Below are 461,373 nucleotides of genomic sequence, written 5' to 3' on the forward strand. Positions count from 1 at the left end.
TTGGAGGAACTAAAGTTGGGCGAGTTTTGGCAGGAATGTCTAACTAAACTTACAGAGATATTAGACGAAAATATTGTACATAAATGGATTAAACCACTTAAGCCATTAGGATTTTCAGAAGATGATACTGTCATTAAATTAGAGGCTCCCACAGAACTTAAGAAAAACTGGGTGCAATCTTATTACGCAAACACTATCAGAGATGTCATTTTAGAAATTCTTAATATCAATGTAAGGGTTGAAGTAGTACTAGCACCTAAACCTCAGACTTCTTCAGAAACTATTCCTAGTGCTGATTTTAACCCCAATGATCCAGTAGTTTCTGCAGAAAAACCAATTATTGATAGGAGCATTGCCACTCCAACTAAAGAATCTTATAGGGATAAAACTTTCGAGGATAATACTTTTGTAATGGAGTTTGAGCCCGAGAAAGGAGAATCTGAGGCGGTAGAGAGTATAGAGGCATTGCCAGAACCTATGGGTCGTTATGCTTATCGTGGCATGGCAGAGATTCCTAGGGATATGCAGCAGTTCTACAAAGCTACGAATTTAAATCAAAGGCTTACATTTCAGAATCTTGTAGTAGGAGATTCTAATGAGCTTGCATATGTAACAGCTCAAAATGTTGTTCGAAACATTGGTAAGCATGGCTATAACCCATTATTTATCTATGGGAAAACGGGATTGGGTAAAACGCATATTATGCATGCGATTGGTAATGAGCTATTTACCAAGCACAAAATGAGGAATGTGCTTTATATACATGCTGAGACTTACTATACAGAAATAACGCGCCGTATGATTGAAGGTAGGTGGGTTGAGTATAGGGCTCAGGATAATAAGTACATTAATTCCGATCTTTTGCTTATGGACGATGTACAGTTATTTGCACGTAAAGAACGTACGCAGCAGGAATTCTTTGTATTGTACGAAGCACTAGTGAATAATGACAAACAAGTGGTTATTAGTTGTGATACTTTCCCAGATAATTTAGATGCTATTGAGGATAGACTTAAATCAAGATTCCAAAATGGACTAATTATAGAAATAGAACCGCCTGATGTTGAACTTAGGGTCTCAATTCTTAAATCTAAAGCAAAAGATTTTCCTGATATGGAATTTACCGATGAGGTAGCGTTATATATTGCCAGCAATATTAAGAGTAATGTTCGAGAACTTGAAGGAGCATTGCAAAAAGTTATGGCTTATTCTCAGTTTAAGCAAATTGATAAACCTACGGTTGATACCTGCAAGGCAGCTTTAAGGGATGTTTTACGTCAAAGAAATGGTAGTTTGACAGTTGAAAATATTCAGAAAACTGTAGCGGATTACTATAAAATAAGGATTTCGGACATTTATTCAAAATCTAGAAGTGCTAATTTAGTGAAAGCTCGTCATGTTGCTATGTATTTAACTAAGGAGCTTACGCGTAATAGTCTTCCAGAGATAGGTCAGTCTTTTGGAGGTCGTGATCACTCAACTATCCATCACGCCGTCGAAAAGATTGCCTCTAGGCGAAGAGAAGATCGCCAGCTTAACCATGATATTAGAGTTCTTGAACAGATACTAGGAAGTTAACCTTAGAGGTGTATATGCAAATTTTTCAGTTAGGGACTGAAGCTATCAGAAAGCCACTTGATACTGTAGTCGGTATAGTGGAGAAAAAGGCTTCATTACCAATTCTTTCCCATGTACTTATTAAAAAAGGTCCGCAATCATTAGATTTAGTCACTAGTGATCTGTCCATTCAAATAACTACGAAATTAAGATTTGGAGAGGATGATAGCTCTTCAGCTCCAGTTGATGATGCTGAGATTATCAAAGTTGCAGTTCCAGCTTTGAAATTACAAAACATAATACGTGTCATGCCTACTGGAGCCATGATTGAGGCTAATCTTAACGAATCTAAAATTACACTTAGTGCAGATGATAGTAGATTCACACTACAGACATTGCCAGGTGCTGATTATCCAGATGCAAATTTTGATACTGAATGGAAGGTTCGATTCTCTATAGATGTCCAAGCTCTTAAGAAAATCCTTAATTTAGTATCGTGTGCTATGGCACAAAGTGATATTCGTTACTATCTAAACGGCATGTTGTTAGTGATTGAGCCTGGTATGCTTCATGGAGTTGCTACAGATGGTCATAGACTTTCTCATGCTGCCGAAACTATTGAGGGAGTAACTGATCAAACTAAGGTTATTATTCCTCGTAAGACAGTTGAACAGTTATTACGGCTTCTTGATGAATCTCATAATGAAGTACAAGTTAGTGTTTCAGGTAGGAGCATTCAATTTAAATTTGGGGATATTGAAGTTTTATCTAAACAAGTTGAAGGTAAATTCCCTGACTTCGAAAAAGTTATTCCTAAAGGCTATAACACCGAAATCATTATCAACCGCTCTGAATTTAGTGATAACTTACAAAGAGCAAATATTTTGGTTAACGAGGATAAGCTTCACAGTATTAAATTGCATTTTGCAAACAATCGATTAACGATATCTTCAAGCAATCTTGATCAGGAAGAATCTAAGATGGAGCTTGATATTGAGTACAACAATAACCCAATAGATATGGGATTTAATGCCCTATATCTTCTGGAAGTTTTAAGTGTCCTAAATTCATATGAAAACGTAACTCTATCTATGAGTGGAGAGTCTAATTCTTCCTTGTTGATCTCTATAAAAGAAGATGATCAATTTAAATATGTGGTTATGCCTCTTAGAATCTAACAATTAACAATAAGAACATTTATATGACTGATTCAAATCAAAAGCCATCTTATGACGCTAGTTCAATTAAGATGCTTAAGGGCTTGGAGGCTGTGCGTAAGCGTCCTGGCATGTATATCGGCGATACCTCAGATGGTACTGGTTTGCACCATATGGTGTTTGAGGTAGTTGATAACTCTATAGACGAAGCACTTGCGGGTTATTGTGACGACATTGTTGTGACTATCCATTCTGATAATTCTATTTCAGTAGCGGATAATGGTAGAGGAATTCCAGTAGAGGTTCATAAGGACGATGAGTACGGCAGAAGTGCTGCTGAAATCGTTATGACAGAACTTCATGCAGGCGGTAAATTTGATCAAAATTCATACAAAGTTTCTGGTGGCTTGCATGGGGTGGGCGTATCATGCGTTAATGCATTGTCAGAGTGGCTTCGTCTTACAATTAGACGTGATGGTCAAGTTCATGAGATGAGCTTTAATAGAGGCGTAAAAGTTGAACCTCTTAAAGTTGTAGGTCATACAGATAAGCGTGGCACAAAAGTGCATTATCTTGCGGACACTGAGATTTTTGGAACTATAGACTATAGTTACGAGGTTTTTTCTAAAAGATTACGCGAGCTATCTTTTTTGAATAATGGCGTAAAAATTCGTTTGGTTGATGAGTTACACGAAAAAGAGGAAAACTTTGAGTTTTCTGGGGGCGTAACTGGATTTGTTTCTTATATTAATAAAAGCAAACAAGTTATACATCCCAATATATTCCACGTATCTAAATCATCTTCTGCTGGTGGCGTAGAAGTTGAGGTTGACGTTGCCATGCAATGGACCGACAGTATTAATGAGCAAGTCCTATGCTACACAAATAATATCCCACAAAGCGATGGTGGTACACATTTAACAGGTTTAAGAGCTGCAATTACTCGGGTGTTCAACAAGTATATTGAGTCCACTGATTTAGCTAAAAAAGCTAAAGTCGAGCTAGTAGGCGAAGATATGCGTGAAGGGTTAAGTTGCGTATTGTCTGTCAAATTGCCTGAGCCAAAATTTAGTAGCCAAACTAAGGATAAGCTTGTTTCTAGTGAGGTTAGAGCTCCAGTTGAGGAAGTTGTTGCTGAAGGTCTTGAGACATGGCTTTTAGAAAATCCTAACGATGCCAGAGATATTTGCGTAAAAATTATTGAGGCTGCTAGGGCTAGGGAAGCTTCCAGAAAAGCTAGAGAATTAACTAAACGTAAGGGCATTTTGGAAGGTGCAGGATTACCAGGTAAGCTTGCAGATTGCCAAGAAAAAGATCCAGCAAAATGTGAACTTTACATAGTAGAGGGAGATTCTGCGGGGGGCTCAGCTAAGCAAGGGAGAAACCGTAAGTTTCAAGCAATTCTTCCACTTAGAGGTAAAGTTTTAAATGTTGAAAAATCACGTGCTGACCGCATTTTTGCTAGTGATGCTATCAAAACGCTTATAACTGCATTAGGCACAAGCATCGATAAAGATTTCAATCTAGAAAAGCTAAGATATCATCGCATTATTATCATGACCGATGCGGATGTGGATGGTGCTCATATCCGTACTCTTCTTTTAACTTTGTTTTATCGTCAAATGCCTAAACTTGTTGAAGAAGGTCATGTGTACATTGCCCAACCTCCTTTATATAAGGTCCGTATAAAAGGTAGTAAAGTTGAGCGTTACCTAAAGGATGATGCAGAAGAGACTGAGTTTATGCAAGAACTAGCTCTTAAGGATGCTGGTATCGATTTAGGTGATAGGATTATCGAAGGTGATGAACTTAAGTCATACCTTTCAACTTATATGTCAGCCGATAAAGTTATTCGTCGTTTAAGCCGAATTATGGATGAATCTACTTTACAGGCTATCTCACATGGGTTTGTCCTTAAGCTTGATACGGAGCAAAATGCACAGGAAAGTGCAACTAAGCTTAAGGATGTATTATTCGATCCAAGTAAACCTAAAGCGGTTGAAATCACGCCCCAATATGATGCTGAGCTTAATAGTCATTACCTAGTTGTTGATCGTTTGATTCACGGCAATAAGGACACTTCTATATTTAATAGAGATTTTATTGCTAGCAATGACTATAAGATACTTTTAAATGCGGGAGAATCTTTTAGAGGACTTATAAAAGATGGTGCAAAAGTATTTAGAGGCGAAGCTACAAAACGTATGGAGTATGCTGTAAGCGACTTTAAACAGGTGGTAGATTGGCTTTTTGAGCAGGCTTCTAAATCTGTAGACAAGCAAAGGTATAAAGGTTTGGGAGAGATGAATCCAGACCAACTGTGGGAAACTACAATGGATCCTTCTGTTAGAAGGCTTCTGCAAGTGCAGATAGAGGATGCCATAGCGGCAGATCAAATATTTGATATGCTTATGGGCGACCGCGTTGAGCCTAGACGAGAGTTTATTGAGGAAAATGCACTAACAGTTAGCGATTTAGACATTTAACATGATCTAAGTCATCTAACGTATCAAGCTCCAGCTTTTGATGGGATTCAAAGTATCTATGTTCTCCACTTATAGGATCTTTGAATTCAATACTCCTTGCTAGCAACTGTAATGGATTGCTGAAATCGTTTTTATCCCGTTGAGCTAATAATACGGGATAAAAATTATCATGCACAATCGGTAGACCTAAACCACTCATATGGACACGCAATTGGTGCTTTTTTCCTGTTGAAGGAAAGAGGCGATAAAGGGCATTGCCACCTTTTACAGTATGTACAAATTCAATCCTAGTTTCACTGTTTGGTATGAGCTCTGTGTTTTCGATCATAGTAAAGAAATTATTGCTCCTACAAATATAGGATTTGCGTACTTGTGGAAATATTGATAAATCAATAGGCTTGGGGGCAATGCATTCGTAAGATTTGTTTATCACTCGATCCTGAAACATTACTTGATAAGCATTTCTGTATTTTGATTGCTTACAAAAAACAAGCACCCCAGCAGTTTCACGATCAAGCCTGTGTATGGGATTTATATTTATGTTGTTTAGTAATCTGCGCAATTTAATAAGTGCAGATTCGTGCAGATGGTAGCCACCAGGCACACTAGCTAAAAGATGAGGTTTATCAATTGCTACAATTAAATCATCCTCATACAATATCGTTAATTCAAACGGATTTGTTGGCTCCTCATCGACCTCACGAAAATACCATAACCAACTATCAGGAACATATGGTGAATCTATATCTGCAGATATACCCTCAGAGTTAACGAAATCCCCTTTTTTTAAGCGCTTTTGTAGTATCGTAGGAGGAATATGAGGGAATCTAAATATAAGGAAGTCAATCAAGCTTGACCAATTCTCCCTCGGTAGATATAACCGACTAGCTGTGATTCCATCACGATCTGGGAGAGGGGATTGGAGCATGACCATAAGATAAAATATATAAACGAAAAATATTATAAATTATGCTTTCTACGACGAGTTGCTCGATCATTGCCATCCATAACTTATTCAAAACTTTTCAACTCAAATCGAAGTCTATTTGTGCAGTTTGTGACGTTACATTAGATGTTATTAGAGGTGAAACTCTTGGGATAGTTGGCGAATCTGGAAGTGGTAAATCAACACTTGCTAGGATTATGGTAGGGCTTTTGAAACCTGATAGTGGCTTGGTGGAGTTTGAAGGTATCGATGTACACAACCCTTCCAAGTCTGAGCGGATGTATCTAACTCAGAATATTCAAATGGTTTTTCAAAATCCGTACGCTAGTTTAAATCCAAGAATGAGCATTATGGACGTATTGGCGGAGCCATTTGTAATTCATAAGAAATTTAATTCTAAGCAAGCATTAAAATCACGTGTTTATGAGCTTCTTGAGGAGGTTGGCCTTAATCCACAATGGGCGAATCGATATCCTCACGAGTTTTCTGGGGGGCAGCGTCAAAGAATTGCCATAGCACGTGCTCTTGCACTTAAGCCTAAATTTTTAGTGTGCGATGAAGCTGTATCGGCCCTTGATGTATCTGTCCAAGCTCAAATTATCCTGCTCTTAAAGCGTATACAGAAGGAATATGGACTTACTATGGTTTTTATTTCTCATGATTTATCGGTTGTAAGATTGATTTCAGATAGAGTTGGAGTTTTATATAAGGGCGAGTTGCTTGAGCTAAATCGTAGTTCTGATATGTATTGCAATCCACAAAATCACTACACTAAGACACTATTAAACGCTGTACTGCCAGCAGATGTATCTATTGCAAAATCAAAATTAGAGGCGTCGGCATGAGCGGCATGAGTGGCATGAGCGGCATGAGTAATATGAGAGATTACATAATAAAACGATGTTTGCTTATGATACTGACTATCCTAGCTATAGCAAGCATTACGTTTGTTCTTATGCATCTTGTGCCAGGGTCTCCATTTGACAGCGATCGCTCGCTAAATAGTGCTCAAGAGCTAAACCTTAAAAAGTTTTATCACCTTGATGAACCGCTATATATGCAGTTTATGGCGTATTTGAAATCGATTTTTACATTTGATTTTGGCCCTTCTATAAATCAGCCCGATACAAGTGTTGTGGATTTAATTTTGCGTGCGTTTCCAGTTTCATTTGAGCTTGGAATCTGGTCGATTATGGTGGCAATGTTTACTGGCATAACTCTCGGCGTTATATCGGCTGTTCATCATCAAGGCTGGATAGATAATTTGGCTATGGGTTTGGCAGTACTTGGGATATCTATTCCTAATTTTGTTCTCGCAACATGGCTTATACAGGAGCTGGCTGTCAATTTAGGTTGGTTTCCTGTAGCAACTTGGAAAACCACTATGCATATGATACTGCCTATCATCGCACTAGCAACAGCTCCTATGGCTATAATCGCTAGGCTTACTAGAAGTAGCATGCTCGAAACTCTATCTCAAGATTACATCAAAACAGCATATGCAAAAGGAATTCCAAAAACGAGAATTATCTTAAGACATGCCTTAAGAAACGCACTCCTACCAGTGATCACGATTCTCGGTACGCTTCTAGCCTCTATACTAACAGGCACATTTGTTATTGAAAAGATTTTTGCAATTCCAGGCATGGGTAGATACTTTATAGACTCTATTGCAAACCGCGACTATCCTGTAATCATGGGCGTGACAGTATTCTATAGCTCAGTATTAGTAATAATGCTTTTTTTGGTTGATATCGCTTATGGATTTCTCGATCCTCGCATTCGTTTGGGACGCAAAGGAGGACGGCTTTGAACAGGACGGCTTTGAACAGGACGGCTTTGAACAACCAAAATCATATTGATTTGAGCGATTTTCAGCCCATTTTAGAAAAGCCTACCTATACCTTCGAAAATAAAAAATCAGTTTCTTTTTGGGGTGATGTGTGGAAAAGCTTAAGAGCAAATAGGCTTGCCATGTTGGGACTTTTCGTACTTGTGGTACTGATTTTATTCGCAATTTTTGCTCCTATTTTTTCCCCTTACGATGTAAGCATGCAATCCTTGAGTGAGCAAAATTTACCGCCTTCATCAAAACATTGGTTTGGCACTGATGATTTGGGACGCGACGTATTTGTTCGTACTTGGTATGGTGCTCGGATTTCGCTGTTTGTGGGCATTATGGCGGCGATTATTGATTTAGTGGTTGGTGTAAGTTATGGTGGATTTAGTGGTTTGAAAGGCGGATACACAGATACGATTATGATGCGTATTGTAGAAATTCTTTACGGTCTACCAAATTTATTAATCGTAATCTTGCTTATGGTTGTTATGGGATCTTCGCTTTTTACGATAATTGTTGCATTAACAGTTACAGGTTGGATAGGTATGGCCCGATTAGTTCGAGGTCAGGTATTACAACTTAAAAACTATGAGTATGTAGAAGCTTCTAAGCTCCTTGGGGGTGGCAATGTCCACATTATCCGCAATCATTTAATTCCAAATACCATAGGTCCGATAATAGTACAGATGACTTTAACTGTCCCAAGTGCCATATTTGCAGAGGCGGCATTAAGTTTTCTAGGTCTTGGAGTGCAAGCTCCCCATGCTTCTTGGGGCGTCATGACTAACGATGCATTAGGAGTTATCTTATCTGGTGAATGGTGGCAGTTGTTTTTTCCAGCACTATGCATCTCCCTAACAATGTTTGGATTTAATGTTTTAGGAGATGGACTTCAGGATGCTTTCGATCCTCGATTAAAAATAAGAGACATTAATGCTTAGGGTTGAAAATCTTCAGGTCACATTTAAATCTAAAAACTCTAAGGTAGAAGCTGTTAGGGGAGTTAGTTTCGAGATTTCAAAAGGTCAAACGCTTGCGATAGTAGGTGAATCTGGCTGTGGAAAGTCAGTAACCTGTAATGCCATTATGGGGCTATATTCTAGTAGAAATACTGAGATTTCTAAAAAAAGCTTATTTTTTAAAAGCGAGGACATTGCCACCCAAATTAAGAGCATAAGAGGGCAGAAAATTTCCATGATTTTCCAAGATCCACTTACCGCACTAAATCCTACAATGAGTATTGGTGATCAACTTGTTGAGGGCATTAAATATCATAGAAATTGTACTGTCAGGGTTGCTCTAGCGCGTGCACGGGAGCTTCTTGTTTTGGTGGGCATAGAGAATCCCGATGACAGGCTTAAACAGTATCCACACGAATTTTCAGGTGGTATGCTTCAAAGAATCGTTATTGCTATGGCCTTGATGTGCGAGCCAGAGTTGCTTATTGCAGATGAGCCGACTACTGCACTTGATGTAACGATTCAGCTAAAAATTTTACGACTTCTAAAGGATTTGCAAAATCGGCTTGGAATGGGTTTATTGGTAGTGACACACGATTTAGGGGTAGTAGCAGCGATAGCGGATAACATGCTTGTTATGTATGCAGGACAAGTGGTTGAATCTGGACTCGTTTCAGATGTTCTTAAAAACCCTGAACACCCCTACACTAAGGCTTTGCTTGAGTCTATGCCCTCCATCACAACTAGTATTGATGAGCTTCATGCAATTGATGGGCAACCGCCTAATCTATCAAATCCTCCGAGAGGCTGTGCTTTTTTTGATCGTTGTAGGATGGCAATGAAAGTCTGTCTCTCCAATGAACCTCCATGCTTCAGACTAGGGAATAACCTAGTCAAATGTTGGTTGAAAGATGAAAGAGTTAGGTGTAATGTTGTTTAGTTATTAGGAGTTTTTTATGAAATTTGGAATTGCAAAATTACTTTGTGCGAGCTTGGTTATTGCCACTTCTCCGCTTATTGCTAAAACAACTTTATATATGAATAATGTGGAGGAGCCTAGCTCTCTGCATCCAGCACAGGGATTTAATACAAATTCTTGGGAGCCGTTAAATAATATTATGGAAGGGCTTGTTAGATTAGATAATAATCATAATGCAGCTCCAGCCGTTGCCGAATCTTATAGCGTTTCAGAAGACGGGCTTGTTTATACTTTTAAGCTTCGAAAAGAAGCTAAATGGTCTAATGGGGATCCACTGACGGCACATGATTTTGTATATTCTTGGACCAGTATGCTTGATCCTAAAACTGCTTCGCCAGCAGCTTTTTTGGGATTGGATATAAAAGGTGCTCAAGCTTTCAACGAAGGCAAAGGCACAGAGTTAGGTATTAAAGCTATTGATGACTATACGTTTGAAGTGATATTAGAAAAACCTAATGTTGCTTTCTTGAACATAATTTCAAATCCCAATTTTTTCCCTGTAAATCGCAAGGTTGCTCAGGATAATCCTAAGTGGTTTACGGAAGCGAAGACATTTGTCGGTAACGGTCCTTTTTTACTTAAAGAGTGGAAGCATTCAGAGGGTTTAAAGCTCGAGAAAAACCCAAATTACTGGGACAAAGATGCCGTTAAAGTAGATGAAGTTGATATGGTTATGGTTAATGACGAAAACACATCATATCAAATGTATCGAAGTGATGAGTTGGATTTGACACCTTCTCCAATTCCAGCTGCTATGTACGATAAGCTTAAGGACAATAAGGAACTTCAAAATTTACCAACTGCAGGTACGTATTTTTTTAGATTTAATGTAGGCATGGAGCCTTTTAACAATAAAAATATACGTAAAGCTTTTGCTATGGCTATTAACCGAGACGATCTGGTTAAGTATGTCGTTAAGCAGGGACGCAAGACTGCAGACGGCTTCGTAGCTCCTGGATTTATTGGTCCTAATTCGAAGGATTTTAGGGAAGATGCTGGAGCATTAATTAAGTTTGATTCAACTGAAGCTAAAAAACTTTTGAAAGAGGGTATGAAGGAGCAGGGCTATTCTGAGCTTCCAGAGGTTACTCTTAGTTTTGTAAGTAATCCTAGCGATAAAAAAATAGCAGAAACCATTCAAAATATGCTTAAGCAAAATCTTGGTGTGGATATTAAGCTTCAAAGCATGGAGAGTAAGGTATTTTTTGCTAAACAAAGAGCAAGCGAATTGCAGTTTTCCCGTAGTTCGTTCTTAAACGATTATGCAGATCCTTATAATTCTCTAGAGAGTTTTATTACAGGCTCAACTATGAATAGGACCAACTGGTCAAATCAAAAATATGATGAACTTATAAAAGCTGCTAGAAATGAAGTAGATGCTGGGAAAAGATGGAATTTGTTAGTAGAAGCAGAAAAAATCCTTTTGGATGAAGCCCCAATATTTCCTCTTTACTACTACAATCAAATTTTTATGCAAAAGCCAAATGTTAAGGGGATACTAAGGCATCCTGTTGGATATATAGATCTAAAGGAAGCTAGCAAGGATTAATTAGGTGTTGAGTCTATGATACCTATGTGATTAGCAACTGAACGTTCTATAAAAAATTGACCTGATGGCAGGCGGTTTACTCGCACACCTTTTACAACCATAGTAGTGCTTCCGCCTCCGTCAAGATTAAGGGCTAGGGGTACATCTAGCTTTTTAAACTCTTGAGCTAATTCACTTAGAGTGTATCCTCGAAAATCTAATTGCCGTCCTTCAACTACTATCATATAGAGTATTTTGCCGTCTTTACTTAAGCCAAGTGCGGTTCGTGGATGATGATAGTTTCCATTACGCATACACTTAGAAGTCTGATCTTGAGTTTCGCAGTAAAATTTTCCGTTTTTTAAGGTTTGCCAGCCACTAATAACAAAGTCCCAATCCAAACTTATGGTTGAGATACTATTTGATGGTTCTATAAAGCATATTTTTTCTTTAGTGCAAGCAAAAAAACTATATCTAGCAGTATCCTTATATGGTTTTATATGTAGTCCTGAGGTTACATTCAGACCCATAGGTGATCGGTTTTCATCGAAGAAAGTGCCATTGATTGCGACGGTCACATTATTTTTTAAAGCGAATGAGGATGTTGTGTCTGCTTCTCCCTCAGGGGTTCCTATGATTTTGATATTAGGACAACTTAAGTCTATAGCTAAAATATGCACACGCTTTTCATTTTTTGTGCTGTAATCAATGCAGGGACTTACTGCTTTAGCATGGGGTAAGCTATATACAAAAAACAGAGTTAATAATATGACCATCCGATTAATCATGTTTAGAACCAAAGTAAAATCACCTAGCATATGAAAGCAATTTTAATCGAAGGTGTCGCAGGTAGCGGCAAAACAACGTATATAACTAAGCTTGCAAAGTCTTTGGTTTCCACAAAACCCGCACTACTTCTGACTTTCAGCAGAACTGGAAGAGATGTATTAAAAAGTTACCTAGAAAAGGAAGGTCTAAAACATCATCACGTGATGACCATTGACGGATTAGCAAATTCATTGCTAACTAGATTAGGGTCAAAGCAGTTTTTACTTAAGGAAGAATATGTTCTTAAAAATATTCTTCCATGCTTATATAAGTTAAGTGTAGATCAGCTTTATTATTCTGGCTATCTTAGCGAAAATAATATAGAAATTCATGCTTCAAATCTTACGAGCTTAAAAGCTCTTATGCATGATATGCGGTTTTATAGAGCGGCCGCAGTAGATAAGTACGACTCAAACCCAGACATTATTTACGATCTAATTGGAGGTAATCTAACACATAACGCAATGGTTGTAAGAAGGGTGCTTTCAAATTACGACGGTTTTAGGACTACATGGCTACCTGATGACCATGATTTACTAATCCAAGAAGACGGACTTTATGGCGAACTTGATGATTACTGGGATGTTGAGCATGGTTTCCGTCTACCTACGGATATAGTCCATGACCTAGTAGAGCTACTCAAGGACAACCCAATTGAAGAATTGATAGATACTTACCCCCTGATAGCTATAGATGAATATCACGACACAAACCCAAAACAGTTCGAATTTTTAAGACTTCTATCTACTAGAACAAATAATTTTGTGGCTGTAGGTGATAAATTTCAAAATATTTTTGAATGGCGCGGATCCAACACAGAGGTCCTATTTGAAAGCTTTTTAACAGAATTTAAGTCTGAATGCACATATCTAAACCACAGTTATAGATATGGTCAAAATTTATCAGCCAAAGCTGGCAATGTTATCTCACGCCCTATCGTGCCTATGGTTGAACATGAAACGGAAATCGAAAAATTTAATCCTAAAAAAACTAGCAAGGAAGTAACTACAGTTATCTCTAAGGATTATGTTCAAAGCATGATGGCTCAGTTTTATATGTTTACTGAGACTAAAAAGAAATCAAATACGCCTCTTTATTATTCTATGGGCGTAGCTTTGATTTCATTATTGTTTTTTATGCGTTATCCCTACAATGTGCCTAAAAGACATTTTTTAGAAAAATTGCTACCTAGCCATTTCAGGACTCTTATAGATCTGCCATTTTGTTTTTTGGATGAAGATACTAAAGAGGAAATATACAAAAGCATTGCCACTAAAAATAAACCATTTGTAGCCGTTTTAAATTTATTGCAGTCTCATGTAAATTGTTATTTTTATGATTCCGATGTTTATGATAAAAGATTTGTAGAAGGGTTTAAGAGGTTTTTCGATGAGGACCTTAAGGATAAGAAAATGTATGAGGTTATGTCGGAATTTGAAAATCTTACGCAACTGTTTAGAATGGCCTCTAATGCACTTCTTGGACATCAGATAGGATGGGCTTCTTGGGTAGGTTTAAAGGAGGATGCTTATTCTAGGGATTACACATTTGGTAGTTGGCCTGATCAGTTGGACGTTTTTAAGCGTAGATATAGTGAAGGTAAAGGGATGGATTTCTTAACTGTAACCGAGGCTAAAGGTAGAGAGTTCGAGCAAGCCATTTTGTTTGGTGTTGATTCTGAGTGCAATAAGTTTAGAGGAGAGGCATCTAATTTAGGGAGAAATCAGTTTTATATTGCCATAACTAGAGTTAAGAAAAATTTATTTTATATAGACTGTCCTGATGAATATATTTTTGATAAAAATGGATATCAGGACTTGCATAATCATATGAGAGTAGGAAGCTTAGATAGAATTTCTGAAGAAAATGGATCAACTAAGAATATTGCCCTAAGTGAGCTTAGGACAATATCTAAAAATATCAAGGATAAAAATATAAAATTTGATCTGAATCCTCTAGAACACTTAATTAAGTAGTTACAAATGCTCTTTCTATTACAAAGTGACCAGGTTTTGTGGTGTTACCTTCAATAAAATTGCGTTCCTCACACATTCTTTTAAGGTCTGCAAGCATGGCTTGAGAGCCACAAATCATAACTCTATCAGTTTCGGGGTTTAATGGAGGAACATCAAGGTCCTGAAATAATTTTCCGTTTTCGATTAATGTAGTTAGGCGCCCTGTGTTTCTAAATTCTTCACGAGTAACTGTAGGATAGTACTTAAGTTTTTCTCTCACCATCTCCCCTAGAAATTCATGCTCGAGGAGATCCTTGGTAAATAAATCGTAGTAAGCAAGCTCTTTTACTTCACGTACACCATGGCATAAAATTACTTCATCAAACTTTTCATAAGTTTCAGGATCACGCGTGATACTTAAAAATGGTGCCAAACCAGTGCCAGTTGAAAGAAGATAGAGCCTTTTAGCGGGAAGTAAGTAATCTAGTAAAAGTGTACCAGTTGGTTTTCTGCCAATAATGATAGTATCACCAGGCTGTATATGTTGTAGTTTTGAAGTTAGAGGTCCGTCCTGTACCTTAATGCTAAGGAATTCAAGTGTCTCCTCCCAATTTGGGCTGGCAATGCTGTATGCTCTAAGTAATGGCTTTCCGTCTACCCTAAGCCCTATCATAGTAAAGTGACCGCTTTTAAACCTAAATGATGGGTCTCTTGTAGTAGTAAAGCTAAACAATCTGTCCGTCCAGTGATGAACTGAAAGAACTTTACCTTCCATGAAGGCAGAAGATGACATAATTATCCTCTCATAAATCTAACATATAATTATGCTATTTTATAATGAAGTCGCGTTTCATGTTAGGAAAGCCGTATGAATACAAAGTTTCAAAATAGTGAGCAAGTGCCACCGGTAAAGAAATCTAGAAGTAATGGATGGATTAAATATTTAGTTATTCTTCTTTTGCTTATAGTTATTGGTATTTATCCAGTAGCCAGTTATTTACAAGGGCAAAAATCAACTGAGTCTATTGATAAGCAACTTCAAAATTTCAATAGCCTTATTAAATCTTATGGTGTAGAGGGCGTTTCATTTTCACAGAAAAAGGCTGATGATGGTATAAATGTTTTTTCAACTGATTCCATTATTGAAATACAAACTCCAAAAGGGACATTTCCTCTATTTGATGTGCATACGGAACATGGACCATTGCCATTTAGTGAAATTAAAAATGGTCACCTATCTCCAATCAAAACAAAACAAGTCATTACTTTAAATAAAACTTCGGATTTTTATAAAGCTATATCTTCAGCTTTCCCTAATAAGGATAAAGAGCCACTACTGATTAAGTACCTTCATAATTACGATAACTATATTGAAGGTGAAATGATAGTAGAAAAGATTTACGTAAATGTAAACCAACAAGGTTCTATTCAATCTGAGCCTGCATATATCAAATTTGAGTCTGATTATGATATGAATCACTTAAGCTCAGAATTTAATCAAGCCAAATTTTTATTTGATGTTGTCGATAAAAATGATCGCTTCTATTACGAGTTAACAAACCTAAAAGCAAATACTAAATTTGAACAACTTGACCTTGGAAAATGGAACTTGGAACAAGTTACCCAAATAGATTCACAAATTCAAAAATTTGGCAACGTAGAACTTAAGTTAAATAAAGGCGATGGTAGAGTGGTTATTACTCACGACCCAGTCAACTCTCGTTTTTATTCTTTACAAAACATATCTGATGTTCTCCTTCAAGATAGACCATTTGGTAGCTATAAGATTGAGATGGACCTTGATAATTTAAGTTCTAATGCCTTTAAGAAATTAGGAAATACATTAGGTACGATTTTCAAAGAAGTGGTTGATTTGCAAAAAACAAAGCCTAACATTTCTAATGATGAATTAAATGATTTAGTTGGTAAAAAGCATGGCGGCGAATTCTTGGATATTGTAATGAGCTTTTTAAGCTCATCTCCAAAATTAAATTATTCAATAAATCTACAAAATGCTTCTGGAAAATTTGATTTAAGTTATGGTCTAGAGACTAACCCTGCTCCTTCGCCTGAGGCTTTGAAGGGTTCATCATCTATGATTTTTTTAAGTATGCTTAAAAATGCCTATCTCAAGGCACAGTTTAATGGTTATTGGCTAGATGATATCCTAAAAGAAGCAGTTCAATTCTGGGCTATGAAAAATAAAAAACCAGGTGCTTCAGAGGAACATAAAAAAGAATTATCCGACTTAGTTCACAATCTTCAAAAATATTGGGTACAAAGTGGTCTTATGAAAGCTCCTGAAGATGCACCTAGCTTTAGTGTTACTTTTTTCCCTAACTCTTCTAATATAGAAAAATCGGAAGTTAACTATAATGGAGAACAGATTACTGTGCCAGAGTTTTTAGCTAGAATGCAGGGATCATTAGTAACTTTAAAAATGCTTCTTGACCAAGCTCACTTCGAGGAAAGAATTGGAACCATTTTTCAATCTTACGGAGAAGTAAAAAATCCAATTCCTCAAAATGAATTTAAACTGCCCTAATAATAAATAATGAGTAAAACTCTAGTAATAGCTGAGAAACCATCAGTTGCCACTGACTTATCCAAAGCCCTAGGTACCTTTAAAAAGGAGACGGGCTTTTACGAAAACGATCATTATGTCATATCATCTAGTGTAGGTCACCTTCTTACCCTATTTAATCCAGATGATGCTGTCAGAGGTAAGTGGTCATTTACAAACCTTCCTGCTATTCCATCAAAGAAATTTGAAATTCAGCCGATTGATAAAAAATCCAAAGAGCGTCTTACATTATTGGTTAAGCTTATAAAAAGAGCTGATATAGAGTTAATTATTAATGCATGTGATGCTGGACGCGAAGGTGAACTTATCTTCCGCTACATCATGCAGTACGCAAAGGTTAAAAAACCAATTAAGCGTCTTTGGCTTCAGTCTATGACTAAACAAGCCATACAAGAAGCTTTTGAAAATTTGCGATCAGATGAAAGCATGAAACCTCTCGAGGATTCTGCTAGATCTAGGGCAGAGGCTGACTGGCTTATAGGTATAAATGGCACTAGAGCCATGACTGCATTTAATAGCAAGGGTGGCGGATTTAATAAAACACCCATAGGACGAGTTCAAACTCCGACTTTGGCTATAGTATATGATAGAGACCAAAAGATTAGAGCCTACGAACCTAAGGATTATTGGGAGGTTGTAGCTACTTTTGTAGCTAGTGCAGGCGTATATGAAGGGAAATGGTTTGATCCTGAGTTTAAGAAGAACCCAAAAGATCCCGATGCTAGAGAGAGCCGACTTTGGGATGCAAATACTGCTAAAACCATAGTACTAGCTTGTAAGGGCAAAGAAGGAACCGTAACCGAAGAAACAAAAGAAAATACACAAAATTCGCCGATTCTTTTTGATTTAACTACACTTCAAAGAGAGGCTAACTCTAAATTTGGTTATTCTGCTAAGACTACCTTAGCTCTTGCTCAAGCATTATACGAAAAACACAAACTAATTACATATCCCCGTACTGACTCGAGATATTTGCCCGAGGACTACTTAAATACCGTAAAAGAAAACATAAAATCCATGTCTTCGGATTCTTCCAGTCTACATACTGGACATAAAGAATTTGCTCAAAAAATAATTTCTAACAAGTGGGTAAAATCAAATAAAAGAATTTTTAACAATAGTAAGGTTTCTGATCACTTTGCTATTATCCCGACATCAAATTCTACTGCAACTTTAAGCGAGGCAGAGTTTAAAGTCTATGATTTGATTTGTAAAAGATTCATGGCAGTTTTTTATCCACCTGCTATCTATAATGTAACGACACGTATAACCGAAGTAATTTCCTACAAATTTAAAACAGAAGGAAAAATTTTAGTGTCCCCTGGTTGGTTGGAAATATATGGTCGTGAGGAGATGGACGAGACATTGCCGCCAATTAAGGCAAATGAAACTGTACTGACAGAGTCAATTGAAAGCATCCAAAATAAAACTAAACCGCCTGCTCATTTTAATGAGGCTACGTTATTGTCAGCTATGGAGGGTGCAGGAAAGCTTGTGGATTCAGATGACTTGAGGGAGGCTATGTCTGAGAGGGGCTTAGGTACCCCTGCTACGCGTGCAAGCATAATTGAAGGGCTTATTAGTGAACAGTATCTTCGCCGTGAAGGGAAAGATTTAATTACAACTATCAAAACAAAACAATTGATGACGCTTTTGCATGGTCTGTCTATCAACGAGCTCACTTCTCCCGAACTTACAGGTGAATGGGAGTACAAGCTACGTCAAATTGAGGAAGGCAATTTAGATCGTGATAAGTTTATGCAAGAGATTGCTAAAAACACGCAAATTATCGTTAAAAGGGCTAAAGAGTATGAGCACGATACCGTACCTGGGGATTATGCGACGCTTGAAACTCCTTGCCCTGTTTGTGGTGGTGTGATCAAAGAGAATTATCGTCGATATGCCTGTACAGATTGCGATTTTTCTATAACTAAAAATCCTGGATCGAGACCATTTGAGACGGCAGAGGTAGAGGAGTTTCTTACGAATCGCTCTATCGGTCCGCTTTCAGGTTTTATAAGTAAAATGGGTCGCCCTTTTGCTGCCATATTAAAACTTACAGACGATAATAAGTTGGAGTTCGATTTTGGCAATGATAACGCACAAGAAAAAGAAGATATTGATCTCACCGCACTTGAACCTGTGGGCAAATGTCCTAAGTGCTCTTCAAACGTTTATGACACTGGTCTAAATTATGCCTGCGAAAAACAGATAAAAGACAAATCATGTGATTTCAAATCTGGTAAAGTGATTCTGCAACAAGAAATTCCTCTTGAGCAGATGCAGAAGTTATTGAGTAATGGTCGAACTGATTTGTTGGAAAAATTCATTTCCAATAGAACAAAAAGAGCATTCAAAGCCTACCTAGTTCTAGAAAAAAATGGTAATGTAGGATTTGAATTTGAGAAGAAATCTAGTACTGGTAGAAAGTCTAGTAAAAAATAATCCATGCAAAATCTTATACAAAAGTACAATATACCTGGTCCTAGATACACCAGCTATCCTACCGTTCCTTATTGGGACGAAAATACATTTTCAACTGATGCATACCTTGAATCGTTAAAAAAAAGTTTTAAGGAATCAAATTCAAAAGAAGGTATCAGCATATATATACACCTGCCATTTTGTGAGCAACTTTGTACATTTTGTGCCTGTCATAAGCGAATCACCAAAAAGCATACGGTAGAAGATACGTATATAGAGGCTGTTTTATGTGAGTGGGGGGGTTATTTAGATTTATTCGATGAAGTTGTAAATATAAAAGAGATTCATCTAGGCGGGGGAACTCCCACATTTTTTAGTCCTCAAAATTTGCGAAAACTTATAGAAGGGCTATTTGAAGGGGGGCGTGCAGTTGTGGCCCCTGGCCATAGTTTTAGTTTTGAAGGCCATCCAAACAACACTACAGTTGAACACCTTAAAACTCTTTATGACTTAGGGTTTAGAAGGGCAAGTTTTGGTGTTCAAGATTATGATCCAATCGTTCAAAAAGCAATCAACAGAAAACAGCTTTATGATGATGTTGTCCAAATTACAAATGCTGCTCGTGAGATAGGTTTTGAGAGCATAAGCCATGATTTAGTTTTTGGATTGCCATTTCAAAATTGGGAGCGCATGGAGCTTACTATACGTAAGACTATTGATTTAAAACCAGACAGGCTTGCATTTTATAGTTATGCACATGTACCTTGGATTAAGGGTGTAGGGCAACGCGGATTTGATGAAGGTGACTTGCCATCGGGTGAGGAAAAGCGTCAGTTATATGAAAAAGGTAAATTGCTACTTCAAGAGTTAGGTTATGTTGAAGTTGGTATGGACCACTTTTCATTGCCAACAGACGAACTTTATCAGTCTATGCTAAACAAAAAAATACACCGCAATTTTATGGGATATACATCTTCTAGCACACAAGTGATGGTAGGCTTGGGTGCGTCCTCTATAGGCGATTCATGGTATGGATTTGTACAGAACCTCAAAGAAGTCGAACAGTATTATGAAGGACTTAATAAGGGATTTCCTTTTTTAAGAGGGCATATTTTAAACAAAGAGGACTTAATAATAAGAAGACATATTCTCAATTTAATGTGCCTTCTCGAGACAAGTTGGGCAGCCCCTAGTTTGCAGTTCGATGAGCTACCATCGGTTTTAGAGAGGCTTGAGGAGATGAAGTCTGACGGACTTTTAGAAATTAATCCAGATGGTATTAGGGTTACTGATAAGGGTCGTGCTTATGTACGAAATATCTGCATGGCATTTGATCTACGGATGCTTAGAAATCAGCCTGAAACACGCATATTTTCTATGACGGTTTAGTATGCCTAAGGATATACGCGATCAACTTACAGAGCTTAAGCCAGAGCAAAGCATTGCACTTTTAAAAGAGCTTCATATCTTAACTCGTGAAGGAAAGATTAATCAGGACAGCAGGCGTAAGCTTAAGCAGGTGTATCATCTATATCAGTTTATATTGCCACTTATGAAGGATGTTGTCGATTCAAATGATGGGCAGCTTTTATTAGTGGATCATGGTGCTGGCAAATCTTATCTAGGTTTTATTTTGTACGATTTGTTTCTGAAGTCTTATCCCAAAGCCTTAGTTTTTGGCATAGAATCTAGGCCTGAATTAGTAAAAAAATCACAGGAACTTGCGGATAAATTAGGGTTCACTCAAGGGATGATGTTTTATGATATCCTAGTTGAGCAAGCTTTAGTAAGCGATAAAATCCCTGAGAAAGTGGATATAGTTACGGCACTTCATGCGTGCGACACAGCTACGTATGATGCCTTGAAATTTGGATTAAAAAAATCTGCAAAATACATAGTTTTAGTTCCTTGTTGTCAGGCCGAAGTGGCATCAGTACTACGTCGCGATAAGGGGTCTGTTCTAGGAAAAACCGCCCTTTCAGAGCTATGGAGACATCCAATTCATACGCGTGAATTTGGTTCCCACATTACGAATGTTCTTAGATGTCTACAGTTAGAGGCTATGGGCTATCAGGTCACGGTGACAGAGCTTGTAGGTTGGGAGCACTCTATGAAAAATGAGTTGATCATTGCCAAATATATAGGTCAAAAGCGCAAAAGTTCACGTGAACGTCAGCTCGATATATTGAATTCGTATCATCTTGGGGTTCTTAAGGAGCGGTTTGCTTATGATATTTAGAAGCCCAGATTTTTGTAGCTTCCTCCCAAAAATCGCTTGTCGTCATATTCTTTGTATCTAATTTTTTGAAACCGAGATGCTCTAAACAAAGATTTAAATTTATCAGAGGATTTGAACATTGAGCATCAATTGCTTCAGCATGGTTTTGCTTTGAAAGCTTACGACCAAATTCATCGAGAATAAGTGGAACATGCATGTATGCGGGTTCTGGGGCATTGATATAATTCTGAATTGCGATTTGCCTGCATGTAGAATCAAGCAAATCACTCCCTCGCACGATATCGGTCACACATTGATCCGCATCATCTATAACAACTACGAGTTGGTATGCAAACAAACCATCCGCACGCTTAACGATAATATCGCCTACATCTTTGTAAGGGTTTTGTTTTACAAGCCCCGCTATCCTGTCCTCAAAAGAAATAAGAAGGTCGGGCATAATTAGCCTCCATGATCTAGGTGGCAATGCTGACCCGTTTCTGCATCTTCCGTCATACCGCCTATCAGCCGTTTCTTTTCTAGTGCAGGAGCAACCATAAATCCGATTTTCAAGTTGCAAATATTGGAAAATTTCCTCATACCTATTTAATCTATTCGACTGATATAGGACCGCACCATCCCAATGCATGCCATAGTATTCGAGTTGTCGCATAATTGTAGAATCAGCCCCAACCACGACTCTAGGGGTGTCGATATCTTCAATTCGTAGAAGCCATCTACCGTTATGGGCTTTTGCATCTAGATAACTTGCTGTAGCTGCAAGTAAAGAGCCCAAGTGAAGTGGTCCACTTGGGCTTGGGGCAAAACGACCTATATATTTAGTTGTACTGGATGACACTTTCAGTTGCTAATAGCTCTTGAATTACGTGTTTATCTACTGGGAAATTCTGATTCCATAAAACTAGAAGCGTCAGAACTTTCATGCTTGATAGGTTTAGGAATTCCGAATTTATGGCCATACAGTAGTTAACAACAACTTCTCGAACGTATGGTGGCAATGCTCCCTGTAAATCAAGTGATTGCAAGTAATGGATACCCTCAACCCCGATATGCCTAAATTCTCTATCTGTAAATGCTCTAATACTTTGTGGGTGATTAAAATTTGTAGCTTGCTCACAGGTCTCTGTCAGAAGCATGAGCCAATCCATGGCATCATCAATTTCATCATCGCAAAACCCTGCGTCTGAGAGATGCTTATACAGGATATCTACCGTAGGGCAGTTATCTGGCGTTTGATAATTCTCCATGATGTGCAACAATACATTGAACATATCAACCTCCTAAGCTTGCTCAGATAAATATATTGTATCGTCCATTTGTAAAAGGTCAATAAGTTTAAGAATATATCTCAGCTATTTGGTTACTAAACCTTTCGTTAAGTAAAAATTATTTAGGCAAATACTCAGGTTTAAATAAATCTTTTAATTCTTCATATCCAATATAGACCGTTTGTTTTCCTAAAGCATAACCTAAGATTTCATACGGATTGTATGTAAAGATAATTCCATCAGTATTAAAAGTAAAATTATCCGATACAAAAAAATCAGCTTCTTTGGCAATGTTTTTATCAACTTTATTTGCCGTTGATTGTTTTATAAATTCAGCATGAGCTAATTTTTGAAATTTTTCAAACATGCCTTCTTTGACTAAATCCTTAGCTGTTAGAAGTTTATTGTTTTTAGTGTCGTAGACAAATTGTTTAATTCCAGTATATGGATGGGCGGCACCTAAAATAAAGGAATATTGAGAGCTTTCATACATAAATAAATCATTGAAAGTACCAGTGAAAGCAGGTTGAACCAATATGGTGCTATACATATTGATTCCAGGAACATCAAAATCTGCCTCTTGCTTTTTTAAAGATTGATAAATTTTGCTTAGAAAGTCATCAACCTTCACAGCATCTATTTCGACTTTAATATCCTCTATAGAGTCCTGATTATAAGAATTTATAAAATTTAAAGTATCACTGTTAATTGCCTTATCTAAAGCTGGATAATCAGTCTCAACAAAATAAGCATGTATTTCAGGACACCTGTACTTGCAAGTGTCCTTTTGAGCAATCTCTAATGGGGTAGTTTGAAGGGTAGTAATAAATTTGTACCCTTGAGCTTGTACTGCAGTAGTTTGTAAAGTTAGGGCACTTAATGCTAATAAATAAGAATTTAAATTCATAACAACCTCAAAATTGATTTATATGTATAAATCAATTCTAGGTGGGAATTAATTCATTTTTATTAACTCTTTTACTAATTTAATTGTGTCGTGATAAGTACCAGTCATCGCTGGAGAAGTAAGGTATTTACCAGCAACTACAAATGTTGGAGTAGAGTCAATTTTGTATTGCTCTTGTCTTTCCGATGCTTGCTTCACCTTCATATTCACGCCAAATGATTCAAAAGCTTTAATAAAGTCTTCTTTTTTAATACCTTTAGATTCAGCCCATTTAGCCATATCTTCTTCAGTAAATAATCTTTGTCTTTGCTTGTGTAATGCATTAAAGAATTCTGAATGCAAATCAAGTCGGTTTAATGATTCAAGAGTGTAGTAAAGCTTTTGAAATGGAACCATAGTCTCGTTAAAAGCAATAGGAACTAAAATTAGTTTCACATCTTCAGGCAAATCCTTTTTCATGCTCTCAACCATAGGCTCTATAGCGGCACAGTGCGTACATGTATACATAAAAAATTCGATAATTTCAGTTTTATTAGGAGTTTCAGATGGAAATGGCTTATCGAAAGTTTGATATTGTGCACTGCTTTGGGCAAATGCAAATGAGCTAAAAAATAAAACGATTAAAGCAAAAAGATTTTTTAAATAATTTCTAACATACATAGAAGATCTCACGGATTAATAACGGTTTATTTTAAGCACAAGATATAAAAATTGAGAGATTTCGAACGCAAATGAAAACTATTTAAAAACTTCAAGTGGTTACTAATATCTATCTTGAAATTCTCTGTTTCGCAGATTCATATTCTGACTTAGATTTAAATGGACCCACACGAACTTTATAGTAAGTTATACCCTTAACCTTAGTTGTGACTATTTTGGCACCTCTTAAACCGTTCATGATTAAATTTGCCCTAAAGCTTTCAGCATCAGCACGGTCTAAAAATTTGCCAGCAAACAAAAATTTATTAAATTTTGGTTCCTGAACTTCGCTTTCAGTAGTAGTTTCAATTGGTGCTACAGTACCTTCTGCTTTTGGCAATGCCTCCTTACTAACCTCATTTTTATTAGTATCAGCCGTTGAAGTTGCTGGTGCAGTCGCAACTGTAGGAATTGCTGTTGTGTCCGTAGGTGTAGCAGTAGAGGGAGTGTTAGAAGCATCCGTAACTACAGGAGCTACAGGTTTTGCATCCTCTTTAAGTGCAATCATCGCCCCCAATGCATCAGACTTGTCTTGAGTGTTTGATGGCTTCTGTTCTGCCTTTGGAGGGGGTGGGTTTTCAGTTTTAGTACTTTCTGTGGCAATGTTTTCTTTTACTTGATGAGAATTACTTTGAGTTTGTGGCTTAGGTTTAATTGTCTCAGTGGGCTTATTAGAACTTTCTTTATGTGATGCAACCTTTGGTGTGTTTGTATTAAGTGATTTAGAGCTAAAAAAATACATGGCTAAAGATGCAAATACTAGCCCTAATGCTAGCCCAAAAATCATCCATCCAAATCCAGAGCTGGATGATCGAGATTTTTTAACTCTTATCGTCTTTTTCCTAGCCATCACATATCAGTCGGAGCTGAAACCCCTAATAAATCCAACGCATTTGCAAGCACTTGCTTTGTGGCATCTGCCAAAGCAAGTCTAGCGAGTTTTAATGAGATATCATCAACAAAAACTTTTTCTGAGCTATACCATGAATGAAAATCTCTAGCTAAATCTGTAAGCCAAAACGCAACCAAATGAGGTGATAGTTCCTTAATCGCAATCTGAATCAAGTCTGGTAATTCAGAAAGACGCTTTAAGAGATTAATCTCTGAAGGAGCAGTCAGTAAACTAATATCTGCTTGATCAACCTGTCCAGCTAATTCCCCAGCATCTTTTAGTAGCTTGCATATACGTGCGTGTGCATACTGGATATAGAAAACTGGATTTTCCTCTTTTTTACTCAAAGCTAAATCGATATCAAAGGTGAATTCAGTGTCTGCTTTTCTTTGAATCAAGAAATATCGAGTAGCATCTTGGCCAACCCAATCAATCAAATCCCTCATGGTTACATAAGACCCTGCACGTTTGGAGATTTTGACCTCCTCACCATTTCTCATCACACGAACCATCTTGTGCAGAATATAACTAGGGTAATCTTTAGGAATCCCTAGGTTAAGTCCCTGAAGACCAGCACGCACACGAGCTACAGTCCCATGGTGGTCACTACCCTGAATATCGATAGCTTTTTGATAACCTCTATCCCATTTTGTTTTATGGTATGCTACGTCGGGTACAAAATAGGTATAGGTGCCGTCTGACTTACGCATAACACGATCCTTGTCATCTCCAGTTCCTAATTCAGTAGTGCGTAACCACAATGCACCGTCTTGTTCATAGGTATGACCGTTAGATGTAAGGGTGTTAACTGTCTCTTCAACCTTGCCATCAGTATATAGAGAGCTTTCAAGATAATACCTATCAAATTTAAGATTGAAAGCTAACAAATCCAAATCTTGCTCTCTACGCAAGTAAGCAACTGCAAATTTACGAATATCGTTTAGATTTTCCACGTCACCGCTAGCGGTGATTTCTATATCATCAGCCTTTACTGTTTCTTTTGTTATGAAATCCCTGGCAATATCATTAATATAATCTCCTCGATATCCATCAGCAGGAAAGTCTGGGTGATCGGGGTCAATGCCCTTGAGCCTAGCCTGAACACTTGAGGCTAGGTTATTAATTTGATTACCCGCATCGTTATAGTAGAACTCACGATATATATCGTAACCAGCAGCTTCTAGTAATCTACAAATACAATCACCTAAAGCTGCTTGCCTAGCATGTCCAACATGTAGGGGTCCCGTAGGATTAGCAGAAACAAACTCAACAATTACCTTTTTATAATTTTTGGGAGAATTACCGTAAATTTCTTTTTGCGATTGAATAAGGTGGATTATGTCCTGATGAACAGAAACATTGAATTTAAAATTTATAAATCCTGGACCTGCAATTTCAACGCTATCAAGCAAAAGATTATAAGAAGGGTTGGATTGCAAAGTATCCACTATATCTTGTGCAACTTCCCTAGGATTTTTTTTAAGTGGTTTAGCCAATTGCATGGCTATGTTTGTGGATAAATCTCCGTGTTCGGGATTTTTTGGGCGCTCTAATTGGATAGATACGTTATTAAGATCAAAAAGATGATTGACTGATTGTGCAATAATCTCAATTAAATCATTCTGATGAGATGGTAGCATTTAAAAAGATAAATTTTTGTAAACCTCTGAAATTTTATCATATTGCCACCCCCATAAAATAACTGTAATTTTAATCTTTAGGTGGTTTAATGTAGTATTAAATTAAGTAATTTAAGGAGATTTTATGTTGGTGACTTTTTCTTCGAAATCAAGCGGTGACGTGGTTATGCTTGAAAAGCATGCACTTCAAGTGCTTAATGCGATAGGTAGGAATTACGATACATTGCCACCAGAGGGGGTTATTACGCATGAGCAATTAGAGAATAGCATTTCTAATTTAGAGGCTTCTATTGCCTCTATCGAGGAAAAACCCGAGGAGGAGTTAGTTGTAAAAGAGGAAGAAGATTCAGAACAGACTGAGAAAAAGCCTATTCAAGAGCATGTGTCTATAGGTCAAAGAGCTTACCCTCTTTTGGAAATGATGCGTAAATCATTAGCTGGAAATGCAGATGATCAAATCGTTTGGAGGGCGGCTAATTCTTGGTAATTAGTTTTTAGAATTAAGATGGCGATTTATAGCACTCAGTACAGCCACAAAGGATGCAGTTACTATATCCTTATGTATACCCACACCGAAACCAGTCTGTGAATCGCCTAGTCGCAACTCAACATAACAAACGGCATTTGTAGATTCTCCCGAGCCCATTGCGTGTTCGTGATAGTCCATAAATTGAATTGGCAAATCAAGGGCATCTATAAAAGCGGAAAGGGCACCGTTACCTTCACCTGAAATAGTTACAGTTTGGCTGTCTTTTATCAGTTCTGCATTAATTTTGAATCTTTGATTATTCTGAGCGTCACTAAAGGTAGAAATTTGATGTTGACCTAATGAGTAGGGATGAGTTTGTTTTAAATATTCATTACTGAATATGTCGTAGACGGCATTGCCATTAACTTCTTTGCCAGTTTGGTCTGTAACTTTTTGAATGGCCCTGCTAAATTCTATCTGTAGTCTTCTTGGAAGGTTAAATCCATGTTCATTTTCAAGTAGATATGAGACACCACCTTTGCCAGATTGGCTATTTACGCGGATTACAGCATCATAGCTACGACCTAAATCAGCGGGGTCTATTGGTAAATATGGCACTTCCCACGGAGCATCGGGTTTTTGTTTGGCAAAACCTTTTTTGATTGCATCTTGGTGTGACCCTGAGAAAGCTGTGAATACTAGGTCGCCTACATAAGGGTGTCTGGGATGTACGGGAAGTTGATTGCAATATTCGGCAGTATTTCTAACAGCATCGATATCTGAGAAATCTAGTCCTGGATGTATGCCTTGGGTGTATAGGTTTAAAGCTAACGTTACTAAATCGACATTACCCGTGCGTTCTCCACTGCCAAAAATACAGCCTTCAACTCTGTCAGCTCCAGCCATTACGGCTAATTCGGCGGCTGCTACAGCGGTTCCTCTATCATTGTGAGGGTGTACCGAAACTATACAATTTTGACGATTATTTATTTTTGAACAGAAATACTCTATCTGATCAGCATATATGTTAGGAGTAGTTGACTCTATGGTAGCAGGAAGATTGAAGATAATTTTTTTATCAGAACTTGTACCCCATGCTTCAGAAACAGCATTACAAACTTCAATAGCAAAATCTGGTTCTGTAGTGCTGAATACCTCTGGAGAGTACTCAAGGAACCACTCTGTCTCTGGGTGCTTAGATATGGCTTCTTTTACCCATTTTACACCCTTGATCGCAAGCTCCTTCACTTGCGGTTTGTCCATATTGAATACAATTTTTCTAAATGAAGGGGCCGTTGCATTATAAAAGTGAACAATGGCTTGTTTAGCCCCGATACAAGCCTCAACAGTCCTCTCAATTAAGTCCTGTCTAGCTTGGGTTAGAACGATAATGCGAACATCTTCAGGTATTAAGTCCTCATCGATAAGCTTACGAACAAAATCAAAATCGGTTTGAGAAGCAGAAGGAAACCCAACTTCAATCTCTTTAAAACCGATTTGTACTAGATGTTTGAAGAATCTCAGTTTCCTTTCTGAATTCATAGGTTCAATCAGGGATTGATTTCCGTCTCTGAGGTCAGTACTCATCCAAATAGGAGGTTTAGTAATTGATTTACTTGGCCAAGTACGAGACGAAAAGTCAGATTCGAACGGTTTGAAAGGTATATATTTTTTTTCTGGATTTTCAATCATATTATTTTGTTTGTTTTACTTATTCTTCGGGTTATTAATAAAGTTTACTTTAGGAACACGCACTTCTGGATTAGCTAAAGGCACATCATCAGATTGCTGATTGATAGTATGTACTTGTTGTGGTTGTTGTGTGGGTTGCGGTTGTTGTACAGGCTGAGCTTGTACGTAAGGTTGCGGTTGTTGCTGTACAGTCTGAATAGTAGGCTCTACTCGAACTCCTGCAGAAGTTTGTGCTTGGTACTGAGTTTGAGCTTGCTGTTGACCCTGATATTGACCCTGAAACTGAGTCTGTTGTTGTGGTTGAGCTTGTTGTTGTGCATTTACTAAAGTAGCAGTATGCGGATGAGCTGCTACAAAACCTTCAGACACTGATGGAACCTGAGGCGGTACATGTGTAGTAGCTGGGTTTATAGTTCTAGTATTTGTTTGGTGTACAGGCTGAGCTACAGGTCTTTGTGCTTGCTGAGTTTTCGGTTGAGAAGTGGGTTTAGCAACATGTTGAGCTACAGTGCCTTGAACTGGTTGAGCTGTAGTTTGATTTACAGGTTGAACAGTCGGCTGAGAGGAGTACTGTCTAGGTGTCATATTATGCACAGGTTGTGGTTGCGTTTTAATTGCAGGTTGTGACACTGGAGTAGCAATAGATTTAGCTCTAGCAGAAGCATTTTGCTCCTCTAACTCTAGGTCAACACCTCCAAGTAAACGATCAACTTTTTGTCTCTCAGAAAGTAAATGGTTAGTTTGCATCATATGGTTTTTATCATTGCTCAAATGCTCAGGAACTATACCTAAAAGATTAGCTTCTTTCTCAATAATATTCAAAAGCTCAAGTCGATCATTTTTCAATTGTGTTTTCGTTTCCCTAATATCTTTAATAGTTATAGGTTCACGTTGAGTATTCCAAACCCAATTTAACACTCTACGACCATCTGTACTTAAATCGCATATAAGTTCATTAACCGCATCATATGGAGGAATAATTTCTCCTGCTCTGGCAATGCTTCCGCTTATCCAAGAACTAATTGCATAAAGAACAATAAGTGAAATCAAAGCAATAATGCCTATCCATATGTATTTTCCATATTGATCAAGAAATTTAACTACTTGTTCGCTGTACTGAGTTAGTGGTTTGTAATCTATAGTTTGGCTATATTTATATAATTCATAGGCACCCCATGCCCAAAGTCCTATGATTAATAAGCTAACAAGAAATCTTATTATGTTTCGACTACGTGAAAGTTTGGAAAGAGTCTTATTAATTACTTTAATATCGTGTTGTTTAGATGACATGTCAAGTCCCAGAAGTAAGCAGTTTTCATATTTTACTAGATAAATTTTCTATTCAAATTACAATGTAATAACCACATCCTTATGTAAAACTATGAAATTTAAACAATATTTATTAGTGGCATGCGTTTTTATTGCCACCCCAAGTTATGCTCAGGTGGACATTAAAACTTACGAAAATAATTGCTTAACAGGAGAAGTTAAGAGCTGTTTGGTTAGCGGATATGCAAATCTAAATGGGGTGGACACCAAGAAAAATGTTTCGAAAGCAAAAACTTTGTTCAATCGGGCTTGTTCATCTGGTAATCAGGAAGCTTGCCACGTGTTAGCAACTAGATTTGATGATCCTGATTCGCAAAAAAATTATCAGATTTATGTAAGTCTGGTCACGATTTGAGTTGTGCATCAAAGGCTCTTAGCGAGCTTGAGGGTATAGATAGAGAAGCAGACGTTAAAAAGGGTATAGCTACAGCTAAGGCTGCTTGTGAAAACTCGGGTGCTTTATCTTGTGCAATTCTTGCGGATATATATGTTGGTGGCTTGTATGAGCAAAAACGTGACATTGCCAAAGGGTTAAATTATCTGGAAAAATCATGCAATTTGAAGTTTTATGCTTCTTGCAATAGAGTGACCAAAATTTACTCTGAGGGGAAATTAACAAAAGCTAATACAGAGAAGGTTTTGCAAGCCCTAAGTAATAAGTGCGAACTGGGCGATACAAAAAGCTGCGAGTTGGTTAAAAACTTTAGAAACAACCTTCAATGAGAATGCGAATAATTCTTATTGCTTTTTGTATTTAATTAACTATAATAGCAAATAAGCTTATTTAAACAATTAATTAGAAGAATATGTTTGTTTGCATTTGTAATGGTATACGTGAGGTTGATGTACAAGAGGCTGTGTCTCAGGGTGCATCATCACTTGAAGATTTGCAAGCCACCCTTGGAGTTGCTACTTGCTGTGGTTGCTGTGCATCGTGTGCTGAGTCCTATATTCCTAAAACAGAGGACTCTCTTATCGTAGATGTGGCTCATTTATAAAATTCATATAACTTTTATTTAATTTCATTATCTCCAGACTTCGCCTCTTTATGAGGCGTTTTTTTTGTTAATGAGAATAATTGAGATTTATCACCTAGCCTAGAAATTTGAGTTTTTAAATATTCACTTTTAGAATTAAATTTAATCTAAAAAAGAAGGTGTTATATGAAAGCTCCTACTGACGCAAATAAAAAACTTAACTCCGTTTTAAAGCATCAATTAACAGCAATTAACCAATATTTTTTACATGCTCGCATGTTAAAAAACTGGGGTTATAAAAACCTTGGCAAAAAAGACTACCACGAATCCATAGATCATATGAAGATGGCTGATTCTGTTATTGAGAGGATTTTTTTACTTGAGGGCTTACCGAACCTTCAGGACTTAGGAAAACTTAGAATTGGTGAATCTATACCTGAAATCATTCAATGTAATCTGGATCTAGAATACGATTTAAGAGTAGCTCTAGTTGCGGGTGTAGAACATTTGGAATCTGTTGAGGATTATGTATCTAGAGCTTTGTTAGTAGATATACTTGAGGAAAATGAAGAGCAAATAGACTGGCTCGAAACTCAACTAGATCTTATTAAATCTACAGGTTTAGAAAACTACTTACAATCTTCAGTAGAAGAAGTTGAGTAGTACTATCTTTCACACTCACTAACAGTACCCCATGCATTGTTAGCCGTGCAGTAGTTATTTCTAACACGGCTGACACACTCACCCCTTTGACCAAATTTCAATTTTCTGCAAGCAGCTAACTCAGCTTGAAAACTATCCTCCCAATTGCCCGACTCTTGTGCAACAGGAGGAGTAAACGGTGCAGGGGCAGGAAAATTATCCCCTGCACCTTGTGAATATACACTTGAGGGTGAATTCGGATCTATTAAAGGAGCCAAAGGGTCGTTTTTAAGCTGATTTAACATCTGATCTGCAGAAGACTTTTTAATAGCCCAATCAGCTGTATAGCTTCGCTGAGGAACTCCTATAGAGCCGTTCATCAATGGCTGAGGAGGTTCCTTAAGAATAGGTGTACCATCTGGACCTAGAACAGGGGAAGGGTCTTCTTCAGCTAAGTTTTTAAGATTGGCTTGTGTAGGTGCATGGGCAACTAACCAGTCTCCAGCTTGTAAACCAGCTAGGGTAGCGACTCCAGCTAGCAGTACTAATGTAAAAAATAATAGACGCCAAGACATGTATTAATTTCCTTTATGGTAAATATTTGCCCCTTGCTCTCTCATTGTATGAAATTTTATGGCTGGATGTAATTCTTCCTGTACACGAAGTTGTGCCATTGAACTAAACAAGAAAGCAGGTCCCCCAACAACATCATAAGCTATATGTTGGGCATTTGATCGCATAAATTTCTGAATTGCTACTTCGTCGTCTGACGAAAACCATCGTGCCATTGTATACCTCGAGGGCATAAGTTGTGCATCTACACCATATTCAGTTTTAAGCCTATGTAAAACGACTTCAAATTGTAATTGACCTACTGCACCAAGTAATAAAGATCCTGCTTCTGGTCTGAAAACTTGAATCGCACCCTCTTCTCCTAATTGAGTCAACCCAATTCTTAATTGCTTCGATTTCAATGGATCTTTAACTTCAACTGCTTGAAATAGTTCAGGTGCAAAAAAAGGTAAGCCCGTAAACTGTAAATTTTCACCTTCGGTCAAAACATCTCCCAAGTGCAAAATTCCATGATTGGGAATCCCTATAACATCTCCAGCATAGGCTTCCTCCAATAATTCCCTTCGCTGAGAAAGGAAAGAAACAACATTATTAGGTCTTATTTCCTTATTAGATCGACAATTTTTTAGACGCATACCTCTTTCAAATCTACCTGAGCATACACGTACAAATGCTACTCGGTCTCGATGGGCTGGGTCCATATTAGCTTGAACTTTAAAAACGACCCCCGTAAATTTTGGCTCTTCAGGCTCTACTGTTCTTTGAATGGCCTCCCTAGAACCAGGTTTCGGAGCCCATTTTACTAGTGTGTCTAACACTTCTTGCACCCCAAAGTTATTTACCGCTGAACCAAAGAAAACAGGTGTTTGTTTTGCAGCCAAAAATTCTTTTTGGTCAAATGCTGGAGAAGCATCTTTTAAAAGTTCAATTTCTTCTAGTGCTTTTTCAAAGTAACTACCGTATTTTTCTTTTAAAACAGGATTGTATAAATCTTCGATTGTCTCTTCGGATTTATCAACTCTTTCAGTACCCGCTTTAAAAACTCTCATGCGATTGTTTTGCAAATCAAACACGCCTGCAAAGTGCCTGCCCATACCGATAGGCCATGAAAATGGAACGGCATCCATATTCAGGTGTGATTCAATCTCTGCTAACAAATCAAGAGGTTCTTTAACTTCTCTATCTAGTTTATTTATAAATGTAATTATGGGTGTATTTCTAGCTCTACAAACTTGTAGCAATCTAATGGTTTGAGGTTCAATACCATTAGCAGCATCAATAACCATAATTGCGGCATCTACAGCGGTAAGTACTCTATAGGTATCCTCAGAAAAATCTTGGTGTCCTGGAGTGTCTAGTAGATTAATAACACAGCCTTTATATTCCATCTGCATAACTGAAGATGCAACCGAAATACCCCTTTGCTTTTCAATCTCCATCCAATCAGATGCTGCGTGTCGACTGGCTTTACGTGCTTTTACGCTTCCAGCTATTTGAATAGCACCCGAAAATAACAACAGTTTTTCTGTAAGTGTAGTTTTACCCGCATCTGGGTGGGAAATGATAGCAAAAGTTCTACGACGTGAAACTTCCTGAGAAATATTTGACATTTTTTTATAGTTTTTTATAAACAGCCATATTGTATAATGATTTGGTTTAAATAGAGGGTGCCTTGGGGATCGATATGAGCCTATTTAGTAGGATTTATAAATATTTAGCAATTGTTTTATTGCCACTTATGCTTTCTGGATGTGGTTATAACGAACTTGTATCTTTAGAAGAGCAAGTAGATAAAAGGCTATCAGATCTTAATGCTCAATTTGAGCGTCGTTTAGGGTTGATCGATAATCTAGTTCAATCTAATTTACTTCAAACCGAAGAAACTAGAAAACTATACAAAGATGTTGCAGATGCTAGGGCTTCGGCTACTAAGCCTAATATTATTCTTGATAAAAATCTTACTCAAGAACAGATGGATTTAATCGCTCAAAATCAGACCTCGTTAGGTGCAAGTATTTCTAGATTATTAGTGAATATTGAAAAATATCCTAATATTAATTTTGATCCTGCATTTAAGGATTTAAGAACTGAGATTGCTGGCACCGAAAACAGAATCCAAGTTGCCAAAGAAAGATATAACGAAGCGGTTAAGATTTACAACGCTAAAATACGTAGCTTCCCGACTATTATCGTGGCTAAGATAGTAGGTTTTAAACGTAAACCATACTATAACGTACCAGATGCTGAGCAGATTAAACGACCAGGACGTATTAGTGACGCAGTTAGAGATTTAAGGTCTTCTGAATCAAATTCGACTACTCCAGCTCCAGCTCAACCATAAAACATGCTCACTTAAAGATGAAGTCGTTTATATTTAGGGTTTTATTAACTTTAACTGTACTTTTAGGATTAAACCTAGAAGCTCAATCACAGCCTGTTGAAAAACCAAACCCTGCATTATCGGTTGATAATTTTCAAAGATTAGAAATTCCCAAATCTACAAATTATCTTGTTGACTATGCTCAAGTAGTTCCACAAAATCAAGAAGATGCTATTAATTCAGATTTAAAAGCATTCCAAGATAAAACTGGCTCACAGATTTTCATTCTAACAGTACCTTCTACAGGACCAGAAGATATCGTTGAATATGGTGTTAGAGTTTTTGAAAATTGGAAAGCTGGACGAGCTGAGTATGATGATGGTGTTTTATATCTAGTTGCAGTTAATGACCGCAAGCATCGACTAGAAATAGGAAAAGGTTTAGAGGGTCGTATTCCAGATTTAGTTGCTATCAGAATATTAGATGATGTGGTGAAACCCTATTTTGTTAAAAATGATTATGCAGGCGGTATTACAGCTGCCGTAGATTCTATTAAAAAACTAATCCTCCAGGAAAACTTGCCACAAGAGCAAAAAACCACTTCTAAGCCTGGTACTTTGAAATCGTTTGGATTAGCAGTTGGTGCATTTATTGGAGGTCTAGTTGCAGGCATATTTTTCCACCCAATTGTTGGTTTAATTGTTGCTTATGCTGTTGCAAAAGGATTGGGTGTTTTTGGTCTTATTATTGCTATATTTATATTTTTAGTATGTATGAAACTTAGATCGTTCGGACGCCCTGTAACAGAAATTTCTAGAAGAGGTTCGAGGTCTCGTGGTTGGGGCGGTGGTGGTTTCGGCGGAGGCGGCGGCTTCGGCGGAGGTGGTGGCTTCGGTGGCGGAGGCGGCGGCATAAGTGGTGGCGGAGGTGCGACAAGTGGCTGGTGATAAATTTATAAACGCACTTGGCGTTACTCAACTATCTGGCATCTACATCAAGCGTCGTTATTTTAAAGACTCTGATATTGCCGAATTGGAAGCCTTAGTTAAAAATAGTGAAACAAAACACAAGGCTGAACTTGTTGTTGCCATAGAAACATATCCCCCTAGCGGTGAGACTACAAGTCATGAGAGGGCACTAGAAATTTTTGGTCGCCTACGTGTTTGGGATACCCCTAAGAACTCTGGTGTTTTGCTATACATAAATTTATCCGTACGCTCCATTGAAATAATTGCAGATAGAGGTATATCGGTACCTAATAACCTTTGGCAGTCGGTTTGTGCAGGTGTTTCATCCCATTTTGCACAGAAGCAGTATCTAGTTGGGCTTAAAAAGGGCATAGAAGAGATTACGGACTATCTCTCCGAATATCATCAGGAAGATGTCGAAAATCCTGAAATTAATCGTTTTCCAGATAAGCCTCACATTTTATAAAGACAAACCGTACATCTTATAAAGATAAGCCTTACTTCCTATAGAATTTCAATTTTTTGAAGCTCTTTGCTTAGACCTTTTGTTGCTTCTCTTTTGGCTTCTGATGTTTTATGACGACCCCCAATTGATGACCATTCTGGGTGGCCACGTGCATCAGATAGTTCTTCGGGCATCCCCTTGGTCCATAAGGTCTTATACTCCGATGGCAATGATACTGGACTAGTCGATGCGTGCCCTCTCCTATCTAGTGCCGCAATAAGCAATAGCCCACGAATAGCCACAAGCCTAACTACATTATCATCTACGCTTAGTTCCTGATATCCCTGATATTTTGCCTTTAGGCGGTTGCCCAATTTAGCAGCACCTCCAGCCATACTACCTATAATCCCACCAAATAGAGCAGCAGTACCTAACGATAACCCAGCAGTAAGCACATCTAATGCCATTCCTGTCATTGCACCTGCAGCAAATCCAGATCCCACATGTACAGATATCTCTTTTAGTGTACTTGGATTAAATAAATCGCTACCCCATCGTTCACCCTCTATTGGAATATGCTTATTAGGATAATCTTCTTCAGTAAATCGATAATGCTTCAACAAATCAGAGTTAAATTTATATTCTCGTTTCCGAACATTGTTTTGGACAATTTCCCAGTTTTCTCGCACACTTTCCTCGTCAGTTTTGCTAGGATATTTGTATGATGCAATATCCACAAGGGCTTCGGCTAGCAAGGACAATGCCGCTTTTTTTCTGCTGGTCCTTTGCTCAACAACCCTTTCAGCCAACTGTTTTAGAGGCTGATCATAACTAGATAAAACAATAGATAGCTTTTTGTAAAGCATCTCTGTTCCATCTATAGGCGGAGCTACGGTATCAAACTCTATGCTTAAATGTATATTGTTATCTGATAATGCCTCGTTCCATTCATCCTTAAAATTATCTTCGCTATGCATAAAATTTAGGATGGCAATAAGAGGTCTCCCACACATGCTCATAATATGTAATTCATCTCTGTGCTTGCTACGAACTGAATCACGAATATCAATAACATACAGTCCTGCAGTGCTATCTAATAGTTGATGTAATACTCTAGCTTCCTGTGCGTATCTTCGGGTGCTTTCAGGGGATTTAAGAAATTTTTTTATTAACTCCTGATTTGATAATCTGGAATCCTCATAAGATTGTAATTGTTCTAGATAATCACGTAACCCTTCAGAATCTTCAAATCCAGGTGTGTCTATTAGGGTAATTTCACAATCATCAAGTGGTATAACAGCAGCTTCAAGGGCTTTTGTCGTACCTGGAGAGTCTTCAACTTCTCCAAAAGACTTATCCTCCAAAAGCGTACGTAGAAGTGAAGTTTTACCAGTATTTGTATGCCCAACAACTGCAAGTTTTAGATTTGAATTCATGATGCCCTCCAAAAACCCAAATCACTCTCATCTGTATGAATATTATTTTCTTTAATTCCAATATCTCTTAATGTTTGAATCCAAATTTGAGCTCTATTAGTCAATAAACCCTCTTGGTATGAATTCAGTAAATAAACAGAAATATCACTAGCATATTGAGAAAAGCTTTTAACTAGATACTGAATACCCCTATCTGGAATAGGCTTAGAATCCAATACAACTAGCAGTCTATCAACATGATTATCACTTAATTTGCTGATAAATTTATTTTTCATACTGCGACTATTTAAATGCCCAGCATCGACCACACCTTCTTTAATCTTAAATGGTGGCCAAATCTGTCTGCTAGATAAGTCAACACCTGCAATTGTAATTTTTCCTAAATTTGGAAGTGCGGAACTATTAACTCTGATGCTTTCTAGGTCATACTTTTGGTTATGTGTATCAGATGGTCTGTAAGTTTGTATTGGTTTATATTGGAGCCTTTTTACAAGGGTGGCAATGCCTGTACTTTCTAAATCTATATCTGCTTTTTTTAATTTAGTCTTAAGCATCAAAGAACTGAACACAAAAGCAATAAACCTTAAAAGAATGCCCCACACTGTCAACTGTCCTAGAACCCACCAAGACCATTTTTTATGGTCTTCTGAAAATCCAGAAATAGTATTTGAGCTATTAATAATCAATTCTTTAGAAGGAAGTTCAAAACCCAATAATGAAGGCACGTACCCAACAAAATCTACAAAATCTGCAAAACTACTCGAGCTAAGAATCGTGGTTTCCCAGTTAAATGAATAACTTCTAGTGGCTAAAAGCAACATAATTAATATCGTTGCGGTAACCAAATTTAATAACCAAAACCCATGACTTAAAGTTGAAAAAAGCCATTTAGTTGCACCTGCTTTTCCAATAGTTGTAAGAAAAGCATGGAAACTTCTTACATAACTAGGAGTAGAAGAAATTTTTTCTGAAATCCAAATCCACACTCTACCTAATGGAGTAACCTTAAACTTAGTGAAAAAGAAGGTTAGAATCCAAAACGTAAATGCTATTAAATTGACTCCAAGCAAAGTTACGTATAGATTCAATATATTTATAGATGAATTGGAAGGTCCGAAGTTACCGTAAGCAAGTCCAGCTCCAGACAATATTGCAAATAAAACAAATAAGACTGTGGATAGTTTAGCGACAAGTGCCCATCTATCCATAGATTGAGCAATCGAATCACGTAAAGCTAATTTATGTGCACGTGCAATAATTTTTTGCTTAATAGGAAGTCGCTCTGTTCTAAGAGAATTTACGATTTGCTGATCTTCAAAAGGACCTATCTCAGCTTCTGTATTAGATATAGTCTCTACGGTCCATAAATCACGAAATCGCACAGGTCAGGTTAATCCTTATACTTAGGAAACCACTTAAACATGCTGTCGCGGGCTTTTTGTTTAATCTCGGGAGTAATGTAGGCAGCGATAGTAACTAAAGCACCTGCAACCACGCTTAGGTCATCGGTAAATCCTACGCCTGGAAGAAGGTCGGGGATAGCATCAATTGGAAGGAACAAATAAGCCAATGCCCCGTAAATAACTCTCTTAGCCCATTTAGGTGTCTTAGGGCTACGTAAAGCATAGTAAAGTGTAAGCCCTTTTTCTAGTAATGGCTTACCCAAACGAGAACCTATTTTTTTAAACGAATTTGCGTATTCTGTATCACTGGCTTCGTTATTTACTTTAGACTTATTTCTTGAGAACATATTTCCTCCAATTAAAAAGGCGTGCCTAGACACGCCTTAAGTAGACGTAAGTCTAGGATTAGGATCTTTTAGTTACTAAACCTAAAACAAATAGGATAAGTAAAGCACCGATAACTGAACCAATAAATCCAGCAGGCTCACCTACATGATATAGACCTAAAGCTTGACCAGCGTATACACCAACTACAGAACCTGCAATACCAAGTAAAGTAGTTAAGACGAAACCTAGGCCTTGGTTTCCTGGCATGATTGCTTTAGCAATAATACCTACAACAAAACCAATAAGAATGGTCCACAAAATGCTCATAATTAAAACTCCTATAAATAAATAGATAAGGATTGATTTGAAGATAACAAGGTCTTCAACGCCCTAAATTGTAACACCTAGCGAGATAAATCAAGCATTTAGTAAGAACTAAGTATTGCAGTAAGTAAAAAAGGTGTAATAAGTGTAAATGCAATGCCAATATACAAACCTTGTAAGGTATATTCAAATCCACAGGTCTTTCGAATGATTGGTAGTGTTGTGTCCATTGCCGTACCGCCAGCTGTAGCTATAGCAGAGTCAGGATACTTGTGTCCTATAAAAAATATAACAAAAATACTTAATAGCTCACGGAACAAATCGGTCAGTAACATAGTAGCACCATACACTTCACCTATCTGACCAGCAACCATAGTTCCAGACAACGAAAACCATCCAAACCCACAGGAAAATAGCAATCCGTCCTTCCAAGAAAGCCCTAAAATTTGAGCGGTTATTACGCCCGTAATTAGACTAATTGTGGTGATTACAATAGGCATAAGTAAAACTTTTTTCTTAAGTTGCCTAATCTTAAGCGGTGAAAATGTTATATCCACGCCGATTAAAAAAAGCATGATATACAAAAACACCATAGGAGCTGGCATCCAATTAGCAGATATGCCGTTAGAAACAAGAGAAATTGAGAATGTTAGGCCAGCTGATACAGAAGCTAATGCAAGAACCACTTCCAGAATGATATGTGAAAATTTAATATCCTCACGTGTATCCTTTTTATTTGTGGCAGGCTTTTGTTTATAAATTATTGCCATCAGGGTGGCAATGCCCAATGACACAGACAAACTGAATATTAATGCATTCTTAATTATCGCACTAGGATTAGATAATTGTTCATAAACCAATCCAAACTCCCAGCCTATTGCAAAAAGCAATATCCAAACGAGAACACCTAGTTTTAATACAGCAGGTTTTGTGAATTTACTAGGTACTGTTCTACCTACAAAAACACCCATTGCAATGGCTAGAAATAATGGAGAAATGGTTTGAATTAAGTGGGTCATAAATTGGCTTAGTTTAGGTATTTTTACTAATAAAAATAACTAGTATTTGTATTTTTTTTGTTAAATAATAATCGAATTAAAAGTATATAGTTTTTTTGTAGGAGACTCACTATGCGTTCACTTTTATTAACAGCAGGTTTGGTGTTAGGTCTTGCTTCAGTAGTACAAGCTAAGGATTTCACAGAACTCCGTATTGGTACTGAAACTGGTTATGTTCCTTTTGAATATAAAAACGAAAAAGGTGAGTTAATCGGTTTTGACATTGAAGTAGGTAATGCAATTTGCGAAAAACTTAAAGCTAAATGTACTTGGGTTGAGCAACCATTCGATGCCCTAATTCCAGGGTTGCAAGCACGCAAGTTCGATATCATTCACGCTTCTATTACACATAATGAAGCACGAGAAAAAGTGATCGACTTTACAGATGATGTATATGCTATTCCTACACAACTTATCGCTAAAAAAGGTTCAGGAATTGCAACTGAAGATGACCTTAAAGGTAAGCGCCTTGGAGCACTTCAAGGTTCTGCACAGGAAGCATACGCACGTCGTGTTATCTCTAAAAAGGACGTGAAAGTTGTCTCTTATAAAGAGCAACCACAAACTTTCATCGACTTAAAAGCAGGTCGTATCGATGCTGCTATCGTAGAAAAACCAAACGCTAATAGTGCGTTTATTGCCACTCCAGAAGGTGCAGACTACGAATTCGTAGGTCAACCTCTTGAACATGAACTTCTTAATAATCGTATCTCTATCGGTATCAGAAAAGGTGATAAAGACCTTAAAGAAGCTCTAGATAAAGCTATATCTGAACTTCGTGACGAAGGTAAAATTGCCGAAATTGCTAAAAAATACTTTAAAGAAGGCGAATTAGATCTTCTTAATAAAAAGTAGTTCCTTCCACTTAATAGGGTACCCACTTGTTAATTATAATGAGTGGGTGCTTTTTTTGATTTTCAAGTTGTATAGTTATGTTAGAAGGTTACGAAGGGCAGATCCTTCACGGAACAATTTCCACTATTGTTTTGGCCCTATCGTCTTTGGTCGTTGCCTTTTTGTTAGGCATGCTCACAGCGGTTGCTAAAGTATTCGGAAATCGTTTTTTTAAATTTATCGCCACTCTTTACACGACTCTTATCCGTAGTGTTCCAGATTTGGTTTTAATGCTTTTGATATTTTTTGGTATTCAGATTTTATTAAATTCAATTACTGATGCTATTGGGGTAGACCAAATTGATCTTAATCCGTTTGTCACGGGTGTATTAACAATTGGGTTTGTGTACGGAGCGTTTTTTGGTGAAACTTTTCGTGGTGCATTCTTAGCTGTTCCAAAGGGTCAGTATGAAGCTTCTATAGCATATGGTCTTTCCCAGCACCGCACCATGTGGCATATTATGTTTCCTCAGATGATGAGGTATGCATTGCCAGGAGTGGGAAATAATTGGCTTATCGTACTTAAAGCTACTGCTTTGGTTTCAATTTTGGGTTTGCAGGATTTGGTTCTTGTTACTCAAGAAGCGGGTAGAGCCACTCAGAAGATGTTCCTATTTATATTTGTAGCTGGTGTTATTTATTTATTGCTTACTACTATTTCGAATATTTTCTTGTATTGGCTTGAGCGGAGGTATTCAGCTGGAATTAAAGAGGTGGATATCTAATGAGCTTTTTTAATGATGTACTTACAGTAGCAAATGAATATTGGGAGCCTCTGATTTGGTGGGATGGAACCCAGTATTCTGGGTTGGCCATCACGCTTTGGACTTTATCCCTTTCTATATTTTTAGCTTTTATATTAGCATTGCCACTTTCACTTATGAGGGTTTCAAAAAACCCATTCATACGTGGTCCAATCTGGGTGTTTACATATGTATTTAGGGGCACGCCACTTTATATCCAGCTTTTATTGATATATAGCGGGTTTATAAGCCTTGAGTTTGTAAAAAATACTCCTGTATTACATAATTTTTTCTTTAGTGGATTTAATTGTGTAATTTTGGCTTTTACACTAAATACGCTTGCATACACTATAGAAATTTTTGCAGGATATATTAAGTCCACTCCTAGTGGTGAAATCGAGGCTGGACGTGCGTATGGTATGTCTAAGCCTCAAATTTATAAAAGGATAATTCTTCCATCGGCACTTAGGAGGGCATTGCCAGCATATAGTAACGAAGTTATTTTGATGCTTCATTCAACCACGATTGCATTTACTGCTACAGTGCCTGATATTCTTAAAGTGGCCCGTGATGCTATGAACGATACATATTTGACTATGGCTTCTTATACAGTTGCGGCCGTTATTTATATGGTTATGTCGTTTGTTATTGTTTGGATTTTTAGATTAATAGAACGTCGTGCTTTGGCCTTTTTGGCTTACGACAAAGAGTAGGGATTATGTATAAATTAGACGTACAGGATATTCATAAGTCATATGGACAAAATGAGGTTCTAAAAGGTGTATCACTTCAGGCTAAAGCAGGTGATGTTATAGCGATAATTGGATCTTCTGGATCAGGTAAAAGTACTTTTTTAAGATGTATTAATTTTTTGGAATATCCAGATTCAGGAACCATCACATTGATGGGAGAGTCTTTAGGTATGCAAAAAGATTCTAAAGGTAAAACTCGTGTGACCGATGCAGCTCAACTTCAGCGTTTTCGTACAAAACTTGCTATGGTTTTCCAGCATTTCAATCTTTGGGCTCATATGAATGTTTTGGATAATATAACGGAAGCACCTATTCATGTTTTAGGATTAAATAAAGCAGAGGCTGTAGAGAGAGCTAGAAAGTATTTGCAAAAAGTTGGACTACCAGAGGACGTTGAGAAAAAATACCCATCTCAGTTGTCTGGTGGTCAGCAGCAGCGTGTAGCTATAGCACGTGCTCTTGCTATGGAACCTGAGGTAATGTTGTTTGACGAACCTACATCAGCACTTGATCCTGAACTTGTGGGTGAGGTTCTAAAAGTTATGCAGCAACTTGCTGAAGAAGGTCGAACCATGATTGTGGTTACGCATGAGATGGGGTTTGCTAGAAATATTGCCACTCAAGTTATGTTTTTACATAAAGGTGTGGTTGAGGAATCTGGTACTCCTGAAGAAGTTTTCAACAATACGAAGAGCCCTAGACTTCAACAATTCTTATCGGGTAATCTCAAGTAGTTAATGTCATTATTTTCTATTGGTATTCTCTTACTTTTAGGATGTTTTGGTGGCCTTATGGCTGGACTCCTAGGGGTTGGTGGGGGGATGGTTCTCGTCCCCTTTTTAACGTCTCTTTTTTCTACTTTTCATAATCTTCCTCAGCAATATATCGTACACATATCCATAGCTACCGCTATGGCCACAATTATGTTTACATCTTTATCTAGTATGAGAGCACATCATCTTAGGGGTGGTGTTAGATGGGATATTTTCATAAAGTTTGTACCTGGGATTCTGATAGGTGGATTATTATCTGGTGGTGTAATTTTTAAGATGATTGATATTGGATGGCTTGCACTCGTTTTTGCGATATTTGTTAGTTATTCTGGTTTCAATATGTTTAGAAAAAAATCCGAAGAGGTTAGTACTAGAGCATTGCCACCTGCATATGTAATTGCACTAGTAGGTGTTGGGATAGGGTTGATATCAGGCATTGTTGGGGCAGGCGGTGGGTTCTTAACAGTTCCCTTTTTAGTGTGGTGTAGTGTTCCTATGCGTAATGCTGTTGGGACCTCTGCTGCTTGTGGGTTCCCTATTGCAGTGTCTAATGTTATCGGATATATATATGGGGGAATGAGTGAAATTGGAGTTCAAAATGGGTTGGTCGGGTTTGTTTATTGGCCAGCACTTTTGGCTTTGATTTCTATGAGTGTGATTTTTGCACCGATTGGGGCGAAGTTAGCTCACTCATTGCCAGTAAATACTTTGAGAAAAGTGTTTGCTGTTTTGTTATTTTTTCTCGCCCTTCTTATGCTTAAGCGATCGTTGCTTGAGTTTGGGCTTATATGATTTTTTTAAAGGAAGTTATATGAAAAAAGTAAATTTTGCTCTCGTTACTTTGGCTTTATGTGCTGGTTGTGCATCTCAAGCGAATACTAATTCTAATATGAGTGATAGCGGTATGATGGCTAAAGAGGAGCTACAAAAATACATTTACCTTTGTGAAAATAGTAAAACTATGCAAGTGGTATATGTAAATACTGAGAAAGAATCTTATGCACTTATTACAGACATGGACGAAATTATTCCTCTACAAAATACTCCTAGTGCTTCGGGAGCTGTTTATACTGCTATGGGTTCAAACTATGATTACTCATTAGTAACTAAGGGGGAGGAAGCTTCTTTAGAGTCTGGCGGCAAAGCGGTGCTTAAAGATTGTAAAATCTCTAACAAAGTAAAACTTTATAAGTAATTTAATATGAGAGTTAACCGACACGACCCTGTACAGCACGTACTTAATTTTATTTTTTTCTATTTGTTATTATGCGTGGTGGTTACTGCGGTCTTCGCGTTAACTCTTTTATTTAAAAATGATTTTAATATACAGCTCAATAATCTAATTAGGCTACTTCTCTATACCCTCGGATACATCGTACCAGTTATGTCTGTGCCAGCATTTTTGGTTGCTGTTGGATCTTATTTTTTATTGAACAAAGGCACCACAAAGAAAAACTTAATGCTCTGGAGTGCGGGCGGTGCGGTGATTATTGCTATATATGATTACTTTAGCAAATCATTTCCAGAATTATGGTGGCTTTCAGGCTTAATTATGGGGCTATTTTTCTACTTTACATTAATTAGATTGTCCGTAGATCAAACATTACCCCAAGACAAATAGCAACTAGCAAAAGCACATTTACAAACAAATTATCTTTAAATAATTGAAAGTTACCAGCTGGGTTATCTACTTCAAATCTTTTTAATTGACCATAGAGTGCAAAGGCTACTACAGTTAAAAATACAAAATATCCCCAACTCATATAAAGCAGATAACCAGCAATCAACCAGCACAACACAGATACAATATAGAACCCAGATATCCATTTCTTACCTTCAGATCCGAAATATCTTGCGGTTGATTTAAGCCCTAATTTTGTATCAAACTCTACATCACAATAAGCATAAAAAGTATCATAAGCTAGATGCCAAGATACAACACCAAGGTACATCAAAAACGCACCAAAAGGAATTTCATTAATCGTATCTGACCAAGCCATAAGCATGCCCCAATTAAATGTTATGCCTAGAATAATCTGTGGCCAGAAAGTAAATCTTTTGCCTAGTGGATAAATAATCACTAAAGGTACCAATGCAAGTGCAAGTAGTATCGAATACGTGTTTAGGAAAAAAAGCAACAAGCACGCAATAAGCATAAGGACTACAAAAAAGATTATCGCTTGCCTTAAGGTGATTTGACCTGATGTTAGTGGTCTAAGGCGTGTCCTCTCCACGTGCTTATCGAAATCTCGATCCCAAATATCATTTATTGCACATCCAGCACTTCTAAGTAAAACAGTACCTAACATAAAGACTATTGTTCTTTTTATGTTTGGCAATGTTCCAGCCGCCTGCACTAGTGCCATAAATGTAGTTATGAGTGCAAACCAAGTTCCTGCAGGCCTATCAAGACGAGCTAACCGTGCATATGGAACCCATGATTTAGGTAGGTATTGTGTAAGCCAATCATCTTGTGCTATATCGCTAAGGTCAGTATTTTCCTTGTGATTAATTGAAGTTTGGTCCATTTAATTTTGGTAAAATCTAAGATTACTTATTTTATGCGTATTCTAAACATAGGAGTATATTTTGGCTAGCACTATAGAAGTAATTGCCACCGTATTATTTGCTATAGCTATTATTCATACTTTCTCAGTACCTGTTTTCGCAAAACTCTCCCACAAAGGTGGACCGCATGCTGGAATCTGGCACTTATTTGCAGAAGTAGAAGCGGTTTTTGGTATTTGGGCTACGATTCTTTTAATTTTTATGATTCTTACAAACGGCTTTCATGAGTCGATTGCTTACTTAGAATCTAGAAATTTTACCGAACCATTATTTGTATTTGTAATTATGGTCGTTGCAGCCAGCCGACCGATAGTTGTTCTAGTTAGAAATATTGTTAAGTTTTTAGCTGAAAAACTTCCCTTTAGAACTGAGGTAGCTAGTTTTTTTATTACACTTAGCCTAGTTCCTTTGTCTGGGTCTTTAATCACAGAGCCTGCAGCTATGACACTTGCGGCCTTTATGCTTAAAGAGGGCTTCTTTGCACGTACCGGTAATACAAGATTTAAATATATGGTTATCGGTACTTTATTTGTAAATATTTCTATAGGTGGTGTGCTTACTGCTTATGCCGCACCTCCCGTTCTTATGGTTGCTGGATCATTTGGTTGGGATACTCAGTACATGCTTACACACTTTGGATGGAAGGCATTTTTAGCGATTATGATTAATACAAGCATAATTACTTTTATTGCCAAAAAGGATATCATCCTAAATTCATCATCCAGTATTAAAAACCACTACAGACATAGAATTTTAGATAGAGAAAAACCGCTACCAGAGATTCCTATCCCCGTTACTATTATTCATGTAGTTTTCTTGGTTGCTGTAGTTTTGACTTCACATCATATAGTTGTATTTATTGGCCTACTTCTGTTGTTTATTGGTTTCTGTGATGCATATAGCCGTTATCAAAGACCGTTGCTCATTCGTGAAGGGCTAATGGTGGGCTTTTTCTTGGCAGGACTTATTATTTTAGGTGGTCTTCAAAAATGGTGGCTACAGGAAGTTTTATCTGCATTATCTCCTAAGGAATTATTTTGGGGTACTACATTCTTAACTGCCTTGACAGATAATGCGGCTTTAACCTATTTTGGGTCTTTAGTTGACGGAACATCCCAAGTTTGGAAGTATATGCTTGTCGCAGGTGCAGTTACTGGTGGCGGTTTGACAGTTATCGCAAATGCACCTAACCCAGCAGGTTTCTCAATTCTAAGGCATCATTTCCCAAATAATGCTATTTCTCCACAATACTTAGTTTTAGCGGCTATTGTGCCTACGCTTATCGCTGCTGGACTATTCCTTCTTCCATCCTAATTGGAGCATTTTCTATGACTCGTACTTGCTATGTTGGCAAAGTAAATACTGAATATTTAAATAAGACCGTAACTTTATACGGCTGGTGTCATCGTCGTCGTGACCACGGCGGAGTAATTTTTTTAGACCTTCGTGATCGTGAAGGTTTGGCACAAATAGTGTTTGACCCAGATAATGAAGAAGCCTTCAAAATTGCAGAGACTATTCGCAATGAGTATTGTGTTAGGGTTACAGGACTAGTAAGAAATCGCCCTGAAGGGACTATAAATAAGGATTTATATTCTGGTGAGATTGAAGTTCTTTGTAAGGAAGTTGAAATTCTAAATCCTTCAGTGACACCTCCATTCCAACTTGATGATGAAAATCTTTCAGAGACTATTCGATTGACTCACAGAATCATAGATCTTCGTCGCCCAGTTATGCAAAACAATATGATGTTGCGCTACAGGGTTGCTATTGAATCTAGAAAATTTTTGGATGAGCTTGGGTTTATCGATATAGAGACACCAATGCTTACACGTTCAACTCCAGAAGGTGCACGCGATTATTTGGTTCCTTCTAGGGTGCATGATGGGCAGTTTTATGCATTGCCACAATCTCCTCAATTATTTAAGCAAATGCTTATGGTTGCGGGTTATGACAGATACTATCAAATCACTAAGTGCTTCCGCGATGAGGATTTGCGTGCCGATCGTCAGCCAGAATTTACACAGATAGACTGCGAAACTTCATTCCTTAATGAAAAAGAAATACGTGATATTTTTGAAGCTATGATGCGCCATGTATTCAAAGCGGTTAAGGGCATTGAGCTTGCAGATCCGTTCCCTGTTATGACTTGGGATGAGGCGATGGGTCGCTTTGGTTCTGATAAACCCGATATGCGTATTTCTTTAGAGTTTACTGAACTGACTGAACTTATGAAGTCTGTGGATTTTAAAGTATTCCAATCTGCGGCTAATATGGTTGGAGGTCGTGTTGTGGCATTGAGAGTTCCTGGTGGAGGAGCTCTATCAAGAAAAGAAATTGATGAATATACTCAATTTGTGGGTATTTATGGAGCAAAAGGTTTAGCTTATATCAAAGTGAATTCTGTTGCTCAAGGTCGTGAAGGGTTGCAATCTCCAATCGTTAAAAATATAGATGATGCTACGTTAAGTGAGATTATTACTCGCTCTGGAGCTCAGGATGGAGATTTGCTTTTCTTCGGAGCTGATAAAGCGAAAATTGTTAATGATGCGATGGGTGCTCTAAGGGTTAAATTAGGGCTTAGCGATTTTGCTAAAGAGCATGGATTTTTTGAAGCTGGTTGGAAGCCACTTTGGGTTGTTGACTTTCCTATGTTTGAGTACGATGAAGAGGAAGGTCGTTATACAGCTGCTCATCATCCGTTCACAAGTCCAAAAGATGGACATGAAGATTTACTTGAGTCTGATCCATCTAAAGCCTATGCTAAAGCATATGATATGGTTTTAAACGGTTGGGAAGTTGGTGGTGGATCCGTGCGTATCCACAAAGAAGAAGTTCAAAGCAAAGTTTTCAGGGCATTAAAAATTGGACCTGATGAAGCTAGAGAAAAATTTGGCTTCTTGTTAGATGCATTGCAATATGGAGCTCCGCCACATGGCGGGCTTGCGTTTGGATTGGATAGGTTGGTGACTTTAATGGCGGGTGCAGAATCTATCAGAGATGTAATTGCCTTTCCTAAAACTCAAAGGGCTCAAGACCTATTGGTTCAAGCTCCTTCAGAAGTTGATGAGAAACAACTTCGTGAGTTACATATAAGACTTCGTAATCCCGTAGTCGTACAGTAATTTAAAGCCCACAATAGTGGGCTTTTGCACATGTAGATTTTAGGTTAGTAGTGGTAGATTTGGTAGCCTTTTGAAGCTAGGCATTGATCAAGAATTGATCTACGAATTTGGTTATCTCGGTCCATAGACTGTAATGTACCAGCAATTAAACCAATTACTGCCCCTACGATAGTCCAGTGGTCTCCAGTATAGCCTCTAAAGCTATCAGCCATAAAGTCAGTAGTAACTCCAAGCATTACATAAGGGAAGGCTGTAGTTAAACCTCTAAGAATAGCTGGGTCTTTTTGTGCTTCTTTATAGTACATTTCACATTCTAATTTGTGTTGTCTTAAAAGGGCTTCGTCCACACCTGTTCTATCTACAACTGGTTGATACTGTGTGCAGGCAAATGCAAATAACAAGAAAATAAATGCTAATGTGTGTTTTAATTGAAGGGTCATGACTAAAATTCTATATGTTATTGATACCTTTGATAATGATAAACAAAATTATTGATTTATTTGTTTAAATCTTGCTTTGTCACAGAAATGTCATTTAACCTTTCTGATAACGATAATGAAATATTAAATTATGGATCAAATTCTCTACTATATAAGCATCTATGCGTTACCTATACTTTTTGCCATTACTTTGCACGAAGCAGCACACGGTTATGTCGCAAACTATTTTGGTGACAGTACAGCTTACTTGCTGGGTAGGGTAAGTTTAAATCCTGCAAAACACATTGATCCGATAGGGACGGTTTTATTGCCAGGTATGCTTGCAGTTATGGGTGCTCCAATTTTTGGTTGGGCAAAACCTGTACCTGTACATTTTGGAGCTTTGAATAATCCCAAAAGAGATATGGTATTTGTAGCGGCCGCTGGTCCATTAGCTAATTTAATTATGGCTTTGTTATGGACTATATGGTTGAAAGTTATATTTTCTTTTGGGCTTGAAAGCAAGGTCTTAACGGATATGGCACTAGTTGGCGTACAGATTAATTTGCTTTTGATGATTTTTAATTTACTTCCAATTCCTCCTCTAGATGGGGGTAGAGTTTTAGTAGGTTTACTACCAACTCGATTATCCATAAAATTAGCAAACATCGAACCTTATGGGATGTATATAGTATTATTATTGGTGATAGTAGGGGGATTTAAATATATATTGCCACCATTATTAAATCCTATAACGAGGTTTTTGTTTACCATTGTTGGTTTATAGAATATGACGAAAAAAATATTAATAGTCCGATCTTCTTCATTGGGAGATATTGTTCATCTATTGCCAGCGATATCTGACATTCAAAAACATGTTTCCGATTTTAAGATGGATTGGGTTGTTGAAGAGGCATTTAGCGAAATTCCGCTCTGGCACCCTGCCGTATCCGACATAATTGAAATTGCCCATAGGCGTTGGCGTAAGGATTGGTTTGGATCGCGTTCTCGATCGGAAAGAAAAAAATTTAAAAATAAGCTTCAAGCTACTGATTACGACTACATTTTAGATATGCAGTCCTTACTTAAATCTGCTTGGGTCGTTTGGTTGGCAAAGGGAACAAAACACGGTCTTAACTGGAAGTCAGCAAAGGAATCACCCGCTTCTTTGTTTTATGACATAAAGCACAATGTTGAATATTGGCAAACAGCCGTTACTCGCCAAAGAATTTTAGCTTCAAAAGTTTTCGGATACGAATTTGATGGAGATCCAGATTTTGGTCTTCAATCATTTACTAAGGATGTTGATATTCAAAATTTTGCAGCTATTATGCCATCGGCTTCTACTGATGAGAAATTATGGGATGAGTCGGCATGGTTCAGTGTTTTTAATCGATTACGTGATTATGATTTACCTATTCGTGTTTTTTCAGGAAGCATGAGGGAAACTGAACGAGCTAAGGAATTAGTAAAAAATTTTCCTGATGCGGAAGTATTGCCACGTATGAATTTAACTGAAGTTGCACATACTCTTGCTTCTTGTAAAGTTATGGTGGGGCTTGATAGCGGACTGACTCATTTGTCTGCAGCTTTAGGACGACCAACCATAGGTATTTATACATGTACATCGCCTATCAGAACTCCTGTAGTAGGTGCTGGGTACACTGCTAGCCTTGGAGACGTAGGTGTTCCCCCAACTCAAGCCATGGTCATCACCAAACTCGATGAAGCTTTAGGAAGATAGCCCATGAGTCGATTGGTTTATAACGGCTTACTTCGAATATTCAAACCCTTAATATTTTCTTACTTGAAAAACAAGAAAAAGCAGCGTGGTCGTGATTTCGATATGCATCACCCTGAGAGGTTTGGTTTATATCCAGCCGATAGACCAAGGATTTACGCTCCTGTATGGATACATGCTGTTAGTTTAGGCGAAACTAGGGCATGTCAGCCATTAGTGAGGCTTTTACTGGATAATGGTTTTCCAGTTTTGCTCACGCATATGACAGATACTGGAAGAGCACAGGGAGCAAAATTATTTTCAGAAGATATAGCAAAAGGTAGTTTGGTTCAGGCTTGGATTCCTTATGACTTTCCTGATGCTGTTAATGGATTTTTTGCACATTGGAAACCTAGATGTGGAGTTTTGATCGAGAGAGAAGTGTGGCCAAACCTAGTTTATACAGCTAAACAATTAAACATACCGATGGTTCTAGTTAGTGCTCGTTTCTCTGAAAAGTCGGCAAAATTTGTTAATTCTTTGGGTGGAGTATTAAAAGACAGTTATAAATCTCTCAATCTTATTTTGTCTCAGAGTTTTTTGGATAACAAACATTTTGAAAGTATAGGCATTAGCTCACAGGTTACCGGAAATCTAAAATTTGACCTAGATATACCCGAAGATCAAATTGAACTAGGAAAAGAAACTAAGAAACAACTTAATAGACAAGTTGTTGTAATAGCTAGCACCAGAGATGGTGAAGAGCAGATGTTCATAAAAGATATCATCCAAATTAAAAAGGAAAATCCTGTAGCTCAGAATCCTCTTTATGTAATTATTCCGAGACATCCAGAAAGGTTTGCTGAAGTTGAGCATCTTTTAAAAAAATCACCCCTAACGTTTGCTAGAAGAACGGATAACCCTCAAGCTGATAGCTTAAATTCCATTGATGTTTTATTTGGCGATACTATGGGAGAACTTTTCTTTTACTATGGTTTAGCAGATTGCTCTATAGTTGCTGGAAGTTTTGGAGACTTTGGAGGTCAAAATCATATCGAAGCTTGTGCTGCTGGAGTGCCAGTTATAGTTGGTCCGCATACACAAAACTTTGAAAAATCTGTTGACGATGCGATTATTGAGGGTGTGGCGAGACGTGCCGAAAACACCTATCAAGCTCTTACACTGGCTAATACTCTGCTTTCTCAGCCAGATCAACTTTCGGTTATGGCCAGAACTGCAAAACAGTGGCTTGCACTACATCAAGGTGTGAGCAAGCGAATTTTCGATTACTTACTACCTTTTATTTCGGACAAAAAGAGAATAGAGAGCTAAATGAGCGACTGCTTATTGCCAAGCCCAGAAATAATAGTCCCAGATTTGAAAGATAAATTAAAAGAATTCAAATCAATTGAATGGGTAGAGCAAATTGATTCTACAAATGATAGGCTTTTAGAATCGACAAAATTATCAAATCCTACGCCGAGACCAGCGATATTGGGCGCTCATTACCAAACTTCAGGTCGAGGACGACAGGGGAGAAAATGGTCGAATTTAAATGGCGATACATTGATGTTTTCCTGTGCGTATGACGTTTCATTGCCACCAGAAAAATTGGCTACCCTAGCACCTTTAGCGGGTATAGTGGCTTGTGATGCCCTTAAAAAATCTATAAAAGGATTTGGCAATAAGCTTCTGACCATGAAGTGGCCGAACGATATTTTTTATAAAGATGCAAAATTATCGGGTTTATTAGTAGAAGTTATCCGACCTAGCACTGGTAAAATAGATAAAAATCATCACGTCGTAGTTGTGGGTATGGGCATGAATCTTAACCATGCCAAAGAATTGAGTAAGCTTTTGGGTAGGCCAATTGCGGATTGGTTGTCGGTTATAAGAGATCATCAAATTGATGTTGCCCAAATTAGTCATTCTATATCTGATTTAGTTGCTTTAATTTCTCAATCCTGGATGGATGCTTTTTTAATATATCAGTCACAGGGTTTTGATATTTTTAGAAAGCTACACGAAAGCATGGATGCTTTAAAAGATCAGATTATCGATGTATATCAAGATGGAGAGTATGTGCTTACAGGTCAAAGTTTAGGCTTAGACCAGAATGCTAGGCTTTTAGTGAAACTTTCTAATGATCAGATTATCCCACTGCTAAATGTAGACGTATCTATAAGAAAATTAGGATCAAAATAGATGGATAAAATTTGCATACTAATTGATAGCGGTAATACTAGAATCAAGGCTAGAGCGTTTGTAGTTGGTCATCCCGATGCTTCAAGCGATTTGAATAAAGCGATTATCGATGAAATCACTATATATAACCAAGAGTATGCCCGTATTTTAGGCTTTGTAGAAAAAATACAAAGACAAGGGCAGATAGTTAAAGTTTATGGGATATCAGTAGCCACCGAAAATATCCGTTCAGATTTAGAAAATGTTTTTGTATCTCTAAACTTAAAAAAAGCTAAAGAGTTCAAACAATCTGAACCAATTATTTGGTTAGAATCCGAAGAGAAGGCCTTTTCACTGACTAATATGTATGAAAGTCCAAAACAGTTAGGCGTGGATCGTTGGTTTGGAATTATTGGTGCACATTATCATCTTACACAGCAACTTAAGGATGACTCTAATCGTGCATTGATACATGTAAGTTTTGGGACGGCCACTACTGTTGATTGTATGCATAACGAGCAACTTATCGGTGGCACTATTTTGCCTGGGTTACAGATGATGTTTGATAGTTTATTTAGAGGAACTGCACACCTCCCTAAGGTGGCAACGAGTGCTAGCGACATAGTTAACTTTCCTCTAAATACTCATGCTGCTATACAAACTGGTGTTGTATGTGCTCAAGCAGGAGCTGTTTTTAGACAGGTTCAAAAACTCTGGTTTCTAACAACCCAAGTCCCGTATGTATTTATAAGCGGAGGAGCTAAGGATACAATTGTCGATGAAATTAGGTCTATATGTTCGCATTGGTCTACTGCAGCTGGACTTCCGTCAGTTGAATGTATCGAACTTGAGACTACTGTTTTAGATGGTCTTCAGTATTTTGTATCCAAGGAAATGTAATGGGCAAAATATTTATACTTTTACTTCTTAATATTGCGATGTTTGCATTTGGTATGGGGTATTTTGGGGTGTCTCCTGAATCTTTAAGTTTTACGCACAAATCTACAAAGGTAGAATACAAGCCCCTTAAAATTGAGATCCTTAAAACCTCTAATCAACTAAATGAAAACACAAGCCCTAAAAATTCCTAGTCCCATAGGTGTAATCGAATGCGATATAGATTGGCCTTCAGATGAGGGTCAATCGGATATAACTGGTTGGGCACTATGTTTGCATCCTCATCCACTTTTTGATGGAACTAAAAATAATAAGGTAATTACTACTTTTTCACGTGCATGTGTATCAATGGGCTATGTGTGTTTTCGACCTAATTTCAGAGGGGTTGGAGGCTCGGAAGGGAAGTTTGATGATTCTGTGGGTGAAACTCAGGATATGAGATTTCTCATAGATTACATAAAACAAAATTTTCCTCAATTTCAAAATAAGCCTTGGGTACTTGGGGGTTTTTCTTTTGGGTCTGCTGTTGCCGCTCAACTTCACCAGACATTAAAAGATGAAAGTCTTGAGCTTCCAAGCGCATTGATACTCCTAGGAGTTGCAGTATGGAAGTATGCAAAAAAAGAAGTAGAGCTTCCTTCAAAAACTCTTTTAATTCATGGCTCTGATGATGAAATAATTCCACTTAAAGACGTTTTGGAATGGCTTAAAAATTATGAGTTACCCCTAGTTACTATTCCTAATTCAGGGCATTTTTTTCACGGTAAACTTATAATTATTAAAAAATTAATTGAAGAATTTTTGCGTTGATGAGGATGTATGACTAGAAGAAAATCTCCTGTAAAACTTATTTTAATTTTATTGTTATTGGTTCTTGGGATTTTTGTTGCAATCAAATTTTTTAATGCAAAACATTCTTCCACAAAGCATACTGAAAGTAATATTATTGCTTCGCCTGTTGTACCGCTTAAACCTTCTATCCGTGACCATTCCGAGCGATCAAGCATCATTCCAACCACAAAGGATACGCCTGCTTTGGCTGATGTAGCTGGCATTGCCATCCCACAACTTGATGTTAAGTCTTGGATTATTATTGATATGGAAAGCGGTCAGATAATTGCTCAATATAATCCCGATTTAAAAGTTGCACCTGCATCTTTAACTAAGCTTATGACTTCAAGCTTGGTATTTGAAGCTATTAAGGATAAGCGTATTTCACTAGATCAGGAGGTTATCGTTTCCGAGAGAGCTTGGAAAACTGGTGGCTCTCGCATGTTTATTAATGTAAATAAAAAGGTCACTATTGGCGAACTTCTTCAGGGCATGATTGTCCAATCGGGTAATGATGCTTCTATTCAGCTTGCGGAATCTGTATCTGGAACTATCGATGCCTTTGTAAAAGAGATGAATGATAGCCTTCAGGCATTTCATATGCTTAATTCGCATTTTGCTGATCCAACTGGATTACCATCTCCAAATACATATACGACAGCTCGAGATTTATCAGTTTTAGCTCAGCATATTATTGTAGATTTTCCACAGTTTTATCATTATTTTAGTCAGCCAGAATTTACCTACAACAAAATTCGTCAAACAAACACTAATGGATTGCTCGGAAAAATAGAGGGGCTTGATGGTTTAAAAACTGGTCATACAGATGAGGCTGGCTATTGTTTGGTTACATCAGTTAAAAGAAATAATCGTAGGATATTGACTATATTGATGGGGGCAGATTCAATCAAGCATCGTGAGCAACTGAGTAAGCAACTTATAGATTGGACATTCCAAAATTTCGTTAATATTGAGTGGGCAAAAGCAAATACACCATTTGTAGAGCATTCAATAAGAGATGCTAAAAATAAAAAAGCTGTATTCCAATCCACCAAACCTGTTGTTATAACTGTACCTAGAGGTCATGAGGCTAATATTCAGGTATTATCAAACACTAGTAATGATCTTAAAGCTCCATTAAAAGCTGGTCAGGCATTTGCGGAAGCACAATTCGCCCTAAACGGTAAGCTTCTTAAAAATGAACGTTTGGTTTTGGCTCATGATGTTGAAAGAGCTGGATTTTTCAAGCGTTTGCTGAACAGAATTACTAGCGTTTTCTGATTTTTTTATAAGGACAATTATTATGAATCCACTTATTCAAGGTGTTGATATAGACTATCCTGTTTACCTAAACGGCGAGATGGTTAATATTAGTGAGGCAAAGATTTCCGTTTTAGATAGAGGTTTTATATTTGGAGATGGTATTTACGAAGTTGTGCCTGCATATAATCGCAAGCCTTTTAGAATGGACCATCACGTAGCTAGACTTATGCGTAGTCTTAAGAAAATTGGCATCGAAGTTGGAAAAGACGAGCAATTCTTCAAGGATATTTTCACTAAGTTAATTAAAGAGTCTCCATGGGAAAACAATTTCGTTTACCTCCAAGTTACTCGTGGGGTTGCGGCTCGTACCCATGCATTTCCAAATCCTAAAGTAGAGCCTACTATATTTGCTATGAGTATGAAATTTAATCCTCCATCAGAAAAAGTTCGTACTGAAGGTATAGCCGTAGTAAGTTTCGAAGATATGCGTTGGTTGCACTGCGATATTAAATCTATTTCCCTTTTGGGCAATGTTCTCGCAAATCAACATGCTGTAGATAGTGGAGTTTATGAAGTAATCCAGTTCCGCGACGGATTTTTAACCGAGGGGTCATGCTCTAATTTTTGGATTGTTAAGGATGGAAAATTTATGGGTCCATTGAAAGATAATCTTAAGTTGGAGGGTATTAGATTCGGTTTATTTGAAGAGCTTGCTCAAAAGGCAGGCATTCCATTCGAGCTTAGAAAAATTACAAAAGAAGAAGTATACGAGGCTGATGAAATCATGATCTCGTCTGCCTCTAAGGAAGTTACAGCAGTGACGCAGTTAGATGGAAAACCTGTAGGTGACGGTAAACCTGGCCCTATATACGCTAAGATGCGTAAAGCTCACGATGAAGTTTTAGCTGCTCTATGAGTGAAAAATCAGAATTAACATTTCCAGACATATCACCTGAAGATTCATTAATCGAGTATCCATCTGATTTCCCGATAAAAGTTATGGCTTTGTCGGGAGACGCTGTGTTAGATGAGCTTTTAGGATTGGTACAAAGTCATGACGAAGGTTTTATACGGGAGACCGTAGAAATTAGACCAAGTTCTAAGGGAACTTACGTAGGTTATACCTTCACCATTAAAGCTACTTCCCGTGAGCAATTAGATAATCTTTATAGAGCTCTGCACTCACACGAAAAAGTCAAAATGGTACTTTGATGGCAGATCCCTTAGAGTCAAAAGTTCAGATCAAAGATTTTGAAGGTTTTAGTGATTATCAAAGCATATTCACTTTGATGAAATCATTTAGTGACTCTCGTGATTTTGATTCTGATGATGAGTTGTGGGTTTTGCAATTTAATCCTGTCTATACTCTAGGTGTGGCAGGCGATCCTAAGCATGTTTTAAACCCAAAGCAAATTCCAGTAATCAGGACAAATAGGGGTGGTCAGGTAACATATCATGGACCTGGTCAAATTGTCGTATATCCACTACTGAATTTACATAGAAAAAACCTTTTCGTAAAAGAATATGTGAATCTTATAGAAGAAAGTGTGATAGATACTTTAAAGCTCATAGGCATACCTAATGCCCAAAGGATGCCAGGTGCACCTGGAGTTTACGTTCCGAATTCAGATAATTCTCTATCAAAAATAGCTTCACTAGGTATAAAGGTAACCAAAGGTTTCAGTTATCATGGTTTTGCTTTAAACGTAGATATGGACCTATCGCCGTTTCTAGGAATAAATCCATGTGGCTACGAACATCTAAAAGTAATAGATATAAAAACAATTGCTTCAAATTGTAAAATTGATAAAATTAAATTTGTTTTAATTGAGCGGCTACTAAGTCGTTTAAAGCTATTAAAATAAGTTTTTTTTCTTTATATTTCCGTAATAATCTATCTATATAATTCCAAAAATCAATAGGATTTCATATGAAAAAATTTGCTTTACCATTAGTTCTTTCTTTAGGGCTAACAGCATGTGGGTCTTTAACTCAAGTTTCTCCTGAGGGACAACCTCAATCAGATATTAAATGGCCAGAAGTAAATTCGGGCATAACTGGAACTATGCCTCCAAAGCAAACGGTTCGTGAGCTTAAGACAGGCATGCACAAAAATGATTTCTATAATTTAATTGGTGTTCCTCATTTTTCTGAAGGTTGGGATGTGCGTGAATGGGATTACCTATTCCGTGTTGAAGACAAAGGTGTTATGAAACAATGCCAGTTTAAAATCCTTTTCGATAAGGACAATAGAGCTAAGAACTTCTACTGGAAACCTGTTGAGTGTGCTGGTCTTTATGCACAATAATATTTATTAATTTTCAATATCCCGTTTTAGTACGGGGTTTATATTTTTAGGAGTTTCTTATGTTTATGGGATTATCTGGTTGGTTGGCTGTTTATTTAGCACTTGATTTAGCTTGGGGTGCATTTATTGCAATCTTTTTAGTAAGAGAGGTTAGTAATTACTTAAACGTTTTACAAGTTTATTCTGGCACTCAAATCTATATATTTTTAGCTATAACCCTAATCCTATTAGCTTTCCAAATTTGGATTCTGTACAAACGAATTCCTGCTTTAATGGCTAAAAACAGAAGTCCAGAGACTCCTAATCTTGTTGTTAAAACAATGTGGTATGAAATTGTGCCACTCTTAGTTTATGCTTTAATAAATATTTATTTCGCTGTGTCATTTGGACTAAATAGCTCTAAAACAATTATTTCTTATGTGGTTCTGTTAGCAATAGTCTCTGTTATTAAGTTTGCATGGACTAAGTACTATCAACAATCTCCAAATGTTAGAAATACTTTTGGTTCAAACGCTAATGCAGATGTAGCAAATCTTTTAAAACCACAAAAATAATTATTAATATTCTCTTTCATAATAATTTTGTGTAAGAGAATCTCTAGTCCTCTACTACATATGGGGCTTTATCTATCTTTAAAAATTAAGCTAAATAGAGTCCCATTTCAAAAAGCTAATTAGCTTTTACCTATAATTGTCAACTTAGTTATAATTCAAGTTCACTAAGAAAAATGGATTGTATATTAAATCCAATAATTACTAATGACACTACAGAAAACAACTCCTGCAGATAAAGATTTAAGCTATGACGCAACGAAAAAGCAAAAATCTTTCGATAAAACTTCAAGAATTCCAATCAAAATCGTACCTGCTGAAAAATTAAAAAAACCTGAGTGGATTAGAGTAAAAGTAGCACCTACTAACTCAAAATTTTCTGAAATCAAGGGTATCTTGAGAGAAAATAAAATGGTCACAGTGTGCGAGGAAGCCTCATGCCCTAATATAGGAGAGTGCTTTGGTAGAGGCACTGCGACTTTTATGATTATGGGTGACAAGTGTACACGTCGTTGCCCTTTCTGCGATGTGGGTCACGGACGTCCAGATCCTTTGGATACTAGTGAGCCTCACAATCTTGCACAATCCATTGCTCGTATGGGGTTGAGCTATGTCGTTATAACCTCCGTTGATAGAGATGATTTGCGTGATGGCGGAGCACAGCATTATGTGGACTGCATAAATGAAATCCGCAATCAATCTCCAAAAACTAAGATTGAGGTATTGGTACCTGATTTTAGAGGTCGCCTTGAGAGGGCATTGGATATTTTCTCCAAAGGTCTGCCTGATGTTATGAATCATAATTTAGAAACAGTTCCACGATTATACAAACAAGCTAGACCTGGAGCCGACTATCTTCATTCCTTAAAACTACTTAAAAATTTTAAAACTTTGTATCCTGATGTCCCAACTAAATCTGGTCTTATGGTTGGTCTGGGTGAATCCGATGAAGAAATTTTGGATGTTATGATGGATATGAGAGAACACAACATAGATATGCTCACAATCGGACAGTACCTGCAACCTTCTGACCATCATCTCCCAGTTTTAAGATATGTCACCCCAAAAACATTTTCTATGTTTGAAGAAAAAGCTGAGCAAATGGGCTTTTCTCATGCAGCTGTAGGAGCACTTGTTAGATCTTCATATCATGCAGATCAGCAAGCACATCAAGCAGGATTAGAGACTGCATAGATGCGAGTTCTAGTAACTGGAGGATGTGGCTTTATAGGTCACCACTTTGTAGATTTCGCTACCAATCATTCATCCAAGATATACAAGAAAGTTTTAAATTTAGATAATCTTTCTTATGCTTCTATAAATTGTCCAAATGGGGATTTTATTCTAGGTGATATTTGTGATGAAGGACTTCTATACAAAGTTTTAAGGGAGCACAAAATCGATACCTTGGTGCATTTTGCTGCTCAAACTCATGTTGATAGATCTATACAAAATCCCACTCCATTCGTAACGGACAATATACAAGGCACTATTTCACTTCTAACTTGTTGCACTGAATATATAAAAGAGACTGGCGTTAATTTTAAATTTGTATATATATCGACTGACGAGGTGTACGGAAGCATTGCCCCCAATACAAGTCCTTTGAGCGAAACTCAACCTTTGCATCCTAGAAATCCATATGCAGTATCTAAAGCGAGTGCTGAACTATTTGTGCAAGCGTGGGTTAATACATTTGCATTTCCAGCTGTAATTACGCGTTCTTCCAACAATTATGGCACTGGTCAGCACACCGAAAAGTTTATCCCTAAAATAATTGACAGGGCTTTGAAGTGGTCCTCTATCCCTATCTATGGCAATGGACACGCCTCCCGCGAGTGGTTGCATGTTCTTGATAATTGCGAAGCTATTCATGGTTTATTAACTTCAGATATAAAGTTTAAGGGACAGGTTTTTAATATAACGAGTTCCGATTCCTACACTAACATTGATTTAGCAAATATGGTCTGCGAAAAACTAGATGAACTTAAACCTCATTCAAAAGGCTCTTATAAACAATTGATTGAATTTGTAGATGATAGACCTGGTCACGATATGCGTTATGCCATCGACTCGAGCAAAATCAAAAGCACCTTATCGTGGACCCCAACTCGCCTCATCGCAGACCACATCAATGAACTGGTAGAGGGTGCTTCACCAGAAGTATTGCCACATACAGAAAAGGCACACCTTCTCCACTTTCCCAAATATACAGACACTCGCGGAAGCGTCAGCCCACGTGAACTCCACGCACTTCATAACCAGACGGGCACTAATTTCGTACAAGAAAATTTTACGAAATCAGTGCTGGGTACTCTAAGGGGGCTACATTTTCAGCGCGAGAGACCTCAGGCCAAGTTAATTCAAGTTCTCGAGGGAAAGATTTTAGACGTTGTAGTTGATTTGAGACCGCATTCAGATGAGTTTGGCACTTGGAAGTCGTTCAAATTAAAACAAGGTGATTCATTGTTTGTGCCTGCGGGGTATGCTCATGGATACTTGACTTTGAGCGAGAGTTCTTATGTTTTGTATAAGTTATCGGACTTTTATGATCCCAAGGATCAGTATTCAATTCGTTATGATGACCAGTACCTTAATATTGATTGGGGTGGAGAAATTTCTGCTGATGATTATGTACTCTCACCGAAAGATCGCCAAGGTATGACTTGGTCGGAGTTTTTGAATTCCATATAGCGGTCGAAGAGTCCACAGCCGAGGTTCTCAGTTCAAAGCCACCAACAGCTGAAAACTCAACCTGAACCGTATACACGACCCCAGCCGTAGCCCCAGCTAGAAGCTCCTATCATCAACCTGCCCCAGCCGCGGTCTCCAACAGTGGTTCACAGATCGAAACCCTCAGCCCCCAGCAGTGACCCCAGCCGTGGTCCCAGCTAGAAGCTCCTCAAATCCCTACATGACCTGTCTATCTTGCTTTGAAAGAATTCGGTAAAGGTTTATTAAGACTGCTATAAAGGCAGTTATTATGCTAACTATAAGACCGTAGTGAGCACCCTGTTGAGAATTTATAGAAAATGAAGTTGCTACTAAGGCTCCCCCTAAACACTGACCTAGAATTCTAGAAGTAGCTTGCATACCTCCGGCAGCACTGGCACGATTGTGTGGGGCTGATAATAACAACGTTTTACCGTTAGGTGTTTGTAGAAGACCAAAACCGAGGCCACCTACAAACATTGCCAAAGCAAATACTAATTTAGAACTGTCGGTAGGTAAGTAAGTTAACGTGGTTATGCCACACATCAAAATAAGGCTACCAATTCCAGAAAGTAAACCAGCTGAAAACCTCTCGCTAAGCTTTGCTGAAACTGGACCCATAATGACACCTGCCACGGGCCATGAGCTATATATTAGCCCAACGGTTTCAGTGTTATAGTGCAATATATGCTCAAAGTAAAAGGGCACCGAAACCATGCTTGCCGTAGCTGAAAGAAAGGCAAAGGTAGAAACCAAAGCCGCATCCCTAAAGGGTACGATTTTAAGTAAATCGACTGGCACCATAGGATGTTCTTGAGAAAGGGCATGCCTATAAAGTGTGACTACACTTGTGATAGAGATAATAAGTAAAAGACTACCCCATAGTGGATTGCTATAAATAATATCTAGACCTGCTACAAGGGAACCAAATGTTACTGCATTAAGAATTGCACTTTTATAGTCAATAGAGTTATCGTGTCGCGGTAATCTAGGGAGAAATCTAGATAAAAATAAGCCTAATGCAATAATAGGAATTGAAAAACCATAAATCCAGTGCCAGTCTGCAATTTTGATGATAAATGCTCCAAGCGAAGGGGCAATTAGTGCACACGCCCCTATGACCATACCGTTAAATGCAATACCCATGGCTACACGCTCTTTAGGGTATATATTTCTAATAAGGCCTCCAGTTAAAGCCATAATTAACGCAGCCCCAAAACCTTGAACAATGCGACACATAATAAGCATTGATAAGCTTTGAGACATAAGACTTCCAAAAGCTCCTACTCCAAAAACTATAAGGCCTACACGTAAAAGTCGTTTAAAACCGTACCTATCCGCTAATGAACTAAAGGTAAACAAAGTAGAGATTAGAACGATGTTATAAGCATTTACAACCCAAATTGATTCTTGCTGTGAAACACCGAAATAAGATTGTATAGTTGGAAGGGCGATATTAGTAATAATGCCATCGATAACACAAACGGCAATGACTGCAAACACACACGTAGCAGCCCAATATATCTGAGGTTTTTTAAGACCCTCATGAGTAGTGGCCATTTAAGAGTCCTTCTTTTTTTGCGGACGTTGCCAACCAGAAATAACGTCTTGAGTTTTCTTATTTAATACTAATTGAGATGCTGGTACATCTTTCATCACTGTGGTACCAGCCGCTACAGTAGCACCTTTGCCTACAGTAACAGGAGCCACGAGTTGTGTATCGGAGCCTATAAATGCTTCGTCTTCGATGATCGTTTGAAATTTATTAACTCCATCGTAGTTGCATGTAATCGTGCCAGCACCTACATTAACCCGATCACCAATCGTAGCATCCCCCAAGTAGCTTAAATGATTTGCTTTGCTATAAGACCCCAAAGTGGTTTTCTTAAGTTCCATAAAATTACCTACATGGCTGTGGTCTTTTAGATTCGTACCAGGTCTTAGTCTAGCATATGGACCGACAACAACATCATTGCTTAATGTGGCACCATCAATATGAGAGAAAGCCTCGATGCGTGCATTACTTCCAATAATCGAGTCTTTAATTATGCAATATGGACCAATGTGTGCACCGCTTTTAATTTCGACATCGCCCTCAAATATGCAACCTATATCGATGGTCACATCGCTTTCACAACTAAGTTTGCCACGAAGCATAAACTTGCTTGGGTCCACAATACTTACTCCATCATCAAGCAATTCGTAGGCTTTGTTTTTTTGATATTGCTCTTCTAATCCAGCTAGTTGCAAACGACTATTTACCCCTGCGGTTTCAAATTGAGTGCAAGCTTGGGTGGCAATGATAGGAACACCATCTCGATTTGCAAATTTAATAATGTCTGTAAGGTAATATTCGCCTTGGGCATTATCGTTTTTGATTTCAGTAAGCCAAGTTAAAAGATTAGATGTAGGTGCACAAATAATTCCTGTGTTTATTTCCTTGATTTTAAGTTCATCCTCGCTCGCATCCTTCTGTTCTACAATGGATTCAACAAAACCAGATGAGTTTCTAATAATTCTTCCGTATCCAGTTGGGTCTTCTAAATACTCGGTTAATAGCCCGACTCCAGCACCTGATGATTCTAATAATTTTTTTAGTGTGTAAGCTTGAATTAAGGGTACATCACCATAAAGAATTAAGGTTTTGCTATTATCTGCATCTCCAACCTTTAAAAATGAAGACGCCTGCAAAACAGCATGTCCAGTACCTTGAGGAGGATCTTGTAGTGCAAAATTTAAATTTTCTATACCCTCACAAGCATTTTTAACTTTGTCCGCCCCATGACCGATAACAATGGTTGTAGTATCAGCTTGCAATTCAGAAGCAGTATCCAACACATGCATAAGCATAGGTTTAGAGGCGATTTTATGCAAAACTTTGGGCAGGTTGGATTTCATTCTTTTTCCCTTACCTGCGGCCAAAATCACAATATTCAGTATCATATTTTTCTCGCTTATACTTGTTTGGCAATGCGCTCGATACTATCCAGTAAAACTATACTAGCCTCGAGCGTAACCTCATCATTGTTTATTTTTTCTATAATTTCATCGATTGAAAATGCTTCGATTTTTGTAACCTCACCATCTTGATTCTCAAGATGCACATCATCAGGTATCAGGTAATCTGCATTAAATACTTCCTCTACCTGATAACCTTCAATAAGAGGTCTATTCATTGTAGTTATGTAATGTAAGGGAATTATTAAAGGTATCGGCTCCAAATGTAAACCCGCTTCTTCAACCGATTCACGCATTAGTGCATATTCCAGTGATTCATTTGCCGATACTAAACCTCCAACAAGTGTATCCCACTTATTAGGGTCCGTTGATTTAGTGGGTGCTCTTAGAGATAGATAAATTTTTTTCTCTCTAGTCCAAGCGTTTACGTGGACCGCTTTAGTCATAATTCCTAACTCACGTGACACAGCCCTTTCAACATGTGCAATTTCCGTCTCACCACTCCAGATGCTAAGTTGCTCGTTTCTCCAATGTTTAGCATGCCCCTTGTTTCGTAAATACTGTGCAAGTTGATTGAAATACTGACACTTATACGCAAAAAAAAGTTCTGGGTCAGCAAGACCTAAAAGCTCTTTATGCATATCAATTTTGAATTTACCCGATGAAAATTTTACGTAAGCGAAACCAATAAAATCTTCCATAATACTAGGGTGTACAAACCCTATATGGTGGTCATTAAATATTAAATCGTGCGAGCCTTCAATTGGTGGAAGACTTGCACGATCATTAAGAGATTTTTTTAGGTCTTTTAGGTCAGGAAGGTGCACAACAAGCGGACTAAGGTATATAAACCTTAAAATTATACATAATCCTCAAGGTACGAACGCATCTTTTTAATCGCAGCATTTTCAATTTGACGTATACGCTCAGCCGAAACATTATATTGAGCTGCCAGGTCATGAAGGGTGGGTTTATCCTCGCTTAACCAACGACTTTCAATAATGTGTCGTGATCTATCATCTAGCTGATCCAAAGCCGATTTTAGCCCTTGATTTTCAAGTTTATCGTGCTCCTGGGCTAACATAACGTTTTCTGGTTCATATGCCTCATCATCAGCCAAATACTGAATAGGTGCATAATCATCATCCTCATCCATCAAGGTATCAAGTGCGATATCATGCCCTGACATACGTTTTTCCATCTCAACTACGTCTTCGGGTCTTACATTTAGTTTTTTGGCAATACCAACAATATCATCGTTATCCAAAGACTTACCCTCTGGACGTAGACTATTAAGATTAAAAAATAATTTTCTTTGAGCTTTAGTAGTAGCTATCTTAACTAATCTCCAGTTACGAATAACGTACTCGTGTATCTCCGCTTTAATCCAATGCATAGCAAAGGTTACTAATCTAACACCACGAGAAACATCGAATCTTTTAACGGCTTTCATAAGACCGATATTACCCTCTTGAATAAGGTCTGCATGTGGAAGACCATAACCTAAATACTGACGGGCTACTGAAACTACTAATCGTAAGTGAGGAAGAATCAGAGCTTGAGCAGCTTTTAAATCCCCACTTTTTTGCAAACGCTCAGCATAATCTCTCTCTTGTTCTGCAGTAAGAATAGGGATTCGATTTACTTCTTGGATATACGCTTCAATCGTCCCTAAAGCACTTGGATTAATAAGATCCATCGATTTGTGCGTTTGTAAGGCAAATGATTGATTTGACATGTATTTTCCTAAAATATTTGTACTTCTGATAAACAAATTTTAGCACTCTTGATGTTAGAGTGCTAACTTTTTAAAACTAAATGTACCTAACAAGGAATGAAAATGTTTCACAGGGTTTTAAAATACTTCTAATAAAATCTAGCTAATCATTTATGCTCCTAAAAATCATTAAATTCTGGGGTTCACTGCCCTTAAGTTTCTTACAACGAATGGGTCGTTTTCTTGGTTTAGTTATATATTCAGTATCAAGAAAGAAATATGCCTTTAGAATAGATGATCATATTAATACAGCTGGTTATTACTCTAAGAGTTTTCATAAAGAGGCTACCAAGCAGATAGGAGCTATGTTTGGAGAGATCCATATATTTGGTTTAATTCTGTAAAAGCCCTTCAAAAGCTAGAACTTAAAACTCCCGAAGTACTAGAAAAACTCAAATCCAAAAAAAATCAAAGTTACTTATTTTTATCTTTGCATTTAGGTTGTTTTGAAATTGTTTCGCGGTTTTTAGCCCTGCATTTTCCTGTGGTTGTTATGTATAGACCAGCAAAAAAGGAATTTTTTGAGCCCGTACTATCTCAAGTAAGAACATCGGAAAATTTGACCTCAGTCCCTACAAATTTCACGGGTGTAAGAGAGTTTTTAAGAGCATTAAGAAGTGGTCGGTCTATAGGATTATTGCCCGATCAAGTGCCAGCAACTGCTGATGGAGTATGGGTTAAGTTTTTCGACAGAGATGCTTATACGATTACATTGCCAGGGAAATTAACAAATCAAACAGACGGACAAGTAGTCATAGTGTATGCAATTAGAAAGAAAGTGGGTGAAGGTTGGGAGATTTACTTTAAAGAAGGACCTGAATTAAAAGGATTACCCGAGACTGAGCAGGCACAATTGATAAATAATGAATTAGAAGAGGCTATAAGAAAGGCCCCTACACAATATCTTTGGAGTTATAACCGCTTTAGGGAGCCACCTTACGCACCTAATCCATCAAACGCATCATCCAAGAGCGATTCTTAATAGGGATTTCTTGCATTCTATTTAAAATATCTTCCGCATTTTCATGCTTTACTGCTATAAAGCTAACAAAGTCCGCCACATGAATTTTACCTATATCCTCAAATGGTATTTGAAGATGCTTAGTCATAGCCCCTATAAGATCAACTTTGCGTAGTTTGTCTTTTTTTCCGCCCTTAATACTAATGGTTCGCATAGGTGCGACCAGATTGCGTTTTCTTGTGTTAGAAGGAATTTTCTCCCATTTGGATTCAAGTGGAATCTGAGCGTCTATCCTATCAAACCGATACATTTCTTCAGGGGTTACTAAATTAAAAACTAAACCTCGATCACTGTGTCTACCAGTTCGTCCAATCCTATGTATGTGAGTAGGTACATTTGGTGAAAGTTCAATGTTCAAAACCGCATCTAATCCTTCAATATCAAGCCCTCGAGCAGCAACATCTGTAGCCACCAAAACGGATAAAGATTTATTGCTAAATTGAAGTAGCACATCTTCACGTTCACGTTTTTCCATTTCGCCATGCAAAAATTTTGATGATATATTTTGCTCATTAAGAAAAGAGCTGAGTTTTTCACATTGAGTACGAGTATTGCAGAAGGCTAAAGTTGATATGGGTTGGTAATGTTTAAGTATTTGAACGCTATGTGCAAACCTTTCAGAATCACTGGTTTTAAAAAATATGTGATCTAAATTTGTAGGAACTTTTTCTTCCTCAATAAGCTCGATATGTACAGGATTTCTTTGAAATCCCTCGCTTATTTTTTTTATATGCTCTGGAAATGTAGCCGAGAACAAAAGTGTCTGTTTTCTCAAAGGGGTAGCTTTAGATATCTCACCTATATCATCGAAAAACCCCATGTCTAGCATGCGATCACACTCATCTAGAACGAATACTTTAACCTTACTTAAATCTAAATCTCCTCTTTGAATAAGATCCAAAATCCTACCAGGAGTTCCAACTATGATATGAGCACCATGTTTTAGAGATTCTATCTGAGGTCTAAGAGCTACTCCTCCACATAATGTAAGAACTTTTATATTTGGAAGTGCTCGAGCTAGTTTTCTAATCTCTTGAGCAACTTGGTCGGCAAGTTCGTGCGTGGGTGTAAGAACTAATCCCTGACAGGCAAAAAATGATGGATTTATCTTTTGAATAATACCTAATCCGAATGCCAAAGTCTTACCGCTACCTGTTTTAGCTAGTGTCCGTACATCACTACCCTCAAGAATATGAGGTAGACTCCTAGCTTGAACAGGTCGCATTTGAATAAAGCCTAGAGAGCTTAAATTAGAAATTTGGCTTTCAGATAGAGGGAGTTCAGAGAAGTTTTGCATGTCATAATTATACAATAGGAACTTATTTGTAAATTCTAAAAATTATCTATGAAAATTGTGTTTGCTGGTACACCAGATTTCGCAAGAGTAGCTTATGAAGCCTTGCTTGAGTCAGGTCATGAAATTCCGTTGGTTATGACACAACCCGATCGACCTGCTGGTAGAGGTATGAAATTACAGTCTAGTCCAGTTAAAGTCTCAGCCTTAAATCACAATTCAAAAGTTATACAACCCGTATCATTAAGATTGACTGTAGGTAAGCTTGGTCCTCAAGCTGTAGAGCAGGCAACTGAAGCAAAACGTGAACTGGAAAATATTAAGCCAGATGTAATGGTTGTCGCAGCGTATGGTTTGATATTGCCACAATGGGTATTAGATTTGCCTCGTTATGGTTGTTTAAATATTCATGCTAGTTTGCTACCACGGTGGCGAGGTGCTGCCCCTATTCAACGTGCAATTGAGGCTGGTGACGCAGAGACAGGTATTTCTATTATGCAGATGGATGTTGGGTTGGACACAGGTGATGTGTTGCTGATGAAATCATTGGCTATTGATGGTATGAATTCCTCTCAGTTACACGATAAATTAGCAGTGCTTGGGGGTGATGCTATTACAGAAGTAATGAGTAATATTGAGTCATTTAGACGAACACCTAAAAAGCAACCTGAAGAAGGTATAACCTATGCAGAGAAAATTGCAAAATCAGAGGGACTTTTGGATTGGAATGAAGAGACCGAAATTCTTGAAAGAAAAATTCGTGCATTTAATCCATTTCCTGGGGTCACGTTGGCATTGCCAAATTTGGAAGTAAAGGTTTGGAAGTCTGCAGTTTCCGACTTAAAAAAACCTGCGGATGCGATTCCAGGACAAGTGCTTAAGATTAGCAGTGAAGGCATTGAGGTAGCTACTAAAGACGGCGTTTTGAGACTTTTGGAATTACAAAAGGCTGGGGCTAAAAAGCAAGATGTAGCTACATTTATTAATGGTTGGCATTTGGATGGCTGAGCAAATCGCATTATCCACTTTGCTGGTATCAAGCTCAAAACTTGTGCGTGATGTTATGGGTGGTCAGTCGACAAGTGATTTATTGCCCAAAGTAGATATCACGATTCGTGCGGGTGTGCATGCAATTAGTTTTCATGCATTGCGCCATTATGGGAAAGCATTGTCGATAGCTAATAAATTATTAACTAAATCTCCCCCTAACTCTCTTTTTCTAAATTTACTTTGTGTTAGCTTAAGTCTATTGATTGTAGATGACTCTGAACTGTTCGATGAACAGCCAGTTTACAAAGAATTTGTAGTGCTAGATGAATCAGTAAATGCTTGTTCTAAAATGCCAAAAACGGCCTCATTTAAGGGTTTACTTAATGCATGTCTAAGAAATTTTTTACGCAATAAGACAGAGCTAATTCGAGGACTCAATATATATGAAAATTTATCTTATCCTCAGTGGTGGTATGAAAAATTAAAAAATTCATATCCTAATACTTATTTAGAAGTTTTGAATGCGGACAAAAAATATGCTTCTATCAATTTAAGAATAAATACTAGAAAAATTTCTAGAGCTGACTATTTGAAGTTGCTTTCTACGCAAAATATAGAATTTGAAGAAATTGGTGAATCTGGTATTAAACTGAGTAAAAGCGTGAATATTGCCACCCTACCTGGATATGATGAGGGATTGTTTTCTGTGCAAGATATCGGAGCTCAGAGTGCAGCATTTCAACTGCCTATAAAAAATGGAGATTATGTGCTTGATGCGTGTAGTGCTCCTGGCGGAAAGGCGGCTCATTTGCTTGAGAGATTTGATATAGATTTATTGTGCATGGATGCAGATAAGGAACGTTTAGAGCGGGTTAAGGAGAATTTGAATCGTCTTGATTTGTTAGGTCAAAATGTACATTTGTTGGAGGGTGATGCAAGTTTGAAAGATTGGTGGGATGGACGTAAATTCGATGCGATTTTGGCTGATGTTCCATGCACAGGGTCGGGGGTTGTTCGTAGGCATCCTGATATCAAGTGGCTTAGAAAAGAGGTGGATGTCATTAAAACTGTTGAATTACAACGTAAAATAATCATTAATCTGTGGGATATGCTAAAGTTTGGCGGTTATTTGTTATATGTGACTTGCTCGGTTTTCAAAGAAGAAGGTGAATTACAAGCACAATATTTCACAACTAAACTTGAAGGTATTGAGAGATTGCCGTCATTAGGTCATATCTTTCCACCTAAACAAGATGGATTTTTCTATGCACTTTTTAAGAAAAATTAAATTTGCTATGTATGCTAGTAGCCTTGCAATTTGTTTAGTAATTGCAAGTTTTACTTTTTTTAATAAAAGTGTGTATGCTCAAACAGAAGCTATATCTACACCTGCAGAAACAGAGGCTCCGATTAAATCGAGTGCCGTATTTACGGAAATTAATCCCACCAAAATTGACAATTACAGTTTATCCCTAAGTACAAAAATAAACCTTCAGTTAGATTCAGAACTAAGACAGGCTTTAAGCAAGGGATTGCCACTTTATTTCACACTAGATGCTCGTTTCTATCAAAAACGTGGTTACTGGTTTGATAAGCTAATCGCACAACAATCACTAACTTGGATGATTCACTACAATGTTTTACTTAGAGAGTGGAGAATCGAAAGAGGACCTTATGTAGCAAAAGGGTATTCACTTGAGGATGCCATTGATTTAATCACAACAAATGATGACTGGAAGATTCTTTTAAATGAACCTATGGACTCCTCAAAAAAATATTATGGAAAAGTACGTTTGAGATTAGATACGTCGCTACTCTCAAGACCGTTTCAGATTAGTGCCTTTAGCGATTCTAGTGCTTGGTCATTTTCATCATCATGGGCAAAATTTCAAATTCATCACTAAGTCGGACCAAGAAATTTCTACGCAATTTACTACGCTTTAGCCTAATAGTTGCGGTTATTTTAAGTGCCGTTCTCCTTTATTTTTTATTTCAATCTAGTGGCAATGAAAGTCGATTCGAAAATCGTTTCGATTTACTTATGCTATTTAACGCAACTTTAGCCATTGCACTTTTTATTTGGCTTCTATCATTGATTATTGGGATTGTTAAGCAGGTTAAGCAAAAAAGGTTTGGTGCCAGACTCACATCTAAACTTATTTTCTTTTTTACTTTAATTGCCATCGTTCCTGGTGTTGTTGTTTATGTTTTATCAACTCAGTACGTATCTCGGTATATTGAATCTTGGTTTAATAATAAAGTTGATTCAGCACTTTCTTCTGGTATTTATTTAGGGCAGTCTTCTTTGGATGCCATGATAATTGATCAACTTAGTAATGCTAGAAATCTTTCAGACCGTTTATATAACGTCCCTGAGGATCAACTTTCAAATGCATTAAATTCATTACGAGAGAACTTTTCGAGTTTTGATTTGCTTGTTTTTTCTAGTGGCGGAAATAGAGTTATTGCTTTTTCCAGTTCTACTTTTGGTTCTTTACTTCCAAAAATGCCTCCTAATAATGTTATGAGTCAGTTAAGAATTAGTAGGCAATATGCATCGGCTGAGGAATCACTTGCTGTTGATGAGAGTGGTATGCAAGCTCCTCAATACATATTACGAGTTATCGTACCGATTTTCTCGTCAGATAACCGTTTGGATGGATCTATTGCATCTTTAAGAGAACCAAATTGGTTGCAACTTACACGTTTAGTTCCTGCAAGCATGTCAGAGAATTTGAAAGCTGTTCAGACTGGATATCAAAATTACCAAGAGCTTAATCTTTCAAGACAAGGGATTTTAAAAATTTTCTCCATTACTATGATTATGGCATTGCTACTTACGACTTTTGCATCGTTAGCCATAGTACTCTGGATGGCAAGGAGATTAGTGGAACCATTGCTAACCTTAGCAGAGGGTACGCAAGCTGTTGCTGCGGGAGATTATCGTTCAATACCAGATTCAAATCAGAGTGATGAATTAGGGCAACTTAGTAGATCTTTTAATCTTATGGTTGCACAATTAACTGAGGCTAGATATCAAGTTGATAGACATAGAAGAAGCATTGAACAATCAAATGATTTTTTGGAAGGTGTTTTAGCTGGTCTTACAAATGGTGTAATAGTTTTAGATTCTGAATTTAGAATTACTAGAGTTAATAAGGGGGCTCAAAATACTTTGCATGAAGATCTAGATCTGATGATTGGACAACCTATGCAAGATAATTTAAGTGAGTTCGGCAGATTAGTTAAATCAGCATTTGTTTCTCACGCTGCTGTTGGGTCATTGCGATCTTATTGGCAGGAACAGATCGAGTTAGATATCAACGATGAAGGTGAGGATAAGAAGATTACTTTACTACTACGAGGCACTAAGTTAATGACACCAAATGGAATAAATTACCTTCTTGTTTTCGATGACATCAGTGAAGTTATATCTTTAAATAGGTCTGTGGCTTGGGGTGAAGTGGCTAGAAGATTAGCTCATGAGATTAAAAATCCGCTTACACCAATTTCATTATCAGCTGAAAGAATAAAATATAAATTAATCGATAAGCTTGATGAAGACGATGCAAAATTCCTTGATAGACTTACAACCACTATTGTTAATCAAGTGGTTTCTCTTAAAACTATGGTAGATGACTTTAGAGAGTATGCACGCACTCCACCTGCTCAATTTCAAAGCGTAAATGTTGAAGATTTGCTCATGGACATTGCCCACCTTTATGGATGGTCGGCTGAAGGGTATAAGATTGAAGAGGAAAGTTTAGACATTGCACCAATCGATGTTTCGAGGCAGATAAAATTAGATATAGAACCTGATATGCCTTTAGTGTTAGCAGACCCAACACAACTTAGACAGGTTTTTAATAATCTATTATCTAACTCAAGGGATGCTATGGAGAATATGGAGTTGAGCGGATCAGAGCCAGGTGTTACTATCAGGGCTTGTGCTGTTCAATTAGAGGATGGAGAGCTTGGAGTAAAAGTAGAGTTTTTGGATAGAGGTCCAGGCTTTCCTGCACAGATTCTTCAAAAAGCATTTGAACCTTACGTGACTACTAAGGCACACGGAACAGGTTTAGGTTTGGCGATTGTTCGTAAAATTATAGATGAGCATCAAGGAAAAATAGATATCACAAATCGAACAGAAGGCGGGGCTAAGATTTCTATACTCCTTACAAGAATTGTAAAAAATTAATTTCACCTTGTTATAATCTTTCCGAATAATAAGAGTCTTGTTAATTCTTAAAGATTAAATACACTTATTCTAAGAGCAAGTTTTATGGCTAAAATCCTAGTTGTCGATGACGAGATCGGTATCCGCGAGTTATTACAAGAAATCCTTTATGAACAAGGTCATAGTGTCGACCTTGCGGCTAATGTTGCGGAGGCTAGAGCAGCACGTTTATCTGAAAGACCAGATCTAGTTCTGTTAGACATATGGATGCCTGATGCAGACGGTGTGAGCCTTTTAAAAGAGTGGAGTTCTCAGGGCTTGTTGGATATGCCAGTCATTATGATGAGCGGTCATGCCACACTTGACACTGCAATAGAAGCAACTCGTATTGGTGCTGCTGATTTTTTAGAAAAACCTATTACACTTAATAAGCTGATGACTACAGTTCGTCAGGTCCTTCAAAGACCAATCATTCGACCTGGGGCTGTGCCTGTACGTCCAACTCATTACACTACAATGCCATCTGCTCCACAAGTTCATCATCACACAACCTCATATCATCCCGATGTGATTCAGCCACGGCAGATAGCTCAACCTCAGATGGTTTCTTCACAAGCCGATGATCCCACTAAAACCGGTTATTTAGGCAGTCTTTCACTTAACAAACCACTACGCACCGTGCGCGATGAGTTTGAAAGAATTTATTTTGAATATCATCTTGAAAAAGAAAATCATAGTATGACTAGGGTTTCTGAACGTACTGGGTTAGAGCGTACTCACCTTTATCGTAAGCTACGTCAACTTGGTGTGGATTCTCGTAAGAATCGCAATAACTAGTACATTTACATGAAAATTTTAATTGTTGGAGCAGGTCGCGTTGGTTCTAGCGTAGCTGAAAATCTTGTCTCCGAAAATAATGACATAACCGTCATTGATACTGATTCTAAGCAGTTAAGTTATCTTCAAGAAAGATATGATTTAAGAAGTGTACTAGGCGATGCTTCAATTCCAGAAGTGCTAGAGAAAGCTAATATTGCCGATGCGGACTTAGTTGTAGCTTGTGCTTCATCCGACCCAGTAAATCTTGTAGTTTGTAAGCTAGCACGTGATATGTTTAATGTGCCACGTTGCATATCCAGAATCCGTGCACCATATTATGATGACCATAGAGAAGTACTGCGAGATCATTTTGGTATCGATACTATCATTAGCCCAGAAGCTAGTGTTACTCAGTTTCTTAAGGGTTTGGTTGTATTTCCTGATGCACTTCAAGTTGTAAATTTTGCACAGGATGATGTGAGCATTGCCATCATAAAATTAGGTAAAAGAAGCAGTCTTCTTGATTTTCAAATTGATAAAAATCACCTCAATCTTCCTAACGGTCAGGGACGGATATTAGAGCTAATTCGTGATGGTGAATCGCTTCCGTTGGATAGGTTATTTACGTTAAAAGCTGGAGATGAGCTTGCTGTTGCGGTTGATACCTCGGAATCAAGCAGAATTATAAACACGCTTTCGAGAGATAGAAAATTTTCTCAGTCAGTGATGATTGCAGGAGGTGGAAAAATAGGATCACGATTAGCTGAGTCGTTGGCTGTGTTGGGTTTTAATGTACGTGTAATTGAGAAAAACAAAGAGAGGTGTGAGTTCCTGGCTGCTACATTGCCAGAGGAAGTACTTGTTCTAAACGGAAATGCAACAGATGAAGCCCTTTTGGTCTCTGAAAACATTAAAGAGATGGGCACGTGGATTGCAATTACCGATGACGATGAGGAAAATATCATGTCCTCTTTGCTTGCAAAACGTCTCGGTGCTCAAAAAGTGATAGCCATTATTACTCGTCAGATGTACGGCGAACTGATGGAAGGAAGCATGATTGACGTTGCCGTATCTCCATCTGAGGCGATTATCGGGGCACTCATGCATGAAGTCCGTGTAGGAGCAATTGTACGTGGGCATAGATTGCGACGTGGAGAAGCTGAAGCTATTGAATTTAAAGTTATGGGTTCTAAGGACACTTCTTCTATTATCGGCAAGCGAATGGATCAGATTCACATTCCTAATTCAGTAAAAGTTGCAGCCATAATTCGCGATGGCGAAGTTATTATTCCAAAACAGGATACGACCATCGAATCAGGCGACCATGCAATTATCTATTCCAATAATCGTAAGGCGATGAAGCGCATCGAAAAAATATTCCAAGCGCCGCTTTTATTCGTCTAGGTTCCTAAGTGAAACGCTTTTTATATATTTCGCATTCTTTAGGAGTAACAATTGTTTGTTGGTCCTTAACATTTCTAATTCCATATGTAGCATCAATCTATTTCGAGGACGGTTGGGATAGAAATTTTCTGTACGCTTTTTTTATCGCATTCAGTATTGGTTCTTTTTTATTTGCTTTAGGGTACTACTTTAAAAGGGACCTGCAGCTTCGAGATGGGCTTATGCTGGTCGTTTTGGTATGGTTCTTGTTTCCTGCTTTAGGGACATTGCCATTTTTAATGCCTTTTCATACCGAGTCCGAGTTTTCTCTTAGTTTTTCTAAAGCGTACTTTGAGATAGTATCTGCCATTACAACTACTGGTGGTACGGCGATTAGTGATGTGGGATCATTGCCAAAATCCATAAATTTATGGCGACATACGATTATGTGGTTTGGTGGTATGGGAATTCTTCTTTTAGCTGTGGCTATACTTCCTCTTTTAGGCGTCAGTGGTCATCAGGTTTCTCGTACCGAAGCCTCTGGACCGATGAAGGAAGAAAAACTAACTCCTAGAATTGCGGGTACTGCTAAAGTTTTATATTCGATATATATCTCTGCATCTTTGATATGTTTTTTAGCCTACAGGTTGTGTGGGATGTCTTGGTTTGATGCATGGTGCCACGCAGGCTCTACCATGAGTACTGGCGGATTTTCTACTTATACCGGTGGGTTTACAGAAATGAATAATCCTGCAGCCGAAATCGTAGCATGTGTATTTATGCTTTTTGCGGGAGTAAACTTTGCAACCCATTATTCGGCTTTAAGGACCAGAAATTTTAAAGCTTATTTTAATTGTCCAGAAGCATTGCCATTTTTAGTTCTTACCCTTTTTAGTGGTTTGATTATCAGTATTTTTTTATACCTTGCAGGCTATTATTTAGATTTTGGTACCACTTTAAGAAAAGGTCTTTTTAATACCATCTCTCTTGCTACCACCACTGGATATGCAAGTGCAGATTATTCATTATGGCCTATTGGTTTATCGCTTTGGATGCTTGTTTTAGGGACATTTGCTACCTCTGCAGGTTCAACTGGAGGAGGTATGAAGATTATCCGCATGGTTATACTCATTAAACAAATAAAAAATGAGATACGCAAAATTTTGCACCCTCACGGAGTATTTCCAATAAGCATTAAGGGCAACAAAATATCCAACAAAATAGTTTTATCAATTTTGCTTTTCTTCATAATTTATGGAGCAATTCTGGTTTTAGGTTCTTCTTTGTTGGTAATAAGTGGTGTGGATTTTCATACTGCATTTACCTCAATCATAGCTAATATGAGTAATATCGGTCCTGGCCTCGGCGAGACCGGACCTATGGGAGATTACAGCGGATTTTCAAATTTTAGTCTTTGGGTTTGCTCTATAGCGATGCTTATAGGCAGGTTAGACATATTTACTGTTTTGGTATTTATGTCGCCACACTTTTGGAAAAAGTAGTTAAGCTTACAAACTATCTGTATATCCAATCTGACGCCATGCCTCATACACAGTGATGGCAACTGCATTAGAAATATTTAGACTTCTGGAATTAGCCTTCATTGGTATACGAACTGCTTGATCAATACCAATTATTGACCATTCATAGTCTTTAAGTCCCGCACTTTCTCTGCCAAAAATAAAAACATCTCCCTTTTGAAAATTAATGTCGGACAAATGTTTTTTTCCTTTTGTTGATATGGCAAAGCATCTATTTCTATCAGTACCTATCGTATTTAGAGCTTCTTCAAGCGTATTGTGAATCTTTATGTTTGCATACTCGTGATAATCTAATCCAGCTCTTTTTAGGTGTTTATCATCTAAATGGAAAAGAAAGGGCCTAACTAAATGTAAATTGCAACCTGTGTTTGCGGATAGTCGGATAATATTACCAACATTGGCTGGCATCTCGGGCGAAACTAATACGATATTAAACATATTCAAAATAAACCTGGAATAGCCGCTCTTGCAATCACTGCGGCCTGAATGGATTCAACTCCTGCAGCTTTAAGTGCACGAGAAGCTGCATGAATTGTACTTCCTGTGGTTAGTACATCGTCCACTATAATTACTTTTTTAAATTTTGCTCTGTATGCACAAAAATACTGGCTACTGCTTGAGGCAAACCTCTGGGCTTGGTCAAGTGCTTTTAAAACTTTGCTGTCATGATGTCTACAACGCAAAATTGAGGTTTCAATTTTACCTAAATAGTGTTTTTTTAGGGATTGTGCAAATAGAGAAGCTGGATTGTACCCTCTTTTTCTTAATGAAGGGTTTCTACTTGGAATGGGCACAAACACAGTATCTTCATCAAAATCCTCGAATTTAATATGTTGCTTAAATAACGCCCCAAAGTATGAAGCAAGGTAGGATTCGCCTGCATTTTTATATCTTAGTATTAAGCTTTGCAAGGGCGGGATGTAGTCAAATAATGCGTACACTTTATTCACGTCAATAAAATAATCTAGGCAATTTGGGCAATCCATCTCCTCGGGCAGGGCTAGTAAACAATGATCGCACCTGTACTTGTGATTATGCATGCTAAATAAAATATCTTCTGTGCACCCTTCACAAAATTTTCTATATTTTGCAGGACCTTCGCACATAGGGCAAACACTTGGAATTAGAGATAAGAAATTCATAGTCAAATGTATAATTTATTCACTTAATCATCAATACGAGGATGAAATTGTCCACCCCAATAAATCCATCAATAATCAATAAAAATCGGGTCAAAAAGCAATTTGATAGAAGAGCATATTCAAAAGATTCACTATTTTTGTACGATGAAATTTTCCACAGAATGTTTGAAAAATTGGATTATATAAAAGTAGATCCAAAAAGAATTATCGATTTGGGTTGTGGTGATGGACGGCATTTTTCAGATTTTCGTAATCGATTTAAAAATGCCCAATACATTGGTGTGGATTTTTCTGATAAGCGTCTTGCAATTTGTCAGTCCTTTCTAAATAAAAATCCTTTATTAAAAAAGCGATTTCTTGTTGGCTTTAAGCCTGCTGAAGCTAGTTGTTTGCTTGCAGATATGGCTAATACGGAAATTGATCCTGAAAGTGCCGAATTGGTATGGGCGAATTTATCAGTGCATTGCCACCCAAACCCATTGTCTGTTTTTAGCGAAATTCGGCGGTTACTTAAAACCGAAGGGCTTTTGATGTTTTCTACATTTGGTCCTGCAACTTTCAGAGAACTTCGAGATGCTATTGAACATGCAGGGTTAAAAAATGTACAGACGCATCCTTTTATCGATATGCACGATTATGGTGATATGCTGTTGGAGTGCGGATTTGCAGACCCCGTTATGGATCAAGAGCTACTAAAATTGACATACAAAAGTAGCAAAAAATTGATGGATGATATATATGCTTTTGGTGGTAATGCTTGTACATTGCCACGAAGTGAACTTTCTACGAAATCGGGATTGCAAAGGTTGCTCGAAGCATTAGAGGCCAAAAGAAACAGAGAAGGTTTACTTGAGCTTACTTTAGAAATTGCTTACGGGCATGCATGGAAAGCCTCTAGCTTCAGAAAGGGCGATGAAACTAGAGTGTCGCTTGAGGGGCTTCGCTCTCATCTGAATCGGAAACAAACATAGTGCTTATGAGTGCATCCTGATGGCGTTTATTTCTATCACGAGCTTCGTAGTCTATAAACAGTTCATCAAAGTCATCTGTTTTTTTAGTGTTTTTGCCTGAGAAACTAGACAATCCAAGAAGTGCATTTCTTCCTAAGCGTGTCTGCCCTCTGAATTCATCAAGTAATATCAGCTGAACATCCCATGCAAATTCATAACCTACATAAAGGCGAACCCACTCTATGAGTTGCTTAGCATTTTTTGTGCCAGGGAAAAAGGATTCGAATTTTGCACGATTAACAGGACCAATTTGTATTCTGAACTTATGCTGAACATCACGAACCTGAGTGCCGATAATGCAATTTACGCCCAGTTGAACAGTGCCGTTTAAAGTTGAGCGTTCATTTTTCTCGATAAAAATCCATTGAGGAATAAACTCTAAAATATTTACAGGTACTTCAAAATACTTTCTAAGCATTTGCGTAAGACCTTCAGGATTTCGTGTCTGTCTTAAAAGATGGCTTGAAAAATATAATTTCGCACTATCGGAAATGGAGTCGTTATTTAATGCCTTTGGTATGCCCAGTCCAATAAAACTTCCAATGTATTTTTTAAAAGGTGAATTAGGTAAATCCAGGCCGACAGTATTTTGTGCATCAGCCCAAGCACGATAAAAAAGCGTAATTAGGCGATGATGAAATATGTCCGTAAACGCCGATAAAGTTTTATCGCGATGATGATATATGCGCTCTTTTGCATACTCTGTGAGATGAAGAGGAAGTGGACCGTTAGGACCCCACAAGCCGAAGCCTAAAATTGAAATAGTGGGAGGTCTTCCGTTATCGTGAATATCTACCCGTGTTAGATTTGAAGGTGCAAATATCATTGACGGTTCCTGCCTCATGCGGAACGGCTCATGCGAAGGCGACGTATTGCGACCTATAGGTTTACGCAATTGATGCTTGGCATCTAAATAACGTAATACTTGGTAGAAGCTGTGATCGTATGGATACTCAGCTAGATTCACCCAATAATCTGGTGGAAGTTTAGAAACTTTCTTAGTCATAGTCATGCTCAATAATTTGGCAATGATATCAAAAAATTGCTACATTTTTTATTAAGCCTCAAAGTCGATTGTTACATTGTAATAAAACAATAAACTTCACATGTTAAATTTTCTCAAAATTTTTTCTCTTTCTATCAAAAACTACATATATGTCTGATATCAATCGTACCGACCTCTTTGGCAAACTTAATACTTTGCTTTACCGTTCTCTTGAGGGTGCTACTTCATTTTGCAAACTTCGCGGAAATTCATTTGTTGAACTTGTGCATTGGATTCATCAAATTCTTCATGAACATGACAGTGATTTGCAAAAAATTATTCGCCATTTTGACTTGCGAATCGAAACCGTTGAGCGTGATGTTGTAGCATCGCTTGATGAATTACCTCGTGGTGCAAGCTCTGTTTCAGATTTATCAGAGCATATTGATAGTGCTACTGAACGTGCGTGGGTTTATGGATCTCTAAAATATGGAGATGCTCGCATTCGCAGTGGGTACTTGATATTGGGTATATTGAAAACAAATTCTTTACGTTCAGTACTATACGGTATCAGTTCTGAATTTAAAAAAATTACACCAGATGTGCTTGCAGAAAATCTAATCGATATTGTTAAAAATTCGGCTGAAGAGAAAGATTCAGTTGGATTAGGTCAAGCATCGACTGGAGCTTCAGCCTCAGCATCGCCTCAAAATTCTGGAAAATCTGCATTAGCTCAATATGCTGTTGACCTTACAGCAAAAGCTCGCAATAAGGAAATCGACCCTGTTTCTGGTCGTGATGAGGAGATTCGTCAAATTGTAGATATTTTGATGAGACGTCGTCAAAATAACCCACTACTTACTGGTGAAGCGGGTGTAGGTAAAACAGCAGTCGTTGAGGGATTTGCACTACGCCTTGCTAAAGGTGATGTACCAGAAACTTTGCGTGATGTAACTTTATACCTACTTGATATTGGCTTGCTTCAAGCAGGGGCAAGCATGAAAGGTGAGTTCGAATCTCGTTTAAGATCTGTGATCGATGAGGTTCAATCAAGTGAAAAACCTATAGTTTTATTTATAGACGAAATCCATACACTTGTAGGGGCTGGTGGTGCTCAGGGAACTGGGGATGCAGCTAACCTTTTAAAACCAGCTCTAGCACGTGGTCAGCTAAGAACTATCGGTGCTACAACTTGGGCTGAATATAAAAAATATATCGAAAAAGACCCAGCATTGACACGACGCTTTCAAACAGTTCAAGTCCACGAGCCAAATGAAGAAAAAGCATTAATCATGTTGCGTGGTATCTCTGAACCATTAGAAAATCACCACAAAGTTCTTCTTCTAGATGAAGCAATCGAAGCTGCGGTGAGACTATCACATAGATATATTCCAGCTAGACAATTGCCAGACAAAGCCATTGCCCTCCTAGATACGGCATGTGCACGTGTGGCTGTTAGCCAATATGCTGAGCCTGCAGCTTTAGAAGATACACGTAGAACCATAGAGTATTTAAACACAGAGCGTGAAATTGCATTACGTGAACAAAAACTTGGTCACGATAAATCTGAACGCCTCGAAGAAATCGAGAAAGAGCTTGATACACTTGAAGAGCGTCAAAAAGAATTAGATGCAAAATGGAGCGAAGAGAAAGAGCTAATTAAGAAAATCTTTGAACTTCGCAAAATTATCCAAGAAAATACAGACCTTTCTCGTAAAAAATCGAAAAGTATCCCTACAGAACTTGCTAAAAATCCTGAACTTCAAGCGGACTCCTCATCTGAAGAAGCATCTCAACCTACAGAAGCAACACAAGCCGAAGAAGAACCTAAGGAACATGTTAGTGAGGATTTAAAAGAAGCACCTAAGTCTAAAAAACTTTCCGAGAAAGAGCTTGATGAAGTACGCAAAGAACTCCGTGATGTACAACAAAAACTACTAGAAAAACAAGGCGAATATCCATTGATTTTCCCTTCTGTGGATGGCAATGCAGTAGCCTCTGTAGTTGCTGACTGGACAGGCATCCCAGTTGGTCGCATGGTCAAAAACGAAGCTAATTCTATCCTTACATTAGCCGATACGCTTGAAAAACGTGTTATCGGACAACGTCACGGTTTAGAAACTATTGTTAAACGTATTCAAACTTCACGTGCAAAACTTACCGACCCTAACAAACCAGTGGGTGTATTCCTTCTAACTGGCCCATCAGGTGTTGGTAAAACTGAGACAGCTCTTGCTCTTGCAGAATCTTTATACGGTGGTGAGCAAAATCTTATCACTATCAACATGTCAGAGTTCCAAGAAGCTCACACTGTGTCTACATTAAAAGGTGCACCTCCAGGGTATGTAGGCTATGGTGAGGGCGGTGTGTTGACAGAGGCGGTTCGTCGTCGTCCATACAGTGTAGTGTTACTTGATGAAGTTGAGAAAGCCCACCCTGACGTTCATGAAATCTTCTTCCAAGTTTTTGATAAAGGTTTTATGGAAGACGGAGAAGGTCGATATATCGACTTCAAAAATACAGTAATTATCCTTACTTCGAACGTAGGCACAGACCGTATTGTGGATTTGTGTAAGGACCCTGAGCTAATGCCTGATGTTGATGGCTTAACAAATGCACTTCGTGAGCCATTACTTAAAACATTCCCAGCGGCATTGCTAGGACGTCTAGTTGTAGTTCCATATTTCCCTCTATCGGATGAAATGTTGGGCAATATTGTCAAACTACAATTGCGTCGTATTGAGAAACGTCTTAAAGAAAACCACAATATCGACTTTAAAGTTACCGATGAAGCTATCAAGCTTATCGTTAGCCGTTGTACACAGGTTGAGTCTGGCGGTCGTATGGTAGATGCAATTCTAACTAATACAGTATTGCCAAACGTATCACACAAAATACTTGAGGGTACGACTAGTGGTCAAACAATTACTTCACTTTCGCTTGATGCAAAAGATGGAGAATTTGTATACGACTATACAGAAGTGCCTAATAAATAGTCACGTTAAGTGAGCTATAAAACTCCGTCCATTATCCATTAGGGCGGAGTTGATTAAGTTTGCACATGAATTTGATGTGTATAGCTTAGCCAGTAAGCTCATGTACTTGACATAGCGGTGTTCACATAAATCTTAGAACACCGTTTTTTAATCCTCTTTTAAGCTATCCAAAAGTGCAAACAGCTCTTCTTCCTCTGAAATAGTAGGTTTTGCAGGGTTTTGTGACTCATTTAAAGTTGAAGGTGTGTCATTAGAAAAAATATGATGAGCATACTGCTCTGTACTATCAGATTGAACCTCACGTAAAGGATCTAGCTCCATCTCAATTACTGATGAAGCAACAATCCCATCCATAGGCTCATGAGATTTATTGTCCCCTTGAGTATGGTATGCAAATGGATGTTGATTATCATCATAGTTATACTGCTCAGGATTCTCTTCCTCTTTGAATAAATCATTAAAAAACTGACTGTCCATTTGATGAGTGCCCATGTTGGGCTGAGGAGCATTTCCTTGTGGATATCCACCGTAATTTGGATTTTGCATCTGTCCTTGATGCTCTGGGTAATATCCACCTTGTGGTGGGTAATTTGGATTTTGTGAGTACGGATTGGCTTTCTGAGCAGGTTTCGACGGAGTTTTGAACATACTAAATGGGTCGTCGCTAGAATCCCCATCATCAAACAAATCATCCAAACTTAAATCATCTAATGACAAACTATCAAGATTCCTAGAAGCTGAATCAAAATCACGCATTAGCTCTTTAGGGTCTATTTTTGCGGGCTCAGGAATAGGTTGACCCGTATTTACAATCATATTCTGTGGTTGTTGACCATGTGCCAACGCAAGATTAGGGTCTACATATTGTGCTTCCATAACAGGTTGTTGACCTTGTGCCATTGACAAATTAGGATCAATATACTGAGCTTCCATGCCAGGTTGAAAATTAATTTGTTCCTGTGGCAATGCCTCCGCCTGCCCCTCTGGTGTCAATAAATCGTCAAACCCAAGTGGGTCATCAGATCCCATTGTTTGTGAATTTTGCTCAATAGCTAAAGGAGAACCTTCTAAAGGTGTATCATGTGTGAATGCAGCAGTTTCTATAGGTGCAGATGATTCGGATTGGTTAATATCAGAAGAAGGTGCAATTTGTATAGGTGTCGAAACTTCAACAGGAACATTTGTTATTAAAGATGAAGGATTGGGTTGTTGTGAAATAGCATCGTTTCCGTGAGGTACATGACTAATATCAACAGGCACTTCAGTCTTCTGAGCCAGTATTGAAGCTATGCTATTTGCCTCTTGTGAAGCTTCCACTGGTATTTGTGTAGAAACTTGAGATGTATCTATGGATTTATTGGTAACCAATCCAGAAGTTGCAATTTGTTCCGTTGAATCTGTAGGAATAATATTTTGCTCTGCAACAGAATTAGGAATCACAGGCTGTATGTCTGAATGGTGAGTTGTTTCTGTTTGAGCAGGTGGTAAAGTTTGAGCAGGTGCTTCTGCATCCATATTAATAGAAGCTACAGCTTCAGCTTGTGATTCTTGGATAACTGTAGTTTGTGATTGAACTGGCAATACAGGTTTAGCTTGAACCTGTTCTATGGCTTGTGGAACATGCTGAGCTTGAACCTGCGGTACACTTGCAGAAGCCATAACAGGAGCCACAGTAGTGGAATGAGCAGGTTCAAACATAGGTGCATGGCTACTTATGGGTTGCATGTTCCCCATACCATAACTCATAGGTGTATTCATGCTCGCACCCATAAATGGATTCATCGGAACTCCCATATCAGAACCCAAACCAGTCCCCATCGGAGTTGCTTGATAATTTCCTTGAAATTGAGGGTTTGGAGGTGGCATGCCAGGCGTTGCACCCATAGGTAAAACAGTTGGAGCTGTAGCCCTATTTGAGGAATTTCTATCCCTTCTTCTACCTGTACCCCTTTGAGGTAATTCAGTACCAGGTTTAACAGGAGGTGCACCCATAGGAAGAACTGTCGGACCTAAACCGTGAGCCCTTTCTCTACGCCTAGATCCAGTATTCTGATTTTTCATAGGTGTAGAAGTTCTAGCAGGCTGAAATTGTGGATTAGGTTGTTCACCAAATCCAACTTGTGGTCTAACCTGATTTTGAAAATTTGGATTAGGGTTTGGGGCACGGTTTGGCATACCGTATCCGTAAGGTTGAGGATATCCAGATTGAGGTCTACTCATACCTTGCATAGGTGATGGTGAATTAGGGTATGGCATGCCCTGATTATTGTTTTGCGGGTATAAATTGGGCTGATAAGGATTTTGATTGTACATCCCTTGATTAGGGGGATAACCAGTACTGTTCGGGGTTTGGTTGTTATAACTGCCTGGATAAAAATTATTCCCCATACCAGACATATTATTAGGAGATCTTTGTCTAAGACCTGGATTTTGGTTTGGTATAGGCTGTGGTCTTTCTCTACGCCTTGGGTTTTGTAATTCAGGACCGCTTCCGGGCTGATTTTTAGACTCAGAACAGGTGCAGTTGTATTGGGCTATTTGGATTTGATCGCCCACATGAAGAGTTATCTCCTGACCTTTAACTACTGGCAGAAAATTGACCTCAATTTCAAGGTCGCCGATATTTTTTAGAATAACGCCCTTAGGCATGATTCTAATTGCAACTTGTACAAGAGCTATAGAATTGGAGTCATCTTGCAAAATCACGGCATTATGTGAAGCCGTACCTAAAGTAATTCCTGGAGGAACTATATCAACTTCAGCATAGGAGTTTCCTTCTAAGTAAATTGATAGTTTCATACCCAAAACGTTACCTCGCTTAAAAAATTAAATCCTCAAATGTGACTAAGATTAACCTAGTAACAGATGAGGATAATAAATTAATGTTAAAGAATTATTTTCTATTTCTAGTAATTATTTAATTTTAATTGCTTTACCAGTTTCAGGGTTAATAACTCTTAAACTTCCTTTAGGAGATCCGTCTGCTTTTGTGGCAATGTGAGCATTTGCTTTTTCTTTAGCAAACACAGGGCCCCAAGACGGATGACCTGCTTCAGCTGGTTCTAGATTGAAATTAGGATCTAAATCCAAAATGGTATCAAAAGTTTTTGTGCAATCTCTAACTTTGTTAGAAACACATTGTGAGAATGCTAGGAATTTTAAAGATTGAGTACGGAATGGTAAACCGCCAGCTTGATATTCTGGCATTTGAGAGACATCTTCGATAACTGCATCATATGAACCTGCAGTAAATTTTTTGCGTAGTTCTTCAAGTAGTACTTGCTCTTTTTCACTATAAGGTGATTTTGGTTCTTCTTTTTTTGGAGATGAACAAGCTGCCAACACTGCAGAAATAAGAAGGCAGTTTAAAAGATATAAATTTTTTTTCATAATAAACCCTAAAAATTATTACCGTAACGATAATATAACAATCCTTGTTAATAATAGTCAGTCAAACATTGATAATTAATCTAGCAAAACTGAGTAATTTATTGCAATTATTCAAGCACTTAGTGCTGTGTAAAAGCATAAAATGATATTTTATAACGTTTTTTTTACCGTTATTTTACGTTTTGTTTTGTTACGTGTTACTTTCAAAAATACAACATAGGAGTTAGTTATGAAGAATTTATTTAAACTGGTGCTTTTATCACTTGTTGCTACTATTGTGGTGGCATGTGCTTCTACAGAGAAAAAATTGGCTGTTCCATATATAGTTGAGATTTCAGCTTCTCCAGATTCTAATCAAAGCAACGGTCGTCCTTCACCAATTAAAGTTGTTGTTTATGAATTATCTAGTTCTGATGCATTTAATCAAGCAGACTTTTTTACTCTACAACAAGACTACAGAAAAGTACTTGGTGACCAAGTTCTTGGAGTTAAATCAGTAATACTTTCTCCAGGTGAAACTAAAGAACTTAAGTTCTCTGGTAGCTTAAACAGCAAACATATCGGTGTTATCGGCTACTATAAAGAATTTAACTCCTCTAAATGGAGATTATTAGTTGATCTTCCTGAAGCTAAATCTACAAACATTTATAAATTCTGGCAGCGTTCCCCTAAAAGTGCACGTATTAGAATTCAAGCCGGAGCGAAGGAACTTGTAGTATTGCCACCAGAAACAAAATAATAGGCTTAATTCATGAGCATAGAAAGTAAAGTTATATGGACTGAGGGCATGTTCTTGCGCCCTCAGCATTTTCAACAGCAAGATAGATATTTAGATTCAAAGCAGAAGGTGCTTCTTGAGGCATCTTCAACTTATTTTTGGGGTTTCTCTCAGTTAGAAATTGACCAAAACGCACTTAAGGAAAATAAACTTTCAATATTAAAGGCTTCAGGTATTTTTAAGGATGGGACAGCTTTTTCTTTGGGACCTAATGAGGTTCCTATGCTACCTTTAGATACTTTAACTAGAGAGGAAACTATTTATTTAGTTTTACCTTCAAGAGAGGCTTCACGTCAGGAAGTTTCTTATGACGAAGGTAGCGATTTATTAGCTAGATTTAGTGTTGTTGAGACTACTCTATCCGATGTTTCCGATATAACTTTAGGTGAAGCACCTGTTCAAATAGGTAAGCCAAAATTTAGGTTTATGCCTGATTCTGAAATCGATGGAAGTTGGATTAAGCTTCCACTTGTTCATTACAAAGGCAAAAATAAATTAAATATAGTTGAAGTTGATAGTGGATTTATCCAACCAACTTTAAATTGTACGTTTGTTGATAATCCTATTACCAATCATCTTTCAAAAGTAGTGGAATTATTAAATCTTAGGTCTACTGAGCTTTCTAAGCGCTTTAATCCTAACAATAGAACTTCGGCTAGTACTACTTACGAAACAATTATTCTTGGTATCGTTAATAGAAATTTAATTTTATTTAGACACTTATATACGCTTGAGTATCTGCACCCAGAGGTGTTCTTCAGATACTTATCTATGTTGGTAGCAGAACTTGCAATGTTCCATCCAGATAGCATTGCCATAAATAAAATCCCTTCTTATGACCACGACGCATTAAAAGTTCCACTTGAAAATCTTATGAGTCAGATAGGTGATGCACTTAATATCGTATTTGAAGATGCATACGTATCTATACCGCTTGAAGATAAAGGGCATGGTCTTAGTGTGGGTAAAGTACCAGACAAAAGCCTTTTTGCAAAATCGCAATTTGTACTTGCTGTCAAAGCGGATTTGCCAGGAGAGTCTGTACGCAAGACATTCCCTCAACAAGCAAAACTTGGACCTACAAATCGTATGCGCGATCTTGTACATTTACAACTTCCAGGTATTACGCTTGAGCATATGGATCAAGTTCCTGCAGCATTGCCATACCATGCGGGTTATATCTACTTTAACCTAGTAAAAGATGGAGATATGTGGAATCAATTTGAAAAATCTTCAACATTGGCACTGCATTTGGCGGGTGAATATCCTGGACTTGATATGTTATTCTGGGCTGTTAAAAACACTGACAAACGTAATTCGAAGTGAGTAATTAATGTCTTCTAGAGATTATGTAGATTCGAAGATGGGGCCTTGGGGGCAGATACACCAACAGCGCTACGATGATTCAAATAAAATTAGACCCGATAATTTTGTAATTAGTGGTTCCAACCCTTTGGTTGCGGCCGCTAATCCATTATTGACACTGCTACCACAAATTAGGTTCTCACAGCATCACGATAATGTGGATATGCTACGTGAATTGTTGGTTGAAGAAGTTAGACAATTTGAAGTTAGGGCTCAAGAAAAGGGAATTAGTAAGGAGACTATTCTAGGTGCTAGGTACTGTTTATGTACCGCAATAGATGAAGCTTGTGCCATGGCTCCTTGGGGGCAACAGGGATTGTGGTCTGGTAAAAGCTTGTTAGTTACCTATCATAACGAAACATGGGGTGGTGAGAAGTTTTTCCAACTACTTCGTAAGCTTTCTCAAAATCCAGAAAATCATATTGATCTTCTAGAACTTATGTATTTCTGTTTGATGCTTGGATTTGAAGGAAGATTCAGAGTTATTGAAAATGGACGTTCGCAATTAGAAACCCTGAAACAGCGCCTGTTGCTTATTATTAAAAAAGTTAGGGGTGCCTATCCTGACACTCTTTCTCCGCATTGGAAGGGAGATGAGATTATAAATAAGATTAAACGCCTTCCAATTCCACTATGGGTTGTTGCAGTGTTTGGATTTGCATTAGCGGTTTTAGCATATATATTATTTTCATGGCTACTCGGCGGAAAGTCAGATGATGTCGCATATGACATAGTTAAGATCAAACCACCTGCTATGCAGATTGCTGTACCCGTTCGTGTTGTTAGAACTGAAGGACCTAAACGACTAGCCCAATATCTTGAATCTGAAATCAGAGAAAACTTGCTTACTGTACGCGATGAGTCTGACCGAAGTGTCGTGGAACTAAGGGGAGATGAATTCTTCGAATCAGGTTCTGCAGATATTAAAAAACAATTTGAATCTGTAGTTAATCGTTTGGGCGATGCACTAGATGAAACAGAAGGTAATATTCTTATTACTGGACACACAGATAATAGACCTATCAAAACGATTCGATTCCCTTCAAACTGGGATCTATCACAAGCTAGGGCTGATGCCGTAGCTAAAATTATTGAATCTCGTTTGACACAACCTAATCGTATTAGGTCTGAAGGTAAAGCGGACACCATGCCTGTTACCTCTAACGATACACCAGAAAATAGAAAACGAAATCGTAGGGTTGAAATCACATTATTGATTCCTGCGCAATCTAAAAAATCCCGTCCGACCACTCCGTTTATAGTTCCAACACCTGAGGGTACAAAAACTATAAATCCAGATAATTAGTAAGGGTAAGCATGTTCAGCCTTATAAATTTGTTTATCACAAGAATTTTTAGTTTTTTGTTTAGTAGAGCTTTGTGGTCATTTCTTGGCCTTGTAATTCTTTCTTGTTTGATTTGGTTTTTAGGTCCTGCACTAAGGGTTGGAGAGTTTGCTCCACTTGAATCTCGTGATGTGAGGATGTACTTAATCATTGCCATCTTTGCACTTTATTTCTTAAGGTTGTTTTGGAGGAAATATCGAGAAGGACGGCTTAATGCAAAGCTCTTAGGACAACTTAAAAGCAAAAAACCTAAGGACAATGAAAAACTTACCGAGAAAGAGCGTGAAGAAGTCAGAGTATTATCAGAACGCTTCGATGAGGCGATTGCACTTTTAAAACAATCCCGATTTGAAAATGGTAAAGACAAATCGTTATCTGCTAGATTTTCTAAACAATATCTTTATCAATTGCCTTGGTATGTGTTTATTGGGGCTCCAGGTTCAGGTAAAACTACGGCTTTAGTAAATTCTGGGCTTAATTTTCCATTGGCAGAGAAATTTGGTCGTATGGCTCTTAAAGGCGTGGGAGGTACTCGTAATTGTGATTGGTGGTTTACTGATGAGGCTGTACTTCTGGATACCGCAGGTCGATACACTACACAAGATAGTAATACTGCGACTGACGAAGATGAGTGGAAGGGTTTCTTAAAACTTCTTACAAAATATCGAGCAAGGCAGCCGATTAATGGTGTTATGTTGACTGTCAGTGTGTACGACTTGCTTGCTTCAACTCAAGAGGAGCGTGCGAAACACGCAGTTGCACTTAAAAAACGTCTCCAAGAATTACGCGATGAATTGGGTACAGAGTTTCCTGTTTATATTCTCGTTACTAAGATGGACCAATTGCATGGTTTTGAGGATTACTTCGATAACCTTAGTGTTGAGGAGCATCAGCAGGTTTGGGGTTTCACGTTCCCGTATGAAGAGTCTCAAGAGGAGGGATTTAGTTTCTACGATTCGTACGAAAAAGAATTCCAAATTCTGCAAGAGCGTTTATTCGACGGGCTTCCAGATTTGTTAATGAAAAACAGGAATTTAGAAAGCAGTTCATTGGCGTATTTATTGCCACAGCAATTTGCAAATTTAAGAATTGTACTTGGCACTTTCCTAACCGAAGTTTTCTCATTTAGTCGCTTGGAATCTAAAATTGTTCCACGTGGCGTTTACTTCACTAGCGGAACTCAGGGTGGTGTTAGTTTCGATAAAGTTAGTGAGGACTTAAAAGATTATCTGCAAATCGACGGCATTTCTCAGCACAACAAAGCACCTGTGCTTGAGGGCGGAAAAAGCTATTTCCTAACCGACCTACTTCAAAATTTAATTTTCAAGGAATCAGGTTTGGCTGGTGTGAATCTGAAGTGGGAGAAGCGTTATCGTCAAATGCAGTGGATTGGGTATGGTTTAGTTGGGTTGCTTTTGCTAGGAGCCTTAACTCTTTGGTTTAATAGCTACCGCAATAACACTAGATATCTTGATTTTGTGGAAGAGAAATTACCAGTACTTCAAAATCATAGTAACAACATTAAAATTTCTGAAAGTGGTGATGTTTTCAGTATATTGCCTTACCTCAGTTTAGTTAAAAAGCTTCCAAACGGTGAGACTTTCAATGTTGAGGATGCTCCGTTTTCTTATGGCTTTGGTTTGTACCAGGGTGGCAAAATTAAATCAGCTTCGCGCTCTATATACGATGAGGCTATTCATCAGGTTTTTGCACCTCAGATAGCTAAAAGAATTGAAAAACGTTTAGCCACAATGAGCGATGCAAATATCGTTGTTTATTACGAGGCTTTACGTGCTTATTTAATGATGTATGAACCCGAACACTACGATAAAGACTACTTTATGCAGTGGGTGCTTCATGATGTAGTAGCCGATAAATCTGCTCAATTCAATAACGAACAGTTCCAGTTACTTCGTGAGCATATGGATTATTTATTTGGACAGGGTGCTTTTGTATCTCCATTCCCATTAAATGAGGAATTAGTGCAGTTGGCACGTGACCGTATAGATGCTCATGACTTAGCTGAACGTGCCTACAATCGAGCAAGAGAAATTCTAAAACAAGATTCAAAATACGATGTATCACTTATGAACCTTGCTGGGGTGCAGGCCTCCACAGTATTCCGTCGTAAAAGTGGTGATGCTTTGAATAAAGGTGTAAATAGAATTTTCTCTTATGAGGGATATTGGAATAACTTCAATAAAAATATTGAAAAGATTGCCATCCAACTTAGAGAAGATGATGAGTGGGTTCTCGGGATTAACAACACAAAATTTGCTGATGGCAGTGCAAACAAACTTGTTAATGATGTAAAAAAACTCTACTTTGTAGACTATATCAGGGAGTGGGATGCCTTCTTAGCGGATGTGGAAGTAATTCCACCTAAAAATTTAAGTCATGCAATTGAGCTTTCTCGCAGTATGTCATCATCTAATTCACCTCTTACAAAATTTGTTAAGGGTGTAGCTGCAGACACAACATTGCTTCGTGAGGATGTTGACTTCCAAAGAACATTGGTTGATAGGGCTACAGAAAGTGCCTCAAGTATGGCATCTTCGCTAACTTCCTTGATGGGACCTCTTGATACGGGTGACCTTATTAAGGGTAAAGAAGAGCCTGAAAAACTTGAGTCCATGGTTGATAACCACTTTATCGATTACCATGAGTTAGCTGTCAGTGCTGGCAATAACCAAGATGCACCTATTGAAGGCACTATTGACTTAATCGAGGAGTTATACAATTTCTTGACGGCTTCTGAGACCGCACTTAGGACCAAAGTAACATTGCCATCCCAAGATGTTATTTCTAAGCTTCAGGCTGAATCAGGTCGTTTACCACCTGTTGTGGGTAACATGCTTACTTCGATTACTGCAGAAGCTTCAAAAGCGATTAACTCTGGAGCACAAGCCAATATCGGTGCGGATATTAATGCACAGATAGGTATGTCTTGCAGGAACTCGATTACAAACAGATATCCATTTAGATCTACTACTAGGGATGTGGCTCCTAATGATTTTGCTAGATTCTTTGCACCAAATGGTTTGATGGATCAATTCTTTAATAAGCACTTAATCAATATGGTGGATATGTCCAAACATCCATGGCGTTTTAAACCAGGTGTAGACGGCTCAAAAGGGAATATTGCCAAATATCTTTCTTCTTTCGAAAAAGCATCTGTAATTCGTGATGTTTATTTTGCTGGTGGCAAACCTGAACCTTCTTTTAAAGTGTCTATTAGGCCAGTTGAGATGGATGCAAGTATAACTCAGATGGTTCTTAATATTGATGGTCAAACTCTGACTTATGAACACGGTCCACAAATTGGTAAGTCGTTTGATTGGCCAGGTCAGGGAAGCAATCAAGTTTCAATTACTCTTAGCCCGATTGATGGAACATCATCCTTGACGACAAATGGTCCATGGGCTTTAAACCGTCTTATCGATAATGCAAAAATTAAAAATGGTCGCTCGCCTGAAGTAATTTTCGCAACGTTTAATATTGGGGGACGTTCTGTGAAACTTGAAATCACAGCCAATTCCGCTAAGAGCCCGTTCAGACTTGGCGAGATGCGCAGTTTTACTTGCCCAGGAGTTAACTAAGATGCTTACAAAAGAAAATCTTAGTAGTGTGCTTGGCTGGTACGGCAAAATGCCAGCTGGTGGCGATTTTCTATATCGGAGAATTCCTACAGAGTTGATGGACTGGTGGCATAAGTGGCTTGAGCAGGGATTGATTTATAGCAAATCACGTTTTGGTGCAGAGGAATCGTATTTCCACGCACCTATTTGGAATTTTGCAATTCCTGCTTCGAATGGTTCAAACTACTTTCAGCTTGGATCGTTAGCTCCTTCAAGAGATAGAGTTGGTCGTATATTTCCACTTCTAATTACTTTGTATTTACCAGCTCAGTATTACAATACTCAATTAATTGATGGTGCTTCTAATTTTTATAGCAAAATTGGAGAGGCTTTAAGACAGGCTGTTTCATATGGTTGTCCTGCAAGCGACTTTGAATACGTTGTTTCCTTGGCAAATGAAACTTTTGGCAATATGTTGTCAGGACCCCAACAGACAGTTGCTCCTCAGATTAATTCTGAAGACATTCTATCAATCCTTAACGACGGGCACTCTGATGATGCCCTTATGGAGGATTACTCAGATGACAGTTATAATGTATGGGATGGGCTTAGTGAATTCTTTAACCCAGAGGGTCTTAATAGCTATTGGTGGACTAGTAATATAACTGGTGCTCCATATAAAACTTATATTCATGGCGGTGTTCCTAATAACACTTTGTTCAATGTATTATTTCTTCAGGCATAATAACTATGTACTTAAATATACAACTAACTAACGCTCTGAGATCTATCGGTTCTGACTGGGTGCCCCTTAGTCAAACAGACTTATGGCATGGACATATCCAAGCAGAAGATGCTCAGGATCTTGTTGAAGATTTAGCTATTGAGCTTAAGCCACTTCACGAGCAAAATAGATTTTATGGAGTGTGGACGCTTGATACTATTTTTGAGGATAGTAATGGACATTTCCACATACTTCCTAATTTCAGTCTTGATATTATTAAAAACCCAAGCTTACAGCAGCTAATTTCACCATTTTCTGCTTACGAATTAGTTACAGATAATTTTCTTTGGCCTTTGGGTCCGCATACTGATGTGTACGGTTTAGGACAGGTTATTCGTACATTGCTTATGAAGGTTATGCCTACTCCTGCTGTTAATAGGACGATGCAGGATCAGGAACCGTTAAGTAACTATCAAGTTCAGTTTTTTACTCAATCACAATTGCAAGCAATTGATAAGGCTTGTGCACTTGAAATTCCTGCACGTTTTGCAAACTTAGATGAGTTCAGTGTTGCTATTGGTACATCAGGGCAAAGTTACAACCTTCCAGTCTCTAGTACAGATGAAAGTGGAATTATTCTCCCTGATGATTTTGATTTTGAAAGTAAACCTGAAGAGCAAAATTTAACTGGTGCAGATACATCTGATCAAATAAAAGAAGATATTCAACAAAAAGATGAAGAGCAACAAAAAGATGTACCTCCTACATCATCAGATACTTCTAAACCTAAAGATGAAACTTCTAAAGGATTTATAGGCGGATTGTTTAAAGGAAAATCCAAAGAAAATAAATCATTAGACACAAACAAAGAACGCAAAGCCCGCGAAAAGCGTGAAGCCGAAGAAAAACGGTTGCGTGAAGAGGAAGAACGCAAGGCTCGCGAAGCACGTGAAGCAGAAGAAAAACGGTTGCGTGAAGAGGAAGAACGCAAGGCTCGCGAAGCACGTGAAGCAGAAGAAAAACGGTTGCGTGAAGAAGAAGAACGCAAGGCTCGCGAAGCGCGTGAGGCAGAAGAAAAACGGTTGCGTGAAGAGGAAGAACGCAAGGCTCGCGAAGCACGTGAAGCTGAAGAAAAACGGTTGCGTGAAGAGGAAGAACGCAAAGTCCGTGCAGAGCGTGAAGCAGAAGAAAAACGTCGCCACGAGGATGAAGAACGTAAACGTAAAGCTATCCTTGCTTCAGCAACAGTTGCTAAATCTAGCTCTGTTACATCATCTCCAAAAGCAAAAAATGATGACAACTTGTTATCTATTTTCGATAACGAAAATGCTAGACCTTTGGAACCTGTTAAACCAGCGTCTACCAACTCGAATGCCTCGACTTCAAAATCTCCAGATGAGGGCACATCAAATAAAACTGTTGCATCTGTAGCCACCACAACGATCGCAACTACTGGTTCCGTAAAAGCTGATACTTCTAAATCTTCCAAATCAGGAGATGAAAAATCGAAAAAAACTGAGGACAAATCTCCTGTTTCAGCTAGTAGTCTTGCTACTGACTCTGTGGCTTCAAAAGATAACACTAGTTCTGAATCTAGTACTCCTGAGCAGATCGATATGCTTAAATTGCAATCGGCAAATGCTAAAAATAACAAGAAAAAAGGTTCATTATTACCTATTATTTTCGTTGTTATTTTGCTGTTGTGTTTGGGTGGATTGACTTATTTCCTACTTTCTGGAGATGATAAAAAATCTCCTAATCAAGGTGGCTTTGCTCCTATTGCACCGATAGAAAAACCAAAAGAGCAACCTGCTCTTAACCCTCCTGTAGAACCTCCAAAAGAGGAACCTAAAAGTACTGCAGATTCTGGCAATAACAACCAATCGCCTGAAAGTGCTTTGTCTGCTTTATTTGATGATAAAGAAGATAAAGAAAACAAACAAAAAAATCCTGAACCAACTTCAAATGCAACTGATTCTGGTACAGCAACAGTTACTGATACTAATGCAACAAGTACTCAACAAGAACCAGCTCAGCCTTCACCAACTGACAATGCTACTGGTACAGCTCCAGTTGAAGACACAAATACAACAAATACAACAAATACAACAAATTCAACAAATTCAACTGATAGCTCTAACCAAGTTGCAAATTCGTCAACTACAGTAGCTCCGACTGAGTCAGCTAGTGAGACTTCACCTGCACAGTCAAACACTACTGTGGATCAAGGGCAAAGTGAAACAACAAATACTACTGTGGATCAAGGGCAAAGTGAAACAACAAATACCGCAAGTGCTACAACTGATTCTTCTAGTACAAACAATCAAGATGCAAATGGGCAAAGTGGTCAAAATTCAGATTTGTCAAACCTAGTTGCTAATCCTGATAAGCAGACCGAAGAACAAATAACTGAGGACACACTTAAAGAGGAAGAAAAACGTTTAGCTGATGAAGCTGCTAAACGCAAAGCTGAAGAAGATGAAGCTAAGCGTAAACAGGCAGAAGATGCTGAAGAGTTAAGAAGACAAACTAAAAAACTTGAAGAAGCTAATCGTCAGAAAATTGCCAAACGAGGTACTCTTCTATTCTCAGTTGTTCCTTGGGGTGATGTTAAAGTTAACGGACGTAAGTATGGTGCTAGCCCTCCGTTTAAACACCTAAACGTTTCTCCTGGTAAGTATAAAATTACAATTACAAACGGCGAATTCCCACCTGCTGTTTATAACGTGGAAGTTACTGAAGGAAAAACAACAACTGTACATCACGTGTTTCAGTAATTTAGTGAACCCTTTATTTCTGTTGTGAATAAAGGGTTTTTTATTTACTGTAATTATTCTTTAATCTTTCGTTGCTATTATTTGTTTCATGATGAATTTTGATGAGTTATTTCCCTCATTCGATAATGATGATTGTGGGGCCAATCTTGAGTATGATTCAGATTTTCTGAATCTAGTACAGGCTTCTGTCCCAAAACCTGAACAGCAGTTCGGGGATGCTGTTATCGAAGCCCAGCCGCCTGATTGGGCCAAAGTTGAAAAAATGGCATTGGAATTATGTAAGCGTTCATGTGATGTTCGCATACTACAGATATTGACTTATGCCTGGACATTTCAACGTGGTCTCGTTGGCTATGCTCAGGGTATTGATTTAGTTCATCAGGCATTAGAAAAGTGTTGGGATTCTATTAATCCTCCGCTTTTTGAAGAAGATGGTTATGAAGATCCTATGCCTCGCGTAAATGCGATTTCGGCATTGGGTGATTTGAGCACCTTAGGTAGAGGTATTCGTAGTTCAAAACTTTTATCGGATAACTACGGTAATTTAACTGTACGTGAAGGTGAAGCCATCATCGATGGAAGTAACGATGGGTTTCCAGGTGGAAAAAATCGATTGTCTGAGCTTTTATCTCAAGCTACTCAATCCGAAAATGAAATCGCTTTGGCTATTCCCGTTGCTTTTAATGCTTTACAAAGCATAGAGGATTTAGTAGTTGAAAAGTTGGGTCATGATTGGCGTCCAGATTTTCCAACTATTAAGTCTTTATTTGGTTCGTTTGTTCACTTAATTAACTCTAGACCTTCAACTAGTAGTTCGGAGGCGGTTGTTGAAAGCACTGAAATTTCAGAATCATCAACTCAATCAAGTGATACATCTTCTGATTCTTCAGCTAAGTTTGCTTCTTGGCGTGAGGTTCAGATTAAAACTAGGGCGGATGCGATATTGGCATTGGAGAAGGCTTGTGCTTATTTCGAAGTTTATGAGCCTAGTCATCCAGCACCTTTTATTATTCGCAGATTGCAGCAAGCGATTCCTCTTAATTTCTTTGAAATGCTTAAGAACCTGGCCCCATCTGGTTCTGAGCAGTTTGAACAGACTTGGGTTCCTAGAGAAGAAGAGGATTCAAGTAGTTCTTCTGATGATTATTAATCATCTTATTATTTTTTAGCTTATTTTCGGAGATACTATGGGCTCAAGAAGTAAAAGTGGTCAAAAGTTTATTGCACGTAACCGTGCACCACGTGTTCAAATTGAATATGATGTAGAGATCTACGGTGCAGAGCGTAAAATTCAGCTCCCATTTGTTATGGCAGTTATGTCAGATTTGACTGGTAAGTCTACTGTGGAACAACCTGAAGTAAGTGAACGTAAATTTAGCGAAATCGATGTAGATAACTTTGATGATCGCATGAAAGCAATTGCCCCTCGCGTGGATGTTTCTGTTCCAAATACTCTTACTGGTCAAGGTAGACTTTACGTTGACCTTACTTTTAACAGTATGGATGATTTTAGCCCAGCAAACATTGCCCGTAACGTTGAGCCTCTAGCAAAATTATTAGAAGCTAGGACTGAGCTTTCAAACTTATTAACTTATATGGATGGTAAATCTGGTGCTGAAGAATTGATTAACAAAGTTCTTGAAAATCCTGCTTTACTTAAATCCCTTGCTGCTGCTCCAAACAAATCATCTTCAGATGATGCTCAACAAGATCAAGAATAGGTGAATATATGGCTACTGAAGCTTTAAAACAAAGTCAAGAAAAAGGCACGATTGAAGTTGAGGGCTTATCTTCACTTCTTAAAAAAGAATTTAAACCTAAAACAGAAGAAGCACAAAGTGCTGTTGAAAGTGCAGTTAAAACTCTAGCTGAACAAGCACTTTCATCTGCTGTAACTATCTCCTCAGATTCATACATTACTATTCAAAATATTATTGCTGAGATTGATCGTAAATTATCTCAACAAATTAACGTAATTCTTCATAACGAAGAGTTCCAAAAACTAGAAGGTGCTTGGCGCGGTCTACATTACTTAGTTAATAACACTGAAACAGATGAGATGTTAAAAATCCGTTTCATGCCTATTTCTAAAAAAGAATTAGGTCGTACATTAAAACGTCACAAAGGTACAGCATGGGACCAAAGTCCTATATTCAAACGTATATACGAAGAAGAGTATGGTCAATTCGGTGGTGAACCTATCGGATGTATCGTTGGAGATTATCACTTCGATCACAGTCCTCCAGATGTAGAGCTTTTAGGTGAAATGGCTAAGATATCTGCTGCTGCTCACTGCCCATTTATCTCTGGTGCTGACCCTTCACTTATGCAGATGGATTCATGGCAGGAACTTTCAAATCCACGTGATTTAAGCAAAATCTTCACAAATACTGAGTATGCAGCATGGAGAAGCCTACGTGAAACTGATGACTCACGTTATTTAGGTTTGACATTGCCTCGCTTCCTGGCTCGTCTACCATACGGTGCTCGTACTAATCCAGTTGATGAGTTTGATTTCGAAGAAGATACAGAAGGTGCAAACCACAATAACTACACTTGGGCTAACTCTGCATATGCGATGGCTGCAAATATCAACCGTTCATTTAAAGAGTATGGTTGGTGTACATCAATTCGTGGTGTAGAGTCAGGTGGTGCGGTTGAAGGCTTACCTACTCACACATTCCCTACCGATGACGGTGGCGTGGATATGAAATGTCCAACTGAAATTGCTATTTCAGACCGTCGCGAAGCTGAACTAGCTAAAAATGGTTTCATGCCACTAGTTCACCGTAAAAATTCAGACTTTGCTGCGTTTATCGGAGCTCAGTCATTGCAAAAACCTGCAGAGTATGATGATCCTGATGCAACAGCAAATGCTCGTCTTTCTGCACGTTTACCTTATTTGTTTGCTTGCTGCCGTTTCGCACACTACTTAAAATGCATCGTGCGTGATAAAGTGGGTTCATTTACTAGTCGTATTGAGATGGAAGATTGGTTGAATACTTGGATTATGAACTATGTTGATGGAGATCCAGCTAACTCTTCTCAAGAAACTAAAGCTCGTAAACCACTTGCTGCTGCTGAAGTACAAGTTGCGGAGATTGAAGATAATCCAGGCTATTATGCTGCTAAATTCTTCTTGCGTCCGCATTATCAGTTAGAGGGTTTAACCGTTTCATTAAGGTTAGTCTCTAAACTGCCATCCCTTAAAAAGGCTGGCTAATCCGTAACTATAGACATTTCCGTTTATAGTATTTTTAACAATTGCCCATTTATATAGGAGAGAAAAAATGGCTGTTGATATGTTCTTAAAAATTTCAAGTGTTGAAGGTGAATCTAAAGACTCTAAACACGCTAAATGGACTGACATCGAATCATTCGCTTGGGGTGCTACTCAACCTGGTTCTATGGCTACTGGTGGTGGCGGCGGTACTGGCAAAGCTAGTTTCAACGACCTTCACGTTATTTGCCGCATCGACCGTGCTGCACCTACAGTAATGAAACATTGTGCTACTGGTAAACACTTAGACAAAGTTGAAATTTCTGTAAACAAAGCTGGTGGCGAACAAGTTGAATACTCTAAAATCACTTTAGAAGACGTTCTTGTTACTTCAGTTCAATACACTGGTGAAAAAGATGGCGACGCTATGATGGTTAGCTACTCTTTCCAAGGTGCTAAAGTTAAACAACAATACTGGGAGCAATCAGATAAAGGTACTAAAGGTGCTGAATCTGTTGTTGGTTACGACATCAAACAAAATAAAGCTACTGCTTAATTTTTGTAAATCTCATCAAGATTTATCGCATGTCAAAAGGGCTAATTCAGCACAGGTTGGGTTAGCCCCATTTTTTTAAGGATTAATATGAACACAGCTGGTATTTTTAAAACAAATTCTATTGATGAAGTTATTGAGCAAACCAAGGATAAAGTTCGTAAGAATCCAGACAGTGCGGATTTGCGTGCAAATTTATTTCAGCTTTTAGCACTTAAAGGGGATTGGACTAGAGCTGTTGATTCTCTGAAACTAAGTGCTGAGATGAATTCGCAAGCACAACCCGTTGCCATGCTTTATGTAGCCGCTGTTAATGCTGAGGTTGACAGGCAAAACGTCTTCCAGGGTAATGGCAGACCTGCTATTTTTGGTGATGCTGACGAGTGGATGGGGTATCTAATTGCCTCTATTGAGGAAAAGGATCCATCTAAATCTGAAGAATTGTTAGATAAAGCTATGGAACTTGCTCCTGAAGTATCAGGAACTATTAAGACTAGAAACGGTGAAGAAGTTAATTTTGAATGGCTAGCAGACGGAGATAGCCGCCTAGGTCCTATGTTGGAATTTCTAAATAATGGTCAATATGGTTGGGTACCATTTAATGAAATCGAATCGCTTCGTATCATTGAACCTTCAGGTATCTCTGATTTAATATGGTCTCAGGCTGAATTAGTTCTTACTAACGGAAGATCTATAGTAGGCATGGTGCCTAATCGTTATCCTGGTGATTATGCTTCACTAGATGATAAATTCAATCTAGGACATCGTACAGAGTGGGTACCACTTTTTGAATCAGAAGAATCAGAATACTATAAAGGTGTAGGTCAAAAGACATACATTTCTGATTTGGGCGATCACCCAATTTTAGAAATTGAATCTATTAAATTTAATCCAGTTTTAACTCAGGATGATGCGGAAAGCTGAAGTGTAATTTATGATTACAGCTCATCAAAAAAGAAAACTCGATAGCATCTCTAGAAAAAGCGATCAGGATTACAAAGATAAACTTCAGCCTGTATTGCTTGATAAACTTACTGACGAGCATCCAGAAAGACGAAAAGAACTCAGGGAAGCTGCTACAGTTATTAATTTTGAACAACTAAAAAAGTCCGTACTTAGAGATTTAGGTTGGTTGCTAAACACTGTTAATTTAGAATCTATTGAGTCTTTGGACGGATATAATCACGTTAAAAGTTCAACTATAAATTTTGGCGTTTTCCCTGTAGCTGGTCAGAAAATGTCAGAAATCAATCATATTGAAATTCAGAATCAAGTAAGAAACGCAATAATTAATTTTGAGCCTAGAATTTTACCTAATGATCTTGAAGTTATCTGTGAATTAGAAGAGTCAGATTTAGAACACTACAACGTGTTGTCTCTTATAATCAAGGGCAGATTATGGTGTAACCCTCATCCTATGGAGTTTTTTCTACGTACCTCAGTTGACTTAGAGTCAGGTCACATGGAGATTAAGGACGAAGGTAGAGGATCCTTATAATGGAAAACGATTTTATTGAGTACTACAATCGCGAGTTAGCTTATATTCGCGAAATGGGACGAGAATTTGCTGAGCAATATCCAAAAGTTGCTAGTCGTTTGGGTATGGAGGGCATACAAGTTCCCGACCCTTATGTTGAGCGTCTTATGGAGGGCTTTAGCTTTTTAACAGCCCGTATCCATAAAAAAATGGATGCCGAGTTTCCTCAATTTACACAGAATTTGCTAGAAGTTCTGTACCCACACTACGTATCACCTACACCTGCAATCGGAATAATCGACTTCGATGTTAATTCTAAAAAGGGGGACCTAGTAAAAGGGTATACATTGCCAAAAGGTACAGTTTTCAGAGCTAGGACTGGTGGCAAAGAGTGCCGATTTTCTACTGGAAGTGAGGTTACATTTCACCCATTAGTAATTGAAGAAGCTGAAGTTACATCCTCTATGAGCGACCTACCTCCTAAACTTTTAAAAAGTTTTAGAGGAAACAAGCAAATTAGAAGTGCACTTAGAGTTCAAATCAAAGTCGTAGGCGGAAGTAATATTGCAGATTTGAAAAACTTCAATAAGTTGAATTTTTTTCTTAATGGCGAAGAGGTTTATACTCACAAACTCCTTGAGATGCTTATGGCTCACACTATCGGCATAGTTGTGCACGATCATGAGAGACCAGTTAGATGGACAAAATTTCTTGATGTAAAAAATCTCAAGCATGAGGGGTTTGAGACGAATCAATCATTATTGCCAACTGATAGCAGGGTTTTTCAGGGATACAGACTACTTCATGAATATTTTGCATTTCCGTACAAGTATTTATATGTAAGTTTAAGTGGGATACAGCAAGCAATAACATTGCCAGAGGAACTGCAAAAGCAAAAGATCAAGTCTTTTGAGGTCACTTTCCTGTTCGATAAAATTGCACATGACCTTGAGGGTGTAATTACAGCTGAAAACTTGCGTCTACATAGTGTTCCAGTTATTAATTTGTTTCCTATGTTGGCTAATAGGATAAATATCCTCCCGAATGCTCATGAGTATCATGTAGTCGTGGATAAGGCTAAACCTCTTGATTATGAAATCTACTCGCTGACTAAGGTTACGGTAAATGCTCCTGGAGCTAAAGAGACTAAGGAATTTCGACCATTTTTTGATGTTTATGGAGCTGAAGGTCAAACTATCCATCAGTTTTATTCTGTTAGGCGTGAAGCACGTAAAGCATCTCTTAGTGCTAATCAAATTAGCAGAAGAACTGGTTATCGAGGAAGTGAAATCTTTATTTCAATCGTAGATGTCGATAATCCTCCTTACGACAATCATACAGTATTTGGACTTAATATTGAGACGATGTCCACGAATAGGGACTTGCCATATATTTTTAACAGTGGTGGAGATGTTGATTTTAGATTTAATGTTTCTGTTCCGGTAGATAGGATAAGTTTTATAAAAAAACCAACTCGTACAAGGGCTCCAATAGGCAGAGAAGCTTATTCGTGGCGGTTGATCAATCACTTAAATTTAAATTACCTTAATTTGTTAGACTCTAATGAGGAATCTGGTGCGGAGGCGGTTAGAGAATTATTGCATATTTACTCTGACCTTGGAGATCCGATGTTAGCTAGACAAATTCAGGGGATTAGAAGCATTAAACTTGAGCCTATTTATAGACGTATGCCTGTCAGAGGTTCTATAGTATTTGGTCGTGGAGTTAGTATTAAAGTATTGGTCGATGAAAATGAATTTGCAGGTATTAGTCCTTATTTATTTGGATCAATTTTAGACCAATTCTTTTCTCGTCACGTTTCTATTAATATGCTCACAGAGCTTGAATTGTCATCTTTGCAGTCAGGATTGATAGCTACTTGGAAACCTAGACTTGGTGGTAGGCCCACAGTGTAACTTATTGATTTAATATAAAATTTGTCCAATTGTCATAATTCTTGTACAATTAGGTAATTTATAAGAAAGAATTAGACTTGTGCCTCAATCTCTAGACCAACAAAAAGAAGTTTTTATAGATACGTTGCTCCAAAAAAGCGATGAACTTAATGCATTGCTTTCACGGCAGGCTAGGGGACAGGAGGATGGTTCTTCTAGCTTTACACGAGGCACTATTACTAACTTTCTAGGTGGTGGCCTATGCGAAGTTCAGCTTACAAACCAAGAGACTATCCAAGCACAAAAAGCAGCCTTTTGCCATCATACACTTGCTATCGGGGATAAGGTTCTAATCGATTTTGATCAAGAAGATGGGCATTTTATATTAGGCGTATTGAAAGCAGTTCAAAATCGTAAACTGACACTTGATTTTACAAACGTTGAGACCATTAAATCGCATGAATTGCAATTTACTGGTCAGCGATTACGCTTTGAAGCACACGATATGTGGCTTGCGGCTAATAATCATTTAAACCTAAATACAAATAATGTTGAAATCGTGTCTGTGACTTACGATTTAAAAGCTTCAGATATCAGAAGCACTTCAAAAAATTATGATATTAAGGCACAGTCCATAAGACAAAACTTCCAGCAGTCTCGAAAAGTTGTGCAGGGCGTGGACCGTGTGGATGCTAGAAGTATCCAGTATACAGCTGATATATCTGCAAATCTTCAGAGCAAGAAGAATGTCACGCTTGGAACAGGAACTATTACCCTAGACGGTAAACTGACTGTTGTAAGTTGATTGCACGTGTGAGAGGATTACTTAGTCCTCATATGAGACCAAGTAACCCCACTCTACAAAAATCTCCAACCACAATATTAAAAAGTCACCTTAAGTCCCGCCCTCACTGACCGTCCTGGCAATGGTGCTATAAATCTCAAGATTGAGTTGTGAGGCCTTGCTTCAGTATTAGTTAAATTGCGTGCATCCATAAACCATTCTGCAGAAAAATTTTTTGCTATCTTATGTGAATAACTTGCATAAGCATCAACCATCGTATAACCACCTAGAGATATCTCGGGACCAGTAGTATTGCGACCTAAGCGTGTCTGATTCTTATATCGAGTAACACTTGTAGCAAACTGCCATCCTCCGCGTTTCCAGTTTAGACTTGCACCGTAGCGAGAAGTAGGGAGGTTGGGCATAACATTGCCATCACGTGTGCTACGTAAATAGTCATGTCTTTGTTGTGGTGTTAATTTGCTTATATCCTTTACAGACCCTACAGCATACTGAGCCACAGGTTGATTTTTTACAATGTCCGCAAATAGCCTAGTTTCAAGCTCTCCAGCCGATCCAAGGTCCCACAGGTTCGTCCACTCAAGCTCAAGTCCTGAAATTTTAGTATCACCCTGACGCCATTCACGTCGTGCCATATCTCCATCCTGATTACCACCTGTGAAACCTGCATAGATATAATCTTTGTAGTAAGTTTTATATGCAGTAGCACGCACAGAGCCCCCTAGAATCGAAAGCTCCGCCCCAGCTTCATAAGTTTCTGCCGTCTCTTTTTTAAGTTCGGGGTCACCATTTTCATTTACGAGATTTGCAAAATTTCTATTGTGTGCAAATAATTCATTAACCTCAGGAGCTCTTTGTGAGCGACTATACTGAGCACGTAGTCGCAAAATATTGATAGGCTTAACTGTCAAAGCCACCGTCGTACTGTGCAAATCAAATGACCTACTGTTATTTTTTCTTATGAAAAAAGCCGTCGCACTATCAGTTTTACCGATTGTGTTGGGATTGGCTGTGTGTTTGACTTTCCCTAACCTATACCCGAGCTCTGCCTCAACGTATTTTGTCTGCAATTTCTCGACCAAAAATATTCCTAAATTATCGCTTTGAGTATCGGGCAGAAATTTATCGGCACCCCTAGAAGTGATATCTCGTCTGCGTGCATCGATACCAAACGAACCTTGCGACCAATCAGTTAAAGAATGATTAAGTTCAACCCTAATTTGCTTAGATCTTGAATTCAGACTACTTGCAAATATATGCCCTAGATATGAGTTGTTATCCGCATCCGTCAGGGCTGCTTGCACTTTGATATTATTTAGGATCTTGCTGTTTGGCCTGTACAAACCCTCTAGCTGCCAACGATTTTGAGATGAAATAATATTAACTGGCAATACATCCGCCCCCGCAACTTTCGATACTAGCGTCGCAAATCCAGGAACTCCGTATTCGTTTTGATATCTACTATAGGCGATGCCAATATATCCGTTTTTACCTACAAAACTCCCACCAACGGAGATATTTTGATTATCGAGATGACTATTAGAAAGTACTCCCTTTTTAGTCGGAACCTTATCTTTAACGCCTAGCAATCGCTTGCCCTTTTCTCCTGGTGGCAATGACGGGTCGTAATCAGGATTTTCTTCGAAATAGTACTTGTTATAGTCGGTAAGCTTGGTCGAGTACACATCACCTAAACCAATTCCATACCTATCGATATATGCTTGAGCCGCCTCAGGCCCCTTTTTAAGCTCGCTTAAATAATACTTGTTAATATACTTAAAAGACTTAGGTTCGAAATAATATTCAACTTCCAACACTGTCTGGCAACGCCTCAAAATCTCATCCTCACGTCCCCCATCTTTTTTGAGCAAAAAATTCCCGTCATAACAGATATCAGCTTTAGAATTTCCTGGAATCTTGTATTCATCGATGTTATTGTTCATTCCATCAATGTGCCACGCAAATTTACCAGCACGCCCATTAAGAGAAAACGCCTGCAATCGAGTAGCATTTGGTCCGCCACTAAATTCCACCTTCCCTTGAATTATCCTCTCTGGCAATGCATTCGGTATCAACGCCGTATTCACATCAACAGCCCCGCCAATAGCATTGCCCCCGAAAAGAACGGATGCAGAGGATTTACGCACGGTTATGCCCTCCGCAAGAAAAGGGTTGACTGCCAACGGCATCGTCCCCGCAAAGCCCGCTACATCTGAAACAGCAAGCCCATTTTCGGATACATATACGCGAGATCCAGTCAGACTGCGGATTTGGGGCTGACCATTGTTAGGACCCATACTGTTGTTTTGAACGCCACTCACCTTCTCGATAGTCTGTCCCAACGAAACCGCACGATAGCGTTTGATTTGATCGCTAGACACATCGTCACTGTTCAGAAGAAAGTCACTATTACCTATTAACTTTTCTGAGCTTGAGTCGGATGTGTAATCGACAACATCAACCGACTGGATTTGTGCTTCCTGTGCAAAAGAGTAACACGTAGAGGTAAACAACAAACAGCAAGAAATAACTTTTGGATAAATATCAAGGAATGTTTTCATATTGTAAAAAAGTTGTATAGAAATTTCGCTAGATTATATTCTCAACTCGTTACAGAGTGAATATTTGACTTGTAACATTTGGGATGGCAATGAGACCGAATAGTGTTACATATTACTAAATGGTTACTGTTGCAGGTTGCGTTCAGAAGGGCAATTTGAATTTTCAATTTTGTTTAAAAGGGGTTAAATTTGGATTGCAGTTGGTGCTGATGTACAGTCTTAATAATAACTCTGATTCCGTAGGTTTTTAATGGTCAAATACACATGAAATTTAGAGCATACATAACGAAAATTATATTATTGTTAATGACATTTGTTCATCCATCTTTAGCTAACAACGATAGAAATAAAATTAAAGATGAATTCATTAAAAGTGCCCTTGAGACAAGAGAAGCCTTTCCAAAAGATGAGATTGAAAGATTATTTGAAGAAGGTAAAAAAAAGAAATGGGATTCACGGAGTCAAATAGTTTATCGTCCAAGCCCACAAGGTAAAATTTTCTGTAGTGATGTTCTTTTTTACCCCACAGCAGAATCTGCTTATGAGTGTGCATTCAGTGATTTTATTCCTTATATGGCATATAGATCCGAATCGAGTCCAGAATCTAATGAAATGATGCATTTGTGGATAAGTATCTACTTAGAACTAGCTAGAATATTGTTAGAGAAATACGACCATCACTATGCTTATTATTATTCCAAATACGATAATAAGGACTTTTGGCAAGATAAAGTAAATCATCTGCAGAATTGTTTGGATAAATACACAGCAAATTTTTCAAATAAAGATATAGATATGTCATGCATTACACCTATAAGATCACCTTATTTAAATAAACCGAGGAGATTACCAAAAGAGGTGTTAAGGAGAATTTTAGAGAATTAATATCTTGGAAGTCTGCGACTCTTTTTTGGGGAAAAAAGTTTCGCATATTCAGACTTGCATATAAAAATTTATGAGCCTGTAATTTTCATGTATAACTCATCACCTAAACTTCCAAATAAGCAACCCATTTTGGCTCTGTTGAATGTGATCTATGAATAAAGTTTTAAGGTTGTTTTTCGCATTAATTTTATCTAGCTTTTCTGAGTGTGTACTTTCATCACCAGAAATAGATGCTGAAGCTATTGTTCAAAAAATATTCAAGAAAGAATGTTTCAGAGGCTGATAAGAACAAATTCGTTAAGGCTTTGCAGCAAGATATAATTAGAGAACATTACTATGGACCATATGGTCTATTTAAGTATTACTGTGCACCGAATTATCCTACTTTAGAAACTTTGTTTAAATGCGAACATGCACTTTATTTTATAGCATTAACAAAATTTAAAGATAAAGATAATGACCTATCTGTACTCAATGATATTGAATCGAGATTATTAGCGGTTAATAAGATATTAGCCAAATTAACTCCCAATGATGAAATATTCACACACCCAAGATTGAACAATAAAAAATATTGGGAAAAAAGGGCTGACATATTATTAAAGTGTGTGGAATTATTTAGAACTTCGGGAAAGCCAGTTACAACTAGTGAATGTAAAAAAGTAACTCCTTCTGCACTCACAGGAAAGCCCTGGAGGTTTGTGCCTGAGTTTAAAAAAACTCTCGACAAGGTTCCACTAGTTGAGTAGCTATTTTAAAAAACTGTCATTATATTTAAAACTTATAGTTAAATTTTTTTGTTTTACTGTATCTGAAATAGGCAATGTTACAGAGCACTCATTAATAAAAATTTTGTGCATTTATAAGTGATCTAAATCAGAGCTTATTCGAGAATTGCCGATTTAGTTAAAAAGGGGTTAAATTTGGATTGCCGTTGACATGCACAAAAATGTGAGCAGATAAATCTAAGATAATTTACTAATAGCTACAATTAACGTTTTTTTAATCGTAATTATTGTGTGCAAAGGATTTACAGGTAATTCGCAATTCTATTCTCAATCGTAACATTGCTACAATTCTCACTTTTAACTTTCACCTAATAAAAACAACTGATAAATTTTTAGGTCCGTTAAGAAGACTAGGATGAATTAACATAAAGTTATTTTAGTGACTAGGTACATAAAATTTTAACAATTTTATTTTAAATTGGTTTTTTTATATAAATATTTAAGATGAATAATTTAGACTGTTTTAAATTAACTGATGATGGATTTTGGAAAGTAAGATTGGATAATGAGTCTGAGGTATCCGTCCCTAGTTTCACTGGGGTTATACTAGGTGATGTCATTGAGGATAGACAAAAATTTACCATTATTGATGGGGTGCACAGGAGTAAGAATGCTTCTATTTCGTTAAAGTACGGCAACCCATTTGTTGGAAAGTGCATAACGTATTATGACAATATAGAACTTGTCTTAAAACTTTATGTTTCTAGAGATCAATCTATGTCCCAGATTCATGGAATTCTAGAAACACCAGTAGGACAATTGAAATGTATGTCATGGGGGCTTGCAAATGAAGAGGGTAAAAAAATAATATTGGACAATGTGTATAAGATAAAGATTCCAGATTTCCCACATAAAAGTATTAGTCGATACAATAATTACAGCAAGTTTTATAGGGTTTGGTTTGGGCTAGAATTGCTAGTTGGTTATGAGAACTTCTTTAACCGTTACCTTCATTTTGGTTCTCTTTCTTGGGGGTGTGTATCCTGCATTTCAGGTTCATTATGGACATCATTGGTTATACTTTTGCTTAGGAGTCGCTTAAAGAATAGTTTAGATAACGTTGGTTTGTTGAAAGTTAATTACATATGAATAAATTTAAACTTTTATTAACGCTAATTGGTCTTATTACTACTCTTTGTTCTCAGTCGTTTGCAACTGATACTAAACATGTAGTCGATATGGACTATATAAATAAAGCTTTGGATGCAAGAGAATCAATTTCAATATCTGAAAATGAGAGATTTTTTTTAGAAGGCAAACAAAAGAAAACAGACTACAGAGAAAACTTAATATATCAACCTAGTCCACAGGGAAAAATATTCTGTGCCTCTGTACTTATGTATCCAACAGCTGAATCGGCATATGAATGTGCATTTAATTACTTTATATTCTATTTGTCCAATACGTACAATAAAAATCCAAACCTTAAGGATATTGATATTGTTTGGATAAACACGAACTTAGAATTAGCACGAATTTTGATGGATAAATACAATTTTCATTACGCAGAATTCTATTCAAAATACGATAACAAGATTTTTTGGGAGAAAAAAGTATCGCATCTACAAACCTGCCTCGATAATTATACGAGAAACTTTATAAAAGCAAACGTAGATGCTTCTTGTATAATCCCTACCAAATCTCCTTTTTTAAATGAAACTAGAAAATTACCAGATGACGTTATTAAGCATATTTTTGGACGGTAACTAATTTTTTTCTTAATTTTATTATTTACAGTCTCTTTATAAATTCAGAAGAATTAATTCTCTAAAATTCTCCTTAACACCTCTTTTGGTAATCTCCTCGGTTTATTTAAATAAGGTGATCTTATAGGTGTAATGCATGACATATCTATATCTTTATTTGAAAAATTTGCTGTGTATTTATCCAAACAATTCTGCAGATGATTTACTTTATCTTGCCAAAAGTCCTTATTATCGTATTTGGAATAATAATAAGCATAGTGATGGTCATATTTCTCTAACAATATTCTAGCTAGTTCTAAGTATTTACTTATCAACAAATGCATCATTGCATTAGATTCTGGACTTACTTCGGATCTATATTCCAAATAAGGAATAAAATAACTGAATGCACACTCATAAGCAGATTCTGCTGTGGGGTAAAAAAGAACACCATCACAGAAAATTTTACCTTGTGGGCTTGGACGATAAACTATTTGACTCCGTGAATCCCATTTCTTTTTTTTACCTTCTTCAAATAATCTTTCAATCTCATCTTTTGGAAAGGCTTCTCTTGTCTCAAGGGCACTTTTAATGAATTCATCTTTAATTTTATTTCTATCGTTGTTAGCTAAAGATGGATTTATAACAGTCAGCACACACAAAATAATATAAATAAGGCTATTTTTTAAGTTCATATATAATTAACCTTTAAAAACCCTACAGTATTAAAATTATTTCTAACTCTGCTTAATAAAAGATACTCACATAAACTTGTCCATAATTTACCCCCCGAACATGACACACAACCATGAGAGGTTTGTCCAAAATGAAGATAGCGGTCTGTTATGTTTTCACTACCTATTAGTAATTCAAGACCAAACCACACTTTGTATAAATGTGTTTCAGTGTTATATGGAGCAAAACTTATATGAGGATAATCAGGAAACTTAATTCTATAAATAGAGTCTAAAATTATTTGAAACCCTGGGTGATAGGGTCTACCCCATGATTTACAATGCAAGTTACCTATAGGGGTTACAAGGATTCCATGAATTTGTTTCTCTTCTTTGCTACTAGCACTAACATTAAGATTTAAAACCAAATTAACATTCTCTCTATAATTAAGCATCCTACCCATGAAAGGGTCACCATTTTTTAAACTTATTGAAGCTTCCTGATTCTTATATAACCCTTCGTAAAATGAAAAAAATCGCCTCTCATTCTTAATCTCACCAAGAATAACTCTTGTATAAGAAGGAACAGAAACTTCCAGATTACTATTCAGTTTAACCCTCCAGAATCCATCATCAGAGTGCTTAAAACAATCTAGACCCTTATATACCATACTTAATGAAAGAAAAATTCTTAAAGCATTATAAATATAAATAAGTATTATGAACTTATAGTTACTTGAACAAAAATAAGGTTATGGCACTTTACTATTTTGTGTTTTGAATCTTAAAAAAGGATATCATTGCAGAATCTTAAGATTCAATTTTAGTCCGCATTATCAGGCATTTTGAATTAAATTAACTAATTAAGTGAATCACCAAATCAGGTGGGCAGTCTTTAGTTTAAAAATGAATTTTTTCTCTCAAAAATAAATTTAATAATCATCTATTTTTTTAATTCGGTCTTCTCACAACAAAATATCATCCATTTAGTTGGAAATAAACCATTTCTATGAATAGTAGAATCTTCAAAGATTGGCATTAAAGATGGTTTTTCTTTTATTTTCAACTTCCAAATCTTTCCATCATTGTAGAATTTATACTTCACTAAGTTTTCTTCATCGTAAATCAATAGTCGAAAAAATCCTGTTGAATAAGGGCCAATATAGAGACTTTCTTCAAAATAACAAGATTATTATTTAAAAAATAGATATAAAGAGTATCTTCAAATGGGTAATTGTTCGACAAAAACACCAAATAATTTTCTCCAAAATTAAGCTGGCATTCCAAAAAGGGTCCTTCAACTAATTGTTTATGACCATTTTCATCAAGTAATTAATGATTTAGTTCTAATGTCTTGAACACTTTCTAAACTTAATAAAGTTAATGAACTGCAGGGTTTTAAATTCATTAAAAAACTTGGTCCACCAAATAACAAAGACCTAAAGCCACGCATGCTGGGACACCAGAACCACATAGCATTGCAGCCACGCTCCCACCTGCTACACCTGTAACAATACCACCACTATAGTAGAGGATTTCTGTGCAATAGTTTATTATTTGTTATTAGAATTGTAATATTGTACACTGATACCGCTAAAGTCATAACAATTATAGCTCTTGATAATTTAGATAAAATGTTTAACTTTTAAGATACTCCTGTGTTAGGACTTGAATATTTTAAAAAATCTCAAAGTAAATTTAATTTATTTCATCTTTGTTTAATAGAGAAATTTTCTTGTTATATCTTTTTAAGCTAGAAGTTCTTCAAAACTCTTAACAACAGGCTTCAACCTTTATTATTTAGCTATACATAACACAGTAGTTCTTTTTCTAACAGCATTAATAATAGTATTTCTTAAATTACATTACTGGCTCTTGAATAGCCCAATGTGGTCACAAAGGCTTTTAGTGGATTGTTCTTAGCCACACCACTTCTAATAATGGTGAAATCCACTTGCGTCTGACGGCCTGGCTCTGTTTCAAACCTCACCAGTGGCTCTTCCTTAGCTTTGGGCTTAAAATTTCTAACATATTCGCTTAGTATTCGGATCTTACCCTCATAGCCAAGCTTTACTATTTCTCTAAAAATCACAGTGGTTGCTATCCACTCAGAGTGAGCCTGAGCTATCCTCTGTGATAAATAGGATTTGTATGGATCAAGTTTGATAACTATATTTTCTCTAGGAGAATAGGCAGAGGACTCCTTTTCTTCCCTAAGGTATTTACGTACAGTATTTCTAGAAACATCAAGCTCTTTTGTGAGCTTAATCGAATAACCCAGCTGATATAAGTTTTTAATGAACAAAATCGCCTCCTCATCTAACTTGAATTGCGACCTAAAAAATCGCTATTCTAACTAATTAGAGGGAGTCCATTTTAATTGCCGATTACACCACAAAATAGTAAAGTGCCATAACCTTATTTTTGTTCAAGTAACTATAAGTTCATAATACTTATTTATATTTATAATGCTTTAAGAATTTTTCTTTCATTAAGTATGGTTTATAAAGGTATAGATTGCTTTAAGCACTCAGATGATGGATTTTGGAGGGTTAAACTGAATAGTCATTTAGAAGTATCTGTTCCCTCTTATACAAGAGTTATTCTTGGTGAGATTAAGAATGAGAGGCGATTTTTTTCATTTTACGAAGGGTTATATAAGAATCAGGAAGCTTCAATAAGTTTAAAAAATGGTGACCCTTTCATGGGTAGGATGCTTAATTATAGAGAGAATGTTAATTTGGTTTTAAATCTTAATGTTAGTGCTAGTAGCAAAGAAGAGAAACAAATTCATGGAATCCTTGTAACCCCTATAGGTAACTTGCATTGTAAATCATGGGGTAGACCCTATCACCCAGGGTTTCAAATAATTTTAGACTCTATTTATAGAATTAAGTTTCCTGATTATCCTCATAAAGGATCTACTACATATAATACTGATACACATTTATATAAAGTATGGTTTGGTCTTGAATTACTAATAGGTAGTGAAAACATAACAGACCGCTATCTTCATTTTGGACAAACCTCTCATGGTTGTGTGTCATGCTCGGGTGGTGAATTATGGACAAGTTTATGTGAGTACCTATTAACAAGCAGAGTTAAAAATAATTTTGATACTGTAGGGTTTTTAAAGGTTAATTATATATGAACTTAAAAAATAGTTTTATTTATATTTTTGTGTGTGTATTGATTACTATAAATCCATCTTTAGCTAACAATGATAGAAATAAAACTAAAGATGAATTCATTAAAAGTGTCCTGGAAACAAGAGAAAGCTATCCAAAATATAAGATTAATAAATTATTTGAAGAAGGTAAAAAAAGAAATGGGATTCAAGGGATGAGTTAGTATATCGTCCAAGCCCACAAGGAAAAATTTTCTGTAGTGAAGTTCTTATTTACCCAACTGCAGAATCTGCTTATGAGTGTGCATTCAGTTATTTTATTCCTTATATGGCATATAGATCCGAAGTAAGTCCAGAATCTAATGAAATGATGCATTTGTGGATAAGTATCTACTTAGAACTAGCTAGAATATTGTTAGAGAAATACGACCATCACTATGCTTATTATTATTCCAAATACGATAATAAGGACTTTTGGCAAGATAAAGTAAATCATCTGCAGAATTGTTTGGATAAATACACAGCAAATTTTTCAAATAAAGATATAGATATGTCATGCATTACACCTATAAGATCACCTTATTTAAATAAACCGAGGAGATTACCAAAAGAGGTGTTAAGGAGAATTTTAGAGAATTAATTCTTCTGAATTTATAAAAACTCTTAATCTTAGGTGCTTATAAAGATTTAGTTCCTGCAAATAATAATTTTTGTGAAGTCTTAGTTAACCCCCCAGGTTTCCCTAATTATTAAAGTATTAAAGGTGTTGAAAGAAAAGTTAACGAGATCTTTTTCAATGGACTTATTTTATTTGGAGCTATTGTAAATTCCAAATTATTTAAAAATGTAATTTAGTTGTGTTAAATAAACACATGTTGAAAATATAAGGTATTGAATTTAAATAAACTTCCTGATTCTGTCACGAAATTGAAATACTAAATCCTTATTATTGTCTTAAAGAATTCCCTTCCCTTTAATTGAATTTTCATATTTCAGAAGTATTCTAGTTTTACTTCTCAGGAGTTAGTAGTTATGGCAGACCGTCACGCAATCGCACATGTAGCGATACCTAGTCTTCAGTTTTTAAGTCTTAACGGGCATGAATCCCTTTCAAATTTGTATGAATTTGAAGTTGAACTTGCTTCAATGGATCATTTTATTGACGTTAGAAAAATGCTTGGAACTCAGCTTACCGTTGAGATTGAGTCTTTTATGTCGGCTCCTAGGTATTTAACTGGTCGTGTACGTAAATTTGAACTAGTAGGTACTGATCAAGATGGTTCTGAATATTTAGTTTACAAAGCAAGTGTTGTGCCACCTCTATGGTACCTAACCCAAGGTAAAGATTATAAAATTTTCCAAGATAAAAAAATTGAAGACATAATCAAAGAAGTATTAGACAAATTTGAAATTAAATATGAATTTAAACTTTCAGGTTCGTATAGAAATTGGGAATACGTAGTTCAATATGATGAATCACCGTTCAATTTCGTTTCAAGGTTAATGGAACATGAAGGGATGTATTACTGGTTTAAGCATGATAAAAATGAATCGACTATGATTATCGCTGATGATGCTTCCGCTCACGAAGAATTCCCTTCTTATGAGGTTCTTAATTATTTGTCATCTGGATTTAAGATATTTGATTCTAGAGAGGTTATTACTTCATGGAGGCATAATGCTGTAGTAACACCTTCTAAATATACAGTTGTAGATTTTGATTTTAGAAAGCCAAGTTTTGCATTAGATACCGATAAAGAAAACCAATTAGATGGTGATGATAGTATTGAAGTTTATGAGTGGCAAGGGGGGTATCAGGAATTATCCGACGGAGACAATTATACTAAATTAAGACTCGAGGAATTGAAAGTTCCTCAGGAGATTGTAGAAGCGGATTCAAACATAAGAGGAATTTGTCCAGGATATAAATTCACTCTGGCAAATCATCCTAGAGTTGCTGAAAATCAAGGTTATGTTGTTGTCAGTGCTCACTATATGATTCAAGTAAATGGATATTCCTCCAATTCTGGCAGACAAGATTTCTTTAGTACTAGTTTCTATTCTTTACCAGCATCTATTCAATTTCGTGCTGCACGAAGATCTCCTGAGCCTAAAACTCATGGTCCGCAAACTGCTACAGTGGTAGGTCCATCTGGAGAAGTTATTTACACTGACAAATATGGTAGGGTTAAAGTGCAATTCCATTGGGATCGTGATGGTAAAAAAGATGAGAACTCTTCATGTTGGGTTCGTGTATCAAGTCCTTGGGCTAGTACTGGTTTTGGTGGTTTACAAATTCCTCGTATTGGAGATGAAGTTGTTATTGATTTTATTGGTGGTAACCCAGATAGACCATTAATTATCGGCAGGGTTTATAACGAGGATAACCAGCCTTTAGTTAATCTACCAGATGATTCTCATACCTCAGGCTTCCGCACAAGAACAATTCAAGGTGGTAGCGACAATCAAAATTTCCTTTTGTTTAGAGACAAACAAGGAGATGAATTGGTTGACATTCAAGCAGAAAAAGATATGAAGATATTTGTTAAGAATGACTTTTACTTAACAGTTGGTAATTGCGGTTAATAGAGGGGAGTTTAATGCCTAGTGCTTATAAGAAGATTCAGCATAATGTTGAATTTACTGTCCATAATGGTAATGAATCTCATATAGTTGAAAGTGGAAGTAGAACCACTAAGGTCAAACAGCTAGAAAAAGGTACTTTTAAAAATGGAAGAGATGAACATATTTTAGCCGGTGGTCAAAAAACCCATATTCATGGTAATGAGGAGCGTTCAATACTTTCAGATGATCAAGTAATCGAGGTTAAAGGTGATCAAGTTGTTACAATTAGTTCGGGTACTAGAAGTTTAGATGTAGGACTTTTTGGTGTTGATACAGTTGAAGGTAAATATGATTTAACAGTTGAAAAAATAACTGAGAGAACTTATGGAACCTCTGTTGAAGAAACATATGATAAAACTTACGATGTTATTAGCTCCTCAGTTACTAATACTTTTAAATTAGGTATTGAAGAGAATGTAACTAATAGCTTAACTGAATATAACAGAAATGGTGGGTTTGAGCACAATGTTACTTCAGGTGAATGGATAACTGATGTAGATGGTTATATTGATATTTGGTCTTCAGGAAATATTAAATTTGATTCTCCAAAAATTGAGATTTTAGGAAATGCTAAAATAACAATTGAGACTCCCTTACACTATATATATAAGCAAAATAAAGAAACAGAAAAGCCTTTCAAAGGTGACGTTTACTTAGCGTCTTTTACTACAAGAATATTTGATGAAAAAGCGGGTACTGTGTTAGGTGCAGTAAATTGGTTTTCCAAATCGGATTACGGTTTGATAAAGTTAGATAATTATATCAAAAAGTTCGGTACTAAACCTCTTCGTATACCTGAAAAGAAAGATGTTAATAATAAAGCTGGTTCTATTAAAAACGAAGTGGTTGGTGTAAAAAATGATAACTAACTGGGGGGTATGATGGCGGGAAACTATACAGAAAATATTCTAAATAATCTTGAAACTCAAGTTATAGAGGGTAATCTCACTCATTCTGTTAATACTGGTACAAGATATACCAAGGTCAAACTTCTAGAAAAAAATACTTTTTCTAACAGGCGTGAGTTATATATATTTAATGGACAAACTACAAGAATCAGTGGTGGTGAGGAACATAAGGTTTTTGATGGTAACCAGACTATAAACATTGAATCTGGATCACAAAAAATAACAGTAGTTGAAGGGAATCGGACTCTTGACGTTAAATCAGCTAATTCTGATTGTTTTAAAGATTATAGACAAACAATTTCTGGTGAAACTAACAGAACATTTAGAGGTCAAACTTCTGATAAGATAGGTGGAATTCATGTGGTAGATGTTTTAAAGAAAACTACTATAGAGATGGATTCATTAGATGAAACTGTTAAATCTTCTGCGGCTAAATATACTAGTGACTCTGGTTATACGGAAAAAACTAAAAATTTTTGGAAAACTTCTGTAAATAGTGGTGAAGCCAATATAAAATCCACATCTAGAATCAACATCTCCAGTAATAGCATTATAGATATTTTGGGTACTAGTGCTATTGACTATCAAACCAACCTTTATTTGTTATTAGCATTTTTAAATGTAGAAGCAGGGGAGATTAAAAAAGATAATGTGAAATTTTGTATCACAAGTAGAATTGGTTGTGAAGCTAAAGTTGCGGAAGTTCAATTAACACAGTATGCTTGGAAAATTGACAAGATGGTACACAAAAATGATTTTAAGATAGTTGAAAAGAAAGAGGAAGCACTAAAAAATACAAATAAAATTGCTGGAATTGAGTTAAGTATAGTAATGATTTCAATTTTTGGATTTAGTTTATTAAACTAATAGAGGGTTCTATGCCAAATGCATTTATAAATATCGAAAATAATTGTTCCGTAAAAGTTCATAATGGAAATGAGAAACTTTTTGTTGGCACTGGTTCTCGAACAACATTAATAAATGATAAGGACACTGCAGAGTTTTTTAATAGAAGAGAAGATTATATTGAGAGTTCAGGTCAGCTTGTTAACATTACTAAAGGTGAAATTCACAAGGTATTAGACGGTGGTCAAAACGTTACCTTAACTCAAGGTAACCAAATAATAAATGTCTCGAAGAATAGAATAATGAGAATTAACGGTGATTTAAAGGAAAGTTTAAATGATAATCACACTTTAAACGTCGAAAAATCCACAATTCTTAAATTTAAATCACCAGTTAAGGATACTTTCGAAAGCCCTTACGAAAACATTACTGACAAACTTGTGACAAATAATTTTAAATTAGGTCTCAAAGAAACTGTCAAAGGTTTAACTAAGTACACTCACGAATCTTCATTTAAAAATGAAGTTACAGGTTCTTATAATTTAAATGTAAATGGCTGTACAGAATTATCTTCTACCTCAAAAATTAAATTTGAAGCTCCTGAAATTAGATTTTGTGCCCCAATGATTAGACAGGATTCACCTCATAACAAAGTTAATGCTGATGCCAAATGGGATTGGATTGGAGGATTGAAGGTTGATTTTTATTTTGTTTCATTTTATCAAAGACTGGTTGAAGCTAAGCTTAATGGATCTGCTATAACTGGTTACGGTCTCAAATCTGATTTTGGTTTAGTTAAGACAGAATTTTGTGCAACTGAATCAAAAAATGATGTTGCTAATTCAGAAGTATCTCTCGGCCCATTAACACTCCTAGTAGGGGTATTTCAAGGAATACGTTCAGCAATTCGTATCCGTCTTTAAAATGAGAATAATTAAACCACTTTCAACTTCACTTTTTTATAGGGTGTACGAGTTTAATAGGCAAACATATCTATCACTGTCTGTTAATTTATATATTGACAAAAATGTTGATGAAGTTGAATTTCGCTTACTTAGTGAGCAACAGATGTGGCAGGATTTCACTTCTATTTCTGTTAAAGATTTTAACAGTGAATTGATTGATTTTGGTATGCCTAAAGATAAACCCGAAATTATTGTAAATGGCTACGCTTATGGTAAATATTCAGAAAACAATAGGTCAGCAGTCAATATTGAGGCAGGTAATATAAATAAAACTTTAACTGTATATGGTGATAGGTTTTGGATAAATGGTAAGCCTAGCTCCCCAGAGGGTTTTGACGAGTTACCAATTTCTCTTAGTAAAGCTTTTGGAGGAAAAAATGTACCTTCCAATACAATAGGCAAGGGATCTGAAAAAATATCTAAGCCTGATGGAACGGTTGTTACTCCTCTTCCAAACGTTGAGGATCCTAATCACCCTGTGATATATCCAGATAAAATATATCCAGTAGCAACTTTCAGCGCACTTCCTATTGAATCTCCTAATAGAAATAAATTACTTGGTACATACGATAGGAATTGGCAGGAAAAATTCTTTCCTGGATTTGCTAGTGATATTGATTGGTCTTATTTCAATCTCTCACCTGTAGACCAGAGATTAGCAACAATTAATGGTTTGAAAATGAAATTTACTAATATGAATCCTTACAAAAAAATAGTACATTTCAAAATTCCAGACTTAAAGCCCTTAATTTTTTTATTGCCTAGGGGGGATAAGTCATTAAAAACACCCTTAGAGTTGAAATTACAATCGTGTTTGGCTTATCCTCATAAAGAAACTTATATTCTTAGTTATCATGTTTCAACTCCAGTTGAATCTTCAGAAGTAACTGATATCTTTGATTTTTTAATGTTGGCTATCGAAAAAACACAAAGTAAAAGGTCTTTAGAACATTATCAAAATGTTTTAAACATTAGATCAAATCTGAGAAAAGCCAACCTTTATGCTACCTTTGATGAAATGTTGATAGATCAGGGTATTGATTTTAAGGGTTTGCCCCCTGTGCCTCTAAATAAACTTTTAAAAAGAAAATTATTTGAACTCAAACGAAAATTAAGCAACATTAAAGATATAAATAAAAAAGCCGAGAATTTAGATTTGGAACTTGTTGAAGATGCTAAGTTAAATTTTAGAAATTATTCTTATAAACCAGATTTCGAAAAAGATTTAAAGGATACTTTAGCTCAATTAACTTCAGATTCCTCTCCTGCATCACAGGAATTTAAAAAAATCCTTTCATCTATTGACTCCAATAATTTATATAAATTATTTGAATTAGTTGAATTAGATTATATAGAAATGGATTTCTTACTTAAGTTGCTAGTAGAATTAGATGATAGCAAAGATGAATCAGTGTTAGAAACTGCTAGAAAAATTCATTCAAAAAGAAAAGAATTAAATAAAAAAATTGAGTCGATTGATAATTTTGAAGTTGATCCTGATGAGAAATTAAAATATCTTAAAGATAAAATTAGCTTGACTAGAAACAAACTTATTGAAACTGTAGAAAATAGGAAATTTATTGATACGTCTAATCGTAACAAAACAGATTCGGATTTAGATTCATTTTTTAAAGATTGTGATGATAAATCTCTAATGTTTTTTGATAGCAATGCACCGACTATTGTTTACAACTCGAATTCAGTCAATAATGCTGTCGATTCTGTAGTTGAGCTGACGCATATAAATCAACTTTTTAAGTACTCTGTTAGTGGAATTAAAACTGAAATTATAGATAAGGATTTTCAGGAATTAGATTTAAGTGGAAAACCAATGCAACATTGTAGTTTTAAGAATGTTTCATTCTTAGACGTTGATTTCAGTGATAGCTTGTTAGGAGAATCAGCATTTGAAAACTGCGAATTCATTAATTGTATATTTTTAAATTGTAATTTAAACGAAGCAGAACTAAAAAGTTGTAAACTAATTTCTTGCGATTTAAACGGCATTAATAATGATAATTCTAAATTTCATAATGTAATTTTTTTAAAATGTAACATTACATTATGGAATCATACGAGATTTGTTTCATCAAACATTTTATTTAATGATTGCAATGTTTATTTTGTGACTTTCAATAGAGCAATCATAAAAGATATTGAATTTTACAATTGCAAGATTAATAAACTTACAATAATCAGCGGTAAATATAACTCTATTAAATTAATTAATTCTGAAGCCCTTAGTCTAAATTTTTCTACAGATAAAAAGTTTGTTATCGATTCTTTTACAATAGAAAACTCGAAATTAGACTCTTTTTTTATTAAAGATTTATCCAAAGTAAACCATTTCGTTATAAAGGATTCAAAATTAGTATTATCTACTATAAGGCAGTGTGAATTTGATTGTTTTGAAATTTCAAACTGTGATTTAAAAAACATTAATCTATCTAAATCAATTATAAGAAAATCTAAATTTTCAAAAGTTGATTTATCTAATTCTATTTTTACAGGATCTAAGATAGAAGATAGCCTTTGGTATGGTATTGATTTATCTTTCTCGCTTTTTAACAAACTAACTATTTTAAAAAGTACACTTAAAAAAATCAGTTTTTTCTCCTCAGACGTCTCAGAGATGAGTATTGATTCCAATACTGTTTTCGATGAGAACTATTTAAATAGAATGAATATTTTTCCAAAATTGAGGAATTAGTAAATGCAAAGCAATGATTCAATTAAGTTTGCTGAATTTTTGAATCTAGATCAAATCGAAAATTTTTCCTTTGAAAATTTAAATCTAGATGATAAAAATCTATTGCAAGGTTACGAATTTACAAGATGTATTTTTAAAAATATAAATTTTGAAAAATTGGATATTATCGATAATACTTTTCTTAATTGTGTTTTTTTAAATTGCAAGTTTAATAATTGTAAATTAAATAATAACGTATTTACTGGTTGTAAGCTCTCAAACTGTATTTTTTTGAATTGTTCTATTGATATATTTGCTTTTGCTTATACAGTTTTTGAAACCACTTTATTAAATTATTGTACGATAAAAAATTTTTTTATTACAGAATCTGATTCTATAGAATTAAGTATCTTAGATAGTTCACTTGAAGTGTTTAGTTTACTGAATCATCAAGTTAAGTTTGCTTGCCCTAAATTGAATTTTTCCAATTCAAATACTAAGTATTTTACAACGAATATGATTTCATTGGCAAATGCATCTTTTCATTTATCTGACATTGAGTCACTTATATATATAGACTCTTCATTGCCCGAAGAATATACTTTTAATAAAATTTCTTTGATTAAATCCCAGTTTACAAATAGCACCTTAGACAATATTGATTTTTCTGGATGCGATTTATCAAATTCATGTTTTAAATCTTGTAGTCTTAAAAATTGTAATTTTAAAAACGCTAAATTAGAAATGTGTTTGTTTCTTGACTGCAACCTAGAAAATTCTATTTTTAATAATTCTTTAATGAAAATTTGTAATTTTACTGGTTCAAATATTTCGGGTTCCAATTTTGAAAACTCTGATTTATCGATGTCTATATTTAAGAATGCACAAGCCGTTAAATGCAATTTTAAGGAAAGTAATTTGCAACTATCAGATTTTTCTCATTCAAATATTACTGGATCAAATTTTATGGAATCAAACTTGGATCGTACCAAGTTTCACTCTGTTATCGATTTAGATGTTGTTTGGGGTAATAGAATTAATTCTATAGGTGATGATAAAGATTTATTGGAGGCAGAACTATGGTTGACAAAAATATAAAAACTAATGAAAAAATTCCTATAGATTTCGACTTTCAAGATGGTATTGGTAATTCTCTGAAGGATCTTTTAGATAGAGATTTTAATAATCAGGAAAAATCCACTATTGGTCATAGAGCTAAAGTAATTTCAATTGATTCATCAAATCTATACACAGTAATTATTGATAATCAAATTGAAATAAAGTGTAAGAGGTCAGTTAGTTGCTTAATTAAACCAGTATTAGGTGATGTTGTATTAGTGAATTTGGACAAAAATAAATTTGAAGATAATTATATCTTGTACATCCTAGATAGAGATAATGTTGACTTGTCTTATGAAGTGGACTTAAATTTAACATTTACATCACCTTGTTTTAAAGTTTCATCCGCACTATTTTCAATTAGTTCTAAAAGAATGTCAGTGAAAACTCAAGACTATAAATTGCTAACCAGTGATTTTGAAGCTACCACTCAAAATTTTAATGTGTTCTCTAACAAATTAAATTTTTTAGCTAATTATTCTTATAAAACCGTTATTTATAAGGATGAATTAAGAGCCATGAATTTCGATCATACGGCTACAGGAATTGCTAAGCTGAGTGGGAACTTGACATACGTTCAAGGCAATGAAGTTCTAAAATATGATGGTAAATTAATGCTAGCAGGTTAAGGAGAAAAATTATGTTTGCAAATTGTCAGTTAGGTGGAATGGATTTAGGTTTTCCAGATGTATGTAAAACTCCAGTACCTCCTGTACCATACCCTAATATTGCACTAGGTCCAACAACTATACCAGTGTGTTTTAATACTTTACTTATGTGTACACCCCGTCATAATTTAATGTCTTTTCGACCCATCACTCAAGGTGATACACCAGGTGTAGGTTTAGGGTTGGTTTCACAAACAGTTATGGCACAACAAAGGCATGTAACAGGTTCTTTTACATTTGTAGTAAAAGGTGCACCACATACTAGAGTTACTAGTATGGGTCCTGCAAATTTAATTAATTGTCCACTTTCTTATAGGACAGTCCCGAGTCAATTTAAAGAAATTCTTTTGTGTCCATGAATTTATAAATCCTATCAAATATTAGAACTTATTCAAGTTATCCTCACTAATTTTATAATGTCATTTAAACATTGTTAGTGCATATTTATAATATTTAAAGTAGTTCTATTTTCAAAAGTGGAAAACATATTAATTTTTTTTCTGTTTTTGCGGTTTTTTGGGTATCCAATTATAGCTAGATTTTAATAAAATTAAATCTCTTTTATGATAAATTTGGGTTTCCCAAATTGGCAAACATAAACATGAGTATCGAGGCAAATTAACTGCCGTTGACGAAGGGTTGTTTTACACAAATAATTTACTATACTTATCTATTTTCGGTAGAATCCATCTATAAGTGCTTTATTTTTAATTTCCAAGTCAATCCTATGGATTATATAATTCAATCACTCTACGCTTGTTGGTATTATTTGGTACTAACAAAGTGGTGGTTTGTCTTAATTGTGACAGGGCTGTTTTTTTGCTTTTCAATTTATCTTGAGAATAAAAAGAAAGGTAAAAATAAGAAAAACAAGAAGTGGATTCTTCTGGACTCCCTTTTTTTACGGTATTGTTTGGCATATTCTCATATGGTCCTATAGGTTTATTGGGTAATGTTATCCAATCTCCCAATATTTATATTCTAAACAAATTAGGTCATGAGGTTGACGTCGAAGTTGTAGATTCATGGGAGTCTAATACTCTGATAAATTACCGGTACATCAATTGTTTTAAACTTCGCTACAAAACTTTAGACAATCAACAAATTGAAATTAATAGGTGTCAACCTTGGTATTTTGAAGGATATAAACTTGTTTACTTGCCCCATTATCCAAAAGTGATGTCAATTTCAAATCAAGATAAATAATTAGATCTTGTGACTTACGTTTTTTATCCTAATAATTTCGTGTTCAGTGATATGGAGGTAACTTTCAATTGCCACTGTCGTTTCACTCACGCCCGCTGAGCTTGAAGACTCTAGTCGTTGACTAAATTCGCTACCTGCCTCCAAACCGAAAAATCTAGTTACATTTACGTTTGCATATTTTTGTTAAAATTACCGATTTTTTCATTACAAGTTGTATATGCAATACATAATTCAAACATTTACGCCGCAATTTATTATTTCTTCGTATCGCCTTGGATTTATGTACCCGTAGTACTGGTAGTGGTCGGGGGCATTGCCACATTAATAAATCGAAAAAAATCAAACGAATCGGTATGGGTAGGCGAAGAAGATTCTCATAACACAAAAAAGACACCTTTGTTTTGGAGGCTTGTTTTCCTTGCTGGGGTGGCAATAACTTCGTATCTCACCATGCATTTAGTCCAACTCCTATTTATGCCAATCAACAATTTCGTTGTTAATGCGTTGGGCGTTGAGGCGGCTGTGGCCGAGGTTTCAAAGCACAATCGAAATGGCATTCATAATGATGATGCACTCAAATGCTACAAGCTGAGTTATGTGACTATGAACGGCACGGAACATCTAATTGATCGATGCGAGCCTATCTATTCACATTCGCATGAAATTTATTATTTGCCATATTATCCAGAGGTTATAGCAATACCTGAATAAACATCGAGCCCTAGCCATATATCCTCGAAATATGGCTTAGGGGCACACTAAAATATAAATAATATTTTTAGATTCTTTACTTAAACCAAATATCTTTTGGGCTAAGACTGACCTTACTATTGTCTTTAAATTTTTTTAGAAAAGATAATAATTTTTCTGGTAGTAAGTTATTTGAAATCCAAATACTCTTATTATCGAATCCTTTTCGTTCTAATTTTTTTAGGAGGTTTTGATCTTTAATAAAGTTTGACTTAAATTCTTTGGAGCCTTGAGAAGAAAATAATTTGTATAGGTCGTTTTTGTTTTTTAACAAAGAGCATGACTTTAACAATTCATTTTCCAAATTGTTAGCCTGACCTAATAAATAAACCTTACTTGCCTCTCTTATTATTAAATTGCAGTTTGATTCAAAATAATCCAAATTGGTTAGATCATCTGTATCGAATATTAGGTAAACTATATTATCTTGACTTCTAGAAAATAGCCTGGTTTGTGTTGAAATCTTATTTTTATTAAACCAGCAGCTAAGAATATTTATTCGTCCTGATTGTAAATAATCGTTTTTAATTAATGAATCAACCAAGTGTTTCTCAGTTTCACCCTCAACTAAATACCAATAGACATAGTTCTATCTAGACATCTAATAAATCTTCCAGCTTAGAAGTATCTGGAATGGTACCAAATACATTGTTACGTAAGTAACCAATTAAACTGCGGTCATTTTTCTTTATCTTGTCTTCAGCTTGAACAACACTTGTGTGTTCTTGAGGTTTGTTCATAAATAAATATGAATGTACTGGCAAGTTTAAATCGAGAACATCATAATTGAGAGTTGTATAAAATAACTGGGAGTGTCTAGGTAAATTTTGTATAACAAGGCTAATTATTTTTTGTTCTATTTCAGTGTGCACATAAGCCATAGCCTCATCCACATAAAATATAGAACTTATATCATTATCCCTAAATTGAACCATTACATCGAAGAGTCTGGCTATAGCTAACCCGTTAAAAGTGCCATTGGATAATCGATCTTTGTTTGTTATATCACCATAGGTATCAAGAACCAATTTATCTTTGTTTTTGAAATTGATGGTAAAGCTCTGTAAATTGTGTTCATCATCTTTATTTTCAGATATATTCTCTATCGATGGGTCAAAGGTTTTTAGTACCGCTTCTAGTATTAGATTATTTTTTAATTGAGGCAATTGAGCTAAATCCTTTTGTATATTGGATTCAATTTGATAGAACCATCCAAAACAAGGGTTAGTTAAACCTTGAGAGATTAAAGAGAAAAATTCAAAAGAAAAAATATTTTCCTTAAATTCATAATAATATTTGCTCTTCTTACTGTCTGAAATTAGATTAACCCGTTTCCTAGCTGAATAAACTGTATCTTCTAACCTTAGACGTGTGAAGTAGTAGGTGGCATTTATATGTGGAACATTTTCCAATTTAGACGGATGCCAAACTAGTTTCAGTCGATTGAGTTTCTTATCTTCATCGTTAGGGAAAACATATTCAATTTCTATTTCTGCTTCCGAGGACTTATCATAGATAAATTTTTCTATTGATGGAATACGAGAAAGGCAAACAAGAGCTTGTAAAGCATACAAAAGTTTACCTAGAGAACTTTTCCCGCTTGGATTAGAGCCCGAGATTATACAGACTTTTTTAAATCTGAAATTATTGAACCCTTCAAGAAATTCATCTGGAATAGTACTATGTTTAGATTTTCGCTTAATGCTTAAATCTATAAATATATCTTTAAAAGAAAAAAAATTCTTAATTTTTATCCCAGTAATTATCATGATAAGTTCCAAATTCTGGAAGTTAACTGATTATAAATATAACATGTCCAAAATTATTATTCAACAATTTTGGCTACAAATTTCACCCTAAATATTCCCGTAAAAGTACCCTAGCTACAATACCTTATTTTTCCCACACAAACTTCTTCTGATGAATACTCAAGCAGCCTCATTAAAACAAATTGGCCTTAGATTTGGAATTAAAGGTGGTTTACTTATCTTCTTTGTATATCAAATTATTGATTTAGTAGGTTGGATAATCTAATATGGATTGTTTAGTGTAATTATATTTAAATTGTGCACTTTAGTTATAAAAAATTTTCTAAGTCAATCTGTAATTCCTGATGACTATAATTTTGTACTTAATTTAATGATTGTTACTGCTAGTTTAAATATTCTTTTGGGCTTTTATTCAATATTCTTAAAATACAAAATACTGTGCTTCACAAGGGATAAAAGCAATCCAAAATTACCTAGAAAAATCTTTACAGGCTCAGTTATTTATTTTTAATCTTTTCCCTGAAATAGTCCAACGGAAATAATTTCTGATGATAATAATCAACTACAATATCGTCGCATTTACCATTAAAGGTAAATGTATATTTGCCCATCCCCCAATTTAATTCACTGACCTTAAGATCAACAAAAGAAAGCATATGTTGCTTTAAAAATATCTTAACTTGTTCAGGAAAAGATTCCTGATAAAAAGGTAAGTTTGACGTAACTAGACAAGTGTCTCCATTTTGTTCAAATTTGGTATCATCTTTAGATAATTCACTGTATACTTCATGAAATTCTCGAAAATATTCAGGTGAAAAAACTCATGCATTAAATTTTGGTAGAACACATTTGGACAAGATAAAGTGAAGCCAAAACCAAATCTTACACTATCTGCTTTTACAAGATCTGGTCTCACATTGATGAGTTTTAGATTATCAAAAAGCAATCTATAAAAAATGTATTCTGCATAGAATTTCCAATCTTCATTTTTAATTTCTAATGGCAATATAACTCTACATTGCTCAGATCCAATTAATGGCACTTTGTTATTGCTGAAGTCTTTGCTTATCCCATGTGAAATGAAACCTAAATTAAGAGACAAAACCAAAATTAAAAAGTTTATAAATTTGAAAATTGCTTTATTCATATGAAGTAAATTTTAGCTTTTGGTAAAGCGAGTTAAATTTGGTTGTCGTTGGCACTATCTGGATTTCAATATTTTCTTGTATATATTTCTTAAAAATTTTTCTGTAGAGGGTTTACTAATCAAATCATAACAAGTTGCAATTAATAAGGTTTTGGAGTGGTCTTCACTGTGCTCATAAAAAGTAATGTAATAAGCACTTGATTCTCTTAAAGATTTATTAATATATTCATTAATAGGCGTCATAACCGTTTTAACTTTTAATTCTGAATTACCCTCGTTAAGTGAGTTAGACCAAATTTTTCCCTCTTCAGAAATAGTTTCGTTATTTTGATTAGCCAAACAGCTGGCAAAAGCAAAACTTCTTAAATTATGTAATAGTTTATTGTTTACATGGGTTTTTGAATAAGAGAATGGGGAAGAAACAAATAGTAATAAAAACAAAAAAAACTTAGTTAATTTCATGATAGCTCCCAAAATTGTGTTTTTTTGGTTTTGATATTAGCATTAGAATTCATAATATATCTAGAATAGTTATCATGTTTAGGCTCTCTATATTCCAACCCGTTGAACAAAGCAATATGTCCTGTGGAATTAACCCAGTTTATGTCGAAAATAACAATTCCACTTTTTAGGGCAAATAAATCATCAAAAGGGCTTGTTATATCCAATATGCTTGGTGTTCCCAAAGTCTAAAGAATATATTTTTTTAATTCCCTTACCCTAAATAGTAGGTGATGTCCTTCTTTGGTTTTTAAAGTTTCGAGACCCAATTTTTTAGTTATTGTGGGATCAATTTGGAAATCTGATTTATTTAAAGCAACACTCATTCTACTAGCACATGCATTACCGCTTTCTCCAAAGCCACGTATATTTATATTTCTTTCAACCTGACCGCCTAGCCAAGTATAGAGATCTTTAAGTGTGGAAAATTGTGAGTGCAGAGGAAAATTATTCCATAAATTCAAAAAAATTGGCTTTTTCATAATATCGATGCAAAATTTGAATTTACAAAAATAGTAAAACTTATCTGTTTCTTAAAGATTACACACCTAAATAGTCAATATAAATCTACATTGGCTTTTTTGGCACTTTTCATAACAATAGCATATGTTATGGGATTATGTTTGTTGTCAATGCCGATTTAAGATGTCCACTACTGGATTACCGTTGACAGGGGCTACGATTGTGTATTGGTCAGGTTATAGACTACCTAAAAACTTATTACAAAATACAAATTTCTATACCTACCTAGATTTCAAAACTTTCTTATATATGTTTCTTAAAAATTTTTCTGTAGAGGGTTTGTTGATAAATTCAAAACAGGTAGCTACTTGCAATGTTTTAGTATGATCTTCACTATGTTCGTAAAAGCCAATGTAATATGCACCTGGCTCCTTAAGATATTTATCAACAAATTCATTTATAGGATATAAAACATTATCAAGATCAAATTCTACGTTGCCTTCATTAATATTATTTGCCCATATCCATCCTTCTTGAGACAGAAATTTGTTTTCTTGTGTAGCTAAACAACTTGCAAAAGCAAAACTTCTCAAATCGTCCCATAGTCTTTTATTTTCTTTAGTTGAAGAATATGAGCTTGTGCTTAAAAAAGAAAAAAGAAGCATAAGAAAAATTTTATTTAACTTCATGATATCTCCCAAAATAGACTTCTTTTAGTTTTAATCTTTGGATTCGACTCTTTAACGTATGTCGAATAATCATCATAAGTAGGTTCTCTATAATTTATCCCGTTGTAAAGAGCAACATGACCTGTAGCATTACCAAATGGGATATCAAAAAATACTATCCCACTTTTTAATACGAACAAATCGTCAAATGGGGTTTTAATGTCTTTTATGGTTGGTATTCCTATGGTATGTGTAAGGTATTTCTTTAGTTCATTGACTCTAAAGATAATGTGCGTTTCATCTTTAGCTTTTAGAGTCGTAACATTTAGTTTTTTAGCCAATTTAGGATCAATTAAAAATCCAGATTTGTTCAAAGCAACACTCATCCTGCTTGCACATGCATTACCGCTTTCTCCAAAGCCACGTATATTTATATTTCTTTCAACCTGACCGCCTAGCCAAGTATAGAGATCTTTAAGTGTGGAAAATTGTGAGTGCAGAGGAAAATTATTCCATAAATTCAAAAAAATTGGCTTTTTCATAATATCGATGCAAAATTTGAATTTACAAAAATAGTAAAACTTATCTGTTTCTTAAAGATTACACACCTAAATAGTCAATATAAATCTACATTGGCTTTTTTGGCACTTTTCATAACAATAGCATTTCTTGCCGTTTTAAATCATCGATGAAATACTTATGTAAATATGTTTTATTAGAATCGTCAGTGCTTAAAAATTCCCAAGTATTAATCCAATCTTATGTTAATTTGTCGATTTGAAATCAATAGCTCCAAAAAATCAGCTAAGTTAATTTGTCCTGGTATTGGTACATTTGAAGCTTTTACTGGAAAAGAAGCCTTTTTATACTACATCCCAAGGTTGGAAGTTGTGCTTTATTAGGTTGTATATCACTTACTTATAAAAGTGAATTTGATTTTTTAAGGGCTAAGCTTTTAAACCAAGAGCCGATGAACATTCCAAGCACAAGCATCAGAACATACGGAATCATTCTTGTTAGAGCTCTAGATTCTATTAAAAACGTATGTTAGCTAAAACATTTAAACTTTTACTGGTTATTTTTACTTTCATAGCCATTTATTATTTTGTATTTGAATTGAATGAAGAAGAATTGAAAATGTTCTTCGAACATGACCCTGAACCCTATAATGGCGAATTTGCACTAGATGTAATAATTAAGTTCTGTCTTATTTTTATTCCTATCTCCTCCTTAGCATCTTCAATACTAATCACTTCAATTGTTAATTTCATCAAATTCGATGCCATTAAAGTTATTTCAAATATATGCAAAATAGTTGATCAGATAATAATTTTTATTTTGCTTTTTATTGCACTCGTCTTAACGACATCCACTCTAAATTTAAATCTAGGTTTAAGTATCCTAAATGAAGAAGAAATGGAATATGCATTCACTATTTTTGATGTAATGATGAAATTTGATATGCAATCTGCTGAAGATATTTGGGCTTACGAATATTTTCATGCAGCATTTATTAATTCCCTGGCTGTAATAATTCTGTACGTGCTTTCAAAAATATACGACTTGATTTATTACAAATTTGTAAGCAAACATTTGAAAGCTAGTTAAAAAATATCCCATGTTATGTAAAATTTGTATGGATCAAGTTTGATAACTATATTTTCTCTAGGAGAATAGGCAGAGGACTCCTTTTCTTCCCTAAGGTATTTACGTACAGTATTTCTAGAAACATCAAGCTCTTTTGTGAGCTTAATCGAATAACCCAGCTGATATAAGTTTTTAATGAACAAAATCGCCTCCTCATCTAACTTGAATTGCGACCTAAAAAATCGCTATTCTAACTAATTAGAGGGAGTCCATTTTAATTGCCGATTACACCACAAAATAGTAAAGTGCCATAACCTTATTTTTGTTCAAGTAACTATAAGTTCATAATACTTATTTATATTTATAATGCTTTAAGAATTTTTCTTTCATTAAGTATGGTTTATAAAGGTATAGATTGCTTTAAGCACTCAGATGATGGATTTTGGAGGGTTAAACTGAATAGTCATTTAGAAGTATCTGTTCCCTCTTATACAAGAGTTATTCTTGGTGAGATTAAGAACGATAGGCGATTTTTTTATTTTATGAAGGGTTATATAAAAATCAGGAAGCTTCAATAAGTTTAAAAAATGGTGACCCTTTCATGGGTAGGATGCTTAATTATAGAGAGAATGTTAATTTGGTTTTGAATCTTAATGTTAGTGCTAGTAGCAACGAACAGGAACAAATTGATGGAATCCTTGTAACCCCTATAGGTAACTTGCATTGTAAATCATGGGGTAGACCCTATCACCCAGGGTTTCAAATAATTTTAGACTCTATTTATAGAATTAAGTTTCCTGATTATCCTCATAAAGGATCTACTACATATAATACTGATACACATTTATATAAAGTATGGTTTGGTCTTGAATTACTAATAGGTAGTGAAAACATAACAGACCGCTATCTTCATATTGGACAAACCTCTCATGGTTGTGTGTCATGCTCGGGTGGTGAATTATGGACAAGTTTATGTGAGTACCTATTAACAAGCAGAGTTAAAAATAATTTTGATACTGTAGGGTTTTTAAAGGTTAATTATATATGAACTTAAAAAATAGTTTTATTTATATTTTTGTGTGTGTATTGATTACTATAAATCCATCTTTAGCTAACAATGATAGAAATAAAACTAAAGATGAATTCATTAAAAGTGTCCTGGAAACAAGAGAAAGCTATCCAAAATATAAGATTAATAAATTATTTGAAGAAGGTAAAAAAAAGAAATGGGATTCAAGGGATGAGTTAGTATATCGTCCAAGCCCACAAGGAAAAATTTTCTGTAGTGAAGTTCTTATTTACCCAACTGCAGAATCTGCTTATGAGTGTGCATTCAGTTATTTTATTCCTTATATGGCATATAGATCCGAAGTAAGTCCAGAATCTAATGAAATGATGCATTTGTGGATAAGTATCTACTTAGAACTAGCTAGAATATTGTTAGAGAAATATGACCATCACTATGCGTATTATTACTCCAAATACGATAATAAGGACTTTTGGCAAGATAAAGTAAATCATCTGCAGAATTGTTTGGATAAATACACAGCAAATTTTTCAAATAAAGATATAGATATGTCATGCATTACACCTATAAGATCACCTTATTTAAATAAACCGAGGAGATTACCAAAAGAGGTGTTAAGGAGAATTTTAGAGAATTAATATCTTGGAAGTCTGCAACTCTTTTTTGGGGAAAAAAGTTTCGCATATTCAGACTTGCATATAAAAATTTATGAGCCTGTAATTTTCATGTATAACTCATCACCTAAACTTCCAAATAAGCAACCCATTTTGGCTCTGTTGAATGTGATTTATGAATAAAGTTTTAAGGTTGTTTTTCGCATTAATTTTATCTAGCTTTTCTGAGTGTGTACTTTCATCACCAGAAATAGATGCTGAAGCTATTGTTCAAAAAATATTCAAGAAAGAATGTTTCAGAGGCTGATAAGAACAAATTCGTTAAGGCTTTGCAGCAAGATATAATTAGAGAACATTACTATGGACCATATGGTCTATTTAAGTATTACTGTGCACCGAATTATCCTACTTTAGAAACTTTGTTTAAATGCGAACATGCACTTTATTTTATAGCATTAACAAAATTTAAAGATAAAGATAATGACCTATCTGTACTCAATGATATTGAATCGAGATTATTAGCGGTTAATAAGATATTAGCCAAATTAACTCCCAATGATGAAATATTCACACACCCAAGATTGAACAATAAAAAATATTGGGAAAAAAGGGCTGACATATTATTAAAGTGTGTGGAATTATTTAGAACTTCGGGAAAGCCAGTTACAACTAGTGAATGTAAAAAAGTAACTCCTTCTGCACTCACAGGAAAGCCCTGGAGGTTTGTGCCTGAGTTTAAAAAAACTCTCGACAAGGTTCCACTAGTTGAGTAGCTATTTTAAAAAACTGTCATTATGTATACAATTTTGTTGTCGGCAATCGTAAAATGACCCCAGTCGGCAATTAAAATGGACTCCCTCTAATTAGTTAGAATAGCGATTTTTTAGGTCGCAATTCAAGTTAGATGAGGAGGCGATTTTGTTCATTAAAAACTTATATCAGCTGGGTTATTCGATTAAGCTCACAAAAGAGCTTGATGTTTCTAGAAATACTGTACGTAAATACCTTAGGGAAGAAAAGGAGTCCTCTGCCTATTCTCCTAGAGAAAATATAGTTATCAAACTTGATCCATACAAATTTTACATAACATGGGATATTTTTTAACTAGCTTTCAAATGTTTGCTTACAAATTTGTAATAAATCAAGTCGTATATTTTTGAAAGCACGTACAGAATTATTACAGCCAGGGAATTAATAAATGCTGCATGAAAATATTCGTAAGCCCAAATATCTTCAGCAGATTGCATATCAAATTTCATCATTACATCAAAAATAGTGAATGCATATTCCATTTCTTCTTCATTTAGGATACTTAAACCTAGATTTAAATTTAGAGTGGATGTCGTTAAGACGAGTGCAATAAAAAGCAAAATAAAAATTATTATCTGATCAATTATTTTGTGTATATTTGAAAGAACATTAATGGCATCGAATTTGATGAAATTAACAATAGAAGTGATTAGTATTGAAGATGCTAAGGAGGAGATAGGAATAAAAATAAGACAGAACTTAATTATTACACCTAGTGCAAATTCGCCATCATAGGGGTCAGGGTCATGTTCGAAGAACATTTTCAATTCTTCTTCATTCAATTCAAATACAAAATAATAAATGGCTATGAAAGTAAAAATAACCAGTAAAAGTTTAAAGGTTTTAGCTAACATACGTTTTTAATAGAATCTAGAGCTCTAACAAGAATGATCCCGTATGTTCTGATGCTTGTGTTTGGAATGTTCATCGGCTCTTGGTTTAAAAGCTTAGCCCTTAAAAAATCAAATTCACTTTTATATGTAAGGGTTATACAACCTAATGAAGCACCTCTTCCAACCTTGGGATGGAGTCTAAAAAGGCTTCTTTCATTTGAATTATAAGTCGTAAAGTCGTCAATTTTATTATCGACTCTAAATAGAGCAAACCAGTCATCTTTCAGTGTTGGTTTGGGATTAATACCGAAATACTTAAGAGTTTCCTTGTAATGTCCCAAAGGTCTATCAACAATCCAGTAACTACCTGGAGGAATAGGAGCGTAGGTTATATGAGCACACTCCAATCTATTGGTATAGGGTTCTTTTCCAGTAAAAGCTTCAAATGTACCAATACCAGGACAAATCAACTTAGCTGATTTTTTGGAGCTATTGATTTCAAATCGACAAATAAGCATGAAATTAGTATGATTACTCTAAATATTTACTACTTACAATGATAATGAATCTTATTTTCATTATTGTTTCAATGGTAATTTCAGATTGACTATTGCAATTATATATTTGAAATTTTAAATCGTATAAGGCAGAAAACGTAGTCCAGGGGTGAATGATATCGCAAAGAAGCAAATGAGAAATGTCAAATGCAGTTCAGATATGTCTGCTAGCTAATGTTTTAAATCTTTATGAAACAGATAAATTTTAGTATTTCGGAAAATTAAAATAATTGAATTGTTAATATAAAAAATTTATTTTTTAAATTCATTAAATAAATTTTCGTAACACTCGCAATAACCCATTTGCTAATACCTTTATACGAGGCTTTGGATAAAGCGGTAATGCATGTGCTAGTAGGATTAGTGTTGCTTAGAATAAGTCGGGTTTATAAATTGATTCCATAATAATTAAGAAACTGAAAATAAAAACTTTAAAGGCTAAAGTTGGAACGCTCATTAACTTTAGAATGAGTGAACTTAAGAAATACCTTACACATATCATAGGAGCTCCAAGCTTAAAATACATTAAAACCCCATTTGATGATTAGTTAAAATTGAAAAGTGAGATATTTTTTTGATATCCCATTTGGTAAAGCTACAGCCCTATTCACTCTAAAGAATGGGACAAATTATAGATAACCTACCTTCGATGATTACTTTACATATGTCAAAGAGTCAAATCCAAAAAAATAAAACTCAAAGAAGTTTATTTTGGGGGATAGTATGAGATTTATTAAATTTAAGTATTTTTATTCTATCCGTTTTAGGTTCAATCTCTTAATCAGCATCTAAAGAAAACAAAGGAATATGGCATAATTTGAGAAGTTTTACTTTTTTCAAGTTGTTTTGCTGGACAAGACAACAAAATCTTGTCTCTAGAAGGGATTATATGGGCCAAAATATATATGAAGGCAACTTAGAATTTGACCTTGATAATGTTATATTTCCTATAAATGAATTAATTTATAAATCGCTAAAGGAGCCTATTACGTATTACATTGGTTTTTATAAACCTAGTGAAGATCATACTTAAACATTACTAGTAGCTACTTGTTTTGAATATGTGAATAACCCATCTAAGATGAATTTATAAGAAATAAATACAAAAGAATTTTGAAATCTCGATAGGATATATTAAGTTTTTATGAAATTCATTTGCTCCTTGAATTTATTTCAAACAAAATATTATTCTGAACAATAGGAAAATATGGCTAAATACAGGGTGTTATACACTTATTGTATAAGAGTGGGATATATTATATTGCGATTGACACATTGGTTTAACTTATTTGGTAGATAATAGAAATTAATCACCTTTTTTAAATTTAGAAACCGTTATGAGCCGACCACAATACATTGATCTAACAAAACAATATCCTCAAAGAAGTTTATATAAAGATTATATTACGTTGCATAAACATTTGGGGGGTACTGCAGCACTAAATTTAGGTAAAGAGTTCATTAATACTTGTGCTACACGTATAAGTGTCGCCCTTAATGGTGCAGGTCATACAATTGACTCCTATTATTTAAATAAAATTGGTTTCCAATATTTTTCAGACAAAAATAAAAAACCGATAATCTATAGATTAGATGTATTAGTTAAATATTTGACTTATAAGTGGGGTAAACCAGAAATTTCTAAAAAAATACTATTGAAGATTTTGGTAGAAATAAGGGAATAATGTATTTTAATATAGCTTTTAAAGATGCTTCAGGGCATATAACACTTTTTAATGGATCTGGAACTAATTTTGGAAAATTCCCTGATATGGTCCATGACGATTATTTTGGTCATAAGGCTTTGAATTACGTGAGTTTATGGATATTAAAAGATTAGTACCAAAATTAGTGATAATTTTTTACTTTGTTGCCTTTATGGTTCTAAAAGCCGATGCTAAGGCACCTGAAGCGGATTATCCTAAGGAAATTTTATTTGCGACTTGTCTAGCCTCACAAAATCTTAATGTTTATAAAGAGCAAGGAGAGATTTGGTTAAATGATTTGCGAAGCTCCTATCAAAAAAATCCTAAAAACTTTGATCAACTATTCAAGAATTCTGTAGAGTCAATATCTTCATTGCCAATTCCATATTTTTCCGTAACAAAAAACAGATATCAGGAACCCGATCGCTTTTATACAAACCCTCTTTTCGTCTGCCATAGATATGTGGATTTGATTGCGGATGAAAGGTCTAAGAATTTTTCTATGAATGAACTTTTGTTTAAGGGTATAGAAACGTTTTACGAAAAAAACATTATTTTTGTAAATTGTATGAGTGAATTAACTAATAATTCTTTTGGTGGTTTAGATTTTATAGAAGGTACAGAAGCCGAAATCAAGTTAAGTAGAGAGTTCAAGGATGCATTGCCACTTATACAAGATTTAATCAAAAAAGATAACTCTGATTTGAAATCGGTACCTGCGAAATACTGCTACCATTTTCAGCAAAGGCAAAGTAGACAAAGATGAAATTAATAAATTCTCTCTTGATTTACATAAGTATGATTAGTTGTACTTCAGTAAATGCAAAATACTTTATAGACAATATAGAGCAGGTTGAGGAGGAAATGGCCTTTGCAATTTGTCTTGAAAATCAACCCCATCCATATCTAGCAAACCAGGGCAATGAATGGCGTAAAAAACTAATTTCCAGAACGTCAGGACTGCTCGATTCTTCTGAGTTTTATGATTTTAAAATTCTTTATTTTCTATGGAATTTCCCTCAGCTTTTTGATGAGGATAGAATTAGTAAAAAATATTTTTCAAATGGACTTTTCTTTTGTAAGCGTGCTGTTGAGCAAAGAAAATATTTTGAAAAGTATGAAGACGATTCTCTAAAAAGTTTTTTACAAATTCAAAAAAAGGAAATGATTGAAGGTCTTTCATTCGAGTTTTGTTTGCAGTCATATTCAAACGAATATTTGTCAAACCTATCACACTCCTATCAAGACAGAAATATTCAATTTGACAGCGACTTTGTAAATAAAATTAAAAACATTTCAATCCTTCAAAATACTGACTCCGAATCGCCCATTATGACGTGCTATCAAAAAACTAAGGGTACTCAATTGCAGTCATTCATTAAGGAGTATTTCAGTGAATAAGTATTTCTTTTTATTGATTTACATGTTTTCTAACAGTGCTTTTGCAAATGATTTAAACGTAAAAGAAGCTGCATTGATTTCATGTTTTTCGTTACAGCAACACCCACTTTTAGTGCAAAACGCCCTAGAGTGGGAGCAGGAATATAAAACAAATGATTGGTTTGATGAAAGCCAATACACAAAAATTTATAAATCTGTTTTAGAAATTGAAAAATCTCATCCAATGCATTTTCGCGAAAATACACAGAGTAACTGTGTTTCATGTTCTCAGAGTAGTCATATTGCTGAACCCATATATCACTGTTCTCTTGTATCAAACATGTTATCTAGAAATCCTCCGCCTCAAGAATATAAAAATATTAAATTTTCACCACTCACAAAAAAAGAAGCTATTGAAAACTTAATTGTAGAAAAATGCATTTCCCAGTCAGGAGATATTTTTTTTATCAGTCAGTCAAATAGTACATCTACTCGTATGTCAAATGATTTATCTGTATTGGATGAACATTTAGATTTTATAAATAATACGTTATTGCCTAAAGTGAAAGACTTTGCCAGTGAAAATTTTAGAAATTATCATGATCTAAATGGTGTGCTTAAGTTTTGCTTCAAGTTGTCTGAAAAGCCTGAAATACATTCGATATTGAAAAATAATTTTGAGGATTGATATGAACTTACTCTATAGTCAGATAACACTTTTTATAAGTAGTTTAATATTAATATCTCTTCCATCATTCTCAAATGAAAATGTTGACAATCTAGAGGAAGAAATTGCATTTTTTTCTTGTCTTCAGATGCAGGATGACGATATTTACAAAACAATGGGGAATTCTTGGAAGAAGGATTTTCTAAAGGAAAATCCAGTACATGATATCAATAGACGGAATGTAGGTAAGGCTGTAAAGTCGCTTGTTTCATCATTGCCACTAAAAGAATATATGTACTTGAAGCCAGAGTCAGATGGCGTGCCTAAGATTAATCAAAATGTATTTTATCTATGTAAGCGAGTATCTTATAACTTAAATATAATGTCGCCCCCAATTTCTATGGATTATAAAAATTGGAAAATTGAGGAGTTTCCGATTATTAGCGATGAAGAAATGGGAGAAATTATAGCTTTCGAGGGATGTATGGCTAAACTGGGGCATGAGTCGTTTATTAAAATGTCCAAACCCAAAATTTACACTGAACAAATTAAAAAGCTAGGCGACGAATTAAGAAAATTTGACTTAAAAGATAGTGACTTGGCTGTTCGTGAATGTTTTAATTTCTCGAAAAAAGGACGCATAAAATCATTTACGGGAAAATAAGGCACTCATTAATTTTGCCTAAGATGTTGATGTTTATGCGTTTAAGTTGGGTACCCCATAAAAACCCAAGAAGACAGAAATTATACTGATATCAATTGTTACTTCGAAATTAACTGACTAATAATCAAGCAAAACTCACCATTTCGCTCGAAACTTAGTCGAATATTCTACCTACTTTTGAGTAATATTTGAATATCACATAGTGTTTTTTAAGTTTAGGCACTTCCGTGATTTGGAGAATTTGAGGAACGCTTCATAATCAAGTATCCTGAGTTGCTTGCGGATATAACTAAGGTTTTGAGTTCTCCTATCGGGTGATTGACCAATGCTTCTAATATATTGCGAACTCTTGATTCAAAGTTTGGCGTGAAAATATGAAACTAGTGCTTACAAGCGGAAAGTTTCAAAGTCTACTGAAATCGATTTCATTGCCCGTAAGGGAGTTCATCAGTTATATATTCAATCAGCCCTAAATATGGATGCGGATTCAAAGCAAGTGCAAGAGCTTAGACCTTTGAGAGCTGTAAGAGATAATTTTTCAAAAGTAGTAATATCTAAATCATTGAACGTAGAATGAGCAGGGGTAAAGGCTTGTCGCATACTGAACAAAGATACAAAAATTTGAGAGAGAAAACATTTCTCCTAAGCAAGAAAATCACGTCGCTCCAAAAATACTTGAGGACAATGATTTATGTAGGGAATAGGGTGCCTGCGTGCAAGTAATTTACGAATGGCTAATTTGGGCCGTCGATAAAGTATGGCCATTGCCAATAATTTTCTATATCCTCTACGCATTTGCTCATGTTGTTCGTGTGCTGATTTTTAGAGCTTTAGGTGTCCGTAGTGTTTATGGCTATGGACTATCTATGATTTTTCATCCGCTATGGTGGATTATTCCAACAGTTTTGAATTTTATTATTGTTTTAATTGCCATGCTCTCATTAGAGGAATTCGTTTCGAGTTATGTAGGAAAGCATGGTGTCCAAACAGAAGCGTTTATTGTAAATCGTGAGAGTTCATCGATACTAGTGAATTACGAAGATACTTTACGAATCACATTGAGCTACAAGACTCATGATAAAGAAGATGTGACGGTAAGCTATTTAACTTCCAGCAATCCCTATTATCCGCCTACGGACTTCTCTAGTGAACCCAACAAAGGTGAAGTGGTTAACATCAAATATCTAAGACATAGACCTACTACTTTTGTTATTTTGAAAGATGAGAATTCAAGTATAAGTGATTGATGAAAAAAAAAGGGGTCTCGAATAAGACCCCTATAATGCATTTAATAGTAGTATTAGTTTGGTGCTTGGCTACCTTGAGTTCCAGGAGTTGCTCCCGAAGCTCCAGCAGATTCACCTTGCTGTGCGGCTTGTTGTTTTTGAGCTTCTTGGATACGTGCTTGTAGATTTTGCTCGTATAAAGCTTGGAAGTTTATGTCAGCTAAATTAAGTTGTGGAAGACCTGTACGTGTAACCATATCAGCAAGATTTACGCGCAAGTAATTGAACAAGTTAGCAGGACATACGATACCAAGCAATTGATCGATTTCTTGAACTTCAAAACCAGTAATTTCAAATATACCAGCTTGAGTGCCTTCTAACATATAAAGCGTGTGTTGACCAATTTTTGCATGCACAGTAGCACGAACTAACGAATGGAAGAATCTGTCAGACAAAGGCTCTGCTCCGATATTTACTGAAATCTCGTATTGAGGATTTTCTTCTGCCATAAAAATATGTGGAGCGTTAGGCATCTCAAGAGAGCTTTCTTTCAAATATGTTCTTTGTAGAGTAAATGATTTTTGCTGTTCTTGTGGTTTATCTTCGCCAATTTTACGGATAGAAGGTTCGCCACGAGATTGATCTGCAGATTCTGTAGAACCATTAGATTGTGCGTTTTCTTGATTTAAGTTTTTGTTTTCTTCTGACATAATGTCCTCAAGTTGAATTCAGTTTAATTTTCCAATTGTATTGTATATATATTACAAATAATATTACTCAGATTTTGCGTCGCGAATCAATAATTTGCGTACCGCATCGAGTGGTTGAACACCACCAAATAAAACATCGCAAACTGCCTCTGTAATTGGCAATGCTACTCCTAACTCATTAGCCTTAGATAAAGTAATTTGAGCACAACGTACACCCTCTGCCGTAAGCCCAGAACTCAGGATATCCTCTAAACTTCGCCCCGATGCAATGGCTAGACCAACTTGCCGATTTCTTGATAAATCACCTGTAGCAGTTAGTACTAAATCGCCCATACCAGTGAGACCATAAAACGTCGAATGCAAAGCCCCCATGGCTACGCCTAATCGTGACATTTCAGTTAAACCACGTGTAATCAATGCCGCACGAGCATTAAGCCCAAGCCCAAGTCCATCACTTATACCACATGCAATAGCAATAATATTCTTAAGTGCCCCGCCGACCTCTACGCCAACAACATCAGAACTGCCATACACGCGACATGACCCGTTATGCAAAACATTTGTAGCGATTTCAATGACCATATCACTAGCAGTCGCAACAGTAAGAGCAACGGGTAACCCTTGAATTACTTCCTTTGCAAATGACGGTCCAGAAAGAACACCAACTTCAGTAAAACCGCTTTCCTTAGCAATAATCTCATGAGGCAACAATCCTGTATCCGATTCAAATCCCTTACATGTCCATACTATGGGGATATCTGCAGGCAACCACTTACTCCATTGGATTACACCATCTCTCATGCCCGCAACTGGCAATGCTAATATGACTAAAAATCCATCAGCATCACCAGTTAAAAAATCCTTAGCTTCTTCGAAAGAACAGGTACCTCGTACCCTATCCTGAATAGGAAATTCTGACAAATAACTAGGGTTGTGATGTGTGGAATTTATTGCTTCTACTTGCTTACAGTCACGTGACCATAGAAGAACTTCGCCCTTTAAGCTAGCTAATGTAGCCAAGGCTGTACCCCAACTACCAGCTCCTATGACCAAAGTCCTGTAAGTGAACATAAATCTAGTTAGAGTTGCTGTTTTCGGTTTCGTCTGAACCTTTACCGCCACAAGCACCACAACAACCGCCCTCACCAGTGCAGCCACCTTTTGTGCTTTCCGCTGATAACTTAGAATCTAGACCGCCCTCGGCGTTAAGTTTCACTAAATCGTCGCAACCTCCGATATGTTCGTCATTAATAAAAATTTGAGGTACGGTTGTACGACCGCCAGAACGAGAAACCATTTCAGCTTTAGCTGAGGGGTCAGATTCTACATTAATTTTTTCAATATCGGTAACGCCTTTCTCGCGTAACAACTTATCCGCCTTCATACAGTAAGGACAAGTTGGTTTGTAGTACATCGTGATATTAGCCATAGCTACTCCTTCGATTTTTTCTTTGATTTAAGTGGCAGACCCTCATTTTTCCATGCGGTCAATCCATCTTTTAAAGTATACACATTTTCAATATTAAGTTTTTTCAATATGCCTGCAGCTTCCTGAGCAGTACGACCTGTATCACATACTAGAATAAGTGGTTTTTTTGGCAATGTACTCGCTTTGGATTCGAGTGTTGATTTAGGGAAATTTTTAGATTGAGCAATATGACTTTCTTGAAAAGCCTCTGGTGCTCTAATGTCTATAAATTGTGCGTGCTCAGTGTTACTTAATCGAACTGCCTCTTGAGGTGTAAGTGAGCTTAGACCGCCCTTACGTGAACTTAGTAGGAGCAGTATGCCAGAACCTATTGCTGCTAAGAGAAACAAATAGTTATTGTTATGTAAAAGAAAATCCACTTAAAAATACCTTGAATTCATTGAATAATTTAGCCATAAATTATAACAAGTTAAAATAGTCAAACATTTGTGAAAACTTTATAGGCGACTTATGTATAAACTTGTTTTGATGCGTCATGGCGAGAGTCAATGGAATCTTGAAAATCGTTTTACCGGTTGGGCTGATGTAGACCTTACAGATACGGGTCGCAAACAAGCAAAGGAAGCGGGGGCATTATTAAAAGAGCAGGGATTTGACTTTGACATTGCCTACACTTCAGTATTAAAGCGTGCCATTAGAACACTTTGGATCGCATTAGATGAGATGGATCGTATGCATCTACCTGTTATGAAGTCATGGCGTTTAAATGAGCGTCATTACGGTAATCTTCAAGGATTAAATAAATCCGAGACAGCTCAAAAATTTGGAGATGAGCAGGTTTTGATATGGCGTCGTGCCTATGCTATTGCTCCAGATCCAATTTCTAATGATGATGAAAGACATCCTCGATTCGATGCTCGATATAAAGATTTAGATCAGAGTGAGCTTCCAAGCACCGAATGCCTAAAAGATACTGTTGCTCGTGTTATTCCTTTGTGGGAGGAGCAAATCTCAAAAGATATCAAAGAAGGTAAGCGAGTTCTTATTACCGCACATGGAAATAGCTTGCGTGCATTAATTAAGCATTTGGATCAAATTAGCGACGATGATATTGTGTCTTTAAACATACCAACTGGACAACCTCTTGTTTACGAGCTTGATGAGAATTTAAAACCAATTAAGCATTACTATATTGGCGATCAGGAAGCGATTGCTAAAGCGGTTGCTGCCGTAGCTGCTCAAGGAAAGGCTAAGTAATGAAGTGGGTTAGGGCTGTTGCATTTTGTTTGGGCGTATGTGTTACGTCGGCATTGCCAGCCCAAATTAATTTAACAAAACAGCAAAATCAGGTTGAAAAACAACGCATCGCCCTCCAAGAAAAAATAAAAAAACTCGAGCAGGAAATTGAGAAAAAAGAGACTCAAAAAGACGATATTCTGGATGAATTGCATAAATCTGAAAAGCTAATTTCCGAGCAAACCAAAAAACTCCAGGACCTTGAAAAAGAGGGTGCAGAACTTAAGAATAAGTTGGAGGCCTTGAAGCTCGAAGAGCATGAGCAGAAGACTGCATTAAACAATAGAAAGGCCGAGCTATCTTTACAAATTAGTACTCAATATAAAAGTCAAGTATCCCCATGGGCTACTCTTTTATCTGGTCATGATGCACAAAAAATCTCCAGAGAAATGGGATATTTAACTTATGTATCCCGTGCAAAGATTCGCATTATATCTGCAATTACACAGGATTTAGCACGTATATCCCAGACATTAGTTCAAATCAATCAAACTCAGAAACAATTAGCGACTGTTCAAGCCAACGAAAAAAAAGTCAAAGCTGATTTAATTAAAGAGCAGGAACAGTATAAAAAATCTCTTAAAAATGTAGAAAAGACATTGGCAAAGCGACGTAAGGAAGCACAGTCTCTTAAAAATGATGACCTTAGGTTGAGTCAAATTATTGAGGGTATCGAGACGAAGATACAATCTGAACGAGAAGAGCTTCGAAAGGCTGAGCTAGCACATCAACAGGAAGTTTTAAAGCAGGCCTTGCGAGCAGAAGAGCTACGTAAAAAAGCTCAAATTGAGGCACAAAAAGCAAAAGACATTGCCTCAAAAGCTCAGTCAACTGCGGATGAAGCGGCTGTTCAGGCAAATCAGGCTACAAAAAAATTAGAAGAAGCACGTAAGCGTATATCAGAAGAATCAGCTAAAAACATTGAAGAAAGCCATATAAATACAGAATTTTTTAATGCCTCCCCAGAGGAGCGAAAACGCATACTATCAGAGCAGTTACGCGAAATTGAAATTGCCGAGGCTGCGGCACGACAGTTAAAAGATAATGCTGAAATCGAAGAAGCGAAAGCTAAACTTGCTCGCAATAAAGCAATCAAAGCCGAGACACTTCTTAAAAAAGCTAAAGAGGATGAAAAGCGTATTAATTCAAAAAGAAACGCAACCCTTGGATCTGGTTTACAAAAAAATTCTCCTTGGCCTATACGAGGCGAACTGATGGCCAATTATGGTCAGAATAGAGTGGATACAGGCGATGTTTGGAGAGGGATACTAATTAAAGCCTCTGCAGGTGCACCTGTTAAAGCTATTGCTTCGGGACAGGTTGTGTTTTCAAACTGGGTGAGGGGATTTGGAAATTTGATTATTATCGACCATGGAAATCATTATTTAAGCGTTTATGCCTATAATCAGAGTTTGCTAAGTGCTGTTGGTCAAACCGTAAACGTAGGTGATGTGATTGCAAAAGTCGGGGCTACTGGTGGTCAAGTTGAGCCTGCACTGTACTTTGAAATTAGAAGTGGAACTCAACCAGTAGATCCACTTATTTGGTTAGCTCAATAATATGAAATTATTCAAAAAGTTTTTATTACCTATATTTCTAGGGATGCAGTTTAGTGTGTGGGCTCAATTGCCCGCACAAAAACCCCCATTGCAGACACAGCCTTCAGAGAATATTGAAGATATTGACTCTGAAACTTCTGAAAAATATAAAAACACTTTTGACTATCTTAACTATGATGCACTGGGTTCCAAGATTACGTCTAAAGCTGAAGATGAAGCAAATTTCAAATATGAGGAGTTGCGTAGATTTGCATTGGTATTTGCAAACATAAAAAACAGATATATTGAAAAAATGAGTGATAGAGAAATCGTAGATGCCGCGATTAGAGGGCTACTGGATGATCTAGATCCTCATACTGTTTATTTAGATGCAGATGATATGGCCGATTTACGTGAGGAAACGGATGGAGAGTTTGGCGGTCTTGGCATTGAGATGGGTATGTCTGGAGGAAAGGTAAAGATAATTACCCCCATTGAAGATGCACCTGCATCGAAAGCGGGGTTATTGCCAGGGGACCTAATCACTGAAATTAATGGCAAAGAAACCCAAAAGATGACCCTATCAGAGATAGTTAAAACTGTTAGGGGCGAGCCAGGTACAAAAGTTCACTTGGTTGTTGAGCGCAAAGGTTCGGATAAACCGCTTATCTTTGATATTACTCGTGAACTTGTGCATATCGACAGTATTAAAACTCAACTTATCGAAGATATACTCTACATAAGGATTTCGCAGTTTCAGCAAAATTCATATGCGGATTTAGTTAAGGCGGTTTCGAAGGTTGACACTCCGCCTAAAGCCTTAGTTCTTGATGTACGCAATAATCCTGGAGGGTTACTTAATTCTGCAGTACTTATATCCAAACTTTTTGTTCAGACGGATAAGCCAGTAGTAACTACTAAGGGCCGTGATGGCAATGTTGAGGATTACGCATCTATGTTGTCTGAAGCATATGCGAGCGAGGATGTAGATCAAGGGAAGTTGCCAGTTTGGCTGAAGACATTGCCAATGGCTGTTCTTATTAATGTGGGGTCCGCTTCAGCGTCAGAAATTGTTGCAGGAGCGATGCAAGATTTTCAACGGGCCAAAATAATTGGTAATCGCAGTTTTGGAAAAGGTTCTGTCCAAATCGTTATTAATATAGATGAAGAAACGGGCATGAAACTTACAACTTCACGTTATTACACACCCAGTGGCAGGTCAATTCAGGCTCTCGGCATAACTCCTGATATTCAAGTTACTGATACTGTGTATGGCGATTTGTTCCCACCAGCACGTGAGGCGGATTTAGATTCTCATTTAGAAAACGAAAAGTCTATTTCAAACAAAGCTAAAGACGAACTCAAATCCGAGTCTGCTAATGACGAGGTTAAAACTCAAAATAAAACAAAAGGGGTTGGGTTTATTCCTCCATTAGAGAAAGATAAAAAATCAAAAGCCTCAGAATTTAAACCCGCAAAAGGAGCTAAGTCGTTTAAATTTGGATCTCCAGAAGATTTCCAACTTCAACAAGCTATAAATTTTCTTAAAGGTAAGTCAGTAGTAAATGGTCCAGTCTCTAAATGATGAGCAAATGCTGAGATATTCTCGGCATATTATGCTTAATAATTTTGGATTTGAGGGGCAGGAAAAGCTATCAAATGCACGAATTGCCATAATTGGGCTAGGTGGTTTAGGTTCCGCTGCATCCATATACTTAGCGGCATCAGGAGTAGGCGAGCTTATTCTTGTGGATGATGACGTAGTAGATATTACGAATCTACAAAGGCAGATTGTGCATAATGAATGCGAAGTCGGCTTTAAAAAAGTCGTATCAGCAAAAGAATCATTAACTAAATTAAATTCAGAAATAAAGATTACTCAAATCGGCAAAAAGTTTACACCGAATTTGTTGCAAGGTGCTATTGATGCGGTTCTCGACTGCACAGATAATTTTGCTACGCGACATGATATCAATCGGTATTGTGTACAAAATAAGATTCCATTAGTGTCAGCAGCTGCTATCGAATGGTCAGGTCAGATAACTACATTTGATTTCAGAGATGCTACGTCACCTTGTTATGCTTGTCTATATGCTCCTGAAGATGAGGCTCCATGCGAGTCTTGTGCCACTCTTGGGGTGATATCTCCTTTGCTTGGCGTTATGGGGAGTATGCAAGCCTTGGAGGCTATAAAACTTATTTTAGATTGTGGTCATTCTGATGTAGTAGATCAAAACGGCAATCTCGCACTTGGTCCTGACCAAGCTCAAGATTGTGGTCAGTTCGACAGTCATGAGTGCTGTCAGGGCGATGAATTAGTAAAGAACGATGATGTAAATCATGATGTTTCACAAAATCAGGACCAAGCAATTAAAACTCTAAAAGGTAGATTGCTCAGATTCGATGCTTTAACAAGTACATGGTCTAAGTTTGATTTGAAGCGTAACACTGAATGTAGTATTTGTTCGAGATGAAATTACGTTTAATTTTGATTGGCGTTGTTATTGCCACCCTAATTATTTTTTACGAATTTGTACTTCCTAAAAATATTAAAACCGTTAAGATAGGCTTTGCCCTACAGGCTCAATCTCATTATGGTGTAAGTGCCTCTCGCATAAAGTCTGAATTAAATGAAAGTTTAGACTTAAAGTTATTTCCAAACAGTATTCTAGGAAGTGAACGCGAAATGATAGAAAGCCTAAAGCTCGGAACGCTTGATATGGCCATAGTTTCCACGGGTGCGTTGCAGAATTTTGTTCCGCAGGTTGGGGTGTTTGATATGCCCTATTTATTTCGAGATATTCAACATGCACGCTCAGTCCTCGATGACCAAATTGGCAATGATATGCTTAAAAAAATCAGTCGAGAGGGTGTCGTTGCTCTTGCGTGGGGAGAACAGGGTTTTAGGCATCTGACAAATAGCAAGCACCCAGTTCAATCATTTAAAGATGCCCGTGGATTAAAAATCAGAACAACACAAAATGCCATACATATTCGTGCTTTTAAAAGCATGGGATTTTCGCCAGCTCCCATGTCATGGACAGAGGTGCCCTCAGCTATGAGCCAAGGCGTTATCGATGGTCAAGAAAATTCTATAAGCGTTATGGTGTCAGAAAAAGTTTATCAGTACCAAAAACATTTATCTTTGACTGCACATTTCTATGCACCTGCGGTCATATTGGCTTCCGAACATTTTTACGATAGACTTAGCGAACAGCAAAAAGAGCAGGTAAGAAAAGCAGCTCACCTCGGTGCACAGCAAATGAGGGCGTTTGTAGACAATATGGAATCCAAAGGTTTGGAAAAGTTGCGTGCTGAAGGTATGCAAGTCGTCACTGATGTGGATAAGGATTCCTTTGCAGTTCCAGCACGCAATGACGACTTAGAGTACTACAAGCTATTCGGAAAGGATCTGATCGAAGAAATTCGGGCTCACCCCTGATAGCGAAATTTTTTTCTCATCGTCTTGCTGATTTAAGACTACATCATAAGTCTTAAGTACGTCACCTCTGAACACATCGATGGATACACGGTCTTGCACTTTGTATCCTTTTAAAAGCACTTCGAGTTTTTCGGTTTTTGCTTTGACTTTATCTATGGCAATAAGCTCATCTTTCGCCGAAATACCCGCATTAGCAGCAGCTCCACCTGAATAAACGTTAGAAAAAATTAATCGCCCATTTTCTTGTTTAAGTTTCGCATTAAGGGCCGCATTATTTTTCGACTCGCTTTGATTGCTTTCTAACTTCAAATTAACGCCCTCTAGCAGTTCTTCTAGTGGCAATGCCTCCTTGCCATAAGCCCATTGTTTTATCTCATCGTACATGCGAATTCCGACAGCCTCTTCGATTAAATCGATGATATTGATATCATTGCCAGAGCTTGCGTTATCTATGGCTAATATACCTCCACGTTCATCAGGTGCCTTAGAGTAGAAATTTTCACCAAGTTTTTTCCAGATGAACTGCAAAACCTCTGCCAACGAATGCCCACGAGCACGTAAAAACATATCAATGCAGAATGCAACCAAGGCACCTTTTGCGTAATAACTAGAGATGCTGTTAGGAGAATTTTCATCCTGTTTATAGTACTTGGTCCATGCTTCGTAGGAGCTTTGGGCTATGGATTGATGTTTATGCCCCTCAACACCAAAAACCGCATTATAAGTTTTCGAAATTAGTTCGAGATATTTTTCTGGGTCGATTAACTTGGACATTGCCAACGTTAAATCATCATAATATGAGGTAAAGCCTTCAAAAATCCACAAAGTATCTATAGGACGCATGCCATCGAGCTGTAAATACTTGTGTTCAGCTGGGACAATCCGCTTCACAAGCCACGTATGGAAATATTCATGGCTAACAAGCCCTAGAAATCTCACATATCCGTCATCCATCTCAAAACCGTGAACGGTGGGCAAATCAGCCCTTGAGCAAATCAATGCCGTACTCGATCTATGCTCCAACCCGCCATATGAATTTTCAGTAACAAGGACCAAAAAATGATACTTTTGTGCCGTATCTAAAAACGGTGCTCGCTTAGTTATCGGATCAAAAAACGCAATTTCGGTTTCGCATATTTTTTGAGCATCGTGGGCAATCCTGTCTAAATCTATATTTGGCAATGCCCCCGTAAACACCAACATATGCTCTGCCCCATGAGCCGTAAAAGAAACAGTTTGAGGTTTTCCTATTTCTACTGGACAATCTACTAGTTCAAAGTAGTCGGTTGCTATATATTCACCAAATGAATTTTCCTGTGAGTCGTTTGCTTTTCTAAGGGAAGTGTAAATTTTCCAATCGCTCGGAAAATCTGTAATATTTAAATTGTGTGGTACATATTCCGAGTTTTTAATCGCAAAAAATAGGCTTGTTCCATTAAAAAACGCATGTGTGTCATCTACATGTGCAGCTCTAACAGACAGGTCGTAAGCATATATCAAATATGTAATAGTAACGGTTTGTCCTCTGGGGGCAATAACCTCGTAACTATGTGGAGTTAAGGGTTTTCCATTGATTTGAAGATCGATTATGTTCTTAGAAAAATCTCTAATCATGTAAGAACCAGGAATCCATTGAGGAAAATAGAGTTCTAACTTTTCATCGTCCGAATTGTTTGTAAATGACATCTCAACCGACAGCAAATGTTCTGAAAGTTTGTGTGGTCGTACATTAAAAAAAACTTCTGAAATCATAAAAAATTTTTTGTATAAAAGGGTTTTTGTATTTTACATTTAACATAAAACTGTATATACTTATGACAGTTTTGAGTTCGCAAAACATTAGGGATTATATCTATTGGAAGCTTATAAACTCACAGCTGAGGAGCGTCTTAGATTAGACACTCAGGCTTCACGTGGATTAATTTGGGTTTTGATATCTCAGCTAATTTTCCTCCTTGCAGTATCAGCTTTATTTGCATTGTTCGGATCTTGGAATCATGCATACTGGTCTAGTCTTGGAGGATTAGCTTATCTAATACCCACGGCTTTTGTCGTATTGCGTATGATTTTACGCATCTACTCAGGCAGGATGGCTTCTTTTGCTGGATTGTTTATAGCAGAGGGTATAAAAGTTATCGGAGCTCTAGTGATTTTGTGGTTGATTGTAAGACACTATGGAGACTCAATTATGTGGCTCCCTTTATTGGTAGGGTTTATTGCCACCATGAAGTCTTACTTTTTACTCATATTATTTAACAAGTTTTAGTTTTAGCGATTAAGCAGGAGTTTTTTTGATGGCAGCAGGTGCATCACCACAGCAAGCTTATATACAGCACCATCTAGGACATTTAAATAATTTTGGTCACCCCCAAGATACAATCGCTAATTTCAGTTATATCAATTACGACTCTATTTTTTGGTCCGTTCTTATGGGCTTGATTGTTATAGGTCTACTATATATGGCTGCTAAGCGTGCAACCGCTGGTGTGCCAGGTCGCTTTCAAGCTGCAGTAGAGATGGTCGTTGAGATGGTATCAGATCAAGCGAAAAGTATCATTCCAAACGAAAACTCACGCAAATTCGTAGCTCCCCTAGCACTTACTGTGTTTTTGTGGATTACATTGATGAATGCACTGGATTTAGTGCCCGTAGATTTTGCTGGTCAACTTTATAACTGGCTAGGTCTTGCTGGTGATCACCACCATCCAGGTCCTCTTTACTATCACCGTATTCTGCCAACTGCCGATCTTAATATCCCATTAGCTATGTCTATGGGTGTGCTTCTTTTATCTTTATATTATGGAGCAAAAATTCATGGGATCGGGCATTTTATTGTTGGCTTATTTACTGCACCTTTCCACGCTAAAGGTATCGCAGCAATTTTACTTGCACCCGCTAACTTTGCACTTAATATAATTGAGTATGCAGCTAAAACAGTGTCTTTAGGTATGCGGTTATTCGGTAATATGTTTGCTGGTGAGCTTGTATTTATGCTGATTGCGCTATTAGGCGGTGCATGGACAGGATTCAATGCATTGAGTATTGGATTGGGTTTCGGTCATGTTTTGGCTGGTTCCGTTTGGGCAATATTCCATATTATGATTATCTTGCTCCAGGCATTTATTTTTATGATGTTGACCCTTGTGTATATCGGTCAAGCTCATGAGAGTCACTAAGTTTTTTAATTTTTGTTTTAAATTGGTTTATCACTAAAAGGAGTTGTTATGACCACTTCAGCTTTCGTAGCACTAGCGTGTGCTTTCATCATTGGTTTAGGTGCTATTGGTGCTTGCATCGGTATCGCAATCATGGGCGGTAAATACCTAGAAGCATCTGCTCGTCAACCAGAGCTTATGAATGCACTTCAAACTAAGATGTTCCTTTTAGCTGGTCTTATCGACGCTGCATTCCTAATCGGTGTTGGTATCGCTATGCTTTTCGCATTTGCAAGCCCATTCGGTGCTTAATTAAGTGTTTTATTTGCACTACAAAGAAGTCGCTGGCTATGAGTTGTCATGGTCAGTTATTCGATAGATGTACTATCTAATATAGTAAAAGGAAAACGACCGTGAATTTAAATGCGACGCTCTTTTTCCAGATGATCGTATTCTTTGTGTTGGCATGGTTCACCATGAAATTTGTGTGGCCACCGCTAATCAAAGCAATTGACGAACGTCGTAAAAAGATTGCAGAAGGCTTAGCAGCGGCTGATAAAGGTAAATCCGACCTAGCTCAAGCACAAGCTCGTATCACACAAATTGAGCAATCAGCAAAAGCGGATAATCAATCTCGTCTTGCTGAAGCAGAAAAACTTTCTGCTCAAATTATTAGTGATGCCAGAGAAGAGGCTGAGGCTGAGCGTGCACGTATTCTTGCTCAGGCTAAGCAGGATGCAGAGCTAGAGATTCAGCGCTTAAAAGATTCATTGCGACAGGATGTTGCCACTCTTGCTATTAAAGGGGCAGAGCAAATTCTTCGTAGAGAAGTGGATGCTAGTGCTCACGCTGATTTATTAAATCAACTTAAAGCTGAGCTTTAATTAGGGTAATTATGGCAGAACTTTCGACATTAGCTAGACCATATGCTGAAGCTTTATTTGGGGTTGCTCATAAAAATAACACCATCGCTCAGTGGTCTCCAATTCTTGAAGAGATGGCTCAACTTGCCTCTCATGAAGGTGTTTTGGCTATGCTTCATGATCCTAAACTTTCTAAAGATCAAAGAAAGAAGGTTTTTCTAGATTTGATTTCTAATCAGGACAAACCAAAAGAGCTTGAGGACTTAGTAGACTTGCTAGTAACTAATAGTCGAATTGAGGCACTTTCTGAGATAGCAGATCAGTATGAGATGCTTAAGAGTAAACAGGAAGGATCTGCAGTAGCAAAAATTATTAGTGCCTATGAGATTAGTGAATCTCAGCTTAATGAGATTATGAGCGGTCTTGAAAGAAAGTTCGGAACTAAGCTTAAGCCAGAAGTGGTTATCGATAATTCAATTATAGGTGGCATTCGCGTAATTGTGGGTGACCAAGTTTTAGATTCATCTGTGCAAGCAAAACTAGAACGCTTGCGCGAGTCCTTGGTAGCTCAGTAGCTACCAAGTAACAGGGGTTTCAGGAGTATAAAATGCAACTCAATCCATCAGAAATCAGTGATTTATTGCAAAGTCGCATTCAGGGACTTAATGCGTCCACTGATGTTCGCACTCAGGGTACAGTAGTATCCGTAACCGATGGTATTACTCGTATTCATGGGTTATCAGATGTAATGCAAGGGGAGATGTTAGAGTTCCCTAATAATACTTTCGGTCTTGCACTTAACCTAGAAAGAGATTCTGTTGGTGCAGTTATTTTGGGTAACTACACAGGTATTTCTGAAGGCGATCAAGTTAAAACTACAGGTCGCATTTTAGAAGTTCCAGTTGGTCCTGAACTTTTAGGTCGTGTGGTTAATACTTTAGGTATGCCTATAGATGGCAAAGGTCCTATTAACGCAAAATTAACTGATGTGATTGAAAAAGTTGCTCCTGGTGTTATTGATCGTCAATCAGTTTCACAACCTCTTCAAACTGGTATTAAATCTATTGATTCTATGGTGCCTATCGGACGTGGTCAGCGTGAATTAATTATTGGTGACCGCCAAACTGGTAAAACAGCAGTTGCTGTGGATGCCATTCTTAATCAAAAAGGCACAGGGGTTAAATGTATTTATGTTGCGGTTGGTCAAAAAGCTGCTACTGTAAATAACGTAGTTCGAACTCTTGAAGAGCATGGTGCTATGGAGTATACGATTGTAGTTTCAGCAACTGCATCTGAATCTGCAGCTATGCAGTATCTAGCTCCATATGCAGGATGTACTATGGGTGAGTACTTCCGTGACCGCGGAGAGGATGCCTTAATAATATATGACGACTTAACCAAACAAGCTTGGGCATATCGTCAAGTATCATTGTTACTTCGTCGCCCACCTGGACGTGAAGCTTATCCTGGTGATATTTTCTACTTACACTCTAGATTGCTTGAGCGTGCTGCTCGCGTTAATACGGATTATGTTGAAAAATTTACTAATGGTGAAGTAAAAGGTCAAACAGGCTCATTAACAGCATTGCCAATCATTGAAACACAAGCAGGTGACGTTTCTGCATTCGTACCTACTAACGTAATTTCAATTACTGACGGTCAGATTTTCCTTGAAACTGACTTGTTCAATGCGGGTGTTCGACCAGCTATTAATGCGGGTGTTTCAGTGTCTCGTGTAGGTGGTTCAGCACAAACTAAAGTTGTTAAAAAATTGTCTGGCGGTATACGTACAGACCTTGCTCAATATCGTGAACTTGCAGCCTTCTCTCAGTTTGCATCAGATTTGGATGAAGCAACCCGTCGTCAGTTAGAGCGTGGTAAACGTGTGGTTGAGCTTTTAAAACAACCTCAATATCAGCCATTAAAAGTTTGGGAGTTAGCTGTAGCTCTTTATGCAGTAAATAACGGATACCTAGATGATATTCAGGTTGATGATGTTCTTAAATTTGAAAAGCTTCTTAAAGATGATTTAGAGCGCTCTCATAAAGAGATTATCGACGATATTGAAAGTAAAAAAGAGCTTACTAAAGAAAATGAAGCTAAGCTTAAAGAAGCAATCGCAAACTTTAAGAAAAATAGCTCATTCTAAGACAGGAATCTAAATGGCTGGTATTAAGGAAATCCGTAAAAAGATTAAGAGTGTCCAAAACACTCGTAAGATCACCAAAGCGATGGAGATGGTTGCCGCATCTAAGATGCGTAAGGCACAAGAACGCATGAAGGCTGGTCGTCCATATACGGAAAAAATTCGCACGATTGCCATGCATATGATGATGACTAATCCCGACTATAGTCATGCTTATCTGGAAGAAAGAAAAAATCAGAAAAAAGTTGGGGTTGTTCTTATCACAACTGATAAAGGTTTGTGTGGTGGCTTAAATACCAATATCACACGTCTTATGGTTAACCGCCTAAAAGAATTTTCAGCTCAAAACATCGAAGTTCAAGCTACGGCATTTGGAAGTAAGGGCATAGGATTTCTACAGAGAGCAGGTGTTGATATTGTTTCTGAGCAAGTTAATCTAGGCGATAAACCAAATCTTGAATTACTTATTGGTGCATTAAAAGTTCAGATAGATGATTATATGGAAGGTAGAATCGATGCACTTTACATCGCTACTAGTCAATTTATCAATACTATGCGTCAAGTGCCATCATTCTTCAGATTGCTTCCACTTCCAGATGGGTTAGAAGACCCATTCACAACTGAAGTTGGAACTATTCATGCTGAGGATGAACTTAAAACAGAATATAGATGGGACTATATCTTCGAGCCAAACGTTCAGGAAGTTATTGATGATTTACTTCATCGATATGTTGAGGGTGTAGTTTACCAATCCGTAGCGGAAAATATGGCTTCTGAGCAGTCTGCTCGTATGGTTGCTATGAAAGCCGCTTCGGATAATGCTAAGAAGGTTATAGGCGAGCTACAGTTGGAGTACAACAAAACTCGTCAAGCAGCTATTACAAAAGAAATTTCAGAAATCGTGGGAGGTGCCGCTGCTGTTTAATCAGCATATGCGTTGCCCAGATGTTTATTTAAGGAAATAAAATGAGTAAAGGTACCATCGTACAGTGTATTGGAGCAGTGGTTGACATCAAATTCCCACGCGATAATATGCCTAATGTTTATGAAGCTCTTATATTGGATAATAAGGGTGATGACTCCTCTTACGCTGAAAAAGGATTAACTTTTGAAGTGCAACAGCAATTAGGTGATGGTGTAGTACGTACTATTGCTCTAGGTTCAAGTGATGGTTTAAGTCGTGGTATGCCAGTTGAACGTACAAATGCTCCAATTTCTGTACCAGTAGGTAACGGTACACTTGGTCGCATTATGGATGTTCTAGGTCGTCCTATTGATGAGGCTGGTCCTATTGAGCACGAAGAAAAACGTAGCATTCACCAGCCAGCTCCTAAGTTTGATGAATTGTCACCTTCAGTAGAATTGCTTGAAACTGGTATTAAGGTGATTGACCTTGTTTGTCCATTTGCAAAAGGTGGTAAAGTTGGTCTGTTCGGTGGTGCAGGTGTAGGTAAAACCGTAAACATGATGGAACTTATCAATAATATCGCTAAGCAGCACTCTGGTTTATCTGTGTTTGCTGGTGTTGGTGAACGTACTCGTGAGGGTAATGACTTCTATCACGAGATGGAAGAGTCAAATGTCCTAGATAAAGTTGCGATGGTGTTCGGTCAGATGAATGAGCCTCCAGGTAACCGTTTACGCGTGGCACTTACAGGCCTTACTATGGCGGAAAAATTCCGTGACGAAGGACGTGATATTCTGTTGTTCATCGATAACATTTATCGTTATACACTAGCTGGTACAGAGGTGTCAGCACTTCTAGGTCGTATGCCTTCAGCTGTGGGTTACCAACCTACACTTGCAGAAGAGATGGGTGTACTACAAGAGCGTATTACTTCAACTAAAACTGGTTCGATTACTTCTATTCAAGCTGTTTATGTGCCTGCGGATGACTTAACTGACCCATCTCCAGCAACTACATTCTTACACTTGGATTCTACAGTGGTTCTTTCTCGTGATATTGCATCACTTGGTATCTATCCTGCGGTTGATCCTCTTGACTCATCTAGCCGTCAACTTGATCCGCATGTTGTAGGTGAAGAGCATTACTCTGTAGCCCGTGCAGTACAGCAAACCCTTCAGCGCTATAAAGACTTACGAGACATTATTGCCATTCTTGGTATGGATGAATTGAGTCCAGAAGATAAGCAAACTGTTGCCCGTGCTCGTAAAATTCAACGTTTCCTATCTCAGCCATTCCACGTTGCTGAAGTATTTACTGGTGCTCCTGGTAAGTACGTTCCACTTAGTGAAACTATCCGTGGATTTAAGATGATTGTTGAAGGGGAGTGTGATTCACTTCCTGAGCAAGCATTTTATATGGTTGGAACTATTGACGAAGCTTTTGAAAAAGCTAAGTCACTATAATTTGAGGAATTGTTATGTCGACTAAAACTTTAAAAGTTGACGTAGTAAGTGCAGAGGAGAGCATGTTCTCTGGTACTGCAAGTATGGTAGTTTTACCAGGTGTGACTGGAGAGATAGGTGTGTTGCCAGGTCATACACCGTTAATCTCACGCATCAAGCCTGGCCGTGTAAAAATTACACGTGAAGATGGTTCTGAGGAGACTTTATTCGTGGCTGGTGGTTTGCTTGAAGTGCAACCGTTCGCCGTAACTGTGTTAGCGGACACGGTTGTTCGTATGGAAGATCTCGATGAGCAAAAAGCACTTGAAGCTCGCAAGAGAGCCGAAGAATCTCGTAAAAATGCAACTTCACGAGAAGAGATTGCAGTTATTGAGCACGAACTTGAAATGCTTTCAGCTCAAGCCCATTATGCAAGAGTGTATACAGAGAAAGTTAAGAAGTAAAATTTGTATTTCTGCTTTAAATTAATGACCGCCTACCTGATAGGCGGTTTTTCATTGTATGGTAATGTACAGGCATGAACACGCATTTAGTTCTTCACTATGATAAAGATCTAAACAATTTAACAATTTAATTGGATTGGCTTTTCTTTTAGTATTAACGTTTGAATTTATAGTGAATATATCTATGATTTCTGTAAATTTACCTGTGTTATTTTCAATGTCATAACTAGTAGCATTGTTGAGGGCATCTTCAGTTTCAAGTACATCTTCTTTAACAGCTGGATTGTCGTTGTATATCCAAGCAATGCAAGCAGAAAGTACCAAATCTCTATAATTTTGCTCATATGTTCTAGAGGTAAATTTTGGAAATGAGCTTGTCTCATCCTGAGCTTTCAAAGAGTTGTTCAGAAGAAGAAAGCAAGCACTAAACAAGATAAGTTTTTTCATAGTCATTTAAGCTCCCAAAAATAAGCTTTGCTAGCTTCATCACCAAAAAAGCAACTATCGTAGCAATTTGAGCCGTCCCATAGAGTTGCATGACCTGAATAGCCTTTATGTCCAGGTAATAAAAAAATTAAAATCCCCATTTATTAAGTAATATTTCATTACTTACATTTGGCTTTGAAATTTCTATGTCAGGCTGACCCCAAGTGTGTGTTAAATAATGAACTAAATCTGCAATTCGAAAAAAGTACCAATTATTATTAAGACCTGAAACCGTTTTGTTAAAAATTTTTGGTACTTTTTGACCACTAAAATTTAATATATAACTCATTCTGACGGCACAAGTATTTTTCCAAGTATTGTCAGTTTTCAGAAAGTTTAAGTATAAATTTCCTCCTATTGTTTCTGCTATTTGTTCCCTTTAAAAAGAAAAGGTATTAGGTCTGATTTCAATTCGCTTAAATAAATTAGAAGCTGCCAATTCATTGTTAAAAAATTGGACGACTCATATAAACTCTCCAGAAATTTACATATTAATTTTGATTTATTAAAACTTAAATACATATGAGGTTATGCTTCTATTAAATATGACCCTAAGTTAATTAAGTAGACTATTCAAAAAAGCTTTGGATACAAACCTTTCCCTTTATTAACTCATGCCCTAAACGCATACAAATAAATAATTTGTAAAAAACTGTTGATTTTGTGACTAATTGAATTAAAATGAAAATGATAATTGTTATCATTATCTTTCAAAATAATCATATCTCAATAGTTTATGTCTAATAAGTCCTTCTCTAAGCACCCAATAAGCGGTGCCTGTTTTTTAAGTAGTCCTTTAACTTGTATAAGTTTAATAACACTTGCGGTGCTATCTACTTCTCTTCTTTCTATTCAAGTTAATGCCACTGAAATTCAAAATGCAAAAAATGTGGATGAAGGGACATTGCCATCCATAACAGTTGTTGGTATCAGTACATCACCTAACAAAGCATTGGTAGAAAAGCACAGCAAAACAGGGTCTATCGAAGAGGCATTAAGTCTTAAGTCTCAAGTTCAAACTGCGAGCAATGCATTTAGAAGTTTGCAAGGGGGTGAAATACGACCACCACAAATTTCTATTTCGGGAGGGCGACCATATGAAAGCTTATATGTGATCGACGGTCTCAGTAATAACAACTATATCACTCCAGAAAAGGTACGGTCTAATATTGTCAATACGCAGGGACGTAGTGACTATGTAGGTAATTTTGTTAAGGGAAGCGACCCTGCCTCTACGGCACAAAGCTACAACCTATCGGTCGACCAATTAGAAAACATAGAAATAGAAGATTCCAGAATATCCGTCAAGTACTCCGGATTCACAGGCGGTGTCATAAAGGCAGAGACACGAAAACCAGACACTACGCGATTTGGCGGAAAAATCTATTACGGCCATGCACGTAGTTCCTGGGATATCAAACACTACGACGAAGTCCAGTTAAAAGGTGAAGATTTCTATAAATCCTACGACGCAACAAGACAGCCCGACTATACCAAACACTCTGCTGGCGTTATGCTTAACATCCCATTCAACAACAATTGGGGTGCCATAATGTCATACGACCGCAAGGATTCTAAAATTCCAATCCTTTATTATGCTGGCAATGATGCCGAGACCGCGGTCCCAAAAGATCAATTGCGCCGTTCAGAAACTTTTCTAGCAACCCTTGGTGGGAGAACCGCATCAGGGCTTGATGTTAAGTTAACAGGCATTTACTACAAATATAAGGGCGATTATTTTAATAGTCGTGCCATTAAGTCAGGATATGCCCAAGATCAAGAAACTTACGACCTATCACTTAAATTATCTAAACAGTTTAGGATCGGTAAGGGTACGGCTAAATTCAAATATGGTCAGTTACGGACAGCTAGAGACATTGAATCCAGTACATATTTGCCGTGGCTTACATTAGGCGATAAAAACTGGGGTGAACCTTATCCTTATTCAGCAGAAGGTTCGCAGGCAACTGGTAGCATGTTTTTAAAACAACGCACATTGTTAGTTGATACAGATTTTGAATTCAATCCAATTGATATTGGCAGTACAAAACATAAAATCGCCCTCGGTGCGGAGGTTGAGACGATTCTAGGTTACATGAAAAATGGGGGTTATATCGACTACATATTGACTCTCACATCCAAATTCCAAGGTGCATTGGCTCCAGGTCAAGATGGTGTAGGGTATAATTTTGCACGTACAAATGGTGCTATTCCCGATCAATTCTTCATCGCAAAAAATATATCGCCTGCATTTGAGAGAAAAGCTAGAACTCAACGCATCTCGTTATGGGTGGAAGACACAATTTCGTTTTCCGACTTTAAGCTAAGACCTGGTGTTAGGCTTGATTATGATGATCAGTTTGAGAATTTAAACATTGCCCCACGTTTGAGTGGTGAATGGAATGTGATGGGCAAAGATAGAATCATACTTAAAGCTGGTGCTGGTCGTTATTATGGTGGTCCTAGTTTATATCACTCATTGTACAAGGGCTTATACTCAGCAAGATATCAACGCAAAGGTATGACACCATTGCCAGATGGGACATTGCCACCATTTGAATTTCAAAAATATTGGATGAAGGGTGCGGACTATATCGCAAGCGAAATGGAAACTCCGTACTCAGATGAATTTAGTGCAGGATTTGAAATGAAACTAGCACGCGGTTTCCATGTGGACTACAACTTCATAAATCGTGATTCGAAAAAAGGCATAACGGAACATCAAGTTAAAACTAAGGACGGAGATACTACATATGCAGCTTCTAATGATGGGCATAGCCATTTTAGAAGTCATACATTGTCCATTACAAATGACTATTTCGCTGACCATTACTTTAGTTTAAGTGCAACGTGGACTCGCAACCGATCTAGTTTTACAGACTATAAAACCTTTACGCTTACTGACTACGATGAAAAGTTAAAACGTGACCGTTCGCGTGTTATATATGAGGGTACTTTGATGAATGCCTCGAAGCTCGATGCGAGCCAATTTAACACGCCGTGGAATATAGTTGGATATTGGAAAGGTAGACTCTCAAATAATGTACTCCTGTCTTCGACGCTTTCATATAAGGGTAAAACTCCAGTACTAGTTGAAAAGGGCTGGGAGACATTGAAAGATGGAACGCAAGTAAAATCGTATGAAAGGGGGACATTGCCATCAAGATTAACTGTAGATATGTCTTTAGAGTTGGAGCTTTTTAAAAGGACTAATTCTCATCTCAAAGCCACTGTGGACGTGTTCAATGTGTTTAATAAAAAAAATATTAACGGCATGGGCTTCATAAAAGATAGAAAGACGGACAAAAAAACTTACTTTAACTATTACCAACCTGGCAGGTCAGTGCAAGCCCGTCTTGAATATGTGTTCTAGCAATTCAGTATGGCAAATCCAGTTATTCGATGTTCGCATCTATATCACCGTTATGGAAAAAACGAAGTAATTAAAAATCTTAATTTCGAAATCCAACGCGGTGGTATTTATGGACTTCTCGGGAAAAACGGAGCTGGAAAAACTACAACTATCAATATCTTGATGGGATATATCGAACCCTGTAGTGGTGTCTGCGAGGTGCTGGGCGATGCGAGTCACAACCTGCAACCCGTGACACGTAGCAAAATAGGACTTCTTCACGAAGGATTCACTCAATATGATTTTATGACGATTGAGCAGATTGAAAAGTTCTATTCTAAGTTCTATCAAAATTGGAAATCTCACATATTTTGGGATCTTGTGTTTAAGCTAAAAGTCCCATCAAGTAGAAAATTATCCAAGCTGTCATTCGGTCAAAAGTCTCAAGTTTGCTTAGGCTTGCTTATGGCACAATCCCCTGAACTCATGATTCTTGACGATTATTCTATGGGCTTGGATGTTGGCTATCGCAGGCTATTGCTAGATTATCTAAAAGATTATGTGGATGAGCACGGGACGACCGTATTACTTACATCTCATATTGTGCAGGATTTGGAGCGACTTATAGACCACATGCTTATCATTCAAGATGGGCAGCTGTTGTACTCTGCGTCTCGCGGGCATTTTTTTGAAAATTTAAAGCAGTGGAAATTTGAACTTGATTTAGCTAACGGGGTGGCAATGCCTTTTGCACCCAATATCTTAGTTTCACTCGAGCAAATTAATAAACACGTGTTTGTGAGCTCATTTAAAGATGAGGCTTTTGTTAAAAATTATTTGCGTGATCAAGGTTTAGAGTTAAGAGGTTGGCATGAACTTCCACTATCGTTTGAGGATGCCTTTCTCTGTCTAACTGGGAAGTATTAGTGTATGAGTAAGAGCATGGAAAATAGGCGTATTGCCAGCCCGTACTGCGGATTGATTTACAAGGAGTGGCTGAAACTTAGGTTTATCTGCTGGTTGCCGTTTGTGCTTGCGTTTGCCGTCTTAGCGTATTCCTATTTTGAAATGCTAGGCGTTCAAACTGCTCACGGGGGCGTGGCTTTGTGGCGAATGGTTGTGTTTAAAGATGAGATGCCCTTTAAACCGATAAAGTACATCCCCTTGGTGTCAGGCATTTTAATTGGAGCTGCTCAGTGGCTTCCTGAAACTCTGAATAAAAAAATTCGTGTATTTCTGCATCTGCCCGTAAACCAATACGTTGCACTGGGTCTGAGTTTGGGCGTTGGGTTGTTGTTTATGATAGCAATAAGTTTATTGCTGATTTTTGGAGAGGGGTACTTGTCAACGAAATTCCTTCCACATGAAGTCTCGATCTATATCATGCAGACGATTGTGCCTTGGTGTATCGCAGGGGTTATCGGGTATGTGGTGATTGCAATGACGTTGATTGAAACAAAATTTGTGGCACGTCTTCTGTACGCATGTGTGGGGGCGGTTTTCTTGAAAGCACTGTTTGCATCGGATGTGTACGGTACATATATAAACTCTAGCTTATATTTTGTCTTAGTCGTTTTAGCTTTACTGGTGGCAATGTTCTCTCTATTAGATCGTGTTAAAAGGTCAAGAGCATGATTGTGTTTTCTCGATTGTGTTTATATTTTGTTTGTGTGATGGCAATGGCGTCGGTATTGCCATCATATGTAAAACAAATTTTTCCTCTAGGTTATAAAACTTCAATAATCAACTACAGTGCGGACCTTGATAAATTGATTTTCAGTAATTATGAAAACGGAAATTGGTCTTATGCCGATGAGGACGGGCGGGAGCTAACGAAGGAGGAGATGAATAAGGCATTGCCATTTAAAAATTTATATTCGTTAATGCGACTTAAGCAACTACCCGAAAAGGTGGGGGATTGGACATTTGATCCAGATCTTGCATATAAGTTTATTAATAGGGAGCGATTTTCTGCTCACCGTTTAGATAAGCCGAAGTTGAAACTGTATACCCTTATGGAATCGAATCCTGGTATAGATGGTTTTGATACGCCTGACGATTTATTTAGAATCACGGATTATGGCATAGAGTTTATCGACCTTGAAACTAATAATGTTAATAAATCTAAAAGTCATGAACTTACAGAGTTAATGAAATCGCAGGGATTTAACTTTCCTCATAAATTTATAGCCGACAGTCCAGACCCGAGGAAAACAATCGATAATGGCGTGTTTATAGTGGACTCAGATTATCGCGTGTTTCATCTGAAGCTTCTTAATGGTAGGTTTTCTCTAGTGCGTACGGATACGATTCTTCCTCAAAATACTGTGGACATTGATGTGCTTGAGCAAGCTCGACAGCAGTTTCATGCAATGATTACGACTACAGATTCGCTTTTATTGTTAAAGTGGGATGATTATAGAATTGTGAAGGTGCCTTTTAATGAGTACAAGCCATATTCAGAAAACATTGCCATTGATGGGGATTATTTAAATTGGGAGTTTACGAGATCTGCTGTCGATGATTCACGACGGGATTTTGTAGTTACTGATAGGGATTTAAATACTTACAAACGCCATCATTGGGAATTAGATAAAGACTATAAAAATAAGAAATGGAATGTGCGAAATGCAGTGGGATTTTTCTTTCCTTATTTTGTTAAGTTTGATTTAAAAGAAAGAACGCAAAATAACATTTATTTACGCTTAATGGGGGCGGAGTGGTGGATTATGATTCTTGGGTCCATGGTCTCCGTATTTGCTTATATGTTGGTGTGTAATAGGGGTAGAAGTTGGAGTAGATGGGCAAGGCCATCAATATGGGATTTGCTTTTTTTATGTATAACAAGTTTTTATGGGCTGATTGTTTTATTGATTCTAGGACCAGTAAAAATAGGGAGACCCGACTGAAATGTCGGGTTCTTAGTGCATAAGGCTAACTACGTAAATTAAGTTTGACCAATTACATTTGGCAACCACAGCGAAATATCAGGTACGTACGTAATCAAAATCAAAAAGAGTAGCATGATCACAAGCCATGGCAATGTCGCCTTAATCACTTTTTCAACTGGCATTTTTGTAATGGCTGAGGACACAAATAGATTCAATCCCACAGGAGGTGTAATCAGACCAATCTCCATATTAACAACCATCATAATACCCAAGTGGATAGGATCGATTCCTAATTGGGTGGCAATAGGGAAGAGTATAGGCACCATAATCAAAATAATCGCTGACGGTTCCATAAACGCCCCTGCAACAAGCAGAATAATATTTACGACTATTAAGAACTGCCAAGCCTCTAAGTTCATATCAGCCACAATGCGAGTTATGTCTTGAGGTATATTTTCCGTAGTTAGTACGTGAGCAAATAACATCGCATTTGCAATAATAAACATAAGCATTACACTTAATTTTGCAGCCTCTAAAACTACACGTGGACACTCTTTTAGTTTGATATCCTTGTACACAAACACAGCTACAAAAAACGAATATGCAGCTGCTACTGCCGCAGCCTCAGTTGCAGTAAATGCTCCTGAATATATCCCACCCAAAATAATAAACACTAAAATCAAACCCCATAGGGCTTTTCTAGCAGAAACAATCCATTCACGGAAAGTTGCACGTGGTTGAGCAGGTAGATTTTTGCGGCGTGCCACGATATATATTGCGACCATAAGGACCACACCAAGCAATAGACCCGGTATCACGCCAGCCATAAATAATCTACCTACAGATTGCTCAGTTACAGCTGCATACACAACCATTGTGATTGAAGGAGGAATTAAAATGCCTAATGTACCTGCATTAGTCACAATACCCGTACCGAAATCAATCGGATATCCTGAACGTACCATGCCCGCAATAGTGATAGAGCCCACAGCGGCAACAGTGGCTGGACTAGACCCTGACAATGCAGCAAACAACATACATGAAAGCACTGATGCGATAGCAAGCCCACCACGAATATGGCCAACCGATGCATTTGCAAAATCAATCAATCGCTTAGCCACACCGCCCGTAGTCATGAACGCACCAGCAAGTAAGAAAAACGGAATCGCAAGAAGGGTGTAATGTTCGGAAGTTTCAAAAATCTTAACGGCTATCGATGATAGTGAGTCCGCACTGAAAAATAAAATTATTATGCTACTCGATAAGCCTAATGAAAAAGCAACGGGTACCCCCATCAACATAAATAGGAAAAGAGTGCCAAATAATATAACTATGGACATCACACCTCTCCTTCTGCTTGAAGTTTCAATGCATCTTCAGCTTCATCGGCTAAGCCAAGATTGCTTTGTTGACGTTTTAAAATTCGAATTAGAATTTCGACGAATCGATAAATTATGAGTATATATCCGACAAAAAGAATAAGACCGATATGCCATAAACGTATACCGAACATTTCTAAATCTTCTGCCTCAACATCGGCTATATACAATGCTTTTACCCAATCCCAAGCAGCATATAAAACTATTCCACAATAAACTATACATAATATGACAGCTAATATGGCAATACACCTCTGCACAGACGGTGGAAATTTTTTTGTAAGTATATCAATGCCAATATGTCCCGCAGTTCTGACACCATATGAAGCACCAAGAAATACTAATACGGCACAAAGTAATTTCGTAAGTGCAAGTGTGTAAGTCATAGATGAAGCCAGCTGAAGAATAAACACACCAACTTCTTCGAAAATTGGAATCTTAGAACCTAGCCATAAGAAAGGCTCGTAAAGTTTGTTTAGTACGACATAAACAAAAGTTACGATAGTCATGGCGGAAAGACCAAATATGAGGAAGAATTCCTCAAGTCTACCAAGCACTTTATTGAACATAATATACAACCATCTTTAAAGTAAAAAGAGCCCCGTCGCATTTAGCTTCAGGGCTCAAGGAGGAGTTATCTGTGAGTTACTTTTTATTGAACTGTTGAGCAGCTTCAATTAAATCAGAACCAATCTCGCCTTCAAATTTTTTCCAAACAGGCTTCATAGCTTTGCGCCACTCTTCTTTTTCAGCATCGCTAAGAATAAGGATTTCAGTAGTTCCTGCTTTAACAATACGTTCTTTTTCACGCTGATTAAGAGCTTGAGCCTCTTGGTTAACGGTTTTAGTAACTTCAGCTAAAATGTCGCTTAAACCTGTACGTATATCCTCTGGAAGACCATCCCAGAATTTAGAACTTGTAATCACCATATATGCTAGAGGTGCATGTCCAGTTTCTGTGATGTATTTTTGTACTTCGTGCATTTTTTGTGAGTAGATGTTTGAGTAAGGATTTTCTGTACCATCAACTACACCAGATTGAAGTCCTTGATAAACTTCGGCAAATGCCATCTTACGAGGGATAGCGGTTAGACGTTTGAATTGAGCATCTAACACGTCAGAGGCTTGAACACGGAATTTAAGACCACGGGCATCAGAAGGTTTGCGTAGTGGCTTATTAGCCGACATATGTTTGAAGTCATTATTCCAATAAGCTAAACCGATAATTCCTTTATCATGCATAGAGTTTAAAAGCTCTTTACCCTTATCGCTTGTTTCAAATTTCTCAAGTGCTTCGGGACCGTCAAATAAGAAAGGTAAATCGAATAATTGAATTTTCTTTTGGTACTTAGAAAATTTAGCCAATGACGGTGCAAGCATCTGAACATTACCTGTCAGAAGTGCTTCCATCTCCTTTCCGTCACCGTATAGAGAGGAATTTGGGAATGTCTCTACCTTAACGCGACCTGGGAATTTTTCTTCAGCTAATTTTTTAAATAAATCTGCACCCTTACCTTTTGGCGTGTCGGAAGCAACCACGTGCGAAAACTTGATTACGATAGGTTCTTCAGCAAATGAAGGACTAACAAATGCACATCCAAGAGCTACTATGGATAATGCTTTTAGAAAAAATGGCTTCATAAAAAATCCTCGGTAATATTCTATGTTTGTATTATTAAGCTATTTTTAGTATGAAGCCCTTAGGAAAATCCCTAACTTAAGGAAAACCCTAGACTATGCTAGACACTGATTTAACCCTTCAGTAAACACGTCGTGTGGTAGGTTTTTCCCAATAAAAACGATTTTGCTTTGTTTTTTCGCTGTACCCCAAGGTTGCCCTGGATTAGTACCCAACACCATGTGTACACCCTGAAGTAGGAACTTGACTGGGGCACCTTTGATATAGATAATCCCTTTATATCTATACATATCAGGTCCATAAACCTGCACAAGACCACTTAAAAACTCATCTAATTTAACGGGATCGAATGGTTTTTCAGATGTATATACGAATGCCTTGATAGCATCGTTGTGGTGTGAGTGGTGGTGATCGTGATGGTGATCGTGATCGTGTTGGTGCCCGTGTTGGTGCCCGTCCCCATGTTCATGGTGGCAATGATCATCGCACACATGGTCATGGTGATCATGATCGTGCTCTTCTTCTTTCAAAAATTCAGGGTCAATCTCTAAAATCTCATTCAGATTAAAGCCAGATACACTAAGTATCTTATTCAAATCTACTTCACCAAAATTAACAGGCATTATTTCAGCCCTAGGATTCATATGAATAAGCCTGTGCCTTAAGTCCTCATACTCTTCATCTGAAACTAAATCCCTTTTTGAGATCAATATCCTATCTGCAAAACCAACTTGTGCTTGAGCTTCAATTTCATTTGTAAGCGTATCCATACCATGTTTTGCATCTACAACTGTAATTACAGCATCTAGTCTGTAGAACGCTGCCACATCATCATTTAGAAAGAAGGTTTGGCAAATGGGACCTGGATTAGCTAAACCAGTAGTTTCGATTATGACTCTATCAAATTTACTTTGACCTGACTCAAGACGGTCTTTTAGATCAAGCAATGTGTTTTCTAAATCCACACGAACAGAACAACAAATACAACCATTATTAAGTTCGATAATTTCTTCATCGGTAGATTGGATTAGAATTTCGTTATCAATATTTTCTTCGCCAAATTCATTTTCAATAACGGCAATTCTTTGGCCGTGAGATTCTGTCAGGATACGTTTAAGAAGAGTGGTTTTACCTGCTCCCAAAAAGCCAGTTAAAACCGTAACTGGGATCATAGTGTTTTGCATAAGAGAATGTTTTTGTTCTAAATAATCCTCTTATTTTAAAAGAAAATGTGCTTTTGGCGACACTCCCTGCAAATTGAACGAATTTCAGTTTTAGGGGCTCTATGCTCGAACCCAGCTTCTTCTAGAAGTTTTGAGATATATGGGGAGATATCGGTGTGGTCTAGCTCTTGAACTTTACTGCATCTAGAGCAAACTGCTATTACACTGACATCGTCAGAACTTTCTTCATCTTCGTTATTAAAACTATTACATACAACCCATCCATTTACGGTGTCTACCCTATGTACAAATCCCTCCTGAACTAGGAATTCAAGGGCTCTATAGACGGTGGCAGGCTGAGAGCTTTTGTGATGAGCTTTCATCATATCGAGAAGTTCATATGCTTTTAGGCTACGACCTGCCTGCAATAAGAGTATAAGTACTTGTGTACGGATGGGGGTAAGGCGTTGTCCTCTAAGGTTGCAAATTTCTGTTGCTTGCTTAATACGGTCCTGGATATTTGCTGTAAGAATTTTTGGGACTGCCATAGACATTGCCTAATGTGATATGTTATAACATTATGAAATAATATAACGATACTATGTATCATTAAGAATTGACATATTTTATATGCGATTTTTTACATATTATTTAAACCCGTTGTTTCGTTGATAGGTGTCACGCAGTATGAATCAGGATCATGATCACGGAAAAGTAAGATTAAGCTTACTTACTTCCTCTGCCCTTAGTAGGTTAGTCATGGTTTTGGTGTTATTGGCGGTTTTGTGGGTTATAGCTTTCAATCTGCTTGAGTGGTAGTTATGGACGCTATTAGGTTATCTCATGTAACCCTCTATCATCCGCATCATACGCATTCACCTATATTATCGGATATTACGGGAGAGTTTCAAGCAGGGTCTCTCACTGCGGTATATGGGCCTAACGGCGCCGGAAAGACCATGCTGATGAAAACTTTGGCTGGGCTCATTAAGCCTGACCAAGGATGCGTTGACTACGCCCCTTCTCTCCATCGTGATGTGAGTTTTGTGCCACAGATTAATCACATCGATAGGGGCTTTGCAATCACTGTGGCCGACTTTGTGGCACTGGGAGCAGGATACCGCGTAGGTCTCTTCAGTCGCTTTAGAGATGAAGAACTCAGATTGATTGAGCATTCTCTCGAGCGAGTCGGTTTACACAGTAGGTCAAACTGCCTTATATCTGAGCTCTCTGGTGGTCAGATGCAGCGCTTACTTATTGCCAGACTAATTCTTCGTAATCCTCAAGTTGTACTTCTAGATGAGCCTTTCTCTGCTATAGATATTGATGCACTTCCTAATTTAATGGAAGTGTTGCTCGAATTTGTAGAAGCTGGAAAAACTGTTATCGTCGTTTCGCACGATCAGAATCAAATTCGTACGTATTTTCCTCAGACACTATTACTGTCAGGGCGTGTGGTTTATTGGGGTGACACGGAAACCGCACTTAATTCTGATAATCTATATCGTGCACGCGAGCTAGCATTAAAGGGGTTTTAGGTGTACGAGTTTTTTATAGAGCCATTTATCGTCGATTTGACTATGTCGTATGCATTGGTCGCAGGGCTATTTCTGTGCATTTCTGCGAGTATGTTGGGCGTATTTTTGGTTATACGACGTATGAGCTTGGTTGCAGATGCTATGTCGCACGCTTTGCTACCAGGTGTGGCTATTGGGATGATGTTGGCCGGGTCCACTTCGCTTGTAGTTCTCGCAGGAGGTGTGATTGCGGGTCTCATAGTGGCCATCGGTGCGGGTGTGATTATGCGAAACACCCACTTAAAAGAGGATGCCAGTTTCGCTACTACGTATATCCTATCTCTGTCTTTAGGTATGATTTTAGTTGGCAATGATGGACACGAGCTTTCGCATATTCTGTTCGGTTCGATTTATAACATCGCAGATATAGATATTTGGGTTATTTTAATTGTGTCTAGTGTAACTATGATATTGCTAGCACTTTTTTACCGTCCTATAGTTATGGAGTGCTTAGATCCATTATTTATGCGTATGGATGGTGGTTTGGGTCGTTTTACTCATATTCTTTTTCTTGTAATGCTTGCGTTTAATTTGGTAGCTGGGTACAAAGTATTGGGTACGCTCCTAGTTGTTAGCGTTATGCTTTTACCTGCTATAACTTCTACTTTTATAACCCGAAGTCTAGAGAAGCAAATATTACTGTCATCTTTGATTTCTATCCTGATTTTATACTTTGGTTTAGTTATAGCATATAACTTCAATCTACCACCTTCAGCTATTATTGCACTTCTTGGCGGTGTATGCTATCTATTAGCCCTATTTTTCGGCTCTCAGAAGGGTATACTTCGTAGAACTAGTAAAATTCAGGCTTCCCCAGTTTAAATTTTTTTCATCTCCTATAAAATTACCCCGATTTAAGTCGGGGCTTTTTTTACATTTTTATGACAAATATTACAGAAAAAAACCTTACTTTTTACATAAAACTGTAATATTTCAGATTATTATTATTTTCCCAAAATTGTAATTGTTTTGACTTTTTTAAGGTTTCATTAATGAATAAAATTTTTAAAGTTGTGTTCAATAAGTCGTTGTCGACTTATGTCGCCGTGAGCGAATTAGCAAAAGGGAAAAGTAAAAGCTCGAAGACCAAGACTTCAGCTTTAGTGGCAACGGGACTTCTATCGTTGGCGGGAGTTGCTAGTGGTATTGATGTAGAGTTAAGTGTTACACCATTAACACCCAATGGCGTAAGTGATTCATTAGTTAACGCTGGTTTTGAAGCTGTGCCTGTAAATGATGAAAATATACTTCCAAATAGTAATCGATTTTTAACAAAAGATGGGTTGCCAGGTAGGCAAATTCTTGAGGATGTGCCTTTTCAAAATGAACAAATCCAAGAGTATCGTACCTTCAGTGAGTATTTCAATAAGAAAATTTCACTAGAAAGAAATTTCGATAAAGATGCAAAAGTTGATTTATCAAAAGATATATTAGGATTTTATGAAAGACATCCAATAGCAAAAAAAATCGTAAGTCAAGACAACCATAAAGGAGCTATTTTACATTTGGATAAAAACCCTAAAGGCGTTGACGGTGATAATAAAACATTATATTTGTATGTTCTGCCAAATGAAGTGATAAATCTTGATGCTAATAAAACTAGGTATGTACAAGGTTTAATCATGAAACAGAAAGAATTAAAAGACTTTAAGTTAGTAAATTTTGGAAAATTTACTATCGAACCTACTGACTACTTAGGTTTTGATGAATCAAAGAAAAACAGGAATGTATTACTTCAAGTCCTAGGTTATGGGGCAAAATTTAAAGGCAACATCAAATCAAATGGAAATATTTCAAGTGTATTTGTATTCGATTACGGTAATTTAGAAGGAAATGCTACGCTTGATTCATTAACAAATGATATTAGAATTGCTGGCAGTTCTGAGTTAAATGGTGAACTAGATATTTCTAATAAAACATTTTTGACTATTAGTGAAAATAGTTCATTACTTGGAGATGTAATAGGCAAAAAGGGAACCTCATTAGTTTTAAAAGCTACTAAATCGTACCATTATGGAAAAATTAAATTGGTGAGTGATCTAAACACATATGATAAAAATAGTCTCCAATTTAGATATGGTTCTTACCAGGAAGGAGATATAACTTTATCTAATTCAATGGCTAAGGAAAAAGACTACAACGATGAGATTGTTCTAGACACAAATTCCTATATTCTTGGCAATATTAATTTAGGTAATGGAAGAAACAAAATTAGCTCGCTTCTTAAATTAAACTTAGGGACAGCTATTGTCAATTCTGCAATTATTGGGGATATTACTGGAGGAGAAAATAATGAAATCTACAGTAATTCCTATCAAGATAACATATCGTTGGAAAACACTGACATAAAAGGTGATATAGATCTTAAAAACTCTAGTAATTTACTTGATCTAAGCTACTTTAGTAGCCTTGATGGTAACTATACTGGCGGGCTTGATGATGATACTCTTAAATTTAGTAATTGGACATCCGTAAACAAAAATAAATCCAACAGCACCATAAAATTAAATAATGGAATCAATAGTCTAGAAATTAAAAATTATTCAAAAGTATTTGCTAATTATGAAGGTGGTGTAAATTCGGATTTTATAGGGCTGGATAATCATTCATCATTCGAAGGATCAATCAGTTTAGGTGATGCCCAGGCAACTTCTATCGCTGATATCCTAAATAAAAACATTGTCTATTTAGATAAAAACAGTATTATCCGTGGAAATATCCAAGCAGGTAGTGGTAAAGACTTGGTTGCTGTGCAATCTTCCGCAATTATTGGTGATGTAAATCTTAATGATGGTGAAAATCAAGTCATATTGTCTGGTTCTGAGCTAGAGGATTCGCAAATAGATATACCTCTTGGTCTTAACACAGAAAAATACACAAAACCATTTGGATTCTTAACATATGATGATGTTAAATACGGTTCCCTGTTGAAAGGCAATTTAACAACTGGATCTGGAAATGATTCTTTAATAGTGTCCGTTGGTGAGGTTCAAGGTAGTGTTAATCTAGGGGCAGGTAACAATAAAATTATCCTCCAAGGGGGCAATGCCACTGGTCAAAATCGAAAAACCCAAGAATTTATATCAAAATTCTTCACCTCCAAAATCACGGGAGCCATCACAACTGGTGAGGGCAATGATTCACTTGCAATTAAAGATGCAGAAATCGGCGGCGATATAAATCTAGGCAACGGATCTAACTCAATTACACTATCAAAAAATAGTGTAACTAAGGGTAATATCACAACTGGTTCTGGTGATGACACCATTAATATTTACACTAAATCTCAAAACAAAATCATCTCAACAGGTGCTGGGGATGATATTGTCAGAGTTGTTGGTACTCCAGAGAGTATCAAAGAATCTGTACTTACAAGTGTAGATGGCGGTGATGGTTACGATATATTCGATGTTTCTAAATCAGGTCACGTTTCGCTAAAAGCAGAAAATGCTATCTCTAATATCGAGTCCATATACATTAGTGGTAATTCATCGCTTGTATTAAATGGTCCTGCAGATATCAAACTTGCAACCTCAGAAGACAAAGCAGAATCTGGAACAGACGTTACTATTGATAGTGGCTCTTCTTTAGTTATCAATCACAACGAAGCATCCGCAGACTATAACTTAGGCTACAACTTGATGGGTGATGGTCTTCTAAAACTAGACCTTAACAATCACAAGTTAAATATTTCTGGTGGTGATCAATCTGAATTCGCAGGTTCAGTGGAACTATCTCGTGGTCAACTTGAGCACAACGAAAAAGTTAAAGAACTTCTAACTCAGGCATCTCTATCTCTAAAAGAGGGTGGTGTGCTTAATGCTGCTCATGCTGTCCAAGCAAGTAAGCAAGATAGAGTAGCCAGGTCCGCAGATGAAGAGCCTTCCGTAATCAAAAGTCTAACTCTAGACGGCGGTGCTTTGCATTTAGCTAAACACACACCTGTTGGTCAAAACCCAAACAACTCGCTAAAAGTCAAAGACCTAATCGTCAAACCTAAAGCTGGCAATGAATTTGGCAACGGCTATATCGTTGTAGATAGCTTTAATAAATACGACAACAGCATTGCCAACCGCAATAACAAGCAAGGGCTTCTATCTCAAGACGAAGGCGAGTTCGTTGCGAATCTAGTCGAGGCTTCTGGCAAAGTTGAAGGCAACGGCCTTAAATTAGAAATCCGCAAGGATATGAATAACTCATCCGATGCAGTTCATAAAACTGATATCGTTCAAGGGGATGAAGTAGTTGCACGTGCAAACTTCGGCTACAAAGCACGCATTGACGATGGTACGGACAACAAAAAACCTAAAGGTATCAATGCGGTTTACGGTCTAAAAGAAATTGAACTTCTTGATGGTAAACAACTTGATCTCGTAGTTGATGGCGACGGGGCAGGCACAAAATCTGACCTATCTGCAAAACTTACAGGCAAAGGTGGAATCTCAATCAACAAGGAAGGCACAGACACCACTGTTCTTAGCCTATCAAATCCTAACAACGATTTCACAGGATCAACTACAGTTCTTAAAGGCACTTTACTTGCAAAAGGTTCAAACGTACTTGGTAGCGAACAAAGTCACACCAAAACGCTTAAACTTGCAGAAAATACGAAACTCAAACTTGCAGATAAAGCCAAAATTTTCGTTGGCAATATCGACCAGGCAGCCTCATCAAAACTTGATATTGGCAATGGTATGCTAAACATCGCTCACGACGGCGAAACAAAAGAGTCTACAATTAAAGCTAACTCTTTAATTTCCTCTGCTGATGCTGGGGTTGTTCTGTATGCAGGTCAAACAACATTCGAAGGACCTCAAGATGCGTACAAAGGTACAACGACAATCCGTAATAAAGCACACGCAAGCATTGCCGACGTGAAGGCCTTGGGTACTGGTGCAGTGGACATTCATGAAAAAGGTAACCTAAACCTAAATTTTGCTGAAGCTGCTACATTTGCAAATCAGGTTAAAGGGAACGGTACTATAACTAAGTTCGGCAAAGGTGCACTAACACTAAATCCAAGCGAGCGTTCAAGTGCATTTGAGGGCGTGATTAATCTGTCTGACGGCAGCTTAATTGCAGGTACAGCTGCATCACCATTGGCATTGAACGCTAAGGAAATCAATGTTCTTCAAGGTAAAACACTGCAAGCGGTTGGTAGCCTTAAAGGTAGCCTAAATAATGCTGGTATCGTTCAAATAGGCGATAACAATACTCCAGGCGACACCTACACTGTTGGTAGTTACGATGGTGCCGAAGGATCTGAATTACAACTAAGTGCAGAATGGAAAAATTCAGGTGAATTTAAATCCGACATGCTTGTAGTCAAGGGCATTGCCACAGGTAAAACTTTGGTCAAAGCAGGTGCTGACAACATTATTAAAGGTGATGTTAAGCAAGGAAGTGTAGATAAGTTTTCTTCCGATGTTATTACTGTAGGGGCAGAGCACGGCGAACCAGTATTCTTTGGAGAGGCGGAGACTGACGGTGCGTTCAAGGCAGACCTAGTTAAGGAAGGTAACAACTATCGTTGGAAAATTGGTGCTAAGCTAAATCCAGTAACTCCAACATTTATTGCTGGTAAATTAGCAAGTATTAACAATGCCTTCGATAGCGTTGGTACGTTAAGTGAGCGTGTTTCAGCACAGCGTCATTCCATGAATTATGGGGGCAATATTTTTGGAAGAATCTCCCATGGAAATGCTAAATTCACTAGCCTACGTGGGGATGAGTATAAGTTCAAAAATTCGCAAATTCAGTTGGGTGTAGGCTTGCTTACAAGTCATGGAAAAGACCATTCTAAAACTGAAGTTGGTTTATTGGCTTCATACGGCAAAAACGACGTAGATGTATATGATGGAGAGACAGGCTCTAACTCATTGATGAAGTTCAAGGGTATAGGCAAAAATATAGCTAAGACTTTCTCTAAAAAGAAAGCTAAGGCTAAAGAAAGTGAGGTCGCTACCGTTGATACAAAATCAAAAGCTAAGAAAGTTGGATCAATCGATTCTAATGTTATTAGCCTTGGTTTATATACAACTGGCTATTTAGCTAACGGTGCGTACTACGACTTTGTTGCCCAAGTTAATAAAGTTGATAACAAATACAAAACATCCGATAACTATAAATCATCTCAAAAAGGATTGGTTGGCTTGCTATCAGCGGAAGTTGGTCATTCATTCCCATTGGGCGATTCAAGTTGGTCAGCTACACCACAGCTACAGCTAGTGGGTCAATACATGAAATTGGATGGGTTCCAACACTCTATTCGCAAGGTTGAAGCATCTAAAGACTTCAGTCTAAGAGGTAGAGTTGGCTTGAGCATTGCCCATAAAAATGATTTCTACATTAGTGCAAATGTTCTTGGAGATTTGAAAAAACCTGAAGGTATTAAAGTTGGCAAAGATACTGTTAAAGAATCTTTCAATAAATACTGGGGTGAAGTTGGTGTTGGCGGACAGCTAAGCCTAAGCAAATCTTCAGCCATTTATGCTGATGCTAAATTTACCAAAAACTTTAGCGGAGAAAACCGCAGTGGTTATAAAGGTAATGTTGGCCTCAAATATAGTTGGTAGCACTGCTTGATAACTTTGCTTAGTAGCACGAAAACCTCGATTAATTTCGAGGTTTTTTTTTCGCCCTTGGGTGTGCTTTGTCGTAGGCTTCAGATAGGTGTTGAAAATCTAAACGCGTATAAAGTTGAGTGGTAGAAATTTTTGAGTGACCTAGCAAATCCTGCACTGCACGCAAGTCTTGAGATGATTGCAGGATATGGCTTGCAAAACTATGTCTAAGTACGTGAGGGTGTATGTTTGATGGGATATTTGTTTTTAAGGCTAGTTTTTTAAGCTGAAGTTGTACAACACGAGTTGAGATGCGTTTACCCTGAGCCCCTAAAAATAAGGCACACTTATCGGATGCTGATGTTTTGGGTCCTTCTAGCTCAATTCTTCGGTTAAGCCAATGCAATATAGCCTCTTCGGCTTTTTCACCCAAAGGCACGATTCTAGGTTTATTGCCCTTACCAATCACCGTTAATTCATGATTATTAATATCCAACCACCCCTTAGATACATGATCTTGGCTTTTATGATACTCAATGTCCAAATTCACAAGTTCCGAAAGTCGCAAACCACTTGAATACAAAAGTTCAAACATAGCTTGATCACGGGCGTGTACAGCGGAATTGTCGTCCGTTTGTAGGCCAACATCTAGCAACAGCTTTGCTTCATCTGCAGTCAATGCCTTTGGCAATGGACGTGCAACTTTAGGAGCCTTTATCCCTAAAGTTGGATTGATATCTAACTCGTATTTCAAAGAATACCATTTATAAAAATTTCTCCAACTGGATAAAATTCGAGTTAGCGATCTAGGATTAAAATCTCGTGAATGCAAGGTGGCAATGGCCTGTCTCACATCCATATTATTTAATTTGCTAAGGTCTTTTTCGGGAAAAATGTCAATAAGATGTTGTAGGTCACGTTTATAAGCAGCGACTGTATGAGGTGATGAGTTTTTCTCCGTCACTAAACTCTGTAGCCACTGCTCAACGTATTTGGACATATCTAAACTGGAGTTAATTCAGGAAATTCTTCGTCTTCATCTTGATTGAAGCGGGATAGAGCTGCTACAACCAAATCGTGAATCATCTGTAAAAATGTAGTACCCATCTCATCGCTAAAATGAGAAACACTGCGATGAGAAAATCCTAATATGCCTACTACTTTATCTTCAAGTCGTAGTGGTATCAATGCATAACTTCCTGACTCTGCAGACCACCATTCTTTAACGCTATCAAGAACGAGACTACCTAAGTATGGCTTTTCGAGACCCTGAGCCCAGTTTTGAACTTCTTCGTTTTTATAGCTATAAGGATGATTATCGTTAATAATATCCCAAAGTTTTAATTCAACATTTAGTTCTGGAAAAACTTTTTGCAATCCAGTATGAATCACAAGTGGCAATTGATGTGGATTTTTTTCTGCAACAAGCTGCACGCACCACTCCAAAATACTGTCGTTAATCAACTTATTGTCATCTGCGACGGTTGCTAAAACCTCTAAACCATCTTCAAGAATTTTATTGCGAGTCCTAAGCGTATCAATTTGCTTTTCAAGTAGTGATATCGTCCCAGTTCCGTGAGGATTGGGTACTTTCATGGAAATAAAAATATCCTCATACTCAATAAAAAACTCAGGATTTTCAGATAGAAAATTAGCTATTTCGTGAGCTTTTTGTTCATTCATTTTTCAATACCTCTATAGGAACATCTGATAGGAGTTTATCGATATCAATAACTCCTTCAAACACAGTAGTCGCAGGACCTCTCATAATAACAGCTTCGCCATCGTAGCTTATTTCAATAGAGCCACCACGCATATTAACTTTAACTGGACTTTTTAAAAGACCTCGTCGGATACCCGAGACAACGGCCGCACAAGCTCCAGTCCCACAGGCAAAAGTCTCTCCAGCACCTCTTTCATAAACTCTAAGATTAATTTCGTTTTCAGAGATGATTTGCATAAAACCAGCATTTATGCGGTTTGCGAAGTATGGGTGTGATTCGATTAGAGGACCTTGAGAGCTAACTGGAGCAGTATACACATCAGGAACAATCTGGACTGCATGAGGATTTGCCATGCTTACAAGAGAAATTTCTATCACGCTTCCATTTGATAGTGGCAATGCCCACACTTGAGCCTGGTTTTCATTTTTAAAACTTATACCTTCGCTATCAAACCCTACATCTGAGGCTTTAAATGTAGGGCAACCCATATCCACGGTTACAGTTTTGTCTTCGTTTCTATAAAGCTCTATAGTTCCAGTTGCAATTTCAGCTTTAATTGGATTACGTCCAGATAGATGTTTATCATGTATAAACTGGACAAAGCAACGGGCACCATTGCCACAATTTTCAACTTCGGATCCGTCAGAATTAAATATGCGATATTTGAAGTCGGCTTCGGGGTGGGTTGGGTTTTCCACTAACAAAACTTGATCTGCACCTATTCCAAATTGTCTGTGGGCAATTGCACGAATAATTTCAGAGTCGACATTTATAAAATTACTCACACCGTCAAGAACGACAAAGTCATTTCCGATGCCGTGCATTTTAGTGAACTGCCAGACTCTATGTTTGCCCATCATTTTAGTTTTTCTAGTAGAACTTCATTAACTTGAGCTGGATTCGCTTTGCCTTTGGCTACCTTCATAACTTTACCTACTAAAGAATTGAAGGCTTTTTGTTTTCCTGCTTTGTATTCCGCAACAATTTCCGCATTTTCCGCTAAAACTTCATCAATCATAGCCCCAATAGCACTGCTATCATTTATCTGTTTTAATCCTTTGGCTTCTATTATGGCATCAGGGTCGCCCCCATTTTCGCCAGACCACATAGATTGGAAGACATCTTTTGCGATTTTGCTTGATATGGTTTTATCTTCAATTCTTTTAATCAAAGATGCCATATGTTCAATTGAGATTGGGCTTTGATTAAAACTTAACTCGTCGCGATTTAAACTTGCAGAAATATCACCCATAATCCAGTTAGCAACTAGTTGTGCATTCTGAACACCTGCTAGAGCCAAAAGCTTTTCAAAATAATCGGCCATCTCACGTGTTTGAGTAAGTTGTGCACAATGATAATCCGATAGACCATAATCCTTGCTATATCTATCTCTTCTGGCTTGTGGAAGTTCTGGCATTTGGGTGCGAACCTTCTGAATCCATGCATCATCGATATGTAGAGGCGGAAGATCGGGACACGGAAAGTACCTGTAATCATGGGCATCTTCTTTTGTGCGCATGCTTCTAGTCTCATCCTTAATATCATCGTAAAGTCGAGTTTCCTGTATTACCTTACCGCCATCTTCTATAAGTTCAATTTGTCTTCGAGCTTCATACTGAATGGCTTTTTCCATGAATTTAAATGAATTTAAATTTTTAATTTCTGTTCGTGTACCAAATTCAGTTGACCCCTTAGGACGTACTGAAATATTTACGTCGCAGCGGAATGAGCCTTCTTGCATATTGCCATCGCAAACGCCAAGCCAAACGACCAAACTATGCAAGGCACGTGCATATGCCACAGCTTCAGCAGCTGAACGTATCTCAGGCTCAGTAACGATTTCAAGTAAAGGTGTGCCAGTGCGATTTAAGTCTATACCTGAGGACTTCTCGCCCAATGGTCCTTCAAAATCTTCGTGTAGTGATTTGCCCGCATCCTCTTCTAAATGTGCACGTGTCAAATTGACGGTATGCTCAGTCTCATCAACAAAAAATCTAACCTTTCCGCCCACAACAGTAGGATCTTCATATTGCGATGTTTGATAATTTTTAGGAAGGTCAGGGTAGAAATAGTGCTTGCGAGCAAAAATAGAAATAGGGGCAATCTTCGCGTCGACGGCTATACCAAAGGCTATCGCCCGCTCGACCGCTCCATAATTCATAACTGGCAATGTCCCAGGCAAGGCCATATCAACTGCATTTGCTTGCGTATTTGGCTCGGCCCCAAATGCCGTACTACTGCCAGAAAAAATTTTAGATTTAGTCGAAAGTTGTGCGTGGGTTTCTAAACCGATAACAATTTCCCATTCCATTATGCAACCTCCAACTCTTTCAAATGCCAATCAGTGTGAAGCTGATACACATGACCAAGTGCCAACAATGCCCCCTCATCAAAATGCTTGCCGACTATCTGCAGTCCAATTGGGCGACGACCCTCAGTGCCACCAAACCCGCACGGAATGGACATCCCAGGCAAACCAGCTAAACTAACACCGAGCGTATAAATATCAGCTAACCAATCAGCAGTCACATCATCTGAATTTTCGCCAATGTTTTTCGCAACTGTCGGCGTAACAGGACCAACTATAAAATCACACTCTTCTTTAAGTACACGATCGAAGTCTTGTGCAAGCAACCTGCGCACTCTTTGAGCTTGCAAATAGTAGGCATCATAATATCCATGTGACAACACATAAGTACCGACCATAATTCGTCTTTGTACTTCAGGACCAAACCCTTCAGAACGCGAACGTGACATCATCTGCTCAATACCCTGATAGTTAGAGCTTCTGTGACCATATCGAACACCATCATAGCGCGACAGATTACTTGATGCCTCTGCGGGAGCAATTACATAATAAGCAGGAATCGCATATTTTGTACGTGGCAATGACACCTCAACCCGCCTAGCTCCTAATTCAACAAATTTTTCGATAGCAGCCTCAGTAGCAGCTTTAACTTCATCAGACAAACCCTCAGCAAAGTATTCTTTTGGAACACCTATGCGAACACCGCTTAAAGGCTTTTCTTTATTTGAATTAAATTTAGATAGACTGGCTTGAAAGTCTGATTTTACGCGACCTTGAGCGTTTTTAGAGACCCCGCAAACCTCTAATGAAGTTGAGTCCTTAGGATCAAACCCAGACATCACATCTAACATTTCTACTAAATCTTCGCATGTATGAGCAATCGGACCAGCCTGATCGAGACTAGAAGCGAACGCAATCATACCGTAACGCGAAACAGAACCGTAAGTTGGCTTAATGCCCGATACCCCACAAAGTGCAGAAGGTTGACGTACAGAACCGCCAGTGTCAGTGCCCGTAGTGGCACATACTATTCCCGCGGCTACGGCAGCTGCAGAGCCACCAGAAGAACCGCCTGGAACGGCATTTATGTCCCATGGGTTTTTGCAAGGGCCGAAAGCAGAGTTTTTATTGCCCGAGCCCATAGCAAATTCATCGCAATTAAGTTTTCCAATATTTACTGCTCCAGCTGAAAGCAGGTGCTCTACAACCGTAGCATCGAATGGGCTTACATAGTTTGAGAGCATCTTACTAGAAGCAGTAGTTCGCCAACCCTTAGTCACAAAAACATCCTTATGTGCGATTGGAATCCCAGTCAAAATCGAATGGTTACCTTTGGCAATAAGTTCATCCGCAACCTTCGCCTGTGCGAGAGTTAAGTCGTGATCTATATGAAGAAATGCGTTTAGATGTGAAAGTTTTTCAGCTTTTTCGAGGCATAGCTTAGCAAGCTCTAAAGCACTAACTTCCTTGTTATCCAGTGCTTTACGCACTGAATGAATTGATTTTAATTGCATGAAAATTTAGTTAAGAAATTTGTTTAGACTATTTTAATACAGCTAAAACATCTAAGACAGGTAATACAGTTAAGACAGAAGTAAGCAATAAGCAATAAGCAAACTATTCAAACTTACTCAATTACTTTAGGAACTAAAAAAAGACCGTTAGATTTAGCACTCGCATTAGCCATAAGCTTTTCGCGCTGCTCAATACTAGCAGTTTCAGTAATCTCATCTTCTCTAAGTCTAAGAGTTATGGATTGATTTAGGGATAGTGGGTGAGATAAGGGCTCAACACCCTCAGTTTCTACCGATTGAAGTGTCTCTATCAAACTGAACATCTTATTAAGCTCAACTTTAAGTTGATTTTGAGCCTCAGAATCAAGATCTAGGCGAGCCAATCTGGCAATGCGAGTAATATCAGAAGATTCGATAGACATATCAGAAAATTAATAATCAATAATGGTAAAATCCTAAAATTGAACTAATTATAAATTATTCGTTATCCAAATTCTTTAAATAATATGTTCGGATTTCTTAGAAACTATTTTGCCACAGATATGGCCATCGACCTTGGTACCGCTAATACTCTTATTTTCGTCCGCGGAAAAGGAATTGTTCTTGATGAACCTTCGGTGGTAGCTATACGTCATGACGGGGGAAATGGTAGAAAGGTAATTCAAGCTGTAGGATTGGCTGCAAAGCAGATGCTTGGTCGTGTACCAGGTAATATTGAGGCTATTCGTCCTATGAAGGATGGCGTAATTGCTGATTTTTCTGTGACTGAACAGATGATTAAGCAATTTATTAAGATCGTGAATCCTAGGGGGTTCTTTTCACCTAGCCCTAGGATTATTATTTGTGTACCTTGTGGTTCAACCCAAGTAGAAAGGCGTGCTATACGTGAAGCCGCTATCGGTGCGGGAGCTAGTCAGGTTTATCTGATTGAGGAGCCTATGGCTGCTGCTATAGGTGCAGGGTTAAATGTATCTGACCCAAGTGGCTCTATGGTAGTTGATATTGGTGGTGGTACCACTGAGGTTGCCGTTATTTCGCTTGGCGGTATGGTATACAAAGGTTCAGTTCGTGTTGGGGGCGATAAATTTGACGATGCCATCGTTAATTATGTACGTCGTCATCACGGCATGCTTATCGGTGATCAGACAGCCGAAATTATTAAAAAGCAGATAGGGGCTGCATTTCCAGGAGCCGAAGTGCGTGAAATTGAAGTTAAGGGTCGTAATTTATCCGAAGGCGTGCCTCGCAGTTTCACAGTGAATTCAAATGAAATACTTGAGTCGCTTAACGATCCATTAAATCAAATCGTATCTGCCGTAAAAATTGCACTTGAACACACACCTCCTGAGCTTGGAGCTGACATTACAGAAAAAGGTATTGCTTTAACTGGTGGTGGTGCTCTTCTTCGCGATCTTGACCGTTTACTTCAAGAGGAAACTGGACTTCCAGTTATGGTAGCTGAGGACCCATTAACATGCGTAGTGCGAGGTTGTGGTGAAGCCCTTGAACATTTAGAGAGTCTTGGACCTGTATTTATACAAGAATAATATTTGTATATGAATTGGGGTCGGCATGGCACAAGAGAAATCTTGGCGTTTATTTAAGGACGGAAATCTTTCTAGTTCTACAGTTCTCTTAATGATCATTTTCTGCGTGTCAGTCATGATTATTGACTCTAGGACGAAGTGGCTTACGCCTGTTCGTCATACGCTTTCTGCCGTCATTGACCCAACATACCGAATTGCCATCTGGCCTAAAAACTTAGTTGATAAAATCTATCGTTGGTTTAATGCAGTAGACGTTGCACAATCTAGTGTTCAAGAGTCTCAGAATAAATCTATAGAACTTGCTCAGGTAGAAACGCAGGCTATTCAGCTTTCAGCGGAAAACTCCCAGCTTAGAAGGCTTTTAGAACTTAAAGAAAACGTCCCTGTAAAATCGCTTGCAGTTGAAATTCTCTATATTCCTAATAATCCAGTTCGCGGAAATATTGTTCTTAATAAGGGTGAAAGAGAGGGCATAAAGCCCGGCATGCCTGTCATAGGTGAGGGAGGTTTAGTTGGCCAAATTCAACGTGTATCGTATAAAACATCTGAGACACTTTTAATTACGGATGAATCAATTCAAATACCTGCAATTCTTGTTAGAAATGGTCTAAGAGTCGTTGTTTACGGAGCAGGAGTTGGTAATCCACTTGAATTACGTTATCTATCACCAGGTGCAGATGTACAAGTTGGCGATGAGATCGTAACCTCTGGTATAGGCGATATTTATCCTTCAGGCTTAGCTATCGGAAAAGTCGGTCGCATAGATCAAAGCTCAGCCCAAGGATTTGTCATTGGATTGGTAGATCCTCAAGCTAAACCAAACAGAAATAAACATTTCCTAGTGCTTAAAACAGAAGGCACTATAGATAAAGATGAGGGCGATGATGAATAGCCCTAAAAATAAAATACATCCTATCGGAGATAATTTAGATACTTTCCGCCCTTCGTTTTTATTTGTGTGGGGCAGTTTGTTTTTTGCATGGTTGTTTTCATTATTGCCATGGCGTACATGGGAGGGCTCTCCAGATCTACTTATATTAGTGATAGCTTACTGGTTTGCTCATAATGTTCCTGGTATGGGCTTTGTGGTTGCGATAATTGTTGGTTTACTTATGGATGTTTTTGACACCACGCTTTTAGGATCGCATTCCCTTAACTATATATTGGTATTGGCTGGGATTGCACTTATGCGTCAGCGGACCATGCAATACTCTGTATTAGTGCAGTTTATAGTAGTGTTGCCTATTTTTATATTTGCTTCATTGCCATCACACCTATTTGAATCCTGGTTGCATGGGTACTGGGGTGGTTGGTCATGGTTGATTTCAGGGCTTATTACTTCAGCCTTATGGATTGTCGTCGATATCATATTTAAGTTCTTCGGAACTGTTCATTACGAGCAGGGATGATATGCTTGCGTTCGGTCAAAAAAAAGGGTTAAATCGCAAAAAACTGCTTGTGCGTGTTTTTGTGGCAATGCTTTTTGTACTTGGCTGCTTTTCTTTGCTCGTATATCGCCTTTATTTCCTGCAGGTTGAGAGATATCAAGGATTTTCAGAAAGAGCAGAACGCAACCGCATCACACTTTTGCCTATACCTCCAAAACGCGGAGACGTGGTCGATAGAAATGGAGAGGTCCTTGCGAGAAGTTATAGAGATTACACAATTGAATTAGTACCTCAAGAAATTCAAAATATTGATGAGGTTATAGATGAACTAAAAACAATAATCGATATTACACCTCTTGATATTAAGAGGTTTAAGCAAAGGGTCGCAGGATCGAGTCGCTATTCATCTATCCCTTTACGCAGAAATATTACCGACAAAGAAGCTGCACTTTTTGCTGCGAACTCTTATAGATTTCCAAAAGTAAGTGTTAAGGCCAGGTGGGTGCGAGAGTATCCTCAAGGTATATCTGCTGCTCACCTAATCGGTTATGTGGGTCGCATCTCTCAAAAAGATCAGGAAAAACTGGAAGAAAAGGGGTTAGAGGGTAATTACCGAGGCTCTGATTTAATTGGAAAAAAGGGTATCGAGCTTAGTTATGAGACTCAGCTTCACGGAAAAACTGGGTGGCAGGAAGTTGAAGTTTCTGCCTCTGGTAGACCTGTCCGTGTTCTTAGAAGTACGGATCCTGAACCTGGTTATAACCTAAGACTATCAATCGATTTGGGATTGCAAAAACTTGCAGAGGGGTTGTTTGTTAAAAATGGTGTTGCTGAAAGAGGTGCTTTAGTTGCCATCGACCCGAGGACAGGTCAGGTACTTGCTTATGTCTCATCACCATCATATGACCCAAATTTATTTGTGGACGGCATCGATGTCGATGACTGGAGAAGGCTTTCAGATGATGAGAATTCTCCTCTTTTAAATAGACCCATATCAGGGACATTTCCAATAGGATCTACTTATAAGCCTTTTGTTGGATTGGCAGCTATGGAGTTAGGGGTTAGAGGTCCTGAAAAACGAGTTTATGACCCAGGCTATTTTGAGTATGGAAAGCAGAAATTTAGAAATGCAGGTGGTGCGGTCTACGGAAGCATTGATATGCACAAGGCCATTGTTGTTTCATCGGATACATTCTTTTTTAGTTTGGGACCTGAGTTGGGTGTGGATCGTTTGCATGATTTTTCAATACAGTTTGGATTTGGAAAACAGACAGGAATTGACCTTGTAGGGGAAAAGAGAGGGATATTGCCATCCAAAGCATGGAAGTCCAAGGCATTCAAAGATCCAAAGAAAAAGTCATGGCTTGTGGGTGAAACAATCTCCGTAGCTGTGGGGCAGGGGTACAACTCATTTACGATTATGCAGCTTGCTCAAGCGACATCCGTATTAGCGGCTAATGGTGTCTACATGCGACCGCATTTAGTTAATCTGTTAGAAAATCCATTGGATGGTTCGGTTACGCCCGTCGTAAAGGAACCCGAGTACATAATCCCACTTAAGCAAAAGCATCTGGATGTAATTAAAAGGGCAATGGTACAGGTTACGAGATCGGGTACCGCAAGAAAAATATTTGCAGGTGCAAATTATGCATCTGCAGGTAAGACAGGTACAGCTCAAGTTTTTAATCTTCGTGGGTCTCGATACAATGCAAGACATTTAAAAAAACGTCTTCACGATCATGCACTTTATATAGGTTACGCACCCGCAGAAAATCCTAAAATTGCACTCGCTTTGATAGTTGAAAATGGAGGGTGGGGCTCTGCTGTGGCGGCACCTATTGCCAAACAGGTATTTGATTACTGGCTTACTCCCGAACGTCAAAAGGAATACGAAGAGTCGCTTCATCCAAAGGTTATCGTAACAGCAGGACCAAATGCTGAGGATAATATTGAATCCGAAAGCGAGTCCTCTCCAGATACGGTAGTCCCTGAAAAGCCAATTTCAAATCCTGAAGATGAATCGCAGGAGACTCGCCCTGAAATTCTAAGAGAAATTAACGCAAGCAGGTATCCCGATGAATAAGTATGTAAATAACTTTGCCAACCTGATTGCGAATTTAATTTATCGCTCTATCAAATCAATTGATTGGCCACTAATGATTATTCTTGTTCTTTTTGCGGTGGTCGGTCTTTTTGTTATGCATTCAGCAGTTGGAGGGGCTGAGGGTCGGTTTATCGCTCAAAGTAAGAATTTTGTTATTTCTCTTATCGTAATGTGGTTTGTGTCGTTATGGACACCGCCAACCATAATGAAATTCGTGATTCCTATTTACGTTATCGGATGCTTGCTACTTTTAGGTGTTTTGTTAGTTGGAGAAACCAGCAAGGGGGCAACGCGCTGGCTTAACATCGGTGTGGCTAGGATTCAGCCTTCCGAAATTATGAAAATTGCTGTTCCTTTGATGTTGGCTTGGTACTTTGATAAACGCAAAAATGATCTAAATATAGTCGATTATTTTATCGCTGGTGTACTGCTTTTAATTCCTTTTCTTTTGATTATTAAGCAACCAGATTTAGGAACCGCATTATTGGTTTTTGCATCTGGATTTTTCGTTATTTATTTTGCAGGTCTGTCATTTAAATTAATCATTCCAATTGCCTTAATTTTGGCTGTTGGTATTGGGTTAATAATTTATTATGAGGATACCTTGTGTCGTCCAGATTTTGATTGGGTTATCCTTCATGACTACCAAAAAACCCGTGTGTGTACATTGCTCGATCCCATGTCCGATTCACTTGGAAAAGGCTTTCATACGATTCAAGGGATGATTGCAATAGGTTCTGGAGGTCTTTACGGTAAGGGGTATATGAAGGGCACTCAAACACATTTAGACTTTATACCAGAGCAGTCGACAGATTTTATTTTTGCGGTATACGCAGAAGAATTTGGACTTTTTGGTAGCGTATTTTTGCTCGTAATGTACACATTGCTAATAGCAAGATGCTTCATGATTACACTAAATGCTCAAACACATTTCAGTACTTTATTGGCTGGTTCATTGACCATGATTTTGTTCTTTTATGTGTTTGTAAATATGGGCATGGTTATGGGCATACTGCCGATTGTTGGTGTGCCCCTACCATTTATGAGTTACGGTGGGACTGCCCTTATGACTCTGGGGATTGCGATGGGGTTGATGATGAGTATCTCAAAATACACCCCACCTGCTCAGAACAATTAGAATTTCGTGGTACGTGTCACAGACCAAGCTGCTGACAGTGAAGCCACAAACATAACAACCAAAATACTAATCACTAGATAAAACACATTAGGTAGTTCAAGTGAATATGCTAAACCGTAAGTGCTAGCAAATTCTCCAAGAGCACCGTTTAGACTGACAAGTGCAATCTTTGCAAACACAATTGCAAGTAAACTAGCAAAAAATCCTGTAATAGCTCCGAACATCCTAAAAGGACGTCGTACAAAGCTCTCCGTAGCACCCACAAGTCGAGCTACAGCTATCTCGTCTCTTTGGACTAGGGCTTGCATTCTAATTGTGTTGAAGACTGTAGATACTACAACAATAATTACACCTAGAGCCAAAATTCCAAGTAGTGCTCTCAGAAAATTCAAAAGGCTTTGAAGTTTCTTAATCCAATCACTATCAAATTGTAAAAGGTCGACGGCATCCTCTCGATTTACAGCTTCAGCAATGCTTTTGGCTTGTTCACTTGAAACCGAATCTTTTAAGGTAACAATAATACTATGTGGCAATGGATTTTGATCCAAAGTTTTTAATGAATCAGCCCACTCAGGTTCTTGCCTTAATGAAGAATATGCCTCCTCTTTAGAAACTACTTCTGTACTTGCTATGGAATCTGCATATTGATTTTTAAGTTTCTGATCAAAAGCTTTAGTATCCTCAAGACTTATAGAATCCTTCATAAATACAGTAATCACTGGATTGACTGAAACCCTTTTAGTAGCTGGCTCCAAAGTGGTTACTATGGAGCTTAAAACTATAGGAATTGAGAGCACAAATGCGATAACAATTATATTTAAGATGCTCGAAGCAGGCATCTGTGCAAGCCTGCGAAATGCAGTATTTAGGGCATAACCGTAATGTCTTATCCAGGACTTCATGAACGCCCTCCTAAGTCAGTAAACCTACCAGGTTCAATTATGAAAGTGCGATTAGCATAATTGCTTAAAAGATCAGTATCGTGTGAGGATATCAAGGTAGTAACACCTACACGATTAAAGTCCTGAAATACATCTAAGATTTTACGTGCTGTGTTTTTGTCCAGATTAGCAGTTGGTTCGTCAGCTATAAGCACCTTAGGGCGATTTACAATCGCCCTTGCAATGGCTAGCCTTTGCTGCTCACCACCAGATAATTCAATAGGGTTTACTTTTTCTTTGTTTCCTAATCCAACTTTTTCTAAGGCTGCTCTAGCTCTAGCACCAGCCTTTTCGCGACTTACGCCCATAACCGCAAGAGGCAACATAACATTTTCAAATGCATTTCGGTCATATAAAAGATGAGTGTCTTGCAGGATTATTCCGATAGCACGTCTAACATATGGCTGACCCCTAGAATTTAGTTCACTAAATTTTTGGTCGTTTACAGTTATAGTTCCTCGAGATGGTGATTCCAATCCAGCAATTAATTTAAGAAGTGTCGATTTGCCTGCTCCAGAAGGACCAGATATAAAAACAAATTCTCCATCCTCAATCTGAAAATTAATATCAGCAAGAATATTGGGGTTTTTTCCGTAGAACTTAAAGACGTGCTGAAACGTAATCATAATTTTTTTAGGGAATATACAAATAGAATTTAGTATACATTTAATGGTATATTGCTTTTTTTAAAAGTAATTAAATGTATGAGAAAATTTCGCTTCTCGTGGGATGATGAGCGGTTTAGAGCTATTGTTTATCAGATTCTAGTACTGGCTTTGGTTGTTGCTGGTATTTGGTTTTTGATTAGCAATTTACTGGATAACTTACATTCAAGAAATATTCAGACTGGTTTTGCTTTCATAGATAAGGAAGCTGGCTTTGCCATAAGTGAAAGTCTCATTGAATACAAACTTACTGACACCTATCTAAGGGCTCTTGCTGTCGGTTTTCTGAACACGTTGTTTGTATCGTTTTTAGGTATTATCGGTTGCACTATTTTGGGTACGTTAGTGGGTATTGGACGGCTTTCACATAACTGGCTAGTAAGTAAGCTTTCATTAGTCTATGTAGAAGTCATGAGAAATATTCCTCTTCTAATTCATTTGTTTTTCTGGTATTCGTTACTTACAGAAATATTGCCAGGTCCTAGACAAGCTTTAAATCCTGTTGAGGGTGTGTATCTTTCGAATCGTGGGATTATGTTCCCTAAATTGGAGGGGGACGGTGTTATTTATATTTGGATTGCACTTGTGGCAGCTTTAGTACTTTCAATTTTAAATAGCTATAGATGTAAGCTTAAACATGCTAAATCAGGAAAGTGTAGCCCAGTATTCTGGACTAATACATTAATGATTATTGGTTTACCGATTTTAGTTGGATTGATTTTTAATTCTCAAATTGGGTTATCTGTTCCTGAGCTTAAGGGATTTAATTTCCGTGGGGGTTCATTATTTACACCCGAAATGTCTGCTCTTTTAATTGGCCTAGTGCTTTATACGTCCGCATTTGTAGCCGAGATTGTACGTTCTGGTATCCAATCAGTAGGTAAAGGTCAGTGGGAAGCGGGCGAGTCTTTAGGTCTGTCCAAAATGCGCACTTTACAGCTTGTAGTTATGCCTCAAGCCATAAGAGTCATGATTCCATCTATGTCTAATACATACATGAATCTTATGAAAAACAGCTCTCTTGCGGTGGCTATCGGATATCCAGATATCGTATCCATATCAAATACCATGCTTACGCAGACTGGGCAGGCTATCGAGGCTATTTTCGTAATTATGATGGCTTACCTAACTGTAAGCTTGTGTATTGCACAATTTATGGCTTGGTTAAACCGTCGCATGGTTATCGTGGAGAGATAGTATGTCACTTGCTATGACTTCACATTCAGGTCCTTGGTACTGGCTACGTAAAAATTTATTTGCCTCTCCCGCTCACATTATTGCGACTGTTTTGATTCTGTGGTTCTTGATTTTTTCAATACCACTTTTAGTGGATTGGCTATTTATCGATGCAAATTTCGATGCCACAAAAGCAGCCGATTGTCGTGATTCTGCAGGTGCTTGCTGGTCATTTGTCCGTCATAAATATCGCATGATTTTGTTTGGACTTTATCCGTACTTTGAGCAGTGGCGCCCATTTGTTGTGACTCTTCTATTAATCGCAGTGTTGATTTACAGTGCATTGCCACGGGCTTGGAACCGATCGCTTATTTTTGTATGGCTCGTAGTTTTAACTATTTGTGGCATATTAATGTACGGTGGCGTTTTTGGGCTAAGCCATGTCGAGACGGCACGTTGGGGCGGACTTCCAATCACCCTTATGTTGTCTATTTTTGGGATTATGTTTGCTACCCCATTAGGGATAATCCTTGCACTCGGTCGTCGTTCGCATATGCCATTGATACGTGCTCTTAGCACTTCTTATATCGAGCTTGTTCGTGGTGTCCCTTTTGTGAGCTTGCTATTTATGGCTTCCGTGATGGTCCCGCTTTTCTTTCCTGAGGGAGTTACGTTCAATAAACTTTTGCGTGCACAACTTGCCGTTATCATTTATATGTCGGCCTATATAGCAGAAGTTGTGCGCGGTGGATTGCAATCGATTCCAAAAGGGCAATATGAGGGGGCTAAATCTCTAGGTCTTTCATATTGGCAGTACATGAGATTAATCATACTTCCACAAGCACTTACTGTTGTGATTCCTCCCCTAGTTAGTATTTTTATTTCTATTTTTAAGGATACTTCTCTAGTCGTAATTATTGGGATATATGATTTAACACTGTCAGCTAAGGTTGCATTGTCAGATCCGCAGTGGTCGGGATTGGGTCTTGAAGCCTATGTCTTCTTAGCATTTATATATTTTATTTTCTGTTTTGCGATGTCTAAATACTCAAGATATATTGAAGCACGACTTCGTACAGGTCATCGTCATTAATGGAGTTTGCATGTCAAAAGAACCAATTATAAAAATCAGCAATCTCAATAAATGGTATGGGGAGTTTCAAGTTCTTAATAATATAAATTTTGAAGTTGAGACGGGCGAGAGGATTGTAATATGCGGTCCTTCAGGAAGCGGTAAATCTACACTAATTCGCTGTATCAATGCATTGGAATTTGCACAGGAAGGGGAAATCATAGTTGATGGGGTTCGTGTTGACCATAACTTAAAACACTTGCGCGAGATACGACAAAATGTAGGCATGGTTTTTCAGCAGTTTAATTTATTTCCACATCTGACTGTTCTTGAGAATCTGACATTAGGTCCGATATGGGTTTTAAAAAAATGCAAAAAAGAAGCCCGTGAAGTGGCAATGCAATATCTCGAGCGCGTAAAAATAGCAGATCAGGCAAATAAATATCCTGGTCAATTATCTGGAGGACAACAGCAACGCGTAGCTATTGCAAGAAGCTTATGCATGGCACCTAAAATTATGCTTTTCGATGAGCCCACTTCAGCACTCGATCCCGAAATGGTGAAAGAGGTTTTAGAAGTGATGGTATCTCTTGCGGAAAATGAGGGCATGACCATGTTGGTCGTTACTCATGAGATGGGATTTGCTCAGCAAGTTGCGGATCGTGTGGTGTTTATGGATCAGGGTGCTATAGTCGAGCAGGCTAAACCTCAAGAGTTTTTCACTAATCCTAAGACCGAGCGCGGACAGGCATTCTTAAAGCAGATTTTGTAGATTTGTTTAGGTCTTTGTGTCTGATTTAGAGATAGAGAACCTTGATGGCTAGAGAATTCGAAGAAATTTTTCAGTTAATGGGTGGATATCTCAATCAGGACATGTATCTTATTTGTAATTGCGATACTCTTGAGGAAGCTATTGATTATTATGTTAAAAACGTTGAAACTGAAGTTTTAATTGCTCTTTTAAAAGAATTAGAAAAATTTGATATTGAATTTCCGTACGATAGAGAACAACATTTTGATGAGATAATTAACCCTGAGGTCGATTACATCTCCGTTGATCATTTATTCGGTCTAATCAGAAACTCAATCAAAAAACACTATCCTGATTTAATTGAATTTGTTAAATAAAAAATTACTTCATAATAATATAATTTTTTGATATTACGCTCACAGCAATATTTTTTTAAAAATTTTAAATTATGCAGGAAAGTTAAGGTTTAAAAATTGTGCTTACTCCAGCTCAACTTTTGGCTATTACTAATAATGCTACTTTAAGTTAATAGAACATGAGGCAAGGGTTGGTTCTGAACTTGGAGGACATACAATTTCAAAACACGTAGGTAAATCTAAAGAGTATTTGTTAGATAGACTAAAAAATGATCCAAGAATTAAATCTCATGTGAGCACGTTTTACAACTTGAATATAGCTGAAAGAGCAATAACTGATGCTATGAAAAAAATAAATTGTTAATTGAAAATTGGATAAGATCTGGAATTAAAAAAAACTTAATTATTCACCATGTAGTTAGTTATAAAGTTGGATTTTTAATGAAGCCAATTTCATTTGAAATTATTGGATCAAATAAATTTACAGTTGTATTAAAGCCAATAAAATACAATGGGAAACCTTACTTCATATTAACTTCATTTGTTGGAATATAAATTTAATGCCTCAATTTAATGAATTAGACCTTTTGATATATGGATATCTGAATGAGGACTTCGATTTAATCTGCCACACTGATTCATTAGAAGGTGCTATTGATTATTATGTTACCGATGTAAGCAAAAATACTTTAAAAGCACTCTTAAAAGAACTGAATGATTTTGAACAAACTTATGATGCGAATAGAGATGAAGAATTCGAAAATCTTTTTATGTCAGGAGTCGATTACATCTCCGTTGATCATTTATTCGGTCTAATCAGAAGCACTATCAAAAAACACTATCCTGATTTAATTGAAGGGGCTTAAAAGGCCCCTCAATAAACCCTCATAATCTCCCTCAAAATCACCTCAAAATAGTAAGCTCTTAATAACCTTCAATTTCGATGTTATCTATTAATCTCGTTTGACCATCGATTTTCGCTGCTGTCAGAGCTACTAATGGCACTCCAGCATTAATTTCGTCCATTGAAGGTTCATGCAAATCGCTTTGTTTACGAATTGTGAAATAATCTATTTGCCACCCATCGGAATTTAAGCGCTCCATAGCATCCGCTTCAATAGAAGCAAAGTCCCTACTGCCAGATAAGATTTTTTCTTTAAGACCAAACAACTCTTTGTAAAGTTTTGGGGCTTTTGCCTTCTGAGTCTCAGTTAAATAGCGGTTACGAGAAGATAAAGCCAGACCAGAGGCTTCTCGCACAGTTTCGTGTGCATATATTTGAACTGGCAATGCGAACTGTTTGCACATTGCCCTCACAATCATCAGTTGCTGGTAGTCTTTCTTCCCAAAAACAGCTACCTGTGGCCCTACGCATGAAAAGAGCTTTAAAACTACAGTACACACGCCCTCAAAAAATCCAGGTCTAAACTCTCCCTCGAGAATATGCCCTAGATCAGGAGTTTGCACACGAAAATTCTGAGGCTCAGGATACAGCTCCTCTTCAGATGGAGCAAATAAAACATAAACATCACGTCGCTCCTCCAACTTCGCAATATCCTCTGCCAATGTTCTCGGATAACTCCCATAGTCCTCATTTGGCCCAAACTGCAACGGATTCACAAATATGCTCGCAACCACGGGGTCGCCTTTTTGAGCAGCAAGTCGCATCAACGACAAATGCCCCTCGTGCAGATTGCCCATAGTTGGAACATATGCTGTTCGTGTCTGACCGCGAAGCTGTTCGCGTAATTCTTCAATAGTGTGTACAACTTTCATTAATTTTCCTCATTTGACACAACGGGTGTGTAACTTAATTTGAGATAAATAGGTGCGTAGGGCTCAGTCTGTGTTATTTCAATTAAAAGCTCACGGCAAAGCTCCAACATTGCCATAAAATGAACGACAATAACCGCAGGAGGGTCCCCCTGATCCACTCGCTCCATAAACAATTCTCTAAAATCCATATATTCAGTATTCGACAGTCTGCGAAGTATATGGCTCATGTGTTCTCGCACAGATAGCTGTTCTCGGCGAATATGGTGCTTTTTGTTTAAACTGGCACGCTTTAAAATATCAAGCCATGCAAGTCGCAAATCCTCTGCATTTACATCGGGCAGGGGTCGCATTCTATTTAAAGAAGGGTCGGCCGAAGCCACATAAAAATCTCTACCTAATTGTGGCAATGCATCCAACTTCAGCGATGCAATTTTTATTTTTTCATACTCGAGCAATCGACGAATTAGCTCAGCCCGCGGATCCTCAATCACTTCATCCGCATTGTCCGCTTTTTTTACTGGCAATAACATCCGTGACTTTATTTCAATAAGCATGGCCGCCATAAGCAAATACTCTCCAGCAAGTTCTAAGTTGTGATTATGTATTTGCTCCACATACTGCATATATTGCTCTGTAACCTCAGCCATAGGAATATCGAGAACATTGAAATTTTGCTTACGGATTAGATATAGAAGAAGATCGAGTGGTCCCTCAAACGCCTCTAGAAATACCTCTAGGGCATCAGGTGGAATATATAAATCACTCGGTATCTGGAATAATGGCTCTCCATAAAGCTTAGCGAAGGCCTGCGAGTCGACGACATCGGTGGTTGTATCAACCTCTGGATTAATTAAATTATCCAGCTCGGCCTGAAATTCAGCCATGGGGTTTTATTTTATGGAATAGTACTGATAAGGCTTTTGTGGTATGCGAGCTTCCTCAAACTCTTCCTGCTGACGAGGGTCAGTTTTACGCACCCACCAACGAGCACGTCCAGCTTTCTGTCTCGCTTCTAATTGCGGATCGTCTTTTTTGAGTTGCTGAAGAAAAAGAGTAGTTTCAGATTCAAAGCTCTTAGCCATAACTATCTCGAACGCTTAAAAGAGAAATTATATCAAATGCAAAAATCAATATGGATAAAAAAATCAAGGATATTTTTGTCCAATTGCGGGTGGCAATGCTTTTTGAAAAAATCCCTTCATTTAGGAGATAAATATGAATCATATGCAGAAAAATTGGGATTTGGAGATTCTAACACCACGTGAAAATGAAGTGCTTAATCTTTTTATGTATGCCCACACCACAAAGGAGGTGGCAAAAAGGCTAGAATGCTCGCCTCGAACTGTGGAGGTGCACAGGTCAAGAATAATTAAGAAGACTAATTCTAAAAACTTAATTGATTTGATGTGTCGACTACACGGATACACAGATGCATGAATATGTATTGTCAGTCTTAATTTTTTTAGTTCTATTTTCATCGATACGATTTTCATATGCACGACTATTTGCTAATTATTTTCGTAGATATGAATTAAGAGAATTGATATTGCCATTCGAAGCGTTTTATCTGGACCCAATAACAACTAATTATTTGATTTTGATTGGGTCCGCATTATTTGCTATTAGGAGTGATGGTTTTTATTACATTGCCATATCCTATATATTTTTACTCTTAAGTGCACTTGATCTACGTCTAAATTTGGTGTCATTAAGGTGTGTATTTGGTCTGGTGTTATTAAGTCTATATAAAGTAAGTCCCGATATCCTCGAGCTGCTAAGCGTTTTTTGTCTGATGATTTTAATTATTAAATTTTGGAGTTTTTCTTGGTTTGGAACAGGTGACATATTATTGCTTCTCGCACTAAAACTACATTTCAATACGTTAGAATGGCTTAATATGATTGTTCTGTCTTGTGTGCTTGGTATTGGGTTCGGTATGGTAGTTAGAATTTTTATGAATAAAAAACTGATTCCCTTTGCACCGTGCATTTGTCTTAGTGCATACATAAGTTTATGAAGATTTTAAAAGTAGGGCTTACTGGCGGTATCGGATCTGGTAAATCTACAGTGGCTAAATTTTTTGAGGAAAAGGGGATACCTGTAGTAGATGCGGATAAGGTTTCCCGATTGATAACAGCCTCTAATGGTGTTGCTATTGAAGCCATTCGTGCTGAATTTGGATCGGATTATATCGATGATACTTTGGCTATGGATAGAACCAAAATGCGTGAATTAATTTTCTCCGACCCAAAGGCCAAAACCAGATTAGAGGGCATTCTTCATCCACTTATAAGATCAACAATTTTAGAGCAGGTTTCTGAGGCTGTAATCAGTGGCATTGCCCCCTATGTAATTGCAGATATTCCACTTCTAATTGAGTCCTATGAATTTTATCGAAGCGAGCTTGATGTAATTTGTGCTGTTGATTGTGATATTGATACACAGATAGCAAGAGTTCAGAAACGCAATAATTTTAATAGGGCTAAAATATTAGAAATTATTCATAGCCAAGCTAGTCGTGATGAACGGCTTAAGCATGCCGATTTCGTTATAGATAATGGTTCTGATACCACCCTAGAGGGGTTGCGATTGCAGGTGGATCAAGTGCATCTTGAGCTTATGAGGTTACATGAAAATCACACCACGTTGAGGGACTGATTTTGATTTTATACGAGCATCCATTTAACGAGCGCACACGTTATATGATACGGTTAGAGTATCTATTTAAGCAACTGTTTGAGTTTTCTAGGCTTCCAGAGGCTATGTATCAGCACGTAGCATTCTCGATATTGTTCGAAATTTTGGATGTGTGTGAGCGCGGGGATTGTCGTAATTGGGTTATACAGGAAATCGAAAAACAAAAAATTAATCTTGAAGCCCTTAGAACCCATCCAGATGTTCAAAAAGACTTGCTTGATGACACGCTTAATAAATTAAATCGAGTTTCCAAAAAACTCACAGCTGTTAGTAAATTGGGTGGTCATATGCGAGAATCGGAATGGCTTATGTCATTGCGAAATCGATTTGTAACGCCAGGGGCGACTTCACCTATGGATAGCCCATCGTACAACGCTTGGATGAATGGAAGTGAATCGGAGCGACTTCAAGTTATGCGTAGTCTAGTTGACCCATTTATGCCGCTTTACGATGCTATTGCCATGTCACTTATGGTTTTGCGCGAAGCTGCTGAGCCGACAGAAGAAGTAACTGGAACTAGCGGAATTTTTGAGAAATCCGTGGGAGGACGCATCTATCAAATGGTGCGTGTATGGGTTCCTACGGGAGATCGAATTTATCCAGAAATGTCGGGTAATAAATACGTAGTTATGATACGTTTTTTTAATATCGATAAGGACTTTCAGCAATCCTTTATTAAAAAACCAATTCAATTCAAGATGGCCCTGTGCCACGTTTAATCAAATGAAAAATGATGATATTTTTGAAAAGTTAAAAGAGTCTCGTCTCTCGTGGCAGGAAAATCAAAAGGACTATCATGTAATTCGTGGTGTACGTCGACCATCTAGAACTGTAATTGGGGACTATACAAAAAAACTGGTATCTGCATTGTTTCCGTTAACACTTGGACCAGCAGATTTGCAGTTTTCCAATGTGGATAATTTTGTCTCATACACGATTAATAATGTAATTAAAGTTTTTATCGACCAAGCCGCCTTAGAATTTGGACTTCTTGGATGTGGTGATGATTCCTCCGAAAACTGCAAAAAAAGGGCAGAAGAAGCGATGGAGGAATTTGCTGAGGCATTGCCAACCATACATGGTTTGGTTGAGCAGGATGTCACATCTGCGTATCGAGGAGATCCTGCTGCTAAAAGCTATGACGAGATTTTGATGTGCTATCCAGGCATTCATGCCATGATCTATCATAGGATTGCACATGAGTTGTACCGTCTAGGATTGACGCTTATGGCACGCATAATTTCTGAGATTTCTCATTCTAATACGGGTATTGATATTCATCCTGGAGCTCAAATTGCAGGCGGTTGTTTTATTGATCACGGCACTGGCGTTGTGATTGGGGAAACTTGTATTATCGGGCAAAATGTACGGATTTATCAGGCGGTGACTTTGGGGGCAAAAAGCTTTCCGGCTGACCTTGATGGGTCTCTTAAAAAGGGATTATTGCGACATCCTATTGTGGAGGATAATGTAGTAATTTATGCGGGTGCGACAGTTTTAGGGCGTATCACTATCGGTAAAAATGCGGTTATCCCTGGTAATGCTTGGATAACAAAGGATGTGGATGCGGTTGAAGGGTAAGTAAAAGCCTTCAATTACTTCAATAGTTGCCTACAAAAAATGTATGGATACTTCACTTAGCCTATTCAATAATTCCACCTCTAAGTATCGCAATACCTTGAGCTCCATGCTTAAAGGCTTCAATCAAAGTCTCTTTGCTTTGACCACCTATAGCAAAAACTGGTATAGCACTTTCGCAAGCACATTCCTCAAACTTTTTCCATCCAAGAGGCTCAGAATTAGGGTGAGAAGCGGTTTCAAGCACGTGCCCAAGCACAACAAAATCCGCACCTAATTCATGGGCATAGAGTAGGTCAGCCATATTGTGACATGATACCGCAAGCAATCCCTTTTCGGGTGCATCTTCTATATCCATAATCAAGGCATCCGCAGATCGCAAGTGAATCCCATCCGCCTGTGCTGCCCAAGTCTTAGGATGACAACTATTTACAAGAACTTTTGTACCATGCAGGTGGCAATATTCCAGCATCGCATCAAAATATTTTTTAAGGTCCTCATTTTTCAATATACGAGAAGCTTTTGGTTCTCGAAACTGGAAAAGTTTCACGCCCGCATCAATAGCCTTTACCAAACGCCCCCAAAATATAGTCTCTTCAGGTTTTATGTTTGAATTGATCTCCAAAGCATCTTCGAAAAAGTTACTTATAAGATAGACATTTCCTAAACCTAGCCATTCGATAGGTTCCACTGAAGCTGGCAATAAATCTCGGTCCGTCGGCATCTCTGTAAACCATTCAAACGCTTGATTCTCAAGACTGCACAACTTGCCAGTCCACTTATAACATCTGAAAAAATGCAATAGAACTTCTGTCTTAGGATACTCATAGCTCAAAGTCACCCATGGATAGGTGCTCTCGGGGTCAAGATCAACACCCAGTTCTTCACGAAGTTCGCGGATTGTCGCATCTTTGGGAGTTTCACCTTCCTCAATCTTACCGCCTGGAAACTCCCACCAACCGCTCCAAGACTTGCCCTCAGGGCGTTGAGCCATTAAAAATCGTCCCTCTGAATCGACCAATACGCAAGCCGATACATCAAAAAAAGGTTTTTCTTCACTCATGCATTGCCACCCAATAACGAACAAAGTGCATGGCAATGCGCCCAGATCTAGATCCGCGCTGGGTTGCCCATTGCAATGCTTCTATATGTGCTTCGGCTATGCGATCTGCAGGCCAGCCCATAGATATCAAGCCATTATCCACGACTTCAAGATATTCATTTTGTGAAAACTGATAAAAAGAAATCCACAATCCAAATCTATCCGAGAGGGAGATTTTTTCTTCTATAGCTTCACTAGCATGAATTTCATTTTCTGAGAAATACTCAGGCATCAAATGTCGGCGATTAGATGTTGCGTATATTAGAACATTAGAACTTCTACGTGCGATGGACCCATCAAGAAGAGACTTTAATTCCTTATAGCTTACATCGCCCTCATCAAAAGATAAATCATCACAAAAAATAATGAACTTTTCTGACCGCTCGCGAAGCATGTCAACTAAGTCGGACAGATGCATAAGATCTGCTTTATCAATTTCTACTAATCTTAATCCTTTATCTGCATACATTTCGAGCATGCACTTAACAAGAGAACTTTTGCCAGTGCCTCGAGCACCTGTTAAAAGCACGTTATTAGAAGGTTTTCCATTTAGAAATGCTAAGGTGTTTTGATTTATGGCATCGAATTGCTGTTTTATATTGTGTAGGCTTTCAGGTTTTACTAAATCAATATTTTTTAAAGATTCTAAATAAAACTTGTTTTGAACCGTTCGTAAACGATAAGCCGATGCTGACCAATCCACAGGCTTTGGAACACGTGGTAGATAAAATTCCAGCTGCTCTAAAACTGAAATTGCCCTTGAAAAAAACACATCTTTCATATTGTAAAATACAGGATATTGTTAATAGATTTTGGAATCATTTTGAGCATTAAAGCGATTTTTCAGCCGATATCCGAGGATATGTCCGCTGTCGATAAAGTAATTCGATCCCGTTTGAATTCTGAAGTTGTCCTAATTCGCACTATCGGTGAGTATATCATTAGTGCAGGGGGTAAGCGTATCCGTCCAGCTATGCTTCTTATGATGTCCAAAGCATTGGGGTACGAGGGATCGCTCCATCATTTGATGGCGGCTGTTATTGAGTTTATTCATACTTCTACGCTTTTGCATGATGATGTAGTTGATGAATCCGATATGCGTAGAGGTTCCGCTACTGCTAATGCAGTATTTGGTAATGCGGCTAGCGTCCTCGTCGGCGATTATTTGTACTCTCGTTCTTTTGAGATGATGGTGGAAGCTGATTCTATGCGTATTATGCAGATTATGTCAGAAGCTACTACAGTGATTGCTGAAGGCGAAGTATTGCAACTTCTTAACGTTCATGACCCTAATGTGGACTTCGATCGTTACATGGATGTGATTAAGTCTAAAACTGCAAAATTATTTGAAGCTGCCACTCGAGTTGCGGCCGTTCTTGCTGGAGCTGATGATGCTGTCGAGCAAAAAGCTGCTCTTTATGGTACTCATGTAGGGACGGCATTCCAAGTTATAGATGATGTGTTGGATTACTCTGGATCTGCCGAAGATCTTGGTAAAAATGTGGGTGATGATTTGCGTGAAGGTAAGCCTACATTGCCACTTATTAGAGTTATGTCAGTTGGTACACCTGAACAGAAAGCATTAATTCGACATGCAATCGAAGAAGGAGATGCAGACTTTGAAAGAGTTGCACAGGCTATCAGAAGTACTGATGCACTGGATTACACACGTAATATTGCCCAAGAGCAAGCAAACATAGCCCTTTCAGCCTTGGATGGACTTCCAGATTCTGCTTACAAAAAATCACTTCAAGATTTAGTTAATTTTTCACTTGCAAGGACTCAATAATGCCTGACTACCGCTCCAAAACATCAACTCACGGAAATCAAATGGCTGGAGCACGTGCATTATGGCGTGCGACGGGCGTTAAGGAAACCGATTTTGGTAAACCTATTATTGCGGTAGTTAATTCGTTTACTCAGTTTGTACCAGGGCATGTGCACCTTAAGGATATGGGTCAGCTTGTAGCTCGATGTATTGAGGCTGCGGGTGGTATTGCCAAAGAGTTCAATACAATTGCGATTGATGACGGAATTGCGATGGGACATGGTGGCATGTTGTATTCACTTCCATCGCGTGATTTAATTGCGGATTCTGTTGAATACATGGTAAATGCACACTGTGCGGATGCTATGGTTTGCATTTCGAACTGCGATAAGATTACTCCAGGGATGTTGATGGCGGCTATGCGTTTGAATATCCCTACGATATTTGTGTCTGGCGGACCTATGGAAGCAGGAAAGGCGACATTGGTTTCCGAGGAAAAAGAGATTAAGCTTGATTTGGTTGATGCCATGATTCATGGGGCAGATCCAGATATCGATACTCGTGATTTGCACGAAATTGAGTCCAATGCCTGTCCTACCTGTGGTTCATGCTCTGGCATGTTTACCGCGAATTCTATGAACTGCTTAGTCGAAGCTTTGGGCATGGCTTTACCTGGAAATGGCACGATAGTAGCCACTCATGCGTCTCGTCGTCAATTGTTTGAGCAAGCGGGTGAACTGATTGTTCAGTTAGCAAAGGCTTATTATGAAGACGATAACGAGATGGTGCTTCCTAGAAGCATTGCCACAAAAGCAGCTTTTGAAAATGCTATGGTTTTAGATGTTGCTATGGGAGGCTCTACAAACACAGTTCTTCATATTCTTGCAATCGCTAACGAAGCTGGTGTTGATTTTACAATGCGTGATATCGATGCTATTTCTCGACGTGTTCCCTGCTTATGTAAGGTTGCTCCTGCTACTCAGAAATTCCATATTGAGGATGTGCATAGGGCAGGTGGGATTTTGGGGATTCTCGCAGAATTGAATCGAGGCGGATTACTTGATACTTCTGTGGCAAATATTCATAGTGGTACATTAGGCGAAGCGATTGAAAATTGGGATGTACGCGGAGCTAGATCTAACGATGAAGTATTACAGTTTTATCGTGCTGCTCCAGGATATGTTAGAACTACTCAAGCATTTTCACAAAATTCCTACTACAAAGAAAATGATCTTGATCGTTCAGAAGGATGTATACGAGATATTGAACATGCATATTCAAAAGACGGTGGATTGGCCGTGCTCTACGGCAATCTAGCTGAAAATGGTTGCATTGTTAAAACTGCTGGTGTTGATGAAAGCATCCTAAAATTTAAGGGCAGTGCAGTTGTATTTGAATCCCAAGAGGAAGCATCTGAGGGTATTTTGGGCGGACGCATAAAAGAGGGTGATGTAGTTATCATCCGTTATGAGGGTCCGAAAGGTGGACCTGGCATGCAAGAGATGCTTTATCCTACATCGTATTTAAAAACAATGGGATTAGGAAAAAAAGCAGCACTTCTTACGGATGGTCGTTTTTCTGGTGGGTCCTCTGGACTTGTAATTGGACACGCATCACCAGAAGCTGCTGAGGGTGGAACTATTGGTTTGGTTAAAGATGGTGATCAAATTGAGATAGATATTCCGAATCGTACAATTCATCTAGCTGTTTCTGAGGAAGAATTACGTTATCGTCGTGAGGAGATGGAATCACGTGGAGAACATGCGTGGAAGCCAGTTTCTCGTAATCGGGTTGTATCAAAAGCATTGCAAGCATATGCGGCTCTTGCAACTTCTGCGGATAAAGGTGCGGTTAGAGACTTATCTCAAATCACTCGCAAATAGTTGTGAGGAGTCGGATTTTACTAATCTAAGCTTTTCTCTCTTTTGCCTATAACAAAAAAGTGGCTCTCAATTGAGAGCCACTTTACCATTGGATAGAAAACTCATAATACTACTAGAACAGTGGCTAAGATATATTTCATTTTGTACATTTCAAAATAAAAGAGGTGCTCACCTAAAGCGAGGGTCTTCCTCTTCGAATACCCCTGTTTCTATATCCTCTTCTTTGTGCTGAGTAACTTTTTGTGCATCGATATAGTCCTGCAGTGCATAAACTAAATTTTGCGTACCTTCTCCAGTGAGTGCACTTATGGTATAAACAGGACCATCCCAACCGTAAGCTTTTACAAATTTTTCTCGAACTTCTTCAGGGTTTTCAATCATGTCAAACTTATTTAATATCAGCCAACGAGGCTTGTTATAAAGTTCTTCGCTATATTTTCGCAACTCTTCCGAGATTGCACGAGCATCTTTAACAGCTTTTGTAATGGAATCCACTTCGGGGTCAAGATTTGATACATCAACGATATGTAGCAGTAAACTTGTACGAGTTAGGTGTCGTAAAAATAGGTGTCCAAGCCCAGCACCTTCACTAGCTCCTTCGATTAAACCTGGTATATCAGCCACTACAAAACTTCGCGAATCTGATGTGCGAACAACTCCCAAATTTGGATGTAAGGTTGTAAATGGGTAATCTGCAATCTTAGGTTTTGCATTTGATACACGAGTTATAAATGTGCTTTTGCCCGCATTAGGCATCCCAAGCAAACCTACGTCCGCTAATACCTTGAGTTCCATGCGAAGATTGCGATGTTCACCCTCTTTGCCGTATGTAAATTGACGTGGAGCACGATTAGTACTTGATTTAAAGTGAAGATTTCCAAGTCCGCCTGCACCGCCTGCAGCTAGTACAACTTCTTCGCCGTGCTTATCTAAATCAAATAATTGCTCACCTGTATCTGCATCATAAATAACAGTGCCAACTGGCATGCGTAGAACAATATCTTCCGCTGCTGCACCGTACTGGTCAGAACCTCTGCCATTTTCACCATTACGTGCACGATGAAGACGAGCATATCTGTAATCGATCAATGTGTTTATATTTCGATCTGCGACTGCAATAATACTCCCACCACGACCGCCATCACCTCCATCTGGACCACCTTTAGGAATAAATTTCTCACGGCGGAATGAGGCGGAACCATTGCCACCTTTACCTGCAATTACTTCGATAGTCGCTTCATCTACGAATTTCATTTTAAACTCACTAATAAAAAAGGACACCTAATGGTGCCCTTCCTAACCAATTCGAATATTATAAATTATTCTTTTGGTAATTCTACTGGGATGAAGTAGACAGTATTTGCATCTATATTTTTAGTTGATGGCAATACTTTTTGAGATACTTTGCCTTCTTTATCTGAAGTGATACCGAAATCATCATCGTTGATTACAGCGAGAGTTTTCTCATCTTTAAGCCACATACCTTCAAACTTATCGTGTGGATAATTGATTTCATTAACAAGGTCAACTAAAAGTTTTTTGCTCACAGGTTTGATGCCTGCAGCTTCAAGATCTTCCCAGGAACTTTGTTCTAGAGTTTTGTCGTTAACCATTTTGCCATTTTTAGATTCATCGGTATCAGAAACATCAGTAGCACCTTCAATGTCAATTAGGTAGACGTGTTTTTGAACTACATCATCTTTGCCAACGAATTTACCATCACGCTCGTCAACTAAGAATTTAGTATTGCTGATAGCAACTATTTCAGAGTTAGAGTTGTTCTTCTGTTCTTGACGGTAAAGGTATTGTTTTGTTTTACCTGTTTCTAAATCAAATGCCAAAATACGAGTAACTGTGCGGTTTAAATCATCTTTAGATGGGTTAAACATAGTTGATTGCATGATACCAACTAATGTTTTACCGTCTGGAGTAATTGTTAAACCCTCCATTCCACGGTTTGGTCTGCGAGTAGCGAAAACAGCAGGAATTTTACGACCTTCATTTTTAAACCCTAGTGGACTGATACGTTCTATTTGTTTGCCTTCTGCATCAAAGTGGGCAATATGAGGACCGTATTCATCAGATACCCAAAACGTTCCATCTTCAAGAACAACTAAACCTTCAGTGTCAATGCCGTACTCATCTTCTCCAAGTTCTTTACCATCTGGGCTAATAGCTTTTTCGCCAGTAGCTCCGTATCCTTCTGGGTTTGGAAGACCTGTGATTTCTTTTCCATCTGGACGTTTTAGTTTTACAGATTTAAGCGTTTTGATAGATTTTCCGTCTTCAGAAATTTCAAAATGACCTAAAGTTGGAGAGTAGGTTGGAACTACAAATATTTTTTCACCTTTATTTGCTGAGTCTGCGTTAGGACCGCGGTCAGTTATTGCATAAAAGCGATTTGGATTTGTAGCATCTTTGTAAGCAGCAGAACCAAACCCGCCGTTACGCACTTCTACGTCACCTGTTTTACCAAGGTCGGTATATGGAAGGGCTACTTGTGCTTGAGCAAAAGCACCTAAAGTTGCTATGGAAAGCACGATTGCTTTAAGAGAAAACTTGGTCATTATGACTCCAATTCATTAGATAAGAAAACCTTCGGATAATAATTTTTAATAATTACATGTTTGTGAAAAATGTTGTAAATTACTGAAACATCCGTTAATTTTTTCTGAAACTTATTGAAATTAAAGATATTTCACCTTAGAATTACAGCATGTGTTGTTTAAACATAGATCTCCTTTGAAAGTAAGTTGTATGTAGTGGTCAAACCCTTGGTTCCAGTAGAGCCGAGGGTTTTTTTATTTGATTTTGACCATATAATTAATACATAACAAAGGAGGTGACTTATGAAAAAAGCACTATTAGGTATATTACTTGCAGCTGGTACTTCTGTAGCATTTGCTCAGGCTGTAGGTTCTAGTAAGGGTGAAGTTAGACGCATCGATACTGCTAAAAGCACGATTGCTATTAAGCATGGTCCTATAAGCGATCTTGAGCTTCCAGCCATGACATTGGTTTATGATATCCCAGCAAATCTGCTTAATGGCATTAAAGCTGGAGATACTGTTAGTTTTACGGCTAAACACGAAAATAAAAAGTACATCATCACAGAGATTAAAAAGTAATCAGTGATTAGATTTTGTTGGAGTGCATCCATCCCCCACATAGCATTGCCTCCCACAAAAAAAGACCCTCATAATTGAGGGTCGATTTGTTTATAGGACGTACTGCGATAGATCTTGATCCTTAACTATGTCTTGAAGTTTATCGTTAACGTAGTCTTTATCAATTGTTAGGGTTGAGCCAGAATTAGAATCCGCATCAAAAGAAATCTGCTCAAGCAATTTTTCCATCACGGTATAAAGCCTACGTGCCCCGATATTTTCCATGTTTTCGTTGACCTCGTACGCAAGTTCAGCAATTCTGCGAATACCGTCTTCGGTAAAATCCAATTTCACAGACTCAGTGTCTAACAAAGCCGTGTACTGCTTAATCAATGATGAGTCGGTCTCTTTTAAAATTCGCACAAAATCATCTGTACTCAATGCATCCAACTCTACACGTATCGGTAGACGGCCTTGTAGTTCAGGGATAAGATCTGAAGGCTTGCTTAGATGAAAAGCTCCCGAAGTAATAAATAAAATATGATCAGTTTTGACCATACCATATTTAGTTTTTACGGTAGTCCCTTCTATTAGTGGCAATAAATCCCTCTGCACCCCTTGACGTGATACGTCGGCTGAAGATTTTTCAGAACTAGATGTGATTTTATCTATCTCATCTAAGAACACGATACCGTTTTGTTCAACGTTAATAATCGCACGTTCTCTAATGTCATCTTCATTTAAATGCTTTTCCGATTCCTCATCTGTAAGGACTTTCAAAGCCTTTTTGATGGTCATCTTTTTCTTGTTTTTTCGCTCTTTTGATATGCTTGAAAATAACCCCTTAAGATTATCACGCATATCATCTACCGCATCTATTCCTAAAATCTCCATCTGAACTGCAGGAGGTTTAACGTCAACTTCGATCTCCATATCATCCAGTTTTCCTTCGCGAAGTTTTTTTCTAAATACTTGACGTGCAGTATTTTCTTCGCGTACAGGGTTGCCTTCGGAGTCATGAGTTGGCGTAACGAGAATATCAAGTATTCTGTCCTCTGCTGCATCTTGGGCAATAGAATTTACGCGCTTCATATCGCTTTCACGAAGTTGCTTAACTGAAATATCAGTTAAATCACGTATGATGGTTTCTACATCGCGACCAACATAACCAACTTCGGTAAATTTTGTAGCTTCCACTTTAATAAATGGTGCCTTTGCTAGTTTAGCTAAACGACGTGCAATCTCTGTTTTACCCACACCAGTTGGCCCAATCATCATAATATTTTTAGGATGGATTTCGGTGCGTAATGGCTCTGCAACTTGCTGACGACGCCATCTGTTTCGTAAAGCGACTGCTACTGATTTTTTAGCTTTTGTTTGTCCGATAATATACTTATCTAACTCGGACACAATCTCCTTCGGAGTCATAACACTAATTTGGTCCATTAAGATTCCTTTTTATTTTTAGATTCATCTATATCCAATTTTTGGATAACATGATTTTGATTTGTGTATATACATAGGTCTCCAGCAATTTCTAGAGATTTTTTAACGATCTCCTCTGGAGTTAAGTCAGTATTTTGTAGAAGGGCTTGAGCTGCGGATTGTGCATATGAGCCACCAGAACCGATAGCCGCTACACCTAATTCAGGTTCGAGTACATCTCCATTACCTGTAAGGACTAGAGTATGGTCTTTATCTGCGACGATAAGCATAGCCTCAAGCCTGCGTAAAACTCGATCGGTTCTCCAGTCTTTTGTGAGCTCTACTGCGGCTCTTAAAAGATGACCTTGATGTTTTTCTAATTTAGCTTCAAAACGCTCCTGCAATGTAAATGCATCTGCAGTAGCTCCTGCGAACCCTGATAAAACTTTATCGTGATAAAGTTTTCGAATTTTTCTAGCGGACCCTTTGATCACAACATTTCCTAGTGTGACCTGCCCATCTCCTCCGATGGCAACTTCATCTCCTTTACGGACACAAAGTATAGTTGTTGCGTGGAATTGTTCCATGGATCTTCCTTATAAGTATTAGTCTTCTAATTTGGGGGCAATTATCTTAAATTCAACCTAAAGTTTAACGTACGTGAAACACTGGCTTGTTACATTTACTTTGCCTTTTTTACATTCTTGAGGAAAATCTATGAAAAAAATAGCACTATTATTGAGTCTTGCTTTTGCTTCTGGAGCATATGCAGCTGAACAATATCCTGCAACATTGGCTGGGCATGCGGTATTGCCAGCAGCTACATTTATCGATCCACCAGCAGATGCACCTGATTACTTCAAAATCAGTGCTCGTTATAAAAACGATAAATATAACCGCGTTGACGAAGCTGAAAGCATGGACGGTTTTAACGGTCCACGCAAAACTGGCATTAAAAAACCTTTTAACGGCCAACCTGTACAAGGTCATTCTGGCATCAAGATTATGAAGGACGGTACATTTTGGTTAATTTCAGATAACGGCTTTGGCAATAAACTTAATTCCCCAGATGCTATGCTTTTCTTAAATCAATACAAAGTTGATTTTGAATCTGGAAAATTTGAACCCCTAAAAACAGTATTTTTCAAAGATCCAAATAAAGTAATTCCATTCCACATTACTCAAGAAGCTACTAAAGAGCGTTATTTATCAGGTATGGACCTTGATCCTGAAAGTTTCCAACCTATAGGTGAGCATTTTTGGGTGGGTGAGGAATTTGGACCTTACCTTTTAGAACTTGGTGCAGACGGAACTGTACTGTCTATTTTTGAAACTGAAGTTGACGGTAAAAAAATCATTTCCCCAGATCATTACAGCATTAATCTACCAGGTAAACCTGATGGCAAGATGCCTATGTACCAATCTAGTCGCTCAAAAGGGTTTGAAGGTATGGCTGCGTCTCCAGACCAAAGCAAACTTTACCCACTTCTAGAAGGTGCATTGTACGATCACGACAAAAAAGAATACGAAAACACTGACGGTAAAAATTATCTACGAATTCTTGAGTTTGATACACAAGCTAAAAAATGGACTGGTAAATCTTGGAAATATCATCTAGAAGATAATGGCAATGCAATCGGCGATTTCAATATGATTGACGATACATACGGTATGATTATCGAGCGCGATAACTCCGAAGGTTCTGCTGATAAGCTTTGCCCACAAGGTCAAAAAGGTGATAACTGCTTTGAGACTAGTGCTAAATTTAAACGTATCTATAAAGTTAAATTAGATCCAAACAGCGATGTGGCAGAAAAAATTGGCTTTATCGACTTAATGGCTATCGAAGATCCTAATAAAGTTGCACGTAAACCTCTAGTTGACGGTAAATTCACATTCCCATTCTTTACTATCGAGGACGTGGATGTATTAGATCAAGATCATATCATAGTCGGTAACGATAACAATCTTCCAGGTTCAGCTTCTCGTGACCCTAATAAAGCTGACGATAACGAACTTATTAAACTTAAAGTTACTGAGTTCCTTCAAGCTAAATAGTATGTTTTGAGTGGTAGATTCAGCCACTCTCAACATATAGTCAGCCCCGCAATTGCGGGGCTTTTCTGTTAATCGTTATAAAGTTTTTGACGTTTTTCTCTTCGCTCTTGGGCTTCAAGAGAAAGTGTGGCCGTAGGTCTAGCTAACAGTCGCGGAATACCAATCGGCTCTCCTGTCTCCTCGCACCATCCATACTCTTTAGACTCAATCAATTGTAGGGAATTTTGCACTTTCTTAAGAAGCTTACGCTCACGATCTCGTGTACGAAGCTCTAAAGTGTGCTCTTCCTCTATGGTAGCTCGGTCCGCAGGATCGGGAACGAATTGGGTTTCTCTAAGGTTTTCTGTAGTTACACCAGCATTATTAAGAATATCACTCTCAAGTTTTTTGAGGCGGTCCTTAAAAAATGCTAGTTGCAGGTCATTCATATACTCATCTTCTGACATCTGCTTAATCTGCTCTTCGGTAAGAATAACTTCTGAGCCAGAGTTAGATTTAGATTTATTAGTGGTTTTAGGGCTTTTAACGGCTTTTGCCATGATAGGTAACTCCATGCCCCGAGAGGACAATCAATCTGTTACTTAAAAAAATTAATGGACTAGTATAAACGATTTTCTAATTCATCATTTATTAGATAGTCAAACTTCAAAATTCTAACAGAAATTAAGAAATTCTCCACTTTTCGTTACATCTCTTACAACTTTTTGGTGGCAATATTTTTGTAGATTTATGTTTAGAAGCATCTATGCACATAACGTATTGATTTATAGGATAAAAGTGCAATTTTTAGCGTGATTAATTTAGTCGTTTGCTAACTGGCTTTATTTGACTCTAGTAGCCCCCTAAATTCCTACATTTCCCAATTATTACAGTGAAACATCTTTTTGAAGTGTTGAAGAGAAATGCCATGAATTAGGAAGATAAATGAGAGAAACGTTAGATTGTGCAGTGTTGTATACAGACCACTTTAAAGCCCAGGCAGCTAGTTTGGTTAACTTAACCGATAAAACAAAGCGAGTTCAATTTAAGGAATTTAATCTGGGTGATTTAACTAACTCTAATCTTCCTTCTTATGTGGTTAATGATTATGAACTTCCCCATCCAAATACTTTAAGAGAATTAGGACCCTTACTTCATAGATATGATGTGGTGATATTGCCTGTTAACCAAAAAGTGTTGATATGGCTTAGAGTTATGTTGAGCAACTGTCCAGACTTTCCAACGCCAGTCATGATTTTATGTGATGATGTGCATCCTACAGCATTGCCAGATTTAGCTAAGCTTGGAGTTGTTGATTTTATAAGCTTTGAAGACTCTACTCCCATTATTATGGCTCGCATTAAAAGTGCTATAGAGAGGTATTCTTATTTTAGGCAAAGGGAGATAATTTCTATTAATAGATTAATGGCCGAAGTAGATGATCAAAATCGTGAGCCTAAATATACATCGGCAAGTATACGTGAAGGTTTGGCGGCTAGGAAGAATGCACTTAAGGAACTCGAGTATACAGAAAGTGTAGGAAGTTACACGTTATATAACTTTTCAGACTCTAGTTCATCCCTAAATTATGAAAAATCTCTAATTGGTCAACCATCAAGTATAGAGACTAGAAAAATCTCCTTTGTCCCTCCATTTAGTCATCTAGAATTAGATGATGCAGATGTAAAGCCACCTCTTAGAAAATCCCCTAAAAGAAAAATTATTACAGCAAATATAACAACGGTAGAATCCACCCCATCAGAACAAGAGTCTATAAAGGATGATGACTCATTTAAGGATGCAAAAGATAAAATTGTAAGTGCATTTGAGAAGGAGTTTATTATAAATGCACTGATTCAATCCAAAGGCAACATAGCTCAAGCAGCAAAGCGAAGTGGTAAGAATAGACGATCATTTTGGGAATTAATGAGAAAGCACGAAATCTCAGCTAAGCAATTTAGACATTAGTCTGTATAATTTGCTATTAAGTCTAGTCTACCCTTAATAAAAAAATGAACGATACTTTTTTAAGAGCACTTTTGCGACAAAAATGTGAGTACACACCTATATGGCTTATGCGTCAGGCTGGACGTTATCTTCCCGAGTATAGAGCTACTCGAGAAAAAGCTGGATCTTTTCTTGGGCTTGCAAAAAGTCCTGAGTTTGCGTGTGAAGTTACATTGCAACCAATCGACAGGTTTAATCTTGATGCAGCTATATTGTTTTCAGATATCTTGATGGTTCCTGATGCTATGGGATTAGGATTGGATTTTGTTGCAGGTGAGGGACCTAAGTTCGCTAATCCTATTAGAGATGAAGAGGATGTTAAAAATCTGAAAGTGCCAGATATGAACGAGCTTAGATATGTTTTCGATGCAGTTAAGCTTATTAGAGGGCAGTTACAGGATAGAGTGCCACTTATAGGATTTGCAGGTTCCCCTTGGACTATTGCCTGTTATATGATTGAAGGTTGCGGTTCAAAAGAGTATCGTCAAATTAAATCCATGATGTATTCTAGACCAGAGCTTTTACACTCTGTTCTTGAAATTTGTGCTCAATCTACTGCTCAGTATTTAATAGAGCAAGTTAAAGCAGGGGCACAGGCTATCATGATTTTTGATAGTTGGGGTGGGGTTCTAGCTCATGGCTACTACCAAGAATTCTCACTCAAATATATGAGATCAGTGCTTGATACGTTACGTGGGTTTCTAAATTCAAACGAGCACAAAGGCGTGACTGTTCCTGTAATAGCATTTACAAAGGGTGGAGGTCTTTGGCTGGAAGATATGGTAGATGCAGGATTTGATGCACTGGGGTTAGATTGGACTGTTGGTCTAAGTGATGCCCGTCGTAGAGTCCAGGACAGAGTTGCCCTTCAGGGTAATTTAGATCCCATGGCTTTATTTTCCGACGAAAAATCTGTAAGAGCACAAGCTAGAAATGTAATAGATGATTTTGGACCTGTTGCTTCTGGGGGACATGTGTTTAATTTAGGGCACGGAATCTCCCAATTTACAAACCCCGATATAGTGGAGGCTCTTGTGGATGAGGTCCATAATTACAGCAAATCAAAGCATTTGTAATAAAGTTATCCACAGGTAAAATTTTGCTTAAGTTAGCACAACTACTTTAAGTGATTAATTATATAGGCTTTGTAACCCATTGATTTTATAGATTAATTTATTTGTCAAGAAAAAAATTTTGTAGATTTCGAGATTATTGTAAAACTTTTGTAATAATCATGACTAAGTTATGCCCAAAGTTATCCACAGCATTTGTATCAAACTGAAATACTATAGGAAAGCCTAGATATGGCTAAATCTTGGGCTCGAATTGCGTTAGATGTACCGTTGTTTTCTTTCTTCGACTATATTATTCCAAGTGGTATGAAGGTTGAGCGGGGGCAAAGAGTAATAGTAGATTTTGGAAAAAAAGAGCTTATTGGTGTTGTTGTAAATATTCTGAGTTCATGCGAAATTCCAGAAGATAAGCAAAAACCGTTGAAAGAAGTTATAGATGATTTACCTCCATTTAGTGAAAAATGGCTTAAATTATGTGAATTTGCCGCAAATTACTATATACGTCCCGTGGGTGAAGTGATACTGCCCGTAATAGCCCCTCCACTTAGAAACATAAATTCTTATCGAGGCAAAACAAAAACTAGCCCAGTAGAACGTCTTGATAAACGTAAAATTAAAATAGATTCAGAATATTCACAAAACACTGCACCAGAACTTAATGATGACCAATTGGCAGCGGCTAACTACATCAAATCCATTAAAGGTTACGAAACAGTTGTTTTACATGGGATTACTGGTAGTGGAAAAACTGAAGTATATCTAAATGTAGCTGAGCACATACTTTCAACTGGAAAACAGGTTCTATTTTTAGTCCCTGAAATCAACCTAACTCCTCAATTTGAACAGCTTATACGTCATAGATTCTCAGCTTTATATGGTCAAGATGCCGTGGTTACCATGCATAGTGGCTTATCGGACGGACAACGTTTGAAATCCTGGGTTCGTATGTGCAGACAGGAAGCGAAAATTCTTGTCGGTACTAGAATGTCCATATTTTCCCCCTTTGAAAACATAGGCTTAATTATCGTAGATGAGGAACATGATGCCTCATATAAACAGCAAGATGGACTTCGGTATTCGGCCAGAGACCTAGCCATTTGGCGGGCAAATCAATTAGAAGTTCCCGTAGTCCTTGGGTCGGCAACACCTTCTCTTGAGACATGGAGAAATATGCAAACTGGTCGGTACAAACTACTTTCCCTTAAGAAAAGAGCAAGTTCTGGTAATCCTCCACAGATTCACATACTCAATACTAAAAAGCTTAAATCTATAAATGGTATTGCCCAGCCCCTCTTTAATCTTATTTCAAAAAAATTATCTGATGGTGAACAGGTGATGATATACCTTAATCGAAGAGGATTTGCACCTGTTTTAAGATGCGGAAGTTGTGGATGGGTAAGCACGTGCCCAAATTGCTCAGTGCATACGGTCATGCACAGGAATATCAAAAGAGACTTAAACATACTCCAATGCCATCATTGCGGTTTCAGATCTCATGTGCCACTTTGTTGCCCAGATTGCGGTGAGGTGGATTTGAGTGCACTGGGATATGGCACTCAAAAAATAGAGGAAGGGCTAATTAATCATTTCCCCGATGCAAAAATCCTTAGAATTGATGCTGACAGCACGCGTCTAAAGGGAAGTGCAGAGAGACTATTTACCCAAGCCACTGAGGGTCACGTAGATATAATAATTGGCACCCAAATGCTTGCTAAAGGTCACGACTTTAAAAAATTAAGTTTAGTCGCAGTCTTAAACTCAGATCTTATGCTATATAATGCCGACTTTCGGTCAAGTGAAAGGTTATTTTCCCAGCTTTTACAAGTTGCTGGTCGTGCAGGTAGGCATATCAAAGATGCAAAGGTAGTGGTGCAGACGGAATTTGACAGACACCCAGTATATGATGCCTTAATCGCACAAGACTACGAGCAATTTTCCCAATCTGCATTAGAAGAACGCAAATCTGCAACCCTTCCCCCATACAGCTATCAAATTCTATTTACCGCCCAATCGAAAAAAATATTAAATGCATTGGAATTTTTGGAGCAGGTCGCAAGCATAGGTGCAAACGCAAAATATGAAGACGTGCGGATTTATGATCCAGTTCCATTGCAAATTGTAAGAGTAGCAAATGTAGAAAGGGCACAGCTTTTATTCGAATCCCAGTCCCGAACAAGGCTACACAGTTTGGTTTACGAGATATTGCCACATATAGATAATATAAAATCCTCTAAAATTAGCTATCATATCGAGGTCGATCCACTAACTATCTAAGGTTCATATGTCTGAAATTAAAACAGTTTTACCGCTCCCAAAACCTGCCACTATTGCAATCTACGGAAGGAAAGAGCGTTTTCCTGTCGGTCGCATTTTTTGTATCGGACGTAACTATCAAGAGCATGCTACTGAAATGAGTTACGGTGCGGTCGATAAATCTCAGACTGATCCGATTTTCTTTATTAAATCTGCATGCCACGTTGCACATTTTGAGTCAGGGGAAGTGGGCAAGTTGCCGTACACAAAAGGAACTCAAAACCTTCATCATGAAGTCGAGCTGGTTTTAGCCTTTGGCAATGATATTGCCGACGGTGCCTCCAAAGAGGAAATTCAAGATGCTATTTATGGATACTGTGTTGGGCTAGATATGACCCGTCGCGATTTTCAGTCCATATCTAAGAAGAATGGCTTTCCATGGGACGGTGCTAAGGATTTTGAAGATTCCGTGATACTGGGAGAACTGACAGAAAAGTCCTCTTTGGCTAATCCGTGGATGGATGACGTGGGCATAAAATTATCTGTTAACGATGAAATCCGTCAGGACGGAGATACTTCAGATCTAATCTGGAAAATCGATGAATGTGTCTCCTACTTATCAAAATTCTATAATTTACGGGCGGGAGACTTAATTATGACGGGTACACCAAGTGGTGTGGGTCCAGTTGTGAGAGGTGACGTCTTGAAGGGACAAATCGCTGGATTGCAGGATTTGGTGGTTGAGTATATTTAAGTTTGCTAGAAGTTAATTTGGTGTAAAAATTTTCAATTGCATTTGAAATTTTCCCATACAGTTTTGCGGAGTATTGTGCACTTAATGAAATAGAACAAAACCGTTCGAGTTATGCAAAATATTTGCAAGAGGGAGCACTACCAGAGTTATTTAATTTGTCCTCGCACGAAATGAAGCATAACTATGTTTCTTCCTTAAAAGATACGATTTTATTGCGTGATATCGTTGCACGGTACAAGGTCAAGGATATAAAACTGCTCGAAGATCTGTTTGTATATTTAGTAAACACCGCATCTAGCCTCGTTTCCATAACAAATATCGTAAATTTCTTCGCAACCAAAAAGCGAAAGACAAATTACGAGACACTCTCATCCTACATAAATTATTTCGATAACGCATTCCTGATTCATCGTGCTGAGTGCTATAGCATTAAAGGCAAGGATACGATATCAGGCAATTGTAAGTATTATCTTAACGACCTTTCGTATCGAAATTATCTCTACGTAGCTTATGATTACGTGGTCGGACATTTGTTGGAAAACGCCGTTTATTTGAGCTTACGACGAGCTGGTTTTCGTGTATATGTTGGTTCAATTAAGGATAAGGAAATCAATTTTGTATGTATGAGATCGTAGCTTGTCCTTTATTTCCAAGTTTCCTTTCAGTTATCGCATGAGCCAACTTTAGACAGAGAATATAGTCCCTTAAAAATGATCCCCGATAACTTCGAAAAACTTGTGGTAAGTATGGATGAATTCAAAATCCCATCAAACGAAGGCATAAAGCATATCCCCGCATGGGAGTTGGATATATATCTAGAAGAAAATTTTAAAAATTAATCTAATTTATATAAAATCAAATTAACAGTTTTGTGGCAATGTACATCCCGTCCATTGCAGACAAAGGTGTCTTGCTTAAATTTACAATATGAAAAAACCTGAACTTCTACTACCAGCTGGTGGTTTGGAGCGTATGCGTACGGCTTTCTTTTTTGGAGCTGATGCTGTATATGCTGGCCAACCACGATACTCACTACGTGCTCGTAACAACGAATTTGTCCGCTTCGAAAAGATGGAACAAGCCATAAACGAAGCACACGCATTGGGCAAAAAATTCTACGTCACTTCAAATCTGCTTCCCCACAATTCGAAGCTACGGACCTATTTGGATGACCTTGCTCCTATTATGGAACTTAAGCCAGATGCCTTAATTATGGCGGATCCTGGCTTGATTATGAAGGTAAAAGAGCGATGGCCAGATGCTGTAATCCATCTTTCCGTACAGGCGAACACTACAAATTATTGGGGTGTGCAATTTTGGCAACGCATGGGCATTAGCCGAATTATTTTGTCACGGGAATTATCTTTAGATGAAATCGAGGAAATCCGTCAAGAATGCCCCGACATGGAGCTCGAGGTGTTTGTGCATGGAGCATTGTGTATTGCTTATTCTGGAAGATGCTTGCTGTCAGGATATTTTAATCAACGCGACCCGAATCAAGGTACCTGTACTAACTCTTGCCGTTGGGATTACAAGGTACTGCCAACAGTAGAAAGTGATGCAGGCGATGCAAGGCTTGCACCAGGTGCGGAGAGATTTGGATTTGGTGGGGGTATGTCACTAGATTCAGGATACGGTAGTGGCTTGGAACCTGGAGGTGGTTTTGGTGCTACGGATGGAACCGCTTTTGGGCGTGGCTCAACAGGCGGTGTTGCAGGTGGTCTTGTGGCAGGTAGTGACTCAACAGGCAGCGTGGGTTCGTCAGAGAGCCGTAACTTAACAGGCTCATATTCATCGAATGAATTTCGTGTGCCTTATACTGGTCTTGAAGGATTCGATTTCAACGCAATGCGTGAAGAAGCTGACCAACAATTTGCCTCAGTAGGAGGTGCCCCACGTCATCCACTTGCGGAAAATGTATATCTACTTGAAGAGGGCAATCGCAAAGGCCAGTATATGCCAATAATGGAGGACGAACATGGAACATACATCATGAATTCAAAAGATTTGCGTGCGATTGAGCAAGTAGAACGATTGGTGAAAATCGGAGTCGACTCTCTTAAGGTCGAGGGTCGTACGAAATCTATGTACTACGTGGGTCGTGTGGCAAATGCCTATCGCAGGGCGATTGATGATGCAGTTGCAGGACGTCCGTTTAATCCAGAGCTCTTGGCTGATTTACAGAACATAGCAAATCGTGGTTATACACCTGGCTTCCTCGAGCGTCATCAGACACAAGATTATCAGAATTACTTACACGGGTATTCGGTTTCTCGATTGTCGCAATTCGCAGGGGTGGTGCTTGATGTGGATGATGACGGGTGGGCGACCGTCGAGGTCAAGAACCGTTTCCGCGTGGGTGATAAGATAGAGATAATTCACCCAAGCGGAAACGCCGTGGTTGTGCTCGAGGCGATGGAGATTGACGGGGAGCCCACAGACCTCGCTCCTGGCAATGGTCGTGAAGCACGCATCCCGAATATGCATGGGAAGAAGGGGGCATTATTAGCTCGGTTGTTGAGCGAGGGCGAGCGAGAGCGGTTAGTGAAGCTGACTGGGGTGAGCGGGGAGTGAGGTTAAATGTAAAACTCGCCCATTTGTGCATTACCTTCGAAATTCAACCCTAATTTTGAATCGTAGTACTTTTCATCCAAATAATAGATCCCTGTGTCGTTAATTGGATGAATTGCTCCCTCATCGAGTAGCATTTTCCATGTGGAAGGGTATAGTGCCACACTAAATTGCTGAGCTTCAATGAGAGTTTCTCTAAACTTTTTAGGATCCCATTCACCACAAAGTATAGCTATTAAATTCACGCCCTTTTCATATGGACATATAACTGATTTTGTAGGTGCATCTATTGATTTGAAATTTTCCGCTGCAATTCTAAAAGATTGTTTGAGCAAACGGTCATCTAAAGCTTTGCGATAAATACAATCTGAATTAGCTGACAACAAATCAAGCATTGATGTTTGTTCAGACTCAATTGGGTAAATTAATTCATTTCTTTGGAGTTCATAGTATTGTTTAAAGTATTTGTTAATAGCATCTGGTTTTAATATTTTATGTAAATCATTATTAAATTCATGGAGAACTGCTTGGACACTAACTTTTGCATTTGATATTTCTGGAAGTTTATCTAAATTTTCAAGAACATCAATAATATATAAATTTCCTTTATCCTGTTCTTTGTTCCTGTTACATCTGCCAGCTGCCTGAGCGATACTATCTAATCCAGCAAGCACTCTTATAACTGTTTGGAAGGATATATCAACACCAGCCTCTATTAATTGAGTGCTTATGCAAACAGTCTTTTCATTATTTCGCAATTTTTCTTTTAATTCATTAATAATTGCTTTTCTATGTGAAGGGCATTGATAAGTTGTTAGTGCGTATATATTTTCCAGTGAGTAATTATTTTCTTTAAATTTATTAAATAAATCCAGGACTGTTTTTTTTGTATTGGCAATGAAAAGTATTTTATTTTCGCTATTAGAGATTTCCTTAACAAATGAAAATGTTTTATCGATATCTTTTTTTACACTGTCAAAATGGATGTTTACTCTACTTAAATTATCGTAAAGTTCATCAACTTCATTTAGGTTACCAATTATCTCAGAATCATTGTCAAACTTTAGAGCTCCATTTTCCTTTGGTTCTAGAAGCTCAAGAGGGGGCTGGGTTGCAGTTGATAAAACTATTGAGCTATTGCCATATAGATTAAGCCAATTAATGACGTTGCAAAACAAGTATGTGCATTTTAGGGGAAGACTTTGAATTTCATCGAAAATAATCACAGAATTAGTCATAGGATGAATATGTCTAACACCTCTAGTACCAATGCTAAACCATGAATCTAAAAATTGAACCATAGTAGTAAAAATTATTGGTTTATCCCAATTTGATGAAATTAGCTTGTTTTTCCAAGTTACTTCTTCAGGTTCAATATTTGAGTGATGTTCATGTACCCATTCATCCCCCAAGACTTTTCTAACAACTTGAGCGTTCTGATCAATTATCGAAGTAAAGGGGATTACATATATAATTCTGTCAAGTTTGTGTTCTAAACAATGTTTTAAGGCAAATCTCAAACTTGATAAAGTTTTTCCACCTCCTGTAGGAACTGTAAATTTTAAAATATTTTTAGGTTTAGAGCCACATTCAAAAGCTTTATTTGAAATAGATTCTCTTATTTTTTGTATATCAGATTCAGAAGAAAAATTTTTAAGGTGATTTTCAAGAGTTTTTAGGGCAATATCCCATTCGTAGTTTCTAAATATATTTCTATCTGAGGTACTAGTGTTGCTCTCAAAATCTGCACTATCAATCCTATCGGCATCTATTAAACAGCTAAATAAAAATTTAGTAAGACAACCCAAATAGAATTTTTTTTCAATATAGCTTAGATTATTGCTGTTATATAAGCTTGAAATATGTTTATTGAAAGTATCAAATGATGATTCCTTTAATTCGACAGCTTTTTTTAGTGCAATACTGTTTGAATTAACGGCATTAGATAATGCTGATTGGAAGTTGGTTTCTAGCCTACTCTTTTTGAGTCTATTAAACCAAGTTTTTTCGTTATTATTTATGACATCTATCAAGCCCTTTCCGTGATGAGATGCAATACATATACTTAGTATTTGACCAAGTAAAACATTATTATTACTATTTAAAAAGTGGTCTTTTATCCATTGAGCACCGCAAGTGGAGTGATCCACTCTTGAAATATGAATGTTATTGTTTATTTCAGCGTCATCTTTATCAGAATTGAAGGAATTGTATTTGATGTAATTTTGAAAATTATCTGAAAACTTGCCCAAATCGTGAAGCAAGCCTAATAATGCACCTATTTCCCCTAAGTTTAGTTTTTGAGCAAACTTTTCAGATAAGGAGCCAACATTCATGAGGTGGGCATCAAGAGGTTGGGTAACAGAGTCTAGAGTCCGAGTATGTGCTATAAACATTTATATGATTTCCTAAAAATGGATGTGCAGCCCTAAGGCTGCACGACTCAGATTAAAGTCAATTAAAAATTGTTTAAACACACTTACTTTTTTGCAAGCAAGAGGTTAATTTTAATACTTACCCAGAGCCTAGGTAAATAAAAGGTTAATCCCAATTTCAATTTAGTAATCGATAGAAAAAAATACTTATAAATAATAAAGAAATTTTATTTCCAGAAAGTGATTAAAAATAAGGATTTTCTATGTAAAACAAAATTCGATTTTAAAATCGATTTAGGATTTAGAAGCTACTTTGAATTTTTGCCTGTTAGTGTTGTAACAGTATTGATAAATATACTTAAAAACAAAGCTAGTTGAGTATATTGCATTTAATGTGAGAATGGATACATGGGATACTAGTTAAGCTTTTAAAACAAGTAGACTTGACAGTTATAGATTCAACTATAACTCATTTCTTAATCTGTCGTTTAAACACACAGTCAAGCGAACGTGACTGAACTTTTGAAGTTTACTTCCGAATAAGTAGTTTAGAAGTTTAAACACACAGCCACGCGTACGTGGCTGATCAGTAAGTGCCATTCAACCCGTCCTTCCAGTTAGTTTAAACACACAGCCACGCGTACGTGGCTGACTGGTTCGGTGGTGACCGTATAGTTTCGGCAGAGTTTAAACACACAGCCACGCGTACGTGGCTGACCAATTAGTGCTTTTTCTATTCGATGTTTTTTACGTTTAAACACACAGCCACGCGTACGTGGCTGAGAATTTGGGGTTACACAAGCGATGATTGAGAAAAGTTTAAACACACAGCCACGCGTACGTGGCTGATCAGTAAGTGCCATTCAACCCGTCCTTCCAGTTAGTTTAAACACACAGCCACGCGTACGTGGCTGACTGGTTCGGTGGTGACCGTATAGTTTCGGCAGAGTTTAAACACACAGCCACGCGTACGTGGCTGACCAATTAGTGCTTTTTCTATTCGATGTTTTTTACGTTTAAACACACAGCCACGCGTACGTGGCTGAGAATTTGGGGTTACACAAGCGATGATTGAGAAAAGTTTAAACACACAGCCACGCGTACGTGGCTGAAATGAAGTATATTGTTGGACGAGATTACACAATCGTTTAAACACACAGCCACGCGTACGTGGCTGATTGCATAAAAAATGAAGTGGCATTAATTGCCATAGGTTTAAACACACAGCCACGCGTACGTGGCTGACGACCTTTAAGCAATCGTAAAGTTGGTGACGTTCGTTTAAACACACAGCCACGCGTACGTGGCTGATCTGTTAATTTGCAAGCGTATCCAGTCGAAACTTCGTTTAAACACACAGCCACGCGTACGTGGCTGATCTGTTAATTTGCAAGCGTATCCAGTCGAAACTTCGTTTAAACACACAGCCACGCGTACGTGGCTGACTTGATTCATTTTTTTTGTCCTTTTACTTAATTAAGTTTAAACACACAGCCACGCGTACGTGGCTGACCAAGTTTTACGGTGTACCCATTCGATTATTTGCGGTTTAAACACACAGCCACGCGTACGTGGCTGATTATGGACCGTCGCACTAAGGTCTACTTGGACATGTTTAAACACACAGCCACGCGTACGTGGCTGATCGAGCCATACTTGATAAGCTGTTTTCCAGCGGGGTTTAAACACACAGCCACGCGTACGTGGCTGATTGTAAGCTGAAATAGCTCTGTTAATGAATCTTGGTTTAAACACACAGCCACGCGTACGTGGCTGAACCTTGCGATTGGTGTCTTAGTTAGACTCTCGTCGTTTAAACACACAGCCACGCGTACGTGGCTGACTTGATTCATCTGCAAATCCTCTAATGGACTCTGTTGTTTAAACACACAGCCACGCGTACGTGGCTGACGAACCAATCAGCAACCGTGCTCATATTGTCACGTGTTTAAACACACAGCCACGCGTACGTGGCTGAATCAAGCAGGTGCTAGCATTTCCGCGACATTAGCCGTTTAAACACACAGCCACGCGTACGTGGCTGAATATTATTTTCAACTAACAAGTTTTTAATCTCAGGTTTAAACACACAGCCACGCGTACGTGGCTGAAGGGTTCCCTTGATGCTGTAGTTTCGAACGTTCCGTTTAAACACACAGCCACGCGTACGTGGCTGAATCAAGCAGGTGCTAGCATTTCCGCGACATTAGCCGTTTAAACACACAGCCACGCGTACGTGGCTGAATATTATTTTCAACTAACAAGTTTTTAATCTCAGGTTTAAACACACAGCCACGCGTACGTGGCTGAATGTCATAAAAGTTAAGGCGTGTGAATTACTTGCAGTTTAAACACACAGCCACGCGTACGTGGCTGAATAGATGACCGTGAAATCGATTGATGAGCTCATCGTTTAAACACACAGCCACGCGTACGTGGCTGAGAGAATTAATCAGACAGCCCGAATCTATTCAAGCGTTTAAACACACAGCCACGCGTACGTGGCTGAGAGTTAACAATTAAAATAGTCTCGCAAAATGTATAGTTTAAACACACAGCCACGCGTACGTGGCTGAACCGAAATGGTTGAAGTTAAGGTGGATAGATAATGTTTAAACACACAGCCACGCGTACGTGGCTGAAGCCATCATTATAAATGGCTTTAGTACTTATTCTTAAAGCTTATAATCGCTAAGCTATTAAAGTGATAAGGATTCAAATTAGAACTTTAGCAAAAGTTCAAAAACTATTTGATTTTTAAAGAACAAAAGTATCGCTAATCTTATCTTAGTCTAATGTCAACTAGTGGTTAGCGTTAAAGAATTAAAGGATCCTTGAAAATATCTATCGAAGGTTTTGCACCGTGATGCTCAACCTTTCCCCGCCATTTACTTCCCAAATTGTAAAATCTCAAACTATCCTTTTCAGGGGCGTATAAATCAAGCAAAGTACTCTTTAATTTTATCCACTTTTCTGGGTCTATATCACATTCAAACACCGAGTATTGAACTCTAAGTCCGAAGTTTTGACAGGCATTCGAAATTTTTCTCATTCTTTTAGCACCTGAATTGTCTTTCATATCTACATCATAAGTAATAAGTACTAACATGTTTACCTCATTAAGAAGGGAGGATATTCTTGTAATTCACCTCTTATATGACGAGCCAGCAATTGTGATTGTATATGTGGAATTAACCCTATAGGTATTTTTTCGTTGATATAAGGATGTATGATTAATTCTTGTTTTTTTGATTGGTAAATACTTAAGATTTTTTTTCTTAAATCATCTTTCATCCTAATTGCACCGCTTAGCTCAACCTCAAATCCATTTATATCTATTTGCTTTAGATTTATCATTGTTAGAACGAGTCTATCAACCAACCATGCTCTTAGCTCTTCAAGAATATCTAAACTCAAACTACTTCTCCCTGACCTATCTGAATGCAAAAAACCAACCTGTGGATCTAGTCCTACACCTTGTAAAGCACTTGTTATATCATTAGATAAAACTGAATATAAAAATGAAAGAATGGCATTCACTGGATCAGTCGGAGGTCTTTTAAATCTTCCATTAAATCTAAAGTTTGATGGTTTAAGTATTAAGGTATCAAAGACAGAGAAATACCTTGAAGCTGCATCTCCTTCTAAGCCAAGCAATGATTGTTTAGAAGTTATATTTTTAATATTGTTTAATATAAACGTTAAAGAACCTATTGTTGACTCTATTTCTGAATTATTCGTATGATTCCTTATGAATCTTTGTAAAACACGCTTAGAGGATTGAATCTTAGCAGCAATTATGTTTTTAGCAATCGGCAAAGGGCAGTTATCCGCCATTCTATATTGATTTTTTCTTAGAAGTACGTTTCCATTTTGTTTTCCAACATATCTCCCAAGAAATCTACCATGTTCAGTATATAAACATAAAAGAACATTTTTTTCTCCACAGAAACCAACTAGAAAAGGAGATATTAATACATTGCCAAAGCAGAAAATTTGCCCAATTGAGTGGATAGGAATTTGAGCAACTTTTTTTTTATCAACTTCCAAAACGATTGTATCCCTTTCTTTGTGTAAATAACTACCTTGAGAAGTAACATAAATTGAATTAGTCAATTTCTTCATAAGAACTATCGTAGAGGTTATCAATATATTCTTTAGTTTTATCTAAACTAATTATATTTGGCAAACAAGTGTCATATATAGAGCAAGATTTGCAACTAGAGCAAAGTACAGGATTTGGAGCTTTAGGACTATCAAACAAAATTTGAACTTCGTTTATTAATGAAATGGTTATATCTCTAAGTTCATCGGTAAAACAAACTTTATGTCTAGCTTTATTTAGATCGTACCAAATGTAACCATAGCTGAGTACAACACCTAACATTTCTTCTAAACATAAAGCTTGAGCACAAACTTGAACCTCGTCCATTTCATTTGGTTTAGGCTTTCCTCGTTTATATTCAATGATGGTAATATGATTCATATCTGAATATTCAATCAAATCTATAAGCCCTGACATTTGATATTTATGAGAAACGATTTGAATATTTCTAACTTGTTTTATGTTGTTTCTTGAATCTGAAACTCCAGAATCAACTTTTGAATGTATCAAGTCACCAGAGGCTGTTAGATAGTTTTCAGCCCAAAGCCCCTCAACATAAATTAGGTACGCTTGTCTTTTGCAAAAGGCATAATGTTGAAGGGCTGAGAGTTGAAAATAGGGTTTATCTACCATCTAAAATTTCAGGTTTTAATTCACTGAGATCATTAATGTTAAATGAACCATCTGAATTTACCTCTAAGGATTGATGAACTTTAGCTGAAGAATGCTTACCTAATTTGGAATCGTGTTTCCACCAAATAAGCTTTAATATTTCCATGCTACCCTCAGGTCTCGCAGATGAAGCATCTCCCTCAAACATAGATAACATAGCATTTTTAAGTATGTCTGCATCATCATTAGAAAAGCCTGTTTTTTCAGCTAGCTGAGGTGAAATTGAGCCAAATGATACATAAACAGCTTCATCTATTCTATGTTTCATACCCATAGTATCGGAGCTTTTCTTTTTTCCATCTCCAGATCCGCTAACACTTTTTGTAATCTGTGTAGATGTGATATTAACTGGGTCAACTGAAAATGCAGGTTGAATTGTTACTGGGCCTCTTATTCCTATTGATACACCTTCTGATTCACCTGCTTTCTTTTTTATAGCAAAAACTTGACCGAAAGCTCTGACATCGTACCATTTTTTGCATGCGTTCTCGTAGGCAGTATTACGATCATTAAATCCTCTTTTACCTAATCCATGCTCTTCATCTTCTGCTCTTTTTTCTAGAGTTGTTATACCATCAACATTATTATCATCTGACTGAACAAAAATTTTGAATCCTTCTTCGTTTCCTTTTAGAGCTAAAATCCTATTGCGAATCTTTCTTTTCAAGCATACATCACTGATTTCCCCGAGACCATCAAAATTTACTCTCGGTCTATTACCGTTAAGTGGATCTCCATTTGGATTAGCATTTTTTACTTTTATGATTAAAGCAAAATCAATTTTATTCTCTAAAGTCATTATCTTCTCCTATTAATTTAAAGTTGATTCTTCTGTTGCAACAGTGGTTTCTGAATGAGTATCAGAGCCCTTTCTTTTATAAATTTCATTTAACTGGCAATGGTATCCTAATAAAAATTCAGGACTAAGTGCCTTGTCATTTTTATAGCTTTCTTCATCAAATAGTTCCATAATTTCTCCAATTATTATGTCTGGATTGCCAAATCTATATCTCTTTGAATATATTTTTAGCGAATCGTAAATTACCTTCCAAGTTGTATAGGGTCGAGTAGAGAATCTTTGGAAATATCTCTCCGCAGATGTATCTCTTTTAGAGCCAGGCTCAATATCTTTAATTACTGAATCTTCTACTGCCTGTGCTACGGCCAAGAGCCTACCGTATAGATAATCTCTTGATTTGTTTGTTAAGTTAAGTGACATTTCAACCTCCTTATTTAAGTTTCGAATAGAGTATCCTTTGTAAATTGAGCAAGCCAAGGATATGTTTTTTCTGCGTTTAAAATTGTCATATTTCAATGGGTTGCATGCATTATGAAAAGCTTTAGAAACCAAGTCCCATGGAATTTGTAAATTGTTAATTTGTATTGGGATTAGGTTTGATAAAATGGAAGTTTTTAAAGTAGTGGATTCGTTTCCATATAGTTCGTTAACTATAATCCATGGTGAAGGGCTGAATTCATATGCTTCACCCTTAATAGAAAAAGTCCATGACAAATCCTCAATCCATTTGTTTATATTCCTCAAATAGTCATCTTTAAGCATTTCTCGAAAGTAGAGTATTGATCTCCTACCAGGAGAAGCAGATTTAAAGATGATTATTGAAATCTTATCGCTGTCAGATAAGTTATTACTAAAACCAGCAAGTTTTTCTTTTAGTTTTTTAGATGCTTGAAATCCATAAGAAGAAGTCCAATCAGGTTCACTGTTCGTTTCTTCATCATCAAAAGGATTTGAAGGTTCTTCAATTTCTAAAGTTGGCAATACTATAGGTTTTAAATTTAAATTAGCCCAAGAAATTATTTCAATGTTATCGTAAGTAAAAGATTGACCCCTCTCTTTTAGCCATCTCAACATAGCGTGCAATTTATAAGAGGCTTCAACTGAAATTGTCGCTGCTTCGTGAGCTTCTATTGCTCTTCCTCTGTATGTGAAGCCTTTTGAATCATTAGATGAAATTATTTTTTCTCTGTCCCCTGCGTTCGAAATTTTGCAAGAGTAACTTGTAGAATAAGTTTTGTTTTCGCCATAATAAAAACAGAATTTATTGTCAAGTTTTGTTGAACAAAAGTCGATCCAAGAGGAAATTAAATTTTCATCACTCCACGATTGATATGAGTTGCCTGCAGAGTCAATTACTGACCACACTACAAATAATTTATCAACATCACCCTTCTCAGTTAAGGAATAAATTAATTTTTGTTCCTCTGAGATAGCGAGTACATTGTTGTTTAACAGGTCTTTAATTAGAGATTTTTTATTTACATATTTGTTAATAGCTTGGAGAACTTTATAACTTTCAGTTTTGCTCCACTGACCTATTAACTCTAAATATTTGGAATTCTTTTCTTCAAATTTATTTACTTCTTTAGGTGTGGAAAAATAGTCTTTTAGATCTCCAGCAACATAGCCAAGATTATCAGCGAGTGGGTGTGGTTCGGTGCCACTAGTTCTGGAATCGGACTGGGGTGTTACAGGAATTAAATAAGAGTTATTTTTGCTTTCTGAAGAAATTGATTCTACTGATTTGAAATTTCCGTCTATATCAATTGTTACTATTAAATCAACTTTCTGTTTGTTGTGCAGAATGGGTGTTAATGGTTCAATCTTCTTGGATTCGTTTATATTGGATTTTATATCTTGATCAATAAAATCATATGCTTCTACTAAAGAACTAATCCAACTCATTTTTACTCCTCTTTCTCTGAATAGAGATTATTAGTATTGTTTATGCTTTCTTCCCCAAAACATTTAGTAGGTCTCATTTCTCTTATGAAATTGAGTTTTAATTTAGGGTCATTAATTTCTGGAAAGGAAATAATCCCCTTTTTCATTTCAGCTGACCAGAATCTGTTTATTAATTTATTTTCCCCAGTTTCTTCAGGATATCCGTAACTGTGAAACATATTCCCAAAAGTTAAATCTGCATCATCATAAAAGCCATTCCCTGAATTAAATTCACAAGGTTCAACATAGCCCTGGCATTCTCTTGAGCCTAAGAAAATATCTTGACGGCCTCCTCTCTCCAACATCCTTTTGGCAATGGATGAGTGCTTCTCAGTATTTCTATCTTTTTCGAGTTCTACCCAATTTTCATTCCATGTGAAATGTGCTAGAACTTGATATTCAACGTTTGTTAGATATGTGTAGTAGGATAGGCTGTTTTCGTCAACGTTCCACTTTCTAGGCTTCATTGACTTACTAGCCATTTTGATTGGATTAATAATTCTTATTTTGTCAATATGCCAAATAAAAGTCGGTTTCCAATATATACTTTTAACTATACCTTTTATAGCTTCATAAGTTGGAACTTGATATGTAAATTTTTCGCCACCTAACTTAGTAAGTGGGTCAGTGAATAAGGCTTCTCTTCCCCATACTTTAAAACTTAAGTAATTTGATTCCATGTTGCATCTCCACAAGAACTTTTTTATATGATAGGAGATATGGCATTAAATGTAAAGTTAATTATAAATTAAAGTTAAATTTGTTGTATTTAATTCATAAGTACTTATATCTAGGTTCAGCGAAGTTTATACCTTGTGCTCTTTCAAATTAAGAATATTGCACATAAGAGGGTTTAGTGGATATAGCCCACACCTGGCCATTTGCAATTTGCTATTGTTTTTTGAAAATGTTCTATAAACTACAGGTATTTCTCAAAAGTAAAAAATAAGAGAATTAAGTTCAAAAATAAACAGGCTTTTTCCAAATTACTAAACTGAAAAGAAAGTGGCATATTTATCAATACTAGATGGTAGAAGATAAAAGACCATGCCAATTTGGAATTAGAGATATGATTAGAATCAATTCTGTCTTATGATTGAAGATAGAATTACAAATTATCTATATACCATTTACTCAAAACATTTACGGGTAACTAATTAACTCTCTTTCAATAAATAAAAATTAGCTCACCATCCTTTTTTTCCATCTTCTACAGCCTTGTGAACTTTGCCGTTTTACCAGTTGAGGGGCAACGGAGGGTGAACCTCATACTAAATCTTCTTATTGATTTAAATTGATCTGATATACCTATATTAACGACCCCGTCTATAACGGTAGACATTATATATATAACACCCTTAGCCATGAAAACTCCATAAATCTTTTGTGATTAGTTGAAACAAATTAATAATCATGAAACATCTTCAATATTATATTGAAACATATAAGTCTTTGTGGTGTAAGTATTTTTAAAACTTAATTGGAGGATAGGGATGTAAAGCAAAAATAAAATTTTGGATTCTTGGATATTGGTTGAGCAATTGTCAGAAGGCGAAATTAAGCCTAAAGACTATTCAATACTCTCGAACTTAGATAGTGCAAATTATTTTAATTCGTTTAAAAAAGAAATCAATAAAATTCAAGGAAAAAATCCTATATTTGCACTTCTCTTGAACTTCATAACATTTGAAGAATTAAACAAGATTCTTAAATTAGAGCCAAGTGAAGAAGCTTATAAATTTGATAATAAATTTTCTTTAGCACTTTGTTTTGATAAAGAATTAAAACTGATGCCAGAAGAGATTTTTGTAACTGTTTCATCTTATATTAAAAATAAGAATGCAATTCCATCGCTAGGTGAATTTGAGGATTATGAAAATAAATTAAAAGAGTTTATCTCTAGCTTATTTTTAACTGAAAATATAGTCAATTATGAAGAAGTTTTTAATGAAGATATTAATAAGCTTTTTCATAAATTTAAGGTTGATACAGATAAAAGTGGGTTTAAAACATATCCATCCATAGAAGGGGCAAATACAAATTTGCATTCTTTTTTCATAAAGGATCTTCAAAAAGCGAAAGACCTTAGTACTAGAAATTTAGACGATTATTTAATCGATAATTTAGATGCACGTTTGCGTCAAAGAGTTAACTTAGCAACAAGAGTTGAGTCGGATGATTTTGATGAAAAAACTTTAAATACTTTTCTCGAAATATTACAACCAAAAAATTATCCTATATCTAGATTTCCTTCTTCTCCTAAATACGCTTTGAGTTTAATGCAACAGGTTGCGGTTAATTTATCTGTTCATGATGACAGTAATACAATTAGAAGTGTAAATGGACCTCCAGGCACTGGCAAAACCACTTTGTTAAAAGATATTTTTGCTCATTTAGTGGTTGAACAAGCAAAGGAAATATGTTCACTGAGTAATAAGAAAATAGAGGGTTCAGAGACCACAAAGTATTCTGATACTAAGTCTATAGGTGTACTGCCAAAGCAAATTTCTGATAGAGGCATAGTAGTAGCCAGTTCAAACAATGGAGCTGTTAAGAACATTGTTGATGAACTTCCAAAAATTGAGTCAATTGCTGATGAATTTAAAGATGCTATTCTACATGTTGATTACTTCAAAGACATAGCTAATTTAAGAGAAAATTCTGATAATGATCAAAGTGAAATAATCAACTCAAAAAGCGGTAATAACTGGGGACTATTTTCAAAAGAAGGAGGTAAAAAAGCTAATATCAATCAGATTTTAAGTGCCCTTGATGGCGTCATAAAAGATTTGAAAAACAATCCAAATCCTAACTCAAATGCTTATGAAGAGTTTAGAAAATATCTCAAAGAAATCAGCGAATTCATAGTTAAAAAACAAAAGGAATTTGAACATCTTAAAAAACAAAAATTCTTTTCAAAAGATATATTAAAGCAATTTCACAATGAAGGAATTAAGTTAAAAAACCCTGACAGTATTGTTAATAATGCTATGGCTTGCAAAACTGAGCTTGAGAAAGTTCGTAAAAATATAGCGAAAGAACGCGAAACTTTTAGCTTGAAAAACTTGCCTCAGCCAAAATGGTACGATTTTTGGAGTAATGAAAGGAAAGAATTAAACAATTTAAAAAGTGAACATAATAAAAAACTCGAACCTTTACAGAAACAAAAACAAGAACTATTGGCTCGCTTTAATTACTTAAAGCAAGTTCATAAAATAGCTTCTGTGGCAAACAAAAACATACTTGATTTTACTGATGACTATGATTCATTGCATCTAAGTAATCCCTGGTTTGATGCTAAATTCAGAGAAATGCAGTCAAACTTATTTATAAGTGCATTAAAAGTTAGGAAGCAATTTCTTTTAGAAAATGTGGATAATCTTGAAGCGGCTCACAATATTTGGAAAGAACAACTATATAAACCTAATTCTAAATTTTTGAACGATGTGGTTATTACTCAAGCGTGGAATTGGATTAATTTAACTATTCCAGTGATAAGTACAACTTTTGCAAGTGTTTCCACTATGTTCAAAAATCTAGACAATGAGGTTATAGGTAATTTATTCATAGATGAAGCTGGTCAAGCTCTTCCGCAGGCTAGCGTTGGTGCAATATTTAGAAGCAAAAAAGTTCTTGCTGTGGGTGATCCAGCTCAAATTAAACCCGTTCTCACATTAGATCCTGTGATACTTGAGAAAATCAGAGAAAAATATAATGCAGGTAAACTTGATATTCCTGAGACTTATCTTTCTGAAAATTCTTCAACTCAAACATTGATTGACAGAATTAGTAAATATGGCTTTAGAAAGAATGGTGAAGATGATAACTGGATTGGCATACCACTTTGGGTTCATCGTAGATGTAAATCTCCGATGTTCGAAATCTCAAATCAAGTATCCTATGATGGAAATATGGTGCAAGGGAAAACTGATGATAAACCTGGCATAGCCGAGTGGTACGACGTTACAGGTTCTGCAGATGATAAATACGTAATGGAGCAAGGCAAATTTTTGGTTGAAAAGCTAAAAGAATTAGAAGGTAATAAAGACTTTTTTGTTATTTCCCCTTTCAAAAATGTAGCTCAAAAACTTATTGAAAGACTGAATTCTGAAGGCCTCGTTAGAAGGGATAAAAATGGAAAAGTAACAAATATTGGCACTGTTCATACATTTCAGGGCAAGGAAGCTCCTGTTGTATTTCTTGTTTTAGGGGCAGATGAAAGAAGTAAAGGTGCTGCAAATTGGTCTATGGGTAGTAATCATCCTAATATTATGAATGTCGCTGCAACACGTGCTAAAGAGGAGTTTTATATTATCGGTAATAAAAAATTGTATCAGGGATTAGAGAGTAGGGTCGTTGATACAGCAATAGAAGAAATCGAAAAATTCAATAATAGAAAATAAATAATAAATATTTAACATCTTCTCCACATCCCACACCCCACATAATAAGTGGGGTTTTTTCATCTTAAATTTCTTTCTCAATGCTCAAGGAATCTCTCCCACAAATTAGCCATTTCAAAGCTCACCAACACATCAACCCCACCATTCGTGAAACCTCACCCCAACCTATGGTAAACCCTAATATATTGCCCTAATATTAATTAATATTATTGTTTAAGAAATTTTCTTGGAGGATATTTCATGAATTTTAAGAAATCTTTGTTAAGTATTGCCGTGGCTGGCATTGCCACTTTGGGTGTGGCTCAGGCGGCAAATGTACCTGCGGGCACGGAACTTGCTCCTAAGCAGGAGCTTATCTGGAATAACGGTGCGAATCCAGCTTCATTCGATCCGCATAAAATCGAAGGCGTCCCTGAGGGGAATGTGGCACGTCAAGTATTCGAGGGGCTTGTTACTTCGGACGAAAAGGGCCAATTAAGACCAGGCGTGGCTGTGAGCTGGGAGCATAGCGATGACTTTAAAACTTGGACATTCCATCTTCGTAAGGATGCGAAATGGTCTAACGGCGATCCAGTTACTGCACACGACTTTGTATATGCATGGCAGCGTCTTGTAGACCCTAAGACGGCATCGCCATATGCTAGTTACGTTGAATTCCTAAAACTTAAAAACGCTAAGGATATTCTTGGGGGTAAAAAACCAATTACCGATTTAGGCGTTGAGGCTAAGGATGATTACACTTTAGTTCTAAACTTAGATGAAAGCGTAGGCTTTGCGGACAAACTTTCTGAGCACTACGTTTTATATCCAGTAAATAAAAAAGTAGTAGAGAAGTTTGGGGATAAATGGACAGCTCCAGAAAACTTTGTTGGCAATGGGGCCTTTAAAATCGAATCTTTCACAGTAAATGACAAAACTGTATTAACTCGTAATGAAAATTATTGGGATAATAAAAATACAGTTTTAGATAAGATTACTCTATTGGCTATTGAAAATTCTGCAACTGACGTTCAGCGCTATCGTGCTGGAGATGAGGACATTACTAACTCAAGCCTTCCTGTAGAGCTATTTTCAAAATTGAAGAAAGAGTTACCAGAGGAGCTTAAGGTTAATCCAACTTTATGTACTTATACATACGAATTTAATAATGAGAAAGCTCCATTTAATGATGTAAGAGTGCGTAAGGCTCTTTCGTATGCAATTGATCGAGATATCATAACTACTAAGATACTTCAGGCTGGTCAGAAATCCGCATATGGATTTACACCTCCTTATATCGGTGGTGGTGATAAATTAACTAAACCAGAATGGGCTTCTTGGGATGCGAAAAAGCGCTATGTAGAGGCTGAGAAGCTCCTAAGTGAGGCTGGATATAGTAAGAGCAAACCGCTTAACTTTACTATCCTTTATAACACTAACGATAACCACAAAAAACTTGCAGTAGCTGTAGGTTCTATGCTTAATAAAAACCTTGGTGGTGCAGTTAATGTTAAGTTAGAAAATCAAGAGTGGAAGACATACCTCGATAACCGTAAGGCGGGTAAGTTTGATGTGGCTAGGGCTGGTTGGTGTGCTGACTATAATGAAGCGACAACCTTCTTGACTTATTTCTTATCTGATAGCTCCAACAATAAAGCCTTTTATAAAAGTGCTGAGTATGATGGTTTAGTTAATGGTAGCTATTCTGCAAAAGATGACGTAGCTCGTTCTGAAGCATACGCAAAAGCAGAAGCAGTATTAAACAAAGACACTCCATTTGCCCCTGTTTACTACTACGTTGATCCTCAACTTGTAAAACCTTGGGTTCAGGGATTTGCATATTCACACCCAGCTAAGAACTACTACTTGAAAGATGTTTATATAATTAAACACTAATCTTTTTTTAACCTGCCCATCGATTCGATTGGTGGGCAGATTTTTGTAGTATCTAATATTAATGATTAAATTTATCTTCCGTCGTATATTGGAAGCGATACCAACTCTTTTTGTTCTGATTACGGTATCGTTTTTTCTTATGCGCCTTGCACCAGGTTCTCCTTTTACTAGCGAAAAGGACTATCCGCCTGAAGTCATGGCAAATATTAATGCAAAGTATGGTCTCGATAAGCCCTTGCTAGTTCAGTACGGGAATTATCTAAACGACCTCGCCCATGGGGATTTTGGTCCATCTTTTAAATATAAAGACCATTCTGTAAATGAATTGGTTGCAAAAGCATTTCCAGTTTCATTGAAATTAGGGATTTTGGCTTTTATTATTGCAAAGCTAATCGGCATAACAGCAGGTATTTTAGCGGCTCTTAAGCAAAATAAGTGGTTAGACTATTTCATCATGACCTTTTCGATGACAGGAGTTGTATTGCCAAATTTTGTTATTGCCCCCTTGCTCGTGCTGTTTTTTGCTATATTTTGGAAGCTTTTGCCTTCAGGAGGGTGGAATGGGGGTGCTCCGCTATATATGATTTTGCCTATATTTGCACTTACCGTGTCCACAATCGCAGGTACCGCTCGGATTATGCGAGGATCTATGATTGAGGTACTGCATTCTAACTACATACGCACTGCAAAAGCGAAGGGCTTGCCTATGAGGCATATTATTATTAAGCATGCCTTGAGACCCGCTTTATTGCCTGTTATCTCGTATCTTGGTCCTTCTTTTGTGGCTATTATTACGGGTTCCATGGTGATTGAAAGTATTTTTAGTATTCCTGGCATTGGGCAACTATTTGTTCAGGGTGCGATTAATCGCGATTACTCTTTAGTTATGAGTTTAACGATTTTGGTAGGCACATTGACCATCACATTTAATGCGGTCGTCGATATTTTGTATGCCTTCATCGATCCTAAACTTCGTTATTAGGAGGCTTGAATGATTACACAAAAAAATAAAGAATTTGTGCAGGATTTAGCAAGTAATCTTGAGAGCACCGAGTTCGTCAAAGGGCGTAGTTTATGGCAGGATGCACGACGTCGCTTCTTTAGAAATAGGGCCGCTCTTATCAGTCTTGTTATCTTAGTTTTAATAACCTGTTTTGTGATTTTCGCACCCATGCTTATCCCTTTTGATTATGCGGATACGGATTGGGCGATGATGAGCATGGCTCCTGATTTTGAGTCGAAGCATTATTTTGGTACCGATTCTTCTGGACGAGATTTATTAGTTCGTGTTGCGGTCGGCGGTCGTATTTCATTGATGGTTGGCGTAGCTGGTGCACTTATTGCGGTTATTGTCGGTACGCTTTACGGAGCGATTGCAGGGTTTGTGGGGGGTATCGTAGATAGCCTAATGATGCGTTTCTTGGAGATTCTGTACTCATTCCCATTCATGTTTTTTGTGATTTTGCTCGTCACGTTCTTCGGGCAAAATATCTTGCTCATATTTGTGGCAATAGGTATGGTCTCCTGGCTCGATATGGCTCGTATTGTTCGTGGTCAAACATTAAGCCTTAAGAAAAAGGAATTTATCGAGGCTGCAATTGTAAGTGGTGTAAGTAAGCGAAAAATTATTTGGAACCATATTGTGCCAAATGTTCTCGGCGTCGTAGTAGTCTACGCATCGTTGCTTGTGCCATCTATGATTTTATTTGAGTCATTTTTGAGTTTCTTGGGTCTGGGTACTCAAGAGCCACTAAGTAGTTGGGGTGCACTTCTAAACGATGGGGCGATATCAATGGAGGTCTCTCCATGGTTGCTTATATTTCCATCCATTTTTATAGTTGTGACCCTTTTTTGTTTTAACTTTATTGGGGATGGTCTACGTGACGCCCTCGATCCAAAAGATAGGTAGGGGCATGGATACAAATAATAAAGCTCCACTTTTAGATGTAAGTAATCTTAAGGTTTCATTTAAAACACCAGATGGTTTGGTTACGGCTGTGCGTAATTTGTCATTTGAATTGAAGCATGGTCACACTCTTGGAATTGTTGGAGAATCTGGTTCTGGAAAATCGCAAACTGCATTTGCAATCATGGGTCTTTTAGCTCATAACGGCATAGTTTCTGGTTCGATTAAATTTGAAGGACAGGAACTTCTGCATAAATCGATAAAAGAGATAAATAAATTAAGGGCAGAGAAAATCGCTATGATTTTCCAAGATCCTATGACGTCCCTAAATCCCTTTATGAAAGTAGGGGATCAACTTATGGAAGTACTTAAATTGCATAAGGGGATGAACAGTAAGTCAGCATTTGAAGACAGTGTACGTATGCTTGATGCTGTAAAGATGCCCGAAGCACGTAAACGTATGTCCATGTACCCACATGAATTTTCAGGTGGTATGAGGCAACGAGTTATGATTGCCATGGCACTTTTATGCAAACCAAAATTAATTATTGCCGATGAGCCTACTACGGCTTTAGATGTTACCGTGCAAGCCCAGATAATGCAGCTTCTAAATGAACTCAAATCAGAATTCAACACCTCTATAGTATTGATCACCCATGATTTAGGAGTTGTCGCTGGTATCTGCGATGATGTGCTTGTTATGTATGGTGGACAGCTTATGGAGTATGCGACTACAAATGACATTTTTTATGATCCCACTCATCCTTATACAACTGGCCTCATAGGTGCCGTGCCTCGATTAGACACTCAGGAAGATGAATTGGTTACGATTCCAGGTAATCCTCCTAATCTTCTGAATCTGCCAGCTGGCTGTCCTTTTCAGCCTCGATGTAAGTATGCGATGGAACATTGCCACCAGGAACCAGTAATTGAAAGTTTTGATGCTGGTCGTAGAAGGGCTTGTTTTGTGCCTGTGGAAGAATTCCGTGTTTTGAGCAGGAGTGAATATGAACAATAAACCAATTCTGCTCGATGTTAAAAATCTATCCGTAAGTTTTAAAGTTAAGGATAAAAAGGCATTTATCTGGGAGAAACCGCATCTTCTAAAAGCTGTAAATGATGTTAGTTTTCAGCTCTATGAGGGAGAAACGCTTGGTGTCGTGGGCGAATCAGGATGTGGAAAGTCGACTCTTGCGAGGGCGATTATCGGTCTGGTAGAGGCTTCAAATGGCTCGATTACCTACCTTGGTCGTAATATCCTCGCCCAGTCCGAATATGGTTGGCATGAAACTCGTAAATCAATGCAGATGATTTTCCAAGACCCGCTTGCCTCGCTAAATCCACGCATGACGGTGGGTGACATTATTGCCGAGCCTTTGAAAGTGGTCGAGCCTGGCTTGGGGTCCAAACGGGTTAAGGAGTGTGTTCAAAATATGATGCGCAAAGTGGGGTTATTGCCAAACTTAATCAATCGCTATCCGCACGAGTTTTCAGGTGGTCAATGCCAACGTATCGGGATCGCCCGTGCATTAATTGTTAATCCTAAGATGCTAATTTGCGATGAGCCCGTATCCGCATTGGATGTATCGATTCAAGCACAAGTTATAAATTTGCTTAAATCTCTTCAGCACGAAATGGGGCTTTCCTTGATTTTTATCGCTCACGATTTGTCGGTCGTAAGGCATATTTCTGATCGTGTTTTAGTTATGTATTTGGGCAATGCAGTCGAGCTCGGCGATTACGAGCCAGTGTACATGCAGACAAAGCATCCTTACACTAAAGCATTGATGTCTGCCGTTCCTATACCGAATCCTAAGTTAGAACGCTCGAAAAAGATACAGATACTTGAGGGCGATCTACCTTCTCCAATCAATCCTCCATCGGGATGTGTGTTTAGGACACGTTGTCCCATCGCAGACAGTACGTGTGCACAAATTAAGCCTGAGTTAGCGGGTGACGATACCCATAAAGTTGCTTGTCTGAAAGCCTAGATTTGCTACTGTATTAGAAAAACTGCGACTGATCAAAGGGGTCCTCTGAATTTGTGGGGTCCCCGTTTTTGTTTGCTTGTTTATTTTTATTAAAGTCATTTCCTTTAAACGGGTTTGCAATCTTCGTATAGTCGGTTTTTTCCTTAACTTTAGGTCGAGAAGATATTAAGGTGTCATGGCTTGGAAATGTAGTCACATCACTAGAGGAAACAGTAGATTGAGGATTGGGTTTGGGGTTATAGCTTTTATTGTGTTGTGTGACATTCTTTTTAAATAAAGCAATGTCACCTTCTTTATCTTTTCCTAATTCGACTTCTCCAGAGAGAATAGATTTAACTAAACCCTTTTTTTTGGTAAAAAAGTAAAGAACTGCAACCCAAATAGCAATATTAATTATTGTACTAATCATAAATAAACCCCCTTAATTGTTATGTATAAGTATATATACTTTGGGAAAAATTAACATCAACTTGTAATTGAGTTGCTGGGTATGTTCAATTTGGCATGAGGCTTAGAAAGATGATTAGAACGAGTGGTAGGAGTAGGAAAAGTAGGATAATTTTATCCATCCTAATTTGATTTAGTTAAATTAGACTTTTAATATAGATTTAATTTATTTTGAATATGTAGGGATATGTGGGAATCATGTTTTTCTTTAACAAATTGGAGAGAAATCAAAAGGATGGGTAGCGAGCTATTTTGATTTAATCTCTGTGCCATCATTAATAGCTTTTTTTCTTGACTTGTTTGGTTTTACTCAATTATCAAAAATAGAATTAATCGCTTCACTAATTGTGTTTGTGGTATTATTTTCATGTTCTTTGTTGCTTATGAGGCTAGAATGGCGGGAGCAATAGGTTTGTTTACTTTGGCAATTGTGGCTGTTCTTATTACGGCATATGTAATTGTGGCTGATAAGTGGGGCAAGTAATTCCTTTTTTGAAAATAATCGTTAAAAATCCCGTTCTTATGAGCGGATTTTTTATGGGGCAAAGGTATATGTAATGTAATTCTATTTGTTCAAGATAGACTTAAAGATTTTGATAGCATCATAAGTAAATAGAACTACACATAGTGATGCCAGTGCATGTATAAAAGCATAGACCGAGTTATAAACAAATCTATATGCAGGATATGAATCATGCATGCCCAAGGATACCAAGAAATCTCTAAATGCATGATGTTGAGCATCGCTGAAGTTATATAAGGGAACAAAGCAAAGTAGTAATACAAATACAACTATAAACAGCAAGCTATAAATTGCTAATTTTTTAAAATTTATTTTCTTTTTTATTGTTGTTAGTATTGACTCAGTATTTTCGTTCTTAGTTCTGCGGTAAAGCCAAACTACAAAATAAGCCACGGATAGTATTAATAGGGTAAGTATGCAGTGGTAACTTATGAATAACGCATCAAAAATTTCATAGTAAGAAAGTGTATCATCTGGGTAGCCTAAAGTTATAAGGAATTCAGAAAAATTGAAATGGGTCTTAGTGTTAAAAGGCAATAAATTAAACCCGTATACTAGTGTGAAATAAATGATAAAGAATAAGATGATAATGAGCGTTTTTTTGAAAATCTCAGAAACTTGATTCTTTTTTATCATTAACAATAATCTCTTCGAGCGATGATACTTATAAATGGTTAACATAATTTTGAACCTGAATCATTGCAAGTTCAAGAAAATTCAAGTCATGATTAATCGCCATAAAAAACCCCGCTCAATAGGAACGGGGAATTCTACAATTTCGAATAGTCGAAAATATTTTAATTTTTAGTCGATTCAACAACTGAAACTGTATGTTTATTAAGTGCACCGCGGTGAGAAAATTTAACTACACCGTCTTTTAGGGCGTAAAGTGTGTGATCTTTGCCCATGCCTACATTTTCTCCTGCATGAACACGAGTACCACGTTGACGTACGATGATAGAACCAGCATTAATAGCTTGATCACCGTAAACTTTAACGCCTAGGCGCTTCGACTCGGAGTCGCGACCGTTGCGGGTGGAACCGCCACCTTTTTTCTGTGCCATGTGTACTTCTCCTTAAGCGATAGATTCGATTAGAATCTCAGTGAAATTTTGACGGTGGCCTTGGCGCTTTTGATAGTGCTTACGACGACGCATCTTAAAAATACGAACTTTATCATGACGACCGTGTGAAAGAACCTTAGCCTTAACCACAGCACCATCAACAAAAGGAGTACCCACTTTAAGCGAGTCGCCTTCACCTACTGATAAAACTTGGTCTAGGGAGATTACTTCATCGATGTCTGCAGGTATCTGTTCTACCTTAATTTTTTCGCCTTCAGCAACACGATACTGTTTGCCTCCAGTTTTTATGACCGCATACATTTGAATAATCCTATAAATTATTTAGAAAAACGATTATTTTAATGGATGGGCTTTTATATGTCAATCCAAATAAAACGTAAGCCTCTGATTTACAACAAAAAAGGCTAGGGTTGCTATTCTGCATCTAAATAGCTAACACAAATCAGTGACAACCACACTCCACGGCTTTATCTCCGATTGAGTGCTTAATAAAAGCGTCAAGCAATGCTGCATGATAATCGGGTAATAATTTATATAGCCCGGCCAACTTCACTAGATACTCATCATCGCGTTCACGCATGTCGTCACTCCAGAAACTATTTGGGTAGCGCAAATCCCAAGAAAATCTAGGAATAACATGCCAGTGAAGGTGGGGGACTACATTGCCAAATTGAGCCATGTTTACTTTAACGGCTTTGAGTAGGTTGCGTTGGACACCCTCAATTAAATAAATAATATCCATAAGGTATTGACGATCTGCAATGCACAAATCCGTCATTTCTTTAGAATGATCCTCCCAAATAACGCGCGTATACATAGGAAAATCGGGATCGTTTGCGTTAATCACACGAAGCTTAGAATCGCGATAAATAAACGTGCCACCCAAAGCCTGACAGAATTCGCATGTTTCTGTATCAGTTGCAAGGTTATGGTTGCATGGACTACATGTATCGTGTAAGTGGTTGTGGTCGGTCATGTAAAACTCTCTTGAAATTTATATCTCTCTTGAACTTTCGGAATTAACTCTATTGTGCATTTCGGCAATGACTTGTCTATAGTCTGAAGCTCCAAAAATAGCCGATCCTGCAACAAAAGTGTCTGCTCCAGCTGCGTGGATTTGGGCAATATTTTCTACTTTCACGCCCCCGTCGACTTCTAGAAATATGCCTCGTCCAGTTTTCTCTCTGTAAGCATCGATACGGGCACGAGTATCAGATAATTTCTTGAGAGCACTTGGTAAGAATGACTGCCCACCAAATCCAGGATTAACAGACATCAAAAGTACTACGTCTAGTTTATCCATAACGTAATTCATGTATTCAAGTGGAGTTGCAGGGTTAAAAACAAGTCCTGCAGAACAACCGTGATCTCGTATAAGGCTAAGTGTGCGATCAATGTGGTGTGATGCCTCGGGGTGAAATGTAATTACGTCGGCCCCAGCCTTTGCGAACATGGGGATAAGGGCATCTACAGGTTCTACCATCAAATGAACATCGATTGGGGTGGTTTTAGCATAGGGTTTAATCGCCTCACACACCATGGGACCGATAGTCAAATTTGGAACGAAATGATTATCCATAACATCGAAATGTATCCAGTCAGCCCCAGCTTGAATAACGTCCTCTATTTCCTCTCCGAGACGTGCGAAGTCTGCTGAAAGAATACTGGGGGCAATGCGAATGCAACTAGCCTCCTCAATGTTATACTCAATGATTGACATTTATGACCCCTATTTTTTGCACTTATTTTATCGCAGCACGACTGATTAATGAAAAAATATTTAATATCTGGAATCGCTTTATTGCTTGCATCATGTGCTGGCACTGGCAACTTAGGATCAGATAGCAGAACTGATCAATCCGAAACTCAAGTTTATGACTTAAGGGCACCTTTGAAAGTGCCTGATATTGCCACCCTAAAGGAAACATCGGCTCGTAAGCTGGTTGCAAAATATGTTAAATCTGAGTGGTCTAAACTGCCAGGTTGGGCTGATGATGACGCTCAGGAATTGTGGCTTGGTATGTATAACAATTGTCGTGGGCTTATGAGGCCCGTATCGGGATCATTGACGATTCCAGCTCGAGCTACTCCTCGTGCATGGCATTCTGTTTGTTCAAAAGTTGCAACCATGGGTCCAGCTGTTGATGGTCAGGTTGCGAAAAAATTTATTCAAACTGAATTGCAGCCGTGGGCTGTGTTTACATCGAAAAATACTTCTAAGGGTACGGTTACTGGTTATTATGAGCCTGTAGTAAAAGGTTCACGTGTCTATGGAGGATCTTATCAGTGGCCGATGTATTCCGTTCCGTCAGATTTAATTACGGTTGATTTAGGAAGTGTATATCCTGAATTAACTGGTAAGCGAGTTCGCGGTAAGATTAAGGGTTCTAAATTAGTACCGTATGATACTAGGGAGCAATTTACGTCTAGGAATTCTAAGGATCAGTCGAAAGTCATTGTCTACTTAGATGATCCAGTTGAAGCTTTTTTTCTTCAGGTGCAAGGGTCTGGGAGGGTTTTATTGCCAGATGGAAAATCTTTGCGGTTAGCTTATGCTGATCATAATGGTCGCCCTTACTCGTCTATTGGAAAGTGGCTTGCGGATAAGGGTGAGTTGCCTATTTCAAAGGCTTCTATGCAAAATATAAAAGCATGGGCCGCACATAATCCATCACGTATTCCTGAGATGCTTAATAGCAATCAGGCATTAGTGTTCTTTAGGGAGGAGCCTATATCTGATGCGATTGTTGGACCTAAGGGTGCATATGGTATACCGTTGATTGCAAAGAGGGCGATTGCCGTTGATCCGACTGTTGTGCCTCTCGGTTCTCCTGTTTATCTATCTACGACTATGCCTGCGAGCAAATCTGCACTTCGACGTGTAGTGTTTGCACAGGATACGGGAGCTGCGATTAAGGGTATAGCTCGTGCGGATTTTTACTGGGGTAGTGGTCCTGAGGCAGGTCAGCTTGCAGGACGTATGAAGCAAGATGGGTTTATGTGGATTTTGTGGCCAAAAAATTCTGGTCAACCTTCAGCTAGATGAATAATGAGGTGAAAGTGAAATTTGAATTAAATAAATTATGTGGTGGTCTCGTGTTGGCATTTACTGCTGTGACTGCTTGTGTCGTGTCATCTGTGGTTGTGTCGGCAGATGTGGTGGCTCAGACTGCCAGTTCCGTTTCTCAAACTACAGAAAAGACTAAAGTTCCTACAACTGTTGAATCTAAATCTGCAGGGATGAAGGCGGGGGCATTGCCACAAGATAAAGTGGACAATATTAAATCCAATATCGAGAAGACTTTTCAAGTTAAGGTTTTAAGCGTAAATCCGACTCCTTTTGCGGATTTGTACGAAGTATTGACGGATGAGACGATAATCTATACAAATGCGGATCATAATTATATTTTGGCAGGGCATCTTATCGACGCTAAGTCGACAGTTGATCTGACGGACAAGCGTGTTAAAGAGCAGTCAGCTAAGGCATTTGCAAGCCTGCCAGTGGAGGGGGCTGTTAAGCGCGTGAAAGGAAAAGGTACGCGTAAACTTGTGACTTTTGAGGACCCGAATTGCCCATATTGCAAGGCTTTATATAAGGAGCTTGAGCAGATGGATGATGTCACTATTTATACTTTCTTAGTGCCCTTATTAGCAAAGGATTCTGTGACTAAGGTGCGGGACATTATGTGTTCATCGAACCCAACTCTTTCATGGCACGAGTGGGTTACAGACGGCAAGAAGCCACAATCTCAGGCTAATAAAAGTTGTTCTGAGCCAAACCCTAAAACATTTCAGCTTGCTAGAAGCGTTAATGTGCAGGGGGTGCCAGTGATTTTATTTCCTAATGGAGAACGAAGAAACGGTTTTGTTCGTTTAGCGGATATTGAAAAAATTATTTCTTCTAAGTAAAAAAAAGGGAGGTCCAAGCCTCCCTTTTTTATGAATTTTTAAGTGTGTCTTCTAAAGTTTTAATGAAGTCTTCGTGATTGTATTTGCCAGCAAAAGACTTAACTACCTCACCTTTGCGATCAAGCAAAAACATGACAGGCGTAAATCTCACACCACCATATGATTTGGCTAATGAGCCATCCTGATCATATGCAACTTTAAATGGAAGCTTTCTGTCAGATGCAAAATTTTTAATGGCATCCAAATTATCATATTTCATAGCAACTGCAACGACCTCAAATCCTTGTGGAGAGTACTTTTCATAATACTTAATATCATCAGGCATTTGAGCAACGCAAGTTGTGCAGGTAGTAGCCCAAAACTTTATAAGGGAAACTTTACCTTTTAAGTCGGAATGAGTAATTTTCTCTCCCGAAATAAGCGAATAATCCATATTTGCTTGTTCGCTAGTATCACCGCGGAAAACAAAATAAACCCCCGCAACTAGCATCAACACTAAGGTAACAGCAGGAAGTAAATACTTATTCATACAAACCCCCTCAATTCACAGGAAATGTTTGAACACCATTTGATGGTGGTTTAGAAGGTGCAGGTTGAGCTACACCAGTAGCAGGAGATTGAATCATAGGACCACTGTAAGAACTATTTTGTATATGGTTGTAAGCAGGCGATGTAGTTTTATTAGTCGGATCGATGATATCAAATACCTTAACTACACGCTTAACCCCTCTAATCCTAGAAGCTGCATTTGCTGCTTTATCGGCTTCTTCTGGAGTTACTTCACCCATCAAATATACAACGCCTTGAGATGTCGTGATGGCAATAGGTCTAGATGGTACATTTTCCGATAATGTCAGCTCACTACGTACTTTAGAAGTGATCCATGAATCGTTAGTCCTAGATTTAAATGATGACTTAGGACCGACCACAAGTTCATTTACTATATATTTAACATCTTTGGATAACTTAGCCGCCTCAGTTACACGAGCTTTTTCTTCGGCAGTTGCAACCTCACCCGTAATAAGTGCCCTTTGGTTAAAAGCACTAACGTTAATTCTTGAGGTGTCAGGATTTACTACTTTTTTAGCTTCATTTCCTACTGTAATATCAATAGTCTTATCCGTCAATTGCATGCCAGTAGTACGTCTATCTGTGGCAACGACAGCCGTAACAACAGCGGCTGTACCAACTACGATAGGCACACAAGCAGAAAATGTGCTTGCGGCTAAAGCCGAAAGTAGTGCTGTTTTATAAAATTTCATAATCAGTCTCCCATATAAAGAGCATCAAAACCGTCACATAAAATATGAAGAAGTAGAATATGTACCTCTTGAATCCTCATGGTACGAGAACTTGGTACACAAAGTTCAACATCATCATTAGTAAGAATTTTTCTGATTTCCCCACCATCACGACCAGTTAAAGCAATAACAGGCATCTGCTTTTCGTGTGCAGCTCGGATAGCCTCCACAACATTAGGAGAATTTCCGCTTGTGCTTATGCCGACTAATACATCAGACTGAACTCCAAGGGCTGAAACCTGTCTGGCAAATACGTCCTCATATCCATAATCATTGGATACTGCAGTTAATATAGATGTGTCGGAAGTTAGGGAAAATGCTGGAAATCCAATTCTCTCACGCTCGAATCGTCCCACCAATTCAGCTACAAAATGCTGTGCATCGGCTGCAGATCCACCATTTCCGCATGCGAGAACTTTATGGCCCGATAAGATGCATGAGCTCATAATATTTATAGCTTTTTCAAGTGGCACACTTAAAGTTTGTAGACTGTCAATATGAGCCTTAAAACTCTCATCAAAGTGTGATTTTATGCGTGTTTGGAAATCCATAGTGATTTATTTTGCCAAATTTTCCTCTTAATCTGAAATTATAGTTTATTAAATTTATTGCAATATGTTTTTAATCCAATCTATATTTTCTGTCCCTTCAACCCCATCAAAATACACTACATCAAAGCGGATCTGATAGTTTTTGACCTGAGGATATTTACTTTTTATTATTGGCAATAAATGCATTGCCGTCATCTTAAACCGTTTAATTTTTCTAAAGTTTATGGACTCGAGACCATTGCCAAAATCAGCTTTTTTGCGATATCGCACTTCAATAAAAACAAGTTCGTGTCCGTCAACCATAATCAGGTCTATTTCTCCGACTTTGCATCTTAGATTTTGATTTAGTAACTCTAACCCCTGTGATTCTAGGTGTAATCGAGCTTTTGTTTCGTAGATTTGCCCAATTTTTTGTGTTGGAGAATTGAGTTGAAGTTTTGTTATTGTTTGTGTGTTGTTCATTACGTGCGAAAATAAAAGAAAATTATATTTTGCCCTTTCAAAACATCATGTCAAAGCCAGTAGGACAATTTTGTCCACCACAAATGCTAGATAATTTAAACCATCAGACTTGGCCACAACCCGCACTATACGTGGTTTCTACGCCTATAGGAAATTTAGCAGATATAAGTTATAGAGCTGTGTTCGCATTGCAACTATGTGATGTGATTGCCTGTGAGGATACGAGGACAGCTAAACTGCTTCTTAACCAATTACAAATCGAATATAAGCAATTAGTGGCTTTGCATAAATTTAATGAGTCTGAATCCGTAGGGCATATAGCTAATTTATTAGATGAAGAAAAAAGAGTGGCTTTGATATCGGATGCAGGATCGCCAGCTATTTCCGATCCTGGAAGTGTGCTAGTGGAACAGTTGATAGGCAGAGGGTATCGGGTGATTCCAGTGCCTGGGGCCTCTGCTGTTATTGCGGCAGTGATGGCCTCTGGTGTAAGACCAAGATTAGGGGAACTGAACGGGTTTGTGTTTCTTGGCTTTCTTCCGCCTAAAAGTGGGGAGAGGAGGGCGTTTATTGTGGGTGAGCTAGAGCATTGCCAAAGACCTGCAGTTTTATTTGAAGCTCCGCATAGGATTGTGGATGCAATAGCGGATTTAAGGGCTGTTTTAGGAGATATCCGAACTGTCACTATCTGCAGGGAGTTGACTAAAAAATTTGAGTCGATTTATACAGGAAGTTTAGAGGAAGTTTCTGATTGGATTAATGGCGATTCGAATAATCAAAAGGGTGAATTTGTTTTAATCGTGCATCCCTCCGAAGTTGTAGAAGGTGATGAAGTGGATACGCAAAAGCTTTTAAGTTTGCTACTTAAAAAAGGCGTGTCTCTTAAGGATTCAGTTTCGATTGTGCAGGAGTATGCATTGAAATCTAAAAAAGAAATCTACGATCTGGCTTTAAAAATAAAAGAAGATTTGTCAAATTAGAAATCAGATTTAAAACCAACTAGTTCAATCTTAACTTTGTCCGTACCCTTTTTATGAATGCCTAGCTGCTTAGCGGCTTCATAAGATAAGTCTATTATGCGATTGTTATGAAATGGTCCGCGATCGTTAATATACACGATCACGCTTTTGCCTGTAGTTTCACTAGTAACTTTAACGATACTGTTAAAAGGTAGTTCTTTGTGAGCTGCAGTTAGGGCATTTTGGTTGTACTTCTGACCGTTTGCTGTAAGGCGTCCATGAAAGCCAGGGCCGTACCATGAGGCAGTACCAGTTTGAGAGAATTCTTTTATTTTTGTGTATGGACGATAAACTTTACCTGCAACCTTGTAAGCTTTTCCTTTTTGAGCTTGTGAGTCATGATAGAAATGAGGAGTCTCTGCATGAACAGATGCACCTACAGTTAAACATAGCCCGATAACAAGTTTTGGAAAATGAGCAATAAAGTTCATAAATATCCGTAAAAATCAGAGTCTAGCAAAATGAGCCAAGGCCCTATGTCTCACACGAAGTGGCTTGTGATGACTAAATTTCTCAGCAAGTTTTTCAGCTATATACACAGATCTATGCTGACCACCCGTGCACCCTATGGCAATAGTTAAGTAGCTACGAGTATCTTGCATATAACTAGGTAGCCACTTACTAACAAATCTTTCTATATCAGATATCATCTCTAAAACTTCAGATTTGCTATTAAGCCATTCCGCAACTTCGATATCTAAACCAGTTAATTTCTTTAGTTGAGCATCGTAGTAGGGATTAGGTAGACATCTTACATCAAAAACTAGGTCTGCACTACTTGGGACTCCGTATTTGTAACCAAAGGATTCAAATGTAATTAGGGTTTCACCCTGTCTCGTATCTATTGATTCCCTAATCCAAATGCGCAATTCACTAGGTTTTAATAATGAAGTATCAATGACTTGCTCGGTCTCTTTAATGGAACTTAATAAGTTCCTTTCATAGGCAATGCACTCCTCCAAAGAGGGTGTATGGTTTGTCTCATTTTTGATACGTGAAGTGAGTGGGTGGACTCTTCTAGTTTCAGAAAATCTATGCATTAATACATCATCTGCGGCGTCCAAATATATGACCTTGATGTGATAGCCATTTTCACGAAGATTATTAATTGTGGCTGGTAAGTGATGTATGTCATTGTGACTGCGAGCATCCACTGCGGCTGCTAAGAAATCTTCACCTTTATAGCTTGAATCATCTATAAAGCTTTTAACTAAGGAAACAGGTAGATTATCAACGCAGTAATATCCTGCGTCCTCTAGCTGCTTGATAGCAACTGATTTACCTGACCCAGAGATTCCAGTAACTATCACTACAGATTTCATCGAGGGCCCCTATATCTTGGAATTCTTAAGAATAGCTTCTGATTGTTTCTTCATAAAGTCACTAAGCGTATCTATGCCTCTTATTTTAAGAACCATATTTCTTACAGCAGCCTCTACAAGAACAGCGAGATTTCGACCAGCAGCTACCTGCAATGTGACTTTTTTTATGGGCATACCTAAAATTTCTTCTGATTGATCCTGCATCGGCAATCTTTCGAAAAATTCTGTATTTGCTCTCACAAGATTAACGATTAGTTTTAGGCTCATCTTACGCCTAACGGCAGTTTCTCCGAAAATAGTCCTAATATCCAAAAGTCCTAGCCCGCGAACCTCAAGAAGGTTTCTTAGTAGCTCGGGGCAACGACCTTCGATGTAATTCGGATACGTGCGAGCAAATTCAACTGCATCATCGGCTACAAGCCCATGACCACGTGAAATTAATTCTAAAGCTAGTTCACTTTTGCCTAATCCCGATTCACCTGTTATTAGAACGCCAACACCTAATACATCCAGGAAAACACCATGAACAGTTGTTTTGGGTGCAAACCTTCTAGTTAGATAAACTCGAAGCACGTCAATAATACGTGACGCATCTACAGGGGAAGTTAGAAGAGGGACCTTATTGATTTCGCAAAATTCAATAATAGACCGTGGAGGAGGAATGTCCTCTGCGATTATGATTGCTGGGACTTGACCTTCTTTTAGGGTTGTGAGGTAATGCTCTGTTTGTTGATTATCTAATTTAAGAAAAAAATCAATCTCAACGACACCAAAAACTTGAACCCTTTGAGGGTGCATGATATTTAAGTGTCCAATTAAATCAGCAGCTGTAGTATTGGATTCTTCAGAAGAAGACAACATGCGACCGCCATATAAGTCGCTTAGATACCAATTAAACTTTAAAGTATCACTATTGTCATCTACTAAAACTTTAATACTAAGCATCGCTCTCGTCTTGGGTTAGTATGTTGTAGATCTCTTCTGGAGATTCTACGGAAAATAAATTTTTTCTAGTCTCTTCGTTAGATAGTTTTTTTGCAATGGTGGCTAGTAAATCTAGATGCTCTTGGGTGGCAGACTCTGGTACTAGAAGACAGACTAGCAACCGCACATTTTCGCTATCAGGTGCATCAAAGGCAATCGGCGTTTCTAGTCGAAGAACTGCTATATGAGTCTCTTCTAGTTTAGGGATGCGTCCATGCGGGATGGCTACACCATGGCCTAAAGCCGTTGATCCAAGGCGCTCTCTAGCAAATAGGCTATCGAAAACTGTCGCCCTGGCAATGCCATATTGATCTTCAAAAATTTGAGCAACTTGTTCGAAGGCTCTTTTTTTGCTAGATGCTTGAACATTAAGAAGAATATTTTCAACGGACAAGTTAGCTTTAATCTGGTTCATAATAGTTACTCTACATGCGGAAATTTTCACCTAGATACACTTTGCGTACATCTGGGTCTTGAATTATCTCTTCAGGTGTGCCACTTGTAAGCACAGTTCCGTCTGAGATTATATAAGCTCTATCGCAAATTCCTAAAGTTTCTCTAACATTGTGGTCGGTTATCAAAACCCCTATGTTTCTTTCTTTTAGGAAATTTACAATTCTCTGAATTTCTATAACAGCAATAGGATCCACCCCTGCAAATGGCTCATCCAATAAGATAAATCTAGGTTTTGTAGCTAGTGCACGTGCAATTTCAACTCTTCGTCTTTCACCTCCAGACAATGAAATTGCGGGACTTGTGCGGATATGTTGAATTTGTAGCTCATCGAGTAAATTATTAAGTTCCTCTTTAAGGTTTAATTTTCTACCTATTGCCTTATTGAAATACTGTTGGATCTCTAAAACTGCAAGTATATTTTGTTCTACTGTAAGCTTGCGAAAAATAGATGCCTCTTGTGGTAAATATGAAAGTCCAATCTTTGCCCTTTTGTGAATTGGCAATGTAGTAATATCCCTATCATCTATTTGAATAGCACCATAATCGGCAGGCACTAATCCCACGATAATATAAAAGCTTGTAGTTTTTCCTGCACCGTTAGGACCTAGCAAGCCAACTATTTCACCGCTATTAACTTCAAGGCTAACATTTTTTACAACGGATCTTTTGCCATAGTCTTTTCGTAGTCCAATGGCTTTAAGAGTACCATCAGAGTTAATTGGAATCATCTTTTATGTTTAGAGTAGAGGGCATGGGCTTGCTATTATACTTTTTTCTACATTCCTCCACGGCTTTATCTTCTTTTGAGCGAGGTTGAAGTACGGAACGTACACGATCTGTTTTAGAGCGATTGGCTCTGTAAGTGCTCTTAGCATTATCGAATATAATTTCCTCGCCTCTAATACTATCGACGACCGTACCGCATATGCTTCTAGTAATGACGGCATCGCCTCTTAAGAAAACTCTCTCGGTTTTGCCATCATAAATTGCGGTTTTGCTAGTGCCCTTAAGCAATTCGTATAAATCAAGTCGCTCATTATAAAGCTCAACCTTTTTATCTCCATTTACTATAGCTGTACCAGTTTGTGTGCCATCAGGTTTTTCAGAGACACGTAGTTCGTCAGCCAATAATTTCATGGAACCTCTTTGAAGAATTACATTACCCGAAAAAACAGTCGCCTTCGTATTATTGTTGTACTGTAATGAGTCTGAAAGAATTGTAGTCTTAGGTTCTTCTTCGTTTTTGTTCTGTTGGGATTTCATTAAATCACCAAGGCTTTGACCTTTGGCAATGCCAGCAAAGAGCAAGGTTGCAAAAACAAATTTATTAAATCTTAGTTTCATAAATTATCGTAATTCAGTTTTAAATCGTTTTTTATTCTCTGGAAGCCCTTTGTTTAGGTCATCTGGTGAAATCTCAACACCTGAATTATTCATAACATTAAGTAGTCCAGTATTATTATCAAACTTCATGCCTACACCTTTAAGTATAGACTCGCCGTGGTGCACAACCACCTCAGTTTTGGTTTCGATAATACCTGTTTTTGTATGGATTTCTAGTTTATCAGATTCGATTTTAATGTTTGGCTGTTTATCGGTTGCAGGGCGATTCACAACAGCATTGCCATCCAAAATAATAAGGTCCCCGTTTTCTAGGACTTGGGCTTTAGTTGCAGTTCCTATCGTTCTGGGGGTATCGATGTTTTGACCAATAAGATTAGGATTATCGATAATATAAAAATCACCTTGCGGGAAATGGTCAATTCTAGTACCTTTGAGACGATTAATAGCATTTCCTTTTTCGTCGGAGGTAATCATTTTAAAATTTCCAGTCCACGCATCTGGCTTATTTTTTTTAACTACGGCAGTATCTACGGTTATGGATTTTTTTGCGTATTCAGAAGCCCACCAAGTGGCAATGACCAACAATATCAAAAGTCCGAATGCCAATATGGTTGGGAATTTATCTTTCATACTATTGAAGATTTATTCGAGTTTTAAGGGACTGACTCAGCAACCCTTGAGCAGCTAAGATTATGTCTATAAATTCGCGGGCTGCCCCATGTCCTCCTTCTTTAGTGCTTATCCAGTGTGCAGCTTCTTTTATATATGTAGGAGCATGTGGCACACTTGCAGATAATCCAACTGATTTCAAAAGAGGATAGTCCAGTATGTCATCACCCATAAAAGCCACTTCCTTAAGTGTTAATTTATGCTCCTCTAAAATCGTAAGCATAATTTGGTATTTGTCACGTGCGTTCTGGTAAAGTCCATGGATGCCTAGTTCTTGGGCACGTTTTTCAACAATTGGACCGCCTCTGCCTGTAATCCAGACGACCTTAAAACCATTCTCCCTAAGCCTGTTAATTCCACCTCCATCCTGAGTATGGAATCTTTTCATAACTTCCCCATCCGACCCCAAATACAATGCACCATCAGTAAGCACACCATCAACATCAAATGCGACCAGTTTAATATCCAAAGCTTTAAGTCTTACTTGAACTGGAACTGAAGCTAAAACTTGTAATTCGCATGGTTGCTTAACTTTGTGCATATTTTCCTCTTTAAATTACTTTTGATCTAAGTAGGTCCTGCATGTGTAAGGCTCCTGCTAATTTACCCTGTTCATCTGTAACTAGCAGAAGATTAATAGAATATGTCTCCATTATGTTTAAAGCTTCAGTAGCCATCAAATCCTCAGAGATAGTTTTTGGAGACTTAGACATAACTTGAGACATAGTAAAAGAGCGCACATCTCCGTGTTTTTGAATCAGACGACGTAGATCCCCGTCAGTAAAAATACCTTTAGGTTTTTGAATATCGTCTATAGAGCAAGCCATACCAAGAGTTTTAGATGACATGGTTTTGAGGATTTGGTCCATAGTGGCATCTACACTTACTATAGGAAGGTCATGTAGAGGTCGCATAATGTCTGAAACTTTAGTTAGTAGTTTGCGACCCAAAGCACCTCCAGGGTGGGAGCGTGCAAAATCCTGATCACTAAATTGCATGGCTTTCAAGCATGCTATGGCAATAGCATCTCCCATAGCCATAGTTGCGGTTGTACTCGTGGTAGGTGCCAATCCCATAGGGCATGCCTCACGTTCAACTTTTACATTAAGTACTATATTTGAAATTTGTGCCAGTTCCGACTCAAGCCCTCCTGTGATTGCGATAATTTGAGCTCCAGACCTTTTAATAATAGGCAGAATCGTAGCAAATTCAGCACTCTGACCAGAATACGAAATGGCGATAACAATATCATCCTTAGTAATCATACCTAAATCGCCATGTATGGCTTCAGCAGCATGCACAAAATAAGCCGCAGTTCCGGTGGATGATAGTGTAGATGCAATTTTCCGAGCGACATGCCCAGACTTTCCTATGCCTGTAACTATAACTCTACCTTTGCGTGCAAGTATGAGTTCGACGGCGTCAATAAACTCATGCCCAATTTTGCTGGCAATGTTTTGTAACGCACTCGCTTCAATGTTAAATGTCGTCCTTGCGGACTCAAGATGATCTGTTGATTTCATTTGCATATTTTAACTTAGCTTATAATAATTAAGTTACAAATTTCCTCTCAAATCATGCAATACAACCCTATAGAAACAGTCAGAAAAAATATACGTACTATTCCCGATTGGCCTCAACCAGGCGTTAATTTTCGTGACATAACGCCCGTATTGCAAGATCCAAGATGTTTTCGCATGCTCATTGATATATTTATATCTCGATACATGAGTCAAAATTTAGATGTTGTCGCTGGGGTTGATGCCCGTGGATTTATTTTAGGTAGTGTCGTTGCCTACGAATTAAACCTAGGATTTGTTCCGATTAGAAAAAAAGGGAAATTGCCATTTAATACTCTAGGCGAAGACTATAACCTTGAGTATGGAAGTGCATCAGTAGAAATTCACACTGATGCCGTTCATGCTGGTCAAAGAGTGCTTTTAATGGATGATTTAATAGCTACAGGTGGGACACTACTTGCGGCTAGTAGGCTTTTGAAACGTCTCGGGGCAAATATAGTCGAAGCCTGTGCCATCATAGATCTCCCAGAATTGGGAGGTTCAAAGCTTATAGAGGAGTCAGGTACATCCGTATTTAGTCTTTACCAGTTTTAGTTATAAGAACATTTTATAAGCAGGGTTATCAGTTTCATTTACAAAACGATATCCCAAGGACTTTATAACCTCTTTAAATGCTTTTTTGCTATCAGGTGGAACCTGAATTCCGCAAAGCACGTGACCAAAGTCACCACCTGTATTTCTGTAGTGGAAGAGGCTTATGTTCCATTCAGGATTCATTGCCAAAAGGAAATTCATCAAGGCACCTGGTCTTTCTGGAAACTCAAATCGGTATAAAAGTTCATTTTCCGCAAGAGAGCTTTTACCGCCTACCATGTGACGAATGTGAGTTTTAGCCAAATCGTCGTTGCTCAAATCACGAACATCATAAAACTTACTGTCCAATTGAGCGTGAAGCTTTCTTATACCTTCTTGATCCGCAGTTTGTATACCTATAAAAACATGTGCCTGCTGTTTGTCTGAAATACGATAATTAAATTCTGTAACCTGACGGTTTCCTATCGCAGCACAAAGTTTTTTAAAGCTACCTTTGCGTTCAGGCATGGTTACAGAGAATAGTGCCTCAGTATAATCACCCACGGATGCACGCTCTGCCACAAATCTAAGCAGGTCAAAGTTCATATTAGCACCTGTGGTGATGGCAATTAATTTATCACCACTTAGACCATTATCGTGGGCATATTTTTTCGCTCCTGCAACTGACAATGCCCCTGCAGGCTCAACTACATTTCGCGTATCTAAAAAGACATCACGAATTGCAGAGCAAATTTCATCTGTATTTACGGTTACGTAGTCATCAACGTATTTTTGGCAAATTTCGAAAGTGTGCACACCAACTTGTTTAACGGCCGTGCCATCGGAAAATAGCCCTACATCTGAGAGTGTCACACGTTTACCCGCTTCAATGCTAGTTTTCATGGCGGCTGAGTCCTCTGTTTGAACTCCTATAACCTTGATATGCGGATATAGTGCTTTTATATATATGGCAATACCAGACACTAAACCACCTCCCCCTATAGGACAGAATATTGCTTTTATGTCAGGAGGAGTCTGACGCATAATTTCCATTGCAATAGTCCCTTGACCTGCAATGACATATTGGTCATCAAAAGGGTGAATAAATGTAAGATTCTGCTGCTTACAAAGGTGTTTGGCATGGGTCTGAGTTTCTGTGTAGGACTCACCGTGTAGCACAACTTCAGCACCTAAACGACGTACCGCATTAACTTTAACCGTAGGCGTAGATACTGGCATACAGATAATAGCCTTACAGCCAAGTTTTCTAGCCGAGAGGGCAACGCCCTGAGCATGATTACCCGCAGAAGACGTGATTACGCCACGCTCTAATTCCTTAGTAGATAGATGTGCCATTTTATTGTAGGCACCACGAATTTTGAAACTAAATACGTCCTGACTATCTTCGCGTTTAAAGAAAATTTCATTATTAATTCGTGCTGATAGTATAGGTGCAGGGTCTAAAGGAGTCTCCTCTGCGGCCTCATAAACCTTAGAGGTTAGTATAAGTTTCAAATAATCGTTTAACATTTGCTTTTAAACACGAAGGAAAACTTATAATTCTATTATATTTTCATCTTCGTTTTCGAAATTTTGGACTGGGAATATTAAGCTAAAGGTACTTCCTTGATTCAGTTTGGATTCAATTAGTAGCTTAGCTTGATGTCTAAGCGCTACGTGCTTAGTAATAGCCAAACCCAACCCTGTTCCACCAGATGCCCTAGAACGGCTTTTATCCACACGATAAAACCTTTCAGTAATGCGTGAAATATCAGTTGGAGAGATTCCAAGTCCAGAATCTTTTACGCTAAACACAGGGTTGTTTTTATCATTAAGCCCCCAGAAAACTTCAATAGAGCCACCTTCGGGAGTATAGCGAACAGCATTTGTAAGTATGTTAGTAAATGCTGATCCAAGCTCTGTTTGCTTACCTCTGATTGTTAGATTTTTATCTACATTCCAAGTGATTTTATGATGACCTCCAGAAAGCATTTCAATCGAACGTTTAGCCTGCTCAAGCAAGGCAGAAACTTTGACTTCTGGCTGAACTGAGTAATCTAATTTTGAAGATTCAAGCTCTGATAAAGCCAGTAAGTCGGTTATGATTGCCTGCATTCTATGAGCTTGTTCCTGCATTAATTCGTGGAAATGTTCCTTCTGCTCCGTTGTAAGTGAATCTGGAAGGCTTCCTAATGTTTCTAAAAATCCAATTAAAACGGTAAGAGGAGTTTTAAGTTCATGAGAAACATTAGCTACAAAATCCTGTTGCGTGGTTTTCATACGATCGAGGGCAGTATTATCAAAGCAAAGTACTAAGATACCCCCGTTATGATATTTAGTTAATTCGTATTTGAGATTGTATGTTTGCTCATTCTTATGAACATAAGTCAAATAGGGCTTAGTCCAGATGCCTGAGACAACGTATTTATAAAAGTCTGGTGATCTCAATATGTTAAATATGCTGGTGCCTATATCCCTTCGACTATCGATGCCTATTAGGTTAAAAGCATTTCTATTACACCACTGGATTGTATAGTCGCTATTTAAAATTATGACCCCTGCAGGAAAAGCATTAGCTGCTTCCATAATGTCCCTATTTAAGGACATTAGATTAGCTTTTTCGTGAGTTAGTTTTTTGAAATGCCTAAATAGTGGGCTAATAATAGGTTCAAGATAGCCCATATATATAGGGGGAGTTTTATCTAAATTATTAACCCAGTTTTTTATCTTATAGAGTTTTACACGATTTATGATATGGAAAATCATTATGGTGGCAAAGGCTATTGCCAACCCCCAATAGGAATGGTAGTAGTATTGAACTACCAGCCCAGCTATAAAGGATAAGATAATTGCAAAAATTGGTGGGAACATAACGGTCCCTTTAATCTAGTGAGAAGCAGGTATTCTTGTAGTGAATCGATAACCGCTTCCTCGAACGGTTTCAATAAGTTGATCATGACCGCTAGGTTCAAGTGCTTTACGCAAACGTCTAATATGCACATCAACAGTTCTTTCTTCTAGGAATACGTGATCGCCCCAAACGTGGTCTAAAAGCTGACCTCGGCTGAATACACGCTCAGCATGCGTCATAAAAAAATGAAGCATACGGAACTCGGTTGGTCCTAGTGATAAAAGTGTATTGTTTCCCGTGACACGGTGGGAGCCTGGGTCTAAGTGCAGACCAGCAATACTGATTTCATCATCGGTAAGTTGAGGTGCACGTCTTCTGAGGACGGCTTTGATGCGGGCTAAAAGCTCTTTAGGAGAGAAAGGCTTTGTGATATAGTCATCTGCACCGTTTTCCAAACCTTCAACTTTATCGTGTTCACTATTTTTAGCTGTCAGCATAATAATAGGGATGTCCTGAGTACGTTCATCGCTACGGAGAGATCTAGCAAGAGAAAGCCCAGAAGTAGTAGGCAACATCCAATCAAGCAAAATTAAGTCAGGAAGCTCCGCATCTATTAGGATTTTGGCTTGTTGTGCATCTAGAGCTCTGAGGACTTTGTGTCCAGCAAAAGTAAGGTTTACTGAAATAAGCTCTTGAATAGCTGGTTCATCTTCAACTACTAGTATAGTACTTGCCATAATACGGTAAAATTAAAAGGTTTAAATAAAGGGCTTGTTGACTGTAACTTTGTTACAATCATTCAATATTAATTTCATTATATGTCATGTTTGTGACAGAATTTCAATAAAAATATGCAAAATCAAATCCCTCCTGAGGAAAGTAAAAATAAAACGCATTTTGGCTTTCAGACGGTCGATGAAGACCAAAAGGCTCAAAAAGTAGCCGATGTATTTCATTCGGTTGCTAAAAGATATGACATTATGAACGACTTTATGTCAGTTGGTCTACACCGAGCATGGAAGTTTTTTACTATCGGTAAGGCAAATGTATTGCCAGGTATGAAAGTACTTGATGTAGCGGCTGGTTCGGGAGACTTGACGATTGCCTTTGCAAAAAAAGTTGGGACTACAGGAGAGGTGTGGCATACGGATATTAATTATTCTATGCTTTCTATAGGTCGAGACCGCCTAATTGATAAGGGTTTTAATATTCCAAGCATAGTGTGTGATGCAGAGAAATTGCCTTTTAAGGATAATTATTTTGATGTTGTGACTGTGGCATTTGGTCTTAGAAACATGACCCATAAGGATAAAGCTATTGCCGAGATGTATAGGGTTATTAGACCAGGGGGTAAGCTTCTTATATTAGAGTTTTCTAAGATTTATCAGCCATTAGAAAAGGTTTACGATTGGTATTCTTTTAATATTCTTCCATGGTTAGGGAAAAATGTAGCTAAAGACGAGGATAGTTATAGATATTTAGCAGAATCTATCCGCATGCACCCTGATCAGGAGACTTTAGCCCAAATGATGAGAGATGTAGGATTTGAAAGAGTTGATTATCATAATTTGAGCATGGGCATTGTAGCTTTACATGAAGGCATTAAGTTATGAGTTTAGCTTCTGATTTACTTAATGGTGTTGGAGGGTTATTAAGTCAAGCTGGCAGGACTTCTAGTGAATCTAGTAATTTACTTGCTTATTTAAATCCTTTAAAAATAGTAGTTCTCTTAATCAATTCTTCCATATCTAAAAATCCAGAGTTTAGATCTAAGCTTGAGATTCATAAGGGCAAATATATATGTGTAAAATTTATGCACAAAATATATTATTTTAAAATTATGGGCTCACATGGATTGGAGTATATAGAGGGTAATCATGACCACGATGCAAGTGTCACCCTTACTTTGGATAATAGTGCTTTATCTAAAATTCCTACATTGATTGTAGACGGCATTGCCATAGAGGATTTAATGCACTCAATGCATATAGAGGGTGAGGTTGGCTTGGCTAATACACTTGCTGAATTACTTGTTCTATTACGGGTTAGTAGTCAGGCAGAATTAAGTAATATGCTAGGTCCGTTTATTGCAGGCACTTTGTCTGAGGGTTTTAGAAAAACCAAAGAAATTTCAAATACCATTACTAATAAGGGATTTGATAGAGCTAAAGATTTTATGTCTAAGGATTTTCACGTAACTTTAAATAGAAATGATTTTCTTGAACTGAAATTTGAGATTCAGGATTTGGAAAACAGATTAGATAAATTATCTTGGAAGCTCAAATCTAAAAATTCAGTGGTCGAAGGTTCTGATACCCCAGGTGTTCAATGAGAATCTTTCGATTATTACGCATTTGCTTTGTAGGCTGGAAGTACAATCTGGATGAGCTTTTGTTGGAGCGTATGCGTAATCCATATGCATCATCATTTCTAAAACTGACCCGATTTGGACGTAAGCCCACAAAAGATAGAGGCGTAAGACTACGAGAGGCATTAGAAGAGCTAGGACCTATATTTATTAAATTTGGGCAGGTTCTATCCACAAGACGCGATATAGTACCAGCTGATATAGCTGATGAGTTGCAGTTGTTGCAGGATAGGGTGCCCCCATTTCCATCTAGAGAGGCAGTTTCGATTGTTGAAACTTCTTTTGGAAAACCCGTTAGTGAATTATTTGCCAGTTTCAACGAAGAGCCATGTGCATCAGCATCAGTAGCTCAGGTTCACGAGGCATCTTTGCATAATGGACGTAGGGTTGCAGTAAAAATTCTTAGACCCGAGATGCAAAAAATTATCGAAAAGGATTTATTGTTACTACATAGCTTTGCATCTTTAATTCAAAGATTTGTTCCAGACGGCAAAAGATTAAAGCCTAAAGAAGTTATTGCAGAGTTTGATCAGTACCTTCACGACGAACTCGACCTTCAAATTGAGGCGGCCAACTGTAGCCAACTTAGAAGAAATTTCAAAAAAAGTGATCGCGAGAATCTTTTACTAGTGCCAGAAGTGCATTGGGATTATTCCAATTCTAAGGTATTTACTATGGATTGGATGGAGGGCATCCCCATAGCACAGATTGATGCGGTTGCTGAGGCTGGTGTGGATATTAAAAAACTTGCACGAATGGGTGTTGAGATATTCTTTATTCAAGTTTTTGAAGATGGTTTTTTCCATGCGGACATGCACCCAGGCAATATTTTTATTTCAGTAAATCCTCAAACTTTTGGTCAGTATGTAGCACTTGATTTTGGTATAGTTGGGTCTCTATCAGACTTTGATAAAAACTATTTGGCACAGAATTTTTTAGCATTTTTTAATAGAGATTATCGTCGAGTTGCTCAGCTTCATATTGAATCCCAATGGGTTCCAGCTGGAACTAGAGAAGAGCAATTAGAGGCGGCCATTAGGGCGGTTTGTGAGCCTTATTTTGATAGACCTATCAGCGAAATAAGTCTAGGAAATGTTCTAAAGAGATTATTCCTAATTTCTAAAAGATTCCAAGTTTCTATACAGCCTCAGTTAGTGTTACTTCAAAAAACACTTCTTAATGTTGAGGGCATGGGGCGTGAACTTGATCCAGATTTGGATCTTTGGTCGACAGCTAAACCTTTTCTTGAAAAATGGATGATGAATCGTGTAGGACCTAAGCGACTTGTTGAGCAGCTAAAACATGAGTCAACTCAATGGGCAAATATTTTTCCTCAAATTCCTCGTTTGGTATATCAGAATTTAGAGCGTCAGGATCGAACTGAAGAGCTTATTGAACGAATCGAAAAACTGAATGAACAGCAAGATATGAATTTCAAATCCATTATCTTTGTTCTTATTTTGCTTCTTGTTATGTTTATATTTATTTTCAATCACTAGTATGCCAGGGTTTGAAAAAAAAATATTGCCACCTCATGAGTTAAGTAAAAGATTAAAAACTTTTTCTAAAGTAGTTTTTACAAATGGGGTGTTTGATATATTGCATCGCGGTCATGTAAGTTATCTAGCAGACACAAAAGAGCGTTTTGGAGGGGTTCTGGTTGTAGCTTTAAACTCTGATGCTTCCGTGAAGCTATTAAATAAAGGAGATGCCAGACCTTATAATTCGCTTTCAGATAGGATGGCGATGATAGCAGCCTTAGAAAGCGTTGATTTTGTGACGTATTTCGAGGAATCAACGCCATATAATTTGATTGAGTTACTAAGACCTAATGTGATAGTCAAAGGCGGTGACTATGATATGAGTAAGCTACCAGAAACCGAACTAGTGAAGTCGTGGGGTGGTCAGGCATATGCGATTAAGTTTGAATATGACTGCTCAACTACTAAGCTAGTTGAAAAAATTAAAAGTAATTAAAAAATAAATTCAGACTCTACGAAAGCCGACCCGTGCAGTTTTTCTATTACGGTTTCGGTTAAGTTCACTTCATCAAATTCAGAGGCACTCATACGGGTGATAAGCTTCATCTCGATTACTGGAGGAGTCCCAATAAAACCCACCAATCGACCACCAACGGAAAGCTGATACTTCAAGGCATCAGGTAACTTAGGGCAAGAACCTGTAATAGCGATTGCGTTATATTCACGTGTACCCCATCCAGAAGATGCATCTCCAATCTGCACACGTACATTACTAATATGATTACGTGCTAGGTTCTCCATCGCAAAGTTTGCAATATTAGGATTTATCTCTACTGACTCAACTTCTGTACATAGGCGACTTAGAAGTGCTGCTTGAAATCCGCTACCAGTACCAATCTCTAAGCAAGTGTCGGTAGGAAGTAATGAAAGAGACTGTGCGATTCTAGCTTCCGTAATTGGTGTAAGCATGTGCTCGCCAGATGGCTCTCCGTTTACTACTATAGGTATGCTAGTGTCTGAATAAGCAACTGTGACAAATTCAGGTGCCACAAATGCCTCTCGAGAAAGTCCTAAAAGTGCGTTAAGCACAAGCTCATCCAAAACACCAGCAGGTTTAATCTGCTGTAGAATCATATTGATGCGGCTTTTCTCGAGAAGTGAATTTAAGCTAGACATAGGACACCTTTAAAATTTGTGAACACATTTTACCAAACATTGTAAAAATGATGTATAGGTCCGTGTCCATGCCCCACTGACAATAAGTTAGAGTTTTCAATGGCTTCGTGCACATACTTAATTGCATCTCGCGTGGCCCTCGGTACATCGCTATATCTAGCTTGTAGAGCACATATCGCAGAAGACAGCGAACATCCCGTCCCGTGCGTATTTTTTGTATCAAATTTGGGATTAACGTGCTCAATCATCCTGTCACCATTAAAAAGTAAATCAACGCTCTCAGCTTCACTTGAGTGCCCGCCCTTCAAAAGAACCCAACTTTCTCTGGATTGGTTCATAAGTTTATGTAGTTTTTCTGTAGCTTTATAAGCCTCTTTTAGGTTGGCAATGCCCCCCTGATTCAACAACTCAGCTGCTTCGGGCAAATTTGGTGTAATCATATGGGCAAATGGAAGTAGATCATGAGCCAATGAAGAAATAGCTGAGTCCTCTAATAACTTGTCCCCACTTTTTGCAACCATAACAGGATCTAAAACAATAAACGGTGGGTTATGTTTTTCAAGCCCATCGGCAACAGTTCTAATAGTGTTTGAATCCCCGAGCATGCCAATTTTTACAGAGTCAATACGTACATCTTCAAATAGAGTATCGATTTGAAGGTTTATAAAATCTCTACCGATAGGTTTAACACCAGTTACACTTTGGGTATTTTGAGCTGTTAGTGCAGCTATGACTGCACAAGCATAGGTTCCAAGGGCGGACATTACTTTTACATCTGCTAAAACACCAGCCCCGCCTGACGGGTCTACACCTGCTATTGTTAATGTGTTTTTAATCATATCCATACTTATTTGTTTTAGATTTTTAATAATATTGTAAAGGCTTCAAGTAGTAAAATAACAGAAGTTACAATTTGTGAAATCAGGAGCCCCATATGGTCGCAAAGAAGACTTCAAGCCCAACCAAAAGGACTGAAACTAAGTCTACTACTGCAAGTAAAACCAGTTCTAAAACGCCAACACGAAGCACCTCAAAATCCACAACTAAAACTTCATCCAGAGCTTCAACTCGAGCTCCAAAAGCAATAGAGCCTAGATCACGTAAGACTATCGAGGGTGATACCATTACGGGTAGCACTCAAGCTGCTACTAGACGAAATGTAGTCTCTCATAAAGTTATATCCAAAGCTGAACTTCAAGCTGCAAACCTTGCCCGAGAGCTTGCACATGCGGAGACTTCGGTAGATCGTCACGAAAGGGCGAATGCATTATTAGAAATACTATCTCCAGATGATAGAAATGCTTTGCTCAAAGTTTTACGTGAAGAAAAACGTAGACTTGAATCATCAAGCAAAAAAAATCCCGATTTGGAATTAGTTGATGACTGGCAAAAAGAGGGCGTGTACCCTTACAAATATTTAATGAGCAGACGCAACTATGAATTCCAAAAATATAATCTACAGGTTGAATTATTAAAGCTTCAACAGTGGGTTCAGGATTCTGGAGCACGCGTAGTTATTATCTTTGAAGGACGCGATGCTGCTGGTAAAGGGGGTACCATTAAGCGTTTTATGGAGCATTTAAATCCACGTTATGCTCGCATCGTAGCTCTTCAAAAACCAACTGAGCGTGAAAGTGGACAGTGGTATTTCCAAAGATATGTTGAGCATCTTCCAACAAAAGGAGAAATCGTACTTTTTGACCGCTCATGGTATAACCGTGCTGGGGTTGAGCGTGTAATGGGTTTTTGTACAGATGCTGAGTATCAAGAATTTATGCGTCAGGCTCCTGAGTTTGAGCGTAATCTTGTGAGGAGCGGAATTGTTCTGATTAAGTTCTGGTTCTCTGTAAGTCGTGATGAGCAACGTCGTCGTTTCCGTGAGCGCCAGCATCACCCACTCAAACGTTGGAAGCTATCTCCAATCGATTTGGCTTCACTTGATAAATGGGATGACTACACTAAAGCTAAAGAAGCGATGTTCTTTTATACCGATACAAGTGATTCTCCATGGACAGTTGTTAAGTCTAATTGTAAAAAACGTGCTCGACTAAATGCTATGCGTTATGTACTTAACAAATTTAACTACAACAACAAGGATATGGAAGCTATAGGTAAAATTGACCCACTAATAGTAGGTCGTTCAAATGTAGTTTACGAATCAGGCGAAGAGTATATTTCTCATAATGATAAGAAATAGTATCCATCGGATAAGTAGCTATACTTAAAATTGGCATTATGGCTAAATAGTGATACGGCAATACTGAGTATAATTAGTATTGTCGTTTTTTTTGATATTTTTTATGCCTACATTTGATTATGATTTATTCGTTATAGGTGCAGGTAGTGGCGGTGTTAGAGCCTCTCGCATGGCTGCCAGTATGGGTGCCAGAGTTGCTGTGGCAGAAGATGCACCCTTAGGTGGCACATGCGTAAATTTAGGATGTGTACCAAAAAAACTCTACAAATATGCATCAGATTTCTCAGGTGACTTTGAGGCTTCAAGGGGCTTTGGTTGGAGCATCGAAGGCATCTCATTTGATTGGGAAGTTTTAAAAGCTAATCGAGCAAAAGAAATTTCTCGTCTAAATAATATTTATCAAAACATATTAGAAAAACCAGGCGTTCAAATCATCCGAGGTCGTGCAAGCCTTGTGGATGAGCACACTATAGAAGTTGAAGGAAAACATTACACCTCTAAAAATATACTTATTGCCACAGGTGGATGGCCAGGTATTCCTGAAATAGAGGGAGGAGAGTTATCAGTAAACTCCAATCAGATTTTCGATTTGGAAGAGCTTCCTAAAAAGATTGTTATCGTTGGCGGGGGATTTATTGCCTGCGAATTTAGTTCAATCTTTAATGGGTTGGGAGTACAGGTACATCTTATTGTTCGCTCAAAGATGCTTAAAAACTTTGATGCCCCAAGTATGGATTTCTTGAAAGAAGAGATGATTAAGCATGGAGTGGATATACAAGAAGGCGTTAATATCAAATCCATAGATTTGAACGATGAAGGGTCCGAGTTTAAATTGACAGTGCATCTTGATAATAATGTATCCCTTCAGGCCGATGAAGTTCTTATGGCTGTAGGTCGCATACCAAATACTGAAGGTCTAAATTTAGATGAAGTTGGTATTGAAACATCGAAATCAGGACATATAAAAGTAAATGAAAATTTTCAAACATCTGTGCCTTCAATTTTTGCATTGGGTGATGTGGTAGGTCGATTAGAACTCACTCCAGTCGCTATTGCTGAAGCAATGACTCTAGTTAATCATATGTTTGGAGATGGCACTCGTAAGATGTCTTATCAAAATGTTCCGTTTGCCGTCTTTACAAATCCTACTTTTGGGTCTGTAGGGCTTACTGAAAGCGAAGCTCAGGAAAAATTTTCTGATGATGTTGAGATATTCGAATCTAACTTTAAGGCTATGAAGCACACGCTTTCTGGCAAAGATGAAAGAACCTTAATGCGTATCATCGTACAAAAATCAACGGACAAAGTTTTGGGTGTACATATGGTGGGTGAGGATGCTCCTGAAATTATCCAAGGTTTTGCTGTTGCATTGAGAGCTGGAGCGACAAAGGCGGACTTTGACTCAACTATTGGTATTCACCCAACCTCTGCTGAAGAGCTCGTAACCATGCGTACTCCAAAATCAAAATAGGAATTTTTATGTCTATTATTTCTTCTACTGTTGCAATAGGTACTCTTGGCGGTACTATTACTATGACAAAATCCACCGATTCAGGTGGTATTAAATCTACATTATCAGCGGAAGATTTGATTTCTTCTGTACCTGGTTTGCAGGACATGTCACTAGAGATTTGGCAAAAAACAATTGCTAACGTTGCCAGTGGGTCGCTGGATTTTGATACGGTCTTCGCATCCCTTGCTTGGGCAAAGCAACAAGTGGAACACGGTGCTCAGGGTGTTGTTTTAGTTCAGGGTACAGATACTCTGGAGGAAACTTCATATCTTTTAGATTTGTACTGGCCGTATGCAGCACCGCTTGTACTCACAGGTGCTATGAGACATCCAGAATTAGCTGGTGCAGACGGGGCCGCAAATTTACTCGCTGCCATTAAAGTTGCAGTCGACATTAAATCTCGAGGGCATGGGGTATTTGTAGTTATGAACGATGAAGTACATCAAGCCCGTTACGTAGCAAAAACTCACGCCAATGCTGTAGATGCTTTTGAATCCCCTCAGACAGGACCTGTTGGAGTGGTTACTGAAAACAGTCTTCATATAAGAAGATCGCCAAATGAACGTATGCTTTTCCCTGTTCCTGAGGATTACGATGCACGTGTTCTTCTATTAGAGTCTACTTTAGATGAATCTGGTGAAATTTATGATTGGATACCGAAGTCATCTTATAAAGGTCTTGTGATTGCTGGATTTGGAAGTGGACATGTTCCAGGTAGCATTGCCAGCAAAATAGAAAAGATAATTAACGATATGCCTGTGTTGGTCTGCTCCAGGACTGGGCGTGGGACTACAACTTACAAAACATATGCGTATGAAGGTAGTGAAATCGATCTTCAACAAAAAGGTGCCTTGATGGGTGGCTTTTTATCTCCTCGTAAAGCTAGGCTTCTTTTGAGTGCGATGATTTGGTCGAAGATGGATAGAAGTAAAATTTGCGAGCATTTGCGTAATTACAATAAGGACTCTGTCTAAGGCATGAGCGAAAAAGCTTTAGTTGTTTTTTCTGGCGGTCAGGATTCTACTACCTGTCTGCTTCAAGCTATTGAAAATTTTGGTGTTGGCAATGTTAAAGCAATCACTTTTATATATGGTCAACGACATGAGATTGAACTGAAAAAGGCTAGAGAAATTGCGATTGATCTCGGTATTGAGCAGACTATACTTGATCTTAGTGTGATGAAGTCAATCACCACAAATGCACTTATGCAAAAGGGTGCTGAGATTAAGACTGACGAATCAGGTCTACCTAATACATTTGTAGATGGTCGCAATGCATTGTTTCTTTTATATTCCTGTATCTATGCAAAGTCTCAGGGCATAAAAAATATTGTTATCGGTGTGTGTGAAACTGATTTTAGCGGTTATCCAGATTGCCGAGATATTTTTGTGAAATCGATGAATGTGAGTATGAACCTTGCTATGGACTACGATTTTGTTGTTCATACACCGCTTATGTGGCTTACTAAGGCTCAAACATGGGAGTTAGCTGATAAGTTGGGGCGTTTAGATTATGTTAGAACTCGTACGCATACATGTTATGAAGGTGTTGAAGGTGGGTGCGGAAACTGTCCTAGTTGTGTACTTAGAAATCGTGGACTTGAAGAGTATTTAAATTCCAAAAATGAAAGTAGTAAAAACGTTTAACTTCGACATTGCCCACCTGCTTGATGGTCATGACGGTAAGTGCAAAAATTTGCACGGGCATACATATAGACTTGAAGTTGAGGTTGCTGGACCAGTTATTGAAGATGGTCCGAAAAAGGGTATGGTTATTGATTTTGCGGACCTAAAGAGTGTGGTCGATGACTTAATTATTGCCCGTATGGACCATGCTTTTTTGTACGATTCTACTAATGAAAGAGAGACTGCAATAGCTCAATTACTAGAGGGCTGGAACATGAAAACTTATCCATTCAAACATAGAACAACTGCCGAAAATATTTCTCGTCATATTTTAGATTTGCTAAGAGAACGCCTTGAAGGCGTTAATCGAGTTCGTTTGTGGGAGACACCTTCTTCTTATAGTGAATGCACTTTCGATGACGAAATTTGAAATTATAAGATTGCAGTCTGGTGCGACGGAACCGCAATTTCGCATAGTTGAAATTTTTAAAAGCCTTCAAGGAGAAGGGTTTAACACGGGGATGCCTGCTACATTTGTGAGGCTTGGGCGTTGTAATCTTGCTTGTGGATGGTGTGATACAAACTACAATTCGTTTGGTTTAAAGTCTCTTTCGGAAATTCTGCAGATTGTTGAAGATTTGGGTCAGTCAAATATTATTTTGACGGGTGGAGAGCCTTCAGTGCATCCAAATGTTGAGCTTTTAATCGAGGCGTTTAAGAGTCGTGGGTACTATTTGTGCATTGAAACTAACGGTATTAGTGATGTGCCAGAGGGTATAGATTATATTGCCATAAGCCCAAAGTATTGCTATAAGGAGCGTTACGAAAAGGTTGGTTTGAGGTATGCAGACGAAATCAGAATTGTTGTTGATTTTAATGAGACAAACCGAGAAGATTTTTTGAATTGGCTACAAGATATAAATGAGAAATTTAATTCAAAAAAATATTATTTATCCCCATTGGAACATGATGGTAGCATGAACATTCAACAGACTATAAAAATTATTGGGGAATTGAATGGTTTAAAAATTGGACCTAGGTGGGAGTTAAGCCTGCAAACTCATAAGCTTGCAGGCATAGAGTAGTTAGAAAACATCTTTACCATTAAATGAATCTTCGGAAAAGTGCCTATTCTGAGTTTGCATTTTAGCTAATTGAGCAAATCTTTGATCCTGATTGTACTCAGACAAAGAATATACAGCCCAGATAATCGCTGGAATCCAACCTATTAAAGTCACCATAAGAATCAAACAAATAATCCCTTCAATAGGTTTACCGATAGTAAAGAAAAGAACTGGAGGAAGGAAAATAGCCAATAATAAACGCATAAATTTCTCCTAATATCTAATCAACTAAATTTGCCTTGATTGATTGAACTCAAATTCACGAATTCTTCGTTCGTTTTTGTAATTAGACAAACATATAAAAGCCCAAACCATGCAAGGTATCCATCCAAAAATCGGAAATATAACAATTCCAAAAATTGCAAGTATAAAGGACAGCACAAATATTAATGTAAAGTAAATTAAGCAAAGTAAACCCTGAATTGGTCTACCAATTGTGAAAAACACAAGCGGTGGGAAAAATATAGCTAAAAGAATTCGAATCATAATACCCCCTATAAGAAATAATCCGTATATAACACAACATATTGTTTAGTGCTTATTATATATAGGTACTAGTTAAGTTTATTTAAATATAGGAGAAAAAATGTCTGACTTTTATGATTTACAAAAAAATCGCCGTTCCATATATGCACTTGGAAAAGATATCCACTTATCTAATGAAGAAATCGTATCGTTAATTCAAAATGCAATTAAAGAATCTCCGACTGCGTTTAATTCTCAGTCTAGCAGAGTTGTTATCTTATTAGGTGTGGAGCATGATAGATTTTGGGAGCTTGTTAAATCCTCTATTAAAGAAGTTGTTAAGCCTGAGGATTATCCAACTTCTGAAAGTAAAATTAATGGTGCATTTAAGGCAGGATATGGAACTGTACTGTTTTATGAGGATCAGACCGTTATAGATTTCCTTCAGCAGCAGTTTCCCCTATATAAAATTAACTTTCCTAAGTTTTCATTGCAAAGTAGTGGCATGGCACAATATGCCGTATGGGTGGCATTAGCTGAAAAAAATATTGGGGCTTCATTACAACACTACAACGAATTGATTGAGCAAAAATTAATATCTGAATTTGGAATTTCGGATAAATGGTCCCTTGTGGCTCAGATGCCTTTTGGTAGTATTAAAATAGATCCAAACCCTAAGGATTATGTATCAGATGAGGGACGGTTTTTGATTCTAGGAAACAATAGTTAGTTGACGTGAAATAGAGCTAGATTTGGTGGTTTGGGGCGGAATCGAACCGCCGACACGCGGATTTTCAATCCGCTGCTCTACCAACTGAGCTACCGAACCATATTGATATGTAAGCTATATATATTACTGAAATTCTTTCCGTTTGTGAAGCATTTTTTAAATTTCCTTGATGTTTAAAATTAAATTGAAACGAAATTGTATTATTTGTGCATGCAAAACCTTATAATATGTGATTGAATTTAATAATAATTTAATTCTAATGACTAGCGTATTTACCTTTGGACTTAATCATCACTCTGCACCTGTAGATGTGCGTGAGAGGGTTTCTATGTCTGGAGATTTGATACGTCCTGCACTTGATGGTTTAAGGTCCTGTTTTAATGGTCGCGTAAAAGAAGCGGCCATTCTTTCAACCTGTAATAGGACTGAGATTTATGTCGCTGCTCAACCAGATGCTGCTATGCATATAGGTCAGTGGATGGCTGATTTTAACTCTCTAGATTCCTCTGTTATTGCACCTCACCTCTACGAGTACACTCAGGATAAGGCGGTTAGACACGCTTTTAGAGTTGCATCAGGTCTTGATTCCATGGTTTTAGGTGAAGCTCAAATTTTAGGTCAGATGAAAAATGCCGTAAGAGCTGCTTCAGAGGCAGGATCTCTTGGGACTATGCTTAATCAGCTTTTTCAAAAGACTTTTTCTGTAGCTAAAGAGGTTAGGTCTAATACAGCGATTGGTCAGGAATCTATTTCTATGGCTGCCGCAGCTGTACGTATGTCAGAGAGAGTTTTTGGGGATTTAGCTAAATCCAATATTTTATTTGTTGGTGCGGGTGAGATGATTGAGTTATGTGTAACTCATTTTGCATCTCGTCTACCTAAACAGATTGTTATTGCAAATCGCACACTTGATAGAGGAGAAGCATTAGCCTCTAAGTTTGGTGCGGAAACTATGAAGTTAGCTGATTTACCTGAGCGTATTCATGAGTTTGATGTAGTAGTTTCCTGTACGGCTTCTACATTGCCAATTTTAGGGCTGGGTATGATTCAAAGTGCCCTTAAGCAGCGTCGTTATCAGCCTATGGTTATGGTTGACTTGGCGGTACCTAGGGATATTGAATCGGAAGTAGGTCGCTTGGGTGAAGTTTATCTTTATACTGTAGATGATCTTGGTCGTATGGTTCAGATGGGTAATGATATGCGTAAAGCCGCTGTCGTAGAAGCTGAACAGATTATCGATTCAAGTGTAAGTAATTTTATGAGCTGGCTTAAAACTAGGGAAATTGTTCCTGTTATTCAGTCGCTTAATAGCTCTGCACAAACTCTTGCTCAAATTGAACTTAGTAAGGCACGCAGGCTTCTAGCTAAAGGGGTTAGTCCTGAAGAGGCATTGGAGCGTTTAGCTCAAGGGCTTACTCAAAAATATATGCATGCACCTATGCAGGCGCTTAATAAATCTCAAAACGAAGAAAGAGAACAAATTCTCGACGTACTTCCTAAGCTATTCCCTTCTCATTAGCTTATTCATTTTTCCATTTTTAATTATGAAAGATTCTATGCGCTCCAGATTGGAGCAGTTAAGTCAAAGACTTATTGAAGTTGATGCTTTATTGGCAGAACCTGATGTTGCGGACGATATGGATCGATTCCGTAAGCTATCTCGTGAACGAAGTGAAATTGATCCAGTCGTCGAGTTATTCAAGGAATTTGAAGCAGCAGAAGGGGACCTAAATACTGCAGTTGAAATGATGTCCGATCCTGATCTTAAAGAGATGGGAGAAGAGGAGATGAAATCAACAAAAGAGCGGATTGAGCAACTAGAACAGAAGTTGCAGTTAGAGCTTTTGCCTAAAGATCCTGATGATGGACGAAGTGTATTTCTTGAGATTCGAGCTGGTACAGGAGGAGATGAAAGTGCGATATTCACGGGCGATCTTTTCCGTATGTATAGCCGTTATGCTGAACAAAAAGGGTGGAAAGTAGAGTTAATGTCCGAGAATCCCTCGGAACTGGGGGGGTATCGCGAGGTTATTGCCAGAATAGAAGGGGACGGGGTTTATGGACAACTTAAATATGAGTCTGGAGCTCATCGAGTTCAACGTGTGCCAGAAACTGAGTCTCAAGGACGTGTCCACACATCTGCCTGCACTGTGGCGGTTCTTCCTGAAGCGGATGAGTTGGCGGAAGTTGTTTTAAATCCTGCGGATTTGAGGATAGATACATTTAGGGCTAGTGGAGCGGGCGGACAGCATATTAATAAAACTGATTCTGCAGTTCGTATTACTCACTTGCCTACAGGGATTGTGGCTGAGTGTCAGGATGATAGATCACAGCACAAAAATAAAGCACGTGCGATGAGCGTATTAGCTGCTCGTATCAATGATATTAAAAGACAGGAGCAACAAAGTAAGGAAGCTGCGGAGCGTAAAAGTTTGGTGGGTTCTGGAGATCGTTCTGAAAGAATTCGTACCTATAACTATCCGCAAGGGCGTGTTACGGACCATCGTATTAATCTTACGCTCTATAAGCTTCAGCAAATTATGGAAGGCTCTCTTGATGAGCTGACAAATGCTTTGATTAGCGAAAGGCAGGCTGAACTTCTTGCAGCTTTGGGCGACGAGTAATGCCTCATTTAACTATTGGAGAAATTCTAAAAAAGAGTGGTCTCGATAGGCTAGAGTCGCAAATTATCCTTGCACATGTGTTAGGAGTGGACCGCGTATGGTTGTTTGTACATGATGATGTACTCATATGCGAGGAGCAAAAGTTAGAATTTGATACCCTTGTACAGAGGCGGATTGAAGGCGAACCTATTGCTTACTTGGTAGGTTCTAGGGAGTTTATGGGTTTGGAACTTAATGTCGATAATAGCGTTTTAATCCCACGTCCCGATACCGAATTGCTTGTAGAATGTGCTTTGGATTTTCTAAAAACCACTCCGACAGGTGCACGCATTCTTGATCTTGGGACTGGTAGCGGTGCTATTGCTATTTCAATTGCAAATTTCATGCCCAAGTGTGAAGTCTATGCAGTGGATATTTCTAAAGAGGCATTGAAAGTGGCCTATCTCAACGCAAAAAATCATGGTGTGCATATTAAATTTTTTGAAGGCTCGTGGTTTGATGCATTGCCATATGATGTGGGGACTTTTGATTTAATCGTATCCAACCCTCCGTACATCGCTTCTGATGATATACACCTGCAATTAGGTGATGTGCGGTATGAGCCAATCACTGCCCTTGTGGGTGGCAATGATGGTCTTTCCGAATACATAAAAATTATGAAGCAAGTTCACGATTTTATTCATTCAGGTTCTGCCATTATGTTTGAACATGGATGGACTCAAGGTGCAGAGTTGAGGCGGATTTTGGAGCAGGGCCATTGCCATAAAATAAATACTCACAAGGACCTCGCAGGTCATGAAAGAGTAACCTGTGGGGTTTTCGCTTGAAAATTTAATTATTAGTAAAATGATATTCTTTTAGGAGAAATGAATGAGCGATGTACAAGAATTTATTAAAAAAATCGTTAACGAAAATCCAGTTATTTTGTTCATGAAGGGCACGGCAAATGCACCGCAATGCGGGTTTTCAATGAGGGCGGTAGAAGCTTTGCGTGAAGTGGGCGTTAAGAAACTCGCAACGGTAAATGTACTCGAGGATCAGGAGGTTCGCGAAGGTATTAAGCAATATGCAAATTGGCCTACTATTCCGCAACTTTATGTAAACGGCGAATTTATAGGAGGTTGCGATATTATTCTAGAGATGGCTGAAAGCGGTGAACTTAAGCAAGTATTGGAACCTACAGGCGCTTTAAATGACTAAAAGGATTGTGCTCGGGGTTACTGGAGCCACTGGCTCTATTTACGCCCTAAGACTTTTAGAAAAAATACGATTGTTTAAGGATGTGGAGTCGCACCTTATTGTATCGCCAGCTGGCTTAATTACTATTAAGCATGAGCTTGGCATGGATAGAAAGGAATTTATTGCCCACGCAGATTATACGCATGGGTATCGTGATGTGTCGGATATGCTTGCAAGTGGCACAGTTTCCACTTTGGGTATGGTTGTTCTGCCATGCACTATGCATACATTAGCAGCTTGTGCTCATGGACTTTCTGAGAATCTGATATCACGAGCTGCGGATGTTCATTTAAAGGAGCGTCGACGTTTAATTCTCGCAATACGCGAAACTCCATTAAATCTTGCACATCTTAAAAATATGACGGCTGTTACTGAAATGGGGGGCGTGATATTTCCTCCATTGCCAGCCTTTTATCAAAAACCTGAATCTATCGACGATATAGTAAATAACACCGTCGACCGCATACTAGCTTTGCTCGGATTCGAACTGCCTGAAGATGCTACTTGGAAGGGACTGTAGGAAGGAAGCGATTTTCTTTTCTGTGTATATCTAAAAGTGATAAGCCGTAGTGAGTGCATGCCAAGATTGAGAACACAGGCATAACTAATCCTAAAAATGGTATAAGCGAAAGTAGTGCACACACTAAGCCGATAAACCAGAAGCCGCCTTTATAATTTTCAAGCAAATACTGACGCTCTGTCGGAGAAGCATGTTCAACAATGGAATCGACTTTGGTCATATTAGCGTAGGCATACGACATCCAAAATATCGGCAAAATAATATTAAGCCCAGGTATCAACCAAAGTGGCAATGTTAAAAGCCATCCCAAAGCAAATATTAAAGTAACTTTGAAGGAATTTAATATGCTGATGCTTGTAGCATATTTGCCTTCACGAGATAGGTATGGAAAATGAGATTTGCTAATTAAATTTACGGCTATGGGAGTTACAAAAATTCCAGCCACCACAATCCCACAAATAATGCTCATAACAATCACACATATTAATGTGACAATCCAAGCAGCAAATTCTCCAAGTCCATGAGCACTAAGTCCAACTTCATTAAGAATATTTGAAATTTGATTTAGAATCCACCAGTCGCTTGTAGATGTCATAAGCCAATGATTGATGCCACTCCACACAAATATACAAAAAATTATAAAAACAGACAGACCTGCAATCAGTGGAAGAAACGTAGCAAATACCATTTTTGGATGGAATTGGGTTTGTATCCCATTCTTTAGTGCTCTAAAAATTTCAATCATATTATGTCCAGTCCATAAAAAAAGAGTCTAATGAAACACTAGACTCTTATTTGAAGGAAGATTAGCTTATTTCAAGTGACCCAACCAATCCCAGTAAGTACCAGCAAGAACTAACATAAGTCCATATCCCACAAGAGTGATAATAATACCTACTTTAGCAAACTGTCTTGCATTAAATGTTTCTGTACCTAAACATACCATATTTTGTGGTGCGTTTACAGGAAGAATGAAACCGTAAGAAATCACAAAGCCAAGCAACATGGTCATACCTAAACGGTCCACAGAACCATCTGGCAATGATTTGAGTAGAGAAATCATGATTGGAATCATAGAAGATGACAATGCAGTTGCACTTGCAAACCCTAAGTGAATAACGATTAGGAATGCAGCTAGTACTGCAAATATCATGAACGGACCTAAGCTATCTAAACCAGTTAGGACAATAATTTGATTTCCTAACCATTGACCAGCACCAGTTTTAAGAATTGAACTACCCAAACTGATACCAGCACCGAACACAATCAAAGTACCCCAAGGTGTGCGTTTTTGCAGTTCCTTCCAGTTAATCACCCCAATTTTAGGAGTTAATAAAATACCTAGGGCAACTATGGTAGTCGCAGCAGTGCTGTAATTATGAAGTTTGCCTTCAGTTGCCCAGAATCCGATTAACACAATAGACACGATTAACAATCGAAGTTGATCTGAAGTCATAGGACCTAGTTCTTCCAATTGAGATCTTACGGCTGTCTTACCGCCTTCAAGTTTTTTAACTTCAGGTGGGTAAATCCAAAGAACTGTGAAATAAAGAACAAAAGACATAACAATTGACCATGGCAATGCAGCAATAACCCAGTCAATCCAAGCTACACGCTCTCCTAACATTTCGGTCATAAAACCAACAGTAATTAAGTTTTGAGCTGCAGCCGTTTGAATACCAACGTTCCAAATACTGATACACTCAGCCACTAAAATCATAAGCCCAACAGCTAATCTTGAGTTTTTATCCACTCCAAAAGCAACAACCATACCCATAGCAATAGGTATCATAGCAGCACCACGGGCTGTAGCTGACGGTACAACTAGAGATAGCACGATAGTAACTAAAATCATACCTGTATATATGGATTTAGTACTAGTACCAACAAGATTCATGGTGTTTAATGCAATACGTTTATCAAGACCTGTGTAAGTCATGCACGCAGCGATGAACAGTGCCGCAGCCACTAAAGCCAAGCCAGAGCTACTAAATCCTGCCAATGCAATAGCAAGTGAACTTTTAACCGTCCATAACACAGTTGGGTCTTTTAATGAAGGAGACAAACCAACTAAGAATATAATCAATCCCATAATAATGATTGAACTCGCTTCGTATGAGACTGCTTCTGAAACCCAAACTATTACAGCGAAAACCAATACAGCCAACATGCGATGACCCGCTACTGGCAAGCCTTCTGGCGTAGGAAGCAACAAAATGCCGATTAATGCTACAAATGCAATCAGTAGAAATATAGGAAATTTTTCGGGGCCAAAGAAGGACTTCCTTTGGTTGCTTTGGATGTTATTTGTATCCATATTAAACTCCTCTTTTACGTATCATTTAAAGTTTAAATCTATTTAATGACAAATAGATAAAAACCCTAATGTTTTTTGATTTACATTAAGCTGAGAATAGCTTATTTAGACTTTTTTAGACGCTGGCAGGTAAGTTTATGAAAATTCTCGTGGTGGGTGGTGGTATCGTGGGTATAAGTTGTGGCTTACATCTACTTAAACTTGGGCATGAGGTTGCCATTGCCGACCCTAATGGATTTGGACAGGGAGCTTCTTTTGGCAATGCGGGAGTTCTCGCCGTTTCTGAATGCTTGCCCATTGCCACACCTGAATTAGTTCGTAGCCTTCCTTCAATTTTATTTAGTAGTGATAGTCCAATCAGGCTAAGAGCCTCTTATTTACCTAAGATGGCAGGGTGGCTGTGGCGTTTTTTGAGGTCATCCAAAAGGTCGCAGGTTGAACATGCTTGCGAAGCCTTGAGTAGCTTGCTTCTTTTATCAGTAGAAGAGCAGTGTAAATTGGCACAGGAAGCGGGTGTACATAATATGATCGAACCCAACGGTTGGTATAAGGTCTACGAGACGGAAGCTGCATTTAAAGCGGCTAAGAAAGGATTTGAGCTGGTTGCTAAGTATGGTGTTCAGTATGAATATTTAATTAGCGACGAATTTTATGACCGTGAGCCAAGCTTAAATGGCACTAAGTCACCACGTTTTAAATATGCCGTGTACAACTCACAAAGCCACCAAATTAAAAATCCACAACTTTACGTAGAGGCACTAGGAGAGTACTTCTTAAGGCTTGGCGGAAAACTTATTAAAGCACAAATTAAGCAACTTAAGATGCACTCAGACCATGTGATTACGCATGCATTATGTGGAGAGCACATGCATGTAGCGGATGCATTTGTGATAGCGGCTGGTGCTTGGTCTAAAAAGCTTGCACACGACTGTGGTGAACAAATTCCACTTGATACAGAGCGAGGGTATCATGTCGAGTTTGAGGCGACGGGCGATTGCATGGCTTCTGCACCTGTTTTGTGGGGTGAACGGTCCATTGTTATGTCCCCAATGAATAACAAACTTCGGGTGACTAGTGGCGTCGAATTTGCTGGTCTGCAGGCACAGCCTCGTTTTGAGCTTATTATGCAACATGAAAATGCTGTTCGTGAACTTCACAATCAGAAACTAGGACTTGTGAGTGCTAAGTGGCTTGGTTTCCGCCCGTCTATGCCCGATTCATTGCCAGTCATAAGTCGTACTGGTGCGGAAAATGCTTATTTTGCATTTGGACATGGGCACCTAGGTCTTACACTTGGCCCTATTACGGGTCGTATTATTGCGGACCTTATAAGTGGCAATATCTTCTCATTCGACATTTCTCCTTTTTCGGCAACTAGATTTAAGTAGTAATTTAAAGTAGTAATTTAAAGTGGCATATTCCCAACGCATTAATATAGGATTTTGATGAATATAAGGGTTAATGCAAAAAAAGTTTGACAAGGTGTAGGAAATAGGGGTAAGATTATAATCTTTCACTAATCAGAAAGCTTTTCAAATTTATTACAGTATTGAATAGTGGTATTTGATTTAAGTGAATAGTAGTTCTTTAAAAATTTATACAGCCGATAAGTGTGGGTACTTGATGTGTATTTAGTAGGTCTATATAGACTAAAAGATGCGAAACATTAAGTCTTACACTTATTTAGAAAGTGAAGTTTAAGTACAAGTAGATATGGTTTTTAAGTATTACGAAAGTGGTGTAATAAGAAATACAAAAGCGCTATTTGAGTAAGAGTGAAAAAACAGTGCATATCAGTAGTTAATTTACTTTGAATATATGTAAGCGATTTATTAAGCAGGAATTGAACTGAAGAGTTTGATCCTGGCTCAGATTGAACGCTAGCGGAATGCCTTACACATGCAAGTCGAACGGCAGCATAAGGAGAGCTTGCTTTTCTTGATGGCGAGTGGCGAACGGGTGAGTAAAGTATCGGAACGTGCCCAGTAGCGGGGGATAACTACGCGAAAGCGTAGCTAATACCGCATACGCCCTGAGGGGGAAAGAGGGGGATCAGAGATGACCTTTTACTATTGGAGCGGCCGATATCGGATTAGCTAGTTGGTGGGGTAAAGGCCTACCAAGGCGACGATCCGTAGCTGGTTTGAGAGGACGACCAGCCACACTGGGACTGAGACACGGCCCAGACTCCTACGGGAGGCAGCAGTGGGGAATTTTGGACAATGGGGGCAACCCTGATCCAGCCATTCCGCGTGTGCGATTGAAGGCCTTCGGGTTGTAAAGCACTTTTGTCAGGGAAGAAAAGGTTTGTGTTAATACCATGGACTGCTGACGGTACCTGAAGAATAAGCACCGGCAAACTACGTGCCAGCAGCCGCGGTAATACGTAGGGTGCGAGCGTTAATCGGAATTACTGGGCGTAAAGCGTGCGCAGGCGGTTCGGAAAGAGAGATGTGAAATCCCAGGGCTCAACCTTGGAACTGCATTTCTAACTGTCGAGCTAGAGTATGTTAGAGGGGGGTAGAATTCCACGTGTAGCAGTGAAATGCGTAGAGATGTGGAGGAATACCGATGGCGAAGGCAGCCCCCTGGGATAATACTGACGCTGATGCACGAAAGCGTGGGGAGCAAACAGGATTAGATACCCTGGTAGTCCACGCCCTAAACGATGTCAACTAGCTGTTGGGACTTACGGGTCTTGGTAGCGAAGCCAACGCGTGAAGTTGACCGCCTGGGGAGTACGGTCGCAAGATTAAAACTCAAAGGAATTGACGGGGACCCGCACAAGCGGTGGATGATGTGGATTAATTCGATGCAACGCGAAAAACCTTACCTACCCTTGACATGTTTGGAATCCTGAAGAGATTTAGGAGTGCTCGCAAGAGAACCGAAACACAGGTGCTGCATGGCTGTCGTCAGCTCGTGTCGTGAGATGTTGGGTTAAGTCCCGCAACGAGCGCAACCCTTGTCATTAGTTGCTACAAGTAAGATGGGCACTCTAATGAGACTGCCGGTGATAAACCGGAGGAAGGTGGGGATGACGTCAAGTCCTCATGGCCCTTATGGGTAGGGCTTCACACGTCATACAATGGTCAGGACAGAGGGAAGCCAAACCGCGAGGTGGAGCTAATCTCACAAACCTGATCGTAGTCCGGATTGCAGGCTGCAACTCGCCTGCATGAAGTCGGAATCGCTAGTAATCGCGGATCAGCATGTCGCGGTGAATACGTTCCCGGGTCTTGTACACACCGCCCGTCACACCATGGGAGTGGGTTTTACCAGAAGTAGTTAGTCTAACCGCAAGGAGGGCGATTACCACGGTAGGATTCATGACTGGGGTGAAGTCGTAACAAGGTAGCCGTAGCGGAAGCTGTGGCTGGATCACCTCCTTTAAGAGAAATAAAAAGTGTCTATATGGTTTATTAGATTTAGATTAAGCGCTAATCACGTATCCACGCTTATCGGTTGTATTAAGAGAGAAGAAAAAAACAGCTAAAAGAAAAAAAAGAAGTATGAGAATTAGGGTCAGTAGCTCAGTCGGTTAGAGCACCGTCTTGATAAGGCGGGGGTCGCTGGTTCGATTCCAGCTTGACCCACCATGAGATGACTTTGATCAATTAAGTATATGGGGGGATTAGCTCAGTTGGGAGAGCGCCTGCTTTGCACGCAGGAGGTCGTCGGTTCGATCCCGTCATCCTCCACCAACACTTTTAGGTGTGTGTATGCTCTCTTAGTATGAGTAGGTATGATTTACAAAAGGATGTTTTATAAAGCGTATATTTAGTGAATGCACTAATGGTATGCGACTTATAAAGTATCTTTAAGATGCTTTAAGGCTGTTCTTTAACAATTTGGAAGAAGCACAACAAGTAAAACAACGAAAAAGAGGTTGTGTAAGTGTGTGAAAGTGCCACTATATGGTGCTTGATAGTACTTACAATTACCCTTTTAAATTTTATGGGTTGTGATTGCATAATTAAGAAAACACAAACGAAAAATAAGCTTTTAATAAAAAGCTTAAGTGAGTTTTTTTAAGAAAGAAGAAAGTTCTCAAGTTTTAGAAATATTCTAAAAAGTGATGACGGCGTAAAAAAATAAATAAGACGCGATACTCAAAAAGAAGAAGATTACTGGAGAAGCTCTTGCTTTAATAAAAAGGTAGGGTGAGGGTTTTAAAGAAGGTAGTCGGTGTATCAGTTTTTTTGATAAAGCTGATATAAAGCGATAGTCAAATGAAAGAGGCTATAAGTAGTAGTTGGTGTACATAAAGAGGTAGAGATACTTAATGAAAGAGACACTGATGAAGTTATAGGATCAAGTGACTAAGTGCACATGGTGGATGCCTTGGCGATCACAGGCGAAGAAGGACGTAATAGCTTGCGAAAAGCTGCGGGGAGTTGGCAAATGAGCATTGATCCGCAGATATCCGAATGGGGAAACCCACCTCTTAGGAGGTATCCTTATCTGAATACATAGGGTGAGGAGGCGAACCGAGTGAACTGAAACATCTAAGTAACTCGAGGAAAAGAAATCAACCGAGATTCTGAAAGTAGTGGCGAGCGAAATTGGAGTAGCCGCAACGAGATAGTAGTTGTAGTAGTCGAACGCATTGGGAAGTGCGACCGTAGGGGGTGATAGTCCTGTAGACGAAACTATGATTATGGTACTAGGCGTTGCAACAAGTAGGGCGGGACACGTGTAATCCTGTTCGAATATGGGGGGACCATCCTCCAAGGCTAAATACTCGTGATCGACCGATAGTGAACCAGTACCGTGAGGGAAAGGCGAAAAGAACCCCGGGAGGGGAGTGAAATAGAACCTGAAACCGTGTGCATACAAACAGTCGGAGCCGAGAGGTGACGGCGTACCTTTTGTATAATGGGTCAGCGACTTACATTCAGTGGCAAGCTTAACCGAGTAGGGAAGGCGAAGCGAAAGCGAGTCCGAATAGGGCGAATATAGTCGCTGGGTGTAGACCCGAAACCAGATGATCTATCCATGGCCAGGTTGAAGGTGCCGTAACAGGTACTGGAGGACCCAACCCACTAATGTTGAAAAATTAGGGGATGAGCTGTGGATAGGGGTGAAAGGCTAAACAAATCTGGAAATAGCTGGTTCTCTCCGAAAACTATTTAGGTAGTGCCTCATGAATAACTGTTGGGGGTAGAGCACTGTTATGGCTAGGGGGTCATGGCGACTTACCAAACCATGGCAAACTCCGAATACTGACAAGTTTAATCATGGGAGACAGAGCACTGGGTGCTAACGTCCAGACTCAAGAGGGAAACAACCCAGACCGCCAGCTAAGGTCCCTAAAATTGGCTAAGTGGGAAACGAAGTGGGAAGGCATAGACAGTCAGGAGGTTGGCTTAGAAGCAGCCACCCTTTAAAGAAAGCGTAATAGCTCACTGATCGAGTCGTCCTGCGCGGAAGATGTAACGGGGCTAAGCCAGTTACCGAAGCTGCGGATGCATCCGCTCTTTTAATTTGTTTATGTAGAGTTAAGAAGAAGTAGAAAAAGAAGTAAGTGGATAGACGAATTAAGAGAGCGGATGTGTGGTAGGAGAGCGTTCTGTAAGCCTGAGAAGGTGAATCGAGAGGTTTGCTGGAGGTATCAGAAGTGCGAATGCTGACATGAGTAGCGATAAAGGGAGTGAAAGGCTCCCTCGCCGTAAGTCCAAGGATTCCTGCGCAACGTTCATCGGCGCAGGGTTAGTCGGCCCCTAAGGTGAGGCAGAGATGCGTAGCTGATGGGAAGTGGGTTAATATTCCTACACCGATATGTGAAGTGAAGGGGGGACGGATTGCGAAATGTGAACGAGCTGATGGAAGTGCTCGGTATTGTAGCTAAGAAGTTGATTAGGCAAATCCGGTCAAAGGATTCAAGGCTATGATTCGAAGAAGACGTAATGTTTTTGAAGTCACAGGAAGTGGTTCCAAGAAAAGCCTCTAAGCGATAATTTACATATTGACCGTACCGCAAACCGACACAGGTGGACGGGATGAATATTCCAAGGCGCTTGAGAGAACTCAGGAGAAGGAACTCGGCAAATTGATACCGTAACTTCGGGAGAAGGTATGCCTTTGTATGGTGAATAGCCAGAAGAGGCCGCAGAGAATAGGTGGCTGCGACTGTTTATTAAAAACATAGCACTCTGCAAACACGAAAGTGGAAGTATAGGGTGTGACGCCTGCCCGGTGCTGGAAGGTTAATTGATGTGGTGCAAGCTATTGATCGAAGCCCCAGTAAACGGCGGCCGTAACTATAACGGTCCTAAGGTAGCGAAATTCCTTGTCGGGTAAGTTCCGACCTGCACGAATGGCGTAACGATGGCCACACTGTCTCCTCCTGAGACTCAGCGAAGTTGAAGTGTTTGTGATGATGCAATCTCCCCGCGGCTAGACGGAAAGACCCCATGAACCTTTACTGTAGCTTTACATTGGATCGTGAACCGGCCTGTGTAGGATAGGTGGGAGGCGAAGAAGGTGGGACGCTAGTTCTACTGGAGCCGACCTTGAAATGCCACCGTGGTTTGTTTGTGGTTCTAACCTTGGCCCATGATCTGGGTTGGGGACAGTGTATGGTGGGCAGTTTGACTGGGGCGGTCTCCTCCCAAAGTGTAACGGAGGAGTTCGAAGGTACGCTAGGTACGGTCGGAAATCGTGCTGATAGTGCATTGGCAAAAGCGTGCTTGACTGTGAGACAGACAAGTCGAACAGGTGCGAAAGCAGGACAAAGTGATCCGGTGGTTCTGAATGGAAGGGCCATCGCTCAACGGATAAAAGGTACTCTGGGGATAACAGGCTGATACCTCCCAAGAGTTCATATCGACGGCGGTGTTTGGCACCTACGATGTCGGCTCATCTCATCCTGGGGCTGTAGCCGGTCCCAAGGGTATGGCTGTTCGCCATTTAAAGAGGTACGTGAGCTGGGTTTAAAACGTCGTGAGACAGTTTGGTCCCTATCTGCCGTGGGCGTTGGATACTTGACGGAGGCTGCTCCTAGTACGAGAGGACCGGAGTGGACGTACCGCTGGTGTATCGGTTGTCATGCCAATGGCATTGCCGAGTAGCTACGTACGGAAGAGATAACCGCTGAAGGCATCTAAGCGGGAAACTCGTCTGAAGATAAGGTATCCCTGAGCGTTAAGCTCCAATAAGGGTCGTTCGAGACTAGAACGTTGATAGGCTGGGTGTATAAGTGCAGTAATGCATGTAGCTAACCAGTACTAATTGCCCGTGAGGCTTGATCCTATAACTTTATCAGTGTTATAGACTAAAGTGACTAAAACAATAATACAATGCTCATTTCACTAAAATGAAAACTTGTTAATTCAATCAACAACCCCTCTAAATAATAACCCACACAAAAAACCTTGTAGTGCTTCTTCCAAATGGCTAAAGATATACTAAGCCATAACAAGTCAGTCAGCTTGATGAACATAGCAAGGTGGTCCCACTCCTTCCCATCCCGAACAGGACAGTGAAACACCTTAGCGCCGATGATAGTGGGTGGACACCTGTGAAAGTAGGTCATCGTCAAGCTCTTTTTTTTCTTACTCATATATAACCCTCCTAAAAAAACAACCCTCACAGATCCTTTTTACTCTGTGAGGGCTTTTTTGTTAGAATGTTTTTTTGATTTTTTATTTTCTAAATGGAACTATCGCATCTAAAAGATATCGATCGCAACCATATTTGGCATCCTTATACATCCATCACTAATCCTCCCATTATTTATCCTGTATCGCATGCAGAGGGTGTACATATCCATCTTATGGATGGACGTCAGCTCATCGATGGTATGTCGTCATGGTGGTGTGCAATTCATGGGTACAATGTTCCACAACTCAATGAAGCTGCCCGCAAACAAATCGACAAGATGAGTCATGTGATGTTTGGTGGATTGACACATGAGCCTGCTGTTGAGCTTGCTGAGCGGTTATTGGGCATATTGCCACCTGCTCTTAATAAAATTTTCTTTGCTGATTCGGGATCAATCGCAGTTGAAGTAGCGATGAAGATGGCTATTCAGTATCATGCTGGATGTGCTCATTCTCCTCGTTCCAAGTTTGCAACTATACGTTCAGGCTATCATGGAGATACATGGCATGCAATGTCAGTGTGTGACCCTGTAAATGGGATGCACGGGTTGTTTGGGAGTTCATTGCCAGTACAATTTTTTTTACCGCAGCCAAAGAGCCGTTATGGGCATGAATTAGCCCCTCAAGACCTAGAACCGCTTCATAACTTGCTTAACGAGCATGGTCCAGAAATTGCGGCCTTGATTTTAGAGCCGGTTGTGCAGGGTGCTGGTGGCATGTTTTTTTATGCTCCGCAATATTTGCGTGAGGCTTCTAAGATTTGCATGCAACACGGCGTATTGCTGATATTCGATGAAATTGCAACAGGATTCGGTCGCACAGGATGTATGTTTGCACTTGAACATGCACAAGTGGTTCCTGATATCATTTGCATAGGCAAAGCTCTCACGGGTGGCTATATGACTCTATCAGCGACAATCGCACAGGAGCATATTGCACAAGGCATATCGCAAAGCCCGTCTCCTGCTTTTATGCATGGCCCTACGTTTATGGCCAATCCTCTTGCATGTGCTGTTGCATGTGCTTCCATTGATCAATTGCTCTCATCGCCGTGGAAGGCACGTGTGCAAAAAATTGAGATGGATATGAATACATATCTCCTTCCACTTAAAAAGATGAAAGGTGTCGCAGATGTACGTGTTCTTGGAGCTATAGGCGTTGTGGAGCTTGATGATCCTGTGGATATGCAATGCATGCAGCCTATGTTCGTAGATGCTGGGGTTTGGGTTCGTCCATTTGGAAAACTCGTTTATATTATGCCAGCATACATAATCTCAGAAGATGAAATTCGTTTTTTGTGCGAAGCTATAGTAGGTGTTGTAAGTGAGTATTTACAAAAGCAAACTTGAAGAACTAGAGTTAATGGGGCGATTGAGAGCATTGCCACAACCAGAATCGATTTCAAATGCTCGCATAAATCTTACATCAAACGATTATTTAGGCATAGCTTCCGATATTAAATTACGTAAGCAATTTCTTGAAAATCTCCCTTCCAAAGTAACCATGGGGTCCACGTCCTCTCGCCTTCTTACTGGAAACTCTCATGCCGCCAGCCTTCTCGAAGACACGATGTCCTCACTATATACGAATGACTGCCTTCTTGCAAATAGTGGATATCATGCAAATATTGGAGTATTGCCAGCACTTACAAATAAGAATTCGCTAATCATTATGGATAAGCTGGCTCACGCTTCTCTTATTGATGGGGCACGGCTCTCAGGGGCTCGTCTACTGCGATTTAGACATAATGATATGCAACATTTGGAGCATCTGCTTGAGCAATATCACGCCCAATACGAACAAATTTTCGTGGTTGTGGAAAGTCTTTATAGCATGGATGGAGATTTCTGTGATTTACAGTCATTAGTAAAACTTAAACGTACTTACGCAAATGTATTGCTATATGTCGATGAGGCCCATGCCGTGGGCATTTATGGCGATCGTGGTCTCGGTTGTTGTGAGTCGGCAGGTGTACTTGCGGATATAGATGTTCTTGTAGGTACATTCGGAAAAGCGTATGGTTCCTATGGTGCGTATATCATTTGTTCGCAAGATTTGAAGCGGTTCTTGGTGAATTCAATGCGTTCACTAATATTTACTACTGCATTGCCACCTATAACATATGCATGGAGTGATTTTGTTGTGAATGAATTGTCCACTCATAATTGGCGTCGTGAAAAGCTTCTTACAGTATCGTCAATATTGCGTACGTCTTTTGCTTTAGGTGGCAATATTTCCCATATCGTCCCTTTGATTTTAGGTTCGGATGAGGTGGCTACTAAACTAGCCTGCAAATTGCGTGATGCTGGATTTTACTGTTTGCCAATAAGGCCTCCAACTGTACCTGAGGGGACGTCGAGAATTCGTTTTTCATTGACAGCGGATGTTGGTGAAGAAGATGTGAAGCAACTCATTAAGTTTCTAAGAGATGAAGAAGCGATTGATTAAGGGCGCAGGGCCATCGGAGCGATTGATTATATATTTCGCTGGTTGGGGCACAGGACCAGAGCTAGTCGACCATTTAGATGTGCCTGAAGGCTTTGATGTACTTTGCCTGTGGGACTATCGGACTGTTGATGAATGCTTGGATATTGCCACCTGTTATAGGGATGTGCATATTGTAGCGTGGTCGCTTGGTGTAATCGTGGCCGATGCACATTGCACTCATATAAGCATAAGCTCAGCCTGTGCTATTAATGGTACATTGCAGGCCATCGACTCTGAATACGGCTTGGATCCTAATCTATATCATAAAATGATGCTTCACTTGCATCAAGATCAACTTTACAAATTCAATAAATTAATGTGTAGGTCGCTGGATTCGCATCGCTTTTATTGCGATCGTGACTTGCGTAACCTTGAGGATAAACGTGCGGAGCTAGAAGCTATATATCATTTAGCACATTGCAGGCAGGGAAGTCATATAAATTGGACACGTGCAATCGTATCGGATAAGGATTTTATCTTTCCATCACGCAAGCAATTATTATTTTGGCAATGCTTCCGTAATATACGCATCGATTCTAATCCTTACGGTCATATGTTTTTCGATAAAGTAAATTCATGGAGTGAATTAATGGGATGAATACTATCGATAAATCACGCATTAGGTCGAAATTTGCAAAATCCATTGCGACTTATGATGGGCAAGCATTAGCTCAGAAAATGATTAATGCAAGGCTTATAGAAATATTAACGAAATATGGGCGGACTAATTTTCATAACGTCTTGGAGCTTGGATGTGGAACTGGCGATCTTAGCGAAAGGCTTGTGAACTCCTGTTATGCGGATGAATGGGTATTTAATGATTTAGTCCCTGAATGTGAGGAGATTTTACGTTCAAAGTTACCATCTTTGGATTTTAATTTTATATGTAGTGACTCTGAGTATCTTGCGATTAATAAGAGATTTGATCTAATTGCAAGTGCAAGTACTGTCCAATGGTTTAGTGATTTAAAAGGATTTTTAAACAAAATAAATGACCATCTTAATGACCAAGGTTTGCTTTTAATTAGTACTTTTTTGCCTGATAATTTAATTGAAATTCAAAATCTAACTAGTTTAAGTTTGAACTATTTTAAAGCAGAGTACATATTAAATGCACTTAAAACTAATTTTGAGATTTTGTATTACGAGCCCTTAAAAGTTCAACTTCAATTCAGTTCTGGTCGATGTATGCTTACTCATTTAAGAGATACTGGAGTTAATGGGATTTCAAAAAATGCATTTTCTCTAACTGAGACTCGTAAATTTTTAAGTGATTATGAGGAAGCGAGTGCATTGCCAAATGGAAATTATGCTCTCACTTACTCGGCGTTTTTGTTTTTATCTAAAAAAATATGAATAAGGTTATTTTTATAAGTGGCATCGATACCGATGTTGGCAAAACTATTTATACGGGATATTTTGCACGTGAACTCGCTAGAAAAGGTTATTCAGTGATTACTCAGAAGCTTGTACAAACTGGCTGCGAAGGGGTTTCACAGGATATTCAAATGCATCGGAAAATTCAGGAAATTGATATGTTGCCAGATGATATAAGGGGTAAAACATGTCGTTTTATTTATAAATATCCATGCTCTCCTCATATGGCTTCCGAGATGGAGATGCGACCTCTTAATTTAGAGCAGATTTATGCAGATACTTTAGATCTTTCAAGGAGATACAGTTATGTGCTATTGGAAGGGGCTGGAGGCTTGGCTGTTCCGCTTAATAGAGATGTGACTTCACTTGATTTTATAGCAGAGCATAAAATTCCAGTAATTCTAGTGACGAATGGAAAGCTTGGGAGCATAAACCATACTCTTTTAAGTTTGATAGCATGTGAGCAAGCAGGTGTTCAGGTATTGAGAGTTGTATTTAATAAGTATTTGATGTTTGACCCAAAGATTACTTTCAGTACTATTGAGTATTTGCGAGAGTTTATACAAAAAAAATACCCACAAACTCAATTTGAAGAGTTTGAGAGCATTGATATTAATTAAGAAACTTCTGTGCTTCATAAATAAAGTACAAAAGCAACATATTAAATTGATAAAGGTTTGTCATTTTATTTCTATATTTTTTGATGATAATAAACCGCCTTTTCCCCTATTAAATGGAGTTATTATGAAATTTTCAAAAATTGCATTGGTAGTTGCTCTTTCTGCAGCTGCTTTTACGCCAGTTATGGCACAAGCTCAAATGGATAACAAAGATAAAATAGTTATCGCACATCGCGGAGCAAGTGGTTATCTTCCAGAACACACTTTAGAGAGTAAAGCTCTAGCTTTCGGTCAAGGTGCTGACTATCTTGAGCAAGACCTTGCAATGACTAAGGATGATCGAATTGTTGTTATTCATGATCACTTTTTAGATGGTTTAACAGACGTTGCGAAAAAATTTCCAGATCGCAAACGTGCTGACGGTCGTTACTACGTAGTTGATTTCACATTAGACGAAATCAAAACACTTGAAATGACTGAGAATTTCAAAGATAAAGATGGCAAACAAGAGGCTGTATACCCTAACCGCTTTCCACTTTGGAACTCACATTTTGCAATTCATACTCTTGAAGAAGAGATTGAATTTATCCAAGGTTTAGAAAAATCTACTGGCAAAAAAATAGGTATTTATCCAGAAATTAAAGCACCATGGTTGCACCACCAAGAGGGTAAGGATATCGCTAAAGCAACTTTAGAGATTTTGAAAAAATATGGCTATGATTCAAAAGATGACCCTATTTATTTTCAAACCTTCGATTTCAATGAATTAAAACGCATTAAAACTGAACTATTACCTGAATTAGGTATGGATCTTAAATTAGTTCAACTAATTGCATACTCTGATTGGGGTGAGACACAAGAGAAAAATGCTGAAGGCAAATGGGTAAACTATAGCTATGACTGGATGTTCGAGCCAGGTGCTATGGCAGAAATCGCTAAATATGCAGATGGTGTTGGCCCTGGTTGGTATATGCTTGTTGATGATAAAAAATCTCAACCTGATAATATCGTATATACACCAATGGTTGAAGAACTTAAAAAGCAAAAACTTGAACTTCACCCATACACAGTTAGAAAAGATGCACTTCCTGCATTTTTCACTGACGTAAACCAAATGTATGATGCTTTATTAAATAAAGCTGGTTCAACTGGTATCTTTACTGATTTCCCAGATACTGCAGTTAAGTTTTTAGGTAAGTAATTATTTGCCATTTATTCCGCATGAATACGAGTGTTTATGCGGAATTTTAATAGGAAAAAATAACCCGCAAACTCTTTAAATAGAATTTGCGGGGCTATTAATCAATTAAGTATGAATTTCTAGAAGTGCTTAAGGTTTAATAGCAACTTTAAGAACACCATCACGTTGATTCATGAACAAGTCATAAGCTTCAACGATATCATCTAGTTTGTACTCGTGAGTAACTAGAGGTCTAAGATCTACACGACCACTATCAACTACTTTAAGTAGACGACGCATGCGTTCTTTACCGCCAGGGCAAAGAGCAGTGTTAATCTTATGATCGCCTAGACCAGCAGCAAACGCACTTAGTGGAATAACTAGATCTTCAGAATAAACACCTAAGCTTGAAAGAGTACCGCCTGGTTTAAGAACTTTAAGAGCTTGCTCAAAAGTTTTTTGAGTTCCAAGTGCTTCGATTGAAGCGTCAGCTCCACGACCTTTAGTGATTTTCATAACTTCGTCTACAACGTCTGCATTACGGAAGTTGATAGTTATGTCAGCTCCTAGTTTTTTAGAGATAGCAAGACGATCATCGTTACCGTCAACCGCAATAATTGTAGAAGCACCAAGAAGTTTAGCACCTGCAGTTGCACATAATCCGATAGGGCCTTGAGCAAAAACTACTACAAAGTCACCAAGGCGGATATTTGCGTTTTCTGCACCTTTAAACCCAGTAGACATAATGTCTGGGCACATAAGTACATCTTCGTCAGTAAGTCCTTCTGGTACAGGTTCCATATTAGCCTCTGCATCTGGAACTAAAACGTATTCAGCTTGAGTGCCATCGATAATATTACCGAAGCGCCATCCAGCTGTAGCCTTATATCCGTGGCAAGAGCAAGTACCATCAGCAGTCAAGTATGCACCGTCTTGAGATGGAACGCCGTCCTGGCAAGGGTAAGAAGTAAAGCTAGGGCAAATAGCACCAGCAATTACGCGTTGACCCTCTTTGTAGCCTTTTACGTTACTACCTAGTTTTTCAATAATACCAACTGGTTCGTGACCAATAGTTAGATTTTTTTCAACAGGATACTCACCTTTAAAAATATGAATATCAGTACCGCAGATAGTAGTAGTCGTAATTTTTACTAATGCATCGTTAGGACCAACATCTGGGATTTTTTTATCGACAAGTTCGATACGATTTTTTTCTACAAAAACCGCTGCTTTCATCATAGTCATAGTCAACCCTCCTGAGGTTTGCTATTAATCGGGTCTTATAATTATTACAAAATACTCGCAAAAGTACAAATTACACAGTTGCTTACATTTTATTTATGTTCGGTGAGCATTTTTTTGTAATATTGGCAATGCAAGTGCCTTATAATTTTAAATTCACTTCACCACCGCCTTAATATCTGTCTAGTCAAGCACATACTTTTAATTTACTTTAAGCATAAAAATTTAAACGGATTTTGTACCAATTTGTAAATTTTGTAACAGAATGTCTTTAAGTCTTTTGACGTTAATTTCATTGAAATAATTCCCCAATAAAATGGTTTTATTTGGAAGGCAAGGGGTGGTATGTGTATATAGAAAATTTAGAAATTTTTAAATCTGTAAATCTGTTTAATGATTATTCTTCTCCTGATATGAAGTGTGGAGATTTAAATTTAGAAACTCTGCTTTCTAAATTTAAAATAATTAATCCATCTCAACTCTTAAATCCCTACACTGGACAGCTGTTTCAACTGGACCCGAACCCTATAACTGGATTTAAATATAAACCAAGAAAAAAGTTGAATACCCAACTAATTACTGAAATGTTATTTGACGAATTTCGACATTTCGTTGGTTATTATTCTATGTTTGGATTAGGAGGACCTTCCACAAGGGTAATATACAAATTGATAGATAGATTTCAACAAAATTCATCCGCTCCGTTCAATCATCCCGACCTAGATAGAATCTATAAATCTCGTATATATAAGGATGCAGGTGTAGGTATTAGTAAGGACGGTTATTTGAGCATAACTCATATAGAAGAAATTTTAAATAACAATTCTGATAAATCAAAATCTCAACTCGTAGAAATGCTGCATGAACTCATTGCTGGTAAAAAATTACCAAAATTTAATTCGTTCTGGGACTACTTTAATGGAACTATAATTTCTATACACGATATACATGCAACTAGGATAGTTATTAAACATTTAGATATAAATAAAAATGGGTACGATGGGGTGATTGGATTCTATGCTCAAGATCATTTCGGTTTGGACGATAATGATGTTCTTAAAATTCCTCAAAATTATATACAACCCTTTGGAATATGGTTTCTCCTTCAAAGATATGAAAAGTTTGCTTTCAAACCATTTTTATTTAATATGCAATCAGAAATAAAAATACAAAAAAGGTTGTGATATGTTCAAATTTATTTTGAAATTATTTATTCTGGTTTCATTGATATGGCTCGGAGTAAGTGCATACTATGTAATCACAGCCGAAAAATTAGATGCACTTTATTTTCTTAAATTAAAAGAAATCGTTATTAATGGGTCTAAGCGCCCAGCCAATTATACATATAACTTGATTTTGAACAGAAAACCGTATTCAATGAATAGCTATATTAAGTGGTGGGATAGTTATTATTTAAAAATTATTAATGAAATTGAATTTGACGACGAAAAAGAAATAACCGTGTGGTTAGCTGAAGGCGGTCTAGTAGAAGCCCCAGATAATTATAAGCTCAACGGTATTTTTGCCAATGATGGGGATTATTACTGTTTTGATGAAATTAAATCTCCAAAGTGCTGTGTGCCAAAATCTAATTTATTCGGTGTTATATATATCAAAAAGGATGGGAACTACGAACTTCATAGACCTGATGCATCAATAATTGAGCCCTATTTAGTTTATGATTCTAAGTCAGGGAAGATTATTGATCCATACGCAAAAAATCTTAGGGTATTTAAGCCAAATTTTTGAGCATCATTTCAGATTACCGAATTCGAAAAATCATCTCATCTAATTTAAGTAAAGTGGCTACTCCTAATAATATGAAAAGTAATGCCGCTACATACCTAATTGTTTTAAACCGCAATTTCTGAGACATCTTATGTCCAAAATAAACTGCTGGTGCATTTGCGAACATTAATCCTGTAGTTGTTCCCATAATTACTGCCCACGCAGGATGATATTTTGCTGCTAATCCAATTGTCGCTATTTGAGTTTTATCGCCCATCTCCGCGAAAAAAAACGCAATCAGAGTCACAACGAATGCACCATATTTACTACCCTGTGACTTTATTTCACCGTCGTCAAGTTTATCGGGAATGAGAGACCACAAGCCCATTGCCACGAAAAGGCCGCCAATAATATATCTAAGAGTTTCAGGTGAAATCTGTGTTTGGATCCATGCACCAACTGCTCCAGCCAATGCATGATTTAATACTGTGGCAATAAGAATTCCGGTCACGATGGCAATAGGTTTTTTATATCGTGCCGCTAGCAATAGTGCAAGTAGCTGTGTTTTGTCTCCTATTTCAGCGACAGCCATTAAAAAAGTGGATACAAGGTAAGTGTTCATAGTGGTGCTTAATTGAAAGAAATCATATTAGCACCGCAGAAGTAACAAAATATTTTTCTTACGTTTTAACAAATATGTGGTAAATCAAGATGAGAATTATTATCATATAGAGTTTCATTTTTGGGGAATACATGAAGCCATACGTTTTATCTCTCTTGATGGTTTTTGCTAGTTTCAATTATGCTTATGCAATAGATGACCATGTCTATATCCCAGAACATGTCGAGAAAAAAATATTAGAAAACCCTCTTAAAGAGCAACAAACAACGGTTGAAGTCACTTCAAAAGAGATTGCTTCAAATCCTGACCTTATCGTTAGGGCAATGCTATATGTACTTATAAACAATAATATCGATGATATTGTTTTCCTGTATCCATACTACGAGGCATTGCCACCAGAAGCAAAAGAGCCAGTTGTGCACTCGTGGGCCAGGGGTGTATATGGAGTGTATTCAAACAAAGTGCATGAGGGCATTTCAGATTTAAGAGAAGTCATTAGTCAGCGACCCGATATTGTGCAAGCTAGAATTCAACTTGCAATGGCACTATATTTAGATAATCAATATATTGCATCCAAAGATCAGTTCCAAAAACTTAAGGGTGAGGGAGGTGAGAATTCGGGGCTAGTACAACTAAGCGATACATTTATAGAACGCATTGAGAATAAAAGCGATTTTGAGTTCACGCTAAACGCAAGGTATATCGTGGACGATAACCTAAATCAGGCTCCAGAAAATCCAGATTTGGGGGGCGGTTGGAAAGCAGAACCTGCGAAATCCGATAGGGGGCTGGGGCTGAGCGTGAACATTGCCAAACGATTTGTCATAGCGGATAATTTTTTTGCAGACATTAATTTAAATAGCAATGGAAAGTTTTATAAAAAATACGGGCGACAAAATGAACTAAATAATCGCCTAAGCCTAACTATTGGACATTCTGAAGCAAAGTGGAGTCTGTTTACTGGACCAATCTTCGGGCTTGATTTAAACGGTCAAAATCAAGAGCAAAAAAAATTAGATAAATATTCTCGGTCTTTGGGGATGAGCATCAATGGCAATTATTGGCTTACTAAAAATAATCGTAGCTTTGCATATGTCGAGCATTCACGTCTTTACCATACGCAACGAAAACATCTAAATGGTCGTCAATCGTTTGCATCTTTAGGGCTTTCATATTTTCCAAATGCACGACACAACATTTATTTACTGGCGGACTTTTTGAGATATAAAGCTAAATTTAAAGACGATTCGTATGTTCGAAAAGGGCTTAGACTGGGGCTCATAAAGGAGTGGAATGGAGGTCTTTCAACTCAATTAGAAGCCTCAAAACACCTAAAAACTTTTGATGGAATTGGATTCTTTAACAAGGTCCAGACCAATCATGATTACGAATTAGGTGTCACGATATGGCATAGAAACTTACACTTCGCAGGTCTTACACCGCGTATTAATTACACCTATCATAAGACAAAGAGCAATGTCGCCCTTTATGCTTACAACAAGCATAATGTATATTTCTCAGTAAGTAAGAGTTTTTAAATTACTGACGGAATTGTCTTTGATCGTCTAGTTTATTGTACGAAGTATTACTGCCAGCCGTTTCCCTGAAAGGGTTGATATCCAATCCTCCTCGTCTTGTGTACATCGCAAATACTGATAAATATTTTGGTTGGCAATGCTTCCATATATCAGCATATATTCTTTCAACACATTGCTCATGAAATCCTGAATGATTTCTATAGGAAACTATATATCGGAGCAGTCCTTCATGATTTATTTTTTTATCGCTAGAGTATTTGATATGCACTGTAGCCCAATCGGGCTGACCTGTAACTGGGCAATTTGATTTAAGTAGATGAGACTCTAATTCTTCTTCAATCAAATCAGACCCGTTAATTTCTTCTGTCTGAAGTAAATTTGGATCAGGGTAATATTGGAAAAAATCGATGTCCAGTTCATCTAAGTTAAGAACACATGAAGCTGAGGCTCTACCTTCTAGCCAGTTAGATAGCAAATTTTCGAATTCATCTGAATTAAAAAACTCCACAGATACATCACCCCTGGTTGCATTTTTTAAATCGCCAGTCAAAAGTTTTATTACTTCATTTCTTTCTAAATGCTCATTATTAAATGAGTTGAGGTAGAGCTTAAATGATTTTGATTCTATTAGATAGGGATTGCTTGCAGGAAATGTAAATCTGATCACTGCGATTTCAGGTTTACCAATTGGATTCAGCCATGAAAATTCGTAGGCATACCAGATATCAACTCCTTGAAAATCAATATAATCCGACCCTAATTCCGTGCGACCTAATTCTCGGGAAATTGGTTGAAGCAAACTGGAATCATATCCTTGAGGATATTCAGTTTTTTTGCCTAGTGCAGATTGGCTTAAATCCATGTGAACTCCAAGAAAAACTATATTTATAAACTATTTTTTTATTGATAATAATTCTTATTCTCAATAAAATATGACAATTTAATTAAACTTCATATTTATTAATTTCATTTTATTTTATTAGATTCTCTATATATGAATAAAAAAATATTTTATGCCAGCCTCTTGGCGCTTGGCTTGACGGCATGCGGAGGACGAGGCAGTTTTGATACTCTATCAATTAAAGAAAATATTGACACTGTTAAACCAGGAAAGCAAAACAATCAAGACAATAAACCATCAGAATCAGACGTAATAAAACCTGAAGCTAAAGGAGTTATGAGACCTTCATTAGGTTATGCAGTTGCCGTGCCTGTCAGGGATGTAGCAAAACGAGACGAATCTGGTAAATTTTTGGAACCACTTACTGTTGAAGGTAAGACAGTGGCTCAAGAAAGAGAAATCAGAAAGCCTATAGATGATTCTAAAGCCATACCGCTTTTAGATGGTGACCTTGAGTATGTTTATATTGATGGCAAAGAAAAATTTCCTGTAGTTAGAGATTTTGAGAAAGGTAGTAATCAGTTTGATTATAAGTATGTCAGAGCTGGAATCGTAAAACGCAAAGGCAATTCAACTATTGATAAATACAATGAAAATGAAGATCTCATCAGCAGTCTTAATAATATTGAAGCCTATGCTTATTACAAAGGATCGGAAGCTGCTAGTGCATTGCCAACAGATAAATCTGTAGTTTATGACGGGCATTGGGAGTATATGACTGATGCTAGATTGTATAGAAACAATAAAGGCGATGTGCGTAAGGGAATTCCAGAAGGCTTTAATACAACCTCAGCTCAAGGCTATGAACATGGTGCTATGTCTATATCACATGAATATAGACCTTTGTTTGGGTCAAACCAAAAACCAGAACACCGAATTACAAATAATGCCCATTTTGAAGTTAATTTTGCAGAAAAGTCATTGAAAGGAAAATTAGATTTCGGCACACAAACTACAAGATTCACAGGCGATGTTACATATACTCCTAAATATGATATTGTCGCTAAACTTTATGGAAATCGCTTCGTAGGTTCTGCTTTGGCACTTGATGAGCCAGGAAATGAAATTAAAGCAACATATGCAAATGCGACAAATAAGCTGGAGGGTGGCTTCTTTGGACCCAAAGCTGAAGAACTAGCAGGTAACTTTATTACTGATGATAATTCTTTATATGGGGTATTTGCAGCTAAACAAAAAAATGCTTCACAAAATATAGAGAGCGTTGTTCTTGCACAGTTTCTTGATACGACTTACGGAAAAATTAAGCAGTCAGCGGATATAAAGGAAGTCACTTTCGATGAAGAGGGAAAGGAGACAACAAAACAATACAAAAAAGAATTGGAAGATCTAGATGTTCCTGGAGCGCAAACAACGAAAAATCTTTCACTATTTGAAAATATTGATAAGTTGATAATAGATGGCAGAGAGTTGAACTTAGTGCCAGGTCGAACAGTATCCATAGAAAAAGATGGACGCAGACTGAACGTGACAGCTTACAAAGGGGATTTTGAATATTTGCGATTAGGTAAAGTTTTTAAATCTGGATTCACCAAGGTTGGAGAAGAGGAACAAGTAGAAAGTGGAGATTCAGAGGAAGAAGATTCAAATAAGGAAATCACGCAAAAAATAACTACTGTATATCCAGATCAAGATGGCTATTTTGTCCAAGGAGCCTTAACAGAGTCTAAAAATGTGCCTAATCAAGGTGTAGCTAAGTATGACGGTGTGTGGGGCGGAAAAATCTACTACTTTAATCGTGCAATTGGAACAAATCATAATACTGCTCATTTTGATGTTGATTTTGGCGAAAGAAAAATTAAAGGCGACCTCAAAGACTTTGGAGCAAAGGTGTTTGAAATCGATGCCTCAATAGATAAAAACACCTTCACAGGTAAGGTGACTTCAGTTGGCGAAATCAAACTCGATAATGCAGTTGGAGGAACTACCCATACATCAAGTGCAAGATTTGATATTAAGGATAGGGATATTGCTGTAACAGGTGCTTTCTTTGGTCCTAAAGCAGATGAGCTTGCAGGATCATTTTCAGGAAAAGGAAATTTAAAAGGGGATTCTAACGGCAAAACAGAAGCTGATATTGGAGTAGTTTTCGGTGCTAAAAAAACAAACTAAAACAAAAGAAATGAAAATTAAAAATATAAAAAAACTAATTTTTTTATGTGCATTGGGGAATGCTTATATATTGCCACAAGCAAATGCTCAAGAAAGCTCTGCAGAGCTAGATACTATATCAGTAGAGGGTTATAGAGAAGTATCAAGAACGGATAATGAAGTCACTGGACTGGGAAAGGTGGTCAAGTCATCGCAGTCTTTACGTAAGGAGATGGTAAATAATATTCGTGATTTGACCCGATATGACCCTGGTATTTCCGTTGTTGAGCAGGGTCGAGGTGCAAGCTCAGGGTATTCAATTCGTGGTGTAGATAAAAACCGTGTGGGACTTTTGGTCGATGGCATTCCGCAAATTCAATCCTATGTTTTGCAGGGCAAACGCAATGGGAGTGGGGCTATCAATGAAATCGAATACGAAAATCTGAGTTCTATTGAAATAAGCAAGGGTGCAAGCTCATCTGAATATGGTAGCGGTGCTTTAGGTGGAGCTGTAGGTTTTAGAACTAAAGAAGTATCGGATGTTCTTGATCCAAATTCAAATTGGAATATCACTAATAAAACAGCTTATATTTCAAAGAACAAGCAACTTTCAAACTCAACTGCTATAGCGGGTAGGTATAAAGGATTCGAAGCTCTTTTCCAGTTCACACAAAGAAAAGGGCATGAAACCTCGGCACATGAAGCTATAGAAAAAGATGCAAGCTATGAGATAGGTAAATTGTCAGCATTTGCAGATACATATGATTTACGCAGAGGCAAAGCTCCGAATGAGAAAAATAGCAGTTTCTTTATACTCAAAGATGAGTGCCCAACTCTAGATCTTTCGTGTGCAAAACCTAAAGCTGCGATTACGAATTTGCCATATTTAAAAAATGCTTCTCTCAAAGAAGACATGACTCCTGAAGAGCTTGAGCAGCTCAAAAAAATGCAACCAGTAACTGAAAAGTTTAATGCAAAAAACTACACAGGTGCATTGAGAGCATTGCCAGACCCAATGAAATATGAAAGCAAATCTTGGTTTGGTAGAATCGGCAAGCAAATTGATGAACATCATTATATTGGGGCTCTTGTAGAGGATACCGTTCAAACATATGATATCCGTGATATGACGGAACGTGCTTATTTTGGGCTGGATGAACTAGATAAATTTAAGTTTTCAAAGGGTATTTATAGAGGGCAAGACCTTGCTCAAGGCCTGTTTATAACGGATAACTTCACAAATAAGTTGCAAATTGGGCTTAACTGGTCGCGCACATTATTTATCGATGAAAAACATAAAAAAAATAGATACGGTCTAATTTATAAATACGATGCCAAATCAAGTGAGAGTCCGATTGATTCAATATCTCTGAGATACGATAATCAGTCTATAAATATAGAAAATACGTATCTTGCACTTAATTGTGCGAAATATCCTAATGTTGATAAAAATTGCCGACCAAGTGCCGATAAGCCTAATTCTTATAGTCATACGCTCACAAATAACTATAAGGAGAAACATAATTTAATCAATCTTTCTGCAGAGAAGGAGATTGTAAAAAACGACTTTACACATACCTTTAAGGGTTCTATAGGGTACGATAGATTCACATCCGAATTAACAAGAACAAATTTTGTTACTTCATACGCAAGTTCAGAATATAAGGTTTTAAGTGGCAATGGCTTTGCATCCAATCCATATATTTATGAGATGACCACTGCACTTGAGCAAACGGATTATTGCAATACCACATTGTCATCGCATCTTGATTGTGTGCCTAGAGTAATTAAAGGAAGCAATTTATTTGGTGCCCTTCAATACAATCTTGCGTACACCGATAGGGTGAAATTAGGTTTAGGGCTTAGATACGATCGACATATTTTTAAAACTGAAGATCGTTGGACGGGCTCTGGAAAATATTCAAATCTTTCATATAACTTTGGCTTAGTTGTTAAACCGATAAATCACCTAAGTCTGGCATATAGATTTTCTACAGGTTATCGAGTCCCAAGCTTTAGAGAATTATTTGGATATCGAGTGCCTGGCTTTAAAAAAGGGGTAAATGACGAAGATCATTACGTCACAGATGTAAAACCTGAGAGGGCTTTAAATAGTGAATATGCCGTAAACGTAATGGGTAATTTCGGAAATATTGAAGCTAGCTATTTCAAAAACACATATAAGGACATGATTGCCTTTACATATGATGCAGAAGGTACAAGAAGAGGTTTTAGAAATGCTCAGAACGTTACTCTTGAAGGATTTAATGTAGTCGGAAAAATTTTCTGGGATGGGGTGTTACCAATATTGCCAGAGGGTCTATATTCAACTATCGGCTATAACAGAATTAAACTTGTAGATAACAAGGTGAAAACAGGATTTGCAAGAGTTGAGAGCTATCTATTAGACTCTATTCAACCATCAAGATTAGTGCTAGGTTTAGGTTACGACGATCCATATGAAAAATGGGGCGTAAATTTAATGGCAACATTTTCAAAACCAAAAAATGTTGATGAGCTAAAAGGTAGCGTACATCTAGCTGGCAGTGGCAATAGTTATGATGTTCAGTCCACTAAAACAAGAACTAATGGCTGGAAAACATTTGATATGACGGCTTACTTTAAACCATATAAATACATAACGTTGCGGGCTGGTGTATACAACATATTTAATTATAAATACGTAACTTGGGAGTCTTTAAGGCAGACTGCAATGGGTGCAATAAATCGTAATGAGGATAATGGCGTATATACTAAATTTGCAGCTCCAGGGCGTAATTTTGCTTTAACCCTAGAACTTAAGTACTAAAACAGACTGCAAAGAACCTAAAGATATACGTCTTTAGGTTCTTTGATTTAAATATTTTTTTTAAGATTGCTTATATTTATGACCTGCTCATTTTCTAAGGTCAAATCGAAGTCTGCGTACGTTTCGTGATCAAATGCAGTATCCCCATCTTCATAAAATTCGCCTGTCGTTTTTAGATTTAAAAAATCAAAAAGATTTGTATCCATTAAATGTGAAGGTGCAACAGCCGATAATGCCTTAAATGTATTCCATACTTTTTTCGGGCTTTGCTTTTCCCATGAACGAATCATGTCTCCAACTTCTTTGCGTTTAAGATTTTCTTGTGAACCGCACAAATTACAAGGAATTATTGGAAATGCTTTCTGTTTCGCATATAGAATAATGTCCTTTTCTGCGACAAATGCAAGAGGCCTAATAACCATATGTTTTCCATCATCGCTAACAAGTTTAGGAGGCATGGTTTTAAGCTTAGCGGCATAAAAAAGATTAAGAAAAAAAGTCGCCAGTATATCGTCCCTGTGATGACCAAGTGCGATCTTCGTGCAACCCAACTCATCGCTCACTCGGTATAAAATTCCGCGACGTAGCCTTGAACATAGCGAACAGGTAGTCTTTCCCTCAGGAATTACTCGCTTAACAATTGAATATGTATCCTGATTTTCTATATGATAAGGAACTCCAATACTTTCAAGGTACTCAGGCAGTACATGCTCAGGAAATCCAGGTTGCTTTTGATCTAAGTTCACTGCCACCAACTCAAATTTAATCGGTGCCCTGTTTTGTAAGATGCGCAAAACCTCAAGTAATGTATAGGAGTCCTTACCGCCTGACAGACAGACCATAACACGATCACCGTCCTCAATCATGCCATATTTTGTAATGGCAATAGCTGTTTCGCGGACAATTCTTTTTTCTAACTTATTATCCATTTTAGAAATCTGAACGCGTAGAAATAAGCTGCACGCCAACAGCATCCGAATCAGAAAAGGCTGCTGGTTTTCCAATCTTAAGATCTATAGCTTCAATCACATCAAATTCTTTATAAAGTCTGGCGGAAATAGTTAAGAGTAGTGTTTCAACTAAATGTACATGCTGCCTAACAGACTCTTCTCTAATAATGTCACGAATTTTTCTGTAATCCAAAACAGTTTTTATATTTTTATCATCAACCGCAGACGGAGTTAGTATTTCGAGTACCACATCAACTTCAATAATTTGAGTGGCCCTTAGCTCGTGCTCAAGTATTCCAATCTTCGCATCGATTTTAAGCTTATTAAAAAATATTTTCATCTGAGACATAATTTAGGTTGGCAATACAAGTTTTTAAGCCGAAATTGTAATGTTTACTGAGTATAAATTGGTTACAATCACTAGATTATTTCCACAAAAATTCTAGTTTATGACAAATCAAGTTTATGATGCTGTGATTATAGGTGCAGGACCAGCAGGTGTATCCTGTGCAGTATGGCTGTCATTACTAGGGTTTAAAGCTGTAGTAATTGAAAGGTCAAATTATATAGGCGGTTTGGTGGCAAATAATCCCTATCAGGATGTGTGGAATGTTACGGCTCCTGAACTTACGGGAGAGGATGCCGCTAAGCAAATGCGAAAAAGTATTGAGCATGCTCGTGTGCCAGTCTTGTACGAACAGACTGTCTATGACATAAAACATATAAGTACTAATTCAGATTTTGAACTTAAGGACTTCGATAGTTCAGCTCCTAGATTTAAAGTCTATTTTAAAAATGCAAAAGACGGTTTAGAGTCTAAAGCGATAGAGACTAAATTCGTGGTCATTGCCACTGGAGTTAAGTATAAAAGACCTCCTGAGATGGGGGATAAAAAATATCCTCAGATTTTAATTGGACCTGGAAAGCATGTTTATCAGCATGATTTTGTTATGCGAGAGATAGCTATTCTGGGCGGTGGGGATAATGCCATGGAAAACGCCATATATCTTGCTCAGAGAGGAGCGAAGTCTATCGATGTATACAGTCGCACGCTTAGAGCTCAGCATAAGTGGATGAAAAATATTCCTTCTGAATCGTTGCACTTAGGAACTTATAATTTTGACCCAGACCATATGTCAGTAAATGGAAAGCGGTATGACACAATTTTAGTTTTCTACGGATATGAACCTCAGCTTGATGGTATGCCTGATATTGGGCTAAAAGTTCAGGAGAATGGCTATTTGTGGACTGATCACAAGACAGCACAGACTAATATACCTGGGATTTTTGCAATAGGTGAGGTAACTAATCGTATGCATCCCTGTGTTGTGACATCGATGGCGGATGGTGTTGTGGCCGCAAAAGCAATACAAAACATTTTGGAAGATAAGGATTAGAGAGCTTGATGGATTGGTTCTCTGATCACATTGCAATTTTGTTAGTTTTATTCTGGGTGTTATATATGCTCGGAGTGGCCTTTTGGATTATTCTCCAAAGACGGGATCCTTCCTCGACATTGGCATGGATCATGCTTTTAGGCTTTCTACCATTTGTGGGCATAGTCGTGTACTACTTTTTCGGTCCTAAGAAGTTCAAGCGTCAAAGAAATGCACGTAGAAGAAGCCGCAAAACAATCTCTAAAAACGCAAACATATGGGGGATACAAGATGGTTCTCACTTTATAGAACCAAACTATAAAGATATTTCCCTTCTAATTGATAATACTAGCCATACACCTACTACTTATAGTTGGGAGTATAAGTTTTACACTGACGATGATATTTTTGAGGCTATTTTTGAAGGTGTTAGAAACAGTACCGAATATGTTCTCGTGCAGTATTATCAATTTGATAGCGATACTATTGGCACTCGTTTTCGTGACTTATTGATTAAAAAATTACATCAAGGGGTCAAAGTATTTTTGCTTGTCGATGCATATGGATCTAAGAGTCTAAATCGAAGATTTCTAAAACCTTTTCTAGATGCGGGTGGGCAATTAGAATTTTTTCATAATTTAAGTTTTAAACGTCTACCATCTCTTTTAAATTTTAGAAACCACAGGAAAATCGTTATATGCGACGGTCTATATGCATTTACTGGATGCACAAATATGACTGACTTAGAATATCATGCAGCAAATTCAGAAGCATTTCATGATGTGCATATTCGTCTTAACGGGCCTTCTGTTATGTGGCTTGAAAGTGTTTTTGCTCAAGATTGGATTTATTCCACTGGTAATAAAGACCTGTTCAGGATTCTAAAAGATAGTTATAAACGCAGAAACAATCGCAAGTTAAATAAAGTCAATCTTTCACAATCTAATTTGGAAGAGGGGGAATCGGGCTCTCGTTTTAGAGTGCAACTTATACAATCTGGACCTGACACAAAGTATGCCCCTATTATGCGAGCAATGATGACGGCAATACATCAGGCTAGACATCATATTTATCTTATAACACCATATTTTGTTCCAGACGAGGCGGCGATTGAAGGGCTAACTTCAGCAGCACTTAGAGGAGTTAAAGTTCATATACTGGTACCAGAAATGAGTGACTTTAAGTGGGTGACTTTAGCTACTAGGTCATGGTTTGACGAACTATATAAAGCTGGCGTAGTAATTCATCTATATAAACCAAGCATGATTCATACTAAGATGCTTGTGGTTGATGAAGATATCAGCTTTTTGGGTAGTGCAAACTTTGATAACCGAAGCTTTTATATTAATTTTGAAATTTCGGTTTTGTGCTATGAAAAAGAAGCCAACAGCATACTGACAAAAGAATTTAATAGATGCGTCACTAATTCAGAAATTTATATCCCACAAAAATACGGGCTCTGGACTCGATTTGTGCATTCGCTTGCAAGACTATCGAGTCCACTTTTATAGACCTAATGAGCTTTTGAAGTTAGGATGAATTAATGAGCTTTCGAAGCTAGAACTACCCTTTTTTCAAAAAGTTTATATAAGTATATAAAAGAGAATGTTAGGCATAAATAAATTATCCCAGCAGCAGTATATGCAATAAACGGCTCATAAAAGGTACTGTTAAATAAGCTTGCTGCATTAGTCACTTCATTTATGGTTACGGTACTAGCTAAGGATGTGGCATGTATGGTCATAAGCACTTCATTACTATATGCTGGCAATGCTCTCCTTAAGCTTGATGGAAGAATAACTCTACGCATAGTAAGTTTGCGGTCCATACCATATGCATATGCGGCCTCCAATTCTTTTCTGTCCATATTTTGTATAGAACCTGAAAAAATCTGGGTAGTGTAGGCACCAGTATTAAGGCCCAAAGCAGCAAAAATATAAATTTTGCCGTCCTTAAGAAATTCAAATCCAGGTTGCTGCATCAAATCTTGAATAAATCCAATGCTTGGAATACCAAAATAAAATATGTATAACTGAACTAAAAGGGGAGAGCCAGTAAAGAAAAATACGTACGCTTTAATAAGAGGCGTAAAAATAGTTTTCCTCTGAAGCATAACGGATAACGGGATTGATATACATATCCCAATGATTACGGACACTAAAGACAAAAATAATGTCATAGGAAGTGCAGTTATGCAATCCCTTAGTGCTTGGAGTAAAAGATCTAAACTTTCCATTAAACCTCTACTCCTTTAAGTACACCTCTTGAATAATGAACCTCTAAATATTTAAATAGACTCAACGAAAGCCAAGATGCTATTAGGAAAATTAGGGCAGAAAGCAGATTAAATGCAAAAGATAAATGAGTAGCAGAACCCGCATTATGTGCAATTAAAGTCATATCCTCAAGACCAATCAAGGACACTAAAGCAGTAGCTTTATTTAATACTAACCAATTGTTTTTCATGCCAGGAATTGCAAAACGCATCATAAGTGGAAATATGATGCGAGAAGATACTTGCATCTTACTCATACCGTAGGCTTCTCCAGCTTCGATAGACCCTTTTGGTATAGCTAAAATAGCACCCCTAAATGTTTCAGTAAAAAAAGCACCATAAATAAAACTTAGAGTTAGAACACCTGCAAAAAATGGACTAATCTCAATATAATCCCAATCAAAATATTCTGTTACTTGATTTAGACCTATCTGGATGCTATAAAAAATCATGAGCATCCAGACTATATCTGGTACTCCACGTACAAAGGTAGAATAGAAAGTGCCTATAAAACTAATAATGCGATTCTTTGAAAGTCTAAATAAGGCCCCTATAAAGCCAATTACAACTGCCAGTATGACAGAGAGTAGTGCGACTTCTAGAGTGACTAAAGCTCCTTCTAGAACTCTGGGTAAATAATCAAGAAAAACATCAAAATCTGACATTAACAACTATTATGAACTGTGAAATAGCAATTATTATAGATATACATTAATAAAAATAGTTGGTATTTTTACCCATATCTATAATGTTAGCTTGTGATATATTCAATTTACTAATTCAAATTTGAAGGGGGTTTTATGACTCTAATTAGAAAAGTTTTACTTGCAGGGTTTATGGCTTCTACTATGGCTGGAGCCGTTCATGCAGAAGATAAAGTTATTAGATTTGGCTCAGATGCTACTTATGCACCTTTTGAGTATATGAATGCTGAGGGTGAGGTTATAGGTTTCGATATTGATATCGCTAAGGCTATGTGTGAGCGCATGAAAGCTAAGTGTACATTCCAAAACCAAGCTTGGGACGGTATTATCCCTGCATTACGTGCTAAAAAATTCGATGTAATTGCTTCATCTATGAGCATCACTCCAGAGCGTCAAAAAGCTGTTGCATTCACAAAAATGATTTGGAATTCACCTAACCCACTTGTAGGTAAAAAGGGTGCTACAGCTCAGCCTACAGTTGAAGGCACTAAAGGTAAAGTAATAGGCGTTCAGCAAGCGACAATCCAAGATAGATATGCTACTAAGTATTTCAAAGATGCTCAAATAAAGCGTTATAAAACTTTCGATGATGCTTTAAATGATTTGGTTTTAGGTAGAGTTGAACTTGTGTTCTGTGACGTTGGTGTGGGTGATGAGTTCTTAAAATCATCAAAAGGTGCGGATTTCGAATTTATCGGTGATGCAGTTTTATCAAAAGATGACCCAGAGATTTTTGGTGTAGGTACTGGTTTTGCAGTACGTAAGCAGGACAAAGAATTGTTAGAATCTTTAAACAAAGCTTTCGACGAAGTTCGTGCAGATGGTACATACGACAAAATTCAAAAACAATACTTTAAAGTAGACATGTATCAGTAACTTTTACTTCATCCATGTCTCTGCAGGGGTCTCATCAGACCCCTCTTTAGTATCTGCGTTCTCCTGATCTTCTCTATCTAAATTCCAAATTTCAGTCTCTTGAGCCTCAGCCCAGTCAGCAGGACTTAATTCATCCTTCCAAGCTACAGTGATATCAGGTGTGTTTTGTGCAGTAGTGACAATGCTCTCTTTTTCTACATCAGGAGTTGAATCTGAAACGATAGGAGGTGAGTTAAATTTCTTAATAATTTGCCTAAAATCATCTACAAGTGGCATAGATGAAATATATACTAGTACCAGCCCAACATAAATCGTAAATGAAAATCCAAAATATTTATACCCAATAGCACCACTTACACCGCCAATAAAAAACAATATCAGGACCTCAACAAGAAGCCAAAGTTTTTTCATGTTTGCTCGGACAGGACTAACCTTAGGACCTGTGTGGTGTGCTCGATTCCAGTAAAACGCTTTTCCTAACTCGATACCAATATCTGTCACGGTCCCTGTCATATGAGTAGACCGCAGTTTAAAATTGGAAATGTCGGTGATAATGGCATTTTGTAGACCCATAATAAAGCAAAGAGTCGCAACTGTGAAAGGTGTCCAAAGCCAAGAAACGTTTAGTTGCAAGCCATCCATAACACCAAAAAATATAAGACCATTTGCTTCTATAAATATTGGCAATGCATATTCACTTTGTAAAAATCGGTGCCTAGCAAAATTAATAATCATAGAGGTGCATGCCGAGCCAGCTATAAAAGCCATCAAAGCTCCCAACCCCCAAAAGAAATACTCCAGGTCACCAATAGTAAGCATATCGGCCATATGAGAAACTATGCCAGTCATATGTGATGTATATTCACCTACAGCAAAAAATCCCCCCGCATTTACAGCTCCCGCAACAAAGGACAAAAAGCATGCTAATTCAGCATTTGCTGAATAAGTTCTAGCTTTGCCTGTAAGTCGGCGTGAATAATGGGCTAACATCTTTTAAATATACATAAATTACGTTTAACTTCTGTGAAGATTAAATTGCAGAAATCACTTAGACTTATTATTATTAATTATTTAAATTTAATCCCATAACATAATAATGCAAATTAAAACTATTTCAAGGCATGCCCTAGATAAATGGAACGTAAATATGGCACTTGAGCTATTCGAAATGCCATTTATGGATCTTATATTCTTAGCTCAAAAAATTCATCGTGAATATCATGATCCTAATAAAGTTCAACTTTCCACATTGATGTCCATAAAAACTGGTGCCTGTCCTGAAGACTGTAAGTATTGTCCCCAATCAAATCGATATCAAACGCATGTAGAAAAAGAAAAATTATTGGCTGTTGAGGAAGTTATTGAGGCCGCCAAAGTAGCTAAGGCTTCGGGGGCTACTAGGTTTTGCATGGGTGCCGCTTGGAGAGGCCCTAAGGATCAACATCTTGAAGTGGTCAAAGAAATGGTACGTGCCGTAAAAGATTTGGGCATGGAGACCTGTGTGACTTTAGGCATGTTAAAAGAAGGACAAGCGGAAGAGCTTAAAGAAGCTGGACTTGATTACTACAACCATAATTTAGACACATCCCCTGAATTTTATGGTGAGATTATCACGACCCGTACATATGAAGACAGACTAAACACGCTTCAAAAGGTCCGAGATGCAGGTATTAAGATCTGTTGTGGGGGAATTGTAGGTATGGGAGAATCAAGAGCACAGAGGGCAGGGCTTTTGGTACAGTTAGCAAATCTGAATCCGCCTCCAGAGTCGGTACCAATTAATCAACTTATCAAGGTGCCAGGTACACCTTTAGAAAGTGTTGATGATTTAGATCAGTTTGAGTTTATACGAACCATTGCCGTAGCTCGAATTATGATGCCTAAATCAATTGTGCGTCTTTCTGCAGGACGTGAACAAATGCCTGAAACTATGCAAGCTTTATGTTTTATGGCTGGAGCCAGTGCTATGTTTTATGGTGAATGTTTACTCACTACCTCTAATCCGCAGATAACTGCGGATAGAGCTTTAATGAGTAATTTGAAGATGGAACCAGTCGCAGCTGGAATTCAAGCAGGACTTAGTCTTTAGATTTCTCTGAGGATTCTGTTTTTTCTGGAGTCCTATAAACCATAACAGAAACTTTTGCTAGAGATATAACTTTATTAGTCACGCTTCCAAGAAGTAGACTAGATAAACCGCTTCGACCATGTGTAGCCATATAGATTAGATCGCAATTTTGCTCTTCAGCTATGGCTACGATGCCTTCAGCTACGTTATAGTTACCGCTTATTATGGAAGTAAATTTAATTTGTTGAGCATTTGCGTAATCTAGAATAGGCTCAAGATATTCTTTAGCTTCTTGCTGTGCCGCCTCTTCAAAATCTCCATCTGATATGGCGTACGAAGCAACCATGCCATCAAATCCAATTAATGTAGAAAACGGTTGGGTTACATTAAGGGCTACAACTTCTGCACCCATAACCTTCGCTAGTTCGATACCTGCTTTAGCTGCCTCAAGAGATATTTCAGATCCGTCTACTGGCAGTAAAATTCGTTTGTACATACTGTTCTCCCTTTGAAGTATGAGTTAATTTTACCACTTTAGAGACTAATACCCTTACACTCATATAGGGATTTCTTCTTGTCCCATATTTAATCTTATAAATAGATCAGCAAGCATGCGTGCATCAATCAAAGCTCCATGTGGATTACGATGCAAAGCAGGATTATAGTCAGACCTAACTAAGGTTTTGTAAAGTGCATCTAAAGAATATCTTTGATTGGGATGTAATTTTTTTGGAAGTTTCATCCGACCCAAAATAACAGTATCGATTACATCGACTACAAATTCGTTTAACTTAGGTTGACCTGAAATTTTGAACTCATAATTCAAAAATCCCATATCGAAAGGTGCGTTATGTATGACTAAAGTGGAACCATATAAAAAATCAATAATTTCATCCACACAATCAGCAAATCTAGGCTTATCTAAAAGAAATTCATCTGAAATTTTGTGTACTCTAAATGCCCCAAAGTCTGAACGCCTATCAGGATTGAAATACATATGTAGTTCACGACCAGACTTTTGCCCACAAATTACTTCTACACATCCAAGCTCAATAATGCGATGACCTAAATAATATTTAGAACCCGTAGTTTCAGTGTCCAAGCACACATATCGCATTTACCAATTTATCTCTTTTTTTATTTCTTTTGACAGGGTGGCAATGTAATCGTTGTGAGCTGCAATTTCTTCTTCGCTAGCTTTGATTAGCTTGAGATTCAATTTAGACAAGTCAATATTTTGAGAGCTAAAACCTAAATCATCGCTAGCTTCTGATCTAGCTGAAGTTTCAAGAAATATCTCATTTTGCCCAGAGTTAAGTTTAATAAAAACTTTTGCAAGCATGACAGCATCGAGAAGTGCTCCATGTAGCTCCCTGTCTGTGTTCTGCTTATAACTTTCATCAACTAAATCTTTATAAAGTTTATTTAGTGTGATTACGGCTGATGAGAAGCCATTTTCTCTAGCTAGTTCGCGTGTATCAATTACAGGATTATGTATAAATGTTTCTAGCTTGGGTTTTCCGCATAAGGATAATTCATAATTAAGAAAACCCATATCAAATTCTGCATTATGAATTACTAATTGGGCATCTTTTAAATACTCAATTATCTTATCTGCTTTATCTGAAAATAAAGGCTTATCGGATAAAAATTCGTTACTAATACCGTGAACCTTAAGGGCTTCCTCATCAACCTCTCTTTCTGGATTGAAGTAGATTTGAAGATTATTGCCGGTTAATAATCCATCAATAATCTCACAACAACCAAGTTCGATTACTCGGTGCCCATCCTTCCAAGAAAGCCCCGTGGTTTCAGTATCTAGACAGATTTGACGCATTATTCTGCCATGCCAGGTATGACGGCGTGAAAACCATTATCCACATGGATAATTTCACCTGTTATACCTTTAGACAATGGTGATAGAAGAAACGCAGCCACATTACCCACTTCTTCAATGGTAATATTTCTGCGCATAGGAGCATTAGCTGCAACGTAGTCTAAAATTTTTCCAAAACCTTTGATTCCAGAAGCGGCTAGAGTTTTAATAGGGCCTGCAGAAATAGCATTACAATTCACGCCTCGAGGGCCAAGGTCAGCAGCAAGGTAGCGTACAGTGGCTTCTAGAGCGGCTTTCGCTACTCCCATAGTATTGTAGTTAGTGATTACCTTTTCGGAGCCGAGATACGTTAAGGTCAGTATGGACCCTTGAGATTTCTCCAAGTATGGCAATGCCTCTTTTGCCAATGCAGGAAAACTATATGCTGAAATATCATGAGCAATTTTAAAAGCCTCTCTGCTTAAACCGTCAAGGAATTCACCCGCAATAGATTCGCGAGTAGCAAATCCTATCGAATGTACAAGTCCGTCAATTGTTCCCCATCTTTCACCGATCGTGGATATAGCATTTTTGATTTCGTCATCACTTGAAACATCACAAGAGATAACAAAATCACTACCAAATCCTGATGCTAAATCCTGGACACGCTCTTTAAACCTATCTCCTACGTATGTAAACGCAAGTTCTGCACCTTGCTCATGACATGCTTTGGCAATGCCATAAGCTATGGAACGGTCTGAAATTAATCCTGTGATTACTATTTTTTTATTATCTAGAAATCCCATGGTTTATCCTTATATTAAATTCTAAAAATTGAGTTTATCTTATCATACCCATTTATTTTGTTGATTTCGATTTTAATAATAGTGACACAATGGGGAATTAGTCTTATATAACCTTTTTAAGGAGACAAGAAAATGAAATTACTAAATCGTTTCCGTAATGAGTTTAGATCTCAAGACAGCACTAAATCAGCACCTGAAACTTCCATTGATCAGGATATTCAGAAAGTGGTAAATGAATTGGCTCAGTCTATATTGCCTAGCAAAGATGAGACTATAAAACCTTTGTTGGAAGTTAGTCTTAAGTGAATTCTTAGGGGCAGTTTTCATTAACCGTCCCTAAATCAATTCTTAATTAATCAAACACTACTGTTTTATTGCCATTTAAGAGAATTCTGTGTTCTATATGACCTCTCACAGCACGAGATAGAACAAGGGATTCTATATCACTTCCTACTTGCACTAAATCCTCTGCGGTTTGTCTGTGATCTACATGTTCAATTTCTTGTTCAATAATAGGTCCCTCATCTAAATCCGACGTGACGTAGTGTGCAGTAGCACCTATAATTTTTACTCCTCGTGCATATGCTTGGTGATATGGTTTAGCCCCCTTAAAGCTAGGTAGGAAGCTATGGTGTATATTTATAGCTTTACCATTTAAAGCCTTACACATATCGTTAGATAGAATTTGCATATATCGAGCTAGAACAACTAAATCGACTTGCAGTTCGTCAACTAATTTAATAATTTGAGCTTCCTGTTCGGGTCTATTTTCCTTAGATACGGGCAAATGATAAAAAGGAATGCCATAACTTTTAGATAGCTTTTCAAATACCCTATGGTTAGACACAACACCTACAATATCAATAGGCAGATTTCCGCTTTTTGTTCTAAACAGCAAATCATTAAGGCAATGTCCTTGTTTGCTGACAAGTATCAGAACTTTGCTTTTGCGCTCCTTATCCCATATCTTCCAATTCATATTAAATTCTTTGGCAATATTTTCAAAACTTTTCCCAAGTGTTTCTGCATCTGAGTTAGCCAATGAAAAGTGGATTCGTAAAAAGAAAGTTTGAGACTCGTGATCCCCAAATTGTTGAGAATCGATAATATTGCCCCCAAGATTTAGTAGAAATCCAGTAACAGTATGCACTATACCTGTACGGTCAGGGCAGGAAATTGTAAGAATGTAGTGTTTCATTAAAATAAAAAAACCCAAAGCGGACCTGCTTTGGGTGAAGAAATGAGAAAAATTAACCTTTACCTAAGATTCCAGATTTGTAGGTATCATTAGATTTACTAAAGCTGTAATTTTTAACTGTGCCGTTTTTATAGAATTCAAAAATAATGGATTTACCTTGGCTATCAGCACCAGATGAAAACATATCCACGATAGGGATAAAGTTGGTAGGGTGTGAAGTTGATTCGCCATACTGATATGTCCAAATTTCATATCCGTTTGAAAGGCTTACAGAATTAGGCTCTCCGTAAAGTGCTTTTATATCGTATTTAGTAGTTTTGCCTTTGATTATATTTTCTCTAAGTTCATCTGCTGTGACGTTTTTAATTGCAGGATTTCCTGAGCTTGCACAACCAGCCACGATAGCCGTACAAGCTATTACTGAAGCAAGTAAAATCTTTTTCATAATTAACCCCTATAAGTGTTATAGAAAAAATTATATTACAACGTGTATCAAATTTAGATTGTAAATGATAGGGAGAAGAATAATTATTCAGCCCTTCCTTTTTTATTAAGCGAAAATATATATGGAAACACCAAATATAAGTCAACTTAACACTCAGGAAAGACGAGATCTTTTTAATTTTTTTCGTATTGCAACTACTCATCATAGCAATGCAATTGAAGGGCTATCGATGACTTTTGGTGAAACGAAGCAGTTATTGAGCAAAGGAGAAACTGCACCTAATAAACCATTGAAGGACAATTCGATTATTTTGGGGTTTGCAGAAGCATTTGATTCCGCCTTTAATTGAAAACGAGCAAAGAGAAGACTATATTAAATCCCTTTTTAGTGTTTCTCATCTTACAGATTTCCTACGAAAAGCTCATGTACGAAGCTATCAGAACTTACTAGATATTGTTAAAGACCAATTCCAGAATAAGGCATCAACTAGGGATATATCACGTTGATGTGCTTTGCAAGCCAACTTTGAAAAGGGCTGATTGTTAAGTTTGTAAATCTGGGTAATGAGTGTTTGTTAGGGCCATATGGTACTAAAAAGCATTACCCTTTGATGCGGTTCATAAACAAGATTGAAATGATTCTGCTAAATTTGACTGAACTTGCATGTTCTGAATGATGCTATTGGCTTGACTGTCGTTATATCCAATAGAAGTTAGAAGCTTTTTCATAGATATCGGTTTGCTATAGCCTTTAGGATCTTCCCATTCAGGGCAAAAGGAGCTATGAGTGATATCACAAAGTTTTGTTGCTGAGTAATATCCATATTCTTTCCATACACTATCCAATGCTTCTACATCACTTTCTGATAATTCTCTTAAATCGTCAGTTGAACGAATCATGCCAGGGGCAGCCAACACCAAATGATTTTCTTCTCTATCAGCAATCCAAGTATTCTAACAATTTGAATCATAGGTGCGAAAGCAATTTATACAATCAAGTGTCATTGAAAGCACGGGACCATGTGGCATGGACACAAAAGCATCGTTAGTAATAGAGGTACCATAACGAAGTAGAGACTCTCTTTCCGCTAAATAAAGCAGTTTCATAACTTTTAAAATGCTTAATGAACTGCCAGCCCTATATAGGAAAAATGCAGTAGCTTGGGTAGCATTTTTCAGAAAACAATAAATGATTATTAATCATAAAATTTCCAATTAATAGATGTCTAAGTTATTAAAAAATAGATTAAGACTAATTATTAAGCAATAAATATTAGTGGAAATTAAAATTGCTTTGCTTAACAAAGGGGATATTGAGTTAAATTTAACAAGCGTTTTAAATAAAACTTGAAATTGTAAATAAAAGATTTATGGTGCCCGAGGCCGGAATCGAACCGGCACGCCTTGCGGCGGGGGATTTTGAGTCCCCTGCGTCTACCAATTTCACCACTCGGGCTTAGTGTGGAAAAGCTTAAAATTATATCAACTTATTTAAGTTTTGTTAAATGAAATTAAATTTTCTAAAGATTGAGGGATTTCTCTATAGCTCCAACCACATTCAAATCGCATTCTATACCAGTCAAAGTAAGGACCAGGGTCAATTTTACGCTCAGGTGCTATATGCTCATGTCCTCGCACATGCTGTATAGGGTAACGGGTTTTAATAATTCTACATAGATAAGCCAAACTTTTATATTGTTCTGTCTCGAAAACGTCTATCTCAGACCCTTCAAGCTCTATTCCGATTGAAAATTCATTGCATTTTTCACGCCCGTTTAAACTAGATACACCCGCATGGAACGCCATTTTATCGGTGCTTACAAATTGGATAATTTCTCCAGAACGCTGTATATAAAAGTGCGATGACACACGTAGGTGATTAATAGTAGCAAAATATGGATGATCACTAGCGTTTATTCGATTTGTAAAAAGCTGTTCGACGAAATTATTGCCATAGATATAAGGTGGCAATGATATAAAGTGCACAACTAGTAGTGATACCTGCGTGTTCTTTGGGCGGTCGGAAAAATTAGGGGAGGCAATTTGCTTGCAATTATTTAGGAAACCGTGTTTATCAATATATGGATACGTCAATTTATTTAATATCTCGGGAAAATGCCATTCTTTTATGGTCTTCGCAGCAGAATGATTTTCCTCCTGCTTTGACAGTTTCGCTCTCAGGTGTATGCAATCCGCAATAATCGCACTCAATCATATTTTCTGGATTTTGAGAGTTGTCTTCACGATAGCTATCTTCTACATGTTTACGATTAGCACGTGCTATTTCTTTTGCTCTGCTAAAGCCTCTAAATATTGACCAGGAGCCAAGTAAAAAGAAAAATATGACAGCAAAAGCTAAAGCAAAAAACAATAATCTAGCCATAATTACCTCTTCAAACCCTGTGAAGTAAAACTTCTAAAATAAAACGTGTTCCTGTGTAAGCTAGGAATAAAAGACCGAATCCGATCAATGTCCATCGTAAGTAACTGCGACCTCTCCAACCCCATATGGATCTACCGAAAAGTAGAACACCAAATATTATCCAAGAAAATAGGGTAAAAAATGTTTTATGATCTCTAGGTAGTAGCACCCCGTTTAAGTCCATGGATACTATAGCTCCAGAGATTATAGATATAGTTAATAGTAAAAATCCAACCCAAATCACTCGATAAAGCATACGTTCTTGGACCATAAGAGGTGGCTGGGCATTTATAATTCTTGAGAAGATTGAAGTCTCTTCAGATAAGTTTATGGGTCTGCGCAAATATTTCTCTAAAGTAAACATAATCACTACATGTATGGCGGCTAGGGCAATAATTGCATAGGCAAAAAACGAGAACACCATATGCACTAAGAACATATTATTTATGATAGGAATACCAATACTGTGTTCTGATGGTGGAAATGTAGCCGCCAAAGCACAACTTATAACAGTGGCAGGAATAATGAGGTATAAGTATCCCTTGATTTTAAGAAACGTACTTTCAAATAAATAGAAAAGCACACCAAGCCACATCATAAATGAAATGCTTAATGACCAATTGATAGTTATAGTTTTTAAGCCGTGTGCACTTGGGGTGAACATATCAAAATGCACAGCAACGCCATGAACTACTGCAGTGGCTAGGAGAAGAGTTTGCAATATGAGGTTGTGTTTGTCACGTAAAAGAAGCATCCCTGAAATTAAGTACATCAGAGAAGCTACGTAGTGCAGTACGACATCATTCGCCATCTAGGAAGCCTATAACTTATAATTGCATAAGTCACAAGTATAACCTAATAAGAATCATTCCTATGTTCGATAATTTATCAAATCGTTTAGCCCGTGTCATGCAAACAATGCGTGGAGAGGCTCGTCTTACTGAACAAAATACAAAGGATATGCTGCGTGAAATACGCATGGCATTGATTGAGGCGGATGTTGCATTGCCAGTAGTTAAGGCTTTTATTGAAGAAGTGAAGTCTAAAGCTATGGGGCAGGATGTTGCTACTAGTTTGAATCCTGGTCAAGCATTGGTAGGTATTGTTCATAAGGAATTGACAGCCCTAATGGGTGGTGATTTGGGTGAGCAGGCTTCGCAATTGTCATTTGCCTCTCAACCACCTGCAGTCATATTGATGGCTGGTTTGCAGGGTGCAGGTAAAACTACTACCACTGGTAAATTATCTAGACTTATATCAAAGGGGTTATTGCCATCGGGTAATCTGAAAAAACATCCGCCTAAAAAGGTTTTGGTTGTTAGTGCGGACGTTTATAGAGCTGCAGCGATTGACCAATTGAAATCTGTTGCTCAACAAGCGGGCGTTGATTTTTTTGCATCGTCACCTGATCAAAAGCCTATCGAAATTGCACGTGCAGCATTGGATCATGCTAAACGACAGTTTTATGATGTTCTTATAGTCGACACTGCAGGTCGATTAGGTATAGATACTGCGATGATGAATGAAATTCGTGAATTGCATCAGTTTCTAAATCCTGTTGAAACATTGTTTGTGGTTGATGCTATGCAGGGTCAGGATGCTGTTAATGTAGCGAAGGCGTTTGCGGAAGCATTGCCACTGACTGGTGTTGTGCTTACTAAGATGGATGGTGATGCTCGAGGTGGTGCAGCTTTATCTGTTAGACATGTAACGGGTAAGCCTCTGAAATTTATTGGTGTATCGGAGAAGCTTGATGGGCTTGAACCGTTTCATCCTGAACGTATGGCTCAGAGGATTCTGGGCATGGGTGATATTGTTTCGCTTGTTGAACAGGTTCAAAATAATATTGATGTGGCTGAGGCGGAGCGCATTGCCAAAAAAATTAAATCAAAAGATAAATTTGATCTGAACGATTTTAAAGATCAGCTTCAACAAGTTAAAAAAATGGGCAGCATGAGCAGTTTGATGGAGAAGTTGCCTGGGCAGTTTTCGCAGATGGCTGGTCAGATTGACGAGCAGCAAGCCGATAAGCATATGAGACGTACGGAAGGGATTATTAATTCTATGACTCCGAAAGAGCGTTCTAAGCCAGAAATTATTAATGGAAAAAGACGTCAGCGAATTGCTAAAGGTGCGGGTGTTCCTGTTCAGGAAGTAAATAAATTGCTTAAGCAGTTTGAACAGATGCAGGGCATGATGAAGCAATTCAAAAAGGGTGGTATGGGCAAACTTATGAAAGGTATGAATGCTCTAAGTAGCATGGGTCGCTTTATGGGAGGGAGACGGTAGTTTTTGCTTTTAGTTATAAACACCAGCCAGTTACGACCTTTGATTTAGGCCACAGTTTTAGGCACTCGATTACACCGGCCGATTACGATTGAGGCTTAATCTAGCCGTTAGCCACAGTTTCATATAATAAAAACGCACCCGTTAAAAGGTGCGTTTCTAATCTATATAAGCAGTCAAAATAACTGCAAAATTCAGGTTATTAAGCTACGTTTTCTGGGATACGTAGAACTTGTCCTGGATAGATTTTATCTGCAGAAGAAAGCATAGGTTTGTTAGCTTCAAAAATGTCGTTGTATTTGTTAGCGTCACCGTAAACTTCTTCAGAGATTTTAGAAAGAGTGTCACCAGCTTTAACAGTGTACATTTTTGATTCTTTTTGACCAGCAGGAACCTCAAGGTTACTTTCAACTTGAGCGATGCCTTTAGTGTTACCTAGTGCTAGAGCCATGCGTTCTGCTAGTTCTTGTGAATCAGCTTTACCGCCTAGTACAATTTTGTCGCCTTCAACTTTAACGTCGATACCATCAGTATTGAAGTTGTGTTTTGCAAGTTGGCTTTTAACTTGATCTGGAGTTGCAGCTTCAGCTTTATCGCCGCCAAAAAGTTCTTCACCTGCTTCTTTAATGAAATTGAAAATACCCATAATATTTCCTTTAAAAGTATGTGTTAGGAAAGTTCATTATACAGGTCAAAAATTAATGTTTTTTGAAAATCAAATCCCATGATTCGTGCCCGAGTCTGAAGCCTCTTGTTTCAAATTTAGTTTGAGGTCTGTAATCGGGTTTGTCTGAAAAGCCGTGTTCATGCATGCTTTGATTAATTAAGTAATTGCAACTTTTTAAAACATCCAGCATTTGATGTGCGTAATCTTCCCAATCAGTTGCGCAATGGATGTAACCTCCTGACATAATTCTTTGGCTTAGAAAATCAATGAAAGGTTTTTGTATAAGTCGCCTTTTATGGTGACGCTTTTTGTGCCATGGATCGGGAAAAAATATATGCACTCCGCTTAGACTTTCTAAGGGAATCATCTTTTCTAGAACCAGATATGCATCTTCTTTTATAAGTTTTATATTGCTAAGTTGTGAATCTCGAATGCGCATAAGCATAGCACCCACACCAGCTGCAAATACTTCGACTCCAATAAAATTGTGTTCAGGTCTACTTAAACAGATTTTTTCTGTAGTCTCTCCCATGCCAAACCCAATTTCTAAATATGTCGGGGCAATGCGTCCAAATTCAGCTTCAAAATCTAATAATTCGTCCGAATAAGGAATTAGCCATTTAGGTCCTAGCTCGCTTATAGCTCTAGCCTGACCAGTGGTCATACTGTTTCTTTGAGAGCTAAATGAGCGAATTCGTCTAAATTGATCAGGGATAGTATTTTGTGTCATATCAACCGATACGCATGCCTGGCTGAGCTCCTGACTGTGGTTCTAAAATCCATAGTCCTGGAACCGCCTCTCTGTCAGCATGAGCAGCAGACAACACCATACCTTCAGAAACTCCAAATTTCATTTTTCTAGGAGCAAGATTAGCTACAACAACAGTTAGTTTGCCGATAAGATCTTCTGGTTCATAAGCTGATTGAATGCCAGAGAACACATTACGATTTCTACCTTCGCCCACGTCCAATGTAAGTTGTAGTAATTTAGTTGAACCCTCAACTTTTTTGCAGTCCACAATTTTCGCTACACGCATATCAACTTTTGAAAAATCATCAATAGTTATTGTGTCTGCAATAGCCTGTCCTCCAGGAATAAGTTTCTCTTCACTTTCAGTCACTTTTTGATCTGTAGTAGGTTCAAATAATTCGTCCAATTGTTTTTCCTCAACTCTTTGAAGTAAATGCTTGAATGGTTTGATAAATAGAGGTTTCTCATAGGCATCATCCCAAACCAAATCTTTTTTGATATCAAATAAATCCTCGTAAATAGAGGTGCTTAATTCGGGAGTAATAGGGTAAAGCAGTGTGCAGATAGCTTTAAACCCAGCAATCGCCTGCGAGCAAATATCCTGTAATTGTGCCTTGGTTTCATCTGAAGCTTCAGAGAATCCTTTAGCAAGAACCCAGGGTTTAGCCTGATCGAACGCAGTGTTTACTTTATCTGCGAAAGCCATAATGGCTCTAACAGCTTTAGAATATTCAAAATTCTCAATGTCAGCTTTGACTTCATCTGTAAGTTTTTTGATTTCCTCAAATTGCTCTTCAGTTTTAAAAGATAAATGACCATCAAAAAAGCGATTTATAAATGTACTAGCACGGCTGGCAATGTTTACGTACTTGCCTACTAAATCTGAATTTACACGGACCATAAAATCCTCAGCTGTAAAATCCACGTCTTCAACTTTAGCACTTAATTTAGCAGCGATATAGTATCTAAGATATGCTGGATTTAACCCTACACTTAAGTACTTAAGTGGAGAGATACCTGTACCTCGGCTTTTGGACATCTTTTCGCCTTTAACAGTTATAAATCCGTGAACCTGTATGCGATCTGGAACTTTTCTATCGGAGAACTTAAGCATGGCAGGCCAAAACAAAGCATGAAAATAAATAATGTCTTTTCCGATAAAGTGGATTTGAGAAGTTTCTCCCTTTGGATCGACAATAGAATCGTAATCCAAACCTTCTTTTTTAGTATAGGCTTTTAATGCAGCTAAATAGCCAGCAGGAGCATCAAGCCAAACATAAAAATACTTATCTTTTTCATCTGGGATAGGTATGCCGAAATATGGTGCATCTCTAGAGATATCCCAATCCCCTAATTTGCTATCACTTTCCGAATCACCTAACCATTCTTTTGTTTTGGCTAAGACTTCACCTTGGAGATGTGTTTTATTTAGATTACCTGAATTGTTTGTCCAATCGTGAAGGAATTGTATACATCTTGGGTCAGATAAATTAAAAAAGAAATGCTCAGAGGTTCTAAGTTCAGGACTAGCCTTTGTAAGAGTAGAGTAAGGCTCAATTAAATCCGTAGGTGCGTAAACTGCCCCACAAACTTCGCATGAATCTCCATACTGATCTTTTGCATGACACTTAGGGCATTCGCCTTTGATATATCGATCAGGAAGAAACATCCCCTTTATAGGGTCAAAGAATTGCTCTATGGTTTTAGTAGAAATAAATCCATTTTTCTTTAGAGCTTTGTATATGTTTTGTGAAACTTCGATATTTTCTGTGCTATGAGTACTATGCCAGAAGTCATGCTTAATTTGAAACCCGTTTAAATATTGTGGTCTCTCGCTTGCTATACGTGATACTAATTCTTCAGGAGTGATGCCCTCAGCTTGAGCCTTAAGCATGATGGGTGCTCCATGAGCATCGTCCGCCCCCATGAAATAAACCTTATGCCCAAACATACGCATGGCTCTAACCCAAATATCAGCTTGAATAAACTCCATGATATGTCCGATATGAAACGAACCATTTGCGTATGGAAGGGCAGTTGTGGCGAATATAGTGCGAGCCATGAAAATCCTATTTGTTATTAGTTTCTACAAAGTCTACGTCAGTAATCTCTTGCGGTTTGCGACGACTATAGGATGGGTGTCTAAATTTCTCCGCAAAATCTTGTTGAGTTTTAGCTGCTTTTTTTTGCGTACGTTTTACGTAATCCCCAAAAGAAAATGATCTACCGCTTAATTTGTTCGTAAGAAACATAGCTCCACCCACCAAAAACGCAGTAGAAATTAAGAAAAATGCAAAAATAAAGCCTAGAATCGTAACCCCAAAAATAAATATGCCTCTTATGATGCTTAGGATTAAATCCATATACTAAACTCCTATACTAAATGAGGTATTACACTAGAAATAGAGTAAAACAAGATATTATTGCAAAAAACACATCTAAATGAAACCAATGATTAAGCCTGAACTTTTAATAGATTTACTTGGTGGACTAAAGGACCCTCTAACTGGTAGAGAGTTAAAAGGGATTTTAAAATCGCATCACATTAAATCCGAGGGCAGTAAGATTAAAGTCAACTTTCCCCTTGGTTATAAATTAAGTAGTGATGAATTACATGCACTTCAAGACCAAGCCTCCCAAATACTGATTTCAAATAATTTAAATCAAGTTGAACTTAACTTTGATTTAAGTGTTAGAAAACATAAGGTTCAAGCGGGTCTTAGGCCACTAGATAAAGTGAGTAATATTATTGCGGTGGCTTCAGGAAAAGGAGGTGTCGGCAAGAGTACATGTGCGGTAAATATTGCCATAGGGCTAGCTCAATCTGGAGCTAATGTGGGTCTACTTGATGCTGATATTTATGGACCAAGCGTTCCAATTCTAATGGGTCTTGAAGGGAAGCCTGAAATAAACTCAAAGCAAATGATGATCCCTCATTTCAGACACGGCATCTGGACAAATTCATTTGGCTTTCTGATAGGCGAAGATGAGGCCGCAATTTGGCGCGGACCCATGGTTGTGCAGGCTTTAAATCAATTGATATCATTTACAGATTGGCCACAACTTGACTACCTTATTGTTGATATGCCACCAGGTACTGGAGATATTGCCCTTAGTATGTCACAAAAGATTCCCGTTGTAGGTGCAGTTATCATTACAACACCTCAGGATTTGGCTCTTCTTGATGTTAAAAAAGGTGTGGCAATGTTTGAAAAAGTAGGAGTTCCTATTTTAGGCGTCATAGAAAATATGGCTACCTATACTTGTCCAAAATGTGGGCATACAGAATCCATATTCGGACATGAAGGCGGACTGAAACTGTCGAATCAAATGGGGTTGCGGTATTTAGGGGCATTGCCACTTAATATAAAAATAAGGGAAGGATCAGATGCTGGAATTCCAATCACAAAGTCCGAACCAGAGTCGCAAGAAGCTAAAATTTTTAGAAATATTTCGAGACAGATTGCAATATCTATTTCCTCAAGTAGCCTCGATATGACTCATAAGCTGCCTCCCGTTGTGTTAAAAAGTTAAAATCATATGGTATTTAACTTTTGCTTTAGGTAATTTTATGAGACTAGGCACTAGGGTTCTGCAGTGTCTTTTATTTTTCAGTGCTACCTCTACGTTTGCCGCTCATAAACCCGAGGTCTTAATTATTCCTAGCGGACTTTCGCCTGAGGAATTGACCGCCGTTCAAAAAGCAATCAGTGCAGTTGTTCGTCAAGCCGATGACCAAGATGGCGGTGAGGCTGCACGTATTCGTCGAAAAGGGCACGAGTCCGTGGTTACAGCCCTTGCCACTATGGGATATTACGCTCCCGTAGTTACTCTTGAAGTTGGTCAGGATATTGGCGGTGACACTTGGGATATTTCCATAGAAGCAGGTGAGCAAAGCAAAGTAACTCAAGCTACTACGCAATTTGAAGGGGCCATATCAAAGCCTAAGCACGTCACCCGAGTTCAAAGTATTAAAGCATCTTGGGGGTTGCCTGAAGGAAGTGCATTTTTAAATAAAAATTGGTCCAAGTCTAAAAATGATATTTTGGATGTTGTGCTTCAAAGGGACTTTTATCTAGCCCGCCTTAGTCAAACTCGTGCCGTGGTCGACCCTAAGCAGTCCTCAGTTGAGACTTTGGTCGTTATCGATAGTGGACCTGAAGTTAAACTAGGGCATATTGAAATATTCGGGTTACGACGTGTTCCTAGAAAAATTGTAGAAAAGTATCTGAACTACAAGCCAGGTAAACCCTATGATAAGCATGATTTTGATGATTGGGTTAGTCTTCTGCAACAAACAAACTATTTCCGTGGGGTCTTTATAAATCCTATCGTTCCAAACGATCCCAATTTGATGAAAAAAGATGTAGTCGAGTTGCCAGTTCAAGTGAGGGTTACAGAGGCTCCTGCGAGCACATTGGCAGGGTCAATCGGTGTGGATGATAGTGTTGGTCTGCATGCAGAAGCCGTGTATAGACAAAATATCATAATCAAGCAACCACTTGTGATAGAGGGCGGAGCAGGAGTTGATAAGGATGCTCAACGTGCCTACTTCGATGTATATTTTCCTCCGAATCAAAATCATTCTGTTGATAGTATGGGTGTGATGATTCGCAGGTCCAAAATTCACAATGAAAAGGTTTTGAGATTCGGTTTTGGATTTCGTAGAAAGCGCGATTTTAAATTAGATCCCGATAGCAATGTGGAATGGTCAAATGGTTGGGCCATCATGGCTAATCGTGATAGGATTGAGCGTCCTCTTGATAGGAAAAATCCTGAATTTATATTGCCATCTATCGTAGCTACATATGAAGTTGTAAGACGTGATATTAAGTCTAAAGAGGATCCTAGGTCGGGGCATGCTTTTGGCATGGGTGTGGGCATAGGGCATAATTTCAAGCAGCATAAGATGTTCTATAGGGCTTCATTGCGAGGTCAGTATTGGTTTCCAGTAGGTAAAAAAGATGCGATTACAATCCGTGGAGAGATTGGTCGTGTCTGGGCTGGCAAAGATACCCTCTATCCAGATGATTTCGCATATCGTACGGGCGGTGCTCGATCTATACGTGGGTATAAATATTACGGTCTAGGTAAAAACATTGGGGAAACCATAGTTGGGGCTAAAAACCTTGCCGTTCTAAGTGCAGAATACCAAAGATACTTTAACGATACGTTTGGTATGTCAGCTTTTATAGATGTTGGCAATGCGGCTGAAAAACTAAAAGATATGAAACCAAAAGTTGGGGTTGGATTTGGAGCCTTAGTTAAAACTCCTGCAGGTCCGTTAAAAGCGGATTTAGCTTGGGCGATTAACGATAAGAAAATTCGTCTTCACTTTACCCTTGGAGCGTCATTCTGATGAAAACTCTATTTCGCTTCTTTTTAGTTACTTTCTTTTTGCTGATTATTCTATTCGGAGTAGTGGTTTATTCGGTTTTATTTACGAATTTCGGAATAAGAAAAGTTGCTGACCATATATTGCCGTATGCTGGTGTTCATGCGGATGATATACAAGGTACTGTCTGGGACGGTTTGTTGATTGGAAATCTTTTAATTGATAAGCCTACTCTGAAGGTTGATGCACAGGGCATTGCCATAAAGCTAAATTTAGCAAAATTAAAAGATAGACAAATTTATATTGAGTCATTTACTAGTCGCAATTTAAATATGCAAATTGTGGCCAAAGACACAAAAGAAATAGCCGAAGATGTTGCAAAGCAAGTGGACAAAGCAGAAGGTAGCGTTATTGAGTACCCTACATTGCCCGTAGACATTATCGTTGAGAGGGCTAGCCTATATAACTTTGCAATACAGCAAACTGTTAAAAAGGATAATATTTTTAACGAAAGCCCGCCTATGGTCGAAATTGCGGGTAGTGTTGAAAATCTAAAATTAAATTTTCTTAGACGTAAACATCTTGATTTCAATATTGATTCTGAGCTTTCATTGACAGGACAGGGCTATCGCATAACAAGTAAGGTTGTGGGTGAAGGGTCGGGCACGAATCCGTTTGTATGGGATAAGTTAGATTTAAAGGCTGAACTAGATGATAAAAGCTTATTGTTCAATCAAGCCGTTATAGGTAAAGCTCAGATTAGAATCGACTCTAGAAGGCAGATTGACCCACTTGTTGATTTGCTGATCGGGGATAATCAACTTCATATCGACGGTAGCTTGCCTCTTCAAAATGGTGTAAAAACTAAGGGCATCGTTATGCGTGCCACAGCTCCAAAATTAGATAGAATGGCTCCTGGAGCGGGCAAGTCATTAACCCTAGAAGCCACTATTACCGGTGATATACAAAATCACGAATTTAAACTTAATGGCATTTATGTGCCTCTTGAGGACTTTGCACTTGGTGCTGACGATGTGCATATAGACATAGAAGCTACAGGTAAGGGTACTGATAATTCGTGGGCTTCGAGCATATCTAAAATAGATATCCACAACAAAGACAATAAAATTTCTAACAGTTCTCCCATCCCAATTGACATACAATTTGGACCGCCTGCTGAATGGAAAATCGGGCAAGCTACTCTAGTATTTGCCCGCAAAGGCATGACAGATACAGTTATTGTCCATGAATCCACTAATGGCGTTAAAAATCAGATTTTCTCTCAAGGCATCATTAAGGATTTGAAGTACGAAGATCAACTTTTTAATGCAAGATGGGATTTAAAAAAAGCTCCACTTATAGAAACCGATTTGTTCATAACACGTAATGGCGAAGAGGCTTTAGAACTACAAAAAAATCCACTTCTTAATATAAAGGAGTTACACCTAAATCTTAAGGGCACGCCCGAAGAAAAAATAATTGTTAATCTGAATGGAGATGGAGAGTCCACAAAAATTAAAGGTGACTTCGTAATCGATCCAAAAAATATTCTTGGATTTGATACTGGGGAACTAGATATCGAGCTATCAAATGGTACATTACTCAAGGGTAATTTAGGTCCAGACGTTACTGATAAAGAATCGCTTGCAGTTAACTTAAATACAAATCAACTGGATATTGGTCTGCTTTCAGGGGGGCTAGTTAAAGATTCCATAATTAATGGCAATATCGCAGGCGTAATTAAATTTAATAAAAACAAAATTCCTACAAAAGGCAGTCTATATCTAGATATAGATAAGAACAGTAAATGGCTAGGAAAGCCGATTTCAGGTCTTGTTGATTTTAAATTCACACCATTTGATGAAGAAACTGTAGAAAATACTACTATCTTTACGCCTGTACTTTATATTTTTGAAAAAGCCGATGCAAATCTAAAAATAGGCTCCAATACTATCGTCTCAAAAGGTGCGTTTGGTAGACCTAACGATAAGTTAGAAGGAAAGATTGAAGCTTTAAACTTTAAGGAATTATGGCCAACTCTCGAAGGTGCGGCTAAAGTTGAGGGATTTACAACTGGTACGGCTGAACAGCACACAACAAAAGGAAAATTGCAATACGCACCAAAAGGATTTAGCGGTAAAAAACCGCAAGTCATGACGCTTTCAGGTGCCGTTACTGGAGGGTTAATTAGTGAGGATTCTCAAGTAAAGTCGTGGAAGGGCAAATTTACTGAATTAAATTCCGATTTCGATAAATACAATCTAAAAAGTAAAGATGATATTGAAATTGAAATTAATAAGGAACACAGTCTTGCCGAGTTAAGCTGGAAAGTTACCAATGGGTCATTAAATCTTACGATGCCAAATAAGCATGTTATTACCCTTAGTCACATTATTTCTGAGGGTCAGGGCAAAAGATGGAGAACAGCTGGAGAGATTAAAAATGTTGTCATAGATGAACATTTAAAAGAGTTTACCGAAATGTTGGAGTTTAAGGAAAACTCAGGACCTGGCGGTATAGTAGTAAAAAACCCAGCTAGCAAAAATAAAAGCGACCTTAAAATTAATGCTCAGTGGGGCATAGAATTTAATGAGAGTATGCGGGGCGGTATCGTAGTCAATAGGGTGTCTGGTGACTTTGTATTGCCACGAAGTAATAACAAGCACATGGGCATACAGGATTTAAGCCTACAAGCTATTTTTGAGCCTTCAGTAGGTAATAAAAGTGATTTCAAGACAACAATTACCCTAAATACTAAGACTACGGGTCAGCTTAAAATCAATGCGAAAGTGCCATTTGTAGGGCTTCAGCCGTTATTAAGAAGTGGAACAGAAGTTACGGCTACGGGTAAGATTAATGATATTTCATGGGTGTCTGCCTTCACAGATGATTTGCTCGAACTTGGCGGAGAGGCTGATTTTGACATACGTTTACACACAAAATCTGACGGCAATTGGACGACGACTGGGTATTTGAATGCCAAAGATTTAAAAATTGTTGAGGTGGAAAATGGTGTTAGATTTCTAAATGGCACATTGAATTCTCATCTAGATTCAGGACGGTACTTTGTCGATGATCTGACATTTCCAAGTGTTATAAGGGTTAAGCCAAGCGAAGTACGTACAAAAGCGATGTTAGATAAGTTGGGTTCGAAAGGATATTTTTCACTTAGTGGATTTTGGGATTTAGTCGATTCGGTAGGTGAGTTTAAAGTCGACGTTGATAAATATCCTATAGTTCAGCGTTCTGACCGTTTTATTATGGTTAGTGGCAATGGGGCCATTAGCGCACCACTACCTCAAGTTGATATATCGGGTAACTTTACTACAGATACTGGCTTTGCAAGTGTAGATATTTTGGAATCTACTCCAAAACTTGATAGTGATATTATTATCCTAAAAGAGGGTGAGGCGAATCCTGCACCACGTAAAACTGATACCAATCTTAATCTAGATGTGAATTTTAATTTGGGGGATCATTTCCATATCGTAGGTCTGGGTCTTGATTCTAAAGTCAAAGGCTCCCTAAACATAATTAAAAATGATGGACCTATTAAGGCAGTTGGTATGTTCGAGACAGACGGCGGAAAAATTGAAGCCTACGGTCAAAAGTTATCTATCGATAAGGGCGAAATCACCTTTAATGGATCTGTAGAAAATCCAAGCTTTGATATTGAAGCAATCAGAAAAGGTCTTGAGGTGGAAGCTGGAGTGCGGGTTCAGGGGAATGCACGTTTACCTAAAATATCACTGGTATCCTATCCAGATGTAAGTGAGGTTGAAAAACTTTCATGGTTGATTATGGGTAGGGGACCTGATAGCAGTGGTGCCGATTTAGCATTGCTATTATCCATAGGCACTGAGTTGCTTGGGGGTGAGGAGCCACTATATAGACAAATAGGTATTGATAATATCGGTGTGCGTTCAGGAACTGTGGGTGCGAGTGGAGCTATATTGCCACAGAGATCTGTAGCAGACAGTACATCATATAGAGGAAGTGATACTTCTGATCAGCTCCTTTATATCTCAAAACAGGTTACTGAAAATTGGTCGGCAGCACTAGAGCAGTCTATTTCTGGTGGCGGTACAGTTGTGCGTGCGAGCTACAAACTATTTGAAAACATAACCGCAGACATCAAAGCTGGCTCTGTTAATGGTATAGAATTAATCTACAAAAGAGTATTTAAATTTTAGGTCTATATGGGTATCAAAAACGATAAATGGATTCGTGAACACGCTTTAAAGGGCATGATTACGCCTTATGAGGCAGGTCAGGTGCGGTTTTTAGAAGATAGAAAAATCGTAAGTTATGGCACAAGTAGTTATGGCTACGATGTACGTTGTGCACGTGAATTCAAAATATTTACAAACATTAATTCCACAATCGTAGATCCAAAAAAGTTTGATGAAAAATCTTTTATTGATTTTGAGGGGGACGTGTGCATAATCCCACCAAACTCTTTTGCACTTGCACGGACTGTAGAGTATTTTAAGATTCCTCGTGATGTACTCACAATTTGTTTAGGAAAAAGCACCTACGCACGTTGTGGAATTATTGTAAATGTCACACCACTTGAGCCTGAATGGGAGGGTCACGTGACTTTGGAGTTTTCGAATACGACACCATTGCCAGCGAAAATATATGCAAATGAAGGGTGTGCACAGTTTTTATTTTTAGGTGGGGATGATGTTTGCGAGGTATCCTATAAGGACCGCGGAGGCAAATATCAAGGCCAAGAAGGCGTGACACTTCCACGAATCTAAATGTCGACATCTATCTCATATGATGTTGTGATTCTAGGGGCTGGAGCTGCAGGGCTTATGTGTGCTTCGCAGCTTGCTGGCACTTCTATTAAAGTTTGCGTTTTAGATCATGCACGTAAATTAGGCGAAAAGATACGTATAAGTGGTGGCGGTCGATGCAATTTTACGAATCGCTATGTCAGCGAAAAAGACTACTATACGAGAAATCCGCAATTTCCACGTTATGCATTAAATGCCTACAAGCCAAGGGATTTTTTAAACTTAGTTCAAAAGCATAATATCGCCTGGGTACTGAAAAATGGTGTTCAGTACTTTACTCGTGATGGAAGCCATGCAATTATCAATATGCTTCTAGAAGAAAGCTCCTGTCCTAATATTGAAATTCGTCATCCAGTGCGGATTTTCGATGCTCAAAAGGATAGCGATTTATTTAGTATATCCACCGATATAGGGAAGATTAGATGCTCCTATTTAATCGTGTCCATGGGCGGGCTGGCAGCTCCAGCTGTAGGTGCTAGCGATTTTGGATTATCTATAGCAAAAAAATTTGGTCATCATGTTGTAGGCCCAAAACCTGCACTCGTACCTCTTATATTTGATATTGATAATTGGAAGCCATATTCGGAATTAGCTGGAATCAGTATAAAAGCCTCTATAAATCTCGATGGTGCTCAGTTTGAGGACGATATGCTGTTTACGCACAAGGGATTATCAGGTCCTTTGATTCTTAATATTTCTACATATTGGAATGAGGGCGATGAACTTAAGATTAATCTATGCCCTAATGTGGATTTGTCCTCTGTGCTTATAGAAGCTTCTAAATTGGGCAATACCAAACCTATATCCGTGCTTGAGCAGTATTTACCTAAAAGGTTGGCAATGGTGCTTGTGGGGGTATTGCCACCAAATAAAAATTTATCGGAAATTGGTCATAAAACCATAAAGCAGTTCGCAGATTCGATTCATAATTTTCGTGTAAATCCTGCAGGTACGCAGGGATACAAAAAGGCAGAGGCTATGTCAGGCGGGGTTGATACGAAGCAGATAGACCCTAAAACAATGCAAAGCTTTAATGTGGAAGGACTATATTTTATCGGCGAGGTTTTGGATGTGACGGGTCACTTGGGAGGTTTCAACTTTCAGTGGGCATGGTCGAGTGCCTATGTTTGTACACAAGCACTCAAGCGGTTATCGCAACAATCAGCCAAATAAATGCTTCTCTGCGATTCGTGTGCCTTCTACTAGGCTCTCTAACTTCGCCCACGCAATTTGATGATGTAGTCGGCCGCCCAATCCGCAGTCCGTGGATACGATAAGGTTTTCAGGACCAACCAATTCAGCAAAACGTATAACACGCTCTGCCACGAGTTCTGGATGTTCTACTACGTTTGTGCTGTGGCTTACAACTCCAGGCACAATTTTTGCCCCTGGTGGCAATGTATGGTCCTTCCACAATGTCCATTCATGAGCATGTCGGGGTGATGCTGCTTCAAAGCTGTATGCCCCTGCATTAACAGCCAAACACTGATCTACGATATCTTTAAATGCAATATCCGTTGTATGTGGACCATGCCATGATCCCCAGCAGATATGCAAACGTACAAGCTCCCGAGGTATGCCTTCTATTGCACGATTTATAGCATCGATACGAAGCTGCAACCATTTTTGGTAGTCTTCTACTGAAGGCTCTGGATTAATCTGATCCCACGATTCCGCAAGGTCAGGGGCATCTAACTGAACAATAAATCCTGCATCTGTAATCGCTTTATATTCATGAGCCATAGCCCTAGAACAAGCATCTAGCACTTCCTCGTCCGATGAATAAAATTCGTTTTTAATACGTGCACAAGACCCAGGAGAAAGTGCAGCTATGAACCCTTGCTTTACACCGTATTTTTCAAAGGCTTTTTTCATCAGATTTATATCTGTCTGAACTTGCTCTAGACCAATATAAGTAAGTTCTCCAGTTATCTTAGGATTGCCCACTTTTTTGCGTCCTGTAAATATGCCTGAGTCGGGATCTTCGTATGCTTCTTTAAATTTAACTCGATCACGACGATCCTGAAATGATGTCAGCTTGATATCACCTGGGGCGGAGCGAACAATATCCTGATTGGCCCAGCGATCTTCGTCAGTTAAAGTTAGACCACCAAGTCGACTAAACGAATAATTCCACCAAGCACCGTAATCAACAGCCCCACTAGTAATATGCCCATATTCACCTTCATTTATGATATCTAGTCCAATATCTACTTGACGCTTTACAACTTTATCTACGGCTTCTTGCAGGATATCGAAAAATTCATCGTTACTGATATCGTTTGTCGCTCTACGGTCATTAGCAGCCAGAAGTTCAGGGGTTCTAGGCAATGAGCCCACATGGGTTGTTAGAATTTTATGTGTCATATCAGTAATCCTATGTTTTTTCTAAATATACTCTTTATGATTTATTGGAACAATTATATTCAAATAAAGAAAAGTCATAAGATACAATTAATGGTTATATTTTGGAGATTTTATGAGTGCAAAACGTACGCAACTTTATGACCTACATATAGAATCAGGAGCAAAATTAATCGATTTTGGTGGATGGGAGATGCCCGTCTCATACGGATCTCAAATAGAAGAACATAAAGCGGTACGGACAAACGTGGGCATGTTTGATGTTTCTCACATGTTGCGTATCGACTTATCTGGAACACGTATCGTAGATTTTTTGCGTAAGCTTCTTTCAAACGACATTTTAAAAATATCTGAATCCCCTGGAAAAGCCCTATACTCCTGCATGCTGAACGAGGAGGGCGGAATTATTGATGACCTTATTACCTATTATGTTGATGATGGTGACTGGCGTTTAGTAGTAAATGCTGGATGTGCTGATTCGGATCTCGAGTGGATTTCAAAGCAAGCTCGTGCATTTGAGGTTCAAGTTACATCACGTCGCGATTTGGCAATGATTGCCATCCAAGGTCCTCTTTCTCAAGAAACCCTATCCAAGGCACTCCCCGAGGATGTTGATCTCTCAGTTATAAAGCCATTTTCATGTAAGCAAGTTGGTGAATTTTTCTTAGGACGTACAGGTTATACGGGAGAGGATGGATTTGAAATCTCTGCAAAACCTGATTTAATCATTAATTTATGGAAGCGTTTGGTGTCACTTGGTGTACAACCATGCGGACTTGGAGCAAGGGATACATTGCGTCTTGAGGCTGGGATGAATTTATATGGTTCTGATATGGATACAAGTACCCAACCATCAGAGAGTGGCTTGCAGTGGACAGTTTCACTTAAAGATGAAGAACGTGATTTTATTGGTCGATCAGCTTTAGATAACTCTCGCAAAAAATCATTTTTAGGTATTCGCCTTTTAGGACGTGGTGTTATGCGCTCTCATATGAAAGTTCGTACTGCTGATGGCGCTGAAGGTGAAATTACAAGCGGAACCATGTCCCCTTCATTAGGATATTCAATAGGTTTTATTCGCATGCCGTTTGGCACAGAGCCTAATCAAAAAGTTGAAGTAGATATTCGCGGAAAATGGCATGAAGCGGAATTGGTCAAATTGCCATTTGTTAAAAACGGAAAAGCATTAGTTTAAGTTTAAAGGTTTAAGTTTAAAGGAAATTTTATGAACCTACCTACAGATCGTAAATATACAAAAACACACGAATGGGTAAAAAAAGAAGGAGACTTCTTTTTAGTCGGAATCACAGACGATGCTCAGGATCAGCTTGGTGACTTGGTATTCGTAGGTGATGCAAAAGTTGGGGAAACTTTAAAAGCAGGAGATACGGCTGCTGTAGTTGAGTCCGTAAAGGCTGCTTCTGATATTTATGCCCCTTTAGATGGAGAAATCGTTGAATTTAATGAGGCATTGGATTCTGATCCAACTTTAATTAATCAGGATGCTTATGCTAACTGGATATTCAAAATTAAAGCTAGTGATGCCTCTCAATTTGATAGTTTACTTAACTCTGAACATTACGAGGCTTAATAACATATGAGTTTACCAGTTGGGATTTACGGGCCATGGGTTAGTTATTCAAGGCCTCTAATAGTTCTTAAGTCTTTCAAGGATAGACATATTGGTTTGAGTTCAGAGGCTCAAGACGAGATGCTGGCCGAGCTTGGGTACGATTGTCTTGAATCCTTTATAGAAGATGTAGTTCCAAATTCAATTTTTGATCCTGAAAGATTAGGTGGAGCATTATATTCTTACTCTGGGACAAGCGAGGAAGAAGCACTTAATGAAATATCTAAGATAGCATATGAAAATAAGCCAATAGTTAATTATATTGGTCAGGGATACTACGGCACATTCACTCCAAGTGTTATTAAAAGAAATATATTAGAAAACCCAGCTTGGTACACAGCCTACACTCCATATCAACCCGAGATATCACAGGGGCGACTCGAAGCACTTCTGAATTTTCAGACTATGGTGTCGGATTTGACAGCATTACCAATAGCAAATGCATCACTACTAGATGAAGGAACGGCAGCGGCTGAAGCGATGCTTGTAATGTATCGATCAGCCAAGAACAAAAGTAAAACATGCTTTGTTTCAAAATATCTACATCCTCAAACGATAGAGGTCCTCAAAACTAGGGCGGCCCCTCTTGGAATAGATCTCGAAATTGGCGATGAATTTGACGGCTTCGGAAATTGCTTTGGCGTTATTCTTCAATACCCACGAACTAATGGTGCCATCTACGACTATTCCGAAGAGGTGCAAAAAGCACATGGTTTAGGTGCACTAGTTGCTGTTGCTACCGATTTATTGGCACTTACATTGCTTAAACCGCCTGGAGAGTGGGGTGCAGACATTGCATTCGGGAACTCTCAACGATTCGGTGTGCCTATGGCTTTTGGTGGTCCTCATGCCGCATTTTTTGCTGTTAACGAAAAATTAAAGCGTGCCATTCCAGGGCGATTAGTAGGAGTGTCAGTTGATGCTCAGGGTGCTCCTGCCCTTAGGTTGGCAATGCAAACGCGAGAGCAACATATTAGACGTGAGAAAGCCACTTCCAATATTTGTACTGCTCAAGCTCTTTTAGCGATTATGGCAAGTATGTATGCCGTATATCATGGTCCTGATAATTTAAGGAATATAGCTCTTCAGATATTTCAGGCTACTGATGATTTTGCTAAGTATCTAACTAAAATAGGTTATAAAGTACTGACTAAAAGATATTTTGATACCATCTCTATCGATTGCCCTTGGGCTCAGGATTTAGTTGCTGATTTAGCAAAAGAAGGTGCAAATATTCGTCTTGTCGATTCTAAAACCGTATCTGTAAGTTTTGATGAAGTGAATTGGTTAGACGGTTATAGCTTGGGTGAATTGTTTTTTGAATCTGCTAAAAAATACGGCAAGAATTATTTATTTCCTTTAAATGAGAATGCAACACTAAATAGTGGAAATGAGAGTGCGAACCAGGTATTTAATAATAAGTTAGGTCATTTAGTTAGAACCTCTAAATTTCTATCTCACTCTATATTCAATACATATCACTCAGAAACTCAACTTATGCGATATATGCGTAAGTTGTCCGATAAGGATTTGGCTTTGGACCGTACAATGATTCCATTAGGTTCATGCACCATGAAGTTAAATTCAGCTTCATCGATGATTCCGATAACAATGTCTGAATTTGCAAATATGCACCCATTTGCACCAAATGAGCAAGCAACTGGATATGGAACGCTTATAGATCGGCTTACAAACCTAATGAAAATGGTTACGGGATATGATGCGTTTTCATTTCAACCGAATTCTGGTGCTGCAGGTGAGTATGCGGGGTTACTAACTATCCGTGCATATCATGAGGCAAATGGTGAGGGTCATCGCAATATCTGCTTAATTCCAGCTTCTGCACACGGTACAAATCCAGCTTCTGCCGCTATGGCGGGTTATCAAGTTGTTATTATTAATACGACTAAAGACGGCTATGTTGACGTTGATGACCTTAGGGATAAACTAAATGAGATGGGTGCACAGGTAGCTGCATTGATGATTACCTATCCATCTACTCATGGTGTATTTGAAGATAATATTATTCAAATATGTGATTTGGTACATATGGCTGGGGCTCAAGTCTATCTAGATGGGGCAAATATGAATGCAATGGTAGGACTTGCTGCACCAGGATTGTTTGGTTCAGATGTTTCTCACTTTAACTTGCATAAAACCTTTGGTATTCCTCATGGTGGAGGTGGACCGGGAGTAGGTCCAATAGGTGTTAAAAAGCATCTTGCCCCTTATTTGCCAGGCATCTTAAATGAGCGGGGAGTACTTACAGATTCTGATGAGCCAGGTCCTGTATCGTCTGCACCATTTGGATCGGCTGGGATATTGCCAATTCCATATATGTACTTAAACATGCTTGGATCGCAAGGGTGCATACTTTCTTCAATTTGTGCGATTTTAAATGCAAACTATATTGCACATAAATTGGAAGGCTATTATCCAATTTTGTATACGGATAAGAAAGGTTTTGTAGCCCATGAGTGTATTATCGATCTGCGTCCAATCAAGGATTCATGCGGTGTTACGGTGGATGATGTAGCTAAACGTTTGATGGACTATGGTTTCCATGCACCTACCATGAGCTTTCCTGTGCCAGGAACGCTTATGATTGAACCCACTGAATCTGAAGATATAGGGGAAATTGAGCGTTTTATCAATGCCATGATTCAAATTCGCAAAGAGATTACTCAGATAGAATCGGGTGCTGCTGATTCTACAGACAATCTGTTGAAAAATGCCCCTCACACAGCACAAATGATAGCTTCAGACAACTGGACTCATCCATATTCACGACAAGAAGCTGCATTTCCAGAGGGAGTAGATCCTGCAACTAAATATTGGTGTCCTGTAGCTCGTGTGGATAATGCATATGGTGACAGGAATTTGATTTGTACATGTCCTCCAATGGAGGCTTATAAATAATATGCGTCAATACGAAGATTTTATGCACCATGTATTTGAAACTGGTGTGGATAAAACTGATAGAACCGGAACGGGAACTAAGTCTGTATTCGCTTATCAAATGCGTTTTGATTTGCAAGAAGGCTTTCCAATGGTCACTACGAAGAAACTTCATCTAAAAAGCATTATCTATGAACTGTTATGGTTTTTGCGTGGAGATTCAAATGCCAAATGGCTCCAAGAAAGAGGCGTTTCAATTTGGAATGAGTGGGCCGATGAAAATGGTGAACTAGGTCCAATATATGGGGTGCAATGGAGAAGCTGGCCAGCACCCGATGGCACGAAAATCGATCAGATTTCACAAGTTGTCGATCAAATAAAATCCAATCCAGACTCACGCAGGTTGATAGTGAGTGCATGGAATGTAGGGCTTATACCTCAAATGAAACTGCCTCCATGCCATGCTTTTTTTCAATTTTATGTAGCTGAGGGTAAGCTTTCATGCCAGTTATATCAACGAAGTGCTGATATATTTTTAGGTGTACCTTTTAATATTGCAAGTTACTCATTACTCACACATATGATTGCACAACAGTGCAATCTCGATGTGGGTGAATTTATATGGACAGGTGGTGACTGCCATATATACTCAAATCACTTTGAACAAGTGAAGGAGCAACTGTCACGCGATCCATATCCATATCCAAAACTTCATATAAAACGTAAACCAGAAAGTATCTTCGATTATGAATTTGAAGATTTTGAAGTGTTGGACTATCAACATCATCCACATATAAAAGCTCCTGTAGCAGTATAGTTATGCCTAAAATTTGTCTTATCGTTGCATATTCTGAAAACCATGCTATTGGTCTTAACGGTGATATGCCGTGGAGGCTTAAAGGTGACCTTGCCTATTTCAAAAAAACCACAATGGGGTGTCCCATTATCATGGGTCGCAAAACGCGTGACTCGCTCGGTAGGCCATTGCCAGGCAGGATAAATATTGCAATTTCACGGGATGCAGACTATTTTGCAGAGGGGACGGTAGTATTGCCATCCTTAGAACAATCGTTGGAATATGCAAATAATAATTCTGATGCCTCGAAAATTTTTATAATAGGAGGTGGGCAGATTTACAAACAGGCATTGCCCGTAGCGGATAAAGTATACGCAACTGAAATTCATAAGAGTTTCGAAGCGGATACATTTTTTCCACAACTTGATAAATCGCAATGGACCGAAGTTTCAAGAGATCCTCAGCCTGAGGAAAACGGTCTTGCGTACGATTTCGTGGTTTACGAAAAGAAGGAGTTTTAAGTGAATCTTGAGGAGTTAAAGTTAGCTGTTATCGGATTAGGCTATGTTGGTCTGCCACTTGCAGTTGAATTTGGAAAAAAACGTGATGTATTAGGTTTTGATATTAATCAGAAGCGCATCGAACAGCTAATGAAGGGAGAGGATATAACTCTCGAAGTGGATAATTCAGAATTGGCAGAAGCTAAAAATTTAAATTTTTCCTGCAATCCTGAGGATTTAAGAGATTCCAATACTTACATTGTAACCGTCCCAACTCCAATCGATGAGCATAAAAGTCCTGACTTTACTCCATTGGTAAAAGCTAGTGAAACTATTGGTGCTTACCTCAAAAAAGGGGATATCGTAATCTACGAATCTACTGTATACCCTGGAGCTACAGAGGAAGTTTGTATCCCTGTCTTAGAAAAAGTATCTGGCCTTAAATATAACGTGGATTTCTACGCAGGATATAGTCCTGAGCGCATAAATCCAGGTGACAAACAGCATAGAGTTTATAACATTAAAAAAGTCACTTCAGGTTCTACTCCAGAAGTCGCTCAAGTTGTAGATGATTTGTATAAATCCATTATTACAGCAGGCACACACAAAGCTTCATCAATTCGTGTTGCAGAGGCAGCTAAAGTTATAGAAAACACTCAGCGCGACGTTAATATTGCATTGATTAATGAGCTTGCACTTCTTTGTAATAGGCTTGGAATCGATACTGAGGACGTACTTGAAGCGGCTGGCACAAAATGGAACTTTTTGCCATTTAGACCAGGGCTTGTAGGTGGTCATTGTATAGGTGTGGATCCATATTATTTAACTCATAAAGCTCAATCAATTGGCTATCACCCTGAGATTATTTTGGCTGGTCGTCGTCTTAATGATTCGATGGGTAGATATGTTGTTGAGCAGTTAGTTAAGGCGATGACTAAGAAAAACATTAAAGTTGTTGGCAGTCATGTGCTTGTTATGGGTCTTACATTTAAAGAAAACTGCACGGATATTAGAAATACACGTATTGTCGATATAGTTAAAGAATTGGGCGATTACAACATTGTAGTAGACGTGTATGATCCATGGGTAGATCCAGAAGAGGCTATGCAAGAGTATGGCATCAAAACAGTGGATTCAGTTAGTGACGGTCAGTATGACGGCATCATACTTGCTGTAGGTCATAAGGAATTCCGCGAAATGGGCGTCGATAAAATACGTGCTCTCGGAAAGGAAAATCACGTACTTTACGATTTGAAGTATGTGCTTGATAAAGAAGACTCTGATATCAGACTTTAGGCTTTTGTATAGTCAAACATTAGTGGGGTTCCGAGAAGCCCCAACTTAATGAGGACCGAATTTACTTTTGGTGGGCTCAAGGTCTTTCAAATCTATGGCTCGGTCCTTAAGTCGTTCCTCATGATCCTCTAGTACGGCAATCGTAAAATCCAGTAGTTTACAAAGCTCTTCTTCGGAAGTTGCCTCGATAACAATTGTTAATTTCTGCTCCGTATTAGATGGTCGCATAAGCAAAAATCCGCCTTCTATCTCGATACGTAACCCGTCTATTTCAGTAAAAGAGATGGGGTTTAGATTCTTTTGAGCAGAATCTTTTACATGCAAAAGTAGTCCTTTGACTAGCTCCCTTGGATATGGAATTCTAATTTCAGGTACCATTAAATCATGTGGTAGATGTTCAAAAGCCTCTGGTCCAACTTCTTCTATAAATCTTAAAAATCTAAATCCAGAATAGACCGCATCATTTAAAATAAGTCCATCCTTCTTGAAGTAGTAATGACCACTATATTCTCCTCCAAAAAGAGCACCCTCAATTTGTGCAACTTTCTGCATCATATTTGAATGCCCTGTTTTAGATAAATGTGGCAATGCCCCCGCCGCCTCAATCTCTCTTTGTATATGCCGACTTGATTTTATGTCATACACTATATGCACGGGTTTCGCAGGGTCATAATCAGAGTAAGACTTATAAAATTTCATCATCTCTCGAATTAAAAAAATAAACACCCTATCAGACCCTATAATCTGACCTTGATAGTCCACAACTCCCAATCTATCAGCATCTCCGTCAAATGCCAGCCCGATATCGCATCCATGTTCAACTACAAACTTACGCAACTGCATTAAATTATCGGGAACAGAGGGGTCGGGATGATGATTTGGAAACGCACCGTCTGGTATGCAGTTAAGTTCTAAAACCTCATGCCCCATTTTTTCGTATAACTCACGGGCAATGAGACCCGCAACGCCATTGCCACCATCAATAGCAATTTTTAATATGTACTTTTCCTGACAATAATCGGGCTCGCTAAGCAAAGCGTTTATATACTCGCTATTTTCGATTTCTTCGATAGGAGGCTGCTCAAAAATTTCCTCACTATAATGCAGGAATTTGAAGTCAGCATCTGCGAGTCGTTTCATGTTGTAAGCTATAAGCTTTATAGTCTCAGAATCTATGGGTAACGAATCGCAATAAATTTTGAATCCATTAAACCCAACAGGGTTGTGGCTGGCTGTTATATAAATAATAAGCCCGTAATTTTTATGGATATTATGAATAGCTAAAAGCCCAGGATGTTCCAACCCAGCAAACTGTATGTGCTCACTTTTAACCCGGGTTTTAAGTGCGTTATATAGGGCTTTGGCTAGCTCTGGTCCCCCCTCACGTGCATCATGGGCAATTAATACGCTACCTATGTTTTGGGGTGGCAATACCTCCATAAGAGCAAACCCAAGCAAATACGCAAATTGGGGGTTGATTTCGTCAGGATAGTGTCCACGAATATCATATTCCTTGAATACATTTAGTGGGATCGTCGTGATTAACATAGGGTTTTCTTGAAATTAAACTTAATATAAATTATTGTAAAATCAAATTTTTAATTACATTGCACAGATATGTCATTAGTAGAAGATTTAGTTGCATTAGTTGGAAGTGAGCATGTGCTTACGGGAGAGGAAGCTAGTCCTTATCTTACAGATTGGCGTAATCGTTATACAGGTAAATGTTTAGCTGTAGTAAAACCAGCGGACACTCAGGAGTTGGCTGATGTTGTTAAATTATGCCAGCAAGCTGATGCTCCCATGGTACCACAAGGCGGTAATACTGGTTTGTGCGGCGGAGCGACTCCTTCTAATAAAGGTGATGCAGTAGTAATTCTTCTATCTCGCATGAATAAAGTGCTTGATATCGATACAGCTAACGATACGATGACGGTTCAAGCTGGCTGTATATTACAAGATGTGCAAGCTGCTGCAGATAAAGCAGGTCGTTTGTTCCCACTAAGTCTTGGAGCTGAGGGTAGTTGCACGATTGGCGGTAATTTAGCGACTAATGCTGGGGGCACTCAGGTTCTTCGTTACGGTAATGCACGGGATCTTTGCCTTGGCCTTGAGGTTGTTACGGCTGAGGGTGATATTGTTAATACGCTAAAGTCTTTGCGCAAAGATAATACTGGCTATGATTTACGTAATTTATTTATTGGCAGTGAGGGCACTTTAGGTATTATTACAGCTGCTACATTAAAACTATTTCCAAAGCCAGCGGCTGTTACTACGGCATTCTTAGCACTTGAGGGTTTTGAGCAAGCCATTCAGGTTTTAAACAGATCTAAAAGGCAGTTTGATGCAGCATTAACAGGATTTGAATTGATTTCGGATTACTGTTTATCTATTGTTCAAAAGCACTTATCTCATATCAGGATACCTTTTGCTGTGGATACAGCTCCATGGTATGTTTTGATGGAGATTTCTGATTCTGAGAGTGAGGAGCACGCACGTGAGATGTTTGAGCGTGTGATAGGTGATGCATTTGAAAATAATGAGATTATAGATGCGGTGATTGCCGAGTCTATCCAACAAAGCAATGAGCTATGGCATCTTCGTGAAGCAGTACCATTGGCTGAAGCAGAAGTGGGTAAGGCTATTAAAAACGATATCTCAGTTCCCGTTTCTAAAATGGATGAGTTTGTAAAAATTACTAATGCTAAGCTTCAGGAATTTATGCCTGGTATTCAGATGAGTGTTTTCGGACATTTAGGGGACGGTAATCTTCATTACAATGTTTGCCCACCAGAAGATGAAAGAAAGGCGGATTTTCTTACTCATCAAGATGAAATTTTTAAAATTGTTTTTGATTCAGTGCATGATTTTGATGGATCGATTTCTGCGGAACATGGTATAGGTCAACTAAAAAGGGATATATTGCCAGAATATAAAGACGAGAATGCGATGTGGATTATGCGTAAAATTAAGCGTGCTTTGGATCCGTATTCACTTCTCAATCCAGGCAAAGTTATAAGCAGTGTTGAAATTAATTCATAAAGCCCTTACTGGATTTTTACTTACTACAAGTGTATACGCACTAGATACAAGCTCGGTGGATATTAGCTTATCCACCAACTCTATATCTAATACTCAGAACAAAAAAAACCTCGAAGAGCTTCTAAAAGAGCATACGGAACAAGTTAGAAAACTAGTACAAAAAAAATCTAACATCGTCGATCCCGATGAAGTCTACCAAGTTATGCTTATAGAGATGGCTTTGATAGACGAAGACTATGATGAGTATGTAAGGCTAGTGTCGCGATTTTCTAAGCAGCACAGGCTTTATCCAGAGTATATAAAAATCGCCCTTATGTCCTTGCCTATGACTAGTAGGACAGAAGAGATATTAGAGCCAGCTAAAAAATTATATAAGCTTGAGCCTGACTCAAAACCCCTACAGGCTCTGATGGGCCTTTTGTTTTCCATATCTGGTAGATATGATGATTTAGAAGAGATTCTAAGCAAAAACATAATTTTCAAAAAAAATATGTCTGATGAGGAAATTGATCAGATTTTAGAAAGCCTTAGTGGAATTTTAAAAATTATGCCCGAGCAAACTAAGGCTTTAGAAATCTATCAAAAATATACTCAAGACTTAATACATAAAACTCCTATGTATTGGAGATATTTAGCAGAGTTTTCATTAACGGCTAAAAACTACGCAAAGGCATGGGATGCAGCCCTTAAGCACTTCGATACAGCACAAGATAGAAGCGAAGCTATAGAAATTATTTATGCTTTTCTAGCATTGCCAGAGTATAGGCAGAGAGCATATGAAAAAATTCGTTTCTATAATTTAATGAGTGAAAATCCTCTGTATGAAAATACAGAGCTGGCCATGTTACTGCATTCAGATGAGAAATCTCGTCCGCTTGCCCACGATTTTGCCAAATGGCTTAGAAAAACATATCCCGATGTTCCACAATATATTCTTGTAGATGCATTGATGTCATACATTGAATACGATGACACCAGTGCTTTGAGGTATGTTGATGAGTACATGGGCATTGCCACACAAAAGCTTAAGGACGATCCAGATAACGATTCGCTATTGTCTAGTATGGATAGGGCGATTTTAATTAAGTTAGATATTCTGATTAGGGAGCCTAATAATAAGGATTTCAAGGAGATTCTGCGTTTGTTGGCGGAATTGCCTGAAGATAAATATGAGTTCAAATACTATATCGCTAAATCAGAGGCATTAATGCACACTTGGAGGGTGCCTGAGGGGTTGGCTTTGCTTCAGGACACGATTATAAGATTTCCAGAATATGCACAACCAGCAATTTCTTATGGGACTAGAACTTTAATTGATGTTGGACGCACGCAAATGGCCTTGGATTTAGTTAAGCCATATTATGAAGCGAATCCGAAGTCTGGTGTCTACAGTGAGCTGACGGCATGGGCTTATCAAGCGAGCGGTAATACGAAAAAGGCTGAGGAGGTTTACAGGCTATGTCTTAAGCATAATCCTGATAATGTTCCATGCCTAAACGGTTTGGGATATATGTTTGCGGACTTAAACTACAACTTGGATGAGTCTTTGGATCTTTTAAGAACCGCTTCATCTCTTGAACCCAACAGTCCGTATATTAAAGATAGTTTGGGCTGGATTTACTATAAACTTGGTATGGCCGATATGGCTTTGATGTATATTTCTGATTCATATTCTGATGTACCCATGGCTGAAACAGCTGCACATTTAGTTGAAATTTATTATGTGATGGGTGATATAAATAAAGCTAAACAAGTCGCTAAAGAAGGGCTTAAACTCTACCAATATAACGACTATTTGCCTAACACCCTTAGAAAATTAAAATTGGATTTAAATCAGGGCTCACATGAAAATCATTAATAAATTTTTATTTGTTGCATTTGTCGCATTTGTCGCAACTTTGGCTTCTTGTGCAAGCGTTGAGGGTCCTCAAAACGCTATCGTTGCGGACGGGCAGAAAGGGGCGAAGGAGCAAAGCGTATCGAGTCCTCAAGAAGCCTCAGAAATCACAAGGCATGGCAAATTTGTTTTGAACACCTTTGATAAAGCCGAAGATAGATACAAAAATTCACTAAGCGGAAATTTTGATTGGATCGACTCAAATGGGCTTCTGCTCTTAACCTTAACGGCAACTACAGGGCAAACTATTGCCACCATAAAGGTTAACTCTGTTGAAGCGGTCCTTACAGATGCTAAGGGTCAGGTTTTAGAGGCTTCGACTGCGGAGGAGCTTATGGTCCGTGCCGTCGGACAAAAAATGCCAGTTAGCGATATTAGAAATTGGATTCGCGGAAAAATATCCTCAAATGCAAGTAATGTAAAACGGGATTCAAACTCTAGAATAGTTGAATTTATGCAATCTGATTGGAACGTTCAGCTTTTGTCTTATGATGCAGTTGGTCCAAAGCGAGTGAACTTACATCAAGATAAAGATGGCATTGTGACCACGATTCGCATATCGGCTCGTTAGTCGGTGGTTTGTTTTGAAAAGTCTTCTAGTTCCTGCTCCTGCAAAATTGAATCTTTTTTTGCACCTTGCGGGTCGTAGGTCTGATGGCTACCATAATCTTGAATCTGTTTTTGTACTGATTGATTATTGTGATTACTTGCAATTTGAAACTACAGACGACCACCAAATCAAAGTACTACCGCAGATAGAGGGAGTACCTACAGAAGATAATCTAATTTTTAAAGCAGCTTCAACACTTCAAAAATTGGCGAATGAAAGAAGTATTGCCACCCCTGGAGTACGGATTAATCTTACAAAAAATATTCCTATGGGCGGAGGACTCGGAGGCGGTTCGAGCGACTGTGCAAGTACATTAATGGCGCTGAATTATCTGTGGGATTTAAATCTGTCAGAAGAACAGTTGCGGATTATTGGTCTGAAACTTGGGGCGGACGTACCATTTTTTATCGGTGGCAATACCTCCTTTATCCAAGGTATAGGCGAAGAGCTTCACGATTTTGATGTAGACGGCTTATGGTTTTTGGTTATAGAACCAGATTTCAGTATACCGACTGTTGAAATTTTTACGCATCCAGACTTAAATCGAAATTACCGTAGCCTAAGTAGTAAAGAATTAGAAGATGCGAAAGTGGCTTTAAGTAAGGCATATTTTTGGGGGAGTAATTATTTAGAATCTGCAGCATTTAAAATTTACCCTCAACTTCAAAATATTGTAGATTCTGCTTATCCTATAAAGCTTAGAATGAGTGGCTCAGGATCCTGTTTGTTCGCAATGTTTCTGTCAGAAGCCGAAGCAATAAAATCCCTATCGGATTTAAATGCCCTAATCCATAAGTTGTCTCTCCCAATTCGTAAACTATCGGTTTATAAGCAACTAAGTAAGCACCCAATTAAAGATGTGTTGTAAATTAGCAATTTATTTGTGAGAAGTTTTATTAGTGTTAGCGAATTTAATTGGCAAATGTTGGGGATTGTCTTAAAATCATTTTCTTAGTGCTTTTTTAGTGCTAAATGATTGGGGCGTCGCCAAGCTGGTTAAGGCACCGGATTTTGATTCCGGCATGCGAAGGTTCGAATCCTTCCGCCCCAGCCATCTACTTCTTTACACTTACACATGTGACATATATATCATGGCTCAAAATAACTTCATGATCTTCACGGGCACGGCAAATCCACGCCTTGCTATAGATGTGGCTAATCACCTTAATATGTCCCTAGGGAAGATGACTGTAGGTCGTTTTTCGGACGGTGAAGTTATGGTTGAGATTCTTGAGCATGTGCGAGGTCGAGATGTATTTGTACTTCAACCTACATGTGCACCTACAAACGATAATCTGATGGAGATTATGGTTATGGTTGATGCACTTCGAAGAGCCTCTGTTGGCAGTATTACAGCTGCTATACCATATTTTGGATACGCACGTCAGGACCGCAGACCTCGTTCGGCACGTGTAGCTATTACAGCTAAAGTAGTGGCTAATATGCTTCAGTCTGTCGGTGTAAATCGTGTGCTTACTATGGATTTGCATGCAGATCAAATCCAAGGCTTTTTCGATATCCCAGTAGATAACATTTATGCATCGCCAGTTATCGTGGCTGATATATTACGTCGCGACTTATCGAACTTAGTCGCTGTATCACCTGATGTTGGAGGTGTTGTTAGGGCTCGTGCTCTAGCTAAGCAGCTTGAAGCAGAGCTTGCTATTATCGATAAGCGTCGCCCGAAAGCAAACGTTTCAGAAGTTATGAATATTATCGGAGACGTAGACGGACGTACTTGTATCATTATCGATGATATGGTTGACACTGCTGGTACTTTATGTAAAGCTGCTCAAGCCTTAAAAGAAAGAGGAGCAGCCACAGTTTACGCATATTGCACGCACCCAGTTTTATCGGGGGCTGCAGTAGAAAGAGTAACCGAATCAGTTATAGATGAGCTAGTGGTTACTGATACTATTCCGCTTTCGGCTGAAGCTACTGCCTGCGAGAAGATTCGCCAGTTATCTACAGCTTCTTTATTGGGCGAAACAATTTCTCGCATTTCTTCTGCAGAATCTGTTAGCTCCATGTTTGCGGAGTATTAGGATTTTTGTTTTTCCTGCTGGTCGCGGCAGGATTAGTGGGGTGATTTCACCCTTTTTTTAACTTTTTGTTTTGGAGTTATCCATGAAATTTACAGCTAAAGCACGTAGCGTACAGGGATCGAGTGCGAGCCGCCGCCTGCGCCGTGAAGGTCGCTTACCAGGCATCGTTTATGGTGGAAAAGGGGAGCCTTTAAATATCGACCTTGACCACAATGAAATTTTCCACGCATTACGTAAACAGGAATTCCACTCTTCCCTTTTAGAGATGGATTTAGACGGTAAAACTGAAACTGTTTTACTTCGTGCAGTTCAATGGCACGCATACAAACCACAAGTTCTTCATATAGACTTTTTACGTGTAGAACGTGGTCAACCTATCACTACTAAAGTACCTCTTAACTTTATTAATGATGAGGTATCTCCTGCAGTTAAATTACACGGTAATTTAATTTCTAAAATCGTTACAGAAATTGAAGTTACATGTTTACCAAAAGATCTACCATCAGAAATTGTTGTTGATCTAAGCGAGCTTGAGGCTGACAGTGTAGTTCACTTAAGTAGCATTAAACCTCCTGCAGGCGTTGAGTTTACGGGACATAATCCTGAAGAAGATATGGTATTAGCCTCAGCTTCATCTCCTCGTGAAGTTACTGAGTCTGCTGATCCGGTTGATGGTCCAGCACCTGAAGCCTCTTCAGAAGAAGAAAAGAAAGCTGAATAATTTTTAGACTTTTTTACAATTTTTGTACATAAAACCTCCCATAGTTGGGAGGTTTTTTTGCTCATAATTTGGCAATATTTTCACACACCTAATACCGAAGATGTTGTACATACATCAACACAAAGACCCTGAGTAAAGGGCTAATGTGTGAGAAATTGTAAAATTCCGTTAATGTAAAAACTTTTTTTAAATAAAAGTTTTAGAATGTTACACGTTTGACTACATTCTATTTCAATTGTTAAATTTTTACCTAAAGGAATGCACAAATGAATACCATTTTTAAGACCATTTATAACGAAGTATTAGGTGCTTGGGTTGCTGTTTCTGAGATTACAAAGACAGGTGGTAAAAAGTCTAAAAACAAAATGTTGTCTACTGCCATAATAGTTACAATTGCGGGAGGTGCTAGTGTCTCATTTGCCCAAACAACCGTCCCAGATAATAAGAACAATGTTGTTGATGGAGGTAAATCCGTCGCAGTAGGAGAAGAAAATAAAGTTTATGGTGGGGCATCATTAGGGTTTGGCACTCAGAACTTGATAGGTTTTACCGATGCTAAAGCGGGTAATGCTCTAGTAGCTGGTTTTAGGAATATATCAACAGCAAATTACTCTACCGCTATAGGTAGTAACAATATGTCAACTAGTGTAGATTCATTAGCCTTCGGTAAGGGTAATTTCACGGGAGACTTTACAAAATTTTCTGCTATCCGAACTAAAGCTGGTACTGGTGCAAACCAACCTGGCAATGGTGGGACTTGGAATGCACTTGAAACAAAACTTAATGAAACAGTAGCTAAATATAACTTAACTGCCATATCAGCTGCCAATTTAAAGGAAATGCAAGCTATCGGTGTACAGAACTTAGCTATAAATCTTGGGGCACTGGCATTTGGTAATCGAAATATTTCTGCTGGTCAAAGATCTATAGCAATTGGTAACGAATCCGTAGCACTTAAAAACAATAGTACCGCACTAGGTTATAAAAACTTAGTTAATGGAATTGTAGCTAATGCCTTTGGAGCTCAGAATACAGTAGAGGCTCATAATGGTTTAGCTGTGGGTGTAGGCAATAAAGTAACTGGGTTATACGGAATATCTATAGGTAATGCATCTGTAACTGGTGCTGATTTGACGACTCTTCAAAATATATCCACTGTATCTGGTGTACATTCTATATCTTTGGGTAATAGTAATGCAGTAAAAGGGCAATACGCACTAGTTGTCGGAAAATCCTCTCGAGCATATTTAGATAATTCTATTGCCATAGGGTCAAAATCTATTTCTAAGGGTTTAAATAGTACTGCTATTGGATCAACGGCTCAAGCTATGAATGCTTCTTCTTTAGCGGTTGGGCATAATGCCATATCACTTGGAGATAAATCAATTTCAATAGGTAATGCACAATCATTAGAAAAATCAACAACAGCAATTGGATCAAATGCTAAGGCCTGGGTTTTTCACTCTACCGCAATAGGCAACACATCTGAAGCCAGGGGTGAGTCTTCACTTGCCGTTGGCCAGAACAATAAATCATATGTAGCACATTCATTTTCAGCAGGTGATTGGAATAGTATTAAAGGAAGGTATGCTGGTTCATTTGGTTATCACAATAATATAAACAATCACGGTTCATACAGCTACGGTAACGAAAATACAATAGATAGTAATTTATCAATGGCTATTGGTTCTTCCAATAATATTAATTCATCTGCGGACCGAACATTTATCCTCGGTAGAGGGATTAATGCGACCCATCAAAACAGTGTAATTTTAGGTAATAAATCAGAAAGTAAAGCTGCTACTGCAATATCAAGTGCAAAAATCAGTGGTCTATCTGTGACAAGTTTTGCTGGTGTTGGTAATGCAGAATATGGTGTTGTATCTGTTGGGTCTAATATTAAAAAAGAGTATTTCAAAGATGACTTATTTACAAAAAATGGTAATGATCCAGCTTTGAAAAAACGCAATTCACCTGAATACATAGAGTATTTAGCTAAGATTGCATTTAAAAAGCAAGAACTTATTAAAGCAAGACTAACAGATAATCCCGATGCTGACATCTCTGATATAACGGATGACTATGCCATTGCCAAAATAAAAGAGGGTGATGCTAATTTCAAAGAGCCAGAGTGGACTCCAAAACTTAATCAAGACCAATTAAACGCTGCTCACAAATTAGGTCCACGTCAAATCGTGAATGTTGCGGCTGGAGCAGTAAATGAAAACAGTACCGATGCGATTAACGGCTCGCAATTATTCCAAGTTGCAAAAGCCATAATAGATAATGGCATAAAAGTTCAAGGTGATGCGGGCAACGCAAAAACCGTCAAGATAGGTGAAACTGTTCGTATTGAAGGTAATGCGAGCTGGGCGGATACGGACCAAGGGAATAATATTGCCACTAATACTACGGGTACTGGCATAATGATTGGGCTGAAAAAAGCTCTAACTGGCATGACTTCGGGTGATTTTGGTGGTACCGTGATTAATGCGGATGGCGTTAAAGTTGCGGATAATATCAAACTTGCTGATGCTGGATTGACTGTAGGTTCAGTTGTGATTCAGCCTAATAAAGCTACCGTATCTGGACTTCAAAACCCGACAGCTAACGATGAAGCTGTAAATTTAGGATACCTTACTACTAAATTAACTGATCTTACAAACGGCGGAATCAAATTTACTGGCAATGATGGGGGCGACCACACATTAAAACTTGGTCAAAAGATCACGATCAAGGGTTTAGCTAATTATGCCGATACTGACGGTGGAGCAAATATCGCAACTCAGGCTTCTGATGGTCAACTTCTAATTGGACTGAAGAAGGCTCTGACGGGATTGACTAGCGTAGCTATTGAAAATGGACCTACACTTTCAAATGCAGGCATCGATGCGGGTGGTAAGCCTATAAGTAACTTAAAACCTGCAACAGATACATCAGGTCCTAATGATGCTGCTAACGTTCAGTATGTAAAAGATAAAGTTGAAGCACTCAAAAATGCAGGATACACGCTTACTGGTGATTCGGGTACAACTGGTGTGAAACCAATCGGATCATCGATTGTGTTTACAGGCGATGCAAATATTTCTACCGCTGCCTCTGGCACTGGTGTCGCTATTGCACTTAAACCGAATCTAACTGGCTTAACATCTGGAACATTTGGAGATACGGTAATCAATGGTGATGGTGTTAAAGTTGCAGATAATATCAAACTTGCTGATGACGGCTTAACAGCAGGCAATGTCCGAATCGATCCTGCTTCAAACAAAATCACTGGACTTGAAGCTCCAACTGACGACAAAGATGCAGTAAACAAGAAATTCCTTGATGATGCGGTTAAGGGCTTAGCAGACGGCGGAATCAAATTTACGGGCAATGATGGGGGCGACCACACATTAAAACTTGGTCAAAAGATCACGATTAAAGGTACAGCTAATTATGCCGATACTGACGGTGGAGCAAATATCGCAACACAGGCTTCTGACGGTCAACTTCTAATTGGTTTGAAGAAGGCTCTGACGGGATTGACTAGTGTAGCTATTGAAAATGGACCTACACTTTCAAATGCAGGTATCGATGCGGGTGGTAAGCCTATAAGTAACTTAAAACCTGCAACAGATACATCAGGTCCTAATGATGCTGCTAACGTTCAGTATGTAAAAGATGCTGTTAAAGGTTTGACCGATTCAGGATACACTCTTAAAGGCGATGCAGATGCAACTCAACTTTTCAAAGTTGGCTCTACAATTGCATTTACAGGTGATGCGAATATCACATCAACAGTATCAGCTAACGGTATTTCACTTGCCTTAAAACCTGACTTAACTGGTTTAACATCTGGAACATTTGGAGATACGGTAATCAATGGTGATGGCGTTAAAGTTGCGGATAATATCAAACTTGCTGATGACGGCTTAACAGCAGGCAATGTCAGGATTGATCCTACTTCAAACAAAATCACTGGACTTGAAGCTCCAACTGACGACAAAGATGCAGTAAACAAGAAATTCCTCGATGATGCAGTTAAAGGCTTAACAGACGGCGGAATCAAATTTACGGGCAATGACGGCGGTGACCACACATTAAAACTTGGTCAAAAGATCACGATCAAGGGTTTAGCTAATTATGCCGATACTGACGGTGGAGCAAATATCGCAACACAGGCTTCTGATGGTCAGCTTCTAATTGGCCTTAAAAAAGCTCTGACGGGATTGACTAGCTTTACTACAGAAGGCGGTACAGTTTTAGACGATACAGGATTAGCAGTTAAAGACGGTCCATCAGTTAAGAAAGATGGTATCGATGCGGGTGGTAAAAAAATATCAAACCTCAAACCAGCTGATGAAAATTCTGCAGATAATGATGCTGCAAACGTTAAGTTTGTAAAAGATGCTGTTAAAGGTTTGACCGATTCAGGATACACTCTTAAAGGCGATGCAGATGCAACTCAACTTTTCAAAGTTGGCTCTACAATTGCATTTACAGGTGATGCGAATATCACATCAACAGTATCAGCTAACGGTATTTCACTTGCCTTAAAACCTGACTTAACTGGTTTAACATCTGGAACATTTGGAGATACGGTAATCAATGGTGATGGCGTTAAAGTTGCGGATAATATCAAACTTGCTGATGACGGCTTAACAGCAGGCAATGTCAGGATTGATCCTACTTCAAACAAAATCACTGGACTTGAAGCTCCAACTGACGACAAAGATGCAGTAAACAAGAAATTCCTCGATGATGCAGTTAAAGGCTTAACAGACGGCGGAATCAAATTTACGGGCAATGATGGGGGCGACCACACATTAAAACTTGGTCAAAAGATCACGATTAAAGGTACAGCTAATTATGCCGATACTGATGGTGGAGCAAATATCGCAACTCAGGCTTCTGATGGTCAGCTTCTAATTGGACTGAAGAAGGCTTTGACGGGATTGACTAGTGTAGCTATTGAAAATGGACCTACACTTTCAAATGCAGGTATCGATGCGGGTGGTAAGCCTATAAGTAACTTAAAACCTGCAACAGATACATCAGGTCCTAATGATGCTGCTAACGTTCAGTATGTAAAAGATAAAGTTGACGCACTGAAAAATGAAGGATATACGCTTACTGGTGATTCGGGTACAACTGGCGTGAAACCAATCGGATCATCGATTGCGTTTACAGGCGATGAAAACCTGACTACAACGGCTTCAAATACTGGCGTTGCAATAGCATTAAATAAATCACTTCAAAACATGCAAAGCGTGGCGATTTCAAATGGTCCAATTTTAAATGCTGATGGTTTGAAAATTAACGATAATGTTAAATTGGGTTCTGACGGCTTAACAGCAGGCAATGTTCGAATTGATCCTACTTCAAACAAAATCTCAGGCATCGAAGCCCCAACTGATGACAAAGATGCGGCAAACAAAAAATATGTTGATGACCACATCACAAATTTAAATAATAATCCGCTTACATTCGAAACTAACGATGGATCAACTCCTAAAAAGCTTGGAGATACGCTTAAAATCAAGGGGTCAGACTCTAACGCAACTAAAGATAATTTCGACTTATCTAATATCATGACTTGGATTGATGAAAATGGCGTTCTTAGAATTGGTATTAGAAAATCCCTTGAACTGTCTTCTATTAAAGCGTCTGATGGTGCGGGCAAATCTGCAACTCTAAATCCCGACTCTCTTGTATTTGAAGGAGTGGACGGAAAGAACGGAGCTGACGGCACAGTAACTATGAAGGTCACAACCACAGGACCTGCGGACGTCAAGGGCAACACATTAAATCGTTTAAGCTTAAATGATGTGAGCATTGCCACTCTTAATGATGGGTTTAAATATGCTGGCAATGTGGGTGGCCCTATCAGCGTAACGTTGAATCAAACTATCAATATCCAAGGAGCAACTGCAAATACGAATGCGAAATTGTTTGACGGTGGCAAAAACGTTATGACCGAAGTCGCTCAAGATGGGGATGGTGTCAAATACACGGTCGCAATTAAGAAATCACCTGAATTTGAGAACGTGACATTGACAGGTACTCCAGCCGAAGGTTCTACTGTTGCTAAGCCAGGTAAATTAGCAATTCAGGATGGTGCAAATAAGGACAAAATCATTGCCACAGTAGATGGTAAAGGTAATTCTGAGATTGCTCTGAAAGGTGCTTCAGATAAGGATATCGTGAAGATTGGGGCTGATAGCGATAGCAATGGTAAAGTATCCGTCATAGGCAAAGATGGAGCTAATTCGACAGATTTGAAACACGACGGATTAGCTATTAAAGATGCGTCAGGCACATCAAATCTTGGTACAAATGCTCAGGGTACGGGCGGTGTGGAAGATTTGGTTGCAAATGCCTCTGCGAAAAAACGTCGTCTAACTCACACTGTTGATGGAAAAACGGAAGAAATCGCAACCCTCAACGATGGCTTAATCGTCAAGGGTAACACCACTGATAAAGCAGGCGTTAAGCTTAACAATGCAGTCAAGGTGGCTGGTGCGGACTCAAACACTAAATGGGAAGACTTCGATGGTGGCGAAAATATTATGACCAAAGTCGAAACTGTGAACGGTGAAACAGTGATTCGCGTTGCTATGAAGAAAGACCTTAAACTAAAAGATGGTAACTTCGGCGGTGACGGCAAGGATGGCTCAGTTACTGTCTCAAACGGAGACGGAACGGAAACTGTATCTATCAATCCAGATAAAATTAACTTCACTGGCGTTCCTGGAAAAGACGGCCAACCAGCTGTTAATGCGGGCATCCAGATGTCACAAGACGTGCCAAATCACGTAGACGGCACTAAACCAGCAACTCGTCTACAAGTGGTAAATGGAGATCAGGTTGATCATGTAGCTACTATGAACGATGGTTTGAAATTCAGTGCGAATACTGGAGAAGATTCAGCAAATAAACTGAACACCACAGTGAATATCAAGGGTGACACGGCCAATACAAATTGGTCGGAATTTGACGATGGTCGAAATATCATGACCAAAATTGAGGCTAACGAAAAGGGTGAAACTGATATCACCGTTGCACTTAAACGTGATATCGCAGTGGATACTGCCGTGGTCGGTACAGCTCCTGTTGAAGCGAAAGACGGCCAACCTGCAATCGCTGGTAAGGATGGCAATATCACCGTCGTAAACAAAAATGGCAAAACCGCTATAGTTATTAATTCTGCAGGTGATACTGGTCCTGAAATTGCAGTTAACAAACCTGATTCTGCAGAAGGCACTAAACTTACAACCAACGGTTTAGAAATAAGCAAAAACGGTCCTGATGCTACGAAACCGACCAAGGCGGTTGTATCTATAGCTCCTAACGGTGTGCCTAGTGTATCGGAAGATGCTAGCAGCTCCAAACCACGGCTGACATTGGCTTCGGGCGGGAAAACGGAGAGCATTGCCACAATGAACGATGGCTTGAAATTCCAAGGCGACGTTGAAAGCGTGGATAAGTTGCTTTCTAACACCCTGACCATGGTTGGCGGTGAGACTGACGAGAAAAAACTGACTACGGTTGAGGCTGATAAAAACATCGGCGTAATCGTCAAGGACGTGGCAGATGCTGGCTCTCGAGCTCCTGCAGATAAGGTTATGCAAGTTCGTCTAGCTAAAAAACTGAAAGGCCTTGAGTCTGCGGAATTCAAGCCAGTTGATGCGGGTGGCAATGCTACTGGACAATCCATCATGATAGGTGCAGGCGGAGTTACTGTCACTAAAGGCGGTAATACGGCTTCATTTAGCGAAGACGGATTGCGAGTCGGAGAAAACGGACCTAGCATGACCTCAAACGGTATCAATGCTGGCGGTATGCCTGTGACCAACGTAGGCACTCCTATCAAAGCAAACGATGCAGCTACTAAGGGTTATGTTGATGCTGAACTAGCAAAACAACAAAATCAGCTTGGCAATAACATCGAAGAAGTCCGTAAAGATGCATTAGGTGCTTCAGCTATGGCAATAGCTACGGCCGGACTGCCACAAGCTTACATACCAGGTAAGAGTGCGTTTGCAGTAGCAGGCGGAGCTGTAAAAGGGCATTCAGCCTTTGCTATGGGTATATCTACGATATCAGATAGCGGTAAGTGGATACTAAAAGGCACTGTGTCTGGTGACGGAAGAACCCAAGTAGGCGGTTCTATAGGAGCTGCTTATCAATGGTAATTTGATTGTGGCTTCTGGGCTTGGGCACGGGTTCGTGGAGCTTCGTGCCTCGGGCTTGGGCACGGGCACGGGTTCGTTGGACTTGGTGCTTTGAAACTATGCAAAAATGTAATGCAAAATTGCATTTAATAAAGCCACAAATATTATATTTAATCTGAATATTTTCTAAGTTCAGTAGCAATTTTAGACCTCCGAATGGAGGTCTTTTTTTGCTCCAACATATTGATTTTCTACAACATTTATATCCAAATCAAGCCTACAAACCGCATAAATTTTGTTCAAATTGTTGTATATACAACAAAATGTTATTAATAAGGTTACTAAATTATTGTAATGATATGTAATCTTATGGTAATGTTTCACTCTTTTTCAAAATTAGGGTAATCCACTATAGGGTTCAATAATTTTTTTTATTTTTGATTACTTTTTTTATTGGGTGCTTTATGAACAAAATTTACAAATCTATTTACAACGAAGTGCTCGGCACTTGGGTTGCAATTTCTGAAGTCGCAAAAGCTGGTGGTAAAAAATCTAAGTCAAAGATGTTGTCATCAGTTATTTTAGGAATGGTGCTAGGTACAGCAGGAATTGCTGGTGATGTGTGGGGGTATGTATCAAATGGTTCGAATGTTGCTAAAGGTGAAGATTCTACTTCAGTTGGTGAGCACAATAATGTGGATGGAAATAAATCGACTGGCATTGGAAATTATAACTATGTAAAAGGTGTAGATGGCATTGCTAGTGGTACTTCTAATGTTATTAAACAATCGCAATCAGGTTCATTAGGTTCTTGGAATTTTAATGAGGGAGTTCAATCTTTTACTTATGGTTTCTTAAACTATGCATTAGGGGATAACGGAATTGCCTTAGGAAGTAAGAATTATGCAGTTGGAAATAATTCCACTGTTTTAGGATTAGAATCCTATTCGGGAGATATTTCAAAATTTGTCTACAACAAAACAAAAAAAATTGATTCATATAGTGATCTTCAAAGACTTGGATCATTAATAAGTAGTTTAAAGACTTCTTACAATATTGATTCTGTACCGACTGCTAAAAATGGGTTAGCTCTTGGATTCTACAGTTTTGCATTCAATAACTACTCTTTAGCACTAGGTAATTCAACGATTTCATCGGGGGATAAGTCTATTGCACTAGGAAATGCTGCTGTCTCTCTAAATAATAATGACATTGCAATAGGTACGAATGCATTGGCAGGGTTTTCTAATTTGAGAGTAGATTCCATAAGATATGGGACTGAGAATTACAATTTAGTTGATAACTTATTAACTAATAAATATGGAAGATTTAGCGATGTGAAAATAGCCAGTAGAGAGAGATTGGATGGGACAAGAGTTGAAGCTATGGAGATGATTGCAAAAGCATTGGAAAATCCCAGTCCAGAATTAATGGGGGCATCTTCCCAAATTGCAATAGGAGAGGATACTGTTGCCATGGGTAGACAGGTTTTGGCTGTAGGGGCAACTAACAGAGCGTTTGGTAGAAATTCCTCTGCTGTTGGTAAGGGTAATTTTGCTCATGGGGACGCAGCACAAGCATTTGGGAACTGGAATATTTCAATAGGAAGTAATGCAGTGAGCGTTGGAAACAGAAATGATGCAACTGGTATAAAAAGTATATCAGCAGGATTCGAGAATAGGTCATATGGTAATTACTCAACAGCTATTGGATATCAAAATATATCTACTTCTATTCATAGTAGTGCAGTAGGTCATTCAAATAATGTAAATGCAAAATTCGCAAATGCATTTGGGTACAAAAACATTGTTTCCTCTATGGGTTCTACATCAGTAGGTGTACTAAATAGTGTTAATGGAATATCAAGCATTGCGTTTGGAGTTGGCAATGAAATTGCTGGTCCATACTCAATTGCAATTGGCACAGGAACTATTACAGAGGATATTAATAATTCTTTAGTTAATTCTAGAACCAATGTAACAGGTAGTCATTCAATTTCAATTGGAAACCACAACTTAATAGATTCTGATCAAATTGTAGCTATAGGAAATTCAATAGAATCTTCTTTAGTCTCGAACTCAGTTATTTTGGGAAACAATTCAAGGGGTGCAGTTGTTACTGAAATACCAACATCTCTTAAAGTGGCGTTTGGAGGTGTTAGTGGAGGGATTGAAATAAATAATAATTGGGTAGGTAGATCTTCATTGGCTAACGGGTCAATATCAGTTGGTTCACAAGGTAAAGAGAGGCAAATAAAACATGTGGCTACAGGTTCAATTTCAGAAACGAGTACAGATGCTATCAATGGATCTCAGTTATTCTCATCAATCCAAGCTATTGGAAATGTTCCAATAAAATTTAAAACCGATGGAATCGGCGAGTTGAGCAGAAATCTTGGTCATAAAATTACTTTTCGGGGCGGTGCTAATACTTTAAGTCTTACAGAAAATAACATTGGAGTTAATATAAGCAATGAGGGTATAGACATAAAGCTAGCTAGAGATATACAAGCAATTGAAAGTATCAGTACTGTCGATGGAACAAAACTTAGCGATTTTGGATTAGACATTACAGACGGTCCCAAGATTATTAAAGAAGGTATAAATGTAAATAATAAAAAAATTGTTAATTTGCAAACAGGTATCAATGAAACAGATGCTGCAAACATAAAAAATGTTACTGATTCAGTTAATGAATTAAAAAATTTAGGATACACATTAGAAGGTGATAACAATTCAAGAAACAAATTTCAAATAGGTTCCTCTATTTTATTTAATGGAGATAAGAATATAACCACGTTAGTTGGTTCAAATGGAATTAGCTTAGAATTAAATAAGAACATTACAGGAGTTTCTAGGATTGCTTTTGAAGAAAATGCATCTATAACAAGTTCTGAACTAAAGTTTAATGATAAAGTTAAGTTTGGAATTAACGGGTTGACAGTCGGTAATGGGATTAATCTTAATGGAAACGGTTTAAATATAGGAGAAATAACTATAGATCCTAGTACCAATCGACTTTCTGGATTAGAAAAACCAATTAACGATAATGATGCAGTAAATTTAGCTTTTCTAAATGAAAAGTTTTTATCTGTACCGCCTGGAAGTTTTTTTATTGATGCAAATATTGGGGGTAAAGTAAATTTTTCATTAGGAGGTACCCTTAAGATTTCTGGACTTGCAGAGTATAGTGAAACAGATTCTGGAGCAAATATATCAACTAAACTGGATGGAAATTCAGTAATAATAGGACTTAAAAAATCTTTATCTCAACTTGATAGTGTTGCTCTTTCAAACGGTACTAAATTAAATAATGATGGTCTGTTAATAAATGACGGTCCATCATTGACCACAAATGGAATAGATGCTAATGATAAAGTAATCACAAATGTACGTGTTGGTTCAAACGAATATGATGCTACTAATGTGAAATTTGTTAAAGAAGAAGTAAAAAAATTAGTTGATTTGGGATATAAATTTAAGGGAGATAAAGAAAAAGAAATCAATTTCCCAATTGGTTCAACAATAAAATTCATAGGTGATAAAAATATAAATTCATCTTTAGACAATGAGGGAATAAATATAACTCTAAATACTACTTTAAGAGGAATAGATAATGTAGAATTTAAAGATGGAACTTCAATTAGTGGTGATGGCTTATATTTTATTAATGGTAATAAAGTAGGTCTTAATCAGATTAAATTGGGTTCTTTAAATTTAGATTCAAGTGGCTTTATTTCTGGGTTATCTGAGCCTACTGAACAAGATCAAGCTGTAAATAAGAAATATGTTGATTTTGCATTAAAAAATACTGTATCAAGTTTAACAATAGATGGAATCAAGTATTCAGCAAATGATGGGGGTGACTTTACTCTGCAGTTAGGTGAAAAACTATCAGTAGAGGGAAAAGATTCTAATTTTATAGATACTGATTTGGGTTTAAATATTTCTACTAAATCAGAAGCTGGAAAAATCATAATTGGTTTGAAGAAATCTCTTGTTGGGTTAGAGTCAGCGGAAATTGGATCCAATATATTAAATGATGAAGGATTAAAAATTTTAGGCGGACCATCCATTACTAAATCTGGAATATATGCTAACAATAAAATTATTCAAAATGTTGCTTATGGATCTGCAGACAATGATGCTTCAAATGTTAGATTCGTAAAAGATAAAATACAAGCCCTTAAAGAAGAAGGCTACATACTAAAAGCAGATGAAGGTGAAGGTAAAAAATTCGCTATAGGTACTTCGGTTGTATTTTATGGCGATAAAAATATAACTTCAGAAGTTACATCTGAGGGATTTAAAACCAAACTAAATTCTTCATTAACTGATATTGAAAGTATAGAAATTAAAGATGGTCCATTACTAAATTCGGAGGGCTTATCTTTTGATGAAAAAACCAAATTTACGAAAGAACTAGTTAAAGTTGGTTCAGTTCAGATTACATCTGATGGAAAAATATCTGGTATACAAACACCTACTGAAGACAATCATGCAACCAATAAAGGCTATGTAGATGGTCAGATTGCCATGGTAAAAAATAACTTGAGTACCTTGCAAGATAGTCCTCTGAACTTTGCTACCAACATAGGTGATACGCCAAAAAAACTTGGTGAAACAGTATCCATAAAAGGGGACGATTCTAATAATAATGCCAACAAAAACGAATTTGATTCTTCAAATGTTATGACTTGGATTGATGACAAAGGCATCTTAAGAATAGGTGTTCGTAAAGATATCAAGCTGTCGAAGATTAAAGCTGAAGATGCATCGTCTGGTCAATCTTCAGAGTTAACTCCAAATTCTCTTGTTTTTAATGGTGTGGATAATAAATCTGGTGAAGATGGAAAAATAACTCTGGACGTAACAACAAACGGAGAAGCCGATGTCACAGGGAAGACTGCTCCAAGACTACAGATAAATGGAGTGGACTTTGCTACGTTGAATGATGGAATGAAATACGTTGCCAACTCAGGTCAGCCACAAAATGTGAAATTGAACAATACCATAACAGTCAAGGGTGCTGAAAAGAACACTGACGTGACTCTTTTTGATGGCGGTGAAAATGTCATGACCACTATCGAACAAGACGGAAAGGGCGTGAAGTACACGGTTGCTTTCAAAAAAGTACCTGAGTTTGCTGGTCTCACTGTTGGTGGAATGTTGGCAAATGAAAAATCTCCGAACATTATATTGAAATCTTTAGATGGTGAAGAAAAATTCTCAGCGACAGTGGATGAGGAGGGTGCAGGCATTGTCACCGTAACTGGTAATGATTCCGAACTAAAAACTGATCTCATGCACGATGGTCTTACGATTAATGATGTAGATGGATTCTCAAAGTTAGGCACTTCAACTGAAGGTATGGGTAGCCTTTCAACTCCTGACAAAACTAAACGTCGCTTAACTCACAGCTACAACATTGGATCTGAGGAGGTTGTTGATGAAGAATTAGCAACGCTCAATGATGGTCTAAAAATCGAAGCTAACATTGCAGATGGTAGTGGTCATGCGAGTTTAAATACAAAAGTAAAAATAGTTGGATCAGATAAAAACAGAACTTGGGAAGAATTTGATTCTGGCTACAATATCATGACAAAAATCGAAAAAACTGAAGATGGGGAAACAGTTATTCGTGTAGCTTTGCGTAATGATCTTAATGTGAAGAGTGGCTCCTTTGGCGGTTCTGGGACGGACGGATTTTTAAATATTAAAAATGAGCACGGAAAAGAAGGCATTACAATCACCCCATCTGAGATACGTTTTAACAATACTAAGAAGTTACTTTCGAAAGATCATAACCAGCAGGATGAAGTATCTATGGGTATCACGATGACTCATAGCGGTTCTCCTAATCTTTTGAGTGGCGAGTCTGTTACACGCATACAAATAACTGATAATTCGGGTACTCCTACGGCTGAGGTTGCAACCATGAATGACGGTTTGAGATTTAAGGGCGATACTGAGGATGTATTGGAGAAGCCTCTTTCAAATACATTGACCATAATTGGTGGCGAATCGGATGCAAGCAAGTTAACGGCTCTTGAGGATAAAAATATCGGTGTAATTGCTCATAATTTGAGTGCTAACGATACTAAAATTTCTTCTGAAAAAGTACTAACCGTTCGTATGTCTAGAAATCTGAAAGGCTTACATAGTGCTGAATTCAAAACGCTTGATGAGAGTGGCAATGCCTCTGGTAAGTCTATTCGTATTGATGATGCTGGTGTTACCATTGCCAAAGGTGAAAAAGGCGTACAACTTAGTGAAGAAGGGCTAACAATAGGTGAGAAAGGGCCATCTATTACCAATAATGGTATCAATGCAGGCGGAATGAGCATCTCCAACGTGGGAATTCCGACAGAAGCACATCATGCAAGTTCCAAGGGTTATGTTGATAGAGAACTTGCGAATGTTCAAGGTCAGCTAGGAAGCAAAATCCAAGAGGCACGCAAAGACTCATTGGGCGGAGCTGCGATGGCGATGGCTACGGCTGGTCTCCCTCAGGCATATAAGCCAGGAAAGAGTGCATTTGCGGTTTCTGGTGGTGTTGTCGCTGGACAATCAGCTTTTGCAATGGGTCTATCTACAATTTCTGAAGATGGAAAATGGATAATCAAGGGTTCTGTTTCTAGTGATTCTCGTAGCCAAGTTGGCGGCTCTATTGGTGCTGCATATCAATGGTGATTTTAAGTGAGGTTGCTGTTCTTCTTTTGCTATGTTTTATATTTTTTGCTTGAAATGGATTTCTGATTGAGATGTTTACTAAAAGTTTAGTTGTAAATTAATCTTTAGATACTTGATTTTGGGTCTTGAGTTTGTTTAAATTCAGGACCTATTTTTCTATATTTTACGGGTGCTATTTTTACGTTTGTTCGGAATTGTAAATAACTTGGGTTTTGAGTTATTAAGCATATCAATTATGGATATAAAAATGAATTGGATATGTGTAATTTTTATTCATGATTTTTAAAAAAATATAACAGCTATATTTTCAATTTAAAAGTAGGATATTTTATATTTTAAACGTTTTTTCTGATTTTTGTTTATAGATAATTTATTTAAAAGATTAAATGATATTTCATATTAATACACAGGCACGTAGTAAATTTTTAAGAAATGATTCGGTTACTTTAAATTTAGTAGAATCAACTTTTAAAGTTGTCCTTCTGACAAAAAAAGTTTTGTTTTTATTGGTTTGTTTTTGTGCTTTTTTTGCAATGGAATTGAAGGCTCAATCTCGGGATTCAAATAATAATGAAGTCGTTGAGGGTGCAATAGGGGCTGGGAAAAATAACAAGTCCTATGGGGATAAAAGTGTTGTATTTGGATATGGCAATACAGCAAGTTGGAAAAGAGATCTAGCTATAGAGGGTTTAGATGATTTTGCATTGACACCTACAAGTGTATTTCAATTCGAAATTTCTTCACTTTCGGAGTATTTTCGCGGGGGGGGGTTAAATATGGTGAAATGGCTGCTGTGGGTAGTAATAACTATGCTTATGGACCGAAATCAACAGCTGTAGGTTCAAGAAACGTTGCCCTTGGAAGTAGTTCAGTGTCATTGGGTAAATCTAATTTTACATCAGGCGTTGCCTCTCAAGCTGTTGGTGATTTTAATACTAGTAAAGCTTATAAAGCCAGTGCAGTAGGATATAAAAATGTTATTGATCTAGAAGCTGGGTTTAGCTCGGCATTTGGTGGTTATAATCATGTAACTGGCTCACAATCATATGCTTTTGGTGGTTTTAATATAGTAAATTCTAGAATAGCTTCAATATTTGGTTTTGGAAATAAATTGAATGTAAATTCAGAGCTTTCATCTGTTGTTGGAGTTCAAAATGTATTAACAGGTTCTGGATCTAACATTTTTGGTCTTAAGAATAAAATTACAGGTCTCTCAAACCTTGCAATAGGCTCTGGTAATAATATTAGAGGTATGTATTCTATAGCTATAGGGTCTGGCACTATTTCCAATACCATAAGTCCCCTTGTAGGTCAACCAGGTCAACCAGATAATACAGAATTAGAATACAATAACACTAATACCATTAATGGTAGTTATGGAATTGTAATTGGTTATAAAAATAATTTAAGTGCTGATAAAACTATTCTAATTGGAAATAATATTGACTCTATGGGTGTCAAAAATTCAATTGTTTTGGGTGACTTATCTAGTGGTGCACCTGCTCAAGAGATGAGACGACAAATAGAGTTGCCCTTTGGTGAATTAAAACCAGGTCTTGTAATCCAAAATAGTAGATATGGTTTATCTATGCTTGATAATGGTTCTCTTTCTGTGGGATCAAGAGGACGTGAACGTCAAATAAAATATGTAGCGACAGGAGAGATTTCAGAAACGAGTACTGATGCAATAAATGGGTCTCAGTTGTATGCTGTGGTTAAATCTATAGGTGGAGTTCCACTCAGTTTTAGTGGTGATACAGGTTCACTAAGCAAAACATTAGGTGGAATAATAAATATTCGTGGAGGTGCACAAGGCTCATTTGCAAATAACAATATAGGAGTTGAAATTAATTCTGATTCAATCAATATTAAGTTATCAAAAAATTTGACAGGATTATCTTCACTTAAATTTGATAAGGGTGCAATTCTGAACGGTCAGGGTTTAGTTATTAATTCAAATTTATATTTTCGTTCCTCAGGTTTGTTAATGGGAAATATAAGATTAAATCCTAAAACTAATAGAATTTCAGGAGTGGAGGACCCAAAATATAGTAAAGATGTGGTAAACCTCCAATACTTGAATAGAAAACTATTAAAGTTTCCACAAAGCTTTGAATTAAAGGGTAACGATGAAAGTTTAAATTTCTTACCTGTTGGTAATAGATTGGTAATTGCTGGTTTGGAAAGTAATGTTAATGCCCAGGAATTCGATAAGGGTAAGAATGTATTTACTAGTATAAAAGCCATTAAAGAAGGGTATAAATACACGGTCGCAATTAAGAAATCACCTGAATTTGAGAACGTGACATTGACAGGTACTCCAGCCGAAGGTTCTACTGTTGCTAAGCCAGGTAAATTAGCAATTCAGGATGGTGCAAATAAGGACAAAATCATTGCCACAGTAGATGGTAAAGGTAATTCTGAGATTGCTCTGAAAGGTGCTTCAGATAAGGATATCGTGAAGATTGGGGCTGATAGCGATAGCAATGGTAAAGTATCCGTCATAGGCAAAGATGGAGCTAATTCGATAGATTTGAAACACGACGGATTAGCTATTAAAGATGCGTCAGGCACATCAAATCTTGGTACAAATGCTCAGGGTACGGGCGGTGTGGAAGATTTGGTTGCAAATGCCTCTGCGAAAAAACGTCGTCTAACTCACACTGTTGATGGAAAAACGGAAGAAATCGCAACCCTCAACGATGGCTTAATCGTCAAGGGTAACACCACCGATAAAGCAGGCGTTAAGCTTAACAATGCAGTCAAGGTGGCTGGTGCGGACTCAAACACTAAATGGGAAGACTTCGATGGCGGCGAAAATATTATGACCAAAGTCGAAACAAAGTCATCAGGTGAAACTGTGATTCGCGTTGCTTTGAGAAAAGATTTAAAACTTAAAAATGGAGTGTTTGGTGGAAGTGGTGCTGACGGCGAACTAAAACTAAAGGATAAAGACGGAAAAGATGGGCTAACTCTCAACTCAGACAAAATCCTATTCAACAATATAGAAAAATTAGATGAAAATGGTAGACCACAAAAAAATGGATCAGCTGGAATATCCATGACTCAAAATGGTAAGCCTAATCTTGTTGAAAAGGGACCTGCAACTCGCATTCAAATCACAGATGGTAAAGGCACTCCAACAGCTGAAGTTGCCACAATGAAAGACGGTTTGAAATTCGGGTCAAATTCTGGTGATGAAGCCTCAAATCTTCTTAATTCAAAGGTCAACATCATTGGTCAAAAATCTAATAATGATTGGACTAAATTTGACCAAGGTAAAAACATCATGACCAATATAGAACAGAAAAATGGTGATACAGATATTACCATCGCTCTTAAGCGAGACGTTGAATTAGACTCTGCTACATTTGGACATGGTCCTGCACAAACAGAAGAAAACACATCACAAGAAGGCAAAGACGGTCGCATTAAGTTAGTAAATAAAAATGGAAAAACTACCATTCAATTTGATGCAGGCTCAACAGAAAATCAAAACTCCCCTGCAATTTCAATCTCAAAATCAGACTCAGAAGATGGCACAAAACTTACATCTGAGGGTATTGAGATAACAAAGGGACCAAGCGACAGAGCAACATCCAAAACAACTAAAGCGTTTGTTTCTATCGCCCCTGAAGGTACAGCCCGCATTGAGCAAGATCAATCGCAAACAAGACCACGTCTAACATTAAGATCAGGTGAAGGCGAGTCTGCGATTACCGAAGAAATCGCAACAATGAACGATGGTTTGCGTTTCAAAGGTGATTCTGAAGAATTAATCAATAAACCACTCTCAAGCACATTATCGATTGTTGGTGGTGAGACTGATTCAACTAAACTCACATCGGTCGACACTGATAAAAACATCGGTGTAATCGTTAAGGACGTTGCTAACTCTGGCTCCCGTGCCCCTAAAGATAAGGTTATGCAAGTTCGCCTCGCCAAAAAACTTAAGGGTTTACAATCTGCGGAGTTTAAACCAGTGGACGACAAAGGCAATCCTACTGGTCAAACTATAACAGTTGACAGTGATGGCGTGAGCGTTGCCAAAGAAGGTAAAAAATCACAATTTAATGAAGAAGGTTTGAAAGTAGGAGAGGACGGACCATCAGTTACCGATAAGGGCATTAGTGCGGGTGGTCTGAGCATTGCCAACGTAGGAAATCCTATGAAGCCGCATCATGCTTCAACCAAAGGTTATGTGGACACAGAAGTTAAGCACCTTAAAAATAAAATCAACGAGCGATATAAAGATGCTTTAGGGGCGTCTGCTATGGCCATGGCTTCTTCTGGGCTCATGCCGCCATCGCCTGGCAAGAGTGCGTTTGCAGTTGCGAGTGCAGTGGTTGCGGGTCAGCCTGCATTTGCAATGGGTCTAACAACGATGACAGAAAATGGCAAATTGATGTTTAAAGGAGCAGTAGCCAGTGATGCACGAGGCCAAGTTGGTGGGTTAGTCGGTGCGGCTTATCAGTGGTGATTCTAAACCAATTTCATATGAATGAATACACGCCCTAGTTCCATTGAATTTTTCTATCTACACTATGGTTACTTTAAAAGTCATCATAATAAAAAAGTTTTTTAAAAGTAAGTTAAATATATAAATCCTTCAAATGAAACAAATGAAATGTTATTTGCAGTATGAAACCTTAGACGTTGTAAATACAAGTAATAGTTACAGTTATAAAAAATTAATAGTGAAATAAGCATATTTCTTTTGATATTTTATTATTAAGAAATTTCAAAAAAATGCTCATTTGCTAACTGGTACAGTATGTGTTTTTATTGCTTAATTAGAATGTGTATTAATAAACTTAATCTTTGGGGTGACATAGTGGTAAATATATTAATTTCTAAATCACAAACAAAAAAAGTTGATATGAAATTACTTAGACTTACTATAATTTTAAGTCTATCGGTAATTAGTAATTTATCAATTGGTGCAGCAAGAGATCCTGATGGAAATTATGTTAGATACAAAGATACGTCAACAGCTCAAGGTAAAAATAATGATGTATATGGTAGTTTGTCATTAGCTATAGGAAATGGTAACATCGCTGGTTATCATCCTATAATTGAATCACTTTCAGACTACGATCCATTTGCGATTTCGTCAGAAGAATCATTTTACCTGACACTGGTAAAACTTCTAGAACTTTCAGACAAATTACAACATAATAGAATGGTAGCTGTTGGAGGTAAAAATATCGCCTTCGGGGAAAAATCTTCTGCAATAGGGGTTCACAATGTTTCCCTTGGTAGTAGTAGCGTAGCTTTAGGAAAATCCAATTTAGCGGCGGCTCAGGCCTCCCAAGCAGTTGGAGATTACAATACTGTATATTCAACTAGATCCTCGGCTTTTGGGTATAGAAATGTAGTTGAACAAGCAGCATCTTTTAGTTATGCATTTGGTGGATTTAATAGAATTTATAATTCTAAATCTATAGCATTTGGAGCATTGAATATAACTAAAACAAGAAATTCATATGCATTTGGGTTTGCAAACCTAATTGATTCACCTTCTGAATATAGTTCCACATTGGGTTACGAAAATGCTATTACAGGAATATTGTCGAATGCTTATGGAATTAAAAATATAGTCAATGGCGACTCAAGTTTAGCTATAGGCGTTGGTAATGTAATTAATGCCAACTTATCTATTTCTATCGGAAACGGTAAATTACTTTCTTCAAATCAAAATTTAGCTTCTGATGAAATTTTAAAAAAAAATAGTTTGTCTGTTTCTGGAAATAGTGTAAATGCTATGTCTGGTATCGCTCTTGGTAACAACATTACTTTAAACGGTAATTATTCGATTGTTATAGGAGACTCAGGAAATTCAAATAATGTAATAAATTCGGTTATTTTGGGGGCCAATTCAGTTGGTGAGACAGCGAGTGAATCTACTCAACATATGCCTATTTTGCAATTTGCAAATCACATGCCTGGTTTAAACCTATCTACTGGTTTGGCGGGATTATCAACCATAAGTAAAGGGTCAGTGTCTATTGGTTCTATTGGTCATGAACGTCAAATAAAACATGTTGCCACTGGGAAAATTTCAGCTGACAGCACAGATGCTGTAAACGGGTCACAATTATATAGGGCAATTATTTCTATCGGAGAAGTTCCAATTTACCTGTCAGGGGATGAAAGTAGTAAATCAATAGCAAATAAATTAGGAGGGACTTTAAAAATAAAGGGGGAAGCACCATACGAAAACTTAGTAGATAGAAACATCGGTGTTGTTGCTGAAGATAGTTATCTGCACATAAAACTATCTAATGTTTTAAATAAAATTTCAGAGATTAATTTTTCTAATGGTACCGTCATCGATGGGAACGGTATATCCATAAATGAGGGGCCATCAATAAATAAAGCGGGTATAAATGCAAATGGTAAGAAAATTTTTAATCTTCCTAATGTATCTGATGAAATTAACGAATCAGAAGCTGCTAATGTAGGTTTTGTACAAAATGAAATTAGGAAAATAACTGAATCTGGTTATTTTTTAAAAGGTGACAATCCTGAGAAAAGAAATTTCCAAATTGGTCGAACTATCGAATTCAATGGCGATGGAAATATAATTGCCGCTGTAACGCCTAAGGGTATCTCTCTAAATTTAAATCGAACACTACAAAACATTAATAAATTAATGATTGATAATGGACCGACTCTAGACTCTAGTGGTCTAACGATGGGTAATATATTGTCGATAAGTTCAAATTTTATAAAATTAGGTTCGATCAAAATTTCAGTTGATGGCAAAATTACTGGTATAGCTACATCTGAGGCTCCAACTGATGCGGCTAATGTTCAGTTTGTTAAGGATAAACTAGAACAATTAAGGAATATGGGTTATGAATTTCGAGATGGTCTGGGTAATTCAAATAGAGTTCCATTAGGTTCTTCAATTACGTTTACTTGGGATCCCAATATTTCTGTTTTATTTTCACCAAATGCAGTAAATTTAGCCTTAAACAAAACAATTACAGGTTTGCAAAGAGTGGAATTCGATAATGGTACACGATTGGATTCAGACAAATTGTTTTTTTCTAATAATATTAGTTTTGGAAAAGATGGTTTAATCATTGGTCGTCTTCACTTTACTGTTGATGGCAAGATTACTGGTGTATCAAATCCTGATAATGATTATGAAGCGGCTAATAAATTATATGTGGACAATGTTATAAGGACTGTTGAAATAGGTCTTAATAAACTAAGAAACGGAGGTATTACTTTTGTAGCTAATAAGAATTTTTTTCTTAGTAGGCTTGGGGATTCTATTAAGATAAAGGGTTCAGATGATAACGATGATTTGAGTAATGAAAAATTCGACTCAACTAATATAATGACTTGGTCTGAAAATGATGCTATTAGAATTGGTTTAAAAAAAGATCTTAAAGTCTCAAGATTAAGAACTGAAAATCCAGAAGGTAATTATTTAGAGTTAACCCCACACTCTATATTGTATCAAGGTTTTGATAATAATGATTTGAATCCTTTAGTAATTAGTTTTACTAAAGCTGGGAGCTATGACATCAAGGGAATTGATTCAAATCGAATTATATTAAATGATAATGAAATTGCTACTCTTAATGATGGATTAAAGCTCTCTGGAAACGTTGGAGTTATTACACCAATGAAATTAAATAGTACTTTGAAGATTCAGGGTGGAGAGTTAAATAAAAATGCTACAGAGTTCGATGGTGGTAAAAACATAATAACAATGGTGGTTAATGAAAATCAAGAGGCTAAATATACTGTGGCACTTAAAAAATCTCCAGAATTTGAATCTTTATCTTTATTGGGTTCGTCATCATCAAATAACTCAGCGAAACTCTCTATTAAAGAAGGTTTAAAAGATAAAATTACAGCAACTGTTAATGAGAGCAACGGCAAAATAACTGTTATTGGTAAAGAGCAGTTATTTAAAACTGAACTAAAACATGATGGTCTAAGTATTCATGATGACAATGGAAATTCAAAGTTAGGTATTAAAGTTGATGGTATAAATGGAATTGAATCTCCAGGCATTAATAAACGTCGCTTAACTCATACTTACAAAAGTGGCACTGATTCAGTTGTGACTGAACAGATTGCGACCCTCAATGATGGATTCTTGTTTAGTAGTAACGAAGGAGAAAAAGGTACCAAACTAAACTCCAAAGTAAAAATAGCAGGGGCTGAAGCTAACACAAACTGGAATGATTTCGACAATGGTCAAAACATCATGACCAGAGTAGAAAATGTAAACGGTGAAACCGTTATCCGTATCGCCATGAGAAAAGATTTAAATCTTAAGAATGGATCCTTTGGTGGTAATGGGGCTAACGGTGAACTAAAACTTAAAGATCAAAATGGTAAAGACGGACTCACCCTTAATCCAGACAAAATCTTATTCAATAACATTACAAAGTTAGACGAAAATGGTCAGGTCCAAAAAAATGGGTCAGCTGGTATATCCATGACACAAAATGGTAAGTCTGATTTAGTAAAAGAAGGTCCTGCGACTCGTATCATAATCACTGACTCAAAAGGTGACCCGATATCAGAAGTTGCTACTATGAATGATGGTCTTAAGTTCGGTGCAAATACTGGTGGTGAAGTATCCAACCTTCTTAATTCTAAAGTTATAGTTGCAGGTAATAAGCAAAACACAGATTGGACTAAGTTTGACGAAGGTAAAAACATAATGACCAAAGTTGAACAGAATAAAGAAGGGCAAACAGATATTACCATTGCACTTAAGCGTGATGTTGAACTTGATTCTGCAACTATTGGACATGGACCAAATATAGTTGAAGGCACTAACATAACTAAAGGCGGTAAAGATGGTTACATCAAAGTTGTAAATAAGGAAGGTAAGACAGCTATTGTTATAGACGGTGGTAACACATCAAACGATGTAGGCCCATCGATTACTGTATCAGATACAAAATCCGTGGCGGGGGGGGGGACTTCTATGTTATCTAATGGTATAGAATTTAACACTCCATCAACTTCTGATTCTAAAACTAATTCTACAACCTCTAAAACATCAAAAGCTTTTGTATCGATTGCACCTGAAGGTTCTGCACGCATAGAACAAGATGCATCCGCAAGAAGAACCCGTCTCACATTAAAATCTGGAGAAGGCAGTGACTCAACAGTCGAAGAGATTGCGACAATGAAAGATGGCTTAAGATTTAAAGGTGATTCTGAAGAGTTAATCAATAAGCCGCTCTCAAGCACATTATCGATTGTTGGTGGTGAGACTGATTCAACTAAACTCACATCTTCAAAAGAAGATAAAAATATTGGTGTGATTGTTGAAGATTCCCCAAGAGCGGCTAATGACCCAAACACCAAATCACAAAAAGTGCTTGCAGTACGCTTATCTAAAAACCTAAAAGGCTTGCAATCAGCTGAATTTAAGCCAGTGGATGAAAATTCTAAACCTACTGGTCAAACCATAACCATAGGTAAAGAAGGTCTAACTGTCTCCAATAAAGATAAAAAATCTCAATTTAATGAAGAGGGCTTAAAAATAGGAGAAAACGGACCGAGTGTCACTGATAAAGGTATAAATGCAGGTGGAATGAACATCTCTAATGTTGCACCTCCTACACAACCCAATCATGCATCTACTAAGGGCTATATAGATACTCAAGTAAGACATCTTGAGAGCAAAATCAATGAAAGATACAAAGATGCTTTAGGGGCGTCTGCTATGGCCATGGCTACAGCATTATTGCCACCACCTAACACTCCTGGTAGAGGAGGATTTTCCGTAGCAAGTGCAGTGGTTGCGGGTCAACCTGCCTTTGCGATGGGTGTGTCTGCTCTATCTGAGAACAACAGACTTATATTGAAAGGAGCAGTAGCCAGTGACGCCCGTGGTCAAGTTGGAGGCGGTGTTGGTGCTACTTATCAGTGGTAAGAGTTATATATTAACTTAAATCATTTATAAAAGGTAAAGTTTCAAATTTTATTAGATTTATGAAAATTAAATATATAAATTTATTTATTTGTAGAGTTCTTAAGGTGCTCAAGGAAAATCTAAATTCTGTAATCTCATTTTATTTTTTGATTCAATTAATTGTTTTGTTTCCAGAGGCAAAGAGTACTGCATTGGTTCAGTCTGAAAGTAATCGTTCATACGGTTCGCCATCAGCAGCCTTTGGACATGGAAATACAGCATTTTCACACTTTAGTTCAGCTATTGGAGTAAGTAATGTTGCACGGGAACATAGTAGCTCAGCTATTGGGACTGGTAATCTTTCTGGTTGGGTAAGAGGAAATAGATTACATCAACTGGATCCTTATCTAGACCCAGTTAGCCTAACCCAAACTTTTGTTGTCACTCCAGAATACATTAATAGAACTTTGAACGCATCCAATAGAAAAGAAATGGTTGCAATGGGTGTATATAACATGGCTTTTGGAAATAGATCTTTAGCCTTGGGAAATAGGAACATAACATTAGCTGATGAAACGCTAGCTGTCGGAAAATCAAACCTTATATTAGGAAGTTATTCTAACGTTATTGGTAATTCTAATACTGCTTTAAGTAATTATTCAAACGTATTAGGATTTAGTAATGCTATTGGAGAATCAGGTTTATATAGTTTTGCTTTGGGTTCGCATAACAATATTCGGTCACAATATGGCCTAGCAATTGGTTATAAAAATACTATCAAAGGCACAAATTCAATTTTTATAGGGAATAATAATCTTGTTCTAGGAGATAAAAATATTGTAATTGGAAACTTAATTCAATCAAATTCTTTATCTAATTCTATTGTTTTGGGTAATGAATCTGATGGAACATATGCAGAAGAATTATCTAAATCAGTTAGTGTTGAATTCGGTAATTTGATTGGTGGATTGATTATCAGCGAATATTGGAATGGGTGGTCATATGAACGGAATGGTTCCCTCTCAGTTGGTGCTAGAGGTAGAGAAAGACAAATCAAAAATGTGGCAACTGGAGCGGTTTCTAGAACAAGTACAGATGCAGTTAACGGTTCCCAACTTTATTCTGCTATAAACGCAATAGGTGAAGCAACAAGAAAATATTCAATGTTTTTTTCTGCTGATAATTATTCAAATAGAATAGAAAGTAGGTTGGGTGACATCTTATCGATTTTAGGGGGTGCCACAGGATTATTAAGCGATCGTAATATTGGTGTAATAGTTAATGGTAATACAATCAATGTCAAACTTGCTAAAAAAATCAAAAGTGTAAGTAGTGTAACCACTGATGGTGGAACGGTACTTTCCGATGAGGCAATAAGACTTGGACAAAATGGACCTTCTATAACACACGAAGGAATAAATTCTAATAACAAAAAAATATTTAATGTTTTAACTGAAGAGAATTCATCTGATTCGGATGCGGCGAATGTGGGCTTTGTAACAAAAAAGCTAGATAATTTAAAAAATCAAGGTTATTCACTTATAGATGACTCAGACAATTTGCAATCATTTAGCATAGGTTCTTCCATAAAGGTATTGGGGGATAAAAATATTTATACTACCATATCGAAATCTGGAGTTAATATTCAAATGCAATCTAATCTATTGGGTATTCGGAGTGTCGATATAGATGGGGGACCAACTCTTAACTCTGAAGGTTTGTCATTTGGTAATGGAACAAAATTAACCTCTGACAAACTTCAGATAGGTACTGTCCTAATTACAACTAAAGGTAAAATTACTGGAGTTGCTGACCCTACTGATGATACTGATGCAGCTAACAAACGCTATGTTGATAGACAGTTGTATTCTTTAGGCAATAAGCCACTTACGCTAGGTACTAATGATGGACAACAATCTAAAAAATTGGGCGACACCATGACTATTAAAGGTGCTGATTCAAATTTTGATAAAAACCTATTCGATGGTGGTAACAACATCATGACATGGATAGATGGAGAGGGTGGTATTCGAATTGGTATAAAGAAGGATATAAGTCTTTATACTTTTACTTCTGACAATGGTAGTGGGAAATCATCTACTCTTAGATCTGATGCTTTAGTTTTTAATGGTGTAGATGGCATTGAAGGGGCTGATGGTCAAATTACACTAGACGTTACTTCTAATGGTATGAGAGATGTAAGATATAAAAAATCTGCACGTTTGAAATTAAACAACACAGAAGTAGCCACAATGAATGACGGTCTAAGGCTTGGGGCAAACAGTGGAAATGAGGCCTTAAATCATCTAAATTCTAAAGTAGTAGTTTCTGGTAATAAAAATAATATTGATTGGTCTAAGTTTGATGAAGGTTCAAACATAATGACTAACATTAGTCAAAGCCCTGAAGATCAAACAAATATCACTATTGCACTAAAACGCGATCTTGAACTTGATTCTGCAACTATTGGACATGGACCAAATATAGTTGAAGGCACTAACATAACTAAAGGCGGTAAAGATGGTTACATCAAAGTTGTAAATAAGGAAGGTAAGACAGCTATTGTTATAGACGGTGGTAACACATCAAACGATGTAGGCCCATCGATTACTGTATCAGATACAAAATCCGTGGCGGGGGGGGGACTTCTATATTATCTAATGGTATAGAATTTAACACTCCATCAACTTCTGATTCTAAAACTAATTCTACAACCTCTAAATCATCAAAAGCTTTTGTATCGATTGCACCCGAAGGTTCTGCACGCATAGAACAAGATGCATCCGCAAGAAGAACCCGTCTCACATTAAAATCTGGAGAAGGCAGTGACTCAACAGTCGAAGAGATTGCGACAATGAATGATGGCTTAAGATTCAAAGGTGATTCTGAAGAATTAATCAATAAACCACTCTCAAGCACATTATCGATTGTTGGTGGTGAGACTGATTCAACTAAACTCACATCTTCAAAAGAAGATAAAAATATTGGTGTGATTGTTGAGGACGCCCCAAGTGCATCTAAAGATTCAAACACCAAATCACAAAAAGTGCTTGCAGTGCGTTTATCTAAAAACCTAAAAGGCTTGCAATCAGCAGAATTTAAGCCAGTGGATGAAAATTCTAAACCTACTGGTCAAACCATAACCATAGGTAAAGAAGGTCTAACTATCTCCAATAAAGATAAAAAATCTCAATTTAATGAAGAAGGTTTAAAAATAGGAGAGAACGGGCCGAGTGTCACTGATAAAGGCATAAATGCAGGTGGAATGAACATATCTAATGTTGCACCTCCTACACAACCACATCATGCTTCTACAAAGGGTTATGTAGATACACAAGTAAGACATCTTGAGAGCAAAATCAATGAAAGATACAAAGATGCTTTAGGGGCGTCTGCTATGGCCATGGCTACAGCATTATTGCCACCACCTAACACTCCTGGTAGAGGAGTATTTTCCGTAGCAAGTGCAGTGGTTGCGGGTCAACCTGCCTTTGCACTAGGCGTGTCTGTTCTATCTGAGAACAACAGACTCATATTGAAAGGAGCAGTTGCTAGCGATGTTCGAAGTCAAGTTGGTGGCGGTGTCGGTGCTTCTTATCAGTGGTAATTTGTTTCCTAAAATAATAATTAAAAATAGCTCATAAAAACCCTACCCCTAGCCCCTGAATTTCTCCTCCGAATTCAGGGGATTTTTTTGCTAAGCTCAAATAATAGTAAAATTTAATGTTTAACTTTTGCCCTCGCACACATAGCGTAAAAAAATGAACACACCCCTAAAACTTATCGTCGGTTTGGGAAATCCTGGTCCAGAGTATGAGCATACTCGTCATAATGCTGGCTTTTGGTTTGTGGACCGTTTAGCCCTAAAACATGGATGTAATTGGAATCAGGAATCCGCATTTCACGGATATATGGCTAAGATGCCTTCGGCAGGAGGTTCGATTTTTTTACTTAAGCCAAGCACTTACATGAATCTTTCAGGTCGTGCTGTTCAAGCTGTATGTCATTTCTACAAAATCGCCGTGGACGAGGTGTTGGTGGCACACGATGAGCTTGATCTCCCTATAAACGAAATCAAATTAAAAAAGGGTGGCGGTCATGCGGGGCATAATGGCTTACGAGATATAACTAAGGCAATGGCATCTCCTGAGTTTTGGCGATTACGTATAGGTATCGATCATCCTATAAAGCGTAATATGGTTCAACCCGTTGCAGATTATGTTTTGCACAGACCCAATTTAGAGGAATTTGAACAATTGTTGATGAGTGTTGATCGTGGTGTTGAAGCGGTGGATTATTTAATTAAAGGCGATAAGCAAAAAGCTATTACCACTTTATCTGGGGGCAATGCCTCATGCAAGGCTAAATCAGAGGCTCAAACTCAAGCTCAGAGCAAGGCCACAGCACGGGCTCAGAGCAAAGCTCAGACCGCGAGTGCGACCAAATCTGCAGGCACAACAATATCCGCACCTACGCAGACACCTAAGCAAACCCAAGCTCCATACAAACACCCATCCCCTGCAAAACCAAAAAAAGAGGGTACGCAAGATGCTTAAATCAATCAAGGAACTTTTGCTTTATATTGCTCATCCGAAGTATATCGAGCACGGACCTGCCCATTCTGATTTTTCGTTAAATGTGCCGTTGGGTCGCATTTTTAAATGGGTGTTGTTGATGTGGTTGGTAGATTTAGTTATCTTTGCACCTATCGTTGTTGCCGTATCAAAAAACCTAGGTGTTGATAATCAAATCGATCCGACATTGCCATACTTGGTGCCATTGGCTGCTGTGTGGGCACCCATAGTTGAGGAGCTGATTTTTAGATTTTCTTTGCGACGTCCCATGTTTTGGATACTGTGTATACCACTTGGGATTATGGTGTTTGGATCTGGACCCATCTTTCTGAGTTTCGCTGTAGTTGGGGTTCTTGTTCTGGTTATTATTTATCTTGATAGTACGGGGAAATTGGAAGAGAAGTATGCATTGCCACCCAAATATAAGGCTGTGTATTATGCTTATTTCCCCTTTGTGTTCCACGCTTCGGTCATAGTTTTTGCGTGCCTTCATGTATTTAATTATGACATCGAAGAAGTCTCCGTCCTTATGTTTTTGCTGGTCGTACCGCAATTAGTAACTGGTTATGTGATTGCGTGGTTTAGGATGAAATATAGTTTTATTTCAGGAGTTGTATTTCACGCGATTTTTAATGGCGGACCTGTAATTTTAGTTTGGTTGGCAATGAAGGCATTAAAATCATTGCCACCAGAAGAGTATGAAAAAATAATGAAGAGCATGGAGTCCGTGTTCAATCCAATTTTAAATTTAATCTGAGGTTTTTAATGGCATTACAATGTGGCATCGTGGGACTTCCTAATGTAGGAAAGTCGACTCTTTTTAACGCACTTACTAAAGCTGGCATTGCGGCGGAGAATTATCCGTTCTGTACGATTGAGCCTAATGTTGGGATTGTGGAAGTTCCCGACCCACGTCTTGCAAAGCTTGCTGAGATAGTGAAGCCTGAGCGCGTGTTGCCTGCGACTGTGGAGTTTGTGGATATTGCAGGACTTGTGGCGGGTGCCTCTAAGGGAGAGGGGCTGGGGAATCAGTTCTTAGCGAACATACGCGAAACCGATGCTGTTGTACATGTTGTGCGTTGCTTTGAAGATAGTAATGTTGTGCATGTGGCTGGTCGTGTAGATCCTGTAAGCGATATTGAGGTTATCAATACAGAATTAGCACTTTCAGATTTAGCAACTGCCGAAAAGGCACTTTTGAAAAATCAGAAGGTAGCCCGTGCTGGAGATAAGGAAGCACAAAAGATGGTGGCTGTGCTTGAAAAAGTAGTTCCACATCTAAATGAAGCCAAAGCGATACGTTCTTTGGGTTTGGATGCTGACGAGCTACATGCCATCAAGTCTTTTGGTTTTATCACTGCAAAACCTTGCATGTATGTGGCGAATGTTCGCGAAGATGGCTTTGAAAATAATCCACATCTTGAGGCTGTGCAAAATTATGCTGCTGCTGAAAATTCACCCGTAATCTCGGTATGTGCCGCAATCGAAGCCGAAATTGCCGACCTTGATGATGAGGATAAAGAGATGTTTTTGGCCGATATGGGTATGGATGAGCCTGGCTTAAATCGCTTGATTCGTGCTGGATACGACCTTCTTGGACTACAGACTTACTTTACGGCAGGAGTTAAGGAGGTTCGTGCATGGACCATTCATAAAGGGGATACTGCCCCTAAAGCTGCAGGCGTAATTCATACTGATTTCGAGCGTGGATTTATCAGGGCACAAACGATTTCATACGATGACTTCATACAGTACAAAGGTGAGCAGGGTGCAAAAGAAGCAGGCAAAATGCGAGCTGAAGGTAAGGAATACGTCGTTAAAGATGGTGATGTTCTAAACTTTTTATTTAATGTTTAGGATTTCGGCTCGTGGCTTAGGATTTCTGCTTGTGGCTTAGGATTTCGGCTCGTGGCTTAGGATTTGTCAAAGTCTACGATTCGCCATCACCTTAGGATTCGCCATCACCTTAGGATTCGCCATCACCTTAAAATCAAATCGTGGCTTAGGATTTGCCAGTTAGTTTCTTAAACTTCTCCATCAATTCTTCTTGGGTTTCAGAATGTGCAGGATCTTTTGATATACAGTCCACTGGACAGACAGACATACACTGTGGTTCATCGTGGTGTCCAACGCACTCCGTGCATTTATCGGGTTCGATTACATAAATATCAGGACCCATGTATATCGCATCGTTTGGACATTGCGGCTCACATACGTCGCAATTGATGCAGTCCTCATCAATTATTAGTGCCATTATTTTGTGTCCTTTGTGAATTAATAAGTGCTACTTTTTCTGATAGACGTTTCTCTACGAGTGGGAAAACGAAATCGGATACATTGCCCCCTAAAATAGCAACCTCGCGCACAAATGTGCCCGATATAAATTGATATTGCTCCGATGGGGTCATAAATAAAGTCTCCACCTCTGGCAATAAATACCTATTCATCCCGGCAAGCTGAAATTCATACTCAAAATCCGAAACAGCCCGCAGACCGCGAACGATGACTTTACCGCCTTCCTGGCGGACAAAATCCTTAAGAAGACCTGTGAAAGACTTAACCTCCACATTTTGATAATGACTAAGCACCTCCCGTGCAATCTCTAGCCTCTCCTCCAATGTGAAGAACGGCTTTTTTGCTCTACTTTCGGCTACTCCAACGACCACATTATCGAATAGCTTCGATGCACGGCGCACCAAGTCTTCATGACCGCGAGTGATGGGGTCAAATGTACCCGGATAGATAGCTGTAATCATATATTGTCTCTTTTTAATTTAAATAAATAAAAATAAACCTGTCCTGCTTTCGATTCACGCAAAAGCTCAAATGATTCGTTCAATGTTTGCGGTTTGTTCGATTCGATGTATACAAGCCCTTGTGGCAATAAAATCTGTTCTAAATATGGTTTAGTAGTCTCTAGCAAATCGCTGTTGAATGGAGGGTCGAGCAATACTAAATCGAACCTACTTGCATCCATGCGCTCTAAGATCTTGGGCACTCCAAGTGAGTTTATACGCACTGCATCTGCCTTAAGTTTATCGCGGGACTTACGTAATTCCTCGATTACTTTGGGATTCTGATCAGAAAGAAGTACATATCTAGCACCCCTAGAAGTAGCTTCAAAGCCCAAAGCTCCAGTTCCCGCAAATAAATCAAGCACAGATTTATCTTCGTAAACTCCATACCAAAAATGGTCAATCCAGTTATATAAAGTCTCGCGAACACGGTCTGGTGTAGGTCGAAATCCATCAATTTCTAATACTGGTAATGTTGATTTCTTATACTGACCACCGATAATGCGAACAGTGCGACCCATAGGTCAAAATATCCAATTAAAACGATAATTATAAAATAAATTTTATAGTTAAAATAAATGCTTAATTAGTAAATTATCTTGTTATGTTTAGATTTTTTAAAAGAAAGAAAAAAGAAGAGCCTGTAGTTGAGGAAAAGATTGAAGCTGACGTTGATGAGCAGTCTCAAGAGCAAGTTATTGCAGATGCAGGGCATGAAAGAGGCGAGCATGAAAGTCATGGGCATGAAAATCAGACTTACGATCCGTCTCATGACATACGAGAAACCCAAGAGCCTGCAGAGGCTATAACAAGCCCAGATTCTTCTTTTGATTCTCTGTGGCCGACACCTGATGCAAATGGAAAGGTTCGTATAAAAATTTCTTTATCGGATGCGCTACCTCCGATTAGCGAGGAAGAGTTAGAGAAAGCGGCCTTAGCGGAAGTCCGTGAAGATGATTTAAGTCGTTTTGGATATGTGGATTCTGATGATGAATCTGTGGAATTTGAGGAAGAGCAGGTGCAAGGGAGGTCTGCTCAGGAGGCGGGTGTGAAGCCCGACCATAAGCCAGAGCCCTGTGAGTCAGAGGCCGACCATAAGCCCAAGGCAGACCATGAGATTGAGCCCGAGCTCCTTGAGCCCGACCTCCGTGAGCCAGAACCCACAGACCCCTCAGACCCCTCAGAACCCTCAGAATCCTCTGAGCCTGAAGTTGAGCATAAGACACTATCACCATCAGAAAAAAAAGGCTGGTTCTCACGTCTTAAAAAAGGCTTATCAAGATCGAATATAGGAACTATTTTTGTCGGCACTCGTATTGACGAAGAACTATTTGAAGAGCTTGAAAACTCATTACTAATGGCCGACGCAGGGGTTATTGCCACCCAAAAGATAATTAGCGAATTAAGACAAGCCGTCAAAAAGCAACACCTTGAGGACGCAGATCAGGTAAAACACGCACTCACGCAGATTATTGCTCAGCATCTGAAACCGCTTGAGAAGATTTTCGATATACATGAAGATCGCACAAATGTTGTTATGATCGCAGGTGTCAATGGGGCTGGAAAAACCACCTCTATCGGTAAACTGGCTTATCATTTTCAGGCTCACGGTGCTAGTCTGCTTCTAGCTGCAGGGGATACATTTAGGGCGGCCGCACGAGAACAGCTTCAACAGTGGGGTCTTAAAAACAATGTGCAGGTCATCTCTCAGCAAGGGGGCGATCCCGCTTCTGTGGCGTTTGATGCAGTGAATTCAGGCATTGCTAAGAAAACCACTGTTGTTATGATTGATACTGCAGGACGTCTGCCTACACAGACTCATCTTATGGAAGAGCTTAAAAAAATTAAGCGTGTAATCACGAAGGCTGAAAGCTCAGCACCCCATGAGGTTTTGCTTGTGGTCGATGGCAATACTGGACAAAACGCCCTCGCACAAATTAAAGCATTTGATGAGGCTATCGGGCTTACAGGACTACTAGTTACTAAACTTGATGGAACCGCAAAAGGCGGTGTACTCGTAGCTATGGCTTCTGGAGTACAAGGAGTGCGTACAGTGCCAGTTTATTGGATTGGAGTAGGTGAATCCTTAGAGGATCTACAGCCATTTGTGGCCGAGGAATTTGCACAGGCATTGGTGGGGTAATTATCCACCAAATCTAATCCTTCTCGGCATTTTCCTATGTACCGCATCAGCCTCTTCACGCATCATCTCAATATGTGCCGACAACCAGCCCACAGCAAACCAAGCCTGTTTATGCGTATTTACCAAATTTGAGAAATAGACGTGGGCAGTAGCGTAATCGTTAAGCTGCCCAAATACCTCCTGAGCTTCTATAAGTCGCTTATTTACACGTCCTAAACGACTTGCACCTTCCATATTTTCATATACATTTAGGGCATAACGTATTTTCTTAATTTTTTTACGCAAATCGTGATAATTCTCTATATCCGCTTTATCTCTTGTTTTCCAGTGGTTTACTATCGATTTATACCACTTCGATAAACGTCTTTCTATTTTGTAGATTAGTAAAGATTCGCCCGTAGTTCCAGGCGTAAGTGGAATGATATCTACTAATTTATCTTGAATTGGTACGTCGGAACTTTCAGCCACTGAACTTGCACCTTCAACTCCGATAAGGGCTTGGGATAACATTCTGCGAGCTGGTATTGGCTTAGATTCAGGTTCTGCTGTAGTCGACAGGTTTTCAGATTTCGCTTCTGTACTTAGTGGGTCGCTCTCAACCACTTCAACTTCATTTTGGGGTGGCAATGGATCCGCATTAGGAGCTGTAGCCACCCATCTCATAATTTGTATTAATAATGTTTGAAATTCTGCTTCTTTAGCAATTTCTGAAGCGGGTTTACCGTTGTAATGACTGACCTTTATAGGAGGCATGCCAGCCTTAATTAATGGTGGCAATATCGTCTCAAGCATCACATCCGTGTCACGAGTTTCACCGAAGCGTCCAAAATACTCTTTTAATAAAAGCTGTAGTTCGGGATTTGGTAGGTGTGCTATACCATCAAACAATCTCCAATTAGATATAAGTCTACGAATGCCTACACGCAATTGATGAACATGCTCACTTTTAGCGGTTTTAGCTACTCCAGCTGTATCGATCTCGGCAAGCAAAGCAGCGTTTGATGATATTTGATCTACACACTCTTCAGTCAATTTGCACAGAGCCTTAGTGGCTGTAAGATACTTTTGTATAAATATGGGCTGAGCCTTTTTTTCGCTCCAAAATTTTTGAGTTTCAGCCAGTTCTATGGCTGCCTGATGTTGTGGTTCGGCCGAATAAATTTTGTTATGAATATTAGCCAGTGCATCGCCTCGATGTGCTTTTGTGCGGTTATCGAGTATAAGGCCATGCTCTTTAGTCCAACGAGTAGCCATATCAAAAATAGAGCAAACTTGACCTGAAACTAACTCAAATTCAATTTCGTTAATAGGCAGTTCAAGAGCGCCTGCACGAACAACTCCTGTGTCATAGGCAATTTCAACGGTTCCATGCTTTACGCGTTGTTTTTTGCATAAGCGTTCAATGTGAGTTTCAAATCTGCACTCAAGTTCTTCTGTTAATTTTGAAATTACAATTTCAGCTGCGGTACCTGCATAAAGGCTAAGATCTAGAATAGGTGCGTGTCTTGAATGATTTAGCTCTAAGCGACTAAATTGACTTTCACCTGCCATTTTTAATGTCTGTACCCAAGAATCACCCTCAAGTCGCAATCTTATCGAGGTCTTAGCCTTTGCAAGTTGACGGCTGGGGGTGTCGAAATACATAGCACGTAGAGTTAGTTTTGTAGCACTATTGAGTGAATTTTTTACTGATTCACGAGCAGATAGGGGCACGTGAAGCTTTATTTCTTGTTCGGACATGAGCGGGCGGTAAATGTTAAAGTATTATTTCAATACGATAAAATACCATAAAAATTAATGATTTATGAAATATGTGTTGCTTAAATCGCTAAATTGAGTTTGGATCTATTATCTGCTTAAGCTCACTAAGTGACTTAAGAATTTTTTTAGAATCCGTTTCTTTTAAATCGCCCATCAATTCCTTAAGTAGTTCATTAAGCCCCTCGTGAGCTTTTTTAAGAACTTTTTTACCTTTAGTTGTGAGGTTAAGGGTAATGGTTCGACCGTCATCTATACTTTCGTTTTTACGTATGAATCCGTCTTCTTCCAGTACTTTTACTACATTAGTAATATTGCCATCTGAAACCATAAGACGCTCTGAAATTTCACCCATTTTAAGCCCATAACGAGAGCTGTTTATATGAGCTAGAATTTCAAATCTTGTAGGTGTGAGATTGTGGACTGTTCTTAAATACTCACGTACTTGACGATTGATAATTTGATTGCAGGCATTAAGACGAAGCCAGATTCTGGCTTGTGTAGTATCGCTTGATGAGAGGCGGCTTTCAATATCCATGACACTTCTTTGGTGGCAATGTCCTCTTAGTATATCAAACTAGGAGTGCTAAAATCCCAACGAAATAAAGTTGGAAATATCATGAAAACTAAACTTAATTACGAAACAAGAGTGAAATTAGATTTAGAGGTTAAAGAAGAATTTGACATATCCCCAATTACAGAAATTATTGAAGATTTGCGATTAGGGAAAATGGTCATCATCGTAGATGAAGAAAACCGCGAAAATGAGGGTGATTTGATGATGGCGGCTGATTTTATAACCCCTGAAGCTATTAATTTTATGGTCACCCATGCAAGAGGATTAGTCTGTCTTACTCTTACTCATGAAAGATGTGATGAGCTCGGATTGCCTATGATGACATCGAATAATAGGTCTGGATTTGGCACAAACTTTACAACATCAATAGAAGCCGCAGAAGGGGTGACTACGGGGATTTCTGCTGCTGATAGAGCTCACACAGTCAAAGTAGCTATTTCTAAAAATTCAAAACCTACCGATTTAGTACAGCCGGGTCATATATTTCCAGTTCGATCTGTCCCTGGTGGAGTTTTGATTAGGGCTGGGCATACGGAAGCAGGTTGTGATTTAACCAAGTTAGCTGGACTTACGCCGGCATCTGTAATTTGTGAAATCATGAACACTGATGGGACTATGTCACGACTTCCCGATTTGATGGAATTTGCTAAGCATCACGGCATTAAGATTGGTACTATCGTTGATTTAATTCAGTATAGAAACGAACACGAGTCTATGATTGAACGCATAGGAGAGTGTGAATTAGCAACTAGCTGGGGTATGTTTAAGGCTTATGCTTATAAGGATAAATCTTTTGGATCTCCTCATATTGCACTAGTAAAAGGTGACATTGAGGAAGGTCTTGAAACTCTAGTTAGGGTACACGAGCCTACGAATGTCTTGGATTTGCTAGATATGGAAGGGCAGTCGCATAGTTGGTCATTGCCAAAAGCAATAGAAAAAATATCAAAATCCGATCGTGGTGTAATCGTACTTTTAAATGCACAGGGAAATGAAGGTGGTCTTATGAATTCGCTTGCGAAATGGGGGCGGTCAGAGGCGGAGGACGAGACTAAGTCTAAGGCTACAAAATCTGAACACTATGACATGAGAACATACGGTATCGGAGCTCAGATTCTACGTGATTTGGGGGTTGGCAAAATGAAGTTATTAAGCCATCCTTTGCGGTTACCCTCTATGACTGGATTCTCCCTAGAAGTCACAGGGTATGAGCAAGCCTAAAGTTTGGATTGAGCGTGGCTATGAACAAGTATGAAGTTGAGTATGAGGGTTTGTACGATTAGGTTGGAAATTAAGCTTGCTTGTTTGATGTGAGTAGCTCGGAAATTAAGCTTGAGTGTTTGGTGTGAGCAGTTTGGAAATTAAGCTTGAGGGTGGATAAAATTGTCCACCCTTAATATTGGTGTCAAGTCTAAATCCGTATAATTAATTTATAATCTTTAACACCACTACTTACTTAGGAGCTTCTATGAAACCTTACACTATGGAACCAGATCGCAACGGAGAAGACCTTTATATTGGTATCGCTCTAAGCAGATTTAACGAAGAAATTGCATATGCCGAACTAGAAGCTTGCCTCGACGAGCTTGAGAGTTTAGGAGTCGATGAAAGCCAAGTTATGGTTGTTACTGTTCCTGGCTCTCTTGAGCTTGGTATAGCTTTACAACAAATGGCTATGAGTTACGAATTCGACGCATTGATCGCATTTGGAGCGGTTGTTCGAGGTGATACTTATCATTTTGATGTTGTGGCTAATGAAAGTGCATCTGCTATTTCAAAAGTTTCTCTCGAGATGAATATCCCTATCGCAAACGGCGTTCTTACTGTAGAATCTGCAGACCAAGCACATCAAAGGGCTGAGGAAAAGGGTCGTGATTGTGCAGTGGTTGCGGTTGAGTTGGCTAATCTTATGGTAGCTCTCGTGCCAGAGGGTGAAGATATTGACGAAGACGAGGATTTTGAGTATTTCGTCGATGGTGAAGACGACATGGATTATGACGATGAAGAAGAGTTCGAGTTAGATGAGGACGAGGACGACTTCGAAGACGAAGATGAAGACTTCGATGACGAGGACGATGAAGAGGACGAAGACGACTTCGAAGATGAAGACGATGATTCAGATGATTCAGATGATGAAGAAGACGACGATGACGATGACTTCGAAGATGATGACGATGATGGAGACGATGAAGAAGATCGTCGCAAATAATATTTTTGGAGGCTTTATTTAATGGGGCAAAAAATCGGCACCAGTGCTAGACACACAGCTAGAGAGCTTGTAGTGCAAGGTTTGTATTCTTGGCTTTTATCTAATGAAAGCCAGGACATTGCCAGCGTAGATTCTCATATCAGAGAACAGGAAAACTTTGATTTTGCGGATTTAAATCTCTATAAAACTTCTCTTTATGGAGTAATTCAAAATGCTGATTCTCTTAGAGAGGAGTTTGCCCCATTTATAAGTCGCTCTGCTTCTGAACTTTCGCCAGTTGAGCATGCCATCATGCTACTTGCAACTTATGAATTGCTACATTTCCCAGAAACTCCGTATCGAGTAGTTATAAATGAAGCTATCGAATTAGCTAAAGAGTTCGGGGGGACTGATGGATTTAAATTTATTAATGGTGCTTTAGATAAACTAGCCGAAAAGATAAGAGTTCATGAGTAGCGAATTCGATATTATCGAAAAGTATTTTAGTTTTTCAAAGCCTACACATAACATTCCAATCACAGTTGGTGATGACTGTGCAGTATTTAGTATAGGACCACGTGAATCACATATTGCCACTAGTGCTGACCTATTAATTGAAGGGCAGCATTTTTTTTCTGATGTGGAACCGTATCGTCTAGGGCACAAATCCCTTGCCGTCAATTTATCTGATTTGGCTGCGATGGGGGCTAAGCCAATTGGGTGTTTATTGTCGTTGGCATTGCCATCAGTAGATGAACAATGGGTAAGCGATTTTGCAAATGGATTTAAGGCATTATCTCTCAAATATGGATGCCCCTTGTTGGGGGGTGATATGTCTAAAAGCCCTAAGGTCAAAGTTATTAATGTAACTGTTTTTGGACGTGTTACAGATAGAGGTGTCAGGTCTCCCAGAAATTTTTTAACTAGAGCAGGAGCCCGACATGCTGATGATATTTGGGTTTCGGGCGAACTGGGAAGTGCGAGTTTAGCTTATAAAAGTAAAGCTGGTCTTTTAGATGAGCTATACAGTAATTCGATTTACGAGTTAGGTCGTGAGGCACTTGAGATGCCTGAGCCCCGATTAAATCTAGGTCGTGCTATATATCCTTATGCAAATTCTTGTATTGATATTTCGGATGGGCTACTTCAGGATTTAGGGCATATTATGAAAAGCAGTAATAAAATTGCTCATATAGAAATTGAAAGTATTCCTTTTAACAAAAATATAAGTAAATTTGTTGATTATGAGCATCTCAGGGAGGCAATGTTATCTGGAGGTGATGATTATGAGTTGTGTTTTACGGCACCAGCTCGTCATCGTGAGAAAATCGAAAGCATATCAACTAGATTAGGTATGAAACTTACTCGGATTGGTATGGTTTGTGCTCAAGAAGTCGATGGTATTTTAGGTCCTAAAGGCTCAAAACCCTCATTACTCTCAAAACCCGCTAATCATGGTCATCTCGATGAATTGGCTTCTTTAAAAAAAGACTCAGCCCTCGTTCAAGTTTTTCAGGATGGTCAACTCATCGAGGTCGATTATAAGGGCTTTCAGCATTTCTAATATGAAACCGAATACAAAAGTATCTGCCCTATTGCCTACTAATTCTGTGCGTATGAATTTTTCATGGATGCTTAAAAAGCCCTACAGAATCCTAGCTTTGGGCTTTGGGTCTGGGTTAATTAAGCCAGGTCCAGGTACTTGGGGATCATTTATTGGGCTATTTATTTGGTGGCTATTGAAGTATATTGCATTGCCACATATTGCGGTTTATGTAATTACTGTACTTGGATTTTTGATAGGTTTATGGGTTTGTAAATGTACCACTAAAGATATCGGGGAGCATGATAGTGGCTCTGTCGTGTGGGATGAGATTGTTGCCGTCCTTATTTTATTTTGCATTTTAAAGTATCAAAGCTCTGCGTACGATTTATTTGCGGTAATTTTATTTAGGGTGTTTGATATCTGGAAGCCATTTCCCATTGCATATTTTGACCGCAAACTGACATCTTCTTTTGGGATGATGTTTGATGATGTATTGGCCGCAGTTTATGCAGTTTTGGCTTTCAAATTTATAATGTGGATTAAATTCTATGCGTTCGTTAGTTGAAAAAATTGCAGTTTTCTTAAAGCCTAAAGGCAGTATGTTGTGTACAGCAGAATCGTGTACTGGTGGGTTGATTGCGAAATTGTGTACGGATCTTGCGGGATCGAGTGCATGGTTTGAGTGTGGTGTAGTTACTTATTCGAATGCTTCCAAAACGGCTTTGTTGGGCGTTCCTGAGGAGGTTATCTCTGAACATGGTGCCGTCAGTGAAGAGACTGCATTCGAGATGGCATACGGTGCATTATTAAACTTTAGTAATTGCAAGTACTCTATTTCAGTTACTGGTATTGCAGGACCTGGAGGAGGTTCTGATTTAAAACCTGTTGGTACCGTATGTTTTGGCTTTGGTTTACGATCTGAGGATGGAGAAATTCAAGTTCAAACACGTGTTGAGCATTTTTCAGGTGATCGTGAAGAGATACGTAATCAGTCAGCCCACTATGCTTTAGAAACGTTTTTAGCGATAGCCTCTTGAATTTTATCCCTCGTATTTCTAGCCATATCAGCGGAAGCTTTTAGACAATCATCGCCATCACTAGCATATAAAATAGCACGGGAGGAGTTGATAATCACTCCATGACCTTCAGAATTTATGCCAGCCGCTACAGTAGCCTCTATATCGCCTCCCTGAGCACCTATCCCAGGAATTAGAAGAGGCATATGCGTTCCAATAATCTCGCGAACGTGCTTAATTTCTTCGGGAAATGTAGCCCCAACAACCAGTCCAATTTGCCCACTAGAATTCCATTTTGTAGCTGCCAATTTCGCAATATGTTGGTAGAGTGGCAATGTCCTTCCATCCACAGATACATCTAAAAATTGCACATCAGATCCACCAGAATTAGAGGTGCGACAAAGTACGATTACCCCACGGTCACTCCACTCAAGATACGGTTCTATTGAATCAAATCCCATATAAGGATTTACGGTAACTGCATCAGCTCCATAACGCTCGAATGCTTCGATAGCATACTGTTTTGCAGTGCTTCCGATATCGCCTCTTTTTGCATCTAAAATGCAGATATGAGTTGGATATGTGGAACGTATATATTCGAATATACGCTCTAATTCACGCTCTGCACCCAATGATGCGAAGTATGCAATTTGTGGTTTAAATCCACAAACATAGGGAGCACAGGCATCAACCATATCACAGCAAAATTTATACACGCCTTCTGTAGTAGATCTATAGTTTGCTGGGAGTCTATAGATATCTGGATCAAGCCCTAACATTAAAGCAGACTGTTGTTGTGTCCATGAATTAGAGAGTTTCTCAGTAAATTTCATATCAAGGATTTTTAAGTTGGCTAGTTAGTGAATTAATCAGGGCTTCTAATTCAAGTTTTTCAGTGGGCTATATAGCGAATCACAAAATAAAGCCATGTGAAAAACGAAAATACTAAACACAAAAAAATGGCCGCACTACCAAGATCTTTTGCTCTCTTAATCATCTCGTCGTAGTCGTTAATAATACGATCGCCCAATGTCTCTAATGCAGAATTTAGTAACTCAACTATAAGTACTAAAAACAATGTAAACATCAAGACTATGATTTCAAGCGGTGTTCTGCCTAGTACAAAAGCCAAAGGAGCCATAAAACAGCAAATCAGAAACTCCTGACAAAAAGAAGCCTCATATTTAAAAGCAGACCTGAAACCTTGAAATGAATACTTAGTAGCATTCCAAATTCTGTTATAGGAAAGCTTGCTTTTGTAAGGACTTTCGTAGTCTTTGGACATAATTATGGCAATGTTTTAAAACCCAAAAATTATAACTTATGGCAATAAAAAAGGCATAAACCCAAAAGTCTATGCCTTTATAGATCAGATAAGAAGTGACTACTTCAGATTAGAAGCCCATGCCACCCATACCGCCCATGCCACCCATATCAGGCATAGCAGGAGCTGGTTTATCTTCAACTACTTCAGTTACAGCAGCTTCTGTGGTTAGAAGTAAGCTTGCTACTGATGCAGCGTTTTGAAGTGCATTACGAGTAACTTTAGTAGGGTCAAGAACGCCTTGCTCCATCATGTCGCCGTATTCACCAGTTGCTGCGTTGTAGCCGTAATTGCCTTCACCATTAAGCACATTGTTTAGAACTACGCTTGGCTCTTCGCCTGCATTAGAAACAATTGTACGCAATGGAGCTTCAATAGCACGTAATACAAGTTTGATACCTGCATCTTGATCTGCATTATCGCCTTTAACTGCAGCGATAGCTTGTTTTGTACGAAGTAGTGCAACACCGCCGCCAGGAACAATACCTTCTTCCACAGCAGCACGAGTTGCGTGAAGAGCATCTTCTACACGAGCTTTTTTCTCTTTCATCTCAACTTCAGTAGCAGCACCAACACGGATAACAGCCACACCTCCAGCTAATTTGGCAACACGCTCTTGAAGTTTTTCGCGATCATAATCAGAAGTTGATTCGTCGATTTGGCGACGGATTAAGTTCACGCGTTCTTCGATTTTATCCACTGCACCAGCACCATCGATAACAGTAGTGCTTTCTTTGCCGACTTCAACACGTTTAGCTTGACCAAGATTTTCTAATGTAGCAGTTTCAAGAGACATACCTGTTTCTTCAGAAATTACAACACCATTAGTCAATACAGCGATATCCTCAAGCATAGCTTTGCGACGGTCACCAAAGCCAGGAGCTTTAACAGCAACAGTTTTAAGAATGCCACGGATATTATTTACTACTAAAGTTGCAAGAGCTTCACCTTCAACATCTTCTGCAATAATTAGAAGAGGGCGACTAGTTTTAGCTACTTGCTCAAGAACTGGTAGAAGATCACGAATGTTAGAGATTTTTTTGTCGTGGATTAAGATATATGGATCATCTAAAGCAGCAATTTGTTTTTCACCGTTATTAATAAAGTAAGGTGATAGATATCCACGGTCAAATTGCATACCTTCTACTACATCTAGTTCGTTTTCTAGTGATTTACCGTCTTCTACAGTAATAACACCTTCTTTACCTACTTTGTCCATAGCATTAGCGATAATTTCACCAACTGATGTGTCGCTATTTGCTGAAATAGAAGCTACTTGAGCAATTTCTTTTGAAGTAGAACTTGGGCGAGAAAGCTTTTGAAGTTCATCAACTGAAGCGGCAACCGCTTTATCAATACCGCGTTTAAGATCCATAGGATTGATACCAGCTGCTACATATTTAAGACCTTCCTCTACGATAGCTTGAGCAAGAACAGTAGCAGTTGTAGTACCATCACCCGCATTATCCGCAGTTTTAGAAGCAACTTCACGCACTAATTGTGCACCGATGTTTTCAAATTTATCTTTAAGTTCAATTTCTTTGGCAACGCTAACGCCGTCTTTTGTTACAAGTGGTGCACCGAATGAACGCTCTAATACAACATTACGTCCTTTTGGTCCAAGAGTAGTTTTAACTGCATTCGCCAATACATTAACGCCACGAACGATACGAGAACGAGCGTCATCTCCGAAAAATACTTGTTTAGCTGTCATTTTAGTAATTCCTAATTTTTATCTAATAATTAAAATGTGGGGTCAAAATTCGATTATTCAACTACAGCAAGAATTTCTTCGTCACGGATAACTAGTAATTCTTCACCGTCCATTTTTACTGCTTGACCTGCATACTTACCGAAAAGTACACGATCACCAACTTTAAGGTCTACAGAAATAAGTTGACCACTTTCAGATTTACGACCAGGACCTACCGCAACTACTTCACCAATATCTTGTTTTTCTTCTGCACTGCCAGCTAGGATAATGCCAGATTCAGTTGTTTTTTTGTTATCTACTCTTTTGATAACCACTAAATTTTGTAATGGACGTAATGCCATGAATGTACTCCTCATAAGTAACAATGTAAAAAATTAGCACTCAATGCTTATGAGTGCTAATTATATGGGCTATTTCTGAAATTTCAAGGGCGATTTTTAACGAGCCCTAAATTTTAGAAATTAACGAATTGGAAGACCGTAGTGCAGACCACCATCAGTATAAAGTTTATTTAGACCGCGAGGAACTTTAAGAGCACTGTCTTTTCCAACGTTTCTATCAAAACTTTCACCGTAATTACCCACTTGCTTGATTACTTGGTAAGCCCAGTCTTCGCTTAGGCCTAGATTTTTTCCGCTACCTTCGGTTACACCAAGAAGGCGTTGCACGTTAGGATTTGTTGAATTTTTCTGCTCATCTACATTTTTACTAGTAATGCCAAGCTCTTCTGCATTCCACTGAGCATGCATAACCCATTTAACAATATTGAACCATTTGTCATCGCTTTGACGTACAAAAGGTCCCAAAGGTTCTTTAGAAATAATCTCTGGCAATACAACGTAGTCATCTGGATTAGATAATTTAGAGATTCTAATTGATGCTAATCCAGAAGCATCTGTAGTAAATACATCGCAACGACCAGAGGCAAACGCATTAACCACTTCATTAAACTGATCAAATACTACTGGTTTATAAGTGATTTTATTAGCCCTAGCCCAGTCAGCCATGGTGTTTTCGTTTGAGGTACCAGTTTGCATGCAGACTGTAGCTCCATCAAGCTCTTTTGCACTTTTAACGCCTAAATCCTTTTTAATTAAAAAGCCCTGACCGTCATAAAAATTAACGCCTGGAGACATAAGACCGATGGCAGTATCACGTTGTTGAGTAACTGTAGTATTGCGAGTAAGAATATCTATCTCACCCGATTGAAGAGCAGTAAATCTTTGTTGAGAGTTTAAAGGGACGGTTTTAAATTTAGATGCATCTCCAAAAACAGCGGCAGCTATTGACTTACAAAGGTCAACATCTAAACCTTCCCATTCGCCTTTATCATTTGGAGCAGAAAAACCTGCGAACCCAGTCGTAGTACCACACACAACATGTCCACGGCTTTTAACAGTTTCTAATGTATCTGCCTGAACTTGTGTAGATGCTAAAACTAGTCCAGCTATTAATAAAGATAATTTTTTCATTTAATCTCCCTAGCGAGTTATAGTTTGTTTACAAAATATATCAAATTTTGATATTTCAATTAGTGCAATGTTGCAGATAGTAAAAAATCTTTTTCTATATTTCAATAATTAAATATTCAGATTTTTTATAAGTAGAATACTCGAACATTTTAAAAAAAGGAGATTTTTATGAAATCAGCACTATTTTTATCTTTAGGTTTGGCTTTCGGTTCAGTTGCTTTTGCTCAAACTGCACCTTCTGAAATGAAAACTAACACAGATGAGTCTATGAACACAGAAGTTGTTAAACCAGCTGAAACTAAAGAAGCACCAGCTGCTCAAGACCAAGCTGCACCATCTTCAGAAATGAAGACTAATACTGACGAGTCTATGGATATGAAAAAGGACGAAATGAAAAAAGATGAGGCTGCTGCTACTCCAGTAACTCCACTTCCAATTCCTCCAGGTACAGCTACAGAACCAGCTAAAGACGAAACTGCTCCTGCATCAGAAACTAAAACTAACACTGATGAATCTATGGATATGCACAAAGATCACGAGCAAAAAAATGACGTTGAAAAAAAAACGCTCCAGTAACTAAAATTTCTTCTAATGATTTAGAAGTTAATAAATGCTGGATTAGGCTTTTCCCTTCCGATAGGTTTTCTGCTCTTTATTTTGACGTGACAAATAATAGCGAAACTGAAACTGCATATATCGTGGGAGTTTCTTCTGAAAAATTTAAGGAAGCAGACATGCACGAAACATATACAGCGGAAGGGGTTATGGCTGGCATGAGATCAGTTGATTGGGTAGAGGTGGCACCTAAATCAACAGTTAATTTCAAAAGTGGTGGCTATCACGTTATGCTATCAAAACATGAGGTTAATGTAGGGGATGAGGTAGAGTTTTCACTTAAATTAAGTAATCATGAAACCAAATCTTTCTCATGTAAGGCAAATGACATCAAGTCTGTAGCGTATTAAAACTCAATAGGGCTAAGCAATTAGCCCTTTTTATTTTTGTTTACATGGTTGGCTACTATCTCATTAAACATATGTGGATGCGATAAATTCATACCGTGAGATGCTTGCTCAATTGTATGATATTCAGATGCGGACCACATATCGTGCAATTCTTTTACTATTGATGGAAATGGTTCAGGACTAGCCCCACCGCCTATTAAACATATAGGAATCAAATTATCTAAACCTTCAAGGTTTTTATCTTCAATTAAAAATGGTGGTTCATTTTTTTGCACTAAAAGCGTGTGCACATTATCATGCACCATTTCTTTAAACCATGGGACCATTTTTTCGTAAGTTCCAGCACCACTAACCAAATCTACGAAAATTTGAGCACCTTTTTCGACTTCTCCGGTTACTATGTATTTAAGGGACTCACGTCGACCGGCTAATCCTTCAGTTAATTGTTTTTTTGTTCTTATACCTGGGTCAGCTAATATTAGTGACTGAATTCTATCTTGAAAGTTTAGAGCAAGTTGCATTGCCACGCCACCACCTCGGGAATGTCCAAGCACATGAAATTTATCTATGCCGAGATGGTCCATTAAATGCACTAGATCTTCTGCATGATTAGTGTAATTGAAATGCTCGGGATTCGATTTATGTGGCCAGTAATAGGTAAGGCTTGGTATGATTAAACGCAAATTTTGAGATAGGGATTTTTCTTGTGCTCGCCAATAGCGATAATCACAAAGCGATCCATGAATCAATAAAAGAGGAACCCCTTTACCTTCATCCTTAAAAGCAAAGGGGATATCGTTAATAGCTACTTCTGAAATCATATTAATTCATATTTAAGCGTTCTTTTGCAGTGTCCGCAGCTGGAGTGCCTGGATACTGTTTAATAATGCGGTTCAAAGTGCTTTTATACTCATTAATATTATTAAGTTCGTAATGGTTCCCTGCAATCACAAGAAGGGCATCACCTGCTTGAGGGTCGTTAGGGTACTGTTCAACCATCCTATTTAAAGTGCTAATCGAGCCTTTAAAATCCTTAATTGCATATCTACTTCCACCTTCATAAAAAAGTGCACTAGGTACTAAAACACTCGTAGGGTATGCGGAAGTAAAATTAGCTAAGGCAGTGGCAGAAGCTTGATAGTTACCCTGTCTAAATAAGTCTAAAGCAGTATCATATGCATTTTGTTCAGTAGGGTCTCCCACTTGTGTAGGGGCAGTAATATCACCAGTACCCTTTAAAGTCATGTTTTGCTTACGGATACTATTAGAAAGTACTTCGACTTGACCTCTTAACTTTCTTATATCCTCTTGTAGTAAGACTATCTGATTTGAAAGCTCATTACGCATCGCATCTGAATGTTTAATTTGAGCTCTAAGCTCTAAGATTGCTCTGCGTGCTTCCTCATCTTCAGCCATAGCTGGTGAAGAAAAGGCTATGACTGAAAAACTAGCAACTACTAATTTGTTAATTAGTGATTTGTTCATGAGAACTTAGATCCTATTTCATGTACTGAATGTCAGCTCTACGGTTTTGTGCATGAGCTTCTTCAGAATTACCTGTTGCTTGAGGTCTTTCTTTACCAAAGCTTACTGCTTCAAGCTGAGCTGAATTAACGCCATATTGATTTAAAAGTCTAGCAACAGCAACGGATCGTCTTTGACCAAGTGCAAGATTGTACTCTGAGCTACCTCTTAAGTCAGTGTTTCCTTCAACGCGAACTGTACGAGTTGGATTAGAAGAAAGGTATTTCGCATGCATTTGAATCATTTCATTGTATTCAGGTTCAACTGTATAGCTATCAAATGCAAAATACACAGATTTATTTTGATAAAGTGGACTAGCAGGATTAAATGGGTCCATAATCACTTGGTTGGAACCATTCGTGTTAGTCACATTATTGTTAGTATCAGTAGTGTTATTAGTTTCAGTGGTTGAGCAAGCAACTAAAGCTAAAACTAGTGACGCTAATGATAAGGTTTTAAATTTTCTTAATGACATAATTTTCTCCTTTATTTGATGAATGGTCCCCACGCAACAGCCGATACTGCACCTTGAGTAGGTATTGTTATTGAAAAATTACTTACTGTACTAGAAATTTTGATTTTACCTGATGAAACATGCATAACATTCATGCCATTGGGAGAGAAAGTAGGGGATAGGTCATCTGGACCACTTGAAATTACTCTCTCATCTCCTGAAGCTAAATTCATAAGAGCAATAACATATTTACCCTTACGCAAGCTGGTAAAAACAAGACTATTTGAGTCTGGTGAAATTCTAGGCGATAAATTTTGAGATCCATTAAAAGTTATTCTCGAAGCAGGTCCATTATTAAGACCTGATTTATAAATTTGAGGGCTACCTCCACGATCAGATACAAAAACCAAACCAGAATTATTTGGAAAAAAGAAGGGTTCAGTTTCAATTTCAGGTGAAGATGACAGTGAACGTGGAGATTTAGTAGTTCCATCGCTTGAGACTAAATAAATATCTGAAAGTGCATCTCTACTTAATGCAACCGCCAATGAAACACCACTCGGAGACCATGCAGGTGCACTATTATTACCCTTAAAACTAGCTACAGGTATGCGTACTCCAGTGGAAAGCTGTTGTACATAAACAATGGGCTTACCAGATTCAAAGCTCACATAGGCAATCTTACTACCATCTGGTGACCATGCAGGTGAGATGATAGTAGCTCCAGATACAAGAACTTTCGCATTGTGTCCATCATAATCCGATATATAAAGCGAACGCCCTGATACAAAAGCAATCTTCGTAGAAAATGCACCCTTCAAACCTATGCTTTGCTCATAAGCATAATCTGAGATTTTATGAGCAATAGCCCTTTGAGAAGGGTTAGATACACGAGCCTCCTCACGTACCTTTTGCTGAATAGGGTCTAAAAATCTATAGTGAACATGGTCCTTATTATCAAAACCAGTAACTATATTTGCCCCCTTAGATAAGTCGACTAGTTTATCCCAATCTAATTTATCGTGAGGGTCTTTTGATATGCTGGCAATGCGAGTCACATTAAACTGACCAGAATTAGTCAAATCCTTTGCGACTATATCAGCAATTTGCTTTCCCCTAGGACCCATAAAATCTGCCACATAAATAGGCAAGCGGTTATCTACCGTATTAACTCCAGACAATGGCACTTCAACTTGTGCAAATGTAATTTGAGAATATAAAAATGCGAATGTAGTAAATGCTAGAAACGCAATAAATTTATAGAAACGAGTTAAGACCATAATAAATCCGAAAAAATATTTTTAGTGAATAGTTTATCAAGTGAAAACTTTTTTGAATTGTAAGTTTGAAAATCAATGTTACGTTAATTTACAAAATTAACGAGGTGTATATATATAAGGACCCTGAATAACATTACCCTTAGGCGGTTTAGGGAAAGGATTACATTGATAAATTGCCCGCAAAACTGCAGTATCAAAAGCTTTATTTCCAGAGGTCACGACAACAGTTGACGACTGAACTTTATTATTTGGACCTAGTACAACTTTGTAATTTAGCTTTAACTTCTTCGGTCCATTGAATTTTAGATGGGGTTGTACACAAGCTTGGACCCTGCGAATATATTCAGAGTTTCCTCCACCGCCACCAATTTGGTTCGTATTATTTTGTCCGCCCTTAATTCCTGCACGGCTCATGATATCTCCACGAATGGCATCTCTTTTAGCTTTTTCTTTGGCAATACGTTCTTCCTCAGCCTTTTTGCGAGCTTCTTCCGCTTTGCGTCTTTCTTCTTCCGCTTTTTTGCGGACCTCTTCCTCTTTGCGTTTTTCTTCCTCAGCCTTCAAACGAGCTTCTTCCTCTTTGCGTTTTTCTTCCTCAGCTTTTTTGCGGGCCTCTTCCTCAGCCTTCAAACGAGCCTCTTCCTCTTTGCGTTTCTCTTCTTCAGCTTTTTCTTTGGCAATACGTTCTTCCTCAGCCTTTTTGCGAGCTTCTTCCGCTTTGCGTCTTTCTTCTTCGGCTTTTTTGCGGGCCTCTTCCTCTTTGCGTTTTTCTTCTTCCTCTTTCTTTTTTTGCTCTTCTAAAGCAATTTGAGGATCAATTTGAGGTTCAGGTTCTGGTACAACATCAGGCTTAGGCAAAGGGGGAATAACTGCTGGCTCAGGCTGTGGTACTTCAGGTTGTGCTTGTTCAATAGGTGGCACCAAAACTGGCTCAGGAGCTGGTTCTGGCTCAACGACCGTATCCTCAGGAGTGACTTTCTGGTCGACCGCTACATCTTTGGGTGGCAATGGCACCTGCTCTTCACCCTCGGCCCACAATTCAAGTTGCACGGGTCCACTAGCCGACTCTATATTGTTAAAAAAATTTAATCCAAGCACAACAAACAAAATCACATGCAAAACAAAAGATAGCAAATAAAATTTGCCTTCTCTGTCATTTGTGTTGTAATTAGCTGGATTGCGCTTAGTCATAAGTCGCTTAATTTGACCTTTTAGTAGAAGGGTTTTCGCCTTTTTCTTTATTTACCATAAGTCCGAGGCGGGCTATACCACTAGCTCTTAGGCTGTCCATCAATTTAACAACGTCCTTGTAAGCCACTTGTCCGTCAGCAGAAATTACAACGGGGGTGTTTTCATCTGTCATCATTGATTTAATTTTATTTGCAACCATAGCCTCCGTTGTTTCTTCAAAATCCACCCCAGGCTTTCGTAATCTAACGCTAATAGTGCCGTTTTGTTCAAGTTGAACTTCAACTGGAGTTACAGGAACATTTGCAGCTTTACCTACAGTTGGTAAGTTAATAAGTCCTGGCGTTATAAGTGGTGCAGTAACCATAAATATAACTAGCAACACAAGCATAACGTCGATATAAGGCACGACATTCATTTCATTTTTGAAACGTCTTTTTGTGGATCTTCTAGATGATCTGCGAGACATAATGCCTCCTAAGATGCTTGTCGTTGAAGGATATTGAGGAACTCGTCCATAAACCCTTCAGTATTTGTAGAAACCTTATCTATCGATCTGGAAAAAGAGTTGTATGCGATTGAGGCTGGAATAGCTGCAAACAAGCCTATTGCTGTGGCAATAAGAGCCTCTGCAATACCAGGTGCAACCGCAGAAAGCGTAGCAGTGGTATCAGCAGTTAATCCTAAGAAAGAGTGCATAATACCCCATACAGTACCAAGTAATCCAATATAGGGACTCACAGAACCGACAGTCGCTAAAAAACTTAATCGGCTATCAAGCCCGTCCATTTCACGATTATAAGTAGCCTGCATAGCCCTGTCGGCAGCGAGAGTTTGAAGTTCGGGAGACAGTTTTTTTGATCTGGCTTTTAAAAATTCAGTCATACCAGCTTCGAAAACTCTAGCAGTTATGCCGTACTTGCGTGGAGCCTTTTGAATTTTGGAATGAAGATCAGTTAAATCACCCCCTCTCCAAAAATCATTAAGAAAATTTTTATTACTGGTGTTCGAGCCTAATAGGAGGGTAAATTTTGAAAATATAATCGCCCAAGACACAACAGATAAAACCAATAACAAAAGCATAATTATCTGTACAGGCAAACTTGCATCTGTTATTAAAGTAAGTATGGACATCTTATCTGGTGTATTAATAGCTACTTCATTCATTCGTAATCCTCGGACTCATGACAGATTCAAAAGATAATCGTACGCTTTCAGGTATTGCACTCGGTCTGAAACCATCTCTTTTTATACAACAAACGGTAATCCTGCTTTTAACTAGGAGTTCATTATCTCTATAAACATCCTGTGTGAAAACTATGGAAGCTTTGCCCATTGATTCAACAATTGTATGAATACTGAGAATATCATCTAGTTTGGCTGGTTTTTTGTATGTAAGACTAGTATCGGCTACTACAAAAATAATACCTAATTCAGAATCCAACTTGCTCTGATCAAATCCTAATTTTCTAAGCCACTCCGTCCTGGCCCGCTCGCAAAACTTAAGATAATTTGCGTAGAAGACAACGCCTCCTGCATCGGTATCTTCATAATAGACACGAACGGGGAACACGAATTTTCGATTATCTGTGCTTAATTTCATCTGTATAACTATACACGAATAGACATTTCATCATAAACAGATTTTACGTAATTAATTACTTCATTTAATGACAATTTTTTGGCCTCTTTTTCGGTACGTTTTTGAACCTCAATAACACCATCTTTGAGACCACGGTCACCAACAGTTATGCGAATAGGCACACCAATCAATTCCCATTCGGTAAACATCACTCCAGTTCTTAAATCACGATCATCGAGAATTACATCGTATCCTTCGGCCTTAAGTTGCTCATATAACTCGAGTGATTTATTTTTTACCTCTTCACTCTTAGACCATCCGATAGGACATATTACTATTTCGTATGGAGCCATAGGAAGAGGCCAAATAATGCCATTTTCATCGTGATTTTGCTCTATAGCGGCAGCGACAATTCGACTCACACCTATTCCGTAACAACCCATTTGGATAACAGCTTCCTTACCATTTTCATCGAGATAGACTGCACGTAATTTAGAGGAGTATTTATCTCCTAAAAAGAATACGTGTCCAACTTCAATGCCACGATCTATGGCTAGGGTGCCAACCCCATCAGATGTGGGATCCCCCTCTACAACATTACGTATGTCCTCAACTTGTGGTTCAGGTAAATCACGACCCCAATTCACCCCCACATAGTGGGTGCCATCTTTATTTCCGCCACAAATAAAATCTGACATATTTGCCACTGTTCTATCGGCTATGACAACCACATCTTTTAGGGGTTTTACAGGCCCTAAATACCCAGGCGTAGTTCCAAAATACTCCTTGATTTGCTCTTCCGAAGCCATATCATAGGATTTTGCATTTTTGAAAAGTTCAAGTTTAGAAACCTTAACGTCGTTTAGTTCATGGTCAGCACGAATTAAAAGCATGCAAATAACATGCTCTCCCGAATTCTTTTGAATGCTAAATACTACGGATTTAACATTTGTCTCTAGAGGTACATTTAAAAATTTGGCAACGAGTTCGCATTTAACGCAATCAGGAGTCTCAATTAACTCAAGCTCTTTAGTGGGTTCAGCACGTTTCTCAATAAGTGATACTGCTTCTGCAAGTTCAATATTAGCTGCATATTCAGATTGTGGATTGTAAACAATTAAGTCCTCACCAGTCTGAGCAATAACTTGGAATTCATGGCTTCGTGAACCGCCAATAGAGCCAGTATCTGCATTAACCGCACGGAATTTCAAACCTAATCTAGTAAATATACGCACGTACGCATCGTACATTTTTTGATAGCTTATGTTTGCCTCTTCTTCTGTGCGATCGAATGAATATGCATCTTTCATCAGAAATTCACGACCACGCATTAGACCAAAACGAGGTCTGCGCTCATCACGAAATTTAGTTTGTATGTGATAGAAATTAAGTGGCAATTGACGCCAGCTATGAACTTCATTAGCCACAATATCGGTAATCACTTCTTCTGAAGTAGGCTGAATAATAAAGTCACGAGAATGTCTGTCCTTAAAACGTAAAAGCTCGGGTCCGTACGCATTCCAACGTTCGGTTTTCATCCATAATTCCGCAGGTTGCACTATAGGCATAAGAAGTTCAATAGCACCTGCACGATTCATTTCTTCACGAACTATAGCTTCAACTTTTTTTAGTACCTTAAACCCTAAGGGCATATATGTATAAATACCAGCACCTAATTTTCTAATCATGCCAGCACGTAGCATGTACTTGTGACTAACGACCTCAGCCTCAGCTGGAGCCTCTTTTAATGTGTTGATGTGGTATTTTGAAGCGAGCAAGTTTTATCTCCTTAAGTACTCATTTCCTAATATAATTAGACAATTGTATTTTAAATTTTAGAGGTAGTGAATGCTTGACCGCGATGGCTACCGTCCTAATGTAGGTATTATTTTAGTTAATTCTAAGAATGAGGTATTTTGGGGTAAGCGTATACGTGAAAGGTCTTGGCAGTTTCCTCAAGGTGGCATAAAGTATGGCGAAAAGCCACTACAAGCCATGTACAGAGAGCTTTATGAGGAGCTTGGGCTCAAACCAAAGCATGTGCAGTTACTTGGACGTACTGGAGAGTGGTTGCGTTATAACGTGCCTGAAAACTATATTCGGAGAGATTCTAGAGGTTTATATAAAGGGCAAAAGCAGATATGGTTTATGCTTCGCCTTTTGGGACGGGATAAGGATATAAATCTTAGAAGTACCAACCATCCTGAATTTGATGCTTGGAGGTGGAGTAACTATAGTGTACCTCTACATCAAGTAATTGAATTTAAGCGTGAAGTTTATGAGATAGCCCTTACGGAGCTTGGTGGACATATTGCCATCGAGTATAAGTCTCAAACTATAGTCACAAAAGAAATCATAGAGAGCGTTCAAGCCTGATATGCACGAGGATACTATTGCTGCTATTGCGACAGCCCCTGGTCGTGGGGGTATTGGGGTCGTGCGGGTGTCAGGACAGGAATTGGCAGGGTTTGCTAGAGCATTAACAAATGGATTGGATCCAAAGCCGCGCATTGCCACCTATACTGATTTTTTTGATGATGATGGCGCTGCAATCGATAATGGATTACTTTTATATTTTCCAGCACCTCATAGTTTTACGGGAGAGGATGTTCTTGAGCTTCAAGGGCATGGGGGGCCTGTAATTCTCAATATGGTTTTGAAGCGTTGTATTGAATTAGGTGCACGATTAGCAGAACCAGGCGAATTTACAAAGCGAGCATTTCTTAATAATAAGATTGATCTTACACAGGCTGAAAGTGTTGCTGATTTAATAGATGCCACTAGCGAGAAAGCAGCGAGGATGGCTCTTCGTAGTTTAAAAGGGGTGTTTTCAGATCGTATTCATGAGCTCGTTTCTAAACTTATAAACCTCAGAATGCTAGTGGAAGCTACTTTGGATTTTCCAGAAGAGGAGATAGATTTTCTAGAAGCTGCTGATGCATTGGGTCAGTTAAATGAAATAAGGAAATTGCTAGAAGGTATTATTTCTCAGGCAAATCAGGGAACCATTATGCGAGAGGGGCTAAAAGTAGCCCTTATCGGCATGCCTAATGTAGGAAAGTCATCATTGCTAAACGCATTGTCAGGTGAAGAGGTGGCTATCGTAACCGATATAGCAGGCACAACGCGCGATGTAGTTAAAAATTTTATACACATTGACGGGGTTCCAATTCATTTTATGGATACTGCAGGTTTGCGAGAAACCGAAGATTTGGTTGAGCAAATTGGGATTAAAAAATCAGAAAAGACATTGCAAGATACTGATGTAGCCTTGATATTGCAGGATCCGCGAGAGGAAATCAGCCCCAAATTACAAGAAGTTTTGAGTAGAATTCCTCAATCAGTTAAGACAATTTATATTCAAAATAAAATTGATTTAATCGATAAGCAACCAGCACAAGATAATAATGTAATTTACTTATCTGCTAAAACAGGTGCAGGTTTGGATTTGCTCAGAAAAGCTTTGCTCGAAGTGGCAGGTTGGGAGGGTGAATCGGAAGGGCTGTTTTTAGCGAGAACTAGGCATATGAATGCTTTATCTGAAGCCAAATCTCAGCTTGAGATTGCAAAAGAAATTGCTTACAGTGGTCTTGATTTGTTCGCCGAACATTTAAGGTTAGCTCAAGAACACCTAAATACAATTACAGGTGAATTTACAGCAGACGATCTTTTAGGTGAAATTTTTAGTAGATTTTGCATTGGGAAATAGTGGATTACCCATTTAAACAGGATTTATATAATAAACTAAGAGTTATTTTATTTTCTTGTAGTAGATTCTAGATATTATGCTTTCAAATCTTGATCAAATCATAGCTAAAACTCAAAAAGTAGTTGAGCAGAATCAGGTTTTATTTAATGAGAGAAATAGATTGCGTCAGTTGGTCTCTAATTATGAAACTCAAATTCTAGAATCTAAGCAAAAAGCTAAAGATGATTCTGAGCAAATTACTAAGCTTACAGACAAAGTTAAAGAGCTTGAGGGCTTTTTGGAATCTACTCAGAATATATATAAAAGTGAAGTCAAATCTCTCAAAGAAAGAAATCGTGTTTTAGAATTAGCTAACGAGCAGAACACGGGGACCATTGCCACCTGGAAGGAGGAGATGGGGTCTATCCGTTCTCGTGTAGCACATGTTTTAGAAAATATTTCAAATGATGTTCAAGGTGAATAATATATGGAAAAAGTTGATATAAATATCCTTGACCGTGCCATAAGTTTAACTACTGAACCTCAGGATAAGGAAGCACTTTTACTTTCAGCTAAAAAAGTAGATGAGCTTTTGAGATCTATAAAGCAATCATCTCCAAATCTAGCAATTGAGAGAGTAGCTATTTTAGGATGTCTTAAGCTTGCATTAGATTTTTTAAAGATGCAGTCTAAAGAGGGTCCTTTTAGTGGTGTTCCTGTTTATGAGGTCGATAAGCGTATAGCAGAAATCAATTGTTTGTTAGATCAGGCAGCTAGTACTTTAGATTAACTTTTGGTCTCGGTTGTTCAACTATAGGAGCACATTATGACCAAAAGACACTTTTCAATTTTAGCTTTAGCCTTGAGTACAGTTGCATTTGCACCTTTATATGCACAGGAAACTCAAACCGCCCCAGCCGTACCTGAAACGGCTGAAAGTAATTCCGCACCTGCTACTACACAAGCATTTCCAAATCAAAATCTAGTAGCTCCAAATCAAGCACAAGATTCTATTAAAGACAACTCCAAAACTACAACTATGGACGATTCAAAAAATGATGTTAAATCAGCTCGATTTACTATTAGTTCGAGTGTACATAAAAAAGTTAAAGCTGACTTTATAGAATTGACTCTTCGCACAGAAAAGGGTGGAGAAAAACTTGAAGAAATGACTGCTGAAGTTAATAATGCTATGAAAAAGGTATTAGAGTTATCTAAAGATTTTCCAGAGTTACAGGTATCTACAAATAACTTCAATTTCTGGAAGGAGTATCCACACTACGGTAGTTCCTCTCTTTCTAAAAATGAAATAATTTGGAATGTACAGGGATCTGTTAGTGTTGCTGGAGGGGACTTTAAGAAAATTGAAGAATTTATTAAAGCTACTAATAATATTATGATTCCAGATAATATGAATTTTTCGCTTAGTCAATCAGCTAGAAAAGCGGCTGAAGCTGAAATCCTTCAACAAGCGGCTGATGAATTCAAAGATAAAGCAGACAGAGTTATAAAAGCATTTGGTTATACCTCATACACTATAGGCTCTGTTGGTATGGACGGAAATATTCCAGATTATTTCACAAATGGTAATTTCGGTAGAGTTGTGGATGCAGCTATGAACTTTAAAGAAGCAGGTGGTCTTCCAGTGTCACCAGGTTCAGTAGATGTAAGTGTATCCTTTACTGGCGAAATATTTGCTAAATAGTATCTCTAGTCACAGTATCTTGAGATGGGCCTCTGGTAGCCATACGTTTCAGAGGCCTTAAAAAAACAATCAATCCTAGTAATATCATAGGAACTGATAGCCATTGACCCATACTTAAACCAAACGCAAGATAACCGAGTTGTCTATCGGGTTCGCGAGCAAATTCTGCTAAAAATCTAAACACACCGTAGCCCATAACAAAAAGTCCACTCACTTTACCTATAAGTCGTGGCTTACTTGAGTAAATCCAAACGATAAGAAACAGTAAAAATCCCTCTCCCATCATTTGATACAGTTGCGAAGGATGCCTAGGTTGACCGTCACTGCCAGGGAATATCATGGCCCATGGTACGTCTGTAACACGCCCCCAAAGTTCACCGTTTATAAAGTTACCAAGACGACCAAATGCCAAACCAAGAGGTACTAGGGGTGATACAAAATCTGTCACTTCTAGGAAATGTTTTTTTTCTTTATAAGCAAAATATGCCATGGCAATGGTAACGCCTATCAACCCTCCATGAAAAGCCATGCCTCCGTCCCAGAAAGCAAATATCTTTTGTGGATTCCAGAAATAGTAGACTGGATTATAAAAAAGTACGTATCCTAGACGACCGCCAAATACTACTCCCAATATGCTCCAAAAGAGTAAATCCTCAAATCTATTGAAAGAGATATTAAAATATCCTTTTTTTATGCGGTACCTACCTAACAGCCACGCAAAGAAAAAACCAACAAGGTACATGATTCCATACCAATGGACTTTAATAAAACCTAAGTCAATGGCTACAGGGTCAATTTGAGGGTAAGTAAGCATATATGCGTGTGTCGGGTTCAAATGAGCTTGTATATTAACACACTAAACTAGGGATTTTTCTTATTTATTTTTTTTAAATAGGTCAATAGAATTTTTTTTGGAATTTCGAATTGAAGGAGTTTATCTTGAGTTCCACCACACCAGAAGTTAGAGTAGAGAGCAGTACAAAGCCATTTCAGCAGTTTGCAAGTTCTGTATTGAGCCAATCTGACTTAAGAGCCGCAATTACGGCCGCTTACAGAAGACCTGAAACAGAGTGTCTTCCACCATTATTAGAACTTGCCAACCCAGGCGAACTTAGATCCGCAATTGCAGATACTGCAAGAGACTTAGTAACCAAGCTACGCGAGAAGCGAACGGGTGGTGGTGTTGATGGTTTAATTCATGAATATTCCTTAAGTAGTGAGGAAGGTATTGCCCTCATGTGCTTGGCTGAAGCTCTTCTTCGCATACCAGATAATCACACACGTGATGCCTTAATAAAAGATAAGATTGCAAAAGGTGACTGGAAATCACATCTAGGCTCAAGTAGTTCGATGTTTGTTAATGCCGTGACTTGGGGACTTATGATTACTGGAAAACTAGTACGTCCACAAAAAGAAGCATCACTTTCAGCATCTTTAACTAAACTGATAGCACGTGGTGGAGAGCCCCTAATTCGTAAGGGTGTAGATCAAGCGATGCACATTATGGGTGAGCATTTTGTTCGTGGTGAGACCATTGAAAAAGCCCTTTCAAACGGCAAATCCATGATTGAAAAGGGTTTTAACTATTCTTTCGATATGTTGGGTGAGGCTGCGATGACCGATGAGGATGCATTGCGTTATTACAAAGCATATGAAGACTCAATCCATGCGATAGGAAAGGCTGCGACTGGTCGTGATGTCTACGAGAAATCAGGTATCTCAATTAAATTGTCTGCATTGCATGCTAGATATTCTCGCTCTCAAATTGACCGTGTTATGGAAGAGCTCTATCCACGTCTAAGAGACCTTACATTCCTAGCTCATAAATACGATATAGGTATTAATATCGATGCGGAAGAGGCGGATCGCTTAGAAATATCCCTAGATTTATTAGAAAAATTATGTCATGAACCCCAACTTGCAGGTTGGAAGGGCATAGGGTTTGTAGTTCAAGCATACTCAAAAAGAACGCCATTTGTTATAGATTGGTTAATTGATTTAGCCCGTCGCACCAATCGTCGTTTGATGATTCGTCTAGTGAAAGGTGCATATTGGGATACTGAAATAAAACGTGCACAAGTCGATGGTCTAGACGGATATCCACTTTATACTCGTAAATTCCATACCGACGTGTCCTACCTTGCATGCGCTAGAAAATTGCTAGCAGCTAAAGATGAAATTTTCCCTCAATTTGCCTCACATAATGCTCAGACACTAGCCTCAATCTACCATATGGCAGGACCTGATTTCTATCATGGTAAGTTTGAATTTCAATGCTTGCATGGGATGGGCGAACCTCTATACGAAGAAGTTGTTGGTGACGTAAAAGATGGAAAATTAGGTCGTCCTTGCAGGATTTATGCTCCAGTTGGTACACATGAGACATTGCTTGCATATTTAGTTCGTCGTCTGTTAGAAAACGGGGCTAATTCTTCATTCGTAAATCGCATCACCGACGAAAATGTCTCTATCGACGATTTGATTGTAAATCCAGTAGATGAGGCACTTGCCGTGAGTCCAGTTGGGTCTCCGCATGAAATGATTCCATTGCCACGAGATTTATATAAAGCTCAAGGTCAGGATAGGCTCAATTCTCGTGGTATCGACCTCTCAAATGAACAACGTTTACGTAAATTAGCGGACGGGCTGACTGAGGCTACTAGCAAAGAATGGGTTTCTATGCCTACTGGATTGGAGTCTGTAGCTACGGATTCGTCTCGAGCACATGAGACTAAAAATCCAGCTGACCACTCTGATACCATTGGTAGGGTTGCATTTGCGACTAAGTCTGAGGCCGAGCAAATGGTTACTAAAGCAGAAACTGCATTTGCAAGTTGGAGCTCTTTGAGTGCATCGGATAGGGCTGGTATGCTTCAAAAAGCGGCTGACATAATAGAGTCTAAGGATGAATTTTTTATCGCACTAGCTGTCCGTGAAGCAGGCAAAAGCTTTTCAAACGCCGTCGCAGAAATCCGCGAAGCAGTAGACTTCCTGAGATATTACTCATATCAAGTAGAAACAAAGCTCTCAAATCCTCAAAACAAACCGCTAGGTCCAGTTGTTTGCATTAGCCCTTGGAATTTCCCATTGGCCATATTTATGGGGCAGATATCAGCAGCTCTTTCTGTTGGCAATGTAGTCTTAGCTAAACCAGCAGAGCAAACACCACTGATTGCTTATTATGCCGTAGAAGCTTTGCACGAGGCAGGTATTCCTAAGGACGTTGTGCAACTTGTGCCTGGTGCGGGTGATATTGGTGCAGCATTAGTAGCAGATGAACGTGTAAAAGGGGTTATGTTTACTGGCTCGACGGCTGTAGCACAAAGCATTGCCAAAGTGCTTTCAAATAGGTCTGTGTCAGACGGTAAGCCTATACCACTTATCGCCGAAACTGGTGGTCTTAACGCAATGATTGTGGACTCCTCCGCTTTAGCTGAGCAAGTTGTTGTCGATGTAGTGTCTTCAGCATTTGATTCTGCAGGTCAGAGATGCTCAGCCCTTCGCATATTATGTGTTCAAGAGGATGTTGCAGATTCGCTTCTTACTATGCTTAAGGGAAATATGGATGAACTGAAGGTAGGTAATCCAGATAGACTTTCTACAGATGTTGGTCCAGTAATTGATGCAGAGGCTCAGAAAAACATACTTGACCATATTGAGCACATGCGTTCTGAAGGCTTTAAGATCCATCAAACTAAGATGGACGACTCAGTAATAAAAGGTACATTCGTAGCTCCAACATTAATTGAAGTTAACGATGTTACCGACGTCAAAAAAGAAGTATTCGGGCCAGTTCTTCATGTCGTTAGATTTAATAGACGTAACCTAAATGAGCTTATTGACAAAATAAACTTAAGTGGCTATGGACTGACATTTGGCATGCATTCTCGCATTAACGAATCTGTAGATGATGTCTCTAGCCGTGTGAAAGCAGGTAATCTTTATATCAACAGAAATATTATCGGTGCAGTTGTGGGTGTACAACCTTTTGGAGGCATGGGACTTTCAGGTACTGGTCCTAAAGCTGGTGGACCTCTGTATCAGTACAGGTTATTAGCAGAAGGGGGGCATGATTGCGTTAGAGATGTGCTTTCAAGCGATCCATTATCCGCAAAACTAAAAATGCCGACTCCTACAGGCGAGGAGAACTTTTATTTCGTACGCCCTCGTGGTAATGTTTTATGTCTTGCACAGACTGCTACTGGAGCACGGGCTCAATTAGAAGCATGCTCAATAACTGGTAATAACGCCTTGTTTGCGGGATGGCCAGATTTACAAAGCTTAAATTCAGAGGTCGTTGCAGTTGTTGGTAGAGCTGATTCTAATAACTCTACGAATACTTTGAATTCATCAAAAACTTCTAATCCTTCGAAGTCTCCTAAATCTTCAGATGCATCTAAATCAACTAATGCTACTGCTCAACGAGGCATTAGTATTTATAAAAATTCTAATCCTAGCGTGTCAGCAAACATTGCCACATTGCTATCAACATATAGAGTGGATGCGGTGCTTGTAGAAGGAGACGCTCAGGAATTGAAGCAGATCGCAAAAGAATTCGCACAAAACAGTGCCATCGTAATTCAACCGCAAGCCCTGAGTACATCTGCGATTGAAAGTGGTGCGAAGTACGATCTTGAGCGACTTTTAGTGGAACAGTCTTTAAGCGTAAATACTGCCGCTGCAGGGGGTAATGCGACATTAATGGCTGTAGTTTAACCTTTAGGAGATTCTATTGAATTCAATCGTAAGTACCCCAATTATTGTCACATTCGCTGCGTACATCGTCCTAATGATTTACATTGGCTATCGTGGCTATAAATCAACTCAAAATTTATCCGATTACATTTTGGGTGGTCGTCAACTGACAGCATTTGTAGCAGCTCTTGCAGCAGGGGCCTCTGACATGAGCGGTTGGCTTTTGCTTGGTTTGCCTGGAGAGGTTTATAGTACAGGCATTTCTGCCTCATGGATCGCAATTGGTCTTATTATCGGGACATATGTAAACTGGAAGTTTGTAGCTGCTCCGCTTCGTGCATATACGGAACATGCGGGGAATGCGTTGACATTGCCAGACTTTTTTGCAAATAGGTTTAAGGATAAGTCGAATATTCTTCGAATTGTATCTGCAATCGTAATTCTTATTTTCTTTACGTTGTATTGTGCTTCGGGCGTTGTGGCTGGGGCTCGTTTGTTTGAAAGTATGTTTGCAATGGAGTATATGACGGCTTTGTGGGTGGCTGCTATTTGTACTATTGCGTATGTGTTTATCGGTGGGTTCCTAGCTGTGAGTTGGACAGATGCGGTTCAAGCTTCGCTTATGTTCACGGCGTTGATTATAGTTCCATTGGCTGCATTATTTAGTGTAGGCGGACTTGATCAAGCTGTGGAAGTGGCTCAAAGCGTGAACCCTAATAGCACGCATATGTTTGAAGGGCTTACAGTTATGGGCATAATCTCATCTCTGGCATGGGGACTTGGTTATGTCGGGCAACCGCATATTTTGGTACGTTTTATGGCAATAGATTCTGTCAAGTCGATTCGATCTGCCCGTCGCATCGGTATGATTTGGGTGATTCTGTGTCTTGCAGGTGCTGTTGCTGTGGGCTTCTTTGGATTGGCTTACTTTAATACTCATACTGAATATTTATCTCGTGTAGCCTCAAATCCTGAGCGTGTGTTTATCGAGTTGTCGATACTTATTTTCAATCCGTGGATTGCAGGTATATTTTTAGCTGCGATTTTGGCTGCTGTTATGAGTACTCTTTCTGCACAACTCCTTGTTTGCTCAAGCTCATTGACACAGGATATTTATAAGACGTTCTTACATCGTGAGGCCAATGAAAGACAGCTTGTAACGTTCGGTCGTATCATGGTGGTGGCTGTTGCTATTGTGGCAATAATCCTCGCTTGGGACCCGAATAGTGGTGTGCTTGCGATGGTAAGCTATGCGTGGGCTGGTTTTGGAGCGGCGTTTGGTCCTGTTGTGGTATTCGCACTTACTTGGAGACGTATGAATAAATCAGGTGCTCTTGCAGGTATGATTGTTGGTGCTGCGACAGTTCTAATATGGAAGCAGTTTGGCTGGTTCGGTTTGTATGAAATCGTGCCTGGTTTCATCTTCGCAAGTATTGCGATTTATGTGGTGAGCTTGGCTACAGGTGAGCCTGACCGTGAAGTTACTGAAACTTATGATGTAGTACATCATACGCATAAGACTCATGCTTAATATTGTCTAATGTGGTGCCGAATAGGGAGGTCACATTGCCACACAATAAAAGCTCTTGCGATATTCGTCGCAAGGGCTTATTTTATTTCTACAGTTACGACTCGCTGATTTAGACGTTTGTAAAAGTAAGGAATTTTATACAGAAGGTTGAGAATGGTAGGGAAGCGGCCATTGGAATAATCGCTTAGATACTTCTCGTCTTTGATTTTAATTTTAGAATGCCATGATTGCATATCTCTCGAATCCAGTAGGGACCACTTGAATTCCACACCCTGAATTTTTTTCATAGCATCGTGGAATGTCTGTTTGCCAACCGCAGCAAATGCAAGCATATCAAACACTACAGTGGTCTGGTCAAAACGCTCGCACAAAGTCAGGAAAAAATCCTGCACTAGTTTGGGTTCAAAGAACATCAAAACCCCTTCCAAGATAATCAAGACTGGCTTATTATGTGCTTTAACTTTAGAAATCCACGCCTCATAATCAAAAAGGGAAGCTCTTAAATAAGTATTGTGCTCACTTTCTTTAAGGTGTTGGGCTCTTGCGGTTATGACTTCTTCAAGATCTAAATCATACCAGTGAGTGATTTGCGGATAATCCAAGCGTTCGTAACGAGGGTCCAAGCCAGCACCTAGTTGAATAACGACGGCATCTGGATATGAGCTTATAAATTTGCACACCTCATCGTCAATTAACTTCGCTCTTATGCAACATCCTACTTGTGAAGCTTTAGCATTTTTTAGTTTAGCGAAGTCGTAATCAAACTTTTGCATTAAATCGTAGGAGATTTTGTCAGAAATAAGCGGGTCCTTACGAGTGAATTCCACACTCTTAGCCCAAAGTGGAATAAATAACGTTTCGCATAATCCAGTTAATTTCATATTGCCACCCTTAAATAATAATAATTATCATTCTCATTTTATCAAATCAGATATTTTGTTTTCCTATGGGTGGCAATGTTTTAGTGTGGAGCTTATATGATGTTTTGGGGTAGGGGATGGCGTGTACTATATGCGGGTCTATTTTGATGAGAGCTTATATGTGCGTTTGGATTGCTTGTGCTTTTGGGATGTTTGTACGTTTGGGATGTCCGTATTTATAACTTTGTAAAGCAATACTTAGTGAACAGAATTTAAAATAGATGGAACTGCGTCCTGGCGAAGGTCTCTATAAATAGTATCGGCTAGTGTAATTCCCTTAATACGAGTATTAATAATTTCCTTTTCTTCTAGGGAAAGTCTAGATTTTTGGAGGTTTTTAAGTCTTACTTTATGGCTTACAAAAGCCTGTCTAATCTCATCTATAGGCAGTCCCTTAGTATCCCTGCTTTTGCTAAGGCTATAGTCTTCGTATGTGCTTTTGTATTCTTCTGGATAAAGTACTCGTTTAAAACGCAATAAGGAATTGTTGATTTCTTCTATAGCAGTATTTAGACTTGATCTTTGAATGCTATTGTTTTCATATTTTTCTAGTTCAAATTTAAGTAGAGTTAATTCGTTCTCTAAAATCTGGAAAGGGTTTTTTGATTGGATTGAAATTTCTAAACCAGAATAAATTTTATATCTAGCTATTTTTAGATAGGAATAAACTCGAGAACTTTCGATAACTTTTAAGTAATTCTCTTCTACTGACATAAGGTACCTGATGTCAAGTTCCATTTTATTCAGGTAAACTGAGTGGGAAACCGTGCTTAATCATAAACTCCTCACCACACAATTTTTTGATTATTTTTAAACCGCCGTTACTTAATTCAGCCCTTGCGAACCACTTCCAAGCAGTTTCGATATCACCTGCATCGTATGCTTTAAAAGATTCTTCTTGAGCAATAATTTCAGCAGTATCATTTACCAAGGCTTTTCTTTCTTCGTCTGTTAAATAGATTTTTAGTACTTCCATAAGGTGCTCCCAAAAATTTTCAACATCTTATATTAAATGAATACCAAGTTTTTTAAATAAGCCTATTTACTTATATAAAAATCTCCTATGGGGTATTCAATTAGGCATATTCCCAACACATTAATATAGGATTTTGATGAATATAAGGGTTAATGCTAAAAAAGTTTGACAAGGTGTAGGAAATAGGGGTAAGATTATAATCTTTCACTAATCAGAAAGCTTTTCAAATTTATTACAGTATTGAATAGTGGTGTTTGATTTAAGTGAATAGTAGTTCTTTAAAAATTTATACAGCCGATAAGTGTGGGTACTTGATGTGTATTTAGTAGGTCTATATAGACTAAAAGATGCGAAACATTAAGTCTTACACTTATTTAGAAAGTGAAGTTTAAGTACAAGTAGATATGGTTTTTAAGTATTACGAAAGTGGTGTAATAAGAAATACAAAAGCGCTATTTGAGTAAGAGTGAAAAAAACAGTGCATATCAGTAGTTAATTTACTTTGAATATATGTAAGCGATTTATTAAGCAGGAATTGAACTGAAGAGTTTGATCCTGGCTCAGATTGAACGCTAGCGGAATGCCTTACACATGCAAGTCGAACGGCAGCATAAGGAGAGCTTGCTTTTCTTGATGGCGAGTGGCGAACGGGTGAGTAAAGTATCGGAACGTGCCCAGTAGCGGGGGATAACTACGCGAAAGCGTAGCTAATACCGCATACGCCCTGAGGGGGAAAGAGGGGGATCAGAGATGACCTTTTACTATTGGTAGCGCCGATATCGGATTAGCTAGTTGGTGGGGTATCAGGCCTACCATGGCGACGATCCGATAGCTGGTTTGAGAGGACGACCAGCCACACTGGGACTGAGACACGGCCCAGACTCCTACTGGAGGCAGCAGTGGGGAATTTTGGACAATGGGGGCAACCCTGATCCAGCCATTCCGCGTGTGCGATTGAAGGCCTTCGGGTTGTAAAGCACTTTTGTCAGGGAAGAAAAGGTTTGTGTTAATACCTTGGACTGCTGACGGTACCTGAAGAATAAGCACCGGCAAACTACGTGCCAGCAGCCGCGGTAATACGTAGGGTGCGAGCGTTAATCGGAATTACTGGGCGTAAAGCGTGCGCAGGCGGTTCGGAAAGAGAGATGTGAAATCCCAGGGCTCAACCTTGGAACTGCATTTCTAACTGTCGAGCTAGAGTATGTTAGAGGGGGGTAGAATTCCACGTGTAGCAGTGAAATGCGTAGAGATGTGGAGGAATACGATGGCGAAGGCAGCCCCCTGGGATAATACTGACGCTGATGCACGAAAGCGTGGGGAGCAAACAGGATTAGATACCCTGGTAGTCCACGCCCTAAACGATGTCAACTAGCTGTTGGGACTTACGGGTCTTGGTAGCGAAGCCAACGCGTGAAGTTGACCGCCTGGGGAGTACGGTCGCAAGATTAAAACTCAAAGGAATTGACGGGGACCCGCACAAGCGGTGGATGATGTGGATTAATTCGATGCAACGCGAAAAACCTTACCTACCCTTGACATGTTTGGAATCCTGAAGAGATTTAGGAGTGCTCGCAAGAGAACCGAAACACAGGTGCTGCATGGCTGTCGTCAGCTCGTGTCGTGAGATGTTGGGTTAAGTCCCGCAACGAGCGCAACCCTTGTCATTAGTTGCTACAAGTAAGATGGGCACTCTAATGAGACTGCCGGTGATAAACCGGAGGAAGGTGGGGATGACGTCAAGTCCTCATGGCCCTTATGGGTAGGGCTTCACACGTCATACAATGGTCAGGACAGAGGGAAGCCAAACCGCGAGGTGGAGCTAATCTCACAAACCTGATCGTAGTCCGGATTGCAGGCTGCAACTCGCCTGCATGAAGTCGGAATCGCTAGTAATCGCGGATCAGCATGTCGCGGTGAATACGTTCCCGGGTCTTGTACACACCGCCCGTCACACCATGTGAGTGGGTTTTACCAGAAGTAGTTAGTCTAACCGCAAGGAGGGCGATTACCACGGTAGGATTCATGACTGGGGTGAAGTCGTAACAAGGTAGCCGTAGCGGAAGCTGTGGCTGGATCACCTCCTTTAAGAGAAATAAAAAGTGTCTATATGGTTTATTAGATTTAGATTAAGCGCTAATCACGTATCCACGCTTATCGGTTGTATTAAGAGAGAAGAAAAAAACAGCTAAAAGAAAAAAAAGAAGTATGAGAATTAGGGTCAGTAGCTCAGTCGGTTAGAGCACCGTCTTGATAAGGCGGGGGTCGCTGGTTCGATTCCAGCTTGACCCACCATGAGATGACTTTGATCAATTAAGTATATGGGGGGATTAGCTCAGTTGGGAGAGCGCCTGCTTTGCACGCAGGAGGTCGTCGGTTCGATCCCGTCATCCTCCACCAACACTTTTAGGTGTGTGTATGCTCTCTTAGTATGAGTAGGTATGATTTACAAAAGGATGTTTTATAAAGCGTATATTTAGTGAATGCACTAATGGTATGCGACTTATAAAGTATCTTTAAGATGCTTTAAGGCTGTTCTTTAACAATTTGGAAGAAGCACAACAAGTAAAACAACGAAAAAGAGGTTGTGTAAGTGTGTGAAAGTGCCACTATATGGTGCTTGATAGTACTTACAATTACCCTTTTAAATTTTATGGGTTGTGATTGCATAATTAAGAAAACACAAACGAAAAATAAGCTTTTAATAAAAAGCTTAAGTGAGTTTTTTTAAGAAAGAAGAAAGTTCTCAAGTTTTAGAAATATTCTAAAAAGTGATGAGCGGCGTAAAAAAATAAATAAGACGCGATACTCAAAAAGAAGAAGATTACTGGAGAAGCTCTTGCTTTAATAAAAAGGTAGGGTGAGGGTTTTAAAGAAGGTAGTCGGTGTATCAGTTTTTTTGATAAAGCTGATATAAAGCGATAGTCAAATGAAAGAGGCTATAAGTAGTAGTTGGTGTACATAAAGAGGTAGAGATACTTAATGAAAGAGACACTGATGAAGTTATAGGATCAAGTGACTAAGTGCACATGGTGGATGCCTTGGCGATCACAGGCGAAGAAGGACGTAATAGCTTGCGAAAAGCTGCGGGGAGTTGGCAAATGAGCATTGATCCGCAGATATCCGAATGGGGAAACCCACCTCTTAGGAGGTATCCTTATCTGAATACATAGGGTGAGGAGGCGAACCGAGTGAACTGAAACATCTAAGTAACTCGAGGAAAAGAAATCAACCGAGATTCTGAAAGTAGTGGCGAGCGAAATTGGAGTAGCCGCAACGAGATAGTAGTTGTAGTAGTCGAACGCATTGGGAAGTGCGACCGTAGGGGGTGATAGTCCTGTAGACGAAACTATGATTATGGTACTAGGCGTTGCAACAAGTAGGGCGGGACACGTGTAATCCTGTTCGAATATGGGGGGACCATCCTCCAAGGCTAAATACTCGTGATCGACCGATAGTGAACCAGTACCGTGAGGGAAAGGCGAAAAGAACCCCGGGAGGGGAGTGAAATAGAACCTGAAACCGTGTGCATACAAACAGTCGGAGCCGAGAGGTGACGGCGTACCTTTTGTATAATGGGTCAGCGACTTACATTCAGTGGCAAGCTTAACCGAGTAGGGAAGGCGAAGCGAAAGCGAGTCCGAATAGGGCGAATATAGTCGCTGGGTGTAGACCCGAAACCAGATGATCTATCCATGGCCAGGTTGAAGGTGCCGTAACAGGTACTGGAGGACCCAACCCACTAATGTTGAAAAATTAGGGGATGAGCTGTGGATAGGGGTGAAAGGCTAAACAAATCTGGAAATAGCTGGTTCTCTCCGAAAACTATTTAGGTAGTGCCTCATGAATAACTGTTGGGGGTAGAGCACTGTTATGGCTAGGGGGTCATGGCGACTTACCAAACCATGGCAAACTCCGAATACTGACAAGTTTAATCATGGGAGACAGAGCACTGGGTGCTAACGTCCAGACTCAAGAGGGAAACAACCCAGACCGCCAGCTAAGGTCCCTAAAATTGGCTAAGTGGGAAACGAAGTGGGAAGGCATAGACAGTCAGGAGGTTGGCTTAGAAGCAGCCACCCTTTAAAGAAAGCGTAATAGCTCACTGATCGAGTCGTCCTGCGCGGAAGATGTAACGGGGCTAAGCCAGTTACCGAAGCTGCGGATGCATCCGCTCTTTTAATTTGTTTATGTAGAGTTAAGAAGAAGTAGAAAAAGAAGTAAGTGGATAGACGAATTAAGAGAGCGGATGTGTGGTAGGAGAGCGTTCTGTAAGCCTGAGAAGGTGAATCGAGAGGTTTGCTGGAGGTATCAGAAGTGCGAATGCTGACATGAGTAGCGATAAAGGGAGTGAAAGGCTCCCTCGCCGTAAGTCCAAGGATTCCTGCGCAACGTTCATCGGCGCAGGGTTAGTCGGCCCCTAAGGTGAGGCAGAGATGCGTAGCTGATGGGAAGTGGGTTAATATTCCTACACCGATATGTGAAGTGAAGGGGGGACGGATTGCGAAATGTGAACGAGCTGATGGAAGTGCTCGGTATTGTAGCTAAGAAGTTGATTAGGCAAATCCGGTCAAAGGATTCAAGGCTATGATTCGAAGAAGACGTAATGTTTTTGAAGTCACAGGAAGTGGTTCCAAGAAAAGCCTCTAAGCGATAATTTACATATTGACCGTACCGCAAACCGACACAGGTGGACGGGATGAATATTCCAAGGCGCTTGAGAGAACTCAGGAGAAGGAACTCGGCAAATTGATACCGTAACTTCGGGAGAAGGTATGCCTTTGTATGGTGAATAGCCAGAAGAGGCCGCAGAGAATAGGTGGCTGCGACTGTTTATTAAAAACATAGCACTCTGCAAACACGAAAGTGGAAGTATAGGGTGTGACGCCTGCCCGGTGCTGGAAGGTTAATTGATGTGGTGCAAGCTATTGATCGAAGCCCCAGTAAACGGCGGCCGTAACTATAACGGTCCTAAGGTAGCGAAATTCCTTGTCGGGTAAGTTCCGACCTGCACGAATGGCGTAACGATGGCCACACTGTCTCCTCCTGAGACTCAGCGAAGTTGAAGTGTTTGTGATGATGCAATCTCCCCGCGGCTAGACGGAAAGACCCCATGAACCTTTACTGTAGCTTTACATTGGATCGTGAACCGGCCTGTGTAGGATAGGTGGGAGGCGAAGAAGGTGGGACGCTAGTTCTACTGGAGCCGACCTTGAAATACCACCCTGGTTTGTTTGTGGTTCTAACCTTGGCCCATGATCTGGGTTGGGGACAGTGTATGGTGGGCAGTTTGACTGGGGCGGTCTCCTCCCAAAGTGTAACGGAGGAGTTCGAAGGTACGCTAGGTACGGTCGGAAATCGTGCTGATAGTGCATTGGCAAAAGCGTGCTTGACTGTGAGACAGACAAGTCGAACAGGTGCGAAAGCAGGACAAAGTGATCCGGTGGTTCTGAATGGAAGGGCCATCGCTCAACGGATAAAAGGTACTCTGGGGATAACAGGCTGATACCGCCCAAGAGTTCATATCGACGGCGGTGTTTGGCACCTCGATGTCGGCTCATCTCATCCTGGGGCTGTAGCCGGTCCCAAGGGTATGGCTGTTCGCCATTTAAAGATGGTACGTGAGCTGGGTTTAAAACGTCGTGAGACAGTTTGGTCCCTATCTGCCGTGGGCGTTGGATACTTGACGGAGGCTGCTCCTAGTACGAGAGGACCGGAGTGGACGTACGCCTGGTGTATCGGTTGTCATGCCAATGGCATTGCCGAGTAGCTACGTACGGAAGAGATAACCGCTGAAGGCATCTAAGCGGGAAACTCGTCTGAAGATAAGGTATCCCTGAGCGTTAAGCTCCAATAAGGGTCGTTCGAGACTAGAACGTTGATAGGCTGGGTGTATAAGTGCAGTAATGCATGTAGCTAACCAGTACTAATTGCCCGTGAGGCTTGATCCTATAACTTTATCAGTGTTATAGACTAAAGTGACTAAAACAATAATACAATGCTCATTTCACTAAAATGAAAACTTGTTAATTCAATCAACAACCCCTCTAAATAATAACCCACACAAAAAACCTTGTAGTGCTTCTTCCAAATGGCTAAAGATATACTAAGCCATAACAAGTCAGTCAGCTTGATGAACATAGCAAGGTGGTCCCACTCCTTCCCATCCCGAACAGGACAGTGAAACACCTTAGCGCCGATGATAGTGGGTGGACACCTGTGAAAGTAGGTCATCGTCAAGCTCTTTTTTTTCTTACTCATATATAACCCTCCTAAAAAAACAACCCTCACAGATCCTTTTTACTCTGTGAGGGCTTTTTTGTTGTATTTTGATAAATCTTTTACCCACATTTGTAATATTCATATTCCGTTACATTTTTGAATTTATAGTGAGCTTAATAATTTTTTCGAGGGGAAATATATGAAAACTAAATCTTCTAATTCTAAAAAATCAGTTAAGTTCGGTGGATTAACATTTTTAGCATCCACATTGTTTGTATTAAATGCTCAATCTTCATTTGCTGCAGTTCAAGTTTTTGGGAATTCAAATACACTTATTCCTGGTACAACAGGAGCAGTTGTAGGTGGTCACTTTAATAAAATTGGTGGTAAATATTCTTTAATTTTTGGTGAGTATAACGATGTACAAGGTAAGGAATCTATAGCTACTGGTTTAAAAAATAATGTAACTGGGGATAATTCAATTGGATATGGTAATTTAAATATAGTTGAAGGTAAATATGCAAGTGCAATTGGTATGAATAATTCTGCTTCTGGGACTTACTCAAATGCTTATGGTGCTGATAATTCAGCGTCTGCCGAAAATTCATCTGCATTTGGGGTAAATAACCATGCTACAGACATAGGAGCACAAGCTATAGGTTCAGAAAATTATGCCACAGCCAATTTAGCATCAGCAATTGGTAGTTTTAACTTTGCGGAAGCTGCGAATTCTTCTGCATTTGGAAGTTCAAACAATGCATTTGGTAGGAAATCCACTGCTATAGGTAATCATAACGAAGCTTATGGAAATGGATCAAGTGCAATTGGTACTGAAAATAAAGCCTCTAATGATGATGCTACTGCCATAGGCGGTCATAATGAGGCAGCTGACGAATATTCAACAGCAGTAGGTTATTTTAACAAAGCTCAAGGTCAATGGTCTTCAGCTTTAGGTTCTGCAAACTCTGCAATTGGTTTTGCTTCTTCTGCCTTAGGTCATTCAAGTAGTGCTTTAGGTCAACAAAGTACAGCCGTAGGTTATAAGAGTATTGCAACCACTGATGGAAGCACAGCCATAGGTTCAGAAAGTGAAGCTACTGGGGAAAGTTCTCTTGCAATTGGCAACAAAAGTATCGCATACGGTGACGAATCTTCTGCTGTAGGTTTCAAGAACGAAGCTAGTGGATACCATTCTACTGCATTTGGCCACAATAATATTGCCAATACAAATTCCACAACTGCTGTAGGTGTAGATAATAAGGCATCAGGTGCTCAAGCATCTGCACTAGGTTACCAAAATAATGCTTCAGGACTAATGTCTACTGCTCTGGGCGGTGCAAACATCGCAAGCGGTTTTGCGTCATCAGCACAAGGTTACTCGAACTCCGCTGAAGGTCAACAAAGTAATGCCATAGGTTATCAAAATACCGCATCTGGTGATTATTCTACAGCTCTAGGTTCAGAAAGCGAAGCTACAGAAGAAGGTGCACTTGCTGCAGGTAACCAAGCAAAATCTACAGTGGCTAACGGCGTTGCATTAGGTTCATTTTCAGAAGCTGATCGCGAAGTAGCATCTGCAGATGACGTTTATATGAAAGAAAGCAAGGAAGTAAAAGCATCTATTATGGGTGACCTTGGTGCAGTTTCTGTTGGCAATGCAACCGCAACTCGCCAAATCATTAACCTAGCAGCTGGTACTAAAGACACAGATGCTGTAAACATTGCCCAACTAAAAGCTCTAAGTAACAAAACAGATAGTCGCTTTGAAAAAATGGATCAACGCTTTGAAAAAATGGATCAACGCATAAACAAACTTGATAAGCATACTCAAGCCGTTGCTGCTGAAGCTATGGCTACAGCTTCATTAGTTCCTTCGACTACAGCTGGTAAAGGTAATTTATCTCTTGGTGTGGGTACACAATACGGTGAAACTGGATATGCAATTGGTGTGTCATACAGGACAGCGAAAGGTGGTATGACTTATAACTTAATTGGTGCTGGTAACTCACAAGGACGTTTTGGTGCTGGTGCATCAGTAAATTTCCACTGGTAATTTAAAACTTTATTCAAACGGATATATAGGCGGTCGCAGGACCGTCTTTTTTTTGTAAAAAAAACACACTCTGAGATTTTTAGTAATTACCCTAGTAACGTACTGAAACAGCCTTGATATTATAAAATTTCAAGTTAAATTTACAAAAAAACAAATTATTAATTATCAAATAAATAAAGAAGTAAATCATGCAAAAGAAATATAGCATTTTTAGTACAAGGTGGGGGTTCATATTAGCATGTGTCGGATCAGCTGTCGGCATGGCAAATGTTTGGGGCTTTCCTTATAAATTAGGATCAAACGGAGGCGGTGCCTTCCTTCTAATCTATTTACTATTTGTTGCTATTTTCTCTTATGCAGGTCTCTCAGCTGAGTACGCAATTGGTCGAAGGGCTCGCACTGGCACTTTAGGTTCCTACGAGTACGCTTGGAAAACACGCAATTTAGCACCTGTTGGACGCGTGTTAGGATGGTTGCCACTGGCTGGGTCTATGTGCATTGCCATAGGGTATGCAGTTATTATCTCTTACGTGCTTAAGGCACTATTTCAATCGATTGACGGATCACTTATGTCCATCGATACAAACACTTGGTTTGAGTCGTATGCACTGAAGGATTATTCAGTTATACCATTTCATGCGATTATCGTTTTTGGTACTACTATTACGCTATTTTTAGGTGCCCATAGCATAGAAAAAACGAACAAAATTATGATGCCATTGTTCTTTATTTTGTTTGCTATTTTGGCTATACGAGTACTGTTTTTAGATGGAGCTTTTAATGGCTATAAATTTCTCATAACGCCTGAGTGGAAGTTCCTCAAGGATCCCATGGTTTGGGTCTCTGCGATGGGTCAAGCGTTTTTCTCATTGTCAATTACTGGGTCTGGCATGTTGGTTTACGGTTCATACCTTCCTAAAGATCAGGATATCGTTGACAGTGCAAAGAAAACAGCAATTTTCGACACGATTGCAGCTGTGGTTGCCGCACTTGTTATGATCCCTGCAGTGTTTGCATACGGCATGGACCAAGCAGGTGGACCTGGGTTGCTTTTTGTGACATTGCCAAAGATACTTCAGGATATGGTTGGGGGTCAGATTTTTGCAATTATTTTGTTTACCGCAGTCGTGTTTGGAGGTATCTCATCACTACAAAATATGCTTGAAGTTGTTGCAGAATCTATCATGCACAGATTCCCTAGTTTAAAAAGATCATGGGTTCTCATTTCTTTAAGTGTTATCTGCTTCGGAATAGGTTTATTCATGGAACCGATTAGCTCTTGGGGACCTTGGATGGATGCGGTATCTATCTGGATCATTCCAGTCGGTGCGGTTATTGGGGCTATATCGTGGTTTTGGATTTTACGCAAAGAGGATTTGCTCGATGAAGTTAATGCTGGTGCTGACAGACCTGTAGGAAGTACGTGGTATGCTATAGGACGCTATTTATATGTACCGATGGCATTGATTTTATGTGTTATTGCCCTAAGTATGGGCATTGCATTTTAAACTTTGAATTGTAAAAGTTATTGATTCTTATTTATTAAAGTCTTACAAGATGTAATAGTTCTTTTTGTCTTATTGCATTTGGATTATATTAATTAATACCCAAAATGTAAGGCAATAAAAATGAAAAATTTCGCTTTAATAGGAGCGGCTGGTTACATTGCTCCTCGGCATATGCAGGCTATCAAAGCCACTAATAACAATTTAGTGGCTGCCTTCGATAAAAATGATTCAGTTGGTATTATAGACAGTCATTTTCCAGATGCTTACTTTTTTACAGAGTTTGAAAGATTTGACCGATTTGTAGATAAAGTCCGCAGAAATAAGGACGATTCCAGAAAAATTGATTACATTTCTATCTGTTCTCCTAACTATCTGCATGATGCTCATATGCGTTTTGCGTTACGGTCAGATGCAGATGCTATTTGTGAGAAACCTCTTGTCTTAAATCCTTGGAATATTGACGGCCTTCTAGGGATAGAGAAGGATACAGGTAGAAAAGTTAACACTATCTTACAGCTTAGATTGCACCCAGCAATTATAGAACTTCGCGAAAAAATTCAGAAAAATCCTAAGGATTCCAAATACGAAGTTGATTTGACTTATATAACATCTCGTGGTCGTTGGTATCTTCAGTCTTGGAAGGGCGATTTAAACAAGTCGGGCGGTGTCGCTACCAATATTGGCGTTCATTTCTATGACATGCTTCAGTATTTATTTGGTGCTGTTCAGGAAAATAAAGTTCATCTACGCGAAGAAACTAAATCAGCAGGCTATCTCGAGTACGATAAAGCACGTGTTCGCTGGTTCTTGTCAGTAGATTCAAATGATCTTCCTGATGCACAGAAACAAGCTGGTCAAAGAACTTTCCGCACAATTACAGTAGATGGAGAGGGTATCGAGTTTTCTGGTGGGTTTACTGATCTTCATACTGTTTCATATCAAGAGATTCTTGCTGGTCGTGGCTTTGGTTTAGAAGAAAATCGTGTGGCTATTGAGACTGTTGCCGATATACGTAATGCTCCAATTTCTAATCTATCTGGCGACTATCATCCATTCTTAAAAAAATAAATGTCTTACTTTAAGCACGACACAGCAATTGTGGACGATGGTGCTCAGATTGGGGAGAATTCTCGAGTTTGGCATTTTGTACATGTCTGTGGTGGAGCCCAAATTGGAGAGGGGGTTTCACTAGGGCAAAATGTATTCGTAGGTAATAAAGTTACTATCGGCGATAATTGTAAGGTCCAAAACAACGTCTCTATATACGATAACGTGCATTTAGAAGAGGGCGTATTCTGTGGGCCAAGCATGGTTTTTACAAATGTATATAACCCGCGTTCACTTATTAATCGTAAGGATGAATACAAAGACACAATCGTAAAAAGAGGTGCAACCCTTGGAGCAAACTGCACGATTGTGTGTGGAGTGACTATTGGAGAGTTTGCTTTTATCGGTGCTGGAGCTGTGGTAAATAAGGACGTTAAGCCATATGCTCTTATGGTTGGTGTTCCAGCACGCCAGATTGGTTGGATGAGTGAGTATGGAGAGCAACTTGATCTTCCTCTTGATGGTGATGGCAGTGCTACCTGCTCGCAAACTGGTGCGAAATACATTCTTAAAAATGGATATTTAAATAGGCTATCGGATGAGTAAGCCCACGCTTTGGATTATTAATCAGTATGCCTCTACTCCAGATACTGGTATGGGAGGTAGGTCTTTCTATATAGGAAGAGAGTTAGTAAATCTTGGTTGGGAAGTGATAATTGTGGCATCAGCCTCTCATCATTTGTTAGGTAAGCCTCTCCAACTTACAGACTGGTACAAAATAGAAAATCACAATGGATTGAAATTCGTGTGGTTACGTATGCCCTCGTATAAAGGAGCCCATTCAAAAAAACGGATTTATGGTTGGTTTAAGTTTTCAAGTACATTGAAGAAATTACAATTAATAGACCTCCCTAAACCTTCCCACATTTTACAATCCTCGCCTTCCCCAATTCCATTTTATGGTGCAAGAAAATTAGCTAAAAGATATAAAGCGAAATTAATTTTTGAGGTTCGTGACATATGGCCACTATCCCTCGTACAAATTGGCAATAAAAGTCCGAACCACCCCTTTATAAAGTTTCTACAATATACAGAGGACTATGCTTACAAACATGCAGACATTGTTATTTCCAATTTGAAGTTTGCATGGAAGCATATGATTACTAGAGGTATGGAGAAATCTAAATTTCATTGGATACCTAATGGTTACAGTGAAGAGGAGTTTGCTAAACCTGAACCATTGAGTCCAGAGTTCATTGCGAAATTTCCAAAAGATAAGTTAATCGTTGGGTATGCCGGAACTCTTGGACTAGCTAATAATCTTTTTCCATTACTAGATGCAGCTGAGCTTTTAAAAGAACACAAGGATATTCATATTGTTCTAGTTGGCGAAGGAAAGCTAAAACAAGAATTAATAGATTATGCAAATTCAAAAAATCTTGAAAACGTCTCATTCTTAAACAGGGTTACGAAAAGTCAAATACCCTCGGTTTATAAAATGTTCGACATCTGTTTTATGAGTTTAGTTAGGGAAGATGTTTTTAAATATGGCATTTCTCCAAATAAACTTTTTGAGTATTTGGCTGCTGGAAAACCAATTATTTATGCTGTAGATTCAGGAGAGTTTAAACCTGTCGAAGAGGCTAAATGTGGTATTACAGTAACTTCAGGCAATTTCAACGACATTGCACAGGCAGTGTTAGATTTTAAAATTCAATCAGATTCTGAAAAAGCCACATTAGGCTCTAATGCTCATAATTACGCTAAAGCTAATTATGAGTATTACTCATTATCAAAAAAAATGGAATCAATTTTGTTAGGTAGTTAATTATGGAATTCATTGACTTAGCAAAACAGCAACAACGAATTAAGTCAGAAATCGACTCAAACATTCAGAAAGTGCTGTCACATGGTAAATATATATTAGGTCCTGAAGTACAGGAGCTTGAAGAAAAATTGGCTTCCTATGTGGGTGCTAAATATTGTATAACTTGTGCAAATGGTACCGATGCTTTGCAAATTGCACAGATGGCACTTGGCATTGGTCCTGATGATGAAGTTATTGTTCCAGGTTTTACTTATATAGCAACTGCTGAAACAGCAAAATTGCTTGGTGCTAAACCTGTATCCATAGATGTTGATGCCGAAACTTACAATATTAACCCTGCTCTGCTTGAGCAAGCCATTACTTCTAAAACTAAAGCCATTATACCCGTCTCATTATATGGTCAATGTGCAGATTATGATGCTATAAATTCTATAGCAGAAAAACATAATATCCCAGTCATTGAGGATGGAGCTCAAAGTTTTGGAGCTACTTACAAGGGTAATAAATCTTGTAATTTAACCACTATTGCATGCACTAGTTTTTTCCCAAGTAAACCTCTAGGTTGTTATGGGGATGGAGGAGCTATTTTCACTAATGATGAGAATCTTGCTCTTGTAATAAGACAAGTTGCGAGACATGGGCAGGATCGCAGATATCATCACATTAGGTTGGGTGTTAATAGTCGTCTAGATACCATTCAAGCAGCAATTCTACTGCCTAAACTTGATATTCTCGATGATGAGATAATGCTTAGACAAGAGTTAGCAAAAACGTATACAAAATTACTAAATGAAATAGGGGTCACTACAACTCCAGTTATAAGGTCAGAAAATTTAAGTGTTTTTGCTCAATACACAATCAGAATAAAAGATCGTGATTCTTTAGCATTGAAATTAAAAGAATTGGGTATCCCTACTGCGGTTCACTATCCACTACCACTCAACAAGCAACCAGTACTTGCAGACAATTTAGTCTTGCCAGTAGGTGATAGGATTTCAGAGGAGGTAATTAGTTTGCCTTTTCATCCTTACTTAACTAAAGACGATATTCTTAAGATTGTTGAAGCCATTTCAAAGGTCGGGTTTTTAAGTAGCTGACAATTATTATGCTTAGGCCATTTATAGAAATTTTCAAACACAGAAGAATTATTTTTAATACAACGCTTAGGGAGCTTCAATCTAGAAATGCAGGTTCCATTTTAGGTGTGTTTTGGTTAGTTATCTATCCAGTACTTTTTTTGGCAATGTATGCTTTTATATACCTAATGGTGTTTAAAATCCGTCTAGCAATCATGTCACCTTATGAGTATGTGATGCTTATTTTTTGTGGCTTAATCCCTTTTTTAAGTTTTGCAGAGTCGTTAAGCCGTGGAGTTGGTGCGGTAACATCCAATTCTTCCTTGATTAAAAACACTCTTTTCCCTATCGAACTAATTCCTGTAAATGTAGTTTTATCCTCTAAAGTTATTTTGTTAGTTGGATTTTTAATGTTGTTAGGGGTAATGATTTACTTTCATAAGGTTGGATATTATTACTTTTATTTACCTCTAGTAATTTTGCTTCAAATTTTATTTACCATAGGGGTGACTTGGATAATTTCAGCTTTAAATGTATTTTTTAGAGATTTAGGTCAAATCATAAGTTTAGTGGTGCTTATGCTTATGATGATTAGTCCAATTGCATATACAGAGGACATGATTCCCCAAGAATTGAAGTCTGTCCTTTATGTTAATCCGCTTTATTACTTGATAGTGCTATATCAAAAAATCTTTATGTTCAACTCAATAGATTATAAGTTGTTAGGAATATTTGCTGCCATAGCACTGGTAACTTTCATAATTGGATATTACTTTTTTATTAAATTAAAGGGTGTATTTAGTGATTACATTTAATAATGAAGTTAATGCCATAGAGGTTAGGAACGTCTCTAAGATGTTCAAGAAATACAAAAATAATGCCTCAAAAATATTGGATTTATTTGGATTGAATTTTTCCAAAAATTATGAAGAGTTTTGGCCTCTTAAAAACATAAATCTCATCATCAAAAAAGGTGAGAAAGTTGGTGTAATCGGTAGAAATGGTGCAGGAAAGACAACTCTTTTAAGTATGGTATCCGATAATCTTAAGCCAACTGAAGGGAGTATAAAAGTAAATGGTAAGGTTAATGCCTTGTTTGTTTTAGGAACAGGATTTCACCCAGAATTTACAGGAAGACAAAACATTAGATCCTCTTTGGCTTTTCAAGGTATAACTGGCGGAAAGGCTAAAGAATTAGAAAAAGAAATAATTGAATTCACTGAGCTTGAAGATTTTATAGACCAACCGCTTAAAACATATTCTGCTGGAATGTATACAAGGCTTGCATTTACAGTTGCAACTGCTATTGAACCCGAGGTTTTGATTATTGATGAAATATTGGGAGCTGGTGATGCATACTTCAATTCTAAGGCACTTGCTAGAATGAATAGCCTCACCAATAGTGGTGCTACAGTTATATTTGTATCTCATGATTTGTCAGCTGTACAAAAAATATGTGATAGATGTATATGGATTGATAAAGGAAAAATAAGAGAAGATGGAAATACTCTTGATGTTATTAAATCATATAGTCTTGATGTAAGGCGTCGAGAGGAATTGAGATTGCAATCTCAGAATTCAGGGGTCAAAATTGAGAATGCAGAAAATTCACAACAGATACTTTTTAGGTTTATAACCTCAAATGGCACTGCTCCTAAAACTCAAGGTTTTCGTATTGCCAAAATCAATTTGTATTTTAAAGGTAAGCTATATCATGAAATTTTGGTTGGGGACTCTATGGATAACTCTCCAGAGCAGGATGGCTATTTAATAACTGATAAAAAAATAAATTGGTCTGGCAGTAAAAATTCTGATGGAATCTGGTTTAGGGAGTTTAAGGATCAGGGTGGAGAGTATGTTCATGCGGTTGGTATATTCAAGATTCCTCTTTCAGCAAAATTAAGGGATTTTTCCTTTTCTATTGAGTATTTTGATAAGTTTGAGGATGACATATCTTTTGACGTTTTTGATAGTGGTAAAAATTCCTTCAGAACATTAGCAACTTTTAAATCACATGATTCAGAATCTTGGATTTGCTCTGAATCTATATTTTTAATTGATCCGCTATTAATTGAGGCATCACCTGAAATTAAAACCCATGAAGAAGAATCTGATGTTGTTGAGGATGAGGCTCCGAATGACGTATATGGTACAGGTGAATTAATAATCACAGATTTTCAGACTATTGATGCAGAAGAAAAACAAAAATACGTTTTTACTATGGAAGAAACTATGTCTTTTCGCATAAGTTTCAATTGTTTTGAAAGTATTAGTAATCCTGTTTTTGTTATTGCAATTTATAAGCCTGATGGTGAAATTGTTACTCAATTAATAGATAAGTTTAGAGGGTATACCAAGGGTCAAATGCCTAAAAACGGTTTTGTTGATTTCAAGCTAGATAAAATTAGGATAGGTAGAGGTGAGTATCTAATTTCTGTTGGTGTTTTTCATGATGTTGATTTGTCCAATCCTGTTGAACAAAAGACCTATTGCTTACATGACAGGAAATATAAGTTCAAAATTGAACAACCATTTGGAATAAATATGGATTTAGGATTGGTTAGCCAGGACTTTTCAGTTACATATAGGGATAAATAATGAGTCATAACAGATATTATGATCAAGAGGGGCTATGGAAAAGGGACCTGACTTCTCAAGAAATTGAAAGAATTGAAATTGTTAAAAAATTTATTCCTAGCGATGTCAAGACAATTTTAGATGCTGGTTGTGGTAATGGAGCTATTTCTAATTATTTGAATGGCTATGATATTACGGGAATGGACAGAAGTCCAGAGGCATTGAAATATGTCACTAACAAAACCGTAGAAGGTAGTTTAGACAGCATTCCATTTGAAGATAATGCTTTTGATTTAATTATATGTGCTGATGTTTTAGAGCATTTGTCAGAAGAAGTTTTTGAAAAAACCATAAAGGAATTTAAAAGAGTTTCCAAAAAGTATATTCTTATCATTTCTCCAAATGCGGAAGATTTAACAGCGAACCAATCTAAATGTTATTCGTGTGACACTGTATTTCACATGAATTGGCATATTAGATCCTTAAATCTAAGAGACACAATTTCAAATTTTAGGGATGATTTTGCCCCAATTTACTTTAGCTTCTTCGGAGAAAAATGGTCATCTGAACCTGAGTTGAAATATAAACAAGCTAGGACATCTGGTCGTGGGTATAAACATTGGGAGAATGCTGTTTGTCCACTTTGTGGTACTTCTCAATTTTCACTCATTGAGGATAACAAGGATATCGACGAAGAAACAAACCCTTACTTAAATGGCTTTTATAACCTTTCAACAGAGTTCATTTTATTGTTATCAACCATAGAACATAAAAAAACTTTGTGTGATTTTGACTCTTTGGAAGACAGGGCAATATTGACTAAAAATAACTATGAAGATATTTATTATGTTAATCGTCAATGTATCTTAACTGAGAAAAATATATTTTTAAAAAATAATACCGAACACTATCCTCAGTTCTCTTATATTCTTAATAACAGCGATAGTGCCGAAAAAAATCGTTTAGTCTTTTGTCTTCCTTATAAAACAAATTTAAGAAAATTATATATAAATTATTTAGATAACATTGAGGCTGAGTTATCAATTAATGTGTATGATCTTAAGAATAGCTTTATAAATATTGGTTCTATAAGTCTTAGCAATTCTCTAAATTTAGGAACTGCTTCTTTTGAGTTGCCTGAGGTTACACCTCCAAATGAAGGTTATTTATTTGAAGTTATTAGTAGCTCGGAATCTATAAATTTTAAGACTTCTCTTAAAGAGATATTTTCTGATAAGCATTTTGGTAAATTAAATCTAAATCCTATTGAGAGAAGGAATTTTCTAGGAATTGACTATACTCACTATGAACCATTGGGTTTAAACCTTAGTGATGGACAGTTTCTTTTGCTAGAAAAAGAGGATTGTATCTTTGATAAGTCTAACAAGTGTTTTTTTCTAAATCTAGATAATACTTTTGAGTTTTTTAATGGAAAATCATCTCAATCTCAAGGACATGTTCCATTTTTAAATGATAAATTAACAAGAGAATTCCAAGAAGATCGTTTTAATGAGTTTAAAAACTTTTCGAATTTGTTATTGGATTCAATAGAAACTAAAGTTGAAGAGTATCAAGCAAATAGAGATGTTCAATTTAATGAGTTTAAAAGTTTTTCCAATTCTTTATTAGATTCATTAGATAGCAAAGTTGAAGAGTTTCAGGATAATCGAGAAGTTAAACTTAATGAGTTTAAAACTCTTTCAAGTTCCTTATTGGATTCGATAGAAATCAAAGTTGAAGAATTTCATGAAAATCAGGAAGGTCAATTATATGAGTTAAGAAACCTTTCGGATTCATTATTGAATTCTTTAGAAATCAAAGTGGAAGCACTCCATGAAAATCTTTTTGGTGAAGTATATAAATCTAGTCATGATTATTTTAAATTAGTGCATGAAAGTTTTAATGAATTGCAAAATCAGCATTTGAATGAATTAAAACAATTTGAAGATAAGTATACTGAATTAAAAGAAGAAATTTTTTCAGAAGATCAAAAGCTAACTGCCTTCGAAAAACACTTATTCGATAAAGTAGATCAAGAAATCTATCAAATCAAAGCAGGTTTATACAATGTCTCCAATTCTCATGAGCGTTTAGTAAAAGCTCTAAGAAACCCTTTTACTCACTTTATGAGAAGGTTTAAACCTAACCGTAAAGCACAAAAGAGTATTAACCTTCCTACTATAAATGGAGATACAAAAGAATTAATAAGTCTACATAGTCAACCTTCTCTAAAACATTTGGTTGTTATTACTCCTGATGTACATGTCGATAGAAGAACAGTTCAAATGTGTCAAAGTCTGATTGACAATAAAAATATTAGATGTACCATCATTGCAGCTTTGCAAGATGAAGATAATTTTGTTACAGATAGGCTTAAAGTTAAGAGAGTTGACCCTGTTAAATCTGACAAATATATTCTTAAACCAGATGATTGGAGGGATGGGTCTTATTTAAATTTAGAGGATTTTTACTGGCTCCATCCGCACTATTTAAATGCTGCTTTGTTAGAAGATGCTGATTACATCATGTGTTGTGATCTTCCACTTCTGCCCGCTGCAGTATATGTTTCAAAAATCAAAGGCATTCCATTAATTTATGATGCCCATGAACTTTATCCTGAACAAAGTATGTTTTCGGAAGAAACTAGAAATTTTTATTCTCAGGTTGAAGCTCATTTTATTAAATTTCCTAATTTAACTATAACTGTAAATGAAAGTATTGCTGAAGAGATGTCTGCTCGTTACGGAATACAAAAACCTAAAGTAATTCTCAATGCATTGAATCCTCCAGCTAATTTCGATATTGATGTAAGTTATAACCATTTTAGAGATGCTTTGCCCATCAAGCCAAATCAAAAAATAGTTTTATTCCAAGGAGGTTTTTCCCAAAACAGAAATCTTGAACTCCTAGTCAAATCTGCTAACCATATTCCACTTGAGGATGTGGTATTGGTGCTCATGGGTTTTGGAGAGTATGGTGAAAAACTTATGAGTTTGGCTAAAAATGAGGGTACATTAAACAAGACAGTATTCTTTTATCCCGCTGTTGATCAATCTGTACTGCTTGAATATTCGGCCTCTGCTGATGTGGGTATAATACCTTATCCTCACACTGATTTAAATAGTTATTACTGTACTCCAAATAAACTATTTGAATTTATACAAGCTGGTATACCTATAATTGCCAATGATTCTCCTGAACTTAACAGGTTCATAGTTAATCAAAAAATTGGAATAACAAGACCAATTAATGATGAAGTAGATATTGCAAATTTGATTACTGAGTTTTTCAAGTCAGGATACGATTATTCAGAAAACTTGAAGGTAGCAAGGACCAAATTTAATTGGAATGAAGAGGAAAGTAAATTTACCTCCTTTATTAATGGAATTATTTTATGAAAAAATTCATTTTTTTAATATTGAGTTGTTTTCTAATTTCACAGAGTTCTTGGGCTAATGATAATTCTAATCCTGCAGAAAAAATCTTAATGAAAGCAAATGATAAGAATAATCCATTAAATATATGGAATATGGATCTAACTGACTATTGGTCTAAGCTTTCAGATGACATATTAAAAATTTATAAAGATAGAAATATACAGTTAACTCCTCATCAAATGGCAGTTGTTTTTATGGATTTTATCGGGGGGTTCAAGATAGGGGTGGTTAAAGGAGGTTCGGACCCTAGATATTCAGTTCAAGAGAGAATAGGGGCTTGTGGGTCGTTTACAAAAGTTTTCATTTCACTTATGGCTGCAAATGGAATACCTTCTAGAACTGTAGGACTTTATAACTTTCCAAAAGATAATGGCCATGTAGTTGCTGAGGTTTATTATGATAATAAATGGCACATGTATGATCCTACATACAATCTTTACTTCACAAATGAACCTTCGAATCTCGTAAATCCTCCAGTATTAAGCTTTGAAGAGATTAAAAATAACACACCATCAGATATGGTTTTGCACAATATTCCTAGATATTATATGAAAGGTGATAGATTTGCTAATAGAGAAATCTACCTTAATGCTAATCCTGCTGGTCCCTTAACTTTTGAAAATAAATTATTTTTCCCATTTTTCATTGATTTCAAAAAAAAATCTGTGATTGATAACTCCGAATTTGGTCCTAAGTACCAGAATATTTCGATGCTTGGGTTTGGGGGAGGGAATATAAATCATAAATATATGATTTCTAATCTTAATAAAGGCGAAACTTATACATTATCCCTTATTCCTAATTTTTTAGCTGGAATAGGTAAAAGTATAAGATATAAAGTTTCTTCTCCAAACTGTAGGTTGCATACGGAGGAGTTGACTTACTTAAAATCATCTCCGAACACCAATTTGGATATCGAGTTTTTAGTAAATGGGTCATCATGCGAAATTGTTATAGAAAACATTGAAAATTTTGAAAACATAAAATACTTAGTTCTAAAACAGGTAAAAGTTTTTAAATCCAGTAGTCGACCTTAGACATACAAAATCTCCTATCTGTGTGAGAAGTGGATCTTAATATCATTATGAGAAAATTTATATTATTTATTCTTTTTTCATCCCTAAACATTAATGCTTTAGGGCAAACTACTTCTACAGTCTCGGGCGAAACTGTACTAATGTCTAGTACTGATAAAAATAATCCATTGTATGTTTGGAATATTGAATTAACAGACTATTGGTCAAAGCTTTCAGATGAAATCTTGAAAGGTTATAAAGAAAAGAACATACAGTTAACCCCTCATCAAATGGCTATGATTTTTTTGAAATTCATGTCTGATTTTGATATTGGGTATCCCAAAGGAGGAGCTCATCCGAAATTTGTTGTTGAGGAGAAGATAGGAGCTTGTGGAACCTTCACTAATGTTTTTAATGCATTGATGGCTGCAAATGGATTTAAGGCTAGGATAATAAATTTATACAACTATCCAACAAATGAATTGGGTCATACAGTGTCAGAAGTTTATTATGATAACAAATGGCATTTATATGATACTACTTTTAGTGCTTATTTTACTGATGATCCGTCTAACGTAATTAACCCTAATGTATTAAGTTTTGAAGAGATTAAGTCAAACAAACCAGCAACTCTTATTATTAATAATCAATCTAGGTACTATAAAACTGTTGAGATTCAAAGGAAATTTGCAAGCAGAGAAATTTATCATACTGCCAATCCAGCTGGACCTTTGTCCTTCGAAAACAAAATGTTTTTCCCCATAAAATTGAATCCTATTTCTAGACCTAAAATAGAGAAGAAGGATTTTGCTTTAAAAGCACAAGGAGCTTCATTTATAGGTGTTGGCGGAGCTAACGCAAATCATATATACAAGCTTGAGAGTTTAAACAAAAATACCGAATATAGACTGTCTCTTATTCCAAATTTTATTGGAGGTCATAAAAACTTAGACCGTATAAAATTCAAAGTTTCTGCATCAGGATGCGATGTTCATAATAATGAAATCGAATTCATATCTAGTCATCCTTCTAAAAGTTTAGATATCAATTTCAAATCTGGTGGTGATACTTGCGATATAACCGTTGCAAATCAAGAGTCAACAGAGTTTATGAAGTATCTCTCTTTGAAGGAAATCAAATTAACCAATGTTGAGGATCCTTCCAACACTTTAAACCAAGGAGACATCACTGATTCTATACCTAATCAAACTGATGTAAACAATGCAAAATTTGTTATCAAGGAAGGAGTTCCATATCTAGATATAGAGGGCGTAGGTGAGGTGTTTCATCCAGCATGGACTGGTATATATGCACTGCAGTATGCGGGAATGGAAAGTTATTACCCTAAAAAAGTTGATCCTAATAATAAATTATTTTTGCATTTAGTGAAGGTATTAGAAGAAAAACTCAAAATTCAAAATGGAAATTATTATTGGTTATATAGCTTTGATAATTCTTATAACAATGTCACTATACATGCCCCTTGGGTAAGTTCTTTTGCTCAAGCAATCGGCGTTGAAGTGTTTGTTGCAGCCTATAAACTAACTAAACAAGATAAGTATCTTGAACTTGCAAAAAAAGCTGTTAAGCCGCTCACCGTTCCGCTATCAGATGGAGGATTATTATTTCATGATGGCAATGATATTTGGTTTGAAGAAATACCATTAAAAGAAAAGCCCACTCATATTCTTAATGCACATTTACGTAGCCTGATAGCAATCAATGAATTATATGAGGTAACCAAAGATCCAATTTATAAGGATTTTTTCGATAGAGGGTTAATAACTTTATTAAAATGGCTTCCAAAATTTGATACAGGATCTTGGCTTAAATATGATTTAAACCCAAACTATCATCAGTTATTTAGAATCACAAACCCATATGGATTTTCTACTCCAGAAGTTCCCATTGAGTCAATTTCTATTTTGGATGAAAATCAAAAACTTCTTGTTTATTCTGATATAGGAGATAGTGATGATTTCGATGTTTCTAAACCTGTTTTTATAAGTGGAACTGACTGGCTAATAGACAAAACTTCAGAAAAACTTAGCTACAGATCAAACAAGACTTCAATTCCTGAGGATTTCAATAGTGAACTTTCATCTGATAAGCTAAGTTCCCCTTTTTCGTTTATAAATATAAATTTCCCTAAATCAAATACAAATAAATTTTATTTAAAAATAGATTATCTGGATAGCAAGAAGGGCAACTTGGTTTTGCAAAGAAGATCTATATCTCCTAAGATAAAATTCAAAGATGTAGATGGAGGAATATTTTTACTAACTGGTAGTGGACTTAAAAGAAGTTTACAAGTCAAAATTGACCAGTCTGATCTTGGATATCCAGTTGGAAATACTTATTCGAAATTGCATTATTTATATCTTAATAAGCTATTAGATATTACTCAGGATAAGAGGATTAAATCCTGGGCTATAACTGCTAGAGCCTACTATAATTCTGAAAATTTCGATAAAGCCAATTTGGTACATTACCCTAAGTTAGTGTTGCCTCCACAAACTCCAGTACTACCCATCCTCTCCTTAACAAGTAACAATGTAGTTGCTATGCATTTTGGGGTTAACGGAACTAAATTTATAAATGGCGAATATGATTTCAAATCTCCTGTGAGTGAACAGTCATTATCACCTTACATGGTTTCACTACAGGCTAATGGAAAGTTTTTTGATGTGCATAAACACATGCTTAAAACTGAATCTGAGCTTAAGTCAAAATTAGGGAAATACTACAATAAATATGACTGGATTTCTCTAGAAGATCAAGAAAAAATTAATAAATCTAATGCTTTGAATTGGCTTCAACTTAATGGTAAGTCCTATAAGGATTCGATAAGCTGGCCATTTGATTTCCGTAATGCTTACAACGATTTAGTTCAAAATCCTAAATGGAATTCAGCATTTGGTCAGGCTTATGTTTTAGAGGCTTTTATACAAAATAATTCACTCGACTTTGCTAGAAAAGCTGCTAATGCTTACAAATATGATATTGCTTCAAATGGTGTTTCTTCCATTGATAAAAGTAATGATGTTTGGTTCGAAGAGGTGCCAAATAAATCTCATATTCTCAATGCCCATCTAATTAGTCTGAATGTTCTTTTAGGAAATAAGTCAGTCCTTGGTCAGGATGCTGAAGAAATAACGAAAAGAGGTCTTCAATCTCTCGAAGAAAAAATATTCAAATTCGATAACGGCTACTGGAGTTTATATGATCAAAATCCAAAAAAAGAGTTGATGTTTCAAATAGACTGGCTTGCGGGTAAGACAGCACCAATCATTGATGAAATTTGTTTAATAAGTACATTAAGTTTGAATAAAACATGTATAGACGTAGGTAGTAAAAAAGATTTTGATGGCAACAACAGAATAAATGGTATTGAATGGACCGAGAATCAGAAGGTGGATGGGTTTTCTGTGAGATCATTTAAAAATGGACATATGGTACGCAGTAAGCCTGTCAGCGGAGGCTCAATACAAAATACTTTTTTCTGGCTAAGTCTTCCTGACAGAGATTTCATAGATTTTTGGGACATAACACCTTATATCATGAGTATTAAATATAAGGATGTTGGTATCGGTAACTTTGTAATTAATATCAGATCGTCTAGAGAGGGAAATTTCATTGAAAGTCTTCCTCTCAGATATGGCAATTGGAACACTAAAAACTCAGGTGAATGGAAAAAATATCTCATCCCTATCAGATCTAACGATTTAGGTTGGTTTATGGGCAAAGATTACCATAAATATCATCTGGAACAAATTTCTGAGATAGCAAAAAAATCTAACAGTGTTGAGCTTAAGCAAGTAGCTGAAAGGTGGCAATATTACCTTGATCAATACGACAATAAATCTAGTCCAATATTCATCGATAAAAGGAGTGATAGTATGGAAATAAATAACTTTACGCTAACAAGTAATCTTAAGTTTTACCAAGGAAGCGAGTTAAAAAATGCTGTGGATGGCGATCCTAATTCAAATTATATTGCTGCAATAGAAAATCAAGAATTTCCACACCAATTAGTTATTCAAATTCCTGAAAAACGATATGTTGGTACCGTTAACATAATTTGGGAGAGTGAATCTAATTATGCATCTGAATTTGACGTAAGTTTATATGAAGATGAAAAACTTATTTCCACTAAAAACCTGAAAAATGATAAGTATCACACAGCTATAGAAATTGGTGGTGTGGTAAATAAAATCGTAATCGATTTGAAAAAATATCAAGGTCAAAACAGGTTGTTAATGAGAGAACTAAAAGTAATCGGTAAATAGACATGTGTGGAATTTTAGGCTGGAAAAGCAAGAATACTAAGATTGACAAACAACTAATTAGAAATATGGCTGAAACCATCGCTCATAGGGGTCCAGATGGTGAGGGGTTTTATTATTCAGAAGATTCCAGCTTATGTCTTGCTCATAAAAGACTAGCAATTATTGACCCCCAAAATGGACAACAACCAATGAGTACTCATGACAATGATTTGGTTGTTACCTTTAATGGAGCAATATATAACTATATTGAACTTAGGCGTGAACTTATAAATCTCGGTTATCCTTTAAAAAGTTATAGTGATACCGAAGTACTTCTGTATGCTTATAAAGAATGGGGAATTAGATGCCTTGATAAATTCAATGGTATGTTTGCGTTTGTCATTCATGATAAAAAAAATCGCAAGCTATTCGGAGCTAGAGATAGATTGGGGGAAAAGCCTCTTTACTACTTTAAGGACAAAAATAATTTTATTTTTGCTTCTGAAATAAAAGCCATTCTTGCTTCAAAATTAGTCTCACCTGAACTCAATTATTATAGCCTTCACGAGTATTTAACTTTTCAATATTATCTAGAAGATAATACGTTGTTTAATAATATTTTTAAGATTAAACCTGGACACTATTTTTGTTTGAATGAGGATAGTTTTCAACTGGAAATTAATGAGTATTGGGACATAATCCATACCAAAATTCAAGAAGAACATTCTGAAGATTTCTATGTAGATAATCTTAAAGCATTAATTAACGATTCTATAAGTATGAGGTTAAGGGCAGATGTTCCTTTGGGTAGCCACTTAAGTGGTGGAATTGATTCCTCCGCAGTAGCTGCAATGAATGCTCTTAGATTGGGGGAAAGTTTTAAGCTTAAAACTTTCACTGGAAGGTTTTTGGAAGGAGCCGATTACGACGAAACTAAATATGCAAAAGAAGTATCTGAGCTCATCCATAGTGAATACAACGAAATTATCATTAAAGATTCAGATTTTCTTGAACACATCGATGACATAATTTGGTATATGGATGAACCTCAAGCTGGACCTGGCGTTTTTTCTCAATACATGGTTGCCAAGTACGCAAGTAAAAAAGTTAAAGTAGTTCTTGGAGGGCAAGGTGGAGATGAAACATTCTTGGGCTATACAAGATATTTCTTGGCTTATTACGAAAAAATGCTTAAAAGAAATATAGAATCTAAGGGAGATTATTATCAGAGGGTTTTAAACTCTATGACACCTAATCTTTACCAGCTCAATGGATATCAACCACTGATGCAAGATTTCTTTGCTAAAGGGTTGTTCGGTAGTGATTCTAAAAGATACTTCCGTCTAAGTGATAGATTCTCATCTAATGAATCTATTTTCTCAAAGGAATTCTTGGTATCAGGGTATGACTTGTTTGAAAAATTTGACAAAATTTTCTCTAAATATGATACCTCTATTGCTAACAAAATGAGTTATTTCGATATGAAGACGTTCTTGCCTTCTTTATTGCATGTTGAGGATAGAACTAGCATGGTGAATGGTATAGAATCCAGAGTTCCACTGTTGGATCATAGAATAATTGAGTTTGCTGCTACAGTTCCCGTTCATATTAAATTTAAGGATGGTATTAATAAATATTTACCAAAACGAATTTTTAAAAATATTATCCCTGATAGCATTATCGAAAGAAAGGATAAAAAAGGATTTCCTACTCCAACAAATCTTTGGTTTAAAACAAGCCTAAATAAATGGGTTAAAGATTTACTCTCAGATAGAAGAACAATTGAAAGAGGGTTATATCAAAAGGATGAGTTACTTAAATTAATTGATGGAAGTAGTCAATTTGGAAGGTCTCTATGGGGGGTCATTAATCTTGAACTATGGCATAGGAAGTTTATAGACAAATGAAAAAAATTTTAATAATTACCTATGATTCTCCTAACATTGATAGAAGAATATATTTAATCTCTGATAGTCTGGAAAAATCAGGTTACGACGTAAATATCCTTACTCCATATGCGAATGTAGAGGAAGGCTATGAGCACATAAAAGTTATAAATTTAATTGAGAAAAATCCTTTTAACACGGTAAGTTCGCCAGTCTTTATTAAGGATATATTAAGAAAATATTTACCAAATAAATTATTTAACTTTATCAAATCTCTTTATAGATCTTTGTTTACGAGTGATGGTTATATACCATATTTGGAGGAAATGAAAAATAAAGCAACTAGTATCAAAGCAGACATATATGTTGCAGTAGACCTTATAACACTTCCTATTGTTGAATCATGCATAGATAAAAATGGAGGTTCTTTTGTTTACGATGCTCACGAATTCTTTCTTGGTCAGAAAATTCTTACTGAAAAACAAAAAGAGTGTCTTGGAAAATTGGAAACAGACATATTTCCTAAAGTAGATTTATTGATTACCGTAAATGAAGACATTCGTAACTTATTTTTCGAGAGATACGGTCAAGTTGAAAGTGAAATCATTTTGAATGCTACTAAGGATTGTTTAAATGAAAAAAAATATTTGCACGATCTTATTGGAGTTTCGAGGGATGTACCTTTAATACTTTATCAAGGAGGTTTCATAGGAAACAGAAAACTTGAAAATCTAGTGAATATGGCTACTCACTTAGAAAATTCGTTATTAGTAATGTTGGGCTGGGGCGATTTAGAGTCTAAATTAAGAAAACTTGCTTCTGATTTAAATGTTTTGAATAAAAAAGTATTCTTTATTCCAAAGATTTCTCAAAAGGAACTCATCTCCTATACTTCTTCAGCGAAAATTGGAATTATTCCTTATGAACCCTGTGATTTAAATACAAAATTCTGTACCCCAAATAAATTGTTTGAATTTATTTGTGCTGGAATACCAATTGCCTATAATTCAAAATTAGTTACCGTTGATCGGATAATCAAACAATATTCTATAGGCATTCAAATAGATATAAATGACCCTAAGGGTTCAGCTCAAATTCTTGATAATCTTTTAGTACAGAGTAAGCTCTATAATAGCCTTGAAGTTAATGTCAGTAAGGCTAATCAAGTAGTTAATTGGGAGAATGAAGAAAAAAAATTACTTCATGTCTTTCGTAATCTTAAACCCAAGAATAATTCTATTACTCCACAATAATTCAAATGAATATACTTACTGTTATTGGTGCAAGACCGCAATTTATTAAGGCTTCTGTTGTTTCCAAAGCTTTGAAAGAAGTAGGATTGAATGAAATTCTTTTACATACTGGTCAGCATTATGATCACAATATGTCTGAAGTATTTTTCAATCAGTTAGGCATACCTAAACCACATTATAAATTGGATATAAATGGTTGTTCCCACGGAGAAATGACAGGTCGTATGCTTTCTGAAATCGAAAAAATACTTCTTAGTGAGAAACCTGATCGAGTTCTAGTATATGGTGATACTAATTCCACCTTAGCTGGTGCTTTGGCTGCTGCAAAGCTTCATATACCCGTAGATCATATAGAGGCAGGTCTTAGAAGTTTCAACAAAAAAATGCCTGAAGAAATAAATAGAATACTTACAGATCAAATTAGTGATATTTTGTTTTGTCCGACTGATACAGCCGTGGATAATCTAAAGTCTGAGGGTTTTTTAAATAGAGATAGCAAAATTTATAATGTTGGTGATGTTATGTGTGATTCAGTTAAGTACTTTTCTGAATTATCTTCTGTACCTGTAATAAGTAATATTCAATCAAATTACATTCTTTGTACAATACATAGGGCTGAAAATACCGATGACCCACAACGACTTACGTCCATTATAAATGCCTTAAATTACATCAATAGGGACATAGCTCCAGTTTTACTTGCACTTCATCCAAGAACTAAAAAGATTATTGGTGAGCTTGGGCTAGAAGTAAGTCTTAATGTTATTGATCCTGTTGGATACTTGGAAATGTTGTCTTTAATCAAGTCAAGTAACCTTGTGATTACCGATAGTGGAGGTTTACAGAAGGAAGCATACATCTTAGGTAAATTTTGCGTTACTTTGCGTGACCAAACTGAGTGGGTTGAACTACTGAAAAATAATGTGAATAAATTAGCTGGAGCCGATTACAATCTGATTATAGATCTTGTAAAAGAAAACTTTGGTAATGAAGTTGATACTTCCCTCGCTCTTTATGGTAGTGGAAATGCTTCAAAAGAAATAGCCAAAATTTTACACTCACTTTAGTTTACTATGTTATCTGAAACTGATTTAATACCATTTGCCATACCAGATATAGGCGATGAAGAAATAGAAGAGGTGATTGATTCGCTGAAGTCTGGATGGATAACTACAGGACCCAAAGCAAAAAAATTTGAAGAGGACTTTTCTGATTTCTTAGGTTGTGGTGTAAGTTCGGTTTCAGTTAACTCAGCAACATCAGGTTTGCATTTGGGGTTAGAAGCATTAGGAGTAGGTCCTGGTGATGAAGTTCTTTTACCCACTTATACATTTACTTCTACTGCAGAAGTAGTGAGGTATTTGGGGGCTACACCAATATTTGTTGATTCTGATCCTAAAACATTTAATATAAGCCTAAAAGATCTTGAGCGTAAGATAAATGCCAAATCTAAAGCTATTATTCCAGTACATTTCGCAGGACAAGCTGCTGATATGGATGGTGTGCTAACCATTGCTAGAGATAATAATTTAAAAGTAGTGGAAGATGCAGCTCATGCATTTCCAACAAAATATAAGGGTAAATTAGTTGGAACTTTAGATTCAGATGTTACTGTCTTTAGCTTCTATGCAAATAAAACCATGACTACGGCTGAGGGTGGTATGTTGGTTTCTAAAAATCCTGATATTATTTCTAGAGCTAAAGTGATGCGATTACATGGGATTAGTCGCGATGCATTTGACAGATATACAAATACCAAAGCTAGTTGGTTTTATGAGGTGATTGCCCCTGGATTTAAATACAATATGCCAGACATTAATGCGGCCATTGGAATACATCAACTTAAGAAGATAAATTGTTTTTATAAGAAAAGAGTTGAATTGGCTAATAATTATTTTAATGAACTCTCAGGGCTACCTATTGAACTTCCAAGTGTTCCTGTTCAGACAGATAGTAATCATGCATTTCATTTATTTCCGATATTGATTAATAGAGATTCTAATATTTCTAGAGATGATTTCATATCTAGAATGTCTGAAATGGGTATAGGATGTTCAGTTCACTTTATTCCTCTACATAGACATCCAGTGTGGAGAGATATGTATGGGTTAATTCCAAGTGACTTTTCTATTGCTGAGGATCTCTACTCTAGGGAAGTTTCTATACCTTTATATACTAAGATGACCTTTAGCCAACAAATGAGAGTTATAGATTCAATTAAATCTATATTTCGTTAAATGTTTAAAAGAATTTTTGACATTCTAATAAGCTCTCTTGGACTAATTATCCTTTCTCCATTGTTCTTATTGATATCGGTATGGATCAAATTCGATTCAAAGGGACCTATTATATTTAGACAAACTAGAGTAGGGTTAAAGGGTAAGGAATTTAGGATTCATAAATTTCGCACTATGATTGCAGACGCTTCAAAACTTGGCGGTAGCATAACTATAGGTTCAGATAAAAGAATAACGCATGTAGGTAAATTTCTAAGAAAATATAAACTAGATGAATTACCACAGCTAATAGACGTATTTCTTGGAAATATGAGTTTAGTAGGACCGAGACCAGAAGTTCCAGAGTTTATGAATAAGTATCCCGATGGAATAAGAGAAAAAATTTTATCAGTAAGACCTGGTATAACAGATTTAGCGTCTATTGAAATGATTGATGAAAATGAGGTTTTATCAAGTTACGATGACCCTCAAAAGGCCTACGTAGAATTCATAATGCCCTTAAAAGCTAATTACTATATCAAGTATGCCGAAAGCCATACATTATTTGGAGATATAGGGATAGTTATTAAAACTATAGCTAAGATTTTATTTAGGTAGTGAAATCGTCAATTGGAATTAAGTCTTCTACTCATTACATCCTATAATCATAAATAAATCTATTTTTTTGGATGCAAAATTAATCCCAAAGTAACGTGGCATATCGTTGTGTTTATAAATTCCGACATAGCGTGTGTGATATTATATTCATCTGATTTTGCTACTTTTCTAAGTAAAATCGAAGACGTCATAATTATTTTCAAAGATAATTCATTTACTGTGTTGTTGAATTAAATTTTGCAATATTTTTAACTGCATAGTTTTGTTAACTTCCTAATTAAAATATGGCGAAATATTAAGTCAAATTCCAGTTGCCGTATTAACTGGCAATTACTAAAGATTAAATTTAAATGAGTCTAAATAAAAATGTGGTCGTATTGATGACTGGGACGATAATAGCTCAGCTAATCCCTGCTTTAATGAGTCCATTCATTACAAGACTATATACTCCTTCTGATTTTGGAATTTATGTTTTTTATTTTTCTGTAGTATCTGTATTAGGTCATGTTGTGTCAGGCCGTTATGAAGAGTATATCCCATTGCCTTCAAGTGATAGGCGTGCTACTCTTTTGACTATTCTACCTTTATTTATATCTACGCTAATTACAATCTTTATAGCAATCTTGGCCACTATTGTGTATCTATTTTCACCAAAATTAATTGGTAACGTAAATTACACTTTTTTAGATGTTTTTTTCATAGGATTAGGTACAGTTTTTGTGGCTTATAACCAAGTAATGACGTACTGGGTGATTCGAAAGTTAAGGTATAAACTTATTAGTAAGTGCAAGGTTACTCAGTCAGTCACCAATATTGGATTTTCGTTAGGACTAGGACTGTTTTTTAAAAGCATAGGGCTTGTATTAGCTGACATAATATCAAGGTTTTTGGTATTTATTATTTTTTTAAAAAGCTTTTTAAACAATGAGGATAGTGTTTATTTAAGAAAGAAAAATTTTAAATTTAAATTATGCCTATTACTTAGGTCAGCAGTAAACTTCAAAAGATATCCTCTATATATAGTTCCTGCAGCACTGTTTTACAAAATCGCAACACAACTACCTCTTTTAATCATAGCCTCTTCATATTCTTCAGTTCTAGCAGGGCTTATGATGATGTCTCAAAGAGTTATTCTTGGACCCTTAGGTGTTATAACTTCATCATTCTCGCAAGCATTGCTAAAACCTATGGCAGATCAAATGAGACAAACTGGAAATTGTTGGAATTTATTTAGCAGAACTTTTATATTGCTTGCTTTATCTCCATTGCCATTTGTAATTATCGGTTTTTATATTATTGATGATCTGGTCCCTTTTTTGTTTGGTGATGGTTGGGAGGGGCTTTCTGATGTGATTGTAATATTTGTTCCTTATTTTTATTTGTTCATAATATCTGGGACTTTAAATATCATAATCGTCGCTGCTGGAAGGCAGAAGATTAATTTGACTTTGCAGGCAAGCTTATTCTTTTTGATAGTTTTAGCGTTTGTTATATCTAACTTAATGAATTACGAAGGTAAAGACCTGTTAATTGTTTTATCTATTGCCTACAGTATTCACTATTTTATTACTCTTATTATTTCTGGTTTATTAGCTGCAGGAAAATTGCATTATTTTGGTGCATATAAAAGAAACTTCAAACCTTCTAATGAAGAAGACTAATTTAATTTGTAATACATATAATCGATTTTTAGCTCTGTTTACGAGGCTGTAAATAATTTAGATTTAAAAATCAATTACAGTTTCGTAGCGAATAATATTTTTTCTTGTGTTCTAAGCCTATTATTGTGAATCAAAACATTTAACTTCCCGCCCACAAGCTTAGAATATCCAGCCACCTTCGTAAAATTACTTTTTGCATTTTCATCGCAAACATTTAAATCCATCACATGCAACGCACGTAATCTTAAAGAAAAAATTTCACCGCCCACAACATCAAAAGCAGGGTATTCAAAAGCAGTTCCACACTTAAATCCAACATGCCGTAAATAACCTAATGAACAATCGTAATCTAATCCTGCAGAAGCAATTTCTTGCAGAGTTCTAGGTTGCTTCCACCGCAAATAGTGCGTTCTGCCACCCCAAACATTTTGCTTAATACCCAGCTCGTCGCAAACTTTTCGAAGTAGCTTAAATTCGCCCCTTATGGCTCCTGTAATGTCTGTCGCTTTGTAACTTGCATGTAGGCCTATCTCATGACCACGATTATGTATATGCTTAAGCAACGTCCTAATTTTTGGATTGTCTATTTTATATGTAGCATCGTATATGCTTTGCCCTCCACAAATAAAGTAAAAGGCACTTTTAATTCCAAGTTTCTCCGATTGATCCATTAAAAAATCATAAGTATTAAATGGATCGCCCACAGTTAATTCACTACTTGACCGAGGATTGCGACGGATAAATTCTCTAAAACTAAAACCTCCATTCGCAACCGCAATAGCGTATGATTTAGCAAAATTACGCCAATTTATATAATCATATTTACTTGCTAGGTCTACATCATGACTTAAAAATAATTTAAACTCATGCCGACTTAATTGTGCGTCATTCCAAGTTCTTGATATGATTTGCCCCAATAAATCTAACCACTCATCGACGATAGGTCTTAGATAATAATTATTTCTCACAGCATGGCAGTTCTCGTCTTTGAATCTTCCGTGTCTGTCTCGTGGCACATCGCCAATTTCCTCAAGCCGATTTAGTATCCAAAAAATTAAGCCGAGGATATCGTAGTTGATATAGGTAGTATCTTCAGAAACTTCATACAAGCTCTGTGGCAATGCCAAAGATGACGGCATAGGAAGTTGATTATCGATAACCCCAACCATTGCATCGCAAGAAGGATCCCAATAATTAAGGGGTAGGTCGTTGGCCAGCCCAAATTTTCTAAATGTATGGTCAAGGTTTCTGAATATAATTTTTTTTGGACTTCCCTCAAGACGCATCTCAATGTTATCGATGCGGTCAATCAATTTTAGATGTATACCGAATCGTTCATAGAGAATAATCTCAAGCCACTTAAGCATATTTACCTTTTTAGATATTTCAAAATATCTTTTTCAAAAAACTTGCCATATTCAAAGCTACCATATTCGTTTAAATGGTTGCCATCAAAAATAATAAGTTTTCCGTTATAAAGTGGAGCCTTTTCAAATAACTTACTTTTGCTTAAGTCGATTATGTGTATATTTGGGCTACCAATATTTTTTACTAACTCAATAAGTTTTTTATTAGCTTCTTCATTATTATTATGAAACTTCGTTCTAGACTCTAATCTTAAGTTGAAAAATCTATCAACTCTTTCTGTATTGGATTTAAAGAATGGTGTTTGAGTAAAAATAATAATTTTTTTATCTTTTGAGTGATCTCTTAGAAAATTATCAAGTGCTTTGTAAGTGGTGTCCTCAAGCTGATAAGTCCATTTTCCTGCAATAATCAAAGTATCGATTCCATAGAAATTATTTGACTCGACTAAATTAATTTTATTTGTGCATTCTTCTCTAGAGTATTCAGGTATTTTTTCAACATTAAAGTTTTTGATTGGTAAGCAATTACTTGAAGTTAGAATTTTGAAAGACATTCCATTTCTTTTACCTAGAGAATCAAAAGCGATATTTAACTGAGCAGCATGTGAGTCACCGATTACTAATGCGATTGGTGGCTGAGACAGATCACCCTTTATGCAATCACCAACAATTCCAGCATGACATATCGTATCAGGATCGGCATATCTTCTAAGCTCAATCGGCAGTGGCTTAACCAGTGTGTTATTAAATTTCTTACCTAGAATACTTAGGATACCGATGAGCACACTTAATAAAATTAAAAGGTAAATAAAAAGATATTTTTGTGATTTAAACTTTCTAAATGGCTGTTCAATAATATGGAAGGACAGTATGCTTAACCCGATAGATAAACCGAAGTAAAGTTGAATAAGACCGCTAGTTAGTTCATAGTTAGAAGATATGTATCTGATAAAGGCTAAAACCGACCAGTGCCATAAATATAAAGAGTACGATATATCTCCTACATAACTTAAAGCTCTAACTGGAAGATTTTTACTTAATCCTATATTTGCCCAGATAATCAAACCTGTGCTCAAGCAGGGCACTAGCATCCATAAACCTGGAATTGAACTTTCTTTAATATAAAAGAATGACCAAATAACTACTGCCAACCCTGTAATAACAAGCACGATACGTAAACTTCGATTGAATTTACATGCGGATGCTAGAGCGATACCAACTCCAATTAAAAACTCAGGAATTCTTGAATACAAATAAAAATATCTATTTGTGGTTTGGTATTCAATAAAAACAACCAACCCTATAAAAAGCAAACTCAAAACCCATTTGCTACGATATATACCTGCGATAAGTAATACAGCTGGAAGTAGTAGGTAGAATTTCATTTCTACCGATAGTGACCATGTGTGAAGAAGTGGTAGTTCGGTAGATTGTGGAGCGAAGTAATCTCCAAAATTTTGAAAGAATACGTTGCTATTAAAGTACAAAGCTTTTTTCAAACTACGACGAAAAAAGCCGAAATCAGTTTCTGTAAAAACAATTAGTGCAGTAACTGAAACCACAAGTAGAACGAAGTAGTAGGCAGGCAATATCCTCTTAGCTCTACTCAACATAAAGTCTCTGAAGAGCCTTAATTTCTCCTTCCAACCTAGAGGTGAAGCTAGTTGAGTAGACTGAATACGATGTAATAAACTTTGGGTGACTACAAAACCAGAGATTGTGAAAAATATATCAACCCCTAAAAATCCAGCGGGCAATAAATCCCGATCCATATGAAATAGCATAACTGCTACAACGGCGATAGCCCTAAGAATTTGAATGTCGTAACGGATTTTCTTGGTCATTTTTTGAGGTTAAATTTAAACGTATAATTATAAATTTATCTTTAGTAAAATCGTAATATTTGTTATTTATTGCATTTAATCAAGAATCCTTATGGGTCTAAATTTAAGATTACGTTCGTTAGTAATTACAAGTTTCGATATGTTCGCAGTTGTTGTAGCTTGGGTTATGGCATATGCTCTGCGTTTTAACTTTGATTATCGAATGATTGAATTGTATGATCCATTTTCATATCTTTTAGTTCTACTTTTAGTCGTTCATTTCTTTGCTTGTAGGTTTTTGAGGTTGCATAGAGGAATATGGGTATTTGCTACCTTACGCGATATATACAGGACTATTCAAGTTGCGGGTATTTCACTTCTTACCCTTCTTTTATACAGGGCACTTGTTTATCACGAATCTTCCTTAATACCTAGATCAATTTATATTCTGTACCCGCTGTTATTGGTTTGTATTATGGGAGGTGCTAGATTTTTATGGAGAGCTGTAAACGATCGCAGAAACTTTTTTGCCCCTCAAAGCAATGCAAAGCCAGTAATTATTTTGGGAGCTGGAGATGCTGGTTTGCTTTTGATGCGAGAGCTTGATCGCTCTAATCAATGGAAGGTAGTTGCTTTTCTTGATGATGATCCTAGAAAACATGGTCTTGAAGTTAACGGAAGAAGAGTTATTGGTAATACCTCAGAACTTGCTAAGCCATTGAGAGATTACGGAGTAAAACATGTCATCATTGCTATGCCTTATGCGGCAAGGGAGGTTTTGCATAAAGTAACTACTATTGCATTAGCAGAAGGTGCTGGCATATACACAGTGCCGAATTTAGAGGATTTAATGAGTGGGCGCGTATCCATAAATGCAATGCGTCCTGTAAATATTGAGGATTTGCTAGGACGTGATACTGTTCAATTGGATACAAATAATATCTCTGAATTAATACAGAATAAAACTATATTGGTAACTGGTGCTGGAGGATCTATAGGGAGTGAACTTTGCCGTCAAATTTTTAAATATAATCCGAAAAGCATAGTACTTGTTGAAATTTCTGAATTCGCTTTATATGAAATCCATCAATGGTTTTCATCTAAGAACACAGCCGTAAGAGTAATCCCTCTCACTGCCGACGTCAAAAATACATCACGCATGAGAGAAATTATTAGTAATTACAAGCCAGACATAATATTTCACGCAGCTGCATATAAACATGTGCCTTTAATGGAAGTTTATAACGCATGGGAAGCGGTTCGTAATAATAGTTTTGGTACATATAATGTCGCTAAAATTGCAGTTGAAAATGGTGTTAAAAATTTCATTCTGATATCCACCGATAAAGCTGTAAATCCTACAAATGTGATGGGTGCTTCAAAACGCCTTGCCGAGATGCTGCTTGAGCGTATGCAGACATTTCACGGTGATACTACTACTTTTAATATGGTTCGTTTTGGCAATGTCCTTGGATCCACTGGAAGTGTTATTCCAAAATTTAAATCTCAAATAGAGAAGGGCGGACCTGTAACTGTAACCCATCCTGAAATTACTCGTTACTTTATGTCTATTCCTGAAGCGGCACAGCTTGTTATTCAGGCTGCATCAATGGGTAGAGGCGGTGAAATATTTGTACTTGATATGGGCGAACCAGTTAAGATTGTGGATTTAGCTAAAAATATGATTAAGTTGTCGGGTTATTCAGAGGATGAAATTTCAATTGAGTTTACTGGATTGAGACCTGGCGAAAAATTATATGAAGAACTTATGGCTGATGAGGAAAATACATCATCCACAACGCACGGAAAATTACGCATTGCCCGCCCTGCACCTACTAAAGAGGGTTTAATTAAGGCTTTTGAACAATGGGTGTCAGAAAGTGATGTGAGAACTGATGCGGAAGTTCGTACACAATTACAAGTTTGGATACCTGAGTATAAGCCAGCTAATAATTAAGGTCGTCCAAATAGAACGACCCCAACAACTAGATAATGATGCCACCCATGCGACCGTCCAAATAGAACGGCCATATCTTAATCTAAAGACTTAAATCGCATCCACGATTGCATTAAATGTTTTAGATGGACGCATTGCCCAAGTTGTTTTATCGCTATCGGGTTTATAGTAGCCACCGATATCCTGAGCTTTACCTTGAGCATCGATTAACTCTTTATTAATCGCCTCCTCAGCAGAACTCAATTTGGATGCCACTTCACTAAATTTGGAAGCGAGCTCCTTATCCTCCTCTTGCGAAGCTAAAGCCTGTGCCCAATACATAGCTAGATAGAAGTGAGAGCCACGATTATCAATAGTTCCAAGCTTGCGACCAGGTGAACGGTTGTTATTGAGAAACTGAGCATTTGCCTCGTCTAGGGCATCCGCAAGAATTCCCGCACGCTTATTGTTATCCACATTTGCAATATGCTCTAGAGATGCTTGAAGTGCTAAAAATTCTCCTAGAGAATCCCAACGCAAATAACCTTCTTCTATAAACTGCTCGATGTGTTTTGGAGCAGACCCACCAGCACCAGTTTCAAATAAGCCACCACCATTCATCAGTGGCACGATCGAAAGCATCTTAGCGGATGTGCCAAGCTCAAGAATGGGGAATAAATCAGTTAAATAGTCTCGAAGAACATTACCAGTAGCGGAAATGGTGTCCTCGCCTTTGCGTACGCGCTCAAGAGTAAATTCCATAGCCTTCACGGGATTTAGTACATCGATATGCAATCCGTTTGTGTCGTGCTCAGCTAAATATTTACGCACTTTGGCAATAATTTCGCGGTCATGTGCACGGGCTTCGTCTAACCAAAACACAACAGGTGTATCAGATAAGCGAGCACGATTTACAGCCAATTTTACCCAGTCGCGGATAGGTGCATCCTTAGTCTGACACATGCGATAAATATCACCCGCATGCACTTGCTGCTCGAGCAATACGCAACCATCAGAGGTAACAGCTTGTATCATACCATCTTCAGAAGCTTGAAAAGTTTTATCATGAGAGCCATATTCTTCTGCTTTCTTAGCCATTAATCCAACGTTAGGTACAGAACCCATTGTGGTTGGATCAAAAGCACCATTACGTTTGCAATCTTCAATCACAACGTTGTAAAGTTCAGCATAACTGCGGTCTGGAAGCAATGCAAAAGTATCTTGCAACTCTCCATTTTTATTCCACATTTTTCCAGAACTACGGATCATCGCAGGCATAGAAGCATCGACGATTACATCGCTTGGGACATGTAGGTTTGTTATACCTTTGTCTGAATTTACCATTGCAATATCAGGTCCAGCAGACACAGCCGCATCGATGGCTTCTTTGATTTCATCCTCTTTAGCATGACCAGAAATTTGCTCATACAGCATACCTAAACCATTATTTGGATTTATGCCAAGCTCTTCGAACACGTCTGCAAAACGCTTAAACACATCTGCAAAATAAACTTCAACAATTGCCCCAAAAATAATAGGATCTGAAACCTTCATCATGGTTGCTTTAAGATGAGCAGAGAAAAGTACACCCTCGCGAGCTGCTTGCTCTTTTGCATCACGCACGAAAGCTTTTAACGCTTCCATACTCATAACAGAAGAATCTAAAACCTCTCCAGCCTCAAGTGAAGCAACGGGACGTAATTCAGTACGTGTGCCATCAGCCCCAACAAAAACAATGGCAAAATCACTAGCACCTTCAAGAGTTACAGATTTTTCAGATTCAAAGAAATCTCCTTTATTCATGTGCAATACACGAGTCTTAGAATTTGAATCCCAAACGCCCATAGAGTGTGGATTTTTACGTGCATAATTTTTGACCGCTTTAGGAGCACGGCGATCAGAGTTCCCTTCACGAAGAACAGGATTTACAGCGGAACCTAGCACCTTAGCGTATAAAGCCTTAACTTTTTTCTCTTCATCATTCTGAGGGTCGGCTGGATAATCGGGAATGGCAAATCCTTGTTTCTGTAGTTCTGCAATAGCTTCATTTAATTGAGGGATAGATGCAGAGATGTTTGGTAATTTAATGATATTTGCTTCTGGCTTTGTTGCAAGCTCTCCAAGTTCAGCAAGTGCATTAGGAACACGTTGATCATCATTTAAATAATCGCCCATAACCGCAAGAATACGTCCTGCTAGCGAAATGTCTTTGGTTTCAACTTCTATGTCTGCAACTGAAGTAAATGCCTTAACAATAGGAAGAAATGAATGCGTAGCCAGCATTGGGGCTTCATCTGTGAATGTGTAAGAGATTGTAGTCATGATTAGAATTTTGTTGAAATGAATAGCCGTATTTTACACCCCGTAAATTAAGATTCGTTGCTAATTATGGTTCGTAGCTATCATAAAGCCTCAAGCAAACTCCCATATAAATGCCCATAAAAAAAGTCTCAAATCCAGAATGGTCCAGATCCGAGACTTTTTGGAGCAAATCAATTATTTCAAATGAGCACTGATTAGTTTAGTCATCTCAAACATGTTAACTTGATCTTTACCGAAGATTGGGCGAAGTTTGTCGTCTGCATTAATGTTACGGCGATTGTTCGCATCTTGAAGATCTTTAGATTTGATGTACTCCCAAACTTTTTTAGTAACTTCAGTACGTGGCAATGGTTTATCGCCCACAACCGCAGCAAGCTCTTTGCTTGGTGTTAATGGTTTCATAAATGCAGAGTTTACTTTTTTAGGAGCTGATTTTTCAGAAGATTTTGCTTTAGTTTTAGTGGTCATTTTGAATTCCCTACTTAAAATAGTGTTTAGATTAAAAATAATTCTATATTGAGTTTATATTAAAAATGCAGGAAATCGCAAAAACATTAAAAATTATTCGTCCAGATGACTGGCATCTACATCTGCGTGATGGTGAATTGTTAAGAGCTGTATTGCCCCATACTTCCCGTCAATTCGCCCGTGCCATCGTGATGCCAAACCTTCAGCCACCTATTACAACAGTTGCTTTGGCTCATGACTACAAGCAAAGGATTTTGAGGGTTGATGAAACATTTCGTCCACTTATGACCATTTATCTGACTGATAATACCCCTGTATCTGAAGTGATTGCTGCAAAAGAATCTGGAGACGTATATGCATTTAAACTTTATCCTGCAGGTGCGACGACTAATTCTGATGCAGGTGTTACTGATTTACTTGCAAATTGCAAGCACGTGCTTGAGAAAATGCAGGAATTGGGTTTGCCACTGCTTGTACATGGTGAAGTGACTGATCCAGATGTTGATATCTTTGATAGGGAAGCGATTTTTATCGATAGAAAGTTGATACCGTTACGAAAAGCATTTCCAGCATTAAAAATTGTGTTTGAACATATCACTACCTGCGAAGGTGCCCAGTACGTGCGGGATTCCGAAGATGGGATAGCTGCTACTATTACACCGCAGCATCTTTTATATAATCGCAATTCAATTTTTGTGGGTGGGGTGCGGCCGCACTATTATTGCCTTCCGATTTTGAAACGTGAGAAACATCGCATGGCCCTTATGGAAGCTGCTACGAGTGGCAATGCACGCTTTTTCCTCGGTACTGATTCCGCTCCACATTATAAAGATCGTAAGGAGTCGTCATGTGGATGTGCGGGTTGTTATAGTGCATATCATGCCATGGAGTTGTATGCAACTGCGTTTGAAAGTGCGAATGCATTGGATATGTTAGAGGGATTTGCAAGTATACACGGACCTAGTTTTTATGGATTACCCGTTAATTCGGATTATATTGAGCTTGAAAAGGTCATAAATACTGATTATGCTCAGACTATACCTCAAGTGATTGAAGTTGAAAAACAAAAGATTGTTCCATTGGGGGCGGGTGAAACTTTACTTTGGAGGGTGGCACATAATGCGTAGTCGTATTATGGAATCAGAGCTCCCCGATCAAGTTGATGAGCTTATATTTGAGAAATTGCATGGCGAAACTGATGATTTGAAGATGAGTGCAATACTTGATTTTCATAAGTCACTTGGTTTGCCAGGTATAAATGTTCCTCCTAACCACGGTAAGTTTTTGAACTTTTTGATTCGTATTTCTGGTGCACGTAGGGTGCTTGAAATTGGAACATTGGCTGGATATAGCACAGTTTGGATGGCGTTAGCATTGCCAACCAAAGGGCAAATTGTGACACTTGATTTTGATCCTAATTTTATAGAGATAGCACATCAAACCTTTGAAATGGCAGGTGTGACTGATAAGGTGCGTTTAATTGAAGGTCGGGCAATGGATTCACTTAAGAACATGAAAAGTGGTGAAGTTGAACCTTTTGATTTTGTATTTATCGATGCGGATAAGGAACATAATGCAGATTATCTTGAGTTGTGTATGCCTTTGCTACGTAAGGGGGCGATAGTAGTGGCAGATAATATGGTGCGTGACGGAAAGGTAGTCAACGGCACGGATAATGCTCCTAATATTCGTGGTATAAGAAGGTTTATTCAAATGCTTCACGATGACTCACGATTAGATTCAACTTTGCTACAAACCATTGGGCAAAAAGGGTGGGATGGCTTTGCGATTACCCTAGTTAAATAGCTATAATATAGGGCTATTCAGGAGTTTTTTATGTCCACAATCATCAAAGAAGCGGATCTTATACAGTCGATTGAAGATGCAATTCAATTTATAAGCTACTATCACCCACAGGATTATCTGCAGCATCTTGCACGTGCGTATGAGCGCGAAGAAAGTCCAGCTGCAAAAGATGCTATTGCCCAGATTCTTACTAATTCACGTATGTGTGCTGAAGGGCATAGACCGATATGTCAGGATACGGGAATCGTGAACGTATTTATGAAAGTTGGGATGGATGTGCGTTTTGAGCTTAAGGGTACATTGCAAGAGGCTTGCGATGAGGGTGTACGACGTGGCTATCTAAACCCAGAAAATAAATTGCGTTTATCGGTTTTGGATGATCCGATTTTTGAGCGTAAAAATACTAAGGATAATACTCCCTGTATATTGCACGTAGAGCTAGTACCAGGTTCTACTGTGGATGTGCAAGTTGCTGCTAAGGGTGGTGGCTCTGAAAATAAATCTA

Annotated in this window: 409 protein-coding genes, 7 tRNA genes, 6 rRNA genes, 4 pseudogenes and 1 CRISPR repeat array (1 of these 427 only partly in view); of the genes and pseudogenes, 264 read left to right on the top strand and 162 right to left on the bottom strand. The window is 38.0% G+C overall.

The window, feature by feature from the left end; genetic code table 11:
• The 3 genes from dnaA to gyrB are packed head-to-tail and all read left to right on the top strand — an operon-like array spanning position 1 to position 5,200.
• Complete coding sequence (gene dnaA / locus KUI_RS00005) at positions 1–1,578, top strand: chromosomal replication initiator protein DnaA (RefSeq protein ID WP_014839984.1); 1,578 nt, start codon at positions 1–3, stop codon at positions 1,576–1,578.
• Positions 1,579–1,592: 14 nt separating this feature from the next.
• Entirely contained in the window at positions 1,593–2,735 is a 1,143-nt protein-coding gene (dnaN, locus tag KUI_RS00010) for a DNA polymerase III subunit beta (protein WP_013521802.1), read from the top strand.
• Between the two features lie 23 nt (positions 2,736–2,758).
• Positions 2,759–5,200, top strand: coding sequence for a DNA topoisomerase (ATP-hydrolyzing) subunit B (gene gyrB / locus KUI_RS00015; protein ID WP_013521803.1), 2,442 nt, complete (start codon positions 2,759–2,761; stop codon positions 5,198–5,200).
• On the opposite strand, the gene KUI_RS00020 is transcribed toward gyrB, so the two are convergent.
• Positions 5,181–6,134, bottom strand: a complete 954-nt coding sequence (locus tag KUI_RS00020; RefSeq protein ID WP_014839985.1) for a pseudouridine synthase — start codon at positions 6,132–6,134, stop codon at positions 5,181–5,183. The two genes, gyrB and KUI_RS00020, sit on opposite strands and share 20 nt — an antisense overlap.
• Positions 6,135–6,169: 35 nt before the next feature.
• Here KUI_RS00020 and KUI_RS00025 point away from each other — a divergent pair, with 35 nt between their 5' ends.
• From KUI_RS00025 to KUI_RS00045, 5 genes are read left to right on the top strand one after another with little or no spacing between them, the layout of a single operon-like run.
• Entirely contained in the window at positions 6,170–6,991 is an 822-nt protein-coding gene (locus KUI_RS00025) for an ATP-binding cassette domain-containing protein (RefSeq protein WP_013521805.1), read from the top strand.
• Positions 6,988–7,959 (top strand): ABC transporter permease, encoded by a 972-nt coding sequence (locus KUI_RS00030; RefSeq protein ID WP_014839986.1) that lies wholly within the window; start codon positions 6,988–6,990, stop codon positions 7,957–7,959. Before KUI_RS00025 ends, KUI_RS00030 begins: the two co-directional genes overlap by 4 nt.
• A complete protein-coding gene (locus KUI_RS00035) occupies positions 7,956–8,927 on the top strand; it encodes an ABC transporter permease (protein WP_269146013.1) in 972 nt (323 codons plus the stop codon). The genes KUI_RS00030 and KUI_RS00035 overlap by 4 nt, the downstream gene beginning before the upstream one ends.
• Complete coding sequence (locus KUI_RS00040) at positions 8,920–9,885, top strand: ABC transporter ATP-binding protein (RefSeq protein WP_014839988.1); 966 nt, start codon at positions 8,920–8,922, stop codon at positions 9,883–9,885. Before KUI_RS00035 ends, KUI_RS00040 begins: the two co-directional genes overlap by 8 nt.
• 16 nt (positions 9,886–9,901) lie before the next feature.
• Entirely contained in the window at positions 9,902–11,473 is a 1,572-nt protein-coding gene (locus tag KUI_RS00045; RefSeq protein ID WP_013521809.1) for a peptide ABC transporter substrate-binding protein, read from the top strand.
• Here KUI_RS00045 and KUI_RS00050 read toward each other — a convergent pair.
• The gene (locus tag KUI_RS00050; protein ID WP_014839989.1) at positions 11,470–12,228 is read right to left on the bottom strand and encodes a phosphodiester glycosidase family protein; all 759 of its coding nucleotides are present in this window, start codon (positions 12,226–12,228) and stop codon (positions 11,470–11,472) included. The two genes, KUI_RS00045 and KUI_RS00050, sit on opposite strands and share 4 nt — an antisense overlap.
• A gap of 42 nt (positions 12,229–12,270) precedes the next feature.
• On the opposite strand from KUI_RS00050, the gene KUI_RS00055 reads away from it, so the two are divergent.
• The gene (locus KUI_RS00055) at positions 12,271–14,256 is read left to right on the top strand and encodes a UvrD-helicase domain-containing protein (RefSeq protein WP_014839990.1); all 1,986 of its coding nucleotides are present in this window, start codon (positions 12,271–12,273) and stop codon (positions 14,254–14,256) included.
• Here KUI_RS00055 and KUI_RS00060 read toward each other — a convergent pair.
• Positions 14,249–15,028, bottom strand: coding sequence for a ferredoxin--NADP reductase (locus tag KUI_RS00060; protein ID WP_013521812.1), 780 nt, complete (start codon positions 15,026–15,028; stop codon positions 14,249–14,251). The two genes, KUI_RS00055 and KUI_RS00060, sit on opposite strands and share 8 nt — an antisense overlap.
• Before the next feature lie 75 nt (positions 15,029–15,103).
• Here KUI_RS00060 and KUI_RS00065 point away from each other — a divergent pair, with 75 nt between their 5' ends.
• From KUI_RS00065 to KUI_RS00080, 4 genes are read left to right on the top strand one after another with little or no spacing between them, the layout of a single operon-like run.
• A complete protein-coding gene (locus KUI_RS00065; RefSeq protein ID WP_014839991.1) occupies positions 15,104–16,780 on the top strand; it encodes a DUF945 family protein in 1,677 nt (558 codons plus the stop codon).
• Positions 16,781–16,789: 9 nt separating this feature from the next.
• Entirely contained in the window at positions 16,790–19,264 is a 2,475-nt protein-coding gene (locus tag KUI_RS00070; protein WP_013521814.1) for a DNA topoisomerase III, read from the top strand.
• A gap of 3 nt (positions 19,265–19,267) precedes the next feature.
• Positions 19,268–20,632, top strand: coding sequence for an oxygen-independent coproporphyrinogen III oxidase (hemN, locus tag KUI_RS00075; protein ID WP_014839992.1), 1,365 nt, complete (start codon positions 19,268–19,270; stop codon positions 20,630–20,632).
• A 1-nt stretch (position 20,633) separates the two neighbouring features.
• Positions 20,634–21,482, top strand: coding sequence for a class I SAM-dependent methyltransferase (locus KUI_RS00080; protein WP_014839993.1), 849 nt, complete (start codon positions 20,634–20,636; stop codon positions 21,480–21,482).
• Here KUI_RS00080 and gluQRS read toward each other — a convergent pair.
• From gluQRS to argS, 6 genes are all read right to left on the bottom strand, one after another.
• Positions 21,454–22,320 carry a tRNA glutamyl-Q(34) synthetase GluQRS gene (gene gluQRS, locus KUI_RS00085; RefSeq protein WP_013521817.1) on the bottom strand — a complete coding sequence of 289 codons (867 nt, stop codon included), beginning with the start codon at positions 22,318–22,320 and terminating at the stop codon, positions 21,454–21,456. The two genes, KUI_RS00080 and gluQRS, sit on opposite strands and share 29 nt — an antisense overlap.
• Positions 22,301–22,753: a Smg family protein gene (locus tag KUI_RS00090; protein ID WP_014839994.1), complete on the bottom strand. Its 453-nt coding sequence runs from the start codon at positions 22,751–22,753 to the stop codon at positions 22,301–22,303. The genes gluQRS and KUI_RS00090 overlap by 20 nt, the downstream gene beginning before the upstream one ends.
• 115 nt (positions 22,754–22,868) lie before the next feature.
• Positions 22,869–23,657, bottom strand: a complete 789-nt coding sequence (locus KUI_RS00095; RefSeq protein WP_013521819.1) for an RsiV family protein — start codon at positions 23,655–23,657, stop codon at positions 22,869–22,871.
• A 48-nt stretch (positions 23,658–23,705) separates the two neighbouring features.
• On the bottom strand, positions 23,706–24,317 hold the full coding sequence (locus KUI_RS00100; RefSeq protein ID WP_013521820.1) for a thiol:disulfide interchange protein DsbA/DsbL: 612 nt from the start codon (positions 24,315–24,317) through the stop codon (positions 23,706–23,708).
• A 109-nt stretch (positions 24,318–24,426) separates the two neighbouring features.
• Positions 24,427–25,206, bottom strand: coding sequence for an SPOR domain-containing protein (locus KUI_RS00105; RefSeq protein WP_014839995.1), 780 nt, complete (start codon positions 25,204–25,206; stop codon positions 24,427–24,429).
• On the bottom strand, positions 25,206–26,888 hold the full coding sequence (gene argS / locus KUI_RS00110; protein ID WP_013521822.1) for an arginine--tRNA ligase: 1,683 nt from the start codon (positions 26,886–26,888) through the stop codon (positions 25,206–25,208). The genes KUI_RS00105 and argS overlap by 1 nt, the downstream gene beginning before the upstream one ends.
• A gap of 124 nt (positions 26,889–27,012) precedes the next feature.
• Here argS and KUI_RS00115 point away from each other — a divergent pair, with 124 nt between their 5' ends.
• Positions 27,013–27,375 carry a DUF1840 domain-containing protein gene (locus KUI_RS00115; RefSeq protein ID WP_013521823.1) on the top strand — a complete coding sequence of 121 codons (363 nt, stop codon included), beginning with the start codon at positions 27,013–27,015 and terminating at the stop codon, positions 27,373–27,375.
• Here the strand turns inward: KUI_RS00115 and leuA are convergent, their stop codons facing one another.
• Both leuA and KUI_RS00125 read right to left on the bottom strand, forming a co-directional pair.
• The gene (gene leuA, locus KUI_RS00120; RefSeq protein WP_014839996.1) at positions 27,376–29,049 is read right to left on the bottom strand and encodes a 2-isopropylmalate synthase; all 1,674 of its coding nucleotides are present in this window, start codon (positions 29,047–29,049) and stop codon (positions 27,376–27,378) included.
• 15 nt (positions 29,050–29,064) lie between these two features.
• Entirely contained in the window at positions 29,065–30,339 is a 1,275-nt protein-coding gene (locus KUI_RS00125; protein ID WP_014839997.1) for a hypothetical protein, read from the bottom strand.
• Between the two features lie 91 nt (positions 30,340–30,430).
• On the opposite strand from KUI_RS00125, the gene KUI_RS08390 reads away from it, so the two are divergent.
• The 4 genes from KUI_RS08390 to bfr all read left to right on the top strand — a co-directional run bounded on the left by KUI_RS08390 (position 30,431) and on the right by bfr (position 32,018).
• The gene (locus tag KUI_RS08390; protein ID WP_225972094.1) at positions 30,431–30,733 is read left to right on the top strand and encodes a hypothetical protein; all 303 of its coding nucleotides are present in this window, start codon (positions 30,431–30,433) and stop codon (positions 30,731–30,733) included.
• Positions 30,730–31,101: an SEL1-like repeat protein gene (locus tag KUI_RS08395; protein WP_225972095.1), complete on the top strand. Its 372-nt coding sequence runs from the start codon at positions 30,730–30,732 to the stop codon at positions 31,099–31,101. The genes KUI_RS08390 and KUI_RS08395 overlap by 4 nt, the downstream gene beginning before the upstream one ends.
• Before the next feature lie 83 nt (positions 31,102–31,184).
• Entirely contained in the window at positions 31,185–31,376 is a 192-nt protein-coding gene (locus tag KUI_RS00135; RefSeq protein WP_013521827.1) for a (2Fe-2S)-binding protein, read from the top strand.
• A 165-nt stretch (positions 31,377–31,541) separates the two neighbouring features.
• Positions 31,542–32,018, top strand: a complete 477-nt coding sequence (gene bfr / locus KUI_RS00140; RefSeq protein ID WP_013521828.1) for a bacterioferritin — start codon at positions 31,542–31,544, stop codon at positions 32,016–32,018.
• Between the two features lie 2 nt (positions 32,019–32,020).
• Here the strand turns inward: bfr and KUI_RS00145 are convergent, their stop codons facing one another.
• On the bottom strand, positions 32,021–32,572 hold the full coding sequence (locus KUI_RS00145) for a hypothetical protein (protein WP_013521829.1): 552 nt from the start codon (positions 32,570–32,572) through the stop codon (positions 32,021–32,023).
• Positions 32,573–32,575: 3 nt separating this feature from the next.
• Positions 32,576–34,180 carry a peptide chain release factor 3 gene (locus tag KUI_RS00150; protein WP_014839998.1) on the bottom strand — a complete coding sequence of 535 codons (1,605 nt, stop codon included), beginning with the start codon at positions 34,178–34,180 and terminating at the stop codon, positions 32,576–32,578.
• Positions 34,181–34,254: 74 nt separating this feature from the next.
• Here KUI_RS00150 and KUI_RS00155 point away from each other — a divergent pair, with 74 nt between their 5' ends.
• Genes KUI_RS00155 through KUI_RS00165 form a run of 3 tightly spaced genes read left to right on the top strand, consistent with a single transcriptional unit; the run spans position 34,255 to position 36,324 of the window.
• Positions 34,255–34,911 carry a LemA family protein gene (locus tag KUI_RS00155; RefSeq protein WP_013521831.1) on the top strand — a complete coding sequence of 219 codons (657 nt, stop codon included), beginning with the start codon at positions 34,255–34,257 and terminating at the stop codon, positions 34,909–34,911.
• Between the two features lie 17 nt (positions 34,912–34,928).
• Positions 34,929–35,837 (top strand): TPM domain-containing protein, encoded by a 909-nt coding sequence (locus KUI_RS00160; protein WP_013521832.1) that lies wholly within the window; start codon positions 34,929–34,931, stop codon positions 35,835–35,837.
• The gene (locus KUI_RS00165) at positions 35,827–36,324 is read left to right on the top strand and encodes a TPM domain-containing protein (RefSeq protein ID WP_013521833.1); all 498 of its coding nucleotides are present in this window, start codon (positions 35,827–35,829) and stop codon (positions 36,322–36,324) included. Before KUI_RS00160 ends, KUI_RS00165 begins: the two co-directional genes overlap by 11 nt.
• A gap of 38 nt (positions 36,325–36,362) precedes the next feature.
• On the opposite strand, the gene KUI_RS00170 is transcribed toward KUI_RS00165, so the two are convergent.
• The 5 genes from KUI_RS00170 to KUI_RS00190 form a co-directional block, all read right to left on the bottom strand.
• On the bottom strand, positions 36,363–37,739 hold the full coding sequence (locus tag KUI_RS00170) for a GTPase/DUF3482 domain-containing protein (RefSeq protein WP_013521834.1): 1,377 nt from the start codon (positions 37,737–37,739) through the stop codon (positions 36,363–36,365).
• Positions 37,736–39,121, bottom strand: coding sequence for a DUF2868 domain-containing protein (locus KUI_RS00175; protein ID WP_014839999.1), 1,386 nt, complete (start codon positions 39,119–39,121; stop codon positions 37,736–37,738). Before KUI_RS00175 ends, KUI_RS00170 begins: the two co-directional genes overlap by 4 nt.
• Before the next feature lie 8 nt (positions 39,122–39,129).
• On the bottom strand, positions 39,130–39,489 hold the full coding sequence (locus tag KUI_RS00180) for a YkvA family protein (protein WP_013521836.1): 360 nt from the start codon (positions 39,487–39,489) through the stop codon (positions 39,130–39,132).
• 58 nt (positions 39,490–39,547) lie between these two features.
• Complete coding sequence (locus KUI_RS00185) at positions 39,548–39,796, bottom strand: GlsB/YeaQ/YmgE family stress response membrane protein (protein WP_013521837.1); 249 nt, start codon at positions 39,794–39,796, stop codon at positions 39,548–39,550.
• 98 nt (positions 39,797–39,894) lie between these two features.
• On the bottom strand, positions 39,895–40,812 hold the full coding sequence (locus KUI_RS00190; protein ID WP_013521838.1) for a LysO family transporter: 918 nt from the start codon (positions 40,810–40,812) through the stop codon (positions 39,895–39,897).
• 111 nt (positions 40,813–40,923) lie between these two features.
• Here KUI_RS00190 and KUI_RS00195 point away from each other — a divergent pair, with 111 nt between their 5' ends.
• From KUI_RS00195 to KUI_RS08400, 7 genes are all read left to right on the top strand, one after another.
• Positions 40,924–41,706 carry a transporter substrate-binding domain-containing protein gene (locus tag KUI_RS00195; RefSeq protein WP_013521839.1) on the top strand — a complete coding sequence of 261 codons (783 nt, stop codon included), beginning with the start codon at positions 40,924–40,926 and terminating at the stop codon, positions 41,704–41,706.
• Positions 41,707–41,783: 77 nt separating this feature from the next.
• Positions 41,784–42,470: an ABC transporter permease gene (locus tag KUI_RS00200; RefSeq protein ID WP_013521840.1), complete on the top strand. Its 687-nt coding sequence runs from the start codon at positions 41,784–41,786 to the stop codon at positions 42,468–42,470.
• Positions 42,470–43,201: a histidine ABC transporter permease HisM gene (gene hisM / locus KUI_RS00205; protein ID WP_013521841.1), complete on the top strand. Its 732-nt coding sequence runs from the start codon at positions 42,470–42,472 to the stop codon at positions 43,199–43,201. Before KUI_RS00200 ends, hisM begins: the two co-directional genes overlap by 1 nt.
• A gap of 5 nt (positions 43,202–43,206) precedes the next feature.
• Entirely contained in the window at positions 43,207–43,974 is a 768-nt protein-coding gene (locus KUI_RS00210; protein ID WP_013521842.1) for an ABC transporter ATP-binding protein, read from the top strand.
• Positions 43,975–43,977: 3 nt separating this feature from the next.
• Entirely contained in the window at positions 43,978–44,805 is an 828-nt protein-coding gene (locus KUI_RS00215; protein WP_014840000.1) for a sulfite exporter TauE/SafE family protein, read from the top strand.
• A gap of 19 nt (positions 44,806–44,824) precedes the next feature.
• Positions 44,825–45,208 (top strand): MliC family protein, encoded by a 384-nt coding sequence (locus tag KUI_RS00220; protein ID WP_013521844.1) that lies wholly within the window; start codon positions 44,825–44,827, stop codon positions 45,206–45,208.
• A gap of 189 nt (positions 45,209–45,397) precedes the next feature.
• Positions 45,398–45,634 (top strand): hypothetical protein, encoded by a 237-nt coding sequence (locus KUI_RS08400; RefSeq protein WP_013521845.1) that lies wholly within the window; start codon positions 45,398–45,400, stop codon positions 45,632–45,634.
• Here the strand turns inward: KUI_RS08400 and ubiA are convergent.
• On the bottom strand, positions 45,594–46,541 hold the full coding sequence (ubiA, locus tag KUI_RS00230) for a 4-hydroxybenzoate octaprenyltransferase (RefSeq protein ID WP_014840002.1): 948 nt from the start codon (positions 46,539–46,541) through the stop codon (positions 45,594–45,596). The genes KUI_RS08400 and ubiA overlap by 41 nt on opposite strands.
• A 61-nt stretch (positions 46,542–46,602) precedes the next feature.
• Here ubiA and KUI_RS00235 point away from each other — a divergent pair, with 61 nt between their 5' ends.
• Positions 46,603–47,895: a putative Na+/H+ antiporter gene (locus KUI_RS00235; RefSeq protein WP_014840003.1), complete on the top strand. Its 1,293-nt coding sequence runs from the start codon at positions 46,603–46,605 to the stop codon at positions 47,893–47,895.
• A 14-nt stretch (positions 47,896–47,909) separates the two neighbouring features.
• A complete protein-coding gene (gene aspS / locus KUI_RS00240) occupies positions 47,910–49,706 on the top strand; it encodes an aspartate--tRNA ligase (protein ID WP_013521848.1) in 1,797 nt (598 codons plus the stop codon).
• 44 nt (positions 49,707–49,750) lie between these two features.
• Here the strand turns inward: aspS and KUI_RS00245 are convergent, their stop codons facing one another.
• Positions 49,751–50,146: a hypothetical protein gene (locus KUI_RS00245; protein ID WP_013521849.1), complete on the bottom strand. Its 396-nt coding sequence runs from the start codon at positions 50,144–50,146 to the stop codon at positions 49,751–49,753.
• Between the two features lie 130 nt (positions 50,147–50,276).
• Here KUI_RS00245 and KUI_RS00250 point away from each other — a divergent pair, with 130 nt between their 5' ends.
• The 15 genes from KUI_RS00250 to KUI_RS00320 all read left to right on the top strand — a co-directional run bounded on the left by KUI_RS00250 (position 50,277) and on the right by KUI_RS00320 (position 62,573).
• The gene (locus tag KUI_RS00250; protein ID WP_013521850.1) at positions 50,277–50,912 is read left to right on the top strand and encodes a site-2 protease family protein; all 636 of its coding nucleotides are present in this window, start codon (positions 50,277–50,279) and stop codon (positions 50,910–50,912) included.
• 3 nt (positions 50,913–50,915) lie between these two features.
• The gene (gene waaC, locus KUI_RS00255; RefSeq protein WP_013521851.1) at positions 50,916–51,869 is read left to right on the top strand and encodes a lipopolysaccharide heptosyltransferase I; all 954 of its coding nucleotides are present in this window, start codon (positions 50,916–50,918) and stop codon (positions 51,867–51,869) included.
• 3 nt (positions 51,870–51,872) lie between these two features.
• Entirely contained in the window at positions 51,873–53,177 is a 1,305-nt protein-coding gene (locus KUI_RS00260) for a 3-deoxy-D-manno-octulosonic acid transferase (protein ID WP_013521852.1), read from the top strand.
• Entirely contained in the window at positions 53,178–54,050 is an 873-nt protein-coding gene (locus KUI_RS00265; RefSeq protein WP_013521853.1) for a biotin--[acetyl-CoA-carboxylase] ligase, read from the top strand.
• Positions 54,051–54,929 (top strand): type III pantothenate kinase, encoded by an 879-nt coding sequence (locus tag KUI_RS00270; protein WP_013521854.1) that lies wholly within the window; start codon positions 54,051–54,053, stop codon positions 54,927–54,929. It begins immediately after the preceding gene.
• On the top strand, positions 54,929–55,120 hold the full coding sequence (locus KUI_RS00275; RefSeq protein WP_013521855.1) for a hypothetical protein: 192 nt from the start codon (positions 54,929–54,931) through the stop codon (positions 55,118–55,120). The genes KUI_RS00270 and KUI_RS00275 overlap by 1 nt, the downstream gene beginning before the upstream one ends.
• Positions 55,092–55,736 carry an alpha/beta hydrolase gene (locus tag KUI_RS00280; RefSeq protein ID WP_014840004.1) on the top strand — a complete coding sequence of 215 codons (645 nt, stop codon included), beginning with the start codon at positions 55,092–55,094 and terminating at the stop codon, positions 55,734–55,736. Before KUI_RS00275 ends, KUI_RS00280 begins: the two co-directional genes overlap by 29 nt.
• 9 nt (positions 55,737–55,745) lie before the next feature.
• Complete coding sequence (locus tag KUI_RS00285) at positions 55,746–57,038, top strand: D-alanyl-D-alanine carboxypeptidase family protein (protein ID WP_013521857.1); 1,293 nt, start codon at positions 55,746–55,748, stop codon at positions 57,036–57,038.
• A gap of 22 nt (positions 57,039–57,060) precedes the next feature.
• Entirely contained in the window at positions 57,061–57,936 is an 876-nt protein-coding gene (locus KUI_RS00290; RefSeq protein WP_013521858.1) for a D-amino acid aminotransferase, read from the top strand.
• Complete coding sequence (locus tag KUI_RS00295) at positions 57,933–58,232, top strand: YbeD family protein (RefSeq protein WP_014840005.1); 300 nt, start codon at positions 57,933–57,935, stop codon at positions 58,230–58,232. Before KUI_RS00290 ends, KUI_RS00295 begins: the two co-directional genes overlap by 4 nt.
• Positions 58,232–58,885 carry a lipoyl(octanoyl) transferase LipB gene (gene lipB / locus KUI_RS00300; protein ID WP_013521860.1) on the top strand — a complete coding sequence of 218 codons (654 nt, stop codon included), beginning with the start codon at positions 58,232–58,234 and terminating at the stop codon, positions 58,883–58,885. The genes KUI_RS00295 and lipB overlap by 1 nt, the downstream gene beginning before the upstream one ends.
• Positions 58,886–58,950: 65 nt before the next feature.
• Positions 58,951–59,328 carry an outer membrane protein assembly factor BamE gene (locus KUI_RS00305; protein WP_013521861.1) on the top strand — a complete coding sequence of 126 codons (378 nt, stop codon included), beginning with the start codon at positions 58,951–58,953 and terminating at the stop codon, positions 59,326–59,328.
• Positions 59,329–59,387: 59 nt separating this feature from the next.
• On the top strand, positions 59,388–59,882 hold the full coding sequence (locus KUI_RS00310) for a hypothetical protein (RefSeq protein WP_013521862.1): 495 nt from the start codon (positions 59,388–59,390) through the stop codon (positions 59,880–59,882).
• A 204-nt stretch (positions 59,883–60,086) separates the two neighbouring features.
• Positions 60,087–61,073, top strand: a complete 987-nt coding sequence (gene lipA / locus KUI_RS00315) for a lipoyl synthase (protein ID WP_014840006.1) — start codon at positions 60,087–60,089, stop codon at positions 61,071–61,073.
• Positions 61,074–62,573, top strand: coding sequence for a GDP-mannose 4,6-dehydratase (locus KUI_RS00320; protein ID WP_013521864.1), 1,500 nt, complete (start codon positions 61,074–61,076; stop codon positions 62,571–62,573).
• A gap of 216 nt (positions 62,574–62,789) precedes the next feature.
• Here the strand turns inward: KUI_RS00320 and KUI_RS00325 are convergent, their stop codons facing one another.
• The 4 genes from KUI_RS00325 to rpoH are packed head-to-tail and all read right to left on the bottom strand — an operon-like array spanning position 62,790 to position 67,287.
• Complete coding sequence (locus KUI_RS00325; RefSeq protein ID WP_013521865.1) at positions 62,790–64,151, bottom strand: MFS transporter; 1,362 nt, start codon at positions 64,149–64,151, stop codon at positions 62,790–62,792.
• Complete coding sequence (gene glmU, locus KUI_RS00330; RefSeq protein WP_014840007.1) at positions 64,152–65,534, bottom strand: bifunctional UDP-N-acetylglucosamine diphosphorylase/glucosamine-1-phosphate N-acetyltransferase GlmU; 1,383 nt, start codon at positions 65,532–65,534, stop codon at positions 64,152–64,154.
• Positions 65,535–65,545: 11 nt separating this feature from the next.
• On the bottom strand, positions 65,546–66,376 hold the full coding sequence (locus tag KUI_RS00335) for an NUDIX hydrolase (RefSeq protein ID WP_013521867.1): 831 nt from the start codon (positions 66,374–66,376) through the stop codon (positions 65,546–65,548).
• Positions 66,377–66,408: 32 nt separating this feature from the next.
• Entirely contained in the window at positions 66,409–67,287 is an 879-nt protein-coding gene (gene rpoH, locus KUI_RS00340) for an RNA polymerase sigma factor RpoH (RefSeq protein ID WP_013521868.1), read from the bottom strand.
• A 209-nt stretch (positions 67,288–67,496) separates the two neighbouring features.
• Between rpoH and KUI_RS08405 the strand changes: the two genes are divergently transcribed.
• Both KUI_RS08405 and KUI_RS08410 read left to right on the top strand, forming a co-directional pair.
• Complete coding sequence (locus tag KUI_RS08405; RefSeq protein ID WP_225972096.1) at positions 67,497–67,670, top strand: hypothetical protein; 174 nt, start codon at positions 67,497–67,499, stop codon at positions 67,668–67,670.
• 86 nt (positions 67,671–67,756) lie between these two features.
• On the top strand, positions 67,757–68,308 hold the full coding sequence (locus KUI_RS08410) for an LpxL/LpxP family acyltransferase (protein ID WP_232008453.1): 552 nt from the start codon (positions 67,757–67,759) through the stop codon (positions 68,306–68,308).
• On the opposite strand, the gene dbpA is transcribed toward KUI_RS08410, so the two are convergent.
• The gene (dbpA, locus tag KUI_RS00350; protein ID WP_014840008.1) at positions 68,271–69,644 is read right to left on the bottom strand and encodes an ATP-dependent RNA helicase DbpA; all 1,374 of its coding nucleotides are present in this window, start codon (positions 69,642–69,644) and stop codon (positions 68,271–68,273) included. The genes KUI_RS08410 and dbpA overlap by 38 nt on opposite strands.
• 48 nt (positions 69,645–69,692) lie before the next feature.
• Between dbpA and fmt the strand changes: the two genes are divergently transcribed.
• The 7 genes from fmt (at position 69,693) to KUI_RS00385 (ending at position 78,512) form a co-directional block, all read left to right on the top strand.
• Complete coding sequence (gene fmt / locus KUI_RS00355) at positions 69,693–70,649, top strand: methionyl-tRNA formyltransferase (RefSeq protein WP_014840009.1); 957 nt, start codon at positions 69,693–69,695, stop codon at positions 70,647–70,649.
• The gene (rsmB, locus tag KUI_RS00360; RefSeq protein ID WP_014840010.1) at positions 70,642–71,919 is read left to right on the top strand and encodes a 16S rRNA (cytosine(967)-C(5))-methyltransferase RsmB; all 1,278 of its coding nucleotides are present in this window, start codon (positions 70,642–70,644) and stop codon (positions 71,917–71,919) included. Before fmt ends, rsmB begins: the two co-directional genes overlap by 8 nt.
• Positions 71,897–72,535 (top strand): DUF4390 domain-containing protein, encoded by a 639-nt coding sequence (locus KUI_RS00365; RefSeq protein WP_013521873.1) that lies wholly within the window; start codon positions 71,897–71,899, stop codon positions 72,533–72,535. The genes rsmB and KUI_RS00365 overlap by 23 nt, the downstream gene beginning before the upstream one ends.
• Complete coding sequence (locus KUI_RS00370; protein ID WP_014840012.1) at positions 72,508–74,829, top strand: sensor histidine kinase; 2,322 nt, start codon at positions 72,508–72,510, stop codon at positions 74,827–74,829. Before KUI_RS00365 ends, KUI_RS00370 begins: the two co-directional genes overlap by 28 nt.
• An 84-nt stretch (positions 74,830–74,913) precedes the next feature.
• Positions 74,914–75,645, top strand: a complete 732-nt coding sequence (locus KUI_RS00375; protein WP_013521875.1) for a response regulator — start codon at positions 74,914–74,916, stop codon at positions 75,643–75,645.
• Positions 75,646–75,654: 9 nt separating this feature from the next.
• Entirely contained in the window at positions 75,655–77,031 is a 1,377-nt protein-coding gene (trkA, locus tag KUI_RS00380) for a Trk system potassium transporter TrkA (protein ID WP_013521876.1), read from the top strand.
• Between the two features lie 8 nt (positions 77,032–77,039).
• Positions 77,040–78,512, top strand: a complete 1,473-nt coding sequence (locus KUI_RS00385) for a TrkH family potassium uptake protein (protein ID WP_013521877.1) — start codon at positions 77,040–77,042, stop codon at positions 78,510–78,512.
• 6 nt (positions 78,513–78,518) lie between these two features.
• Here KUI_RS00385 and KUI_RS00390 read toward each other — a convergent pair whose 3' ends face one another.
• Complete coding sequence (locus tag KUI_RS00390) at positions 78,519–78,989, bottom strand: tRNA (cytidine(34)-2'-O)-methyltransferase (RefSeq protein ID WP_014840013.1); 471 nt, start codon at positions 78,987–78,989, stop codon at positions 78,519–78,521.
• A 2-nt stretch (positions 78,990–78,991) separates the two neighbouring features.
• Positions 78,992–79,693 carry a ComF family protein gene (locus tag KUI_RS00395; protein ID WP_014840014.1) on the bottom strand — a complete coding sequence of 234 codons (702 nt, stop codon included), beginning with the start codon at positions 79,691–79,693 and terminating at the stop codon, positions 78,992–78,994.
• Between the two features lie 41 nt (positions 79,694–79,734).
• On the opposite strand from KUI_RS00395, the gene KUI_RS00400 reads away from it, so the two are divergent.
• Positions 79,735–80,664, top strand: coding sequence for a methyltransferase domain-containing protein (locus KUI_RS00400; RefSeq protein WP_014840015.1), 930 nt, complete (start codon positions 79,735–79,737; stop codon positions 80,662–80,664).
• On the opposite strand, the gene tssG is transcribed toward KUI_RS00400, so the two are convergent.
• Positions 80,612–81,715 (bottom strand): type VI secretion system baseplate subunit TssG, encoded by a 1,104-nt coding sequence (gene tssG, locus KUI_RS00405; protein WP_014840016.1) that lies wholly within the window; start codon positions 81,713–81,715, stop codon positions 80,612–80,614. The two genes, KUI_RS00400 and tssG, sit on opposite strands and share 53 nt — an antisense overlap.
• Positions 81,716–81,858: 143 nt before the next feature.
• On the opposite strand from tssG, the gene tssH reads away from it, so the two are divergent.
• On the top strand, positions 81,859–84,684 hold the full coding sequence (tssH, locus tag KUI_RS00410) for a type VI secretion system ATPase TssH (RefSeq protein WP_014840017.1): 2,826 nt from the start codon (positions 81,859–81,861) through the stop codon (positions 84,682–84,684).
• 147 nt (positions 84,685–84,831) lie between these two features.
• Here the strand turns inward: tssH and KUI_RS00415 are convergent, their stop codons facing one another.
• Both KUI_RS00415 and KUI_RS00420 read right to left on the bottom strand, forming a co-directional pair.
• Positions 84,832–87,483 carry a hypothetical protein gene (locus KUI_RS00415; protein WP_014840018.1) on the bottom strand — a complete coding sequence of 884 codons (2,652 nt, stop codon included), beginning with the start codon at positions 87,481–87,483 and terminating at the stop codon, positions 84,832–84,834.
• Positions 87,484–87,597: 114 nt separating this feature from the next.
• On the bottom strand, positions 87,598–88,074 hold the full coding sequence (locus KUI_RS00420) for a TssQ family T6SS-associated lipoprotein (RefSeq protein WP_013521883.1): 477 nt from the start codon (positions 88,072–88,074) through the stop codon (positions 87,598–87,600).
• A 229-nt stretch (positions 88,075–88,303) separates the two neighbouring features.
• Between KUI_RS00420 and tssJ the strand changes: the two genes are divergently transcribed.
• The 14 genes from tssJ to KUI_RS00490 all read left to right on the top strand — a co-directional run bounded on the left by tssJ (position 88,304) and on the right by KUI_RS00490 (position 106,591).
• Positions 88,304–88,813 carry a type VI secretion system lipoprotein TssJ gene (tssJ, locus tag KUI_RS00425; RefSeq protein ID WP_014840019.1) on the top strand — a complete coding sequence of 170 codons (510 nt, stop codon included), beginning with the start codon at positions 88,304–88,306 and terminating at the stop codon, positions 88,811–88,813.
• A 12-nt stretch (positions 88,814–88,825) separates the two neighbouring features.
• On the top strand, positions 88,826–90,178 hold the full coding sequence (gene tssK, locus KUI_RS00430) for a type VI secretion system baseplate subunit TssK (RefSeq protein ID WP_014840020.1): 1,353 nt from the start codon (positions 88,826–88,828) through the stop codon (positions 90,176–90,178).
• Between the two features lie 7 nt (positions 90,179–90,185).
• Positions 90,186–91,523 carry a DotU family type VI secretion system protein gene (locus tag KUI_RS00435; protein WP_014840021.1) on the top strand — a complete coding sequence of 446 codons (1,338 nt, stop codon included), beginning with the start codon at positions 90,186–90,188 and terminating at the stop codon, positions 91,521–91,523.
• Between the two features lie 11 nt (positions 91,524–91,534).
• Positions 91,535–95,161, top strand: a complete 3,627-nt coding sequence (tssM, locus tag KUI_RS00440) for a type VI secretion system membrane subunit TssM (RefSeq protein WP_013521887.1) — start codon at positions 91,535–91,537, stop codon at positions 95,159–95,161.
• Position 95,162: 1 nt separating this feature from the next.
• Complete coding sequence (gene tagF / locus KUI_RS00445; RefSeq protein WP_014840022.1) at positions 95,163–95,885, top strand: type VI secretion system-associated protein TagF; 723 nt, start codon at positions 95,163–95,165, stop codon at positions 95,883–95,885.
• A gap of 5 nt (positions 95,886–95,890) precedes the next feature.
• Positions 95,891–98,641, top strand: coding sequence for a PEGA domain-containing protein (locus tag KUI_RS00450; protein WP_014840023.1), 2,751 nt, complete (start codon positions 95,891–95,893; stop codon positions 98,639–98,641).
• Positions 98,642–98,729: 88 nt separating this feature from the next.
• Positions 98,730–99,791 carry a type VI secretion system protein TssA gene (tssA, locus tag KUI_RS00455; protein WP_013521890.1) on the top strand — a complete coding sequence of 354 codons (1,062 nt, stop codon included), beginning with the start codon at positions 98,730–98,732 and terminating at the stop codon, positions 99,789–99,791.
• A 37-nt stretch (positions 99,792–99,828) separates the two neighbouring features.
• Positions 99,829–100,362: a type VI secretion system contractile sheath small subunit gene (tssB, locus tag KUI_RS00460; RefSeq protein WP_013521891.1), complete on the top strand. Its 534-nt coding sequence runs from the start codon at positions 99,829–99,831 to the stop codon at positions 100,360–100,362.
• 8 nt (positions 100,363–100,370) lie between these two features.
• Entirely contained in the window at positions 100,371–101,864 is a 1,494-nt protein-coding gene (gene tssC / locus KUI_RS00465) for a type VI secretion system contractile sheath large subunit (RefSeq protein WP_013521892.1), read from the top strand.
• A gap of 67 nt (positions 101,865–101,931) precedes the next feature.
• On the top strand, positions 101,932–102,417 hold the full coding sequence (locus KUI_RS00470; protein ID WP_013521893.1) for an Hcp family type VI secretion system effector: 486 nt from the start codon (positions 101,932–101,934) through the stop codon (positions 102,415–102,417).
• An 87-nt stretch (positions 102,418–102,504) separates the two neighbouring features.
• Complete coding sequence (locus tag KUI_RS00475) at positions 102,505–103,338, top strand: type VI secretion system accessory protein TagJ (protein ID WP_013521894.1); 834 nt, start codon at positions 102,505–102,507, stop codon at positions 103,336–103,338.
• A 10-nt stretch (positions 103,339–103,348) separates the two neighbouring features.
• Positions 103,349–103,912 carry a type VI secretion system baseplate subunit TssE gene (gene tssE, locus KUI_RS00480; RefSeq protein ID WP_013521895.1) on the top strand — a complete coding sequence of 188 codons (564 nt, stop codon included), beginning with the start codon at positions 103,349–103,351 and terminating at the stop codon, positions 103,910–103,912.
• Positions 103,912–105,807 carry a type VI secretion system baseplate subunit TssF gene (gene tssF / locus KUI_RS00485; protein ID WP_013521896.1) on the top strand — a complete coding sequence of 632 codons (1,896 nt, stop codon included), beginning with the start codon at positions 103,912–103,914 and terminating at the stop codon, positions 105,805–105,807. Before tssE ends, tssF begins: the two co-directional genes overlap by 1 nt.
• A 79-nt stretch (positions 105,808–105,886) precedes the next feature.
• Positions 105,887–106,591 (top strand): DUF3540 domain-containing protein, encoded by a 705-nt coding sequence (locus tag KUI_RS00490; RefSeq protein WP_013521897.1) that lies wholly within the window; start codon positions 105,887–105,889, stop codon positions 106,589–106,591.
• A gap of 77 nt (positions 106,592–106,668) precedes the next feature.
• Here KUI_RS00490 and KUI_RS00495 read toward each other — a convergent pair whose 3' ends face one another.
• A complete protein-coding gene (locus tag KUI_RS00495) occupies positions 106,669–109,152 on the bottom strand; it encodes a TonB-dependent receptor (protein WP_013521898.1) in 2,484 nt (827 codons plus the stop codon).
• Between the two features lie 264 nt (positions 109,153–109,416).
• On the opposite strand from KUI_RS00495, the gene KUI_RS00500 reads away from it, so the two are divergent.
• The 4 genes from KUI_RS00500 to KUI_RS00515 all read left to right on the top strand — a co-directional run bounded on the left by KUI_RS00500 (position 109,417) and on the right by KUI_RS00515 (position 112,531).
• Positions 109,417–110,037: a hypothetical protein gene (locus KUI_RS00500; protein WP_014840024.1), complete on the top strand. Its 621-nt coding sequence runs from the start codon at positions 109,417–109,419 to the stop codon at positions 110,035–110,037.
• Between the two features lie 242 nt (positions 110,038–110,279).
• Positions 110,280–110,786 carry a hypothetical protein gene (locus tag KUI_RS00505; protein ID WP_126476005.1) on the top strand — a complete coding sequence of 169 codons (507 nt, stop codon included), beginning with the start codon at positions 110,280–110,282 and terminating at the stop codon, positions 110,784–110,786.
• Positions 110,787–111,269: 483 nt separating this feature from the next.
• Positions 111,270–111,914, top strand: a complete 645-nt coding sequence (locus tag KUI_RS00510; protein ID WP_014840026.1) for a hypothetical protein — start codon at positions 111,270–111,272, stop codon at positions 111,912–111,914.
• On the top strand, positions 111,911–112,531 hold the full coding sequence (locus KUI_RS00515) for a hypothetical protein (protein ID WP_014840027.1): 621 nt from the start codon (positions 111,911–111,913) through the stop codon (positions 112,529–112,531). The genes KUI_RS00510 and KUI_RS00515 overlap by 4 nt, the downstream gene beginning before the upstream one ends.
• A gap of 53 nt (positions 112,532–112,584) precedes the next feature.
• Here KUI_RS00515 and KUI_RS00520 read toward each other — a convergent pair whose 3' ends face one another.
• From KUI_RS00520 to KUI_RS00535, 3 genes are all read right to left on the bottom strand, one after another.
• Positions 112,585–113,205 carry a hypothetical protein gene (locus KUI_RS00520; RefSeq protein WP_014840028.1) on the bottom strand — a complete coding sequence of 207 codons (621 nt, stop codon included), beginning with the start codon at positions 113,203–113,205 and terminating at the stop codon, positions 112,585–112,587.
• The gene (locus KUI_RS00525; protein ID WP_014840029.1) at positions 113,202–113,855 is read right to left on the bottom strand and encodes a hypothetical protein; all 654 of its coding nucleotides are present in this window, start codon (positions 113,853–113,855) and stop codon (positions 113,202–113,204) included. The genes KUI_RS00520 and KUI_RS00525 overlap by 4 nt, the downstream gene beginning before the upstream one ends.
• 1,184 nt (positions 113,856–115,039) lie before the next feature.
• The gene (locus KUI_RS00535) at positions 115,040–115,489 is read right to left on the bottom strand and encodes a hypothetical protein (protein WP_081482423.1); all 450 of its coding nucleotides are present in this window, start codon (positions 115,487–115,489) and stop codon (positions 115,040–115,042) included.
• A 192-nt stretch (positions 115,490–115,681) separates the two neighbouring features.
• Between KUI_RS00535 and KUI_RS00540 the strand changes: the two genes are divergently transcribed.
• The 11 genes and pseudogenes from KUI_RS00540 (at position 115,682) to KUI_RS00595 (ending at position 128,048) form a co-directional block, all read left to right on the top strand.
• Positions 115,682–116,335, top strand: a complete 654-nt coding sequence (locus tag KUI_RS00540; RefSeq protein WP_014840032.1) for a hypothetical protein — start codon at positions 115,682–115,684, stop codon at positions 116,333–116,335.
• Positions 116,332–116,951: pseudogene (locus tag KUI_RS08615) on the top strand (hypothetical protein). Before KUI_RS00540 ends, KUI_RS08615 begins: the two are co-directional and overlap by 4 nt.
• Positions 116,952–117,343: 392 nt before the next feature.
• Positions 117,344–118,897 (top strand): type VI secretion system Vgr family protein, encoded by a 1,554-nt coding sequence (locus KUI_RS00550; protein ID WP_014840033.1) that lies wholly within the window; start codon positions 117,344–117,346, stop codon positions 118,895–118,897.
• A gap of 14 nt (positions 118,898–118,911) precedes the next feature.
• A complete protein-coding gene (locus KUI_RS00555) occupies positions 118,912–119,805 on the top strand; it encodes a hypothetical protein (protein WP_014840034.1) in 894 nt (297 codons plus the stop codon).
• Positions 119,806–119,814: 9 nt separating this feature from the next.
• Entirely contained in the window at positions 119,815–120,711 is an 897-nt protein-coding gene (locus tag KUI_RS00560; protein WP_014840035.1) for a hypothetical protein, read from the top strand.
• 11 nt (positions 120,712–120,722) lie between these two features.
• Positions 120,723–121,613: a hypothetical protein gene (locus tag KUI_RS00565; protein WP_014840036.1), complete on the top strand. Its 891-nt coding sequence runs from the start codon at positions 120,723–120,725 to the stop codon at positions 121,611–121,613.
• A gap of 1 nt (position 121,614) precedes the next feature.
• Entirely contained in the window at positions 121,615–124,365 is a 2,751-nt protein-coding gene (locus KUI_RS00570; RefSeq protein ID WP_014840037.1) for a DUF2169 family type VI secretion system accessory protein, read from the top strand.
• A gap of 3 nt (positions 124,366–124,368) precedes the next feature.
• Positions 124,369–125,442: a pentapeptide repeat-containing protein gene (locus KUI_RS00575; protein WP_014840038.1), complete on the top strand. Its 1,074-nt coding sequence runs from the start codon at positions 124,369–124,371 to the stop codon at positions 125,440–125,442.
• A complete protein-coding gene (locus KUI_RS00580; RefSeq protein WP_014840039.1) occupies positions 125,424–126,092 on the top strand; it encodes a DUF3540 domain-containing protein in 669 nt (222 codons plus the stop codon). The genes KUI_RS00575 and KUI_RS00580 overlap by 19 nt, the downstream gene beginning before the upstream one ends.
• Before the next feature lie 11 nt (positions 126,093–126,103).
• Positions 126,104–126,490, top strand: a complete 387-nt coding sequence (locus tag KUI_RS00585) for a DUF4150 domain-containing protein (RefSeq protein ID WP_014840040.1) — start codon at positions 126,104–126,106, stop codon at positions 126,488–126,490.
• 1,027 nt (positions 126,491–127,517) lie between these two features.
• Entirely contained in the window at positions 127,518–128,048 is a 531-nt protein-coding gene (locus KUI_RS00595) for a hypothetical protein (RefSeq protein ID WP_225972097.1), read from the top strand.
• A gap of 76 nt (positions 128,049–128,124) precedes the next feature.
• Here KUI_RS00595 and KUI_RS00600 read toward each other — a convergent pair whose 3' ends face one another.
• From KUI_RS00600 to KUI_RS08035, 8 genes are all read right to left on the bottom strand, one after another.
• Positions 128,125–128,631: a hypothetical protein gene (locus KUI_RS00600; RefSeq protein WP_014840043.1), complete on the bottom strand. Its 507-nt coding sequence runs from the start codon at positions 128,629–128,631 to the stop codon at positions 128,125–128,127.
• A gap of 49 nt (positions 128,632–128,680) precedes the next feature.
• Positions 128,681–129,856: an AAA family ATPase gene (locus tag KUI_RS00605; protein ID WP_014840044.1), complete on the bottom strand. Its 1,176-nt coding sequence runs from the start codon at positions 129,854–129,856 to the stop codon at positions 128,681–128,683.
• Between the two features lie 724 nt (positions 129,857–130,580).
• Positions 130,581–131,003, bottom strand: a complete 423-nt coding sequence (locus KUI_RS08425; protein ID WP_014840047.1) for a hypothetical protein — start codon at positions 131,001–131,003, stop codon at positions 130,581–130,583.
• Positions 131,004–131,057: 54 nt separating this feature from the next.
• Entirely contained in the window at positions 131,058–131,465 is a 408-nt protein-coding gene (locus tag KUI_RS00620; protein WP_014840048.1) for a hypothetical protein, read from the bottom strand.
• Positions 131,462–131,689, bottom strand: a complete 228-nt coding sequence (locus KUI_RS08645) for a T6SS effector amidase Tae4 family protein (protein WP_049886013.1) — start codon at positions 131,687–131,689, stop codon at positions 131,462–131,464. The genes KUI_RS00620 and KUI_RS08645 overlap by 4 nt, the downstream gene beginning before the upstream one ends.
• Before the next feature lie 3 nt (positions 131,690–131,692).
• Positions 131,693–131,986, bottom strand: a complete 294-nt coding sequence (locus KUI_RS08030; protein ID WP_049886014.1) for a T6SS effector amidase Tae4 family protein — start codon at positions 131,984–131,986, stop codon at positions 131,693–131,695.
• A 261-nt stretch (positions 131,987–132,247) separates the two neighbouring features.
• Complete coding sequence (locus KUI_RS00630; protein WP_014840049.1) at positions 132,248–132,655, bottom strand: hypothetical protein; 408 nt, start codon at positions 132,653–132,655, stop codon at positions 132,248–132,250.
• Positions 132,652–133,176, bottom strand: coding sequence for a T6SS effector amidase Tae4 family protein (locus tag KUI_RS08035; RefSeq protein ID WP_014840050.1), 525 nt, complete (start codon positions 133,174–133,176; stop codon positions 132,652–132,654). Before KUI_RS08035 ends, KUI_RS00630 begins: the two co-directional genes overlap by 4 nt.
• A gap of 595 nt (positions 133,177–133,771) precedes the next feature.
• On the opposite strand from KUI_RS08035, the gene KUI_RS00640 reads away from it, so the two are divergent.
• Entirely contained in the window at positions 133,772–134,242 is a 471-nt protein-coding gene (locus tag KUI_RS00640) for a hypothetical protein (RefSeq protein ID WP_225972098.1), read from the top strand.
• On the opposite strand, the gene KUI_RS00645 is transcribed toward KUI_RS00640, so the two are convergent.
• Positions 134,239–134,424: a hypothetical protein gene (locus KUI_RS00645; RefSeq protein ID WP_044953899.1), complete on the bottom strand. Its 186-nt coding sequence runs from the start codon at positions 134,422–134,424 to the stop codon at positions 134,239–134,241. The two genes, KUI_RS00640 and KUI_RS00645, sit on opposite strands and share 4 nt — an antisense overlap.
• A gap of 398 nt (positions 134,425–134,822) precedes the next feature.
• Here KUI_RS00645 and KUI_RS00650 point away from each other — a divergent pair, with 398 nt between their 5' ends.
• The 4 genes from KUI_RS00650 to KUI_RS00665 all read left to right on the top strand — a co-directional run bounded on the left by KUI_RS00650 (position 134,823) and on the right by KUI_RS00665 (position 136,966).
• Positions 134,823–135,269, top strand: coding sequence for a hypothetical protein (locus KUI_RS00650; protein ID WP_238530852.1), 447 nt, complete (start codon positions 134,823–134,825; stop codon positions 135,267–135,269).
• Positions 135,266–135,886: a hypothetical protein gene (locus tag KUI_RS00655; protein ID WP_014840052.1), complete on the top strand. Its 621-nt coding sequence runs from the start codon at positions 135,266–135,268 to the stop codon at positions 135,884–135,886. The genes KUI_RS00650 and KUI_RS00655 overlap by 4 nt, the downstream gene beginning before the upstream one ends.
• A gap of 242 nt (positions 135,887–136,128) precedes the next feature.
• Positions 136,129–136,635, top strand: a complete 507-nt coding sequence (locus KUI_RS00660) for a hypothetical protein (RefSeq protein ID WP_126476005.1) — start codon at positions 136,129–136,131, stop codon at positions 136,633–136,635.
• Positions 136,636–136,780: 145 nt separating this feature from the next.
• Positions 136,781–136,966: a hypothetical protein gene (locus KUI_RS00665; RefSeq protein ID WP_044953899.1), complete on the top strand. Its 186-nt coding sequence runs from the start codon at positions 136,781–136,783 to the stop codon at positions 136,964–136,966.
• Here the strand turns inward: KUI_RS00665 and KUI_RS00670 are convergent.
• Together KUI_RS00670 and KUI_RS00675 are read right to left on the bottom strand one after the other, a co-directional pair.
• Entirely contained in the window at positions 136,963–137,433 is a 471-nt protein-coding gene (locus KUI_RS00670) for a hypothetical protein (RefSeq protein ID WP_225972100.1), read from the bottom strand. The genes KUI_RS00665 and KUI_RS00670 overlap by 4 nt on opposite strands.
• Before the next feature lie 86 nt (positions 137,434–137,519).
• Complete coding sequence (locus KUI_RS00675) at positions 137,520–138,023, bottom strand: DUF2778 domain-containing protein (protein WP_014840054.1); 504 nt, start codon at positions 138,021–138,023, stop codon at positions 137,520–137,522.
• A 1,376-nt stretch (positions 138,024–139,399) separates the two neighbouring features.
• Between KUI_RS00675 and KUI_RS00680 the strand changes: the two genes are divergently transcribed.
• From KUI_RS00680 to KUI_RS00705, 7 genes are all read left to right on the top strand, one after another.
• The gene (locus tag KUI_RS00680; protein WP_014840056.1) at positions 139,400–139,747 is read left to right on the top strand and encodes a T6SS effector amidase Tae4 family protein; all 348 of its coding nucleotides are present in this window, start codon (positions 139,400–139,402) and stop codon (positions 139,745–139,747) included.
• Complete coding sequence (locus KUI_RS08235) at positions 139,747–139,902, top strand: hypothetical protein (protein ID WP_014840057.1); 156 nt, start codon at positions 139,747–139,749, stop codon at positions 139,900–139,902. The genes KUI_RS00680 and KUI_RS08235 overlap by 1 nt, the downstream gene beginning before the upstream one ends.
• Positions 139,884–140,534: a hypothetical protein gene (locus tag KUI_RS00685; RefSeq protein WP_100248691.1), complete on the top strand. Its 651-nt coding sequence runs from the start codon at positions 139,884–139,886 to the stop codon at positions 140,532–140,534. Before KUI_RS08235 ends, KUI_RS00685 begins: the two co-directional genes overlap by 19 nt.
• A complete protein-coding gene (locus KUI_RS00690) occupies positions 140,531–141,169 on the top strand; it encodes a hypothetical protein (protein WP_100248692.1) in 639 nt (212 codons plus the stop codon). Before KUI_RS00685 ends, KUI_RS00690 begins: the two co-directional genes overlap by 4 nt.
• Entirely contained in the window at positions 141,162–141,836 is a 675-nt protein-coding gene (locus KUI_RS00695; protein ID WP_100248693.1) for a hypothetical protein, read from the top strand. The genes KUI_RS00690 and KUI_RS00695 overlap by 8 nt, the downstream gene beginning before the upstream one ends.
• A 1-nt stretch (position 141,837) precedes the next feature.
• Complete coding sequence (locus tag KUI_RS00700; protein WP_014840061.1) at positions 141,838–142,479, top strand: hypothetical protein; 642 nt, start codon at positions 141,838–141,840, stop codon at positions 142,477–142,479.
• 713 nt (positions 142,480–143,192) lie between these two features.
• Positions 143,193–143,726, top strand: coding sequence for a hypothetical protein (locus tag KUI_RS00705; protein ID WP_014840063.1), 534 nt, complete (start codon positions 143,193–143,195; stop codon positions 143,724–143,726).
• 53 nt (positions 143,727–143,779) lie between these two features.
• On the opposite strand, the gene secB is transcribed toward KUI_RS00705, so the two are convergent.
• The 4 genes from secB to KUI_RS00725 form a co-directional block, all read right to left on the bottom strand.
• Complete coding sequence (secB, locus tag KUI_RS00710; protein WP_013521913.1) at positions 143,780–144,415, bottom strand: protein-export chaperone SecB; 636 nt, start codon at positions 144,413–144,415, stop codon at positions 143,780–143,782.
• A gap of 63 nt (positions 144,416–144,478) precedes the next feature.
• A complete protein-coding gene (locus KUI_RS00715; RefSeq protein WP_014840064.1) occupies positions 144,479–145,486 on the bottom strand; it encodes an NAD(P)H-dependent glycerol-3-phosphate dehydrogenase in 1,008 nt (335 codons plus the stop codon).
• A gap of 4 nt (positions 145,487–145,490) precedes the next feature.
• Positions 145,491–145,844 carry a glutaredoxin 3 gene (grxC, locus tag KUI_RS00720; protein ID WP_013521915.1) on the bottom strand — a complete coding sequence of 118 codons (354 nt, stop codon included), beginning with the start codon at positions 145,842–145,844 and terminating at the stop codon, positions 145,491–145,493.
• A gap of 2 nt (positions 145,845–145,846) precedes the next feature.
• Entirely contained in the window at positions 145,847–146,263 is a 417-nt protein-coding gene (locus KUI_RS00725) for a rhodanese-like domain-containing protein (RefSeq protein ID WP_013521916.1), read from the bottom strand.
• A gap of 91 nt (positions 146,264–146,354) precedes the next feature.
• Between KUI_RS00725 and gpmA the strand changes: the two genes are divergently transcribed.
• Genes gpmA through KUI_RS00750 form a run of 5 tightly spaced genes read left to right on the top strand, consistent with a single transcriptional unit; the run spans position 146,355 to position 152,120 of the window.
• Positions 146,355–147,101, top strand: a complete 747-nt coding sequence (gpmA, locus tag KUI_RS00730; RefSeq protein ID WP_013521917.1) for a 2,3-diphosphoglycerate-dependent phosphoglycerate mutase — start codon at positions 146,355–146,357, stop codon at positions 147,099–147,101.
• Entirely contained in the window at positions 147,101–148,699 is a 1,599-nt protein-coding gene (locus KUI_RS00735) for a peptidoglycan DD-metalloendopeptidase family protein (protein ID WP_013521918.1), read from the top strand. Before gpmA ends, KUI_RS00735 begins: the two co-directional genes overlap by 1 nt.
• Before the next feature lies 1 nt (position 148,700).
• A complete protein-coding gene (locus tag KUI_RS00740; protein WP_013521919.1) occupies positions 148,701–150,263 on the top strand; it encodes a S41 family peptidase in 1,563 nt (520 codons plus the stop codon).
• The gene (locus KUI_RS00745) at positions 150,244–151,152 is read left to right on the top strand and encodes a HesA/MoeB/ThiF family protein (protein ID WP_126476006.1); all 909 of its coding nucleotides are present in this window, start codon (positions 150,244–150,246) and stop codon (positions 151,150–151,152) included. Before KUI_RS00740 ends, KUI_RS00745 begins: the two co-directional genes overlap by 20 nt.
• A complete protein-coding gene (locus KUI_RS00750) occupies positions 151,149–152,120 on the top strand; it encodes a TRAP transporter substrate-binding protein (RefSeq protein WP_013521921.1) in 972 nt (323 codons plus the stop codon). The genes KUI_RS00745 and KUI_RS00750 overlap by 4 nt, the downstream gene beginning before the upstream one ends.
• Here the strand turns inward: KUI_RS00750 and KUI_RS00755 are convergent.
• A complete protein-coding gene (locus tag KUI_RS00755) occupies positions 152,076–153,872 on the bottom strand; it encodes a M61 family metallopeptidase (RefSeq protein WP_014840066.1) in 1,797 nt (598 codons plus the stop codon). The two genes, KUI_RS00750 and KUI_RS00755, sit on opposite strands and share 45 nt — an antisense overlap.
• Before the next feature lie 103 nt (positions 153,873–153,975).
• Between KUI_RS00755 and KUI_RS00760 the strand changes: the two genes are divergently transcribed.
• The 9 genes from KUI_RS00760 (at position 153,976) to KUI_RS00800 (ending at position 161,097) form a co-directional block, all read left to right on the top strand.
• Complete coding sequence (locus tag KUI_RS00760) at positions 153,976–154,386, top strand: ATP synthase subunit I (RefSeq protein WP_013521923.1); 411 nt, start codon at positions 153,976–153,978, stop codon at positions 154,384–154,386.
• A gap of 28 nt (positions 154,387–154,414) precedes the next feature.
• Positions 154,415–155,296, top strand: a complete 882-nt coding sequence (gene atpB / locus KUI_RS00765) for a F0F1 ATP synthase subunit A (protein WP_013521924.1) — start codon at positions 154,415–154,417, stop codon at positions 155,294–155,296.
• Positions 155,297–155,344: 48 nt separating this feature from the next.
• Positions 155,345–155,587, top strand: coding sequence for a F0F1 ATP synthase subunit C (gene atpE, locus KUI_RS00770; RefSeq protein ID WP_014110840.1), 243 nt, complete (start codon positions 155,345–155,347; stop codon positions 155,585–155,587).
• A gap of 101 nt (positions 155,588–155,688) precedes the next feature.
• Positions 155,689–156,159, top strand: coding sequence for a F0F1 ATP synthase subunit B (locus KUI_RS00775; protein ID WP_044953904.1), 471 nt, complete (start codon positions 155,689–155,691; stop codon positions 156,157–156,159).
• An 11-nt stretch (positions 156,160–156,170) separates the two neighbouring features.
• On the top strand, positions 156,171–156,713 hold the full coding sequence (locus tag KUI_RS00780) for a F0F1 ATP synthase subunit delta (RefSeq protein WP_014840068.1): 543 nt from the start codon (positions 156,171–156,173) through the stop codon (positions 156,711–156,713).
• A 32-nt stretch (positions 156,714–156,745) separates the two neighbouring features.
• Positions 156,746–158,287 carry a F0F1 ATP synthase subunit alpha gene (atpA, locus tag KUI_RS00785; RefSeq protein ID WP_014840069.1) on the top strand — a complete coding sequence of 514 codons (1,542 nt, stop codon included), beginning with the start codon at positions 156,746–156,748 and terminating at the stop codon, positions 158,285–158,287.
• A gap of 13 nt (positions 158,288–158,300) precedes the next feature.
• Positions 158,301–159,209 carry a F0F1 ATP synthase subunit gamma gene (atpG, locus tag KUI_RS00790; protein ID WP_014840070.1) on the top strand — a complete coding sequence of 303 codons (909 nt, stop codon included), beginning with the start codon at positions 158,301–158,303 and terminating at the stop codon, positions 159,207–159,209.
• A gap of 41 nt (positions 159,210–159,250) precedes the next feature.
• Entirely contained in the window at positions 159,251–160,654 is a 1,404-nt protein-coding gene (atpD, locus tag KUI_RS00795) for a F0F1 ATP synthase subunit beta (RefSeq protein ID WP_013521930.1), read from the top strand.
• Between the two features lie 14 nt (positions 160,655–160,668).
• Complete coding sequence (locus tag KUI_RS00800) at positions 160,669–161,097, top strand: F0F1 ATP synthase subunit epsilon (protein ID WP_014840071.1); 429 nt, start codon at positions 160,669–160,671, stop codon at positions 161,095–161,097.
• A gap of 51 nt (positions 161,098–161,148) precedes the next feature.
• Here the strand turns inward: KUI_RS00800 and KUI_RS00805 are convergent, their stop codons facing one another.
• Both KUI_RS00805 and KUI_RS00810 read right to left on the bottom strand, forming a co-directional pair.
• Positions 161,149–161,544, bottom strand: a complete 396-nt coding sequence (locus KUI_RS00805) for a T6SS amidase immunity protein Tai4 family protein (RefSeq protein WP_225972101.1) — start codon at positions 161,542–161,544, stop codon at positions 161,149–161,151.
• Between the two features lie 127 nt (positions 161,545–161,671).
• Positions 161,672–161,953 (bottom strand): T6SS effector amidase Tae4 family protein, encoded by a 282-nt coding sequence (locus tag KUI_RS00810; protein ID WP_322785254.1) that lies wholly within the window; start codon positions 161,951–161,953, stop codon positions 161,672–161,674.
• Between the two features lie 366 nt (positions 161,954–162,319).
• Here KUI_RS00810 and KUI_RS00815 point away from each other — a divergent pair, with 366 nt between their 5' ends.
• Genes KUI_RS00815 through KUI_RS00830 form a run of 4 tightly spaced genes read left to right on the top strand, consistent with a single transcriptional unit; the run spans position 162,320 to position 167,844 of the window.
• Entirely contained in the window at positions 162,320–164,956 is a 2,637-nt protein-coding gene (locus tag KUI_RS00815) for a TonB-dependent receptor (protein ID WP_014840074.1), read from the top strand.
• Between the two features lie 9 nt (positions 164,957–164,965).
• A complete protein-coding gene (locus tag KUI_RS00820; protein ID WP_014840075.1) occupies positions 164,966–165,862 on the top strand; it encodes an ABC transporter ATP-binding protein in 897 nt (298 codons plus the stop codon).
• Positions 165,863–165,877: 15 nt separating this feature from the next.
• Positions 165,878–166,570 (top strand): hypothetical protein, encoded by a 693-nt coding sequence (locus tag KUI_RS00825; RefSeq protein ID WP_014840076.1) that lies wholly within the window; start codon positions 165,878–165,880, stop codon positions 166,568–166,570.
• On the top strand, positions 166,567–167,844 hold the full coding sequence (locus KUI_RS00830) for a DUF4857 domain-containing protein (RefSeq protein ID WP_014840077.1): 1,278 nt from the start codon (positions 166,567–166,569) through the stop codon (positions 167,842–167,844). Before KUI_RS00825 ends, KUI_RS00830 begins: the two co-directional genes overlap by 4 nt.
• 38 nt (positions 167,845–167,882) lie before the next feature.
• Here the strand turns inward: KUI_RS00830 and KUI_RS00835 are convergent, their stop codons facing one another.
• From KUI_RS00835 to KUI_RS00855, 5 genes are all read right to left on the bottom strand, one after another.
• Positions 167,883–169,166: a TRAP transporter large permease gene (locus KUI_RS00835; RefSeq protein WP_014840078.1), complete on the bottom strand. Its 1,284-nt coding sequence runs from the start codon at positions 169,164–169,166 to the stop codon at positions 167,883–167,885.
• Positions 169,166–169,774: a TRAP transporter small permease gene (locus tag KUI_RS00840; protein WP_013521940.1), complete on the bottom strand. Its 609-nt coding sequence runs from the start codon at positions 169,772–169,774 to the stop codon at positions 169,166–169,168. The genes KUI_RS00835 and KUI_RS00840 overlap by 1 nt, the downstream gene beginning before the upstream one ends.
• A gap of 76 nt (positions 169,775–169,850) precedes the next feature.
• A complete protein-coding gene (locus KUI_RS00845; RefSeq protein WP_013521941.1) occupies positions 169,851–170,846 on the bottom strand; it encodes a TRAP transporter substrate-binding protein in 996 nt (331 codons plus the stop codon).
• A 93-nt stretch (positions 170,847–170,939) separates the two neighbouring features.
• Complete coding sequence (locus KUI_RS00850; RefSeq protein WP_014840079.1) at positions 170,940–172,028, bottom strand: CobW family GTP-binding protein; 1,089 nt, start codon at positions 172,026–172,028, stop codon at positions 170,940–170,942.
• A 35-nt stretch (positions 172,029–172,063) separates the two neighbouring features.
• Complete coding sequence (locus tag KUI_RS00855) at positions 172,064–172,555, bottom strand: transcriptional repressor (protein WP_013521943.1); 492 nt, start codon at positions 172,553–172,555, stop codon at positions 172,064–172,066.
• Between the two features lie 273 nt (positions 172,556–172,828).
• On the opposite strand from KUI_RS00855, the gene KUI_RS00860 reads away from it, so the two are divergent.
• The 3 genes from KUI_RS00860 (at position 172,829) to KUI_RS00870 (ending at position 180,159) form a co-directional block, all read left to right on the top strand.
• Positions 172,829–173,545: a metal ABC transporter ATP-binding protein gene (locus KUI_RS00860; protein ID WP_014840081.1), complete on the top strand. Its 717-nt coding sequence runs from the start codon at positions 172,829–172,831 to the stop codon at positions 173,543–173,545.
• The gene (locus KUI_RS00865; RefSeq protein ID WP_013521946.1) at positions 173,546–174,406 is read left to right on the top strand and encodes a metal ABC transporter permease; all 861 of its coding nucleotides are present in this window, start codon (positions 173,546–173,548) and stop codon (positions 174,404–174,406) included.
• 170 nt (positions 174,407–174,576) lie between these two features.
• A complete protein-coding gene (locus KUI_RS00870; protein ID WP_081482424.1) occupies positions 174,577–180,159 on the top strand; it encodes an autotransporter outer membrane beta-barrel domain-containing protein in 5,583 nt (1,860 codons plus the stop codon).
• A gap of 40 nt (positions 180,160–180,199) precedes the next feature.
• On the opposite strand, the gene xerC is transcribed toward KUI_RS00870, so the two are convergent.
• The 6 genes from xerC to gatC form a co-directional block, all read right to left on the bottom strand.
• Complete coding sequence (gene xerC / locus KUI_RS00875; protein ID WP_014840083.1) at positions 180,200–181,147, bottom strand: tyrosine recombinase XerC; 948 nt, start codon at positions 181,145–181,147, stop codon at positions 180,200–180,202.
• Positions 181,148–181,149: 2 nt separating this feature from the next.
• Positions 181,150–181,830: a DUF484 family protein gene (locus tag KUI_RS00880; protein ID WP_014840084.1), complete on the bottom strand. Its 681-nt coding sequence runs from the start codon at positions 181,828–181,830 to the stop codon at positions 181,150–181,152.
• Positions 181,823–182,731: a diaminopimelate epimerase gene (gene dapF / locus KUI_RS00885; protein ID WP_014840085.1), complete on the bottom strand. Its 909-nt coding sequence runs from the start codon at positions 182,729–182,731 to the stop codon at positions 181,823–181,825. The genes KUI_RS00880 and dapF overlap by 8 nt, the downstream gene beginning before the upstream one ends.
• Positions 182,728–184,182 carry an Asp-tRNA(Asn)/Glu-tRNA(Gln) amidotransferase subunit GatB gene (gatB, locus tag KUI_RS00890; protein ID WP_013521951.1) on the bottom strand — a complete coding sequence of 485 codons (1,455 nt, stop codon included), beginning with the start codon at positions 184,180–184,182 and terminating at the stop codon, positions 182,728–182,730. The genes dapF and gatB overlap by 4 nt, the downstream gene beginning before the upstream one ends.
• A complete protein-coding gene (gatA, locus tag KUI_RS00895; protein WP_013521952.1) occupies positions 184,182–185,693 on the bottom strand; it encodes an Asp-tRNA(Asn)/Glu-tRNA(Gln) amidotransferase subunit GatA in 1,512 nt (503 codons plus the stop codon). The genes gatB and gatA overlap by 1 nt, the downstream gene beginning before the upstream one ends.
• A 113-nt stretch (positions 185,694–185,806) precedes the next feature.
• Positions 185,807–186,115, bottom strand: coding sequence for an Asp-tRNA(Asn)/Glu-tRNA(Gln) amidotransferase subunit GatC (gene gatC / locus KUI_RS00900; protein ID WP_013521953.1), 309 nt, complete (start codon positions 186,113–186,115; stop codon positions 185,807–185,809).
• A gap of 84 nt (positions 186,116–186,199) precedes the next feature.
• On the opposite strand from gatC, the gene KUI_RS00905 reads away from it, so the two are divergent.
• Genes KUI_RS00905 through rodA form a run of 5 tightly spaced genes read left to right on the top strand, consistent with a single transcriptional unit; the run spans position 186,200 to position 191,870 of the window.
• Positions 186,200–187,240, top strand: a complete 1,041-nt coding sequence (locus KUI_RS00905; RefSeq protein WP_013521954.1) for a rod shape-determining protein — start codon at positions 186,200–186,202, stop codon at positions 187,238–187,240.
• Positions 187,241–187,265: 25 nt separating this feature from the next.
• Positions 187,266–188,132 (top strand): rod shape-determining protein MreC, encoded by an 867-nt coding sequence (mreC, locus tag KUI_RS00910; protein WP_013521955.1) that lies wholly within the window; start codon positions 187,266–187,268, stop codon positions 188,130–188,132.
• A complete protein-coding gene (gene mreD / locus KUI_RS00915; protein ID WP_225971998.1) occupies positions 188,122–188,649 on the top strand; it encodes a rod shape-determining protein MreD in 528 nt (175 codons plus the stop codon). Before mreC ends, mreD begins: the two co-directional genes overlap by 11 nt.
• 1 nt (position 188,650) lies before the next feature.
• Complete coding sequence (mrdA, locus tag KUI_RS00920; protein ID WP_014840086.1) at positions 188,651–190,711, top strand: penicillin-binding protein 2; 2,061 nt, start codon at positions 188,651–188,653, stop codon at positions 190,709–190,711.
• Positions 190,704–191,870: a rod shape-determining protein RodA gene (rodA, locus tag KUI_RS00925; protein WP_014840087.1), complete on the top strand. Its 1,167-nt coding sequence runs from the start codon at positions 190,704–190,706 to the stop codon at positions 191,868–191,870. Before mrdA ends, rodA begins: the two co-directional genes overlap by 8 nt.
• On the opposite strand, the gene KUI_RS00930 is transcribed toward rodA, so the two are convergent.
• Positions 191,867–192,772: a cell division protein FtsX gene (locus KUI_RS00930; RefSeq protein ID WP_014840088.1), complete on the bottom strand. Its 906-nt coding sequence runs from the start codon at positions 192,770–192,772 to the stop codon at positions 191,867–191,869. The genes rodA and KUI_RS00930 overlap by 4 nt on opposite strands.
• Complete coding sequence (locus KUI_RS00935) at positions 192,769–193,437, bottom strand: cell division ATP-binding protein FtsE (RefSeq protein WP_013521960.1); 669 nt, start codon at positions 193,435–193,437, stop codon at positions 192,769–192,771. The genes KUI_RS00930 and KUI_RS00935 overlap by 4 nt, the downstream gene beginning before the upstream one ends.
• 78 nt (positions 193,438–193,515) lie before the next feature.
• On the opposite strand from KUI_RS00935, the gene KUI_RS00940 reads away from it, so the two are divergent.
• The 6 genes and pseudogenes from KUI_RS00940 to KUI_RS00960 all read left to right on the top strand — a co-directional run bounded on the left by KUI_RS00940 (position 193,516) and on the right by KUI_RS00960 (position 197,697).
• Complete coding sequence (locus KUI_RS00940; RefSeq protein ID WP_013521961.1) at positions 193,516–194,673, top strand: amino acid ABC transporter permease; 1,158 nt, start codon at positions 193,516–193,518, stop codon at positions 194,671–194,673.
• Position 194,674: 1 nt separating this feature from the next.
• Positions 194,675–195,745, top strand: coding sequence for an amino acid ABC transporter permease (locus KUI_RS00945; RefSeq protein ID WP_013521962.1), 1,071 nt, complete (start codon positions 194,675–194,677; stop codon positions 195,743–195,745).
• A 10-nt stretch (positions 195,746–195,755) separates the two neighbouring features.
• Entirely contained in the window at positions 195,756–196,496 is a 741-nt protein-coding gene (locus KUI_RS00950) for an amino acid ABC transporter ATP-binding protein (RefSeq protein WP_013521963.1), read from the top strand.
• Positions 196,497–196,540: 44 nt separating this feature from the next.
• Positions 196,541–196,852 carry a contact-dependent growth inhibition system immunity protein gene (locus KUI_RS00955; protein ID WP_013521964.1) on the top strand — a complete coding sequence of 104 codons (312 nt, stop codon included), beginning with the start codon at positions 196,541–196,543 and terminating at the stop codon, positions 196,850–196,852.
• 196 nt (positions 196,853–197,048) lie between these two features.
• A pseudogene (locus KUI_RS08650) lies at positions 197,049–197,386 on the top strand (RNase A-like domain-containing protein).
• Positions 197,387–197,391: 5 nt separating this feature from the next.
• Positions 197,392–197,697 (top strand): contact-dependent growth inhibition system immunity protein, encoded by a 306-nt coding sequence (locus KUI_RS00960; protein WP_013521966.1) that lies wholly within the window; start codon positions 197,392–197,394, stop codon positions 197,695–197,697.
• A gap of 58 nt (positions 197,698–197,755) precedes the next feature.
• Here the strand turns inward: KUI_RS00960 and panC are convergent, their stop codons facing one another.
• The 3 genes from panC to KUI_RS00975 are packed head-to-tail and all read right to left on the bottom strand — an operon-like array spanning position 197,756 to position 199,689.
• The gene (gene panC / locus KUI_RS00965) at positions 197,756–198,607 is read right to left on the bottom strand and encodes a pantoate--beta-alanine ligase (RefSeq protein WP_013521967.1); all 852 of its coding nucleotides are present in this window, start codon (positions 198,605–198,607) and stop codon (positions 197,756–197,758) included.
• On the bottom strand, positions 198,607–199,491 hold the full coding sequence (locus tag KUI_RS00970) for a segregation and condensation protein A (RefSeq protein WP_013521968.1): 885 nt from the start codon (positions 199,489–199,491) through the stop codon (positions 198,607–198,609). Before KUI_RS00970 ends, panC begins: the two co-directional genes overlap by 1 nt.
• Positions 199,492–199,497: 6 nt before the next feature.
• A complete protein-coding gene (locus tag KUI_RS00975; RefSeq protein WP_013521969.1) occupies positions 199,498–199,689 on the bottom strand; it encodes a DUF3460 family protein in 192 nt (63 codons plus the stop codon).
• 133 nt (positions 199,690–199,822) lie between these two features.
• On the opposite strand from KUI_RS00975, the gene KUI_RS00980 reads away from it, so the two are divergent.
• The 5 genes from KUI_RS00980 to epsC are packed head-to-tail and all read left to right on the top strand — an operon-like array spanning position 199,823 to position 202,885.
• On the top strand, positions 199,823–200,044 hold the full coding sequence (locus tag KUI_RS00980) for a LuxR C-terminal-related transcriptional regulator (RefSeq protein WP_044953907.1): 222 nt from the start codon (positions 199,823–199,825) through the stop codon (positions 200,042–200,044).
• Positions 200,037–200,624, top strand: coding sequence for a hypothetical protein (locus tag KUI_RS00985; RefSeq protein ID WP_013521971.1), 588 nt, complete (start codon positions 200,037–200,039; stop codon positions 200,622–200,624). Before KUI_RS00980 ends, KUI_RS00985 begins: the two co-directional genes overlap by 8 nt.
• On the top strand, positions 200,621–201,265 hold the full coding sequence (gene coaE / locus KUI_RS00990) for a dephospho-CoA kinase (RefSeq protein ID WP_013521972.1): 645 nt from the start codon (positions 200,621–200,623) through the stop codon (positions 201,263–201,265). The genes KUI_RS00985 and coaE overlap by 4 nt, the downstream gene beginning before the upstream one ends.
• A 2-nt stretch (positions 201,266–201,267) precedes the next feature.
• Complete coding sequence (zapD, locus tag KUI_RS00995) at positions 201,268–202,023, top strand: cell division protein ZapD (RefSeq protein WP_081447339.1); 756 nt, start codon at positions 201,268–201,270, stop codon at positions 202,021–202,023.
• A 4-nt stretch (positions 202,024–202,027) separates the two neighbouring features.
• A complete protein-coding gene (gene epsC / locus KUI_RS01000; protein WP_013521974.1) occupies positions 202,028–202,885 on the top strand; it encodes a serine O-acetyltransferase EpsC in 858 nt (285 codons plus the stop codon).
• A gap of 61 nt (positions 202,886–202,946) precedes the next feature.
• Here the strand turns inward: epsC and KUI_RS01005 are convergent, their stop codons facing one another.
• Together KUI_RS01005 and KUI_RS01010 are read right to left on the bottom strand one after the other, a co-directional pair.
• Complete coding sequence (locus KUI_RS01005; protein ID WP_013521975.1) at positions 202,947–203,945, bottom strand: Nudix family hydrolase; 999 nt, start codon at positions 203,943–203,945, stop codon at positions 202,947–202,949.
• Positions 203,938–204,765, bottom strand: a complete 828-nt coding sequence (locus KUI_RS01010; protein ID WP_013521976.1) for an ATP-binding protein — start codon at positions 204,763–204,765, stop codon at positions 203,938–203,940. Before KUI_RS01010 ends, KUI_RS01005 begins: the two co-directional genes overlap by 8 nt.
• Before the next feature lie 42 nt (positions 204,766–204,807).
• Here KUI_RS01010 and ispB point away from each other — a divergent pair, with 42 nt between their 5' ends.
• Positions 204,808–205,773: an octaprenyl diphosphate synthase gene (gene ispB, locus KUI_RS01015; protein WP_013521977.1), complete on the top strand. Its 966-nt coding sequence runs from the start codon at positions 204,808–204,810 to the stop codon at positions 205,771–205,773.
• Entirely contained in the window at positions 205,773–207,635 is a 1,863-nt protein-coding gene (gene ilvD, locus KUI_RS01020; protein ID WP_013521978.1) for a dihydroxy-acid dehydratase, read from the top strand. Before ispB ends, ilvD begins: the two co-directional genes overlap by 1 nt.
• A gap of 168 nt (positions 207,636–207,803) precedes the next feature.
• Here the strand turns inward: ilvD and obgE are convergent, their stop codons facing one another.
• Both obgE and KUI_RS01030 read right to left on the bottom strand, forming a co-directional pair.
• The gene (gene obgE, locus KUI_RS01025) at positions 207,804–208,889 is read right to left on the bottom strand and encodes a GTPase ObgE (protein ID WP_013521979.1); all 1,086 of its coding nucleotides are present in this window, start codon (positions 208,887–208,889) and stop codon (positions 207,804–207,806) included.
• A 65-nt stretch (positions 208,890–208,954) separates the two neighbouring features.
• A complete protein-coding gene (locus tag KUI_RS01030; protein WP_014840092.1) occupies positions 208,955–210,202 on the bottom strand; it encodes an esterase-like activity of phytase family protein in 1,248 nt (415 codons plus the stop codon).
• Between the two features lie 282 nt (positions 210,203–210,484).
• Between KUI_RS01030 and KUI_RS01035 the strand changes: the two genes are divergently transcribed.
• Complete coding sequence (locus KUI_RS01035) at positions 210,485–210,763, top strand: copper-binding protein (protein WP_013521981.1); 279 nt, start codon at positions 210,485–210,487, stop codon at positions 210,761–210,763.
• A 90-nt stretch (positions 210,764–210,853) separates the two neighbouring features.
• Here KUI_RS01035 and hslU read toward each other — a convergent pair whose 3' ends face one another.
• Both hslU and hslV read right to left on the bottom strand, forming a co-directional pair.
• Positions 210,854–212,188 carry an ATP-dependent protease ATPase subunit HslU gene (gene hslU / locus KUI_RS01040; protein ID WP_013521982.1) on the bottom strand — a complete coding sequence of 445 codons (1,335 nt, stop codon included), beginning with the start codon at positions 212,186–212,188 and terminating at the stop codon, positions 210,854–210,856.
• Positions 212,188–212,754 (bottom strand): ATP-dependent protease subunit HslV, encoded by a 567-nt coding sequence (hslV, locus tag KUI_RS01045; RefSeq protein ID WP_013521983.1) that lies wholly within the window; start codon positions 212,752–212,754, stop codon positions 212,188–212,190. The genes hslU and hslV overlap by 1 nt, the downstream gene beginning before the upstream one ends.
• A 130-nt stretch (positions 212,755–212,884) precedes the next feature.
• On the opposite strand from hslV, the gene KUI_RS01050 reads away from it, so the two are divergent.
• Positions 212,885–214,225, top strand: a complete 1,341-nt coding sequence (locus KUI_RS01050) for an esterase-like activity of phytase family protein (protein ID WP_014840093.1) — start codon at positions 212,885–212,887, stop codon at positions 214,223–214,225.
• Between the two features lie 68 nt (positions 214,226–214,293).
• Here the strand turns inward: KUI_RS01050 and dksA are convergent, their stop codons facing one another.
• The gene (gene dksA, locus KUI_RS01055) at positions 214,294–214,779 is read right to left on the bottom strand and encodes an RNA polymerase-binding protein DksA (protein WP_014840094.1); all 486 of its coding nucleotides are present in this window, start codon (positions 214,777–214,779) and stop codon (positions 214,294–214,296) included.
• A 370-nt stretch (positions 214,780–215,149) separates the two neighbouring features.
• Here dksA and KUI_RS01060 point away from each other — a divergent pair, with 370 nt between their 5' ends.
• The 6 genes from KUI_RS01060 to KUI_RS01080 all read left to right on the top strand — a co-directional run bounded on the left by KUI_RS01060 (position 215,150) and on the right by KUI_RS01080 (position 222,865).
• Positions 215,150–216,172, top strand: coding sequence for a helix-turn-helix domain-containing protein (locus tag KUI_RS01060; RefSeq protein WP_013521986.1), 1,023 nt, complete (start codon positions 215,150–215,152; stop codon positions 216,170–216,172).
• Between the two features lie 44 nt (positions 216,173–216,216).
• On the top strand, positions 216,217–217,287 hold the full coding sequence (gene hemE, locus KUI_RS01065; protein WP_014840095.1) for a uroporphyrinogen decarboxylase: 1,071 nt from the start codon (positions 216,217–216,219) through the stop codon (positions 217,285–217,287).
• A gap of 228 nt (positions 217,288–217,515) precedes the next feature.
• Entirely contained in the window at positions 217,516–219,558 is a 2,043-nt protein-coding gene (gene priA, locus KUI_RS01070) for a replication restart helicase PriA (protein WP_014840096.1), read from the top strand.
• A 7-nt stretch (positions 219,559–219,565) separates the two neighbouring features.
• The gene (locus KUI_RS01075) at positions 219,566–220,291 is read left to right on the top strand and encodes a fumarylacetoacetate hydrolase family protein (protein ID WP_014840097.1); all 726 of its coding nucleotides are present in this window, start codon (positions 219,566–219,568) and stop codon (positions 220,289–220,291) included.
• A 122-nt stretch (positions 220,292–220,413) separates the two neighbouring features.
• A complete protein-coding gene (locus KUI_RS08105; protein WP_014840098.1) occupies positions 220,414–220,926 on the top strand; it encodes a DUF4143 domain-containing protein in 513 nt (170 codons plus the stop codon).
• A 292-nt stretch (positions 220,927–221,218) separates the two neighbouring features.
• Entirely contained in the window at positions 221,219–222,865 is a 1,647-nt protein-coding gene (locus KUI_RS01080; protein WP_014840099.1) for a peptidase U32 family protein, read from the top strand.
• A gap of 2 nt (positions 222,866–222,867) precedes the next feature.
• Here the strand turns inward: KUI_RS01080 and KUI_RS01085 are convergent, their stop codons facing one another.
• The 7 genes from KUI_RS01085 to cas5c form a co-directional block, all read right to left on the bottom strand.
• The gene (locus KUI_RS01085) at positions 222,868–225,258 is read right to left on the bottom strand and encodes a CRISPR-associated helicase/endonuclease Cas3 (protein WP_044953910.1); all 2,391 of its coding nucleotides are present in this window, start codon (positions 225,256–225,258) and stop codon (positions 222,868–222,870) included.
• Positions 225,259–225,723: 465 nt separating this feature from the next.
• Positions 225,724–227,879: a CRISPR direct-repeat array (repeat unit 32 nt; unit sequence GTTTAAACACACAGCCACGCGTACGTGGCTGA).
• A gap of 173 nt (positions 227,880–228,052) precedes the next feature.
• Entirely contained in the window at positions 228,053–228,346 is a 294-nt protein-coding gene (gene cas2, locus KUI_RS01090; protein ID WP_014840101.1) for a CRISPR-associated endonuclease Cas2, read from the bottom strand.
• A 2-nt stretch (positions 228,347–228,348) separates the two neighbouring features.
• Positions 228,349–229,362 carry a type I-C CRISPR-associated endonuclease Cas1c gene (gene cas1c / locus KUI_RS01095; protein ID WP_044953912.1) on the bottom strand — a complete coding sequence of 338 codons (1,014 nt, stop codon included), beginning with the start codon at positions 229,360–229,362 and terminating at the stop codon, positions 228,349–228,351.
• The gene (gene cas4 / locus KUI_RS01100; protein WP_014840103.1) at positions 229,346–229,975 is read right to left on the bottom strand and encodes a CRISPR-associated protein Cas4; all 630 of its coding nucleotides are present in this window, start codon (positions 229,973–229,975) and stop codon (positions 229,346–229,348) included. The genes cas1c and cas4 overlap by 17 nt, the downstream gene beginning before the upstream one ends.
• Positions 229,965–230,813 (bottom strand): type I-C CRISPR-associated protein Cas7/Csd2, encoded by an 849-nt coding sequence (cas7c, locus tag KUI_RS01105; protein ID WP_014840104.1) that lies wholly within the window; start codon positions 230,811–230,813, stop codon positions 229,965–229,967. Before cas7c ends, cas4 begins: the two co-directional genes overlap by 11 nt.
• A gap of 12 nt (positions 230,814–230,825) precedes the next feature.
• Positions 230,826–232,718: a type I-C CRISPR-associated protein Cas8c/Csd1 gene (gene cas8c, locus KUI_RS01110; protein ID WP_014840105.1), complete on the bottom strand. Its 1,893-nt coding sequence runs from the start codon at positions 232,716–232,718 to the stop codon at positions 230,826–230,828.
• 2 nt (positions 232,719–232,720) lie between these two features.
• Complete coding sequence (gene cas5c / locus KUI_RS01115; RefSeq protein ID WP_014840106.1) at positions 232,721–233,437, bottom strand: type I-C CRISPR-associated protein Cas5c; 717 nt, start codon at positions 233,435–233,437, stop codon at positions 232,721–232,723.
• Positions 233,438–234,298: 861 nt separating this feature from the next.
• On the opposite strand from cas5c, the gene KUI_RS01120 reads away from it, so the two are divergent.
• From KUI_RS01120 to oppF, 6 genes are all read left to right on the top strand, one after another.
• Positions 234,299–237,160 carry an AAA domain-containing protein gene (locus KUI_RS01120; protein WP_126476007.1) on the top strand — a complete coding sequence of 954 codons (2,862 nt, stop codon included), beginning with the start codon at positions 234,299–234,301 and terminating at the stop codon, positions 237,158–237,160.
• Positions 237,161–237,400: 240 nt separating this feature from the next.
• Positions 237,401–239,035: an ABC transporter substrate-binding protein gene (locus tag KUI_RS01125; protein ID WP_013522000.1), complete on the top strand. Its 1,635-nt coding sequence runs from the start codon at positions 237,401–237,403 to the stop codon at positions 239,033–239,035.
• 61 nt (positions 239,036–239,096) lie between these two features.
• Complete coding sequence (gene oppB, locus KUI_RS01130) at positions 239,097–240,017, top strand: oligopeptide ABC transporter permease OppB (RefSeq protein ID WP_013522001.1); 921 nt, start codon at positions 239,097–239,099, stop codon at positions 240,015–240,017.
• 9 nt (positions 240,018–240,026) lie between these two features.
• Positions 240,027–240,944, top strand: a complete 918-nt coding sequence (gene oppC / locus KUI_RS01135) for an oligopeptide ABC transporter permease OppC (RefSeq protein WP_013522002.1) — start codon at positions 240,027–240,029, stop codon at positions 240,942–240,944.
• A 4-nt stretch (positions 240,945–240,948) separates the two neighbouring features.
• Entirely contained in the window at positions 240,949–241,959 is a 1,011-nt protein-coding gene (oppD, locus tag KUI_RS01140; RefSeq protein WP_014840108.1) for an oligopeptide ABC transporter ATP-binding protein OppD, read from the top strand.
• Positions 241,949–242,932: a murein tripeptide/oligopeptide ABC transporter ATP binding protein OppF gene (gene oppF, locus KUI_RS01145; protein WP_014840109.1), complete on the top strand. Its 984-nt coding sequence runs from the start codon at positions 241,949–241,951 to the stop codon at positions 242,930–242,932. The genes oppD and oppF overlap by 11 nt, the downstream gene beginning before the upstream one ends.
• Before the next feature lie 13 nt (positions 242,933–242,945).
• Here oppF and KUI_RS01150 read toward each other — a convergent pair whose 3' ends face one another.
• From KUI_RS01150 to rpe, 5 genes are all read right to left on the bottom strand, one after another.
• Positions 242,946–243,341: a hypothetical protein gene (locus KUI_RS01150; RefSeq protein ID WP_013522005.1), complete on the bottom strand. Its 396-nt coding sequence runs from the start codon at positions 243,339–243,341 to the stop codon at positions 242,946–242,948.
• Positions 243,342–244,699: 1,358 nt separating this feature from the next.
• Positions 244,700–244,966 (bottom strand): 50S ribosomal protein L27, encoded by a 267-nt coding sequence (rpmA, locus tag KUI_RS01160; protein WP_013522010.1) that lies wholly within the window; start codon positions 244,964–244,966, stop codon positions 244,700–244,702.
• 12 nt (positions 244,967–244,978) lie between these two features.
• Positions 244,979–245,287, bottom strand: a complete 309-nt coding sequence (rplU, locus tag KUI_RS01165; RefSeq protein WP_013522011.1) for a 50S ribosomal protein L21 — start codon at positions 245,285–245,287, stop codon at positions 244,979–244,981.
• Between the two features lie 142 nt (positions 245,288–245,429).
• Positions 245,430–245,963: an HIT family protein gene (locus KUI_RS01170; protein WP_013522012.1), complete on the bottom strand. Its 534-nt coding sequence runs from the start codon at positions 245,961–245,963 to the stop codon at positions 245,430–245,432.
• Positions 245,964–245,981: 18 nt separating this feature from the next.
• On the bottom strand, positions 245,982–246,707 hold the full coding sequence (rpe, locus tag KUI_RS01175; RefSeq protein WP_013522013.1) for a ribulose-phosphate 3-epimerase: 726 nt from the start codon (positions 246,705–246,707) through the stop codon (positions 245,982–245,984).
• Between the two features lie 48 nt (positions 246,708–246,755).
• On the opposite strand from rpe, the gene mltA reads away from it, so the two are divergent.
• Both mltA and KUI_RS01185 read left to right on the top strand, forming a co-directional pair.
• Positions 246,756–248,033, top strand: a complete 1,278-nt coding sequence (mltA, locus tag KUI_RS01180) for a murein transglycosylase A (RefSeq protein ID WP_013522014.1) — start codon at positions 246,756–246,758, stop codon at positions 248,031–248,033.
• 14 nt (positions 248,034–248,047) lie between these two features.
• The gene (locus KUI_RS01185; RefSeq protein WP_225972102.1) at positions 248,048–248,896 is read left to right on the top strand and encodes a DsbC family protein; all 849 of its coding nucleotides are present in this window, start codon (positions 248,048–248,050) and stop codon (positions 248,894–248,896) included.
• Positions 248,897–248,924: 28 nt separating this feature from the next.
• Here KUI_RS01185 and KUI_RS01190 read toward each other — a convergent pair whose 3' ends face one another.
• The 4 genes from KUI_RS01190 to KUI_RS01205 are packed head-to-tail and all read right to left on the bottom strand — an operon-like array spanning position 248,925 to position 251,210.
• Positions 248,925–249,425 (bottom strand): TlpA disulfide reductase family protein, encoded by a 501-nt coding sequence (locus KUI_RS01190; RefSeq protein WP_013522016.1) that lies wholly within the window; start codon positions 249,423–249,425, stop codon positions 248,925–248,927.
• 10 nt (positions 249,426–249,435) lie between these two features.
• Positions 249,436–250,158, bottom strand: coding sequence for a BON domain-containing protein (locus tag KUI_RS01195; RefSeq protein WP_013522017.1), 723 nt, complete (start codon positions 250,156–250,158; stop codon positions 249,436–249,438).
• A 2-nt stretch (positions 250,159–250,160) separates the two neighbouring features.
• A complete protein-coding gene (locus tag KUI_RS01200; protein WP_013522018.1) occupies positions 250,161–250,748 on the bottom strand; it encodes a phosphoheptose isomerase in 588 nt (195 codons plus the stop codon).
• Between the two features lie 54 nt (positions 250,749–250,802).
• On the bottom strand, positions 250,803–251,210 hold the full coding sequence (locus KUI_RS01205; protein ID WP_013522019.1) for a YraN family protein: 408 nt from the start codon (positions 251,208–251,210) through the stop codon (positions 250,803–250,805).
• Between the two features lie 47 nt (positions 251,211–251,257).
• Here KUI_RS01205 and rsmI point away from each other — a divergent pair, with 47 nt between their 5' ends.
• Entirely contained in the window at positions 251,258–252,190 is a 933-nt protein-coding gene (gene rsmI / locus KUI_RS01210) for a 16S rRNA (cytidine(1402)-2'-O)-methyltransferase (protein ID WP_013522020.1), read from the top strand.
• Here rsmI and KUI_RS01215 read toward each other — a convergent pair.
• The 9 genes from KUI_RS01215 to KUI_RS01255 are packed head-to-tail and all read right to left on the bottom strand — an operon-like array spanning position 252,187 to position 258,533.
• Positions 252,187–252,660: a septal ring lytic transglycosylase RlpA family protein gene (locus KUI_RS01215; RefSeq protein WP_013522021.1), complete on the bottom strand. Its 474-nt coding sequence runs from the start codon at positions 252,658–252,660 to the stop codon at positions 252,187–252,189. The genes rsmI and KUI_RS01215 overlap by 4 nt on opposite strands.
• A gap of 15 nt (positions 252,661–252,675) precedes the next feature.
• A complete protein-coding gene (gene rapZ / locus KUI_RS01220; protein ID WP_013522022.1) occupies positions 252,676–253,551 on the bottom strand; it encodes an RNase adapter RapZ in 876 nt (291 codons plus the stop codon).
• A 9-nt stretch (positions 253,552–253,560) separates the two neighbouring features.
• Positions 253,561–254,496, bottom strand: coding sequence for an HPr(Ser) kinase/phosphatase (hprK, locus tag KUI_RS01225; protein ID WP_013522023.1), 936 nt, complete (start codon positions 254,494–254,496; stop codon positions 253,561–253,563).
• Positions 254,489–254,950: a PTS IIA-like nitrogen regulatory protein PtsN gene (gene ptsN, locus KUI_RS01230; protein ID WP_013522024.1), complete on the bottom strand. Its 462-nt coding sequence runs from the start codon at positions 254,948–254,950 to the stop codon at positions 254,489–254,491. The genes hprK and ptsN overlap by 8 nt, the downstream gene beginning before the upstream one ends.
• Positions 254,951–254,960: 10 nt before the next feature.
• A complete protein-coding gene (gene lptB / locus KUI_RS01235) occupies positions 254,961–255,719 on the bottom strand; it encodes an LPS export ABC transporter ATP-binding protein (protein WP_013522025.1) in 759 nt (252 codons plus the stop codon).
• Entirely contained in the window at positions 255,706–256,335 is a 630-nt protein-coding gene (gene lptA / locus KUI_RS01240; protein ID WP_013522026.1) for a lipopolysaccharide transport periplasmic protein LptA, read from the bottom strand. The genes lptB and lptA overlap by 14 nt, the downstream gene beginning before the upstream one ends.
• A gap of 3 nt (positions 256,336–256,338) precedes the next feature.
• Positions 256,339–256,965, bottom strand: coding sequence for an LPS export ABC transporter periplasmic protein LptC (gene lptC, locus KUI_RS01245; protein ID WP_013522027.1), 627 nt, complete (start codon positions 256,963–256,965; stop codon positions 256,339–256,341).
• A gap of 1 nt (position 256,966) precedes the next feature.
• Positions 256,967–257,545: a KdsC family phosphatase gene (locus KUI_RS01250; protein WP_014840112.1), complete on the bottom strand. Its 579-nt coding sequence runs from the start codon at positions 257,543–257,545 to the stop codon at positions 256,967–256,969.
• 10 nt (positions 257,546–257,555) lie between these two features.
• Positions 257,556–258,533: a KpsF/GutQ family sugar-phosphate isomerase gene (locus KUI_RS01255; RefSeq protein ID WP_014840113.1), complete on the bottom strand. Its 978-nt coding sequence runs from the start codon at positions 258,531–258,533 to the stop codon at positions 257,556–257,558.
• Positions 258,534–258,581: 48 nt separating this feature from the next.
• On the opposite strand from KUI_RS01255, the gene KUI_RS01260 reads away from it, so the two are divergent.
• Complete coding sequence (locus KUI_RS01260) at positions 258,582–259,118, top strand: adenine phosphoribosyltransferase (RefSeq protein ID WP_014840114.1); 537 nt, start codon at positions 258,582–258,584, stop codon at positions 259,116–259,118.
• Here KUI_RS01260 and ilvA read toward each other — a convergent pair whose 3' ends face one another.
• Genes ilvA through phoB form a run of 3 tightly spaced genes read right to left on the bottom strand, consistent with a single transcriptional unit; the run spans position 259,119 to position 262,685 of the window.
• Entirely contained in the window at positions 259,119–260,627 is a 1,509-nt protein-coding gene (gene ilvA, locus KUI_RS01265) for a threonine ammonia-lyase, biosynthetic (RefSeq protein ID WP_013522031.1), read from the bottom strand. It lies immediately after the preceding gene.
• A 24-nt stretch (positions 260,628–260,651) separates the two neighbouring features.
• On the bottom strand, positions 260,652–261,968 hold the full coding sequence (gene phoR / locus KUI_RS01270) for a phosphate regulon sensor histidine kinase PhoR (RefSeq protein WP_013522032.1): 1,317 nt from the start codon (positions 261,966–261,968) through the stop codon (positions 260,652–260,654).
• 15 nt (positions 261,969–261,983) lie between these two features.
• A complete protein-coding gene (gene phoB, locus KUI_RS01275; protein ID WP_013522033.1) occupies positions 261,984–262,685 on the bottom strand; it encodes a phosphate regulon transcriptional regulator PhoB in 702 nt (233 codons plus the stop codon).
• 114 nt (positions 262,686–262,799) lie between these two features.
• Here phoB and ubiE point away from each other — a divergent pair, with 114 nt between their 5' ends.
• Genes ubiE through rfaE2 form a run of 4 tightly spaced genes read left to right on the top strand, consistent with a single transcriptional unit; the run spans position 262,800 to position 266,293 of the window.
• The gene (ubiE, locus tag KUI_RS01280; protein WP_013522034.1) at positions 262,800–263,561 is read left to right on the top strand and encodes a bifunctional demethylmenaquinone methyltransferase/2-methoxy-6-polyprenyl-1,4-benzoquinol methylase UbiE; all 762 of its coding nucleotides are present in this window, start codon (positions 262,800–262,802) and stop codon (positions 263,559–263,561) included.
• Positions 263,558–264,280: a ubiquinone biosynthesis accessory factor UbiJ gene (locus KUI_RS01285; RefSeq protein WP_014840115.1), complete on the top strand. Its 723-nt coding sequence runs from the start codon at positions 263,558–263,560 to the stop codon at positions 264,278–264,280. Before ubiE ends, KUI_RS01285 begins: the two co-directional genes overlap by 4 nt.
• Positions 264,277–265,815 carry a ubiquinone biosynthesis regulatory protein kinase UbiB gene (gene ubiB, locus KUI_RS01290; RefSeq protein WP_014840116.1) on the top strand — a complete coding sequence of 513 codons (1,539 nt, stop codon included), beginning with the start codon at positions 264,277–264,279 and terminating at the stop codon, positions 265,813–265,815. The genes KUI_RS01285 and ubiB overlap by 4 nt, the downstream gene beginning before the upstream one ends.
• Position 265,816: 1 nt before the next feature.
• Positions 265,817–266,293 carry a D-glycero-beta-D-manno-heptose 1-phosphate adenylyltransferase gene (gene rfaE2, locus KUI_RS01295; protein WP_014840117.1) on the top strand — a complete coding sequence of 159 codons (477 nt, stop codon included), beginning with the start codon at positions 265,817–265,819 and terminating at the stop codon, positions 266,291–266,293.
• On the opposite strand, the gene KUI_RS01300 is transcribed toward rfaE2, so the two are convergent.
• Positions 266,290–266,973 (bottom strand): protein-L-isoaspartate O-methyltransferase family protein, encoded by a 684-nt coding sequence (locus KUI_RS01300; RefSeq protein WP_014840118.1) that lies wholly within the window; start codon positions 266,971–266,973, stop codon positions 266,290–266,292. The genes rfaE2 and KUI_RS01300 overlap by 4 nt on opposite strands.
• A gap of 29 nt (positions 266,974–267,002) precedes the next feature.
• Positions 267,003–267,812, bottom strand: a complete 810-nt coding sequence (gene thiD / locus KUI_RS01305) for a bifunctional hydroxymethylpyrimidine kinase/phosphomethylpyrimidine kinase (RefSeq protein WP_014840119.1) — start codon at positions 267,810–267,812, stop codon at positions 267,003–267,005.
• A 95-nt stretch (positions 267,813–267,907) separates the two neighbouring features.
• On the opposite strand from thiD, the gene ppk2 reads away from it, so the two are divergent.
• The 6 genes from ppk2 to KUI_RS01335 all read left to right on the top strand — a co-directional run bounded on the left by ppk2 (position 267,908) and on the right by KUI_RS01335 (position 273,393).
• Complete coding sequence (gene ppk2 / locus KUI_RS01310; protein WP_013522040.1) at positions 267,908–269,170, top strand: polyphosphate kinase 2; 1,263 nt, start codon at positions 267,908–267,910, stop codon at positions 269,168–269,170.
• Between the two features lie 103 nt (positions 269,171–269,273).
• On the top strand, positions 269,274–270,641 hold the full coding sequence (gene gorA, locus KUI_RS01315; RefSeq protein ID WP_014840120.1) for a glutathione-disulfide reductase: 1,368 nt from the start codon (positions 269,274–269,276) through the stop codon (positions 270,639–270,641).
• A gap of 8 nt (positions 270,642–270,649) precedes the next feature.
• Positions 270,650–271,657: an asparaginase gene (locus KUI_RS01320; RefSeq protein ID WP_013522042.1), complete on the top strand. Its 1,008-nt coding sequence runs from the start codon at positions 270,650–270,652 to the stop codon at positions 271,655–271,657.
• 3 nt (positions 271,658–271,660) lie between these two features.
• Complete coding sequence (queC, locus tag KUI_RS01325) at positions 271,661–272,329, top strand: 7-cyano-7-deazaguanine synthase QueC (protein ID WP_014840121.1); 669 nt, start codon at positions 271,661–271,663, stop codon at positions 272,327–272,329.
• Entirely contained in the window at positions 272,307–272,738 is a 432-nt protein-coding gene (queD, locus tag KUI_RS01330; protein WP_014840122.1) for a 6-carboxytetrahydropterin synthase QueD, read from the top strand. The genes queC and queD overlap by 23 nt, the downstream gene beginning before the upstream one ends.
• 91 nt (positions 272,739–272,829) lie before the next feature.
• A complete protein-coding gene (locus KUI_RS01335) occupies positions 272,830–273,393 on the top strand; it encodes a 7-carboxy-7-deazaguanine synthase QueE (RefSeq protein WP_014840123.1) in 564 nt (187 codons plus the stop codon).
• 69 nt (positions 273,394–273,462) lie between these two features.
• Here KUI_RS01335 and KUI_RS01340 read toward each other — a convergent pair.
• Positions 273,463–273,636, bottom strand: a pseudogene (locus KUI_RS01340) (YqaE/Pmp3 family membrane protein); the annotation flags it as partial.
• A 24-nt stretch (positions 273,637–273,660) separates the two neighbouring features.
• The gene (locus KUI_RS01345; protein ID WP_013522047.1) at positions 273,661–273,918 is read right to left on the bottom strand and encodes a hypothetical protein; all 258 of its coding nucleotides are present in this window, start codon (positions 273,916–273,918) and stop codon (positions 273,661–273,663) included.
• Between the two features lie 100 nt (positions 273,919–274,018).
• Between KUI_RS01345 and KUI_RS01350 the strand changes: the two genes are divergently transcribed.
• Complete coding sequence (locus tag KUI_RS01350; protein ID WP_013522048.1) at positions 274,019–274,627, top strand: nitroreductase family protein; 609 nt, start codon at positions 274,019–274,021, stop codon at positions 274,625–274,627.
• 23 nt (positions 274,628–274,650) lie between these two features.
• On the opposite strand, the gene KUI_RS01355 is transcribed toward KUI_RS01350, so the two are convergent.
• A tRNA-Phe gene (locus KUI_RS01355) sits at positions 274,651–274,726 on the bottom strand.
• 160 nt (positions 274,727–274,886) lie between these two features.
• Between KUI_RS01355 and hemA the strand changes: the two genes are divergently transcribed.
• The 5 genes from hemA to KUI_RS01380 are packed head-to-tail and all read left to right on the top strand — an operon-like array spanning position 274,887 to position 279,010.
• Positions 274,887–276,146 (top strand): glutamyl-tRNA reductase, encoded by a 1,260-nt coding sequence (hemA, locus tag KUI_RS01360; protein ID WP_014840125.1) that lies wholly within the window; start codon positions 274,887–274,889, stop codon positions 276,144–276,146.
• A 25-nt stretch (positions 276,147–276,171) separates the two neighbouring features.
• Complete coding sequence (prfA, locus tag KUI_RS01365) at positions 276,172–277,251, top strand: peptide chain release factor 1 (protein ID WP_014840126.1); 1,080 nt, start codon at positions 276,172–276,174, stop codon at positions 277,249–277,251.
• Complete coding sequence (gene prmC, locus KUI_RS01370; protein ID WP_014840127.1) at positions 277,251–278,078, top strand: peptide chain release factor N(5)-glutamine methyltransferase; 828 nt, start codon at positions 277,251–277,253, stop codon at positions 278,076–278,078. Before prfA ends, prmC begins: the two co-directional genes overlap by 1 nt.
• Positions 278,079–278,121: 43 nt before the next feature.
• Positions 278,122–278,451 carry a Grx4 family monothiol glutaredoxin gene (gene grxD, locus KUI_RS01375; protein ID WP_013522052.1) on the top strand — a complete coding sequence of 110 codons (330 nt, stop codon included), beginning with the start codon at positions 278,122–278,124 and terminating at the stop codon, positions 278,449–278,451.
• Positions 278,444–279,010, top strand: a complete 567-nt coding sequence (locus tag KUI_RS01380; protein WP_013522053.1) for a UbiX family flavin prenyltransferase — start codon at positions 278,444–278,446, stop codon at positions 279,008–279,010. Before grxD ends, KUI_RS01380 begins: the two co-directional genes overlap by 8 nt.
• Here the strand turns inward: KUI_RS01380 and KUI_RS01385 are convergent.
• Both KUI_RS01385 and KUI_RS01390 read right to left on the bottom strand, forming a co-directional pair.
• Entirely contained in the window at positions 278,991–279,755 is a 765-nt protein-coding gene (locus KUI_RS01385; protein WP_014840128.1) for an EI24 domain-containing protein, read from the bottom strand. The two genes, KUI_RS01380 and KUI_RS01385, sit on opposite strands and share 20 nt — an antisense overlap.
• Positions 279,756–279,821: 66 nt before the next feature.
• Positions 279,822–281,327 carry a DASS family sodium-coupled anion symporter gene (locus KUI_RS01390; RefSeq protein ID WP_014840129.1) on the bottom strand — a complete coding sequence of 502 codons (1,506 nt, stop codon included), beginning with the start codon at positions 281,325–281,327 and terminating at the stop codon, positions 279,822–279,824.
• A 137-nt stretch (positions 281,328–281,464) separates the two neighbouring features.
• On the opposite strand from KUI_RS01390, the gene KUI_RS01395 reads away from it, so the two are divergent.
• From KUI_RS01395 to glpQ, 12 genes are all read left to right on the top strand, one after another.
• A complete protein-coding gene (locus tag KUI_RS01395) occupies positions 281,465–282,715 on the top strand; it encodes an NAD(P)/FAD-dependent oxidoreductase (protein WP_014840130.1) in 1,251 nt (416 codons plus the stop codon).
• Between the two features lie 457 nt (positions 282,716–283,172).
• Positions 283,173–284,719, top strand: a 16S ribosomal RNA gene (locus tag KUI_RS01400).
• Between the two features lie 130 nt (positions 284,720–284,849).
• Positions 284,850–284,926 (top strand) — tRNA-Ile (locus KUI_RS01405).
• A 29-nt stretch (positions 284,927–284,955) separates the two neighbouring features.
• Positions 284,956–285,031: transfer RNA gene (locus KUI_RS01410), tRNA-Ala, on the top strand.
• Positions 285,032–285,639: 608 nt separating this feature from the next.
• Positions 285,640–288,581: ribosomal RNA gene (locus KUI_RS01415) — 23S ribosomal RNA — on the top strand.
• Positions 288,582–288,759: 178 nt separating this feature from the next.
• A 5S ribosomal RNA gene (gene rrf, locus KUI_RS01420) occupies positions 288,760–288,872 on the top strand.
• Together the 16S, 23S and 5S rRNA genes with 2 tRNA genes alongside form the textbook arrangement of a ribosomal RNA operon.
• A gap of 112 nt (positions 288,873–288,984) precedes the next feature.
• Positions 288,985–290,280, top strand: a complete 1,296-nt coding sequence (bioA, locus tag KUI_RS01425; RefSeq protein WP_014840131.1) for an adenosylmethionine--8-amino-7-oxononanoate transaminase — start codon at positions 288,985–288,987, stop codon at positions 290,278–290,280.
• Positions 290,255–291,379, top strand: coding sequence for an aminotransferase class I/II-fold pyridoxal phosphate-dependent enzyme (locus KUI_RS01430; RefSeq protein ID WP_014840132.1), 1,125 nt, complete (start codon positions 290,255–290,257; stop codon positions 291,377–291,379). The genes bioA and KUI_RS01430 overlap by 26 nt, the downstream gene beginning before the upstream one ends.
• Before the next feature lie 22 nt (positions 291,380–291,401).
• Positions 291,402–292,016, top strand: a complete 615-nt coding sequence (locus tag KUI_RS01435; RefSeq protein WP_232008459.1) for a DUF452 family protein — start codon at positions 291,402–291,404, stop codon at positions 292,014–292,016.
• Positions 292,013–292,774, top strand: a complete 762-nt coding sequence (locus KUI_RS01440) for a methyltransferase domain-containing protein (protein WP_014840134.1) — start codon at positions 292,013–292,015, stop codon at positions 292,772–292,774. The genes KUI_RS01435 and KUI_RS01440 overlap by 4 nt, the downstream gene beginning before the upstream one ends.
• Positions 292,771–293,415, top strand: coding sequence for a dethiobiotin synthase (gene bioD, locus KUI_RS01445; protein ID WP_013522061.1), 645 nt, complete (start codon positions 292,771–292,773; stop codon positions 293,413–293,415). Before KUI_RS01440 ends, bioD begins: the two co-directional genes overlap by 4 nt.
• A 124-nt stretch (positions 293,416–293,539) precedes the next feature.
• Entirely contained in the window at positions 293,540–294,616 is a 1,077-nt protein-coding gene (gene glpQ / locus KUI_RS01450; protein ID WP_014840135.1) for a glycerophosphodiester phosphodiesterase, read from the top strand.
• A gap of 129 nt (positions 294,617–294,745) precedes the next feature.
• Here glpQ and KUI_RS01455 read toward each other — a convergent pair whose 3' ends face one another.
• Positions 294,746–295,840 carry an NAD(P)-dependent alcohol dehydrogenase gene (locus KUI_RS01455; protein WP_013522063.1) on the bottom strand — a complete coding sequence of 365 codons (1,095 nt, stop codon included), beginning with the start codon at positions 295,838–295,840 and terminating at the stop codon, positions 294,746–294,748.
• A gap of 344 nt (positions 295,841–296,184) precedes the next feature.
• Here KUI_RS01455 and KUI_RS01460 point away from each other — a divergent pair, with 344 nt between their 5' ends.
• Together KUI_RS01460 and KUI_RS01465 are read left to right on the top strand one after the other, a co-directional pair.
• Complete coding sequence (locus KUI_RS01460) at positions 296,185–297,021, top strand: DUF3289 family protein (RefSeq protein ID WP_013522064.1); 837 nt, start codon at positions 296,185–296,187, stop codon at positions 297,019–297,021.
• A gap of 1 nt (position 297,022) precedes the next feature.
• On the top strand, positions 297,023–297,586 hold the full coding sequence (locus tag KUI_RS01465; protein WP_013522065.1) for a DUF943 family protein: 564 nt from the start codon (positions 297,023–297,025) through the stop codon (positions 297,584–297,586).
• A 13-nt stretch (positions 297,587–297,599) separates the two neighbouring features.
• Here KUI_RS01465 and KUI_RS01470 read toward each other — a convergent pair whose 3' ends face one another.
• The gene (locus tag KUI_RS01470; RefSeq protein WP_013522066.1) at positions 297,600–298,187 is read right to left on the bottom strand and encodes a TMEM165/GDT1 family protein; all 588 of its coding nucleotides are present in this window, start codon (positions 298,185–298,187) and stop codon (positions 297,600–297,602) included.
• A 131-nt stretch (positions 298,188–298,318) separates the two neighbouring features.
• On the opposite strand from KUI_RS01470, the gene KUI_RS01475 reads away from it, so the two are divergent.
• Complete coding sequence (locus KUI_RS01475; RefSeq protein ID WP_014840138.1) at positions 298,319–299,725, top strand: surface lipoprotein assembly modifier; 1,407 nt, start codon at positions 298,319–298,321, stop codon at positions 299,723–299,725.
• A gap of 1 nt (position 299,726) precedes the next feature.
• On the opposite strand, the gene queF is transcribed toward KUI_RS01475, so the two are convergent.
• Complete coding sequence (gene queF, locus KUI_RS01480) at positions 299,727–300,587, bottom strand: NADPH-dependent 7-cyano-7-deazaguanine reductase QueF (protein WP_013522068.1); 861 nt, start codon at positions 300,585–300,587, stop codon at positions 299,727–299,729.
• Between the two features lie 132 nt (positions 300,588–300,719).
• On the opposite strand from queF, the gene KUI_RS01485 reads away from it, so the two are divergent.
• Both KUI_RS01485 and KUI_RS01490 read left to right on the top strand, forming a co-directional pair.
• A complete protein-coding gene (locus KUI_RS01485) occupies positions 300,720–302,756 on the top strand; it encodes a transferrin-binding protein-like solute binding protein (RefSeq protein WP_014840139.1) in 2,037 nt (678 codons plus the stop codon).
• Positions 302,757–302,766: 10 nt separating this feature from the next.
• Positions 302,767–305,544, top strand: a complete 2,778-nt coding sequence (locus KUI_RS01490; protein WP_225972001.1) for a lactoferrin/transferrin family TonB-dependent receptor — start codon at positions 302,767–302,769, stop codon at positions 305,542–305,544.
• Between the two features lie 47 nt (positions 305,545–305,591).
• On the opposite strand, the gene ttcA is transcribed toward KUI_RS01490, so the two are convergent.
• Both ttcA and KUI_RS01500 read right to left on the bottom strand, forming a co-directional pair.
• On the bottom strand, positions 305,592–306,473 hold the full coding sequence (ttcA, locus tag KUI_RS01495) for a tRNA 2-thiocytidine(32) synthetase TtcA (RefSeq protein ID WP_013522071.1): 882 nt from the start codon (positions 306,471–306,473) through the stop codon (positions 305,592–305,594).
• A 1-nt stretch (position 306,474) separates the two neighbouring features.
• A complete protein-coding gene (locus KUI_RS01500) occupies positions 306,475–306,834 on the bottom strand; it encodes a dihydroneopterin aldolase (RefSeq protein ID WP_013522072.1) in 360 nt (119 codons plus the stop codon).
• A gap of 109 nt (positions 306,835–306,943) precedes the next feature.
• Between KUI_RS01500 and KUI_RS01505 the strand changes: the two genes are divergently transcribed.
• Positions 306,944–307,891 (top strand): NAD(P)/FAD-dependent oxidoreductase, encoded by a 948-nt coding sequence (locus KUI_RS01505; protein ID WP_013522073.1) that lies wholly within the window; start codon positions 306,944–306,946, stop codon positions 307,889–307,891.
• Positions 307,892–307,899: 8 nt separating this feature from the next.
• Entirely contained in the window at positions 307,900–309,381 is a 1,482-nt protein-coding gene (cls, locus tag KUI_RS01510; RefSeq protein WP_013522074.1) for a cardiolipin synthase, read from the top strand.
• Between the two features lie 29 nt (positions 309,382–309,410).
• Here cls and KUI_RS01515 read toward each other — a convergent pair whose 3' ends face one another.
• Complete coding sequence (locus KUI_RS01515; protein ID WP_013522075.1) at positions 309,411–310,106, bottom strand: ABC transporter permease; 696 nt, start codon at positions 310,104–310,106, stop codon at positions 309,411–309,413.
• Positions 310,106–310,810: an ABC transporter permease gene (locus KUI_RS01520; protein WP_013522076.1), complete on the bottom strand. Its 705-nt coding sequence runs from the start codon at positions 310,808–310,810 to the stop codon at positions 310,106–310,108. The genes KUI_RS01515 and KUI_RS01520 overlap by 1 nt, the downstream gene beginning before the upstream one ends.
• A gap of 135 nt (positions 310,811–310,945) precedes the next feature.
• On the opposite strand from KUI_RS01520, the gene KUI_RS01525 reads away from it, so the two are divergent.
• Positions 310,946–311,725, top strand: coding sequence for a transporter substrate-binding domain-containing protein (locus tag KUI_RS01525; protein ID WP_013522077.1), 780 nt, complete (start codon positions 310,946–310,948; stop codon positions 311,723–311,725).
• A gap of 3 nt (positions 311,726–311,728) precedes the next feature.
• On the opposite strand, the gene KUI_RS01530 is transcribed toward KUI_RS01525, so the two are convergent.
• Positions 311,729–312,715 (bottom strand): YoaK family protein, encoded by a 987-nt coding sequence (locus KUI_RS01530; protein WP_013522078.1) that lies wholly within the window; start codon positions 312,713–312,715, stop codon positions 311,729–311,731.
• Between the two features lie 106 nt (positions 312,716–312,821).
• Here KUI_RS01530 and bioB point away from each other — a divergent pair, with 106 nt between their 5' ends.
• Positions 312,822–313,814, top strand: coding sequence for a biotin synthase BioB (gene bioB / locus KUI_RS01535; protein WP_013522079.1), 993 nt, complete (start codon positions 312,822–312,824; stop codon positions 313,812–313,814).
• Here bioB and KUI_RS01540 read toward each other — a convergent pair.
• Genes KUI_RS01540 through fabI form a run of 4 tightly spaced genes read right to left on the bottom strand, consistent with a single transcriptional unit; the run spans position 313,804 to position 316,415 of the window.
• Complete coding sequence (locus KUI_RS01540) at positions 313,804–314,289, bottom strand: universal stress protein (RefSeq protein WP_013522080.1); 486 nt, start codon at positions 314,287–314,289, stop codon at positions 313,804–313,806. The two genes, bioB and KUI_RS01540, sit on opposite strands and share 11 nt — an antisense overlap.
• A 60-nt stretch (positions 314,290–314,349) precedes the next feature.
• Positions 314,350–314,910: a DNA polymerase III subunit epsilon gene (dnaQ, locus tag KUI_RS01545; protein ID WP_013522081.1), complete on the bottom strand. Its 561-nt coding sequence runs from the start codon at positions 314,908–314,910 to the stop codon at positions 314,350–314,352.
• The gene (dnaQ, locus tag KUI_RS01550) at positions 314,911–315,630 is read right to left on the bottom strand and encodes a DNA polymerase III subunit epsilon (protein WP_013522082.1); all 720 of its coding nucleotides are present in this window, start codon (positions 315,628–315,630) and stop codon (positions 314,911–314,913) included.
• Entirely contained in the window at positions 315,630–316,415 is a 786-nt protein-coding gene (gene fabI / locus KUI_RS01555) for an enoyl-ACP reductase FabI (RefSeq protein WP_013522083.1), read from the bottom strand. Before fabI ends, dnaQ (KUI_RS01550) begins: the two co-directional genes overlap by 1 nt.
• Positions 316,416–316,547: 132 nt before the next feature.
• Between fabI and KUI_RS08280 the strand changes: the two genes are divergently transcribed.
• Entirely contained in the window at positions 316,548–316,721 is a 174-nt protein-coding gene (locus KUI_RS08280; RefSeq protein ID WP_013522084.1) for a hypothetical protein, read from the top strand.
• Positions 316,722–316,767: 46 nt separating this feature from the next.
• Here the strand turns inward: KUI_RS08280 and purU are convergent, their stop codons facing one another.
• Positions 316,768–317,613: a formyltetrahydrofolate deformylase gene (gene purU, locus KUI_RS01560; protein ID WP_014840140.1), complete on the bottom strand. Its 846-nt coding sequence runs from the start codon at positions 317,611–317,613 to the stop codon at positions 316,768–316,770.
• 52 nt (positions 317,614–317,665) lie between these two features.
• Positions 317,666–318,058, bottom strand: coding sequence for a hypothetical protein (locus tag KUI_RS01565; protein ID WP_013522086.1), 393 nt, complete (start codon positions 318,056–318,058; stop codon positions 317,666–317,668).
• A 121-nt stretch (positions 318,059–318,179) separates the two neighbouring features.
• Between KUI_RS01565 and KUI_RS01570 the strand changes: the two genes are divergently transcribed.
• Entirely contained in the window at positions 318,180–318,407 is a 228-nt protein-coding gene (locus KUI_RS01570; RefSeq protein WP_014840141.1) for a hypothetical protein, read from the top strand.
• A gap of 268 nt (positions 318,408–318,675) precedes the next feature.
• Here the strand turns inward: KUI_RS01570 and KUI_RS01575 are convergent.
• The 5 genes and pseudogenes from KUI_RS01575 to KUI_RS01595 form a co-directional block, all read right to left on the bottom strand.
• A pseudogene (locus KUI_RS01575) lies at positions 318,676–319,164 on the bottom strand (Panacea domain-containing protein).
• Positions 319,165–319,428: 264 nt separating this feature from the next.
• Positions 319,429–319,513: transfer RNA gene (locus KUI_RS01580), tRNA-Leu, on the bottom strand.
• A gap of 35 nt (positions 319,514–319,548) precedes the next feature.
• Positions 319,549–320,151, bottom strand: coding sequence for a 1,6-anhydro-N-acetylmuramyl-L-alanine amidase AmpD (gene ampD / locus KUI_RS01585; RefSeq protein ID WP_014840143.1), 603 nt, complete (start codon positions 320,149–320,151; stop codon positions 319,549–319,551).
• Position 320,152: 1 nt separating this feature from the next.
• Positions 320,153–320,440, bottom strand: a complete 288-nt coding sequence (locus KUI_RS01590; RefSeq protein ID WP_013522090.1) for a PP0621 family protein — start codon at positions 320,438–320,440, stop codon at positions 320,153–320,155.
• A gap of 10 nt (positions 320,441–320,450) precedes the next feature.
• On the bottom strand, positions 320,451–321,290 hold the full coding sequence (locus KUI_RS01595) for a cytochrome C assembly family protein (protein ID WP_014840144.1): 840 nt from the start codon (positions 321,288–321,290) through the stop codon (positions 320,451–320,453).
• 62 nt (positions 321,291–321,352) lie between these two features.
• Here KUI_RS01595 and ffh point away from each other — a divergent pair, with 62 nt between their 5' ends.
• Entirely contained in the window at positions 321,353–322,768 is a 1,416-nt protein-coding gene (gene ffh, locus KUI_RS01600; RefSeq protein WP_014840145.1) for a signal recognition particle protein, read from the top strand.
• A 199-nt stretch (positions 322,769–322,967) separates the two neighbouring features.
• Here the strand turns inward: ffh and lysM are convergent, their stop codons facing one another.
• The 4 genes from lysM to KUI_RS01620 are packed head-to-tail and all read right to left on the bottom strand — an operon-like array spanning position 322,968 to position 326,546.
• Positions 322,968–323,411: a peptidoglycan-binding protein LysM gene (lysM, locus tag KUI_RS01605; RefSeq protein ID WP_013522093.1), complete on the bottom strand. Its 444-nt coding sequence runs from the start codon at positions 323,409–323,411 to the stop codon at positions 322,968–322,970.
• A gap of 52 nt (positions 323,412–323,463) precedes the next feature.
• Complete coding sequence (trmB, locus tag KUI_RS01610; RefSeq protein ID WP_013522094.1) at positions 323,464–324,162, bottom strand: tRNA (guanosine(46)-N7)-methyltransferase TrmB; 699 nt, start codon at positions 324,160–324,162, stop codon at positions 323,464–323,466.
• A 1-nt stretch (position 324,163) separates the two neighbouring features.
• Positions 324,164–326,245, bottom strand: a complete 2,082-nt coding sequence (gene metG / locus KUI_RS01615; protein ID WP_014840146.1) for a methionine--tRNA ligase — start codon at positions 326,243–326,245, stop codon at positions 324,164–324,166.
• 7 nt (positions 326,246–326,252) lie between these two features.
• Entirely contained in the window at positions 326,253–326,546 is a 294-nt protein-coding gene (locus tag KUI_RS01620) for a hypothetical protein (protein ID WP_013522096.1), read from the bottom strand.
• 79 nt (positions 326,547–326,625) lie between these two features.
• On the opposite strand from KUI_RS01620, the gene apbC reads away from it, so the two are divergent.
• From apbC to KUI_RS01645, 5 genes are read left to right on the top strand one after another with little or no spacing between them, the layout of a single operon-like run.
• Positions 326,626–327,717, top strand: a complete 1,092-nt coding sequence (gene apbC / locus KUI_RS01625; protein ID WP_014840147.1) for an iron-sulfur cluster carrier protein ApbC — start codon at positions 326,626–326,628, stop codon at positions 327,715–327,717.
• 37 nt (positions 327,718–327,754) lie between these two features.
• Positions 327,755–329,542 carry an autotransporter assembly complex protein TamA gene (locus KUI_RS01630; protein ID WP_014840148.1) on the top strand — a complete coding sequence of 596 codons (1,788 nt, stop codon included), beginning with the start codon at positions 327,755–327,757 and terminating at the stop codon, positions 329,540–329,542.
• A complete protein-coding gene (locus KUI_RS01635; protein ID WP_014840149.1) occupies positions 329,542–333,711 on the top strand; it encodes a translocation/assembly module TamB domain-containing protein in 4,170 nt (1,389 codons plus the stop codon). Before KUI_RS01630 ends, KUI_RS01635 begins: the two co-directional genes overlap by 1 nt.
• A 6-nt stretch (positions 333,712–333,717) precedes the next feature.
• A complete protein-coding gene (dcd, locus tag KUI_RS01640) occupies positions 333,718–334,281 on the top strand; it encodes a dCTP deaminase (RefSeq protein WP_013522100.1) in 564 nt (187 codons plus the stop codon).
• Positions 334,282–335,493, top strand: a complete 1,212-nt coding sequence (locus KUI_RS01645; RefSeq protein WP_014840150.1) for a BaiN/RdsA family NAD(P)/FAD-dependent oxidoreductase — start codon at positions 334,282–334,284, stop codon at positions 335,491–335,493.
• Here the strand turns inward: KUI_RS01645 and KUI_RS01650 are convergent.
• Positions 335,482–336,687 carry a cobalamin-independent methionine synthase II family protein gene (locus KUI_RS01650; protein ID WP_014840151.1) on the bottom strand — a complete coding sequence of 402 codons (1,206 nt, stop codon included), beginning with the start codon at positions 336,685–336,687 and terminating at the stop codon, positions 335,482–335,484. The genes KUI_RS01645 and KUI_RS01650 overlap by 12 nt on opposite strands.
• Before the next feature lie 112 nt (positions 336,688–336,799).
• Between KUI_RS01650 and gcvT the strand changes: the two genes are divergently transcribed.
• The 6 genes from gcvT to tviB are packed head-to-tail and all read left to right on the top strand — an operon-like array spanning position 336,800 to position 343,804.
• The gene (gene gcvT, locus KUI_RS01655) at positions 336,800–337,879 is read left to right on the top strand and encodes a glycine cleavage system aminomethyltransferase GcvT (RefSeq protein WP_014840152.1); all 1,080 of its coding nucleotides are present in this window, start codon (positions 336,800–336,802) and stop codon (positions 337,877–337,879) included.
• Positions 337,880–337,909: 30 nt separating this feature from the next.
• Positions 337,910–338,275, top strand: a complete 366-nt coding sequence (gene gcvH, locus KUI_RS01660) for a glycine cleavage system protein GcvH (protein WP_013522104.1) — start codon at positions 337,910–337,912, stop codon at positions 338,273–338,275.
• Between the two features lie 6 nt (positions 338,276–338,281).
• Positions 338,282–341,233, top strand: a complete 2,952-nt coding sequence (gene gcvP / locus KUI_RS01665; RefSeq protein ID WP_014840153.1) for an aminomethyl-transferring glycine dehydrogenase — start codon at positions 338,282–338,284, stop codon at positions 341,231–341,233.
• A gap of 1 nt (position 341,234) precedes the next feature.
• A complete protein-coding gene (locus KUI_RS01670; protein ID WP_014840154.1) occupies positions 341,235–342,029 on the top strand; it encodes a thymidylate synthase in 795 nt (264 codons plus the stop codon).
• Between the two features lie 2 nt (positions 342,030–342,031).
• Positions 342,032–342,529 carry a dihydrofolate reductase gene (locus tag KUI_RS01675; protein WP_014840155.1) on the top strand — a complete coding sequence of 166 codons (498 nt, stop codon included), beginning with the start codon at positions 342,032–342,034 and terminating at the stop codon, positions 342,527–342,529.
• The gene (gene tviB / locus KUI_RS01680; protein WP_014840156.1) at positions 342,530–343,804 is read left to right on the top strand and encodes a Vi polysaccharide biosynthesis UDP-N-acetylglucosamine C-6 dehydrogenase TviB; all 1,275 of its coding nucleotides are present in this window, start codon (positions 342,530–342,532) and stop codon (positions 343,802–343,804) included.
• A gap of 45 nt (positions 343,805–343,849) precedes the next feature.
• Here the strand turns inward: tviB and KUI_RS01685 are convergent, their stop codons facing one another.
• On the bottom strand, positions 343,850–345,352 hold the full coding sequence (locus KUI_RS01685) for a phosphohexomutase domain-containing protein (RefSeq protein WP_014840157.1): 1,503 nt from the start codon (positions 345,350–345,352) through the stop codon (positions 343,850–343,852).
• A gap of 69 nt (positions 345,353–345,421) precedes the next feature.
• On the opposite strand from KUI_RS01685, the gene KUI_RS01690 reads away from it, so the two are divergent.
• The 17 genes from KUI_RS01690 (at position 345,422) to ychF (ending at position 383,299) form a co-directional block, all read left to right on the top strand.
• Positions 345,422–346,846, top strand: coding sequence for an FAD-binding oxidoreductase (locus KUI_RS01690; RefSeq protein ID WP_013522110.1), 1,425 nt, complete (start codon positions 345,422–345,424; stop codon positions 346,844–346,846).
• The gene (locus KUI_RS01695) at positions 346,827–348,704 is read left to right on the top strand and encodes a tetratricopeptide repeat protein (protein ID WP_014840158.1); all 1,878 of its coding nucleotides are present in this window, start codon (positions 346,827–346,829) and stop codon (positions 348,702–348,704) included. The genes KUI_RS01690 and KUI_RS01695 overlap by 20 nt, the downstream gene beginning before the upstream one ends.
• The gene (locus KUI_RS01700) at positions 348,691–349,314 is read left to right on the top strand and encodes an outer membrane lipoprotein LolB (protein WP_013522112.1); all 624 of its coding nucleotides are present in this window, start codon (positions 348,691–348,693) and stop codon (positions 349,312–349,314) included. Before KUI_RS01695 ends, KUI_RS01700 begins: the two co-directional genes overlap by 14 nt.
• Positions 349,315–349,327: 13 nt before the next feature.
• On the top strand, positions 349,328–350,221 hold the full coding sequence (gene ispE / locus KUI_RS01705) for a 4-(cytidine 5'-diphospho)-2-C-methyl-D-erythritol kinase (protein ID WP_013522113.1): 894 nt from the start codon (positions 349,328–349,330) through the stop codon (positions 350,219–350,221).
• 109 nt (positions 350,222–350,330) lie between these two features.
• Positions 350,331–350,407 (top strand) — tRNA-Gln (locus KUI_RS01710).
• A 37-nt stretch (positions 350,408–350,444) separates the two neighbouring features.
• Positions 350,445–351,398 (top strand): ribose-phosphate pyrophosphokinase, encoded by a 954-nt coding sequence (locus KUI_RS01715; protein ID WP_014840159.1) that lies wholly within the window; start codon positions 350,445–350,447, stop codon positions 351,396–351,398.
• 82 nt (positions 351,399–351,480) lie between these two features.
• On the top strand, positions 351,481–352,119 hold the full coding sequence (locus KUI_RS01720; RefSeq protein ID WP_014840160.1) for a 50S ribosomal protein L25/general stress protein Ctc: 639 nt from the start codon (positions 351,481–351,483) through the stop codon (positions 352,117–352,119).
• A gap of 266 nt (positions 352,120–352,385) precedes the next feature.
• Positions 352,386–360,296, top strand: a complete 7,911-nt coding sequence (locus KUI_RS01725; RefSeq protein WP_014840161.1) for an ESPR-type extended signal peptide-containing protein — start codon at positions 352,386–352,388, stop codon at positions 360,294–360,296.
• Positions 360,297–360,739: 443 nt separating this feature from the next.
• The gene (locus KUI_RS01730) at positions 360,740–366,967 is read left to right on the top strand and encodes an ESPR-type extended signal peptide-containing protein (protein ID WP_014840162.1); all 6,228 of its coding nucleotides are present in this window, start codon (positions 360,740–360,742) and stop codon (positions 366,965–366,967) included.
• Positions 366,968–367,353: 386 nt separating this feature from the next.
• Positions 367,354–367,806 carry a hypothetical protein gene (locus KUI_RS01735; RefSeq protein WP_044953926.1) on the top strand — a complete coding sequence of 151 codons (453 nt, stop codon included), beginning with the start codon at positions 367,354–367,356 and terminating at the stop codon, positions 367,804–367,806.
• The gene (locus KUI_RS01740) at positions 367,752–371,447 is read left to right on the top strand and encodes a YadA-like family protein (protein ID WP_014840163.1); all 3,696 of its coding nucleotides are present in this window, start codon (positions 367,752–367,754) and stop codon (positions 371,445–371,447) included. The genes KUI_RS01735 and KUI_RS01740 overlap by 55 nt, the downstream gene beginning before the upstream one ends.
• 399 nt (positions 371,448–371,846) lie before the next feature.
• Positions 371,847–376,889: a YadA-like family protein gene (locus tag KUI_RS01745; RefSeq protein ID WP_232008461.1), complete on the top strand. Its 5,043-nt coding sequence runs from the start codon at positions 371,847–371,849 to the stop codon at positions 376,887–376,889.
• 59 nt (positions 376,890–376,948) lie between these two features.
• Complete coding sequence (locus KUI_RS01750) at positions 376,949–379,537, top strand: hypothetical protein (RefSeq protein WP_044953929.1); 2,589 nt, start codon at positions 376,949–376,951, stop codon at positions 379,535–379,537.
• A gap of 185 nt (positions 379,538–379,722) precedes the next feature.
• Entirely contained in the window at positions 379,723–380,475 is a 753-nt protein-coding gene (locus KUI_RS08430; RefSeq protein ID WP_044953932.1) for a YadA C-terminal domain-containing protein, read from the top strand.
• Positions 380,476–380,629: 154 nt separating this feature from the next.
• Positions 380,630–381,424, top strand: a complete 795-nt coding sequence (pth, locus tag KUI_RS01760; RefSeq protein ID WP_013522121.1) for an aminoacyl-tRNA hydrolase — start codon at positions 380,630–380,632, stop codon at positions 381,422–381,424.
• Positions 381,417–382,199: a CPBP family glutamic-type intramembrane protease gene (locus tag KUI_RS01765; protein WP_013522122.1), complete on the top strand. Its 783-nt coding sequence runs from the start codon at positions 381,417–381,419 to the stop codon at positions 382,197–382,199. Before pth ends, KUI_RS01765 begins: the two co-directional genes overlap by 8 nt.
• An 8-nt stretch (positions 382,200–382,207) precedes the next feature.
• Positions 382,208–383,299 (top strand): redox-regulated ATPase YchF, encoded by a 1,092-nt coding sequence (gene ychF / locus KUI_RS01770; protein ID WP_014840165.1) that lies wholly within the window; start codon positions 382,208–382,210, stop codon positions 383,297–383,299.
• Positions 383,300–383,444: 145 nt separating this feature from the next.
• Here the strand turns inward: ychF and KUI_RS01775 are convergent, their stop codons facing one another.
• The 3 genes from KUI_RS01775 to rsmD are packed head-to-tail and all read right to left on the bottom strand — an operon-like array spanning position 383,445 to position 384,758.
• Positions 383,445–383,696: a YfhL family 4Fe-4S dicluster ferredoxin gene (locus tag KUI_RS01775; protein ID WP_044953935.1), complete on the bottom strand. Its 252-nt coding sequence runs from the start codon at positions 383,694–383,696 to the stop codon at positions 383,445–383,447.
• A complete protein-coding gene (coaD, locus tag KUI_RS01780) occupies positions 383,680–384,198 on the bottom strand; it encodes a pantetheine-phosphate adenylyltransferase (protein ID WP_013522125.1) in 519 nt (172 codons plus the stop codon). Before coaD ends, KUI_RS01775 begins: the two co-directional genes overlap by 17 nt.
• Positions 384,195–384,758, bottom strand: coding sequence for a 16S rRNA (guanine(966)-N(2))-methyltransferase RsmD (rsmD, locus tag KUI_RS01785; protein WP_013522126.1), 564 nt, complete (start codon positions 384,756–384,758; stop codon positions 384,195–384,197). Before rsmD ends, coaD begins: the two co-directional genes overlap by 4 nt.
• 83 nt (positions 384,759–384,841) lie before the next feature.
• Between rsmD and ftsY the strand changes: the two genes are divergently transcribed.
• On the top strand, positions 384,842–386,380 hold the full coding sequence (gene ftsY / locus KUI_RS01790; RefSeq protein WP_014840167.1) for a signal recognition particle-docking protein FtsY: 1,539 nt from the start codon (positions 384,842–384,844) through the stop codon (positions 386,378–386,380).
• Here the strand turns inward: ftsY and KUI_RS01795 are convergent, their stop codons facing one another.
• Positions 386,381–388,120, bottom strand: coding sequence for a CYTH and CHAD domain-containing protein (locus tag KUI_RS01795; protein WP_013522128.1), 1,740 nt, complete (start codon positions 388,118–388,120; stop codon positions 386,381–386,383).
• An 88-nt stretch (positions 388,121–388,208) separates the two neighbouring features.
• The gene (locus KUI_RS01800; RefSeq protein ID WP_013522129.1) at positions 388,209–388,676 is read right to left on the bottom strand and encodes a MarR family winged helix-turn-helix transcriptional regulator; all 468 of its coding nucleotides are present in this window, start codon (positions 388,674–388,676) and stop codon (positions 388,209–388,211) included.
• An 81-nt stretch (positions 388,677–388,757) separates the two neighbouring features.
• Between KUI_RS01800 and ribBA the strand changes: the two genes are divergently transcribed.
• The 6 genes from ribBA (at position 388,758) to KUI_RS01830 (ending at position 393,486) form a co-directional block, all read left to right on the top strand.
• Positions 388,758–389,936 carry a bifunctional 3,4-dihydroxy-2-butanone-4-phosphate synthase/GTP cyclohydrolase II gene (gene ribBA, locus KUI_RS01805; RefSeq protein ID WP_014840168.1) on the top strand — a complete coding sequence of 393 codons (1,179 nt, stop codon included), beginning with the start codon at positions 388,758–388,760 and terminating at the stop codon, positions 389,934–389,936.
• 247 nt (positions 389,937–390,183) lie between these two features.
• Entirely contained in the window at positions 390,184–390,924 is a 741-nt protein-coding gene (ribH, locus tag KUI_RS01810; RefSeq protein WP_014840169.1) for a 6,7-dimethyl-8-ribityllumazine synthase, read from the top strand.
• Between the two features lie 21 nt (positions 390,925–390,945).
• A complete protein-coding gene (gene nusB, locus KUI_RS01815) occupies positions 390,946–391,380 on the top strand; it encodes a transcription antitermination factor NusB (RefSeq protein WP_013522132.1) in 435 nt (144 codons plus the stop codon).
• On the top strand, positions 391,373–392,467 hold the full coding sequence (gene thiL / locus KUI_RS01820; protein WP_014840170.1) for a thiamine-phosphate kinase: 1,095 nt from the start codon (positions 391,373–391,375) through the stop codon (positions 392,465–392,467). Before nusB ends, thiL begins: the two co-directional genes overlap by 8 nt.
• Position 392,468: 1 nt before the next feature.
• Positions 392,469–393,014: a phosphatidylglycerophosphatase A family protein gene (locus KUI_RS01825; protein ID WP_013522134.1), complete on the top strand. Its 546-nt coding sequence runs from the start codon at positions 392,469–392,471 to the stop codon at positions 393,012–393,014.
• Entirely contained in the window at positions 392,998–393,486 is a 489-nt protein-coding gene (locus KUI_RS01830; protein WP_013522135.1) for a CinA family protein, read from the top strand. The genes KUI_RS01825 and KUI_RS01830 overlap by 17 nt, the downstream gene beginning before the upstream one ends.
• Here the strand turns inward: KUI_RS01830 and pyrF are convergent.
• From pyrF to KUI_RS01855, 5 genes are all read right to left on the bottom strand, one after another.
• On the bottom strand, positions 393,450–394,298 hold the full coding sequence (gene pyrF / locus KUI_RS01835) for an orotidine-5'-phosphate decarboxylase (RefSeq protein ID WP_081482426.1): 849 nt from the start codon (positions 394,296–394,298) through the stop codon (positions 393,450–393,452). The genes KUI_RS01830 and pyrF overlap by 37 nt on opposite strands.
• Positions 394,299–394,357: 59 nt before the next feature.
• Positions 394,358–394,750, bottom strand: coding sequence for a diacylglycerol kinase (locus KUI_RS01840; protein ID WP_014840172.1), 393 nt, complete (start codon positions 394,748–394,750; stop codon positions 394,358–394,360).
• Between the two features lie 109 nt (positions 394,751–394,859).
• Positions 394,860–396,503, bottom strand: coding sequence for a chaperonin GroEL (gene groL / locus KUI_RS01845; RefSeq protein WP_013522138.1), 1,644 nt, complete (start codon positions 396,501–396,503; stop codon positions 394,860–394,862).
• 53 nt (positions 396,504–396,556) lie between these two features.
• Complete coding sequence (locus KUI_RS01850) at positions 396,557–396,844, bottom strand: co-chaperone GroES (protein WP_013522139.1); 288 nt, start codon at positions 396,842–396,844, stop codon at positions 396,557–396,559.
• Between the two features lie 120 nt (positions 396,845–396,964).
• Positions 396,965–397,975 carry an amino acid ABC transporter substrate-binding protein gene (locus KUI_RS01855; RefSeq protein ID WP_014840173.1) on the bottom strand — a complete coding sequence of 337 codons (1,011 nt, stop codon included), beginning with the start codon at positions 397,973–397,975 and terminating at the stop codon, positions 396,965–396,967.
• Positions 397,976–398,143: 168 nt separating this feature from the next.
• Between KUI_RS01855 and KUI_RS01860 the strand changes: the two genes are divergently transcribed.
• Together KUI_RS01860 and KUI_RS01865 are read left to right on the top strand one after the other, a co-directional pair.
• Positions 398,144–398,551 carry a hypothetical protein gene (locus KUI_RS01860; RefSeq protein ID WP_013522141.1) on the top strand — a complete coding sequence of 136 codons (408 nt, stop codon included), beginning with the start codon at positions 398,144–398,146 and terminating at the stop codon, positions 398,549–398,551.
• A 5-nt stretch (positions 398,552–398,556) separates the two neighbouring features.
• Positions 398,557–398,940 (top strand): copper chaperone PCu(A)C, encoded by a 384-nt coding sequence (locus KUI_RS01865; protein ID WP_258521767.1) that lies wholly within the window; start codon positions 398,557–398,559, stop codon positions 398,938–398,940.
• Positions 398,941–398,960: 20 nt separating this feature from the next.
• Here the strand turns inward: KUI_RS01865 and KUI_RS01870 are convergent, their stop codons facing one another.
• From KUI_RS01870 to KUI_RS01910, 9 genes are all read right to left on the bottom strand, one after another.
• Positions 398,961–399,761, bottom strand: a complete 801-nt coding sequence (locus KUI_RS01870; RefSeq protein WP_014840175.1) for an alpha/beta fold hydrolase — start codon at positions 399,759–399,761, stop codon at positions 398,961–398,963.
• A 1-nt stretch (position 399,762) separates the two neighbouring features.
• Positions 399,763–400,425 carry a tol-pal system protein YbgF gene (gene ybgF, locus KUI_RS01875; protein WP_013522144.1) on the bottom strand — a complete coding sequence of 221 codons (663 nt, stop codon included), beginning with the start codon at positions 400,423–400,425 and terminating at the stop codon, positions 399,763–399,765.
• A gap of 13 nt (positions 400,426–400,438) precedes the next feature.
• Positions 400,439–400,939: a peptidoglycan-associated lipoprotein Pal gene (gene pal / locus KUI_RS01880; RefSeq protein ID WP_014840176.1), complete on the bottom strand. Its 501-nt coding sequence runs from the start codon at positions 400,937–400,939 to the stop codon at positions 400,439–400,441.
• Positions 400,940–400,950: 11 nt separating this feature from the next.
• Positions 400,951–402,198, bottom strand: a complete 1,248-nt coding sequence (locus tag KUI_RS01885; protein WP_014840177.1) for a PD40 domain-containing protein — start codon at positions 402,196–402,198, stop codon at positions 400,951–400,953.
• A 96-nt stretch (positions 402,199–402,294) separates the two neighbouring features.
• The gene (tolA, locus tag KUI_RS01890) at positions 402,295–403,389 is read right to left on the bottom strand and encodes a cell envelope integrity protein TolA (protein WP_014840178.1); all 1,095 of its coding nucleotides are present in this window, start codon (positions 403,387–403,389) and stop codon (positions 402,295–402,297) included.
• 7 nt (positions 403,390–403,396) lie between these two features.
• Positions 403,397–403,855 (bottom strand): biopolymer transporter ExbD, encoded by a 459-nt coding sequence (locus KUI_RS01895; protein ID WP_013522149.1) that lies wholly within the window; start codon positions 403,853–403,855, stop codon positions 403,397–403,399.
• Positions 403,856–403,863: 8 nt separating this feature from the next.
• Entirely contained in the window at positions 403,864–404,553 is a 690-nt protein-coding gene (gene tolQ, locus KUI_RS01900; RefSeq protein WP_013522150.1) for a protein TolQ, read from the bottom strand.
• Complete coding sequence (gene ybgC / locus KUI_RS01905) at positions 404,546–404,989, bottom strand: tol-pal system-associated acyl-CoA thioesterase (protein ID WP_013522151.1); 444 nt, start codon at positions 404,987–404,989, stop codon at positions 404,546–404,548. The genes tolQ and ybgC overlap by 8 nt, the downstream gene beginning before the upstream one ends.
• A gap of 8 nt (positions 404,990–404,997) precedes the next feature.
• Positions 404,998–406,746, bottom strand: a complete 1,749-nt coding sequence (locus KUI_RS01910) for a proline--tRNA ligase (protein ID WP_013522152.1) — start codon at positions 406,744–406,746, stop codon at positions 404,998–405,000.
• A gap of 70 nt (positions 406,747–406,816) precedes the next feature.
• Between KUI_RS01910 and KUI_RS01915 the strand changes: the two genes are divergently transcribed.
• The 5 genes from KUI_RS01915 to KUI_RS01935 all read left to right on the top strand — a co-directional run bounded on the left by KUI_RS01915 (position 406,817) and on the right by KUI_RS01935 (position 410,361).
• Positions 406,817–407,344, top strand: coding sequence for an RNA pyrophosphohydrolase (locus KUI_RS01915; protein ID WP_013522153.1), 528 nt, complete (start codon positions 406,817–406,819; stop codon positions 407,342–407,344).
• Position 407,345: 1 nt separating this feature from the next.
• Complete coding sequence (gene mnmE / locus KUI_RS01920; protein ID WP_014840179.1) at positions 407,346–408,677, top strand: tRNA uridine-5-carboxymethylaminomethyl(34) synthesis GTPase MnmE; 1,332 nt, start codon at positions 407,346–407,348, stop codon at positions 408,675–408,677.
• 76 nt (positions 408,678–408,753) lie between these two features.
• Positions 408,754–409,140 carry a hypothetical protein gene (locus KUI_RS01925; protein ID WP_013522155.1) on the top strand — a complete coding sequence of 129 codons (387 nt, stop codon included), beginning with the start codon at positions 408,754–408,756 and terminating at the stop codon, positions 409,138–409,140.
• Positions 409,141–409,143: 3 nt separating this feature from the next.
• Entirely contained in the window at positions 409,144–409,446 is a 303-nt protein-coding gene (locus tag KUI_RS01930) for a cell division protein ZapA (RefSeq protein WP_013522156.1), read from the top strand.
• A gap of 36 nt (positions 409,447–409,482) precedes the next feature.
• Positions 409,483–410,361, top strand: a complete 879-nt coding sequence (locus KUI_RS01935) for an SIMPL domain-containing protein (RefSeq protein ID WP_014840180.1) — start codon at positions 409,483–409,485, stop codon at positions 410,359–410,361.
• Here the strand turns inward: KUI_RS01935 and lgt are convergent.
• Positions 410,354–411,175, bottom strand: coding sequence for a prolipoprotein diacylglyceryl transferase (gene lgt, locus KUI_RS01940; protein ID WP_014840181.1), 822 nt, complete (start codon positions 411,173–411,175; stop codon positions 410,354–410,356). The genes KUI_RS01935 and lgt overlap by 8 nt on opposite strands.
• A 125-nt stretch (positions 411,176–411,300) precedes the next feature.
• On the opposite strand from lgt, the gene putA reads away from it, so the two are divergent.
• The gene (gene putA, locus KUI_RS01945; RefSeq protein WP_014840182.1) at positions 411,301–415,077 is read left to right on the top strand and encodes a trifunctional transcriptional regulator/proline dehydrogenase/L-glutamate gamma-semialdehyde dehydrogenase; all 3,777 of its coding nucleotides are present in this window, start codon (positions 411,301–411,303) and stop codon (positions 415,075–415,077) included.
• Positions 415,078–415,093: 16 nt separating this feature from the next.
• Positions 415,094–416,587: a sodium/proline symporter PutP gene (gene putP / locus KUI_RS01950; RefSeq protein ID WP_081482427.1), complete on the top strand. Its 1,494-nt coding sequence runs from the start codon at positions 415,094–415,096 to the stop codon at positions 416,585–416,587.
• 77 nt (positions 416,588–416,664) lie between these two features.
• Here the strand turns inward: putP and KUI_RS01955 are convergent, their stop codons facing one another.
• From KUI_RS01955 to KUI_RS01965, 3 genes are all read right to left on the bottom strand, one after another.
• The gene (locus KUI_RS01955) at positions 416,665–417,468 is read right to left on the bottom strand and encodes a class I SAM-dependent methyltransferase (protein WP_014840184.1); all 804 of its coding nucleotides are present in this window, start codon (positions 417,466–417,468) and stop codon (positions 416,665–416,667) included.
• A 237-nt stretch (positions 417,469–417,705) separates the two neighbouring features.
• Positions 417,706–418,221, bottom strand: coding sequence for a hypothetical protein (locus KUI_RS08040; RefSeq protein WP_014840185.1), 516 nt, complete (start codon positions 418,219–418,221; stop codon positions 417,706–417,708).
• A gap of 25 nt (positions 418,222–418,246) precedes the next feature.
• Positions 418,247–418,483, bottom strand: a complete 237-nt coding sequence (locus KUI_RS01965) for a hypothetical protein (RefSeq protein ID WP_014840186.1) — start codon at positions 418,481–418,483, stop codon at positions 418,247–418,249.
• Between the two features lie 537 nt (positions 418,484–419,020).
• Here KUI_RS01965 and KUI_RS01970 point away from each other — a divergent pair.
• The 22 genes from KUI_RS01970 (at position 419,021) to KUI_RS02075 (ending at position 451,146) form a co-directional block, all read left to right on the top strand.
• Positions 419,021–420,568 (top strand): 16S ribosomal RNA (locus KUI_RS01970).
• A gap of 130 nt (positions 420,569–420,698) precedes the next feature.
• Positions 420,699–420,775: transfer RNA gene (locus KUI_RS01975), tRNA-Ile, on the top strand.
• A 29-nt stretch (positions 420,776–420,804) separates the two neighbouring features.
• Positions 420,805–420,880: transfer RNA gene (locus KUI_RS01980), tRNA-Ala, on the top strand.
• A 609-nt stretch (positions 420,881–421,489) separates the two neighbouring features.
• Positions 421,490–424,431 (top strand): 23S ribosomal RNA (locus KUI_RS01985).
• Positions 424,432–424,609: 178 nt separating this feature from the next.
• Positions 424,610–424,722, top strand: a 5S ribosomal RNA gene (gene rrf, locus KUI_RS01990).
• Positions 424,723–424,901: 179 nt separating this feature from the next.
• Positions 424,902–426,755, top strand: coding sequence for a YadA-like family protein (locus KUI_RS01995; RefSeq protein ID WP_014840187.1), 1,854 nt, complete (start codon positions 424,902–424,904; stop codon positions 426,753–426,755).
• A 188-nt stretch (positions 426,756–426,943) separates the two neighbouring features.
• Positions 426,944–428,263, top strand: coding sequence for a sodium-dependent transporter (locus KUI_RS02000; protein WP_013522165.1), 1,320 nt, complete (start codon positions 426,944–426,946; stop codon positions 428,261–428,263).
• A gap of 120 nt (positions 428,264–428,383) precedes the next feature.
• Positions 428,384–429,331 carry a Gfo/Idh/MocA family oxidoreductase gene (locus tag KUI_RS02005; RefSeq protein ID WP_013522166.1) on the top strand — a complete coding sequence of 316 codons (948 nt, stop codon included), beginning with the start codon at positions 428,384–428,386 and terminating at the stop codon, positions 429,329–429,331.
• Positions 429,332–429,916: an acyltransferase gene (locus tag KUI_RS02010; protein ID WP_013522167.1), complete on the top strand. Its 585-nt coding sequence runs from the start codon at positions 429,332–429,334 to the stop codon at positions 429,914–429,916.
• Entirely contained in the window at positions 429,909–431,138 is a 1,230-nt protein-coding gene (locus tag KUI_RS02015; protein WP_013522168.1) for a glycosyltransferase family 4 protein, read from the top strand. Before KUI_RS02010 ends, KUI_RS02015 begins: the two co-directional genes overlap by 8 nt.
• Positions 431,139–431,140: 2 nt before the next feature.
• Positions 431,141–432,235: a DegT/DnrJ/EryC1/StrS family aminotransferase gene (locus KUI_RS02020; protein ID WP_014840188.1), complete on the top strand. Its 1,095-nt coding sequence runs from the start codon at positions 431,141–431,143 to the stop codon at positions 432,233–432,235.
• Positions 432,236–432,243: 8 nt separating this feature from the next.
• Positions 432,244–433,029: an ABC transporter permease gene (locus KUI_RS02025; RefSeq protein WP_013522170.1), complete on the top strand. Its 786-nt coding sequence runs from the start codon at positions 432,244–432,246 to the stop codon at positions 433,027–433,029.
• Complete coding sequence (locus KUI_RS02030) at positions 433,016–434,812, top strand: ABC transporter ATP-binding protein (RefSeq protein ID WP_014840189.1); 1,797 nt, start codon at positions 433,016–433,018, stop codon at positions 434,810–434,812. The genes KUI_RS02025 and KUI_RS02030 overlap by 14 nt, the downstream gene beginning before the upstream one ends.
• Entirely contained in the window at positions 434,812–438,189 is a 3,378-nt protein-coding gene (locus tag KUI_RS02035; RefSeq protein WP_013522172.1) for a methyltransferase domain-containing protein, read from the top strand. Before KUI_RS02030 ends, KUI_RS02035 begins: the two co-directional genes overlap by 1 nt.
• Positions 438,186–439,265, top strand: coding sequence for a transglutaminase domain-containing protein (locus tag KUI_RS02040; RefSeq protein WP_014840190.1), 1,080 nt, complete (start codon positions 438,186–438,188; stop codon positions 439,263–439,265). Before KUI_RS02035 ends, KUI_RS02040 begins: the two co-directional genes overlap by 4 nt.
• Before the next feature lie 47 nt (positions 439,266–439,312).
• On the top strand, positions 439,313–443,533 hold the full coding sequence (locus KUI_RS02045) for a D-glucuronyl C5-epimerase family protein (RefSeq protein WP_014840191.1): 4,221 nt from the start codon (positions 439,313–439,315) through the stop codon (positions 443,531–443,533).
• A 2-nt stretch (positions 443,534–443,535) separates the two neighbouring features.
• Complete coding sequence (asnB, locus tag KUI_RS02050; protein ID WP_014840192.1) at positions 443,536–445,419, top strand: asparagine synthase (glutamine-hydrolyzing); 1,884 nt, start codon at positions 443,536–443,538, stop codon at positions 445,417–445,419.
• Positions 445,416–446,651, top strand: a complete 1,236-nt coding sequence (locus KUI_RS02055; protein ID WP_013522176.1) for a glycosyltransferase — start codon at positions 445,416–445,418, stop codon at positions 446,649–446,651. The genes asnB and KUI_RS02055 overlap by 4 nt, the downstream gene beginning before the upstream one ends.
• Before the next feature lie 5 nt (positions 446,652–446,656).
• Positions 446,657–447,718: a non-hydrolyzing UDP-N-acetylglucosamine 2-epimerase gene (gene wecB, locus KUI_RS02060; RefSeq protein ID WP_013522177.1), complete on the top strand. Its 1,062-nt coding sequence runs from the start codon at positions 446,657–446,659 to the stop codon at positions 447,716–447,718.
• A gap of 6 nt (positions 447,719–447,724) precedes the next feature.
• On the top strand, positions 447,725–448,888 hold the full coding sequence (locus KUI_RS02065) for a DegT/DnrJ/EryC1/StrS family aminotransferase (protein WP_013522178.1): 1,164 nt from the start codon (positions 447,725–447,727) through the stop codon (positions 448,886–448,888).
• On the top strand, positions 448,889–449,485 hold the full coding sequence (locus tag KUI_RS02070) for a sugar transferase (RefSeq protein WP_014840193.1): 597 nt from the start codon (positions 448,889–448,891) through the stop codon (positions 449,483–449,485).
• A 350-nt stretch (positions 449,486–449,835) separates the two neighbouring features.
• A complete protein-coding gene (locus tag KUI_RS02075) occupies positions 449,836–451,146 on the top strand; it encodes a lipopolysaccharide biosynthesis protein (RefSeq protein WP_014840194.1) in 1,311 nt (436 codons plus the stop codon).
• A gap of 74 nt (positions 451,147–451,220) precedes the next feature.
• On the opposite strand, the gene KUI_RS02080 is transcribed toward KUI_RS02075, so the two are convergent.
• Both KUI_RS02080 and KUI_RS02085 read right to left on the bottom strand, forming a co-directional pair.
• Positions 451,221–452,513, bottom strand: coding sequence for a polysaccharide deacetylase family protein (locus tag KUI_RS02080; protein ID WP_014840195.1), 1,293 nt, complete (start codon positions 452,511–452,513; stop codon positions 451,221–451,223).
• Between the two features lie 2 nt (positions 452,514–452,515).
• Positions 452,516–454,357: an acyltransferase family protein gene (locus KUI_RS02085; RefSeq protein WP_014840196.1), complete on the bottom strand. Its 1,842-nt coding sequence runs from the start codon at positions 454,355–454,357 to the stop codon at positions 452,516–452,518.
• Positions 454,358–454,448: 91 nt separating this feature from the next.
• Here KUI_RS02085 and KUI_RS02090 point away from each other — a divergent pair, with 91 nt between their 5' ends.
• Positions 454,449–456,293, top strand: coding sequence for a polysaccharide biosynthesis protein (locus KUI_RS02090; RefSeq protein ID WP_014840197.1), 1,845 nt, complete (start codon positions 454,449–454,451; stop codon positions 456,291–456,293).
• A gap of 90 nt (positions 456,294–456,383) precedes the next feature.
• On the opposite strand, the gene KUI_RS02095 is transcribed toward KUI_RS02090, so the two are convergent.
• Both KUI_RS02095 and KUI_RS02100 read right to left on the bottom strand, forming a co-directional pair.
• Positions 456,384–458,594 (bottom strand): NADP-dependent isocitrate dehydrogenase, encoded by a 2,211-nt coding sequence (locus tag KUI_RS02095; RefSeq protein ID WP_014840198.1) that lies wholly within the window; start codon positions 458,592–458,594, stop codon positions 456,384–456,386.
• A gap of 174 nt (positions 458,595–458,768) precedes the next feature.
• Positions 458,769–459,062: an SWIB/MDM2 domain-containing protein gene (locus KUI_RS02100; protein WP_013522185.1), complete on the bottom strand. Its 294-nt coding sequence runs from the start codon at positions 459,060–459,062 to the stop codon at positions 458,769–458,771.
• A gap of 65 nt (positions 459,063–459,127) precedes the next feature.
• Here KUI_RS02100 and pyrC point away from each other — a divergent pair, with 65 nt between their 5' ends.
• The 3 genes in view from pyrC to KUI_RS02115 are tightly spaced (at most 30 nt apart) and all read left to right on the top strand, a layout consistent with a single transcriptional unit that may run on beyond the window.
• A complete protein-coding gene (gene pyrC / locus KUI_RS02105) occupies positions 459,128–460,189 on the top strand; it encodes a dihydroorotase (RefSeq protein ID WP_013522186.1) in 1,062 nt (353 codons plus the stop codon).
• Positions 460,182–460,868, top strand: a complete 687-nt coding sequence (locus tag KUI_RS02110) for an O-methyltransferase (protein WP_014840199.1) — start codon at positions 460,182–460,184, stop codon at positions 460,866–460,868. Before pyrC ends, KUI_RS02110 begins: the two co-directional genes overlap by 8 nt.
• Before the next feature lie 30 nt (positions 460,869–460,898).
• Positions 460,899–461,373, top strand: the 5' portion of a protein-coding gene (locus KUI_RS02115; RefSeq protein WP_014840200.1) for a fumarate hydratase. The gene runs 1,052 nt beyond the window's last position; 475 of the gene's 1,527 nt are visible here — the first part of the coding sequence; its start codon is at positions 460,899–460,901; its stop codon lies off the right edge, out of view.

This window comes from Taylorella equigenitalis ATCC 35865, assembly GCF_000276685.1.
Lineage (GTDB): Bacteria > Pseudomonadota > Gammaproteobacteria > Burkholderiales > Burkholderiaceae_B > Taylorella > Taylorella equigenitalis.

Bases quoted from the DNA above. Each gene is read 5' to 3' on its own strand.
- KUI_RS01825 (WP_013522134.1), top strand. From the start codon at position 392,469: ATGAAACCGAATACAAAAGTATCTGCCCTATTGCCTACTAATTCTGTG.
- KUI_RS00115 (WP_013521823.1), top strand. From the start codon at position 27,013: ATGTTGGTGACTTTTTCTTCGAAATCAAGCGGTGACGTGGTTATGCTT.
- KUI_RS00160 (WP_013521832.1), top strand. From the start codon at position 34,929: ATGAAGTCGTTTATATTTAGGGTTTTATTAACTTTAACTGTACTTTTA.
- pyrF (WP_081482426.1), bottom strand. From the start codon at position 394,298: ATGAAATTTACTGAGAAACTCTCTAATTCATGGACACAACAACAGTCT.
- cls (WP_013522074.1), top strand. From the start codon at position 307,900: ATGGATTGGTTCTCTGATCACATTGCAATTTTGTTAGTTTTATTCTGG.
- KUI_RS00540 (WP_014840032.1), top strand. From the start codon at position 115,682: ATGGTTTATAAAGGTATAGATTGCTTTAAGCACTCAGATGATGGATTT.
- KUI_RS01630 (WP_014840148.1), top strand. From the start codon at position 327,755: ATGAGACTAGGCACTAGGGTTCTGCAGTGTCTTTTATTTTTCAGTGCT.
- KUI_RS01830 (WP_013522135.1), top strand. From the start codon at position 392,998: ATGCGTTCGTTAGTTGAAAAAATTGCAGTTTTCTTAAAGCCTAAAGGC.
- rplU (WP_013522011.1), bottom strand. From the start codon at position 245,287: ATGTATGCGGTCATAAAAACTGGAGGCAAACAGTATCGTGTTGCTGAA.
- argS (WP_013521822.1), bottom strand. From the start codon at position 26,888: ATGCTACCATCTCATCAGAATGATTTAATTGAGATTATTGCACAATCA.
- KUI_RS00020 (WP_014839985.1), bottom strand. From the start codon at position 6,134: ATGGTCATGCTCCAATCCCCTCTCCCAGATCGTGATGGAATCACAGCT.
- KUI_RS01720 (WP_014840160.1), top strand. From the start codon at position 351,481: ATGAAATTTACAGCTAAAGCACGTAGCGTACAGGGATCGAGTGCGAGC.
- trmB (WP_013522094.1), bottom strand. From the start codon at position 324,162: ATGACACAAAATACTATCCCTGATCAATTTAGACGAATTCGCTCATTT.
- bfr (WP_013521828.1), top strand. From the start codon at position 31,542: ATGAAAGCTCCTACTGACGCAAATAAAAAACTTAACTCCGTTTTAAAG.
- KUI_RS00825 (WP_014840076.1), top strand. From the start codon at position 165,878: ATGGAAAATAGGCGTATTGCCAGCCCGTACTGCGGATTGATTTACAAG.
- mreD (WP_225971998.1), top strand. From the start codon at position 188,122: ATGATGAATAGCCCTAAAAATAAAATACATCCTATCGGAGATAATTTA.
- KUI_RS00685 (WP_100248691.1), top strand. From the start codon at position 139,884: ATGGATATTAAAAGATTAGTACCAAAATTAGTGATAATTTTTTACTTT.
- KUI_RS01470 (WP_013522066.1), bottom strand. From the start codon at position 298,187: ATGAACACTTACCTTGTATCCACTTTTTTAATGGCTGTCGCTGAAATA.
- purU (WP_014840140.1), bottom strand. From the start codon at position 317,613: ATGAAACACTACATTCTTACAATTTCCTGCCCTGACCGTACAGGTATA.
- fabI (WP_013522083.1), bottom strand. From the start codon at position 316,415: ATGGGATTTCTAGATAATAAAAAAATAGTAATCACAGGATTAATTTCA.
- KUI_RS00050 (WP_014839989.1), bottom strand. From the start codon at position 12,228: ATGGTCATATTATTAACTCTGTTTTTTGTATATAGCTTACCCCATGCT.
- KUI_RS01190 (WP_013522016.1), bottom strand. From the start codon at position 249,425: ATGAATAAGTATTTACTTCCTGCTGTTACCTTAGTGTTGATGCTAGTT.
- KUI_RS00840 (WP_013521940.1), bottom strand. From the start codon at position 169,774: ATGTTCAATAAAGTGCTTGGTAGACTTGAGGAATTCTTCCTCATATTT.
- KUI_RS01795 (WP_013522128.1), bottom strand. From the start codon at position 388,120: ATGTCCGAACAAGAAATAAAGCTTCACGTGCCCCTATCTGCTCGTGAA.
- KUI_RS00285 (WP_013521857.1), top strand. From the start codon at position 55,746: ATGACTAGAAGAAAATCTCCTGTAAAACTTATTTTAATTTTATTGTTA.
- KUI_RS02010 (WP_013522167.1), top strand. From the start codon at position 429,332: ATGTCTTACTTTAAGCACGACACAGCAATTGTGGACGATGGTGCTCAG.
- KUI_RS00435 (WP_014840021.1), top strand. From the start codon at position 90,186: ATGTCTTCTAGAGATTATGTAGATTCGAAGATGGGGCCTTGGGGGCAG.
- KUI_RS00470 (WP_013521893.1), top strand. From the start codon at position 101,932: ATGGCTGTTGATATGTTCTTAAAAATTTCAAGTGTTGAAGGTGAATCT.
- KUI_RS01850 (WP_013522139.1), bottom strand. From the start codon at position 396,844: ATGGCATTACGTCCATTACAAAATTTAGTGGTTATCAAAAGAGTAGAT.
- KUI_RS00735 (WP_013521918.1), top strand. From the start codon at position 147,101: ATGAAGTGGGTTAGGGCTGTTGCATTTTGTTTGGGCGTATGTGTTACG.
- secB (WP_013521913.1), bottom strand. From the start codon at position 144,415: ATGTCAGAAGAAAACAAAAACTTAAATCAAGAAAACGCACAATCTAAT.
- rapZ (WP_013522022.1), bottom strand. From the start codon at position 253,551: ATGAAATCTGTAGTGATAGTTACTGGAATCTCTGGGTCAGGTAAATCA.
- KUI_RS00640 (WP_225972098.1), top strand. From the start codon at position 133,772: ATGTTCTTCGAACATGACCCTGAACCCTATAATGGCGAATTTGCACTA.
- KUI_RS08235 (WP_014840057.1), top strand. From the start codon at position 139,747: ATGTATTTTAATATAGCTTTTAAAGATGCTTCAGGGCATATAACACTT.
- atpB (WP_013521924.1), top strand. From the start codon at position 154,415: ATGGCAGCAGGTGCATCACCACAGCAAGCTTATATACAGCACCATCTA.
- ribBA (WP_014840168.1), top strand. From the start codon at position 388,758: ATGAAAACTAAACTTAATTACGAAACAAGAGTGAAATTAGATTTAGAG.
- KUI_RS00575 (WP_014840038.1), top strand. From the start codon at position 124,369: ATGCAAAGCAATGATTCAATTAAGTTTGCTGAATTTTTGAATCTAGAT.
- KUI_RS01570 (WP_014840141.1), top strand. From the start codon at position 318,180: ATGGAAACACCAAATATAAGTCAACTTAACACTCAGGAAAGACGAGAT.
- epsC (WP_013521974.1), top strand. From the start codon at position 202,028: ATGAAAAATGATGATATTTTTGAAAAGTTAAAAGAGTCTCGTCTCTCG.
- waaC (WP_013521851.1), top strand. From the start codon at position 50,916: ATGACGAAAAAAATATTAATAGTCCGATCTTCTTCATTGGGAGATATT.
- KUI_RS00805 (WP_225972101.1), bottom strand. From the start codon at position 161,544: ATGAAAAAACTTATCTTGTTTAGTGCTTGCTTTCTTCTTCTGAACAAC.
- KUI_RS00185 (WP_013521837.1), bottom strand. From the start codon at position 39,796: ATGAGCATTTTGTGGACCATTCTTATTGGTTTTGTTGTAGGTATTATT.
- KUI_RS08280 (WP_013522084.1), top strand. From the start codon at position 316,548: ATGAAATTACTAAATCGTTTCCGTAATGAGTTTAGATCTCAAGACAGC.
- pyrC (WP_013522186.1), top strand. From the start codon at position 459,128: ATGCAGGAAATCGCAAAAACATTAAAAATTATTCGTCCAGATGACTGG.
- KUI_RS00960 (WP_013521966.1), top strand. From the start codon at position 197,392: ATGCCTCAATTTAATGAATTAGACCTTTTGATATATGGATATCTGAAT.
- groL (WP_013522138.1), bottom strand. From the start codon at position 396,503: ATGACAGCTAAACAAGTATTTTTCGGAGATGACGCTCGTTCTCGTATC.
- KUI_RS01255 (WP_014840113.1), bottom strand. From the start codon at position 258,533: ATGCAAATGAAATCAACAGATCATCTTGAGTCCGCAAGGACGACATTT.
- KUI_RS02090 (WP_014840197.1), top strand. From the start codon at position 454,449: ATGGGTCTAAATTTAAGATTACGTTCGTTAGTAATTACAAGTTTCGAT.
- lptC (WP_013522027.1), bottom strand. From the start codon at position 256,965: ATGAAAGATAAATTCCCAACCATATTGGCATTCGGACTTTTGATATTG.
- KUI_RS00850 (WP_014840079.1), bottom strand. From the start codon at position 172,028: ATGCAAAACACTATGATCCCAGTTACGGTTTTAACTGGCTTTTTGGGA.
- KUI_RS00585 (WP_014840040.1), top strand. From the start codon at position 126,104: ATGTTTGCAAATTGTCAGTTAGGTGGAATGGATTTAGGTTTTCCAGAT.
- KUI_RS01515 (WP_013522075.1), bottom strand. From the start codon at position 310,106: ATGGAAAGTTTAGATCTTTTACTCCAAGCACTAAGGGATTGCATAACT.
- KUI_RS01390 (WP_014840129.1), bottom strand. From the start codon at position 281,327: ATGGATACAAATAACATCCAAAGCAACCAAAGGAAGTCCTTCTTTGGC.
- fmt (WP_014840009.1), top strand. From the start codon at position 69,693: ATGAAAATTGTGTTTGCTGGTACACCAGATTTCGCAAGAGTAGCTTAT.
- KUI_RS01565 (WP_013522086.1), bottom strand. From the start codon at position 318,058: ATGAAAAAGATTTTACTTGCTTCAGTAATAGCTTGTACGGCTATCGTG.
- gpmA (WP_013521917.1), top strand. From the start codon at position 146,355: ATGTATAAACTTGTTTTGATGCGTCATGGCGAGAGTCAATGGAATCTT.
- KUI_RS01595 (WP_014840144.1), bottom strand. From the start codon at position 321,290: ATGGCGAATGATGTCGTACTGCACTACGTAGCTTCTCTGATGTACTTA.
- KUI_RS01860 (WP_013522141.1), top strand. From the start codon at position 398,144: ATGAAATCAGCACTATTTTTATCTTTAGGTTTGGCTTTCGGTTCAGTT.
- cas5c (WP_014840106.1), bottom strand. From the start codon at position 233,437: ATGGAATCAAATTACTTAAGTTTTAAAGTATGGGGAAGAGAAGCCTTA.
- ubiA (WP_014840002.1), bottom strand. From the start codon at position 46,541: ATGGACCAAACTTCAATTAATCACAAGGAAAATACTGACCTTAGCGAT.
- KUI_RS01915 (WP_013522153.1), top strand. From the start codon at position 406,817: ATGCTTGACCGCGATGGCTACCGTCCTAATGTAGGTATTATTTTAGTT.
- KUI_RS00835 (WP_014840078.1), bottom strand. From the start codon at position 169,166: ATGTCCATAGTTATATTATTTGGCACTCTTTTCCTATTTATGTTGATG.
- KUI_RS01505 (WP_013522073.1), top strand. From the start codon at position 306,944: ATGACAAATCAAGTTTATGATGCTGTGATTATAGGTGCAGGACCAGCA.
- KUI_RS01530 (WP_013522078.1), bottom strand. From the start codon at position 312,715: ATGTTAGCCCATTATTCACGCCGACTTACAGGCAAAGCTAGAACTTAT.
- ilvA (WP_013522031.1), bottom strand. From the start codon at position 260,627: ATGTTAAACGATTATTTGAAACTTATACTAACCTCTAAGGTTTATGAG.
- KUI_RS01345 (WP_013522047.1), bottom strand. From the start codon at position 273,918: ATGATTCGAATTCTTTTAGCTATATTTTTCCCACCGCTTGTGTTTTTC.
- KUI_RS08425 (WP_014840047.1), bottom strand. From the start codon at position 131,003: ATGAATAAAGCAATTTTCAAATTTATAAACTTTTTAATTTTGGTTTTG.
- lysM (WP_013522093.1), bottom strand. From the start codon at position 323,411: ATGGGTATTTTCAATTTCATTAAAGAAGCAGGTGAAGAACTTTTTGGC.
- pal (WP_014840176.1), bottom strand. From the start codon at position 400,939: ATGTCATTAAGAAAATTTAAAACCTTATCATTAGCGTCACTAGTTTTA.
- hprK (WP_013522023.1), bottom strand. From the start codon at position 254,496: ATGCTTAGTATTAAAGTTTTAGTAGATGACAATAGTGATACTTTAAAG.
- KUI_RS01700 (WP_013522112.1), top strand. From the start codon at position 348,691: ATGAAAATCATTAATAAATTTTTATTTGTTGCATTTGTCGCATTTGTC.
- pth (WP_013522121.1), top strand. From the start codon at position 380,630: ATGAACACACCCCTAAAACTTATCGTCGGTTTGGGAAATCCTGGTCCA.
- KUI_RS08030 (WP_049886014.1), bottom strand. From the start codon at position 131,986: ATGAAAAAGCCAATTTTTTTGAATTTATGGAATAATTTTCCTCTGCAC.
- KUI_RS00370 (WP_014840012.1), top strand. From the start codon at position 72,508: ATGGGCAAAATTTCAAATTCATCACTAAGTCGGACCAAGAAATTTCTA.
- KUI_RS01385 (WP_014840128.1), bottom strand. From the start codon at position 279,755: ATGATTGAAATTTTTAGAGCACTAAAGAATGGGATACAAACCCAATTC.
- KUI_RS00800 (WP_014840071.1), top strand. From the start codon at position 160,669: ATGTCGACTAAAACTTTAAAAGTTGACGTAGTAAGTGCAGAGGAGAGC.
- leuA (WP_014839996.1), bottom strand. From the start codon at position 29,049: ATGATTGAAAATCCAGAAAAAAAATATATACCTTTCAAACCGTTCGAA.
- KUI_RS01765 (WP_013522122.1), top strand. From the start codon at position 381,417: ATGCTTAAATCAATCAAGGAACTTTTGCTTTATATTGCTCATCCGAAG.
- KUI_RS00080 (WP_014839993.1), top strand. From the start codon at position 20,634: ATGCCTAAGGATATACGCGATCAACTTACAGAGCTTAAGCCAGAGCAA.
- prmC (WP_014840127.1), top strand. From the start codon at position 277,251: ATGCCTCATTTAACTATTGGAGAAATTCTAAAAAAGAGTGGTCTCGAT.
- ribH (WP_014840169.1), top strand. From the start codon at position 390,184: ATGAAACCTTACACTATGGAACCAGATCGCAACGGAGAAGACCTTTAT.
- KUI_RS00270 (WP_013521854.1), top strand. From the start codon at position 54,051: ATGGATAAAATTTGCATACTAATTGATAGCGGTAATACTAGAATCAAG.
- KUI_RS00950 (WP_013521963.1), top strand. From the start codon at position 195,756: ATGTCAAAAGAACCAATTATAAAAATCAGCAATCTCAATAAATGGTAT.
- KUI_RS01965 (WP_014840186.1), bottom strand. From the start codon at position 418,483: ATGGAAGTACTAAAAATCTATTTAACAGACGAAGAAAGAAAAGCCTTG.
- KUI_RS00935 (WP_013521960.1), bottom strand. From the start codon at position 193,437: ATGATTACGTTTCAGCACGTCTTTAAGTTCTACGGAAAAAACCCCAAT.
- gcvH (WP_013522104.1), top strand. From the start codon at position 337,910: ATGAACCTACCTACAGATCGTAAATATACAAAAACACACGAATGGGTA.
- KUI_RS01740 (WP_014840163.1), top strand. From the start codon at position 367,752: ATGGCTGCTGTGGGTAGTAATAACTATGCTTATGGACCGAAATCAACA.
- cas7c (WP_014840104.1), bottom strand. From the start codon at position 230,813: ATGACTTTAGAGAATAAAATTGATTTTGCTTTAATCATAAAAGTAAAA.
- KUI_RS01735 (WP_044953926.1), top strand. From the start codon at position 367,354: ATGATATTTCATATTAATACACAGGCACGTAGTAAATTTTTAAGAAAT.
- KUI_RS01500 (WP_013522072.1), bottom strand. From the start codon at position 306,834: ATGAAAATATTTTTTAATAAGCTTAAAATCGATGCGAAGATTGGAATA.
- KUI_RS00135 (WP_013521827.1), top strand. From the start codon at position 31,185: ATGTTTGTTTGCATTTGTAATGGTATACGTGAGGTTGATGTACAAGAG.
- KUI_RS08040 (WP_014840185.1), bottom strand. From the start codon at position 418,221: ATGTCAGTAGAAGAGAATTACTTAAAAGTTATCGAAAGTTCTCGAGTT.
- KUI_RS00740 (WP_013521919.1), top strand. From the start codon at position 148,701: ATGAAATTATTCAAAAAGTTTTTATTACCTATATTTCTAGGGATGCAG.
- mreC (WP_013521955.1), top strand. From the start codon at position 187,266: ATGGCACAAGAGAAATCTTGGCGTTTATTTAAGGACGGAAATCTTTCT.
- KUI_RS02015 (WP_013522168.1), top strand. From the start codon at position 429,909: ATGAGTAAGCCCACGCTTTGGATTATTAATCAGTATGCCTCTACTCCA.
- KUI_RS00200 (WP_013521840.1), top strand. From the start codon at position 41,784: ATGTTAGAAGGTTACGAAGGGCAGATCCTTCACGGAACAATTTCCACT.
- KUI_RS00715 (WP_014840064.1), bottom strand. From the start codon at position 145,486: ATGTTCACTTACAGGACTTTGGTCATAGGAGCTGGTAGTTGGGGTACA.
- cas1c (WP_044953912.1), bottom strand. From the start codon at position 229,362: ATGAAGAAATTGACTAATTCAATTTATGTTACTTCTCAAGGTAGTTAT.
- KUI_RS01170 (WP_013522012.1), bottom strand. From the start codon at position 245,963: ATGACCGACCACAACCACTTACACGATACATGTAGTCCATGCAACCAT.
- KUI_RS01840 (WP_014840172.1), bottom strand. From the start codon at position 394,750: ATGTCCAAAGACTACGAAAGTCCTTACAAAAGCAAGCTTTCCTATAAC.
- KUI_RS08405 (WP_225972096.1), top strand. From the start codon at position 67,497: ATGGGTCGTTTTCTTGGTTTAGTTATATATTCAGTATCAAGAAAGAAA.
- lptB (WP_013522025.1), bottom strand. From the start codon at position 255,719: ATGATTCCAATTAACTCTGATGGTACTCTTAAAGCCATTGGACTACGA.
- KUI_RS01300 (WP_014840118.1), bottom strand. From the start codon at position 266,973: ATGTCTAGCTTAAATTCACTTCTCGAGAAAAGCCGCATCAATATGATT.
- dksA (WP_014840094.1), bottom strand. From the start codon at position 214,779: ATGGAGTTACCTATCATGGCAAAAGCCGTTAAAAGCCCTAAAACCACT.
- KUI_RS00515 (WP_014840027.1), top strand. From the start codon at position 111,911: ATGAATAAATTTAAACTTTTATTAACGCTAATTGGTCTTATTACTACT.
- KUI_RS00310 (WP_013521862.1), top strand. From the start codon at position 59,388: ATGTTTATGGGATTATCTGGTTGGTTGGCTGTTTATTTAGCACTTGAT.
- KUI_RS01715 (WP_014840159.1), top strand. From the start codon at position 350,445: ATGGCTCAAAATAACTTCATGATCTTCACGGGCACGGCAAATCCACGC.
- KUI_RS00450 (WP_014840023.1), top strand. From the start codon at position 95,891: ATGTACTTAAATATACAACTAACTAACGCTCTGAGATCTATCGGTTCT.
- rpmA (WP_013522010.1), bottom strand. From the start codon at position 244,966: ATGGCACAGAAAAAAGGTGGCGGTTCCACCCGCAACGGTCGCGACTCC.
- KUI_RS02100 (WP_013522185.1), bottom strand. From the start codon at position 459,062: ATGACCACTAAAACTAAAGCAAAATCTTCTGAAAAATCAGCTCCTAAA.
- KUI_RS00100 (WP_013521820.1), bottom strand. From the start codon at position 24,317: ATGTATGTTAGAAATTATTTAAAAAATCTTTTTGCTTTAATCGTTTTA.
- KUI_RS00195 (WP_013521839.1), top strand. From the start codon at position 40,924: ATGCGTTCACTTTTATTAACAGCAGGTTTGGTGTTAGGTCTTGCTTCA.
- KUI_RS00305 (WP_013521861.1), top strand. From the start codon at position 58,951: ATGAAAAAATTTGCTTTACCATTAGTTCTTTCTTTAGGGCTAACAGCA.
- oppF (WP_014840109.1), top strand. From the start codon at position 241,949: ATGAACAATAAACCAATTCTGCTCGATGTTAAAAATCTATCCGTAAGT.
- KUI_RS01475 (WP_014840138.1), top strand. From the start codon at position 298,319: ATGAAGCCATACGTTTTATCTCTCTTGATGGTTTTTGCTAGTTTCAAT.
- KUI_RS00880 (WP_014840084.1), bottom strand. From the start codon at position 181,830: ATGAATGAACAAAAAGCTCACGAAATAGCTAATTTTCTATCTGAAAAT.
- KUI_RS01195 (WP_013522017.1), bottom strand. From the start codon at position 250,158: ATGAAATTTTATAAAACAGCACTACTTTCGGCTTTAGCCGCAAGCACA.
- hemE (WP_014840095.1), top strand. From the start codon at position 216,217: ATGAACGATACTTTTTTAAGAGCACTTTTGCGACAAAAATGTGAGTAC.
- KUI_RS00045 (WP_013521809.1), top strand. From the start codon at position 9,902: ATGAAATTTGGAATTGCAAAATTACTTTGTGCGAGCTTGGTTATTGCC.
- metG (WP_014840146.1), bottom strand. From the start codon at position 326,245: ATGGCTCGCACTATATTCGCCACAACTGCCCTTCCATACGCAAATGGT.
- KUI_RS00415 (WP_014840018.1), bottom strand. From the start codon at position 87,483: ATGAAACTATCAATTTACTTAGAAGGAAACTCCTATGCTGAAGTTGAT.
- KUI_RS00780 (WP_014840068.1), top strand. From the start codon at position 156,171: ATGGCAGAACTTTCGACATTAGCTAGACCATATGCTGAAGCTTTATTT.
- hemA (WP_014840125.1), top strand. From the start codon at position 274,887: ATGACTAGCGTATTTACCTTTGGACTTAATCATCACTCTGCACCTGTA.
- wecB (WP_013522177.1), top strand. From the start codon at position 446,657: ATGAATATACTTACTGTTATTGGTGCAAGACCGCAATTTATTAAGGCT.
- dnaQ (WP_013522082.1), bottom strand. From the start codon at position 315,630: ATGCGTCAAATCTGTCTAGATACTGAAACCACGGGGCTTTCTTGGAAG.
- cas2 (WP_014840101.1), bottom strand. From the start codon at position 228,346: ATGTTAGTACTTATTACTTATGATGTAGATATGAAAGACAATTCAGGT.
- KUI_RS01995 (WP_014840187.1), top strand. From the start codon at position 424,902: ATGAAAACTAAATCTTCTAATTCTAAAAAATCAGTTAAGTTCGGTGGA.
- KUI_RS01930 (WP_013522156.1), top strand. From the start codon at position 409,144: ATGGAAAAAGTTGATATAAATATCCTTGACCGTGCCATAAGTTTAACT.
- ilvD (WP_013521978.1), top strand. From the start codon at position 205,773: ATGCCTGACTACCGCTCCAAAACATCAACTCACGGAAATCAAATGGCT.
- lgt (WP_014840181.1), bottom strand. From the start codon at position 411,175: ATGCTTACTTACCCTCAAATTGACCCTGTAGCCATTGACTTAGGTTTT.
- oppB (WP_013522001.1), top strand. From the start codon at position 239,097: ATGATTAAATTTATCTTCCGTCGTATATTGGAAGCGATACCAACTCTT.
- KUI_RS00105 (WP_014839995.1), bottom strand. From the start codon at position 25,206: ATGGCTAGGAAAAAGACGATAAGAGTTAAAAAATCTCGATCATCCAGC.
- KUI_RS00550 (WP_014840033.1), top strand. From the start codon at position 117,344: ATGGCAGACCGTCACGCAATCGCACATGTAGCGATACCTAGTCTTCAG.
- KUI_RS00945 (WP_013521962.1), top strand. From the start codon at position 194,675: ATGTCACTTGCTATGACTTCACATTCAGGTCCTTGGTACTGGCTACGT.
- KUI_RS01635 (WP_014840149.1), top strand. From the start codon at position 329,542: ATGAAAACTCTATTTCGCTTCTTTTTAGTTACTTTCTTTTTGCTGATT.
- hisM (WP_013521841.1), top strand. From the start codon at position 42,470: ATGAGCTTTTTTAATGATGTACTTACAGTAGCAAATGAATATTGGGAG.
- KUI_RS02055 (WP_013522176.1), top strand. From the start codon at position 445,416: ATGAAAAAAATTTTAATAATTACCTATGATTCTCCTAACATTGATAGA.
- KUI_RS02070 (WP_014840193.1), top strand. From the start codon at position 448,889: ATGTTTAAAAGAATTTTTGACATTCTAATAAGCTCTCTTGGACTAATT.
- lipB (WP_013521860.1), top strand. From the start codon at position 58,232: ATGGCAGATCCCTTAGAGTCAAAAGTTCAGATCAAAGATTTTGAAGGT.
- nusB (WP_013522132.1), top strand. From the start codon at position 390,946: ATGGGGCAAAAAATCGGCACCAGTGCTAGACACACAGCTAGAGAGCTT.
- dnaN (WP_013521802.1), top strand. From the start codon at position 1,593: ATGCAAATTTTTCAGTTAGGGACTGAAGCTATCAGAAAGCCACTTGAT.
- aspS (WP_013521848.1), top strand. From the start codon at position 47,910: ATGACTCGTACTTGCTATGTTGGCAAAGTAAATACTGAATATTTAAAT.
- ybgF (WP_013522144.1), bottom strand. From the start codon at position 400,425: ATGAACAAATCACTAATTAACAAATTAGTAGTTGCTAGTTTTTCAGTC.
- tolQ (WP_013522150.1), bottom strand. From the start codon at position 404,553: ATGAATGAAGTAGCTATTAATACACCAGATAAGATGTCCATACTTACT.
- KUI_RS00675 (WP_014840054.1), bottom strand. From the start codon at position 138,023: ATGCTTATTTGTCGATTTGAAATCAATAGCTCCAAAAAATCAGCTAAG.
- KUI_RS01885 (WP_014840177.1), bottom strand. From the start codon at position 402,198: ATGGTCTTAACTCGTTTCTATAAATTTATTGCGTTTCTAGCATTTACT.
- KUI_RS00605 (WP_014840044.1), bottom strand. From the start codon at position 129,856: ATGATAATTACTGGGATAAAAATTAAGAATTTTTTTTCTTTTAAAGAT.
- grxD (WP_013522052.1), top strand. From the start codon at position 278,122: ATGAGCGATGTACAAGAATTTATTAAAAAAATCGTTAACGAAAATCCA.
- KUI_RS00845 (WP_013521941.1), bottom strand. From the start codon at position 170,846: ATGAAGCCATTTTTTCTAAAAGCATTATCCATAGTAGCTCTTGGATGT.
- KUI_RS01005 (WP_013521975.1), bottom strand. From the start codon at position 203,945: ATGAGTGAAGAAAAACCTTTTTTTGATGTATCGGCTTGCGTATTGGTC.
- KUI_RS01775 (WP_044953935.1), bottom strand. From the start codon at position 383,696: ATGGCACTAATAATTGATGAGGACTGCATCAATTGCGACGTATGTGAG.
- KUI_RS01525 (WP_013522077.1), top strand. From the start codon at position 310,946: ATGACTCTAATTAGAAAAGTTTTACTTGCAGGGTTTATGGCTTCTACT.
- oppC (WP_013522002.1), top strand. From the start codon at position 240,027: ATGATTACACAAAAAAATAAAGAATTTGTGCAGGATTTAGCAAGTAAT.
- KUI_RS01955 (WP_014840184.1), bottom strand. From the start codon at position 417,468: ATGAAATTAACTGGATTATGCGAAACGTTATTTATTCCACTTTGGGCT.
- tagF (WP_014840022.1), top strand. From the start codon at position 95,163: ATGCTTACAAAAGAAAATCTTAGTAGTGTGCTTGGCTGGTACGGCAAA.
- KUI_RS00260 (WP_013521852.1), top strand. From the start codon at position 51,873: ATGAGTCGATTGGTTTATAACGGCTTACTTCGAATATTCAAACCCTTA.
- asnB (WP_014840192.1), top strand. From the start codon at position 443,536: ATGTGTGGAATTTTAGGCTGGAAAAGCAAGAATACTAAGATTGACAAA.
- KUI_RS00190 (WP_013521838.1), bottom strand. From the start codon at position 40,812: ATGACCCACTTAATTCAAACCATTTCTCCATTATTTCTAGCCATTGCA.
- thiL (WP_014840170.1), top strand. From the start codon at position 391,373: ATGAGTAGCGAATTCGATATTATCGAAAAGTATTTTAGTTTTTCAAAG.
- KUI_RS00245 (WP_013521849.1), bottom strand. From the start codon at position 50,146: ATGACCCTTCAATTAAAACACACATTAGCATTTATTTTCTTGTTATTT.
- rsmB (WP_014840010.1), top strand. From the start codon at position 70,642: ATGGCTGAGCAAATCGCATTATCCACTTTGCTGGTATCAAGCTCAAAA.
- lptA (WP_013522026.1), bottom strand. From the start codon at position 256,335: ATGAAACTAAGATTTAATAAATTTGTTTTTGCAACCTTGCTCTTTGCT.
- KUI_RS01520 (WP_013522076.1), bottom strand. From the start codon at position 310,810: ATGTCAGATTTTGATGTTTTTCTTGATTATTTACCCAGAGTTCTAGAA.
- glmU (WP_014840007.1), bottom strand. From the start codon at position 65,534: ATGATACTGAATATTGTGATTTTGGCCGCAGGTAAGGGAAAAAGAATG.
- KUI_RS02080 (WP_014840195.1), bottom strand. From the start codon at position 452,513: ATGCTTAAGTGGCTTGAGATTATTCTCTATGAACGATTCGGTATACAT.
- KUI_RS08400 (WP_013521845.1), top strand. From the start codon at position 45,398: ATGTCTGTGCCAGCATTTTTGGTTGCTGTTGGATCTTATTTTTTATTG.
- prfA (WP_014840126.1), top strand. From the start codon at position 276,172: ATGAAAGATTCTATGCGCTCCAGATTGGAGCAGTTAAGTCAAAGACTT.
- KUI_RS00500 (WP_014840024.1), top strand. From the start codon at position 109,417: ATGAAATTTAGAGCATACATAACGAAAATTATATTATTGTTAATGACA.
- KUI_RS00655 (WP_014840052.1), top strand. From the start codon at position 135,266: ATGAACTTAAAAAATAGTTTTATTTATATTTTTGTGTGTGTATTGATT.
- KUI_RS01320 (WP_013522042.1), top strand. From the start codon at position 270,650: ATGTCTATTATTTCTTCTACTGTTGCAATAGGTACTCTTGGCGGTACT.
- KUI_RS00980 (WP_044953907.1), top strand. From the start codon at position 199,823: ATGAATCATATGCAGAAAAATTGGGATTTGGAGATTCTAACACCACGT.
- KUI_RS00985 (WP_013521971.1), top strand. From the start codon at position 200,037: ATGCATGAATATGTATTGTCAGTCTTAATTTTTTTAGTTCTATTTTCA.
- KUI_RS01490 (WP_225972001.1), top strand. From the start codon at position 302,767: ATGAAAATTAAAAATATAAAAAAACTAATTTTTTTATGTGCATTGGGG.
- cas4 (WP_014840103.1), bottom strand. From the start codon at position 229,975: ATGGTAGATAAACCCTATTTTCAACTCTCAGCCCTTCAACATTATGCC.
- KUI_RS00860 (WP_014840081.1), top strand. From the start codon at position 172,829: ATGGACGCTATTAGGTTATCTCATGTAACCCTCTATCATCCGCATCAT.
- KUI_RS01675 (WP_014840155.1), top strand. From the start codon at position 342,032: ATGCCTAAAATTTGTCTTATCGTTGCATATTCTGAAAACCATGCTATT.
- KUI_RS01620 (WP_013522096.1), bottom strand. From the start codon at position 326,546: ATGGATTTAATCCTAAGCATCATAAGAGGCATATTTATTTTTGGGGTT.
- KUI_RS01725 (WP_014840161.1), top strand. From the start codon at position 352,386: ATGAATACCATTTTTAAGACCATTTATAACGAAGTATTAGGTGCTTGG.
- KUI_RS01260 (WP_014840114.1), top strand. From the start codon at position 258,582: ATGCAATACAACCCTATAGAAACAGTCAGAAAAAATATACGTACTATT.
- KUI_RS00570 (WP_014840037.1), top strand. From the start codon at position 121,615: ATGAGAATAATTAAACCACTTTCAACTTCACTTTTTTATAGGGTGTAC.
- rpoH (WP_013521868.1), bottom strand. From the start codon at position 67,287: ATGTCAAATCAATCATTTGCCTTACAAACGCACAAATCGATGGATCTT.
- KUI_RS01010 (WP_013521976.1), bottom strand. From the start codon at position 204,765: ATGAAAGATGTGTTTTTTTCAAGGGCAATTTCAGTTTTAGAGCAGCTG.
- KUI_RS00930 (WP_014840088.1), bottom strand. From the start codon at position 192,772: ATGAAGTCCTGGATAAGACATTACGGTTATGCCCTAAATACTGCATTT.
- panC (WP_013521967.1), bottom strand. From the start codon at position 198,607: ATGAAAGTTGTACACACTATTGAAGAATTACGCGAACAGCTTCGCGGT.
- KUI_RS00155 (WP_013521831.1), top strand. From the start codon at position 34,255: ATGAGCCTATTTAGTAGGATTTATAAATATTTAGCAATTGTTTTATTG.
- KUI_RS00395 (WP_014840014.1), bottom strand. From the start codon at position 79,693: ATGAATTTCTTATCTCTAATTCCAAGTGTTTGCCCTATGTGCGAAGGT.
- coaD (WP_013522125.1), bottom strand. From the start codon at position 384,198: ATGATTACAGCTATCTATCCGGGTACATTTGACCCCATCACTCGCGGT.
- KUI_RS00755 (WP_014840066.1), bottom strand. From the start codon at position 153,872: ATGATTTCAGAAGTTTTTTTTAATGTACGACCACACAAACTTTCAGAA.
- mltA (WP_013522014.1), top strand. From the start codon at position 246,756: ATGAAAAAATATTTAATATCTGGAATCGCTTTATTGCTTGCATCATGT.
- KUI_RS00510 (WP_014840026.1), top strand. From the start codon at position 111,270: ATGAATAATTTAGACTGTTTTAAATTAACTGATGATGGATTTTGGAAA.
- KUI_RS01650 (WP_014840151.1), bottom strand. From the start codon at position 336,687: ATGACACATAAAATTCTAACAACCCATGTGGGCTCATTGCCTAGAACC.
- tssC (WP_013521892.1), top strand. From the start codon at position 100,371: ATGGCTACTGAAGCTTTAAAACAAAGTCAAGAAAAAGGCACGATTGAA.
- KUI_RS00220 (WP_013521844.1), top strand. From the start codon at position 44,825: ATGAAAAAAGTAAATTTTGCTCTCGTTACTTTGGCTTTATGTGCTGGT.
- gcvP (WP_014840153.1), top strand. From the start codon at position 338,282: ATGAGTTTACCAGTTGGGATTTACGGGCCATGGGTTAGTTATTCAAGG.
- tssG (WP_014840016.1), bottom strand. From the start codon at position 81,715: ATGACTATGACTAAGAAAGTTTCTAAACTTCCACCAGATTATTGGGTG.
- KUI_RS00975 (WP_013521969.1), bottom strand. From the start codon at position 199,689: ATGGCTAAGAGCTTTGAATCTGAAACTACTCTTTTTCTTCAGCAACTC.
- KUI_RS01465 (WP_013522065.1), top strand. From the start codon at position 297,023: ATGTTCAAATTTATTTTGAAATTATTTATTCTGGTTTCATTGATATGG.
- KUI_RS01150 (WP_013522005.1), bottom strand. From the start codon at position 243,341: ATGATTAGTACAATAATTAATATTGCTATTTGGGTTGCAGTTCTTTAC.
- KUI_RS00970 (WP_013521968.1), bottom strand. From the start codon at position 199,491: ATGGCTGAATTTCAGGCCGAGCTGGATAATTTAATTAATCCAGAGGTT.
- KUI_RS01935 (WP_014840180.1), top strand. From the start codon at position 409,483: ATGACCAAAAGACACTTTTCAATTTTAGCTTTAGCCTTGAGTACAGTT.
- KUI_RS00265 (WP_013521853.1), top strand. From the start codon at position 53,178: ATGAGCGACTGCTTATTGCCAAGCCCAGAAATAATAGTCCCAGATTTG.
- phoR (WP_013522032.1), bottom strand. From the start codon at position 261,968: ATGTTCCCACCAATTTTTGCAATTATCTTATCCTTTATAGCTGGGCTG.
- ftsY (WP_014840167.1), top strand. From the start codon at position 384,842: ATGTTTAGATTTTTTAAAAGAAAGAAAAAAGAAGAGCCTGTAGTTGAG.
- atpE (WP_014110840.1), top strand. From the start codon at position 155,345: ATGACCACTTCAGCTTTCGTAGCACTAGCGTGTGCTTTCATCATTGGT.
- queD (WP_014840122.1), top strand. From the start codon at position 272,307: ATGAAAGTAGTAAAAACGTTTAACTTCGACATTGCCCACCTGCTTGAT.
- KUI_RS01485 (WP_014840139.1), top strand. From the start codon at position 300,720: ATGAATAAAAAAATATTTTATGCCAGCCTCTTGGCGCTTGGCTTGACG.
- ppk2 (WP_013522040.1), top strand. From the start codon at position 267,908: ATGGTCGCAAAGAAGACTTCAAGCCCAACCAAAAGGACTGAAACTAAG.
- KUI_RS00700 (WP_014840061.1), top strand. From the start codon at position 141,838: ATGAACTTACTCTATAGTCAGATAACACTTTTTATAAGTAGTTTAATA.
- KUI_RS01060 (WP_013521986.1), top strand. From the start codon at position 215,150: ATGAGAGAAACGTTAGATTGTGCAGTGTTGTATACAGACCACTTTAAA.
- KUI_RS02020 (WP_014840188.1), top strand. From the start codon at position 431,141: ATGGAATTCATTGACTTAGCAAAACAGCAACAACGAATTAAGTCAGAA.
- coaE (WP_013521972.1), top strand. From the start codon at position 200,621: ATGAAGATTTTAAAAGTAGGGCTTACTGGCGGTATCGGATCTGGTAAA.
- KUI_RS02110 (WP_014840199.1), top strand. From the start codon at position 460,182: ATGCGTAGTCGTATTATGGAATCAGAGCTCCCCGATCAAGTTGATGAG.
- KUI_RS01895 (WP_013522149.1), bottom strand. From the start codon at position 403,855: ATGTCTCGCAGATCATCTAGAAGATCCACAAAAAGACGTTTCAAAAAT.
- ttcA (WP_013522071.1), bottom strand. From the start codon at position 306,473: ATGGATAATAAGTTAGAAAAAAGAATTGTCCGCGAAACAGCTATTGCC.
- KUI_RS02085 (WP_014840196.1), bottom strand. From the start codon at position 454,357: ATGACCAAGAAAATCCGTTACGACATTCAAATTCTTAGGGCTATCGCC.
- KUI_RS01855 (WP_014840173.1), bottom strand. From the start codon at position 397,975: ATGAAAAAATTATCTTTATTAATAGCTGGACTAGTTTTAGCATCTACA.
- tssA (WP_013521890.1), top strand. From the start codon at position 98,730: ATGATGAATTTTGATGAGTTATTTCCCTCATTCGATAATGATGATTGT.
- KUI_RS00065 (WP_014839991.1), top strand. From the start codon at position 15,104: ATGAATACAAAGTTTCAAAATAGTGAGCAAGTGCCACCGGTAAAGAAA.
- KUI_RS01645 (WP_014840150.1), top strand. From the start codon at position 334,282: ATGTCGACATCTATCTCATATGATGTTGTGATTCTAGGGGCTGGAGCT.
- dnaQ (WP_013522081.1), bottom strand. From the start codon at position 314,910: ATGCGATATGTGTGCTTGGACACTGAAACTACGGGTTCTAAATATTAT.
- atpG (WP_014840070.1), top strand. From the start codon at position 158,301: ATGGCTGGTATTAAGGAAATCCGTAAAAAGATTAAGAGTGTCCAAAAC.
- gatB (WP_013521951.1), bottom strand. From the start codon at position 184,182: ATGGAATGGGAAATTGTTATCGGTTTAGAAACCCACGCACAACTTTCG.
- KUI_RS01030 (WP_014840092.1), bottom strand. From the start codon at position 210,202: ATGACCAAGTTTTCTCTTAAAGCAATCGTGCTTTCCATAGCAACTTTA.
- KUI_RS08390 (WP_225972094.1), top strand. From the start codon at position 30,431: ATGAAATTTAAACAATATTTATTAGTGGCATGCGTTTTTATTGCCACC.
- ybgC (WP_013522151.1), bottom strand. From the start codon at position 404,989: ATGAAATTAAGCACAGATAATCGAAAATTCGTGTTCCCCGTTCGTGTC.
- KUI_RS01685 (WP_014840157.1), bottom strand. From the start codon at position 345,352: ATGTTAATCACGACGATCCCACTAAATGTATTCAAGGAATATGATATT.
- KUI_RS00290 (WP_013521858.1), top strand. From the start codon at position 57,061: ATGAATCCACTTATTCAAGGTGTTGATATAGACTATCCTGTTTACCTA.
- KUI_RS02075 (WP_014840194.1), top strand. From the start codon at position 449,836: ATGAGTCTAAATAAAAATGTGGTCGTATTGATGACTGGGACGATAATA.
- KUI_RS00040 (WP_014839988.1), top strand. From the start codon at position 8,920: ATGCTTAGGGTTGAAAATCTTCAGGTCACATTTAAATCTAAAAACTCT.
- KUI_RS00870 (WP_081482424.1), top strand. From the start codon at position 174,577: ATGAATAAAATTTTTAAAGTTGTGTTCAATAAGTCGTTGTCGACTTAT.
- KUI_RS00815 (WP_014840074.1), top strand. From the start codon at position 162,320: ATGTCTAATAAGTCCTTCTCTAAGCACCCAATAAGCGGTGCCTGTTTT.
- KUI_RS00555 (WP_014840034.1), top strand. From the start codon at position 118,912: ATGCCTAGTGCTTATAAGAAGATTCAGCATAATGTTGAATTTACTGTC.
- KUI_RS00280 (WP_014840004.1), top strand. From the start codon at position 55,092: ATGAAAACACAAGCCCTAAAAATTCCTAGTCCCATAGGTGTAATCGAA.
- KUI_RS00210 (WP_013521842.1), top strand. From the start codon at position 43,207: ATGTATAAATTAGACGTACAGGATATTCATAAGTCATATGGACAAAAT.
- KUI_RS00580 (WP_014840039.1), top strand. From the start codon at position 125,424: ATGGTTGACAAAAATATAAAAACTAATGAAAAAATTCCTATAGATTTC.
- KUI_RS00820 (WP_014840075.1), top strand. From the start codon at position 164,966: ATGGCAAATCCAGTTATTCGATGTTCGCATCTATATCACCGTTATGGA.
- KUI_RS00145 (WP_013521829.1), bottom strand. From the start codon at position 32,572: ATGTCTTGGCGTCTATTATTTTTTACATTAGTACTGCTAGCTGGAGTC.
- KUI_RS01200 (WP_013522018.1), bottom strand. From the start codon at position 250,748: ATGGATTTCCAAACACGCATAAAATCACACTTTGATGAGAGTTTTAAG.
- trkA (WP_013521876.1), top strand. From the start codon at position 75,655: ATGAAAATTTTAATTGTTGGAGCAGGTCGCGTTGGTTCTAGCGTAGCT.
- KUI_RS00390 (WP_014840013.1), bottom strand. From the start codon at position 78,989: ATGTTTAATATCGTATTAGTTTCGCCCGAGATGCCAGCCAATGTTGGT.
- KUI_RS02095 (WP_014840198.1), bottom strand. From the start codon at position 458,594: ATGACTACAATCTCTTACACATTCACAGATGAAGCCCCAATGCTGGCT.
- gatC (WP_013521953.1), bottom strand. From the start codon at position 186,115: ATGTCTATCGAATCTTCTGATATTACTCGCATTGCCAGATTGGCTCGC.
- KUI_RS01690 (WP_013522110.1), top strand. From the start codon at position 345,422: ATGTCATTAGTAGAAGATTTAGTTGCATTAGTTGGAAGTGAGCATGTG.
- KUI_RS02005 (WP_013522166.1), top strand. From the start codon at position 428,384: ATGAAAAATTTCGCTTTAATAGGAGCGGCTGGTTACATTGCTCCTCGG.
- gatA (WP_013521952.1), bottom strand. From the start codon at position 185,693: ATGCAATTAAAATCAATTCATTCAGTGCGTAAAGCACTGGATAACAAG.
- KUI_RS00400 (WP_014840015.1), top strand. From the start codon at position 79,735: ATGAAATTGTCCACCCCAATAAATCCATCAATAATCAATAAAAATCGG.
- KUI_RS00955 (WP_013521964.1), top strand. From the start codon at position 196,541: ATGGCTAGAGAATTCGAAGAAATTTTTCAGTTAATGGGTGGATATCTC.
- dapF (WP_014840085.1), bottom strand. From the start codon at position 182,731: ATGATGGGCAAACATAGAGTCTGGCAGTTCACTAAAATGCACGGCATC.
- dbpA (WP_014840008.1), bottom strand. From the start codon at position 69,644: ATGCAAAACTTCTCTGAACTCCCTCTATCTGAAAGCCAAATTTCTAAT.
- hemN (WP_014839992.1), top strand. From the start codon at position 19,268: ATGCAAAATCTTATACAAAAGTACAATATACCTGGTCCTAGATACACC.
- KUI_RS00275 (WP_013521855.1), top strand. From the start codon at position 54,929: ATGGGCAAAATATTTATACTTTTACTTCTTAATATTGCGATGTTTGCA.
- hslU (WP_013521982.1), bottom strand. From the start codon at position 212,188: ATGGACCAAATTAGTGTTATGACTCCGAAGGAGATTGTGTCCGAGTTA.
- KUI_RS08035 (WP_014840050.1), bottom strand. From the start codon at position 133,176: ATGAAAAAGCCAATTTTTTTGAATTTATGGAATAATTTTCCTCTGCAC.
- tssJ (WP_014840019.1), top strand. From the start codon at position 88,304: ATGAAGAATTTATTTAAACTGGTGCTTTTATCACTTGTTGCTACTATT.
- KUI_RS00025 (WP_013521805.1), top strand. From the start codon at position 6,170: ATGCTTTCTACGACGAGTTGCTCGATCATTGCCATCCATAACTTATTC.
- KUI_RS00060 (WP_013521812.1), bottom strand. From the start codon at position 15,028: ATGTCATCTTCTGCCTTCATGGAAGGTAAAGTTCTTTCAGTTCATCAC.
- KUI_RS00520 (WP_014840028.1), bottom strand. From the start codon at position 113,205: ATGAACTTAAAAAATAGCCTTATTTATATTATTTTGTGTGTGCTGACT.
- KUI_RS00560 (WP_014840035.1), top strand. From the start codon at position 119,815: ATGATGGCGGGAAACTATACAGAAAATATTCTAAATAATCTTGAAACT.
- tssE (WP_013521895.1), top strand. From the start codon at position 103,349: ATGATTACAGCTCATCAAAAAAGAAAACTCGATAGCATCTCTAGAAAA.
- KUI_RS00030 (WP_014839986.1), top strand. From the start codon at position 6,988: ATGAGCGGCATGAGTGGCATGAGCGGCATGAGTAATATGAGAGATTAC.
- KUI_RS01035 (WP_013521981.1), top strand. From the start codon at position 210,485: ATGAAAAAAGCACTATTAGGTATATTACTTGCAGCTGGTACTTCTGTA.
- KUI_RS08430 (WP_044953932.1), top strand. From the start codon at position 379,723: ATGAATGATGGCTTAAGATTCAAAGGTGATTCTGAAGAATTAATCAAT.
- KUI_RS00830 (WP_014840077.1), top strand. From the start codon at position 166,567: ATGATTGTGTTTTCTCGATTGTGTTTATATTTTGTTTGTGTGATGGCA.
- queF (WP_013522068.1), bottom strand. From the start codon at position 300,587: ATGGATTTAAGCCAATCTGCACTAGGCAAAAAAACTGAATATCCTCAA.
- KUI_RS00180 (WP_013521836.1), bottom strand. From the start codon at position 39,489: ATGTTCTCAAGAAATAAGTCTAAAGTAAATAACGAAGCCAGTGATACA.
- KUI_RS00475 (WP_013521894.1), top strand. From the start codon at position 102,505: ATGAACACAGCTGGTATTTTTAAAACAAATTCTATTGATGAAGTTATT.
- KUI_RS00375 (WP_013521875.1), top strand. From the start codon at position 74,914: ATGGCTAAAATCCTAGTTGTCGATGACGAGATCGGTATCCGCGAGTTA.
- KUI_RS00150 (WP_014839998.1), bottom strand. From the start codon at position 34,180: ATGTCAAATATTTCTCAGGAAGTTTCACGTCGTAGAACTTTTGCTATC.
- KUI_RS01125 (WP_013522000.1), top strand. From the start codon at position 237,401: ATGAATTTTAAGAAATCTTTGTTAAGTATTGCCGTGGCTGGCATTGCC.
- mnmE (WP_014840179.1), top strand. From the start codon at position 407,346: ATGCACGAGGATACTATTGCTGCTATTGCGACAGCCCCTGGTCGTGGG.
- KUI_RS01730 (WP_014840162.1), top strand. From the start codon at position 360,740: ATGAACAAAATTTACAAATCTATTTACAACGAAGTGCTCGGCACTTGG.
- tssK (WP_014840020.1), top strand. From the start codon at position 88,826: ATGAGCATAGAAAGTAAAGTTATATGGACTGAGGGCATGTTCTTGCGC.
- KUI_RS00565 (WP_014840036.1), top strand. From the start codon at position 120,723: ATGCCAAATGCATTTATAAATATCGAAAATAATTGTTCCGTAAAAGTT.
- KUI_RS00670 (WP_225972100.1), bottom strand. From the start codon at position 137,433: ATGTTCTTCGAACATGACCCTGACCCCTATGATGGCGAATTTGCACTA.
- gyrB (WP_013521803.1), top strand. From the start codon at position 2,759: ATGACTGATTCAAATCAAAAGCCATCTTATGACGCTAGTTCAATTAAG.
- KUI_RS01085 (WP_044953910.1), bottom strand. From the start codon at position 225,258: ATGTTTATAGCACATACTCGGACTCTAGACTCTGTTACCCAACCTCTT.
- KUI_RS01205 (WP_013522019.1), bottom strand. From the start codon at position 251,210: ATGAACAACACACAAACAATAACAAAACTTCAACTCAATTCTCCAACA.
- KUI_RS01215 (WP_013522021.1), bottom strand. From the start codon at position 252,660: ATGAACTTTATTGCTCATTTTCCAAAACTTGTTATCGGGCTATGTTTA.
- queC (WP_014840121.1), top strand. From the start codon at position 271,661: ATGAGCGAAAAAGCTTTAGTTGTTTTTTCTGGCGGTCAGGATTCTACT.
- ffh (WP_014840145.1), top strand. From the start codon at position 321,353: ATGTTCGATAATTTATCAAATCGTTTAGCCCGTGTCATGCAAACAATG.
- lipA (WP_014840006.1), top strand. From the start codon at position 60,087: ATGACACTACAGAAAACAACTCCTGCAGATAAAGATTTAAGCTATGAC.
- KUI_RS00940 (WP_013521961.1), top strand. From the start codon at position 193,516: ATGAGAAAATTTCGCTTCTCGTGGGATGATGAGCGGTTTAGAGCTATT.
- KUI_RS01590 (WP_013522090.1), bottom strand. From the start codon at position 320,440: ATGGCTAGATTATTGTTTTTTGCTTTAGCTTTTGCTGTCATATTTTTC.
- rpe (WP_013522013.1), bottom strand. From the start codon at position 246,707: ATGTCAATCATTGAGTATAACATTGAGGAGGCTAGTTGCATTCGCATT.
- KUI_RS01285 (WP_014840115.1), top strand. From the start codon at position 263,558: ATGAGTTTAGCTTCTGATTTACTTAATGGTGTTGGAGGGTTATTAAGT.
- KUI_RS00215 (WP_014840000.1), top strand. From the start codon at position 43,978: ATGTCATTATTTTCTATTGGTATTCTCTTACTTTTAGGATGTTTTGGT.
- KUI_RS00055 (WP_014839990.1), top strand. From the start codon at position 12,271: ATGAAAGCAATTTTAATCGAAGGTGTCGCAGGTAGCGGCAAAACAACG.
- KUI_RS02045 (WP_014840191.1), top strand. From the start codon at position 439,313: ATGAGAAAATTTATATTATTTATTCTTTTTTCATCCCTAAACATTAAT.
- KUI_RS01080 (WP_014840099.1), top strand. From the start codon at position 221,219: ATGAAAAAACCTGAACTTCTACTACCAGCTGGTGGTTTGGAGCGTATG.
- KUI_RS00420 (WP_013521883.1), bottom strand. From the start codon at position 88,074: ATGAAAAAAAATTTATATCTTTTAAACTGCCTTCTTATTTCTGCAGTG.
- phoB (WP_013522033.1), bottom strand. From the start codon at position 262,685: ATGGCAAGTACTATACTAGTAGTTGAAGATGAACCAGCTATTCAAGAG.
- thiD (WP_014840119.1), bottom strand. From the start codon at position 267,812: ATGATTAAAAACACATTAACAATAGCAGGTGTAGACCCGTCAGGCGGG.
- rodA (WP_014840087.1), top strand. From the start codon at position 190,704: ATGAATAAGTATGTAAATAACTTTGCCAACCTGATTGCGAATTTAATT.
- KUI_RS01395 (WP_014840130.1), top strand. From the start codon at position 281,465: ATGAAAATTCTCGTGGTGGGTGGTGGTATCGTGGGTATAAGTTGTGGC.
- KUI_RS00125 (WP_014839997.1), bottom strand. From the start codon at position 30,339: ATGTCATCTAAACAACACGATATTAAAGTAATTAATAAGACTCTTTCC.
- grxC (WP_013521915.1), bottom strand. From the start codon at position 145,844: ATGGCTAATATCACGATGTACTACAAACCAACTTGTCCTTACTGTATG.
- KUI_RS00090 (WP_014839994.1), bottom strand. From the start codon at position 22,753: ATGTTCAATGTATTGTTGCACATCATGGAGAATTATCAAACGCCAGAT.
- KUI_RS02040 (WP_014840190.1), top strand. From the start codon at position 438,186: ATGAAAAAATTCATTTTTTTAATATTGAGTTGTTTTCTAATTTCACAG.
- KUI_RS01250 (WP_014840112.1), bottom strand. From the start codon at position 257,545: ATGCACAAAGTTAAGCAACCATGCGAATTACAAGTTTTAGCTTCAGTT.
- KUI_RS01050 (WP_014840093.1), top strand. From the start codon at position 212,885: ATGAAAAAAATAGCACTATTATTGAGTCTTGCTTTTGCTTCTGGAGCA.
- KUI_RS00250 (WP_013521850.1), top strand. From the start codon at position 50,277: ATGGATCAAATTCTCTACTATATAAGCATCTATGCGTTACCTATACTT.
- KUI_RS01540 (WP_013522080.1), bottom strand. From the start codon at position 314,289: ATGTACAAACGAATTTTACTGCCAGTAGACGGATCTGAAATATCTCTT.
- KUI_RS00365 (WP_013521873.1), top strand. From the start codon at position 71,897: ATGCACTTTTTAAGAAAAATTAAATTTGCTATGTATGCTAGTAGCCTT.
- KUI_RS02065 (WP_013522178.1), top strand. From the start codon at position 447,725: ATGTTATCTGAAACTGATTTAATACCATTTGCCATACCAGATATAGGC.
- KUI_RS01440 (WP_014840134.1), top strand. From the start codon at position 292,013: ATGAATACTATCGATAAATCACGCATTAGGTCGAAATTTGCAAAATCC.
- dcd (WP_013522100.1), top strand. From the start codon at position 333,718: ATGGGTATCAAAAACGATAAATGGATTCGTGAACACGCTTTAAAGGGC.
- bioB (WP_013522079.1), top strand. From the start codon at position 312,822: ATGCAAATTAAAACTATTTCAAGGCATGCCCTAGATAAATGGAACGTA.
- bioD (WP_013522061.1), top strand. From the start codon at position 292,771: ATGAATAAGGTTATTTTTATAAGTGGCATCGATACCGATGTTGGCAAA.
- KUI_RS00750 (WP_013521921.1), top strand. From the start codon at position 151,149: ATGAAATTACGTTTAATTTTGATTGGCGTTGTTATTGCCACCCTAATT.
- tolA (WP_014840178.1), bottom strand. From the start codon at position 403,389: ATGACTAAGCGCAATCCAGCTAATTACAACACAAATGACAGAGAAGGC.
- KUI_RS00905 (WP_013521954.1), top strand. From the start codon at position 186,200: ATGTTCGGATTTCTTAGAAACTATTTTGCCACAGATATGGCCATCGAC.
- KUI_RS00070 (WP_013521814.1), top strand. From the start codon at position 16,790: ATGAGTAAAACTCTAGTAATAGCTGAGAAACCATCAGTTGCCACTGAC.
- obgE (WP_013521979.1), bottom strand. From the start codon at position 208,889: ATGAAATTCGTAGATGAAGCGACTATCGAAGTAATTGCAGGTAAAGGT.
- bioA (WP_014840131.1), top strand. From the start codon at position 288,985: ATGGAACTATCGCATCTAAAAGATATCGATCGCAACCATATTTGGCAT.
- KUI_RS00855 (WP_013521943.1), bottom strand. From the start codon at position 172,555: ATGGCAGTCCCAAAAATTCTTACAGCAAATATCCAGGACCGTATTAAG.
- KUI_RS00320 (WP_013521864.1), top strand. From the start codon at position 61,074: ATGCGAGTTCTAGTAACTGGAGGATGTGGCTTTATAGGTCACCACTTT.
- atpD (WP_013521930.1), top strand. From the start codon at position 159,251: ATGAGTAAAGGTACCATCGTACAGTGTATTGGAGCAGTGGTTGACATC.
- ubiB (WP_014840116.1), top strand. From the start codon at position 264,277: ATGAGAATCTTTCGATTATTACGCATTTGCTTTGTAGGCTGGAAGTAC.
- tssF (WP_013521896.1), top strand. From the start codon at position 103,912: ATGGAAAACGATTTTATTGAGTACTACAATCGCGAGTTAGCTTATATT.
- rsmD (WP_013522126.1), bottom strand. From the start codon at position 384,758: ATGGGTCGCACTGTTCGCATTATCGGTGGTCAGTATAAGAAATCAACA.
- hslV (WP_013521983.1), bottom strand. From the start codon at position 212,754: ATGGAACAATTCCACGCAACAACTATACTTTGTGTCCGTAAAGGAGAT.
- KUI_RS01350 (WP_013522048.1), top strand. From the start codon at position 274,019: ATGTCTGACTTTTATGATTTACAAAAAAATCGCCGTTCCATATATGCA.
- apbC (WP_014840147.1), top strand. From the start codon at position 326,626: ATGAAACCAATGATTAAGCCTGAACTTTTAATAGATTTACTTGGTGGA.
- KUI_RS02000 (WP_013522165.1), top strand. From the start codon at position 426,944: ATGCAAAAGAAATATAGCATTTTTAGTACAAGGTGGGGGTTCATATTA.
- KUI_RS02035 (WP_013522172.1), top strand. From the start codon at position 434,812: ATGAGTCATAACAGATATTATGATCAAGAGGGGCTATGGAAAAGGGAC.
- KUI_RS00620 (WP_014840048.1), bottom strand. From the start codon at position 131,465: ATGAAATTAACTAAGTTTTTTTTGTTTTTATTACTATTTGTTTCTTCC.
- ychF (WP_014840165.1), top strand. From the start codon at position 382,208: ATGGCATTACAATGTGGCATCGTGGGACTTCCTAATGTAGGAAAGTCG.
- KUI_RS01800 (WP_013522129.1), bottom strand. From the start codon at position 388,676: ATGGATATTGAAAGCCGCCTCTCATCAAGCGATACTACACAAGCCAGA.
- KUI_RS00680 (WP_014840056.1), top strand. From the start codon at position 139,400: ATGAGCCGACCACAATACATTGATCTAACAAAACAATATCCTCAAAGA.
- KUI_RS01380 (WP_013522053.1), top strand. From the start codon at position 278,444: ATGACTAAAAGGATTGTGCTCGGGGTTACTGGAGCCACTGGCTCTATT.
- tssB (WP_013521891.1), top strand. From the start codon at position 99,829: ATGGGCTCAAGAAGTAAAAGTGGTCAAAAGTTTATTGCACGTAACCGT.
- KUI_RS00170 (WP_013521834.1), bottom strand. From the start codon at position 37,739: ATGAATTCAAATCTAAAACTTGCAGTTGTTGGGCATACAAATACTGGT.
- priA (WP_014840096.1), top strand. From the start codon at position 217,516: ATGGCTAAATCTTGGGCTCGAATTGCGTTAGATGTACCGTTGTTTTCT.
- glpQ (WP_014840135.1), top strand. From the start codon at position 293,540: ATGAAATTTTCAAAAATTGCATTGGTAGTTGCTCTTTCTGCAGCTGCT.
- atpA (WP_014840069.1), top strand. From the start codon at position 156,746: ATGCAACTCAATCCATCAGAAATCAGTGATTTATTGCAAAGTCGCATT.
- KUI_RS00745 (WP_126476006.1), top strand. From the start codon at position 150,244: ATGGTCCAGTCTCTAAATGATGAGCAAATGCTGAGATATTCTCGGCAT.
- KUI_RS01925 (WP_013522155.1), top strand. From the start codon at position 408,754: ATGCTTTCAAATCTTGATCAAATCATAGCTAAAACTCAAAAAGTAGTT.
- KUI_RS02025 (WP_013522170.1), top strand. From the start codon at position 432,244: ATGCTTAGGCCATTTATAGAAATTTTCAAACACAGAAGAATTATTTTT.
- KUI_RS01870 (WP_014840175.1), bottom strand. From the start codon at position 399,761: ATGATTTCAGAAGTAGCTATTAACGATATCCCCTTTGCTTTTAAGGAT.
- KUI_RS00295 (WP_014840005.1), top strand. From the start codon at position 57,933: ATGAGTGAAAAATCAGAATTAACATTTCCAGACATATCACCTGAAGAT.
- mrdA (WP_014840086.1), top strand. From the start codon at position 188,651: ATGCTTGCGTTCGGTCAAAAAAAAGGGTTAAATCGCAAAAAACTGCTT.
- xerC (WP_014840083.1), bottom strand. From the start codon at position 181,147: ATGTCCAAATACGTTGAGCAGTGGCTACAGAGTTTAGTGACGGAGAAA.
- tssM (WP_013521887.1), top strand. From the start codon at position 91,535: ATGTTCAGCCTTATAAATTTGTTTATCACAAGAATTTTTAGTTTTTTG.
- KUI_RS01670 (WP_014840154.1), top strand. From the start codon at position 341,235: ATGCGTCAATACGAAGATTTTATGCACCATGTATTTGAAACTGGTGTG.
- ubiE (WP_013522034.1), top strand. From the start codon at position 262,800: ATGCAAAATCAAATCCCTCCTGAGGAAAGTAAAAATAAAACGCATTTT.
- rsmI (WP_013522020.1), top strand. From the start codon at position 251,258: ATGTCAAAGCCAGTAGGACAATTTTGTCCACCACAAATGCTAGATAAT.
- KUI_RS01745 (WP_232008461.1), top strand. From the start codon at position 371,847: ATGAAATTACTTAGACTTACTATAATTTTAAGTCTATCGGTAATTAGT.
- gcvT (WP_014840152.1), top strand. From the start codon at position 336,800: ATGAGTGCAAAACGTACGCAACTTTATGACCTACATATAGAATCAGGA.
- KUI_RS00095 (WP_013521819.1), bottom strand. From the start codon at position 23,657: ATGAATTTAAATTCTTATTTATTAGCATTAAGTGCCCTAACTTTACAA.
- KUI_RS01335 (WP_014840123.1), top strand. From the start codon at position 272,830: ATGCCTGCTACATTTGTGAGGCTTGGGCGTTGTAATCTTGCTTGTGGA.
- KUI_RS01455 (WP_013522063.1), bottom strand. From the start codon at position 295,840: ATGACTATGATGAAAGCAGCGGTTTTTGTAGAAAAAAATCGTATCGAA.
- KUI_RS01750 (WP_044953929.1), top strand. From the start codon at position 376,949: ATGAAAATTAAATATATAAATTTATTTATTTGTAGAGTTCTTAAGGTG.
- KUI_RS00525 (WP_014840029.1), bottom strand. From the start codon at position 113,855: ATGGTATATAAGGGTCTAGATTGTTTTAAGCACTCTGATGATGGATTC.
- KUI_RS00495 (WP_013521898.1), bottom strand. From the start codon at position 109,152: ATGAAAACATTCCTTGATATTTATCCAAAAGTTATTTCTTGCTGTTTG.
- oppD (WP_014840108.1), top strand. From the start codon at position 240,949: ATGGATACAAATAATAAAGCTCCACTTTTAGATGTAAGTAATCTTAAG.
- tssH (WP_014840017.1), top strand. From the start codon at position 81,859: ATGTCTGATATCAATCGTACCGACCTCTTTGGCAAACTTAATACTTTG.
- ptsN (WP_013522024.1), bottom strand. From the start codon at position 254,950: ATGAACCAGATTAAAGCTAACTTGTCCGTTGAAAATATTCTTCTTAAT.
- KUI_RS00630 (WP_014840049.1), bottom strand. From the start codon at position 132,655: ATGAAGTTAAATAAAATTTTTCTTATGCTTCTTTTTTCTTTTTTAAGC.
- cas8c (WP_014840105.1), bottom strand. From the start codon at position 232,718: ATGAGTTGGATTAGTTCTTTAGTAGAAGCATATGATTTTATTGATCAA.
- KUI_RS00325 (WP_013521865.1), bottom strand. From the start codon at position 64,151: ATGGCCACTACTCATGAGGGTCTTAAAAAACCTCAGATATATTGGGCT.
- KUI_RS00650 (WP_238530852.1), top strand. From the start codon at position 134,823: ATGGGTAGGATGCTTAATTATAGAGAGAATGTTAATTTGGTTTTGAAT.
- KUI_RS00690 (WP_100248692.1), top strand. From the start codon at position 140,531: ATGAAATTAATAAATTCTCTCTTGATTTACATAAGTATGATTAGTTGT.
- rfaE2 (WP_014840117.1), top strand. From the start codon at position 265,817: ATGCCAGGGTTTGAAAAAAAAATATTGCCACCTCATGAGTTAAGTAAA.
- KUI_RS01075 (WP_014840097.1), top strand. From the start codon at position 219,566: ATGTCTGAAATTAAAACAGTTTTACCGCTCCCAAAACCTGCCACTATT.
- gorA (WP_014840120.1), top strand. From the start codon at position 269,274: ATGCCTACATTTGATTATGATTTATTCGTTATAGGTGCAGGTAGTGGC.